This is a genomic window from Pseudomonas sp. G3-39 (assembly GCF_054790485.1).
Genome location: NZ_CP186497.1, coordinates 4457265 through 4918637, shown reverse-complemented (window position 1 = coordinate 4918637; position 461373 = coordinate 4457265). Strand labels below are relative to the sequence as shown.

417 protein-coding genes, 2 tRNA genes, 1 other RNA gene, 10 pseudogenes and 1 riboswitch (2 of these 431 running past the window's edge) are annotated in these 461373 nt (G+C 60.4%); of the genes and pseudogenes, 234 read left to right on the top strand and 196 right to left on the bottom strand.

Annotated features, from left to right (window positions below; genetic code table 11):
* Positions 1–677, top strand: the 3' portion of a protein-coding gene (gene hemH / locus ACOYXG_RS22120) for a ferrochelatase (RefSeq protein WP_150368478.1). The gene continues 349 nt to the left of window position 1, outside the view; 677 of the gene's 1026 nt are visible here — the last part of the coding sequence; its start codon lies beyond the left edge, outside the window; it ends in the stop codon at positions 675–677.
* A 111-nt stretch (positions 678–788) separates the two neighbouring features.
* On the opposite strand, the gene ACOYXG_RS22115 is transcribed toward hemH, so the two are convergent.
* Both ACOYXG_RS22115 and upp read right to left on the bottom strand, forming a co-directional pair.
* Positions 789–2063 carry a uracil-xanthine permease family protein gene (locus ACOYXG_RS22115; RefSeq protein WP_003228120.1) on the bottom strand — a complete coding sequence of 425 codons (1275 nt, stop codon included), beginning with the start codon at positions 2061–2063 and terminating at the stop codon, positions 789–791.
* 2 nt (positions 2064–2065) lie between these two features.
* On the bottom strand, positions 2066–2704 hold the full coding sequence (upp, locus tag ACOYXG_RS22110; RefSeq protein WP_003228118.1) for a uracil phosphoribosyltransferase: 639 nt from the start codon (positions 2702–2704) through the stop codon (positions 2066–2068).
* A gap of 161 nt (positions 2705–2865) precedes the next feature.
* Between upp and ACOYXG_RS22105 the strand changes: the two genes are divergently transcribed.
* From ACOYXG_RS22105 to ACOYXG_RS22095, 3 genes are all read left to right on the top strand, one after another.
* Positions 2866–3423, top strand: a complete 558-nt coding sequence (locus ACOYXG_RS22105; RefSeq protein ID WP_008086142.1) for a hypoxanthine-guanine phosphoribosyltransferase — start codon at positions 2866–2868, stop codon at positions 3421–3423.
* Positions 3424–3600: 177 nt separating this feature from the next.
* Complete coding sequence (locus ACOYXG_RS22100) at positions 3601–4080, top strand: hypothetical protein (RefSeq protein ID WP_460353988.1); 480 nt, start codon at positions 3601–3603, stop codon at positions 4078–4080.
* Positions 4081–4143: 63 nt separating this feature from the next.
* The gene (locus ACOYXG_RS22095) at positions 4144–4431 is read left to right on the top strand and encodes a PA4642 family protein (protein WP_460353985.1); all 288 of its coding nucleotides are present in this window, start codon (positions 4144–4146) and stop codon (positions 4429–4431) included.
* 236 nt (positions 4432–4667) lie between these two features.
* Here ACOYXG_RS22095 and mqo read toward each other — a convergent pair whose 3' ends face one another.
* Both mqo and ACOYXG_RS22085 read right to left on the bottom strand, forming a co-directional pair.
* Positions 4668–6176, bottom strand: coding sequence for a malate dehydrogenase (quinone) (gene mqo, locus ACOYXG_RS22090; RefSeq protein ID WP_027612214.1), 1509 nt, complete (start codon positions 6174–6176; stop codon positions 4668–4670).
* A gap of 709 nt (positions 6177–6885) precedes the next feature.
* Positions 6886–7119 carry a hypothetical protein gene (locus tag ACOYXG_RS22085; RefSeq protein WP_007912834.1) on the bottom strand — a complete coding sequence of 78 codons (234 nt, stop codon included), beginning with the start codon at positions 7117–7119 and terminating at the stop codon, positions 6886–6888.
* Positions 7120–7324: 205 nt separating this feature from the next.
* Between ACOYXG_RS22085 and ACOYXG_RS22080 the strand changes: the two genes are divergently transcribed.
* Positions 7325–7909: a YajG family lipoprotein gene (locus ACOYXG_RS22080; RefSeq protein WP_003228101.1), complete on the top strand. Its 585-nt coding sequence runs from the start codon at positions 7325–7327 to the stop codon at positions 7907–7909.
* A 192-nt stretch (positions 7910–8101) separates the two neighbouring features.
* Here ACOYXG_RS22080 and ACOYXG_RS22075 read toward each other — a convergent pair whose 3' ends face one another.
* Positions 8102–8308: a hypothetical protein gene (locus ACOYXG_RS22075; protein ID WP_460358533.1), complete on the bottom strand. Its 207-nt coding sequence runs from the start codon at positions 8306–8308 to the stop codon at positions 8102–8104.
* A 194-nt stretch (positions 8309–8502) separates the two neighbouring features.
* Here ACOYXG_RS22075 and ACOYXG_RS22070 point away from each other — a divergent pair, with 194 nt between their 5' ends.
* Positions 8503–8781 (top strand): hypothetical protein, encoded by a 279-nt coding sequence (locus ACOYXG_RS22070; protein WP_007967709.1) that lies wholly within the window; start codon positions 8503–8505, stop codon positions 8779–8781.
* 143 nt (positions 8782–8924) lie between these two features.
* Here ACOYXG_RS22070 and ACOYXG_RS22065 read toward each other — a convergent pair whose 3' ends face one another.
* Entirely contained in the window at positions 8925–10088 is a 1164-nt protein-coding gene (locus tag ACOYXG_RS22065) for a 1-acyl-sn-glycerol-3-phosphate acyltransferase (protein WP_460358530.1), read from the bottom strand.
* Positions 10089–10230: 142 nt separating this feature from the next.
* On the opposite strand from ACOYXG_RS22065, the gene ACOYXG_RS22060 reads away from it, so the two are divergent.
* Genes ACOYXG_RS22060 through ACOYXG_RS22050 form a run of 3 tightly spaced genes read left to right on the top strand, consistent with a single transcriptional unit; the run spans position 10231 to position 11343 of the window.
* A complete protein-coding gene (locus ACOYXG_RS22060) occupies positions 10231–10413 on the top strand; it encodes a CPXCG motif-containing cysteine-rich protein (RefSeq protein WP_096797159.1) in 183 nt (60 codons plus the stop codon).
* Between the two features lie 9 nt (positions 10414–10422).
* Positions 10423–10683: a putative signal transducing protein gene (locus tag ACOYXG_RS22055; protein ID WP_003228093.1), complete on the top strand. Its 261-nt coding sequence runs from the start codon at positions 10423–10425 to the stop codon at positions 10681–10683.
* 36 nt (positions 10684–10719) lie between these two features.
* Positions 10720–11343 carry an SOS response-associated peptidase gene (locus ACOYXG_RS22050; RefSeq protein ID WP_007967716.1) on the top strand — a complete coding sequence of 208 codons (624 nt, stop codon included), beginning with the start codon at positions 10720–10722 and terminating at the stop codon, positions 11341–11343.
* Positions 11344–11448: 105 nt separating this feature from the next.
* On the opposite strand, the gene ACOYXG_RS22045 is transcribed toward ACOYXG_RS22050, so the two are convergent.
* A complete protein-coding gene (locus ACOYXG_RS22045) occupies positions 11449–12192 on the bottom strand; it encodes a methyl-accepting chemotaxis protein (RefSeq protein WP_371917797.1) in 744 nt (247 codons plus the stop codon).
* Between the two features lie 111 nt (positions 12193–12303).
* Positions 12304–12501: pseudogene (locus ACOYXG_RS22040) on the bottom strand (HAMP domain-containing protein); the annotation flags it as partial.
* 1352 nt (positions 12502–13853) lie between these two features.
* Here ACOYXG_RS22040 and ACOYXG_RS22035 point away from each other — a divergent pair.
* Positions 13854–14672 carry a M48 family metallopeptidase gene (locus ACOYXG_RS22035; protein WP_027612207.1) on the top strand — a complete coding sequence of 273 codons (819 nt, stop codon included), beginning with the start codon at positions 13854–13856 and terminating at the stop codon, positions 14670–14672.
* A gap of 200 nt (positions 14673–14872) precedes the next feature.
* Here the strand turns inward: ACOYXG_RS22035 and ACOYXG_RS22030 are convergent, their stop codons facing one another.
* The 3 genes from ACOYXG_RS22030 to ACOYXG_RS22020 form a co-directional block, all read right to left on the bottom strand.
* Positions 14873–15457, bottom strand: coding sequence for a TMEM165/GDT1 family protein (locus ACOYXG_RS22030; RefSeq protein WP_003228090.1), 585 nt, complete (start codon positions 15455–15457; stop codon positions 14873–14875).
* 88 nt (positions 15458–15545) lie between these two features.
* Positions 15546–15670: riboswitch (yybP-ykoY riboswitch) on the bottom strand.
* Between the two features lie 39 nt (positions 15671–15709).
* Positions 15710–16708, bottom strand: a complete 999-nt coding sequence (locus tag ACOYXG_RS22025) for a class I SAM-dependent methyltransferase (protein ID WP_027612205.1) — start codon at positions 16706–16708, stop codon at positions 15710–15712.
* A 33-nt stretch (positions 16709–16741) separates the two neighbouring features.
* Positions 16742–17707, bottom strand: a complete 966-nt coding sequence (locus ACOYXG_RS22020) for a 2-hydroxyacid dehydrogenase (protein ID WP_098965557.1) — start codon at positions 17705–17707, stop codon at positions 16742–16744.
* A 243-nt stretch (positions 17708–17950) separates the two neighbouring features.
* On the opposite strand from ACOYXG_RS22020, the gene ACOYXG_RS22015 reads away from it, so the two are divergent.
* A complete protein-coding gene (locus ACOYXG_RS22015; protein ID WP_027612203.1) occupies positions 17951–18580 on the top strand; it encodes a LysE family translocator in 630 nt (209 codons plus the stop codon).
* A gap of 117 nt (positions 18581–18697) precedes the next feature.
* On the opposite strand, the gene ACOYXG_RS22010 is transcribed toward ACOYXG_RS22015, so the two are convergent.
* Positions 18698–19462 carry an AraC family transcriptional regulator gene (locus ACOYXG_RS22010; RefSeq protein WP_460353975.1) on the bottom strand — a complete coding sequence of 255 codons (765 nt, stop codon included), beginning with the start codon at positions 19460–19462 and terminating at the stop codon, positions 18698–18700.
* Between the two features lie 100 nt (positions 19463–19562).
* Between ACOYXG_RS22010 and ACOYXG_RS22005 the strand changes: the two genes are divergently transcribed.
* From ACOYXG_RS22005 to ACOYXG_RS21975, 7 genes are all read left to right on the top strand, one after another.
* Positions 19563–20747, top strand: a complete 1185-nt coding sequence (locus ACOYXG_RS22005) for an MFS transporter (protein WP_460353972.1) — start codon at positions 19563–19565, stop codon at positions 20745–20747.
* A 147-nt stretch (positions 20748–20894) separates the two neighbouring features.
* Positions 20895–22577 (top strand): fatty acid--CoA ligase, encoded by a 1683-nt coding sequence (locus tag ACOYXG_RS22000; protein ID WP_027612200.1) that lies wholly within the window; start codon positions 20895–20897, stop codon positions 22575–22577.
* A gap of 337 nt (positions 22578–22914) precedes the next feature.
* Entirely contained in the window at positions 22915–24804 is a 1890-nt protein-coding gene (locus tag ACOYXG_RS21995; protein WP_096797153.1) for a DUF1302 domain-containing protein, read from the top strand.
* 28 nt (positions 24805–24832) lie between these two features.
* Entirely contained in the window at positions 24833–26197 is a 1365-nt protein-coding gene (locus tag ACOYXG_RS21990) for a DUF1329 domain-containing protein (protein ID WP_096797152.1), read from the top strand.
* A gap of 201 nt (positions 26198–26398) precedes the next feature.
* A complete protein-coding gene (locus ACOYXG_RS21985) occupies positions 26399–29131 on the top strand; it encodes a LuxR C-terminal-related transcriptional regulator (protein ID WP_027612197.1) in 2733 nt (910 codons plus the stop codon).
* Positions 29132–29194: 63 nt separating this feature from the next.
* On the top strand, positions 29195–29839 hold the full coding sequence (locus tag ACOYXG_RS21980) for an MBL fold metallo-hydrolase (protein ID WP_027612196.1): 645 nt from the start codon (positions 29195–29197) through the stop codon (positions 29837–29839).
* A gap of 117 nt (positions 29840–29956) precedes the next feature.
* Complete coding sequence (locus ACOYXG_RS21975) at positions 29957–30691, top strand: OmpA family protein (RefSeq protein ID WP_007961595.1); 735 nt, start codon at positions 29957–29959, stop codon at positions 30689–30691.
* A gap of 255 nt (positions 30692–30946) precedes the next feature.
* Here the strand turns inward: ACOYXG_RS21975 and ACOYXG_RS21970 are convergent, their stop codons facing one another.
* Positions 30947–31381, bottom strand: coding sequence for a Z-ring associated ZapG family protein (locus ACOYXG_RS21970; RefSeq protein WP_007961596.1), 435 nt, complete (start codon positions 31379–31381; stop codon positions 30947–30949).
* Positions 31382–31525: 144 nt separating this feature from the next.
* On the opposite strand from ACOYXG_RS21970, the gene ACOYXG_RS21965 reads away from it, so the two are divergent.
* The 3 genes from ACOYXG_RS21965 (at position 31526) to zapE (ending at position 34720) form a co-directional block, all read left to right on the top strand.
* Positions 31526–32155 carry an alpha/beta hydrolase gene (locus tag ACOYXG_RS21965; protein WP_097086289.1) on the top strand — a complete coding sequence of 210 codons (630 nt, stop codon included), beginning with the start codon at positions 31526–31528 and terminating at the stop codon, positions 32153–32155.
* Between the two features lie 24 nt (positions 32156–32179).
* Positions 32180–33535: a tryptophan--tRNA ligase gene (locus ACOYXG_RS21960; protein WP_027612193.1), complete on the top strand. Its 1356-nt coding sequence runs from the start codon at positions 32180–32182 to the stop codon at positions 33533–33535.
* Between the two features lie 90 nt (positions 33536–33625).
* Positions 33626–34720: a cell division protein ZapE gene (gene zapE, locus ACOYXG_RS21955; RefSeq protein ID WP_007961607.1), complete on the top strand. Its 1095-nt coding sequence runs from the start codon at positions 33626–33628 to the stop codon at positions 34718–34720.
* Between the two features lie 180 nt (positions 34721–34900).
* Here zapE and ACOYXG_RS21950 read toward each other — a convergent pair whose 3' ends face one another.
* On the bottom strand, positions 34901–35797 hold the full coding sequence (locus ACOYXG_RS21950; RefSeq protein ID WP_171061848.1) for a GlxA family transcriptional regulator: 897 nt from the start codon (positions 35795–35797) through the stop codon (positions 34901–34903).
* Between the two features lie 250 nt (positions 35798–36047).
* Here ACOYXG_RS21950 and ACOYXG_RS21945 point away from each other — a divergent pair, with 250 nt between their 5' ends.
* The gene (locus ACOYXG_RS21945; protein ID WP_003228064.1) at positions 36048–37184 is read left to right on the top strand and encodes an acyl-CoA dehydrogenase family protein; all 1137 of its coding nucleotides are present in this window, start codon (positions 36048–36050) and stop codon (positions 37182–37184) included.
* 100 nt (positions 37185–37284) lie between these two features.
* Here ACOYXG_RS21945 and ACOYXG_RS21940 read toward each other — a convergent pair whose 3' ends face one another.
* Positions 37285–38325, bottom strand: a complete 1041-nt coding sequence (locus ACOYXG_RS21940) for an NADP(H)-dependent aldo-keto reductase (RefSeq protein ID WP_027612191.1) — start codon at positions 38323–38325, stop codon at positions 37285–37287.
* A 244-nt stretch (positions 38326–38569) separates the two neighbouring features.
* On the opposite strand from ACOYXG_RS21940, the gene rplM reads away from it, so the two are divergent.
* From rplM to ACOYXG_RS21905, 7 genes are all read left to right on the top strand, one after another.
* Positions 38570–38998, top strand: a complete 429-nt coding sequence (gene rplM, locus ACOYXG_RS21935; RefSeq protein ID WP_003228062.1) for a 50S ribosomal protein L13 — start codon at positions 38570–38572, stop codon at positions 38996–38998.
* Between the two features lie 14 nt (positions 38999–39012).
* Positions 39013–39405: a 30S ribosomal protein S9 gene (gene rpsI, locus ACOYXG_RS21930; RefSeq protein WP_007961615.1), complete on the top strand. Its 393-nt coding sequence runs from the start codon at positions 39013–39015 to the stop codon at positions 39403–39405.
* 270 nt (positions 39406–39675) lie between these two features.
* A complete protein-coding gene (gene petA, locus ACOYXG_RS21925) occupies positions 39676–40269 on the top strand; it encodes a ubiquinol-cytochrome c reductase iron-sulfur subunit (RefSeq protein ID WP_003228055.1) in 594 nt (197 codons plus the stop codon).
* Entirely contained in the window at positions 40269–41480 is a 1212-nt protein-coding gene (locus tag ACOYXG_RS21920) for a cytochrome b (RefSeq protein WP_096797145.1), read from the top strand. The genes petA and ACOYXG_RS21920 overlap by 1 nt, the downstream gene beginning before the upstream one ends.
* The gene (locus ACOYXG_RS21915) at positions 41480–42262 is read left to right on the top strand and encodes a cytochrome c1 (RefSeq protein ID WP_007917027.1); all 783 of its coding nucleotides are present in this window, start codon (positions 41480–41482) and stop codon (positions 42260–42262) included. Before ACOYXG_RS21920 ends, ACOYXG_RS21915 begins: the two co-directional genes overlap by 1 nt.
* A gap of 146 nt (positions 42263–42408) precedes the next feature.
* Positions 42409–43026, top strand: coding sequence for a glutathione S-transferase N-terminal domain-containing protein (locus ACOYXG_RS21910; protein WP_007961620.1), 618 nt, complete (start codon positions 42409–42411; stop codon positions 43024–43026).
* A gap of 16 nt (positions 43027–43042) precedes the next feature.
* Positions 43043–43456 carry a ClpXP protease specificity-enhancing factor gene (locus tag ACOYXG_RS21905; protein WP_027612189.1) on the top strand — a complete coding sequence of 138 codons (414 nt, stop codon included), beginning with the start codon at positions 43043–43045 and terminating at the stop codon, positions 43454–43456.
* Between the two features lie 51 nt (positions 43457–43507).
* Here the strand turns inward: ACOYXG_RS21905 and ACOYXG_RS21900 are convergent, their stop codons facing one another.
* From ACOYXG_RS21900 to ACOYXG_RS21885, 4 genes are all read right to left on the bottom strand, one after another.
* The gene (locus ACOYXG_RS21900; RefSeq protein ID WP_007961621.1) at positions 43508–44086 is read right to left on the bottom strand and encodes a BON domain-containing protein; all 579 of its coding nucleotides are present in this window, start codon (positions 44084–44086) and stop codon (positions 43508–43510) included.
* Positions 44083–44676 (bottom strand): phosphoheptose isomerase, encoded by a 594-nt coding sequence (locus ACOYXG_RS21895; RefSeq protein WP_007961622.1) that lies wholly within the window; start codon positions 44674–44676, stop codon positions 44083–44085. Before ACOYXG_RS21895 ends, ACOYXG_RS21900 begins: the two co-directional genes overlap by 4 nt.
* Positions 44677–44780: 104 nt before the next feature.
* Positions 44781–45143: a YraN family protein gene (locus tag ACOYXG_RS21890; protein ID WP_096797144.1), complete on the bottom strand. Its 363-nt coding sequence runs from the start codon at positions 45141–45143 to the stop codon at positions 44781–44783.
* Positions 45143–46954 carry a penicillin-binding protein activator gene (locus ACOYXG_RS21885; RefSeq protein ID WP_460353957.1) on the bottom strand — a complete coding sequence of 604 codons (1812 nt, stop codon included), beginning with the start codon at positions 46952–46954 and terminating at the stop codon, positions 45143–45145. Before ACOYXG_RS21885 ends, ACOYXG_RS21890 begins: the two co-directional genes overlap by 1 nt.
* Positions 46955–47131: 177 nt before the next feature.
* Between ACOYXG_RS21885 and rsmI the strand changes: the two genes are divergently transcribed.
* The 18 genes from rsmI to lpxC all read left to right on the top strand — a co-directional run bounded on the left by rsmI (position 47132) and on the right by lpxC (position 66684).
* Positions 47132–48037 (top strand): 16S rRNA (cytidine(1402)-2'-O)-methyltransferase, encoded by a 906-nt coding sequence (rsmI, locus tag ACOYXG_RS21880; protein ID WP_460353954.1) that lies wholly within the window; start codon positions 47132–47134, stop codon positions 48035–48037.
* A gap of 73 nt (positions 48038–48110) precedes the next feature.
* An RNA gene (gene rnpB / locus ACOYXG_RS21875) (RNase P RNA component class A) lies at positions 48111–48464 on the top strand.
* Positions 48465–48865: 401 nt separating this feature from the next.
* Complete coding sequence (gene mraZ, locus ACOYXG_RS21870) at positions 48866–49321, top strand: division/cell wall cluster transcriptional repressor MraZ (protein WP_003228026.1); 456 nt, start codon at positions 48866–48868, stop codon at positions 49319–49321.
* Entirely contained in the window at positions 49318–50265 is a 948-nt protein-coding gene (gene rsmH / locus ACOYXG_RS21865) for a 16S rRNA (cytosine(1402)-N(4))-methyltransferase RsmH (RefSeq protein WP_460353951.1), read from the top strand. Before mraZ ends, rsmH begins: the two co-directional genes overlap by 4 nt.
* Positions 50262–50555 carry a cell division protein FtsL gene (ftsL, locus tag ACOYXG_RS21860; RefSeq protein WP_007961627.1) on the top strand — a complete coding sequence of 98 codons (294 nt, stop codon included), beginning with the start codon at positions 50262–50264 and terminating at the stop codon, positions 50553–50555. Before rsmH ends, ftsL begins: the two co-directional genes overlap by 4 nt.
* Entirely contained in the window at positions 50555–52294 is a 1740-nt protein-coding gene (locus ACOYXG_RS21855) for a peptidoglycan D,D-transpeptidase FtsI family protein (RefSeq protein ID WP_171061849.1), read from the top strand. The genes ftsL and ACOYXG_RS21855 overlap by 1 nt, the downstream gene beginning before the upstream one ends.
* The gene (locus ACOYXG_RS21850; protein ID WP_210558547.1) at positions 52294–53757 is read left to right on the top strand and encodes a UDP-N-acetylmuramoyl-L-alanyl-D-glutamate--2,6-diaminopimelate ligase; all 1464 of its coding nucleotides are present in this window, start codon (positions 52294–52296) and stop codon (positions 53755–53757) included. Before ACOYXG_RS21855 ends, ACOYXG_RS21850 begins: the two co-directional genes overlap by 1 nt.
* The gene (locus ACOYXG_RS21845) at positions 53750–55117 is read left to right on the top strand and encodes a UDP-N-acetylmuramoyl-tripeptide--D-alanyl-D-alanine ligase (protein ID WP_097086210.1); all 1368 of its coding nucleotides are present in this window, start codon (positions 53750–53752) and stop codon (positions 55115–55117) included. Before ACOYXG_RS21850 ends, ACOYXG_RS21845 begins: the two co-directional genes overlap by 8 nt.
* Positions 55117–56199, top strand: a complete 1083-nt coding sequence (mraY, locus tag ACOYXG_RS21840) for a phospho-N-acetylmuramoyl-pentapeptide-transferase (protein ID WP_025109289.1) — start codon at positions 55117–55119, stop codon at positions 56197–56199. The genes ACOYXG_RS21845 and mraY overlap by 1 nt, the downstream gene beginning before the upstream one ends.
* 5 nt (positions 56200–56204) lie before the next feature.
* Entirely contained in the window at positions 56205–57551 is a 1347-nt protein-coding gene (gene murD, locus ACOYXG_RS21835) for a UDP-N-acetylmuramoyl-L-alanine--D-glutamate ligase (protein WP_460353947.1), read from the top strand.
* Positions 57548–58765: a putative lipid II flippase FtsW gene (ftsW, locus tag ACOYXG_RS21830; RefSeq protein ID WP_003228018.1), complete on the top strand. Its 1218-nt coding sequence runs from the start codon at positions 57548–57550 to the stop codon at positions 58763–58765. Before murD ends, ftsW begins: the two co-directional genes overlap by 4 nt.
* Positions 58755–59825: an undecaprenyldiphospho-muramoylpentapeptide beta-N-acetylglucosaminyltransferase gene (murG, locus tag ACOYXG_RS21825; protein WP_414889241.1), complete on the top strand. Its 1071-nt coding sequence runs from the start codon at positions 58755–58757 to the stop codon at positions 59823–59825. The genes ftsW and murG overlap by 11 nt, the downstream gene beginning before the upstream one ends.
* A complete protein-coding gene (gene murC, locus ACOYXG_RS21820) occupies positions 59818–61278 on the top strand; it encodes a UDP-N-acetylmuramate--L-alanine ligase (protein WP_460353943.1) in 1461 nt (486 codons plus the stop codon). The genes murG and murC overlap by 8 nt, the downstream gene beginning before the upstream one ends.
* Positions 61275–62249: a D-alanine--D-alanine ligase gene (locus tag ACOYXG_RS21815; RefSeq protein ID WP_027612179.1), complete on the top strand. Its 975-nt coding sequence runs from the start codon at positions 61275–61277 to the stop codon at positions 62247–62249. Before murC ends, ACOYXG_RS21815 begins: the two co-directional genes overlap by 4 nt.
* Positions 62250–62253: 4 nt before the next feature.
* Positions 62254–63120, top strand: coding sequence for a cell division protein FtsQ/DivIB (locus ACOYXG_RS21810; RefSeq protein ID WP_007961636.1), 867 nt, complete (start codon positions 62254–62256; stop codon positions 63118–63120).
* A gap of 15 nt (positions 63121–63135) precedes the next feature.
* Positions 63136–64395 carry a cell division protein FtsA gene (ftsA, locus tag ACOYXG_RS21805; RefSeq protein ID WP_007989901.1) on the top strand — a complete coding sequence of 420 codons (1260 nt, stop codon included), beginning with the start codon at positions 63136–63138 and terminating at the stop codon, positions 64393–64395.
* A 68-nt stretch (positions 64396–64463) separates the two neighbouring features.
* Positions 64464–65660 (top strand): cell division protein FtsZ, encoded by a 1197-nt coding sequence (ftsZ, locus tag ACOYXG_RS21800; RefSeq protein WP_007961637.1) that lies wholly within the window; start codon positions 64464–64466, stop codon positions 65658–65660.
* Between the two features lie 112 nt (positions 65661–65772).
* Complete coding sequence (gene lpxC, locus ACOYXG_RS21795; protein WP_007961638.1) at positions 65773–66684, top strand: UDP-3-O-acyl-N-acetylglucosamine deacetylase; 912 nt, start codon at positions 65773–65775, stop codon at positions 66682–66684.
* Positions 66685–66861: 177 nt separating this feature from the next.
* Here the strand turns inward: lpxC and ACOYXG_RS21790 are convergent, their stop codons facing one another.
* From ACOYXG_RS21790 to ACOYXG_RS21760, 7 genes are all read right to left on the bottom strand, one after another.
* Positions 66862–68370: a sensor domain-containing diguanylate cyclase gene (locus ACOYXG_RS21790; protein WP_460353938.1), complete on the bottom strand. Its 1509-nt coding sequence runs from the start codon at positions 68368–68370 to the stop codon at positions 66862–66864.
* Positions 68371–68580: 210 nt separating this feature from the next.
* On the bottom strand, positions 68581–69897 hold the full coding sequence (locus tag ACOYXG_RS21785) for an OprD family porin (RefSeq protein WP_460353936.1): 1317 nt from the start codon (positions 69895–69897) through the stop codon (positions 68581–68583).
* Between the two features lie 197 nt (positions 69898–70094).
* Positions 70095–70316: a hypothetical protein gene (locus tag ACOYXG_RS21780; RefSeq protein ID WP_460353934.1), complete on the bottom strand. Its 222-nt coding sequence runs from the start codon at positions 70314–70316 to the stop codon at positions 70095–70097.
* Between the two features lie 287 nt (positions 70317–70603).
* A complete protein-coding gene (locus tag ACOYXG_RS21775; RefSeq protein WP_460353932.1) occupies positions 70604–71968 on the bottom strand; it encodes a heavy metal sensor histidine kinase in 1365 nt (454 codons plus the stop codon).
* A complete protein-coding gene (locus ACOYXG_RS21770; protein ID WP_007916978.1) occupies positions 71958–72635 on the bottom strand; it encodes a heavy metal response regulator transcription factor in 678 nt (225 codons plus the stop codon). The genes ACOYXG_RS21775 and ACOYXG_RS21770 overlap by 11 nt, the downstream gene beginning before the upstream one ends.
* Before the next feature lie 9 nt (positions 72636–72644).
* The gene (locus ACOYXG_RS21765; RefSeq protein ID WP_027612174.1) at positions 72645–75746 is read right to left on the bottom strand and encodes a multidrug efflux RND transporter permease subunit; all 3102 of its coding nucleotides are present in this window, start codon (positions 75744–75746) and stop codon (positions 72645–72647) included.
* Positions 75743–76903: an efflux RND transporter periplasmic adaptor subunit gene (locus tag ACOYXG_RS21760; RefSeq protein WP_460353928.1), complete on the bottom strand. Its 1161-nt coding sequence runs from the start codon at positions 76901–76903 to the stop codon at positions 75743–75745. The genes ACOYXG_RS21765 and ACOYXG_RS21760 overlap by 4 nt, the downstream gene beginning before the upstream one ends.
* Positions 76904–77874: 971 nt before the next feature.
* Here ACOYXG_RS21760 and ACOYXG_RS21755 point away from each other — a divergent pair.
* The 4 genes and pseudogenes from ACOYXG_RS21755 (at position 77875) to ACOYXG_RS21740 (ending at position 80520) form a co-directional block, all read left to right on the top strand.
* Positions 77875–78237, top strand: coding sequence for a DUF6124 family protein (locus ACOYXG_RS21755; protein ID WP_460353925.1), 363 nt, complete (start codon positions 77875–77877; stop codon positions 78235–78237).
* Between the two features lie 307 nt (positions 78238–78544).
* Positions 78545–78784: a hypothetical protein gene (locus tag ACOYXG_RS21750; RefSeq protein WP_064589103.1), complete on the top strand. Its 240-nt coding sequence runs from the start codon at positions 78545–78547 to the stop codon at positions 78782–78784.
* 149 nt (positions 78785–78933) lie between these two features.
* Positions 78934–79215: pseudogene (locus tag ACOYXG_RS21745) on the top strand (PAS domain-containing protein); the annotation flags it as partial.
* Between the two features lie 204 nt (positions 79216–79419).
* Positions 79420–80520: a methyl-accepting chemotaxis protein gene (locus tag ACOYXG_RS21740; RefSeq protein WP_371917796.1), complete on the top strand. Its 1101-nt coding sequence runs from the start codon at positions 79420–79422 to the stop codon at positions 80518–80520.
* Positions 80521–80634: 114 nt separating this feature from the next.
* Here ACOYXG_RS21740 and ACOYXG_RS21735 read toward each other — a convergent pair whose 3' ends face one another.
* The 5 genes from ACOYXG_RS21735 to norR form a co-directional block, all read right to left on the bottom strand.
* Positions 80635–81384 carry a YkgJ family cysteine cluster protein gene (locus tag ACOYXG_RS21735; protein ID WP_097086194.1) on the bottom strand — a complete coding sequence of 250 codons (750 nt, stop codon included), beginning with the start codon at positions 81382–81384 and terminating at the stop codon, positions 80635–80637.
* A gap of 86 nt (positions 81385–81470) precedes the next feature.
* A complete protein-coding gene (locus ACOYXG_RS21730; protein ID WP_097086192.1) occupies positions 81471–81794 on the bottom strand; it encodes a hypothetical protein in 324 nt (107 codons plus the stop codon).
* A gap of 147 nt (positions 81795–81941) precedes the next feature.
* Positions 81942–82400 (bottom strand): GNAT family N-acetyltransferase, encoded by a 459-nt coding sequence (locus ACOYXG_RS21725; protein WP_097086191.1) that lies wholly within the window; start codon positions 82398–82400, stop codon positions 81942–81944.
* A gap of 27 nt (positions 82401–82427) precedes the next feature.
* Complete coding sequence (locus tag ACOYXG_RS21720) at positions 82428–83330, bottom strand: chemotaxis protein CheV (RefSeq protein ID WP_007968390.1); 903 nt, start codon at positions 83328–83330, stop codon at positions 82428–82430.
* 306 nt (positions 83331–83636) lie between these two features.
* Positions 83637–85193, bottom strand: a complete 1557-nt coding sequence (gene norR / locus ACOYXG_RS21715; protein ID WP_460353920.1) for a nitric oxide reductase transcriptional regulator NorR — start codon at positions 85191–85193, stop codon at positions 83637–83639.
* A gap of 162 nt (positions 85194–85355) precedes the next feature.
* On the opposite strand from norR, the gene hmpA reads away from it, so the two are divergent.
* The 9 genes from hmpA (at position 85356) to ACOYXG_RS21670 (ending at position 94312) form a co-directional block, all read left to right on the top strand.
* A complete protein-coding gene (gene hmpA / locus ACOYXG_RS21710; RefSeq protein ID WP_108183734.1) occupies positions 85356–86537 on the top strand; it encodes an NO-inducible flavohemoprotein in 1182 nt (393 codons plus the stop codon).
* Between the two features lie 218 nt (positions 86538–86755).
* On the top strand, positions 86756–87316 hold the full coding sequence (locus ACOYXG_RS21705) for an ester cyclase (RefSeq protein ID WP_460353918.1): 561 nt from the start codon (positions 86756–86758) through the stop codon (positions 87314–87316).
* A 25-nt stretch (positions 87317–87341) separates the two neighbouring features.
* On the top strand, positions 87342–87851 hold the full coding sequence (locus tag ACOYXG_RS21700) for a disulfide bond formation protein B (protein ID WP_025109264.1): 510 nt from the start codon (positions 87342–87344) through the stop codon (positions 87849–87851).
* Between the two features lie 825 nt (positions 87852–88676).
* Positions 88677–89618, top strand: a complete 942-nt coding sequence (cyoA, locus tag ACOYXG_RS21695) for a ubiquinol oxidase subunit II (protein ID WP_207847883.1) — start codon at positions 88677–88679, stop codon at positions 89616–89618.
* Positions 89619–89621: 3 nt separating this feature from the next.
* Positions 89622–91649, top strand: a complete 2028-nt coding sequence (cyoB, locus tag ACOYXG_RS21690; RefSeq protein WP_007968380.1) for a cytochrome o ubiquinol oxidase subunit I — start codon at positions 89622–89624, stop codon at positions 91647–91649.
* 3 nt (positions 91650–91652) lie between these two features.
* Positions 91653–92276, top strand: coding sequence for a cytochrome o ubiquinol oxidase subunit III (gene cyoC, locus ACOYXG_RS21685; RefSeq protein WP_003227982.1), 624 nt, complete (start codon positions 91653–91655; stop codon positions 92274–92276).
* A complete protein-coding gene (gene cyoD / locus ACOYXG_RS21680) occupies positions 92276–92611 on the top strand; it encodes a cytochrome o ubiquinol oxidase subunit IV (protein WP_003227981.1) in 336 nt (111 codons plus the stop codon). Before cyoC ends, cyoD begins: the two co-directional genes overlap by 1 nt.
* Positions 92612–92621: 10 nt before the next feature.
* Positions 92622–93509 (top strand): heme o synthase, encoded by an 888-nt coding sequence (gene cyoE / locus ACOYXG_RS21675; RefSeq protein ID WP_003227980.1) that lies wholly within the window; start codon positions 92622–92624, stop codon positions 93507–93509.
* 311 nt (positions 93510–93820) lie between these two features.
* On the top strand, positions 93821–94312 hold the full coding sequence (locus ACOYXG_RS21670; protein WP_027612161.1) for a RidA family protein: 492 nt from the start codon (positions 93821–93823) through the stop codon (positions 94310–94312).
* A 67-nt stretch (positions 94313–94379) separates the two neighbouring features.
* Here ACOYXG_RS21670 and ACOYXG_RS21665 read toward each other — a convergent pair whose 3' ends face one another.
* From ACOYXG_RS21665 to ACOYXG_RS21655, 3 genes are all read right to left on the bottom strand, one after another.
* A complete protein-coding gene (locus ACOYXG_RS21665; protein WP_027612160.1) occupies positions 94380–95081 on the bottom strand; it encodes a hypothetical protein in 702 nt (233 codons plus the stop codon).
* Positions 95082–95200: 119 nt separating this feature from the next.
* A complete protein-coding gene (locus tag ACOYXG_RS21660; RefSeq protein WP_460353911.1) occupies positions 95201–96721 on the bottom strand; it encodes a sensor histidine kinase in 1521 nt (506 codons plus the stop codon).
* Entirely contained in the window at positions 96718–97428 is a 711-nt protein-coding gene (locus tag ACOYXG_RS21655) for a response regulator transcription factor (protein WP_183783914.1), read from the bottom strand. Before ACOYXG_RS21655 ends, ACOYXG_RS21660 begins: the two co-directional genes overlap by 4 nt.
* 151 nt (positions 97429–97579) lie before the next feature.
* Here ACOYXG_RS21655 and msrB point away from each other — a divergent pair, with 151 nt between their 5' ends.
* From msrB to msrA, 3 genes are read left to right on the top strand one after another with little or no spacing between them, the layout of a single operon-like run.
* Positions 97580–98098: a peptide-methionine (R)-S-oxide reductase MsrB gene (gene msrB, locus ACOYXG_RS21650; RefSeq protein WP_460353908.1), complete on the top strand. Its 519-nt coding sequence runs from the start codon at positions 97580–97582 to the stop codon at positions 98096–98098.
* A gap of 43 nt (positions 98099–98141) precedes the next feature.
* The gene (locus ACOYXG_RS21645; RefSeq protein ID WP_330207599.1) at positions 98142–99917 is read left to right on the top strand and encodes a cytochrome c biogenesis protein DipZ; all 1776 of its coding nucleotides are present in this window, start codon (positions 98142–98144) and stop codon (positions 99915–99917) included.
* A gap of 15 nt (positions 99918–99932) precedes the next feature.
* Positions 99933–100637: a peptide-methionine (S)-S-oxide reductase MsrA gene (msrA, locus tag ACOYXG_RS21640; protein WP_460353904.1), complete on the top strand. Its 705-nt coding sequence runs from the start codon at positions 99933–99935 to the stop codon at positions 100635–100637.
* Between the two features lie 11 nt (positions 100638–100648).
* On the opposite strand, the gene ACOYXG_RS21635 is transcribed toward msrA, so the two are convergent.
* Both ACOYXG_RS21635 and ACOYXG_RS21630 read right to left on the bottom strand, forming a co-directional pair.
* Positions 100649–101053: a GNAT family N-acetyltransferase gene (locus ACOYXG_RS21635; protein ID WP_460353901.1), complete on the bottom strand. Its 405-nt coding sequence runs from the start codon at positions 101051–101053 to the stop codon at positions 100649–100651.
* Positions 101054–101106: 53 nt separating this feature from the next.
* Positions 101107–102012 carry a LysR family transcriptional regulator gene (locus tag ACOYXG_RS21630; protein ID WP_027612153.1) on the bottom strand — a complete coding sequence of 302 codons (906 nt, stop codon included), beginning with the start codon at positions 102010–102012 and terminating at the stop codon, positions 101107–101109.
* A 102-nt stretch (positions 102013–102114) separates the two neighbouring features.
* Here ACOYXG_RS21630 and ACOYXG_RS21625 point away from each other — a divergent pair, with 102 nt between their 5' ends.
* Positions 102115–103287 (top strand): acetylornithine/succinylornithine family transaminase, encoded by a 1173-nt coding sequence (locus ACOYXG_RS21625; RefSeq protein ID WP_460353898.1) that lies wholly within the window; start codon positions 102115–102117, stop codon positions 103285–103287.
* A 237-nt stretch (positions 103288–103524) separates the two neighbouring features.
* Here ACOYXG_RS21625 and ACOYXG_RS21620 read toward each other — a convergent pair whose 3' ends face one another.
* From ACOYXG_RS21620 to ACOYXG_RS21605, 4 genes and pseudogenes are all read right to left on the bottom strand, one after another.
* On the bottom strand, positions 103525–103908 hold the full coding sequence (locus tag ACOYXG_RS21620) for a hypothetical protein (protein ID WP_460353896.1): 384 nt from the start codon (positions 103906–103908) through the stop codon (positions 103525–103527).
* Between the two features lie 32 nt (positions 103909–103940).
* Positions 103941–105859 (bottom strand): annotated as a pseudogene (locus tag ACOYXG_RS21615) (alkaline phosphatase D family protein).
* A gap of 72 nt (positions 105860–105931) precedes the next feature.
* Entirely contained in the window at positions 105932–106663 is a 732-nt protein-coding gene (locus ACOYXG_RS21610) for a hypothetical protein (protein WP_460353893.1), read from the bottom strand.
* Between the two features lie 110 nt (positions 106664–106773).
* Positions 106774–107148 carry a hypothetical protein gene (locus ACOYXG_RS21605; protein WP_049827877.1) on the bottom strand — a complete coding sequence of 125 codons (375 nt, stop codon included), beginning with the start codon at positions 107146–107148 and terminating at the stop codon, positions 106774–106776.
* 119 nt (positions 107149–107267) lie between these two features.
* On the opposite strand from ACOYXG_RS21605, the gene ACOYXG_RS21600 reads away from it, so the two are divergent.
* A complete protein-coding gene (locus ACOYXG_RS21600; protein ID WP_330207605.1) occupies positions 107268–108017 on the top strand; it encodes a hypothetical protein in 750 nt (249 codons plus the stop codon).
* A gap of 25 nt (positions 108018–108042) precedes the next feature.
* Here the strand turns inward: ACOYXG_RS21600 and ACOYXG_RS21595 are convergent, their stop codons facing one another.
* Entirely contained in the window at positions 108043–108372 is a 330-nt protein-coding gene (locus tag ACOYXG_RS21595; RefSeq protein WP_096795509.1) for a hypothetical protein, read from the bottom strand.
* Between the two features lie 264 nt (positions 108373–108636).
* Between ACOYXG_RS21595 and ACOYXG_RS21590 the strand changes: the two genes are divergently transcribed.
* Both ACOYXG_RS21590 and ACOYXG_RS21585 read left to right on the top strand, forming a co-directional pair.
* Positions 108637–108897, top strand: coding sequence for a DUF6429 family protein (locus ACOYXG_RS21590; protein WP_460353889.1), 261 nt, complete (start codon positions 108637–108639; stop codon positions 108895–108897).
* A gap of 66 nt (positions 108898–108963) precedes the next feature.
* On the top strand, positions 108964–109320 hold the full coding sequence (locus ACOYXG_RS21585; RefSeq protein WP_150368516.1) for a DUF7079 family protein: 357 nt from the start codon (positions 108964–108966) through the stop codon (positions 109318–109320).
* Between the two features lie 166 nt (positions 109321–109486).
* Here ACOYXG_RS21585 and ACOYXG_RS21580 read toward each other — a convergent pair.
* Positions 109487–109571 (bottom strand) — tRNA-Leu (locus ACOYXG_RS21580).
* A 108-nt stretch (positions 109572–109679) separates the two neighbouring features.
* Between ACOYXG_RS21580 and queA the strand changes: the two genes are divergently transcribed.
* From queA to ACOYXG_RS21550, 6 genes are all read left to right on the top strand, one after another.
* The gene (gene queA / locus ACOYXG_RS21575) at positions 109680–110744 is read left to right on the top strand and encodes a tRNA preQ1(34) S-adenosylmethionine ribosyltransferase-isomerase QueA (protein ID WP_095136886.1); all 1065 of its coding nucleotides are present in this window, start codon (positions 109680–109682) and stop codon (positions 110742–110744) included.
* Positions 110745–110758: 14 nt separating this feature from the next.
* Positions 110759–111874 carry a tRNA guanosine(34) transglycosylase Tgt gene (gene tgt, locus ACOYXG_RS21570; protein ID WP_161794909.1) on the top strand — a complete coding sequence of 372 codons (1116 nt, stop codon included), beginning with the start codon at positions 110759–110761 and terminating at the stop codon, positions 111872–111874.
* A gap of 43 nt (positions 111875–111917) precedes the next feature.
* Positions 111918–112256, top strand: a complete 339-nt coding sequence (gene yajC, locus ACOYXG_RS21565) for a preprotein translocase subunit YajC (protein ID WP_003227923.1) — start codon at positions 111918–111920, stop codon at positions 112254–112256.
* Positions 112257–112320: 64 nt separating this feature from the next.
* Positions 112321–114189 carry a protein translocase subunit SecD gene (gene secD, locus ACOYXG_RS21560; RefSeq protein ID WP_103367340.1) on the top strand — a complete coding sequence of 623 codons (1869 nt, stop codon included), beginning with the start codon at positions 112321–112323 and terminating at the stop codon, positions 114187–114189.
* Between the two features lie 9 nt (positions 114190–114198).
* Positions 114199–115113 carry a protein translocase subunit SecF gene (secF, locus tag ACOYXG_RS21555; RefSeq protein ID WP_027612140.1) on the top strand — a complete coding sequence of 305 codons (915 nt, stop codon included), beginning with the start codon at positions 114199–114201 and terminating at the stop codon, positions 115111–115113.
* A 121-nt stretch (positions 115114–115234) separates the two neighbouring features.
* Complete coding sequence (locus ACOYXG_RS21550; RefSeq protein ID WP_027612139.1) at positions 115235–115783, top strand: glycine zipper 2TM domain-containing protein; 549 nt, start codon at positions 115235–115237, stop codon at positions 115781–115783.
* Between the two features lie 248 nt (positions 115784–116031).
* On the opposite strand, the gene suhB is transcribed toward ACOYXG_RS21550, so the two are convergent.
* Positions 116032–116850 carry a type III secretion system regulator SuhB gene (suhB, locus tag ACOYXG_RS21545; RefSeq protein WP_003227916.1) on the bottom strand — a complete coding sequence of 273 codons (819 nt, stop codon included), beginning with the start codon at positions 116848–116850 and terminating at the stop codon, positions 116032–116034.
* Positions 116851–116995: 145 nt separating this feature from the next.
* On the opposite strand from suhB, the gene trmJ reads away from it, so the two are divergent.
* The 21 genes from trmJ (at position 116996) to ACOYXG_RS21440 (ending at position 135981) form a co-directional block, all read left to right on the top strand.
* Positions 116996–117766 carry a tRNA (cytosine(32)/uridine(32)-2'-O)-methyltransferase TrmJ gene (gene trmJ / locus ACOYXG_RS21540; protein WP_027612138.1) on the top strand — a complete coding sequence of 257 codons (771 nt, stop codon included), beginning with the start codon at positions 116996–116998 and terminating at the stop codon, positions 117764–117766.
* Positions 117767–117769: 3 nt separating this feature from the next.
* On the top strand, positions 117770–118546 hold the full coding sequence (gene cysE / locus ACOYXG_RS21535) for a serine O-acetyltransferase (protein WP_003227913.1): 777 nt from the start codon (positions 117770–117772) through the stop codon (positions 118544–118546).
* Between the two features lie 239 nt (positions 118547–118785).
* Positions 118786–119277 carry a Fe-S cluster assembly transcriptional regulator IscR gene (gene iscR, locus ACOYXG_RS21530; protein WP_007956690.1) on the top strand — a complete coding sequence of 164 codons (492 nt, stop codon included), beginning with the start codon at positions 118786–118788 and terminating at the stop codon, positions 119275–119277.
* 50 nt (positions 119278–119327) lie between these two features.
* The gene (locus ACOYXG_RS21525; RefSeq protein WP_007964423.1) at positions 119328–120542 is read left to right on the top strand and encodes an IscS subfamily cysteine desulfurase; all 1215 of its coding nucleotides are present in this window, start codon (positions 119328–119330) and stop codon (positions 120540–120542) included.
* A gap of 83 nt (positions 120543–120625) precedes the next feature.
* A complete protein-coding gene (iscU, locus tag ACOYXG_RS21520; RefSeq protein ID WP_003227907.1) occupies positions 120626–121012 on the top strand; it encodes a Fe-S cluster assembly scaffold IscU in 387 nt (128 codons plus the stop codon).
* Between the two features lie 28 nt (positions 121013–121040).
* Entirely contained in the window at positions 121041–121364 is a 324-nt protein-coding gene (gene iscA, locus ACOYXG_RS21515; protein WP_003227904.1) for an iron-sulfur cluster assembly protein IscA, read from the top strand.
* A gap of 8 nt (positions 121365–121372) precedes the next feature.
* Positions 121373–121894 carry a co-chaperone HscB gene (gene hscB, locus ACOYXG_RS21510; protein ID WP_003227901.1) on the top strand — a complete coding sequence of 174 codons (522 nt, stop codon included), beginning with the start codon at positions 121373–121375 and terminating at the stop codon, positions 121892–121894.
* Between the two features lie 51 nt (positions 121895–121945).
* Positions 121946–123811, top strand: a complete 1866-nt coding sequence (hscA, locus tag ACOYXG_RS21505; RefSeq protein ID WP_003227899.1) for a Fe-S protein assembly chaperone HscA — start codon at positions 121946–121948, stop codon at positions 123809–123811.
* Entirely contained in the window at positions 123811–124152 is a 342-nt protein-coding gene (gene fdx / locus ACOYXG_RS21500) for an ISC system 2Fe-2S type ferredoxin (protein ID WP_041071821.1), read from the top strand. The genes hscA and fdx overlap by 1 nt, the downstream gene beginning before the upstream one ends.
* Before the next feature lie 14 nt (positions 124153–124166).
* A complete protein-coding gene (iscX, locus tag ACOYXG_RS21495; RefSeq protein WP_034156257.1) occupies positions 124167–124367 on the top strand; it encodes a Fe-S cluster assembly protein IscX in 201 nt (66 codons plus the stop codon).
* A gap of 88 nt (positions 124368–124455) precedes the next feature.
* The gene (gene ndk / locus ACOYXG_RS21490; RefSeq protein ID WP_007964426.1) at positions 124456–124881 is read left to right on the top strand and encodes a nucleoside-diphosphate kinase; all 426 of its coding nucleotides are present in this window, start codon (positions 124456–124458) and stop codon (positions 124879–124881) included.
* Between the two features lie 28 nt (positions 124882–124909).
* Positions 124910–126058 carry a dual-specificity RNA methyltransferase RlmN gene (gene rlmN, locus ACOYXG_RS21485; RefSeq protein WP_003227893.1) on the top strand — a complete coding sequence of 383 codons (1149 nt, stop codon included), beginning with the start codon at positions 124910–124912 and terminating at the stop codon, positions 126056–126058.
* A gap of 12 nt (positions 126059–126070) precedes the next feature.
* The gene (gene pilW, locus ACOYXG_RS21480; protein ID WP_007964430.1) at positions 126071–126829 is read left to right on the top strand and encodes a type IV pilus biogenesis/stability protein PilW; all 759 of its coding nucleotides are present in this window, start codon (positions 126071–126073) and stop codon (positions 126827–126829) included.
* On the top strand, positions 126829–127866 hold the full coding sequence (locus ACOYXG_RS21475) for a RodZ domain-containing protein (RefSeq protein ID WP_460353878.1): 1038 nt from the start codon (positions 126829–126831) through the stop codon (positions 127864–127866). The genes pilW and ACOYXG_RS21475 overlap by 1 nt, the downstream gene beginning before the upstream one ends.
* A 3-nt stretch (positions 127867–127869) precedes the next feature.
* Positions 127870–128979: a flavodoxin-dependent (E)-4-hydroxy-3-methylbut-2-enyl-diphosphate synthase gene (ispG, locus tag ACOYXG_RS21470; RefSeq protein ID WP_007964434.1), complete on the top strand. Its 1110-nt coding sequence runs from the start codon at positions 127870–127872 to the stop codon at positions 128977–128979.
* Between the two features lie 36 nt (positions 128980–129015).
* Positions 129016–130305 (top strand): histidine--tRNA ligase, encoded by a 1290-nt coding sequence (hisS, locus tag ACOYXG_RS21465; RefSeq protein WP_027612134.1) that lies wholly within the window; start codon positions 129016–129018, stop codon positions 130303–130305.
* Positions 130306–130346: 41 nt separating this feature from the next.
* On the top strand, positions 130347–130988 hold the full coding sequence (locus ACOYXG_RS21460) for a tetratricopeptide repeat protein (protein ID WP_007964436.1): 642 nt from the start codon (positions 130347–130349) through the stop codon (positions 130986–130988).
* A complete protein-coding gene (gene bamB / locus ACOYXG_RS21455; RefSeq protein ID WP_027612133.1) occupies positions 130981–132132 on the top strand; it encodes an outer membrane protein assembly factor BamB in 1152 nt (383 codons plus the stop codon). The genes ACOYXG_RS21460 and bamB overlap by 8 nt, the downstream gene beginning before the upstream one ends.
* 211 nt (positions 132133–132343) lie before the next feature.
* Complete coding sequence (gene der, locus ACOYXG_RS21450; RefSeq protein WP_027612132.1) at positions 132344–133816, top strand: ribosome biogenesis GTPase Der; 1473 nt, start codon at positions 132344–132346, stop codon at positions 133814–133816.
* A 237-nt stretch (positions 133817–134053) separates the two neighbouring features.
* Positions 134054–135202, top strand: coding sequence for a pyridoxal phosphate-dependent aminotransferase (locus ACOYXG_RS21445; RefSeq protein WP_027612131.1), 1149 nt, complete (start codon positions 134054–134056; stop codon positions 135200–135202).
* The gene (locus ACOYXG_RS21440) at positions 135190–135981 is read left to right on the top strand and encodes an amidohydrolase (protein WP_247842101.1); all 792 of its coding nucleotides are present in this window, start codon (positions 135190–135192) and stop codon (positions 135979–135981) included. Before ACOYXG_RS21445 ends, ACOYXG_RS21440 begins: the two co-directional genes overlap by 13 nt.
* A gap of 177 nt (positions 135982–136158) precedes the next feature.
* Here ACOYXG_RS21440 and leuA read toward each other — a convergent pair whose 3' ends face one another.
* The 4 genes from leuA to ACOYXG_RS21420 all read right to left on the bottom strand — a co-directional run bounded on the left by leuA (position 136159) and on the right by ACOYXG_RS21420 (position 141538).
* Positions 136159–137838 (bottom strand): 2-isopropylmalate synthase, encoded by a 1680-nt coding sequence (leuA, locus tag ACOYXG_RS21435; RefSeq protein WP_027612129.1) that lies wholly within the window; start codon positions 137836–137838, stop codon positions 136159–136161.
* A 463-nt stretch (positions 137839–138301) separates the two neighbouring features.
* A complete protein-coding gene (locus ACOYXG_RS21430) occupies positions 138302–139126 on the bottom strand; it encodes a peptidoglycan DD-metalloendopeptidase family protein (protein ID WP_096795524.1) in 825 nt (274 codons plus the stop codon).
* A 3-nt stretch (positions 139127–139129) separates the two neighbouring features.
* On the bottom strand, positions 139130–140509 hold the full coding sequence (xseA, locus tag ACOYXG_RS21425; protein WP_027612127.1) for an exodeoxyribonuclease VII large subunit: 1380 nt from the start codon (positions 140507–140509) through the stop codon (positions 139130–139132).
* A 99-nt stretch (positions 140510–140608) separates the two neighbouring features.
* Positions 140609–141538 carry a LysR family transcriptional regulator gene (locus ACOYXG_RS21420; RefSeq protein WP_460353870.1) on the bottom strand — a complete coding sequence of 310 codons (930 nt, stop codon included), beginning with the start codon at positions 141536–141538 and terminating at the stop codon, positions 140609–140611.
* Between the two features lie 100 nt (positions 141539–141638).
* On the opposite strand from ACOYXG_RS21420, the gene ACOYXG_RS21415 reads away from it, so the two are divergent.
* The 4 genes from ACOYXG_RS21415 (at position 141639) to guaA (ending at position 146368) form a co-directional block, all read left to right on the top strand.
* A complete protein-coding gene (locus ACOYXG_RS21415) occupies positions 141639–142412 on the top strand; it encodes a sulfite exporter TauE/SafE family protein (protein WP_096795527.1) in 774 nt (257 codons plus the stop codon).
* A gap of 144 nt (positions 142413–142556) precedes the next feature.
* Positions 142557–143105 carry a sugar ABC transporter ATPase gene (locus ACOYXG_RS21410; RefSeq protein WP_096795528.1) on the top strand — a complete coding sequence of 183 codons (549 nt, stop codon included), beginning with the start codon at positions 142557–142559 and terminating at the stop codon, positions 143103–143105.
* 116 nt (positions 143106–143221) lie between these two features.
* Complete coding sequence (gene guaB / locus ACOYXG_RS21405) at positions 143222–144691, top strand: IMP dehydrogenase (RefSeq protein ID WP_027612123.1); 1470 nt, start codon at positions 143222–143224, stop codon at positions 144689–144691.
* A 99-nt stretch (positions 144692–144790) separates the two neighbouring features.
* The gene (guaA, locus tag ACOYXG_RS21400; RefSeq protein ID WP_027612122.1) at positions 144791–146368 is read left to right on the top strand and encodes a glutamine-hydrolyzing GMP synthase; all 1578 of its coding nucleotides are present in this window, start codon (positions 144791–144793) and stop codon (positions 146366–146368) included.
* Between the two features lie 82 nt (positions 146369–146450).
* On the opposite strand, the gene ACOYXG_RS21395 is transcribed toward guaA, so the two are convergent.
* The gene (locus ACOYXG_RS21395; protein ID WP_460353866.1) at positions 146451–149393 is read right to left on the bottom strand and encodes a membrane-targeted effector domain-containing toxin; all 2943 of its coding nucleotides are present in this window, start codon (positions 149391–149393) and stop codon (positions 146451–146453) included.
* 226 nt (positions 149394–149619) lie between these two features.
* On the opposite strand from ACOYXG_RS21395, the gene ACOYXG_RS21390 reads away from it, so the two are divergent.
* Positions 149620–150996 carry a multicopper oxidase family protein gene (locus ACOYXG_RS21390; RefSeq protein ID WP_460353863.1) on the top strand — a complete coding sequence of 459 codons (1377 nt, stop codon included), beginning with the start codon at positions 149620–149622 and terminating at the stop codon, positions 150994–150996.
* The gene (gene tadA, locus ACOYXG_RS21385) at positions 150996–151493 is read left to right on the top strand and encodes a tRNA adenosine(34) deaminase TadA (RefSeq protein ID WP_027612119.1); all 498 of its coding nucleotides are present in this window, start codon (positions 150996–150998) and stop codon (positions 151491–151493) included. Before ACOYXG_RS21390 ends, tadA begins: the two co-directional genes overlap by 1 nt.
* 134 nt (positions 151494–151627) lie before the next feature.
* Here tadA and cmoB read toward each other — a convergent pair whose 3' ends face one another.
* The 10 genes and pseudogenes from cmoB to ACOYXG_RS21335 all read right to left on the bottom strand — a co-directional run bounded on the left by cmoB (position 151628) and on the right by ACOYXG_RS21335 (position 163421).
* A complete protein-coding gene (cmoB, locus tag ACOYXG_RS21380) occupies positions 151628–152584 on the bottom strand; it encodes a tRNA 5-methoxyuridine(34)/uridine 5-oxyacetic acid(34) synthase CmoB (RefSeq protein ID WP_460353860.1) in 957 nt (318 codons plus the stop codon).
* Positions 152581–153288, bottom strand: a complete 708-nt coding sequence (gene cmoA, locus ACOYXG_RS21375) for a carboxy-S-adenosyl-L-methionine synthase CmoA (RefSeq protein WP_256662091.1) — start codon at positions 153286–153288, stop codon at positions 152581–152583. The genes cmoB and cmoA overlap by 4 nt, the downstream gene beginning before the upstream one ends.
* Positions 153289–153533: 245 nt before the next feature.
* Positions 153534–154169 carry a lysoplasmalogenase gene (locus ACOYXG_RS21370; RefSeq protein WP_177408920.1) on the bottom strand — a complete coding sequence of 212 codons (636 nt, stop codon included), beginning with the start codon at positions 154167–154169 and terminating at the stop codon, positions 153534–153536.
* A 2-nt stretch (positions 154170–154171) separates the two neighbouring features.
* Positions 154172–154564, bottom strand: coding sequence for a protease inhibitor I42 family protein (locus ACOYXG_RS21365; RefSeq protein ID WP_096795534.1), 393 nt, complete (start codon positions 154562–154564; stop codon positions 154172–154174).
* A 218-nt stretch (positions 154565–154782) separates the two neighbouring features.
* Positions 154783–154860 (bottom strand): annotated as a pseudogene (locus ACOYXG_RS21360) (hypothetical protein); the annotation flags it as partial.
* Between the two features lie 46 nt (positions 154861–154906).
* On the bottom strand, positions 154907–155335 hold the full coding sequence (locus ACOYXG_RS21355) for a hypothetical protein (protein WP_027612114.1): 429 nt from the start codon (positions 155333–155335) through the stop codon (positions 154907–154909).
* Between the two features lie 179 nt (positions 155336–155514).
* Positions 155515–157932: an endopeptidase La gene (gene lon, locus ACOYXG_RS21350; RefSeq protein ID WP_097086111.1), complete on the bottom strand. Its 2418-nt coding sequence runs from the start codon at positions 157930–157932 to the stop codon at positions 155515–155517.
* 618 nt (positions 157933–158550) lie between these two features.
* Positions 158551–158916: a DUF6124 family protein gene (locus tag ACOYXG_RS21345; protein ID WP_460353855.1), complete on the bottom strand. Its 366-nt coding sequence runs from the start codon at positions 158914–158916 to the stop codon at positions 158551–158553.
* Positions 158917–159422: 506 nt separating this feature from the next.
* On the bottom strand, positions 159423–161834 hold the full coding sequence (locus tag ACOYXG_RS21340) for a glucose/quinate/shikimate family membrane-bound PQQ-dependent dehydrogenase (protein ID WP_460353852.1): 2412 nt from the start codon (positions 161832–161834) through the stop codon (positions 159423–159425).
* Positions 161835–162059: 225 nt separating this feature from the next.
* Complete coding sequence (locus ACOYXG_RS21335; RefSeq protein ID WP_183783950.1) at positions 162060–163421, bottom strand: carbohydrate porin; 1362 nt, start codon at positions 163419–163421, stop codon at positions 162060–162062.
* 300 nt (positions 163422–163721) lie between these two features.
* On the opposite strand from ACOYXG_RS21335, the gene ACOYXG_RS21330 reads away from it, so the two are divergent.
* Positions 163722–163952 (top strand): VF530 family protein, encoded by a 231-nt coding sequence (locus tag ACOYXG_RS21330; RefSeq protein WP_027612109.1) that lies wholly within the window; start codon positions 163722–163724, stop codon positions 163950–163952.
* Position 163953: 1 nt separating this feature from the next.
* The gene (locus tag ACOYXG_RS21325; RefSeq protein WP_097086104.1) at positions 163954–164592 is read left to right on the top strand and encodes a Pr6Pr family membrane protein; all 639 of its coding nucleotides are present in this window, start codon (positions 163954–163956) and stop codon (positions 164590–164592) included.
* A 106-nt stretch (positions 164593–164698) separates the two neighbouring features.
* Here the strand turns inward: ACOYXG_RS21325 and ACOYXG_RS21320 are convergent, their stop codons facing one another.
* A complete protein-coding gene (locus ACOYXG_RS21320; protein WP_460353848.1) occupies positions 164699–165484 on the bottom strand; it encodes a siderophore-interacting protein in 786 nt (261 codons plus the stop codon).
* Complete coding sequence (locus ACOYXG_RS21315) at positions 165481–166062, bottom strand: PadR family transcriptional regulator (protein ID WP_183783956.1); 582 nt, start codon at positions 166060–166062, stop codon at positions 165481–165483. Before ACOYXG_RS21315 ends, ACOYXG_RS21320 begins: the two co-directional genes overlap by 4 nt.
* A gap of 515 nt (positions 166063–166577) precedes the next feature.
* Between ACOYXG_RS21315 and ACOYXG_RS21310 the strand changes: the two genes are divergently transcribed.
* The 5 genes from ACOYXG_RS21310 (at position 166578) to ACOYXG_RS21290 (ending at position 172278) form a co-directional block, all read left to right on the top strand.
* Entirely contained in the window at positions 166578–167054 is a 477-nt protein-coding gene (locus tag ACOYXG_RS21310; RefSeq protein WP_027612105.1) for a CS1 type fimbrial major subunit, read from the top strand.
* Between the two features lie 105 nt (positions 167055–167159).
* Positions 167160–169682, top strand: coding sequence for a CS1-pili formation C-terminal domain-containing protein (locus tag ACOYXG_RS21305; protein WP_460353845.1), 2523 nt, complete (start codon positions 167160–167162; stop codon positions 169680–169682).
* Positions 169683–169710: 28 nt separating this feature from the next.
* Complete coding sequence (locus tag ACOYXG_RS21300; protein WP_460353842.1) at positions 169711–170967, top strand: hypothetical protein; 1257 nt, start codon at positions 169711–169713, stop codon at positions 170965–170967.
* Between the two features lie 59 nt (positions 170968–171026).
* On the top strand, positions 171027–171785 hold the full coding sequence (locus ACOYXG_RS21295) for a pilus assembly protein (protein WP_096795544.1): 759 nt from the start codon (positions 171027–171029) through the stop codon (positions 171783–171785).
* A 1-nt stretch (position 171786) separates the two neighbouring features.
* Positions 171787–172278 carry a CS1 type fimbrial major subunit gene (locus ACOYXG_RS21290; RefSeq protein WP_096795545.1) on the top strand — a complete coding sequence of 164 codons (492 nt, stop codon included), beginning with the start codon at positions 171787–171789 and terminating at the stop codon, positions 172276–172278.
* A gap of 48 nt (positions 172279–172326) precedes the next feature.
* On the opposite strand, the gene ACOYXG_RS21285 is transcribed toward ACOYXG_RS21290, so the two are convergent.
* The 3 genes from ACOYXG_RS21285 to ACOYXG_RS21275 all read right to left on the bottom strand — a co-directional run bounded on the left by ACOYXG_RS21285 (position 172327) and on the right by ACOYXG_RS21275 (position 181081).
* Complete coding sequence (locus tag ACOYXG_RS21285; protein ID WP_460353839.1) at positions 172327–177009, bottom strand: NEL-type E3 ubiquitin ligase domain-containing protein; 4683 nt, start codon at positions 177007–177009, stop codon at positions 172327–172329.
* Positions 177010–177174: 165 nt separating this feature from the next.
* On the bottom strand, positions 177175–180288 hold the full coding sequence (locus ACOYXG_RS21280) for a transglycosylase domain-containing protein (RefSeq protein WP_097086093.1): 3114 nt from the start codon (positions 180286–180288) through the stop codon (positions 177175–177177).
* A gap of 334 nt (positions 180289–180622) precedes the next feature.
* Positions 180623–181081, bottom strand: coding sequence for an REP-associated tyrosine transposase (locus ACOYXG_RS21275; RefSeq protein WP_460353837.1), 459 nt, complete (start codon positions 181079–181081; stop codon positions 180623–180625).
* Positions 181082–181706: 625 nt separating this feature from the next.
* Between ACOYXG_RS21275 and ACOYXG_RS21270 the strand changes: the two genes are divergently transcribed.
* Together ACOYXG_RS21270 and ACOYXG_RS21265 are read left to right on the top strand one after the other, a co-directional pair.
* The gene (locus ACOYXG_RS21270) at positions 181707–183125 is read left to right on the top strand and encodes an amino acid permease (RefSeq protein WP_027612097.1); all 1419 of its coding nucleotides are present in this window, start codon (positions 181707–181709) and stop codon (positions 183123–183125) included.
* A 165-nt stretch (positions 183126–183290) separates the two neighbouring features.
* Complete coding sequence (locus tag ACOYXG_RS21265; protein ID WP_460353835.1) at positions 183291–184778, top strand: glucosyltransferase domain-containing protein; 1488 nt, start codon at positions 183291–183293, stop codon at positions 184776–184778.
* Between the two features lie 6 nt (positions 184779–184784).
* Here ACOYXG_RS21265 and ACOYXG_RS21260 read toward each other — a convergent pair whose 3' ends face one another.
* Both ACOYXG_RS21260 and ACOYXG_RS21255 read right to left on the bottom strand, forming a co-directional pair.
* The gene (locus ACOYXG_RS21260) at positions 184785–186404 is read right to left on the bottom strand and encodes an FMN-binding glutamate synthase family protein (RefSeq protein ID WP_098965427.1); all 1620 of its coding nucleotides are present in this window, start codon (positions 186402–186404) and stop codon (positions 184785–184787) included.
* Positions 186405–186645: 241 nt separating this feature from the next.
* A complete protein-coding gene (locus tag ACOYXG_RS21255) occupies positions 186646–187446 on the bottom strand; it encodes a helix-turn-helix transcriptional regulator (protein WP_098965425.1) in 801 nt (266 codons plus the stop codon).
* A gap of 125 nt (positions 187447–187571) precedes the next feature.
* On the opposite strand from ACOYXG_RS21255, the gene ACOYXG_RS21250 reads away from it, so the two are divergent.
* Both ACOYXG_RS21250 and ACOYXG_RS21245 read left to right on the top strand, forming a co-directional pair.
* Positions 187572–188393 carry a carbon-nitrogen hydrolase family protein gene (locus tag ACOYXG_RS21250; protein WP_460353830.1) on the top strand — a complete coding sequence of 274 codons (822 nt, stop codon included), beginning with the start codon at positions 187572–187574 and terminating at the stop codon, positions 188391–188393.
* 207 nt (positions 188394–188600) lie between these two features.
* The gene (locus tag ACOYXG_RS21245; RefSeq protein WP_097086084.1) at positions 188601–189926 is read left to right on the top strand and encodes an APC family permease; all 1326 of its coding nucleotides are present in this window, start codon (positions 188601–188603) and stop codon (positions 189924–189926) included.
* Between the two features lie 6 nt (positions 189927–189932).
* Here the strand turns inward: ACOYXG_RS21245 and ACOYXG_RS21240 are convergent, their stop codons facing one another.
* From ACOYXG_RS21240 to ACOYXG_RS21220, 5 genes are read right to left on the bottom strand one after another with little or no spacing between them, the layout of a single operon-like run.
* Positions 189933–191336, bottom strand: a complete 1404-nt coding sequence (locus tag ACOYXG_RS21240) for an ATP-binding protein (protein ID WP_097086081.1) — start codon at positions 191334–191336, stop codon at positions 189933–189935.
* Entirely contained in the window at positions 191333–193147 is a 1815-nt protein-coding gene (locus tag ACOYXG_RS21235; protein ID WP_096795588.1) for a DAHL domain-containing protein, read from the bottom strand. The genes ACOYXG_RS21240 and ACOYXG_RS21235 overlap by 4 nt, the downstream gene beginning before the upstream one ends.
* Positions 193144–194097 (bottom strand): cytochrome-c peroxidase, encoded by a 954-nt coding sequence (locus ACOYXG_RS21230; RefSeq protein WP_460353827.1) that lies wholly within the window; start codon positions 194095–194097, stop codon positions 193144–193146. Before ACOYXG_RS21230 ends, ACOYXG_RS21235 begins: the two co-directional genes overlap by 4 nt.
* A gap of 40 nt (positions 194098–194137) precedes the next feature.
* A complete protein-coding gene (locus tag ACOYXG_RS21225) occupies positions 194138–196012 on the bottom strand; it encodes a putative bifunctional diguanylate cyclase/phosphodiesterase (RefSeq protein ID WP_460353824.1) in 1875 nt (624 codons plus the stop codon).
* A complete protein-coding gene (locus tag ACOYXG_RS21220; protein WP_333988598.1) occupies positions 196009–198273 on the bottom strand; it encodes a GGDEF/EAL domain-containing response regulator in 2265 nt (754 codons plus the stop codon). The genes ACOYXG_RS21225 and ACOYXG_RS21220 overlap by 4 nt, the downstream gene beginning before the upstream one ends.
* Positions 198274–198514: 241 nt before the next feature.
* On the opposite strand from ACOYXG_RS21220, the gene ACOYXG_RS21215 reads away from it, so the two are divergent.
* The 4 genes from ACOYXG_RS21215 (at position 198515) to ACOYXG_RS21200 (ending at position 201541) form a co-directional block, all read left to right on the top strand.
* Positions 198515–199876 carry an HD domain-containing phosphohydrolase gene (locus tag ACOYXG_RS21215; protein WP_460353820.1) on the top strand — a complete coding sequence of 454 codons (1362 nt, stop codon included), beginning with the start codon at positions 198515–198517 and terminating at the stop codon, positions 199874–199876.
* A gap of 67 nt (positions 199877–199943) precedes the next feature.
* Positions 199944–200378 (top strand): NUDIX hydrolase, encoded by a 435-nt coding sequence (locus tag ACOYXG_RS21210; protein WP_460353817.1) that lies wholly within the window; start codon positions 199944–199946, stop codon positions 200376–200378.
* 24 nt (positions 200379–200402) lie between these two features.
* Positions 200403–201041 carry a LysE family translocator gene (locus ACOYXG_RS21205; RefSeq protein WP_460353815.1) on the top strand — a complete coding sequence of 213 codons (639 nt, stop codon included), beginning with the start codon at positions 200403–200405 and terminating at the stop codon, positions 201039–201041.
* Between the two features lie 2 nt (positions 201042–201043).
* Entirely contained in the window at positions 201044–201541 is a 498-nt protein-coding gene (locus ACOYXG_RS21200) for a GNAT family N-acetyltransferase (RefSeq protein WP_460353813.1), read from the top strand.
* 125 nt (positions 201542–201666) lie between these two features.
* Here ACOYXG_RS21200 and metR read toward each other — a convergent pair whose 3' ends face one another.
* On the bottom strand, positions 201667–202584 hold the full coding sequence (metR, locus tag ACOYXG_RS21195; RefSeq protein WP_007968856.1) for a transcriptional regulator MetR: 918 nt from the start codon (positions 202582–202584) through the stop codon (positions 201667–201669).
* Between the two features lie 118 nt (positions 202585–202702).
* Positions 202703–207868, bottom strand: a complete 5166-nt coding sequence (locus tag ACOYXG_RS21190; protein WP_460353810.1) for a dermonecrotic toxin domain-containing protein — start codon at positions 207866–207868, stop codon at positions 202703–202705.
* Between the two features lie 313 nt (positions 207869–208181).
* On the opposite strand from ACOYXG_RS21190, the gene ACOYXG_RS21185 reads away from it, so the two are divergent.
* The gene (locus tag ACOYXG_RS21185) at positions 208182–209201 is read left to right on the top strand and encodes an alpha/beta fold hydrolase (RefSeq protein ID WP_460353808.1); all 1020 of its coding nucleotides are present in this window, start codon (positions 208182–208184) and stop codon (positions 209199–209201) included.
* A gap of 178 nt (positions 209202–209379) precedes the next feature.
* Here ACOYXG_RS21185 and ACOYXG_RS21180 read toward each other — a convergent pair whose 3' ends face one another.
* The 11 genes from ACOYXG_RS21180 to ACOYXG_RS21130 all read right to left on the bottom strand — a co-directional run bounded on the left by ACOYXG_RS21180 (position 209380) and on the right by ACOYXG_RS21130 (position 221916).
* Entirely contained in the window at positions 209380–209709 is a 330-nt protein-coding gene (locus ACOYXG_RS21180; protein WP_177408932.1) for a GlpM family protein, read from the bottom strand.
* Positions 209710–209717: 8 nt separating this feature from the next.
* On the bottom strand, positions 209718–211046 hold the full coding sequence (gene aauR, locus ACOYXG_RS21175; protein WP_139054272.1) for a two-component response regulator AauR: 1329 nt from the start codon (positions 211044–211046) through the stop codon (positions 209718–209720).
* Positions 211043–212944, bottom strand: a complete 1902-nt coding sequence (gene aauS, locus ACOYXG_RS21170; protein WP_460353806.1) for a two-component sensor histidine kinase AauS — start codon at positions 212942–212944, stop codon at positions 211043–211045. The genes aauR and aauS overlap by 4 nt, the downstream gene beginning before the upstream one ends.
* A 167-nt stretch (positions 212945–213111) precedes the next feature.
* A complete protein-coding gene (locus tag ACOYXG_RS21165; protein WP_007963947.1) occupies positions 213112–213846 on the bottom strand; it encodes an amino acid ABC transporter ATP-binding protein in 735 nt (244 codons plus the stop codon).
* The gene (locus tag ACOYXG_RS21160; RefSeq protein ID WP_007963949.1) at positions 213843–214514 is read right to left on the bottom strand and encodes an amino acid ABC transporter permease; all 672 of its coding nucleotides are present in this window, start codon (positions 214512–214514) and stop codon (positions 213843–213845) included. Before ACOYXG_RS21160 ends, ACOYXG_RS21165 begins: the two co-directional genes overlap by 4 nt.
* Positions 214514–215260: an amino acid ABC transporter permease gene (locus ACOYXG_RS21155; RefSeq protein WP_027612077.1), complete on the bottom strand. Its 747-nt coding sequence runs from the start codon at positions 215258–215260 to the stop codon at positions 214514–214516. The genes ACOYXG_RS21160 and ACOYXG_RS21155 overlap by 1 nt, the downstream gene beginning before the upstream one ends.
* Positions 215261–215450: 190 nt before the next feature.
* A complete protein-coding gene (locus ACOYXG_RS21150) occupies positions 215451–216377 on the bottom strand; it encodes a glutamate/aspartate ABC transporter substrate-binding protein (RefSeq protein WP_027612076.1) in 927 nt (308 codons plus the stop codon).
* 397 nt (positions 216378–216774) lie between these two features.
* Positions 216775–218310, bottom strand: coding sequence for a glycerol-3-phosphate dehydrogenase (glpD, locus tag ACOYXG_RS21145; RefSeq protein ID WP_460353801.1), 1536 nt, complete (start codon positions 218308–218310; stop codon positions 216775–216777).
* A 323-nt stretch (positions 218311–218633) separates the two neighbouring features.
* Positions 218634–219389: a DeoR/GlpR family transcriptional regulator gene (locus ACOYXG_RS21140; protein ID WP_460353798.1), complete on the bottom strand. Its 756-nt coding sequence runs from the start codon at positions 219387–219389 to the stop codon at positions 218634–218636.
* 95 nt (positions 219390–219484) lie between these two features.
* Entirely contained in the window at positions 219485–220987 is a 1503-nt protein-coding gene (gene glpK, locus ACOYXG_RS21135; protein WP_202368930.1) for a glycerol kinase GlpK, read from the bottom strand.
* Between the two features lie 77 nt (positions 220988–221064).
* Positions 221065–221916 carry an MIP/aquaporin family protein gene (locus ACOYXG_RS21130; RefSeq protein WP_027612073.1) on the bottom strand — a complete coding sequence of 284 codons (852 nt, stop codon included), beginning with the start codon at positions 221914–221916 and terminating at the stop codon, positions 221065–221067.
* A 362-nt stretch (positions 221917–222278) separates the two neighbouring features.
* Between ACOYXG_RS21130 and ybaK the strand changes: the two genes are divergently transcribed.
* Together ybaK and ACOYXG_RS21120 are read left to right on the top strand one after the other, a co-directional pair.
* Positions 222279–222749 carry a Cys-tRNA(Pro) deacylase gene (gene ybaK, locus ACOYXG_RS21125; RefSeq protein ID WP_003227741.1) on the top strand — a complete coding sequence of 157 codons (471 nt, stop codon included), beginning with the start codon at positions 222279–222281 and terminating at the stop codon, positions 222747–222749.
* A 95-nt stretch (positions 222750–222844) separates the two neighbouring features.
* Positions 222845–223627, top strand: coding sequence for a PhzF family phenazine biosynthesis protein (locus ACOYXG_RS21120; RefSeq protein ID WP_460353794.1), 783 nt, complete (start codon positions 222845–222847; stop codon positions 223625–223627).
* Positions 223628–223747: 120 nt separating this feature from the next.
* Here ACOYXG_RS21120 and ACOYXG_RS21115 read toward each other — a convergent pair whose 3' ends face one another.
* Entirely contained in the window at positions 223748–224857 is a 1110-nt protein-coding gene (locus ACOYXG_RS21115; RefSeq protein WP_103367373.1) for an ABC transporter ATP-binding protein, read from the bottom strand.
* Complete coding sequence (argF, locus tag ACOYXG_RS21110; protein ID WP_095136949.1) at positions 224854–225774, bottom strand: ornithine carbamoyltransferase; 921 nt, start codon at positions 225772–225774, stop codon at positions 224854–224856. Before argF ends, ACOYXG_RS21115 begins: the two co-directional genes overlap by 4 nt.
* A gap of 403 nt (positions 225775–226177) precedes the next feature.
* Here argF and ACOYXG_RS21105 point away from each other — a divergent pair, with 403 nt between their 5' ends.
* The 3 genes from ACOYXG_RS21105 (at position 226178) to grxD (ending at position 229147) form a co-directional block, all read left to right on the top strand.
* Positions 226178–226468 (top strand): hypothetical protein, encoded by a 291-nt coding sequence (locus ACOYXG_RS21105; protein WP_027612069.1) that lies wholly within the window; start codon positions 226178–226180, stop codon positions 226466–226468.
* Between the two features lie 134 nt (positions 226469–226602).
* Positions 226603–228708, top strand: coding sequence for a molybdopterin oxidoreductase family protein (locus ACOYXG_RS21100; RefSeq protein ID WP_097086052.1), 2106 nt, complete (start codon positions 226603–226605; stop codon positions 228706–228708).
* A 97-nt stretch (positions 228709–228805) separates the two neighbouring features.
* Positions 228806–229147 (top strand): Grx4 family monothiol glutaredoxin, encoded by a 342-nt coding sequence (grxD, locus tag ACOYXG_RS21095; protein ID WP_003227729.1) that lies wholly within the window; start codon positions 228806–228808, stop codon positions 229145–229147.
* A gap of 132 nt (positions 229148–229279) precedes the next feature.
* On the opposite strand, the gene bfr is transcribed toward grxD, so the two are convergent.
* Both bfr and ACOYXG_RS21085 read right to left on the bottom strand, forming a co-directional pair.
* Positions 229280–229753 carry a bacterioferritin gene (bfr, locus tag ACOYXG_RS21090; protein ID WP_007963971.1) on the bottom strand — a complete coding sequence of 158 codons (474 nt, stop codon included), beginning with the start codon at positions 229751–229753 and terminating at the stop codon, positions 229280–229282.
* Between the two features lie 200 nt (positions 229754–229953).
* Positions 229954–230172 (bottom strand): bacterioferritin-associated ferredoxin, encoded by a 219-nt coding sequence (locus ACOYXG_RS21085; protein WP_003227725.1) that lies wholly within the window; start codon positions 230170–230172, stop codon positions 229954–229956.
* Between the two features lie 313 nt (positions 230173–230485).
* Between ACOYXG_RS21085 and ACOYXG_RS21080 the strand changes: the two genes are divergently transcribed.
* Positions 230486–231088, top strand: a complete 603-nt coding sequence (locus tag ACOYXG_RS21080) for a peroxiredoxin (RefSeq protein WP_007963972.1) — start codon at positions 230486–230488, stop codon at positions 231086–231088.
* 74 nt (positions 231089–231162) lie between these two features.
* Here ACOYXG_RS21080 and rnt read toward each other — a convergent pair whose 3' ends face one another.
* Positions 231163–231840, bottom strand: a complete 678-nt coding sequence (gene rnt, locus ACOYXG_RS21075) for a ribonuclease T (protein ID WP_007963973.1) — start codon at positions 231838–231840, stop codon at positions 231163–231165.
* Positions 231837–232883, bottom strand: coding sequence for a dihydroorotase (gene pyrC / locus ACOYXG_RS21070; protein WP_460353788.1), 1047 nt, complete (start codon positions 232881–232883; stop codon positions 231837–231839). Before pyrC ends, rnt begins: the two co-directional genes overlap by 4 nt.
* Positions 232884–233043: 160 nt before the next feature.
* On the opposite strand from pyrC, the gene ACOYXG_RS21065 reads away from it, so the two are divergent.
* Both ACOYXG_RS21065 and ACOYXG_RS21060 read left to right on the top strand, forming a co-directional pair.
* Positions 233044–233952, top strand: a complete 909-nt coding sequence (locus ACOYXG_RS21065; RefSeq protein ID WP_096795143.1) for a flagellar protein MotY — start codon at positions 233044–233046, stop codon at positions 233950–233952.
* 129 nt (positions 233953–234081) lie between these two features.
* On the top strand, positions 234082–235299 hold the full coding sequence (locus tag ACOYXG_RS21060; RefSeq protein WP_027612065.1) for an argininosuccinate synthase: 1218 nt from the start codon (positions 234082–234084) through the stop codon (positions 235297–235299).
* A 150-nt stretch (positions 235300–235449) separates the two neighbouring features.
* On the opposite strand, the gene ACOYXG_RS21055 is transcribed toward ACOYXG_RS21060, so the two are convergent.
* Complete coding sequence (locus ACOYXG_RS21055; protein ID WP_460353784.1) at positions 235450–236157, bottom strand: hypothetical protein; 708 nt, start codon at positions 236155–236157, stop codon at positions 235450–235452.
* A gap of 505 nt (positions 236158–236662) precedes the next feature.
* Between ACOYXG_RS21055 and ACOYXG_RS21050 the strand changes: the two genes are divergently transcribed.
* Positions 236663–237289, top strand: a complete 627-nt coding sequence (locus ACOYXG_RS21050; RefSeq protein WP_003227711.1) for a response regulator transcription factor — start codon at positions 236663–236665, stop codon at positions 237287–237289.
* An 87-nt stretch (positions 237290–237376) separates the two neighbouring features.
* Here the strand turns inward: ACOYXG_RS21050 and ACOYXG_RS21045 are convergent, their stop codons facing one another.
* The 8 genes from ACOYXG_RS21045 to metG all read right to left on the bottom strand — a co-directional run bounded on the left by ACOYXG_RS21045 (position 237377) and on the right by metG (position 244413).
* Positions 237377–237556 carry a PA3496 family putative envelope integrity protein gene (locus tag ACOYXG_RS21045; RefSeq protein ID WP_027612063.1) on the bottom strand — a complete coding sequence of 60 codons (180 nt, stop codon included), beginning with the start codon at positions 237554–237556 and terminating at the stop codon, positions 237377–237379.
* A 107-nt stretch (positions 237557–237663) separates the two neighbouring features.
* Positions 237664–238302 (bottom strand): endonuclease III, encoded by a 639-nt coding sequence (gene nth / locus ACOYXG_RS21040; RefSeq protein ID WP_095136956.1) that lies wholly within the window; start codon positions 238300–238302, stop codon positions 237664–237666.
* Complete coding sequence (locus ACOYXG_RS21035) at positions 238299–238880, bottom strand: Rnf-Nqr domain containing protein (RefSeq protein WP_460353780.1); 582 nt, start codon at positions 238878–238880, stop codon at positions 238299–238301. The genes nth and ACOYXG_RS21035 overlap by 4 nt, the downstream gene beginning before the upstream one ends.
* Entirely contained in the window at positions 238877–239482 is a 606-nt protein-coding gene (locus tag ACOYXG_RS21030; protein ID WP_460353777.1) for an RnfABCDGE type electron transport complex subunit G, read from the bottom strand. Before ACOYXG_RS21030 ends, ACOYXG_RS21035 begins: the two co-directional genes overlap by 4 nt.
* Entirely contained in the window at positions 239479–240462 is a 984-nt protein-coding gene (locus ACOYXG_RS21025; RefSeq protein WP_460353774.1) for an RnfABCDGE type electron transport complex subunit D, read from the bottom strand. The genes ACOYXG_RS21030 and ACOYXG_RS21025 overlap by 4 nt, the downstream gene beginning before the upstream one ends.
* Positions 240449–241663, bottom strand: coding sequence for an electron transport complex subunit RsxB (gene rsxB / locus ACOYXG_RS21020; RefSeq protein WP_247268017.1), 1215 nt, complete (start codon positions 241661–241663; stop codon positions 240449–240451). Before rsxB ends, ACOYXG_RS21025 begins: the two co-directional genes overlap by 14 nt.
* Complete coding sequence (locus ACOYXG_RS21015; protein ID WP_103367379.1) at positions 241660–242229, bottom strand: electron transport complex protein RnfA; 570 nt, start codon at positions 242227–242229, stop codon at positions 241660–241662. Before ACOYXG_RS21015 ends, rsxB begins: the two co-directional genes overlap by 4 nt.
* Positions 242230–242361: 132 nt before the next feature.
* On the bottom strand, positions 242362–244413 hold the full coding sequence (metG, locus tag ACOYXG_RS21010; protein WP_127648295.1) for a methionine--tRNA ligase: 2052 nt from the start codon (positions 244411–244413) through the stop codon (positions 242362–242364).
* 320 nt (positions 244414–244733) lie between these two features.
* Between metG and apbC the strand changes: the two genes are divergently transcribed.
* Positions 244734–245828 carry an iron-sulfur cluster carrier protein ApbC gene (gene apbC / locus ACOYXG_RS21005; protein WP_460353771.1) on the top strand — a complete coding sequence of 365 codons (1095 nt, stop codon included), beginning with the start codon at positions 244734–244736 and terminating at the stop codon, positions 245826–245828.
* Positions 245829–245956: 128 nt separating this feature from the next.
* On the opposite strand, the gene ACOYXG_RS21000 is transcribed toward apbC, so the two are convergent.
* Entirely contained in the window at positions 245957–246715 is a 759-nt protein-coding gene (locus tag ACOYXG_RS21000) for an SDR family oxidoreductase (protein ID WP_016773416.1), read from the bottom strand.
* Between the two features lie 164 nt (positions 246716–246879).
* On the opposite strand from ACOYXG_RS21000, the gene ACOYXG_RS20995 reads away from it, so the two are divergent.
* The 4 genes from ACOYXG_RS20995 (at position 246880) to groL (ending at position 250404) form a co-directional block, all read left to right on the top strand.
* On the top strand, positions 246880–247605 hold the full coding sequence (locus tag ACOYXG_RS20995; protein WP_460353768.1) for a HugZ family pyridoxamine 5'-phosphate oxidase: 726 nt from the start codon (positions 246880–246882) through the stop codon (positions 247603–247605).
* Positions 247606–247677: 72 nt separating this feature from the next.
* The gene (locus ACOYXG_RS20990; RefSeq protein WP_096795133.1) at positions 247678–248154 is read left to right on the top strand and encodes an FxsA family protein; all 477 of its coding nucleotides are present in this window, start codon (positions 247678–247680) and stop codon (positions 248152–248154) included.
* A gap of 258 nt (positions 248155–248412) precedes the next feature.
* The gene (locus ACOYXG_RS20985; protein ID WP_007916610.1) at positions 248413–248706 is read left to right on the top strand and encodes a co-chaperone GroES; all 294 of its coding nucleotides are present in this window, start codon (positions 248413–248415) and stop codon (positions 248704–248706) included.
* 51 nt (positions 248707–248757) lie between these two features.
* Positions 248758–250404 (top strand): chaperonin GroEL, encoded by a 1647-nt coding sequence (groL, locus tag ACOYXG_RS20980; protein ID WP_007964008.1) that lies wholly within the window; start codon positions 248758–248760, stop codon positions 250402–250404.
* A gap of 259 nt (positions 250405–250663) precedes the next feature.
* On the opposite strand, the gene ACOYXG_RS20975 is transcribed toward groL, so the two are convergent.
* Positions 250664–252613 carry an LTA synthase family protein gene (locus ACOYXG_RS20975; protein WP_336840550.1) on the bottom strand — a complete coding sequence of 650 codons (1950 nt, stop codon included), beginning with the start codon at positions 252611–252613 and terminating at the stop codon, positions 250664–250666.
* Between the two features lie 203 nt (positions 252614–252816).
* Here ACOYXG_RS20975 and ACOYXG_RS20970 point away from each other — a divergent pair, with 203 nt between their 5' ends.
* The 5 genes from ACOYXG_RS20970 to ACOYXG_RS20950 all read left to right on the top strand — a co-directional run bounded on the left by ACOYXG_RS20970 (position 252817) and on the right by ACOYXG_RS20950 (position 256685).
* Complete coding sequence (locus ACOYXG_RS20970) at positions 252817–253500, top strand: response regulator transcription factor (protein WP_025111688.1); 684 nt, start codon at positions 252817–252819, stop codon at positions 253498–253500.
* A complete protein-coding gene (locus ACOYXG_RS20965) occupies positions 253490–254764 on the top strand; it encodes a sensor histidine kinase (RefSeq protein WP_097086030.1) in 1275 nt (424 codons plus the stop codon). The genes ACOYXG_RS20970 and ACOYXG_RS20965 overlap by 11 nt, the downstream gene beginning before the upstream one ends.
* Before the next feature lie 304 nt (positions 254765–255068).
* Positions 255069–255737, top strand: a complete 669-nt coding sequence (locus tag ACOYXG_RS20960) for a class I SAM-dependent methyltransferase (protein WP_027612050.1) — start codon at positions 255069–255071, stop codon at positions 255735–255737.
* 4 nt (positions 255738–255741) lie between these two features.
* Entirely contained in the window at positions 255742–256455 is a 714-nt protein-coding gene (locus ACOYXG_RS20955) for a lipopolysaccharide kinase InaA family protein (protein WP_096795130.1), read from the top strand.
* A 2-nt stretch (positions 256456–256457) separates the two neighbouring features.
* Positions 256458–256685 (top strand): hypothetical protein, encoded by a 228-nt coding sequence (locus ACOYXG_RS20950; RefSeq protein ID WP_025111684.1) that lies wholly within the window; start codon positions 256458–256460, stop codon positions 256683–256685.
* A 1176-nt stretch (positions 256686–257861) separates the two neighbouring features.
* Here the strand turns inward: ACOYXG_RS20950 and ACOYXG_RS20945 are convergent.
* From ACOYXG_RS20945 to ACOYXG_RS20900, 10 genes are all read right to left on the bottom strand, one after another.
* Positions 257862–260888 (bottom strand): multidrug efflux RND transporter permease subunit, encoded by a 3027-nt coding sequence (locus tag ACOYXG_RS20945; RefSeq protein ID WP_097086029.1) that lies wholly within the window; start codon positions 260886–260888, stop codon positions 257862–257864.
* Positions 260889–260901: 13 nt separating this feature from the next.
* Positions 260902–262050: an efflux RND transporter periplasmic adaptor subunit gene (locus tag ACOYXG_RS20940; protein ID WP_150368560.1), complete on the bottom strand. Its 1149-nt coding sequence runs from the start codon at positions 262048–262050 to the stop codon at positions 260902–260904.
* A 283-nt stretch (positions 262051–262333) separates the two neighbouring features.
* Positions 262334–263434, bottom strand: coding sequence for a DUF1513 domain-containing protein (locus ACOYXG_RS20935; RefSeq protein WP_460353759.1), 1101 nt, complete (start codon positions 263432–263434; stop codon positions 262334–262336).
* A 14-nt stretch (positions 263435–263448) separates the two neighbouring features.
* A complete protein-coding gene (locus tag ACOYXG_RS20930) occupies positions 263449–264513 on the bottom strand; it encodes an imelysin family protein (protein ID WP_027612470.1) in 1065 nt (354 codons plus the stop codon).
* Positions 264514–264539: 26 nt separating this feature from the next.
* The gene (locus tag ACOYXG_RS20925) at positions 264540–265967 is read right to left on the bottom strand and encodes a di-heme oxidoreductase family protein (protein ID WP_460353756.1); all 1428 of its coding nucleotides are present in this window, start codon (positions 265965–265967) and stop codon (positions 264540–264542) included.
* A 317-nt stretch (positions 265968–266284) separates the two neighbouring features.
* Positions 266285–267628, bottom strand: a complete 1344-nt coding sequence (locus ACOYXG_RS20920) for an imelysin family protein (RefSeq protein ID WP_134787216.1) — start codon at positions 267626–267628, stop codon at positions 266285–266287.
* A 230-nt stretch (positions 267629–267858) separates the two neighbouring features.
* The gene (locus ACOYXG_RS20915; RefSeq protein WP_027612474.1) at positions 267859–269910 is read right to left on the bottom strand and encodes a putative bifunctional diguanylate cyclase/phosphodiesterase; all 2052 of its coding nucleotides are present in this window, start codon (positions 269908–269910) and stop codon (positions 267859–267861) included.
* A 320-nt stretch (positions 269911–270230) separates the two neighbouring features.
* The gene (locus ACOYXG_RS20910) at positions 270231–270827 is read right to left on the bottom strand and encodes a superoxide dismutase (RefSeq protein WP_003227660.1); all 597 of its coding nucleotides are present in this window, start codon (positions 270825–270827) and stop codon (positions 270231–270233) included.
* Positions 270828–271003: 176 nt separating this feature from the next.
* Positions 271004–271606 (bottom strand): LysE/ArgO family amino acid transporter, encoded by a 603-nt coding sequence (locus tag ACOYXG_RS20905; RefSeq protein ID WP_027612476.1) that lies wholly within the window; start codon positions 271604–271606, stop codon positions 271004–271006.
* A 6-nt stretch (positions 271607–271612) separates the two neighbouring features.
* Entirely contained in the window at positions 271613–272014 is a 402-nt protein-coding gene (locus ACOYXG_RS20900) for an ACT domain-containing protein (RefSeq protein WP_103367387.1), read from the bottom strand.
* Positions 272015–272110: 96 nt separating this feature from the next.
* Between ACOYXG_RS20900 and ACOYXG_RS20895 the strand changes: the two genes are divergently transcribed.
* The 4 genes from ACOYXG_RS20895 (at position 272111) to ACOYXG_RS20880 (ending at position 276100) form a co-directional block, all read left to right on the top strand.
* Positions 272111–273004 carry a LysR family transcriptional regulator ArgP gene (locus tag ACOYXG_RS20895; RefSeq protein ID WP_027612478.1) on the top strand — a complete coding sequence of 298 codons (894 nt, stop codon included), beginning with the start codon at positions 272111–272113 and terminating at the stop codon, positions 273002–273004.
* A gap of 53 nt (positions 273005–273057) precedes the next feature.
* Positions 273058–274050, top strand: a complete 993-nt coding sequence (locus tag ACOYXG_RS20890; RefSeq protein WP_115989002.1) for an NAD-dependent epimerase/dehydratase family protein — start codon at positions 273058–273060, stop codon at positions 274048–274050.
* Positions 274051–274166: 116 nt separating this feature from the next.
* Complete coding sequence (locus tag ACOYXG_RS20885) at positions 274167–275021, top strand: ATPase (RefSeq protein WP_097086018.1); 855 nt, start codon at positions 274167–274169, stop codon at positions 275019–275021.
* A gap of 230 nt (positions 275022–275251) precedes the next feature.
* Positions 275252–276100 (top strand): cache domain-containing protein, encoded by an 849-nt coding sequence (locus tag ACOYXG_RS20880; protein WP_460353750.1) that lies wholly within the window; start codon positions 275252–275254, stop codon positions 276098–276100.
* A 121-nt stretch (positions 276101–276221) separates the two neighbouring features.
* On the opposite strand, the gene ACOYXG_RS20875 is transcribed toward ACOYXG_RS20880, so the two are convergent.
* Together ACOYXG_RS20875 and pobA are read right to left on the bottom strand one after the other, a co-directional pair.
* Positions 276222–277739: an MDR family MFS transporter gene (locus ACOYXG_RS20875; RefSeq protein WP_225136145.1), complete on the bottom strand. Its 1518-nt coding sequence runs from the start codon at positions 277737–277739 to the stop codon at positions 276222–276224.
* 79 nt (positions 277740–277818) lie between these two features.
* Complete coding sequence (gene pobA / locus ACOYXG_RS20870; RefSeq protein ID WP_460353748.1) at positions 277819–279012, bottom strand: 4-hydroxybenzoate 3-monooxygenase; 1194 nt, start codon at positions 279010–279012, stop codon at positions 277819–277821.
* 177 nt (positions 279013–279189) lie between these two features.
* On the opposite strand from pobA, the gene ACOYXG_RS20865 reads away from it, so the two are divergent.
* Complete coding sequence (locus ACOYXG_RS20865; protein WP_460353745.1) at positions 279190–280074, top strand: helix-turn-helix domain-containing protein; 885 nt, start codon at positions 279190–279192, stop codon at positions 280072–280074.
* Between the two features lie 136 nt (positions 280075–280210).
* Here the strand turns inward: ACOYXG_RS20865 and ACOYXG_RS20860 are convergent, their stop codons facing one another.
* A complete protein-coding gene (locus tag ACOYXG_RS20860) occupies positions 280211–280387 on the bottom strand; it encodes a hypothetical protein (protein WP_007964044.1) in 177 nt (58 codons plus the stop codon).
* Between the two features lie 201 nt (positions 280388–280588).
* On the bottom strand, positions 280589–281494 hold the full coding sequence (locus ACOYXG_RS20855) for a LysR family transcriptional regulator (protein WP_218187165.1): 906 nt from the start codon (positions 281492–281494) through the stop codon (positions 280589–280591).
* A gap of 114 nt (positions 281495–281608) precedes the next feature.
* Between ACOYXG_RS20855 and ACOYXG_RS20850 the strand changes: the two genes are divergently transcribed.
* The gene (locus ACOYXG_RS20850; protein WP_027612485.1) at positions 281609–282487 is read left to right on the top strand and encodes an MBL fold metallo-hydrolase; all 879 of its coding nucleotides are present in this window, start codon (positions 281609–281611) and stop codon (positions 282485–282487) included.
* A gap of 45 nt (positions 282488–282532) precedes the next feature.
* On the top strand, positions 282533–283147 hold the full coding sequence (locus ACOYXG_RS20845) for an NAD(P)-dependent oxidoreductase (protein ID WP_027612486.1): 615 nt from the start codon (positions 282533–282535) through the stop codon (positions 283145–283147).
* A gap of 123 nt (positions 283148–283270) precedes the next feature.
* Here the strand turns inward: ACOYXG_RS20845 and ACOYXG_RS20840 are convergent, their stop codons facing one another.
* Positions 283271–284152: a LysR substrate-binding domain-containing protein gene (locus ACOYXG_RS20840; RefSeq protein WP_027612487.1), complete on the bottom strand. Its 882-nt coding sequence runs from the start codon at positions 284150–284152 to the stop codon at positions 283271–283273.
* A 226-nt stretch (positions 284153–284378) separates the two neighbouring features.
* Between ACOYXG_RS20840 and ACOYXG_RS20835 the strand changes: the two genes are divergently transcribed.
* The 6 genes from ACOYXG_RS20835 to ACOYXG_RS20810 all read left to right on the top strand — a co-directional run bounded on the left by ACOYXG_RS20835 (position 284379) and on the right by ACOYXG_RS20810 (position 291851).
* On the top strand, positions 284379–286016 hold the full coding sequence (locus tag ACOYXG_RS20835) for a 5-guanidino-2-oxopentanoate decarboxylase (protein WP_460353740.1): 1638 nt from the start codon (positions 284379–284381) through the stop codon (positions 286014–286016).
* Positions 286013–287464 carry an aldehyde dehydrogenase family protein gene (locus ACOYXG_RS20830; RefSeq protein WP_460353737.1) on the top strand — a complete coding sequence of 484 codons (1452 nt, stop codon included), beginning with the start codon at positions 286013–286015 and terminating at the stop codon, positions 287462–287464. The genes ACOYXG_RS20835 and ACOYXG_RS20830 overlap by 4 nt, the downstream gene beginning before the upstream one ends.
* A gap of 217 nt (positions 287465–287681) precedes the next feature.
* Complete coding sequence (locus ACOYXG_RS20825) at positions 287682–288785, top strand: ABC transporter substrate-binding protein (protein WP_123588622.1); 1104 nt, start codon at positions 287682–287684, stop codon at positions 288783–288785.
* Positions 288786–289028: 243 nt separating this feature from the next.
* Positions 289029–289937, top strand: coding sequence for an ABC transporter permease (locus ACOYXG_RS20820; protein WP_025111659.1), 909 nt, complete (start codon positions 289029–289031; stop codon positions 289935–289937).
* On the top strand, positions 289934–290782 hold the full coding sequence (locus ACOYXG_RS20815; RefSeq protein ID WP_096795112.1) for an ABC transporter permease: 849 nt from the start codon (positions 289934–289936) through the stop codon (positions 290780–290782). The genes ACOYXG_RS20820 and ACOYXG_RS20815 overlap by 4 nt, the downstream gene beginning before the upstream one ends.
* Positions 290783–290795: 13 nt before the next feature.
* Positions 290796–291851, top strand: coding sequence for an ABC transporter ATP-binding protein (locus ACOYXG_RS20810; RefSeq protein WP_460353733.1), 1056 nt, complete (start codon positions 290796–290798; stop codon positions 291849–291851).
* Positions 291852–291977: 126 nt separating this feature from the next.
* Here ACOYXG_RS20810 and ACOYXG_RS20805 read toward each other — a convergent pair whose 3' ends face one another.
* Entirely contained in the window at positions 291978–292907 is a 930-nt protein-coding gene (locus tag ACOYXG_RS20805) for an AraC family transcriptional regulator (RefSeq protein WP_027612494.1), read from the bottom strand.
* Positions 292908–293337: 430 nt separating this feature from the next.
* Here ACOYXG_RS20805 and ACOYXG_RS20800 point away from each other — a divergent pair, with 430 nt between their 5' ends.
* Together ACOYXG_RS20800 and ACOYXG_RS20795 are read left to right on the top strand one after the other, a co-directional pair.
* Complete coding sequence (locus ACOYXG_RS20800; protein ID WP_027612495.1) at positions 293338–293691, top strand: antibiotic biosynthesis monooxygenase family protein; 354 nt, start codon at positions 293338–293340, stop codon at positions 293689–293691.
* A 43-nt stretch (positions 293692–293734) separates the two neighbouring features.
* Positions 293735–293977, top strand: a complete 243-nt coding sequence (locus ACOYXG_RS20795) for a hypothetical protein (protein ID WP_115989010.1) — start codon at positions 293735–293737, stop codon at positions 293975–293977.
* A 6-nt stretch (positions 293978–293983) separates the two neighbouring features.
* Here ACOYXG_RS20795 and ACOYXG_RS20790 read toward each other — a convergent pair whose 3' ends face one another.
* Both ACOYXG_RS20790 and ACOYXG_RS20785 read right to left on the bottom strand, forming a co-directional pair.
* Positions 293984–294613, bottom strand: a complete 630-nt coding sequence (locus tag ACOYXG_RS20790; protein WP_183784048.1) for a flavin reductase family protein — start codon at positions 294611–294613, stop codon at positions 293984–293986.
* 259 nt (positions 294614–294872) lie between these two features.
* Complete coding sequence (locus tag ACOYXG_RS20785; protein WP_460353729.1) at positions 294873–295166, bottom strand: hypothetical protein; 294 nt, start codon at positions 295164–295166, stop codon at positions 294873–294875.
* A gap of 343 nt (positions 295167–295509) precedes the next feature.
* Between ACOYXG_RS20785 and ACOYXG_RS20780 the strand changes: the two genes are divergently transcribed.
* Positions 295510–296265, top strand: coding sequence for a COG4705 family protein (locus ACOYXG_RS20780; RefSeq protein WP_460353726.1), 756 nt, complete (start codon positions 295510–295512; stop codon positions 296263–296265).
* Positions 296266–296396: 131 nt separating this feature from the next.
* Here ACOYXG_RS20780 and ACOYXG_RS20775 read toward each other — a convergent pair whose 3' ends face one another.
* The 5 genes from ACOYXG_RS20775 to ACOYXG_RS20755 all read right to left on the bottom strand — a co-directional run bounded on the left by ACOYXG_RS20775 (position 296397) and on the right by ACOYXG_RS20755 (position 303105).
* Entirely contained in the window at positions 296397–297716 is a 1320-nt protein-coding gene (locus ACOYXG_RS20775; RefSeq protein WP_098965312.1) for an MFS transporter, read from the bottom strand.
* A gap of 321 nt (positions 297717–298037) precedes the next feature.
* Complete coding sequence (locus ACOYXG_RS20770) at positions 298038–299369, bottom strand: sigma-54-dependent transcriptional regulator (protein WP_460353724.1); 1332 nt, start codon at positions 299367–299369, stop codon at positions 298038–298040.
* Positions 299369–301129: an ATP-binding protein gene (locus ACOYXG_RS20765; protein ID WP_027612502.1), complete on the bottom strand. Its 1761-nt coding sequence runs from the start codon at positions 301127–301129 to the stop codon at positions 299369–299371. Before ACOYXG_RS20765 ends, ACOYXG_RS20770 begins: the two co-directional genes overlap by 1 nt.
* 78 nt (positions 301130–301207) lie before the next feature.
* Complete coding sequence (locus ACOYXG_RS20760) at positions 301208–301402, bottom strand: hypothetical protein (protein WP_027612503.1); 195 nt, start codon at positions 301400–301402, stop codon at positions 301208–301210.
* A gap of 179 nt (positions 301403–301581) precedes the next feature.
* Positions 301582–303105, bottom strand: coding sequence for a fumarate hydratase (locus tag ACOYXG_RS20755; RefSeq protein ID WP_027612504.1), 1524 nt, complete (start codon positions 303103–303105; stop codon positions 301582–301584).
* 522 nt (positions 303106–303627) lie between these two features.
* On the opposite strand from ACOYXG_RS20755, the gene ACOYXG_RS20750 reads away from it, so the two are divergent.
* From ACOYXG_RS20750 to ACOYXG_RS20740, 3 genes are all read left to right on the top strand, one after another.
* On the top strand, positions 303628–304734 hold the full coding sequence (locus ACOYXG_RS20750; RefSeq protein ID WP_460353719.1) for a GGDEF domain-containing protein: 1107 nt from the start codon (positions 303628–303630) through the stop codon (positions 304732–304734).
* Complete coding sequence (locus ACOYXG_RS20745; protein WP_460353717.1) at positions 304727–305662, top strand: iron-sulfur-binding ferredoxin reductase; 936 nt, start codon at positions 304727–304729, stop codon at positions 305660–305662. Before ACOYXG_RS20750 ends, ACOYXG_RS20745 begins: the two co-directional genes overlap by 8 nt.
* Before the next feature lie 180 nt (positions 305663–305842).
* Positions 305843–306592, top strand: coding sequence for an enoyl-CoA hydratase-related protein (locus ACOYXG_RS20740; RefSeq protein ID WP_460353714.1), 750 nt, complete (start codon positions 305843–305845; stop codon positions 306590–306592).
* A 179-nt stretch (positions 306593–306771) separates the two neighbouring features.
* On the opposite strand, the gene pyk is transcribed toward ACOYXG_RS20740, so the two are convergent.
* The gene (pyk, locus tag ACOYXG_RS20735) at positions 306772–308223 is read right to left on the bottom strand and encodes a pyruvate kinase (protein WP_123588637.1); all 1452 of its coding nucleotides are present in this window, start codon (positions 308221–308223) and stop codon (positions 306772–306774) included.
* Positions 308224–308397: 174 nt separating this feature from the next.
* Here pyk and ACOYXG_RS20730 point away from each other — a divergent pair, with 174 nt between their 5' ends.
* Together ACOYXG_RS20730 and ACOYXG_RS20725 are read left to right on the top strand one after the other, a co-directional pair.
* The gene (locus ACOYXG_RS20730; protein WP_007965893.1) at positions 308398–308784 is read left to right on the top strand and encodes a tetratricopeptide repeat protein; all 387 of its coding nucleotides are present in this window, start codon (positions 308398–308400) and stop codon (positions 308782–308784) included.
* 230 nt (positions 308785–309014) lie between these two features.
* Positions 309015–309374, top strand: coding sequence for a PilZ domain-containing protein (locus ACOYXG_RS20725; RefSeq protein WP_027612508.1), 360 nt, complete (start codon positions 309015–309017; stop codon positions 309372–309374).
* Positions 309375–309469: 95 nt separating this feature from the next.
* On the opposite strand, the gene ACOYXG_RS20720 is transcribed toward ACOYXG_RS20725, so the two are convergent.
* From ACOYXG_RS20720 to ACOYXG_RS20685, 8 genes are all read right to left on the bottom strand, one after another.
* Positions 309470–309841, bottom strand: a complete 372-nt coding sequence (locus tag ACOYXG_RS20720; RefSeq protein ID WP_007965896.1) for a DUF6124 family protein — start codon at positions 309839–309841, stop codon at positions 309470–309472.
* A gap of 486 nt (positions 309842–310327) precedes the next feature.
* Positions 310328–310543 carry a hypothetical protein gene (locus tag ACOYXG_RS20715; RefSeq protein ID WP_007965898.1) on the bottom strand — a complete coding sequence of 72 codons (216 nt, stop codon included), beginning with the start codon at positions 310541–310543 and terminating at the stop codon, positions 310328–310330.
* Between the two features lie 227 nt (positions 310544–310770).
* Positions 310771–312102 (bottom strand): DUF58 domain-containing protein, encoded by a 1332-nt coding sequence (locus ACOYXG_RS20710; RefSeq protein ID WP_225136122.1) that lies wholly within the window; start codon positions 312100–312102, stop codon positions 310771–310773.
* Positions 312099–313100, bottom strand: a complete 1002-nt coding sequence (locus ACOYXG_RS20705) for an AAA family ATPase (RefSeq protein ID WP_460353710.1) — start codon at positions 313098–313100, stop codon at positions 312099–312101. Before ACOYXG_RS20705 ends, ACOYXG_RS20710 begins: the two co-directional genes overlap by 4 nt.
* Entirely contained in the window at positions 313097–314260 is a 1164-nt protein-coding gene (locus ACOYXG_RS20700; RefSeq protein WP_460353708.1) for a DUF4350 domain-containing protein, read from the bottom strand. The genes ACOYXG_RS20705 and ACOYXG_RS20700 overlap by 4 nt, the downstream gene beginning before the upstream one ends.
* A complete protein-coding gene (locus tag ACOYXG_RS20695; RefSeq protein WP_460353705.1) occupies positions 314257–315804 on the bottom strand; it encodes a DUF4129 domain-containing protein in 1548 nt (515 codons plus the stop codon). The genes ACOYXG_RS20700 and ACOYXG_RS20695 overlap by 4 nt, the downstream gene beginning before the upstream one ends.
* On the bottom strand, positions 315791–316768 hold the full coding sequence (locus tag ACOYXG_RS20690) for a stage II sporulation protein M (RefSeq protein ID WP_460353702.1): 978 nt from the start codon (positions 316766–316768) through the stop codon (positions 315791–315793). The genes ACOYXG_RS20695 and ACOYXG_RS20690 overlap by 14 nt, the downstream gene beginning before the upstream one ends.
* Positions 316765–317490: an RDD family protein gene (locus tag ACOYXG_RS20685; protein WP_027612514.1), complete on the bottom strand. Its 726-nt coding sequence runs from the start codon at positions 317488–317490 to the stop codon at positions 316765–316767. The genes ACOYXG_RS20690 and ACOYXG_RS20685 overlap by 4 nt, the downstream gene beginning before the upstream one ends.
* Before the next feature lie 181 nt (positions 317491–317671).
* Here ACOYXG_RS20685 and sbcB point away from each other — a divergent pair, with 181 nt between their 5' ends.
* Positions 317672–319102 (top strand): exodeoxyribonuclease I, encoded by a 1431-nt coding sequence (gene sbcB / locus ACOYXG_RS20680; RefSeq protein ID WP_139054318.1) that lies wholly within the window; start codon positions 317672–317674, stop codon positions 319100–319102.
* A gap of 103 nt (positions 319103–319205) precedes the next feature.
* Here sbcB and mvaT read toward each other — a convergent pair whose 3' ends face one another.
* On the bottom strand, positions 319206–319583 hold the full coding sequence (mvaT, locus tag ACOYXG_RS20675; protein ID WP_003227581.1) for a histone-like nucleoid-structuring protein MvaT: 378 nt from the start codon (positions 319581–319583) through the stop codon (positions 319206–319208).
* Between the two features lie 338 nt (positions 319584–319921).
* Here mvaT and purU point away from each other — a divergent pair, with 338 nt between their 5' ends.
* Together purU and ACOYXG_RS20665 are read left to right on the top strand one after the other, a co-directional pair.
* Complete coding sequence (gene purU, locus ACOYXG_RS20670) at positions 319922–320770, top strand: formyltetrahydrofolate deformylase (RefSeq protein WP_003227580.1); 849 nt, start codon at positions 319922–319924, stop codon at positions 320768–320770.
* 88 nt (positions 320771–320858) lie between these two features.
* Positions 320859–321035: a hypothetical protein gene (locus ACOYXG_RS20665; RefSeq protein WP_460353697.1), complete on the top strand. Its 177-nt coding sequence runs from the start codon at positions 320859–320861 to the stop codon at positions 321033–321035.
* Here the strand turns inward: ACOYXG_RS20665 and ACOYXG_RS20660 are convergent.
* From ACOYXG_RS20660 to ACOYXG_RS20640, 5 genes and pseudogenes are all read right to left on the bottom strand, one after another.
* Positions 320998–322017, bottom strand: a complete 1020-nt coding sequence (locus ACOYXG_RS20660) for a lysylphosphatidylglycerol synthase transmembrane domain-containing protein (RefSeq protein WP_027612516.1) — start codon at positions 322015–322017, stop codon at positions 320998–321000. The genes ACOYXG_RS20665 and ACOYXG_RS20660 overlap by 38 nt on opposite strands.
* Positions 322014–322790: a DUF2334 domain-containing protein gene (locus ACOYXG_RS20655; RefSeq protein ID WP_460353694.1), complete on the bottom strand. Its 777-nt coding sequence runs from the start codon at positions 322788–322790 to the stop codon at positions 322014–322016. Before ACOYXG_RS20655 ends, ACOYXG_RS20660 begins: the two co-directional genes overlap by 4 nt.
* The gene (locus ACOYXG_RS20650) at positions 322783–323874 is read right to left on the bottom strand and encodes a glycosyltransferase family 4 protein (RefSeq protein ID WP_460358523.1); all 1092 of its coding nucleotides are present in this window, start codon (positions 323872–323874) and stop codon (positions 322783–322785) included. Before ACOYXG_RS20650 ends, ACOYXG_RS20655 begins: the two co-directional genes overlap by 8 nt.
* Positions 323875–324362: 488 nt before the next feature.
* Positions 324363–325127 carry a methyl-accepting chemotaxis protein gene (locus tag ACOYXG_RS20645; protein ID WP_460358520.1) on the bottom strand — a complete coding sequence of 255 codons (765 nt, stop codon included), beginning with the start codon at positions 325125–325127 and terminating at the stop codon, positions 324363–324365.
* A 93-nt stretch (positions 325128–325220) separates the two neighbouring features.
* Positions 325221–326252 (bottom strand): annotated as a pseudogene (locus tag ACOYXG_RS20640) (HAMP domain-containing protein); the annotation flags it as partial.
* A gap of 185 nt (positions 326253–326437) precedes the next feature.
* On the opposite strand from ACOYXG_RS20640, the gene ACOYXG_RS20635 reads away from it, so the two are divergent.
* On the top strand, positions 326438–327925 hold the full coding sequence (locus tag ACOYXG_RS20635) for a helicase HerA-like domain-containing protein (protein ID WP_096795099.1): 1488 nt from the start codon (positions 326438–326440) through the stop codon (positions 327923–327925).
* Positions 327926–328033: 108 nt separating this feature from the next.
* On the opposite strand, the gene ACOYXG_RS20630 is transcribed toward ACOYXG_RS20635, so the two are convergent.
* Positions 328034–328507, bottom strand: coding sequence for a DUF721 domain-containing protein (locus ACOYXG_RS20630; protein ID WP_027612521.1), 474 nt, complete (start codon positions 328505–328507; stop codon positions 328034–328036).
* Positions 328508–328814: 307 nt separating this feature from the next.
* Here ACOYXG_RS20630 and secA point away from each other — a divergent pair, with 307 nt between their 5' ends.
* The 4 genes from secA to ACOYXG_RS20610 all read left to right on the top strand — a co-directional run bounded on the left by secA (position 328815) and on the right by ACOYXG_RS20610 (position 334659).
* The gene (secA, locus tag ACOYXG_RS20625; protein ID WP_027612522.1) at positions 328815–331550 is read left to right on the top strand and encodes a preprotein translocase subunit SecA; all 2736 of its coding nucleotides are present in this window, start codon (positions 328815–328817) and stop codon (positions 331548–331550) included.
* A gap of 122 nt (positions 331551–331672) precedes the next feature.
* Entirely contained in the window at positions 331673–332890 is a 1218-nt protein-coding gene (gene argJ, locus ACOYXG_RS20620; protein ID WP_097085964.1) for a bifunctional glutamate N-acetyltransferase/amino-acid acetyltransferase ArgJ, read from the top strand.
* Between the two features lie 195 nt (positions 332891–333085).
* Positions 333086–333718 (top strand): glutathione S-transferase family protein, encoded by a 633-nt coding sequence (locus ACOYXG_RS20615; protein WP_460353690.1) that lies wholly within the window; start codon positions 333086–333088, stop codon positions 333716–333718.
* The gene (locus ACOYXG_RS20610) at positions 333715–334659 is read left to right on the top strand and encodes a Nudix family hydrolase (protein ID WP_460353687.1); all 945 of its coding nucleotides are present in this window, start codon (positions 333715–333717) and stop codon (positions 334657–334659) included. Before ACOYXG_RS20615 ends, ACOYXG_RS20610 begins: the two co-directional genes overlap by 4 nt.
* A 123-nt stretch (positions 334660–334782) precedes the next feature.
* Here the strand turns inward: ACOYXG_RS20610 and ACOYXG_RS20605 are convergent, their stop codons facing one another.
* From ACOYXG_RS20605 to ACOYXG_RS20595, 3 genes are read right to left on the bottom strand one after another with little or no spacing between them, the layout of a single operon-like run.
* Complete coding sequence (locus ACOYXG_RS20605) at positions 334783–335367, bottom strand: cob(I)yrinic acid a,c-diamide adenosyltransferase (RefSeq protein ID WP_027612526.1); 585 nt, start codon at positions 335365–335367, stop codon at positions 334783–334785.
* Positions 335368–335370: 3 nt separating this feature from the next.
* Complete coding sequence (locus ACOYXG_RS20600) at positions 335371–337407, bottom strand: sensor histidine kinase (protein ID WP_460353683.1); 2037 nt, start codon at positions 337405–337407, stop codon at positions 335371–335373.
* Positions 337408–337452: 45 nt separating this feature from the next.
* The gene (locus ACOYXG_RS20595; RefSeq protein ID WP_285373539.1) at positions 337453–338370 is read right to left on the bottom strand and encodes a putative 2-dehydropantoate 2-reductase; all 918 of its coding nucleotides are present in this window, start codon (positions 338368–338370) and stop codon (positions 337453–337455) included.
* Positions 338371–338510: 140 nt separating this feature from the next.
* On the opposite strand from ACOYXG_RS20595, the gene ACOYXG_RS20590 reads away from it, so the two are divergent.
* Positions 338511–338996 carry a YajQ family cyclic di-GMP-binding protein gene (locus ACOYXG_RS20590; protein WP_003227548.1) on the top strand — a complete coding sequence of 162 codons (486 nt, stop codon included), beginning with the start codon at positions 338511–338513 and terminating at the stop codon, positions 338994–338996.
* Between the two features lie 184 nt (positions 338997–339180).
* Positions 339181–340023, top strand: coding sequence for a mechanosensitive ion channel family protein (locus tag ACOYXG_RS20585; RefSeq protein ID WP_027612528.1), 843 nt, complete (start codon positions 339181–339183; stop codon positions 340021–340023).
* 244 nt (positions 340024–340267) lie between these two features.
* Here ACOYXG_RS20585 and ACOYXG_RS20580 read toward each other — a convergent pair whose 3' ends face one another.
* Positions 340268–341626, bottom strand: a complete 1359-nt coding sequence (locus ACOYXG_RS20580; RefSeq protein ID WP_027612529.1) for an OprD family porin — start codon at positions 341624–341626, stop codon at positions 340268–340270.
* A gap of 897 nt (positions 341627–342523) precedes the next feature.
* Between ACOYXG_RS20580 and ACOYXG_RS20575 the strand changes: the two genes are divergently transcribed.
* Both ACOYXG_RS20575 and ACOYXG_RS20570 read left to right on the top strand, forming a co-directional pair.
* Positions 342524–342949, top strand: coding sequence for an HIT family protein (locus ACOYXG_RS20575; protein WP_027612530.1), 426 nt, complete (start codon positions 342524–342526; stop codon positions 342947–342949).
* 3 nt (positions 342950–342952) lie between these two features.
* Positions 342953–343159, top strand: a complete 207-nt coding sequence (locus ACOYXG_RS20570) for a SlyX family protein (RefSeq protein WP_007962092.1) — start codon at positions 342953–342955, stop codon at positions 343157–343159.
* A gap of 72 nt (positions 343160–343231) precedes the next feature.
* Here the strand turns inward: ACOYXG_RS20570 and ACOYXG_RS20565 are convergent, their stop codons facing one another.
* Entirely contained in the window at positions 343232–343834 is a 603-nt protein-coding gene (locus ACOYXG_RS20565) for a cold-shock protein (protein WP_096795089.1), read from the bottom strand.
* Positions 343835–344144: 310 nt separating this feature from the next.
* Between ACOYXG_RS20565 and ACOYXG_RS20560 the strand changes: the two genes are divergently transcribed.
* The 19 genes from ACOYXG_RS20560 to nadA all read left to right on the top strand — a co-directional run bounded on the left by ACOYXG_RS20560 (position 344145) and on the right by nadA (position 359213).
* Positions 344145–344615, top strand: coding sequence for a Dps family protein (locus ACOYXG_RS20560; protein ID WP_007912745.1), 471 nt, complete (start codon positions 344145–344147; stop codon positions 344613–344615).
* A 187-nt stretch (positions 344616–344802) separates the two neighbouring features.
* Positions 344803–345138, top strand: coding sequence for a ribbon-helix-helix domain-containing protein (locus ACOYXG_RS20555; protein WP_096795088.1), 336 nt, complete (start codon positions 344803–344805; stop codon positions 345136–345138).
* A gap of 133 nt (positions 345139–345271) precedes the next feature.
* Positions 345272–345493 (top strand): FmdB family zinc ribbon protein, encoded by a 222-nt coding sequence (locus ACOYXG_RS20550; protein WP_003227532.1) that lies wholly within the window; start codon positions 345272–345274, stop codon positions 345491–345493.
* A gap of 100 nt (positions 345494–345593) precedes the next feature.
* On the top strand, positions 345594–347369 hold the full coding sequence (gene aspS, locus ACOYXG_RS20545) for an aspartate--tRNA ligase (RefSeq protein ID WP_003227530.1): 1776 nt from the start codon (positions 345594–345596) through the stop codon (positions 347367–347369).
* A 127-nt stretch (positions 347370–347496) separates the two neighbouring features.
* Positions 347497–348243, top strand: coding sequence for a YebC/PmpR family DNA-binding transcriptional regulator (locus ACOYXG_RS20540; protein WP_003227527.1), 747 nt, complete (start codon positions 347497–347499; stop codon positions 348241–348243).
* A gap of 158 nt (positions 348244–348401) precedes the next feature.
* Entirely contained in the window at positions 348402–348929 is a 528-nt protein-coding gene (gene ruvC / locus ACOYXG_RS20535) for a crossover junction endodeoxyribonuclease RuvC (RefSeq protein WP_007962095.1), read from the top strand.
* A gap of 114 nt (positions 348930–349043) precedes the next feature.
* Positions 349044–349652 (top strand): Holliday junction branch migration protein RuvA, encoded by a 609-nt coding sequence (gene ruvA, locus ACOYXG_RS20530; RefSeq protein WP_003227522.1) that lies wholly within the window; start codon positions 349044–349046, stop codon positions 349650–349652.
* Positions 349653–350714 carry a Holliday junction branch migration DNA helicase RuvB gene (gene ruvB / locus ACOYXG_RS20525; protein WP_007962024.1) on the top strand — a complete coding sequence of 354 codons (1062 nt, stop codon included), beginning with the start codon at positions 349653–349655 and terminating at the stop codon, positions 350712–350714.
* A 127-nt stretch (positions 350715–350841) separates the two neighbouring features.
* Positions 350842–351309, top strand: coding sequence for a tol-pal system-associated acyl-CoA thioesterase (ybgC, locus tag ACOYXG_RS20520; RefSeq protein ID WP_027612533.1), 468 nt, complete (start codon positions 350842–350844; stop codon positions 351307–351309).
* Positions 351299–351994, top strand: coding sequence for a protein TolQ (tolQ, locus tag ACOYXG_RS20515; protein ID WP_007912733.1), 696 nt, complete (start codon positions 351299–351301; stop codon positions 351992–351994). The genes ybgC and tolQ overlap by 11 nt, the downstream gene beginning before the upstream one ends.
* Positions 351995–352017: 23 nt before the next feature.
* The gene (tolR, locus tag ACOYXG_RS20510) at positions 352018–352470 is read left to right on the top strand and encodes a protein TolR (RefSeq protein ID WP_161794900.1); all 453 of its coding nucleotides are present in this window, start codon (positions 352018–352020) and stop codon (positions 352468–352470) included.
* Positions 352470–353546, top strand: coding sequence for a cell envelope integrity protein TolA (tolA, locus tag ACOYXG_RS20505; RefSeq protein WP_097085954.1), 1077 nt, complete (start codon positions 352470–352472; stop codon positions 353544–353546). The genes tolR and tolA overlap by 1 nt, the downstream gene beginning before the upstream one ends.
* Positions 353547–353563: 17 nt before the next feature.
* Positions 353564–354844 (top strand): Tol-Pal system beta propeller repeat protein TolB, encoded by a 1281-nt coding sequence (tolB, locus tag ACOYXG_RS20500; RefSeq protein ID WP_164747834.1) that lies wholly within the window; start codon positions 353564–353566, stop codon positions 354842–354844.
* A gap of 52 nt (positions 354845–354896) precedes the next feature.
* Entirely contained in the window at positions 354897–355394 is a 498-nt protein-coding gene (gene pal, locus ACOYXG_RS20495; protein WP_003178634.1) for a peptidoglycan-associated lipoprotein Pal, read from the top strand.
* A gap of 6 nt (positions 355395–355400) precedes the next feature.
* Positions 355401–356237: a tol-pal system protein YbgF gene (gene ybgF, locus ACOYXG_RS20490; protein WP_047296035.1), complete on the top strand. Its 837-nt coding sequence runs from the start codon at positions 355401–355403 to the stop codon at positions 356235–356237.
* 166 nt (positions 356238–356403) lie between these two features.
* On the top strand, positions 356404–357051 hold the full coding sequence (gene queE / locus ACOYXG_RS20485) for a 7-carboxy-7-deazaguanine synthase QueE (protein ID WP_027612537.1): 648 nt from the start codon (positions 356404–356406) through the stop codon (positions 357049–357051).
* Between the two features lies 1 nt (position 357052).
* Positions 357053–357745 carry a 7-cyano-7-deazaguanine synthase QueC gene (gene queC / locus ACOYXG_RS20480; RefSeq protein WP_460353669.1) on the top strand — a complete coding sequence of 231 codons (693 nt, stop codon included), beginning with the start codon at positions 357053–357055 and terminating at the stop codon, positions 357743–357745.
* A 62-nt stretch (positions 357746–357807) separates the two neighbouring features.
* Positions 357808–357883 (top strand) — tRNA-Lys (locus ACOYXG_RS20475).
* A 271-nt stretch (positions 357884–358154) separates the two neighbouring features.
* Entirely contained in the window at positions 358155–359213 is a 1059-nt protein-coding gene (gene nadA, locus ACOYXG_RS20470) for a quinolinate synthase NadA (protein WP_097085947.1), read from the top strand.
* A gap of 136 nt (positions 359214–359349) precedes the next feature.
* Here the strand turns inward: nadA and ACOYXG_RS20465 are convergent, their stop codons facing one another.
* The 12 genes from ACOYXG_RS20465 to arcD (ACOYXG_RS20410) form a co-directional block, all read right to left on the bottom strand.
* Positions 359350–359838: an RDD family protein gene (locus ACOYXG_RS20465; protein WP_460353666.1), complete on the bottom strand. Its 489-nt coding sequence runs from the start codon at positions 359836–359838 to the stop codon at positions 359350–359352.
* A 97-nt stretch (positions 359839–359935) separates the two neighbouring features.
* Positions 359936–360148, bottom strand: a complete 213-nt coding sequence (locus ACOYXG_RS20460; protein ID WP_007934683.1) for a cold-shock protein — start codon at positions 360146–360148, stop codon at positions 359936–359938.
* A 403-nt stretch (positions 360149–360551) separates the two neighbouring features.
* A complete protein-coding gene (gcvT, locus tag ACOYXG_RS20455; protein WP_096795084.1) occupies positions 360552–361676 on the bottom strand; it encodes a glycine cleavage system aminomethyltransferase GcvT in 1125 nt (374 codons plus the stop codon).
* A 134-nt stretch (positions 361677–361810) separates the two neighbouring features.
* On the bottom strand, positions 361811–363187 hold the full coding sequence (locus tag ACOYXG_RS20450) for an L-serine ammonia-lyase (protein ID WP_460353662.1): 1377 nt from the start codon (positions 363185–363187) through the stop codon (positions 361811–361813).
* A gap of 207 nt (positions 363188–363394) precedes the next feature.
* Complete coding sequence (gene gcvP / locus ACOYXG_RS20445; RefSeq protein ID WP_460353659.1) at positions 363395–366247, bottom strand: aminomethyl-transferring glycine dehydrogenase; 2853 nt, start codon at positions 366245–366247, stop codon at positions 363395–363397.
* A gap of 11 nt (positions 366248–366258) precedes the next feature.
* Positions 366259–366642, bottom strand: a complete 384-nt coding sequence (gene gcvH / locus ACOYXG_RS20440) for a glycine cleavage system protein GcvH (protein WP_027612543.1) — start codon at positions 366640–366642, stop codon at positions 366259–366261.
* 438 nt (positions 366643–367080) lie between these two features.
* Positions 367081–368589: a sigma-54-dependent transcriptional regulator gene (locus ACOYXG_RS20435; protein ID WP_027612544.1), complete on the bottom strand. Its 1509-nt coding sequence runs from the start codon at positions 368587–368589 to the stop codon at positions 367081–367083.
* A gap of 266 nt (positions 368590–368855) precedes the next feature.
* The gene (locus ACOYXG_RS20430; RefSeq protein WP_123588678.1) at positions 368856–369218 is read right to left on the bottom strand and encodes a DUF5064 family protein; all 363 of its coding nucleotides are present in this window, start codon (positions 369216–369218) and stop codon (positions 368856–368858) included.
* A gap of 62 nt (positions 369219–369280) precedes the next feature.
* A complete protein-coding gene (arcC, locus tag ACOYXG_RS20425) occupies positions 369281–370210 on the bottom strand; it encodes a carbamate kinase (protein WP_097085938.1) in 930 nt (309 codons plus the stop codon).
* 188 nt (positions 370211–370398) lie between these two features.
* A complete protein-coding gene (locus ACOYXG_RS20420) occupies positions 370399–371409 on the bottom strand; it encodes an ornithine carbamoyltransferase (protein WP_003227481.1) in 1011 nt (336 codons plus the stop codon).
* Positions 371410–371478: 69 nt separating this feature from the next.
* Positions 371479–372735, bottom strand: coding sequence for an arginine deiminase (gene arcA, locus ACOYXG_RS20415; protein ID WP_027612548.1), 1257 nt, complete (start codon positions 372733–372735; stop codon positions 371479–371481).
* A gap of 31 nt (positions 372736–372766) precedes the next feature.
* The gene (gene arcD, locus ACOYXG_RS20410) at positions 372767–374194 is read right to left on the bottom strand and encodes an arginine-ornithine antiporter (RefSeq protein ID WP_097085936.1); all 1428 of its coding nucleotides are present in this window, start codon (positions 374192–374194) and stop codon (positions 372767–372769) included.
* Positions 374195–374617: 423 nt separating this feature from the next.
* Here arcD (ACOYXG_RS20410) and arcD (ACOYXG_RS20405) point away from each other — a divergent pair, with 423 nt between their 5' ends.
* Positions 374618–376045, top strand: coding sequence for an arginine-ornithine antiporter (gene arcD, locus ACOYXG_RS20405; RefSeq protein WP_460353654.1), 1428 nt, complete (start codon positions 374618–374620; stop codon positions 376043–376045).
* Between the two features lie 118 nt (positions 376046–376163).
* Here arcD (ACOYXG_RS20405) and ACOYXG_RS20400 read toward each other — a convergent pair whose 3' ends face one another.
* From ACOYXG_RS20400 to gap, 9 genes and pseudogenes are all read right to left on the bottom strand, one after another.
* Positions 376164–377510: a CoA transferase gene (locus ACOYXG_RS20400; RefSeq protein WP_460353652.1), complete on the bottom strand. Its 1347-nt coding sequence runs from the start codon at positions 377508–377510 to the stop codon at positions 376164–376166.
* Between the two features lie 189 nt (positions 377511–377699).
* Positions 377700–378227 (bottom strand): annotated as a pseudogene (locus ACOYXG_RS20395) (methyl-accepting chemotaxis protein); the annotation flags it as partial.
* A 330-nt stretch (positions 378228–378557) separates the two neighbouring features.
* Positions 378558–379574 (bottom strand): annotated as a pseudogene (locus ACOYXG_RS20390) (methyl-accepting chemotaxis protein); the annotation flags it as partial.
* A gap of 670 nt (positions 379575–380244) precedes the next feature.
* Entirely contained in the window at positions 380245–380640 is a 396-nt protein-coding gene (locus ACOYXG_RS20385) for a YbaN family protein (protein WP_027612553.1), read from the bottom strand.
* Between the two features lie 166 nt (positions 380641–380806).
* A complete protein-coding gene (locus tag ACOYXG_RS20380) occupies positions 380807–381403 on the bottom strand; it encodes a biliverdin-producing heme oxygenase (RefSeq protein WP_103367431.1) in 597 nt (198 codons plus the stop codon).
* A gap of 111 nt (positions 381404–381514) precedes the next feature.
* On the bottom strand, positions 381515–384100 hold the full coding sequence (locus ACOYXG_RS20375) for a TonB-dependent receptor (RefSeq protein WP_460353648.1): 2586 nt from the start codon (positions 384098–384100) through the stop codon (positions 381515–381517).
* 122 nt (positions 384101–384222) lie between these two features.
* Positions 384223–385188: a FecR family protein gene (locus ACOYXG_RS20370; protein ID WP_460353645.1), complete on the bottom strand. Its 966-nt coding sequence runs from the start codon at positions 385186–385188 to the stop codon at positions 384223–384225.
* A 124-nt stretch (positions 385189–385312) separates the two neighbouring features.
* Entirely contained in the window at positions 385313–385831 is a 519-nt protein-coding gene (locus tag ACOYXG_RS20365) for an RNA polymerase sigma factor (RefSeq protein WP_027612557.1), read from the bottom strand.
* Positions 385832–386022: 191 nt separating this feature from the next.
* Complete coding sequence (gene gap, locus ACOYXG_RS20360) at positions 386023–387024, bottom strand: type I glyceraldehyde-3-phosphate dehydrogenase (protein ID WP_333988672.1); 1002 nt, start codon at positions 387022–387024, stop codon at positions 386023–386025.
* A gap of 220 nt (positions 387025–387244) precedes the next feature.
* Between gap and edd the strand changes: the two genes are divergently transcribed.
* The 11 genes from edd to ACOYXG_RS20305 all read left to right on the top strand — a co-directional run bounded on the left by edd (position 387245) and on the right by ACOYXG_RS20305 (position 400953).
* Positions 387245–389071: a phosphogluconate dehydratase gene (gene edd, locus ACOYXG_RS20355; protein WP_047599558.1), complete on the top strand. Its 1827-nt coding sequence runs from the start codon at positions 387245–387247 to the stop codon at positions 389069–389071.
* Positions 389068–390027, top strand: a complete 960-nt coding sequence (locus tag ACOYXG_RS20350; protein ID WP_097085921.1) for a glucokinase — start codon at positions 389068–389070, stop codon at positions 390025–390027. Before edd ends, ACOYXG_RS20350 begins: the two co-directional genes overlap by 4 nt.
* Before the next feature lie 178 nt (positions 390028–390205).
* Positions 390206–390937: a response regulator gene (locus ACOYXG_RS20345; RefSeq protein WP_064391728.1), complete on the top strand. Its 732-nt coding sequence runs from the start codon at positions 390206–390208 to the stop codon at positions 390935–390937.
* Complete coding sequence (locus ACOYXG_RS20340; protein WP_097085919.1) at positions 390927–392396, top strand: ATP-binding protein; 1470 nt, start codon at positions 390927–390929, stop codon at positions 392394–392396. The genes ACOYXG_RS20345 and ACOYXG_RS20340 overlap by 11 nt, the downstream gene beginning before the upstream one ends.
* A 225-nt stretch (positions 392397–392621) precedes the next feature.
* Entirely contained in the window at positions 392622–393881 is a 1260-nt protein-coding gene (locus tag ACOYXG_RS20335) for a D-mannose isomerase (RefSeq protein WP_460353640.1), read from the top strand.
* Positions 393882–393999: 118 nt separating this feature from the next.
* Positions 394000–395301: an ABC transporter substrate-binding protein gene (locus tag ACOYXG_RS20330; RefSeq protein ID WP_027612563.1), complete on the top strand. Its 1302-nt coding sequence runs from the start codon at positions 394000–394002 to the stop codon at positions 395299–395301.
* Between the two features lie 231 nt (positions 395302–395532).
* Complete coding sequence (locus ACOYXG_RS20325; protein WP_007917874.1) at positions 395533–396441, top strand: carbohydrate ABC transporter permease; 909 nt, start codon at positions 395533–395535, stop codon at positions 396439–396441.
* Positions 396434–397279 (top strand): carbohydrate ABC transporter permease, encoded by an 846-nt coding sequence (locus tag ACOYXG_RS20320; RefSeq protein ID WP_007969317.1) that lies wholly within the window; start codon positions 396434–396436, stop codon positions 397277–397279. Before ACOYXG_RS20325 ends, ACOYXG_RS20320 begins: the two co-directional genes overlap by 8 nt.
* 2 nt (positions 397280–397281) lie before the next feature.
* Positions 397282–398442, top strand: coding sequence for an ABC transporter ATP-binding protein (locus tag ACOYXG_RS20315; RefSeq protein ID WP_097085915.1), 1161 nt, complete (start codon positions 397282–397284; stop codon positions 398440–398442).
* Positions 398443–398636: 194 nt separating this feature from the next.
* Positions 398637–399986, top strand: a complete 1350-nt coding sequence (locus tag ACOYXG_RS20310) for a carbohydrate porin (RefSeq protein ID WP_460353636.1) — start codon at positions 398637–398639, stop codon at positions 399984–399986.
* Positions 399987–400098: 112 nt separating this feature from the next.
* A complete protein-coding gene (locus ACOYXG_RS20305; RefSeq protein ID WP_460353634.1) occupies positions 400099–400953 on the top strand; it encodes a D-hexose-6-phosphate mutarotase in 855 nt (284 codons plus the stop codon).
* Between the two features lie 137 nt (positions 400954–401090).
* Here the strand turns inward: ACOYXG_RS20305 and ACOYXG_RS20300 are convergent, their stop codons facing one another.
* A complete protein-coding gene (locus tag ACOYXG_RS20300) occupies positions 401091–401951 on the bottom strand; it encodes a MurR/RpiR family transcriptional regulator (protein WP_169842436.1) in 861 nt (286 codons plus the stop codon).
* A gap of 226 nt (positions 401952–402177) precedes the next feature.
* Here ACOYXG_RS20300 and zwf point away from each other — a divergent pair, with 226 nt between their 5' ends.
* From zwf to ACOYXG_RS20280, 4 genes are all read left to right on the top strand, one after another.
* A complete protein-coding gene (gene zwf, locus ACOYXG_RS20295) occupies positions 402178–403644 on the top strand; it encodes a glucose-6-phosphate dehydrogenase (protein ID WP_135296407.1) in 1467 nt (488 codons plus the stop codon).
* Complete coding sequence (gene pgl, locus ACOYXG_RS20290; RefSeq protein WP_095137060.1) at positions 403631–404344, top strand: 6-phosphogluconolactonase; 714 nt, start codon at positions 403631–403633, stop codon at positions 404342–404344. The genes zwf and pgl overlap by 14 nt, the downstream gene beginning before the upstream one ends.
* A gap of 17 nt (positions 404345–404361) precedes the next feature.
* Positions 404362–405027 carry a bifunctional 4-hydroxy-2-oxoglutarate aldolase/2-dehydro-3-deoxy-phosphogluconate aldolase gene (locus tag ACOYXG_RS20285; RefSeq protein ID WP_007969324.1) on the top strand — a complete coding sequence of 222 codons (666 nt, stop codon included), beginning with the start codon at positions 404362–404364 and terminating at the stop codon, positions 405025–405027.
* A gap of 175 nt (positions 405028–405202) precedes the next feature.
* Positions 405203–405928 (top strand): intradiol ring-cleavage dioxygenase, encoded by a 726-nt coding sequence (locus ACOYXG_RS20280; RefSeq protein WP_027612569.1) that lies wholly within the window; start codon positions 405203–405205, stop codon positions 405926–405928.
* A gap of 5 nt (positions 405929–405933) precedes the next feature.
* On the opposite strand, the gene ACOYXG_RS20275 is transcribed toward ACOYXG_RS20280, so the two are convergent.
* Complete coding sequence (locus ACOYXG_RS20275) at positions 405934–407115, bottom strand: aminotransferase class V-fold PLP-dependent enzyme (protein WP_027612570.1); 1182 nt, start codon at positions 407113–407115, stop codon at positions 405934–405936.
* A 27-nt stretch (positions 407116–407142) separates the two neighbouring features.
* Positions 407143–407379 carry a DUF3820 family protein gene (locus tag ACOYXG_RS20270; RefSeq protein WP_003227425.1) on the bottom strand — a complete coding sequence of 79 codons (237 nt, stop codon included), beginning with the start codon at positions 407377–407379 and terminating at the stop codon, positions 407143–407145.
* Positions 407380–407584: 205 nt separating this feature from the next.
* On the opposite strand from ACOYXG_RS20270, the gene ACOYXG_RS20265 reads away from it, so the two are divergent.
* Entirely contained in the window at positions 407585–408052 is a 468-nt protein-coding gene (locus tag ACOYXG_RS20265; RefSeq protein WP_003227422.1) for a ferritin-like domain-containing protein, read from the top strand.
* Between the two features lie 124 nt (positions 408053–408176).
* Here ACOYXG_RS20265 and ACOYXG_RS20260 read toward each other — a convergent pair whose 3' ends face one another.
* The gene (locus ACOYXG_RS20260; RefSeq protein WP_003227420.1) at positions 408177–408647 is read right to left on the bottom strand and encodes a MaoC family dehydratase; all 471 of its coding nucleotides are present in this window, start codon (positions 408645–408647) and stop codon (positions 408177–408179) included.
* 43 nt (positions 408648–408690) lie between these two features.
* Positions 408691–409635 (bottom strand): alpha/beta hydrolase, encoded by a 945-nt coding sequence (locus ACOYXG_RS20255; RefSeq protein ID WP_096795063.1) that lies wholly within the window; start codon positions 409633–409635, stop codon positions 408691–408693.
* A gap of 241 nt (positions 409636–409876) precedes the next feature.
* Here ACOYXG_RS20255 and fadD2 point away from each other — a divergent pair, with 241 nt between their 5' ends.
* The gene (gene fadD2, locus ACOYXG_RS20250) at positions 409877–411565 is read left to right on the top strand and encodes a long-chain-fatty-acid--CoA ligase FadD2 (protein WP_460353629.1); all 1689 of its coding nucleotides are present in this window, start codon (positions 409877–409879) and stop codon (positions 411563–411565) included.
* A gap of 360 nt (positions 411566–411925) precedes the next feature.
* Positions 411926–413623 (top strand): long-chain-fatty-acid--CoA ligase FadD1, encoded by a 1698-nt coding sequence (gene fadD1, locus ACOYXG_RS20245; RefSeq protein ID WP_460353626.1) that lies wholly within the window; start codon positions 411926–411928, stop codon positions 413621–413623.
* A 164-nt stretch (positions 413624–413787) separates the two neighbouring features.
* On the opposite strand, the gene ACOYXG_RS20240 is transcribed toward fadD1, so the two are convergent.
* Positions 413788–414165: a hypothetical protein gene (locus tag ACOYXG_RS20240; RefSeq protein WP_007969330.1), complete on the bottom strand. Its 378-nt coding sequence runs from the start codon at positions 414163–414165 to the stop codon at positions 413788–413790.
* Positions 414166–414360: 195 nt separating this feature from the next.
* Here ACOYXG_RS20240 and ACOYXG_RS20235 point away from each other — a divergent pair, with 195 nt between their 5' ends.
* The 3 genes from ACOYXG_RS20235 (at position 414361) to def (ending at position 416208) form a co-directional block, all read left to right on the top strand.
* Positions 414361–414552, top strand: coding sequence for a CsbD family protein (locus ACOYXG_RS20235; RefSeq protein WP_027612573.1), 192 nt, complete (start codon positions 414361–414363; stop codon positions 414550–414552).
* Positions 414553–414715: 163 nt separating this feature from the next.
* Complete coding sequence (locus tag ACOYXG_RS20230; protein ID WP_027612574.1) at positions 414716–415672, top strand: YihY/virulence factor BrkB family protein; 957 nt, start codon at positions 414716–414718, stop codon at positions 415670–415672.
* Complete coding sequence (gene def, locus ACOYXG_RS20225; RefSeq protein ID WP_003227403.1) at positions 415669–416208, top strand: peptide deformylase; 540 nt, start codon at positions 415669–415671, stop codon at positions 416206–416208. The genes ACOYXG_RS20230 and def overlap by 4 nt, the downstream gene beginning before the upstream one ends.
* Positions 416209–416337: 129 nt before the next feature.
* Here def and ACOYXG_RS20220 read toward each other — a convergent pair whose 3' ends face one another.
* On the bottom strand, positions 416338–416757 hold the full coding sequence (locus ACOYXG_RS20220; protein WP_460353623.1) for a GNAT family N-acetyltransferase: 420 nt from the start codon (positions 416755–416757) through the stop codon (positions 416338–416340).
* Between the two features lie 324 nt (positions 416758–417081).
* On the opposite strand from ACOYXG_RS20220, the gene ACOYXG_RS20215 reads away from it, so the two are divergent.
* The 4 genes from ACOYXG_RS20215 to ACOYXG_RS20200 all read left to right on the top strand — a co-directional run bounded on the left by ACOYXG_RS20215 (position 417082) and on the right by ACOYXG_RS20200 (position 420619).
* Entirely contained in the window at positions 417082–418023 is a 942-nt protein-coding gene (locus tag ACOYXG_RS20215; RefSeq protein ID WP_460353621.1) for a fatty acid desaturase, read from the top strand.
* A gap of 142 nt (positions 418024–418165) precedes the next feature.
* Positions 418166–418957 carry a phosphate/phosphite/phosphonate ABC transporter substrate-binding protein gene (locus ACOYXG_RS20210; protein ID WP_097085897.1) on the top strand — a complete coding sequence of 264 codons (792 nt, stop codon included), beginning with the start codon at positions 418166–418168 and terminating at the stop codon, positions 418955–418957.
* A gap of 124 nt (positions 418958–419081) precedes the next feature.
* Complete coding sequence (locus ACOYXG_RS20205; protein ID WP_460353618.1) at positions 419082–419609, top strand: sigma-70 family RNA polymerase sigma factor; 528 nt, start codon at positions 419082–419084, stop codon at positions 419607–419609.
* Positions 419606–420619: an ABC transporter substrate-binding protein gene (locus ACOYXG_RS20200; RefSeq protein WP_460353615.1), complete on the top strand. Its 1014-nt coding sequence runs from the start codon at positions 419606–419608 to the stop codon at positions 420617–420619. Before ACOYXG_RS20205 ends, ACOYXG_RS20200 begins: the two co-directional genes overlap by 4 nt.
* 125 nt (positions 420620–420744) lie before the next feature.
* On the opposite strand, the gene gstA is transcribed toward ACOYXG_RS20200, so the two are convergent.
* Positions 420745–421338: a glutathione transferase GstA gene (gene gstA, locus ACOYXG_RS20195; RefSeq protein ID WP_460353612.1), complete on the bottom strand. Its 594-nt coding sequence runs from the start codon at positions 421336–421338 to the stop codon at positions 420745–420747.
* Positions 421339–421437: 99 nt separating this feature from the next.
* Between gstA and ACOYXG_RS20190 the strand changes: the two genes are divergently transcribed.
* The 3 genes and pseudogenes from ACOYXG_RS20190 (at position 421438) to ACOYXG_RS20180 (ending at position 424053) form a co-directional block, all read left to right on the top strand.
* Positions 421438–422328, top strand: a complete 891-nt coding sequence (locus ACOYXG_RS20190) for a LysR family transcriptional regulator (protein ID WP_460353609.1) — start codon at positions 421438–421440, stop codon at positions 422326–422328.
* Between the two features lie 348 nt (positions 422329–422676).
* Positions 422677–423510: pseudogene (locus ACOYXG_RS20185) on the top strand (PAS domain-containing protein); the annotation flags it as partial.
* 3 nt (positions 423511–423513) lie between these two features.
* Positions 423514–424053 (top strand): methyl-accepting chemotaxis protein, encoded by a 540-nt coding sequence (locus ACOYXG_RS20180; RefSeq protein ID WP_256214240.1) that lies wholly within the window; start codon positions 423514–423516, stop codon positions 424051–424053.
* Positions 424054–424179: 126 nt separating this feature from the next.
* Here ACOYXG_RS20180 and ACOYXG_RS20175 read toward each other — a convergent pair whose 3' ends face one another.
* The 3 genes from ACOYXG_RS20175 to ACOYXG_RS20165 form a co-directional block, all read right to left on the bottom strand.
* Positions 424180–424740 carry a hypothetical protein gene (locus ACOYXG_RS20175; protein ID WP_460358515.1) on the bottom strand — a complete coding sequence of 187 codons (561 nt, stop codon included), beginning with the start codon at positions 424738–424740 and terminating at the stop codon, positions 424180–424182.
* A 155-nt stretch (positions 424741–424895) separates the two neighbouring features.
* Positions 424896–426320 carry an MFS transporter gene (locus ACOYXG_RS20170; RefSeq protein WP_134787161.1) on the bottom strand — a complete coding sequence of 475 codons (1425 nt, stop codon included), beginning with the start codon at positions 426318–426320 and terminating at the stop codon, positions 424896–424898.
* A gap of 125 nt (positions 426321–426445) precedes the next feature.
* The gene (locus ACOYXG_RS20165; RefSeq protein WP_460353606.1) at positions 426446–426886 is read right to left on the bottom strand and encodes a PACE efflux transporter; all 441 of its coding nucleotides are present in this window, start codon (positions 426884–426886) and stop codon (positions 426446–426448) included.
* A 122-nt stretch (positions 426887–427008) separates the two neighbouring features.
* On the opposite strand from ACOYXG_RS20165, the gene ACOYXG_RS20160 reads away from it, so the two are divergent.
* Positions 427009–427881, top strand: coding sequence for a LysR family transcriptional regulator (locus ACOYXG_RS20160; protein WP_460353604.1), 873 nt, complete (start codon positions 427009–427011; stop codon positions 427879–427881).
* 138 nt (positions 427882–428019) lie between these two features.
* On the opposite strand, the gene gntR is transcribed toward ACOYXG_RS20160, so the two are convergent.
* Positions 428020–429051: an HTH-type transcriptional regulator GntR gene (gntR, locus tag ACOYXG_RS20155; protein ID WP_047295927.1), complete on the bottom strand. Its 1032-nt coding sequence runs from the start codon at positions 429049–429051 to the stop codon at positions 428020–428022.
* A 216-nt stretch (positions 429052–429267) separates the two neighbouring features.
* Here gntR and ACOYXG_RS20150 point away from each other — a divergent pair, with 216 nt between their 5' ends.
* Positions 429268–429801: a gluconokinase gene (locus tag ACOYXG_RS20150; RefSeq protein ID WP_027612589.1), complete on the top strand. Its 534-nt coding sequence runs from the start codon at positions 429268–429270 to the stop codon at positions 429799–429801.
* An 82-nt stretch (positions 429802–429883) separates the two neighbouring features.
* A complete protein-coding gene (locus ACOYXG_RS20145; protein WP_460353601.1) occupies positions 429884–431239 on the top strand; it encodes a GntP family permease in 1356 nt (451 codons plus the stop codon).
* Positions 431240–431416: 177 nt separating this feature from the next.
* On the opposite strand, the gene alaC is transcribed toward ACOYXG_RS20145, so the two are convergent.
* Positions 431417–432634 (bottom strand): alanine transaminase, encoded by a 1218-nt coding sequence (gene alaC / locus ACOYXG_RS20140; protein WP_460353599.1) that lies wholly within the window; start codon positions 432632–432634, stop codon positions 431417–431419.
* Positions 432635–432771: 137 nt separating this feature from the next.
* Here alaC and ACOYXG_RS20135 point away from each other — a divergent pair, with 137 nt between their 5' ends.
* From ACOYXG_RS20135 to ACOYXG_RS20125, 3 genes are all read left to right on the top strand, one after another.
* On the top strand, positions 432772–433434 hold the full coding sequence (locus ACOYXG_RS20135) for a LysE family translocator (protein ID WP_007969355.1): 663 nt from the start codon (positions 432772–432774) through the stop codon (positions 433432–433434).
* A gap of 68 nt (positions 433435–433502) precedes the next feature.
* Positions 433503–433997, top strand: coding sequence for a GyrI-like domain-containing protein (locus ACOYXG_RS20130; protein WP_095137082.1), 495 nt, complete (start codon positions 433503–433505; stop codon positions 433995–433997).
* 324 nt (positions 433998–434321) lie between these two features.
* A complete protein-coding gene (locus ACOYXG_RS20125) occupies positions 434322–434810 on the top strand; it encodes a GNAT family N-acetyltransferase (RefSeq protein WP_166219081.1) in 489 nt (162 codons plus the stop codon).
* Between the two features lie 137 nt (positions 434811–434947).
* Here the strand turns inward: ACOYXG_RS20125 and ACOYXG_RS20120 are convergent, their stop codons facing one another.
* Together ACOYXG_RS20120 and ACOYXG_RS20115 are read right to left on the bottom strand one after the other, a co-directional pair.
* Positions 434948–435553 carry a pyridoxamine 5'-phosphate oxidase family protein gene (locus ACOYXG_RS20120; protein WP_460353595.1) on the bottom strand — a complete coding sequence of 202 codons (606 nt, stop codon included), beginning with the start codon at positions 435551–435553 and terminating at the stop codon, positions 434948–434950.
* Between the two features lie 18 nt (positions 435554–435571).
* Entirely contained in the window at positions 435572–436057 is a 486-nt protein-coding gene (locus ACOYXG_RS20115; protein ID WP_460353593.1) for a GNAT family N-acetyltransferase, read from the bottom strand.
* A gap of 141 nt (positions 436058–436198) precedes the next feature.
* Here ACOYXG_RS20115 and ACOYXG_RS20110 point away from each other — a divergent pair, with 141 nt between their 5' ends.
* The 3 genes from ACOYXG_RS20110 to ACOYXG_RS20100 are packed head-to-tail and all read left to right on the top strand — an operon-like array spanning position 436199 to position 438231.
* Positions 436199–436624, top strand: a complete 426-nt coding sequence (locus ACOYXG_RS20110; protein WP_460353591.1) for a YybH family protein — start codon at positions 436199–436201, stop codon at positions 436622–436624.
* Between the two features lie 40 nt (positions 436625–436664).
* Positions 436665–437009, top strand: coding sequence for a YciI family protein (locus ACOYXG_RS20105; protein ID WP_460353588.1), 345 nt, complete (start codon positions 436665–436667; stop codon positions 437007–437009).
* Positions 437002–438231 carry an RNA polymerase sigma factor gene (locus tag ACOYXG_RS20100; protein WP_097085875.1) on the top strand — a complete coding sequence of 410 codons (1230 nt, stop codon included), beginning with the start codon at positions 437002–437004 and terminating at the stop codon, positions 438229–438231. The genes ACOYXG_RS20105 and ACOYXG_RS20100 overlap by 8 nt, the downstream gene beginning before the upstream one ends.
* Positions 438232–438337: 106 nt before the next feature.
* On the opposite strand, the gene ACOYXG_RS20095 is transcribed toward ACOYXG_RS20100, so the two are convergent.
* Positions 438338–439192 (bottom strand): LysR family transcriptional regulator, encoded by an 855-nt coding sequence (locus tag ACOYXG_RS20095; protein ID WP_285373566.1) that lies wholly within the window; start codon positions 439190–439192, stop codon positions 438338–438340.
* 89 nt (positions 439193–439281) lie between these two features.
* On the opposite strand from ACOYXG_RS20095, the gene ACOYXG_RS20090 reads away from it, so the two are divergent.
* Positions 439282–439719, top strand: a complete 438-nt coding sequence (locus ACOYXG_RS20090) for a multidrug/biocide efflux PACE transporter (protein ID WP_460353585.1) — start codon at positions 439282–439284, stop codon at positions 439717–439719.
* A gap of 170 nt (positions 439720–439889) precedes the next feature.
* Here ACOYXG_RS20090 and ACOYXG_RS20085 read toward each other — a convergent pair whose 3' ends face one another.
* A complete protein-coding gene (locus ACOYXG_RS20085; RefSeq protein WP_096795043.1) occupies positions 439890–440645 on the bottom strand; it encodes an SDR family NAD(P)-dependent oxidoreductase in 756 nt (251 codons plus the stop codon).
* A 120-nt stretch (positions 440646–440765) separates the two neighbouring features.
* On the opposite strand from ACOYXG_RS20085, the gene ACOYXG_RS20080 reads away from it, so the two are divergent.
* Positions 440766–441662, top strand: a complete 897-nt coding sequence (locus ACOYXG_RS20080; RefSeq protein ID WP_095137092.1) for a LysR family transcriptional regulator — start codon at positions 440766–440768, stop codon at positions 441660–441662.
* 121 nt (positions 441663–441783) lie between these two features.
* Here ACOYXG_RS20080 and ACOYXG_RS20075 read toward each other — a convergent pair whose 3' ends face one another.
* Positions 441784–443400 carry an inorganic phosphate transporter gene (locus ACOYXG_RS20075; protein ID WP_095137093.1) on the bottom strand — a complete coding sequence of 539 codons (1617 nt, stop codon included), beginning with the start codon at positions 443398–443400 and terminating at the stop codon, positions 441784–441786.
* Between the two features lie 248 nt (positions 443401–443648).
* A complete protein-coding gene (locus ACOYXG_RS20070; protein WP_183784307.1) occupies positions 443649–444671 on the bottom strand; it encodes a transporter in 1023 nt (340 codons plus the stop codon).
* A 509-nt stretch (positions 444672–445180) separates the two neighbouring features.
* On the opposite strand from ACOYXG_RS20070, the gene ACOYXG_RS20065 reads away from it, so the two are divergent.
* Positions 445181–445627: a hypothetical protein gene (locus ACOYXG_RS20065; protein ID WP_460353581.1), complete on the top strand. Its 447-nt coding sequence runs from the start codon at positions 445181–445183 to the stop codon at positions 445625–445627.
* 123 nt (positions 445628–445750) lie between these two features.
* Here ACOYXG_RS20065 and ACOYXG_RS20060 read toward each other — a convergent pair whose 3' ends face one another.
* The 3 genes from ACOYXG_RS20060 to ACOYXG_RS20050 all read right to left on the bottom strand — a co-directional run bounded on the left by ACOYXG_RS20060 (position 445751) and on the right by ACOYXG_RS20050 (position 448655).
* Entirely contained in the window at positions 445751–446926 is a 1176-nt protein-coding gene (locus ACOYXG_RS20060) for a GAF domain-containing sensor histidine kinase (RefSeq protein WP_460353579.1), read from the bottom strand.
* Positions 446927–447086: 160 nt separating this feature from the next.
* Positions 447087–447392 (bottom strand): PepSY domain-containing protein, encoded by a 306-nt coding sequence (locus ACOYXG_RS20055; protein ID WP_007917758.1) that lies wholly within the window; start codon positions 447390–447392, stop codon positions 447087–447089.
* 138 nt (positions 447393–447530) lie between these two features.
* Positions 447531–448655, bottom strand: coding sequence for a glycerophosphodiester phosphodiesterase (locus ACOYXG_RS20050; protein ID WP_460353577.1), 1125 nt, complete (start codon positions 448653–448655; stop codon positions 447531–447533).
* A gap of 222 nt (positions 448656–448877) precedes the next feature.
* Between ACOYXG_RS20050 and ACOYXG_RS20045 the strand changes: the two genes are divergently transcribed.
* Positions 448878–449204, top strand: a complete 327-nt coding sequence (locus tag ACOYXG_RS20045; protein ID WP_097085861.1) for a DUF2025 family protein — start codon at positions 448878–448880, stop codon at positions 449202–449204.
* 195 nt (positions 449205–449399) lie between these two features.
* Here the strand turns inward: ACOYXG_RS20045 and ACOYXG_RS20040 are convergent, their stop codons facing one another.
* The gene (locus ACOYXG_RS20040; protein ID WP_096795038.1) at positions 449400–449714 is read right to left on the bottom strand and encodes an antibiotic biosynthesis monooxygenase family protein; all 315 of its coding nucleotides are present in this window, start codon (positions 449712–449714) and stop codon (positions 449400–449402) included.
* Positions 449711–450412, bottom strand: coding sequence for a CTP synthase C-terminal region-related (seleno)protein (locus ACOYXG_RS20035; protein ID WP_460353572.1), 702 nt, complete (start codon positions 450410–450412; stop codon positions 449711–449713). Before ACOYXG_RS20035 ends, ACOYXG_RS20040 begins: the two co-directional genes overlap by 4 nt.
* A 51-nt stretch (positions 450413–450463) precedes the next feature.
* On the opposite strand from ACOYXG_RS20035, the gene ACOYXG_RS20030 reads away from it, so the two are divergent.
* Complete coding sequence (locus ACOYXG_RS20030) at positions 450464–451405, top strand: LysR family transcriptional regulator (RefSeq protein ID WP_103368969.1); 942 nt, start codon at positions 450464–450466, stop codon at positions 451403–451405.
* Here ACOYXG_RS20030 and ACOYXG_RS20025 read toward each other — a convergent pair whose 3' ends face one another.
* The 5 genes and pseudogenes from ACOYXG_RS20025 to ACOYXG_RS20005 form a co-directional block, all read right to left on the bottom strand.
* Complete coding sequence (locus ACOYXG_RS20025) at positions 451406–451939, bottom strand: DUF1003 domain-containing protein (protein ID WP_095137102.1); 534 nt, start codon at positions 451937–451939, stop codon at positions 451406–451408.
* Between the two features lie 145 nt (positions 451940–452084).
* Positions 452085–452522 (bottom strand): annotated as a pseudogene (locus ACOYXG_RS20020) (methyl-accepting chemotaxis protein); the annotation flags it as partial.
* A gap of 108 nt (positions 452523–452630) precedes the next feature.
* A pseudogene (locus ACOYXG_RS20015) lies at positions 452631–453314 on the bottom strand (PAS domain-containing protein); the annotation flags it as partial.
* 289 nt (positions 453315–453603) lie between these two features.
* Positions 453604–454653, bottom strand: coding sequence for a diguanylate cyclase (locus ACOYXG_RS20010; RefSeq protein ID WP_027612614.1), 1050 nt, complete (start codon positions 454651–454653; stop codon positions 453604–453606).
* Positions 454654–454809: 156 nt separating this feature from the next.
* Complete coding sequence (locus tag ACOYXG_RS20005; protein WP_460353569.1) at positions 454810–455418, bottom strand: TetR/AcrR family transcriptional regulator; 609 nt, start codon at positions 455416–455418, stop codon at positions 454810–454812.
* A 216-nt stretch (positions 455419–455634) separates the two neighbouring features.
* On the opposite strand from ACOYXG_RS20005, the gene ACOYXG_RS20000 reads away from it, so the two are divergent.
* Both ACOYXG_RS20000 and ACOYXG_RS19995 read left to right on the top strand, forming a co-directional pair.
* Positions 455635–456711, top strand: a complete 1077-nt coding sequence (locus tag ACOYXG_RS20000) for an MBL fold metallo-hydrolase (protein WP_460353567.1) — start codon at positions 455635–455637, stop codon at positions 456709–456711.
* A gap of 112 nt (positions 456712–456823) precedes the next feature.
* A complete protein-coding gene (locus ACOYXG_RS19995; protein WP_460353564.1) occupies positions 456824–458341 on the top strand; it encodes an amidase family protein in 1518 nt (505 codons plus the stop codon).
* A 9-nt stretch (positions 458342–458350) separates the two neighbouring features.
* Here the strand turns inward: ACOYXG_RS19995 and ACOYXG_RS19990 are convergent, their stop codons facing one another.
* A complete protein-coding gene (locus ACOYXG_RS19990; RefSeq protein ID WP_027612618.1) occupies positions 458351–458659 on the bottom strand; it encodes a helix-turn-helix domain-containing protein in 309 nt (102 codons plus the stop codon).
* A gap of 93 nt (positions 458660–458752) precedes the next feature.
* A complete protein-coding gene (locus ACOYXG_RS19985) occupies positions 458753–459520 on the bottom strand; it encodes an AraC family transcriptional regulator (protein ID WP_460353561.1) in 768 nt (255 codons plus the stop codon).
* Positions 459521–459631: 111 nt separating this feature from the next.
* On the opposite strand from ACOYXG_RS19985, the gene ACOYXG_RS19980 reads away from it, so the two are divergent.
* Entirely contained in the window at positions 459632–460447 is an 816-nt protein-coding gene (locus tag ACOYXG_RS19980) for a sulfite exporter TauE/SafE family protein (RefSeq protein ID WP_460353559.1), read from the top strand.
* A gap of 63 nt (positions 460448–460510) precedes the next feature.
* Positions 460511–461373, top strand: partial view of a hypothetical protein gene (locus tag ACOYXG_RS19975; protein ID WP_460353557.1) — the 5' portion only. It continues 283 nt past the right edge of the window; only the first 863 of its 1146 coding nucleotides appear in the window; the start codon lies at positions 460511–460513; its stop codon lies beyond the right edge, outside the window.

The window sequence follows — 461373 nt, the reverse complement described above, 5'->3', positions numbered from 1 at the left end:
AGCGCATCACGCTGGCACCGCTGTATCCACAGTTCGCCGACAGCACCACGACCACGGTGATCGAAGAAGCCAAGCGAGTGATTCGCGAGAACAAACTCGATGTGCAGCTTTCAGTGTTGCAACCGTTTTACGATCAGCCTGAGTACATCGACGCGCTGGTCGCCAGCGCTACCCCGCATTTGCAGCAGGACTACGATCACTTGCTGCTGAGCTTCCATGGCTTGCCGGAGCGGCACCTGACCAAGCTCGATCCGACCGGCAGTCACTGCTTGAAAAACGAGGATTGCTGCAAGAATGCCTCGCCGGCAGTCCTGGCCACCTGTTACCGCGCCCAGTGCATACGCACCGCCGCCGAGTTCGCCAAGCGCGCGGGCATTGCCGATGGCAAATGGTCGGTGTCGTTTCAGTCGCGTCTGGGGCGAGCCAAGTGGATCGAACCCTACACCGAAGCGCGGCTGGACGAGCTGGCGCAAAGCGGGGTGAAGAAGATTCTGGTGATGTGCCCGGCGTTTGTCGCCGATTGCATCGAGACGCTGGAAGAGATCGGTGATCGCGGCAAGGAACAGTTCCGCGAAGCGGGGGGCGAGGAGCTGGTGCTGGTGCCGTGCCTGAATGACGACCCGCAATGGGCGAAGGCGTTGGCGACCCTGTGCGAGAGAGCGCCGTTGGCCCTCTGAAAGCATCGCGAGCAGGCTCGTTCCCACAGGGGATCTTCAGCGCACCGAAGATCAATGTGGGAGCGAGCCTGCTCGCGAAAGCTATCTGTCAGACAATAAAGATCTAAAGCCTTAGATCAGCGGCTCATCCGCCTTCTTGTTCTTCCAGCCATCATTGCCCGGCAGAATCAGGTTCAGCGCAATCGCCACCACCGCGCACAGCGCGATGCCTTTGAGGCCGAAGTCGTCCGGGCCAGTGCCGGTGCCGACCAGCACACCGCCGATACCGAACACCAGGGTCACCGAAACGATCACCAGATTGCGTGCCTCACCGAGGTCGATCTTGTGACGGATCAGGGTGTTCATCCCCACCGCCGCGATCGAGCCGAACAGCAGGCACAGAATCCCGCCCATCACCGGCACCGGAATGCTTTGCAGCAGCGCGCCGAACTTGCCGATGAACGCCAGGGTGATGGCGAAGATCGCCGCCCAGGTCATGATTTTCGGGTTGTAGTTTTTGGTCAGCATCACCGCGCCGGTCACTTCGGCATAGGTGGTGTTCGGCGGGCCACCAAACAGACCGGCCGCCGTGGTAGCGATGCCGTCACCGAGCAGGGTGCGATGCAGGCCCGGCTTCTTCAGGTAGTCACGACCGGTCACGCTACCCACCGCGATCACGCCGCCGATGTGCTCGATGGCCGGAGCCAGCGCCACCGGAACGATGAACAGGATCGCCTGCCAGTTGAATTCTGGCGCGGTGAAGTGCGGCAGGGCGAACCATGGCGCCGCCGCAATCTTCGCGGTATCGACCACACCAAAATAGAACGACATGGCAAAACCGACCAGCACCCCGGAAATGATCGGCACCAGACGGAAGATGCCTTTACCGAACACCGCCACGATCAACGTGGTCAGCAGCGCCGGCATAGAGATCATCATCGCGGTCTGGTAGTGGATCAGCTCGGAACCGTCACCCGCCTTGCCCATCGCCATGTTCGCGGCAATCGGCGCCATGGCCAGACCGATGGAGATGATCACCGGGCCAATCACCACTGGCGGCAGCAGACGGTCAATGAAACCGGTGCCTTTGATTTTCACGGCGAGGCCGAGGAAGGTGTAGACGAAACCGGCTGCCATCACGCCGCCCATGGTCGCGGCGAGGCCGAACTGGCCCTTGGCGAGAATGATCGGGGTGATGAAGGCAAAGCTCGACGCGAGGAACACCGGCACCTGACGCCCGGTGACGATCTGGAACAGGATCGTCCCCAGACCCGCGGTAAACAGTGCCACGTTCGGGTCAAGACCCGTGATCAGCGGCATCAGCACCAGGGCGCCGAAAGCCACGAACAGCATCTGGGCGCCGGACAGCACCGTGCGCCAGAGCGGATCGTTGAACTCTTGCTGCATGCTCACGCGTCCTTCTGCTTGGTACCGAAGATCTTGTCACCGGCATCGCCAAGCCCTGGGATGATGTAACCGTGTTCGTTCAGACGCTCATCGATGGAAGCGGTGTAGATGGTCACGTCCGGGTGAGCCTGTTCCACAGCGGCAATGCCTTCCGGCGCGGCCACCAGCACCATTGCGCGGATGTCCTTGCAACCGGCTTTCTTCAGCAGATCGATGGTCGCGACCATGGAGCTGCCGGTGGCGAGCATCGGGTCGATGATCATCGCCAGCCGTTCGTCGATTTCCGGAACCAGTTTTTCCAGATAAGTGTGCGCTTGCAGGGTTTCTTCATTGCGGGCAACGCCCACAGCGGAAACCTTGGCACCCGGGATCAGGCTCAGCACGCCTTCGAGCATGCCGATGCCGGCGCGCAGGATCGGCACGACGGTGATCTTCTTGCCGGCGATTTTTTCCACCGACACAGTGCCGCACCAACCGGCGATATCGTAGGATTCGAGCGGCAGATCTTTTGTAGCTTCATAGGTCAACAGGGCGCCGACTTCCTGAGCAAGCTCACGGAAATTCTTGGTGCTGATATCGGCGCGGCGCATCAGGCCGAGTTTATGGCGGATCAGCGGGTGGCGGATCTCGAGGATGGGCATGGAAAAACTCCGGCGGCGGGCAAAAAAACCGGCCTAGATTAATCTATCCGAGGGTGATGTCCTATAGGACATTGAGTACGTTAGTCCATTAAGGCTTGATTCGACCTCACGGGATGCGTACCTTTGCCCGCTTTTCCGAAAACATCCCCCTGGAGAGCGCCATGTCCGCTGATCTCGAGCATATCCGTCAAATCATGCGAGAGGCTGACTGCCTGTACACCGAAGCTGAAGTCGAGGCCGCCATCGCCCGCGTCGGTGCACAAATCAACGAACAACTGGCCGACAGCAACCCGGTGGTGTTCTGCGTGATGAACGGCGGCCTGATCTTCTCCGGCAAACTGCTGACTCACCTGCAATTCCCGCTGGAAGCGTCCTACCTGCACGCGACCCGTTATCGCAACGAAACCAGCGGCGGCGACCTGTTCTGGAAAGCCAAGCCGGAAGTCTCGTTCATCGACCGCGACGTGCTGATCATCGACGACATCCTCGACGAAGGTCACACCCTGGGCGCGATCATCGACTTCTGCAAACACGCCGGCGCACGCAAAGTGCACACCGCCGTGCTGATCGACAAGGATCACGACCGCAAGGCGCGTCCTGATCTGAAGGCAGACTTCGTCGGCCTGCCGTGCATTGACCGTTACATCTTCGGTTACGGCATGGACTACAAAGGCTACTGGCGCAACGCCAACGGGATCTTTGCCGTTAAAGGCATGTAAGATCCCGCGCTATCCCTTGTGGGAGCGAGCCTGCTCGCGATAGCGGTCTGTCAGCAATGTTGATGTTGACTGATACGACGCTATCGCGAGCAGGCTCGCTCCCACAGTTGTTTTGTGTGTGCTGATCCATCCGCGTTCCCCATGCTAGAGTGCTCGGCCCCGCCCCCGGAGCCTGCCATGAGCCTCTTGATCCGCAGCCTAGCCGCCTTGTTGCTGGCCCTCAGTCTGCCGCTGTCTGCGGCGCCGATGCACAGTCAATTTCTGCCGCCGGATGACCTGACCCTGCGCGATGCCGAACCCGAGCAGCAGCAACTGTTGCAAGTCATCGATTATTCGGTAGTGGTCGGTGCGCAACGCCAGTCCAATCAGCAGCCGATTCCGGTCACGTCGCCGCTGATGATTCGCCTCAAGGGTAAGTCGCTGAACAAGGGCGCAACCATCGCCCAGGTGCTGGTCAGTTTCGATGGCGAAAGCAAAAGCCTGAAAAAACCGGTTTACGACGACAAGAGCAAGACCCTGACCCTGTTCTACCCGTTGGCCCAGTACCGGGTGGTGATCGATTTGCTGCGCAACGACACGGTGTATGTACAGTTCCTCAGTTATGCCAACGGCCACATCTGGGCTGATCTGCACACCGGGGCCGTTCGTTCGCGTTGAGCCGGGTGGCAGGGCAGGGGTAAACTGCCCGCCCCGTGTAATGTCTGCGAGCTGGAGTCGGCAATGCGTAAAGATAAGAAACAGGTGATTGGTGACGAGATCGGCGATGAGCAGATCAAGCTGTTCCTCGATTTTGAACCGGTCGACGCCACTTCGCCGTCGCTGCACAAACTGATCAAGGCCTACCGTGGCCTGCGCATCGACGATTTCGAGCGCTTCCTGACGTTCTTCGTGGCTGCCGGTTACGACGTGGATGGCAAGGACGCGCACGGTCAGACGTTTGTTGATCTGATCAAGGATCAGCGTAATGCGGCCGAGTACATCGAGCTGATCGACAAGGCTCGCGGTTAAGCTCACCCGATATCTGTGGCGAGGGGATTTATCCCCGATGGGCTGCGTAGCGGCCCCGAAGCCTGAGTGCAAGGGTGTCAGGTAAATCGCATCAATGGTTTTGCGACTGCTGCGCAGCCGATCGGGGATAAATCCCCTCACCACAAGTGTTGGTGAGCCAGCAGTATTGGTTTTTATCCCAGCAAAAAAAAACGCCCCGCACTCACCGAGTACGGGGCGTTTTTTATGCCGCAAGATCAAGCGAAGCTTGGGGTCTCGCTGCTTTCTTCAACCAGTTCCAGGGCGATGTTGTTCTGCGTGTTGATCTTGCGATACAGCGCAGCATCGGTTTCCAGAACCTTCTCGCGGGCCGGGAAGATTTCCGCCAGTTTGGCCGCCCACTCACCCTTGGCCTTGGCCGGGAAGCATTTCTCGATCAGCTCGAGCATGATCGAAACGGTTACCGAAGCACCTGGCGAAGCGCCGAGCAGGGCGGCGAGGGAGCCGTCTTTCGCCGCAACCAGTTCGGTACCGAATTGCAGGATGCCGCCTTTTTTCGGGTCTTTCTTGATGATCTGTACCCGTTGGCCGGCCACTTCCAGGCGCCAGTCCTCGGCTTTCGCCTCCGGGTAGAAGCGGCGCAGGGATTCCAGACGCTGCTCCATCGATTGCATCACTTCGCTGACCAGATATTTGGTCAGGTCCATGTTGTTTTTCGCCACCGCCAGCATCGGTCCGATGTTGCCGGCGCGAACCGACAGCGGCAGGTCCATGAAGGAGCCGTGCTTGAGGAACTTGGTGGTGAAACCGGCGTATGGCCCGAACAGCAGGGATTTCTTGCCATCGACCACACGGGTGTCCAGGTGCGGCACCGACATTGGTGGCGAACCGACTGCAGCCTGGCTGTAGACCTTGGCCTGGTGGTGCTTGACCACTTCCGGGTTGTCGCAACGCAGCCACTGGCCGCTGATCGGGAAGCCGCCGAAGCCTTTGCTTTCTTCGATGCCCGAAGCCTGCAGCAATGGCAGAGCCGCGCCGCCAGCGCCGAGGAAGACGAACTTGGCGTCGACTTCACGGCTGGCGCCGCTGTTGACGTCCTTGATGCTGACGGTCCAGCCGGCGCCGTTACGCTTGAGGCCGGTGACGCGCTTGCAGTATTTGACCTGGGTGTCCGGTGCGCTGGTCAGGTGCTTGAGCAACTGATTGGTCAGGGCGCCGAAGTTGACGTCGGTGCCGTTCATCACGCGGGTGGCGGCCAGGACTTCATCCGGCGAGCGGCCCGGCATCATCAGCGGCATCCACTCGGCCATCTTGGCCTTGTCTTCGGTGTATTCCATGTCGGAGAAGGCGTGGTGCTTGTGCAGCACGTTGAAGCGTTCCTTGAGGAACGACACGCCTTTGTCACCCTGAACGAAGCTCAGGTGCGGCACCGGGCTGATGAAGGATTTGCACGAGCCGAAGGTGCCTTTCTTGGTCAAGTACGACCAGAACTGTTTGGACACTTCGAACTGGGTGTTGATGTGCACGGCTTTTTTGATATCGACGCTGCCGTCGGCTGCCTGCGGCGTGTAGTTCAGCTCGCACAGGCCGGCGTGGCCGGTACCGGCGTTGTTCCACGGGTTGGAACTCTCCGCAGCACCGGAATCCATCAACTCGACGACTTCCAGCTTGATCGCCGGGTCGAGCTCTTTGAGCAGTACTGCCAGGGTGGCACTCATGATGCCCGCCCCAACCAGAACTACGTCGACTGCTTCGTTATGCGCCATTTAACGCGTCTCCAAAATCTGCAGCACCAAATTGTCGGCATGGCTGCCAGGGAGTGACGGGGCAGGTCAGTTGCGCCCCGGATACCCATGGTCAGGTTCGTCATGTCCGAATCTTCGCAATTTTTCGCAACTTCGACGGATGCATGCGGCCTGGCTTCAAGAGCTCCATGAACTCATTTCAGCACGCGGCTGGCAATTCGACTTATGGTCGAGACATCCGTTTTTGTGCAACCAAATCCGTAGCGGACAGGCTTCAGGCTCCGATGTTCGAGGTATACCCGGTCCTGTGTCGTTGGGCTGTTTCAGACGCTAATGGTGCATGTTCAGACGCAAAACTTTTCATTTGCTCGCCACACTCTTGTGAAGTTGTGAAAACCCGTTTTTTTCACGCTCTTTTGAAGACGTGAACCTCAAAAAAGGGCTGTCCAGGCCTGGCACCCTGCCCGCAAGGGCAAAACAACGCGGTGGCCGAGCGTCATGACAGCTCTGCAGATTCGCGAAAAGCGGGGTTTTTGCCGGAAGAACAGGCAAGCGCGCCAACTTCACTCGATCTGTGTGGGCGGCTCTCTGTGGGCGATTTGGGTGTCGATGCATGCGCATTGACGGTGTTGCGGGGCCCGATCAGGAGACGTCCTTATAATCGGGGGGAGATTGTATCGAAGAAATGCGGGCAGTTGCTCGTGTTTAATGACTTTTATTAGGCATCCGGTCAGATGCTCAACATCGCTTGCACGCGTGCGCGGGGCTGCGACGCTATGACGCGGGCGCTGGCGGGCAGTGGCTGGTGCAACCAGTTGAGACGGATTTCTTCGATTTCCACCCAGCCATCGCCCATCGGCTGCAGGCTGCACTGCTTGAATGCCTGGCAATGACCGTTGCGATCGAGCAGGGCAAAACTGCGGTGCAGTGGGCGTGGGGCGAACAACGAGATCAGATAACGCATGGCCGAGTACCTTGTTGGAGGACTGGTTTGAAGCTTGCCTGGCGGCCGTGACGCCGAGGTGTATGGGCGGTGAACAATCTGTGACAGGAACCGCATTCTCACGGGTTTGTCAGACATTTGAGTATTCACTGTCGGGTGCTGGTGACCCGCAGTGGCCCACCGCTATACTGCCGGCCTGTTTGTGCCTGATTCTGGAGAAAAGAGCATGTTGCAACGCCTGTTGTTCGGTTTGATCACTGTGACCAGTTTGACCCTGGTTGGCTGCGCCCACAGCCCGCAACAACTGAGCCCGGAACCGAAGCTGACCACGCAGTTGGCCCCGGTCGGCCATGGCCAGCAAGTGGTGGTGCGTGTGGTTGACGGTCGTCCGTCGCCAACCCTCGGCACCCGCGGTGGCCTGTACCCGGAAACCAGCGCGATCACCGTGCAGCGCGAGCAGATCCTGCCCAAGTTGCAGGCGCAGGCTGAAGCCGCCGTACGTCTGCTCGGCTTCACCCCGACCAGCAACGGGATGAACGCGCCGCAACTGACCGTGACCCTGACCGAGCTGAAGTACCAGTCGCCGAAAGAAGGCATGTACGTGACCGAAGCCACCATCGGCGCGACCTTCCGCTCCGACGTGCAGAGCGGCAACCGTCGTTACAGCGGCCGCTACGGCGCTTCGCTGGACCAGCGTTTCGGCATGGCGCCGAACCAGGAAACCAACACCAAGCTGGTCAGCGACGTGTTGAGCGATGCCTTGACCCGTCTGTTCAAGGACCCGACCGTGGGTCAGATCCTCGCCGAGTAAGCTGTGCGGTTGATGTGAAAAAGCCCGGCGCCAGTGATGGCTCCGGGCTTTTTTGTGGCCACAAAATTTATCTGAATACTCATACAACTGTGGGAGGGGGCTTGCTCCCGAAAGCGGTGGATCAGTCAACTCAGAAGTCGACTGACACTCAGTCTTCGGGAGCAAGCCCCCTCCCACAGGGACAGGCGTGTGTCAGGCAGCCTGGGAGTAGAAGTCGAGGACACTCACACCGGTCAGCAAATCCGTCTCCGGCAAATCCGCATGCTGATGCCCGCCGAGGGCGCAATACACCAGCCAGTGGCGATCCTGAACATTGAAGGCGAGGCTGCCGACGAGGCTTTGTTGTTCGTCGGTCGGGGTGATGAGGTACATGCGATCCTGGTTTTCGGCGTGCAGCATGTCGCGTTCCATGTGTGTTTCGAGGCGCGCATGGTGGCCGATGTAAATGACGATGCCGTGACACAGGACAGCCATCGGTCGATTGTCAGGTTATTTGTCGCAAAGGGTAGGGTAGTGGCGGAGGGTTTCGGTAGAATCCGCGCCGCGGTCGTCGATCTGGCGCCTGCCACACCGATTCAGTTCCGAGGTCTGTGATGTCGCTGCACTTGATGACGCTGTTTACCGCCCATCCCGCCAAATTGATCAACCTGCTGGCGCTGGCCCTGGCCTTCCCGGGCAGTTGGCTGCTGCACGCGACCCGCCGCCGTGAACAGCGCGCGATGGCCAGCATCGCTGCGCAGCGTCAGGCCCAACCGAACGCCGAACCGATTCTGGATTGGGCGACGCTGCGCATGAACCGCTTTTTCTATCGCTTCGGTTTTGCCTGCCTTGGCCTGGCACTGATCGTCTCATGGATCAGCACCCGCTTCTGAAGCGAATGCAAAACCTTGTGGCGAGGGGATTTATCCCCGATGGCCTGCGCAGCAGGCCCATGATTATTCAGGCAGAATCCTGGGGCCGCTTCGCGACCCATCGGGGATAAATCCCCTCGCCACAGGGGCTCCGCTATGCCTGTTTACAACGGCAATCCAGCCTTCACCCGGTACTGATTGCGCACCGGCGTCGCATATTGCAGCACCAGATACGGACGGTGCTCTTCAGGGCAGGCGTCCAGTCGGCGCTGCCATTCTTCCTGCGCCTTGGCCAATTCATCCGCCGGGAACACTTTGGCAGCCTTCGGCACGTTCAGTTGCGGATCGGCATCGGCCCACTGCGCGTACGCCAGGTAATGCACCGGGAACAGGCGATATCCGCCGAGAATCTGCTTGTCCATCTCGACCGCCAATTGCTTGGTGTCTTCGAACAGCTCGGTGATCGGCGCGGCAAAGTTCACGTGCACCCGGCCCTTATAACCGGTGATGCCCTTGGCAATGCTCACGTCATCCTCGCCCGGCGCCTTGGCGTAGGTGCCGGTGGTGGCGCGGATGTACAACTCGCGGGCCTTGGCCTGATCGCACGGGTCGTATTCGTAGCTGATCGACACCGGGGTCAGGTTCAGCGACTGGATGACCTCGCCGAACGGCTCGTCCTTGCGGCTCATGTGGAACATCTTGAGGATCGCCGACTCGGTACGGTCGTCGCCGTCCTTTGCCCGGCCTTCAGCCTGCGCGATCCAGATCGAGGCGCAATCGCTGCGGATCGAGTGGTTGATATACGCCGACAGCAATTGATACGCCGCCATCTTCTCGCGGCGCCCGGTGATCGAGCGATGCACGATAAAACTCTTGTTCAGGCGCATCAGGTCGCTGACGAAGGGTTTCTGCAGCAGGTTGTCGCCGATCGCGATGCGCGGGGTCGGCAGGCCGGCGTGGTACACCGCGTAGTTGACGAAGGCCGGGTCCATCACGATGTCGCGGTGGTTGGCGATGAACAGGTAGGCGCTGCCGGACTTGAATTGCTCGACACCGGTGTAGGTCACGCCATCAGTGGCGCGCTCGATGGTGTGGTCGACGTAGAACTCGACTTTGTCCTGCAAAGTGGCCACGGAGGTCACGTCGGCAAACTCACGACGCAGCCGATGGGCTATAAGTGGTTTGAGCATCCAGCCGAAGGCACCGGCAAAACGCGGGAAGCGGAAGTGGGTGAGGATATCTAGAAACGCCTTGTCGCCGAGCAGTCTTGCCAGTACCGCAGGTACTTCGCTGTCGTCGTAAGGTCGGATGGCATCGAATTCGCCCATCATGCTCTCTTGTTGGAAACGGCTAGGGTAAGTAAAGGTTTTGATCGAAAACCAACGGGGCACGGTCTGAAAAGGTAGCCAGACAAAAATAGCCCTGCAAATAGACCGGCGATTATACGCACAAGTCACCTGGGAGACCGCGATGCTGGAAAGCGCACTGTATGAATGTCCGTATTGTGGTGAAGAGGTCGAGACGACGGTGGACCTGTCCGCAGGCGATCAGACCTACATCGAGGACTGTCAGGTGTGTTGTCGACCGATCACGTTTGTCTTGCAGGTGCATGGCGAGGATTGGTTTCTGGAAGTCTTCAGCGAAAACGAGTGAGGGGCGCCCATGCAGCGAATCTACGAGCCGGAAAACCTGATGGAGGGCGAGATGCTCAAGGGCATGCTCGCCAGTGAAGGCATCGAAGCGCACCTGGTGGGCCGCGATCTGCTGGGCGGCACGGGGGAATTGCCGATTTTCGGCCTGCTGGGACTGTCGGTCGAAAACGATCAGGCCGAATACGCCCGCGAACTGATCACCGCGTACAATGCCGCGCTGCCGCTGCCCGGCGATGAACCGGAGAGCTTCCCCGGGACGCTGGTCTGTTAGGCTGGCGTTCGTTTTATTTCTGAGTCGTGTTGCCCCATGTGTGGACGTTATGCCCTGTTTCGCTGGAACCGCGATTTCGCGGCCCTGCCCGGATTTCCCGCCGATCAGCAGGCGCAGTGGAACATTTCCCCCAATGATTCGGTGTTGATGCTGCGTGCCGAGGCCGACGGCCAACGCACCCTGGCCCGCGCCCGTTGGGGGCTGACGCCACCGTGGCTGACCGATCTGTCGCGTACCCCGGCGCATGCCCGGGCCGAAACCGTCGCCGAGCAACCGATGTTCCGCGAGGCACTGCGCCTGCGCCGCTGTCTGCTGCCGGCCAACGGTTTCTACGAATGGCGCGGCAACCTGCGCAAGCGCCCGTACTGGCTGACGCCGGGGGAGGGCTCGTCGCTGTTTTTCGCGGCGATCTGGGAAGCGTATCCGGTGCAGGAGCAGGTGTGGCTGAGCACCGCCGTCATCACGCAGCCGGCGGCCAGTCAGCGCCGACCGTTGATTCTCGATGAGGCGGGGCAGGCGGCCTGGCTCGATCCCGCGACGCCGCTGCATGTGCTGCAGGGCTTGCTCGCCAGTGAGCCCGCAGCATTGCGCGAGCGAGTGCTGGCGAATCTGGTGAATGATCCGAAGCTCAATGGGCCGGAGTGTCTGACTCCGGGTTGAGTTGATGCTGTGCCGCCCTCTTCGCGAGCAAGCTTGCTCCCACAGGTTTTGTGAACGCCGCAAAATTACTGTGGGAGCGGGCTTGCTCGCGAAGGGGCCTTTGGATCAGACCTTGAACTGATTGATCAGCCGCCGCTGCTGTTCCGCCAATTTAGTCAGGCCGGCACTGGCCGAGCTCGACTCATCCGCACCGCCCGCCACTTCATTCGCCACCTGACCGATATTGATCACGTTACGGTTGATGTCATCGGCCACTGCGCTCTGTTCTTCCGCCGCACTGGCAATCTGCGTATTCATGTCATTGATCACCGACACCGCCTGAGTAATTGTCTCCAGCGCTTCAGCCGCTTTCGCCGCGTGCTGCACGCTTTCGTCGGTGCGGTTCTGGCTGTCCTCCATGACCCGCACCACATCGCGGGTGCCCTGTTGCAGCTGCTGGATCATGCTCTGGATTTCTTCGGTGGCCTTCTGGGTCTTCTGCGCCAGATTGCGCACCTCGTCCGCCACCACCGCAAAGCCGCGCCCTTGTTCGCCGGCCCGCGCCGCTTCGATTGCTGCGTTCAGCGCCAGCAGGTTGGTCTGCTCGGCGATCCCGCGAATCGCGATGAGGATCGCGTTGATGTTTTCGCTGTCCTTGGCCAGCGTCTGCACCACCTCCACCGCTTTGCCGATTTCCACCGCCAGTACGCCAATCGAGTTCGACGTATCACGGACGATCTGCATGCCTTGGCCGGCAGCCTGATCCGCGTGGCTGGCGGCTTGCGCGGCCTGAGTGGCGTTGCGCGCCACGTCTTGCGCGGTGGCGGTCATCTCCTGCACCGCGGTGGCGACCTGATCGATCTCGGCCATCTGTTTCTGAATGCCGATGTTGGTGCGAATCGCGATGTCGGCAGTGTGCTCCGAGGAATCGCTGACGCTCTGCACCGACGTCACCACCTGCGTGATCATCGCCTGCAACTTGGCGAGGAAGGTGTTGAAGCCCTTGGCGATCGAGCCGAGTTCATCGCTGCGATCACTGCTCAAGCGACGGGTCAGGTCGCCTTCACCTTTGGCAATGTCATCGAGCATGGCGACCATCTGTTTCAGCGGTCGGGCGATGCCGTGGCCCACCAGCCAGATCACCAACAGACCGATGGCGGCAATGATCAGGCCGACCATGGCCATGCCGAAGGTGTCGGATTTGCGTTGCGCATCAAGGTCGGCCTGGAGTTTTTGCAGATCCGCCATCACCGCGTTCAATGGCAGTTGCAGCATCAGGGTCCAGCGTGCGTCGGTCTGGCCGATGCCGAACGGCAGGTACAGTTCGATGCGGCCCTTGTCTTTGTTCACCGAGTAGGTGACTTCGCCGCGCTTGAGATTGGCCATGTTGGCGATCTGCTCGGCGTCAAGAATGTCGCTGACCTTTTCACCGAATTTGCTCGGATCTTTGGTATAGGCAACGATCCGGCCGTTGCCGCCGATCAGGGCCATTTGCCCGGCGCCGCTGTACAACTTCTGGTTGGCGCCGAGGAGCATGTCCTGGATGAAGTTCACCGACAGGTCGGCGCCGACGATGCCCTGGAATGCGCCGTTGAGCATGATCGGTTCAATGAACGAGGCGAGCATGACGACCTTGTCGCCGACCTTGTACGGCGCCGGATCGATCACGCAGGGCTTTTTCGTTTCCTTGGAGCAGAGGTAGTACTCACTGGCGCGTACCCCGGTGGACAGGGTTTTCTGATCGTCGACATCGGCCAGTTTGTCCACGCCCAGACTGCCGTCGGTATTGCGGAACCACCACGGCAGGAAGCGTCCGTTGGCGGGATCGATACCGGTCACGGCGCTGCCGACGTAGGCCGCGTCATTGTGGTCCAGTGCGTTTTTTTCCCAGCCGATGTAGGTGCCGAGAATCTTCGGATTTTTTTCAACGTTCTCCTTGATCAAGCTGATCAACTGCTCGCGGCTGACGCTCAGGCGCGGCTGGCCGTCGGCGCCCGGTGTGCCGAGCAGCGCGTTGACCCGCACCAGTCCGCCGGCAATCAGCAGCGGCGCTTCGAGTTCGCGCTGGATCTGGCTGACCTGGGTCTGCGCCAGTGAGGTCAGGCGTTGTTCGATGACTTGTTCGAACTGCGCCTGAGTGCGCTGTTGCACCATGTCTTGAGTGCGGGCACCGGAAAACAGCGCGTACAGCACCAGCGCGGCAACCACGCTGAGGACGATGGCGCCGGCCAGGGCGGCGACGGAAAACTGGATCGACTTGAACTTCATGGGAGCTCCGCACGCAAGAGGACGTCTGCGCTGTTGTATCGGCAGCAGGCATGGCGCCATGAGCGTTGAGCGGAACAAAGGGCGGAGGATGTCGCAAATGGATCGGTGCGCGACGCAGCGGCAGCAGACTTGCCGGTTGCTGTGAATTTTTTACGACAACAGCGGTGGGAAACTTCCGAAAGACGCTGCAACACGTCTGTTGTATCTGGCGCCGATACAATTCACCCCCTACGATACGCGGCAGGTTTTCAGGGAGCTTTTGAATGAACAAGACATTGGTTGTAAGTGCACTGAGCGCAGCGCTGTTGCTGGCCGGTTGTCAGTCGGTCAACACCACCAGCGGCGGAGCCGTCGGTGTGGAGCGCAAGCAGTACATGTTCAGCATGCTCTCCTCGCAAGAGGTCGACCAGATGTATGCCCAGTCCTACCAGAAGACCGTCGGCGAGGCGTCGAGCAAAGGCGTGCTGGACAAGACCAGCCCGGAGGCCAAGCGGGTTCAGGCGATTGCCAACCGGCTGATCGCCCAGGCACCGAACTTCCGCCCGGATGCGGCGCAGTGGCAGTGGGAAGTCAATCTGATCAAGAGCGACGAGCTCAACGCCAACTGTGGCCCTGGTGGCAAGATCATTTTCTACACCGGGCTGATCGACAGCCTGAAGCTGACCGACGATGAAATTGCGGCGGTCATGGGCCATGAAATCGCCCACGCCCTGCGCGAGCACGGTCGTGAAGCGATGTCCAAAGCCTATGGCATTGAAATGGCCAAACAGGGTGCCGGTGCGTTGCTCGGTCTGGGTCAGGACAGCCTGGCGCTGGCCGACACCGTGGCCAATTACGGCATGACCTTGCCCAACAGCCGCGCCAACGAAAACGAAGCCGACCTGATCGGCCTCGAACTGGCCGCCCGTGCCGGGTACAACCCGAATGCGGCGATCACCTTGTGGAACAAGATGAGCAAGGCTTCGGAAGGCGCACCGCCGGAGTTCATGAGCACCCACCCGGCCTCGTCCAGCCGGATCGCCTCGCTGCAGGCAGCGATTCCGAAGGTGATGCCGCTGTACGAGAAAGCGCCGAAGTCCTAAGAGTCGAAGGACACAACGATTCTTCAGGTTGGGAGGGCTGTTGTGGCGAGGGGATTTATCCCCGATGGGCTGCGAAGCAGCCCCAAAACCTGCAAATGCGTTATGTCTGACACTCTGAGGAGGCAGGTTTGGGGGCGCTTCGCGCCCCATCGGGGATAAATCCCCTCGCCACAGTTAATTGTCAGATCACGGCTCAGGGGTTAAATCCAGCCACTGCTCTGCATCGCCTTGTACACCGCAACGATCGCCAGAATGAAGAACGCCGAAGCGGCCAGGCGACGGATCAAGGTCAGTGGCAATTTCTCCGCAGCAAAGTTACCCGCCAATACCACCGGCACGTTGGCAATCAGCATGCCCGCCGTGGTGCCGATGATCACCAGCCACAGCTCCGGATATTGCGCCGCCAGCATCACGGTGGCGATCTGCGTCTTGTCACCGATTTCCGCAAGGAAAAACGCGATCAGCGTGGTCAGGAAGGGGCCGAACTTGCGTGCGGTGCTGGCTTCATCGTCGTCCATCTTGTCCGGGACCAGCGTCCACAGCGCAGTGGCGGTGAAGCTCGCGGCGAGAATCCAGTGCAGCACCGAATCGGAGAAGAAGCTGCCGAACCAGGCGCCTACCGCACCGGCTGCCGCGTGGTTGGCCAGGGTCGCAGCGACGATACCGGCAATGATCGGCCAGGGTTTGCGAAAGCGAGCGGCGAGAATCAGCGCGAGCAGTTGCGTCTTGTCGCCGATTTCGGCCAAGGCAACGATTGCGGTGGGAACGAGTAACGAGTCCAGCATCAGGATTTTCCTAAGGGGCGGGTCGACACGGCTATGACACGTACAGCCTTCCCGCCCCGGGTAAGGTGTGCGTGTCATAGGTCTTGTCAAACCCTGCGATCCGTCTGGTGCGGACGCTTGGGTCGCATACGCCATGATCTGAGGATCAAGTATGTTGACGTATGCCGGACGAGCTTGGCGCTCGTGGGAGACTACTCCCCTAGGACGGAGCGGATTCTGCCTTCGCAAAACCGATAGAGCAAGAACAAATTTTCAGCCGCGCTTGGCCCGGTAAATCCGGAAACCATTGCCTTCAGCCTTGATTGCACACACGCCCAGATGCTCTTCGATCAGTGGCTGATACTTCAGGAAGCTGTTCGCAACCAGGCGCAGTTCGCCGCCGTTTTTCAGATGTTTGGCCGCTTTTCGCAGCAAGTTCTCGGTGGCGAAATAATCGGTGTGCACGCCGACATGGAACGGCGGGTTGCTCAGAATCGCGTTCAAACCCATCGGTGCAGCGTCGATACCGTCACCGGTCAGCACTTCGGCGTCCAGACCGTTGGCCGCCAACGTCAGGCGACTGCTGGCGGCGGCGAAGGCATCGACGTCGAGCAAAGTCACCTGATTGTGCGGATAGCGACGTTTGACCGCCGCGCCCAACACCCCGGCGCCACAACCGAAATCCAGCAGATGACCGCTCGGCAGTTTGTCCAGATGCTCCAGCAGCAAGGCGCTGCCGCGATCCAGTCGGCCATGGCTGAACACGCCCGGCAGGCTGATGACTTTAAGCGGGCCTTCGGCCAGCGGCAGCTCATAAGTCTGCGCCAGGCTTTCCAGCGATTTTGCTTCAGGCGCGTTGGCCACGGTGACCTGCCACAGTTGGCAGTGACGGGCGCTGTCGAGTTTGCGCGGCTTGCCGAACGGGTTGAGTTGCTTGGACGCACCCTCGATGCCGCTGCGTTTTTCCCCGACCAGAAACACCTCGCGCCCGGGCAGACGTGCGGCCACCGCGTTGAGGATGTAATCGGTCAGGTCCTTGGACTTGGGCAAAAACACCACGGCGCTGTCGAACTCGCGCTCCGGCACGTTTACGCCGAAATGGCTGCGACCTTCGAAGCGCGCATCCAGTGCGGCCTGATCGCCGGCGTGCCAGCACCAGCCGAACGCATTGGGCAGGCGCCCGAGCAGATCGTCGGCAGGCAAACCGGCCAACAACAGCGAACCCTGGAATAACTCGGCCTGACGAAGCAGTACTTCACTGCGCGGATCCATAACTGCTCCTTGGAAAAAAAGTGCCGCAGTTTATCAACTGACGACCCGCAGCGCTTTACCGCTGAAGAATGCCTGGGCGTTTTCGGTCAATTGGCCGACGATGCGTTGCCGCGCTTCGCGACTGCCCCAGGCGTTGTGCGGAGTGACGATCAGCCGTGGAATGTCGGCGGCCAGCAGCGGATTGCCGTTGACCGGCGGTTCGACGCTGAGCACGTCGGTGGCGGCGCCGCCAAGGTGACCGTTGCGCAACGCGTCGGCCAAGGCTTGCTCGTCGATCAAACCACCGCGAGCGGTGTTGACCACAAAGGCGCCGGGTTTCATCGCCGCCAGCTCGCGGGCGCCGATGAAGTGCCGGGTGTGTTCGTTGAGCGGACAGTGCAGGGTCAGGGCGTCGATCTGCGGCAGCAGTTCGTTCAGTGGCAGACGGTCCGGCCGCGCCGGGCGGCCCGGAATCTGTCCGAGCAATACACGCATGCCAAACGCTTCGGCCAGTCGCGCGACCGCACCGCCGAGTTCGCCATGACCGAGCAGGCCGAGGGTTTTGCCCTCCAGTTCGACAATCGGATAGTCGAGCAGGCAGAACTGTCTGGCCTGCTGCCAGCGACCTTCGCCGACCGCTTTTTGATAATCCGCGAGGCGGGTGGCGAGGTTGAGCAGCAGCATGATCGTGTGTTGCGCCACCGACGGCGTGCCGTAACCCTGACAGTTGCACACGGTGATGCCGTGGGCGCGAGCCGCGTCCAGATCGACGTTGTTGGTGCCGGTGGCGGTGATCAGGATCAGTTGCAGATCCGGGTTGGCGGCCATCGCGGCGGCATCGATGCGGATCTTGTTGGTGATCGCCACCGAGGCGCCGTGCAGGCGTTCGGCGACTTGATCAGGCGCAGTCTGGGCGAACAGTTGCAGGTCGCTGAAGCAGGCGCGCAACGGGCTGAGGTCGAGATCGCCGAGATCCAGTGACGGGTGATCGAGGAATACGGCGCGGCGCGGGTTCGTCATCAACTGTACCTTTTGTGCTTGGAACGGAAGGCGTAATCTGCCGAGCCTACCAGATGAAACAAAACGTTACGCAGTGCCCGAAGTGCTCACAAAAACTGTGGGAGCGGGCTTGCTCGCGAAGAGGGCGTGTCAGACCCATAAAGGTTGCCTGACACAACGCCATTCGCGAGCAAGCCCGCTCCCACAGGGGAAAAGCATTCAGGCGATGTGTTCAAGCTGATGATCACCCCCAGAGGAGCCCCCATGTACTGGACCGAGTTCTTGACCGTTGCACTGATCCACCTGCTGGCCGTGGCCAGCCCCGGCCCGGACTTTGCCGTGGTGGTGCGCGAGAGCGTGACCCATGGTCGTCGCGCCGGCACCTGGACCGCACTGGGCGTGGGCACGGCGATTTTCCTGCATGTGGGTTATTCGCTGCTCGGCATCGGCCTGATCGTGTCGCAGTCGATCGTGCTGTTCAACGCCTTGAAATGGGCCGCCGCCGCGTACCTGCTGTACATCGGCTTCAAGGCCTTGCGCGCGCAGCCAGCGAAAACCGTTACCGATGATCTGCACAAAGAGGCAGGCGTGCGCACCGCGCGCGGCGCGTTCACCTCGGGCTTCGTGACCAATGGTCTGAATCCGAAAGCCACGCTGTTCTTCCTGTCGCTGTTTACCGTGGTGATCAACCCGCACACGCCACTGGCGGTGCAGGCCGGTTACGGGGTTTACCTGGCCGTTGCGACCGCTTTCTGGTTCTGCCTGGTGGCGATGCTGTTCAGTCAGCAACGTGTACGTGCCGGTTTTGCCCGCATGGGCCACTGGTTCGACCGCACCATGGGCGCGGTGCTGATCGCTCTCGGCGTGAAAATCGCGTTTACCGAGATGCATTGATCTCAGAACCGCGACTTAAAACTGTGGGAGCGAGCCTGCTCGCGAATGCGTTGGATCAGTCGACATTACTGGTGGCTGAAAGACCGCTTTCGCGAGCAGGCTCGCTCCCACAGGGCCTTACACAAGCTCGCTGAGTTTGCTCAGATTATTCAGGTATTCCCGGGGATTGTCCCCGAGCAAACGGCGAAACATCGCGCTGAACGCCCGCGCGCTGCCGTAACCCAGATCCCGCGCCACGCGCTGCACGCTGTCCCCGGCGAGCAGGCGCGGTAGCGCTTCCATCAGGCGCAGTTGCTGGCGCCAGGCGTTGAAACTCATCTTCAGTTGTCGCTGGAACAGCCGCGCCAAAGTGCGTGAGCTGGCGCCGACCTGCTGCGCCCAGTCTTCCAGGGTGTTGGGGTGATCCGGTGTGTGCAGCAACGCCAGACAGATGTTCTGCAGGCGTCGGTCAGTAGGCATTGGAATGTGCAGCGGCAGGCTTTCCAGGCTGGCGAGCTCTTCCAGCATCAACAGCTGGATCAGCGGATTATCCGCGTGCGGCGGGCCTTGAACGGCGCGCAGGATCAGCTCGCGCAACAGCGGCGTCACCGCCAGCACGCAGCACTGTTGCAGGCTGGCCGGTGACAGCTCGGGGGCAATGAACAGCGAGCGCATCTGCACATCGCCGGACATGAATATCTCGTGCGCGACTTGCGGCGGAATCCACACTGCGCGGCTTGGCGGAATCACCCAGGCACCGAGGTCGGTGACCACCCGCATGATCCCTCGGACGGCATACAGCAACTGCGCCTCGCGATGCAGGTGCAGCGACTGGTGCGCGCCGTCCAGATAATCCCTGGGATAGGCACTCACCGGGCCGTGTTCGAAGTGACTGATCAACATGTCGGATTCGATGACCTGGTTGGCAGGTATGCGCTTTTTCGCCAACTTAGCATAAAGCCGCTGACAACAATCCGCCCATAACAAACACAAGCGTGCCGCCATGAATCAATCCCGAAACGTCATTCGCTACGTCAACGCCGCCCATGTGATCGACCACATGTTCATGCTGATTTTCCCCGCCGCCGTGCTCGGCATGACCCAGGCCTTCGGCCTCGACTACGCCGCGCTGATCGGCCTGTCGCTGGGCGGGTTCATTGCCTTTGGCGCCTGTTCGTTACCAGCCGGCTGGCTGGGCGATCACTGGAGTCGGCGGCAGATGATGCTGGTGTTTTTCTTCGGCATCGGCGCCTCGGCGATCTTCACCGGGCTGAGCACCAGCCCGACCATGCTGGTGATCGGGTTGACCCTGATCGGCATTTTCGCCGCGATCTACCACCCGGTGGGCACCGCGATGCTGGTGGCCTACGCGCAGAATCGCGGGCGGGAGATCGGCATCAATGGCATGTGGGGCAACCTCGGCGTGGCGTTCTCGGCGCTGATCACCGGGTTGCTGGTGGCGCAGTTCGGCTGGCGTTCGGCTTTCGTGTTACCGGGGATGGTGGCGATCGTGCTGGGAATCGGTTTTGCCGTGCAGGTGCGTGAAGAGCCGATCCCGCAGCGTCCACACAGCGCACTGAAGGGCGCTGCCGGGCAGCGGATTTCGATGCTCATGGTATTCGGTGTGCTGGCACTGGCGACGGCCACCGGTGGCGTGGTGTTCAACGCCACGACCATGACCTACCCGAAGCTGTTTCAGGAACGTCTGCATGACTTGTTCGCCTCGCCGCAAACCCTCGGCGTGGTGGTCAGCCTGGCGTATGCCTTTGGTGCAGTGGCGCAGTTGAGCATTGGCCAGGTGCTGCACCGAGTCAGCCTGAAATGGCCGTTTATTGTGTTGACGCTGTTTCAGGCGCCGCTGTTGTACGCCATGGCGTATGTCGATGGTTGGGCAGTGATCGTGCTCGGTGCGGCGTTCATGTTCGTGGTGTTCGGTCAGGTGACGGTGAACGACTCGATGGTCGCCAATTTCGTCGCGCCGCAGTGGCAGTCACGGGTCTTCGCCCTGCGTTACTGCCTGTCGTTCGGCGCCAGTGCGACAGCGATTCCGCTGATTGCCTACATCGAACCGCGCCATGGTTTTGTCGGGCTTTACTTGATTCTGGCGGGTTTCGGCGCATTAACCTTCCTTGCTGCGCTGGTTTTCCCACGGACGCCTTCAGAAGCGGCTGTAGGGCAAGCGGCCTGAACGGCGCTGAAATACCGACAAATGCTGGCGCAAAGCTAGCATTTGTACGGCTGTGCAAATCATTCCTTCGGCTGATTTGACTGGGGTATAACGGCTCTAGAGTAACGCTCTCTACGCCAACACCGTGCAGCCAGAAAAGGGATTCATATGTTGCAGACTCGCGTCATTCCCCCGGCCGATGGGGCCTACCAGTATCCATTGCTGATCAAACGGCTGCTGATGTCCGGCGCCCGTTACGAGAAAACCCGCGAGATCATTTACCGAGACCAGTTGCGCTACAGCTATCCGACCCTGATCGAGCGGGTGGCGCGGCTGGCCAACGTATTGACGGCGGCCGGGGTGAAGGCGGGTGACACCGTGGCGGTGATGGACTGGGACAGCCATCGCTACCTCGAATGCATGTTTGCCATTCCGATGATCGGCGCGGTGATCCACACCATCAACGTGCGTCTGTCGCCGGAGCAGATCCTCTACACCATGAACCACGCCGAGGACCGCTTCGTGCTGGTCAACAGCGAGTTCGTTGGGCTGTACCAGGCCATCGCGCCGCACCTGACCACCGTCGAGAAAACCCTGCTGCTGACCGATCTGCCGGAAAAGACCGCCGAGCTGCCGAACCTGGTCGGCGAGTATGAGCAACTGCTGGCCGCTGCGAGCCCGCAGTACGACTTCCAGGACTTCGACGAGAACTCGGTCGCCACTACCTTCTACACCACGGGCACCACCGGTAACCCGAAAGGTGTGTACTTCACCCATCGGCAACTGGTGCTGCACACCATGGGCGTGTCGACGATCATGGGCGCGATCGACAGCGTGCGCCTGCTCGGCACCAACGACGTGTACATGCCGATTACCCCGATGTTCCATGTGCATGCCTGGGGTTTGCCGTACGTGGCAACCATGCTCGGGCTCAAGCAGGTTTATCCGGGGCGTTACGACCCGGAATTCCTCGTCGAGCTGTGGCGCAAGGAGAAGGTCACGTTCTCCCACTGCGTGCCGACCATCCTGCAGATGCTGCTCAACGCCAAAGGCGCGCAGGGCACCGACTTTGGCGGCTGGAAGATCGTCATCGGTGGCAGTGCGCTGAACCGCACGCTGTATGAAACCGCCAAGGCCCGGGGCATTCAGTTGACGGCGGCGTACGGCATGTCGGAGACCGGGCCACTGGTTTCCTGTGCGCATTTGAACGACGAGTTGATGGCCGGCACCGAAGACGAACGCACCACTTACCGGATCAAGGCCGGTGTGCCGGGGCCGTTGGTGGAAGCGGCGATCGTCGACGCCGAGGGCAACTTCCTCCCCGCCGACGGCGAAACCCAGGGCGAACTGGTGCTGCGCGCGCCGTGGCTCACCGAAGGCTATTTCAACGAACCGCAGAAGGGCGCCGAGCTCTGGGCCGGTGGGTGGCTGCACACCGGCGATGTGGCAACGCTCGACAGCATGGGCGTGATCGACATCCGCGACCGCATCAAGGATGTGATCAAGACTGGCGGCGAATGGATTTCCTCGCTGGACCTCGAAGACCTGATCAGCCGTCATGTGGCGGTACGCGAAGTAGCAGTGGTGGGCATCGCCGATCCGCAATGGGGCGAGCGGCCGTTTGCACTGCTGGTGATCCGCGAAGGGCACGAGATCGGGGCGCGCGAGCTCAAGGAACACCTCAAGCCGTTCGTGGAACTGGGTCACTTGAGCAAGTGGGCGATTCCAAGCCAGATCGCCCTTGTTACGGAAATTCCCAAGACCAGTGTCGGCAAGCTCGACAAGAAGCGCATCCGCCTCGACATCACCGAATGGCAGGCCAACAACAGCACCTTCCTTTCGACACTTTGAGTGTCTGCTGGCGCGCCGAAACCGGCGCGCCAGACCCACCAAGCAAGCGCTTGGCTTGTTAAATCGAAAAATTCAGCCATCCTTGCCGTGCCGACATGTGTCGGACTGGCGAAAGGACTGTTCCAGAGTGGCCGGCAGCTGCAAATCACACTTTAGAGGGATCAAGCAGTACCCCCTGCTGGCTATAGTCCGCTCAAGGATTTTTAAGAACGGGGCACACGCACGAACAGGGGCGATGCAACTTTGGAGTGACGTCGGGTGGCTACTGGCTCCCGGTCTTCCAGGCGTTTTTAAAAGTACTCACTGCCATAACAATAATGCACATGGAGTAGCGTCGATGACATCAGTAAACCAGTTCTGGCGCCGGGCTAAACTGCCTCTGGCCGTCAGTCTTGCCTCTACGCTCGCCGGGCCCGCATTCGGCGTCAGTTTCAACGTCGGTGAAATCGAAGGTCAGTTCGACTCCTCGCTCTCCCTGGGCATGAGTATCTCGACCCAGCAGCCGAACAAGGACCTTATTGGTGTCAACAACGGCGGCAAGGGCCTGTCCCAGACCTCCGACAACGGCCACCTGAACTTCAAGAGCGGGCAAGCCTTCTCGAAGATCTTCAAGGGCATCCATGATCTGGAACTGAAATACGGCGACACCGGGGTCTTCGTCCGGGGCAAATACTGGTACGACTTCGCGCTGCAGAATCAGGACCTGGAATACAAGGACGTCAGCAACCACAACCGCGACGTCGCGGCGCGTTCTTCCGGCGGGCAGATCCTCGACGCCTTCGTCTACCACAACTACTCGATTGCCGATGAGCCAGGTTCGGTGCGTCTGGGCAAGCAGGTGGTGAACTGGGGCGAAAGTACCTTCATCGGTGGCGGCATCAACTCGATCAACCCGATCGACGTGTCCGCGTTCCGCCGTCCGGGTGCCGAGATCAAGGAAGGCCTGATCCCGGTCAACATGTTCTACGTGTCCCAGAGCATTACCGAAAACCTCTCGGCCGAAGGTTTCTACCAGATCGACTGGCAGAAGACCGTGACCGACAACTGCGGCACCTTTTTCTCGCAGCCGGACATCGTCACCACCGGTTGCGACGACAACCTGCGGGTACTGAACAAGCGTTCGACCATTCCGGGTATTGCGCTCGGGCCGTTGGCCAACGCTGGTGTCGACGTCAACGAAGAGGGCGTGCTGGTGCGCCGTTCGCCCAACCGCAACGCGCGTGACAGCGGGCAGTGGGGCGTTTCCGCCAAGTACATGTTCGACCCGCTGGCCACCGAGTTCGGCGCCTACTTCATGAACTACCACAGCCGTGCGCCGATCTTCAGCGCCACCGGCGCGCCACAGTCGATCTATAACGGCGTGGCGGCATTGCCGGGGCCGTTCCAGGCGCTGGGGCCACTGGTAGTCGCAGGCAACTCGAACTACTTCATCGAATACCCTGAGGACATTCGCCTCTACGGTCTGAGCTTCTCCACTACCCTGCCTACCGGTACGGCGTGGAGCGGTGAAGTCAGCTACCGGCCGAATGCGCCGGTGCAGTTGAACTCCACCGACATTCTGTTCGCCGGCGTACGTCCGCTGGGTGGCGCCTTGACCAATGCGTCGGTCCTCAACGGCGTGCCGGGCCAGGATCTGCACGGTTACAACCGTAAAGAAATCACCCAGCTGCAAACCACCCTGACGCACTTCTTCGATCAGGTGATGGGCGCCAACCGGCTGACCCTGGTGGGTGAAGTCGGCGTGACCCACGTCGGTGGTCTGGAAAGCAAATCCGAAGCCCGTTACGGCCGCGATCCGGTGTTCGGCCCGGGCGAACTGCCTGCCACGGGAGGTCTCAACACCTGCTCGCAGATCCTCAACACCTCCACCATCAACGGTGCCGGGCCGGGGGCTTCGCGCGACAACGTTTCCAGCAACTGCAACAACGACGGTTTCACCACGGCCACTTCGTGGGGCTATCGCGCTCGTGCCATTTGGGATTACAGCGACGTGTTTGCCGGTGTGAACCTCAAGCCGAACGTGGCTTGGTCGCACGACGTGAAAGGTTACTCGCCAGGCCCTGGCGGCAACTTCGAGGAAGGTCGCAAGGCCATCAGCCTCGGTCTCGATGCCGAATACCAGAACACCTACACGGCGAGCCTGGCCTACACCAACTTCTTTGGCGGCGACTACACGACCGTGGACGATCGTGACTTCGTGGCCTTGAGCGTCGGCGTGAACTTCTAAGCACAGTTTTTTCAGGACGAACACACATATGAAAATAACAAAGAGTCTGTTCCACGCGGGTGTTCTGGGTTTGTCGCTGCTGGCGACCAGTGTCATGGCGGCCGTTCCCGCCGCCGAAGCCGACAAGCTGGGCAAGAGCCTGACCCCGATGGGCGCCGAAATGGCCGGCAACGCCGACGGTTCGATCCCTGCCTGGAAACCGTTGGCGAAAAATGCCGGCACGGTCGACAGCAAGGGCTTCCTGTCCGATCCGTTCGGCAGTGAAAAACCGCTGTTCACCATCACCGCGCAGAACGTCGAGCAGTACAAGGACAAGCTTGCTCCGGGCCAGTACGCGATGTTCAAGCGCTACCCGGACACCTTCAAGATTCCGGTTTATCCGTCCCATCGCGGCTCGACCGTGCCGGATGACGTGTTCGCCGCGATCAAGAAAAACGCCACCACCACCAATCTGGTGGCTGGCGGCAACGGTCTGGAAAACTTTGACACTGCCGTGCCGTTCCCGATTCCGAAAAGCGGTCTGGAAGTGATCTGGAACCACATCACCCGCTATCGCGGTGGCAGCGTGACCCGTCTGGTGACCCAGGCGACTCCGCAAACCAACGGCTCGTTCAGCCTGGTGTACTTCCAGGACCAGTTCGTGTTCCGCGACAAGATGAAGGATTACGATCCGGCCAACCCAGGCAACATCCTGTTCTACTTCAAGCAGAAAGTGACCGCGCCGGCACGTCTGGCCGGTACCGTACTGCTGGTGCACGAAACCCTCGACCAGGTGAAGGAGCCGCGCAAGGCGTGGGTCTACGCCACTGGTCAGCGTCGTGTGCGTCAGGCACCGCAAGTGTCCTATGACGGCCCGGGCACTGCGGCGGACGGTCTGCGTACCTCCGACAACCTCGACATGTACAACGGTGCGCCGGATCGCTACGACTGGAAGCTCGAAGGCAAGAAAGAGATGTACATTGCCTCCAACAGCTACAAGATCGACTCGCCGACTCTCAAGTACGCCGACATCATCAAGGCCGGCCATATCAACCAGGACCTGACCCGTTACGAGTTGCGTCGTGTCTGGCACGTGGTCGCCACCCTGAAACCGGGTCAGCGCCATATCTATGCCAAACGTGACTTCTACATCGACGAAGACACCTGGCAGGCAGCGGTCATCGACCACTACGACGGTCGCGGTCAGCTGTGGCGTGTCGCCGAAGCGCATGCCGAGGACTACTACGACAAGCAAGTGCCGTGGTACGCGCTGGAAGCCCTGTACGACCTGCAATCGGGTCGCTACCTGGCGCTGGGCATGAAGAACGAAGAAAAATCAGCGTATGACTTCGGTTTCTCTGCCACCAAGAGTGAATTCCAGCCGGGCAACCTGGGCCAGGACGGTATCCGCTAAGCTTTGACCCGAGGCCGCATCCTCGAAAAAACGCCCCGACTGGTTCGGGGCGTTTTTTTTGGCGTTGATTTTGTAGGAGCTGCCGGCTCTCGACAGTCTTTTTGTAGCCATTTGTAGCAGCAACCTTCATAACCGCTACGTTTAAGGCTAGGCTGCGGACATCTGCTACGCCGCCAACAGCCATTCGAACAAGAGCCGGCCATGACTGATCTGTCCCCACTTCCGGGTCCCGCAAGCGTTGCCGTCGCGGCACTGGACGGACGTTTTTTCCGTCCTCCGCTGCCGGACGGATACGTCTTGCGGCCACGTCTCTGCGAGCGCCTGCAAACCGGGCTCGGTGGACGTCTGTTACTGGTGTGCGCTCCGGCCGGGTTCGGCAAGAGTTCGCTGGCGGTGGAGTTCTGTCAGAGCCTGCCGGGGCACTGGCAAAGTCTCTGGCTGGGATTGAGCCCACGGGATAACGATCCGGGGCGGTTTCTCGAGCGATTGCTGGAGGGACTGCAGGACTACTTTCCGGATCTGGGCAGTCGTGCACTCGGCCTGTTGAAGATGCGCCAGCGCCATCAGCCGTTCGCCTTCGAAGAATGGCTCGATGGTTTGCTCGATGAACTGGCCCTGCAACTGCAACCGACGGCGCCGCTGTTGCTGGTGCTCGACGACTACCATCTCGCCCAAGGCCCGGTACTCGACCGTTGCCTGCAGTTTTTCCTCAATCATCTTCCCGATGGCTTGCTGGTCATGGTCACCAGTCGGCAGCGCCCGGACTGGCATCTGGCGCGTCTGCGCCTGTCGCGCCAGTTGCTCGAACTGCATGAGCAGGACTTGCGCCTGACCCACGATGAGGCCCTGACGCTGCTTGATCGACACAGCAGTTCATTGCGCGGCGAAGCGCTGGAAAACCTGATCCAGCGCAGCGAAGGCTGGGTGGCCGGACTGCGTTTCTGGTTGCTTGCGGTCTCCGAGGCTGGCAGCGGGGCTCCGTTGCCACCCGCGCTGAACGGCGGGGAAGGGCTGATCCGCGATTACCTGCTGGAAGAAGTGATCGATTGCCTGCCGGCCGAGGTGCAGGCGTTTCTCTACGACACCGCCCCTCAAGAGCGCTTTTGCAGCGAGCTGTGCGACGCGGTGCGCGAAGCCCACGACAGCGCCGAAATCCTGCGGTTTCTGTTGGCGCATCAGGTATTTCTGGTGCCGCTGGACGAACACGGTCACTGGTATCGCTATCACCATTTGTTTTCCGATCTGCTGCGCAGCCGTCCCGTGACCCAGACGCTGGTGCCGGCGGCGACCCTGCACCTGCGCGCCTGTCGCTGGTTCAATGCTCAAGGGCTGCTCGACGAAGCGGTGGAGCAGGCCTTGCGCGCCGGCCATCTGGATGTCGCAGCGAATCTGGTGCAGAACCTGTCCGAGGAACAACTGCTCGCCGAGCAGAACGTGGGCATGCTGCTGCGCTGGAAAATGGACTTGCCCGACAGCCTGCTGATCAGCACGCCACGCTTGATCGTGCTCTATAGCTGGGCGCTCGGGCTGGCCTGTCAGCTGGATGCCGCTGAAGAGCTGGCCAGTCATTTAAGTCGTTTCCTGCCTGCGCCTTCGGCTTCGGCGCAGAAGTCGATGCTCGCGCAATGGCTGGCGCTCAGCGGCATCATCGCCCGCGGGCGAGGGCATCGTGAGCTGACCCAGCGCTATTGCAGCGAAGCGCTGGAAAGCCTGCCGGTGAAACGTTACGGGCAACGCCTGATGTGCCTGTCGACCTTGTCCAATCTGGCGATTGCCGACGGTGACCTGTGGCGTGCGCGGGGCTTGAATCGAGAATCCCTCGAGCTGGCGCAGCGGGTCGGCAATCCGTTGTTCGAAGCCTTGGCGCATTACGACCGGGCGCGGGTCCTGCAATCGCGCGGGGAAATTCTGCGCGCCCTGGATGAGGTGCATCAGGGTCTTGATCGTCTGCGCGGGTTGTCGGCGCAACGTCTGTACGCGGTGCGTGCACGGCTGACGCTGTATGAAGGTTTTCTGCTGTCGATGCGCTTGCAACCGCAGCAGGCCCGGGCCCGATTGCTGAGCGGTCTGGCCGAAGCGCGGGCCTGCCGGGATATCAGCGTATTGATCGGTCACTGCGTGATCGCCCGTCTCGACGGCAGCGTCGGCGAGTTCGCCAAGGCCTTCGCCGAACTCGCTGAAGCCGAGCGTCTGATGCATATCTGGGATGTGCCGCCGATCTACTATCTGGCGATGATCACCCTGGTCAAATGCGAACTGTGGTTGGCGCAAGGCCGCACTGATCTGGCCGAAGCCTGGCTGGCGCGACTGGGCCAGACCTACACCGGCGAACGTGCAGCCGCACCACCGGAATTTCATCCACAGCTGCCGCTGCATGTGGAATTGCAACAAGCGTTGCTCGACGTGATCAAGGGCCAGCCGATGCTCGCCGAAGGGCGGTTGAATGTGTTGCTGGAAAACGGTCAGCAAACCGGGCGCCAGTTACTGTGTGTGATGGCGCTGGCGCAGAAAGTGAATTTGCTGCTGAGCAGTGGTCGCGAATCCGAGGCACGCAAAGCATTGAACCAGGCGCTGGAAGCGGCGGCGGGCGGCGTGATACAGCCATTTGACGCCTTGATCAAAGCGCATCCGGACTGGCTGCGCAGCCAGCTGCAAAACTCGCCAGCACTGGCAGGACAGCAGTTGCTGACGCATTTTCCGCTGGTGGTTGCCCGTCCTGTCATTGAATCTGGATCTGCCGAACAACTCAGCAGTCGCGAGCTGGCGGTGCTGCGTTTGATTGCCCAGGGCTGTTCCAATCAGGAAATCAGCGAGCAACTGTTCATCTCGCTGCATACGGTGAAAACCCATGCCAGCCATATCAACAGCAAGTTGGGGGTTGAGCGGCGTACCCAGGCGGTGGCCCGCGCCAAGGCGCTGGGGTTAATGATCTAGTCCCGCTAAAATCTTCGGCATCAGCGGTTTTCGCCGCCGTCGAATATTGATCAGGATTGCCCCATGACTGTTCCAGCGCCTGCGCTCATCCGCGAAACCTTCCCCGTCGGCCCGCTGCAGTGCAACTGCACGATCATCGGCGACCCGATCACTAAAAAAGCCATCGTCGTCGATCCGGGCGGCAACCCCGATCTGATCATGGCGCGCCTCGATGCCCACGGTTTGAAAGTGGTCAGCATCATCCACACCCACGCGCATCTCGATCATTTCCTCGCCTCCGGGCAGATGAAGGAAAAGACTGGCGCAACCCTGCATCTGCACAAGGAAGACCAGTTCCTGTGGGACAACCTCGAAATGCAATGCCAGATGTTCGGTGTGCCCTACACCCCGGTACCGTCGCCGGATCGCTGGTTGAGCGACGATGAAGAACTGGCCTGCGGCTGCGGCGTGGCGCTGCATACGCCGGGACATACGCCCGGTTCCATGAGCTTTTGGTTTTCCGAGGCTAAGCTGTTGATTGCCGGCGACACGCTGTTTCGTCGCGGGGTAGGGCGCACGGATTTGTGGGGCGGCGATCAGGCGACCATCGTGCGATCGATCAAGCAGCGGCTGTACACCCTCGACGAAGACGCAATCGTGGTTGCCGGGCATGGTCCGGACACGCGTCTCGGGGATGAAATGCGGGAAAACCCGTTCGTGCGCGCCTAAACATTTTGTCATGAGTGTGCGGCGGAATTTTTCGGCATTGTCATGATCCAACGCCCGCACAGGTCTATTGCCTAGGGCCGCTGCCACACAGAATGCGAAAAAAACCAGGAGCTCTTCATGTTCACCACGCCTCGTTTGATTATTGTTGCTACCGCTGTGGCCATGTTGGCCGGCTGCGCCTCGCCCAACCCGTATGACAATCAGGGGCAGGCCGACGGTGGCTCGCAAGGCATGAGCAAAACCGCCAAGTACGGCGGTCTCGGTGCGCTGGCCGGCGCCTTGGCAGGTGCCGCCATCGACCACAACAACCGTGGCAAGGGTGCCTTGATCGGCGCGGCGGTCGTTGGTGCCTCGGCGGCCGGTTACGGTTACTACGCCGACCAGCAAGAGAAAAAGCTGCGCGCCAGCATGGCCAACACCGGGGTTGAAGTGCAGCGCCAGGGCGATCAGATCAAGCTGATCATGCCAGGCAACATCACCTTCGCCACCGATTCGGCGAACATCGCGCCAAGCTTCTATCAGCCGCTGAACAATCTGGCGAACTCGCTGAAAGAGTTCAACCAGAACCAGATCGAAATCGTCGGCTACACCGACAGCACCGGCAGCCGCCAGCACAACATGGACCTGTCTCAGCGTCGTGCGCAGAGCGTGGCCACCTACCTGACCTCGCAAGGTGTCAGCGGTGCCAACCTCTCGGCCCGTGGCGCCGGCCCGGATAACCCGATTGCCAGCAACGGTGACGTCAATGGCCGCGCGCAGAACCGCCGCGTCGAGGTCAACCTGAAAGCGATTCCAGGTCAGCAGTATGGTGGTCAGCAGCAACAGCCGGGGACGGTTCAGCAGTATCCGTAAGTGAATGCTTGAGTGAAGAAATGCCCGGTCTTGTGACCGGGCATTTTTTGGGGTTGCCCGTGCTGGCCCTTTCGCGAGCAAGCCCGCTCCCACAGGGATGGGTGTTGTTCACAGAATCTGCGTTCACCACATGACCCTGTGGGAGCGGGCTTGCTCGCGAAGGGGCCGGACCAATCACCCTCAAATCATCAGATACAAAAAAAGCCCCCGGACAACCGAATTGTCCGGGGGCTATTTGCTTGCAGCGAAGACTGATTACTTCTTCAAACCATAATGCTCATCGAGCATGCCAGGCGAGTTCGGGGCTTTCGGTGCGTAGTCGCGTGGCGGCTCCTGATCGCGCGGCGGCGTCAGGCGTTCGCGCGGTGCCTGCGCGGCATCGGCGTGCAAAGCGGCGATCAGGCGTTGACGGGTCTGCTCGTCCAGGGCCAGGCGGTTGGCACCCTCGGCGAGATGATCCTGCACTTCCTGATAGCTCTGGGTCAGCTTCTTGACCAGCATCGCGGTGCTGTTGAAGTGGGTGACCACCTCGTTTTGATAGCTGTCGAAACGCTCCTGGATATCATCCAGTTGACGCTGCGTGCGGCTCGGCGCGGCATTCGGTGCGACGCGAGCGATCAGGAATCCAATGGCGACACCCACAACCAGGGCAAGAGTCGGTAACAACCAAACTAAGAGCGAGTGTTCCACGAGTCCTTCCTCTATAAACGGCTTTGCTTTACGTTAACGGCTCGAACCTGCGCTGTATACCGCGATTCACTCGCAATAGATTGGCACAGACAATTTGCTAGACGAGTCGACCCGATTCGAGGTCACGGAGTTCCTTCCTTGCTGATGCGTGAAACCCCTGTAGTGATTGCCGGCCCAGTCGGCCAAATCGAAGCGCTGTACCTCGATAACGAGCAGCCAGTCGGCATCGCGCTGATCTGCCATCCAAACCCGGTGCAGGGCGGCACCATGCTCAACAAAGTCGTCTCGACCCTGCAGCGCACTGCGCGCGACGCAGGTTTGATCACCTTGCGCTTCAACTATCGCGGCGTCGGTGCCAGCGAAGGCTCCCACGACATGGGCAGCGGTGAAGTCGACGACGCTCAGGCTGCCGCAGCATGGCTACTGGAAAAGCATCCGGAGCTGCCGCTGACCCTGTTCGGTTTCTCCTTCGGTGGATTTGTTGCAGCAAGTCTCGGCGGTCGTCTCGAAGCCCAAGGCGTGCAGCTCAAGCAGCTGTTCATGGTCGCGCCGGCGGTGATGCGCCTGGGCGATCAGGATCAACTGCCACAGCACGGCGAGCTGACCGTGATCCAGCCGGAAACCGACGAAGTGATCGATCCGCAGTTGGTCTACGACTGGTCGGAAAAACTCCAGCGCCCCCATGAGCTGCTGAAAGTGGCAGAATGCGGACACTTTTTTCATGGCAAGCTGACCGATCTCAAGGATCTGATCCTGCCGCGTCTCTCGAATTGATTGCAGTCTGACAAGCGATTACCCATGACGAACCGTACCCGTATCCTCACCGGCATCACCACCACCGGCACGCCGCACCTGGGCAACTACGCCGGCGCCATCCGCCCGGCGATCCTCGCCAGCCGCGACAGCAATGCCGATTCGTTCTACTTCCTGGCCGACTACCACGCCCTGATCAAATGCGATGACCCGCTGCGCATCCAGCGCTCGCGTCTGGAAATCGCCGCGACCTGGCTGGCCGGTGGCCTGGATGTCGACCGTGTGACCTTCTATCGCCAGTCCGACATCCCGGAAATCCCCGAGCTGACCTGGCTGCTGACCTGCGTCGCCGCCAAAGGCTTGCTCAACCGGGCGCACGCCTACAAGGCCTCGGTGGACAAGAACGTCGAAACCGGCGAGGACCCGGATTCTGGGATCACCATGGGCCTCTACAGCTACCCGGTGCTGATGGCGGCGGACATTCTGATGTTCAACGCGCACAAGGTGCCGGTCGGTCGCGACCAGATCCAGCACGTGGAAATGGCCCGCGACATCGGCCAGCGCTTCAACCACCTGTTCGGCCAGGGCAAGGAGTTCTTCACCATGCCCGAAGCGCTGATCGAGGAAAGCGTGGCGACCTTGCCCGGCCTCGACGGGCGCAAGATGTCGAAGAGTTACGACAACACCATCCCGCTGTTCTCCAGCGCCAAAGAGATGAAGGACGCGATCTCGCGGATCGTCACCGACTCCAAAGCGCCGGGCGAAGCCAAAGATCCGGACAACTCGCACCTGTTCACTCTGTTTCAGGCGTTCGCCACACCGGCGCAGGCGGACGAATTCCGCAGCGAACTGCTCGGCGGTCTGGGTTGGGGCGAGGCGAAGAATCGTCTGTTCCAGTTGCTCGACAATGAACTGGGCGAGTCCCGCGAGCGCTATCACCAGTTGATCGAGCGCCCGGCGGATCTGGAAGACATCCTGCAACACGGCGCGAAAAAGGCTCGTGCGGTGGCGACGCCGTTCCTCAACGAACTGCGTGAAGCGGTCGGCCTGCGTTCGTTCGTCAATCAGGTGCAAGTCGCGGCGACCACCAAAAAGAAAGCCGTGAAAGCTGCACGTTTCGTCAGCTTCCGTGAAGACGACGGCAGCTTCCGCTTCCGTCTGCTGGCGGCTGATGGCGAGCAACTATTGCTGTCGCGCAACTTCGCCGACGGCAAAACTGCAGGCCAAGTGACCAAACAACTGCAAGCCGGTCAGGCGCTGGACATTCGCAATCAAGACCTGAGCTTCAGCGTGTGGCTGGAAGGCGAGTGCGTTGGCGACAGCCCGGCGTTCGCCGATACTGCTGCGCGAGACGCGGCCATCGAGGCTCTGCGCGTTGCGCTGACCCCGGTTCAGGACTAATCCGCGGCGCGGCCCGACCAAGGGCTGATTGCCATTCCTACGGGCCGTCGCTACAGTGACGGCCCGTTTTTGTTGCCTTGCTAACGAATTATGACGCCCCTAGAACGATACCAAGCTGATCTGAAACGCCCGGACTTCTTCCATGACGCCGCGCAGGAAACTGCCGTGCGTCATCTGCAGCGCCTGTACGACGATCTGATCGCGGCCGAGCAGAACAAGCCGGGTTTGCTGGGCAAGCTGTTTGGCAAGAAGGATCAGACGCCGGTCAAGGGCCTGTACTTCTGGGGCGGTGTGGGTCGCGGCAAGACTTATCTGGTCGACACCTTCTTTGAAGCGCTGCCGTTCAAGGAAAAGACCCGCACCCACTTCCACCGCTTCATGAAGCGTGTGCACGAAGAGATGAAAACCCTCGGCGGCGAGAAAAACCCGCTGACCATCATCGCCAAGCGCTTTGCGGCCGAGTCGCGAGTGATCTGCTTCGATGAATTCTTCGTTTCGGACATCACCGACGCGATGATCCTCGGCACGCTGATGGAAGAGCTGTTCAAGAACGGCGTGACCCTGGTCGCGACCTCGAACATCGTTCCGGACGGCCTGTACAAGGACGGTCTGCAGCGCGCGCGCTTCCTGCCGGCCATCGCGCTGATCAAGCAGAACACCGAAATCGTCAACGTCGACAGCGGTGTCGACTACCGTCTGCGCCACCTCGAACAAGCGGAGCTGTTCCACTATCCGCTGGACGAAGCCGCCCATGAAAGCCTGCGCAAGAGCTTCAAGGCCCTGACGCCGGAATGCACGGCAGCGGTGGAAAACGATGTGCTGATCATCGAGAACCGCGAAATTCGCGCCCTGCGCACCTGCGACGACGTGGCCTGGTTCGACTTCCGCGAACTGTGCGACGGCCCGCGCAGCCAGAACGATTACATCGAACTGGGCAAGATCTTCCACGCGGTGCTGCTCAGCGGCGTCGAGCAGATGAGCGTCACCACCGACGACATCGCCCGGCGTTTCATCAACATGGTCGACGAGTTCTACGACCGTAACGTCAAGCTGATCATTTCTGCCGAAGTCGAGTTGAAAGACCTGTACACCGGCGGACGCCTGACGTTCGAATTCCAGCGTACGCTCAGCCGTCTGCTGGAGATGCAATCGCACGAATTCCTGTCGCGGGCGCACAAGCCTTAAGCAGATTCGGCATACAAAAAAAGGGCCTGCAATTGCAGGCCCTTTTTATTGGCACTGATTTCCCCTGTGGGAGCGAGCCTGCTCGCGAAGGCGGTGTGTCAGCCAACAGTTTTGTTGAATGTGAAACCGAATTCGCGAGCAGGCTCGCTCCCACAGGGGTACTGCGCTGTTCTGGGAGGGTTATGCAGCCTGCTGAAACTGCTGCCGATACTGGTTCGGCGACAGCTCGGTGTGCTGGCGGAACAGCCGCGCAAAGAAGCTCGCATCGTCGTAACCGACCTCATAACTGATGGTCTTGATGCTCTTGCGACTGCCGGACAGCAAGCCCTTGGCGGTCTCTATACGCAACCGTTGCAGGTAGTGCAGCGGCTTGTCGCCAGTGGCAGTCTGAAAGCGGCGCATGAAATTACGGATGCTCATGCCGTGCTCGCGGGCCACGTCTTCGAAGCGGAACTTGTCGGCGAAATGCTCTTCAAGCCAGTGCTGGATCTGCAGGATGATCACGTCCTGGTGGAGCTTCTGCCCGCCGAAACCGATACGTCCCGGCGAATAGCTGCGCTGCACTTCATACAGAATGTCGCGGGCCACGGCTTGCGCCACGTTGGCGCCGCAGAAGCGTTCGATCAGGTAGATATAGAGATCGCAGGCCGAAGTGGTGCCGCCGGCGCAATACAGGTTGTCAGCGTCGGTCAGGTGCTTGTCCTGATTGAGGTACACCTTGGGGAAGCGCTCGGCGAAGGCATTGAAGAAACGCCAGTAGGTGGTCGCTTCCTTGCCATTGAGCAGTCCGGCCTCGGCCAGCCAGAATACCCCGGTGGCTTCGCCGCAGAGCACGGCGCCGCGGGCATGCTGCTCGCGCAGCCACGGCAGGATCTGTGGATAACGGCCGCACAGGGTTTCGAAGTCGTCCCAGAACGCCGGGAGGATGATGACGTCGGCGTTTTCCAGGCCGCCGTCCACCGGCATCATCACGTCACTGAAGCTGTTCACCGGTTTGCCGTCGGGGCTGACCAGGCGGGTTTCAAACGCCGGTGTCAGGCCGTGGCCCAGTTGTTTGCCGTAACGCAGGCTGGCCAGATGGAAGAAATCCTTGGCCTGCATGAGAGTGGATGCGAAAACCCGGTCGATTGCCAGGATGCTGACGCGCCGCAAGGGCGTGGAGACTTGCTTGGACATAATTCAACTTTTGTTTTGTTTTTATAAGGGAAAGTGGTCACCAGACGGCTGGATCGTCTTATTTTTTGTCGGATGTGTCCAGTGTCCTGTGTCGGAGGTGAGGCTTAGTCTCTGAAGGTCATATCCCTCCAACAAGAATGAAAGGTGCCGCATGATCCCCAGAACCTTGTTCAGCTCCGAGCACGAATTGTTCCGCGACAGCGTACGAACCTTCCTCGAAAAAGAGGCTGTGCCGTTCCATGCGCAATGGGAGAAACAAGGCCACATCGACCGCAAGCTGTGGAACAAGGCCGGGGAGGCGGGGATGCTCTGCTCACACCTGCCGGAAGAATACGGCGGCCTGGGCGCGGACTTTCTGTACAGCGCGGTGGTGATCGAAGAGGTCGGTCGCTTGGGTCTGACCGGTATCGGTTTCTCGCTGCACTCGGACATCGTCGCGCCGTATATCCTGCATTACGGCAGTGAAGCGCTGAAGCACAAATACCTGCCGAAACTGGTCTCGGGCGAGATGGTCAGCGCGATTGCCATGACCGAGCCGGGTGCCGGTTCCGACCTGCAAGGGGTCAAGACCACGGCGGTGCTGGATGGCGACGAGTACGTGATCAACGGCTCCAAGACTTTCATCACCAACGGCTTCCTCGCTGATTTGGTGATCGTCGTCGCCAAGACTGATCCGAAGGCCGGCGCCAAGGGCACCAGCCTGTTTGTGGTGGAAGCGAATACGCCGGGCTTCGAGAAGGGCAAACGCCTGGAGAAGGTCGGAATGAAGGCTCAGGACACGTCGGAATTGTTCTTCCAGGACGTGCGTGTTCCCAAGGAAAACCTGTTGGGTCAGGCCGGGGCAGGGTTTGCCTACCTGATGCAGGAATTGCCGCAGGAACGTCTCACGGTGGCGATCGGTGGTTTGGCCTCAGCCGAAGCTGCGCTGAAGTGGACGCTGGATTACACCCGTGATCGCAAAGCGTTCGGCAAGGCGATTGCCGACTTCCAGAACACCCGCTTCAAACTGGCGGAAATGGCTACCGAGATTCAGATCGGCCGAGTATTTGTCGACAAGTGCCTGGAGCTGCATCTGCAGGGCAAGCTCGACGTTCCGACAGCGGCGATGGCCAAATACTGGGGCACCGACCTGCAATGCAAGGTGCTCGACGAGTGCGTGCAGTTGCATGGCGGCTACGGCTTCATGTGGGAATACCCGGTGGCCCGGGCGTGGGCAGATGCGCGCGTGCAGCGCATCTATGCCGGCACCAATGAAATCATGAAGGAGATCATTGCGCGCTCGCTTTGATCTTCGCTGCATTGACGGGCCTCTTTGCGAGCAGGCTCGCTCCCACAGGGATCACCGTACCTGTGGGAGCGAGCCTGCTCGTGAAGCTTTTAGCGGTCGATCAAGGCGCCGGGTTCGGGTGATCCTTGTGAATCGCCTCGATTCCCGCCAGCACTTCATCGGAAAGTTTCAGATCAAAACTGGCAATGTTGCTGTCCAGTTGCTCAAGTGTCGTCGCGCCAATGATGTTGCTGGTGACGAACGGTTGCTGGGTGACGAACGCCAGCGCCATTTGCGCCGGATCCAGACCGTGTTCACGGGCCAATGCCACATAGCGGCTGCAGGCAGCTTCCGATTGCGCGTTGAAATAGCGGCTGAAGCGGCTGTAGAGGCTCAGGCGGCCTTTCGGTGGGCGCGCGCCACCTTCGTACTTGCCTGACAGGAAGCCGAACGCCAGCGGCGAGTAGGCGAGCAGGCCGCATTGTTCGCGGATGGCGATTTCCGCCAGGCCGATTTCGAAGCTGCGGTTGAGCAGGTTATACGGGTTCTGGATCGACACCGCACGCGGCCAGCCACGGGCTTCGGCCAAGGCTAGGAAACGCATGGTGCCCCACGGCGTCTCGTTGGACAGACCGATGTGGCGGATCTTGCCGGCCTTGACCTGCTCGTCGAGGGCTTCGAGGGTGTCTTCGAGCGGCGTCAGGTTGGCCTCGATCTTGTGCTTGTAGCCCAGCTGTCCGAAAAAGTTGGTGCTGCGCTCTGGCCAGTGCAATTGATAAAGGTCGATGTAATCGGTCTGCAGGCGCTCGAGGCTGGCATCCACCGCGGCGGTGATGTGCTGGCGATTGTGGCGCAGGTTCTTGTCGCGGATGTAGTCGATGGTGTTGCCGGGGCCGGCGATCTTGCTGGCTAGGATCCAGTCGGCGCGGTCGCCGCGACGCTTGAAGTAATTGCCGATGTAGCGCTCGGTGGTGGCGTAGGTGTCGGCTTTCGGCGGCACCGGGTACATCTCGGCGGTGTCGATGAAATTGATCCCGGCTTCCTTGGCCCGTTCGATCTGGGCGAAGGCTTCAGTTTCAGTGTTTTGCTCGCCCCAGGTCATGGTGCCGAGGCAGATTGCACTCACGTTCAGGTCGGTACGGCCTAGCTGGCGATAGTCCATCGGGTGCTCCTTGGGCAAAACAATCATAAAAGCAGGTTGAAAATTTTTTCGCAATCTGCATAATTGCCGACCTCTTTCTGCAGTGGAAGTGATGCGCCGCCGCCGAAGAATCTTGCCGTTGAACGGACGCGCCGACCCGAGCCCCCGAAAGCGTCTGTATCCGGCTGCCTTTGACTTGTCAAAGTACGCACTATTCAGTAAGATCCGCCGTCTTATTTACAGGCGGCCCCTGAGGCTATAAAGAATGAAAACTTTTACTGCTAAACCGGAAACAGTAAAGCGCGACTGGTTTGTCGTCGACGCTGCTGGTCAGACCCTGGGTCGTCTGGCCACCGAAATCGCGAGCCGTCTGCGTGGCAAGCACAAGCCTGAGTACACTCCTCACGTTGACACCGGCGACTACATCGTCGTAATCAACGCCGAGCAGATCCGTGTAACCGGCGCTAAAACCACTGACAAAATGTACTACTCCCACTCCGGTTTCCCGGGCGGCATCAAGTCGATCAACTTTGAAAAGCTGATCGCCAAAGCCCCTGAGCGCGTGATCGAGACCGCGGTTAAAGGCATGCTGCCTAAGAACCCGCTGGGTCGTGACATGTACCGTAAGCTGAAAGTCTATGCGGGCGCTGCACACCCTCATACTGCTCAGCAGCCCCAAGAACTGAAGATTTAACGGAATAGTTCATTATGTCGGCGACTCAAAATTACGGCACTGGCCGTCGCAAGACCGCAACCGCACGCGTTTTCCTGCGTCCGGGTACTGGTAACATCTCCATCAACAACCGCTCCCTGGACTCGTTCTTCGGCCGCGAAACTGCCCGCATGGTAGTTCGTCAGCCGCTGGAACTGACCGAGACTGTCGAGAAGTTCGACATCTACGTCACTGTCATCGGTGGTGGTGTAAGTGGTCAGGCTGGCGCAATCCGCCACGGCATCACTCGCGCTCTGATGGACTACGACGAAACCCTGCGTAGCGCTCTGCGCAAAGCTGGCTTCGTTACTCGCGACGCCCGTGAAGTTGAACGTAAGAAAGTTGGTCTGCGTAAAGCGCGTAAGCGTCCGCAGTACTCGAAGCGTTAATTCGTTTCCACGTTCAAAAAAGAACGCCCGATTCCTCACGGAACCGGGCGTTTTTTTATGCCTGCGATTTATCAAAAGAATTGCGCTGTGACAACTTGCCACATTCGTAGACCCCCTATACTGCAAGGCTTGAGGGTATGAGCTCCGGGTAATTCCCTTGTCAGAATTGGGGCTTTTCATTACCATCTCGGCAAAATTTTTATAAGTAACATTGATTTATTTAGTAGATGCCTGATTTAACAGGCCACAAAGCTGATGGGAGAGGACTGAATGAGCAATGACGGCGTGAATGCAGGCCGGCGTCGCTTCTTGGTAGCAGCCACATCCGTGGTGGGTGCTGCAGGAGCGGTGGGGGCTGCGGTCCCGTTCGTGGGGTCATGGTTTCCCAGTGCCAAGGCGAAAGCCGCCGGTGCACCGGTGAAAGTGAATGTCAGCAAGATCGAGCCAGGACAGCAGATGATTGCCGAGTGGCGCGGCCAGCCGGTGTTCATTGTCCGCCGTACTGCGGAAATCCTGGGGAATCTCAAGAAGATCGAGGGCCAGCTCTCCGATCCGACTTCCAAAAACTCCACGCAACCCACCTATGTCGACCCTGAGGTGCGTTCGATCAAGCCGGAAATTCTCCTGCTGATCGGGATCTGCACTCACTTGGGTTGCTCACCAACCTTCCGTCCCGAAGTGGCGCCTGCAGATCTGGGTAAAGACTGGGTCGGTGGCTATTTCTGCCCTTGCCACGGCTCCCACTACGATCTGGCTGGCCGCGTCTACAAGTCGCAACCCGCGCCTTTGAACCTGCCAGTTCCCCCGCATTCCTATGAGACCGATGACCTGATTGTCATTGGCGTCGATACGGAGAAAGCGTGATGAGCAAGTTCATGGATTGGGTTGATGCGCGCTTCCCAGCGACCAAAATGTGGGAAGACCATCTCAGCAAGTATTACGCGCCAAAAAACTTCAACTTCTTCTATTTCTTCGGCTCGCTGGCGCTGCTGGTGCTGGTCAATCAGATCGTCACCGGTGTCTGGCTGACGATGAGCTACACGCCGTCGGCAGAAGAGGCGTTCGCTTCCGTCGAATACATCATGCGCGATGTCGAGTACGGCTCGATCCTGCGTCTGCTGCACTCCACTGGCGCTTCGGCGTTCTTCATCGTGGTCTATCTGCACATGTTCCGTGGCCTGCTCTACGGTTCGTACCAGAAACCACGTGAACTGGTCTGGGTATTCGGCATGCTGATCTACCTGGCGCTTATGGCCGAGGCCTTCATGGGTTATCTGCTGCCTTGGGGTCAGATGTCCTACTGGGGTGCCCAGGTGATCATCTCGCTATTCGGTGCGATTCCGGTGATCGGTAATGACCTGACCCAGTGGATTCGTGGTGACTACCTGATCTCCGGGATTACCCTGAACCGCTTCTTCGCCCTGCACGTCGTGGCCCTGCCGATCGTGATTCTTGGTCTGGTGGTCCTGCACATTCTGGCGCTGCACGAAGTCGGCTCGAACAACCCTGATGGCGTCGACATCAAGAAGCACAAAGACGAAAACGGTGTCCCGCTGGATGGCATTGCCTTCCATCCGTACTACACCGTGAAAGACATCGTCGGCGTAGTGGTGTTCCTGTTCATCTTCTGCTTTATCGTGTTCTTCTTCCCGGAAATGGGCGGCTACTTCCTCGAAAAACCAAACTTCGAGCAAGCCAACCCGTTCAAGACGCCTGAGCACATTGCACCGGTCTGGTACTTCACACCGTTCTACGCGATCTTGCGTGCGATCCCGGACAAACTCATGGGCGTGATCGCCATGGGCGCCTCGATTGCCATGCTGTTCGTGCTGCCGTGGCTGGATCGCAGCCCGGTCAAATCGATGCGTTACAAGGGCTGGATGAGCAAGATCTGGCTGGTGGTGTTCTGCATTTCCTTCGTGATCCTCGGCATTCTGGGCGTACTGGCCCCGACGCCGGAGCGCACGCTGGTGTCGCAGATCTGCACCTTCCTGTACTTCGCCTACTTCATTCTGATGCCGTTCTACACCAGGCTCGAGAAGACCAAACCGGTTCCGGAAAGGGTGACTGGCTGATGAAAAAGTTATTTTTTGCTCTGATTTTTGCTGCTCTGCCCGTGCTGTCTTTCGCCGCCGAACACGGTGGTCCGGAGCTGGAAAAAGTCGACATCGATGTATCCGACAAGGCTGCCCTGCAAGATGGCGCGCGAACCTTCGCCAACTATTGCATGGGTTGCCACAGTGCCAAGTTCCAGCGTTACGAGCGGGTGGCCGATGACCTCGGCATTCCCCACGAAATGATGCTCGAGAAGCTGGTGTTCACTGGTGCCAAGATCGGCGACCACATGAACATCGGCATGCAGCCGGCGGACGCCAAGACCTGGTTCGGTGCTGCGCCGCCGGACCTGACTTTGGTGGCTCGCGTGCGTGGCACTGACTGGCTCTACGGTTACCTGCGCTCGTTCTACGAAGATCCGGCACGTCCTTGGGGCGTGAACAACAAGGTCTTCCCGAACGTCGGCATGCCTAACGTGCTGGTCGGCCTGCAAGGTCGCCAGGTGGTTGGCTGCAAGCAAGTGCAGATCGTCGAGGACGGCAAGAAGCAATACGATCCGCTGACCGGTACGCCGCTGACCCATGAAGCGTGCGATCAGTTGACCATCGTGCCGAAATCCGGTGCTCTGAACGAAGAGCAGTTCGATGAGAAGGTCAAGAATCTGGTAACCTTCCTCGCTTACTCGGCTAACCCGGTTAAGCTGCAACATCAGCGCATCGGTACTTACGTCTTGCTGTACCTGGCGTTCTTCTTTGTGTTCGCCTACCTGCTCAAGCGTGAATACTGGAAAGACGTGCACTGATACGCTTCAAGCATTGCTGTTAATCGCGCGCGCCCAAGGGCGCCTCCGATAACGCAACACCTGGTTCGCCAGGCATTGCGGGAGGCGCCCTCTGGGCGCGCGCGTTTTTCCGGTTCCGATAATTTCAACAAGCGAGGAGGATCGCCATGGGCGTGACCAATCGGTTGGCCTGTTACTCCGACCCCGCCGACCACTATTCCCACCGAGTGCGCATCGTGCTTGCAGAGAAGGGTGTCAGCGCCGAAATCATTTACGTGGAAGCTGGTCGCCAGCCGCCTAAACTGATTGAGGTGAACCCTTACGGCAGTCTCCCGACGCTGGTCGATCGCGACCTGGCGTTGTGGGAGTCGACCGTGGTGATGGAATATCTGGATGAGCGTTACCCGCATCCGCCACTGATGCCGGTTTATCCGGTGGCGCGTGCCAACAGTCGTCTGCTGATTCACCGTATTCAGCGCGACTGGTGTGGTCTGGTGGATCTGATTCTTGATCCCAAGTCCAAGGAGGCCGCGCGTGTCGTGGCGCGTAAGGAATTGCGTGAAAGCCTGACGGGCGTGTCGCCGCTGTTTGCCGACAAGCCGTTTTTCCTCAGTGAGGAACAAAGTCTGGTGGATTGCTGCCTATTGCCAATACTCTGGCGTTTGCCGATTCTGGGTATTGAACTGCCGCGGCCGGCCAAGCCGCTGCTTGATTATATGGAGCGCCAGTTTGCGCGTGAGGCTTTCCAGGCGAGTCTGTCTGGCGTCGAACGCGATATGCGCTAAGGCTTAAGGAGCCGCTATGAACTCCAGTCGACCTTATCTGGTCCGCGCGCTCTACGAGTGGATTGTGGATAACGATTGCACCCCGCACATGCTGGTCAATTCCGAATACCCGGCAGTGCAGGTGCCGCAGGGCTTCGCCAGTGACGGGCAAATTGTCCTGAACATTTCGCCCAGCGCCGTGCGTCACTTGCACATGGACAACGACGTGGTGACCTTCGAGGGTCGCTTCGGTGGCGTTCCGCACAGCCTGTATGTGCCAATCAGCGCGATTCTGGGCATCTACGCCCGGGAGAACGGGCAGGGCATGGTGTTCGATCTCGAGTCGCCGATGGATGACGAAGACGATATCGAGCCCGATGACGACTTGCCGCCACCGGGCAGCGAGCCGCCGCGACCAAGCGGCCGGCCAAGCTTGAAAGTGGTGAAGTAATAAAAAAGGCGATCCGGATGGATCGCCTTTTTTGTATCTGCTCGTCGCGTATCAGTCGATGTATTCGAACAGCTTCACGATTTTCTGCACACCGGAAACGCTCTGCACCAGGTTGGTCGCCTGTTGGGCTTCCTGCTTGGTCAGCAGGCCCAGCAGATAGACGATACCGTTCTCGGTCACGACCTTGATGCGCGAGCCGGGAATGCTGGCATCGGTCAGCATCTGGGTCTTGATCTTGGTGGTCAGCCAGGCGTCGTTCTGGCGGGCGAGGAAGCTGGACGGCGCAATCACTTGCAGCTCGTTGTGCACCTTCTTCACGCGCTGGACGTTGGCGGCGGCCTGTTCAGCCTTGGCCTTGAGGTCTTCGCGCGGCGTCTGGCCGGCGAGCAGCACCACGCCGTTGAAGCTGGTGACGACGATATGCGAGTCTTTGTCCAGGCCTGGGTCGGCCTTGGCCACGTTGACGCCGACTTTGGTCTCGATCAGCGAGTCGTCGATTTTGCTGCCGAAGGTTCGGGTGCCGCGGTCGTCTTCAATCGGCGCCTCGCGGCTGGCATTCACCACCGAGGTGCAGCCGCTGATGCCGAGGCACAGGGTCAAGGCCAGAAGGCCAAGGCGATTAGGGGTCATTCTTCACTCCCGAACAGTTGGCTGTCGATCAGATCGCAGAGGCAATGGATCGCCAGCAGATGGACTTCCTGAATACGTGCAGTGACATGGGCCGGTACGCGAATCTCGACATCTTCAGGCAGCAGCAGCGAAGCCATGCCGCCGCCATCGCGGCCAGTCAATGCTACGACAATCATTTCGCGATCATGTGCGGCCTGGATCGCCTGAATAATGTTTGCCGAGTTACCGCTGGTCGAAATCGCCAGTAATACGTCGCCTGGTTGACCCAGTGCGCGGATCTGCTTGGAGAACACTTCGTTGTAGCTGTAGTCGTTGGCGATCGAGGTGATCGTCGAGCTGTCGGTGGTCAGGGCGATGGCCGGCAGGCTCGGGCGTTCGCGCTCGAAGCGGTTGAGCAGCTCCGAGGAGAAGTGTTGGGCGTCGCCGGCAGAGCCGCCGTTGCCGCACGAAAGCATTTTGCCTTCGTTGAGCAGGGCGTTGACCATGATCTGGCTGGCTTGCTCGATGTGCGGTGCAAGTACGTCCATCGCCTGTTGCTTGGTGTCGATACTGGCCTGGAAAAGCTGGCGAATTCGGGATTGCATGTCCATCTGTGTGACCTTAAGTAGCGCGGCTGTTCGGCACGTGAATGTGCAGCCCGCAAAGCAAAGAGCAAAAATTGTCGGTGAAAGTGTCCGGGGTGGTGTGCAGGGAATCAACCATCGAACGCATTCTGCAACCAGTTCATCTGATCCGGGTGCCTGTCGATGGCGACCACGTCGAAGCGGCAAGGGGAATCGGCCCAGCGTGACTCACGCTGAAGAAAATACTGTGCGGCGAAAATCAGTTTCTGCCGTTTGCGCTCATCGATGCTAGCGAGCGCGCCACCCCATTGAGTGTTTTTTCTGTAGCGGACTTCGACGAATACTACTGTATCGCCATCAAGCATGACCAGATCAAGCTCGCCCCGTTTGCATGACCAGTTCTGCGCCAGCAGGCGCAGACCGTGGTGTTGCAGATGCTCGAGCGCCTGGCGCTCGGCATCCTTGCCGCTTTGCAGGTGCGAGCCGTCGGGCATCAGCGCGGGGTGTCCGGCAGGCGTTGAACCTGACCGTTGACGAACTGCGCCCATGGCAACTGACGCACCACGCGTTGGGTCTGGGTCATGCCCAGGCTGCCCGACTGACCTTCGATGCGGCTGTCCGGCAGCGCCTTCAACTGACCCAGGCGCGGTGCCAGACGGTAGGCATCGACGCCCATGGCGTACAGGCGGCCGAGGCTGCCGGCCGCTTGTGGCCATTGCGCGGTGACTTGCTGGCGCAGCGGGTCGTTGGCTTCCAGCAACCACGGGGTTTCGCAGAAGCGCACACCGTTCATGTCGTTGTACTGGTTCACATCGCCGCTGGCGCTGTAGACGTGGGACGTTGCGTACACCGGGACGTCACCGGCGTACTGGAAGTTCAGGGTCGGCTTGATCTGCTGCGCCTGTTGCGGGGTGGCTGCGAGGAAGATGAACTCGATGTCCTGGCGACGCGACGGCTGCGCGGCTACGTTGGTGCCAGCGGCGTTCTGCAGGCTCTTGGCGCGGGCTTCGCTCTGACGCAGCTGGAACATGTCGGCGATCTGCTGGGCCAGTTGCACCGGCTGATCGACACGTTCGGTGGCGACGATGCTGCCGCCATTGGCCTGCCAGTCCTGGCTGAACGCGCGCAGTACGCGGTCGCCCCATTCGCCTTTCGGCACCATGATCGCCGCGCGATGCAGGCCGTCGGCGCGGGCACGACGCGAAACTTCGCGGGCTTCGTCTTCAGCCGCCAGGCCGAACTGGAACAGTTGCGCCGGACCTTGATCACCTTCGCTGTAGTTCAATGCGAGGGTGGTGATCGGCAGTTGCGGACGGGTGCTCAGTTGTTTGACCAGCGGTTTTTCCAGCGGGCCGACCACCAGCTGCACGCCATCAGCCTGAGCCTTGCGGTAGAACTCGTCCATCGAAGTCAGCTTGGAGCTGTCGTAGAACTCGATGGCGGGCGGCTTCTGGCCGGCCTGTTGCGCTTGATAGTGCGCCGCCATGAAACCTTCACGCAGGGCCTTGCCGACCGAGGCCAGTGGGCCGTCTTGCGGCAGCAGCAGGGCGATCTTGCTCAGGGGCTGGCTGGCCAGTTCCTTGAGTTTGGTCAGGGGCAGCGGCAGGTTGATCGCAGCCGGGTGTTTTGGATTCTGCGCGCGCCAGGCATCGATCGCCGCTTGCTGCTGTTCCAGAGTGCCGGCGGTTTTCACGGCCAGGGCCAGACCCATCCAGCCGCCGAGATCGTCGGCGGTGTTGGGTTGCAACTGATCGGTCGGCAGCGAAGCGATCAGGGTCCAGATCGCCTCATGATTCTTGCTCGCGACTTCGCCTTTGAGCATCGGTGCGATGAAGATCCGCTCGCGAGCGGCAGCCAGGGTCTGGCCGTCGGCTTCCAGTGCGCGGGCATGCACGGTGCCGGTGCGCACTTGCTGATCTTCCGGCATTTCGCTCAGATGCTGCAGGCTCGGATGGCTCAGGGCCGTCAGCGCGGCTTTCGGCTGATTGCGAGTCATCGCCAGCTCAGCGGACAGGGTGCTGGCGAAGATCTGCTGGCCTGGCTTCAACTGCTCCATCGGCACTTGTTGCAGGATCTGCGCGGACTGGCCGGCGTTGCCCTGGCGATATGCCAGGTCTGCCGCGCTCAAGCGCAACAGCGCGGCTTTTTCCGGCGTCTTGGCCTGGGTCGCCTGTTCGAGCAGTTGCTCGATGCTGGCATCCGGAGTCCGTGGAAGTTCGCCAAGGCTGGAGGAAGGGGAGCTGGCGCAGGCCGCCAGCAAGGCAGCGAGGCAGAGGGCAGTGAACAGCCGCAGGCAAGCGATCATGTAAGTGTTCCTGATACTCGATCAAATTAGCGTGGAATTGTACCCAAGCACTGGCCGGGGCGCGATGTTACTGGCGTGAATCAATCAATTTAGCTGGAGTAAATGTTGCAGCGGCGCACAACTGCGTGCAAAACCGTGCTCGGCTCATACGGTTCGCAAGCCTCATGACGCGTTACAATGCCGGCTTTTACCGAACACGAGGTGTGCGCTTTGACTGCTCCAGGTCCTTTGAATTCCGCTGCTGGCTCGCTTTATGTGGTGGCGACGCCCATCGGCAACCTGGACGACATCAGCGCCCGGGCCCTGAAAATCCTCCGCGAAGTGGCGCTGATCGCCGCTGAAGACACGCGGCACTCGGCGCGGCTGATGCAGCACTTCGGCATTGCCACGCCGTTGGCCGCCTGCCATGAACACAATGAGCGTGATGAAGGTAGCCGCTTTATTACCCGTTTGCTGGCGGGCGATAACGTCGCGCTGATTTCCGATGCCGGGACGCCACTGATTTCCGATCCGGGTTACCACCTGGTGCGTCAGGCGCGGGCGGCGGGGATCAATGTGGTGCCGGTGCCGGGCGCCTGTGCTTTGATCGCGGCGCTGTCGGCGGCGGGCCTGCCCTCCGACCGGTTCATCTTCGAAGGCTTCCTGCCGGCCAAGTCGGCAGGGCGCAAGGCGCGCCTGGAAGCAGTCAAAGAAGAGCCGCGCACGCTGATTTTCTACGAGGCCCCGCATCGCATTCTCGAATGCCTGCAAGACATGGAAGCGGTGTTTGGTGGCGAGCGTCAGGCGTTGCTGGCCCGGGAAATCACCAAGACCTTCGAGACGCTCAAGGGCTTGCCGCTGGCTGAGCTGCGTGGATTTGTCGAGTCCGACAGCAATCAGCAGCGTGGCGAGTGCGTGGTGCTGGTGGCTGGCTGGTCTGCACCGGAGTCTGAAGATGCGGTCAGCAGCGAGGCGATGCGCGTGCTCAATCTGCTGCTCGAAGAGATGCCGCTCAAGCGCGCTGCCGCCCTGGCTGCGCAAATTACCGGTGAGCGCAAAAACGTCCTGTACCAGGTCGCACTCGATCAGCAGAAGGGCGAGTAACCCGTCGCGCAGACAGGTTTCACGGCTATTAGCGCTTGTTCTTCGGGCGCTCTGCCGTTAACCTGCGCGGCGGAGAGTCGATCGGACAGTCGCTGCCCTCTATGAAAATTAGGGGGGGGAGGAAAGTCCGGGCTCCATAGGGCGAAGTGCCAGGTAATGCCTGGGAGGCGTGAGCCTACGGAAAGTGCCACAGAAAATAACCGCCTAAGCGCTTCGGCGCCGGTAAGGGTGAAAAGGTGCGGTAAGAGCGCACCGCACGTCTGGCAACAGTTCGTGGCTAGGTAAACCCCACTTGGAGCAAGACCAAATAGGGTCCCAAGGCGTGGCCCGCGCTGGGACCGGGTAGGTTGCTAAAGATGTCCAGTGATGGCCATCGTAGACGAATGACTGTTCAAGACAGAACCCGGCTTACAGATCGACTCTCCACCTTTTTCTTTCCCTGCTTGAATCAATGGCGTCAGGGCTGGTTATTATCGGCAGGCCTGCGCTAAAGTCCGGCAGCGGCAAATGCGGTAATAGCCATTTCCCACCTTGCTTCAATCAACAGCAGAAGCGCTTTTGTAATACCGAAAAAATCTTACTCTTAACAAATTACTTTAACTTCCGAGCGCAGCTTTCAGTGCTGCATCAAGTTATTGGTCAAAAGTATCCGCCAAATTGTCGTTACCCCTCCTTTTAAGCTCCTAAATCTCCGTTCTGTAAGGGTTTTCCTTTGATCCGCGCCTTGACGGTGTGGTGGGCGCATTCCTATAGTGTGCGCAAGTGGCGGAAAGTGGCATGAAGTGGGTTTTTTGAGCTCAAAACGATAAAAATTGGAGAAACGCTGACGTGTTTCGCGGAGCTAACGCTATCAGTCTCGATGCAAAGGGCCGTCTCGCCATGCCGAGCCGGTACCGTGACGAGCTCGTTTCGCGTAGTTCCGGCCAATTGATCGTGACCATTGATGCCGTTGATCCGTGCCTGTGTGTCTACCCGCTCGACGAGTGGGAAATCATTGAAACCAAGTTGCGCGCGCTCCCTTCGCTTCGCGAAGAGAACCGTCGCCTGCAGCGTTTATTGATTGGTAATGCCGTCGACCTCGAACTCGACGGCAGTGGTCGTTTTCTGGTTCCACCGCGTCTGCGCGAATACGCCAAGCTTGATAAGAAAGCGATGCTGGTGGGCCAACTGAACAAGTTCCAATTGTGGGACGAGGATGCATGGAACGCGGTGTCTGCCGCTGACCTTGCTGCTATTCAACAACCGGGCGCCATGCCTGATGAACTGCGTGATTTGATCCTGTGACTATTGATAGCGGCTTTAACCACATCACCGTACTGCTTGACGAAGCCGTCGAGGCTCTCGCCGTACGTCCTGATGGCTGCTATCTGGACGGTACGTTCGGGCGCGGCGGGCACAGTCGGCTGATCCTCAGCCAGCTCGGGACGGACGGTCGGCTCATCGGGTTCGACAAAGATCCACAAGCGATTGCCACCGGGCAAACGCTAGCGGCCGAAGACGGCCGCTTTGTCGTTGTGCAGCGCAGCTTTGCCGAGCTGGGTTCGGTGGTTGCCGAGCGAGGTCTGAGCGGCAATGTCAGCGGTATCCTGCTCGATCTCGGCGTGTCTTCGCCGCAGCTCGACGACGCCGAACGCGGCTTCAGTTTCCTTAACGACGGCCCGCTGGACATGCGCATGGATCCGTCCCGTGGCATCAGCGCCGCCGAGTTCGTCAACACCGCGCCGGTGGAAGAAATCGCCCGGGTGTTCAAGGAATACGGCGAAGAACGTTTCTCCGGGCGCATGGCCCGTGCCGTGGCCGAGCGCCGCGACATCAAGCCGTTCGAGCGCACCGCTGATCTGGCTGAAGTCTTGAAAGTCGCCAACCCGGCGTGGGAGAAGGGCAAGAACCCGGCGACCCGTGCATTTCAGGGTTTGCGCATTCACGTCAACAACGAACTGGGCGATCTGGAAGCCGGCCTCGAAGCCGCACTGGATGCTCTGGAGATCGGTGGCCGTCTGGTGGTCATCAGCTTCCACTCGCTGGAAGACCGCATCGTCAAACTGTTCATGCGCAAGCTGGTGAAAGGCGAAGCTGACAACCTGCCACGCAACCTGCCCGTGCGCCACGTGGCGTTCGAACCGAAAATCAAAATCCACGGCAAAGCGCAGACGGCCTCCGACGCCGAACTCAAAGCCAACCCACGTTCCCGTAGCGCTGTCATGCGTGTCGCGGAGAAGTTGCGGTGAGCAAGCTTTTCGCCAAGCCCCTGCCGGGCGGCAGCTTTATCATGCTGCTGCTGTTTATCGGCGTGCTCGTGTCGGCCATCGGCGTGTCTTACAGCGCGCACTGGAACCGGCAGTTGCTCAACAATCTTTATAACGAACTCAGCGTGCGCGACAAGGCGCAGGCCGAGTGGGGGCGCCTGATTCTCGAGCAAAGCACCTGGACTGCGCACAGCCGCATCGAAGTGCTGGCCACCGAACAACTGAAGATGCACATCCCTGGCGCGGCTGACGTGAAGATGGTGGCGCCATGATGAAACTCGAAGGGGCACTCTTCCCGTGGCGCTTCCGCCTGATGGTGGCACTGCTCGGCGTGATGGTTGCGGCGATCTGCTGGCGCATCATCGACCTGCAAGTGGTTGACCGTGACTTCCTCAAAGGTCAGGGCGACGCGCGCAGTCTGCGTCATATTCCGATTCCTGCTCACCGTGGTCTGATCACCGACCGTAACGGCGAGCCGTTGGCCGTGAGCACCCCGGTGACGACCCTGTGGGCCAACGCCAAGGAAATGCAGACCGCCAAAGAGAAGTGGCCGGCGCTGGCCGCTGCGCTGGGGCAGGATCCGAAAGCCCTGGCCGAACGTCTCGAAGCCCAGGCCAACAAAGAATTCATTTATCTGGTGCGCGGGCTGACCCCCGAGCAGGGCCAGGCTGTGCTCGATCTGAAAGTGCCGGGCGTTTACGGCATCGAAGAATTCCGCCGCTTCTATCCGGCCGGTGAAGTTACCGCACATATGGTCGGCTTTACCGACATTGACGATCACGGGCGTGAAGGCGTCGAGCTGGCCTACGACGAGTGGCTGGCCGGTGTCCCGGGCAAGCGGCAGGTCATCAAGGATCGGCGCGGTCGGCTGATCAAGGATGTCCAGGTCACCAAAAACGCCAAGGCCGGCAAGCCCTTGGCGTTGTCGATTGACCTGCGTCTGCAATACCTGGCCAACCGCGAGCTGCGCAATGCGATCATCGAGAACGGCGCCAAGGCCGGCAGCCTGGTGATCATGGACGTGAAGACCGGCGAGATTCTCGCCATGGTCAACCAGCCGACCTACAACCCGAACAACCGTCGCAATCTGCAGCCGGCGATGATGCGTAACCGCGCGATGATCGACGTGTTCGAACCGGGTTCGACCATGAAAGCGATCTCGATGAGTGCCGCGATCGAAACCGGCCGCTGGAAACCGAGCGACACCGTCGAGGTGTACCCGGGCTCCCTGCAGATCGGCAAATACACCATCAAGGACGTGTCGAAGACCGAAGGTCCGGTACTCGACCTGACCGGCATCCTGATCAATTCCAGTAACGTCGGCATGAGTAAGGTTGCGTTCGATATTGGTGGCGAAACCATTTTCCGCCTCGCACAGAAAGTCGGCCTCGGCCAGGACACCGGCCTCGGCTTCCCGGGCGAGCGCGTCGGCAACCTGCCGAATTACCGTGAATGGCGCAAGGCCGAAACTGCGACGCTGTCTTACGGCTACGGTATTTCCGTGACGGCGATCCAGCTGGTTCACGCGTTCTCGGCGCTGGCCAACAACGGTCGTCTGGCACCGCTGACCCTGATCAAAACCGACAAGCCGCCGCAGACCACCCAGGTACTGCCGGAAGCGGTCGCGAAAACCATGCAAGGCATGCTGCAACAAGTGATCGAAGCACCGCGCGGCGTGTTCCGTGCGCAGGTGCCGGCGTATCACGTGGCCGGCAAGTCGGGTACTGCACGTAAAACGTCGGTGGGCACCAAGGGCTACGCCGAAAACTCGTACCGTTCGCTGTTCGCCGGTTTCGGCCCGATGAGCGATCCGCGTTACGCCATCGTGGTGGTGATCGATGAACCGTCCAAGGCCGGTTACTTCGGTGGTCTGGTGTCGGCGCCGGTGTTCAGTCGTGTGATGTCCGGCACCCTGCGTCTGATGAACGTGACCCCGGACAACCTGCCGACCACTCAACAGGCCAACGCTACCCCGGTCGTTCCGCTGAAAGCCAATGGAGGGCGCGGCTGATGTCTCTGAGTCTGAACAAGATATTCCCCCACGCCGGCCACGATCTGCTGATCCGTGAGTTGGCGCTGGACAGCCGCAACGTACGCGCGGGTGACCTGTTCCTCGCCGTGCCGGGCGGCAAGTTCGATGGCCGTGCGCACATCGCCGATGCCTTGCAGCGCGGCGCGGCGGCGGTTGCCTATGAAGTGGAAGGCGCCACCGTGCTGCCGATCACCGAAGTGCCGTTGATTCCGGTCAAAGGCTTGGCGGCGCAGCTGTCCGACATCGCCGGGCGCTTTTATGGCGAACCGAGCCATCACCTGAACCTGATCGGCGTCACCGGCACCAACGGCAAGACCAGCGTGACCCAACTGGTCGCGCAGGCACTGGATCTGCTCGGTCAGCACTGCGGCATCGTCGGTACGCTGGGCTCCGGCTTCTATGGCGCGCTGGAAAGCGGCCTGCACACCACGCCGAATCCGATCGCCGTGCAAGCAACCTTGGGCGACCTGAAAAAGGCCGGGGCCAAAGCCGTGGCCATGGAAGTCTCGTCACACGGTCTGGACCAGGGCCGCGTTACCGCATTGGCGTTCGACGTCGCGGTAATGACCAACCTGTCCCGCGATCACCTGGATTACCACGGCACCATGGAGGCGTATGCCGAGGCCAAGGCCAAGCTGTTCGCCTGGAATGACCTGAAGTGCCGCGTGGTCAACCTCGACGACGATTTCGGTCGGCAACTGGCCGCCGAAAAACGCGATTCGCGCCTGATCACCTACAGCCTGCTCGACAGCAGCGCCTACCTGTTCTGCCGTGAAGCGCAATTCGATGACCACGGCGTACGCGCCACGCTGGTCACGCCGCAGGGTGAACATCATCTGCGCAGCACGCTGCTCGGTCGATTCAACCTGAGCAACGTACTGGCGGCGGTCGGCGCCTTGCTCGGTCTGGATTATGCTCTCGACGAAATTCTCAAGGTGCTGCCGAAACTCGAAGGCCCGGCCGGACGCATGCAGCGTCTGGGTGGCGGCACTCAGCCGCTGGTGGTGGTCGATTACGCCCACACCCCAGATGCGCTGGAAAAAGTTCTGAGCGCATTGCGCCCACACGTCAAAGGCCAGTTGCTGTGCCTGTTCGGCTGTGGCGGTGATCGTGATCGCGGCAAGCGTCCGCTGATGGCCGAAGTAGTCGAGCGTCTGGCTGACCGCGTGCTGGTCACCGATGACAACCCGCGCACGGAAGACCCGGCGCAGATTTTTGACGACATCCGCGCCGGTTTCAGCGCTGTGGATAACGTCACCTTCGTCGCTGGCCGCGGTCAGGCGATTGCTCAACTGATTGCTGGTGCTTCGGCGGATGACGTGATCGTGCTGGCCGGCAAAGGTCACGAGGACTATCAGGAAATCAACGGCGAGCGGCACGCTTTCTCCGATCTGGTCGAGGCCGATCATGCCCTCACCGCGTGGGAGGTGGCCCATGCTTAAGGCCCTGACATTGAGCGAACTGACCAACGTGCTCGACGCCCGTCTGATCAGCAGCGATGCCAGTTTCGATGGCGTCAGCATCGACAGCCGTGCGATCACCGCTGGCCAACTGTTTATTGCCCTGACCGGTCCGCGCTTCGATGGTCACGACTATCTGAACGACGTCGCCGGCAAGGGCGCGGTGGCGGCACTGGTCGAGCGCGAAGTCGTCGACAGCACCTTGCCGCAACTGCTGGTCAAGGACACCCGCCAGGCCCTCGGCCAGTTGGGTGCGTTGAACCGTGCCGCATTCACCCAGCCAGTCGCGGCCATCACTGGCTCCAGCGGCAAGACCACGGTCAAGGAAATGCTCGCGAGCATCTTGCGTACCCGCGGTCCGGTGCTGGCGACGCGCGGCAATCTGAACAATGATCTGGGCGCACCGCTGACCCTGCTCGAACTGGCCCCGGAACACACCGCCGCCGTAATCGAACTGGGCGCTTCGCGTCTGGGTGAAATCGCCTACACCGTCGGGCTGACCAAGCCACACGTGGCGATCCTCAACAACGCTGGCACCGCCCACGTTGGCGAGTTCGGCGGGCCGGAAAAAATCGTCGAAGCCAAAGGCGAGATCATCGACGGGCTGGCGGCGGATGGCGTCGCTGTGCTCAACCTCGATGACAAGGCCTTTGGTATCTGGAAGCTCCGCGCCGGTGCACGCAAAGTGCTGACCTTCTCCCTGAGCAATCCTCAGGCAGATTTCCACGCCAGCGACCTGAGCACCGATGCCCGGGGTTGCCCGGCCTTCAACCTGCATACACCTGAAGGTGTGGAGCACGTTCAACTGAACCTGCTCGGCACCCATAACGTCGCCAACGCCATGGCTGCCGCCGCTGCCGCTCACGCCTTGGGCGTGTCGCTGTTCGGCATTGCCACCGGGCTTGGCGCAGTACAACCGGTCAAGGGTCGCACCGTCGCGCAACTGGCGAAGAACGGCATGCGCGTGATCGATGACACTTACAACGCAAACCCCACCTCCATGTGCGCGGCCGTTGATATACTCGCCGGCTTTTCCGGCCGCACCGTCCTGGTGCTCGGAGATATCGGCGAGTTGGGCGACTGGGCGGAGCAGGGGCACCGCGACGTGGGCGAATACGCCCGGGGCAAGGTTTCCGCGCTTTACGCGGTCGGGCCGAACATGGTCCACGCCGTGAACGCATTCGGTAAAGAGGCGCATCACTTCGGCACGCAAGCCGAACTGATCCAGGCCCTCGACGCCGAGCAGGACACAAACACCACCATTTTGATCAAGGGTTCGCGCAGTGCAGCGATGGAAAACATCGTTGCGGCTCTGTGCGGGTCCAGTCTGGAGAAACATTAATGCTGCTGCTGCTAGCGGAGTATCTGCAACAGTTCTACAAAGGCTTCGCGGTCTTCCAGTACCTGACCCTGCGCGGGATCCTCGGTGTGCTGACCGCGCTGGTTTTGTCGCTGTGCTATGGCCCGTGGATGATCCGCACCCTGCAGAACCGTCAGATCGGCCAGTCCGTTCGCAATGACGGCCCGCAATCGCACCTGTCCAAGTCGGGTACGCCGACCATGGGTGGCGCACTGATTCTGTCTTCCATCGGTGTCAGCACCCTGCTGTGGGCTGACCTGAGCAACCGCTACGTCTGGGTCGTGCTGCTGGTGACGCTGCTGTTCGGTGCCATCGGCTGGGTCGACGACTACCGCAAAGTGATCGAGAAGAACTCCCGTGGCTTGCCAAGCCGCTGGAAGTATTTCTGGCAGTCGGTGTTCGGTCTGGGCGCGGCGATCTTCCTTTATATGACCGCCACCACGCCGGTGGAAACCACGCTGATCCTGCCGATGCTCAAGGACTACAGCATTCCGCTGGGCGCAGGGTTCATCGTGCTGACCTACTTCGTGATCGTCGGTTCGAGCAACGCGGTCAACCTGACCGACGGTCTCGACGGTCTGGCGATCATGCCAACCGTGATGGTCGGCGGCGGTCTGGGGATTTTCTGCTACCTGTCGGGTAACGTGAAATTCGCCGAATACCTGCTGATCCCTTACGTGCCGGGCGCGGGCGAACTGATCGTGTTCTGCGGCGCACTGATCGGTGCCGGCCTCGGATTCCTCTGGTTCAACACCTATCCGGCGCAAGTGTTCATGGGCGACGTCGGTGCTCTGGCACTGGGCGCGGCACTGGGCACCATCGCAGTGATCGTCCGTCAGGAAATCGTCCTGTTCATCATGGGCGGCGTGTTCGTGATGGAAACCCTGTCGGTGGTTATCCAGGTTGCCTCTTTCAAGCTGACCGGTCGCCGTGTGTTCCGCATGGCACCGATTCACCACCACTTTGAACTCAAGGGCTGGCCCGAGCCACGCGTGATCGTCCGTTTCTGGATCATCACCGTGATTCTCGTGCTGATCGGCCTTGCCACCCTGAAGCTGAGGTAGAACGAGTGTCTCTGATCGCTTCTGACCACTTCCGCATCGTTGTCGGCCTCGGCAAGAGCGGCATGTCCCTGGTTCGCTTCCTGGCGAACCGGGGCGTGTCGTTTGCCGTCGCCGATACGCGGGACAATCCACCGGAACTGGCCACGCTCAAGCGTGACTATCCGCACGTGGAAGTGCGTTGTGGCGAGCTGGACGTCGAATTCCTGTGCCGTGCCGACGAGCTCTACGTGAGCCCTGGCCTGGCGCTGGCGACCCCGGCCCTGCAAGCCGCTGCCGCCCGTGGCGTGAAAATGGCCGGCGACATCGAGCTGTTCGCGCGTAACGCGCGGGCGCCGATCGTGGCCATCACCGGTTCCAACGCGAAAAGCACCGTCACCACTTTGGTCGGCGAGATGGCGGCTGCGGCCGGCAAACGCGTCGCGGTGGGCGGCAACCTCGGTACGCCAGCACTGGAACTGCTCAGCGATGACGTCGAGCTGTACGTGATGGAGCTGTCGAGCTTCCAGCTGGAAACCACCGACCAGCTCAACGCTGAAGTGGCCACCGTGCTGAACATTAGCGAAGACCATATGGACCGCTACAGCGGCCTGCCGGCGTACCACCTGGCCAAGCACCGGATCTTCCGTGGCGCGAAGCAGTTCGTGGTCAATCGTCAGGATGCACTCAGTCGTCCGCTGATCGGCGAAGGCCAGCCTTGCTGGACCTTCGGCCTGAACAAACCGGATTTCAAGGCCTTCGGCCTGCGCGAAGAAGACGGCGAGAAATACCTGGCCTTCGAATTCCAGAACCTGATGCCGGTGCGCGAACTGAAAGTGCGCGGCGCGCATAACCAGGCGAACGCCCTCGCGGCGCTGGCGCTCGGCCATGCGGTCGGCTTGCCGTTCGACGCCATGCTTGATGCCCTGCGTAACTTCACCGGCCTCGAACACCGCTGCCAGTGGCTGCGTGATCTCGATGGCGTCGGTTACTACAACGATTCCAAGGCCACCAACGTCGGTGCTGCACTGGCTGCCATCGAAGGCCTGGGTGCGGATATCGACGGCAAGGTCGTGCTGATCGCCGGTGGCGACGGCAAAGGCGCCGAGTTCAACGATTTGCGTGGTCCGGTTGCGGCCAACTGCCGCGCCGTGATCCTGATGGGCCGCGACTCCGACAAGATCGGTGAGGCTATCGGTGACGCCGTGCCACTGATTCGCGCGACCTCGCTGGTCGACGCCGTTGCACAGTGCCGCGCAGTCGCCCAGCCGGGTGACGTAGTGCTGCTGTCGCCGGCCTGCGCCAGTTTCGACATGTTCAAGAATTACGAAGACCGTGGTCACCAGTTCGTCCGCGCCGTGGAGGATCTGGCATGAGCCTGCGCAATATCATCAAGCCGTACCCGTCGCCGATCATCACCGGCCGTGGCATCGACCTCGACTTCCCGATGCTCGCCGGTTGCCTGGCGCTCCTGGGCCTTGGCCTGATCATGATCGCCTCGGCCTCCACCGAAGTGGCGGCGGCGCAGTCGGGCAGCGCGCTGTACTACATGATTCGCCACCTGATCTATGTGGCGCTGGGCCTGGGTGCCTGCATCATCACCATGATGATTCCGATCGCCACTTGGCAGCGTCTGGGCTGGATGATGCTGATCGGTGCATTCGGTCTGCTGGTGATGGTGATCGTCCCCGGGATCGGCCGTGAAGTGAACGGTTCGATGCGCTGGATCGGTTTCAGCTTCTTCAACGTACAGCCGTCGGAGATCGCCAAAGTCTTCGTAGTGATTTACCTCGCCGGTTATCTGGTGCGTCGGCAGAAAGAAGTGCGCGAGAGCTGGATGGGCTTTTTCAAGCCGTTCATCGTGCTGCTGCCCATGGCGGGTCTGTTGCTGATGGAGCCGGACTTCGGTGCCACCGTGGTAATGATGGGGGCTGCGGCGGCGATGCTGTTCCTTGGCGGGGTCGGGCTGTTCCGCTTCTCGCTGATGGTGGTACTGGCAGTCGGGGCCGTGGTCTTGCTGATTCAGATGCAGCCCTACCGGATGGCGCGTCTGACTAACTTCGCCGACCCGTGGGCCGACCAGTTCGGCGCCGGTTATCAGTTGTCGCAGGCGTTGATTGCCTTCGGTCGCGGTGAGTGGCTGGGCGTTGGCCTGGGCAACAGCGTGCAGAAACAGTTCTACCTGCCTGAAGCGCACACCGACTTCGTGTTCTCGGTGCTGGCCGAAGAGCTCGGCGCCGTCGGTTCGCTGTGCACCGTCGCGCTGTTCGTCTTCGTGTGTATTCGCGGCATGTACATCGGTCTGTGGGCCGAAAAAGCCAAGCAGTTCTTCGCCGCTTATGTGGCTTACGGTCTGTCGTTCCTGTGGATCGGTCAGTTCCTGATCAACATCGGGGTGAACGTCGGTCTGCTGCCGACCAAGGGCCTGACCCTGCCGTTCCTCAGTTATGGCGGCAGTTCCCTGGTGATCTGCTGCGCCTGCCTTGGCTTGTTGCTGAGGATCGAGTGGGAGAGTCGGACCCACCTGGGCAGTGAAGAGATGGAGTTCCATGAGAGCGACTTCGCCGAGGAGCCGAACCATGGGCGCTAACGTATTGATCATGGCCGGCGGCACCGGCGGCCACGTGTTCCCGGCGCTGTCCTGTGCCCGCGAATTCCAGGCGCGCGGCTACACCGTGCATTGGCTCGGCACGCCACGCGGGATCGAAAACGAACTGGTGCCGGCTGCAGGTCTTGAACTGCATCGCATCAATGCCACCGGGTTGCGTGGCAAGGGCAAGCTGTCGCTGCTCAAGGCACCGTTCATGTTGCTCAAGTCGGTGTGGCAGGCGCGGGCGGTGATTCGCAAGCTGCGTCCAGTCTGCGTGGTCGGCTTCGGTGGTTATGTGACCGGGCCTGGCGGGATTGCCGCGAAACTGGCCGGTGTGCCGGTGATCGTTCACGAGCAGAACGCCGTGGCCGGCACCGCCAATCGGTTGCTGGTGCCGTTCGCCGCCCGGGTGTGTGAAGCGTTCCCCGACACCTTTACTCTGTCGGACTCCCGCCGTACCACCGGAAACCCGGTGCGCAGCGAGCTGTTCCTCGAAACATCGCGACCGGCTCTGGCCGGGCGCAAAGCGCGTTTGCTGATCCTCGGCGGAAGCCTGGGCGCAGAACCGTTGAACAAGTTGCTGCCTGAAGCCCTGGCGCAAGTCCCTGCCGATTTGCGTCCGGAAGTGTTTCATCAGGCCGGCAAAAACCACGATGAAGTGACTGCAGAGCGCTACCGCGCCGCCGGCGTGGATGCGCAGGTGCAGCCCTTTATCAAAGACATGGCCCAGGCCTATGGCTGGGCTGACCTGGTGGTGTGCCGCGCTGGCGCGCTGACCATCAGTGAGCTGGCTGCCGTTGGTCTGCCCTCGATGCTGGTGCCTTTGCCCCACGCGATCGACGATCACCAGACCCGCAACGCCGATTATTTGGCCCGTGAAGGCGCTGCCTTCGTGATGCCGCAAAGAACGACTGGTGCCGCGGACCTTGCCGCGCGCCTGACAGAGGTCTTGATGCAACCGCAACGACTCGAAGAAATGGCCCAAGCGGCCCGCCGTCTGGCCAAACCCGATGCCACCCGTAGCGTGGTCGATACCTGCCTGGAGGTGGCTCATGGTTGAGAATCAGAAAGCCATGCCACAACCGGAAATGCGCCGCATCCGTCGCATCCACTTCGTCGGTATCGGCGGCGTGGGCATGTGCGGGATTGCCGAAGTGTTGTTGAACCTGGGCTACGAAGTGTCCGGTTCCGATCTGAAGGCTTCGCCGGTGACCGAGCGTCTGGAATCGTTTGGTGCGCACATCTATATCGGCCACCGCGCCGAGAACGCTGCGACCGCCGACGTGCTGGTGGTCTCGAGCGCTGTGAACACCTCCAACCCGGAAGTGGCGACCGCCCTTGAGCGTCGAATCCCGGTGGTACCGCGTGCCGAGATGCTCGCCGAGCTGATGCGCTATCGCCACGGCATCGCCGTCGCCGGCACCCACGGCAAAACCACCACCACTAGCCTGATCGCTTCGGTGTTCGCCGCTGGTGGTCTGGACCCGACCTTCGTCATCGGTGGCCGTCTGAATGCCGCGGGCACCAATGCCCAGCTCGGTACCAGCCGCTACCTGATCGCTGAAGCCGACGAAAGCGATGCGAGCTTCCTGCACCTGCAACCGCTGGTGGCTGTTGTCACCAACATCGACGCCGACCACATGGCGACCTACGACGGTGACTTCAACAAACTGAAGAAAACCTTCGTTGAGTTCCTGCACAACCTGCCGTTCTACGGTTTGGCGGTGATGTGCCTGGACGATCCGGTGGTGCGTGAAATCCTGCCGCTGGTCAAACGTCCGACCGTGACCTACGGCTTCAGCGAAGACGCCGACGTGCGTGCCATCAATGTGCGTCAGCAGGGCATGCAGACCTTCTTCACCGTGCTGCGTCCTGACCGCGAGCCGCTGGATGTTTCCGTGAACATGCCGGGCAACCACAACGTGCTCAACTCGCTGGCGACCATCTGCATCGCCACCGACGAAGGCGTCAGCGACGAAGCCATCGTTCAGGGCCTGTCCGGGTTCCAGGGCGTTGGCCGACGCTTCCAGGTCTACGGCGAATTGCCGGTGGAAGGCGGCAACGTGATGCTGGTCGACGACTACGGTCACCACCCGACTGAAGTCGCGGCCGTGATCAAAGCCGTGCGCGGTGGCTGGCCGGAGCGCCGTCTGGTGATGGTCTATCAGCCGCACCGTTACAGCCGCACCCGTGACCTGTACGACGATTTCGTCAATGTACTGGCCGATGCCAACGTGCTGTTGCTGATGGAAGTCTATCCGGCGGGCGAAGAGCCGATCCCGGGCGCGGACAGCCGCAAGCTGTGCAACAGCATCCGTCAGCGCGGTCAGCTCGACCCGATCTACATCGAGCGCGGTGTCGACCTCGCGCCGCTGGTCAAACCGCTGCTGCGTGCCGGCGACATCCTGCTGTGCCAGGGTGCCGGGGATATCGGCGGTCTCGCGCCGAAGCTGTTGAAAAGTGAATTGTTCGCCGGCGCCGTGGCCGCGTCGGTCGAGGGGAAGTTGAAATGACTGCTGCCTACGCCAACCTGTTCTCCACCATCGCGCCGAAAGACTTCGGCCGTGTCGCCGTGCTGTTCGGTGGCATGAGTGCCGAGCGTGAGGTTTCGCTGAAATCCGGTAACGCTGTGCTCGACGCGCTGCAAAGCGCGGGCGTGGACGCGTTCGGGATCGACGTCGGCGAGGATTTTCTGCAGCGTCTGCTGAATGAAAAGATCGACCGCGCGTTCATCATTCTCCACGGTCGTGGCGGTGAAGACGGCTCGATGCAGGGCCTGCTCGAATGCGCCGGTATTCCTTACACCGGCAGCGGCATCCTCGCCTCGGCACTGGCGATGGACAAGCTGCGCACCAAGCAGGTCTGGCACAGCCTCGGGATTCCGACGCCGCGTCACGCCGTGCTGTGCAGCGAAGCCGATTGTATTTCCGCGGCGACGGAACTGGGCTTCCCTTTGATCGTCAAACCGGCGCATGAAGGTTCAAGTATCGGGATGGCCAAAGTGAGTTCTGCGTCCGAGTTGATCGACGCATGGAAAGCGGCCAGTACCTACGATTCGCAAGTCTTGGTTGAACAATGGATTCAAGGTCCGGAGTTCACCATCGCCACCCTGCGTGACCAGGTGTTGCCTCCTATCGCCCTGGGTACACCGCACACGTTCTACGACTACGACGCCAAGTACATCGCCAACGATACCCAGTACCGCATTCCGTGCGGGCTGGATGCCGCCAAAGAGCAAGAACTCATGGATCTCACGGCCAAGGCCTGTGAGGCGCTGGGTATTGCCGGTTGGGGCAGGGCGGACGTGATGCAGGACGCCGACGGACAGTTCTGGTTCCTGGAAGTGAACACCGCACCGGGCATGACCGATCACAGTCTGGTGCCGATGGCGGCCCGTGCTGCCGGTCTGGACTTCCAGCAACTGGTTCTGGCCATTCTGGCCGCCAGTGTTGAAGGCTCCGGTAACACAGAGGCGCGAGGTTAAGACCATGCAAGGCGCTCATCTCAGACATCAGCCACCCGCGCCCGGCCGCAAGCCGGTGCCGCGGGGTGCCAGCCGAATGGTGGCCAAAGAGCCGATGTCCGCGCGCCTGCCGAAAGCCAATTTCGGCTTTCTGAAAAGCCTGTTCTGGCCGGTGCTGCTGGTGGCGCTCGGGTTCGGTACCTACGAAGGCGCGCAGCGTTTGCTGCCGTACGCCGACCGGCCGATCACCAAGATCGCCGTGCAGGGCGACCTGAGCTACATCAGTCAGCAAGCGGTGCAGCAGCGAATCGCCCCGTACGTGGCGTCGAGCTTCTTCACCATTGATCTGGCCAGCATGCGTACCGAGCTTGAGCAGATGCCATGGATCGCCCACGCCGAAGTACGCCGGGTGTGGCCGGACCAGGTGGTGATCCGCCTCGAAGAGCAACTGCCGGTGGCCCGTTGGGGCGACGAGTCGCTGCTCAACAACCAGGGTCAGGCCTTCACGCCAAAGGAGTTGGCGAACTACGAACACCTGCCACAGCTGTTCGGCCCACAACGGGCCCAGCAGCAAGTGATGCAGCAGTATCAGGTGCTGAGCCAGATGCTCCGGCCGCTGGGCTTCTCGATCGCGCGCCTGGAACTGCGTGAACGTGGCAGCTGGTTCCTGACCACCGGTGCCGGCAGCTCCGGCCCCGGCATCGAGTTGCTGCTGGGACGCGGCAACCTGGTGGAAAAGATGCGCCGCTTCATTGCCATCTATGACAAGACGCTTAAAGACCAGATTACGAACATTGCGCGCATCGATCTGCGCTACGCCAACGGCCTCGCTGTTGGCTGGCGGGAACCAGTAGCGCCGACGACAGCCCAACCCGCTGTCGCAAAGAATTAAGAAGAGGCAGGACCCATGGCAAACGTGCAAAGCGGCAAAATGATCGTCGGTCTGGATATCGGCACCTCCAAGGTGGTGGCGCTGGTAGGCGAGGTCGCGGACGACGGCACGCTGGAAATCGTCGGTATCGGTACTCACCCGTCCCGCGGCCTGAAGAAGGGCGTGGTGGTGAACATCGAGTCCACCGTGCAATCGATCCAGCGCGCGATCGAAGAAGCCCAACTGATGGCGGGCTGCCGCATTCACTCGGCGTTCGTCGGCGTGGCCGGCAATCACATCCGCAGCCTGAACTCCCACGGCATCGTGGCGATTCGTGATCGCGAAGTGAGTTCGGCTGACCTGGAGCGCGTACTCGACGCCGCCCAGGCTGTGGCGATCCCGGCTGACCAGCGCGTGCTGCACACCCTGCCGCAGGATTACGTGATCGATAACCAGGAAGGCGTGCGCGAGCCTCTGGGCATGTCCGGCGTTCGTCTGGAAGCCAAGGTTCACGTGGTCACCTGCGCCGTCAACGCCGCCCAGAACATTGAAAAGTGCGTGCGTCGCTGCGGTCTGGAAATCGACGACATCATTCTCGAGCAACTGGCCTCGGCCTACTCGGTACTGACTGACGACGAAAAAGAGCTGGGCGTGTGCCTGGTCGACATCGGCGGCGGCACCACCGACATCGCGATCTTCACCGAAGGCGCGATCCGCCACACCGCGGTGATCCCGATTGCCGGTGATCAGGTGACCAACGACATCGCCATGGCGTTGCGCACCCCGACCCAGTACGCCGAAGAGATCAAGATCCGCTACGCCTGCGCCCTGGCCAAACTGGCCGGTGCCGGCGAAACCATCAAGGTGCCGAGCGTTGGCGACCGTCCACCGCGCGAACTGTCGCGTCAGGCCCTGGCCGAAGTGGTCGAGCCGCGTTACGACGAACTGTTCACCCTGATCCAGGCCGAACTGCGTCGCAGCGGCTACGAAGACCTGATCCCGGCGGGCATCGTCCTGACCGGCGGTACGTCGAAGATGGAAGGTGCCACCGAACTGGCCGAAGAAATCTTCCACATGCCGGTGCGCCTGGGCGTGCCGCATGGCGTGAAGGGCCTGGATGACGTGGTGCGCAACCCGATTTATTCCACTGGCGTGGGCTTGTTGATGTACGGCCTGCAGAAGCAGTCCGACGGGATCTCGTTCTCGGGCATCGGCAGCCGCGACAGCTACAGCAACGAGGAGCCACAGGCGCCGTTGCTGGACCGATTGAAGAAGTGGGTTCAAGGCAACTTCTAAAGCTTTACCGCAACACCGTTACAAAAATGCAGTAGGCGAAAAAACTAGAGAATGTAAGGAGAGGGAAAATGTTCGAACTCGTAGACAACATCCCCGCAAGCCCGGTAATCAAAGTTATCGGTGTTGGCGGTGGCGGCGGCAACGCTGTCAACCACATGGTCAAGAGCAACATCGAAGGCGTCGAATTCATCTGCGCCAACACTGATGCTCAAGCGCTGAAAAACATCGGCGCGCGCACCATCCTGCAACTGGGTACCGGCGTGACCAAAGGTCTGGGCGCTGGCGCCAACCCTGAAGTAGGTCGTCAGGCCGCTCTCGAAGACCGTGAGCGCATTGCCGAAGTCCTGCAGGGCACCAACATGGTGTTCATCACCACTGGCATGGGCGGCGGTACCGGTACCGGTGCTGCACCGATCATCGCCGAAGTGGCCAAGGAAATGGGCATCCTGACCGTTGCGGTCGTGACCCGTCCGTTCCCGTTCGAAGGCCGCAAGCGTATGCAGATCGCCGACGAAGGCATCCGCATGCTCTCCGAAAGCGTCGACTCGTTGATCACCATCCCTAACGAGAAGCTGCTGACCATCCTCGGTAAAGACGCAAGCCTCTTGTCGGCTTTCGCCAAGGCTGACGACGTACTGGCCGGTGCCGTTCGCGGTATCTCCGACATCATCAAGCGTCCGGGCATGATCAACGTCGACTTCGCCGACGTGCGTACCGTGATGAGCGAAATGGGCATGGCGATGATGGGCACTGGCTGCGCCAGCGGTCCGAACCGTGCACGTGAAGCGACCGAAGCGGCCATCCGCAACCCGCTGCTGGAAGACGTGAACCTGCAAGGCGCACGCGGCATCCTGGTGAACATCACCGCAGGTCCCGACCTGTCCCTGGGTGAGTACTCCGACGTGGGTAGCATCATCGAAGCCTTCGCTTCCGAGCACGCAATGGTCAAGGTCGGTACCGTTATCGATCCGGACATGCGCGACGAACTGCACGTCACCGTGGTTGCCACCGGTCTGGGCGCGAAAATCGAGAAGCCTGTGAAGGTCATCGACAATACCGTTCACACCTCCATGGCTGCCGCTCAGGTTCAACAACCGGCTCCTGCGCGTCAGGAAGCTCCGGCGGTGAACTACCGTGACCTGGACCGTCCGACCGTCATGCGCAACCAGGCTCAGGCCGGTGCTGCGACTGCCGCGAAGATGAACCCGCAGGACGATCTGGATTACCTGGACATCCCGGCATTCCTGCGTCGTCAGGCCGATTGATGGAATGTATCAGGGCTATGACGGTGATTGGTGTTCAGCAAAGGCTCGGTCTGCTATTATCGCCAGCCTTTGTTGATACCAGTTCGCAATTTGCGCTGAAGCGGCCCAAGCCATGATTAAACAACGCACACTGAAAAATATTATCCGTGCCACAGGTGTAGGCCTGCACTCCGGGGAGAAGGTCTACCTGACCCTCAAGCCTGCGCCTGTCGACACTGGCATTGTGTTTTGTCGCGCTGACCTCGACCCTGTGGTGCAGATTCCTGCCCGCGCGGAAAACGTCGGTGAAACCACTATGTCGACGACGCTGATCAACGGCGACGTCAAAGTGGACACGGTAGAGCACTTGCTCTCGGCCATGGCTGGCCTGGGCATCGATAACGCCTACGTCGAGCTCTCCGCGTCCGAAGTCCCGATCATGGATGGCAGCGCTGGACCGTTCGTATTCCTGATTCAATCGGCTGGCCTGGAAGAGCAGGACGCCGCCAAGAAATTCATCCGCATCCTGCGTGAAGTGACAGTGGAAGACGGCGACAAGCGCGCCACTTTCGTCCCTTTCGAAGGGTTCAAGGTGAGCTTCGAGATCGATTTCGATCACCCGGTTTTCCGGGACCGCACCCAAAGTGCAAGCGTGGATTTTTCCAGCACTTCGTTCGTAAAAGAAGTCAGCCGCGCCCGTACTTTCGGTTTCATGAGTGACATCGAGTACCTGCGCAAGCACAACCTCGCACTCGGCGGCAGCGTTGAAAACGCGATCGTGGTTGATTCCGATGGTGTACTGAACGAAGACGGCCTTCGCTACGAAGACGAATTCGTGAAGCACAAGATCCTCGATGCGATTGGTGACCTGTACCTGCTGGGTAACAGCCTGATTGGTGAGTTCAAAGGCTTCAAGTCCGGTCATGCACTGAACAACCAGCTGCTGCGCAAGTTGATTGAGCAGACAGATGCGTGGGAAGTCGTGACGTTCGAAGACGCCAGCACCGCACCAATCTCTTACATGCGCCCGGTTGCGGCAGTGTAAGTAAAAAACCTCTCTAGTTTTTTGAAGGCCATCCTCGGATGGCCTTTTTTTATGCCTGCAATTTTTGTGTTGCCTGGGCTGGCCTCTTCGCGAGCAAGCTCGCTCCCACATTTTGGAATGCATTCCCCTGTGGGAGCGGGCTTGCTCGCGAAGAGGCCAGTTCAATCGCCGCAAAAATCAGCCAGCCACTACTATCCGGTTACGCCCACCTTCCTTGGCCTGATACAGCGCCTTGTCCGCTGCAAACAACAACTGCTCCAGCGTCATCTCGCTCGCCGCCGTCCACGTCGCGATGCCAATACTCACCGTCATCGGCCGTTCGGCCCCGTCGACCAACGGCATCTGCTCGACCGCCTGGCGGATATGCTCGGCAATCTGCCGTGCGCCGCTGCTGTCGGTTTCAGCGAGGATCACCGAGAACTCTTCGCCGCCGTAACGGGCGACCAGATCCCCTGGTCGTCGTACGTTCGCCGTGATCACCTTGGCCAATTCACGCAGCGCCTGATCACCGGCCTGGTGCCCATGCCGGTCGTTGAAGGCCTTGAAGTGGTCGGCATCGATCATCATCACCGACAGCGGCTTGCCCGAACGCTGGGCGCGGAACCATTCGTGGCGCAGCGCCTGATCGAGCATCCGCCGGTTGGCCACGCCGGTCAGCGCATCGGTGGCGGCCATTTGCGCCAGTTCACGTTCGGCGCGCTGGCGCAGGCGCAGCTCACGGGCAAGCAGCCAGGTCAGCCACAGCAGCCCGGCGCACAGCACGCCGGTGGCGCCGCTGATCAACAGTGCGGTGCGGCGCCAGGTGCCAAACACCTCATCACTGGACAGCGCGACCATAACGGTCAACGGCAGATTGCCGACCCGCGAGTAAGTGTAGAGCCGTTGCTGATGATCCATGCTTGAGGTGCTGGTGAAACTGCCACTGCCATCCTTGTCGCCGAGAATCCGCACCACGTTGGGCCGGTTGCCGAAACTCTTGCCGATGGAGTCGCTTTGCAGATAAGGCTTCTGCGCCAGCAGCACGCCGTCGCTGTTGATGATGTTCAGCGTGCTGTCCTTGCCGATGTCGAGGCTGTTGAACAGTTGATCGAAGTAGTCGAGTTTCATCGACGCCACCGCCACGCCGGCGAATTCTCCAGTGTCCGAAGAAATCCGCCGACTGAAGCTGATGCGCCACTGATTGGCTTCGTCGCAATCGCAGCGGGTCTTGAATGGGCGGCTGATGAACATGCCAGTGTCACGGTTGAAGGCATGGGCGAGAAAGTAATCGCGGTCGGCGAAGTTACCCGGTTTGGGTTCGATGCGTGATGAGTCGGCGACCACATCGCCGTGCTTGTCGAGCAGCAGGATGTCGCCCTTGAAGCGCGCGGTGGTCGAGCGGTCGAACAGTGCCAGATGGCGGATCTGCGGGGTGACGTCGCGCAGGTCGTCGCGTTGAGCGGCGGCGATCAGGCCTTGCAAGGTCAGGTCGTACAGCTCGACCGTGCGCAGGACGTCGGCGTCGATCAACTGGGCGATGGTGGTGGCGCTGCGGGTGGCCGATTCCTGAGCGTTGGCGTGCTCACGAATCAGCAGAAAAGTGACGATGCACAGAATCGCGATCACGGTCAGCGAACTGCCGCAGATCAGCAGCAATTCGGGGCGTCCGGTCTTGCCCGCCAGAGGTGGGGTACGGCTCGCGATCATGATGGGGGCTGTCGGTTGGGGTAAGACTTATAAGAGTAGTTGCACAAACACTGCTGCTGAAGCCAGAAACCATTCCCAATGTGGGAGCGAGCCTGCTCGCGAAAGCGCTGTGTCATTCAACCTGGATGTCGAATGGTAGACCGCTTTCGCGAGCAAGCCCGCTCCCACAGGGTACATCTCTAAATTCAAGACCGTGGTGCAGGGGGGATCTTAGAAGACGTTGATCGGGTAGTCGACAATCACCCGGTATTCATCGGTATCCGTATCAATCGCGCCGTAACCGTTGCCACCCCGGTTGGTCGCCCATTGCAGGCGTACCGCGAGGTCTTTCGCCTGACCGCTCTGCACCACGTATTTCAGATCGAGGTCGCGTTCCCAGTGCTTGGCGTTGCGACCGTCAGCGCTGTACCACGAGGCATAGCCTTTGCTGCCCGGATCGACCTTGGTCAAGTCCACGGTGCCGCGCGAATAGGAAACCGCCGAAGTCAGGCCCGGCACACCGAGACCGGCGAAGTCGTAGGCGTACTTGAGCTTCCACGAGCGTTCGTTCGGGCCGTTGAAGTCCGAGTACTGTTGCGAGTTGTCGAGGTAAACGCTGTCGCCCTGGCTGATGTAGTCGAACGGCGTGTTGCCGTTCACGCGCTGGTACGCAGCGGTGACGCTGTGGTTGCCGATGCCGACGGTGAAATGCAGGCTGTAGGTGTTGTTGTCGATGTTACCCAGCAGCGCGTCGCCGGTGTCCTGCGTGTGATAGAAGTGCAGGCCCGGGTTGAGGCTGACCAGATCGTTCAACTGCCAGGTGTAATCCAGGTCGTAGTAGTACTGGTTCCAGATGTCCTTCAGCTCGGCGGCGTACAGATTGCTGGTCAGCCCTTCGACGCCGCTCCAGGACACGCCGGCCCAGTTCAGGTGACGGCTTTCGTCGCCCTCGGCGAGTTTGCCGTAGGACGTGCCGATGCGCTGGCGACCGCTCTGATTGTACGGCTTGGTAAAACTGGCCTGGCCACCTTCGAACATCCAGCCGTCGAAGCTGTGGTTGGTCAGGCTCACGCCACGAAAGGTCTGCGGCAGCATGCGCGAATCACCGCCGGCAATCACCGGGTTGGTGAGGAACAGGTCACCGGCCTTCAGCTCGGTATCGAACGCGCGCATCTTCAACGTGCCGCCCGCAGTCGAGAACGAGCCCGGCGCTTTGCCGTTGCCATCGCTGATCGGCAGGATGCTCGAACCATCGGTACCGCCACCGCCGTCGAGCTTCAGCCCGAGCATGGCGTGGGCATCGATGCCGAAGCCGACCGTGCCTTCGGTGTAACCCGACTGGAAAATCCCGAGAAAACCCTGGCCCCACTCGATGTTGTCGTCCGTCTGCTGCAGACGGTTGCGATTCATGTAGTAGTTGCGGGCGTTGAGGTTGAGGCTCGAGCCTTCGATGAAGCCTTGTTTGGCGGCTTCGTCGGCGTGAGCGGCGGGGGCAATCGTTGCGGCAATTGCAATGAACAGCGGGGTGAAACTGTCTGGGTAACGCACTTGCGACGGAGCTCCTTGGGTCAACTGACACTTCAATGTCTTGAGGTGCGGGATGTTTCTTGTTTTTTACAGACGAACCAAACGGCTTTCAGACCACAACGAAAAAAGGCCGCTGAAAGGCAGCGGCCTGGAAGGACGACGGTTGAACGGGAAGAGCCAAACAACCGCGTCGAGGGAAATGTTTCGCGGTGCGCGACTCAGCTGTCTTTCTCGGCCGCTTGAGCGTGGGAAGTGGCGGCTTGAGGGGCTTGCGAGGCGTCCTGCGACTTGGCCATCACTTCTGCCTGATACTGTTCGAAGGCGTGAGCGCGAGCGGCATTCTGCGCTACGAACGCTTGCGATTCTTCAGCCATCGCCATCGGCGACAGGATCAATGAGGACAAAACGAAAGCGCTGGCAATACCCATACTGTTGGACATCTTGAAAACCTTCTTGCTTGGCAAGTGCTGTTTGGTGCGGGCAAAGATAAGGTTGCCGGGCGCCGAGAAACAGCGTGATTTTCATAAATGACTGTTACAGCAGAAGCAAAGATCAACCACGGGTGAACGCCATTCCTTGTGGCGAGGGAGCTTGCTCCCGCTGGGCTGCGAAGCGGCCCTAAACCCGGCAATCACGTTCATTCAGACAAACTGCGTGTGCAGGATTTACGACTGCTGCGCAGCCGAGCGGGAGCAAGCTCCCTCGCCACAGGGATTTTGCTTTTCAGTTAGACCGGGAGGTGGATGCCGAAGGTATTCATCCCCCGATCACTGCGCACAAACACATCGCCACCGTGCATCAGCGCAATCGCCTTGACGATCGCCAGCCCCAGCCCATGGTTGTTGCCGCTGTTGCTGCGCGAGGCATCGACCCGGTAGAAGCGTTCGAACAGACGCGGCAAGTGCTCGCTGGCAATCGGCGAGCCCGGATTGGCCACGCCGATGCTGACCTGATGCTCTTCAACTTCGATGCGCACCTCGATCACCTGGCCCGGCTCGGTGTGCTGCACGGCGTTGCTCAGCAAATTGATCAGTGCCCGACGCAGATGCGCGATCTCGATGCTCACCTGCGCATCGCCACTCACGTGCACCTGCACTTGCGCATCTTCGAGGATGAAATCCAGGTACTCCAGCGTGGTCGCGACTTCATCGGCCAAAGAAGTCTCGGTCAGTTTGGTGGCCTTGCTGCCCTGGTCGGCGCTGGCCAGAAACAGCATGTCGTTGATGATCGAACGCAGGCGTTCCAGCTCTTCGAGGTTCGATTGCAGCACTTCGAAGTAATGCTCGGCGGAGCGCCCGCGGGTCAGTGCAACCTGGGTCTGGCCGATCAGGTTGGTCAGTGGCGAGCGCAGTTCGTGGGCGACGTCGGCGTTGAACGATTCCAGGCGCGAATAGGCCTGTTCGACCCGCTCCAGGGTTGAGTTGAACGAGTCGACAAACTGCTCCAGCTCCGGTGGCAACGGTGACATGCGCAGGCGTCCGGCCCGTAGTGGCGGTGCCAGGCGCTGGGCTTCGTGAGACAGTTTGATCAGCGGCTTGAGACCGATCCGCGCCACCCAGTAACCCAGCGCCGAGGCCAGCAGCACGCCGACAATGGCCAGGCTGACCAAGGCGATCAGCAGGCTGTGCTGAGTCTCGTGGAAAGTCTCGGTATCGATGCCGATCATGAAGCGCAGCGGCGGGCGTTGGTCCTTGGCGGGTAACTCGGTCAGCAGCACTTTCAGCGGATAGGGATGGTCGGGCAACTGCAGGTCATGCATGCCGGTTGGGCCTTTGGCGAAGGCGCGGATCCGCGTGTCCGGCTCGCCGTACTCGTAACCGGGATCACCGCTGACCACCCAGAAACGAATGCGCTTGTCTTCCTCGCCGAGCAGCTTGAGCTTGGCGTTGATCTTCACCCAATGCTCAGGCGTGCCATAACGATTGAGCGCCGACTCCAGTACGCTGTAACGCGCATCCAGCTCGGCTTCCGGCAGCAGACCCAAGCCTTTGTCGACCTGCTGATACAGCGCGCCGCCGATCAACAGAAACACCAGCAGCGCCACCAGCGTAAACATCCCGCTCAAACGCAGGGCGATGGAATTACTGGACACCACGGCTCTCCAGCACATAACCCATGCCACGAATGGTGTGCAGCAATTTCTCGTCGAACGGCCCGTCGAGCTTGGCGCGCAGACGCTTGATTGCGACTTCGACGACATTCGCGTCGCTGTCGAAATTGATGTCCCAGACCATCTCGGCAATCGCGGTTTTCGAGAGGATTTCACCTTGCCGGCGCGCCAGAACACTGAGCAGCGAGAACTCTTTCGCGGTCAGATCCAGCCGGGTGCCGGCGCGGGTGGCCTTGCGGCTGATCAGATCGATCCACAGGTCGGCGATGCTCACTTGCACCGGTTCATGGCCACCGCTGCGCCGGGTCAGCGCCTGCAGGCGGGCCACCAGTTCCAGAAAGGAAAACGGTTTGCCGAGGTAATCGTCGGCGCCGTCACGCAGGCCCTTGATGCGGTCTTCGACGCGCTCGCGGGCGGTGAGCATGATCACCGGGGTCTGCTTGCGTGCACGCAATGCGCGCAGCACGCCGAAGCCATCCAGGCCCGGCAGCATGACGTCGAGGACGATTACCGCGTAGTCGCTTTCCAGCGCCAGGTGCAGGCCTTCGACGCCGTCGCGGGCCAGATCCACGGTGTAACCCTGTTCCGTCAGACCGCGGTGCAGATAGTCCGCGGTTTTTTCCTCGTCTTCGATAATCAGAACGCGCATGACCCTGCCTCAGTCTGTGGTCGCCAGTGCCGTCGTGGGCATTGGTTTGGGCCTGTGGAAAAGCCGCTCAAGCCACAAGTATATGACCGGCGTAGTAAACAGCGTCAGCATCTGGCTGACCAGCAAGCCGCCCACCACCGCGATCCCCAGCGGCTGGCGCAGTTCCGCGCCGGTGCCGTAACCGAGCATCAGTGGCAGCGCGCCGAGCAGCGCGGCGAGGGTGGTCATGATGATCGGCCGGAACCGCGTCAGGCACGCTTCGAAAATCGCATCCTGCGGCGCCAGTCCGCGATTGCGCTGGGCTTCCAGGGCGAAGTCGATCATCAGAATGCCGTTCTTTTTGACGATACCGATCAGCAGCACCAGCCCGATCAACGCCATGATCGAAAAGTCCTGTCCGCAGATCCACAGCATGATCACCGCCCCGAGACCGGCCGCCGGCAGCGTCGAGATGATTGTCAGCGGATGCACGAAGCTCTCATAGAGCACGCCGAGAATGATGTACACCGCCACCAGCGCCGCGAGAATCAGCCACGGCTGACTGGCCAGCGAACTCTGGAACGCCTGCGCCGCGCCCTGGAAATTGCCGCTGATCGCGGTCGGCATGCCGATCTCGGCCTTGGCCTGATTGAGCAGGATCACGGCGTCGCCCAACGCCACGCCGGGCGCCAGGTTGAACGACAGGTTGGCGGCGGGGAACATGCCGTCATGGGCAATCGACAGCGGGCCGATGGTCGGCGCATCGAATTTGGCCAGCGCCGACAGCGGCACCATCTCGCCACTCAGCGGCGAGCGCAGATAGAAATAGTTGAGGCTTTCGGCTTTGCCGCGTTGCTTGGTGTCCAGCTCGAGAATCACGTTGTACTGGTTGACCTGGGTCTGGAACTCGTTGATCTGACGCTGACCAAAGGCGTCGTACAGCGCCTCGTCGACATCACTCGCGGTCAGGCCGAAACGCGCGGCGGCGCTGCGGTCGATGCTGATGTGAGTGATGCTGCCGCCCAGTTGCAGGTCGTTGGAAATGTCGCGGAACGCCGGGTTGCTGCGCAGTTTTTCCGTCAGACGCTGGGTCCAGGTGGCGAGGGTCGCGCCGTCATTGCTCTTGAGCACGTATTGGTACTGCGCGCGGCTCGGGCCGGAGCTGAGGTTGATGTCCTGGCCGGCGCGCAGATACAGGACGATGCCCGGGACTTTCATCAGTTGCGGACGAATGCGGTCGATGAACTGGCTGGCCGAGACGTCGCGGTCGCCGCGTTTTTTCAGGGCAATCCAGAAGCGGCCGTTGGCGATGGTCTGGTTGCTGCCGGACACACCGACCGAGTGCGAGAACGCCTGAACGGCCGGATCGGCGGCGACGATTTCGGCCATGGCCAAGTGTTTTTTCACCATGTCGCCGTAGGAAATATCCGCAGCGGCTTCGGTGGTGCCGAGGACAAACCCGGTGTCCTGCACCGGGAAGAAACCCTTGGGGATAAAGATGTAACCGGCAATCGCCAGTGCCAGCGACAGGCCGAACACGCCGATCATCAGTTTCTGGTGGGCGAGGGCGCGGCGCAGACCTTTTTCGTACCAGCCGAGCAAGCGTTCACTGAAGCCCGGTTTGTCGTGGGCGTGATGCACCGGTTTGCGCATGAACAGCGCTGCCAGCGTCGGCGCAAGGGTCAGCGACACCACTACCGAAATCAAAATGGTCGAGGTCGCCGTCAGGGCGAATTCCTTGAACAGCCGCCCGACCACGCCGCCCATGAACAGCAGCGGAATGAACGCCGCCACCAGTGAGAAACTGATCGAAACCACGGTGAAGCCGATCTCGCCGGCACCTTTGATCGCCGCCTCGCGCATGCTGTCGCCGGCCTCCAGATGCCGGTGGATGTTCTCCACCACCACAATCGCATCGTCCACGACAAACCCGACCGCGACGACGATCGCCACCAGCGTCAGGTTGTTCAGGCTGAATCCCAGCAGGTACATCAGGGCGAAACTGGCGGTCAGCGATACACCGAGCACCGCCGACACAATCATCGTCGCCGACAACTGCCGCAGGAACAGCGCCATCACCGCCACCACCAGCAGGATCGCGATCAACAGGGTGATCTCGACTTCATGCAGCGAGGCGCGAATGGTCTGGGTGCGGTCGATCAGGGTTTTTACCTGCACCGAGGCCGGGAGCATGGCTTCGAGGCCGGGCAGGGCGGCTTGAATGCGGTCGACGGTTTCGACGATGTTCGCGCCGGGCTGGCGCGAGATCACCAGGTTCACCCCGGGTTGATCACCGGCCCAGGCTTGCACGTAGGCATCTTCCGAACCGTTGACGACTTTGGCGACATCCCGCAGGTGAACCGGGGCGCCGTCCTTGTAGGAAACGATGAGTTGGCTGTAGTCCTCGGGTTTGAACAACTGGTCGTTGGTCGACAGCGTCGAGATGCTCGATTCGCCGTACAACGCACCTTTGGCGAGGTTGAGGCTGGTCTGCTGGATCGCCAGACGAATGTCGGCCAGGGTCAGGCCGATCGCCGCCAGTTTGTCGGCCGAGGCTTGCACGCGGATCGCCGGACGTTGCTGACCGGTGATGTTGATCTGGCCTACGCCGTCGATCTGACTGATCTGACGCGAGAGCAGGGTTTCCACTAGGTCGCTGAGTTCGGTGCCGGGCATTTGCGTCGAGCTGACGCTGAGGATCAGCACCGGGCTGTCGGCCGGGTTGACCTTCTTCCACGTTGGCAGCGTCGGCATGTCCTTGGGCAGTTTGCCGGCGGCGGTGTTGATCGCCGCTTGTACTTCCTGAGCGGCGGTGTCGATGCTCTTGTCTAAGGTGAATTGAAGGGTCAGCAGACTGGAGCCGAGCGCACTGCTGGAGGTCATCTGCGTCATGCCGGGGATGGCGCTGAATTGCACCTCCAACGGCGTGGCCACGGACGAAGCCATGGTGTCGGGGCTGGCGCCGGGCAACTGCGCCGAGACCTGAATTGTCGGAAATTCCGCTTCCGGCAGTGGCGCAATCGGCAGGCGCGGGAAGGCAATCACGCCGACCAGCACCAAAGCGATGGTCAACAGAATCGTCGCGACCGGGTGATCGATGCACCAGGTGGAGACGCCTTTGTGCGCCTTCATGGTTTCGGCTCCGCTTGCACCACCTGTGGCGGTTCACTCATGACCTGCACGGTCGAGCCGGGTTTGAGCCGCGACTGGCCGTCGGTCACCAGCACGTCACCGGTTTTCACGCCTTTGATGATGTCCTGCCCGCTGCCCTGATAGACCATCTGCACTTGTACGGCTTCGACTTTGTCGCCATTCACGCGGTAAACGAAGTGTTGGTCGAGACCGCGCTGTACGACGGTAGGCGGCACCACCAGCGCATTCTTATCCAGTGCCGTCTGAATTTTTACCGTCACCAGCAGGCCCGGCCAGAGCTTTTGGCTGGCATTGTCGAATTCGGCCTTGGCGCGGATGGTGCCGGTGTTGGCGTTGATCTGGTTGTCGATCAGGGTCAGGTGACCTTCGCCGAGCAGGTTGCCGGTTTCACCGTCGGTGTCGGCGCCGATGTAAGCCTTGACCTGTGCGTGCTGCGGATCGTTGATCAGGCCCTGCAGGGTCGGCAGCATTTGCTGTGGCAGCGAGAATTCCACGGCGATCGGGTCGATCTGGGTCACGGTGAACAGGCCGGCGGTGTCGGTCATGCGCAGGAAGTTGCCTTCATCGACTGTACGAATACCGACGCGGCCGGTGACCGGGGAGCGGATCTGCGTGTAAGAAAGTTGTACCTGCGCCGCGTCGATCGAGGCCTGGTTGCCTTGGGCGGTGGCTTTGAGTTGGTTGACCAGTGCTTGTTGCTGGTCGTAGGTCTGTTTCGAGATTCCGTCGTCGACGGTGAGCAGTTTGTAGCGTTTGAGGTTGACCAGGGCAACCTGCAATTGCGCCTGGCTTTCGCCCAGTTGCGCGCGGGCCTGGTCGAGGCTGGCGCGGATCGAGCGGTCGTCGATGGTGGCGAGCAGGTCGCCGGCTTTGACGAGTTGGCCTTCCTTGACGAGGATTTTGGTGAGGATGCCGTCTATTTGTGGGCGTACTACGACGCTGTGTAATGAGAGTACGGAGCCGATGCCGGTGGTGTAGCGGGGGACGTCTTTTTCGCTGACGGTGACGACGCGGACCGGGATGGCGGTTGGGGTGGCCAGTTTGGTCGGGGCGGGTTTCAGGACGTACCACAGACCTGCGCCTGCGAGGACGATCAACAGGGTGGCGAGCAGGGCTTTGTTCTTTTGGATTCGCATGCGGGGTGGGCGCCGGACGGAGTTTGGGCAGGGTTGTTGTCTTTATAAACCTGTCTGCAGGTCAGTAGGGTGACGGCTAGCTGTCAGCGCTGTCAGTTTCGCCGGGGTGTATATCCGTTTCTGCGGGTGTGGCTGATTACGGTTTCGCCCTTACGGCGAGTCACTTTTGACAAACGCCTCAAAAGTAACCAAAAACGCTTGCTCCTGCGTTCGGCCCGCTCGCTGGGGCTCGGGGTTCCTTCGCTCCGGGATTGATCCGGGCGCAGCGCCTACGGTTTGCTTCGCTGCACCTCCTCTCGCTGTGTTTGGCTGCGCCAAACGGTCGCTGCGCTCCCAACCCCGGATCAATCCCTCCGCTCAGCCTTCCGACGTCGCCCGTGGGTCAAGATCAAGATCAAGAGCGACAGCCGAGCTTGCGCTCATCCTGGAGTGGGGCGGCATGCGCCGCGTGCGGGTTGTACTTATCTTCCCTGTAGGAGCTGCCGCAGGCTGCGATCTTTTGATCTTGCTTTTGCTCTTTTGTGGGAGCTGGCTTGCCAGCGATGGCGGCCTGACAGCCGACCAATCTCTGGCAGGTGTACTCGGTACAACTGTGGGAGCGGGCTTGCTCGCGAAGAGGTCTGTCCAGTCAGCCGATTACGTTGAGCTGTTTAATTCTGTGCCAAATAACCAGAACCTTCCCACAAGGTTTTCAGGTTGTCCGTCGGAAGCGCGGTCTCTAGTCTTTGGTTGTCGCTGCAAATTCAGCGATCGGGTGTGGAAACCCGATTCAAGTAGAAACAATGCACCAGCACCGTAATCGTTGCCGACGTCTTTTTTCGTCTGCAAACTGCGTCGCGGCGGCTGTGCGTGGGCAGACTTCGGTCTGGCCGGTTGCCTACTTATCGGTTTTCCACCCCGCGCACAGTTGCCACCTTTTGTCGTGTGGAAACGACAAAGGCTGGCTCCCAAATACAAGTAGGAGCTACACCATGGATAAACTGATCCCAGACCCTCCCCCCGAAACCACAACCCCGCTCGCCGAAGCCATCCGCGCTGAAGACCTCGCCAAAAACCGCGAAGCCATAAAACGCGCGCTCGATTTCTACCTCAGTCCACAACCCGCCCAGCCGCGACAGCCAAGCACGATGTTTCTGGTCAACCCAGGCATCGACACCGAAACCCTGCTCGCCCACGCTTACGAATCGTTGGCCTCTGCCAGTGCTATGGCCAGCAATTTCGCCAATGAACTCGGCGGTCCGCAACGCAGCACGGCGTTGGCGATCCAGCAGATCGTCATGCTCGCCGAACTGGCGGTGAACCGGGCGCTGGATCGGGTTGATCCACGCACTTGATTCGTCCGAGCACCGCGTCATCGTTCATCGCGAGCAGGCCCACTCCTACAGGTTAAAAGACAGTCCACCTGTGGGAGCGAGCCTGCTCGCGAAGACGTCTGTGCGGGCGACGCACCTCTGCCGGCTATTGTTGTTAACCGGTCCCAAAAAGGGACCGATCATTCCCGATTCGGGAAACATTGCACCTACCTCTAAACCGTTCGGCGTGCGCTGCAAATCTTCAGGTGCTGTCGCAAGGCGCGCAGGTATACTGCGCGCCTTCGCGGCTCACTGTTCGGGCCCGACTTTTTTGCTTTGCGGAGCTTTTATGACTTCCCCGACCCAACCGCCGGTTGACGACGCTGTGAGCGATGTCCCGGCTGAACTGGCTGACGCCAGCGAGAGCAAACCCGAGATTCCGGCTTTCAAGTTCCCGTTCAAACCGGGTGAACTGGCGGCCGCCAAGGGTTCGAATCAGCCGTGGTACAAGAATGGCGCCAAGAACGGCCACACCAAGACCCCGGGCATGGCGCCGCCGGGCACCCGTCGCTCGATGGGCAAGCGCTGAGTTTCATCCCGCCTTCAGCCATCGACTGCGATTTTCGGTCGCAGTGATGGCTAAGTGCTCAGATCCTGAGCCAGATCAATATTTGACCAATTGGTGCGCTTAGAGTCAGCAGCCCTGCCGACTCTTCCCATAAAACGAGCGCGCTTTCCATGAAGATCAATCTCCCGGTAACCGGCCGTAACGTCGATGTGGCGCCGGACGCGAACATTCTTTCGACCACTGATCTGACCAGCGCGATCACTTACGCCAACGACGATTTCATCAGGATCAGCGGCTACAGCCGCGACGAATTGCTCGGCACGCCACACAACCTGTTGCGCCATCCGGACATGCCGGCGCAGGCGTTTGCGCATATGTGGCAGACGCTGAAGGGCGGGCGCTCGTGGATGGGGCTGGTGAAGAATCGTTGCAAGAATGGCGATCATTATTGGGTCAGCGCCTATGTCACGCCGGTTACGCAGAACGGCGTAGCGGTGGAGTATCAGTCGGTACGCACCCGGCCGGATGCACGGCAGGTGGCGGCGGCGGAGCGGGTGTACGCGCAGTTGCGTGGAGAGTTGAAGGGACGGCGGCCGCTGCCCACTTTAGGTCTGCGTGGCAGGATCACGGTGTTGGCCAGTGCGTTGCTGGGGCTGGTGTTGGGGATCGAGGCCTGGTTGCGTCCGGAGTCGGCATGGATCGATGGGCTGGCATTTGTTGTCGGCAGCAGTCTCTGCGCGTTGGGCGTGCGCTGGATCCTGCGGCCGCTGGAGCGGCTGAGCGAACGGGTGCGGCAGGTCGCGGACAATCCGTTGAGTCAGAGCATTTACACCGGGCGCCGCGATGAAATCGGCCAGATTGAATTCGCCCTGCAGATGCTCGAAGCGCAGGTCGGCGCTGTGGTCGGGCGCATCGGTGATGCATCGCAGCAGTTGGCCGGGCATGCGGCGCAACTGGTTGATCATTTGCAAAGCAGCCACAGCAGTTCGTTGGCGCAGCAAGCGGAAACCGATCAGGTGGCGGCGGCGATTCATCAGATGGCCGCCAGCGTCGCGCAAGTTGCCAGCCATGCGCAGCAGGCCTCGGTGGCGGCGGACATGGCCGGCACGGAAACCCGCGAAGGGCATTTGCTGGTCGGCGAGAGTCGCAGTGCGGTGTTGCGTCTGGCCGAGGAGTTGCGGCGGGCGACCGAGGTGATTCATCAGCTCGAAGGTCACAGCAGCGAGATTTCCGGAGTGATGGAGGTGATCCGCAGCATTGCCGAGCAGACCAATCTGCTGGCGCTCAACGCGGCGATCGAAGCGGCGCGCGCTGGTGATGCCGGGCGCGGTTTTGCAGTGGTGGCCGATGAGGTGCGCGGGTTGGCGCAACGCACGCAGCAATCGACCAACGAGATTCAGCGGATGATCAGCACCCTGCAAAACGGTGCGCGCGATGCAGTGCTGGTGATGCAGCAGAGCAGCGAGCATGTGGATAACAGCGTCGAACAGGCACAGCGCGCGGCGCGGGCGCTGGACGGGATCAGTGAGCGGGTCGAGCAGATCACCGAGATGAGCCTGCAGATTGCCGCGGCGGTGGAGCAGCAGAGTGCGGTGAGCGAGGACATCAACCGCAATATCGTCAGCATTCGCACGGCGTCGGAATTGACGGTGGATGAGGGGCGGCAGAGTCAGCGTAACTCTGAGGACGTGGCGGGGCTGGCGGGGGATTTGCGGTTGCTGGCGCGGGAGTTCTGGGGACGGCGGGTTAGGGATTGAGGTTGCCTGGGCCGGCCTCTTCGCGAGCAGGCTCGCTCCCACATTTGAAATGCTATCCATTGTGGGAGCGAGCCTGCTCGCGAAGGGGCCATTCGCCCCGACAAAAATTCCGGATCAAGCCGCTCGCAGTGAAATAAACGCATACGTCTGCGCCGGCTCAGTCACCACCTGCGCCCCGGCGGCAAGCAACTGCCCGGCCACATCATCACCGGACAAATGAAACAGCCATTCACTGGACGTTCCACTCAGCGGCTGTGCTGAAACCTGATCGATCACGGCCGCAAAAGCGTCCATCTGCGGCAAATATGCGGTAAATCCGTCGCCCTTGAGCGCCGTAGTGCGAATCCCCAGCGCCGCGCAGATTGCATCCTTGATGCGGATGTCATCGCGATCGGCCTGACGCGAACGCTGGATCAGCTCCAGCAGTTCCTGATCGACCAGCTCCCCGCCGACAATCAGCAGCGGCCCCTGTTGCCACGACTCTGGCGGGCAATCCTTGGCCGCCGGGTTGAGCGGAATGTGCGGATTGATTTCTGCCGGATAAATCCTGCACACCAACGGTCGGCGTTCGTAAATGCGGCACAGGTTTTCTTCGTCAAGATTCCGGCAGCGACCGACGTTGTACGCGGCAAAGGTGATGGCCACGTGGGCCTCGGTCGTGCCGCTGCGTACCACCAGCGAACGCCGTTCGGCGTGTTCACGCTGCTGCGCCGGCAGGCCCAGGCCGTTGCCGAGAAAGGCCTCCACCAGCACGATCACCTGACCGCCATCCGCCGCCCACATGCGGGCTTCGGCGAGGGTCAGGGGCACATGGTGGTCGGTGCAGCATTTGCCGCAACCGACGCAGGAAAATGTCGTATTCATTGCACGATCAATCTTCAATCAGAGTGTGATACGGCGACGTAAAGTCGCCAGGCTGAGGCTGATCGAAGCAAGTTGTGCGCCAGCCCTCAAGGCTTGGCGGTCGGCCGGATCGAGTCCCATTCGGTGACGAACGCGGTTTTCGACTTTTTGCTGTACAGGCACAGCTCAGTGCCTTGCTGGCCTTTCATGTGTTTTTGCGGGTATTGGCCTTGCAGCAACACGGCGGTGTAGCCGACGCGGTCATCGAATTGCGCGGGTGTGCCGACGGGTTTGGCGTCTTTCAGGCCGCTGGCCTTGGTGCAGCTGGCGAGCACGGTTTTATCGTAAGCGGCCCAGGCATCGGGGCTGGAGGCGTGGGCCTGTGAGGCCAGGGCGGTGAGGCAGAGCAGGCTTAGGGTGAGGGTTTTCATCGTGGGCGTCCTTGGTCGTGGGTGGCCAAGGTTGGAGTCTGCCCGGGAAGGGAAGTTGCCTGTGCTGGCCTCTTCGCGAGCAGGCTCGCTCCCACAATTTGAAATGCATTCCAGGGTGGGAGCGAGCCTGCTCGCGAAGACGGTCGATCAGTCCGGTACAAGTTCCCGGCGAACCACCATCATCCCGGCACTCTCATACAACCGCTGCGCCCGCAGATTGTCTTCCAGCACCTTCAGATCGACAAATCCTTCGCGCCTTTGCTGAAACACCTTGAATGCATTCAGCAGCAATGCCCGACCCAAACCTCGGCCCTGAGCACGTGGGTGCACCACCAGATTCTTGATGTACGAACTGGTCCAGCATTGCGCCACGCCGATCACGCCTTCGTTATCGCGGGCGATGAAGCACAATTCAGGATCGTATTCGGCATCGCTTTCAAACCGCAGCTGCCACTCCTCCAGTGCCGGCACCCGACCGCCGCCCTCACGGTAGCCGAGTTGCATCAACTGATGCACCGCCGCCGCCAGTTCCGGGCGATAAGTGCTCAACTCAATGCCTTCCGGCCAGTGGATCGGCGGCACGCCTTGGCGAAGGTCGCGCCTCATCAAAAAGCAGTATGTCTGGCCCAAGACTCAGTGACCGTTGGCGGCGACGTGTTTGGCCGCTTCGATCAGGCGCTGGGTCAGTTCCGGCGAGGAGAACTTGGTCAGCACCGCGTTGGCCCCGGCCAGACGCGCTTTCTCGCTGTTCATCGCGCTGTCGAGCGAGGTGTGCAGCAGCACGTAGAGGTGGGCGAAGTCCGGCGTCTCGCGCAGGGTGCGGGTGAAGGCGTAGCCGTCCATCTCGGACATTTCGATGTCGGAGACGATCAGGTTGATCTGTTGCGCGGTGCCTTGCAGATCCAGCAGGCAGTCGATGGCTTCCTTGGCACTGCGCGCGGTGTGGCATTGCAGGCCGAGGTTGCGCAGGGTGTGCACCGATTGCTGCAACGCCACCTGGCTGTCGTCGACCACCAGAATCCGTGCGTTGCCCAGTACCTCGGCGTCTTCCATGCTCAGGTCGGTCGGGGCCATCTCAATCTGCGCCGGGGCGATGCTGTGAATGACTTTCTCGATGTCGAGCACTTGTACCAGTGTGCCGTCGACTGAGGTCACGCCGGTGATGTAGGCGCGCGAGCCGCCGGAGCCGAACGGCGGCGGCTTGATGTCGGTGGTCAGGCAATGGACGATTTTGCTCACCGCCTGAACGTGCAGGCCCTGCTTGGAGCGGCTGACGTCGGTGACGATCAGGCAGCCGCCGTTCGGGTCTTCCAGCGGTCGCTCGCCGATGGCGCGGCTGAGGTCGATCACCGACAGCGACGCGCCGCGCAGGGTGGCGATGCCTTTGATGTGCGGATGCGACTCGGGCATTTTGGTCAGTGGCGGGCAGGGGATGATTTCACTGACTTTCAGCAGGTTGATCGCCATCAGCTTGCCGCTGCGCAAGGTAAACAGCAGAAGCGAAAGTGAATCTGCGCGGGCTTTGGTGGAAGACATATAAACCTTCTGTGGAAAAGGTGATGGGCGAGGGTGCAAATCGCCAGAAACTATTGATGCCGGGTTATCGGCGTTAATGGGGTGGGCTTTAGGTCGGTTATCGGCTGGCGGCAGATCCAAAGCCCCTCACCCCAGCCCTCTCCCGAAGGGAGAGGGGGCCGAACGAGGTGTCTGGCGCTGTACATCGACCTGAATGACCGAGTCGATTATGGATTCAGTACAGATCTTTCACGTCGGCGGAATTCTTGAATATCCCCCAATCAGTCCCCTCTCCCTCCGGGAGAGGGCTAGGGTGAGGGTGTGCTTTTAGCTCTTCATCCCCAACCGCTTGGCCATCCGCCCAAGATTCGCCCGATCCAGGCCCAACTCCCGCGCCGCACTCGCCCAGTTATCCTGATGACGCTCAAGCGCAGCACTGATCAACTGCCGCTGATATTGCTCGGTGGCGCTGCGCAGATCGCCGTTGATCAACGGCATCGCGGGCACCTCGGCAACCGGTTCAGCCGAGTTATCCACAACCTCACGCGGCAGATCCAGATCCGCCGCACTCAAACTGAGTATCTTCGGCCTTACCTTGCAATTACCCAGTGCCTTCAGCGCGCTACGCCCGATCAAATGTTCCAACTCGCGCACGTTGCCCGGCCAAGTGTAGGCGAGCAACGCCTCCTGGGCATCGCTACTCAAACGCAGGCTGTTGAGGCCCATGCGCGAACGGTTCTGTTCCAGAAAGAAGCCGCTGAGCAGCAACACATCGCGGCCGCGATCGCGCAGCGCCGGCACTCGCAGCGGGTACACGCTCAGGCGGTGATAGAAGTCGGCGCGGTAGCGGCCGCTGCGCACTTCTTCGGCCAGATCGCGGTTGGTCGCGGCGATCAGGCGCACATCGACCTGATGTTCCTTGTCCGAGCCGAGCCGCTGCAACTGGCCGCTTTGCAGCACGCGCAGCAACTTGGCCTGTACGGTCAGCGACAGTTCGCCGACTTCATCGAGAAACAGCGTGCCGCCATTGGCCAGTTCGAACTTGCCGCGGCGGTCGCTGGTGGCGCCGGTAAAGGCGCCGCGCACGTGGCCGAACAGTTCGCTTTCGACCAACGTATCGGGCAGAGCGGCGCAGTTGAGGCTGATGATCGGTTTGTCGGCGCGCGGCGAGGCGGCGTGAATCGCTTGCGCCACCAGCTCCTTGCCGACCCCGGTTTCGCCGGTGATCAGCACGGTCAGGTCGCTGCCGCCGACCAGATTGATTTCCTCCACCAGCCGTTTGTGCGCTTTGCTTTGGCCGATCATTTCGCGTTGCTGCTGGCCGCTGGCCTGGCGGTAGACCTCGGCGCGTTGGTGTTCGTCTTCGGCACGCAGCGCTAGGCGCTCAATGCGTTCGGCGGCATTGACCGTGGCCGAGGCGAGACTGGCGAAGGCTTGCAAGGCGTCGAGTTCGATCGGTTCGAAACGCTCCGGATCGAGCGCATCAAGGGTGATCAGGCCCCAGAGTTTTTCATCGACGAACAGCGGACAGCCGAGACAGTCATGTACCTCAAGGTGATCGCCCAGACCATCGACCAAGCCGTCGTAAGGATCGGGCAAGTCGCTGTCGGCGGCGAACCGCGTTGGCCCGGCGCCGTCCAGCAGGATCTCGAATCGGGGATGTTCGCTGACCTTGAAGCGCCGGCCGAGGGTGTCGGTGCTCAAACCATCCACCGCCAGCGGCACCAGCCATTCGCCGTCCAGGCGCAGCAACGCGGCGGCATCGCACGGCAGCAGGGCGCGCATGGCTTCGAGCAGGCGCCGATAGCGCTCGCCCTCGGGCAGTTCGCGGGACAGGTCGGAGACCAGTGGCAGTAGAGCGGTGAGCAGGGATTTGGCGGTCATGGTCTTGTAGTCAAAGAGACTCGATGTAGTCGCGATGACTATAAAACGCTTTGAGTCTAAATGACTACGTAAAAAATAAACCATTGATTTATAAAGATAAATTATCTGGCACGAAAACTGATAAGCCTAAGGTAATTCTCAAAAAGCTCAGGAGTCATTCTTATGCTTAGCGTCCAGGATCGTGCCATCGTCAAATCCACTGTGCCTCTGTTGGAAAGCGGCGGAGAAGCGCTGATCACCCACTTCTACCGCATGATGCTCTCCGAATACCCTGAGGTGCGCCCACTGTTCAACCAGGCGCATCAGGCCAGTGGCGATCAGCCGCGCGCGTTGGCCAATGGTGTGTTGATGTACGCCCGGCACATCGATCAGCTCGACCAGTTGGGCGATTTGGTGGCGAAGATCATCAACAAGCACGTCGCCCTGCAAATCCTCCCGGAGCACTACCCGATTGTCGGCACCTGCCTGCTGCGGGCCATTTCCGAAGTGCTCGGCGACGAGATCGCCACTCCGGAAGTGATGAGCGCGTGGGGCGCGGCGTACGGGCAACTGGCCGAGATTCTGATCGGTGCTGAAGCCGCGATCTACGACCAGAAAGAACAGGCAGTCGGCGGCTGGCGTGGCGCGCGGGAGTTCATCGTGGTGGACAAGGTCGAGGAGAGCGCGGAAATCATTTCGTTCTACTTCGAGCCGGCGGACAAAGGCCCGATCCTTGCCGCAGAACCGGGTCAGTACATTGGCATGAAGCTGATCCTTGATGGCGAAGAAATCCGCCGTAATTACTCACTGTCGGCACTGGCCAATAAAGGTCAGTACCGCATCAGCGTCAAACGCGAACCGGGTGGTCGTGCGTCCAACCACTTGCATGATCAATTGCACGTCGGCGCGAGCATTCAGCTGTTCCCGCCATCGGGCGAGTTCACCCTGACTGCCAGCGACAAGCCGTTGGTGCTGATCAGTGGTGGCGTCGGCATTACCCCGACTCTGGCGATGCTCGAAGCAGCGCTGCAAACCGAGCGCCCGGTGCACTTTATCCACTGCGCGCGCAACGGCAGCGTGCATGCGTTCCGCGACTGGATCGATGGGCTGGCGGCGCGTCATCCGCAGCTCAAGCGCTTCTATTGCTACGCCGAAGACGACGGCGTGAGCCCGGCGGCGGACAAGGTCGGGATCCTCAGCCAAGAGCAATTGGGTGAATGGCTGCCGGCGCAACGTGACGTCGACGCTTACTTCTTGGGGCCGAAGGGCTTCATGGGCGCGATCAAGCGGCATCTGAAAGCGTTGGGCGTGCCGGAGCAGCAGAGCCGGTATGAGTTCTTCGGGCCGGCGGCGGCTTTGGAGTGATCTGAAACCGGGTTGTCTTCATTCGCGAGCAGGCTCGCTCCCACAGGATTTGTGTTCAACGTAGATCCAATGTGGGAGCGAGCCTGCTCGCGAAGGCCGTTACGCGGTCTCGATTCTTAAATTCTGTTTAAAGGTTAATCGTTTCTTAACCGGTTTATCGTTTATTCCCCGATGCTGATGATAGGCGCTCGTTCGTTTAACTGATCAGGATTGCCCCCATGTCGCACATCATCTTCTCCTCTCGTCTGAACCTGGCAATGCTTGGCCTGTCGGCCGCTTTGCTGGCCAGTCCATTTGCTGCGGCCGAATCGGCGTTGATCGCACCACAGACCCTGATCGTTGATCAGAGCCTGCCCAAGGCTCAGCGCGATGCAATGGAGTTGGCGGCGCGGCGTTACGGCAGTTTCTGGAACAGTGGGGAAGAGGCCCTGGCCACGGCAGCCTTGTCGCCGCAGTTTGTCGACAAAACCCCGCCCGAAGGTCGGGTGCAGGGGCCGACCGGGCCGTTGCTGGCATCGAAGTTCTTTCGCACGGCGGTGCCGGACCTGAGCTGCGAGATCGAGCAAATGATCATTGCCGGTGACCGCGTGGTGGTGCATCTGCACTTTCGCGGACACTTCAGTGGGACGTTCAAGGCTCTCAAAGGGCAGGGCCAGCGTGTAGACTTCCGGGCAACCGATATCTATCAGATCGACAACGGTCGCATCGCGGCCAATTGGCATATCGAAGACAACATCAGTCTGATGGCGCAACTGCAAGCGCAGCCGCCAGCCAGCTGAACCATGGACATACAAGGGAAACGCGATGAGCGAGGAAACGATTCGACTGGGACGTGAGCGGCGCTTTCTGGTGCTGCTGGGCATCATCTGTCTGGCACTGATCGGCGGCGCGCTGTACATGCAGATCGTGCTGGGCGAGGCACCATGCCCGCTGTGCATCCTGCAGCGTTATGCATTGCTGCTGATTGCGTTGTTCGCCTTTATCGGCGCGGCCATGCGCACCCGCCGCAGCATCACGGTGTTCGAAGTGCTGGTGGTGATCTGCGCGATCGCCGGCGCCGGTGTTGCCGGGCATCACGTGTACACCCAGTTCTATCCGGCGGTGAGCTGCGGCATCGATGTGTTGCAGCCGATTGTCGATGACCTGCCGCTGGCGAAGATCTTCCCGCTGGGCTTCCAGGTCGATGGTTTCTGCTCGACGCCGTACCCGCCGATCCTTGGTCTGTCGCTGGCGCAATGGGCGCTGGTGGCGTTCGTGCTGGTGGTGATTCTGGTGCCGCTGCTGACCTCGCGTAACCGAAAAGCACTGCGCTGAATCAACTCTTCGGCAGATTGGCCGATACAGAAAACGCCCCGATTTGCGTATCAGCCGATCGGGGCGTTTTGCATTTCAGAGTGTTTGTGAAATCACCGTGACGAACGGCAATGGAGAGTGCGGCAGATGTGCGACATGTTGTCACACGCGCCCTGTCGCAGGGCGTTTCGGCGACCCGGATTGGCGTAATGTTACAAAAAAGGATTGGTCTGTTTCGGCATTTTTCTGGTTTTGCACGCAGGTGCCAGATCAGGCAGTTTTAACAGGCTCTGGCAGATGGCCAGAGGCCTTTGAATATCGGGCTTTGCGCCGATTCGCTGCCGGGAAAATCCCTTCGGAGCTGTCTGAACTGAGGTGTATAGGCCTACATTTTTTGGTGTTTTTGTTGAGAATCGATTTCGATAACATGCGGAACTTTTGCAAAAACGGTGATGGATTGTTGCTCTGAGCGATAAAAATTATTTCGGGATAAGACATGGTGTATAGGGCGCTACCTATCTACAATCGCCCGCACTGAATTCCCGGCACTGTTCAGCCTTTATTAAGGAACTGGACAGGAAGTCGGGTGTCGAGCGGGCCGAAAGGCTTTTGCGACACCCAGGTGTCGGTGCCTTCCAACTTTCCGCACCAAATGGAATTGGTCTGTAACAAGGCCTTTGACCACGAATTCGAATAAGAACTGACCGCTGTCCATGGTTTTGTCGAGCGTCTGACGCGCGACGGGCGGCCCTTATTCAATCCAAAGAAAATGCCAACCCTTGGCAGGGTGAAGTGTTGGCGATCAAAACCCAACTGCATTGCGCAAGCTGCTTTAGAGGTCGTGAGATGAGTAAAAACAGGTACCCCAGATTACTAGGCCTAGTGCCGCTGCTCGGCACGTTGTTGCTGGGAGGCTGCAACATGACCCTGCTCAATCCAACGGGCCAGGTCGGCCTGGAACAGCGCAACCTGATCATCACCGCCACGCTGCTGATGCTGTTGGTCGTTGTGCCGGTTATCGTCATGACCTTCCTGTTCGCCTGGAAGTACCGCGCGTCCAACAAGGATGCCGTCTACACCCCGAAATGGTCGCACTCGACCAAAATCGAAGTGGCGGTCTGGACCATCCCGGTTCTGATCATCATCGCCCTGGGTTACATCACCTACATTTCGACCCACAAACTGGACCCGTACCGTCCGATTGAATCCGACGTCAAGCCGGTGACCATCGAAGTCGTTGCGCTGGACTGGAAGTGGCTGTTCATCTACCCGGAACAAGGCATTGCCACGGTCAACAAGATCGTGTTCCCGGCGCACACCCCGGTCAACTTCCGGATCACCTCCGACGCCGTGATGAACTCGTTTTTCATCCCGGGCCTGGGCGGCCAGATCTACGCGATGGCGGGCATGACCACCAAGCTGCACCTGATCGCTGACCGCAACGCTGAAATGGACGGTATCTCCGCCAACTACAGCGGCGCTGGTTTCACCGGTATGAAATTCAAAGCGATCGCAACTTCTCAGGAAGATTTCGACGCCTGGGTAAGTGAAGTCAAAAAGGCACCTAAACAGCTTGAACCAGCTGAATACGCAGCCCTTGCCAAGCCAAGCCAGAACAATCCAGTCGAGCTCTACTCCTCGGTCACGCCGAACCTGTTCCAGACCATCGTCGACAAGTACGAAGGCATGAAACCGGGCAAGCCGCTGAAGCACGAGAAGAAAGAGAAAGAAGTGGCGGCAACGGACATGGACTCGAATTCGCATTCAGCTGCCGGGGCAGAGGAGTAAACGATGTTTGGTAAATTAAGTTGGGAAGCGATCCCTTTCCACGAGCCGATCGTGATGGTCACCATCTCGATGATCGCGCTCGGTGGTCTGGCGTTGTTCGCTGCAATCACCTACTTCAAGAAGTGGACCTACTTGTGGACCGAGTGGCTGACGTCGGTCGACCACAAGAAAATCGGTGTGATGTACATCATCGTTGCCATGGTCATGCTGCTGCGTGGCTTCGCCGACGCCATCATGATGCGTACCCAGCTGGCCATGGCCACCGAGGGTTCGCCTGGCTACCTGCCGCCTGAACACTATGACCAGATCTTCACCGCTCACGGTGTGATCATGATCATCTTCATGGCGATGCCATTCTTCACCGGCCTGATGAACCTTGCAGTGCCGCTGCAGATCGGCGCGCGTGACGTTGCCTTCCCGTTCCTGAACTCCCTGAGCTTCTGGCTGCTGGTGTCCGGCGTGGTGCTGATCAACCTGTCGCTGGGTGTCGGCGAATTCGCCAAGACCGGCTGGGTTGCCTATCCGCCGCTGTCGGGTCTGCAGTACAGCCCTGGCGTGGGGATGGACTACTACATCTGGGCGCTACAGCTATCCGGGTTAGGTACGACGCTGACGGGGGTCAACTTCCTCGCCACCGTGCTGAAAATGCGTACCCCTGGCATGAAACTGATGGACATGCCGATCTTCACCTGGACCTGCACCTGGGCAAACGTCCTGATCGTGGCTTCGTTCCCGATCCTGACCGCTACCCTGGCACTGCTGACCCTCGACCGTTACATGGATTTCCACATTTTCACCAATGAACTTGGTGGCAATCCAATGATGTACGTCAACCTGTTCTGGGCCTGGGGCCACCCTGAGGTTTACATCCTGATCCTGCCGGCATTCGGCATCTTCTCGGAAGTGATCTCGGCGTTCACCGGCAAGAAACTGTTCGGCCACCACTCGATGATCTACGCTTCGGGCGCGATCTCGGTACTGGGCTTCATGGTTTGGCTGCACCACTTCTTCACCATGGGTTCGGGTGCCAGCGTCAACGCCTTCTTCGGTCTGGCGACGATGCTGATTTCCATCCCGACGGGTGTGAAACTGTTCAACTGGCTGTTCACCATCTACCAGGGCCGTCTGCGCTTCACCAGCCAGGTTCTGTGGACTCTGGGCTTCATGGTGACCTTCGCCATCGGCGGCATGACCGGCGTACTGCTGGCCATCCCGGGTGCTGACTTCGTTCTGCACAACAGCCTGTTCGTGATCGCGCACTTCCACAACGTGATCATCGGCGGCGCGGTATTCGGCTACATCGCAGGTTTCGGCTTCTACTTCCCGAAAGCGTTCGGCTTCAAGCTGCACGAAGGCTGGGGTAAAGCAGCGTTCTGGTTCTGGATCTCGGGCTTCTTCGTCGCGTTCATGCCGCTCTATGCACTGGGCTTCATGGGCATGACCCGTCGTCTGAACGCCACCACCAACCCTGAGTGGGTACCGTACCTGTACGTTGCCATGTTCGGTGCGGTGATGATCGCTGTCGGTATCGCCTGCCAACTGATCCAGCTGTACGTCAGTGTGCGTGACCGCAACAAGCCAGAGAACATGTGCGAACACGGTGACCCGTGGAATGCCCACACTCTGGAATGGTCGACCTCGTCGCCACCTCCGTTCTACAACTTCGCTGTGCTGCCTAAGGCTGACTGCATCGACCCGTTCACCGAAGCCAAGGAAAACGGTACTGCGTACCAGGCTCCGGCCAAGTACGAGCCGATCCACATGCCGAACAACACCGCCACTGGCGTGGTGATGGGCGCACTGCTGACCGTCTTCGGTTTCGCGATGATCTGGCACATCTGGTGGTTGGCGATCGCCAGCCTGGCCGGCACTGTCATCTACTTCGTGATCCACGCCGCACGTGACGACCAGGGCTACATGGTTCCGGTTGAAACGATCGAGCGCATCGAAGCCGAGCAGCACAAGCGTCTGGTCGCGGCAGGGAAAATCCCGGCCAATGCCACCCGTGTAACCTCGTTGGAACAGGCTTAAACCATGTCGAACTTAGTGACCAATGTTGGACACGCCCATGGTGACCATGGGCACGATGACCATCACCACGACTCGGGCGAGATGACCGTATACGGTTTCTGGCTCTACCTGATGACCGACTGCATTCTGTTTGCGTCGATCTTCGCGGTGTACGCAGTACTGGTAAACAACGTCGCCGGTGGCCCGTCGGGCCACGACATTTTCGAACTGCCATACGTGCTGGGCGAAACCGCTCTGCTGTTGTTCAGTTCGATCACCTACGGCTTCGCCATGCTGGCGTTGTACAAAGGCAAGAAGCAGCAGGTTCTGGGCTGGTTGTTCATGACCTTCCTGCTCGGCGCAGGCTTCATCGCCATGGAGATCAACGAGTTCCACCTGCTGATCTCCGAGGGCTTCGGTCCTAGCCGTTCGGGCTTCCTGTCGGCGTTCTTCACCCTGGTCGGTACCCACGGTCTGCACGTATCTGCGGGTCTGATCTGGATGGGCATCATGATGTACCAGGTCAACAAGCACGGCCTGACGGCGACCAACAAGACCCGTCTGAGCTGCCTGAGCCTGTTCTGGCACTTCCTGGACGTGGTGTGGATCTGCGTATTCACCGTTGTTTACCTGATGGGGACTCTGTAATGGCTAATGCACACTCCCATGACAGCCATGATGCTGGCCACGGCAGCGTAAAGTCGTACGCCATCGGCTTCATCCTGTCGGTGATCCTGACTGCCATCCCGTTCGGCCTGGTGATGTTCCCGACCTTGCCGAAGTCGACCACGCTGGCAATCGTTCTGTTGTTCGCAGTCATCCAGGTGATTGTTCACCTGTACTACTTCCTGCACCTGGACCGTTCGATTGCACAACGTAACAACGTGATCGCGTTTGTCTTTACGGCCATCGTGATCCTGCTGCTGGTTGGCCTGTCGCTGTGGATCATGTTCAGCATCCACACGTACATGATGGCGAAGTGAGGTAGACCCGATGTCGCTCAAGCACTTTATCCAAATCACCAAACCGGGGATCATTTTCGGTAACGTGCTTTCTGTGGCAGGCGGGTTCTTCCTGGCCTCGAAAGGGCATGTAGATCTGGCGGTGTTCCTGGCCGCCATGATCGGCACATCCCTGGTTGTGGCCTCCGGTTGCGTGTTCAACAACTGCATCGACCGCGACATCGACCTGAAGATGGAACGCACCAAGAACCGGGTGCTGGTGCAGGGCTTGATCTCCCTGAAACTGGCCCTGGTCTACGCGACCATCCTGGGTGTTCTCGGCGTTGCCTTGTTGTACAAGGTGGCCAACCCGTTGGCCGCCCTGTTCGCGGTAATCGGCTTCATCATCTACGTCGGCTTCTACAGCCTGTACCTCAAGCGCAAGTCGGTGCACGGCACGCTGGTGGGCAGTCTGTCGGGCGCCATGCCGCCGGTGATCGGTTACGTTGCCGTAACCAACAGCTTCGACATGGCCGCACTGACCCTGCTGGTGATGTTCAGCCTGTGGCAGATGCCGCATTCCTACGCCATCGCGATCTTCCGTTTCAACGACTACCTGGCCGCATCGATTCCGGTGCTGCCCGTCAAGCGCGGAATCGAAGTGGCCAAGAAGCACATCCTGCTCTACATCCTGGCGTTCCTCGTGGCGACCTTGATGCTGACCTTCAGCGGTTACGCCGGCATGAGCTACCTCGCCGTTGCCGCAGCCATGGGCATGTACTGGTTGTACATGGCCTGGACCGGCTACAAAGCGGTGGATGACACGGTCTGGGCACGCAAGTTGTTCGTGTTCTCGATCTTCACCATCACCGCCCTGAGCGTCATGATGTCCCTGGACTTCAAGGTGCCGGCCGAGCTGCTGCTGACGTACGCGCCGTAAGGCTGGATGGCTTCACGAAAAACCCCGCACATTGAGAGATGTGCGGGGTTTTTTGTTGGGTAAATTATGCTGAATCGAGGTGACACCATCGCGAGCAGGCTCGCTCCCACAGGGGATTTGTGAACGACGCCAATCAAATGTGGGAGCGAGCCTGCTCGCGATGGCGTGCGCCGCCGATTTCGAAGGTTGCGCAGTACTGGCAAAACACCTAGATTTGGATCCAGTCTTCAATGATAGCGCCATGCCACTTCCTCGGCGCTCAACTGTTCCACTTCGCGATTCTTCATGCACTGATCAAAAGGCTGGGCGAAATGACTGAGAGGATGACCTGCGACGAACGCTTCATTGCCCTGGCACACGAGCTGAACTACGACATCTATGGCGAGAACACCGCCGGCGGCAATTACGCGCCGCTGATCCGGCATCGCGATGAGTTGTACATCAGCGGCATGGTGCCGCGGGTCAATGGCAGGATTCTGTATCCCGGTCGCGTGGGGTTGGAGTTGACCCTCAAGGACGCCCAGGCTGCCGCGAGCATCAGTGCCATGCGCTGCCTGGCGCTGATTGTCGATGCGGTGGGTTCGCTGGACAAGATTCGGGCGTTGTTGCGGGTCACGGTGTATGTGAAGTCGACCCCGGACTTCGTAGACCTGAGCGAAGTGGCCAACGGTGCATCGGATGTATTCAGCCATGTGCTCGGCGATGCCGGCCGGCACACTCGCACTACGGTCGGTGTCTATCAGTTGCCAAAGAACGCCGCGGTTGAAGTCGACATGATCGCGGCGGTGCAGCCGGAAGTCTGACCGTTATGCCGCCCAACAAAAAGCCCCGCCTGAATCTCAGAGCGGGGCTTTTTTGTCGGTGCCGGGATTACTGCGCGGCGATGCTGTAACCATCGAACGCGGTTTGCTGTTGCAGGGCGGTGATAATGTTCTTGCGGTTGATCGCGTGTTCGGTGCCGGCGTTGTCGATGAAGGTCTCGCCCTCCAACTCGGCTTCTTCGCCTTCACCGATGAAGGTGAAACCGAGGAACTCCAGCGCTTCACGGTCAACGTTCAGACGCGAACGCGGCGTGCGCAGCGGCAGGGTCACGCTGCTGCCGTCCTTGCTGATGGTGAAGATTTCCAGTTCTTTCTTCTTGGCAGCCTTGCCCTTGCCGCCACTCGGATTGCTGATCGCCTGGTGGGTCTGATTCAGCACTTTGAGCGCGAGGCCGTAAACGATTTCCTGGAACGCCGGATCGTCCTTGAAGCAGGACAGGATGCGGCCGATCGAGAACTTGCTGCTCAGGTCTTCGAGGGCGGCGAGGTCGGCGGCCTCGGCGTCTTTCAGCGCCTTGAGCTGGCCCATCAGCTCGTAGGCCTTGTCGTCATCGAAGCTGTCGTGCGCCTGACGGATCGCGGCGCGCAGCTCGCGGATCTGGTCACTTTCGCGGGTCGACTGGAAAGCATCCAGCACCATCTCGCTGATGATTTTGGCTTGTGGAAGGTGTTGTGAAAGATTGATGGAGTTTTCGTATTCCGCTTTGGACGATTCGGTGACTACGGATTCAGCGGTGTTGAAATCGGACATTGAAATTTCACTACTTTTTTAACTTGAGTGGAAACGAGAAAGCGCGAGGTCTTTTTCAGGCCGGTTAATTTAGGGGAGCGGGGCGGCGTTGTCACGGAACAACAGTCCGGTGGTGCGGATTATTTGTCTGGCGTGTTCAGGTTCATCGAGCGCACCATCCACTGTTCAGCGGTTTGCTGATCGGTCGGCAGCGTGAAGCGGAAAGTCGCCCCGCGCCCGGCGACATCGATCAACTGAATGTCACGCCCGTGCAGTTGCAGGATGCGGTGGACGATCCGCAGGCCCAGTCCACCGTCACGCCGCGCGCCGCCAATATTGAAAGGACGCAGGAACAGACCTTCGCGCAGATCCGGAGCGATGCCGGGGCCGGTGTCGCTGACCGTGACTTCGACCAAGGCGCCCAGGGGTTTCAAATCCAGCTCGATTTCACCGCCCGCAGGCGTGTGGCGCAAGGCGTTATCCACCAGGTTGGTCAGCACCCGTTCGATCAACCCAAGGTCGGCGCACACCGTCGGCAGGTTCGGACCGAAGCTGGCCTTGAGTTCGACGTGGCGTGCTTCGGCGGCCAGTTCGAATTTCTGGAAGATGTCCTGCAGCAGATCGATCAGCGAGAAGCGCTCCAGTACCGGCTGCACGAAACCGTGCTCCAGACGTACCAGCTCCAGCAGCGATTGCGCCAACCCGCCGACCTTGCGGCTCTGATCCAGCGCGATGCCCAGATACCGGCGGCGTTCTTCGGCGGTGAGTGTGGCGTCCTTGAGCGTCAGGGTTTCCAGATAGCCGTGCAACGAGGCCAGCGGTGTGCGCAGGTCGTGAGAAATGTTCGCCACCAGTTCGCGGCGCTCCTGATCCTGGCGGGTCAACGAGCGCCACTGTTCACCCAGTCGGTTTTGCATCTGCCGGAAGGCGCCATCGAGTACGGCGATTTCATCCGGGTCAGCGCTTTTATCCACAGCCACTGAAGGTGCAGGCAGAGGTTGCGGCGCGCCATCAATGTCGAACCGGCTGACGGTTTCGGTCAATCGGCGCAGTGGCCGGGTGATCAGGTTGAACGCCGTGAGACCCGCGATCAGGCACAACAGCGCCACCAGCCCGATCGACAGCAACGCCGTATTGAGTGCAGCACTGGTCGCGCCCCGTTCAGCGAAGCGATCGTGTTCTTCACTGAGCAACACCACGTACAGATAACCGGCGGGCTTGCCGTTGACCCGTAACGGCGCGGCACTGAAGACCTTGCGCCCGTCGGCACTGCGCGGGTCATCGCCGAGAATAGGCAACGGCTGGTCATCGAGCAGCCGGCGGATCGGCGCCAGATCAACCGTTTCCCGGCGCAGATGTCCTTCCGGTGCCGCATTGCCGACAATCCGTCCCTCGGGGTCGAGCAGGTACACCTCGACACTCGGGTTGACCAGCATCAGCTTGCTGAACAGTTCGCGCACGGCGCCGGGCATCAGGCCATTGCTGTCCATCAGCACCGTGTCATGGGCGATGTGCTGCGCCAGATCCCGCGACAGGCCTTGCACCACTTCCAGTTCATGCATCTTGCTGGAGCGCACCTGCAGCCATGCCGAGGTGCCGCAGCACACCAGCAGCAAAACGGCGAACACCAGCGACAGGCGCTGCGACAGGTTCAGTCTCATGGTTGTTCCGTGCCGAATTTATAGCCGCGACCCCACACAGTGAGGATGCGTGTCGGTTGCGCCGGATCGCTTTCGATTTTCGCCCGCAGGCGATTGATGTGCGTGTTCACCGTGTGTTCATAACCCTCGTGGCTGTAGCCCCACACCGCGTTCAGCAGGTCCATGCGTGAGAACACCTTGCCCGGCTGTCGGGCGAAGAAATACAGCAAGTCGAACTCTCGCGGAGTGAGGTCCAGACGCGCACCGTTGAGGGCGACGTCGCGGGTGATCGGGTCGATGCTCAAACCATCGAGACTGAGGCTGCCGGCGTCCATTTTCAGGTTGCGCGCCATGGCGTCGACCCGGCGCAGCAAGGCTTTGACCCGAGCCACCAGTTCCAGCATTGAAAACGGTTTGGCAAGGTAATCGTCGGCACCCAGCTCCAGACCCAGAATGCGGTGCAATTCGCTGGAGCGGGCGCTGGTGATGATGATCGGCGTATAGCGCGCCATCGCCCGGGCGCGGCGGCAGATTTCCAGGCCGTCGACCCCCGGCAACATCAGGTCGAGGATCAGTGCATCCCATTGTCCCTGTTGCAACAGGCGCATGCCTTCGTCGCCGTCGGCGCTGTGCACGACGTCGTAATGTTCATCGCGCAGGTGCAGGCTAATCAAGTCGGCGATGTGTTGGTCATCCTCGACCACGAGGATGCGTCTGGTTAATTCCATCAAGCTCAATCCTTCGGCGCAGTGAGCGCATTGTGCGGGTTTTCCTCGGGGCGAGTTATCACGAATTCGTTAACTTCCCGTGAGGATTTGGCGATCAACCCAAGCCTAGGCTGTGTTCCATGACAGGCACCTGGAATTTTTGGAGACGGCCATGTTTTCACGGCGACAGATTCTCGTAGCGAGCGGCGGGCTGGGGGTTGCAGCTCTGGTGGCGGGTGTATTGCCAAAATTTTCCTCGGGCTCCGCACTGATCGAGCAAGCCCATGCCGATGAGGTTTTCGAGGTGAGCCACAGCGACAGTGAATGGTACTCGCTGCTCTCGGACGAGCAGTACGCCATCCTGCGCGAAGAAGGCACCGAACGGGCCTATACCAGCCCGCTCAACGACGAGCATCGCAACGGCACATTCGCCTGCGCGGGTTGTGATCTGGCGCTGTTTTCATCGGCGACCAAGTTCGACAGCCGCACGGGCTGGCCGAGTTTCTGGGCACCGTTGGAACATGCGGTGGCCACGCGTCAGGACCGATCGTTCGGTATGTCACGCAATGAAGTGCACTGCCGACGCTGCGGCGGGCACTTGGGACATGTGTTCGACGACGGCCCGAAACCCACCGGCCTGCGCTATTGCATGAATGGCCTGGCGATGACGTTCAAACCCGTGGCGGCATGAGCCATGGCCATTTTTCGATGTTCACTTTCTACAGGACGACACCATGTGGCTCTTGGTTCTCGCTTATCTGGGCGGTGTGCTGACGATCGTCAGTCCGTGCATCCTGCCTGTTCTGCCTTTTGTCTTCGCTCGCACCGGGCAGCCGTTTATCAAGAGTGGCTTGCCGCTCTTGGCCGGGATGGCGCTGACTTTCGCCCTCGTCGCCACACTGGCGGCGGTGGGCGGCGGTTGGGTGGTGCAAGTCAATCAGTACGGGCGCTGGCTCGCGTTGCTGTTCGTTGCACTGTTCGGGCTGACGCTGCTGCTGCCGCGCCTCGCCGAGCGCCTGACGCGACCGCTGGTCTCGGCCGGCAGTCGGTTGTCCGAAGCCGCGGGCCAGGACAATCGTCCGCGTCCCGGCGCCTCGTTTCTGATTGGCGTCGCCACGGGTCTGCTCTGGGCACCGTGCGCCGGGCCCATCCTCGGTTTGATTCTGACCGGAGCCGCGCTGCAAGGGGCAAGCATCGCCACCACGCTGTTGTTGCTCGCCTACGCGGCGGGCGCCGCGACTTCACTGGCGGCGGCGCTGCTGCTGGGCAGTAAGGTCTTTGCGTTGATGAAACGCTCGATCGGTACGGGGGAGTGGATCCGGCGCGGGTTGGGGGCGGCGATGCTGGCGGGTGTCGCAGCGATTGCGCTGGGCCTCGACACCGGGCTGTTGGCGCGGCTGTCGACGGCTTCCACGGGCGGGATTGAACAGGCGCTGGTCGGCAAGCTGTCCAGCAAATCGCCGACGGGCAACGGAACCATGATGGCGCAGATTCCTGCTGCCGGCGGGGCGATGAAAGTTGCCGACAAGGCACCTGGAACACTACCGGTTGAAGGCCAGTTGCCGCCGCTCAATGGCGCCGTGCAATGGCTCAATTCGCCACCGCTGGACGCCCAGGCATTGAAGGGCAAAGTGGTGCTGGTGGATTTTTGGACCTACTCCTGCATCAACTGCCTGCGCACCTTGCCATACGTCAAAGCCTGGGCGGAAAAGTACCGCGATCAAGGCCTGGTAGTGATTGGCGTGCACGCCCCGGAATTCGCTTTCGAGCGCGATGTCGGCAATGTCACTAAAGCCATGAAGGAGCTGGGTATCAACTATCCGGTCGCCATCGATAACGGCTACAAAATCTGGCGTGCTTTCAACAACGAATACTGGCCGGCGCATTATTTTGCCGATGCTCAAGGACGGATTCGTTACCACCATTTTGGCGAAGGGGATTACGCCGAATCGGAACGGGTCATACAGCAGTTGCTGCGTGAGGCCGGGGCGAAAACCGTCGCCGACGGCTTGATCAACGCCGATGCCCAAGGCGTGCAACAGGCGCCGGACATGAATCAGGTGCTGTCACCGGAAACCTACGTCGGCTACCAGCGTGCGGAACATTTCGTACCGGAAACCGGGCTGGTGCCTGACAAGGTCGCGACCTATAACCCACCCGCCAACCTGACCCTGAATGACTGGAGCCTTGGCGGCCAGTGGGCCGTCGGTGCCGAGCAGGCCACCGCCAGCGCGCCGGCCAGTCGCATCGTCTACCGCTTCCACGCCCGCGATCTGCATCTGGTGCTGGGCCCGGGTGCGGATGGCAAACCGGTGCGTTTCAACGTGTCGATTGACGGGCAGGCGCCGGGTGACGCCCACGGTGTCGATGTCGCCGCGGATGGCAGCGGCCGCGTGACCGAGCAGCGCCTGTATCAACTGGTACGGCAAACCGACGAGGTGAAGGATCGCACCTTCACCATCGAATTTCTTGACCCGGGCGTATCGGCTTACGCCTTCACCTTCGGCTGATCGGGAGTGCGCAACATGAAAGCTCAAAACAACTGGCGCCGTGCATTGCTCGGCGTCGCCATGGCAGGTGTGATCGGTCAGTGCTCGGCGTTCTCTTTCGGTGCAGAGGACGCGGTGGCCATCCCGCCGCCAGCCCTCGACGAAACCACTCAGGCGCACAGTGAAACGGCGGTATTCGCCGGTGGTTGTTTCTGGGGCGTACAAGGGGTTTTCCAGCACGTCAAAGGCGTGCAGAAAGCCGTCTCCGGTTATGCCGGAGGTACGGCGAACACGGCGCAATATGAGCGGGTCAGCGAAGGTGATACCGGTCATGCCGAGTCAGTGCAAGTCACCTTCGATCCGACGCAAGTCAGTTACGGCAGCCTGCTGCAGATCTACTTCTCGGTGGCCCACAACCCGACCGAACTCAACCGCCAAGGGCCGGACAGCGGCACGCAATATCGCTCGGCGCTGTTCCCGGTCAATGCCGATCAACAACGGGTGGCCCAGGCCTACATCGCCCAACTCGACGCGGCGCATGCCTACAGCAAACCGATCGTCACCCAACTGGAAACCTACAACGGCTTCTACCCGGCGGAGGACTATCACCAGGATTTCCTCACCGAACACCCGAGCTATCCGTACATCGTGATCAACGACATGCCCAAGGTGGCGCAGTTGAAGCAGTTGTTTGCCCAGCGTTATCAGGAGAAACCGGTGTTGGCGAAAAGCGGGAGTTGATTTCTCACGTGTTACTTGAGCCTTGGGCGCTCCATGGCAATCACCGATGTTTCAAACCCCAAACTGGCAAAAAACGCCTCCGCACCTTCGCGCCCGGCGCGCAGGACCCAAGTGATCTCTGGGTTGTCACCCATGACATGCTCGACCAGCGCGCGGCCGACGCCTGTGCGTCGATGCTGGTCATCGACCACGACCATCGACAGATAACCGTTGGACAAACCATCGGTGATGCCTCGGGCGAAACCGATGATTTGTTCGCCGCTCAGCGCGACCGCAGTGCGTTGCGAGTTTTCGATGAGTTGGGCGAAGTAGTCGCCGGAGCCTGTTCGGTGTCCCCAGCCATGTAGGCCGAGAAACAGCCGAACTGGCTCCACTTCGTCGGGCAACAGATCGCGTACGGTAAGGTCGTTTCTCATCGATAGCAGCATCCTTGTCGGCAATCACCGGAGCGTAGTCGATAGCAATTGAGTCAGGATCTGCCCCAGGTTTTCATCGCGAACTCGACGAAGCGCCGTAGCTTCGGCAAACGATAACGATCCGGCGCGTACAACAGATGCAAAGGGCGGCTCGGGGGCTGGTAATCGGGGATCACCGTCACCAGTTTGCCGTCGCGAAGGTCCTGTTCCACCAGCGCGTCCGGCAGCATGACGATGCCCATCCCAGTGCGCGCTGCCTGATGCAGGCCGGCCGAGGTGTTCATCAGCATCGGGCCGCTGACGTCGACCAGAATCTCGCCGTCCGGGCCGCTGAGGCGCCAGCGTTTTTCCACCGATTGCCAGTCATCGCCGGCAGGGTAGGCGAACGACAGGCAGTCGTGTTGCTGCAGGTCTTGCGGGGTGATCGGCATGCCGCGTCGGGCGACGTAAGCCGGCGAAGCGCACACGGTCAGGGTGTAGTCGATCAGCGGCCGGGCGATCAGGTTCGACTGCTCGAAATGTCCCAGCCGAAACGCTACGTCGAGGCCGCTTTCCAGCAGATCCGGGCGGCGGTTGGTCAGCACCACATCCATTTTCACCTGCGGGTATTGCAGGGAAAATTCACTGAGCGCTGGGGCCAGGCGTTCGACACCAAAGGTCAGCGGCGCGGTGATGCGCAACAGGCCGCGCGGCTCGTCTAGGGCCTGTTCGGCCAAGCGTTCGGAGTCGGCCACCAGACCCAAAACATCCAGACAGCGCTGGTAGTAAACGCTGCCGAACTCGGTCAGTCGCTGGCGGCGGGTGGTGCGCTGCAGCAACTGTACGCCGAGCCGTTGCTCCAGTGCGCGGAGGTGATTTCCGACCATGGTCGTGGACATTTCGCACTGCAACGCAGCTGCCGTCATGCTCCCGGCTTCCACGACCTTCACGTACACGCTCATTGCCTGCAACAGGTCCATTATCAAGCTCAGCTTTTAAATGAATGAAGTTTTACCGAGTTTATCCAGTTCTGGTGGCTAACCATACTGCAAACACACCGACCTTCACTGGAGTTTGAAGTCATGACCGCCGCCCTGATGAACACCTACCAATCGCTGGCTCTGAGTTTTACCAGAGGTCTGGGCACTCGCCTGTGGGATCAGGCCGGTCGTGAATACCTGGATGCCGTCGCCGGGGTTGCGGTGACCAACGTCGGGCACTCGCATCCACGGATCGTCGCGGCCATCAGTGAGCAGGCCGCAATGCTGTTGCACACATCCAACCTTTACAGCATCGACTGGCAGCAACAGCTGGCGCAGAAACTCACGCAGCTGTCGGGAATGGAGCGGGCGTTCTTCAATAACTCGGGTGCTGAGGCTAACGAAACCGCACTGAAACTTGCGCGCTTGTACGGCTGGAGCAAAGGTATCGAACAGCCGCTGGTGGTGGTCATGGCCAACGCATTTCATGGCCGCACGCTCGGCACGTTGTCGGCGAGTGATGGCCCGGCGGTGCGGCTGGGCTTCAATGATCTGCCGGGGGATTTCGTCAAAGTGCCTTTCGGTGATCTGGCGGCGCTGGATCAGCTACAGCACAAGCATGGCGCGCGCATCGTGGCGATTCTGGTCGAGCCGATCCAGGGCGAAAGCGGCGTGCAACTGGCGCCGCCCGGCTACCTCAAAGCTCTGCGGGAAGTGTGCAATCGGCGCGCCTGGCTGCTGATGCTCGACGAAATCCAGACCGGTATCGGCCGCACTGGCCAGTGGTTTGCGTTCCAGCATGAAGGCATCGTGCCGGACGTCATGACCCTGGCCAAAGGGCTCGGCAATGGCGTGCCGATCGGCGCCTGTCTGGCGCGGGGCAGGGCGGCGGATCTGTTCACCCCCGGCAGCCATGGCAGTACGTTCGGCGGTAATCCGCTGGCCTGCCGGGTCGGTTGCACGGTGCTGGATATCATCGAAGAACAGGGCTTGCTGGAAAATGTCCGGGTGCAGGGCGAACGCCTGTTGACCCGACTGCGCGCCGAACTGGCAGACAACCCCAATGTGCTGGCGATTCGCGGGCAGGGCTTGATGATTGGTATCGAGTTGAAGCAGCCGATCCGCGATCTGACGCTGATTGCGGCGCGGGATCATGGATTGCTGATCAACGTGACGCGTGGCAAGACGATACGGCTGTTGCCGCCGCTGACGATTGATGAGCGGGAGGTGGGGATGATTGTCAGAGGTGTGGGGCTGGCGGTCTCAACTGACTGAGAGGCACGAAATTGAACGAAGAGGCGTCCGTATTTGCACGAATTCCATTGTGCATTTCTGCGATAGATCTCAGCAGCCTTCTAGCATTGGCCGGGGAGCTTAAAAGGTAAGTCGTTGTATCGATTTCTAAAGGATCTGGCTTTCTTTTTCGCATGGCTCTGCTTCCTGTGTAAGGCAGGCAGAGTATGAACCAGCGATTCCAGAGATGTTTCCTTAAAAACTGTAATCCCCTTCCGACTACTTTGACGTCTTAAATCCGCTGTATCTGTCAGGAAGTTCGGCGCCTGTTAGCAGGCAGTCGAAAACAATCTCTGGATCTACCTGGCACCAATATACAAATCTCAACTCTTCCAAATTGACCAGTGTCGACTGGGCGTCGACCAGAAAACGCGGCTCCCGCCATTGTTGGGCAACTAAAGCTAGGGCCTGAGGGCCGCGTACGATCCAGGTCGCACATCCACCAGCAATGCTTGGCAGATAACCATTGTGGAGTAGTAGGCGCAGGGCATCCTCCAGGGTTTCACTCACTTGCAGGTTGATCCAGCGCGCATGGGGAGCCTCGCAATCATCGCCGGCATGTACGCTGTCGCGGGTGATAAGTAATCGCGAAGGTATCGTCATTGCAATCTCACTATGGGCAAAAGGAAACCATATCAATCAGGATAATCCCCCAACTCCGGCGCCAGCATCCGCGTCTTCACCGCCCCGTTCGAATTGTGCTGAATGATCTCGCTCGGCTGCCCCTGCGCATTGAAAAACACCTGGCCGATCCCGGCTGAATTCCACAGCCGTTCACCCGCTTCGGCATGTTCCGGGGTATAGGGCACGATGCGCATGCGTCGGCGTTTGGTGAACCAGTTCAACGGCGAGCGCGGCGAATAGAGCCAGCGGTTGATGCGGTCGAACCATTCCAGCAGGGTTTCGGGAACTCGTTCTTGATCCCGCTGCTGGTGATCTGCCAGATCCGTGGCCCGGCCTTGCGGTGTCGGATAAGTACTTCGTAGACGAAGGAATAATGCACGTCGCCGGACAGCACCACGTAGTTTCCGGGTGTGCGGGTGTGTCGGAAAATGTTCAGGATCACCTGCGCCGCACCGCGATGAGCCATCCAGTTTTCGGCGTCGACCAACAGGGGATAGCCGCACCAACTGAAAACTTTCTGCACGGTTTCGATCAACTTCACGCCGAAGATCGGCGCGGGGGAAACGATGATCGCTGACGGATGATCGAGCAGTTCCTGCTGCAGTTCGCTCAGCGCCTCCCAGTCCAGTAAACCGGAGGGTTGCTTGAGTGCCATCTCGCTGCGCCAGCGCCGGGTGCGGGTGTCGAGCACTACCAGCGCCGGGCTGCTCGGCAGCACGAAATGCCAATGCTGAAAGCGCAGCAAATCATCGATCAGCGCGTCCTGCACCGGGCTGTCGAGATATTGATCTTTACCACTGGCGCTCAGGCGGCGAGTGTTCTCCAGCACATCCTTGAACACGTCCGGATTATTGCCCCAGCCCTGACACAACATGTACGCGATCAAGGCGTTGCCGATGATGCGTTTGGAGAACGGATGGCCGTAGGCGGTTTCCTCCCATTGCGCGGAAAGATTCCAGTCATCGGTGATGTCGTGGTCATCGAAAATCATCAGGCTCGGCAGGTGCGCCAGCGCCCGGGCAACGTTGGCCAACCCGGCCTTGAAACCATCGATTCGGGTCTGCTCCAGGGTGTAGCGCTTCAAGCGTTCAGGCGTCAGCGATGGAGCAGCAGGATTGATCAACCCCCAGGCAATCGGCGACCACACCAGCAAATACATCGCCATCACTTCGGCGAACGTCACCAGATGATTGTCAGCACTGCTGCTGGTGAAAATCGGCTTACGTGCACCGCCGAAAAATCGCTCGCGCAAGGTCTCGTTGCTCTCCAGCGCGGGTAACAAGTCCGCACGGTGGTAGTAGCTGGCCGGGTGTTCGTAGAGTTTGGCGCTGTCGCTGACCACCGCGCCTTCGAGATGTTCGTCGAACAGGCCGAGGCGCTCGATCAACGCATGAATCGCCCGCAGCATCGGGCCGGCCACATCGTCGGCGTAGATCTGGTCGCCGCTCATCATCAACAGGGCGGGGCGTTGTTGTGGATCGGTTTCGCCAGACAGCAGTTGATCGACGCACAGCAGACCGTCTGCCGCCGGATGATGTGGCTTGCGGCAGGAGCCATGCAGCAACTGATCAATCCGTGAGCGCACGACAAAGTTCGGGCAAGTAGCATCGCCATACACCAGATGTGGTGCCCAGTCGGCAATTCGCTGCTGGCCATCGATCAGCAAGTCGTAACCCACCACGGTCTCACAGGGCAGGGCGCTGTCGAGCACAACGTCAATCAAATGAACGAACGCATGACGGCCTACAGGAATGACCATGCACTTCCCGGCATCGAGAGAGATGTCTCCTACACCTTGCAGGCGCAAGGTCAGCGACAGTTGACGCGTACCGACCAGCCACAGCACCACTCGCGTTGGTTCCAGCCGTCGCAGCAGCGGGCCGGCCAAAACGGGAGGCAGCGGATTCAGGTCAGCAGGTATCGGGGACATTCAGGGGCAAAGCTCAAGACGCACAGGCTGGCGATGATAGCGCAGCCGGCGCCTTGAACCCTTAAACGAGGCTTAAGAGTCAGCCTTCTGCAGCTTCAGCGCCAGCAGTCGCCATTCGGCGGACGCGGATTGCTCCTGCACCGAGCAGTCGAAGCGATAAGTGACGTCATCGCCGTTCATGTTGCGCGCGGTGACCTTGTTGCTGAGGGTGTAGACCTGATCTTTGAAGCGCTTGGTGACAATGGCAGAACTGTCGGCGAAGCGTTCCGACGCCGGGAAGCGCAGCGTGCTGGTGACCAGCGTGCCGCACATGACATACGCGAGCATCGATTTATCGCTGTCGGCATTTTGCCCAAGCTTGTCGCGCAGCGCGGTGAGCGTTTTACGGCCCTGCGCGTCGCTCTGATCCAGGACGGTTTTTTCCGATATCGATTTCGGTGCCCGGCTGGCGTAATTCGGCAGCAGTGCGGAATCCGGCGGAGAAGGTTGGTTATCCGGCTCGATCGCGGCAAAGCCCGGCGCGTTTTCCAGCACCGCAGACGTCGAATCCGACTCGGCTTCAGGCAACAGACTGGTGGTGACATCGCTCTGAGTGATCACGTCTTCGATTGGCGCCTTTTCGGATTTATGCGCCGACGGGAACAGCGACAGGAGGATCGACAGCACCACCAGACCGACGATAAAACCGCCCGCCGCGCCAACGATGTTGCCGTAAAACAGATTCCAGCTGCCGCGGTTTTTCACCACCCAGCGCCACATGAAACCCCAAGCGGCGATAAATGCCAGAAAACTCAGAAACTCCATTCGATCCTTTCCTTAACCCTTCAATAGCCTGCAAAACAGCACCCACTGGCCGTGAGTGCTGAAGATGGACGGCAAGATATCAAAATAGAGGTCTGACGCCACGAAGACATTCACATGCCGAGATTGGGCGGATTGATCTGAACAAAAAACATGATCGCCGTTATGCCGGCCACAACGCCGCAAAGGCCGGCCAGTAGCTGACGCGCGACAGGGTGTTCGACCTGCGAGCGACGTGCCACCAGCATCCATACGCCGGTCAGCGCCGCGGCAGTCGCCAGCATTTCCAGAAGCGATCCCATGACCCCCGGGACCGGTGGCCGGCTAGAGCCGAACAGACCGACACAAAGCTGCGAAACCACCAGGCCGACAATCATGCCGCTGGCAGCGCCCAACACATTGGCGAGTAGCAGATTCCACGCACCACGCTGCCTGACGACCCAGACCCACATGCCTATCCAGGCGATAAAGAAAAACACAACATCCATCGTATCCATCCTTCGAAACCCGTCACGGTACAAATGCTCGGCACCTTGCCGACAGTGGACGGCACGATAGCAAAATAGTAGCGTCGCGCCACTTTCTTGATTCCTGTAATGGACTACTCATGCCAAAAGCCGCTTCTGTTCTGCGCTTGCTCTGTGCAATCACCTGCGCCGCTGTCATTACCCCGGCATTCGCCGAGTGGAAGGAGCCCCCGGAAAGCAGCTGGCAGTATTACCTCGCCAACTGCCAGCGAATGCAGGAGAAAATCGCCGACGTCCAAAGCGGTCGCGCACCCAGCGCCTATGAGGTGATCGGCGATCTCGACAACAGCCTGCGGAGCATGAACCAGCGCCGCTCGAACCTGACGCCCCAATACCTCGGCTCCCGCGAATTCGCGCAATGCGAAAACGTCGCCGCCCAAGCCGAGGCAACCATTGCGCAAGGCAATGCCGAGTTCGCCGCCAGAATGAACCAGGCCGCCGAGCAAGGCCGCATCGCCCACCAGAACTCCCCCGAGTACAAACGCGCCCGTTCACTCGGCTACAGCGACGTCGGCGAGATCTCCTTCCTCAAACTGCACGAAGACATGGACGGCGAAGCCCGCCTGAAAACCATGCTCATCACCGTCGACGAAATCTGCGGCCAACACTTCCGCGCCACGCAGTATGTGAAGCCGTATGTGATCTATACCGTGCGCCCGTCGGATGGCGGCTGTGGCGAGGAAAAACGCGTGGCGATCGTCGGTGGCCGGTCAGTGGAGAAGGGCGATTACATCGATGAGCGGGGCGAGTTTCAGTATGTGGGCTGGAAGAAGATTGTGGGGGCGGATGGATTTGCGACGGATATTCGGGTGTTGAAGGCACGGCGCTGACACGCTCAGCGCGTGGCGCAACTGATCAGAGAATGTCTTTCAGATAACCCTTGAGCGCGAGGAGCGGCTGATCAAGCTGCTCCAGCGACTGCGCCTGACTGAAATCGGCTGACAGCTTGTGCAGCTCCCGCCCCAGCGGTTTCTCGACGCCGCCCAACGCATCCATCGCCAAGCCCAGGCACTCGTTCATCTTGAACTGGATGGTCTCGACATCACCCCGGCGCACCAGCAGTTCGAAAACGTCTTTCTGATAGTCACCCATAACCATGTCATCCCGCAGAATCGGGCTCAGGCCTTCCTCCTCGTAAGCGAGTTTGAGGGAGAACAGGGCGACGGTTTCCAGTGACGTTTCCATGGTTGGCCTTGGAGGTCCTTAAGCATGAGTCTTGAAAGTCGGAACGACCAACGAAAGCCGCTACGGGCGGCAGACCGCGTGCGGGCGGGCGTGATTATACTGAGCGGACGCATCAGGTGCAGTCCCTAGGCAAAACAGGTTGCACGGACAGCGCCGAGACATTCAATGACCTAAGCAGCAGAACGAGTTTCTCAGGATGGTCAGTGAGTATGAGGTGCCATACAAACTCAACGATAGTTCAGACACATGAGCGGAGCGACGATCATGGAATACGACGAAAAGTTGATTGAAGATGCAGTGCTTGCCCTGTTGGCCGCGTTCAGTTCCGACGACGGCAATGCATGGAAAGGCTTCGATTTTGAAGTCATGAACCGATTGCATGAGCAGGGTTTCATCAGTAATCCGGTAAACAAGAACAAATCGATCTGGTTGACGGAGGAGGGCCAGGAACGAGGTCGTCAGATAGCTGAGCGTTTGTTTGGGGGAGGAGCTCAAGCCGAGCGTGCGCCTGATGCAGATACCTGAATTCATGCTTCGGTTTATCGATTGATCTGCGCCGCGCGAGTTGAACGCAACTGAAGGAGTTTTCAGTTGGAGCATTTTCTGAATGAGCCACAACTGACAGAAGTGAGAGCTGCTCTTTCCGAGACATTCAATGATTTTCCCACTGATTACGATTACATCGCACGCCAGCTCAAGGGTGTCGATCCAGCGGTGCTCTACGAGATTTTTTATTCAGAAGTAGCGCCAGTGTGCTTTATGAACATTGCAGCGGTCTTGCCGACTGTCTGGACAGGTTTTGACCCTGATTGGCTCAAGGCCGAGATAGAGGAAAGACTCGCGGCGCGGCAGCGTAATTGGTTTCGCAAGCTGTTCGACAAGTTGCTGGTCCGTTGGTTGAAATACAACTACGACCATATGTGGCAAGAAATCGCCAGCAGGCTTTGAGCTTGTGGCAAGCGTCTGAAGTTCTTCGCTTTTAGCGATCAATACTTCGCCAAGTTTATCGCGCAACCGGTCTCATCGCGGGTGAGCAGGTGGCCATTAAGTGAAGAGGAGGCTCTTTCCGACAGACGAAAAAAAAGGCCTTGCTAAGCAAGACCTTTCTTAATTTTGGTGCCCCGAGGGAGACTCGAACTCCCACTCCTTTCGAAAACGGATTTTGAATCCGCCGCGTCTACCAATTCCGCCATCAGGGCTCAATGGCGGCGAAGTATAGAGAGGTGATTACCGTTGGTCAATCACGTTTCATGGTCAATTTTTGATAATTCCGCTAGACTTTCCGGCCCTGCTAGACGAACCCCATCATGCGCGTTGCTGACTTTACCTTCGAGCTTCCTGATTCGCTGATTGCCCGCCACCCGTTGGCCGAGCGTCGCGGTAGTCGCCTGCTGACCCTTGATGGGCCGAGCGGCGCCCTTGCACACCGTCAATTCACTGATTTGCTTGAGCATTTGCGCCCGGGCGATTTGATGGTATTCAACAATACCCGGGTGATTCCGGCGCGGCTGTTTGGGCAGAAAGCCTCGGGCGGCAAGCTGGAAATCCTCATCGAACGCGTGCTCGATACGCATCGCGTGCTGGCCCATGTGCGCTCCAGCAAGTCGCCGAAGCCGGGTTCGAAGATCCTTATCGATGGCGGTGGTGAAGCCGAGATGCTCGCGCGTCACGATGCGCTGTTCGAGCTGGGCTTTGCTGAAGAAGTGCTGCCGCTGCTCGATCGCGTCGGGCACATGCCGTTGCCTCCTTATATAGACCGCCCGGATGAAGGCTCGGATCGCGAGCGCTATCAGACCGTGTACGCCCAGCGCCTGGGGGCGGTGGCGGCGCCGACGGCGGGGCTGCATTTCGATCAGCCGCTGATGGAGGCGATTGCCGCCAAGGGCGTCGAGACCGCGTTCGTCACGCTGCACGTCGGTGCGGGGACGTTCCAGCCGGTGCGCGTCGACAAGATCGAAGATCACCACATGCACAGCGAGTGGCTGGAAGTCGGCCAGGACGTGGTCGACGCCGTTGCCGCGTGCCGTGAGCGTGGCGGGCGGGTGATTGCCGTGGGCACCACCAGTGTGCGTTCGCTGGAAAGTGCCGCGCGCGATGGCGTGCTCAAGCCGTTCAGTGGCGACACCGACATCTTTATCTACCCGGGCCGGCCGTTCCATGTGGTCGACGCCCTGGTCACCAACTTCCATTTGCCGGAATCCACGCTGTTGATGCTGGTTTCGGCGTTCGCCGGTTATCCCGAAACCATGGCCGCCTATAAAGCCGCCGTCGACAACGGTTACCGCTTTTTCAGCTACGGTGATGCGATGTTCATCACCCGTAATCCCGCCCCGACTGCCCCTGAACACACAGGCCCAGAGGAAACAGAATGAGTCGCGAATGTCGCATGTCCTTTGAACTGCTTGCCACCGATGGCAAGGCTCGTCGTGGTCGGCTGACCTTTCCGCGTGGCACCGTCGAGACCCCGGCGTTCATGCCGGTGGGCACCTATGGCACGGTCAAGGGCATGTTGCCGCGTGACATCGTTGCCACTGGCGCGGAAATCATTCTGGGCAACACCTTCCACCTGTGGCTGCGTCCGGGCACCGAGGTGATCAAGGAGCACGGCGACCTGCACGACTTCATGCAGTGGAAAGGCCCGATCCTCACCGACTCCGGCGGCTTCCAGGTGTTCAGCCTGGGCGCGATGCGCAAGATCAAGGAGGAGGGCGTGACCTTCGCCTCCCCGGTCGACGGCTCGAAAGTGTTCATGGGCCCGGAAGAATCGATGCAGGTGCAACGCGATCTCGGTTCCGACATCGTGATGATCTTTGACGAATGCACGCCGTACCCGGCTGACGAAGACGTCGCCCGCGTATCCATGGAGCTGTCGCTGCGTTGGGCCCAGCGCTCGAAAAACGCGCATGGCGACAACACCGCGGCGCTGTTCGGTATCGTTCAGGGCGGCATGCACCAGGATCTGCGCATGCGCTCGCTGGAAGGCCTCGACAAGATCGGCTTTGACGGCCTGGCCATCGGCGGTCTGTCGGTAGGCGAGCCGAAGCACGAGATGATCAAGGTGCTGGATTATCTGCCGGGCATGATGCCGGCTGACAAACCTCGTTACCTTATGGGCGTTGGCAAACCGGAAGATCTGGTTGAGGGTGTGCGCCGCGGTGTGGACATGTTCGATTGCGTGATGCCAACCCGTAATGCCCGCAATGGGCATCTGTTCATTGACACAGGCGTGCTGAAGATCCGTAACGCGTTCCATCGCCATGATGATTCGCCGCTGGATCCGACCTGCGATTGCTATACCTGCCAGAACTTCTCCCGCGCTTATCTGCATCACCTGGACAAGTGCGGCGAAATGCTCGGCAGCATGCTCAATACCATCCATAACTTGCGCCATTATCAGGTGCTGATGGCTGGTTTGCGCGAGGCTATTCAACAGGGTACATTGGCCGCCTTTGTCGATGCCTTCTACGCCAAACGCGGGCTCCCCGTTCCGCCTTTGGACTGAGTTTTCTGACCCCAAGATTCAACATTTGCAACTGGAGTGCTAAATGAGCTTTTTTATCTCTAACGCCATGGCTGACGCAGCTGCACCGGCTGCTGCAGGCCCAATGGGCGGCGGCTTCGAGTGGATTTTCCTGGTCGGTTTCCTGGTCATCTTCTACCTGATGATCTGGCGTCCACAGGCCAAGCGCGCCAAAGAGCAGAAGAACCTGCTGAGCAGCCTTGCGAAGGGTGACGAAGTGGTCACCACCGGCGGCATCGCCGGCAAGATCACCAAAGTGGCCGATGACTTCGTGGTTCTGGAAGTTTCCGACACCGTGGAAATGAAGTTCCAGAAGGGCGCCATCGCCGCCACGCTGCCAAAAGGCACGCTGAAAGCGATCTAAGGTTCCAACTTCTACTCAATCGACGGGGCGCGCAAGGCGCCCCGCGTTCATAACGGGCGGCGTGATGCTGAACAAATATCCTCTGTGGAAATACATTCTGATCCTGGCGGTGCTGGCGGTCGGTCTGATTTATTCCGCTCCCAATCTATACCCCGATGACCCGGCCATTCAGATCAGCGGCGCCAGCACGGCACTGCAGGTCAATCAGGCCGATCTGGATCGCGTCAGCACCGCGCTGCGTGAGTCCGGGATCAACGTCAAGGCAGCTTCGCTGGCCGCCAACGGCAAGGGCGGTCTGATCCGTCTGGCCAAGGCTGAAGACCAGCTGCCGGCCAAAGACGTTGTGCGCAAGGCATTGGGTGATGACTACGTCGTCGCACTGAACCTGGCACAAACCACCCCGCAATGGCTGCGCAACCTGGGCGCGCACCCGATGAAGCTGGGTCTGGACTTGTCCGGTGGTGTGCACTTCCTGCTGGAAGTGGACATGGACAAAGCCCTCGACGCCCGCCTGAAAGTCTACGAAGGCGACGTCAAGAGCCTGCTGCGCAAAGAGAAGCTGCGCTATCGCAGCCTGCCACAACTGGGCGGCGCCATTCAGTTGGGCTTCAGCGATGCTGACTCCCGCGAACAGGCCCGTGCGCTGATCCGCAAGAACTTCAACGATTTCGACATTGTTCCGGCCGATCTCAACGGTCAACCGGTGCTGCGTCTGGCGATGACCCCGGCCAAGCTGGCGGAAATCCGTGAATACTCCATCAAGCAGAACTTGACCACGGTACGTAACCGCGTCAACGAGCTGGGTGTTGCCGAACCGATCGTTCAGCGTCAGGGCGCCAACCGCATCGTGGTTGAGCTGCCGGGCGTGCAGGACACTGCCGAAGCCAAGCGTATTCTCGGCAAGACGGCCAACCTTGAGTTCCGTCTGGCTGCAGAGCCGGGTGCTTCGAAAGCCACTTCCGAAACCTTCGAGTTCCGTGAAGGCAAGCGTCCTCCTGCGCAGATCGAGCGTGGCCTGATCATCACCGGTGACCAGGTAACCGACGCCAAGGCTGGTTTCGGCGAGCACGGCACACCAGAAGTGAACATCCGTCTGGACGGTCACGGTGGCGAGCTGATGAGCCGCGCGACCCGTTCGAACGTCGGTCGCAGCATGGCGGTGATCTTCATCGAACAACGTCCGGTGACCACTTACACCAAGCAGGTTGTCGACGGCGTCGAGAAAGACGTGCCGGTTCAGACCTTCAAGGAAGAGAAGAAGATCATCAGTCTGGCGACCATTCAGTCGCCGCTGGGTGCGCAGTTCCGTATCACCGGCCTGAACGGCCAGGGCGAATCGTCCGAGCTGGCACTGCTGCTGCGTGCCGGTGGTCTGGCCGCTCCGATGTACTTCGCTGAAGAGCGCACAATCGGTCCGAGCCTGGGTGCTGACAACATCACCAAAGGTATCGATGCATCGCTGTGGGGCATGCTGTTCGTCTCGCTGTTCATCATCGCCATCTACCGCTTCTTCGGTGTGATCGCCACGGTCGCACTGGCGGTGAACATGGTGCTGCTGCTGGCGCTGATGTCGCTGCTGGGTGCAACGCTGACCCTGCCGGGTATCGCCGGTATCGTCTTGACCATGGGTATGGCGGTCGACGCCAACGTGCTGATCTTCTCGCGGATCCGTGAAGAGATCGCCGCCGGCATGACCGTGCAGCGTGCAATCAACGAAGGCTTCGGCCGGGCATTCACCGCGATTCTCGACGCCAACCTGACCACTCTGCTGGTCGGCGGCATCCTCTTCGCCATGGGCACCGGCCCGGTGAAGGGCTTCGCAGTGACCATGTCCCTCGGGATCTTTACCTCGATGTTCACGGCCATCATGGTGACCCGCGCAATGGTCAACCTGATCTTCGGCGGACGTGACTTCAAGAAGTTGTGGATTTAAGGGGCTGCCATGTTACGTACAATCAACTTCATGGGCGTTCGCAACTTTGCGTTCGGCGTCACTGTGTTTCTCACCGTTCTGGCCTTGTTCAGCGTTTTCCACAAGGGCATGAACTGGGGTCTGGACTTCACCGGCGGTACGCTCATCGAGCTGACCTACGAGCGTCCGGCTGACGTCACCAAAGTGCGCGAGCAACTGGCGAATTCCGGTTACCACGAAGCCATCGTGCAGAACTTCGGTGCGACCACCGACCTGCTGGTGCGCATGCCGGGTGAAGATCCGCAGCTGGGTCATCAGGTAGCAGACGCGCTGCAGAAAGTCGGCGGCGACAACCCGGCGACGGTCAAGCGCGTCGAGTTCGTCGGCCCGCAGGTCGGTGAAGAACTGCGCGACCAGGGCGGCCTCGGCATGCTCCTGGCGCTCGGCGGCATCCTGATCTACCTGGCTTTCCGCTTTCAGTGGAAATTCGCGGTGGGCGCCATCGTTTCGCTGATTCACGACGTGATCGTGACTGTCGGTATCCTGTCGTTCTTCCAGATCACCTTCGACCTGACGGTGCTGGCAGCGGTACTGGCGATCATCGGTTACTCGCTGAACGACACCATCGTCGTGTTCGACCGGGTTCGTGAGAACTTCCGTGTGCTGCGCAAGGCTTCGTTGATCGAGAACATCAACATCTCGACCACCCAGACCCTGCTGCGGACCATGGCAACGTCGATCTCCACCTTGCTGGCGATCGCTGCGCTGCTGTTCTTCGGTGGCGACAACCTGTTCGGCTTCTCCATTGCCCTGTTCATCGGTGTTCTGGCGGGTACCTACTCGTCGATCTACATCGCGAACGTGGTACTGATCTGGCTGAACCTGAGCACCGAGGATCTGATTCCTCCGGCCAACACCGAGAAGGAAGTCGACGACCGTCCATAACGGCCATCGTTTCTCCGGCTGTCAGCCCGAAAAAGGCGCGAGTTGAACTCGCGCCTTTTTTTATGCTCCAAGGCTGGGAGAAGCGCGGGCGCGTCCCGCATGTGATGGTCAGGAGGTTCATGTGAACAAGTCGTTGCTGGTTGGTGCGGTATTGGGTGCTGTCGGTGTGACTGCCGGGGGTGCTGTTGCCACCTACAGCCTGGTTAAAAGCGGCCCTGAGTATGCGCAAGTGCTGGCCGTAGAACCGGTCAAAACACAGATCAAGACTCCACGTGAAGTGTGCAAGGATGTTGCTGTAACCCGCCAGGCGCCGGTCAAGGATCAACACCAGATCCTCGGTACCGCGATTGGTGCGGTAGCGGGTGGTTTGCTGGGTAACCAGATTGGCGGCGGTACCGGCAAGAAGATTGCCACGGTCGCTGGCGCGGTCGGTGGTGGTTATGCCGGTAACAAGGTGCAGGAAGGCATGCAGAACCGCGACACCTACACCACCACCCAGACTCGCTGTAACACCGTGAATGACATCAGCGACAAGGTTGTCGGTTACGACGTGCGTTATTCGCTCGATGGCAAGGAAGGCAAAGTGCGGATGGATCGCGATCCGGGCAACCAGATTCCGGTCGACAAGGAAGGCAAGCTGATTCTGTCGCAGAATCAGCCGGCTCAGTAAGGACCGACTGTTTAACAAGAAGCACCCTGCGGGGTGCTTTTTTGTGCCCGGAATTTCTGGCTAAACCCGGATTTCTTGTGGGAGCGAGTCTGCTCGCGAATGCATTCTGACAGTCAATATTGATGTCGGCTGGCATACCGCATTCGCGAGCAGGCTCGCTCCCACATGAAGGTTTTGGTGATCTGAAGATCGAATTCCAGGCATAAAAAAAGCACCCCAAAGGGTGCTTTTTGCGTTTCGCGGGAAGCTTAGCGCTTCAGCGAAGCCGGCAGGTGCGGCTGGATCGCCGTCAGCACTGCCTTGAAGCATTTGGTGTTGCCGGCAACGATGTGGCCTTTTTCAAGGAAATCGTGACCGCCGGTGAAGTCGCTCACCAGGCCGCCAGCTTCTTGAATCAGCAGGGCGCCTGCAGCCATGTCCCACTCGGACAGGCCCGACTCCCAGAACGCGTCGAAACGACCGGCAGCCACGTAGGCCAGGTCCAGGCTGGCGGAGCCGGCGCGGCGGATGCCGGCAGTCTGGCCAACCAGGGCGCGGAACATGCCCAGGTAATTGTCGAGGTTGTCCATCTGGTCGTCACGGAACGGGAAGCCAGTACCCAGCAGAGCGCCGTCGAGGCTGGTGCGACCGCTGACGCGCAGACGACGACCGTTCAGTTGAGCGCCGCGACCACGGCTGGCGGTGAATTCTTCCTGGCGAACCGGGTCCAGAACCACTGCGTGCTCCAGGCGACCACGGTATTTGCAGGCAATGCTGACAGCAAAGTGAGGAATGCCACGCAGGAAGTTGGTGGTGCCGTCCAGTGGATCGATGATCCACAGGTACTCTTCGCCTTCGATGCCGTTACCGACGTGCATGCCGGTCTCTTCACCCTGGATCGAGTGATTCGGGTAAGCCTTGCGCAGAGCATCGATGATTTTCTGTTCGGCGGCGCGATCGACCTCGGATACATAATCCTTGGCGTCTTTTTCGTCGACCTTGATGGTATCCAGGCGCTCGATGGAGCGGAAGATCAGTTCACTGGCGCTGCGGGCGGCGCGCAGCGCGATATTCAGCATGGGCTGCATGGATGTGTCACCTAAGGTTGTTAAAGAAAGCCGCGCATTCTATCAGAACTTTTCTTCAGGTGAAGGTCGCTGTTCGCTTTCATAGCTTAACGGTAGGCTGTTCTGTAAGATTTGCACCCCTTTCCTGTGTCCGAGAGCGCCTCCCTTGCTGCAGAACATTCGTGTCGTCCTGGTCAATACCAGCCACCCCGGCAACATCGGCGGGGCCGCGCGCGCCATGAAAAACATGGGTCTGTCGCGGCTGGTGCTGGTCGAACCGCGGTTGTTTCCGCACCACGAAGCCGATGCGCGTGCTTCCGGTGCCGGTGACATTCTTGAAAATGCTCAAGTCGTCGCCACTCTGGAAGACGCTCTGGTCGGCTGCAATCTGGTGCTCGGCACCAGCGCCCGTGACCGGCGCATTCCCTGGCCGCTGCTCGATCCCCGCGAATGCGGGAGCAAAGTGGTCGAGGAAGCGGGGCAGGGCGCACAAATCGCGTTGGTGTTCGGTCGTGAAGACTCCGGCCTGACCAACGAGGAGCTGCAGCGATGTCACTTTCACGTGCACATCCCCTCCGATCCTGAGTTCAGCTCGTTGAACCTCGGGGCGGCGGTGCAGGTGTTGAGCTACGAAGTGCGCATGGCCTGGCTGGCCGCTCAAGGGCAGCCGACCAAGATCGAGAAAGAAGAAGTGGCCTCGGTGAAAAGCGCCGAGCTCGCGACCATGGATGAGCTGGAGCGCTTTTACGAGCATCTGGAGCAGACGCTGGTTGCCATCGAATTCCTCGATCCGGAAAAGCCAAGGCACTTGATGGCGCGCCTGCGCCGATTGTACGGACGCAGCTCGGTCAGCCGGGCGGAAATGAATATTTTGCGTGGCATCCTCACGGAAACCCAAAAAGCGGCCCGTGGTGAGCTTCTTAAGCGGAAGGACTGAATGATGTTTGAGCGTTTGCGTGAAGATATCCAGAGCGTATTCCATCGAGACCCGGCGGCGCGTAACGCTTTTGAAGTCCTGACCTGCTACCCCGGTATGCACGCGATCTGGATTCATCGGTTGGCCGGGATGCTGTGGCGCAACGAGCTGAAATGGCTGGCGCGGCTGGTGTCGAACTTCGGTCGCTGGTTGACCGGGATCGAAATTCATCCGGGTGCCAAAGTTGGTCGGCGCTTTTTCATTGACCACGGCATGGGCATCGTCATTGGTGAAACCGCCGAAATTGGCGATGACGTGACTATTTATCAGGGCGTGACCCTCGGCGGCACCAGTTGGAACAAGGGCAAGCGCCACCCGACGCTGGGTGATGGAGTTGTCGTGGGTGCTGGTGCCAAAGTGCTCGGTCCATTCACGGTGGGGGCTGGCGCGAAAGTAGGCTCCAATGCAGTGGTCACCAAGGAAGTGCCGCCGGGCGCCACAGTGGTGGGGATTCCGGGGCGGATCATCGTCAAAACCGATGAAGAGCAGGACGCCAAGCGCAAGGCGATGGCCGAGAAGATCGGCTTCGATGCTTATGGTGTCAGCGAAGACATGCCCGATCCGGTGGCCCGTGCCATCGGTCAGTTGCTCGATCACCTGCAAGCGGTGGATGGACGGCTGGAAGGGATGTGCGGCGCGCTGAAGGATCTGGGCAGTAATTACTGTGCGAAAGATCTGCCTGAGCTGCGCGAAGAAGACTTTGCCTGCGTGAAGGGCAAGGATCAGAGCCAGGCCAGCTAAACCGGGGCGCCGCGTTTCGCGAGCAGGCTCGCTCCCGCTGGTGAATGCTTTCCAATGTGGGAGCGAGCCTGCTCGCGAAGAACGATCTCGCGGTTGCGCTGGCTGTACGCCGCCAGCCTTTGCTATGATGCGCGCGCTCTTTTGCGGGTAAACCTGACTAAAGCACTAGGTCTTATAGTTGACTTAAATGCTCGGGAATTGCATACTCCCGCCCATTCCGAACTCCGTGGTAATTGTCCATGCGACTGACTACAAAAGGCCGATACGCCGTGACCGCCATGCTTGACCTGGCGTTGCACGCGCAGCACGGGCCGGTGTCCCTGGCCGATATCTCCGAGCGCCAAGGCATCTCCCTGTCCTATCTCGAACAGCTTTTCGCCAAGCTGCGCCGCAGTAACCTGGTTTCCAGTGTTCGCGGTCCAGGCGGTGGTTACCAGCTGTCGCGCGACATGCAGGGCATCCAGGTGGCTCAGGTGATCGATGCGGTCAACGAATCGGTCGATGCTACAAAGTGCCAGGGCCAGGGCGATTGCCATTCCGGCGACACCTGCCTGACTCATCACCTGTGGTGCGACCTGAGCCTGCAGATTCACGAATTTCTCAGCGGTATCAGCTTGGCCGACCTCGTAACTCGCCGTGAGGTGCAGGAAGTGGCCCAGCGTCAGGATCAGCGTCGTTGCAATGGCAAGGCGCCGCGCCTGGACAAGATTGAAGCGTCCGCCGTCGAATGACAGCCAAAGAGCTAGCGGCACGCCAGCCAGCCTGATTTAGGAGATAGTCCATGAAATTGCCGATTTACCTTGATTACTCTGCGACCACCCCGGTCGATCCGCGCGTTGCGCAAAAGATGAGTGAATGCCTGCTGGTCGACGGAAACTTCGGTAACCCGGCGTCCCGTTCCCACGTGTTCGGCTGGAAAGCTGAAGAGTCCGTCGAAAACGCCCGTCGTCAGGTGGCCGATCTGGTCAACGCTGACCCGCGTGAAATCGTCTGGACGTCCGGCGCCACCGAATCCGACAACCTGGCGATCAAGGGTGCGGCGCATTTCTATGGCTCCAAGGGCAAGCACCTGATCACCAGCAAGATCGAACACAAGGCCGTTCTCGACACCATGCGCCAACTGGAGCGTGAAGGTTTCGAAGTGACCTACCTCGAGCCGACTGAAGACGGTCTGATCACCCCGGCGATGATCGAAGCGGCACTGCGCGAAGACACCATTCTGGTGTCGGTGATGCACGTGAACAACGAAATCGGCACCATCAACGACATCGCTGCCATCGGCGAACTGACCCGCTCCAAGGGCGTTCTGCTGCATGTTGACGCGGCTCAGTCCACTGGCAAGGTCGACATTGACCTGCAGAAGCTGAAAGTCGACATGATGTCGTTCTCCGCCCACAAAACCTACGGCCCTAAAGGCATCGGCGCGCTGTACGTCAGCCGCAAGCCGCGTGTGCGCATCGAAGCGACCATGCACGGCGGCGGTCACGAGCGCGGCATGCGTTCCGGCACGCTGGCGACCCACCAGATCGTCGGCATGGGCGAAGCGTTCCGTGTAGCCAAGGAAGACATGGCTGCCGAAAACGTGCGTATCAAAGCCCTGAGCGACCGCTTCTACAAGCAGGTCGAGCATCTGGAAGAGCTGTACGTCAACGGCAGCCTGACCGCCCGCGTTCCGCACAACCTGAACCTGAGCTTCAACTACGTTGAAGGCGAGTCGCTGATCATGGCGCTCAAGGATCTGGCGGTATCGTCCGGTTCGGCCTGCACCTCGGCATCCCTGGAGCCTTCGTACGTTCTGCGCGCCCTCGGCCGCAACGACGAACTGGCACACAGCTCGATCCGTTTCACCTTCGGCCGTTTCACCACCGAAGAAGAAATCGACTATGCCGCGCAGAAAGTCTGCGAGGCCGTTACCAAGCTGCGCGCTCTGTCGCCGCTGTGGGACATGTACAAAGACGGTGTCGACATTTCGAAAATCGAGTGGGCGGCACACTGATTTCAAGTCGCCGCGAACCGGCCCTGCGACCCCAGGTTGCAGGGCTTAAAGAGCGACTCTCTGATGAGTGAGGATTAAGCACCATGGCTTACAGCGAAAAGGTCATCGACCACTACGAAAACCCGCGCAACGTCGGCAAGATGAACGCGGAAGACCCGGATGTCGGCACCGGTATGGTCGGCGCTCCGGCGTGCGGCGACGTGATGCGTCTGCAGATCAAGGTCAACGATCAAGGCGTTATCGAAGACGCCAAGTTCAAGACCTATGGCTGCGGTTCGGCAATCGCTTCCAGCTCCCTGGCCACCGAGTGGATGAAGGGCAAGACGCTGGACGAAGCCGAGACCATCAAGAACACTCAGCTGGCCGAAGAACTGGCTCTGCCGCCAGTGAAAATCCACTGCTCGGTACTCGCTGAAGACGCTATCAAAGCGGCTGTTCGCGACTACAAGCAGAAGAAAGGCTTGATCTAAGCATTGCGCGACGAGTAAGGAGTCAACGATGGCTATCAGCATGACAGAAGCGGCTGCTCGACACGTGCGACGCTCCCTCGACGGGCGCGGCAAAGGTGAAGGGATTCGTCTGGGTGTTCGCACCACGGGCTGTTCCGGCCTTGCCTACGTGCTGGAGTTTGTCGACGAGGTGGTTGCCGAGGATCAAGTGTTCGAAAGTCACGGCGAGAAAGTGATCATCGACCCGAAAAGCCTGGCCTACCTGGACGGCACCGAGCTCGATTTCGTCAAGGAAGGGTTGAACGAAGGCTTCAAGTTCAACAATCCCAACGTACGCGGTGAATGTGGCTGCGGCGAAAGCTTCAACATCTGAGGCTTGTCGTGGGTATTCCTTGTCATTTCGCTTTATTCGAGCTGCAACCGAGCTTTCGCCTGGATCTCGAGCAGTTGGCCACGCGCTACCGTGAGTTGGCGCGCGGTGTTCATCCTGACCGCTTTGCCGACGCTTCCGAGCGCGAGCAGCGCTCAGCGCTCGAGCAGTCTGCGCGGCTTAACGACGCGTATCAGACGCTCAAGAGTCCTGCCCAGCGTGCACGCTACCTGCTGACCATCAGCGGGCATGAAGTGCCGATGGAAGTCACGGTCCATGACCCCGAGTTTCTCTTGCAGCAGATGCAATGGCGCGAAGAGCTCGAAGACCTCCAGGACAGCGCCGATCTCGACGGTGTCGCGGTATTCAAGCGGCGCCTGAAGGTGGCTCAGGAACAGTTGAACGAAAGCTTCGCAGCCTGTTGGGATGATGCAGCGCAACGCGAACAGGCCGAACGCCTGATGCGGCGCATGCAGTTCCTCGACAAGCTCACCTACGAAGTGCGCCAGTTAGAAGAGCGCCTCGACGATTAACCCAGTGCCGCTCCGGTCGCACGCCTGATATACAGATAAGTCCTGATCACGATGGCCCTACTGCAGATCGCCGAACCCGGCCAAAGTCCTCAACCGCACCAGCGTCGCCTGGCTGTGGGGATCGACTTGGGCACTACCAATTCGCTGGTCGCTGCGTTGCGCAGTGGTCTTTCCGAGCCACTGGCCGACGCTGACGGGCAGGTCATCCTGCCGTCCGCCGTGCGTTATCACGCCGACCGCGTCGAGGTTGGCGAATCGGCCAAGCTGGCCGCGTCCTCCGATCCCTTGAATACTGTGCTGTCGGTCAAGCGCCTGATGGGGCGTGGTTTGTCCGACGTCAAGCAATTGGGCGAGCAACTGCCATACCGCTTTGTCGGCGGCGAATCGCACATGCCGTTCATCGACACCGTACAAGGTCCGAAAAGCCCGGTCGAAGTCTCTGCCGATATCCTCAAGGTTTTGCGTCAGCGTGCTGAAGCGACCCTGGGTGGCGAGCTGGTCGGTGCGGTGATCACCGTTCCGGCGTATTTCGACGATGCGCAGCGCCAAGCCACCAAGGATGCGGCGAAACTCGCCGGTCTGAATGTGCTGCGTCTGCTCAACGAGCCGACCGCTGCCGCCGTGGCGTATGGTCTGGACCAACACGCCGAAGGTCTGGTCGCAATCTATGACCTGGGCGGCGGAACCTTCGATATTTCGATTCTGCGTCTGACTGGCGGTGTTTTCGAAGTGCTGGCCACCGGCGGCGACAGCGCCTTGGGCGGGGATGACTTCGATCACGCGATTGCCGGCTGGATTATCGAGAGCGCCGGCCTGTCTGCCGATCTCGACCCGGGCGCACAACGCAATCTGCTGCAAACCGCCTGTGCGGCCAAAGAAGCCCTGACCGATGCGGCCAGCGTTGAAGTCGCCTACGGTGACTGGAAAGCGCAGCTGACCCGCGAAGCCTTCGATGCGCTGATCGAGCCGATGGTTGCTCGCAGCCTGAAAGCCTGCCGCCGCGCTGTGCGTGATTCCGGTATTGAGCTGGAAGACGTGCATGCCGTGGTCATGGTCGGTGGTTCGACCCGTGTGCCGCGTGTTCGCGAGGCCGTCGCCGAAGCCTTCGGTCGTCAGCCACTGACCGAAATCGACCCGGATCAAGTGGTGGCCATCGGGGCCGCGATCCAGGCGGATACGCTGGCTGGCAACAAGCGTGATGGCGGCGAACTGCTGCTGCTCGACGTGATTCCACTGTCCCTTGGGCTGGAAACCATGGGCGGGCTGATGGAGAAGGTGATTCCGCGCAACACCACCATCCCGGTCGCCCGCGCGCAGGACTTCACTACTTATAAAGACGGCCAGTCGGCCATGGCGATCCATGTGCTGCAGGGTGAGCGCGAGCTGATCAGCGACTGCCGCTCCCTGGCACGCTTCGAACTGCGCGGCATTCCGGCGATGGTGGCCGGCGCGGCGAAGATTCGCGTGACCTTCCAGGTCGATGCCGACGGTCTGCTCAGCGTGTCTGCCCGTGAACTGGGTTCGGGCGTTGAGGCGAGCATTCAGGTCAAGCCGTCCTACGGTCTGACCGACGGTGAAATCGCCAAGATGCTCAAGGATTCGTTCCAGCACGCCAACGACGACAAGGTCGCCCGCGTCCTGCGCGAGCAGCAAGTCGATGCCCAGCGTCTGATCGAGGCGGTGCAGGGCGCTCTGGAGGCTGATGGCGAGCGCTTGCTCGACGCCGAAGAGCGCATGGTCATCGAGTTGCAGATGCAGGAACTGGCCGAACTGATGAAAGGCACCGATGGTTACGCCATCGAGCAACAGACCAAGCGTCTGTCGCAAGTGACTGATGCTTTTGCTGCCCGCCGCATGGATCTGACGGTGAAAGCCGCTCTGTCGGGGCGCAATCTGAATGAAATCGAGGATATCTGATGCCGCAGGTCATTTTTCTGCCCCACGAGAAGTTCTGCCCTGAAGGGATGGTCGTCGAGGCTGAGCCTGGCACTTCGATTCTCGAGCTGGCTCACGAGCACCACATCGAGATGGAAAGTGCCTGTGGCGGCGTCTGCGCCTGCACCACTTGCCACTGCATCATCCGCGAGGGTTTCGACTCGCTGGAAGAGGCCGACGAACTGGAAGAAGACTTCCTCGATCGCGCCTGGGGTCTGGAAGCGCAATCGCGCCTGGCCTGTCAGGCTATCGTTGGTGAAGAAGATCTCACCGTCGAGATCCCGAAATATTCGCTTAACCATGCGGCCGAAGCGCCGCACTGACTGGTAAGACTGTCATGAGCTACGGTTGGAATGATGTTCAACGCATTGCAGAAGAATTGGCCGAAGCCAAGCCGGGTGTAGACCCGTTCTCTGTCAATTTCGTCGATCTGCAGCAATGGATCAAAGAGCTGCCGGATTTTGACAACACCTCTGGCCGGGTCGGCGAGAAAGTGTTGGAAGCGGTTCAGACGCGCTGGGCTGAAGAATTGGACTGATCGTCCTCGCAGGTTAGGCAATACCCAAGAACCCGCGTATAATTCGCGGGTTTAATTTTTCGCAAATTACTGTTTCTGGAGTTACACCATGGCTGTTCAACGTACTTTCTCCATCATCAAGCCTGACGCTGTTGCAAAAAACGTCATCGGCGAGATCACCACTCGTTTCGAAAAAGCAGGCCTGCGCGTTGTAGCTTCGAAACTGAAGCAGCTGTCCAAAGCTGAAGCTGAAGGCTTCTACGCTGAGCACAAAGAGCGCGGTTTCTTCGGCGACCTGGTTGCTTTCATGATCTCCGGTCCTGTTGTTGTTCAGGTACTGGAAGGCGAAAACGCTATCGCTCTGAACCGTGAGCTGATGGGCGCTACCAACCCTAAAGAAGCTGCTGCTGGCACCATCCGTGCTGACTTCGCCGAGTCGATCGACGCCAACGCCGTTCACGGTTCGGACTCCGAAGCCGCTGCTGCTCGCGAAATCTCGTACTTCTTCGCAGCTACTGAAGTAACCACTCGCTAAGCATTGCTTAAAGAGTGAAGGTGAATCCATGACTACATCGACTGTTAAAACAAACCTGCTGGGTCTGACCCAGCCGGAAATGGAAAAATTCTTCGACTCAATCGGGGAGAAGCGTTTCCGTGCCGGTCAGGTAATGAAATGGATTCACCACTTTGGCGTCGATGATTTCGACGCCATGACGAACGTCAGCAAGGCCTTGCGCGACAAGCTCAAGGCTATTGCTGAGGTCCGTGGTCCCGAAGTGGTCAGCGAGGACATTTCCAGCGACGGCACCCGCAAGTGGGTGGTGCGCGTGGCGTCCGGCAGCTGTGTCGAGACCGTGTACATTCCCCAGGGCAAACGCGGCACTCTGTGCGTTTCGTCCCAGGCAGGCTGTGCCCTGGACTGCAGTTTCTGCTCCACCGGCAAGCAAGGCTTCAACAGCAACCTCACCGCCGCCGAAGTCATCGGTCAGGTGTGGATTGCCAACAAATCCTTCGGCAGTGTTCCCGCCACCATCGACCGCGCCATCACCAACGTGGTGATGATGGGCATGGGCGAACCGCTGCTGAACTTCGACAACGTCGTGGCCGCCATGCATCTGATGATGGATGACCTCGGTTACGGGATCTCCAAGCGCCGCGTGACCCTGTCCACTTCGGGCGTGGTGCCGATGATCGATGAGCTGGCCAAGCACATCGACGTCTCCCTGGCGTTGTCTCTGCACGCACCGAATGACGCATTGCGTAACCAATTGGTGCCGATCAACAAGAAATATCCGCTTAAGATGCTGCTCGAGTCGTGCCAGCGCTACATGTCCGCCCTGGGCGAGAAACGCGTGCTGACCATCGAGTACACCTTGCTCAAGGATGTCAACGACAAGCTTGAGCACGCCGTGGAAATGATCGAGCTGCTCAAAGACATTCCGTGCAAGATCAACCTGATTCCGTTCAACCCGTTCCCGCATTCCGGTTACGAGCGGCCGAGCAACAACGCCATTCGTCGGTTCCAGGATCAGTTGCATCAGGCCGGCTTTAACGTCACTGTCCGCACCACCCGTGGTGAAGACATCGACGCCGCATGTGGTCAATTGGTAGGGCAGGTGCTGGATCGCACCCGTCGCAGTGAACGTTACATCGCCGTGCGCGAGTTGAGCGCCGACAGCGATCTGGCACAGAACGCCGCGAACACTAACTAAGAGAGGATCTCTATGTCCCTGCGCTTTGCGCTGCTGTTGCTGATGGCCAGCCTGTGTGCTGGTTGTGTCCTGTCGGGTGACTACAACCCGATGAAGACCAGCAAGGGCCGCGACGAAGCGCGTGCCGCCTACGTGCAGCTGGGACTGGGATACTTGCAGCAAGGGATGACCGAGCGCGCCAAGGTGCCGCTGAAGAAGGCGCTGGAGCTGGACGGCTCCGATCCTGATGCCAACGCTGCCCTCGGCCTGGTGTTCCAGGCCGAAATGGAGCCGAAGCTGGCCGACGAACATTTCCGCAAAGCCCTGTCCTCGCGTCCCACCGATGCACGAATCCTCAATAACTACGGCAGTTTTCTCTACGAAGAACAGCGTTACAAGGAAGCCTACGAGCGTTTTGAGCAGGCAGCCGCCGATACCCTGTATCCTGAGCGTTCGCGAGTCTTCGAGAACCTCGGCATGACCGCCTCGAAACTCGGTCAGCGGGATCTGGCACAGCAGCAACTGGAAAAAGCCCTGCGGCTGAACCGTCAACAACCGCGCGCTTTGCTGGAAATGGCTGAGTTGTCCTTCGAAGACAGGCATTATGTGCCCGCGCGTGACTATTACGACCGTTTCAGCCTGCTAACCGAGCAAAATGCACGTAGTCTATTGCTCGGCGTTCGGCTGGCAAAAGTGTTTGAAGATCGCGACAAGGCCGCCAGTTATGGCCTGCAATTAAAACGACTCTATCCCGGTACGCCGGAATATCAGCAATACCTGTCGGAGCAATGATGAAAGCGGCGCATCCCGAAGTTGTAGCAGCGACTCGCGTTAATCCCGGTGAGACTTTGCGCCAGGCCCGCGAAAGCAATGGCTGGTCGCTGGCCGAAGTGGCCCTCAAGCTCAACCTCACCGTGACTTCCCTGAGCAATCTTGAAGCTGGCGCTTTCGACAAGCTGCCGGGGCATACCTTCGCTCGCGGTTACATTCGCGCTTATGCCAAATTGCTCGGGATGGATCAGACTGTTCTGGTTCAGCAATTCGACCAGTCCACCGGCACCGACTCACAGGGCAGCAACGTGCATGCGCTGGGTCGTATCGAAGAGCCGGTGCGGGTTTCACACACTATTTTGCGTATTGTCAGCCTGCTGTTGCTGGTCGCGGTCATCGGCGGCGGTTTCGTCTGGTGGCAGGATCAGACCTCGCAGCGCAGCAAGGACGTGACCAGCCTGGCCCCGGAGCACGTTGAAGTCGAAGGCGCCGACGGCACCACACAGATTCACCCGATCGACGAGCCGGAAGACCAGGCCGTTGCCGAAGGTCAGGCCGAAGGCGCAACCGCGCTGGCCCTGCCGCAATCGGAAACCACCGCTGAATCGACCGGTGCCGAGCCGGTTGCTCCGGCCACCGCACCCGCCGCCCCGGCTGCGACCACGCCGGCGGCACCGGTTCATACACCGGCCCCGGCTGTGGCGGCTCCGGCGGCTCCGGCACCGAATGCCCCGGCCACACCAGCGCCGACGGTCACCGCACCAGTGGTCGCGGCTACCCCTGCGCCGACCGCAGAAGCAGCTGTCCCAGCGGCTGGCGACAGCCAGGTGCAACTGCAGTTCACCGCCGATTGCTGGGCACAGGTCACCGATGGTCGCGGCAAAGTGCTGTTCAGCGGTCTGAAACATAAAGGCGACAGCGTTTCGGTTTCCGGCAAACCGCCACTGGCGGTGCGCCTGGGTGTGGCTCGCGCCGCACAGGTCAGCTACAACGGCCAACCGGTCGATATCGCTCCGTTCACCAGTGGCGAGACTGCTCGCCTGAAGTTGGGTCAATAAGTCATGCACGGCGAATCTCCAATCAAACGTCGCGTTTCGCGCAAGATCTGGGTCGGTAACGTACCTGTTGGCGGCGATGCGCCCATCGCTGTGCAGAGCATGACCAACAGCGACACCAATGATGTGGCTGCCACCGTCGCCCAGATCAATCGTCTGGAAGCCGCCGGCGTCGACATCGTCCGTGTTTCGGTACCGGACATGGACGCCGCCGAGGCGTTCGGCAGGATCAAGCAACTGGTCAAGGTGCCGCTGGTTGCCGACATCCACTTCGACTACAAGATCGCTCTGCGCGTCGCCGAACTGGGTGTGGACTGTCTGCGCATCAACCCGGGCAACATCGGTCGTGAAGACCGGGTGCGTGCCGTGGTCGATGCCGCCCGTGACCGCGGGATTCCGATCCGTATCGGCGTCAACGCCGGTTCCCTGGAAAAAGACCTGCAGAAGAAATACGGCGAACCGACCCCGGCTGCACTGGTCGAGTCCGCGCTGCGTCACGTCGAGCACCTCGAACGCCTGAATTTCCAGGACTTCAAGGTCAGCGTGAAAGCCTCCGACGTGTTCATGGCCGTCGAAGCCTACCGTCTGCTGGCGAAAGAAATCGTCCAGCCGCTGCACCTGGGCATCACCGAAGCCGGTGGATTGCGTTCGGGCACAGTGAAATCCGCCGTGGGCCTAGGTATGCTGCTCGCCGAGGGGATTGGCGATACTATCCGCATCTCGCTGGCGGCCGATCCGGTCGAGGAAGTGAAGGTCGGTTACGACATTCTCAAGTCTTTGCATCTGCGTTCCCGTGGCATCAACTTCATCGCCTGCCCGAGCTGCTCGCGGCAGAACTTCGATGTGGTCAAGACCATGAACGAGCTGGAAGGGCGCCTTGAAGACCTGCTGGTGCCGCTGGATGTCGCGGTGATCGGTTGCGTGGTCAACGGCCCCGGCGAAGCCAAGGAAGCCCATATCGGCTTGACCGGCGGCACGCCAAACCTGATTTACATCGACGGCAAGCCGTCGCAGAAACTGACGAATGACAATCTGGTGGACGAGCTGGAAAAGCTGATCCGCGAGAAAGCGGCCGAGAAGGTCGAAGCTGACGCAGCGGTCATCGCGCGCGGCTGAGCCTGACTGAAAGCCGAATGAATTTAAGGATTTAAAGTGAGCAAGTCTCTGCAAGCCATTCGTGGCATGAACGACATCCTGCCCGAACAGACCCCGCTGTGGCGTTATTTCGAGGGCACTGTCGCGCGTCTGCTGGATAACTACGGTTACAAGCAGATCCGCATGCCAATCGTCGAATTCACCGAGCTGTTCAAACGCTCGATCGGTGAAGTGACCGACATCGTCGAAAAAGAGATGTACACCTTCGAAGACCGCAACGGCGACTCCCTGACCCTGCGTCCGGAAGGCACCGCGGCGTGCGTGCGTGCAGTGCTCGAGCACGGCATCACCGGCGGTGGCCAGGTGCAGAAACTCTGGTACATCGGCCCGATGTTCCGCCACGAGCGTCCGCAGAAAGGCCGTTATCGCCAGTTCCACCAGATCGGTCTGGAGGTGTTCAACCTCGACGGTCCGGACATCGACGCCGAACTGATCATCATGACCTGGCGCCTGTGGGGCGAGCTGGGTATCCGTGATGCGGTCAAGCTCGAACTCAACAGCCTGGGCACCAGCGAGTCCCGTGGTCGCTATCGTGAAGCGCTGGTCGAGTACCTCTCGGCGCACCACGACAAGCTCGACGAAGACAGCCAGCGTCGCCTGAAAACCAACCCGCTGCGCGTGCTCGACACCAAAAATGCCGACACTCAAGCCGTACTGGTCGATGCGCCGAAGATGGCCGACTACCTGGACGACGAATCCCGTGCGCACTTCGAAGGTCTGAAGGCGCGTCTGGACGCGGTTGGCATCCCGTACGTGCTCAACCCGAAACTGGTGCGCGGCCTCGATTACTACAGCAAAACCGTATTCGAATGGGTCACCGACAAGCTCGGCGCCCAGGGCACTGTCTGCGCGGGCGGTCGTTACGACGGTCTGGTCGAGCAGATGGGCGGCAAGCCGACTACAGGCGTGGGTTTCGCCATGGGCATCGAGCGTCTGGTGTTGATGCTCGAAACCCTGGAGCAGATCCCGGAAGAAATCTCCCGTCAGGTCGACGTTTACCTCTGCGCCTTTGGCGAGGAGGCCGAACTGGCCGGTCTGGCCTTGGCCGAGCGTGTGCGTGACCAGCTTCCAAACCTGCGTCTGCAAGTCAATGCCGGCGCCGGCAGCTTCAAAAGCCAGTTCAAGAAAGCCGACAAGAGCGGTGCGCTGTATGCACTGATCCTGGGTGACGACGAAATGGCCCAGCAAGTGGTAGGTTTCAAACCCCTGCGTGGCCAGGGCGAACAACAAAGCATTGCCTGGGATGCGCTTGCCGCTCACCTGGCCACCTGCGTCGTGCAGGGTTGAAGCTGTCTAAACAGCCGATTTAGCGATTAAGGAGTATTGGGGTGTCGAGTACCGAAGACGAACAGTTGGCGGATTTGAAGGACTGGTGGACACGCAACGGCAAACCTCTGGTCACCGGCGGCCTGTTGGCGCTGGTCATCGTGTTCGGCTGGCAGGCTTTTCACAAGTATCAGAGCAACCAGTCGCAAGGCGCCTCGGTGCTCTATCAGCAACTGCTGGAAACCACGCTGACCCCGGACGGCAAGCCTGACGCTGCCCGCGTTGCGGATCTGGCCGGCAAGCTCAACAGCGAATTCGGCGGCACCGCGTACGCGCAGTACGGCAGCCTGTTCGTGGCCAAAGTAGCGGTCGACAGCGGTAAGCTGGACGACGCTGCGACTGAACTCAAAGCCATCGTTGCCAAACCGGCCAACCCGGCGCTGGGCGAAATCGCCCGTCAGCGTCTGGCGCAGGTGCTGGGTGCGCAGAACAAGGCCGATGAAGCCCTGAAGCTGCTCGACGGCGATGCCGACAAGGCGTTCCTGGCCACTCGCGAAGAACTCAAGGGTGATCTGCTGGTTCAGCTGGGTCGTACCGACGAGGCGAACACCGCGTATCAAAAAGCCAAGGCGGCACTGTCGGATGAAGCGGCAGTCGGTGGCCTTCAAATCAAGCTCGACGACCTGGCCAAAGGGGATGCGTGACGTGATCCGTTGGAAGCATGCAGCATTGCTGGCTCTGGCCATTCTGGCCGCGGGTTGCAGCAGCAACAGCAAAAAAGAACTGCCACCGGCCGAGCTGACCGACTTCAAAGAAGAAGTGGTTCTGCAAAAGCAGTGGAGCCGTTCGATCGGTGACGGTCAGGGCGAAACCTACAACATGCTGGTGCCGGCGATCGATGGTGACACCATCTACGCGGCCGATGTGACCGGCGTGCTGATGGCCATGGATCGCAGCAATGGCGACGTGAAGTGGAAAAAGGATCTTGAACTGCCTGTCTCCGGCGCCGTTGGCGTAGGTTACGGCCTGGTCACGATCGGTACCCTTAAGGGTGAAATCGTTGCCCTCGACGCCATCAACGGCGAAGAGAAGTGGCGCGCCCGGGTTTCCAGCGAAGTCCTCGCGCCACCGGCCAACAACGGTGACGTCGTAGTGGTACAGACTCAGGACGATCGTCTGATCGGTCTGGACGCGGCTACCGGCGACCGTCGCTGGACCTACGACAGCACCCCTGCGGTACTGACCCTGCGCGGCACCAGCGCCCCCGTGGTGACCAACCGCCTCGCGGTGGCTGGCCTGTCGACCGGTAAAGTGGTCGCCCTGGACATTTCCAACGGCGTGCCGGTCTGGGAACAACGGGTCGCGATTCCAACCGGTCGTTCGGAACTGGAGCGCGTGGTCGACATCGACGGCGGTCTGCTGCTGTCCGGCGAAACGCTGTACGTAGCCAGCTACCAGGGTCGCGTTGCGGCACTCGATCTGCAAAGCGGTCGCCAATTGTGGCAGCGCGATGCATCGAGCTATGCCGGTGTCGCTCAAGGTTTCGGCAACGTCTACGTGAGCCTGTCTTCGGGCACCGTTGAAGGCGTTGACGAGCGTTCGACTACTGCACTGTGGAGCAACGACTCGCTGGCTCGCCGCCAACTGTCGGCTCCGGAAGTGTTCTCCAGCTACGTAGCCGTCGGTGACCTGGAAGGTTACCTGCACCTGTTGAGCCAGGTGGACGGTCGTTTTGTGGGTCGTGAGCGTATCGACAGTGACGGCCTGCGTGCCCGTCCGCTGGTGGTGGGCAACACGATCTATGTGTATGGCAACAGCGGCAAACTGGAAGCCCTGACCATCAAGTAACAACTATGCTTGGGGTTAACGCCCCAGGCAGCTTCATTTGTGGGAGCGGGCTTGCTCGCGAAGGCCTCAACGAAGACGCGTACAGCCTGATTAAACGCGGTGCTGCTACGGTTTTTCGCGAGCAAGCCCGCTCCCACAGTGTTGCCCCGAGCACCAGCCGCTGCCTCGCAGCGGCTTTTGTATTTTCTGAAATAACGAAGTGGAGAGCCGCATGGTTCCCGTAATCGCCCTGGTGGGCCGACCGAACGTCGGCAAATCCACCTTGTTCAACCGCCTGACCAGGACTCGCGACGCCATCGTCGGCGACTTGTCCGGTCTGACCCGTGATCGCCAGTACGGTGAGGCCAAGTGGCAAGGGCGTTCCTACATTCTGATCGACACCGGCGGTATCTCCGGTGACGAACACGGTATGGACGAAAAAATGGCCGAGCAGTCGCTGCTGGCCATTGAAGAAGCGGATGTTGTGCTGTTCCTGGTAGATGCCAAGGCCGGTTTCACCGCCGCCGACCAGATGATCGCCGAACACTTGCGCAAGCGTAACAAGCGTTCCCACGTGGTTGCCAACAAGGTCGACAACATCGACCCGGAAATGGCCCGCGCTGAATTTGCCCCGCTGGGCATGGGCCACGCGATCCCGATCGCCGGTGCTCACGGCCGTGGTATCACTCAACTGCTGGAAGCGGCACTGAGCGATTTCCCGCGTGATGATGACGAACCGGCGGAAGGCGAAGAAGAAGAGATCGTCGCCGAGGGTGAGGAAGCCAAGCGCATTCCTGGCCCGAGCGAAAAAGACGGGATCAAGATCGCCATCATCGGCCGTCCGAACGTCGGCAAGTCGACTCTGGTCAACCGCATGCTCGGTGAAGACCGCGTCATCGTCTACGACCAGCCCGGCACCACCCGCGACAGTATCTACATCCCGTTCGAGCGTAACGACGAGAAGTACACGCTGATCGACACCGCCGGTGTGCGCAAGCGCGGCAAGATCCACGAAGAAGTCGAAAAATTCTCCGTGGTCAAAACCCTGCAGGCGATCAAAGACGCCAACGTTGTGATCTTCGTGATGGACGCCCGCGAAGGTGTGGTCGATCACGACCTCAACCTGCTGGGCTTTGCCCTCGAAGCCGGCCGTGCGCTGGTGATCGCAATCAACAAATGGGACGGCATGACCCCGAGCGAGCGCGACTTTGTGAAGGTCGAGCTGCAACGTCGGCTGTTCTTCGTCGACTTCGCCGACATTCACTTCATCTCGGCGCTGCACGGTACTGGCGTGGGCAACCTCTACGCCTCGGTGCAGAACTCGTTCAAGTCCGCGGTCACCCGCTGGCCGACCAGCCGCCTGACGCAGATTCTCGAAGACGCGGTCAGCGAGCACCAGCCGCCGATGGTCAACAGCCGCCGGATCAAGCTGCGTTACGCTCACCTGGGTGGTGCGAACCCGCCGATCATCGTGATCCACGGTAACCAGATCGAGAAAGTGCCGAAGTCGTATGTGCGCTATCTGGAGAACACTTACCGCCGTGTGCTGAAGCTGGTCGGTACGCCGATCCGCATCGAGTTCAAAGGTGGCGAGAACCCGTACGAAGGCAACAAGAACACGCTGACCGACCGCCAGGTCAACAAGAAGCGTCGCTTGATGTCGCACAACAAGAAAGCCAGCAAGAAACGCCGCGACAAAAAGTGATCCTGTGGTGAGGGGATTTATCCCCGACGGGTTGCGAAGCGACCCCAAATACCTGTCATAGGGTTTGCGACTGCTTCGCAGCCGATCGGGGATGAATCCCCTCGCCACAAGGTTGCTGCGCTATAAATGAAAGAAGGGTGCTCAGTTGGGCGCCCTTTTTTTATGGGCGCCGGATGGGCTATTCTCGGGCTCTCCCGCGCCGCCGTCAGAGCCGGGTGTAGAGCAGGGAACCCCTCGATGATCACCAGTAAGCTGCCGAATGTCGGCATCACTATTTTCACGCAGATGTCTCAGCTCGCGGCGCAGACCGGAGCGATCAACCTGTCCCAGGGTTTTCCTGATTTCGACGGCCCGCAGTCCCTGCGTGACGCGGTCGGTCGGCATATCGCCAGCGGCCATAACCAGTATTCACCGATGACCGGCCTGCCGGCGCTGCGCGAGCAAATCGCGGCGAAAATCGCGCGCAGCTATGGCGTGAAAGTCGATGCCGACAGCGAAGTGACCGTAACGCCGGGCGCGACCCAGGCGATCTTCTGTGCGATTCAGGCGGTTATCCACAGCGGTGACGAAGTCATCGTGTTCGACCCGTGCTACGACAGCTATGAACCGGCGACGCAGTTGGCGGGCGGCCGCTGCGTGCATGTGCAACTGAACCCGCACGATTTCTCCATCGATTTCGACAAGCTCGCCGCGGCCCTCAGCCCGCGCACGAAAATGATCGTCATCAACACACCGCACAACCCGAGCGGTGCACTGATCAGCCGTGCCGAACTGGATCAACTGGCGGAGTTGATCCGTGGTCGCGACATCTATCTGATCAGCGACGAGGTGTACGAACACTTGGTGTTCGACGGCGTGCCGCATGTCAGTGTGTTGGCTCACGAAGAGCTGTATCAGCGCGCCTTCGTGGTCAGCTCGTTCGGCAAGACCTACCACGTCACCGGCTGGAAAACCGGTTACGTGGTTGCGCCCCCGGCGCTGACCGCCGAGCTGCGCAAAGTGCACCAGTACGTCAGTTTCTGCGGTGTCACGCCGCTGCAATATGCCCTGGCCGATTACATGGCCGAGCACCCGGAACACGTCGAAGAGCTTCCGGGTTTCTATCAGGCCAAGCGCGACCTGTTCTGCGATTTGCTGGCGCCGTCACGCTTCACCTTTACCCGCGTCACCGGCACGTATTTCCAGTTGGTCGACTACTCGCAGATCCGTCCTGACTTGAACGACGTCGACATGGCGATCTGGATGACTCGCGAACACGGCGTGGCGAGCATTCCGGTGTCGGTGTTCTATCAGAATCCACCCGAAGGCCAGCGCCTGGTGCGCCTGTGCTTTGCCAAACGCGAGGAGACGCTGCGCGAAGCAGCGGCAAAACTATGCGTGATCTGAGTGCATTGCCCGATCTCCATCTGGCGCTGATCCAGACCAGCCTGGCCTGGCATGACCGTCAGGCCAACCTCGAGCACTTCGAGGTGCTGCTGGAGCAGGCCCGGGGCGCGGACCTGATCATCCTGCCGGAGATGTTCACCACTGGCTTCTCCATGGAGTCGGAAACCCTCGCCGAAGCCGAGCATGGCCCGACCAGCAAGTGGATGAAGGCGCAGGCCGCGAAACTGAATGCGGTGATCACCGGCAGCGTGATCATTCAGGCGGCGGACGGCAGCCATCGCAATCGCCTGCTGTGGGCACGCCCGGACGGCGAAGTCTGGCATTACGACAAGCGCCACCTGTTCCGCATGGCCGGTGAGCACAACCACTACACCCCCGGCGAGCGCCAGGTGCAGTTCGAACTCAAGGGCTGGCGCATCCGGCCGCTGATTTGCTACGACTTGCGCTTCCCGGTGTGGAGTCGCGACGCGCAGGACACCGATCTGCTGCTGTACACCGCCAACTGGCCGGGTGCGCGGCGTCTGCACTGGAACCGCTTGTTGCCGGCGCGGGCGATTGAAAACCTGTGCTACGTGGCGGCAGTGAACCGGATCGGCACCGACGGCAAGGGCTTTGCCTATACCGGCGACAGTCAGGTGCTGGATTTCCAGGGCGAGACGTTGCTGGCGGCGGGGGAGGCGGACGGGGTGTTCAAGGTCGTGCTGGAAGCCGCGCCACTGGCGGCGTATCGCGAGCGCTTTCCGGCGAATCTGGATGCGGATACCTTCGAGTTCACCTGATACTCGCAGCGCCTGTCAGGACGCCTTCGCGAGCAGGCTCGCTCCCACAGGGAAATGCATTCCAAATGTGGGAGCGAGCCTGCTCGCGAAGGGGCCATAAAAGTCAGTAAAAAAGCATCAGGCAAAAAAAAGGCCCCGGAACTTACATTTCGGGGCCTTTTGCATGTCAGCGAAGGCTTAAGCCGCTTTCGCCTCAGGCTGGCTCAACGAGCGGTTCAGCGCACTGAACAGCGCCTTGAAGCTGGCGGTGGTGATGTTTTCATCGATACCCACGCCGTGCACCGCACGCTCGCCATTCACGCGCAGCTCGATGTAAGCCGCTGCCTTGGCGTTGGTGCCCGCGCCGATCGCGTGTTCGTTGTAGTCCATGATTTCCACTGGAATTGGCAGACCGGCCACCAGTGCTTCCAGCGCACCGTTGCCCTTGCCGCGCCAGTGCAGGTTGGTTTCGCCCTGACCCTTGCTCGCCACTTCCACTTCGACGGCACTGTTGCCGTTTTCTTCCTGCAGGCGATGGCTGACCAGCGCGTACGGGGTGTTGGCTTGCAGGTATTCGCTGATCAACAGCGAGTGGATCTGCTTGGCGGTCATTTCCAGGCCGAGGCGATCGGTTTCACGCTGCACCACCTGGCTGAACTCGATCTGCATGCGACGCGGCAGGCTGATGCCGTATTCCTGCTCCAGCAAGTAGGCGATACCGCCCTTGCCCGACTGGCTGTTCACACGAATCACCGCCTCGTAGCTGCGGCCGATGTCGGCCGGGTCGATCGGCAAGTACGGGACTTCCCACAGGGTGTCCGGTTTCTGCTGGGCGAAGCCCTTGCGGATCGCGTCCTGGTGCGAGCCGGAGAATGCGGTGTGGACCAGGTCGCCGACGTACGGGTGACGCGGGTGCACCTGAATCTGGTTGCACTCTTCTACGACTTTGCGCACGCCGTCGATGTCGGAGAAGTCCAGCTCAGGGTCGACGCCCTGGGTGTACATGTTCAGTGCCACAGTGACGAGGTCAACGTTACCGGTACGCTCGCCGTTGCCGAACAGGCAGCCTTCGACGCGATCCGCGCCGGCCATCAGGCCCAGCTCGGTAGCGGCGACGCCGGTGCCACGGTCGTTGTGGGTGTGCAGGCTGATGATCACGCTGTCACGACGGTTGATGTTGCGGCCGAACCATTCGATCTGGTCGGCGTAGACGTTCGGCGTTGCGCATTCGACGGTGGCCGGCAGGTTGAGGATCATCTTGTGCTCAGGCGTCGGATTCCAGACCTCGATCACCGCGTCACAGACTTCCTTGGCAAACTCCAGCTCGGTGGCGCTGAAGGTTTCCGGCGAGTATTCGAAAGTCCACTCGGTGTCCGGCTGCATCGCCGCGTACTTGACGAACAGCTTGGCGGCGTTGACCGCGATGGCCTTGATGCCGTCCTTGTCCTGGTTGAAGACGATGCGACGGAAAGACGGCGAGGTGGCGTTGTACAGGTGGACGATGGCTTTCTTCGCCCCGCGCAGGGATTCGAAGGTGCGCTCGATCAAGTCCTCACGGCCCTGGGTCAGCACCTGAATGGTGGTGTCGTCCGGGATGTGGCCTTCTTCGATCAGGGTACGCACGAAGTCGAAGTCGGTTTGCGAAGCGGCCGGGAACGAGGCTTCGATTTCCTTCACACCCACCTGAACGAGGGTTTTCCAGAAGCGCAGCTTCTTCACCGCGTCCATCGGCTCGATCAGCGACTGGTTGCCGTCACGCAGGTCGGAGCTGCACCAGATCGGCGCGGCGTCGATGGTTTTCGACGGCCAGGTGCGATCCGGCAGATTGATGACGGGGAACGCGCGGTATTTCGAAGACGGGTCTTTGAGCATGCTCATCGGGAAATTCCTTATTGTCTGGGCCGAAAAGAGGCGGCCTGCCGGTGGAACGAATGTTCGGGAAAACGCTTGGGACGAGGCGCAGCGATTCAGCCCGGCAGTCGTGCGCTGACGAGGCACAGACTGCGGTGCTGGCGAAGCTGAATAAGGGTGTGAGAGGTTTTCATGCCTTCAACCCTAACCGCGAGGGGAGAGGATGGCAAGCAGTCGAAAAAAATTGAGAGGAATACTCGAAAAGCGCGGATTTGCGCGATTTTATTGTGCTTCAGGCGGATGATCTTATTGATGTTTGCGCGGGGTTGGATTGGGGCGCAATTGAAACTGGTGGGGTGTCAGCGGTGTTTGCAGTGTGGGATGGGTCGTCTTCGCGAGCAGGCTCGCTCCCACATTGGATGTGTGTCGCTCAAAGATCCTTTGTGGGAGGGGGCTTGCTCCCGAAGGGGCCGGTAGCCTCAATCAGGAATTACGGTTGGAACGCACCAATGAAAATCGCCGGATCCACCCGCGCATCATTCAGGCTGATGTTCCAGTGCATGTGCGGCCCGGTCGCCCGGCCGGTCGAGCCGACCTTGCCAACCACCGCGCCACGGGCCAGTTGATCGCCGACCTTCACGTCGATTTTCGACATGTGGCAGAACATGCTGATAAAGCCCTGGCCGTGATCGACAAACACCGTGTTGCCATTGAAGAAATAGTTGCCGGTCAGAATCACTTTGCCCGCTGCCGGGGTTTTGATCGGCGTGCCGGCCGGCACCGCAAAGTCGAGGCCGGCATGGGGGTTGCGCTCTTCGCCATTGAAGAAACGGCGCACACCGAACTTGCTCGACAGCGGCCCGTTGACCGGTTTGTCCAGCAGCAGGTTGCTCGGGGTATTCGGACTGAAGCTGCGGTAGGCCTTGATCTGCTCGGCCAGTTCACCCTCGATGCGCTTGAGGTTGGCCGGGTTCGGATTGACCTGTTGAGTGTTCTTCAGGGTGATGTGCTGTTCCGGGTATTTCTTGGTGCCAACCGTGAACGGCAGATTACGTCCGCCGCTGCTGATCTGCTGACTGCCGGGTTTGACCGTCAGCGGCACACCGACAATCGCCAGCCAGTTGTTCTGTTCTTTCACCACCAGCACCGGTTTGCCCTGATAGGTGGCTTTTGGTGCCTGCGCGGCGCTGCCCAGATCGACCACCGCGACGCCGCCCGGCACCGGTTTGTTCAGCAAACGGGTGATGTAGCTGTCGGCGTGGGCGTTGAAGGAGGTCAGGCACAGCAACAATAACGGAGCAAAAAAACGCGGCATGGATCAGTCCAGTAAAGAAAGGGTGACAGGCGTCAGGTGGTTGTCCTCGACGCGCACTTGCAGTTCGCCTTCGCCCAGCTTGGCTTTCAGGCGTTGGCCGGTGTGGGTCTGCGCGGCGTTGCGAATGGCGTGCCCGCGCTCATCGAGCAGAATGCTGTAACCCCTGCCGAGGGTCGCCAGCGGACTGACCACATGCAGCGTCTGCATCTGACTGTGCAATTGCAGGCGACGGCTTTTCAGACCTTCGCGCATGGCTCGCGGCAGGCGTTCGGCGAGGCTGTCGAGGCGCTGACGGAGCATCGCCAATTGGCGTCCCGGGTGTTGCCCGGCGAGGCGGGTTTCCAGACGGATCAAACGCTCGCGGCGGGTATTCAGTTGGCGTTCGAACGCCCGGCGCATGCGCATGTCCAAGTCATCCAGGCGTTGCGCTTGCTGGCGCAGGCGTTCGCCGGGATGACGCAGGCGGCGGGCCATGCCTTCCAGGCGCAGACGATCGCGCATCAGCCGGTCGCGCATGCGCATCACCAGACGCCGGTGCAGGCTTTCGACCTGACGGATCAGGTGACTCGAATCCGGGGCCAACAGCTCGGCGGCAGCGGAGGGTGTTGGGGCGCGCACGTCAGCCACGAAGTCACTGATCGACACGTCGGTTTCATGCCCGACGGCGCTGACAATCGGCGTCACGCAGGCATCGACCGCCCGGGCCACGGCTTCTTCGTTGAAGCACCAGAGGTCTTCCAGCGAACCACCGCCCCGGGCGAGGATCAGCGCGTCGAAACCACGGGCGTCGGCCAGTTTCAGGGCGCGGACGATTTGCGCGGTGGCTTCACGGCCCTGCACGGCAGTCGGAATCAGCGTCAGTTGCACCTGCGGCGCCCGGCGGCGGAACACGCTGATGATGTCGCGAATCACCGCACCGGTCGGCGAACTGATGATGCCGATGCGTTGCGGATGCGCCGGCAACGGCACTTTGCGTTCGGCACTGAACAGACCTTCGGCGCTGAGCTTTTCCTTCAGTGCATCGAAGGCCAGGCGTAGCGCGCCGTCACCGGCCGGCTCCACGGTGTCGAGAATCAGCTGATAGTCGCCACGGCCTTCGAACAGCGAGACCTTGCCGCGCACCTTCACGGCCAGACCGTCCTTCAGCGCCTGACGCACCCGCGCCGCGTTATTGCGAAACAGCGCGCAACGCACCTGCGCACCGCTGTCCTTGAGGGTGAAATACACATGGCCGGACGCCGGGCGGGCGAGGTTGGAGATTTCGCCTTCGACCCAGATGTTGCTGAACACGTCTTCGAGCAACACCCGCGCGCGGCCGTTGAGCTGGCTGACGGTCAGGACTTCACGGTCCAGGCCAAGTCTTGCAAAGGGATCTTTAATCATGGGGCGCAGTTTAAGGGCATTTGCCTGTCGATCACCATGACCCAACACAAAACCAATTGTGGGAGCGGGCTTGCTCGCGAAAGCGGTGTGGCAGGCAAATCAAGTTTCGACTGACACGTCGCTTTCGCGAGCAAGCCCGCTCCCACAGGGTTTTGTGAACATATTGATGAAGTGTTGAACCAGTGGCGTGGGGGTCTGGCGATAGGCGAGGGCCACGGTGCTTTGGCAATCGGGATCGCTCAGCGGCAGAAATCGTACACCGCCGGGGGCGATGTCCTGCATTGATTCGGGCAGCAGGGCGATGCCGAATCCAGCCTGGATCAACTGCAACTGCGTAGTCTTACGCGACATCACCCGCGCCGCTTTGGGAAAAAAGCCCTGACGCATACACAGGTCGGCACACAAATAGCTGAGCCCGCCACGCTGCGGATGCGGGATCGAGATAAACGGCTCGTCCTTCAGTTGCGCCAATTCGACAGCGGCTGAATCGGCCAGGCGATGATCGTTCGGCACCGCCAGAAGCAAGCGTTCGGTGAACAATGGCACCACCTGAATACCTTCACGCTGACGCAACACCGGCAGGCGCAACAGACCAATGTCCAGGCGTCCTTCCGCGAGTTCCTCAAGCTGCGCCTCGGAGGACAACTTGCCGATGTCCAGCGACACGCCCTGCTGCTGATTCAGATAAGTGCTGATCCGACGTAATAAATGCCCGTTGATCGACACGGTGCTGGAATGACTCAGACGCAGCGTGCCCAGTTGTCCGTTACCAACTTCGGTCGCCATCGCGCTGGCCTTGCTTAGCTCGTTGAGCAGGTTTCTGGCCCGCGGCAAAAACGCCTCACCTGCCGCCGTGAGCCGGGGCTGGCGTGCGGTGCGTTCGAACAGCGAGGTTTGCAGGCGCGCTTCCATGTCCTTGATCTGCCGGCTCAGCGCCGACTGCGCGATGAACAGGCGTTCAGCCGCGGCGCTGAAACTGCCGCATTCGGCGATTTCCACGAAGTAGCGCAGTTGACGGGTTGAAAGCATCAGGTATGCCCTTTCGAGATGGGTGAGTGGCTTTGAACATATTAGTCGCAAGGCTTGGTGCTGGCTAAAGTCATCACAGGCTTATAAAGGAAGCGAACCGATGAGCGTGGCGGGGTTGTTGAGCGAGTGGACGTGGGGCGCGGGCGGCTGGGTGGTGATCGGCCTGGGAATCGCGTTGGCCTATATCGTGTTCGGGATTGCCGGGTTCGGTACCGCACTGGTCGCGGGGCCGATTCTGATTCTGTTCATGCCGTTGTCGAAAATCGTGCCGCTGCTGGTGCTGCTGGATTTCGTCGCGGCGTTCGGCAACCTGCTGCCCTCGCGCCGGGATGTGGCCAAGCCCGAGTTGTTGCGGCTGCTGCCATGCATGGCGGTGGGGTGCACGTTGGGGGTGATTTTCCTGCTCAACCTCAAATCCGACCTGTTGCTGCTGTTGATGGGGCTGTTCATCAGCACTTATGCGGTTTACAGCCTGTGGGTGAAAACCCGGCCGACGCAGTTGTCTGCCGCATGGGCGCTGCCGATGGGCACGGTAGGCGGCCTGTTTGGCGCGCTGTTTGGCAGTGGCGGCTTTCTATATGCGATCTATCTCAACAGCCGCCTGCCCAAGGACGCGGCGCGGGCCACGCAAAGTGCGCTGATCAGTTGCAGCACGGTGGTACGTTTGAGTCTGTTCGCCATCGCCGGGGTGTATGCCGAGCTACCCTTGTTGATGCTGGCGCTGTGTCTGTTGCCGGCCATGGCGCTGGGCCTGTGGATCGGGCGGCGGTTGACGATGCGCTTGTCGCGCGAGGCGTTTGTCCGATTGGTGACCTGGCTGGTGCTGGCGAGCGGGATTGCGTTGATCGGGCGCTACATTATTAGTATGGCGTGAGCACTTGACCGGATTTCGTCAGGGATTAAGCTGCCGGCCTTTAGGGCCCCTTCGCGGGCAAGCCCGCTCCCACATTGGAATGCATATCCCTGTGGGAGCGGGTTTGCTCGCGAAGGCGTCAGAAGCCATACCGCAGGACTTTCCATGAATTCGCAAAGCATCATCGTCCCGAAAATCTCCACCCTGCCGGTCCACGAACCCCGGGCGCGGGCGATCGTGCGCTGGCTGGTGCGCAAGAACATCATCGAAGAACAGCTGACCACTTGCGGCCGCACCGGCAATCGCATGGCCCATGCGATTGCCGACGGCGCGCGTGCGGTGGTGCTGCACCCCGAGGCGCTGCCCTTCGGTGAGCCGGTCAATGGACTGGAGATCATCGTCAAGCGCTGCATCTACACGCCGGCCAAGGGCTTTCTCGAAGAAGCCGGGTGCGCCGAGTGCCGCCGCGAAGTTGGCGAAGCGCTGTTCGAAAGCCTGGAAGACTGGTTTCCAGGCCGCACCGACAACTTCACCTGCCCGGAATGCGGGCATGAAGACGACATCAACGGCTTTCTGTTCTTGCAGGAATGTGCGTTTTCCAACCTCGGCTTCATCTTCAACAACTGGCTGGAAGCCGGGTTCAAGCAGAGCTTTATCGATGAGTTCGCCGATTGGCTCGATCAACCTGTCTCTTGGGTCAAGGTGGAGCTGTAGCGGCGGGGGTCTCCGTATATCAGCAACATTGATATTAAGCTGAGTTTTACATTGAACAGCAGGGGGTGTCTGACTATAATGGCGCGCTTCCATTTTCCCGCTCGGGAGCCCCCGCGATGCTGCGTATCAGCCAAGAAGCTCTGACATTCGACGACATTCTCCTAGTGCCTGGTTATTCCGAGGTGCTTCCTAACGAAGTCAGTCTCAAGACCCGCCTTACCCGTGGCATCGAGCTGAATATTCCTCTGGTTTCTGCCGCCATGGACACCGTCACTGAAGCCCGTCTGGCAATCGCCATGGCTCAGGAAGGTGGTATCGGTATCATCCACAAGAACATGACCATCGAGCAGCAAGCTGCCGAAGTGCGTAAGGTCAAGAAGTTCGAAGCCGGCGTTGTCAAGGATCCGATCACCATCGAGGCTGATGCCACGGTGCGTGACCTGTTCGAACTGACCCGCATGCACAACATTTCCGGCGTTCCGGTGCTGCACGATGGCGACCTGGTCGGCATCGTCACCTCCCGTGACGTCCGCTTCGAAACCCGTCTGGAAGCCACCGTACGTGAAGTGATGACGCCTAAAGAGCGTCTGGTCACCGTGCGTGAAGGCGCCGACAAGAACGAAGTCCGCGAGTTGCTGCACAAGCACCGCCTGGAAAAAGTCCTGATCGTCGACGACAAGTTTGCCCTCAAAGGCATGATGACCGTCAAAGACATCGAAAAAGCCAAAGCCTACCCGCTGGCCAGCAAGGACGATCAAGGTCGTCTGCGCGTTGGCGCTGCCGTCGGTACCGGTAAAGACACCGGTGACCGCGTTGCCGCGCTGGTCAACGCTGGTGTGGACGTGGTGGTGGTCGACACCGCACACGGTCACTCCAAGGGCGTGATCGACCGCGTTCGCTGGGTCAAAGAGAATTTCCCTGAAGTGCAGGTGATCGGCGGCAACATCGCCACCGGCGCAGCCGCCAAGGCCCTGGCCGAAGCGGGTGCCGATGCGGTCAAGGTCGGTATCGGCCCTGGCTCGATCTGCACCACCCGTATCGTCGCCGGTGTCGGCGTGCCGCAAATCAGTGCCATCGCCAACGTCGCCGCTGCCCTTGAAGGCACTGGCGTGCCGTTGATCGCCGACGGCGGCATCCGGTTCTCCGGTGACCTGTCCAAGGCCATCGTCGCTGGGGCATCCTGCGTGATGATGGGTTCGATGTTCGCCGGTACTGAAGAAGCCCCGGGCGAGATCGAACTGTTCCAGGGCCGTTCGTACAAGGCTTATCGCGGCATGGGTTCGCTGGGCGCCATGTCCCAGGCGCAAGGTTCTTCCGACCGTTACTTCCAGGACTCCTCGGCAGGCGCCGAGAAACTGGTTCCGGAAGGGATTGAAGGCCGTGTGCCGTACAAAGGCACCCTGACGGCGATCATCCACCAGTTGATGGGCGGTCTGCGTTCCTCGATGGGTTACACCGGCAGCGCCAACATCGAAGAAATGCGCACCAAGCCTGAGTTCGTGCGGATCACCGGTGCCGGTATGGCCGAATCCCACGTTCACGACGTGCAGATCACCAAAGAAGCGCCAAACTACCGCGTAGGTTGATGCTTCAAGCAAATCGTTAAGCAACCGGGGCTGTTTTATTCAGCCCCGAGTTGTTTCTGAATCAAGACTGTTTCTGAATTACTTAGACGAGACTGAATCATGGCCCTCGACATTCACGCTCACCGCATCCTGATCCTCGACTTCGGTTCGCAATACACCCAACTGATTGCCCGCCGCGTGCGCGAGATCGGTGTGTATTGCGAGCTGCACCCGTTCGACATGGACGAAGAGGCGATCCGCGAATTCGCACCTAAAGGCGTCATCCTCGCCGGCGGCCCCGAGTCCGTGCACGAAGCCAACAGCCCGCGCTGCCCACAGGCAGTCTTCGATCTGGGCGTGCCGGTCTTCGGTATCTGCTACGGCATGCAGACCATGGCCGAGCAACTGGGCGGCAAGGTTGAAGGTTCCGAGCTGCGTGAGTTCGGTTACGCTCGCGTTGACGTAGTCGGCAAGAGCCGCCTGCTCGACGGCATCGAGGACCACATCGACGCCGACGGCCTGTTCGGTCTCGACGTGTGGATGAGCCACGGTGACAAGGTCACCAAGATGCCGGAAGACTTCCACATCCTCGCCAGCACCCCAAGCTGCCCGATCGCCGGCATGTTCAACGACGAGCGCGCTTACTACGGCGTGCAGTTCCACCCGGAAGTGACCCACACCAAGCAGGGCGGTCGCATCCTCTCGCGCTTCGTGCTCGACATCTGCGGCTGTGAAGCCCTGTGGACTCCGTCGAAGATCGCTGAAGACGCCATCGCCAACATCCGCGCACAGGTCGGCACCGACAACGTGCTGCTGGGTCTGTCCGGCGGCGTTGACTCCTCGGTGGTTGCGGCGCTGCTGCACAAAGCCATCGGCGATCAACTGACCTGCGTCTTCGTCGACAACGGCCTGCTGCGTCTGCACGAAGGCGAGCAAGTGATGGCCATGTTCGCCGAGAACATGGGCGTCAAGGTGATCCGCGCCAACGCGGAAGACCAGTTCCTGAACAACCTGGCCGGCGAAGCCGATCCAGAGAAGAAGCGCAAGATCATCGGCCGTACCTTCATCGACGTGTTCGATGCCGAATCCTGCAAGCTGGACAACATCAAGTACCTGGCACAGGGCACCATCTACCCGGACGTGATCGAGTCGGCTGGCGCGAAAAGCGGCAAGGCGCACGTGATCAAGTCGCACCACAACGTGGGCGGCCTGCCGGAAGAGATGAACCTGAAACTGGTCGAGCCACTGCGCGAACTGTTCAAGGACGAAGTCCGTCGTCTGGGTCTGGAACTGGGCCTGCCGTACGACATGGTCTACCGTCACCCGTTCCCGGGCCCGGGTCTGGGCGTGCGCATCCTCGGTGAAGTGAAGAAGGAATACGCCGACCTGCTGCGTCGCGCCGACCATATCTTCATCGAAGAACTGCGCAAAGCCGACTGGTACCACAAAGTCAGCCAGGCCTTCGTGGTGTTCCAGCCAGTGAAATCGGTTGGCGTGGTCGGCGACGGCCGTCGTTACGCCTGGGTCGTGGCCCTGCGTGCCGTGGAAACCATCGACTTCATGACCGCACGTTGGGCACACCTGCCTTACGAACTGCTGGAAACCGTCTCCGGCCGCATCATCAATGAAATCGAAGGCATTTCGCGCGTCACTTACGACGTGTCGAGCAAGCCGCCGGCGACCATTGAGTGGGAATAATGCCGAGCAAGCCGTAAAGGCTTGATCGCTGTAACCGAAAAGCCGTGTGAAATCCGTTTCACACGGCTTTTCTGTTTTTGCGTTACAGCGGTTTTGACCAGCCACCCAGTTGCATGCCCATGTCATCCAGAGCTTGCAGCAGCGCTTTCATGCTCGGGTAGCGTTTACCGCTCACCGAAGGCCAGCCGGGGCGTTCAATGTAGAAGCGTTTGCCGTCGGTTTCGATGACGGTCCGCACCAGTTCTCGCGAACGACTGCGGTGCACGATGAACGTCAGATTGGGTTGTTGCTTCAGGGAGTACATGCCATGGCGAGGTAACAAGGTTTCGAATTCGGTCATGGTGTGCGCGGTCCAGGGTGTTTCGATTTGCAGGCGCAAGTCGCCTCTGACCAGCGCGGAACGATCGTGCGCCGTACCGCCCAAGGGCAGGATTCTTCCGGGATCGACTTCAATGCCCCGTGAAGTCCCTTCGGCGACATCCTCGACGCGAATGCCGATCGCCTCTTCCAGTTCGCTGACGCCGGCAACCCCATCAAAAGTGTTGGAGTGAGAGTTGCCCATCAGCGCTACCCATTTGTGCGCGCCGCGTGCGGACTGATCGGCACGAATCATCAGACGCGCGAAGTAATTCATCATTTTCTGCCGCGCGGTGTTGTTGCCCGCAGGCAAGTCCATGCCATTGAGTCGGTAACTCGCCATGCAATCGATGGCTTGTACATGGATCCCCTGCTTTCTGGCTTCCTTGACCAGTTCCAGGAACGTGTAGCGCTCCAGCGGATCGGTCATGTTGCCGACGTCGAGTGCCTTGAGATAGGTCTCGAGTTTTTGCGGCATGTTGCCGGTGCGGAAGAACTCATCAAGCGCGGCTTGATGGAAATCGGTCAGCAGGTGCTCCATGTACAGGCTCTTCACCTGTTTGCTGGCGAGCAATTGCATGTTCTCGATCAGCCATTGCTTGCTGCCGATGGCCGTGTGGCTCTCGCCGATGACCAGGCCCCGGGCATGTTCGAGGATTTTCTCGATGATTTCTTCGGCGGTCGCGTCTGCCGCCAGGGCGGGCACCGGAGGACGAACGGGCAGGCGCAGCGTGCTGAAAAAATCCAGTGCATCGTGATACAGGCGTTTGCGGATGACCTTGAAGTCGCGGTAGGCATCGAACTCGTTCAGGCTGTCGTAGAAATCGCGCAAGGCCTCGTCATTCAGCCCGGCCGCGCCTTCTTCAAGGTGCGCCTTGAGTGGGGCAGGTACGTCGTATTGCGAGGCGGGCAGGGCGGCCACGGTGCTGCGGCTGCTTGAACCGGCCAGACCCGAAGACTTGCCGCCGCCGGCGAGTCCTGCGCGAGGCATGGCTTCCCATTCACCCTCAGGGTTCAGGCGTACCGGGATCGAGCGAGTAAAGCCGTGGGGGTGCTCGGGATCGATGACCGCCCAGTGTCCGCTGCCGTTGATGTCGGCTTCGTAGCGTACGTAATAAGCGGTGTCGTCCATCAGGATGGCGGTTGAGGGGTTCGAATCGAGTAGATAAATGCCCTGGAATTTTCCGGGCTCGCTCACCGGCGTAATGCCGTCGAGCAACTCATTGGCTTGCCAGCTCGGCGGAATGACCGGTCGCGGGGTGTCTTCAATCAGGGGCGTGGCAATCGACGGCTGAGGCCCACCCATCGGCGTCCCGACTTTATCAGTCAGGTCGGCCATCTCCGCTGCCTCGGCGGCATCCACTTCGGGGCCGACCTCGGTCAGCGAACCCGGGCCTTTGAGTACCAGCAGGTTGAACAGCATGTCGATGCCGCTGAGCACCGCACCGACAATCCCGGCCTTGCGCTCGGCGGCGGTTTTGCCATTGACTGCCTGATCAATGTTCAGCCCCATGTTGGCAATGCTGGCGCCGATCACTGGCAATGCGATTGGCCAGCCGACCACGGCCATTGGCCCGAACACCTTGACCCCGGCGCTGAGGTAGCCGATCCACAGCTTCTTGCGCAGGTCACCGTTGGAGGTCAGGGACAGGCTGGCTTCTGCAAACATCGCCGTGCGGGTCGAGTCACTCAGCCAAGTAAAGGCGTCGCCACTGACCGCGCGGTTGTCCTGATTGATCAGCGAATGGTCGTAGCGGCCCCATGTAGCCACCAGGCGATTCATCAGGTCACCAAGATTGGCGTTGATCTGCTGCCGGTCGGCCAGCGAGAAATGCGCAAGGAATGTCTCGCGCGCCGCAGGTGTGTTCATCCGCTGCAGGATCCAGAAGTGCAGGTCGGTGGCGCTTTCCAGTACATGGAAGGCATCGCTGTTGCCGGGCAGGTAGAGGATCTGCCGACCCTGGGGCATGACGAAACGCAGGACGTTGGTAGCGGCGTAACCGGCAATGTCCAGCGTGCGCACACTGTCCGGGCAAGGGTGGCTGGTCTGCAGCATTGGCAGGCTGACTGGCCACGTCAGCGGGCCGATCGCCGCTTGCGTGACGAACTGGAAATCCTCGCCACTCAGCTGACGTTTGTCCCGCGCCTGCAGCGCTTTGATCAGGAAGTTGCACTTGGCCAGGGTACGAAAGTCGCTGCCGCTGGTATTCCAGAAAGCGTTCAGTTGAGCGTCGTACAGTGCGCTGAAGTCGATGCTCCAGAAGTCCTTGAGCACATCGTTGCCGTGCAGGCGCACTTCATTGCGTTCATCGAAGGTGCGGGCATCGGGACCGGCAGTATAGAAACCGCCATAGACGTCGAGCAGGTCGGCGTTGTCCTGATCGGTGACGCGGAAGCGGTGAATCACCAACTGGGTCAGGGTCATGCTTGAAGTGGGCGTGGCGTGCACATGCTCCCAGCCGGTGAAGGCTTTCGAACTGCTTTGCGAGGCGTCGAAGCGGTGGAAATACACTTGATCCGGATCCAGACCGTGGATCTGGTATTTGATCAACAAGTCGCTGGCGACCTGTCGAGCAGCGTCCTGCAGGCTCGGGCAGGTCTGGATGACGGTGGCGGCAATCGCCTTGAGCGCGGCCTTGTCGGCGGCGTTGGGCATCGGGTTGGGCATGTGTTTGGGCTCTCTTTCCTTGAGAAACGGGTGGCACAGGATGGCCCGGCTGTTCGATGCATGTGCACTACATAGTTATGTCACTTGATCGATCGAAATCGTGTACGCGCGAGGCGCAACTGCGTCCATCCGCCGCGCTGCCCTTACTGTTTCGCAATTGCAGGTGTATCGTATTTGCCTTTTGCGGGCCCGGTGCCCGACGCAGATACGTGAGGTAGTTGAGTTCATGTCCTTTACCCGTCGCCAAATCCTCGGTGGCCTGGCCGGTCTTGTTGTCGTTGGTGTCGGAGCGGGAGGTGCGTCGCGTTACTGGCTGGGCAAGATGGCCGACGCTGACGCGGGCCACGACTACGAGCTGATCGCGGCGCCACTGGATGTTGAGCTGGTGCCTGGGCACAAGACCGAGGCCTGGGCGTTCGGCCCATCGGCGCCGGGCACCGAACTGCGTGTGCGTCAGGGCGAGTGGTTGCGGGTGCGTTTCATCAACCATCTGCCGGTGGCGACCACCATTCACTGGCACGGCATCCGTCTGCCGCTGGAGATGGACGGTGTGCCGTACGTCTCGCAATTGCCGGTGCTGCCCGGTGAATACTTCGATTACAAATTCCGCGTGCCGGACGCGGGCAGCTACTGGTATCACCCGCACGTCAGCAGCAGCGAAGAGCTGGGGCGCGGGCTGGTCGGGCCGTTGATTGTCGAAGAGCGCGAGCCGACCGGTTTCAAGTACGAAAAGACCCTGAGTCTGAAGAACTGGCACATCGACGAGCAAGGCAATTTCGTCGAGTTCAGCATCCCCCGTGAAGCGGCGCGTGGCGGTACGGCGGGGCGCTTGTCGACCATCAACGGTGTGCCAACGCCGGTGATCGAGTTGCCGGCGGGGCAGATCACCCGGGTGCGTTTGCTCAACCTCGACAACACCCTGACGTATCGCATCAACATTCCCGGCGTTGAAGCGCAGATCTATGCGCTGGACGGCAACCCGATCGAGCCGCGGCCGCTGGGCAAGGAATACTGGCTCGGCCCGGGCATGCGTATTTGTCTGGCGATCAAGGCGCCGCCGGCTGGTGAAGAGTTGTCGCTGCGCAATGGCCCGGTGCGGTTGGGCACATTGCGTTCGGTGGCCAATAACGATGCGCCGACCACGTGGCCGAAAGCCTTGCCCGCCAACCCGGTGGCCGAGCCGGATCTGGCGAATGCCGAAAAACTCAACTTCAATTTCGAATGGGTCGGTTCGGTGTCGGTGAATGTCGACAACGGCAAGCCACCGAGCCTGTGGCAGATCAACGGCAAGGCCTGGGACATCACGGACAAGACCTGCGCCGATCGGCCGATTGCCAGCCTGAAGCTGGGCCAGAGCTACATCTTCGAACTGAAGAACATGACCCAGTACCAGCACCCGATCCACCTGCACGGCATGAGCTTCAAGGTGATTGCGTCGAACCGGCACAAGATCACGCCGTACTTCACCGACACTTATCTGCTGGGCAAGAACGAGCGTGCGCAAGTGGCGCTGGTGGCGGATAACCCGGGGGTGTGGATGTTCCATTGCCATGTGATCGACCACATGGAAACCGGCCTGATGGCCGCCATCGAGGTGAAGTGATGCGCCAGATTCGCCCCGCCGCGATCATCGACCGCAGCCGTGACCGCGATTTCATGCGCGAAGCCCTGGACCTCGCCGCCCAAGGCGCAGCCCTCGGCGAAGTGCCGGTGGGCGCGGTGCTGGTGCAGAACGGCGAAATCATCGGGCGTGGCTACAATTGCCCGATCACCACCAGCGACCCGAGTGCCCACGCGGAAATGGTCGCGATCCGCGCTGCCGCTCAGGCCATCAACAACTATCGCCTGCCGGGCAGCACGCTATACGTGACGCTGGAACCGTGCAGCATGTGCGCCGGGCTGATCGTGCATTCACGCATTGCGCGGGTGGTGTATGGCGCGCTGGAACCGAAGGCCGGGATCGTGCAGAGTCAGGGACAATTCTTTACCCAGGGCTTTTTGAATCACCGGGTGTTGTATGAAGGTGGGGTGCTGGCCGAAGAATGTGGAGCAGTGCTGACCGAATTCTTCAGAGCCCGTCGCGCAAAACCATCTGAATAAACACAACCCCCCAATGTGGGAGCGGGCTTGCTCGCGAAAGCGGTGTATCAGGCAACATTTTAATCGCCTGACACACCGCTTTCGCGAGCAAGCCCGCTCCCACAGGGGGGATCTCCCGTGTAGGGGAGATCGGGTTATTTCTTCGCGACAATCACCGCGCGCATCGGCGCCGGCAGCCCTTCGATAGTCTTGCTGTGATCTTCCGGATCAAGGAAGTCACTCAGCGACTGATACTTCATCCATTCGGTGCCTCGTTGTTCATCGACCGTCGTCATACTGACGTCGACACAACGAATATCGGTGAAACCTGCCCGCCGCAGCCACAACTCCAGCGCCGGTACCGATGGCAGGAACCACACGTTGCGCATCTGCGCGTAGCGATCTTCCGGCACCAGCACTTGATGCTTGTCGCCTTCAACCACCAGCGTTTCCAGCACCAGTTCGCCGCCCTTGACCAGGCAATCCTTCAGCGCCAGCAAATGCTCGATCGGCGAACGTCGATGGTAGAACACACCCATCGAAAACACTGTGTCGAAGCCTTCAAGGTTCGGCGGCAAGTCTTCGAACGGGAACGGCAGGTGCCAGGCATTCGGCTCGGACAGATAACGCTGCACGGCCTGGAACTGGCAGAAGAACAGCCAGTTCGGATCGACGCCGATCACGCTGTCGGCACCGGCGCCGAGCATGCGCCACATGTAGTAACCGTTGCCGCAACCGACGTCGAGGATGCGCTTGCCCTTGAGATCCAGATGCGGGGCCACCCGCGACCACTTCCAGTCCGAGCGCCATTCGGTGTCGACATGCACGCCGAACAGGTCGAACGGCCCCTTGCGCCACGGCGAAAGGCCCATCAGCGCGGTGCGCATTTGTGCGCGGGTTTCGTCGTCGCAGTCGGTGTCGAGTTTCAGGCCGTTGAGCAGATCGACTTCAGTCGGCTGGAGTTTCGGCAATGCGTCCAGCGCGCTCTGCCAGCGCTCCAGATCGCCGTGACCTTTCTCCATTTTCTTGTCGAGTTGCCCTTGCAGGGTGTTGGCCCAGTCGGCCAGCGGGGTGCCGGCCAGACGGCGGGCGAGGGGGGACAGATCAATCATGGCAAGGCAATCAACGAGGCAAAGTTAAGACACTGGAACCACGGCACGACTTTCGAGAACCCGGCGGCCAGCAGGCGTTCGCGGTGTTCTTCGAGGCTGTCGGGCTTCATGACGTTTTCGATGGCGCTGCGCTTCTGGGCAATTTCCAGTTCGCTGTAGCCGTTGGCGCGTTTGAACGCGACGTGCAGATCGGTGAGCAGCGCGTGCTCTTGCGCATCGTTGAAACGCAGTTTTTCCGACAAGATCAACGCACCGCCGGGCAGTAGCGACTGGCGGATACGCGAGAGCAACGCGGTGCGCTGATCCGGGGCGATGAATTGCAGGGTGAAGTTCAGCGCCACCACCGAGGCCGGTTTGAATTCGAGCGCGAGAATGTCGCCTTCGATCACCTCGACCGGGAGCAGCTCCTGGAACATCGAATCCTGACCGTTGAGGTATTCACGGCAGCGTTCGACCATCGCCGCCGAGTTATCCACCGCGATCACCCGGCAACCGTCGGTGCGCACGTGACGGCGCAGGGCCTGAGTCACGGCGCCGAGCGAAGCGCCGAGGTCGTAAAGCACGCTGTTCGGTTGAGCGAATTGCGCCGCGAGTACGCCGAGGTTTTCGACGATGGTCGGGTAACCCGGCACCGAGCGCTTGATCATGTCCGGGAACACCCGCACCACGTCCTCGTTGAAGGCGAAGTCAGGCACCTGGGCCATCGGCTGGGCGAAAATGCGATCGGGTTCTTTGCTCACGGCGGTTCCGGCGGTGTTGATGAAAAGGCCGGCATTTTAGCCAAAGTGGCGTCGGGATGCTTGGGTTGTCCGACGTGGCGAGGGGATTTATCCCCGATGGGCTGCGAAGCAGCCCCAAGATCTGTGCCTGCGGTCTGTCTGACATACCTGATTGACCGGTTTCAGGGCCGCTGCGCAGCCCATCGGGGATAAATCCCCTCACTACAAAGTTAGCGGTGTTTCACGGAAAACGCCGAAGCGGCAATCCCCCACTGCCCCAGCCAGTAACTGAGGATGATCACGTACGGCGCGGCGTGGAATGGCGATACGAAGCGATCAATGCCGATCACACTGTCGGAGAACACGAACGCCAGCGCACCCGCCGCCGCCAGCAGCGCCGATCGCTTGGGCACATCGGTGCCGAGGCGGGCGAGGGCGCGCCAGAGCATGGCGCTGATCGCGGTGCCATAGACGACCACTGGCACTAGCAACGGCCCGAGGCCACTGGAAATCAAAATCCCCAGCAGCACCGCGCCGACGCCGAGCGCGAGCACCAGCGGCAAGAGCGCCAAACGCTTGCAATCGCTGAGGTAAGCCTTGAGATACGCCAGATGCGCCACCAGAAACGCCCCCAGGCCAAACACAAACAAATCCCCCGGCCACGCCAGCAACACGTCACCGAGCACAGAGAAAATCAGCCCCAGACTGATCCAGCGTCGATAGTCGCTGGGTGGCGCATCGTGCAGCCAGCCGAGCAGCGCCAGCACCGGTAACGGTTTGACCAGCAGGCAGAGCAATGCCGCATGCGTGCTCACACCGTAGAGAAACGTCACCGCGCCCATCAGCGCCAGAATCAGCCAGCCCACGATCAGTTCACCGAAATGGCGCAGTCGAAGGTTTCTGCCGGTTCAACTTCCGGTTCCCACGGCTGCTGCGAGGTCAGGCGCAGGCGGCCGTTGCCGGTGGCAAAGGCCTGGAAGCGCCAGGTGGAAAAACCGCCCGCGCCGACCATGCCGGAATCTTTCGGACTGCTGTAAACCTCAGGGCTGAGTGCATGTAGCACGCCGCCGGCGGAATCCTGAATTGCCCAGCGATAGCCCGTGGTCGGGTTGCTCGGCAGCATCACGATCAGATTTTGACCGTTGGTGAGACGCACGGGGCATTCGCTCTGGTTTTCCACGGTCACGTTCTGTTTTGGCTGCGTGGCGCAGGCGGCCAGCAAAGAGAGGGCGAGAGGGACAAACAGGCGAGTGGCGGACATAGGCTCAGTGGCTCCGGCGTTGACGACGAACGGCGAGCATAACTGAAGATGAGACAAAGTGTGACGGTCAGGCGGTTCTGCGGTGTTGCCACAGACGCCTTCGCGAGCAAGCCCGCTCCCACAGTAGTTGTGTGGTGACCACAAATGCTGTGTTCACTACAGAACCCTGTGGGAGCGGGCTTGCTCGCGAAGGCGGCGTGTCAGGCTCTGGATAACTGTCAGAACAACACTTTCGCCACATCCGCAAAGCGCTTGGCGAAGTGCACGGTAATGCCTTCCTTCAGATAATCCGGCAACGTAGCGTCGGCCGATGCAAAAATGCTGATTTTGATCAGCAGCAGATTATTGATGGATCATTGTAGATGAGCAGATAACATGAAAACTTTCGTTACTGCCCTCTTTTGTGAAACTTATATCCATAGCATAGGAGTAGCAATGGGTGGCAGGGTCAAGGTTGAGAAAAATAACGCCTTCTCCCGGAATGGTCCTAAAAAAATCGGCGTTAAAATTTCCGTCATATCCGACTCTGATATTTTCTGCAGGAAAGTTATGCCAGCCATTGTCCGGATACTTCTGGTCTTTTTTTGTCAGGAAAACCCTGACGTTTCTTGAAAAGTTCGGTTGGTCAGTACGGTGGTAGATTCCTTCCAGGGCTAGGGTTTCTTTATGAGTACTTATGATTAGTTTATCGGTCGAGAAGTTGACGTCCTCTGGAATGTAGGCTGTCAAAATACCGCGAGCAAACGCCCTTGCATCTTTTGAATTATTCATCTTGAAGCTCCTGTGTCTAACCTGGGGGGAGAAACAAGGTAGAGCTTATTCAAGATAGAAAACTTCGGAACTGTCAGAAATGTCAGTTTTTTATATCGCTTGGCAATTAAGAAGTGCACGGCTATGCGAAGAAGTATTGGTCGTTATCGTTGTTTGATTGATAACGACCAATGTCTGAATCAGAACAAAACTTTCGCTACATCCGCAAAGCGCTTGGCAAAGTGCACGGTAATGCCTTCCTTCAGATAATCCGGCAACTCCTCGAAGTTGCCCCGGTTCGGCTCCGGCAGGATCAGTTCGAAGATCTTCTGCCGCCGCGCCGCGATCACCTTCTCACGCACTCCGCCAATCGGCAGCACATGCCCGGTCAGCGTCAGTTCGCCGGTCATCGCCACGCCTTTTTTCGGCGGCTGATTGCGGGCGAGCGAGAGCAGGGCGCTGGCCATGGTCACGCCGGCGCTCGGGCCGTCTTTCGGTGTGGCACCTTCGGGTACGTGCAGGTGGACGAAGGCTTCATCGAAGAATTTCGCATCGCCGCCAAACTGTTTCAGGTGCGAGCTGACGTAGCTGTAGGCGATCTCCGCCGACTCTTTCATTACATCGCCCAGTTGTCCGGTGAGTTTGAACCCCCGGTTAAGCGTGTGAATCCGCGTGGCTTCGATCGGCAGGGTCGCGCCGCCCATGCTGGTCCAGGCCAGACCGGTGATCACACCGGTGCCCGACAGCACTTGTTCATTGCGGAACACCGGATGGCCCAGCGAGGCTTCGAGGTCTTTCGGGCCAAGCTTGATCACCGCTTTCGGGTCGTCGATCAGCTTCATCACCGCCTTGCGCACCAGTTTGCCCATCTGTTTTTCCAGCTGGCGCACCCCGGCCTCACGGGCGTAACCGTCGATCAAGGCTTTGAGCGCGCTGTCGCTGATGCTCAGGCTGCCCTTGGACACGCCAGCCTTTTCCAGCAGTTTCGGCCACAGGTGGCGCTTGGCGATGGCGACTTTTTCTTCGGTGATGTAGCCCGACAGGCGAATCACTTCCATCCGGTCCAGCAACGGCCCGGGAATCGAATCCAGGGTGTTGGCGGTGCACACGAACAGGACTTTCGACAGGTCCATGCGCAGGTCGAGGTAGTGGTCGAGGAATTCGACGTTCTGTTCCGGATCGAGGGTTTCCAACAGCGCCGAGGCCGGGTCGCCCTGGTAGCTCTGGCCCATCTTGTCGATCTCGTCGAGCATGATCACCGGGTTCATCACTTCGACGTCTTTCAGCGCCTGCACCAGTTTGCCCGGCTGCGCGCCGATGTAGGTGCGGCGGTGGCCCTTGATCTCGGCTTCGTCACGCATGCCGCCGAGGCTGAAGCGGTAGAACGGTCGGCCGAGGGATTCGGCGATGGATTTGCCGACGCTGGTTTTACCCACGCCCGGCGGGCCGACCAGCAGCACGATTGAGCCGCTGATCTCGCCTTTGTAGGCACCGACCGCGAGGAATTCGAGGATGCGGTCCTTGATGTCGTCGAGGCCGGCGTGGTGTTTGTCGAGCACCTTGCGCGCGTGTTTGAGGTCGAGTTTGTCCTCGCCGTACACGCCCCACGGCACCGAGGTCGCCCAGTCGAGGTAGTTGCGGGTGACCGCGTACTCTGGCGAGCCGGTCTCGAGGATCGACAGTTTGTTCATTTCCTCTTCGAGGCGTTTCTGCACCTGTGCCGGCAGCACTTTGCCTTCCAAGCGTTGTTCGAACTGTTCAAGGTCGGCGCTGCGGTCGTCCTTGGTCAGGCCGAGTTCCTGCTGGATCACCTTGAGCTGTTCTTTGAGGAAGAACTCGCGTTGGTGCTCGCCGATCTTGCGGTTCACTTCGGCGGAGATCTCTTTCTGCAGGCGCGCGACTTCGACTTCCTTGCGCAGCATCGGCAGGACTTTTTCCATGCGCTTGAGCATCGGCACGCAGTCGAGCACTTCTTGCAGCTCATTACCTGTCGCCGAAGTGAGGGCGGCGGCGAAGTCGGTCAGCGGCGACGGATCGTTGGGGCTGAAGCGGTTGAGGTAGTTCTTCAGCTCTTCGCTGTACAGCGGGTTGAGCGGCAGCAGTTCCTTGATCGCGTTGATCAGCGCCATGCCGTAGGCCTTGACCTCGTCGGTCGGCTCGGTCGGCTGGTGCGGGTATTCGACTTCCACCAGGTACGGCGGGCGGTGGTGTTTGAGCCAGGTCTTGATGCGCACGCGGCTCAGGCCCTGGGCGACGAACTGCAGTTTGCCGTTTTCGCGGCTGGCGTGGTGGACTTTGACCAGGGTGCCGTATTCGGGGAGGGCGCCGGTGTTGAAGTGGCGCGGGTCTTCCTGGGGCGTGTCCATGAAGAACAGGGCCAGGGAGTGGTGGTCGGATTTGCTCACCAGATCGAGGGTTTCGGCCCAGGGTTCTTCGTTGACGATGACCGGCAGCACTTGGGCCGGGAAGAACGGGCGGTTGTGGATCGGGATGACGTAGACCTTGTCCGGCAGGTTCTGGCCGGGCAGGGCCAGGCCTTTGCCGGATGAGGTGTGTTCGATGTGTTCTGCTTCGGTGTAGTCGTCCGGGTTGTCCGGGAATTCTTGCTGGTCGCTCATGGGGCACCTGCGCAATGGGGTATGGGTCTTAGATGGGGCAGGCTTTGGGTGGTTTCAATGGGGGGCGGTGTTTCTGCTTGTGCGTTCAGGGTTTTGACAGGCGTCACGCTTTGGACTTGGCGGCCTTTGGGCCGACCATGTTCATGGGGTTTTGGGTGTTTATCCGTTTTTTTGGGTGTGGCGGCTGGCGGTTTCGCCCTTACGGCGAGTCACCTTTTCCAGACGCCGAAAAGGTAACCGAAAAGGCTTGCTCCTGCGTTCGGCCCGCTCGCTGGGGCTCGGGGTTCCTTCGCTGCGGGACTGATCCGTGGGGCAGCGCCTCCGGTTTGCTTCGCTGCACCTCCTCTCGCTGTGTTTGGCTGCGCCAAACGGTCGCTGCGCTCCCACCCCCGGATCAATCCCGGAACGAAGCCTTCCGACGTCGCCCGTGGATCAAGATCAAGAGCGGTACTCGAGCTTGCGCTCATTGTTTTGAGTGGGGCGGCTGCGCCGCATGGGGCATACACAAATCAAAACTGTGGGAGCTGGCTTGCCGGCGATGGCGGCCTGACAGCCGACCAATCTCTACCTGAATGCACCGGGTTCAAACTGTAGGAGTGAGCCTGCTCCCACTATGGCTCAGCTGTGTGCCGCAGATTGGGTGATTTCCACATTATCCAGCACCCGATTCACCGCCAGTTCGGCGAGCATGATGATTTGCTGAATGGCCAGTATCGTCCGGCGCTGCGGGATGTCGATGTACGCGGCGATGTCGCTGGTCATGAGGCTGGCTTGGGCCAGCGATTCGCAGGCGTGGACCAGCAGGCTTTCGTTGTCCATGTCCGGGGCGACCTGGAACATGCTGCTGGGTTTGTAGAATCTCACCGCGGCGGCGGAGGGTTTCAGGTAGTGATCCAGCGCACGCTCGGCGGCGTCGTGGAGTTTTCTGGAATCGAGGGATTCGTAGGGCGAGGTTTCTGGGGGATTGGGTGTGGGTTTGATCATGGTGAATTCTCAGTTGGTGAAGTGGAGCTACCTTCAATTGCCGCGACGCAATCTGAGGTGGCAGCTGTACGCGGGTTCGCGGACCGATAACTGAGGAATCGGCATACCCCCAAAGAAGGTATCCCGCGCACAGCCGCCATGACACAACCAACAGGCATCCGAGATGCTGTCAGGTTGGCGATTATGCATCAGTTATCAGGCCGCGACGCCCGGTCGCTGAATTTCCAGCGACCACCAGAGCCTATCCAGCCGACTTCCGAGGCACAACCGACGCATCCTGTCGGAAATCTCCCGCTCACAACGCGCTTCTGTAGGAGGAACACCTTCCTTTGTAGGAGTGAGCCTGCTCGCGATAGCGGTAAATCAGTCACCGAAAGTATTGACTGAAATACCGCTATCGCGAGCAGGCTCACTCCTACAGTGTTTGGGGTGAATTCAACATCGATGTGCACAAAAAAGGCGATGTCCCTCACGGAACATCGCCTTTCCTTTACCGCCGCTGAAACTTATTCCGGCAGTTTGTACGCAATCACATAGTCACCCATCTTGGTGCCCAGCGAGCCGTGACCGCCAACAACGAGCAGCACGTATTGCTTGCCGTCCTTGCCGGTGTAGGTCATCGGGGTCGCTTGGCCGCCGGCAGGCAGACGCGATTTCCACAGTTCTTTACCGGTGTTCACGTCGTAGGCGCGCAGGTATTGGTCGAGGGTGCCGCTGAGGAAGCCGACGCCGCCTGCAGTGACCATCGAACCGCCCATGCTTGGTACGCCCAAGGTGAAGCCGATCGGGATTGGCGAGCTGTCGCGGCTGGTGCCGTTTTTGCGTTTCCACACGACTTTACCGGTGGTCAGGTCGATACCGGCGACGTAGCCCCAGGCCGGGGCCTGGCACGGTACGCCCAGTGGCGACATGAACGGGTGCATGATCACCGCGTATGGCGCGCCGGTGTTCGGTTGCACGCCAGCGGTTTCGCTCTCGCGCTTGCTGCCGGCGGCGACTTTCTCGCGTGGCACCATTTTCGAGACGAAGGCCATGTAGTTCGGGCTGGTGAACAGCATCTGGCGAACCGGGTCGACCGAGACGCCGCCCCAGTTGAACACGCCGACGTTACCCGGATAGATCAGGCTGCCCTGTTCCGACGGAGGCGTGTATTGGCCTTCGTAGCGCAGTTCCTTGAACTGGATGCGGCACAGCATCTGGTCGAACGGGCTGGCGCCCCACATGGCTTTTTCAGTCAGTTCCGGGGCCAGCAGGTTGAGGTCCGAACGGGCCTGGGTCGGTGCGGTGTGATCGCCTTTCACGGCGCCTTGCGGAACCGGGATTTCCTTGATCGGGATGATCGGCGTGCCGTCACGACGGTCGAGGACGTACAGGCTGCCCTGCTTGGTCGGGGCGATCAGCGCCGGTTTCACGCCGTCTGCGGTTTTCATGTCGAGCAGGGTTGGCTGGCTGCCAACGTCCATGTCCCACAGGTCGTGGTGGGTGAACTGGTAGTTCCAGCGCACTTTACCGGTGGCCAGGTCGAGGGCGACGATGCCGGCGCTGAATTTCTCGGCGCCTGGAGTGCGGTCAGCGCCCCACTGGTCTGGAGTCTGGTTGCCCAGTGGCAGGAAGACCATGCCGAGTTTTTCGTCGACGCTGGCCAGCGACCACATGTTGGCCGAGTTGCGGCTGTAGGTTTCGCCTGGGGCCAATGGCTCGGTGGCGTCCGGCTTGTCGCTGTCCCAGTTCCACACCAGGTGACCGTCGCGCACGTCGAAGGCGCGGATTACGCCCGATGGCTCGTTGGTCGACTCGTTGTCGGTGACGTGACCGCCCATGATCACCAGATCACGGGTAATCGCCGCTGGCGAGGTGGAGTAGTAGCCACCGGCGGTGAATGGGCCGATGCCTTGGGTCAGGTCGACCACGCCGTTTTTGCCGAAGCCTTCGCAGATCTTGCCGGTGTCGGCGTTCAGTGCGATCAGGCGTGCATCGGCGGTTGGCAGGTACAGACGACGCGGGCAGGCCTGGGCAACGGCTTTGCCGGCTTCGGAGATAACGGCCGAGGCGGCGTTATCAGCTTTCGCGTAAGCGGCTTCGTCGTAGTACGACACGCCACGGCAGGTCATGTGGGCAAAGCCCTTGAAGCCGACCGGGCTCTTGATCTGTGGGTCGAAGCGCCACAGTTCCTTGCCGGTGTCCGGATCCAGCGCCAGCACTTTGCTGTGCGCGGTGCAGGCATAGAGCATGCCGTTGGCTTTGAGCGGGGTGTTTTCGTTGGTCAGCTCGACCGGGTCATCTGCGGTTGGCAGGTCGCCGGTCTGGATGCGCCAGGCTTCTTGCAGCTTGCCGACGTTGGCCGGAGTGATCTGCTTCAGCGGCGAGTAGCGGTCACCGAATTCGGTGCGGCCATAGGCCTGCCAGTCGCCTTCAGGCATTTGCGGTGCGGTACTGGTCATGTCCGCGGTGTCGCGGCCCAGTTCGCCAAAGGTTTCGCCCGGGTGGGTGAACAGGCTGGCCAGGGCAGTCACACCGGCCAGCACCACGGCCACGGTCAGGCCACCCGTGCCCATCGGCGCAGGGCCATTGAGCAGCAGCGGACGACGGAACCACGGCAGCAACATCACGAGGCCGAGAACGAACCACAGGGCCAGACGCGGTACCAGTTGCCACCAGTCCAGACCGACTTCCCACAGGGCCCAGACCGTGCTGGCGAACAGCACGATGGCGTACAGGCCCAGCGCTGCACGACGACGCAACAGCAACAGAATGCCGCTCAGCGCGATGCCGATACCGGCCAGCAGGTAGTACAGCGAGCCGCCGAGCATGCTCAGCTTGACTCCCCCGGCCAACATGGCCAGGCCCATCAGTAGAAGCAGAATGCCGAGCAGGCTCGGTAGCAGACGGCCCCGACTCGAAGCACTTTCGGTGCTCATAGTGTGATTCTCCGTGACGTTTATGTAGTCCCGCGCTGTAGTCACTTTAGATGACGATTGGGCACAGGTATGGTTCAGATAAAACTTGTGTAGCTAACGAATTTCATAAATCCCCCTGTGGGAGCGGGCTTGCTCGCGAAAGCGGTGTATCAGAAGGCTGATGCATCGACTGACACGCCGCCTTCGCGAGCAGGCTCGCTCCCACATTGAGTATTTCGGTGTGCTTTAGAACGACGACTGGATCTTGATCCCCGCGATCAGGGCGTCGTCGACATTGTTCACGCCGCCCGGATGGCGGATGTATTGCAGGTTCGGGCGCACGGTCAGCCAGTTGGCGACGTGCACGCCGTAATACAGTTCGGCGCTGTATTCGGTGTCCTGCGGCGGCAGGAAGGACGGGTCGTCATAGTCGTAGACGGCGTGCGCCTGATTGCTCGCTTCGGCGTTCTTGCGGAAAGCCGGGTTGACGTGCACGCGAGCCAGGGCGAAACCGATGTCGTCCTTGGCGCGGGCATCGAACGGGCCTTTGTAGACCACGCCGGCCTGCACGTAGTTGTCGATCGCGTTGGTTTTCTTGTCGTGCATCGTCGCGTTGGCAAACACGCTCAAGCCGCGCGAGTGATCGCTGGCGAGGCTGGTGACTTGCTGCTGGGCACCGAACCACACGCCGTGTTTGCTCGACGCGCTGCGGTAGGCTTCGCCGCTCAGTGCAGCAGGCTGGCCGTTCTGGTCTTTATAGACGTCAGAGGCCTTGGCGCTGCTGTAGTAGTAACCGGCGCGGTATTCGCCCGGCAGACCATTGAGTTTCGGCGTCCACACCAGTTCGACTGGCAGCACCGCGCCCTGGGTGCCGCTGCCGCTGAGTTTGAAGCCGTTGCCGCGATCGAGGTTTGACGGGTTCTGCTCGTAGGCGCCGACCTGCGCGTACAACTCTGGGGTCAGGTGATACTTGACCCGCAGCGCCCATTGGCTGACCGGCCAGTTGTACCAGATGCCGCCGACCCAGTTGCCGACCTGCGAGCCGCAGAACGCCAGGTTCTGGAAGTCGCACGGGAAGCTGTTGAAGTCTTCGCCTTCACCAAAGCGGCCGACCTTGATGTCGAGCTTCTGGTCGAAGAATTTTTGCTGGTACCACATCTGCGTCAGGCGCGTGGTCTGGCCACGGCCCCAGACTTCCTGGGCCGAAGTGAAGCCGCCAACGCGTGGATCGTTGATCCGGTCGTTGCTGATGTTGTTGCCGCTGCGCTTGGTGATGGTCAGCTGAAACTCGGCGTCGTCCCAGCCAAGGATTTTTTGCAGGTCCAGGTGCGTGCCCAGACCGAACTGGTCGCTGTAACGCGCGGTGCGATCGTGGTCGTAGCCGCCGTGCAGGTTACTGCCCATTTCGCCGGTGTAATCGAGTTTGAAGTCGTAACCTTTTTCCGCGAGTTCGGTACGCGTGCCGTTCCAGTCACCGAGCATCCACGGTGAGTCGCTGTCGAAGGCGGGGGCCGCCTGGGCGTAGGTGGCGAAGCCGAGCGCGGTGCAGCCGCCAAGCAGGCGCAGGGCTGAGATAGCGCTGTCTCGGGAGAAGGAAAAATCAGGCATGGGTCAGTCTTTTTTTGGTGTTTTACGGGGGTAAACCGAGCGCTTCAATTTGACGCAGGCAGTGAAGCGATTCAGCTGAAGGGCGGCAGGATAATGATCTGTAACAAAAAGACAAAGGGCTTTTGCAGACATGCAGCATTTCTGATTCGGTAACAGTGCGGCAAACGGGCGCATTGTGGCGATGGCTGCAGGCTGCGATCTTCTCGGGTTGGCCTACATTTGATCCAAGGCCTTCCACCTGACCGGCCCCTCGGCTAAGGTGCGCGGCTTGTGCATTTTCCCTCCGTCCAAAGGCCTGGCATGAACGACCACACTCCCGATCCGCTGCATGGCGTAACCCTCGAACAGATCCTCAATGCGCTGGTGGCGCATTACGAGTGGTCAGGGTTGGCCGAGCGCATCGATATCCGCTGCTTCAAGAGCGATCCGAGCATCAAGTCGAGCCTGACCTTCCTGCGCAAAACGCCGTGGGCGCGGGAGAAGGTCGAGCGCTTGTACGTGAAACTGATGCGCACCAAGCGACCGGTCTGAGATGGACGCCGTTGCGCGGCGACGCCTGATCACTGTCATCGCCAGCCTCGGCTGGGCCGGGCTGAGTATTCAGCTGTATCTGATTTTCCTTGCGCGGCTGAGTGTCGACGCCAGCCTGCTGGGCGGGCTGGTGAGTTTCTTCAGTTACTTCACGGTGTTGACCAACACGCTGGTGGCAACGGTGCTGACCTGCGCGGTCACCCGGCGTGAATCCGCTGCGCAGCGCTGGTTTCTGCAACCGTGGGTCAGTAGCGGGGTGGCAGTTAGCATTGCTGTGGTGGGGCTGGCCTACAGCATTTTGCTGCGGCATTTGTGGCACCCGCAGGGCTGGCAGTTTGTCGCTGACGAACTGCTGCACGACGTGATGCCGCTGCTGTTTCTCGGCTATTGGTGGTTTTGCGTACCCAAAGGCACGTTGCGCCTTTGGCACCTGCCGCTGTGGCTGATCTATCCGCTCGTGTACTTCGTTTACGCCTTGCTGCGCGGGCATCTGCTTGGCGCCTACGCGTATCCGTTCATTGATGTGGCAATGCTCGGTTATACACAGGTGTTCATCAATGCCGGGGGGATATTGGTGGGGTTTGTGCTGATTGGTTTGCTGGTGATCGGGATCGACCGCTGGCAGTCAGGACGAAGTTAAAAGGTCAATGTGGGAGCGGGCTTGCTCGCGAAGGCGTCAGGTCAGTCAACATCATGGTTGAATGATCGACCGCATTCGCGAGCAAGCCCGCTCCCACAAGGGCAAATCACTCTTCTGCGGAACCCTCAGCGCGCCAGTAGCCGACGGCTTTGACGAATTGCTCATTGAGTCCATGCTCATCCAGCAGCACCCGGCGAATCTGTCGCGAAACCTTGGTCTCGGTCGCCACCCATGCATACAGATTGCCCTTGGGCACCTGCAGCTCTTTGACCGTGGTCAGCAGGTTGTCCTTGCCCCCGTCGCGCAGGACCCAGATCACATTGACCTGCGCCTTACTTTCCAGCACTTGTTGCTCGGCACCGTTCTCCACTTCGATCACCACCAGCGCCTTGCGATTCGCCGCCAGACCTTCGAGGCGGCGGGCGATGGCGGGCAGGGCGGTTTCGTCGCCGATCAGCAGGTAGCTGTCGAAGATGTCCGGCACGATCATCGAACCGCGTGGCCCGCCGATGTGCAGGAATTGCCCGGGTCTGGCCTGTTCAGCCCAGGTCGAGGCAGGGCCGTCGCCGTGCAGGACGAAGTCGATGTCCAGCTCGAGTTTTTCCAGGTCGTAGCGGCGCGGGGTGTAGTCGCGCATCTCGGGCAGCGGGCCGTTGTCCTTGCCGGCGCCGAGCACCATGGTCTCCAGCGCAGCGGTTTGTTCGGCATTCTGCGGGAACAGCAATTTCACGTGATCGTCGGTGCCCAGGCTGATGAACCCGGCCAGTTCCGGCCCGCCGAGGGTGATGCGGCGCATGCGCGGGGTCAGGTCGACCACGCGCAGGACTTCGAGTTTGCGGCGTTTGATTTCGTGCATCACGCGGTGAATGGTTTGGGTATCGACTGCAGTCATTCGGCTTTCTCCGGGGCAGATTGAACGGCAGGGCCGTCGACGATGGCTTTGGCGGTGTCGTTGAGCAACGCGGCAACCCGCTGGATTTCTTCCACGCTCCAGCGTCCATGGTGCAGTTGCAGGGCGTGACGCAGGTTATGCACTGCCTCGTGGATTTCCGGCGGCCGGTCATGGCCGCGCAACGAGCGTTTGCTGACGTCGATGCGCATGCGCACGCCGTCCAGCGCTACCGCTTGTTCGCTTAGGGACAAACGACCGGCGTCGGTCACGCTGTAGCGTTTTTTGCCGGCCTCGGCGTCGCCGCTGATCAAGTCGCTTTCTTCAAGGAAGGTCAGGGTCGGGTAGATCACGCCGGGGCTTGGGCTGTAGGCGCCGTCGAACATGCCTTCGATCTGGCGGATCAGGTCATAGCCGTGGCACGGCTGCTCGGCGATCAGCGCCAGCAGCAACAATTTCAGATCACCGGGGGCGAAGACCCGTGGGCCGCGTCCACCGCGTTCGCGGCCGGGGCGTTTTTCGAAGCCGTCACGGCCGTCGCCGTGTTCGCGGTGATGATGGGGGGAATGATGGTCTCTCATTTTCCTGCTCTCTCGTCGTGTTTAGATACAACTTAAGATATATCTTTACGCGCTGACAAGGGTTCCTGACCAACGGCGCTCACCTGACCGATCGAATCTGCGGTCGAAAAAACCGGAAAATGATCAAGAAAACGCAGTATTAAATCCCCCGGCAAAGGCGCAGATTAGTGCAGATTCTCTAATATTCCGTTTCGCCCTTTGTTTCCGGGAAAGTGTGGTACATGTCTTACGGAAGTTGCTGTGAAGTTGTGGCGCGTGCAGTCATTCGGCTGGCGCGCTGTAGTCTGTATCTTACAGTTGGACGGGAACTTTCCTGAATTTCGCGGTTTTTTCTTTCTCATCTAATAGCGTCCAGGCTACAAGGTCGCAGGACGTTGCCTGCTTACTTTGAAGATAAATTGGTTGAACATTCTTCGGCGTTGAAAGTTAACGGTGAGTACTGACTGCTCGTGACTGTTCAGTTCACCTTGACTGCTCGACGACTCAACTAATTTATATAAGACAGGTATTCAATGATGCTCAAGAAACTCGCCTTTGCCGCCCCTCTGACTGTCCTGGCCATGAGCGCCTCGATGGCGTTTGCCGCCACTGAAGCCAAGCACTCCATCAGTCTCGTGGCGCACGTACCGGCTGATGACTTCTATGCGGTGCCGGTGGATGCCGATCTGGTCAACAAGGATCAGGACATGAGCTACAACCCGGCCACCAATTCTATGCGCGAAGTCAACGGGCACTTCGACGTGCTGCACACGGCCGGCAAGGTTCATGCACGTCTGGAAGGTGTGCCGAAGCTGATTGGCGGTAGCAACACCATCGACCTGAAAGTCGAACTCAACGGCAAGACGCTGACCACCACTTCGCAGGAAGTCGTGGGTGATACCGAGTCCAATACGCGTTATCGCGCGCCCTTCAAGATCAGCGCTACCGGTGCCAAACCGGCCGCTGGCGACTACACCGGTGTGGTCATGCTGGTCGTCGAACCTTCGGTTTGAGTCATAACGGCAATACCTGACGTTACTTGTCCAGTAACGTAACCGGCCGGCAACTTTGAAGTTGCCCGGCCGGGCTTTTACTTCCGGTAATCAGAGTATTAATTCATGTATCCGATGACGCCCATCGCGGCTGCGCTTGCCTTGCTTTTGAGCAGCAGCGTACTGGCGGCGCCGCCTCCAGTCGATAATACCCCGCGAAGTTTGCTGGCTCAGGCGAAAGGTCTTCCGGCAGACTTTGAAGAGCATTTCTTTGATGTGCCTTTGGCGGTTCGTGTCGAACTTGATCAACAACCGCTGGGCGAGGCAATGATTATATTGTCGCGCGATGATCGCATTACCTTGCTCGACTTCACCGACACCAGTGACAGTCGTATCAGTGCCGCCGAGCGTGAAACCTGGGCCAGTCTCCTCAAATCCGGCGTAGCGCTTGGCAACTGCAGCGGGCAATGCCCCGAGCAACTGCTGGCGGTGCATTACAACCTGGAAAATTCACTGCTCTCGATCGCCACCGAAAACGCCGAGCGCGATCTGCAGACGCAACGCTTCCACGAGCAGCCCGAGGGTGGCAGCAGCGGTCTGATGCTGCGCAATCAGTTGAACCTCAATGGCGGCCAGAACCAGGATCTGGGCGGACGTTTCGGTCTGGAAGCCAGTGCCAGCCTCGGCAACTGGAGCCAGGCCTTCAATATGCAACTGGCGCGCCTCGGCGGGCCGGACACCAAGACCTATCATGCAGTACATGAGCTCTACACCCAGCGCGAACTGCAGGGCAGTTTTTTCCGCCTGGGCTATTTCACCCCCAATTCCGAAGGCCTGACCCGCCAACCCCGGTCGTTCGGCACCAGCCCCGATACGGCGGTGGGCGTGATGTATGGCAGCTCCGACAGCCTGGCGGTCGACAGCCCGCGGCCCAGCGTCTACCCGATTTTCGTCACGGCCAATCGCCAGGCGTCGGTGGAGATCTATCGCGATGGCCTGTTGATCAACACGCAAGCCGTGCCGGCCGGTTTACAGACGCTGGATACCCGGCCCTTGCCCGGTGGCATCTACGAAGTCGAAGTGCGCCTGATCGAGGATGGCCAGACCACCGCGACCACACAGGAGCTGGTCTACAAACCGGTGAACTGGCAAAACCTCGACCAGCGCTGGCGCTATAACGTGTTCGCCGGGCAGGAAAGCAAACTGCTGAGCAATTGGGAGGAACAGCAAAGCGGTGATCTCACCGCCGGCGCCGCGCTCAACTACCTGCTGCACCCGCGGGTGATCCTCGGCCTGTCGGCGCGTCAGGTACGCGACACTTTGCAGTACGGCACTTCGATCGACTGGAGCCTGGCCGACAGCATCAGCCTCTTCGCCAATCTCTATCAGACCGAAGACCACGGCACCGGCGCCGATGTGCAAGGCCTGTACAACTACGGCGCCGGCAGCCTGGTGGTCAGCCACAACCGCAGTTGGCTCGACACCCGCAACAGTTACGACACGCTGCCCGACGGTACCCGGGTGCGGCAGCGCAATGTGTTCACCGGCGAAACCAGTAACTCGTCGCTGGCGCTCAACCACCGTATCAGCCGCAAGGATTCGCTGAGTGCGCGGGTCTCGCACAGCACCGGCAACGTCGAAGGCGTGGGCATGGACCTGGGCTGGACGCAACGCACCGAGCTGTTTGGCAGCGATGCCAACTGGCGGCTGTCGCTGTTCGACCGGCCGGGCAGCTACAGCAGTGGCGAGGCGCGTAATCGCGGGATCGACCTGAGCATCAACATGGCGCTGGGCGGGCCGGGGCAGCAGATTTCCGGCAGCATCGGCAGCCGCACCGCCCGCGATGGCGGGCGCGACAACAACGGCTCGATCGGCTATCGCAAGGATCTGCAGAATCACATTCTGCAAAGCGTTTCGGTCACGGCGCTGACCGACACCTATGGCGTCGGTCTTTCGAGCCTGGCCAACTTCCGTACCGACTGGGTCAATGGCGACGGCTTCGTGCAGCGCTCGTCCTACAACGGCAACTTCACCGGTGGCGTTAACCTCGACAGCAGCGTGATCGTCGGCGGTCAGCAACTGGTCATGACCAGCCAGCATCAGGGCCGTGGCGCCGGAATGATCGTCGATGTCGAGTCGGATATCGCCGACGTCACCCTGCGCGCCGACGACCTCAGCGGCGGCAGTTCAGCGCTGCGGCCGGGGCGTAATTTCATCCCGCTCACGGCGTACCGCAACAGTTCGGTGGGCTTCGATTTCGAAGGCAATCACGTTCCGGCCGCCAACATCGAACCGTCTCGCGCCCGCTATCACCTGAACAAGGGCGGCGTGGAGTACCGCAAGGTGCGGGTGATGAAAACCGTCACCGTACTTGGACGCCTGCTCGACCCCCAGGGCCAGCCGCTCAAAGGCCATCACGTGATCAATCACGCCAGTCGCGGGGTCAGCGAAGTCGACGGGTTTTTCTCGATGGAGATGCACGCCGGTTCACCGACCCTCGAAGTGCGCTACGCCGATCAACTGCTGTGCCAGTTCCGGCTCGACCCCGACCAACACCGTAGCGAAAACAACGTACTGATGATCGGCGATTTGCGCTGCTCGCCGGACACGTTGGCCGACGTCACCCAAAAGGCCCACACCGCGGGTTGATGCGGCCTGCTTCAGGAGATTTGCAGACATGAACGTCTCACCCTTGGCTACATACCTGCGTCGCGGGCTGGCCGCTGTTGTGCTGGTCGCCGGCACGGTATCTGCGGCTCACGCCGAACAGGTGTCGATCACCGCCGAGTTCAAGCCGGACTCTTCTTATCCGCACCGCAACAAGTTCCAGAACACCACGCCTTCCAGTGGTTACTGCACCTACGATCCGGCGCAGTGCGAGCAGCACGAAATATTCAGCTTGCAGGTGCCGATTCAGTTCAACGCTCGTGCGCCGATTGCGGCGAATCATCCTTCGCCGCGGCAAGGGGCAACGTTTCAGGTACCCGTGCAGTGGCGTGAGCTGACGGTCTATCACGAGACCACCCGCGAGCCAAAAATCGTCAAGGTGCGGATCGTCGGTATCGGTTCGCGCTATGTGACCGAGAACGTGATGAAACTGGTGGAGGGCGCCGAAGACGATCGCAGCGCCCACAACCTGTTGTGGGGCTTGAGTTGGGTCTATGCACCCGAACCCTGTCAGTACAGCGGTGTGGGTTGGTACTCCCCCGATTCATACTCGTTTTTCTGGAAAACGCCAGCGGCCGCTGCCTGTACCAAACAGGCGAAGTTCGATGTGCCGTGGTTGCGTCTGGAACACCTCGATTTTGCCTATGAACTGGTCACCCCCGACCCGCTGGGCATGTCGTCGGGGGACTACAGCGGTTCGCTGACCTACCGCGTCGGGCCGAATGCGGATTTCGATTTTGGCGATGTGATGTTGCCGTCGAGTTCGTCTCTGACCTTGAATTTCAATCTGAATGTGCAGCACACCCTCAAGGTTGAAATTCCTCCCGGTGGTGAAAAGATCCGCATGGTCCCCGTCGGTGGCTGGCAGAGCTGGCTGCAGGCCGGACGGCGGCCGGTCGGGCTGTTCCGCGACCAGACCTTCAACATCTCGGCGTCATCGCGTTTCAAGATGTCGATAGGCTGCGGCCCAGGATTGAATGGTGAATGCGCGTTGGAGGACCGTGAAGCTAACCGTCGAGTGGAGCTGTTCGTCAGCGTCAGCCTGCCCAACGGGATAACCGACCTTGCCGGCCAGCCTGTGAGGCGCTTGCGACTGAGGCCAGGACTAGGGAATGAGCAGTATTTCAAACCGGGTTTCTACGTGGATCGAACGCCGGGAACCCTGCACTTCGAAGTTCCGCCATATTCGATGGCCGGGATGCTGCAACCCGGTGCGGGAGGCTCGTATTCCGGCATCGTCATTGTGATCTGGGACTCGGATATCTGATGGGCTGCGTATCGATGAGTCGACTCTGCATTGTGTTCAACGACCAAGGAATCAAGGTGATGAAGCGTCTGGTGTTAGCAATGTTTTTGAGCGGGCTGCCCTTTGCCCTGCAGGCCGGCCCGCAGATCAATGTCGGGACGGTCTACGACTATCTCGACGGCGACAAGAGCACGTACCTCAAGCGGGTGTTCAACAGCGGCGACAGCACCGCATTCGTCAAGGTCAACATCCTCGAAATCCTCTACGACGCCGACGGCACCTCGCGGGAAATCGAGGTCAGGAGCCAGGCCGACATGAGCAGTCGAGACGGCCTGATGGCCAGCCCCGCGCGGCTGATCGTGCCGGCCAACGGCATGCAGGGTACGCGTCTGTTGATGATGGGCGAGCGTGACCGGGAACGCTATTTCCGCGTGCGGTTCATCCCCGTTGTCCCGGAAAAGGAAGACGAATTCGCCGTGTCCGCCGAAGAGCGTGAGCAATACAAAACCACGCTTTCGGCCGGGGTCAACGTCATGACCGGTTTCGGTACGGTGTTCTTTGTGCGCCCGAAAGACAGCCGTTTCGACAGCGTGATCGAAGAGACACCGGCGACGTATCGAGTGCGCAATAACGGCAACACCGTGGTGTTGATTGACGAGTTCCGCAATTGTGCGCTGAAAGACGAAACCGCTTGCCAGCCGACCACCAAACACCACATCCGCGCTGGCAACAGTTTTGAGTTCGACAAGCAGGCCGGACGTGAATACCGCTTCAATCTGGTGGAGGGCGACAGCAAGAAGTCCCTGCGCGTAGCCGGCCAATCATCAGGGGGGGCCTGAGATGATCAAGCCATCGTTGATGACTCTGTGCGCGGGCGTTCTGACCCTGTTCAGTGCAGAATCGTTTGCGGCACGCGAAGAGCATCGGTTCGAGGTGTCGGTGGATATTCCGACGCTGGGTTTTTATGTGATACCGGCCGAAACGGACTGGATTCATCGTGCGCAGATTCTGCCGTGGAATATCAGCACCAAGAGCCTCGGCGGAATGCGCAAACACTTCGACCTCAGGCACGACACCAGTGCCATCGAGGCCCGCCTTGAGAACGCCGCGTTTCTGTCCAATGGTCGCGAGGAGCAGAACATTTATCTGCGCGTCAGCTTCGCCGATACCGTGCTGACTCACGAGACGCCGCGTCAGGTGGTTTCTGCGGAGCAGGCCAGGGCCGGCGGGCGTTATGCGCTGGAGATCCAGCCGATCACGCCCGCCGGCGGCTATAAGCCGGGGAATTACTATGGCAACGTGCACCTGATCTTCAATGCGGCGGCGCCCTGAGGTTGCCCGGCCTGCCCGATGTGCAACGGGCAGGCCGGCACGCCGTTATCAAAGCCCGGCGCGGGTCAGGGCTTCACGGGTCAGGCGACGCGCGAGCTCTTTTTCGTCATCCGCCAGATCGACCAGCAGCCGCTCGAACAGCGCGTCGCTGATCGGTTCTTCATTGAACACCACGGTTGCCGGCGCCGGCAGATCGTTCATCAACGTCTTGAGCTGTTCGCGCAAGGCTGCGCGTTCCTCGGCCACGGTCGATTGCACCCACTGGCGCTGGATCTCGCGCAGCGATTCAAGGGCTTCGTAGCGGTGCTGGAACAGACGCTTGTTGCTTTCCAGGCGCACGGGATAGCGCTCGCTCAAATACTCTTTCCAGAAGTCGAGCTCAAGCATCTGGTTGACCAGGCCATCACCTTCACCCAGCGCCAGTACCGTGTCGCAGGCCTGATCGATCATCGCGTCAGTGACGCCGGACACCGCCCGGTACAGCATGCCCTCGGACTGCCAGGGCAAGCCGAGACGTTTGGCCAGGCCGGTCTGGTAGGCCAGATAAACTTCCACGTCGTCGGGATTGCCGCCACGGCTGGCGACATCGGCCCGGGCGATTTCGTTGACCTGTTCCAGGCGCGCCGCGCCTTTGGCCAGCGTCACCAGCTTCAGTTCCAGTTCCTTCGGCTCGACCGAATAGGCATGCGCCTCGTAGGCCAGCACGTTCACCCCCATGTGGTTGAACAGCTGCGTACCGGCATCGGCGCAGTCCACCGGCGCCACCACCATGGTGAACAGTTTTTCGCGCAAGCGACTGTCGACGTGCACGGCGTCGAGCATGCGCCAGACGCGTTGCATCAACTGCTCGCGCGCCGTTCCGCCAGCGCGGAAATCGGCAAACTCACGCACGCTGAGCAACGTCGCCATGAACGGTGCGGCCATGGGATCTTCCACCAGCTCTGTCCACGGTGTTTCGCGATCAATGCCCCAGCCCGGCACGTCGGACCAGTAGTCGGCGCCATAGTTGGAGATGATCGAGGTGCCCGGGATGGCGACCGGCATGATCGGCTCCGGTGGCAGTGCCATCGAACGGCGACTGTCCTGGTAACGCAACTGGTTGAGGTCCGACAGGGCGGCGACGTCCAGACGCGTGCGCGCCACCAGCCATTGCGCATCGGAACCGCTCGGCACGTCGGGGATTACCGTCAGCGGGTTGCCGCGCAGATCGAGCAGCAAACCGCGTGGCCGTGGCTTGGCCAGAATGCCGTCAGGCCAGCTGGTCAGGCCGGTGTTCTTCAGCGCCACCACCTTGAGGCGCGGCATGCGCGACAGATCAGGCGACAGCCCCAGCGGGTTGTCGTCCATTCTCAGCACTTCGAGGTAGGTCAGGCTGCCCAGCCGTTCGACGGCGGCGCGGTCCAGCACAATGTGGTTGTTGTTCAGGCGCAGACGTTCGAGGCGGCGCATTGTGGTTCCGATGCGGTCCGGCAAGCGCGTCAGCTCGCAGTATTTGGCGCTCAGCTCGACCACGTTCGGAAAGTCTTTGAGCAGGCCGTTGGCGTCGGGGGAAAACCGCGCGTTGTCGAGATTGAGCAGCGTGACCTTGTCGAGAAACTTCTTCAGCGGTGGACGTTTCGCCCACCAGGTTTCCAGATTCGTGGAGAGCAGTTCCCGCGACAGATCCAGCGCATAGGCGGACGGATCGGCGCGGTTGCCCAGGTGCGCGTTCTTGCGTTCGAAGCAGTCCAGCAGACTTTCGTAGATATGCAGCCCGCCACCGTCACGGAACCCCTGACTGCCCGGCCCCCAGGTCTGCGGTTGCTGATAGCGCCAGCGATGGACGATGACCCGCAGTTCATCGAGTTCGTCTTCATGTGCCTCGATGGCCTTGAGCGGCTCGCCGCGTTCGGTCAGGGCATTGGCAAACGCTTCGACCTCGCTCGGGCTGAAATGCGGATGCAGATCCTGGATGCGTTGCTCCAGCGTGGCGGCATTGCGGCTCAGGCCCGGGCCGCGCACCAGAAACAGGGTGTTGTATTCAGCGATCGGGCGGATCGGCGGACTGGCGAGTAGCGTGCGCCGCTCGCTGGGGGCCTGGGTTCTGGCGATGATCCACTGCTTGAACGGTTCGATGTCGTCGGTTCGATACCCCAGGGCACTGCGGCCATCGTGATTGATCGCCTGCAGGATTGCCTCGTACAGGCCACTGGCAGGGTGGATCGGCAGGTCCGCGCCATCGCGCACTTGATAGCGATCGGCAGCGACCCGCACCAGCACCCGGACGCGCTCGGCGACCGCGGCACCGGCTTCGCAACGCAACTCGCCATCGAACGTGCCTTCACGGATTTCAATCCGCAGCGCCCCGAAGGTATCGCTGTAATGCCGCAGCGCGCCGAGGATCAGCCGTTCGCTGTCGATATTGCTCAGGGCTTCCTGCTGCAGACCTTGGGCGGCGCGCACGGACTGCAATTCAAACTGCACCTCGCGGGCGGTCGTGCGCAAACGCAAGGGCAAACGACGTTGCGCCGTGGCTTGCTGCTGTTCCAGCGGCCGGGCATGAGACACCACCCGTTCGGCGAGAACCGGCGTCAACTGTGGACAATCCACCAGCACCTGGCTGGCCGCCGGCGACAGTGGCGTGTCGGGCTGCACCGGCCGCGCCGGGCCAAGTCGATCCAGCGTATCGCTGAGCAATGGCGGCGGCGGGGTGTTGTCGACGTGCATGCGGCGCAGCATGTCCTCGTCGGTGCCGGTCAGCAGGCGCATGTGCTCCAGTTGCGCGTCGCTGAAACCATCGGTGCGATGGCCGATGCGCCGCAGCAGTTTTCGCCCGTCCCACAGACGCGGGTTTTCCGTTTCACAGACCCAGGCCCCGTCGGCGTTGTGCGCAAGCGTCGGTGCGTAGGCCCGGGGACGTCGCGGATGGCGCAGGCGGTGTTTCCCGGAAGCCGGATCCTTGGTCACCTCGAACAGGTGTTGATCCAGGCGCAACAGGTGTTTGTCCCCCAGCGTATGAACGCCGTGCGCATCGGGGCGGGCCGGGCTCGGCAGGGTCTGTTCCGGCAGGCGATAGGGCGCCAGATCCGGATTCCACAGGCGGGTCTGGCCATCGGCCAACTGCACCGGTTTCAGGCCTTCGACAAACGACGACAGCTTGACCCGTGCGACACGTCCCAGGCTGGCGCCAGCGGCGAAGGCGCCGAGCTGGACGATGCTTTGCAGCACGCCAATGGCTTGCTCACCCGCTTCGGCCAAATGCCCTTCGGCCATGTCGACGATGCCTTCAAAGACGCCGTCGAGCAGTTGATACGTGGTGTAGGCCAGCATCAATTCGCCGAGCCCCGGCACCAGCGGGGTCACCACCAGCAGCGCCACGTTGAAAATATCCGAGAGGATTTTCCCCAGATTGTCCCACCAGGCCCAACGGGCCATGCGGTCGGCATACTCGGTGGAAATGGCGATCTCCCGGGCGTCATTGAAAATCTTGTTGAGCTTCTGCTGATGGAAGTAAGCCCAGAGACTGCCGGTGTAGCGGGTATCGCGGTCGTCCTGGACTTTCGTCAGGCGAAAGCGCAGGTCGGGGTGATCCACAGGCGTTTCGCGCCAACTGGGCAGGTGGGTTCCCGGCGGTACGGCGTGCCATTTCACGGTGCTCAGGCGGGCGTTCAAGCCTGCAAAAAAATGCCCGCGCTGCTGATGGTTGACGAACTGGCTGAAAAACCGCTGATAGCTGCCGGTAGCGTCGCGGTCACGCAGTTGCCGCGTCAGTTCCGCCATGAAGTCCAGCGCCGAGGGGTATTGTTTGAGCGGGTGTTCCGGGTCATGGGGCACATAGGCAATCACCGGGACCGGGGCGTTGGCGGTGTCCACGTCGGGGGCGATGAGGGTGATACCGGTCAGCGCCGTATCCATCATGGCGAGGTTGTAGTAGTTGATGGCACGCCCGCGCCAGCGCAGGTTGCGCCGGTCATCGAGCATGCCCTGAATGACCTCGTAGGCGTCGCGGTCAATGTCCTTTTTTGCCAGAGCCAACTGGGCACAGACGCTCAATGTACTTTTTTGACTGAAGATGACCCGGTACTGCAAAACCTGGCGGGCCACACGGTTGCCCGAGCGCAGAAAATCATTGAGATGCTGCTCGTATCGGGCGCCGATATTCAGCTCGCGGCACAGTGACTTGAACTGCTCGATACTCACTTTGTGCTTGAGCGGCCTGACCGTGAAGTGGCCGTTGGCATCGGGGCGGGTAATGAACTCCGAGGCCGGGCTGAACGCTTCATCGCGGGAGAAATTATGCAATGCAGCGTCGAGCAGCGAGACGGTCCGGCTGGTGGTTGCACCGGCAAAGTCATGGGCCCACCACGCGCTGTTGACGGGGGCGTACAGGCGCAGCCAGGTGTTCTCGACGTCGTCTTCGACACCGAAGCGCTGTTGCAGTGCCTGCTGTAATAACGGTTTGGCGAAGGCGTAGACGTCTTGCAGACTGCTCAAGGCCTTGTCCACGTCGTTTTGTGCTTTCCAGGCATTTTGCATCTGCTGTTGCAGACGCCGATGTTCGGCGTCCGATACCTCTTGATACCAGGCCGGCAGTTTCAGTCGGTGCAGCTGCAATTCATTGACCCGCTTTGCTGAGCTTGCGCGCAGCCAGGCCGGGATGGCTTTTTCGATCGTCTGATAATGAACACTGACATCCGGTGAGACGAGGTGCGCCGTGCGTGGCGGTTGCCCCTGCGGGGAAAGGGTGGGCATTGCTGGATCGTCCTTGATCAAAAATGGAACGATCAGCCTAGGCAAGGACAGTGGGTGAAAAAAGCGCAAATACCCGGTTGAAAGCGCCGGGGTTACGCGCGGAGGCTTCGAAAAACACGGAGTGAAAAATACACAGTTACCACCACGCCACGCTGCTTTCGTGGCTTAGCGGGCGGCGGTGACCTCCGGCGCCTGGCACATCGTGTGTGTGCCCGGTTGCAGGTACGGCGAAAGGATCGGCGCCATGCCCTTGAGCACTTGCACCGGCAGCGCCGAGGTGAACTTGAAGTTCTCCGCCGAGCGCCCAGGGACGAACGCGGTGAGCGTACCGAAGTGGTTGTTGCCGATGTAGAACACGAAGGTCGCGGTACGGTTGATCGACTTCGAACTGAGGATCCGCCCGCCGGAGCCGATGGCTTCGATGCGGTTGTCGCCGGTGCCGGTCTTGCCGCCCATCACCAGCGGGGTGCCGTCGGCGGTTTTGAAACTGCCGGACACCCGTTTCGCCGTACCCGAGTCCACCACTTGTGAAAGAGCCTCGCGCATCGCTGTGGCGACCTCCGATGGCATCACCCGTTTGCCCACATGCGGGTCGTTGGTCAGACGCGTTTCATACGGGGTGTCTGCAGCAAAGTGCAGGCTGTCGATGCGCAGGGTCGGCATGCGCACGCCGTCGTTGAGGATGGTGCCGATCAGTTCGGCGAGCGCCGCCGGGCGGTCGCCGGAGCTGCCGATGGCGGTGGCCAGCGACGGCACCAGATGGTCGAACGGATAGCCGACTTTCTGCCAGCGCTGGTGGATTTCCAGGAACGCTTCGATCTCGAGCATGGTGCGGATGCGGCTGTCGCGGGCGCCCTTGTGCTTGCTCTTGAACAGCCAGCTATAGACTTCCTGACGCTCGAACTGGCTGGCCTTGACCACCTGGCTGAAGGTGGCGTCCGGGTTGTGCAGCAGATAGCCCATCAACCACAGGTCCAGTGGGTGGACCTTGGCGATGAAGCCCTGATCCGGCAGATCGTAGGTGCCCGGGCCGTAGGCGTCGTACAACCGGATCAGGCGATCGTCGGTGAGTTTCTCGGTGAGCTTGGCGCCTTTGAGGTGTGCGCGGACGAAGCTGTTGAAATCTTCCTGACTGGCATTGGGCAGCAGATAACGATGCACGGCGGCCATGCGGATCGGGGTCGGGCGCATGCTGTCGAGGAAGGTGTCGAGGCGCGCCTGGGTGTCCTTGTTCTTGTACTTCTTCCAGAACTTGAGCAGGAACGAGGTGCCTTCGCGGTCAGCGAAACTGGCCAGGTATTCCTGACGTCGCGGATCGCGGTCGTCCTTGAGCAGTTCGGCGCTGCTGTTGGGGCCGGAGTAGGTGACGTAGCGCACCACGTCGCGCATCAGGCGAATGAATGGCAGGTTGATCGACTCGCGCAGCGCATCGCGCAGAGTCGGCAGGCGGCCGTTGTCTTCCTTGCGAAAGTTGTGGAACACATGCAGGCCGCCACCGGTGAAAAACGCCTCGCCGGGGCTGGCCGAATATTTGCGGTCGAGCGCGGCGCCGAGCATTTTCGACAGATCGTGATCCTTGTTCTGGATCAGGTAATCGATCACCCACTGGCTGAGGCGGTCCTGATCCGGCACTTCGACTTTCTTCAGTTCCGGCACGCTCATGGCGCCGTACTTGTCGTGCAGTTCGGAGATGATCTGCAGGTAGGTAGTCAGCACGCGCATCTTCGCCGTTGAGCCGAGCTCCAGCTTGCTGCCCTCGTTGATGTCGAACGGCTGGTCGGTGCTGTCGGTCTGTACGCGTACTCGCGAGCCGTCCGGGGTCAGTTCGAACAGGGTGAAGCTGTAGCGCACCTGGGTGGTGCTGGTGGGGGTGAGCAGGCGTTCGCCAATCAGGCCGATCTGCCCGGCAAACGTGGGGTCGGCGAGTTTTTTCAGGTAATCGGTAGCCTGGGTCTGCAACTCGCCCTGCAAGGTGCTGGTGGCCGAGAGGTCGAGGCGATCGAGGTCATACAGCGGACGGTTGAGCATACTCGCCAGACGGCTGCGGGCGACGCTGATGCCCTTGTTGGTTTCGATCGGCTGAAGGGTCGGCTGGGTCTGCCAGTCGCGGTAAGTGACCTTGCTCGCCAGTGCGGCATCGGCCAGCGCGCTGTCGATCACGCCGCCCTGTTTGAGCAGGCGCAAGTGGCTGTCGGTGAGGTCGGCGAGTTCTTCGCGGCCTTTGGTCAGGTAATGCGAAGGGCGGCGCTGGGCGATCATCAGCGAGAGCATTTCGCGCAGGGCCAGGCCTTTGTCGGCCATGGTTTTCGCATCGGTGGCCGGGCTGTTCAGCTGTGCATTGGCCTGGTTGAAATCGCTGCCGTACCAGACCCGCAAACCTTCAGCCATGCCGTGTACTTCACCGTGCCCCGGCACAGCGGAAAGCGGCACGCTGTTGAGGTAGTCGCGGATAATGTTCTGCCGCGCGCCGAGGGTTTCCGGGCCGGGCTGATAGGCACGCACGCTGGCGGAAATCATCTGACGGATCTTCTCGGCGCCGGACACCGTCAGGCCATCGGGCGAGTGCCGGTACTTCTCCAGTTGCGTCGCCAGGGTGCTGCCGCCCGCCGATTGCCCCGGCAGATGGAGCAACTTCGCCACTTGCGACCACGCGGCCATGCCGAAGCGCGGCCAGTCCACCGCCGGGTTGGCCAACGGTTGCTTGGGGTCGAGCAGAAAGCGGTTTTCGATGAACAGCAGACTGCTGACCACCACCGGCGGAATCGCCGCAAAACTCGAATACAGCTGCTGCGGGTACTTGTACTGATACAACGGCGCAGCGCGGCAATCGGTGATCGACAGCCCGGCCTGGATCTTTTCCGAATAGGGCACGAACAGGCCTTTGTCGGTGTAGCTCAACAGCGCGGGTGAAAATCGCGTCTGTTCGGTGATCACATAATTGCGCTTGAGCAGGCGTGGCAGGAATTCATCGAGAGAGCTGTAGCCCAGACGCAGATCGAACGGCCCGTTGCCCGGATAGCGGATCGCTTCGCTGGGGCCGGGCTCCAGCTGATATTTGAGCGAGGCGGCGTACTGACTCAGCTCCCGGGACTGGAAACGCGAGGTGCGCATCTCCTTGCTCGCGGCCAGACCCACCACGATGGCGATAATCAGCAGCAATAACCAGAACGCCTTCCAGCCATGCCGGCTGCGGCGTTTTTTTGGGGGGACAGGCGCTTCATCCACACGTTCAGTCGGAACCACGGCTTTACTCGAATCGGTTTGCCACAAAGCGCCCATAGTCGATTGATCCATTCACGCAGATTGATCGGACTTGACTGAAGCTTAGACGGTGGTTGGTGATGGGGAAAAAAAAGTGCGGGGAAGCCATCTGAACAAAACTGAAGTCGCTGGCTGTGGAGGTTATCTGTGGCGAGGGGATTTATCTGTGGTGAGGGGATTTATCCCCGATGGGGCGCGAAGCGGCCCTTGAACAAGGGGCTACGCATTTTAATAGCTGGGCCTGCTGCGCAGTCCATCGGGGATAAATCCCCTCGCCACAGATAAATCCCCTCACCACATTCAAATCTCCTGACCACAGATGAATTGACATGATTTAGTTTCAGTAATGGGCCTAGAGCCAGCAGGCGTCCCAAAGCGGGTAGTCGCCAATCCGCTCCACCAATCCTGCCCGTAGCGGATTGGCGATGATGTAACGGGCGAACGGTTTCAAGTCTTCGCCATCACGGATGGCGCGGTCGTGATAGCCGGTTTGCCACAATCGACCGCGACGACCGGTTTTCCTGTTAACGGCTTGGGTGCAGCGCGCCTTTACCGCGCCAACGATTTTGCCAAGATTGTCGCTTTTCAACTGCATCAACCAATGAAAGTGATCAGGCATGACCACCCAGGCGATGGACTCTACTAAGCCTTGTTCATGGGCGTGGCGAAACTCTGCAACCAATAAACGGCCTGTGCGCCAGTCGGAAAATACGGGGTGGCGGTCATACACCACTGAAGTGACGAAATAGGCTCGGTCTGTTTCGGAATGTCGTCCTAAACGAACACGGTAGGAATTTGGTTTGACTGGCATGTTCGCTCCCTGCGTTCAGTAATCAAGGTCTGAAGGCTAGTGGCGGATTACTTGAGCCGGGTCTGTAAATGCCGTAGGAATTTTCGTTTTTCAGGCGGGGCGGGGAATATTGACGTCACGTGTGGCGAGGGGATTTTTCTCCGATGGGGCGCGAAGCGGCCCTGACCAAGGGTGATCACATTTTAAGAGCTTGGGCCTGCTGCGCAGTCCATCGGGGATAAATCCCCTCACCACAAAAAGCTTTCAACGCAATAGGCCATATGAACTGAGGAGTACCGGTTTAGAGCTCTTTAATCTTCAAGACCACCAAACCAGGGCCATGACGGTGCACCATCATCGTGCAATACTCGCCGGGATTTTTTGTGGTGAATATTCCTACGCATATCAGGTAATATCTCTCCGCAAAGCGGCTTTTTGCCGAGACTTCTAGCTGAATGTTGTCACTTATAGAGTGAAAAGCCCTGTGACAAGCTTTCTATACTGCACGCCCCGCTGATCTTGCAGGCAGGGTCCTGCATGACGTGTCTGCCCACGAAGCAGGCGCGGTGTCGGGAAGCTGAGGCCTATCGGTCGAGGCTTCGACACACGGTGGTCATATCCAATAACAAGACGAGGTTGTATCCCTATGCCAGTCGGCAATCACCTGCCCCATGGCGAGACCGCTCACGGCGGCCCGCTCAAACGCGAACTCGGTGAACGGCATATTCGCCTGATGGCACTCGGTGCCTGTATCGGCGTCGGCCTGTTTCTCGGCTCGGCCAAGGCCATTGAAATGGCCGGCCCGGCGATTATGCTGTCGTACATTCTCGGCGGCCTGGCGATCCTGGTGATCATGCGCGCCCTCGGCGAGATGGCCGTGCACAACCCGGTGGCCGGTTCGTTCAGCCGCTATGCCCAGGACTACCTCGGCCCGCTCGCGGGCTTTCTCACCGGCTGGAACTACTGGTTCCTGTGGCTGGTGACCTGCGTCGCGGAAATCACCGCCGTCGCCGTGTACATGGGCATCTGGTTCCCCGATGTACCGCGCTGGATCTGGGCCCTCGCGGCGTTGATCAGCATGGGCTCGATCAACCTCATCGCGGTAAAAGCCTTCGGTGAATTCGAGTTCTGGTTCGCCCTGATCAAGATCGTCACCATCATCGCCATGGTCATCGGCGGCGTCGGCATCATTGCTTTCGGTTTCGGCAACGATGGCGTGGCGCTGGGGATTTCCAACCTGTGGGCCCACGGCGGCTTCATGCCCAACGGCGTGACCGGTGTGCTGATGTCCCTGCAAATGGTCATGTTCGCCTACCTCGGTGTCGAGATGATCGGCCTGACCGCCGGTGAAGCGAAGAACCCGCAGAAGACCATTCCCGATGCGATCGGCTCGGTGTTCTGGCGCATTCTGCTGTTCTACGTCGGCGCGCTGTTCGTGATCCTGTCGATCTACCCGTGGAACGAAATCGGCACTCAGGGCAGCCCGTTCGTGATGACCTTCGAGCGTCTGGGCATCAAGACCGCCGCCGGCATCATCAACTTCGTGGTGATCACTGCGGCGCTGTCGTCGTGCAACGGCGGCATCTTCAGCACCGGGCGCATGCTCTACAGCCTGGCGCAGAACGGCCAGGCTCCGGCCGGGTTCGCCAAGACCTCCAATGGCGTGCCACGCCGCGCGCTGCTGCTGTCGATTTTCGCGCTGCTGATCGGCGTGCTGCTCAACTACCTGGTGCCGGAGAAAGTCTTCGTCTGGGTGACCTCGATCGCCACCTTCGGCGCGATCTGGACCTGGGTGATGATCCTGCTGGCGCAACTGAAATTCCGCAAAGGCCTGAGCGCCAGCGAACGTGCCGGCCTGAAATACAAGATGTGGTTGTACCCGGTCAGCTCGTACTTCGCGCTGGCGTTCCTGGTGCTGGTGGTCGGCCTGATGGCGTACTTCCCGGACACCCGCGTGGCGCTATATGTGGGGCCGGTGTTCCTGGTGCTGCTGACCGTGTTGTTCTACGTGTTCAAGCTGCAGCCGACTGGTGAAACGCAGGGTGCGGTGCGTTCGGTTTCGTAAGTCGACAGTACGGTGTACACAAGCCCCGGCCCATTGGTCGGGGCTTTTTTCGTGGGCGCTTCAGAAGCTGTAACCGCCGGTCTGAAAGCGCGATAAAAACCTCGAAGCAAGGCTCAAACCTGTATCACTTCGCAATTTCGCGCGGCATTGAAACGGGGCGCGCACATGAGAACGAGCGCATTTCTCCAACGAGAACTCAGTCAGCGTCAGGTCGCGCTGTTTTTCCTGCTGGCTACCGCGTTTTACGTCCTGCCCCTGATCCTCGCCGACTTCCCGTACATCGACGACAACTGGCGCACGCTGGCCGCCGGCAATGCCTGGGCCGGGCAGGGGCGATTGTTTGCCGACTGGTTTTATCAAGCGCTGACATTCACCGGCGCCGCGCCGAACATCTTTCCGTTGCCGCTGTTGCTCGCCGTCGTAGCGATGAGTCTGGCCCTGACGCGCCTGACCTTTCACTACTTTGCAGAACCGACGCTGGCCTGCTGTCTGGTGCCGTTGCCACTCTGGTACAACCCGTTCCTGCTGCAGAACCTGTCCTATCAATACGACGGCCCGATCATGGCCCTGAGCATGGTCGCGGCCATCTACGCCATCACGTTCGAAGGTTCATCGCGGGTGCAGCGCTGGCTGGTGCCGGCGGCGTTGCTGGCGCTGGCGATCGGTCTTTATCAGATCAGCTTCAATGTGTTTCTCGGTCTGTGTTGTGTCGAGTTGATCAGGGCTGTTCAGCGGCGAACGCAGTGGCCGGAGATTCTGCGGATGCTGGGCTGGAAACTCGCACAAGCGGGCCTGGGCATCCTGATCTACAGCGCCACGGCGTACCCTTTCATGGAAACGTTGCGAAAAACGGATCTGTTGAACCTGGACGCCGATCCGCTGTTGCAGATCGGCATCAATTTCGCTCGGGTCCTGGAGAAAGTCGCGCTGCTGTTTCACGGTGGCTACCCGTGGGTTTTCGCTGCGCTGGTGTTGTGTGCGATCGCTGGCTGTGTGCGCCTGATTCAGTACCGCCAGAACCGTTGGTCAACCCTGTTGCTGTGCTTGCTGACGCTGCCAGTGCTGGTCTTGCTGGTGCCGGGGATCACGCTGCTGTTCCGTGATTTCAATGAGGGCGCGCGCACCCTGATGGGCTTCGGCGTGTTGTTGCTGGGGTTGTTCTATCTGTCTCACGTTGCGTTGGCATCCGCGCACCGTCGCTTGCCCTTGCTGCTGATTATTCCGCTGCTGGCGACACTCTCGCTGTCCTTCGCGTATGGCCGGGTGCTGAGCCTGCAGAAAACCTTCGCCAACAGCGCGCTGTACAGCCTGAGCCACGACATCGCCGCCCATCGCGAGTTGCGTGAAGCCAAGCGGATCTATCTCTCGGTGAGCTACTCCGATCGCTGGCTGGTCAGTGCGACCGGTTCATTCAAACGGCTACCGGTTCTGAAGTATTTGCTCAACGTCGACTACTTCATGCTCGCGGAAAATCTGCCGTCAGCAGGCATTACCAACGTGGTCGCCGAACGCGAACGGCGCAATGCCACCCGCGTCGGCTATCAGGGGTTTCCAGCGCTGGTGGACAGCCTGTATTACCGGATTTACCTGATTGGCGATTACGGTTTCATCGTCATGAAAGAGCCGCCGCCTCACCGCCTGCTCAGTTGGTGACGACGCTCAGGCTGCCGCCACTTCCTGCGGCTCAAAGCTGTCCGCCCGCGCCATCTGCCACATCCGCGAATAGAACTCGCCATTCACCTCACCCGTGAGCAATTCCCCCGGTTTCAGAAACACATGCAACTGCGAGAACAGTTTGATCTCGGTCGCCGACATGCGGCGCACCAGGTGCTTGGCCGACAGTTGCGACGGATGCTCAAGGCCTGCGGCGGCGAGCATTTCTGCCAGCGCCTTGAGCGTGTTGCGGTGGAAGTTGTAGACGCGCTGAGCCTTGTCCGGGACGACGAGGGCGCGTTGGCGCAGAGCGTCCTGGGTGGCGACGCCGGTCGGGCATTTGTTGGTGTGGCAGCTTTGCGACTGGATGCAGCCGATGGCGAACATGAAGCCGCGCGCGGAGTTGGCCCAGTCGGCGCCGATGGCCAGCACGCTGGCGATGTCGAAGGCACTGACGATCTTGCCGCTGGCGCCGAGTTTGATCTTGTCGCGCAGATTCAGGCCGACCAGGGTGTTGTGCACAAACAGCAGACCCTCGCGCATCGGTACGCCGATGTGGTCGGTGAACTCCACGGGCGCGGCGCCGGTGCCACCTTCCTTGCCGTCGACCACGATGAAATCCGGCAGGATGCCGGTTTCCAGCATGGCCTTGGCGATGCCCATGAACTCCCACGGATGCCCGAGGCAAAACTTGAAGCCCACCGGTTTGCCGCCGGACAGTTCACGCAGTTGCTGGATGAAATGCATCATTTCGATTGGCGTGGAAAACGCGCTGTGGCGTGACGGCGAGATGCAGTCTTCGCCCATCTGGATACCACGGGTGTCGGCGATTTCCTGGGTGACCTTGTGCTTGGGCAGGATCCCGCCGTGGCCGGGTTTGGCGCCCTGGCTCATCTTGATTTCGATCATCCGCACCTGCGGGTTCTGCGCCTGGGTGGCAAAGCGTTCCGGGTCGAAACGGCCATCGCTGGTGCGGCAGCCGAAGTAGCCGCTGCCCAGTTCCCAAGTCAGGTCGCCGCCGTGTTCGCGGTGATACGGGCTGATGCTGCCTTCGCCGGTATCGTGGGCGAAGTTGCCGAGCTTGGCGCCCTGATTCAGCGCGCGGATGGCGTTGGCGCTGAGCGAGCCGAAGCTCATCGCCGAGATGTTGAACACCGAGGCCGAATACGGCTGGGTGCACTGCGGGCCGCCGACGGTGACGCGGAAACCGCTCGGGTCGCTCAACGGCGCCGGGCGCATCGAGTGGCCGATGAATTCGAAGCCCGATTGATACACGTCGATCAGCGTGCCGAAGGGTTTGTCGGCGCTTTCATTTTTCGCCCGCGAGTACACCAGCGAACGCTGGGCGCGGGAGAAGGGCAGGGCGTCGCTGTCGGATTCCAGCAGGTACTGGCGGATCTCCGGGCGGATGCCTTCGACCAGATAGCGGATGTTGCCCAGGATCGGGTAGTTGCGGCGCACCGCGTGCGGGCTCTGCAGCAGGTCGAACAGACCAAGCAGGCTCAGTACGCCGGTGACGGCGGTGATCGGCCACAGCCAGTCGTGTTCGAGAAAGGGCAGGCTGGCGAGGGTGAAAATCACGCAGACGGCAAAGAAGGCGTAGCGGCTGAGGAGTGACAGGCTCATACGGTTTCCTTGGTTCGGACTCAATGGTTTGCAAACCTGTGGCAGCAGGCGGGCCTGTTGATGAGATTTATTGTGGTGAGGGGATTTATCCCCGATGGGTGGCGAAGCCGCCCCAAAACCATTCACTGCGGTTTAACTGAAAGACCGCATGCATAGACTTGGGGCTGCTGCGCAGCCCATCGGGGATGAATCCCCTCACCACAGAGAATCTGTCGACACAGGAAAGCATTTCCACGCGTTATCAGGCGTTCTGCGCCTGGAGAAAAATCGAAAACAGCTCCGACTGGGATTTGATCCCCAGCTTGCTGTACATATGTTTCTTATGGACTTTCACGGTTTCTACGGAGATTTCCAGCTTACGGGCGATTTCTTTACTGGAGCAACCGCTGAGCATCAAACGCCCGACATCCAGCTCCCGGGCGGTCAGTTGCGCACCCTTGAGTTGTTGCACCGAGGCTTCCAGTTGCACTCGCCAGTCGGCCGCAGCTGGCGCGGCAGCGAGGGCCACGGTCTGGTTGATCTCGTACGGCAGGCGCTGACGCAACAGGCCCAGCACCCACGGCTGGATCAAAGACAGCAAAGCGATCTGTTCGCCAGTGAAACGTTTTTCACTGCCTAGCGACAGGCACAACGTGCGCTCGCCTTCGAGTTGGCAATTGAACTGGATTTCGTCGGCGACCACATTCAGACGAAAGTATCGCTGGTAATACTCGGTCAGCTCGAAATGCTCCGGTGCCACCTCGGACAGGCGGTACAGCCCGGTGCGCGACTGCTCGCGGCAGGCGATGTAGAACGGGTCGAGCAGGTACAACCCGCGCAGATAATCCTGAAACAGCGGGTCGGGACTGCCGTCCTCGCCGGGGCATTCGGCGAACACCTGCGGGTGCTGATCGGCACTGAACAGCAGCACCACCCAACTATCGAACGCCACGTACTGGTCGAGCAGACGCACCAGTTGCGCCCAGAAATTCGGCTTGTCCAGCGCGTCGATCAGTTGCCCGACGGCGCGGTGCCAGGTGATGTCATCAAACGAAACGGTCATGGATCTACCCCTATCGGGTTACCCCGGCCGCGTGATTCCCTGGCCGGTTGCTTGCTGCGCATACTGGCCCACAGACAGCCACCGGGCAATCTTTCAGCGCCCGGGCATGACCATAAGGACTCGCGATGAAAGTCGAACTCGCCCAGCTGGCGGGCCGTGACAAAGACACGGCGTACAACCTCGAACGTGCCCTCGCGGCGATTGCCGCATGCGCCGCCGACACGCAACTGATCGTGTTCCCGGAAACCCACCTGATGGGCTTCCCGAGCGTCGACACCGTGGCGCAGATCGCCGAGCCGCTGGATGGCCCGACCGTCCGCGCCGTGCTGGCCGCCGCCCGCGAGCGCAATATCGCCGTGGTGATCGGCATGGCCGAAAGCGACAACGGGCGCTTCTACAACACCACGCTGCTGATCACCCCGGAAGGCATCGCGCTGAAATATCGCAAAACCCACCTCTGGGCGTCGGATCGCGGCGTGTTCGAGGCGGGCGACCGCTATGCCACTTGCGAGTGGAACGGCGTGCGCGCCGGCCTGCTGATCTGCTACGACATCGAGTTTCCCGAATCCGCCCGCGCACTGGCGCAACTGGGTGCCGAATTGCTGATCGTGACCAACGGCAACATGGACCCGTACGCCCCGACTCACCGTACCGCGATCATGGCCCGCGCCCAGGAAAACCAGGCGTTTGCGCTGATGGTCAACCGCGTCGAGGCCGGGGATGACGGTTTGATGTTTGCCGGCGGCAGTGCGCTGGTGGATCCGTTGGGGGAATTGCTGTTCGAAGCGGGGCGGGAAGAGGGGCAGTTCAGCGTCGAGCTGGATTTCGACCGGTTGGTGATTGCGCGCAAGGATTACCGCTACCTGGATGATCAGCGTTTGAAACTGCCGGGGGAGGTGGTGGAGCACGCTTCTGGATTGCGTGAGTTGCTGATTCCTGCGCGCTGATCCGGGTTCTGTGTCGGTCGGGCTGACGCCTTCGCGAGCAAGCCCGCTCCCACAGGGGAATGCGGTCACTGTGGGAGCGGGCTTGCTCGCGAAGAGGCCAGTCCAGACAACACACCTGCTTGATCCAAAAAACAACAAAGCCACACCCGAAATATTCGCCGAACTCGGCTCTGCCATAAATCCAATAACATTCGGAGTAAGTCGCCCATGGCTCGTTTGCAACGCACCCTTTCATTAGGGTCGGTGGTGCTGTTCGGCATCGCCTACATGACGCCGATCATTGTCCTCGGCACTTTCGGCATCCTCGCGCAATCCACCGCCGGCATGGTCCCGGCCGCGTATCTGGCGGCACTGGTGGCGATGTTCTTCACCGCCATGAGCTACGGGCGCATGGCCGCCGCGTTCCCGGTCGCCGGTTCCGCTTACAGCTACGTGCGCAAGGCGATCAGCCCCAAGCTCGGCTTCATCGCCGGTTGGGCGGTGCTGCTCGATTACCTGTTTTTGCCGATGGCGATCTGGCTGATCGGCGCGGCGTACCTCGCTTCGGCCTTCCCGTCGATCCCGCAGTGGATCTGGGTACTGGCGTTCATCGGCATCACCAGCGCGATCAACATCATCGGTCTGAAACTGGCCAACGGCATCAACGCCTTGCTGATGCTGGTGCAATTTCTGGTGCTGATCGCTTTCGTCGCGTTGTGCGTGCACTACGTCGGCGGCGATGCGCGCACGCCGTTGTGGTCGATCAAACCGTTCTTCAATGGCGACATGCAGATGCCGCTGATCATGAGTGGCGCGGCTATCGCCTGTTATTCGTTCCTCGGTTTCGACGCGGTCAGCACGCTGACCGAAGAGACCCGCGACCCACGCCGCACCATTCCACGGGCGATCATGTTGATCACGCTGATCGGCGGGCTGATCTTCGTCGGGGTGTCGTACTTTGTGCAGATCGCCCACCCGTCATTCCAGTTCGACAGCGTCGATTCGGCGGCCTATGAAATTGCGCGCAACATCGGCGGCGATCTGTTCGTCTCGATCTTCCTCATTGGCTTGATCGTCGGCCAGTTCGCCTCGGGGTTGTCGGCCCAGGCCAGCGGTTCGCGTCTGCTGTTTGCGATGGGCCGCGACGGCGTGTTGCCCAAGTCGTTTTTCGGCACCTTGCATGCGCGCTTCGGCACACCGGTCAACAGCATCCTGCTGTGTGCAGTGGTGGCGTTGCTGGCGCTGAAACTCGACGTGACCACGTCCACTTCGTTCATCAACTTCGGCGCGTTCCTGGCGTTCAGTCTGGTCAACCTGTCGGTGATCTTTCATTACTGGATCGGCGGCGAGAAAAAGGGCCCGCGTGAGCTGGTGCTGTTTCTGCTCTTCCCGTTCATCGGGTTGGTGGCGGACTTGTGGCTGATGGTCAGCCTGGATCACCTGGCGGTGTATCTGGGCCTGAGCTGGCTGGCGATTGGCGTGGTGTATCTGGCGGTGCTCACGGGCGGCTTTCGTCGTCAGCCGCCGGAGATGGATTTTCAGGAAGCGACCTGAGACACCTCAGGCTGCGGGTCGGCTCTGGCGCATCGGTAACTCGACGCGAAAGGTTGTGCCCACGCCTGGTTCGCTGCGGACCGAAATGTCGCCACCGTGTTTTTTCACGATGCCGTAGGACAGGGACAGGCCCAGCCCGGTGCCCTGACCGACCGGTTTGGTGGTGAAAAACGGATCGAAGATTTTCTGCAGGATGTCCGGCGCGATTCCCGCGCCGGTATCCGCGACTTCCACCCAGGCCGTGTCCTGCTGCTGCCCGGTACGCAAAGTAATGGTGCCGCGCTCGGGCCCCATGGCCTGCGCCGCGTTGACCACCAGGTTCATGATCACCTGATTGATTTGCGAGGGCAGGCACTCGATGTCCGGCAACGGTTGATATTCCTTGATCACATCGGCCTTGTACTTGAGTTCGCTGGCGACGATGTTCAGCGTCGAGTCGATGCCTTGTTGCAGATTGGCCCACTGCCATTGCTGATGGGTATCGACCCGGGAGAAATCCTTCAGATCCTTGACGATCTGTCCGACCCGGCCAATGCCTTCCTTGGATTCGCGGATCAACACCGGAATGTCTTCGAGCAGAAAATCCAGATCGGCGTCTTTGCGCAGTTGTTCAAGTCGGGCCACGGATTCGCTGTCCGGCGTGGGGCCCAGCGTCTGCCAGGCATCGAGTACGCTCAACAATTGGTTGAAGTAGCCGTCGAGGGTGCCGAGGTTGGAGGAGATGAAGCCGATCGGGTTATTGATTTCATGGGCCACGCCGGCCGCCATTTGCCCCAATGAAGCAAGCTTTTCCGACTGCACCAACTGACTTTCCAGTTGCTTGCGTTCATCTATTTCGCGCTGCAGTTCTTCGCTGGCCTGCTTGAACTGCGCGGTACGCTGGTCGACCAGATGTTCCAGATGATGCATCTGCAACGAGGCGCGTTCGGTCATCTGCCATTTGGTCAGCAGGGTGTTGGCCATCTGCTGCACTTCGATGTTGTCGAACGGCTTTTTCAGGATCAGCAATCGGTCATGCGCTTGCAGACGTTCGAGCAGTTCATCCCAGGAATAATCCGAGTAGGCGGTACACACCACCACCTGCAACTGCGGATCCTGCTGCCACAGGTGTTCGATGGTTTTCGCGCCGTCCCAGCCGTCGGGCATGCGCATGTCGACGAAGGCCAGCGCGTAAGGGCGTTGTTCCTGCAAGGCCTGCATCAGTTTGCCCAGACCTTCCTCGCCGCCGTAGGCCGAGTCCAGCTCGAACGGCGGACGTTCGGCGCGAATCTGAGCGCCAAACAGTGCTGCTTCCATCTCATCCAGCTCCACTGACTGTGCTGCCGGTGGCGCGAGGATCTTGCGGAAGTCTTCATGAATCGACGGCATGTCATCGATCAGCAGAATGCGGCGGTTCGACAGCTCGCTCATGCGTTCTCCGTGACGCTGATCAGGGGGATCTGCAAGGTGAACAGCGCGCCTTTGCCCGGTCCGTCGCTGTGCGCGGTGAGGTGCCCGTTCATCTCGATGGCCGCCAGCGCGCAGCTGTGCAGACCGAAGCCGTGACCTTCCTTGCGGGTGGTGAAACCGTGGGCAAAGATCCGCGTCATGTTTTCCGGCGCGATGCCTTCGCCGTCGTCCCTGACGCTGATTTCGAGGAAGTTGTCATCGACGATTCTTACCGCCAGGGTCATGGTGCGGGGGCGGTTGCTGAGGTCAGACATGGCGTATTTGGCATTGCTGATGAGGTTGATCAGGATCAGCAGCAAACGGTGTTTGTCGCCCATCACCTGCGGCACCTCGGCGTACTCCTTGACCACCGTGACGTGATGCCGGGTCAGGGCCCCGGCGTTCATGCGCAACGCATCTTCGAGCAGCTCGTTGATAAACAGCGGCTCGGTCATGCTGTTGGCGCCGGCGTAGGATTGCTGGGTGGCGACGATGTCCTTGATGTGATCGACGCTTTTGTTCATCTGGTTCAATTCGTCGATCATTTCCTGCTGTTCCTGGGCGATGGCTCCGACCAACTGGTTGAGATAACCGGGGAGCAATTTGCCCTTGGCGTCTTCGCTGAGAAAGGCGCCGAGGTCGTGCGGGTGCTCGTTGATCAGCTGCATCGCCTTGCCCAGGCCCTGGGTCTTGCTGCTGCGCAGCTTGCGCGCGATCAGATCGCTGGAAATGTTCACGCTGTTGAGCACGTTGCCGACGTTGTGCAGCACGTTGGTGGCGATTTCCGCCATGCCGGCCTGACGTGCAGCGTCGAGCAGCTCGCTCTGGGCGTTCTTGAGTTCCCGGGTGCGCTCCTCGACGCGTTGCTCCAGTGCATCGTTGGCGGTTTGCAGGGCCGTATTGACCCGATTGATCTCGGCGAAACTGCCGATCAGGCGGATGGCCAGCCACACCAGCGACAACATCAGCAGCACCGAGAACAGCAGCAGATAGAAGTGGTATTGGCGGTCGACCTGATCGACGCGCTGTTGATCGCGATCGAGCATGGTGGTGAGGGTGTCCAGGCGCTCGGCCACGGGAATGTTTTCGATGCTTTCGAGCAACTGATTGACCAGTGGCTGCTCGCGAGCGATCAGGCTGATGTGATTGCTCATGATCTTGATCGGGGCTTCAAACGCCGGCGGAAGGCGTTGGGCGTTGACCTTCAGTTTGTTCAGGCCGACCTCGATGTCGGCGGCCCTGTCGTCGGAGGTGACCTGGGCGAATTCCAAGGCGCTGAGCAGCAGGTCATAGGTGTCGGTGGTGATGTTCTGCAGCTGTAATTTATCCAGGTCCGCCAGGTTGGCGAGCTGCTCTTGGATGTCGTCTTCGGCGGTGGGCAAAAACGCCAGGGAATTGCGCAGCAGCGCGTTGTGCGATTTGAACTGTTCGACCAGACGGGTTTTCTCCTGCATCGCCTGCAGAAAACCCTCGTGAGCTTCGTTCCATTGCGCCGAGTCGCTGCGACCATGCCCGGATTCGATTGCGTCGAAGCGCGCCCACAGCCGGTTCATCTCGTTCATCGGTGACACCAACGGATCGTAGTTGTGGGTCAGTGCCACCCTGGCCTTGAGGATCTCGTTTTCCCACAGTGAGTTCTGCTGTTTGATCTGCCGGATCAGATCCCGCGACTCGGTGTACGTCATGGTCTGGTCGGAGCTGGACTTGAAGTACAGAAACAGCAGGATCGAGGCCAGTGCCAGGGCGACCAGGGTCAGCAACAGCAGACTGCGTCGCCGCGAGATGTTGATCATGGTTTGTCTTCCCGTTGGCCGGTCAGGGTTGTGAGAAACAGCATGATCAGCCGTTTGTCCTCTTCGCTGGGCATGCGCCCCAACTGATACTGGAACATCACATCCACGGCCCGTTCGAGGGTGGGCGCCGAGCCGTCGTGGAAATACGGTGCGGTGATCGCGACATTGCGCAGGCTCGGCACCTTGAACACCGCCCGGTCGACTTCGTCGCCGGTCACGTTGAAACGACCCTGATCGGCCACGGTCGGGTTGCCGCGATCGGCAATGTAATCACCGAACACGCCGAATTTCTGGAACATGTTGCCGCCGATGTTCACCCCCTGATGGCAGGCGATACAGCCGTACTCCTTGAAGCGCTGATAACCGTATTTTTCGTCCAGCGTGAGGATGTCGGTATTGCCCAGCAGGTACTGATCGAAGCGTGAGTCGGGGGTCAGCAAGGTACGTTCGAAACTGGCCAGCGCCTGCTGGATGTTGGTCTTGGTCACGCCGTCCGGGTAGGTGGCGGCGAAATCGCGGCGGTAATCGGCGTCGTTGGCGATCCGCTCGACGACCGTGCTCCAGTCGCTGCCCATTTCATGGGGGCTGGTGATGACGACATTGCTCTGTTCTTCCAGCGTCTCGACGCGGCCGTCCCAGAACTGGCGGAAATTGAGGCTGGCGTTGAACACGGTCGGTGTGTTGACCGCCACCGGTTTGCCGTCGAACCCCAGCGAGAGCGACCGGCTGTCGGCACCGTTCTTGTCCAGTTGGTGGCAACTGGCACAGGACAGTGTGTTGTTGATCGACAAGCGTGGCTCGTGGAATAACCGACGTCCCAGTTCCACGCGCCGGGCGTCCTGCTGTGGCACGGCGGGCAACGGTTTGAGCGGCTCGTCCAGCGGGTCGGCACTGGCCCCGGCGCAGAGTCCGCACAGCAGCAGCGCCATGGCGTGACGGAACAGGTTCATCGGCAATCGTCTCCTTGACTCAAGGCCGGTATCGAGGCGTTCATCGCGCTGTCCACGGTGGCGGGGCTGCGCTGGCCAGCCAGTGCGCAAAGTCGTCAGCCGGTAATGCCTTGCTGAAAAAGTAGCCCTGACCTTCTTCGCAGTCGTGGGCCTTGAGGAACGCCAGTTGCTCGGCGGTTTCGATGCCTTCGGCGATGACGTTGAGCCCCAGACTCCTGCCCAGGCTGATGATGGCGCTGACCAGTGCCGCATCGTTGCTGTCGTTGCACAGACCGCGAATGAACGATTGGTCGATCTTCAGCACATCAATCGGAAACCGGCGCAGGTAACTCAGGCTGGAATAGCCGGTGCCGAAGTCATCGATGGCCAGGCGGGTACCCAGCGCCTTCAAACGATTGAGCGCTGCCATCGTTGTTTCGACGTTCTGCATCAGCACACCTTCGGTGATCTCGATCTCCAGCCAGTCAGGGGCCAGGCCTGTCTGCTCAAGCACGCGTTCGACGCCCGTAACGAAGTCACGCTGGCGAAAATCGATGGGCGACATGTTCACCGATATGCGGATCGGCGGCAGACCGGCTGTTTGCCAGGCGCGGGTCTGGCGACAGGCTTCGCCCAGTACCCATTTGCTCAGGGGAACGATCAGCCCCGTGTCTTCGGCCACTGGAATGAACTGCGCCGGGTAGATCCAGCCGTGTCCCGGTTTCTGCCAGCGTATCAGCGCTTCGGCGCCGACCACGGTGCCGCTGCGCAGGTCGATTTTCGGCTGATAGTGCAGGACAAACTCGTGCTCGTGCAGAGCGCGGCGAATGCCCGACTCGATGCTGTGCTGCTCGCGGGCGTGCTGGTTCATGGCTTCGATGAAGAAGCCAACGCTGTCAGGGCCGTGTTCCTTGACGTTGCGCATCGCCGTCTCGGCTTTCTTGATCAGCTCGATGGCTTCGAGGCCGTCATCGGGGTACACGCTGATGCCGACGCTGGCGGTGACGCTGACGTCATGCCCGGCTATCGTCTGCGGCAGACGAATGGCAGCCAGCAGTTTTTCCGCGACGCCGTGGGTTTGCTGGGGATGGTTGATGTCGCCGAGGATCACCACGAACTCGTCCGAGCCATAGCGAAACACCGAGTCGGAATCACGCACGCATGACAGCAGTTGGCGGGCGGTGCGTTTGAGCATTTCATCGCCCGCCGGATGGCCCAGCGCATTGTTGATGCGCTTGAAGCGATCCAGGCCGAGAAACATCACCACCAGTTGCTTGTCATGGCGCCGGCAGACAGCCATGGCCTGGCTCAGGCGATCACCCAGCAGGGTGCTGTTGGGCAGCTCCGTGAGGCTGTCGTATTGCAACAGATGCGAGACCTTGAGCAATTCGTGAACCCGCGCCTCGATGGTCTGCTCAAGGCTGAGCATCTTCAGCGCCGCGTCCTGCGCCAGTTGCCATTTCCAGGTCAGGGCGTTGGCCATCTGACGGATTTCCAGACTGTCGAACGGCTTTTTCAGGATCAGCAACTGGTCGCCGAATTCCAGCCGTTCGGCCATCGCCTCCCAGCTGTAGTCGCTGTACGCGGTGCACAGGGCAACCTGCAGATTTGGATCGACACGCCATAGCTGTTCGATGGTTTCCAGGCCATCCCAGCCCGGTGGCATGCGCATGTCGATGAAGGCGAGGGCATACGGACTGCCATGGCTCAGCGCCTGTTTGACCAGGGCCAGGGCTTCCTGGCCCTGATAGGCGGAGTCGAGCTGGAAGGTCAGGTGCGGCGATTGGCGGGTACCGAACAGCGTCTGTTCCAACTGATGCAAGTCGACGTCGTCCTGCGCCTGCGGGGCCAGAATCTTGCGAAAGTCTTCATGAATCGCTGGCGTGTCATCGATGATCAGGATGCGCCGGTTGGTCTGGGGGAAGGCCGTTTTCATGCCTCATCCTCCTTGGGGGAGGGCGCCGCGCGGGGCACGTCCCGGAGCAACCGGCCCGCCTGTTCGGCGCTGACCGCTTCGCTGAAATACAACCCCTGTGCGCTGGGCAGCGGTGCTTCGGCACGGGGAACATCAGGTCGATTCAGGGGTGTCTGGCCTTCTGCGATGATGCCGATGTCCAGATCCCGGGCGAAATTGACGATCGCTCGCAGGGCGTTGGCTCCGGCCGCATCCTGGGACGCGCTGGCGATAAAGCCCTGGGCCAGTTTGAGGTGATTGACCCGGTAGGTTTTCAGGTAATCGAACGAGGAATATTCGGTGCCGAAATCATCGATGGCAATCGCCACGCCCAGCTCACGCAGGCGCGGCAATGCATCGTTGTGGGTCCACTTGGTCTGGGCCAGCGTGGCTTCGGTGACATCGAATCGCAGGTCCCAGGGGGCGAGTTCCCAGCGTGCGGTGGTGCGCAGAACGTCGTAGATCAGTTCGGGGCCACTTTTGAGCTGTGCCAGGGAAATCTTGATCGCCATCACTGGCGGGGCGACTCCGTCATTTCGCCACAGGTGCATCTGGTGGCAGGCGTGATTCAGTACCCAGCGCCCGAGCGGAATGATCGCGCCGGTTTTCTCCGCTATCGGTACGAAAGCGGAGGCCGGCAGCAGGCCGAGGCGCGGATGTTGCCAGAGGATTTGCGCCTCCATGCCCAGGATCCTGCCGCTGTGCAGGTCAATCTCCGGTGCGTAATGCAGCAACAGTTGATTGCCCTGAAGGGCGCTGGTCAATTCGTCGACCAGGGTCATGCGTTCGGCCACTTCCCGCGAGATGTCCTCGGAGTGGAAGTGATACTGATTGCGCCCCATTTCCTTGGCGCGGTACAGCGCCATGTCGGCCTGCCCGAGCAGGCTGTCGGCGTCGAGACTGAGCTCGCTGTAACTGCTGATGCCGATGCTCACCGAAATGTGCAACGCATTGCCGGCCAGGTTGTAGGGCGCCAGCAGCGTGTCGCGGATATTGGCCGCCATGGCGGCTGATTGGGTCGGATCGCTGACGTCCAGTTGCAGGATCGCGAATTCATCGCCGCCCAGGCGCGCCACCACGTCGCTTTCGCGCACGCCTGATTTGATGCGGCGGGCGACTTCCTGCAGCAGCAGATCGCCCACCGGGTGGCCCAAGGTGTCGTTGATCCGTTTGAAGTGGTCCAGATCCAGGTAAAACACCGCAAACGGCGCGGCCCCCCGACGCGCGGCGGCGAAGGCCTGATGCAGGCGTTCGATCAGCGTGGCGCGATTGGCCAGGCCTGTCAGGCCGTCGGAGCGCGCCAGTAACGCCAGTTTTTCCTCGGCCACGCGGCGCTCGGTGATGTCGAGGATGATGCCTTCGACTTCCAGCAGACGGCCGTCATCATCGCGCACCGGGATGTAGCGGTTTTCCACCCAGCGCCAGGTGCCCTGGCCGGTGCGCATCCGGAACTCGATCGAAGCGCCTGACGCATGCCGATCCAGCACCCGGGCCATGGCGGCATCGACGCTGGCCTGATCGTCCGGATGAATCAGTTCCTGCGCCCAGTTGGGCGAGCGCAGCAGGTCGGCGGCGACATGGCCGTAGCGGGTGATGTTGTGGGAGATGTACATCAGGGCAAACGACGGATCGCCGCGCAGCCGGTACAGGATGGTCGGGCTGTTCTGCACAATCATGTTGGCGTCGGACAGCTCGCGGGTGCGCTCCTGAACCGCCTGTTCCAGCTGGTTCATTTTCAGCTCGGCGTCTTCGGTCATCTGCCATTTGACCGTGAGCGCGCTGGCCATCTGCCGGATCTCGATCGCGTCGAACGGCTTTTTCAGAATCAGCAAGCGGTCATTCAGTGCCAGACGCTGGTCGATGTCTTCCCAGGAATAGTCGGAATACGCCGTGCACAGCGCGACTTGCAGCTTGGGGTCGACTTGCCACAGCCGTTCGATGGTCTCCAGGCCATCCCAGCCTGGCGGCATGCGCATGTCGATGAACGCCATGGCGTAGGGGCGGTTTTCAGCCAGCGCGGCTTCGAGTTTTTCCAGCGCTTCGCGGCCCTGAAAGGCCGAGTCCAGCTCGAAATGCTGGGACGGTGTCGCGGACGGGGTGCCAAACAACAGATTCTCGGTTTCGCCCAGGCCGTCGTCAGCGGGGACGAGCGGGCAGAGAATCTTGGCGAAATCGCCATGAATCGACGGGCTGTCGTCGACGATAAGCACCCGACGATTGATCTGCGCTGCTGGCTGGTTCATGCCGCGCCGCCCATGAGGCCGCTGGCGGGTGTCATCCGGGGCATCCTTTTCCCTCGCAACTTGTCGGTTCGACCGATGGAGTATTGCGCCGTGTTCAGCATAGTCGTCCCGGCGCGACGCCGTGGCCTGTGAGCGAAGATTTGCGTGAATGCAGTCAAAAATCATCTAGCCTTGGACTCAGGCGCGGGCCAGTGAGGCGGTCGGTCGATGTGTCGTTAACCCTGTTTCTTGAGGCCAAGCCATGGAAGAGCAATCTGCCCCGTTGCCGGTACATCGACCCAAGGTGTTGCTGGTCGATGATGAGGAATCGATCCTCAACAGCCTGCGCCGCCTGCTGCGGGGCCAACCCTATGACGTCCTGTTGGCGACCAGCGGTGCCCAGGCGCTGGAGATGCTGGAGCAGCAGCCCGTGGACCTGGTGATGAGTGATGCGCGTATGCCGAACATGGATGGCGCCTCGTTACTGGCGCATGTCCGCCAACGCTATCCGGCGACCGTGCGCATCATGCTCACCGGTTATGCCGACCCCTCGGCAATCATCAAGGCGATCAACGACGGGCAGATTCACCGCTACATCAGCAAACCGTGGAATGACGAGGAGTTGCTGCTGATCCTGCGCCAGGCCCTCGAACATCAGCATTCCGAGCAGGAGCGCCAACGTCTGGAGCGCCTGACCCGGGTGCAGAACGACCAGCTCAAGTTGCTCAACAGCACGTTGGAAAAGCACGTCGCGGCGCGTACCGCCGAGTTGCAGCAGACCGCCGACATGCTCGATCTGGCCTACGAAGAGCTCAAACACAGCTACGTCACCGGCACCGAAGTGTTCTCGCTGCTGGCCAATCTGCGTCTGCCACCTGCCAAGCAGACCAACCGGCAGATCATCGAACTGGTGCGCAGCTACTGCAAACAGCACGCTCTGGACGAGGCCACCAGCCGCGATCTGACCATGGCCGCCGCGCTGTACAACATCGGCAAGCTGAGCTGGAGCGACGGCATGATGACCACGCCTTCGGACTTGCTGCGCCATACCGATCGCGAGCGTTATCGCAGCTACCCCAAGCAGAGCGAATCGCTGTTGATGACGCTGGACCCGATGAAGGACGCGGCGCGCCTGATCCTGCATCACCAGGAGCGCTGGGACGGCAGCGGGTTTCCTGATCGGCTCAAGGGTGAGGCGATTCCGTTGGGGTCGCGGTTGCTGAAACTGGCAGTGGATTTCGTCGAACTGCAACGCGGCCTGATCCTCGAACGGCATTTGAACAGCGACGAAGCGCTGCTGTACCTGCGGCAGTACGCCGGGCGTTTGTACGATCCTGAGCTGGTCGAGGATTTCGTTCAGGTGTGCGCGGCATTTCTGGGCGACGTCACCCTGGCCGACCCGGCGGTCAAGGCGCTGACCACCCGGGACCTGGCGGCGGGAATGATTCTGGCGCGTAATCTCAATGCCGATAACGGCATGCTGCTGCTCAACGCCGGCAAGGTGCTCAGCGCACTGCTGGTGGAAAAGCTGATTGCCTTCGAAGCCATGGAGGGCGGCAAATACAGGATTTTCGTCAAGGTGCCCGAGGAGGATGACACCGCACTCAAGGCTCAGGGGGAGTGACCTGTGAGGTGACTGAATCAGGCCGGGCATGGGATCCTTGCGGTTTTTCCAGGCCGGTGGCTGACCCATGACCTCTGCATCCGTTGTCGCTCCAAACCTCATCCGTATCGCCGCTGCGCTGCTGCTCAACGCCGAAGGCCAGACCCTGCTGGTGCGCAAGCGCGGCACCACGGCGTTCATGCAACCGGGCGGCAAGATCGAAGCGCATGAGTTGCCGGTGCACGCGCTGGCCCGCGAGCTGGAAGAAGAGCTGGGCCTGCAGATCGACCCGGCCCAGGCCTGCTTCCTTGGCCAGTTCTCGGCACCGGCCGCCAACGAGCCGGGGTATGTGGTGCAAGCGGAGATTTTTCAGCTGACGATCGACGCCGATGTGATGCCCGCTGCCGAAATCGAGGAAGTGATCTGGATCGATCCCGCGACTGATCCTGCTGTGATTCTGGCGCCATTGACACGCGACCTGATCCTGCCGTTTTATCGCAGCTCACTGACCGCGATCGCCTGATCCTCCACGCACAGGACGCCCACCATGATCCCGCTTCCAGACTTGCTGATCTTCGCCGCCGCCGCGCTGTTGATGGTACTGACGCCGGGGCCGAACATGATCTACCTGATCTCGCGTTCGATCTGTCAGGGGCGCAAGGCCGGGGTCACCTCGTTACTCGGGGTGGTCGCGGGATTTTTCGTGCACATGTTTGCTGCAGCGGCGGGTTTGAGCGCGGTGTTTCTGGCGGTGCCGATGGCTTATGAAGTGCTGAAGTGGGCCGGTGCCCTGTACCTGCTGTGGCTGGCCTGGCAAGCGGTCAGACCCGGTGCGCGCTCGCCGTTCGAAGCGCAGCAACTGCCGGCGGACTCGTCACGCAAACTGATCACCATGGGCTTTCTTACCAGCGCACTGAACCCGAAAATCGCCGTGTTCTATCTCTCGGTGTTTCCGCAATTCATCAGCCCTGAACACGGTTCGGTATTTACCCAGAGCATCATTCTTGGTCTGACCCAGATCAGCGTCAGTTTCAGCGTCAATCTGCTGATCGCGCTGTTCGCGGCAGGCATCGCTTCTTGGTTCGTGCGCAACCCGACGTGGCTGGCGCTACAGCGTTACTTCATGGGTTTTGTACTCGCCGGTCTGGCGGTGCGCCTGATGCTTGAACAACGCAGGACGGCCTGAGCATGTGGATCGAACGCCTCGACGCCAGTCATGCGCTGGCTTACCGCGAGCTTATGCTCGAAGCCTACGACCGGCATCCGCAGGCGTTCACCTCCAGCGTGCGCGAGCGCGCGGTGATGCCGCTGAGCTGGTGGGAAGCGCGGCTGACCAGCAAGCTCGACGCGGTGTTCGGCGCGTTCGAAGACGGTCGGCTGGTGGGCATCGTCGGCCTGGCGTTCGAACCTCGGGAAAAGGCCCGGCACAAGTCGACCCTGTTCGGCATGTACGTATCAGCTGATTTTCGCCAGCACGGTCTGGGCTATGAATTGGTGCAGGCTGCCATCGCCGAAGCGCACACCCATCCGGCACTGAAACTGATCCAACTGACCGTCACCGCTGGCAACGACGCCGCGTTCAAGCTGTACCAGCGCTGCGGCTTCATCCAGTTCGGACTGGAGCCGCTGGCGGTACGGGTCGGCGAAGACTACTTCGACAAGATTCACATGTGGCGACAACTCTGATTTCTCACTGAGCCCTTGTGGGAGCGGGCTTGCTCGCGAAGGCAATCGGTCAGTTGATATCCCTGTGACTGAGACACCGCATTCGCGAGCAAGCCCGCTCCCACAGGGTTGCTGGCATATGCAATTCAACGAACCGCGCTGACCCCATCCAGCGTCGAGAATGATGTGTCCTTGGCGGTCAGCAGGAAATCGCGCATGTAAGGCGCATCGAGCATGTCCGCACGGATCGCCGCGTACAGCGTGGCAAACAGACCTTTCTCACCCAGGCGCTTGGCCTTTACGTAGCCGCGTGAGCTGTATTCGTGCAGCGCCCAGTGCGGCATGCCGCAGACGCCACGGCCGCTGGCGACCAGTTGCATCATCATCACCGACAGCTCCGAGGTGCGCACTTGCGCCGGTTCGATGTCGGCCGGTTCGAGGAAGCGGGTGAAGATGTCCAGCCGATCGCGTTCTACCGGGTAGGTGATCAGGGTTTCAGTCAGCAGGTCTTCGGGGACGATGTACGGTTTGCTCGCCAGCGGGTGCTGGTTGGCCACCGCGAGCATCGCTTCGTAGGTGAACAGCGGCACGTAAGTGATGCCGGCGATGTCCAGCGGATCGGAGGTCACCACCAGATCCAGATCGCCGCGGGCCAGCGCCGGAAGCGGGGCGAAGGCGAAGCCCGAGGCGAGGTCGAGTTCGACTTCCGGCCAGGCGTCGCGGAACTGGTCGATGGTCGGCATCAGCCACTGGAAACAGCTGTGGCATTCGATCGCCATGTGCAAACGCCCGGCGGTACCCCCGGCCAGACGACTGATGTCGCGTTCGGCAGCGCGCAGCAGCGGCAGGGTCGCGTCAGCCAGTTGCAGCAGGCGCAAGCCGGCGCTGGTGAAACGCACCGGTTTGGTCTTGCGCACGAACAACGGCATGCCCAGGCGCTCCTCCAGTTCCTTGAACTGGTGCGACAGCGCCGATTGGGTCAGGTGCAGGCGGTCGGCGGCATCGACCAGGCTGTCAGCCTCGCGCAGGGCGTGCAGGGTTTTCAGATGACGGATTTCAAGCACTGCTGGCCCCATGAGGAAAATTTGTGATCAGGACGAAAACAGTGAGTTTGTCTCATGTTGACGATGCTGTCGACCGCTCAAGCAGCGGGGCACAGCCAGTGCCCCGCTGTTTTTTTCCTTAGAGATCTGCGAAATGCCGAATGCCCAGCGGTTTGCCGATATCGCCACGCCAGATCGCCTCGACCTGCGCACCGCCGGCGGCCTGGGCCTGCTGCCATTGCAGGCCGAGATTGCGTTGCTCCGGCAATTTCAGATGGGCTTTGACGAAGTCGGCGAACGGCACCTTGTCCGAGGTGTAGTGAAAGTGCGCATACCACAGCGTGCGCGGCGGCGTGCTGGTGAGGTCGCGCACCTGGTATTCCTGAAGGAAATCCTTGCGCCCGTCAGCGCGTTTGCCCAGTGCCCGCAGCGATCCTTCCTTGCGAATCTCCACCACCTGCTGTTGCAGCAAATAATCCAGATAGCCTTCGGTAGGCATCTTGCTGCGCAGTGACTGATCGATGCGCAGCGTGCGGCCGGTACGCCGCAGTTCAGCGGCCGTGTCGCGCAGTTGCCGCACCACTGGTTCAACCGGTGACAATTGCTCGATGGTCTGTGCGCGGGTGCTCAGCTCGGTCGCTTCGCTGACGAGCATGTGTTCCAGATCCACCGGCAGCATGTCCTGGGGAGCGTAGGCCTGAACCCGGTTGCTGTAGGCCGTAACCGCCGCGAGACGTTTTCGCGCCTCGGCCAGCAACGGCTGAACATCGGTAGGCAGTGGTGCAGCGGCTTGCGCGGGTTGGGCTGGCAGATGGTATTTACCGCTGGAGCGCTGTAGCCAGGTTTCGCGGAAACCGTCGATGCCTTCGACGGTGAAGCGTTTTTCCCGGGTGCCGGGGTCAATGCTTTCGGTACCGATCAGCAACTGGTTGTCCTCGGTTTCGAACAGTTGCCTGCCGCCCGGCTCTCGCGGTTTGATCGGCGGACGCTGTTTGATCGAGTGCCGCGCGTGTGCTTCGACCTTGGTCAGGCCATCGAGGAATGGCCCGACCTGTTCCAGATCCAGATGCTGCGCATAACCCAGCGTCCAGGCGTTGAGCTGACGACGGAAACCGGCATAGATCTGCAGGCAATCCTCGATCACCTGTTTGCGCTCGACCAGGCTGGCGCTGACTTCTGGCAGGTGATGCTGGGTCAGCAGCGCGCGCCCGACCTTGACCCGGGCGTCTCTGAGCTGAGTATGAAAATACATCCAGGACAGGTCGCTGACCGCATCGTAGTGGGTAATGATTTCCAGCAGATGTGCAGTTCTCAGGTAGTGGTGCGTGTTATCGCCAAGGTTGCGGTTGAGCGCGGTCATGTCTTTCGCCATCAGGACTTTCTGTGCACGATTGCTTATGCGGTTGTTCCACAGGTTGGCCTGCTCGGTGATTACGTGCAGTTGATCGAACTCCTTGAGGAAATCCTTGCGTACCTGCTTGCGCCGGGCCATGAGGTTTATATGGGCCGCTGTATTGTCGAAGGGGGTGGCATCGGATTCGGCAACCAGTGCATCGATCCGGTTCAGGTGCTCCAGCAAGCGATTGCGGGCCAAGGTAACGCGCTGCACAGCGCGGTCGACCACGATCCAGGCACAGCGGCTGCGGATGTCTTCGATCTGCAGACGCTTGCGGCCATGGCTCAGGGGCAACAGTTCGGTAAGGTTGTCGTATTGGGCAATCGCGAGGTCGATGTCATTCAGGCACGCTGTGTCGAGCGCTGCCTGTAGTGGTTTGCGCTGGACAACGTCGAGTTTCTGGTAGTTCTCCAGCAACTGGTTGGAAGCGCGTGTCTGGGTATCAAGGCGCCGGGTGTAGGCGTCGGCGGTGTTGGTCAGGGTCAATTGCCTGCGCAGTTGCCGATCGGTCCACCAGCGCGGCAACCACTGGCGAATTGGCGCGGGCCAGAGCGGGTCCATGCCGTCGGCCAGATGTCCGAGCACCGCGCCGCCGCCAGCACCGCCACCGTCCATAACGGTGCCGTACACCGCGTAGTGGGTGTTCCACTGGCCATTTTCGTCGAGGGCGATCGGTTGTTTGTAGCTGCGCATCCGTGAGCCATAAAGCCTCCAGCCACGCGGCGCATCGCTGAGCTGAACCTGATAGATGCGGCCCTGACGAACAATGAAGTCGCCATCGGCGTGGCGGTAGACGTTGCGATAGACCCCGTGGGTGGCCGGGTGCAGGCCGGCGAGGGAAATTTCGTATTCGTACTCGTAACCCTTGAAACGCTCGAGCGTCTGCCTGGTCCATTGCCAGGACGTCGACATCGCGGCGGATCTGCCCAGTGCCGCGCGTTGCCGCTGGCGGCTGGCCAGACGAGCGGCTGCGGGTGCCGAAACTGTTCCGGGAAGCACATCCATTGCCGCGTCGATCAGCGACAGCAGCACCGCTTCCACCTCCGCCAGACCATGTCCGAGCTCGCCGCGCAAGAACGCCGCGACCGCCAGATTGGCACTGTTCCAGGCGTCATACAGGGCCACGGCCGCGCCCACGAACGGCAACATGCCGATAGCCATTTTCAGATAGTTGAACAACGCCCCGGACTTCAGTGCACAGCGTTCGAGATACAACGCATCGTTGGAACGTGAACTGCTGCGATGGGCCTCCAGCAACCGGCCCATGTGCACGTTCAATAAATGAATGGCCAACGATGTGGTCGCCGGCCAGGCCATCCCGACGCCGATCAGCGCATCGAAATTGCGCAGTTGGGCCTGGTTGATCCGGCTGACATGGCTGGCAAAATCGCCGCTCACGGCGCGTCCGGCCAGGTAGCTGACCATTTTGCTGTCCACACAACGCCTGAACAGATCCACCCGCGCCTGTTCCAGCGTTTCGTATTGACGCAGGAGGATCGCGTCGGGGCTGTCGGGCAGGTACAGCAGCGTCAGGCCACTGGTTTGCTCGACAATCAATGTGACACCCGCGAGCGTGCTCGGTCCTTGATGCGCGGTGTCCTCTCCTCCGACGGTCAGGTGCACCGGCAGCAGCGCGATGCGTTGTCCATTCACGGCATACGCCTGAGGTGTAGTCGCCTCGATGGCGACCTTCAGCACGGCATGGCCGGCACTGTCGATGTGCCGTTGCAGCTGGGCGAACTCACCTTGCAACCTGAGCATCAGTCGCCACGGTTCGCTCAGGCATTCACGGCGCCAGGCCTGCTGAAACGCCGGTTCTCGCGGCGCGCCGAAAAATGCCTGGCGAATCAGTTCTTCGTAACGTCCGGGCAGATCCAGCTCTGTTACCAGATTGCGCAAATAGGCCGGGGTGATCCCGGCTTCGAGGCGCTGTCGATCAGTGGGGTTCTCGGCGCGGATCCTGGCCCGCATGAAGGACAGGCGCCACTGCACCTCCTGATCGATGTTTTCCTGTGCCAGTTGTTCAAGGGTGAGGTCGCCGCGCTTGTCGCTCGCGGTCAGGATATTGCGTTGCGGTGTGCCAGGCGCGGCGCCTTCCATCACGGTTTTTTGCCAGAAGGTCGAGTCGGGCAGGTCGAGGCTCACGCTCGCGCTTTGTTTGAGCGCGAAGTCTGCGCGCAAGCGGGCGTCGATGCGTTGTTCGGCGAAGGCCTGACGCGGCGGTAATTCCCGTTCGAGCAACGCATGAGCGCGTTGCATGGCGCCGAGGTACTGGCTGATCAGCGTTTTGATCTGTGCACGTGGCGCGTCGTCCAGCTTTTCAAACCATGCAGGCAGGTTGCCGGCCAGCGCCGCGCTGCGATCTTGCGCCTGACGTTCGGTAAATGCCCGTTCACGGGCCTGCGCGACCGCTACGGTCAAGCGTGGCAGGTGTTGTTCGCGCAGCTTTTCCATCTCGGCCCGGCGTTGGTCGGCACGGCCGGGCAGCGGGTTGTCACGCAGGATCTGCGCGGCCTGTTGTTCGCATTGATAGAGCTGTCGATCAAGGGACCAGGCCAGAGGGTCCCCCGTGAGCGGCGTCAGGTGCAGGGTCAGCCCGCCGTCGTTCGGCGAATGTTTGAACAGGTCCTGTGCCAGCGCTGTACGTGAAGTAAAACGTTGCAGCCCGCCGAACTCGCCCGGCCAGTAAACCAGCAGGCTGTCGCTCGAGTCAGGCTCCAGTGCGGCGGTCGTCGCTATGATCAGTACGCCATGCAGCTCCTCGACGGCGGTCATGTTCTGATCTGCCGCCGCCATCGATAGGCGGGCGATAACCCCGTCCGCTGTCGGCAGATGGCGCCCCGGTGCGTCCAGCATCGCGATGATTCGCCGATGCTCCTCGACGGTCAGATGATCCAGCGCCCTTTGCAGTTCGACCTCGGCGCGCAGCCCTGCGATACGGGCCTGAAGCAGGGCGTGGTAGTGCTGGTTGCTGGCCTGGCGCAGTTCGAGCATCGTCAGCGGATGGTGGCTGTCGAGCAGGGCGGATGCCGCGTCATGACTGGCTTGCTGCGCCTCGCTCAAAGCGTCGAATCGTTGCGCCAGTTGCTGACGTTGCGGGCTGTTCAGCTCGGCGTCGCCAAACAAGCGGTCGAGCGCACGTTGTTCAAGCGCCAGCGTCTGCCGGCGCGCGTCCAGGGGAATATCGGCAACCAGCAAACCGAAGGGCGCAACTTCATCGACGGTTTGCCCGGCACTCTCCGGCAGGGTGGGCGCGACCGGGAAAAATTTGTCGAGCGCGGCCCAACTGGCACCGCTGCTTGCCGATGTGGACAGCAGTGGTTCAATTGCGCGTGTGAGTGGATCGCTACCGAACTCGATGAAGTCCAGCGAGGTGATGCGTAACGGATCCGGCTGCTGGTCAATCAGCCAGCGTTCCAGCGCGGTCTGCTGTTCGAAACGGATCAACGGTTGCGAGTGCGTGGGCAGATAAAGCAGCAGCGTTTCCTCCAGCTTGATCAGCAACGTGCCGTACACACGCAGGCGGCTGTTATCGACGCGGTTGAGTACCGGTTGCGCGACCCGCAGGTCCGCCGCGACCTTGTTCGAAGGGGGGAGGAGCTGCGACAGCCTCTGTCGTTGTGTGGCGTCGAGCCTGCCTTCGGCCCCCGCCCAATGAAGCGCGGCCTCGAAATGCCGGTGATAGAGGCTCAGGGCATGCTCGCGCCGCGACAGCGCAGTGCCGGGCGCGCGGACATCCCACCAGGCGTTTTCGGGTTGTTGGGGATGGTGGGCCAGGAGATCCAGCCATTGCTGGTGACAGTCGTTCAAACGAGCCGTCGCCAACAGGTAAAGCGTTTGATCGACGTATTGCTGTAATCGTTGATCAAGGCCGAAGTCGGCCGTTGCAGAGGGCAGTGCGTGGGACATGCGACAAGGCTCCAGAGGGCATGCAGACCGGGCAATCCCGGCCTTCGTGCCTATTAGAGGCGCGCTCTCACAGCCCCATGCGGTACATGGTTATCGCTGGGTAGTGGTTTTGTTTCAGAGGATGTACAGACCGCTCCGGCCTGATTCGTTGCCTTCATCGCGTTGGCGTAGAAGATCGTGTCGGACGTCGGAACGCTGTGCAGGATGACCGCTCGGCAATCTTCATCAAACTGTCACGCAACTGTGGCAGCGCGCTTGAACAAACTTCATCAGACTCGCGCTCTACTGGGGTTCTGCGTTTCGGTGTTTCTTCATGCGTTTATTTTTTCTGTTGGCCGCGCTGTTGTTCGGCCTGCCGTCGATGGCGGCTTCGCGTTGCGACGTCAATGTACCGACTGAACGGGTCGATCTGGCACAGGTGAGCCTGGCGTACCAGAGCATCGGCCGTGCCTCGGATCCGGCGCTGTTGCTGGTCATGGGCCTGGGTGGTCAGTTGATCCATTGGCCGGACGAAGTGGTGGTTGCGCTGTGTCAGCAGGGTTTTCGGGTGATCCGCTATGACAACCGCGATGTCGGCCTGTCGACCTGGCGGCAGGCCCCGGTCGAGGCCAACCTGACCTTTGAAGTGCTGCGCTACAAGCTCGGCTTGCCGGTGTCGGCGCCGTACTCGCTGACGGACATGGCCGACGATGCGCTGGGCTTGATGGACGCGCTGCACATCGACCAGTTTCACGTATTGGGCGCGAGCATGGGCGGGATGATCGCCCAGCATCTGGCGGCGATGGCACCGCAGCGGGTAGAGAGTCTGACGCTGATCATGACCAGTTCCGGTGCCGAAGGTTTGCCGGCACCGAGTACGGCGCTGGTGCAACTGCTGGCGCGGCGCGGCGCGCCGAATCGCGAGGTGGCGCTGGAACAGCAGGCCGATCTGCTGGCAGCGCTCGGCAGCCCGTCGGTCACGGATGACCGGCAGGCGTTGCTGCATCAGGCGGCGGTGGCCTACGACCGGGCGTTCAACCCTGAAGGTGTGAAACGGCAGATCATGGCGATACTTGCCGAGCCGAGCCGGGTGGCCTTGCTCAATCAACTGCGCGTGCCGACCCTGGTGGTGCACGGCACGGCCGATCCGCTGTTGCCGGTGATGCACGGCGTGCATCTGGCGGCGCACATTCGTGGCAGTCAGTTGAAGCTGATTCCGGGGCTGGCTCATCGCTTTCAGGAGGCGTTCAAGGCGCCCTTGCTGGCGGCGGTGTTGCCGTATTTGCAGGCGCATCGTGAAGACACGTCGCACTGGGCGCAGATCGAACCGGTGGCAAGCGGCAACCTGCTGTAGCTGAGGTTTTGGCGGTGTTGACTCGGGCCTCTTCGCGAGCAAGCCCGCTCCCACAAGGGGAACCGTATTCCGAATGTGGGAGCGGGCTTGCTCGCGAAGAGGCCATCACTGTCACTCAAAGAGTAGGCAGGTGTATCCGGGGCGAGCCGGCAGATCCTGAGTGAAGCCAATGCTGTGATCAGCTGTGCAGGCGCACCCAGACCGTGACCAGCACGGTCGCCGCGATCAGCCACGCGACCACCGCCACCGCCAGTGAAGCCTCCAGGCGCATGCGGTCCACCAGCACGTACAGCGTCGTCAGATAGATAAAGTACGGAATGATCGACCACATGCCGAACACAATCGTCGCCTTCAGATCGTCGATCGAACGACCTTTGCCGACGATGTAGTGGGCGATCAGGGCGAAGGTCGGAAACAGCGGCACCAGTCCGGCGATGTAGTAGTTTTTGGTCTTCGACAGCGCGGCGAGGATCACCACCACCGCCGCGCCGAGTGCCGCTTTGAGTATCAGATCCATCAGTGGCTCAACCCGTACTTTTTCACTTTGTCGAACAGCGTGGTCTTGGCCATGCCCAGTTCTTGACTGGCCTGGGTCAGGTTGCCGCCACTGCGTTGCAAGGCGTCATTGAGCAGGTTGCGCTCGAAGGCTTCCACCGCTTCGGCGAACGCCAGCCCCTGACCGCCGCTGCTGGCGCCGGACTTCTTGAACGCCGGCAGGCCGAGGGCAAAGCGCTCGGCGACGTTACGCAACTCACGCACGTTGCCCGGCCAGTCGTGGCTCATCAGGTTCGACAGGGTCTGGTTGTCCAGCTCGGGCAACACCCGGTCGAAACGCAGCGCCGACTGCTGGGTGAAGTGTTCGAACAGTTGCAGAATGTCTTCGCGACGTTCGCGCAGCGGTGGCAGTTCCAGCGTCACCACGTTGAGGCGGTAGTACAAGTCGCTGCGAAACTCGCCGGCCTTGCTCGCGTCGTCGAGGTCGGATTTGGTCGCGGCAATCACCCGACAATCCACCGCTACGCTCTGGTTCGAACCGAGGCGCTCGAGGGTGCGTTCCTGCAACACCCGCAGCAATTTGATCTGCAAGGGCAGGGGCATGCTTTCCACTTCGTCGAGGAACAGCGTGCCGCCGTCGGCATGTTCGATCTTGCCGATGCGCCGTTTGCCGGCACCGGTGAAGGCGTTGGCCTCGTGGCCGAAGATCTCGCTTTCGAAGAGGTTTTCCGGCAGGCCGCCGCAGTTCAGCGCGACGAACTGCTTGGCATGCCGACGACTGAAGTCGTGCAGGCAACGGGCGACCAGTTCCTTGCCGGTGCCGGTCTCGCCTTCGATCAATACGTTGGCCGAGGTGTCGGCGACGTTGGCGATCAGTTCGCGCAGGTTCTGCATGGCTGGCGAGCGCCCGATGATCCGGCCTTCGAGGGAATCGCGTTCGGCCAGTTGCCGACGCAGCGAGGAGACTTCGCGGGCGAGGCTGCGTTGCTCCAGTGCGCGGCGGGCGACATCCACCAGACGTTCCGGCGAGAACGGTTTCTCCATGAAATCGTAGGCGCCTTTCTGCATCGCGCCGACCGCCATGGAGATATCGCCATGACCGGTGATCAGCACCACCGGCAGACTGCGGTCGCGTGCCTTGAGGCGGGTCAGCAGTTCCAGGCCATCGATGCCGGGCAAGCGAATGTCGCTGATGACGATCCCGGCAAAGTTGTCGCCGACCCGCTCCAGCGCTTCTTCGGCACTGCCGACGCCGATGCAGGGAATGTCTTCCAGGGTCAGCGCCTGCTGGCAGCCGAGCAGCACATGGGGGTCGTCTTCGACGATCAGCACACTAAGGTCGTGGTTCATATTGGCTCGGCAGGAGTAGGGCTTACCAACGGTAAACTGAGGACGAAGGTGGTGCCACCGCTGACCGGGTGTTCGACACCCAAGTGTCCGCCGGTGGCGGCAGCGAGGCTGGCGGAGAGGGTCAGGCCGAGGCCCAGACCCTGTTCGCCGGGTTTGGTGGTGAAGAACGGCTCGAACAGATGCTTGCGTGCTTCGGCGTCGACACCGTGGCCGTTGTCGCGCACCCGCAGGCGATATTTGCCGTTGAACTCTTCGCCTTCCAGCCACAGCTGCGGTGAAGGTTGCGTCTGCATGGCGTCGAGGGCGTTGCCGATCAGGTTGACCAGAATCTGTTCGAGGCGGGTCTGGTCGATCTGCACCTGCACGTCGCTGAACTGCCGGTGCAGTTGCAGCGCCATGCCCTCGACCCGCGCGCCGAGCAGTTGCAGGGCCGCGTCCACCGCTTTGCCGAGACTGGCCTGGCCTTTGTCGTCACCACGGCGGGCGAACGAGCGCAGGCTGGCGGTGATCCGGCCCATGCGGTCGATCAGGTCGTTGATGGTCTTGAGGTTGGTGCTGGCGACGTCGAGCTGGCCGCGTTCCAGAAAACGAATGGTGTTGCCGGACAGGGTGCGCATCGCCGCCAGCGGCTGGTTCAGTTCGTGGGCGATGCTGGTCGACATCTGGCCGATGGCCGCGAGTTTGCCGGCCTGCACCAGTTCGTCCTGAGCGCGGCGCAAGGTCTCTTCGGCCTGGCGCCGTTCGCGGATCTGGCTCTTGAGCCGTTCGTTGCTGGCGCGCAGATCGCCGGTGCGTTCGGTAATCCGACGCTCCAGTTGATTGTTGGCTTCCTGCAGGGCTTCGCGGGCGGCGAGGCGGGTGGCGATGACCTTGCGCCGCTCGTTCCAGGCGATCAGCAGGAACGCCACCAGGGCGAAGGCCACCGCCACCAGGATTCCCTGATTGATCGCTTCACGACGCAAGTCCTGCAACGGTGTGAGCAGGGTGAAATTCCATGGTGTGTCGCTCAGCGGCCGGGTCTGCGCCAGATAGCTGATGCTGTCGTCATCGGCGCTCAGTTCGCTGTTGGCCGGGAAGGTCAGTTTCTCCACTCCGTCGGCCAGGGTTTCGCGGGCCAGCGGTTGCAGTTCGTTGAGCGGGAACCAGTAGTACTGCAGGCTGCGCGCGAGCTTCTCTTTGGTTTCATCGCTCAGCGGCACCACCGATTTCAGGCGCCGCGCCGGATCGCTGGAAAGAATGATGATGCCGTTCTCGTCGCTGACGAAGGCTTCCAGGCGGGCGCGTTGCCAGCGTTCTTCCAGCGCTTCGAGGCGCACCTTGACCACGGCGACGCCGATGATCTTGCCGTGTTCTTCCAGGCCGTGGGCCAGGTAGTAACCGGGCTCGCCGCTGGTGCTGCCGATGCCGTAGAAACGTCCGGGTTCGCCGCGCACGGCGTTCTGGAAATAGGCGCGAAAGGACAGGTCTTCGCCGAGGTAACTGTCGACGTCGCGCCAGTTGCTGGTGGCCATGACGCGGCCGGTAGTGTCCATCACGTAGATAGCCCGACTGCGGCTGCGCCGGTTCAGGCCTTCAAGGTAAGCATTGACCGTCTGCCGGTGTTCCGGAGTCGGGTCGGCCAGCAGTTGCGGGACACTGGTTTCCAGTTCCAGCAGGCTGGGCAGGTAGGTGTACTTGCTGATCTCGCTTTCGACGGTGCGCGCGTGCAGTTCGAGCTGACGCTGGCCGTTTTCGCTGAGGCTGCGGATGCCGAAATGTTCACTGGTCCAGAAGCCGATGTAACCCAGTCCGATCATCAGGATGATGATCAGCGGCGGCAGGAACAGATGGCGAATCAGACGGGGCTTCACGGCAAGTGATGGCGGCGCTGCGCGATAGAGATTGGGGTCGCATTTCATCACAGTTGCCTTGGGTCAACCACCACACAAATCTCTGGATCATCATCGATCCAATGTGGGAGCGGGCTTGCTCGCGAAAGCGGCAGGTCAGTCAACGATGCTGTTGAAAGTGCCGGCCTCTTCGCGAGCAAGCCCGCTCCCACAGTTGGGGAGCGGTGTGTGGTTTTTTAGTGCTGCAGGATTTTCTCGAGGAAGTGCTGCGCGCGTTCGGAGCGGGCGCTGATGTCGCCGAAGAACTCCTCTTTAGGGCAGTCTTCGATGATCTTGCCGGCGTCCATGAAGATCACCCGGTCAGCCACTTTGCGCGCGAAGCCCATTTCGTGGGTCACGCACATCATGGTCATGCCTTCGTGGGCCAGTTGCACCATCACGTCGAGCACTTCGTTGACCATTTCCGGGTCGAGCGCCGAGGTCGGTTCGTCGAACAGCATGACGATCGGGTCCATCGCCAGCGCACGGGCGATCGCCACACGCTGCTGCTGACCGCCGGACAGTTGCCCCGGGTGCTTGTGGGCATGGGCCGACAAGCCGACGCGCTCGAGCAGTTGCAGACCTTTCTTGGTCGCCTCTTCCTTGCTGCGGCCCAGCACCTTGATCTGCGCGATGGTCAGGTTCTCGGTGATGGTCAGGTGCGGGAACAGCTCGAAGTGCTGGAACACCATACCGACGCGCGAACGCAGTTTCGGCAGGTTGGTCTTGGAGTCGGCAATCGAGGTGCCGTCGACGACGATGTCGCCTTTCTGGAACGGCTCCAGCGCGTTGACGCACTTGATCAGGGTCGACTTGCCCGAACCCGACGGACCGCAGACCACGATCACTTCGCCTTTCTTGACCTCGGTGCTGCAATCAGTCAGCACCTGGAAGTCGCCATACCACTTGTTGATGTTCTTGATGGAGATCATACGGCAAACCTTTTTTGCAGACGCTTGACCAGCAGCGAGGCGGAAAAGCTGATGATGAAGTAGACGACACCGGCAAAGATCAGGAACTCGTTGGAACGACCGATGATGTCGCCGCTGGAGCGGGCGGAGTTGAGGAAGTCCACCAGGCCCACGGTGTAGACCAGCGAGGTGTCCTGGAACAGGATGATCGACTGTTGCAGCAGCAACGGGGTCATCTTGCGGAACGCCTGGGGCAGGATGATCAGACGCATGGTCTGGCCATAGGTCATGCCCATCGCCTGGGCCGCGGCCATCTGGCCTTTGGGGATCGACTGCACGCCGGCCCGGACGATCTCACAGAAGTACGCGGCTTCGAACATCATGAAAGCCACGACGCAGGAGGTGAACGCGCCGATCGGGGTGTCTTCGCCGGTGATCCAGCGCAGCACGAACGGCACCGCCAGGTAGAACCAGGTGATCACCAGCAGCAGCGGGATCGAGCGGAAGTAGTTCACGTAGGCGCCGGCAACGCGCGACAGCAGTTTGCTGGACGACAGGCGCATCAGTGCGAGGATCGTCCCCAGCACGATGCCGCCGATCACGCCCATGACCATCAGTTGCAAGGTCATGACCATGCCGTTCCACAGGCCCGGGATCGCGGGGATGATGCCGCTGAAATCGAAGTCCATTATTTACCCCCCACGGAGATCAGGCCGGGCACTGCGACTTTCTTCTCGACCATGCGCATCAGCAACATCAGGCTCATGTTCAGGGTGAAGTAGATCAGCGTGGCCAGGGTGAAGGCTTCAAACAGGTTGGCCGAGAACTCGGCGGTCTGTTTGGTTTGCGCCAGCAGTTCCATCAGGCCGATCAAGGACGCCACGGAGGAGTTCTTGAACACGTTGAGGAATTCCGAGGTCAGCGGCGGAATGATGATGCGGTAGGCCTGGGGCAGCAGCACGTTCCAATAGATCTGCGGCAGCTTGAAACCCATGGCGCGGGCGGCGGATTCCTGGCCGCGTGGCAGCGCCTGGATGCCGGTGCGCACTTGCTCGCAGACCCGGGCGGCGGTGAACAGGCCCAGGCACACGACCACGCTCAGGTAGGCCGAGGTGGTCGGGTTCAGATCCTGCTTGTACCAGTCCTGCAGGTTTTGCGGCAGCAGATCGGGCACCAGGAAGTACCAGATGAACAGCTGCACCAGCAGCGGCACGTTGCGAAACAGTTCGACGTAGCAGGTCGCGATGCCCGATACGAGGCGGTTCGGCACCGTGCGCATGACCCCCAGAATGGAGCCCAGCAGCAAGGCGATGATCCATGCCACGATGGCGATGGCAATGGTCCAGCCCAGGCCGGCGATGTACCAGTCGAGATAAGTCTCGCTGCCTACGCCGGTGGACTTGAAGAACACGCCCCAGTCCCAGTTGTAATTCATTAGGGTCTCCCCTCGAAATCGATCGATGTACAAGCACCCGCTTGGGGAAGATCCTTTCCCGTCCGACGTTGAACGCCGGGCACACGCGATCGGCTCGAAAACCGCCAGGTCGAGTGTTCCACTGTAAAACCAGCAGGTAACAGACGCCTGAGGGAGGGTGGCTCCCTCAGGGGATAAGGTTAGTCAGGAATCAGATTTTTACGTCAGGCGCCGGCTTGTCGCTCGGGTTGGCGATCAGTTCCTTGACCTTGTCGCTCATCGGGAAGTTGAGGTTCAGGCCCTTTGGCGGAATCGCGGTTTCGAACCACTTCTTGTAGATCTCGTTGATCTTGCCGGATTTGTACAGGCCGACGATGGCGTCATCCACAGCCTTCTTGAAGGCCGGGTCGTCTTTGCGAACCATGCACGCGTAGGCTTCGAACGATTGCGGAGTACCGGTGATGACCCAGTCGTCCGGCTTCTTGGCCTTGGCTTCTTCGCCGGCCAGCAGGGCGTCGTCCATCATGAAGGCAACGGCACGGCCGCTTTCCAGCATGTTGAAGGATTCGCCGTGGTCCTTGGCGGAGATGATGTTCATGCCCATCTGCTTGTCGGCGTTCATCGCTTTGATGATGCGCTCGGACGTGGTGCCAGCGGTGGTCACGACGTTTTTGCCTTTGAGGTCGGCAAAGTCTTTGTAGGACGGGTTGCCATCCTTGTCTTTCTTGACCAGCAGGCGGGTGCCGATTTCGAAGATGTTGACGGTGAAGTCGACTTGCTGGGCGCGTTCGGCGTTATTGGTGGTGGAACCGCACTCGATATCCGCGGTGCCGTTCTGGATCAGCGGGATACGGGTTTGCGAGGTCACCAGGTTGTATTTGACCTGCAGGTCTGGCTTGTTCAGGTCTTTTTTCAGGGCTTCAACGATGGCCACTTGAATGTCGTGGGAGTAGCCCACTGGCTTGCCGGAAGCATCCGCAATGTAGGAAAACGGGATGGAGCTGTCGCGGTGAGCGAGGGTGATGGTGCCGGAATCGTTGATTTTCTTCAGGGTGCCGGTGAGTTCGGCGGCGAAAACTGGAGTGCTGATCAGAGCGGCCGCAATGGCTGCGCCCAGGATATGGGGAACGATGCGCATCAAATTTTCCTCGAATTGTTTTTTTTATGGAGCCAGTTCGTCGGCCCTTTTGTGCTTCGAATGCCTGACGGCTCCTGAAGTGTTGGCACGGCAGGCATTCGTCGAGAGAGTGTAGAGCATGAGTCGTGCCAGAGCAGTCGATAGTGGCTAATGGCTTGATTTATAAGGTGATTAAAGTTTTGTGTCGGTGTTTTTCGATGAAACTGATCCGGTTATCCGAATCGACCGGGAGGTCGCGTTCGGAAATCCGAACGCTCTTTTAATCGCTGCCCTCATATTGATGATCGTTCGAGCCCACATTCCCTCGCCACAGGGTTAGTGGCAGGCAAAGTAAGTCACGCAGCAAAAAGCCCCTGAATCTCTCAATTCAGGGGCTTTCGTTTAAGCGATGTTCAAATCACGCCGCTTCAGTCTTGCGGTTCTGCTCGACCTTGCCCAGGTAGGCCGCCAGTTTCTCTTGCTCGGCCGGGGTAGTGAACAGGCCCAGTTTGCTGCGACGCCACAGGATGTCGTGCGCCGTGGTGGCCCATTCTTCGCTGCACAGGTAATCGACCTCGCGAGTGTAGAGCCCGCCACCAATGTGTTCGCCCATGTCGGCGAGGGTTTCCACGCCTTCGAGCATGCGCCAGGTGCGGCTGCCGTAGGTGGTGGCCCAGCGGCGGGCGATCTCGGTCGGGACGAAGTCGAACTTGTCGCGGATCTGCGCGCTCAAGGTTTGCGGGGTGGTCATGTCTTCGCCGCCGGGCAGGGTCGCGGTGGCGGTCCAGCTCGGGCGCATCTGGGTGAAGTACGGCATCAACTGGGCCATCGCTGACTCGGCGAGTTTGCGGTAGGTGGTCAGTTTGCCGCCGAACACCGACAGCAGCGGTGCTTCTTCGCCACCGCCAGACAATGCCAGGGTGTAATCGCGGGTCACGGCGGATGGGTTGTCGGATTCGTCGTTGCACAGTGGACGCACGCCCGAGTAGCTGTGCTGGATGTCGTCGCGGCTGATCTGCTGCTTGAAATGGGCGTTGACCACTTTCAGCAGGTAATCGGTTTCGCCGTCGGTGATCGCCACTTTCGCCGGATCGCCGGTGTATTCGCGGTCGGTGGTGCCGATCAGGGTGAAGTGATTCAAATACGGAATGGTGAAGACGATGCGCTGATCTTCGTTTTGCAGAATGTGCGCGTGATCGCCTTCATACAGCTTCGGCACGATGATATGGCTGCCCTGAATCAGGCGGATGCCGTACGGCGATTCCATTTTCAGGTCGTCACGGATGAACTTGGCGACCCACGGGCCGGCGGCGTTCACCAGTGCTTTGGCGGTGATCGAAAACAGGCTGCCGTCAGCGCGTTCCAGATTCAGGTGCCACAGGCCTTTGGCACGGCGGGCGCTGACGCAACGGGTCTGGGTGTGTACGTGGGCACCTTTTTCCCGGGCGGCCATGGCGTTCAGAACGACGAGGCGGGCGTCATCAACCCAGCAATCGGAATATTCGAAGCCCTTGGTGATTTCGCTTTTCAGCGCGCTGTCGGCACCGAACTTCAGGCTTTTCGAACCTGGCAGTTTTTCGCGCTTGCCGAGGTTGTCATAAAGGAACAGGCCGGCGCGGATCATCCACGCCGGACGCAGGTGCGGGCGGTGCGGCAGCACAAAACGCATCGGCTTGACGATGTGCGGCGCCTTGGCCAGCAGCACTTCGCGCTCGGCCAGCGCTTCACGCACCAGACGGAATTCGTAATGTTCGAGATAGCGCAGGCCACCGTGGATCAGCTTGCTGCTGGCCGACGAGGTGTGGCTGGCCAGGTCATCCTTTTCGCAAAGGAACACCGAGAGACCGCGACCGGCGGCATCCGCTGCGATCCCCACGCCATTGATCCCGCCGCCAATTACGGCAACGTCGTAGATCTCGGAGATAGGGGGCGTACGCAAGGTAGATGTGGACATCGGCTGGCCTCGGGCTCTTTTGATTTTCTGTCTTGGAAATCGAACATAAATGTTCATTTGCGAAAATGGTAGCCCATAAAGACGCGCGCAGCCAGTCGCGTTCGATTGAAAAAACTCATCGAAGGGCGGCTAAAAGAAAATTTTCGAACATTATTGAGTCGAGGGATGCTTTTTGTGGCGAGGGGATTCATCCCCGATGGGCCGCGTAGCGGCCCCTCAATCAACTACCGTGGAGTCTCAGGCACACCGCATTGGGTGGTTTTAGGACTGCTTCGCAGCCCATCGGGGATAAATCCCCTCGCCACAGGGGATGTTGAACGGATTTAAACGACTTCCAGACGAATCTTGTGCTGGCTCAGCAGTTGCGCCAGTGCCGGCACCGGCTGCTGATCGGTCACCAGGCAGTCGATCAGGCTGATCGGACCCAATCGAATCATCGCATTGCGCCCGAACTTGCTCGAGTCCGCCGCCAGAATCACCTGCCGAGCATTGGCAATGATCGCCTGCGACACGCGCACTTCCTGATAATCGAAGTCGAGCAGGCTGCCGTCTTCGTCGATGCCGCTGATACCCACCAGTGCGAAATCGACCTTGAACTGGTTGATGAAGTCCACGCTCGCCTGACCCACCACACCGCCGTCACGGCGCACGTTGCCGCCGGTCAGCAGCACATCGAAATCATCCTTGGCACTGAGCATCGAGGCGACGTGCAGGTTGTTGGTGATGATCTTCAGATGGTTGTGATTGAGCAGGGCGCGGGCAATCGATTCGGTGGTGGTGCCGATGTTGATGAACAGCGAGGCGTGATCGGGGATCTGCGCGGCGACGGCTTCGCCAATGCGTTGTTTTTCGTCGCGCATCTGGTCGGCGCGCATCGCGTAGGCGGTGTTTTCGACGCTGGAATCATAGGCCGCGCCGCCATGGTAGCGGCGCAACAGATTGGCTTCCGCGAGCTGATTGATATCGCGGCGGATGGTTTGCGGGGTAACAACGAACAGCGTAGCCATTTCCTCGATGCTCACATAGCCGCGTTCGCGGACCAGCTCGAGGATTTGCTGCTGACGGGGAGGCAGATTCATGGGGCTTCCTTTGGGCTGCCGTGCAAAATTTGCCCATGATGCCGCAGGAATCCGCTCCCGACCAGTTAGTTGCCTATCAGTCTCTGAAGGTTGGCTTATTCAGCGTCTTCACGCGCCCAGTCACGGGTGCGGCTGACGGCTTTTTTCCAGCCTTTGTACAGCTTTTCTTTCTCGACTTCTTCCAGGCTCGGTTCGAACTCACGCTCGATCACGGCCTTGCCGCGCAGTTCGTCGAGGCTGCCCCAGAAACCGCACGCCAGACCGGCCAGATACGCCGCCCCGAGTGCAGTGGTTTCGCGCATTTGCGGACGCTCGACCTGGGTGCCGAGGATGTCGGCCTGGAACTGCATGAGGAAGTTGTTCGCGACCGCGCCGCCGTCCACGCGCAGGGCCTTGAGGCGTTCGCCGGAGTCCTGTTGCATGGCGTCGAGTACGTCGCGGGTCTGGTAGGCGATCGATTCCAGCGCGGCGCGGATGATGTGATCCACGCGCACGCCGCGCGTCAGGCCGAACAGTGCGCCACGGGCATACGGGTCCCAGTACGGAGCGCCCAGACCGGTGAAGGCCGGTACCAGGTACACACCGTTGCTGTCCTTCACTTTATTGGCGAAGTATTCGGTGTCGTGAGCGTCGTTGACGATCTTCAGTTCATCGCGCAGCCACTGCACGGTCGAACCGCCGTTGAACACCGCGCCTTCCAGGGCGTAAGCCACTTCGCCACGCGGGCCGCAAGCGATGGTGGTGAGCATGCCGTGTTGCGATTTCACCGCTTTGTCGCCGGTGTTCATCAGCAGGAAGCAGCCGGTGCCGTAGGTGTTTTTCGCCTGGCCCGGCTCGACGCACATCTGGCCGAACAGTGCCGCTTGCTGGTCACCGGCGATACCGCCGATGGCGATGCCGCTCTTGGTGCGACCGTAGATTTCCGAAGAGGCTTTGACCTCCGGGAGCATCTCGCGCGGGATGTCGAGGATCTCCAGCATCTTCGAATCCCACTCCAGCGAATGGATGTTGAAGAGCATGGTGCGCGAGGCGTTGGTGTAGTCGGTGACGTGTACCTTGCCGCCGGTGAATTTCCAGATCAGCCAGCTATCGATGGTGCCGAACAGCAGTTCGCCGTTGCGCGCACGCTCGCGGCTGCCTTCGACGTTGTCGAGGATCCACTTCAGCTTGGTGCCGGAGAAGTACGGGTCGGTGACCAGACCGGTGTTGTCGCGGATGTACTCTTCGTGGCCATCGCGCTTGAGCTGCTGGCAGATCTCGGTGCTGCGGCGGCACTGCCAGACGATGGCGTTGTACACCGGACGACCGGTGGTCTTGTCCCAGACCACGGTGGTTTCACGCTGGTTGGTGATACCGATGGCGGCCACCTGATCGTGATGCAGACCGGCCTGGGCCAGTGCTTCGACCATCACCGCGCTCTGGGTGGCGAAGATTTCCATTGGATCGTGTTCGACCCAGCCGGCTTGCGGGTAATGCTGGGCGAATTCGCGCTGGGCGGTGCAGACCACGTTCGCATCGCGGTCGAAAATGATCGCGCGGGAGCTGGTCGTACCCTGATCGAGGGCAATGATGTAGTTCTTATTCTGAATGTCGGTCATGTCGATTGCCTTGGACGAAATAAGGGAGAGTGGGCCGTGGCGCGGGCTCTAAAGGGCAGGAACCCGCGCCGACTGTTTCAAGAAGTTCTTGGTTTGCCGTCAATGGCCGGTTCTGCATCCTTTGTAGCAGGTGTGGCGCCGGTCAGGTGACGGGCGATGAGCCCGCGATACCCGGCAGCGCCGAGGCAGGCACCGACAATCGGTGCAAAAATCGGAATCAGGAAGTACGGAATATCGCGGCCGCCAGTGAAGGAAATTTCACCCCAGCCGGCGAAGAAAGTCATCAGTTTCGGACCGAAGTCACGCGCCGGATTCATCGCAAAACCGGTCAGCGGGCCCATCGAGCTGCCGATGACGGCAATCAGCAAACCGATCAGCAGCGGAGCCATCGGGCCTTTCGGCAGACCGTTGTTGTCATCGGTCAGGGCCATGATCACGCCCATCAGGATCGCGGTGATGATCATCTCGACCAGGAATGCCTGGGCGGTGGACAGTACCGGATTGGGGAAGGTCGAGAACACCGAGGCCAACTCAAGGCTGGCGGCGGTGCCGCGCACCATGTGGTGAGTTTGTTCGTAATCGAAGAATAAATTGCTGTACAGCGTGTACACCAACAGCGCACCGCAAAACGCGCCGGCGATCTGCGACAGGATATAGAACGGCAGTTTGCGCTTTTCAAAGTCGGCAAAAATGCTCAGGGCGATACTCACGGCGGGGTTCAGGTGCGCGCCGGAAACCCCGGCGGTCAAGTAGATCGCCATGCTCACGCCGACGCCCCAGATGATGCTGATTTCCCACAGGCCGAAGCTGGCGCCCGCGACTTTGAGCGCGGCGACACAGCCAGTGCCGAAAAAGATCAGAAGTGCAGTCCCCAGAAACTCGGCCAGGCATTGGCCGGAAAGCGATGGTTGCTGTAAAGCAGTTGTCATTGAAAACCTCGATTTTTGTTGTTGTCTGGCGCGTTTGCCGTCAGGGCAAGGCGCGATTTTCCCCGGGGCAGGATCCCCATCCTGTTCCCGGTTTACTGCTGGGTGCTGCGGTGATGATAATTCTTACATTATTCAGATTCGAAAAAATATAGACAAGAAACAAACCTGTCAAAGGTCGAAAGTGAACCATCGGTCACAATTAAACTATCAGCCTGCTGAATGATCCTGCGGAGGACGGGGGCGATAGCCCGGTGATTCACCTGCAACGCCCGGAAAACGGGGCCTGCGCTAGAGCCTTTTGCGAGGTGATGGCCTAGAATCCGGCGCAGGATTTTTCTGTTGATACCGAGCCTGGAGCTGCCATGACCCCTGCGTTGGACTTGTTGAAAAAAGTTCGTGCCGAACATCGCGTGCACAGTTACGAACATGACCCCAAGGCCGCGTCCTATGGGCTGGAGGCCGCCGAGAAACTGGCGCTGGAGCCGGCGCAGGTGTTCAAGACGCTGCTCGCTGCCAGCGAAAAAGGTGAATTGCTGGTCGCGGTGGTGCCGGTCGTCGGAAGTCTTGATCTCAAAGGTCTGGCACACGCGGCGGGCGTCAAGAAAGTCGAAATGGCTGACCCGGCTGCGGCGCAGCGTTCCACCGGTTACCTGTTGGGCGGCATCAGTCCGCTGGGGCAGAAGAAGCGTCTGCGCACCTTCATCGATAACTCGGCCCAAGGCTTTGCGACTATTTATGTCAGTGCTGGCCGACGTGGTCTGGAAGTCGAATTGGCGCCGGCGGTTCTGGCTGAACACACCCAAGCCAAATTTGCCGACATCGGTCGTGCATGAACTTGCGTTCTGTATGAAGAAAATTGCCCGGTTCTGTCACTGGCGCTGAGCGCAGCGTGGCTGCATGCTCTGCCGATTCACTCAGGGAGAAGGTTATGCAGCTCGAATTTCATCAGGTTGATGCGTTCAGTGATCGGCCGTTCAGTGGCAACCCGGCGATGGTGTATCGGCTCGATGCATGGCTCGCGGACGATTTGATGCAGAAGATCGCCGCCGAACACAATCTGGCAGAAACCGCGTTCGTGGTGCGCGAAGGCGCGGCGTGGTACATCCGCTGGTTCACCCCGACCACCGAGGTGCCACTGTGCGGGCATGCCACACTGGCCAGCGCCTATGTGTTGTTCGAGGTCTACAAGGAAAATGCCGAGCGGCTGGACTTCATCTGCAAGTCCGGGCCGCTTAGCGTCAGCCGCGAGGGCGATCGCCTGTGGCTGGACTTCCCGTCGATTGTGCCGTCAGAAATTGGCGTGACGCTGGATGTCGAGCGCGCGCTGGGCGTCGAGGCGGTGGATGTGCTCGGTTCCAATGAATTGTTTGTGGTGCTGGAGTCGGAGCAGGCAGTGCTCGACTGCACGCCGGACATGATTGCACTGGCAAAACTGCCGTGGCTCGGTGCCATCGTGACCGCGCGCGGCAATCAGCACGATTTCGTTTCGCGCTACTTCGCCCCGGCAATCGGCATCAACGAAGATCCGGTGACCGGCTCGACGCATTGCAGCCTGATTCCGTATTGGTCGAAACGTTTGGGCAAATCCAGTTTGACCGCGTGCCAGCGTTCGGCGCGGGGCGGGGAGTTGTTCTGTCGGCTGGAGGGGGAGCGGGTGAAGATCGGCGGGAATGCGACGCTGGTGGCCAGCGGCACGCTGATCCTGGGTTGAACCCAAAACCAACTGTGGGAGCGGGCTTGCTCGCGAATGCGGGGTGTCAGACGACCTCTTCGTTGACTGACACAGCGCATTCGCGAGCAAGCCCGCTCCCACAGTTTTGATCCGGGCGGATCAGAGGGCGGCGCTGTAGCGGCGGACGCCGTTTTCCACCGCCGGGATTTGTGCCGCGGTACTGCCGCTGGCCTGGAACAGGACGAGGTGTTCGGCGGCGACGCGAATTCCCACCTCCGCACCCACCTGATGGTCGGCATGGCTCGGGAAGATCGATTCCAGCTGCGCACCGGTCGGCAGTTGCAGGCGATACAGGGTCGAGGCACCCAGGAACGTCTTGCCGACGATCCGCGCTTTCAACCGACTGTCCGGCGCATAAACAATGTCATCCGGACGCAGCAACACATCCACCGCACCGCCCACCGGCCAGGTGTAGGCGCGGTTGCCGCGCAGTTCGCCGAGTTCGGTCTGAACCGATTCCGGGCTGCCGAGCTGGCCGCGGATGAAATAACCCTGACCGATGAAGCTGGCGACAAACGGCGTCGCCGGCTCGTGGTAGAGGTTGTAGGGCGTGTCCCACTGCTCCAGACGACCTTCCTTGAACACGCCAACGTGATCGCTGACGGCGAAGGCTTCTTCCTGATCGTGAGTCACCAGAATCGCACTGGTGCCACGGGCCTTGAGGATGTCGCGCACTTCGTGGCTGAGTTTGCGCCGCAGTTCGCCATCGAGGTTGGAGAATGGCTCGTCGAGCAGCAGCAATTGCGGCTCCGGCGCCAGTGCCCGGGCTAGGGCGACACGCTGTTGCTGGCCACCCGATAACTCGTGGGGAAAGCGCTTGCCTAGATTCTTCAGATTGACCAGTTCCAGCAGCTCCTCGGTGACGCGCTCCTTGTTCGGGTGCTTGCGGATACCGAAGGCGATGTTGTCTGCAACACTCAGGTGCGGGAACAGCGCGTAATCCTGAAACACCATGCCGATCCGGCGTTTCTCCGGCGCCAGGGTGAAACCGGCGCTGGAAATGGTTTCGCCTCCCAGGGTGATTTCACCTTCGTGCACCGGTTCAAAACCGGCAATCGCGCGCAGGGTGGTGGTCTTGCCGCAGCCGGACGAGCCGAGCAGGCAGCCGATGTCACCGGCGTTGAGGTGCAGATTGAGGTTCTGCACCACGCGTTGATCTTGATAGCCGCAAGCGAGGTTGCGCAGGTTCAGCAGTAATTCATGGCTCATGCGTGGTGATATGCCGGTTCGACGAGGAACTCGAGCAGGGCCTTCTGTGCGTGGAGACGGTTTTCTGCCTGATCCCAGGCGACGGAACGCGGGTCATCAAGCAGGTCGAGGCTGATTTCTTCACCGCGGTGCGCCGGCAGGCAGTGCATGAACAGCACATCTTCGGCCGCCAGATCGAGCAGGGCGCGGTTCACCTGAAACGGAGCGAACAACTTCAGGCGCTTGGCAGTTTCCTCTTCCTGACCCATCGAAGTCCAGACATCGGTGCTCACCAGATGCGCACCGCGCACGGCGTCTTGCGGATCACGGACGATGGTCACGCGATCGCCGGCGCGGGCGACAAATTCAGGATTAGGCTCGTAGCCCTGCGGGCAGGCAACGCGCAACTGGAAGTCGAACTGGATCGCCGCTTCTATATAGCTGTTGCACATGTTGTTGCCGTCGCCGATCCAGGCCACGGTCTTGCCCTGGATCGAGCCGCGGTGCTCGAGGAAGGTCTGCATGTCGGCCAGCAACTGGCACGGGTGCAGGTCATCGGACAGGCCGTTGATCACCGGCACGCGCGAGTTGGCGGCGAATTCGGTCAGGGTGCTGTGGGCAAAGGTACGGATCATCACCGCGTCGAGCATGCTCGACATGACGATGGCGCAGTCGCCGATCGGCTCGCCACGGCCCAGCTGAGTGTCGCGTGGCGAGAGGAAGATCGCCTGGCCACCGAGCTGGATCATGCCGGCCTCGAAGGAGATCCGGGTACGGGTCGAGGACTTCTCGAAGATCATCCCCAGGACGCGGTTTTTCAGCGGCTCGAACAGTACGCCGCGGTTACGCAGGTCCTTGAGCTCAACGCCTCGACGGATCACGCTGACCAGCTCTTCGGGCGTGCAATCCATCAGGGAGAGAAAGTGCCTTGCGCTCATCATTGACTACCTTTTTGCTACAGACCGCAGATGCTCAAAGCCTTGTTTAACGGAACAACGGGCGAGACCTGCGGCGTAAGCCGCACGGGGCGACGAAATAGGGGAAGGCGCGATATTGACACTAAATGTCGCGTTACGCCAATAGGCTACGGTTTTTGCGGAATTCGGAGGGCGTACGGGATGTTGCAGTACGCATTTGAAGCCGGGTTCAGGACAGCAGCGAGCCTCTTTGTACACCGGCCTCGCTGGGCTTGGCAATGCGGCGTGGCGGGGATCACGTCGACCAGGTCGGTTTACGACCGTGGCGCCATGCCATCACTTGGTCGGATGCTCAGACTGAAACATTTGCTAAAGCAAAGTGCTGGGTTATAAATAAGTTTCGAGCGACGCAGGAAGCCTCCGCATGGAATCGAAAGAAAAACTGTTAATGGAACTGCTGGGCCACACAGCTCGCTCACTGACCCATCTCACCGCGTCGGTCACTTCGATGTCTTTCGAGCTGCTGCGCAGCGAGGACGAAGTGGTCAAGACCGCCGGCCGCCACATGATCGATCGCATGGCGACCATCAGTGCCGGGCTCGACGAGCACTGGCGGTTGATCGGCGAACTCACCGGCGTGCACGTCGCCCACGAGCAGATTGAAACCATTCAGGAAATTCAGCTGGCCGCGCCGCCGCAGCTGCCGTCGAACTGAGCATGGCGATGTATCGGCTCGCCTGATAACCGTCGATTCACAAGACGAACGTCGCTGGCGCAGGATCTGCGCCGGGGCCATAGTTTTGTTCCCGCGGGCCTGATTGCCTGCCCAGAACAAGACAGAGACTGGCCATGACCAAGACTCTCCATCACCGTGCCTGCCACCTGTGCGAAGCCATCTGCGGCCTGACCATCGAGACCACCGAAACCGATGGCAACGTCGCGATCACCTCGATCAAGGGTGACGCGCTTGACACGTTCAGTCGTGGGCACATCTGCCCCAAGGCCGTAGCCCTGCAAGACATCCAGAACGATCCCGATCGCCTGCGCCAGCCGATGCGCCGGGTCGGCAGCGAATGGCTGCCGATCGAGTGGGACGAGGCGTTTGCGCTGGTGGCCGAGCGTCTGGCGGCGATTCAAGAGCGTCACGGGCAGAGTGCGGTGGCGGTCTACCAGGGCAACCCGAGCGTGCACAACTATGGGCTGATGACCCACAGCAACTACTTTCTCGGCCTGCTGAAGACGCGCAATCGCTTCTCGGCGACTTCGGTCGATCAGTTGCCGCATCACCTGAGCAGTTACCTGATGTACGGCCATGGCTTGCTGCTGCCGATCCCGGACATCGATCACACCGATTTCATGCTGATCCTCGGCGGCAACCCGCTGGCATCGAACGGCAGCATCATGACCGTGCCGGATGTCGAGAAACGCCTGAAGGCGATTCAGGCGCGCGGCGGCAAAGTGGTGGTGGTCGATCCCCGGCGCAGCGAAACGGCAGCTATCGCCGATCAGCACTTGTTTGTGCGGCCGGGTGGCGACGCGGCGCTGTTGTTTGGCTTACTCAATACGCTTTTCAGCGAAGGGCTGACCCGTGACTGTCACTTGCCGGTTGATGGCCTTGATGAAGTGCGCGCAGCCGTCGCAACCTTCACTGCCGAAGCCATGAGCCCGCTGTGCGCCGTTCCCGCTGAACAGATCCGCCAACTGGCCCGGGACTTCGCCGCTGCACCAAGCGCTGTTTGCTACGGCCGGATGGGCGTTTCCACTCAGGCCTTCGGCACGCTATGCCATTGGGTCGTGCAGTTGATCAATCTGGTGACTGGCAATCTCGATCGCGTCGGCGGTGCCTTGTGCACAGAGCCAGCGGTGGATCTGGTGGCATCGACCTCGGGCGGGCATTTCAACAAATGGCAAAGCCGGGTCTCCGGGCGACCCGAGTACGGCGGCGAGCTGCCGGTGTCGGCGCTGGCTGAAGAGATGCTCACCGAAGGCGAAGGGCAGATTCGCGCACTGATCACCGTGGCCGGCAATCCGGTATTGTCGACACCGAACGGCCGGCAACTGGAGCAGGCGCTAGATGGTCTGGAGTTCATGCTCAGCATCGACCTGTACATTAACGAAACCACGCGCTACGCCGATCTGATTCTGCCGTCGACCTCGGCGCTGGAGAACGATCATTACGACACTACTTTCAATCTGTTCGCGGTACGCAACGTCACCCGCTTCAACCGCGCGATTCTCGCCAAGCCCGAGGGCGCATTACACGACTGGGAGATCTTTGTCGGCCTGGCCAAGGCGTTTGCCGAGAAGACCGGCAAGGAGCTGAAACCGACGATGCCGCCGGCGAAGATGATCGACATGGGCCTGCGCATGGGCCTGTATGGCGATGCGTCCGAGCAAAAGCTGTCATTGGCGACGTTGTTCGATCATCCGCACGGGATTGATCTTGGGGCGTTGAAGCCTAATCTGGCTGCACGCCTCAAGACGCCGAATCAACGGGTGCAGGCTGCGCCGCCGGAAATTCTCGCTGATCTCGCACGCTTTGCGGCCTTGCAGGCGCCGGCCGCTGATGAGCTGTTGATGATCGGCCGGCGCCATGTGCGCAGCAACAATTCGTGGATGCATAACTACCATCGTCTGGTGAAGGGCAAGCCACGACATCAATTGCTGATGCACCCGGATGACCTCGCCAGCCGGGGGCTCAACGATGGTCAGTTAGTTCGCGTCAGCTCGCGGGTAGGGCAGATCGAGGTCGAGGTGCTCGGCAGTCTGGACATGATGAAGGGCGTGGTCAGCCTGCCGCACGGTTGGGGACATGCTCGGCCGGGCGTGCAAATGGCAATCGCCAGTGGGCAGCCGGGATCGAGTGCCAACGACCTGACCGATGAATGCCAGCTCGACGAGTTGTCGGGTAACGCCGCGCTCAATGGCGTGCCGGTGACGGTGGCAGCGGCCTGAACGAGACCGTCGGGGAGACCGAGCATGGCGCTCGGGATTCCGTTACAATGCGTCACCGTGCCGACCCATGAGTCGGAAAGTTCAGCCGAGGTGCTCCATGGATATCATCGAAACGATTAAAGAGCAGATTGCCAACAACACCATTCTGCTTTACATGAAAGGCTCGCCGAATGCCCCGCAGTGTGGCTTCTCCGCGAAAGCTGCGCAGGCTGTAATGGGCTGTGGCGAGAAGTTCGCCTACGTCGACATCCTGCAGAACCCGGAAATCCGCGCCAACCTGCCAAAGTACGCCAACTGGCCGACTTTCCCGCAACTGTGGGTCGGCGGTGAGCTGGTCGGCGGTAGCGACATCATGGCTGAAATGTTCGCCAACGGTGAGCTGCAGACTCTGGTCAAGGAAGCATCGGCCAAGGCTGCTGCGGCCAAGTCCGAAGCCTGATCCGGTTTTTGTGGGAGCGAGCAAGCTCGCTCCCACAGGGATCTGCATCTGATCCGGGATTTGCCAATAAAAAGCCCCGCACCTCGAAAGAGGGCGGGGCTTTTTAGTGTCGCGAATTCAGCGGGCGCTTATTTACTCTTCGCCCATCTGCGATTGCAGATAGTTCTCAAGACCGACTTTATCGATCAGGCCCAGTTGGGTTTCCAGCCAGTCGATATGCTCTTCTTCGGATTCGAGAATGTCTTCGAGCAGTTCACGGCTGCCAAAGTCGCCAACCGATTCGCAATGGGCGATGGCGGCTTTCAGATCGGCGTGGCCGGTCTTCTCGATGCGCAGGTCGCATTCCAGCATTTCCCGGGTATGCTCGCCGATGTGCAGCTTGCCCAGGTCCTGGACGTTCGGCAGGCCTTCGAGGAACAGGATGCGCTTGATCAGCTTGTCCGCGTGTTTCATCTCGTCGATGGATTCGTGGTACTCGTGCTTGCCCAGCTTGTTCAGGCCCCAATCTTCATACATGCGCGCATGCAGGAAGTACTGATTGATCGCGACCAGTTCATTGGCAAGGATCTTGTTGAGATGCTGGATGACTGTAATGTCGCCTTTCATGATGGGAGTCCTGCCCTGTAATAGCTGTATATAAGGCGGAGTTTGAGCTTGGTATTTATAAGTGTCAAACCTAAGTTATTGAATAATAAATGAAATTAAATCTGAATAAGAATGTTTGTGTTCCGCGTCTAGCGTCTAACCGATTGATTTGCGGGCATAAAAAAACCGGACATAAGTCCGGTTCTTCGAAATGGGGGCAATTACGCGGCAGTAAATTCTACCGGATAGGGGATTGCGGCCTGAGCGGTTTGCAACTTGGTCAGGGTTTCGCGAACCACTTCCTTGGCAAGGCACGCACATTTGCCGCATTGGCTGGCGACGCCGGTGGCCTGGCGGACTTCTTTGTAGCTGCAGCAACCTTCATAGATCGCTTCGCGGATTTGTCCGTCGGTGACGCCAGTGCAGAGACAAACATACATAAGTGAGAACCGTCGCTGGTTGTGACTCAATTGCGATGGATCTTAATGTTAACGAGAATGATTGTCAAAGTGCTTTCTGAATGGTTTTCGATCGAAAGGCCGGTCACTGACGAACGGTGATTAATGGCGAATTGCCTGGCCCCGAAAATGCTGGTCCGTTATCCGCCTTGGGCAAAAAACCGTTAAGGACAGGCGAAAAACGCAGTGTATGATGGTCGGCCCTTGCGAAGAGGATTCGTGTCACAGGGCTGTCGCCTCAGGGTGGCAGGCTGGCCCGGACCCTGAACTTCAAGTTATTCACCAGGAGATATCCATGAGCGTACTCGTAGGCAAACAAGCCCCTGACTTCACCGTCCCGGCCGTACTCGGCAATGGCGAGATCGTTGACAGCTTCACCCTGTCCTCGGCCATCAAAGGCAAATACGGCCTGGTGTTCTTCTACCCACTGGACTTCACCTTCGTCTGCCCGTCCGAGCTGATCGCTCTGGACAACCGCATGGCTGACTTCAAAGCGCGTAACGTGGAAGTGGTTGCCGTGTCGATCGATTCGCACTTCACCCACAACGCCTGGCGCAACACCCCGGTCAACAACGGCGGCATCGGCCAGGTGAAATACACCATGGCTGCCGACATGAAGCACGAAATCGCCAAGGCCTACGACGTTGAGTCCGAAGGCGGCGTGGCTTTCCGTGGCGCGTTCCTGATCGACGACAAGGGCGTTGTCCGCTCGCAGATCATCAACGACCTGCCGCTGGGCCGTAACATGGAAGAGCTGATCCGTCTGGTCGACGCGCTGCAATTCCACGAAGAGCACGGCGAAGTCTGCCCTGCCAACTGGAAAAAAGGCGACAAAGGCATGAACGCTTCGCCAGAAGGCGTTGCGGCTTACCTGACCGAGAACGCTGCAGCCCTGTAAGGCGCAACGTCGCGGTACAAAAAAACCGGCCCATGTGGCCGGTTTTTTTATGCGCGGGAAATACCCGACGAGGATCAGTCGTCGAAGTCTTCCCAGCCGCCCATCTGCTTCCAGCGGTTGACGATGCCGCAGAACAGCTCGGCGGTCTTCTCGGTGTCGTAACGCGCCGAATGCGCTTCACGGCCGTCGAAGTCGATGTCCGCTGCCTGACAGGCCTTGGCCAGCACGGTTTGACCGTAAGCCAGACCGGCCAGCGTCGCGGTATCGAAGCTGGAGAACGGGTGGAACGGGTTGCGCTTCATGTCCAGACGCGCAACCGCAGCATTCAGGAAGCCCAGGTCGAAGCTGCTGTTGTGGCCGACCAGAATCGCGCGCTTGCAGCCATTGGCCTTCAGCGCCTTGCGGATGCCACGGAAGATGTCGGTCAGCGCGGTTTCTTCGCTGACTGCCATGCGCAGCGGGTGATCGAGTTTGATCCCGGTGAACTCCAGCGCTGCCGCTTCGATGTTGGCACCTTCGAACGGTTCGACGCGGAAGAAGTAGGTGTGATCCGGGTAGACGAAACCCTTTTCATCCATGGCGATGGTGGTCGCGGCAATCTCCAGCAGAGCGTCGGTGGCCGAGTTGAAGCCACCGGTCTCTACGTCGACGACAACCGGCAGGTAACCGCGAAAACGTGCTGCCATTGGGTGACGGGAACCGCCGCCGCCACCTTGACCGTCCAGTTCGTCGTCGAAATGGTCTTCACTCACGCGTGTTCCTCCAGCAGGCGCCAGCGCAGTTTTTCACCGGCGCGCAGCGGGATAACGTTCAGCTCGCCAAACGGCAGGTTGGTCGGGGCGGTCCACTCTTCGCGAACCAGGGTGATGCGATCGGTGTTGGTCGGTAGACCATAGAAGCGCGGACCGTTGAGGCTGGCGAACGCTTCGAGCTTGTCCAGCGCGTTGCGCTGTTCGAACGCTTCGGCATACAGCTCGATGGCGGCGTACGCGGTGTAGCAGCCGGCGCAGCCGCAGGCGGCTTCCTTGGCGTGCTGGGCGTGCGGCGCCGAGTCGGTGCCGAGGAAGAACTTCGCGCTGCCGCTGGTGGCGGCGTCTAGCAGGGCTTCCTGATGGGTATTACGCTTGAGGATCGGCAGGCAATAGAAGTGCGGCCGGATCCCGCCCACTAGCATGTGGTTGCGGTTGTACAGCAGGTGATGCGCGGTGATGGTGGCGCCGACGTTGGCCGAAGCCTCGTTGACGAACTGCACCGCGTCGCCGGTGGTGATGTGTTCGAACACCACTTTGAGCGTCGGGAAACGCTCGACGACACGGCGCATGTGCTCATCGATGAAAATCTTTTCGCGGTCGAAGACGTCGACATCGCCACGGGTGACTTCGCCATGGATCAGCAGCGGCATGCCGACTTCGGCCATGGCTTCCAGCGCCGGGAAGATCTTGTCGATGCTGGTCACGCCGGAATCGGAGTTGGTGGTGGCGCCGGCCGGGTACAGTTTGGCGGCGTGCACGAAACCGCTGGCCTTGGCCTCACGAATTTCTTCGGGCTGGGTGCGGTCGGTGAGGTACAGCACCATCAGCGGTTCGAAGCGACTGCCGGCCGGGCGGGCAGCGAGAATCCGCTGGCGATAGCCGTCGGCTTCAGCGGCGTTGCGCACCGGTGGTACCAGGTTGGGCATGATGATGGCGCGGCCAAAGGTGCGCGCAACATCGGCAACGGTATTGGTCAACACGGCACCATCGCGAAGATGAATGTGCCAGTCGTCGGGACGCAGCAGGGTCAGGCGGTCGGACATGAGGGGATTCCAGGCGGGTCAAACTGAGGGGAATGCTACCGGAAAAGACTCTTGCAGGCACCCGCTATCAAGTTTTGCAGGAACCTTCCGATATCCCGTAGGTATGCCGTAAACATAGTGTGAATCGGTCTTTGTGTTACAGAAGCCAATGGAGCCTCCCGTGCGCCAGCGATATTTAGCCTTGCTCAGTGTGTTTGCCAGCCTCCCCGCGATGGCGCTGACCTACCAGACGCGTCTGGAGAACATTGAGTGGACGGTCGAGGGCGACAAGTTCGAGTGCCGCCTGACCCAGCCGATCACCGATTTCGGCTCGGGCCAGTTCGTGCGCAAAGCCGGCGAGCAGGCGATATTCCGCCTCAATGCCTACAACGCCATGCTCGGCGGCGGTTCGGCGACGTTGCTCGCGGCGGCAGCGCCATGGCAGCCGGGGCGCAACGACATTAATCTGGGCAGCGTCAGGATCGGCACCGGCAATGTGCTGTTCAACAGTTCGCAATCCCAAGCCGGGGGGCTGATCAGCGGTTTGCTGGACGGTCGCAGTCCGGTGGTGCGCCGTGCGTCCGGCGATGGCCGGGTTTCGGAAGTGCGTCTGCTGCCGGTGAAGTTCAGCAAAGCGTTCAATGATTACCAGACGTGTGTGGCGAAATTGCTGCCGCAGAATTTCGATCAGGTGAAGCAATCGCAGATCGGCTTCCCCGGCGAAGGCACCGATCTGGATGCCGCCGCCAAAGCCAAGCTGCAGGTGATGCTCGAGTTCATGAAGGCCGATCCGACGGTCAATCACATCGAACTCGATGGCTACTCCGACAATAGCGGTAATCGTCTGACCAATCGTGAGCTGTCACGCCGTCGAGCGCTGGCGGTAGTCGACTTTTTCAAGGCCAACGGCATCGCCGAATCGCAGATCACCGTGCGTTTCCACGGCGAGCAATACCCGCTGGTGCCGAACAACAATGCGGCCAACCGGGCGAAGAATCGTCGGGTCAGTGTGAAGCTCGCGCGAGTCGCGCCGACTACCGCGCCAGCACCGCAAGCCAGCACACCTGCCAACGCTGCGGCGACTTCCTGACCCGTCGGTCATCGTCGCGCTGTCGACAGATTCTGTCGCTTTGTCGTCTTAAGCTGTCGCGCCTCTGTAAATTATCGGATTTGAGCGGTAGACTCCTCGGCTTTCCGTAGAACCCCGTGGAGTGATGGCATGGCGGACGTAAACAAGGTCGTTCTGGCGTATTCCGGCGGCCTGGACACTTCGGTGATCCTCAAGTGGCTGCAGGATACTTATAACTGTGAAGTGGTGACCTTCACCGCTGACCTGGGTCAGGGCGAAGAGGTCGAGCCGGCTCGCGCCAAGGCTCAGGCCATGGGCGTCAAAGAAATCTACATCGACGACCTGCGCGAAGAATTCGTGCGTGACTTCGTGTTCCCGATGTTCCGCGCCAACACCGTTTACGAGGGCGAGTACCTGCTGGGTACTTCCATCGCACGTCCGCTGATCGCCAAACGCCTGATCGAAATCGCCAACGAAACCGGCGCCGACGCCATTTCCCATGGCGCCACCGGCAAGGGCAACGACCAGGTGCGTTTCGAACTGGGTGCCTACGCACTCAAGCCTGGCGTCAAAGTGATCGCGCCATGGCGTGAGTGGGACCTGCTGTCGCGCGAGAAGCTGATGGACTACGCCGAGAAGCACGCGATCCCGATCGAGCGTCATGGCAAGAAGAAGTCCCCGTACTCGATGGACGCCAACCTGCTGCACATCTCCTATGAAGGCGGCGTGCTGGAAGACACCTGGACCGAGCACGAAGAAGACATGTGGCGCTGGACCGTCTCCCCGGAGAAGGCTCCCGACACCCCGCAATACCTGGAACTGACCTACCGCAACGGCGACATCGTCGCGCTGGACGGCGTCGAAATGACTCCGGCCACCGTACTGGCAACGCTGAACAAGATCGGTGGCGCTCACGGTATCGGTCGTCTGGACATCGTTGAAAACCGTTACGTGGGCATGAAGTCCCGTGGCTGCTACGAAACCCCGGGCGGCACGATCATGCTGCGCGCGCACCGCGCCATTGAATCGATCACCCTGGACCGCGAAGTCGCTCACCTCAAAGACGAGCTGATGCCGAAATACGCCAGCCTGATCTACACCGGTTACTGGTGGAGCCCGGAGCGTCTGATGCTGCAACAGATGATCGACGCTTCGCAGGTCAACGTGAACGGTGTGGTTCGCCTGAAACTGTACAAGGGCAACGTGATCGTTACCGGCCGCAAGTCCGACGATTCGCTGTTCGACGCCAATATCGCGACCTTCGAAGAAGACGGCGGCGCCTACAATCAGGCCGACGCGGCGGGCTTCATCAAGCTCAACGCGCTGCGCATGCGCATTGCTGCCAACAAAGGCCGCAAGCTGTTCTAAGTCTTGCAGGGCTGTAAAAATGGCGGCTTGTCTCAATGACAATGCCGCCATTTTCTTTTCTGTGTTTGTCTGACGTTAATCCAGAGCTTTGGTCATTGCCGCCAACTCCAGCATTTTCTTGAATGTCCACTTCAGGCATCTACTCTGCGCTCATGCTCCTCTCAAAACCGTGGTGCTTTGTGTGCTCACGTTGTAAGCGACGAGAAGTTTGGCGCCTCCGCTTTTTTTCGACTGTTTGATAAGGCTCGGGATAATTTGCTTGAGCAAAACGTCGCACGCAGAGTCGGTCAAAAATACCACTGCCTTGGCTGAGTGTTTGCCAAGATGCGGAAAGTGTTCTGCCAGCGCATTGAACGCCTGTGCGCTACCCAACCGACGTACGTCTATGGCGCACAATGTGCCGATGGATTTAGGCAGCTGAATGTTGTGCTCAATCCACGGTCGCTCCGGGCAGGATTCGCCAGCGCTGCAAGGAGGGAGTTGCCTGAGGTCAACGCGTTGAACAGACAACGTCCACTCCAATCCGTTGGCAGCTGATACTTCACCTGCTACCACAAACGCTCTTGCTGGAGGCGAACAGGAGTGGAGCTCGGGCTGTTTCAACTCCTCGAAACTTTTTAGAAAACTGTCGTCCTTATCGAAGTCCGAGGGCGCATAGAGCGAACGGTAGTTGAAGTTCAGCGTTAAAAATAATAGCAATAGCAAGTAAAACGGAAAGCTGATCAGGAACCAGATGTAGACTTCTCTTTCGGCGTTATCAAGAAAGGGTAAGGAAATGGCAGCCGATGATTCGGAAATAAATGCAAATATCGCAATTACAGTCATGGGATTGGTAATTTTTCTTCTGATTTTTATCATGGAAGGTGCTCATTAATTGTGTATTTCCAATACGTATGTTGAGTTGTTTTGTATGGGGTGTTGCAACTTGCTGGTCGAGATAATTTTTATATTAAATGATAACGTTTGGATAGAAGTATCTTGTTTCAGATGTTGATCTATCAAAGGGTTTTTGATTGTTTTCACGTTGTTTATTTAAACTTATAAGCTGCCGGGGCTGGCGCTGTGTAGCGATGTGCAGTCAATGGATTATCGTGTTTTTTCAGCCGCTCGCTGAGCCGTCTGCCTCGAAAGTAGAGTTCGCGTGGCTTTCAGGACGTCATGTTTTTTGCGTCGATGTGAAGGCCAGAAGATACGTCATCCCATTTGAAAATCTGCCGTATGGGTTTTTTTGTAGGAATAATCTTTATTTGCTGTAGGGAATGTCTTTTGCTGGGATTGCAATGAAACTCTCTTGTGCCATGTCAGAAGTGACTGGGCTATTGTGCGTGCTCTAAAAATTCGAACAGCGAAACTGGACTTGCCCATGAATAAAGTGCTGATCGTGGATGATCATCCCGTCATTCGTCTTGCTGTGCGTATGCTGATGGAGCGTCATGGCTACGAAGTCATTGCAGAAACGGATAATGGTGTGGATGCTTTGCAACTTGCGCGTGAACAGATGCCGGATATCGTTATTCTGGATATTGGAATACCGAAACTCGATGGTCTTGAAGTTATTGCGCGTCTGAACTCGACACCCATGCCGTTGAAAGTACTGGTGTTGACCTCCCAGGCACCGGGTCATTTTTCAATGCGCTGCATGCAGTCAGGTGCTGCGGGGTATGTATGTAAGCAACAGGATTTGACTGAGTTGCTCAGTGCGATCAAAGCGGTACTGTCCGGCTACAGCTATTTTCCAAACCAGGCCCTGCACACCGTGCGTACCAGTCTTGGTAATGCCAGTGAGGCCGATATGGTGGATCGCCTCTCCGGGCGGGAAATGATGGTGTTGCAGCAATTGGCGCGTGGCAAGACCAACAAGGAAATCGCCGACGGCATGTTTCTCAGCAACAAGACGGTCAGCACTTACAAGACCCGTCTGTTATTGAAGCTCAATGCCCGCTCGCTGGTGGATCTGATTGAATTGGCACAACGCAACGGACTGGTCTGATGATCAGGAATACCGACGGGGCATGGGCCGCTCAGTGTCGGATTCAGCAGAAAGTAAAAAGCCTCCGGTTCGGGAGGCTTTCAAGTGTCAGAGATCAAAATCGTAATCGGCCAACTGCTTTTGCAGTCGGCGCTCCTCAAGCAGGTTATCGATGGTGCGACGTTTACTCAGATTGGTCTTGGCGACCTCGACCACCGGTTCGGCGTCGTCGGTATCCACAACGGTAAAATCTTCATCTACGTCCAGTTGTTCTTTGCTGTCAGTCATAAGGTGAACTCCAGGCTAAGACTGCCTTTGGCGCCCCTTATATCGATATTCCTGCTGCGGGTAAAAAAGATTTTTTCAATCGAAGAATCAATTATTCCAATAGCCAATCAATCGTCCGAGGTTTTGTGTTTGTACTCACACAAATCTTCGATGCGGCAGCTGCCACAGCGTGGCTTGCGCGCCAGGCACACATAGCGACCGTGCAGAATCAGCCAGTGGTGGGAGTCCAGCAGGTAGTCTTTTGGCACAAACTTCATCAGCTTCTTTTCCACTTCAACCACATTTTTACCCGGGGCAATGCCGGTGCGGTTGCTCACGCGAAAAATGTGCGTGTCGACCGCCATGGTCAACTGGCGAAAAGCGGTATTGAGGACCACGTTGGCTGTCTTGCGACCGACGCCGGGCAGCGCTTCCAGTTCTTCACGCGTCTGCGGGACTTGGCCATTGTGCAACTCGACCAGCATGCGACAGGTCTCGATCACGTTTTTCGCTTTGCTGTTATAGAGGCCGATGGTCTTGATGTATTCGGACAGCCCTTCGACGCCCAGCGCGTGGATCGCCGCCGGGGTATTGGCCACCGGGAACAGTTTGGCCGTAGCCTTGTTGACGCCGACGTCGGTTGACTGCGCCGAAAGAATGACCGCGATCAACAACTCGAACGGTGAGGAATAGGCCAGCTCGGTCTTCGGCTCGGGATTGTCTTCATGAAGTCTGCGGAAAATTTCCAGACGTTTGGCGGCATTCATGGGTGATGTGTTTCCTTGGAGAGAGCGGTCGAGCGGGTCCAGGCCTGGCAGGCGGCGAGCAGTAGTCCGAGCACGATGAAGGCGCCGGGAACCAGGGTGAGCAAGTGCAGCCCGTCGCTGAACAGAACCAGGCCTTGCCAGTGTTCCGACAGGCCACGGCCGATGTGGCCCTGACCGAACAGTTCACGCAGTGCCGCCAGCGCCAGTAGCAGCCCGCTCGACAGGCCAAAAAACTTAAGGCGCTGGGCAAACGCCTGACGAAAGAATCCATTGTATTCCAGCACCACACACTGCAAGGCGATCAGCCCGGCATAGATTCCGACTGACTGTTGCCACTGCAACGCCCAGCGCTGCGCGAGGATATTGGCGCAACTGGTCAGGGTGGCGGCCAGCAGCAGACTGGCCAGCATCAGGTTGTTGCCAGACAACCGCGAGCGCAGCGGGCCGATGCATGCGCCGTAAATTACCACCACAACGCTCGACATCAACAGCATGCCCAGCGCGCCAGCCAAGGTCGCGCTGGTGCCAAGCAGCAGCATCAGCATCAACGTGTTTGTCAGATTCGTTGGCCGGATCATGATCCGCTCCCCAGCAAGGTTGCGCGGTGCTCATCAAAGTAACGCAGGGCGTCATGAATGGCATTGACGGTAGCCCGGGAAGTGACGGTTGCCCCGGCCAGTTGATCGAACTGTCCCTGATCTTTTTTCAGAGCCCAGCCTGCGTCGTCAGGTGAGTTGCGCGACTTGCCGGTAAATGTCGCCAGCCAGTGGTTCGGCCAGTCGCCGATGAGTCCGCCGAGCGCCGGGGTTTCGTTGTGCCGCAGGGTTTTTACCCCCAGCAGTTTTCCGTTGGCATCGATGGCGATCAGCAGTTCGATAGCGCCGGCATAGCCCTCGGTCTGGGTGCGCAACAACACTGCCACCGGCTGACCGGATTTGCTTGCGCGGTAACCTGCCAGCAGCGTGCTGTGGCTCAACGTTGTATCAGTCAGCGCCAGCGGCTGCTCCAGCGGCCGATTGTCGTAGGCATCGGGCGCTAGCACATCCAGCAATTTGCGGCTGTCGAGCAGGCGTTGCTCGCTGGCAATCTGCGGCGCACTGGCGCGCTGCACGACATAGGTCAGGCCGAGACCGGCACCGGCCAGCAGCACAAGCGCCACGAAAGCAGCTGCGCGGCTCATGATTGCACCTGCGTCTGGCGGGCAGCGGCAAAACGTTCCAGAGCCGGTACACACAGATTCATCAGCAACACGGCAAACGCGACACCGTCCGGGTAGCCGCCCCAGGTGCGGATCAGGTAGGTCAGCAAGCCGACACCCACGCCGAACAGCAGTCGGGCCAGCGAACTTTTGGCGCCGGATACCGGTTCGGTAATGATGAAAAACGCACCGAGCATGGTCGCGCCGCTCAGCAGATGAAACAGCGGCGAGCCGTGGGAATCCGAACCCGAACCGTTCCAGCAGAGCAGGCTGACGAAAAACAGGCTGGCCAGCATGCCAACTGGCGCTTGCCAGGCAATCACCCGGCGCTGCAATAAAAACAGTCCACCGGCGAGAAACGCCAGATTGATCCACTCCACGCCGCGTCCACCGAAACGGCCGAACGCCGGATTGGCCGCGAACAATTCATCCATGGTCAGACTTTTGTTGATGTGCAGGCTGTCCAGCGCGGTGGCTTGAACCCAGGCATCCGGAGCCTGGCCCAGATTCAGGACCTGTGCAAAAGCGGCCTGCAGACTCATGCCATGCGCCGGCCAGTGGGTCATTGGCTCCGGGAACAGCAGCATCGCCAGGGCGAAACCGAGCATGGCCGGATTGAACGGATTCTTGCCGATGCCACCGTATAAATGTTTGCCGAACAGCAGGCCCGAAGCCACCGCCGTAACTGTCAGCCACCATGGGCAATAAGGTGGCATGGCGGCGGCCAGCAGTGTCGCGCTGACCAGTGCGCTGCCATCGCTGAACGTTGGTTGCAGTGGTTGTCGGCGCAGGCGGGCGACGCCAGCCTCGATCAGCAGCGCGGTGCTCGCCGCCAGGATCAGGTTGATCAACACGCCCCAGCCGTAAAACCAGAACAACGCCAACAGCCCCGGCAGCGTGGCCAGTAGCACCCGCATCATCGCCTGTTGCAGGCGATCATCCGGTGCTTCACGGGGCGACATGATCTTGCACCTGACGCTCGGCGGCCTGCAGGCGGGCGCGGGCCTTGTCGAGGATGTTGTTCGGCGTGTCGGCGCGGCGTTCGAGTTTGCTCAGGTCGGCGCGGGCGTAGGCCAGTTCGGTTTTCAACTGGCGAAGCTGGTTGTCGAGCGGGCGCTTTTCCACCCGCACCAGGTCAGGCGCAGGCTGCTCGCTCGCCGTCTCGGCGGCGTGAAGGGCTTGCTCGGCATCACGCAGTGCCTGTTCCAGCGTGGCAATTTGCTCGGCTGGCGCTTCGGCGGTCTGGGCCTTTTTCAATTCGGCGCGCCGCATGGCCAGCTGGATTTTCGCCCGTTTCAGGTCGGCGTCTTTCGCCGGAACCGGGGCCGCAGCGGCTGGAGCGGTGGCGGCGCTGCTTTCGAGTTTCGCCAACACCTGTTCGGCGGCTTCAAACTGCTGTTGCAACACGATCAGTTGCGATTGCTGTTCGAAGGTCGGTGGATGGCCGAAGGCTTTTAGCGATTTGTGCAATTGCGCGCGACTCATGGCGACATCGATTTTGGCTTTCTTCAATGCCGCGTCGGCGGTTGCGGCTTTCTGCGCGCGCACCCGTTCCAGAGCCGCCTGCACCGGATCGAGAGTAACCACCGCCGGTTGCGCTGCACGCTGCGCCCGGGCTTCGCGTTCAGCCTGTTTCCGCTGTTCTTCGCGCTGCAGGCGGGCATTGCGGCGTTCAAAACGCTGGCGCGCATGATCGCGTTTGGCCGCGCGTGCGCGCAGTTCTTCAAGGCTGGAAGCCAGGCCACCGACCACCGGCAAGGTGCCGAGCGGCAGTGGATGCATCTCGATGCAGTCCACCGGGCACGGCGCCACGCACAGGTCGCAACCGGTGCATTCGTCAATCAGTACGGTGTGCATCAGTTTCGCCGCGCCGACGATGGCGTCGATCGGGCAGGCCTGGATGCACTTGGTGCAGCCGATGCACTCGGCCTCGCGGATGTACGCCACTTGTGGCGGTGCCGAGCCACGGCTGACGTCCAGTTCCAGCACCGGCACGTTCAACAGTTCAGCCAGGGCGGCGACGGTTTCGTCACCGCCGGGCGGGCACTTGTTGATCGGTTCGCCATCGACGATGCCTTGCGCATAGGGCTTGCACCCGGGGTGGCCGCATTTGCCGCATTGGGTCTGCGGCAGGAGGGCATCGATGAGTTGAATCAGACTCATGTTTTGATCAGTCCACTGAATCCGAGAAAAATCACTGCGATCAGTCCGGCGCCGATCAGGTCGATCGGCAAGCCGCGAAAGGGCAGGGGTATGTCGTTGTCCGCCGTGCGTTCACGCAAGTCGCTGAACAGGCTCAGCACCAGCCAGAAACCCAGCCCGGCGCCGATGCTCAGCGCTGTTGCTTGCAGCAGGCCGCGATCATTTTGCGCGTTGATCAAGGCCAGCCCCAGTACGCCGGCATTACCCAGCAATAGCGGCCACAGTCCGTCGAACGGCCAGTCTGGCAGCGCACGAGCCAACAGCTTCAGCAGCGGCGCGATCAGCAGCACGCTGAGCGGCAAGAATACAAACAGCTGCAGTGCCTGCAGTTGCAGCGGCACCAGCAGCCAGTGCCAGAGCACGTACCCGATGAAGCCGACGCTCAGCATCAGGCACGCCGTCGCCAACCCCAGCGCATGCACTTGGCGCCGACTGCCGGCCAGCAGCGGATCGACACCCAGCGGCCAGTGCAACACGAAGTTGTTGAGCAGGGCGGCACTGATCAGCGTAAGCGCAAGTTCGGTCATGGTTCTGCCGGCAGCAACGGGCGGGTGTCACTTAAGGTTAGGCATTATCCGGCACCCGCGATGGGTGGGCCAGATATGAAAAATCCCACAGGCCTGCAGAACATGCCTGTGGGATCGTTTCAGCGCTGGGTCTTACTTGATGCGTTGACCCGGCTTGGCCCCGCTGTCCGGGCTCAGCAGGTAGATTTCTTCACCGCCAGGGCCGGCGGCCATCACCATGCCTTCGGAGATGCCGAACTTCATTTTCCGCGGCTTGAGGTTGGCGATCATCATGGTCAGGCGACCGTCGAGTTTCGACGGGTCCGGGTAAGCGCTCTTGATCCCGGAGAACACGTTGCGCTGCTCGTCACCGATGTCCAGCGTCAGGCGCAGCAGCTTGTCCGCACCTTCCACGTGTTCAGCCTTGACGATCAAAGCCACGCGCAGGTCGACGGCAGCAAAGGTGTCGAAGTCGATTTCCGGCGACAGCGGATCCTTGGCCAGTTCGCCGTTGCCCGCAGGCGCGGCGGCACCGGTGTCGGTCTGGCTGGCGGTCAGGTCTTCTTTCGAGGCGTCGGTCATGGCTTGCACTTTTACCGGGTCGATGCGAGTCATCAACGGCTTGAATTCGTTCAACTGATGGTTGGCCAGCAGCGTGGTGTGGTCGTTCCAGGTCAGCGGGGCGACGTTGAGGAATGCCTCGGCGTCGGCGGCCAGCAGTGGCAGCACCGGTTTGAGGAAGATCACCAGCTGGCGGAACAGGTTGATGCCAGTGGCGCAGATCGCCTGGACTTCATCCTGCTTGCCTTCCTGTTTGTTCAACGACCATGGGGCCTTGTCGGCGATCCAGGCGTTGGCGCGGTCGGCCAGGGCCATGGTTTCACGCATGGCGCGGGCAAAGTCGCGGGCTTCATAGGCGTCGGCAATGCCTGGTGCTGCGGCGAGGAAGGCTTCGGTCAGCTCTGGCGCGGCATTGTTGTCGACCAGCAGGCCGCCGTTGCCCTTGTGGATGAAACCGGCGCAGCGGCTGGCGATGTTGACCACTTTGCCGACCAGGTCGGAGTTGACCTTCTGCACGAAGTCTTCGAGGTTCAGATCGAGGTCATCGACGCCACGGCCCAGTTTGGCCGCGTAGTAGTAGCGCAGGTATTCCGGCGACAGGTGATCCAGGTAGGTACGGGCCTTGATGAAAGTGCCACGGGACTTGGACATCTTCTGGCCGTTGACGGTCAGGTAGCCGTGCACGTTGATCCCGGTCGGCTTGCGGAAACCGGCGCCTTCGAGCATGGCAGGCCAGAACAGGGCGTGGAAGTTGACGATGTCCTTGCCGATGAAGTGGTACAGCTCGGCGGTGGAGTCCTTGCCCCAGAACGCGTCGAAGTCCAGCTCCGGCGTGCGGTTGCAGAGGTTCTTGAAGCTGGCCATGTAGCCGATCGGCGCGTCCAGCCACACGTAGAAGTACTTGCCCGGCTCGTCCGGGATCTCGAAACCGAAGTACGGCGCATCGCGGGAGATGTCCCACTGTTGCAGGCCGGCGTCCAGCCACTCGGCGATCTTGTTGGCCACGGCGTCCTGCAAGGTGCCGCTGCGGGTCCAGGTCTGCAGCATCTGCTGGAAGTCTGGCAGTTTGAAGAAGAAATGCTGGGAATCCTTGAGCACCGGAGTGGCGCCGGAGATCGCCGACTTCGGATCCTTCAGATCGGTTGGCGCGTAGGTCGCACCGCATTTTTCGCAGTTGTCGCCGTACTGGTCTTCGGTGCCGCATTTCGGGCAGGTGCCCTTGATGAAGCGGTCGGCCAGGAACATTTTCTTTTCCGGATCGAAATACTGGGTGATCGAGCGCTGGGCAATGTGCCCGGCGTCACGCAGCTTCAGATAGATCTGGCTCGACAGCTCACGGTTTTCTTCGGCGTGAGTGGAGTGGAAGTTGTCAAAGTCGACCAGGAACTCGGCAAAGTCGGCGCTGTGTTCAGCCTGCACGTTGGCGATCAGTTGTTCCGGGGTGATGCCTTCCTTTTCCGCGCGCAGCATGATCGCCGAACCGTGGGCGTCGTCGGCGCAGACATAGATGCATTGATTGCCGCGATGCTTCTGGAAGCGCACCCACATATCGGTCTGGATGTATTCCAGCATATGGCCAAGGTGAATCGAACCGTTGGCGTAGGGCAGGGCGCTGGTGACGAGGATCTTGCGTGGTTCGGACATGTGGGGCTTCGCTACTTGATGAAACGGAGGTCGGCCACTATAAAGCGCTGGCGCATATTTTTCACCCTGTGCCGCTGGGTACTTTGAGAGCATTTGTAGCGAGGGGATTCATCCCCGATGGGTGGCGAAGCCGCCCCCAAACCCGATATCAGGGCCTGTCAGACACACTGCCGGTGATGGTTTGCGACTGCTGCGCAGCCGATCGGGGATAAATCCCCTCGCCACAAGGGTTAACGGGTTGAAGTAATCAGTTCGCCACAAATCTGCGTCCAGCGTACGATACCCGCCATCTTTTCCCAGTCTTGTTATCGGAGTTGCCCATGAGTGCCGTCACTCGCGCAGCGGTGGAAGCCGTCCTCAGCCAATACACCGACCCCTACCTGAACAAGGACCCGGTCAGCGCCGGTTGCGTGAAGCACATCGAGATCGTCGGTGATCGCGTCAACGTGCAGCTGGAAATCGGTTACGCCGCCGGTCTGTTCAAGAGCGGCTGGGCGCAGTTGCTGCAACTGGCCATCGAAAACCTCGATGGGGTGACGATCGCCAAGGTCGAGGTCAACAGCGTGATCGCCGCGCACAAGGCCCAGGCGCAGATCCCGGGCCTGGCCAACGTCAAGAACGTGGTCGCCGTGGCTTCGGGCAAGGGCGGTGTGGGCAAGTCGACCACGGCGGCCAACCTCGCGCTGGCGCTGGCCCGCGAAGGCGCCAAGGTGGGGATTCTCGACGCCGATATCTATGGCCCGAGCCAGGGCATCATGTTCGGCATCCCCGAGCGCACCCGCCCCGAGGTCAAGGATCAGAAGTGGTTCGTGCCGCTCAAGGCCCACGGTGTCGAAGTCATGTCGATGGCGTTCCTGACCGACGACAACACGCCGATGGTCTGGCGCGGGCCGATGGTCTCCGGCGCGCTGCTGCAACTGGTGACGCAAACCGCGTGGGGCGACCTGGATTATCTGGTCATCGACATGCCGCCAGGCACCGGCGACATCCAGCTGACCCTGGCGCAAAAAGTCCCGGTGGCCGGTGCGGTGATCGTCACCACGCCGCAGGATCTGGCGTTGCTGGACGCGCGCAAAGGCGTGGAAATGTTCCGCAAGGTCAACATTCCGGTGCTGGGCGTGGTGGAAAACATGGCGGTCCACATCTGCTCGAACTGCGGACATGCCGAACATCTGTTCGGTGAGGGCGGTGGCGAAAAGCTGGCGACCCAATACGGCGTCGAACTGCTGGCCTCGCTGCCGCTGTCGATGCTGATCCGCGAGCAGGCCGATGGCGGCAAGCCAACGGTGATCGCCGAACCGGACAGCCAGATTGCCATGGTCTATCAGGAACTGGCCCGCCACGTCGGCGCACGCATTGTGTTGCAGGAAGCGGCGACACCGGCGATGCCTAATATCAGCATCAGTGACGATTGATAAGCAGAAACACAATCTAATGTGGGAGCGAGCCTGCTCGCGAATGCGGCGTGTCATTCAACCGATGAATTGTCTGATCCACCGCTTTCGCGAGCAGGCTCGCTCCCACATTGGTTTCTGATTGGCAGTCAGATCCGCAAACCGCCATCCATCTCCAGAATCCGCCCGGTGTAATAGTCGTTCTCGAAGATGTACGCCGCCGAATGGGCGATCTCTTCCGGCTTGCCCATGCGCTTGAGCGGAATCCCCGAAGTCATCTTCTCCAACGCTTCCGGCTTCATGCCCAGGGTCATCTCGGTTTCGATGAAGCCCGGCGCAATGCCTGCCACGCGAATGCCGTAGCGCGCCAGCTCCTTGGCCCAGGTCACAGTGGCTGCGGCCACGCCAGCCTTGGCGGCGGAGTAGTTGGTCTGGCCGACGTTACCGGCTCGGGAGATCGAAGAAATATTGATGATCGCGCCGCTGTTCTTCAGCTCGACCATTTTCGCCGCCACTTCACGGGTGCACAGGAACACGCCGGTCAGGTTGACGTCGATTACCGCCTGCCACTGGGCCAGACTCATCTTGGTCATTTCGCCGTCCTTGACCTTGAGCAGCAGGCCGTCACGCAGGATCCCGGCGTTGTTGATCAGGCCATGGATCGCGCCGAAATCTTCGGCAACCTGCGCGACCATGTGCTCAACCTGTTCTTCATTGGCCACGTTGCACAGATAGCTGCGCGCCTCGACGCCCTTGGCCTTGCAGGCTGCCACCGCGTCATCGAGTTTTTCCTGATTGAGGTCGACCAACGCGAGCTTCGCGCCTTTGCCGGCGAAATACTCGGCCATGGAACGGCCCAAACCCTGGCAACCGCCGGTGATAATGATTACTTTGTCGTTGAGTTGCATTCGCATGCCCCGATAGCCGGTCTGAGTGGTTTTTGTTATTGGCGACGCTCGATCCGTACCGGTTATGGCCGGATTGCACATGAGCATTGCCCGATGGCGTGACCGGGACTTATCCCCAGGCGCCTGTCCGTTTTTTCGACGGATTCTAATTAAGGAGTCATAAATTGAGCGTTGAAGCGGCCAAGAATGCCCGAGAATTGCTTCTCAAGGAATACCGTGGCGTATTGTCCACCCACTCCAAATCAATGCCCGGTTTCCCGTTTGGCTCGGTGGTGCCGTATTGCCTGGATGAGCAGGGCCGCCCGCTGATCCTGATCAGCCGCATCGCCCAGCACACCCACAACCTGCAGAAAGATCCGAAATGTTCGCTGCTGGTAGGTGAGCGTGAGGCCGACGACGTGCAGGCCGTTGGTCGCCTGACCTACCTGGCCGAAGCGCAGAAGCTCGAAGACCCGGCTGCCATCGAAGCCGCCGCCGAGCGTTACTACCGGTATTTCCCCGACTCGCAGAACTATCACAAGGCCCACGACTTTGATTTCTGGGTGCTCAATCCGGTGCGGCACCGCTACATCGGCGGTTTCGGTGCGATTCACTGGGTCGATCAAGTAACCCTGGCCAACCCGTTTGCCGGCAAGGCGGAAATCAGCATGGTCGAGCACATGAACAGCGATCACGCCAAAGCCATTGCCCACTACGTCGAACTCAGCGGGTTGCCGAAAACCGTACCGGCGCAACTGGCCGGAATCGACAGCGAAGGCATGCACTTGCGCATCGGTCAGGCACTGTATTGGCTGGCGTTTCCAGCGCCTTGTCATACGCCGATACAAGTGCGCGAGGCCTTGGTTTCTCTGGCTCACGCCGAGGTCTGGCCAAAAAAATGCGGTGGCTGACGCTTGAATTCACGAAAGGGCGACGTCATCTAAGGCTTACTGCAAGGCATTTCTTGCGTTGAGGAATCTTTGATGCGCCCTTTTTTGTTGCTCTTTCTGCTGTTTCCGGTGCTGGAGCTGTTCGTATTCGTCAAAGTGGCAGGGGCGATCGGGTTTTTCCCGGCCCTGCTGCTGATCATTCTCGGCTCGATGTTCGGTGTGTTCGTACTGCGCGTCGCCGGTCTGGCCACGGCACTGCGTGCCCGTGAAAGCCTGAACCGCGGTGAATTGCCCGCGCAGACCATGCTTGAAGGCCTGATGCTGGCACTGGCCGGTGGCCTGTTGATCCTGCCGGGCTTCATCAGCGACGTGGTCGGTCTGGTGATGCTGCTGCCGTTTACCCGTCGCCTGCTGGCGAACAAGATGCGCCAGCGCGCCGAAGAACAGGCAATTCGTCAGCGTGCCTTCGCCGACGACCTGCAACCGCGTGGCGGTCCTGCACCGCGCCAGCCTCTGGGCCGCGAGGGTGATGTGATCGAAGGCGAGTTCGAACATCGCGACAGCAAGTAACCCCTGCTTCGACACGGCACCTTCGGGTGCCGTTTCTTTATGCGCGGCATTCAAGGGGCAACCGATGAAAAATTTTCTGCCCCCGCCCTTGTAATAAGCTTATGCGCCCTTATGTATCGGTCACCGAAAGGTTTCCGGCATTCAAGCCGGACAGACTTCCGCGGTTTGCTCGACGAACCGCAACCGGCGCAGGCCGGATTTGTTAAACCCGCCGGGACTACACCGGCCGATGAAAACCACAATTAGGAGAGATCGACAATGAAGCTTCGTCCTCTGCATGACCGCGTCGTCATCCGTCGCAGCGAAGAAGAAAAGAAAACCGCTGGCGGTATCGTCCTGCCAGGTTCGGCTGCTGAAAAAGCCAACCACGGTGTGATTCTCGCTGTAGGCCCGGGCAAGGCTCTGGAAAACGGTGAAGTGCGTGCACTGTCCGTGAAGGAAGGCGACAAGGTTGTGTTCGGTCCTTACTCCGGCAGCAACACTGTGAAAGTCGACGGCGAAGACCTGCTGGTAATGAGCGAGAACGAAATCCTCGCTGTTATCGAAGGCTGATACCCCCCGTTCATTTTCCCGTTACTACAAAGTATTTAAGGAATATCGATCATGGCTGCTAAAGAAGTTAAGTTCGGCGATGCCGCTCGCTCCAAGATGCTCAAAGGCGTCAACGTTCTGGCTGACGCGGTAAAAGCGACCCTGGGCCCGAAAGGCCGTAACGTGATTCTCGAGAAGAGCTTCGGCGCTCCGACCATCACCAAGGACGGCGTTTCCGTCGCCAAGGAAATCGAACTCGAAGATCGCTTCGAAAACATGGGCGCGCAGCTGGTCAAAGACGTTGCCTCCCGTGCCAACGATGACGCTGGTGACGGTACTACCACCGCGACCGTTCTGGCTCAATCGATCGTCAACGAAGGCCTGAAAGCCGTCGCTGCCGGCATGAACCCGATGGACCTGAAGCGCGGTATCGACAAAGCGACCATCGCGATCGTCAAAGAGCTGAAAGCCCTGTCCAAGCCATGCGCTGACACCAAGGCTATCGCTCAGGTCGGCACCATCTCCGCCAACTCCGACAACTCCATCGGCGACATCATTGCCGAAGCCATGGAAAAAGTCGGTAAAGAAGGCGTGATCACCGTTGAAGAAGGCTCGGGCCTGGAAAACGAACTGTCGGTTGTAGAAGGCATGCAGTTCGACCGTGGCTACCTGTCCCCGTACTTCGTCAACAAGCCGGACACCATGGTTGCCGAGCTCGACGGCCCGCTGATCCTGCTGGTCGACAAAAAGATCTCGAACATCCGCGAAATGCTGCCAGTGCTGGAAGCCGTTGCCAAAGCCGGCCGTCCACTGCTGATCGTTGCCGAAGACGTTGAAGGCGAAGCCCTGGCGACTCTGGTCGTGAACAACATGCGTGGCATCGTCAAGGTTGCAGCCGTCAAGGCTCCAGGCTTCGGCGACCGTCGCAAGGCCATGCTGCAGGACATCGCCGTTCTGACCGGCGGTACCGTGATCTCCGAAGAGATCGGCCTGAGCCTGGAAAGCACCACCCTGGAGCACCTGGGTAACGCCAAGCGCGTGACCCTGTCCAAGGAAAACACCATCATCGTTGACGGTGCTGGCGTACAAGGCGACATCGAAGCCCGTATCGCTCAGATCCGTGCCCAGGTTGCCGAAACTTCCTCGGACTACGACCGTGAAAAACTGCAAGAGCGTCTGGCCAAGCTGTCCGGCGGCGTTGCAGTGATCAAGGTTGGCGCTGGTTCCGAAGTTGAAATGAAAGAGAAGAAGGCCCGCGTTGAAGACGCCCTGCACGCAACCCGTGCAGCCGTTGAAGAAGGCGTGGTACCTGGCGGTGGCGTTGCGCTGATCCGTGCTCTGGAAGCCCTGACCGAACTGACCGGCGACAACGCTGACCAGAACGTCGGTATCGCTGTACTGCGTCGCGCTGTTGAAGCGCCGCTGCGCCAGATCGCGGCCAACTCCGGTGACGAGCCAAGCGTAGTCGTCAACGAAGTGAAGAACGGCAAAGGTAACTTCGGTTACAACGCTGCTTCGGGCGAATACGGCGACATGATCGAAATGGGCATCCTGGACCCAACCAAGGTAACCCGTTCCGCTCTGCAAGCTGCAGCCTCGATCGGCGGTCTGATCCTGACCACCGAAGCGGCTGTTGCTGATGCACCGAAGAAAGAAGGCTCGGCTGGCGGCGGTATGCCAGACATGGGCGGCATGGGTGGCATGGGCGGCATGATGTAAGCCAGCCTTACCCCTGTAACGAAAAACCCCGCCTGCGCTGAGCAGGCGGGGTTTTTTATTGCCCGGACTCCAGGCTTCACACCATCCCCTGTGGGAGCGAGCCTGCTCGCGAAAGCAATCACCCCGTCACTACAGCTGTGACGCATGCACAGCATTCGCGAGCAGGCTCGCTCCCACATTGGGATCTGGATTTCCTGTGATAACCGGTTGCGCAAAAAAAAAGCCCCGGTGCATCAGCCCGGGGCGTTTCTATTGACGGTTACTGTTCGCTGACCTGGACAGTGCTGTCCTTCGCCGGCTTCCAGCTCAACAACTGCTGTTTGAAGCCATAACTGGCCGCCTGGTAATACGCAATGGCCCGGCTGACCAGCGGATCGTCGCTGCTGACCCGCGACTCGCGGCTTTCGGTCAACGCATCGTCATGCCGGCGCAAGCCTTGGCGCGGGCTGAGGATCGCCAGATCCTTGCCATCAAACAGACCCAGGTGCTGGTAGTTGCCGACCACCACGCGCGGTGGCAACGGGTTGTCCTGCAACAGGTTGCGACCAAAGAACGTCGAGGTGTAATCCAGGTTGAGCAAGCCCAGCAGCGTTGGGGCCAGATCGATCTGGCTGGCCAGTTGCGCGCTCTCGCGAGCTTCGATCATTTTCGGCGCGTAGATGAACAGCGGAATCTGATAGTTGGCGATCGGCAAGTCTTCCTTGCCGGCGCTGCCCGCGGTGTGGTCGGCGACGAAGATGAAGATCGTATTGTCGAACCACGGCTTTTGCCGCGCCTGCTCCAGGAACTGACCAATCGCATAGTCGGTGTACTTCACCGCACCATCACGGCCGTTGCCGGATTTGATGTCGATCCGGTTGTCGGGGTAGGTGTAAGGGCGATGGTTGGAGGTGGTCATCAGTTGCAGCAGAAACGGCTGCTGTTTGGCGTAGTCGGCATCCGCCAGTTTCAGGGTCTGACGATACAGATCTTCGTCGGCCATGCCCCAGGCGTTCTTGAAGTGGATCTCGGCTTCATCGACGCTGCTCTGGTCGACGACACGATAGCCGTTGCCGCTGAAGAACGCGTTCATGTTGTCGAAGTAGCCGCGTCCGCCGTAGACGAACACGCTGTCGTAACCCACCGCGCTCAACTGCTGGCCAAGGCTGGCGAAACCGCTTTCACGGCCGATGCGTTTGACGATCGAGCGGCCCGGCGTCGGCGGGATGGCCAGGGTGATCGCTTCCAGACCGCGATCGGTGCGGGTGCCGGTGGCGTAGAAGTTATTGAAATACAGGCTCTGCTTGCGCAACGCGTCGAGGTTTGGCGTCAGGTTGCGACCGTCGCCATTGCTGCCCAGGTACTTGGCGCTGAGGCTTTCGATGGTCACCAGCACAATGTTTGGCTTGCGCGGGGTGCCCGGGTTGTCGATCACCCGGCGAATGTCCTGTGGATCCTTGCCAATGAAGCGTGCGTCGCTTTCGCTCAGCTCGGCGCGGATCTGGCTGGCGACTTTTTCCGCCGGCAGGCTCTTGTAGAACTGGGTGTAGTCCAGTTCATTGTTACGGAACGCGGCGAAGAACTGATACGGGCCGTTGCTGGCCAGTTCGTTCTGGTAGGCGTTGCCGCCCTGGGCACGCGGGGCGTCCTGGCTGAGCAGTTGCAGGCTGAGGCCCGCAACGATCAACAGGCCCAGGGCACTGAGCAGACGCCCGCGCAACGACGGCAGCGGGGCATTCATGGCAGCATTGAACGGCTTGCCCAAGGCAAAGCTGATCACCACGGCCAGCACGCCGAGGAGGCTCAGCAGTTTGCCGATCGGGTACGACTCGAGGACGTTGTTCAGCACTTCGTCCGAGTACACCAGATAATCGACGGCGATGAAGTTGAATCGCACGCCGAACTCGTCCCAGAACAGCCATTCGGCCACTGCCACGAACAGCATGGCGAACAGGCTGACTGTCAGCAGGGCGCGCAGAAACCCGCGATGTCCACGACGCCGCCACAGGCCCGGCGGGCAGAGCAGCAGGTACAAGCCCATCGGCAATGCCGCATAGGCCAGGAAACCCAGGTCGTACAGCGCGCCGATGCCGAACACCGACAGGGCGAAGCCGCCGGCCTCATCCAGGTGAGTCAGCAGCAGTACCGCTCGAGTCAGAAGAAAGATGACCAGCCAGGCGCCGGTGATGAGCAGCAGAAAGCGCACGGGCGCGGTCTTGAGAAGGTCCATTGTCTAGTTTTCCTTATATCAATGGCGCGCGAGTTTCGCGGCGTCACTGTAGTCAGGTTGTGAATCGATAGTGAAAACTTTGTTAAACATTTAATTTGCCTGGGCAAATTGATTTGCACACCTGTCGGCCCTAGCCCTGAAACGGCGTTGGCCTTAAGCTGCGCGGGCCATGACGGCCGTCACTGTGTACGGAGGAGATGCCAATGCGAATTCTATTGGTCGAAGACAACCGCGATATCCTGGCCAACCTGGCCGATTACCTGGGGCTCAAAGGCTATACCGTCGATTGCGCCCAGGACGGCTTGTCGGGCCTGCATCTGGCTGCCACCGAGCATTACGACCTGATCGTGCTCGATATCATGCTGCCGGGGATCGACGGCTACACCCTGTGCAAGCGCCTGCGTGAAGATGCCCGGCGCGATACGCCGGTGATCATGCTCACCGCCCGCGATCAACTGGACGACCGGCTGCAGGGCTTCAAGTCCGGGGCCGACGATTATCTGGTCAAACCGTTTGCCCTGTCCGAGCTGGCGGCGCGGGTCGAGGCGGTGATGCGCCGGACTCAGGGTGGCGGACGCCGTGCGCTGCAGGTGGGTGACCTGACCTACGATCTCGACACGCTGGAAGTGACCCGCGAGGGCAAGCTGCTCAAGCTCAACCCGGTCGGCCTCAAGCTGCTGGCAGTCTTGATGCAGAAGAGTCCGCATGTCCTGCGCCGGGAAATTCTCGAAGAAGCGCTGTGGGGCGATGACTGCCCGGACAGCGACAGCCTGCGCAGCCACGTCCACCAATTGCGTCAGGTGATCGACAAGCCATTTGCCAAGCCGTTGCTGCAAACCGTGCACGGCGTGGGTTACCGCTTGGCCGAGGGGCGTGATGGAGTTTAAGCAAAGCCTTTCCCAGCGGATCATCATCGCCTTTGCGCTGATGAGTGCGCTGGTGGCCGGGGCCTTCGCCATGGGCATCGTGGCGACCGTGCACCTGGTGGAGGAGAAACTGATTTCGGCGGGGCTGGGCGGCGACCTGCAGCGTCTGCTGCTGATGGACAACGTATCGGACTGGAGCCATCGCCCGGAACCGGACCAGTTGTTCTATTTCAGCGGCGGACCGGGTGATTTCGAGCTGCCCAAGGATCTGCGTCACCTCGATGCGGGGTTCCACGAAGTGTTCCGCGAGCAGCTGTCGTATCACGCGATGGTCGAGATCGTCGACGGTCGGCGCTACGTGCTGCTGCAGGATCAAAGCGATTTCGAAGAGCGCGAGCGCGTGCTGTTTGCCGTGGTGCTGGTGGGCTTTGTGCTCAGTCTGGCGCTGGCGGTATTCCTCGGATGGGTGCTGGCGCGCAAGGTCATGGCGCCGGTGGTGCGCCTGGCACGGCAAGTACGGCATCGCGATCAGTTGCTCGGTCTGGCGCCGCCACTGGCGCCGGACTATGCGGCTGACGAAGTCGGCGAACTGGCGGTGGCGTTCGATGCCACGCTGGGGCGCCTGCGTCAGGCACTGACTCGGGAGCGGCTGTTCACCAGTGACGTCAGCCACGAGCTGCGCACACCGTTAATGGTGCTGGCGAGTTCCTGTGAACTGCTGCTGGAAAATCCGGGGCTGGATCAACGCGGTCGTGCCCAGGTCGAGCGCATCGCCCGCGCCAGCGAAGAAATGCGTGAACTGGTGCAGACCTTCCTGATGCTCGCCCGCGCCCAGCGTGAAGACGCCGGTTCGGCACCGCAGCAGAACATCAGTCAGGTGGCCGATGGCTTGTTGAGTATCTGGCGTGAACCGATCGAATCGAAAGGGCTGCAGCTGATGTTCGAGCCGGGCAATCCGCCGGACACTCGCTTCAACGCGACTCTGCTCAGCGCGGTCATGGGCAATTTGTTGCGCAACGCCTGCCACTACACCGAGCAGGGCTTCATCCGCCTGACGCTCAACGACAACGGCTTCGTCGTCGAAGACTCGGGCGTCGGCATTCCCGAGGAAAAACGTGAGGCCATGTTCCAGCCCTTCGTACGCGGCAATGAGAAGCGCGGCGAAGGCTTGGGCCTGGGCTTGTCGCTGGTGCAGCGGATCTGCGAGAACCAAGGCTGGGAGGTGACGTTGAGCACCATGCAGCCCAATGGTTGCCGCTTTGAGGTGACGCTGGGGCAGCGTTGATCCCCAAACCCAAGCGGCCGCGCCCTGAGTGCTGGTATTCGATGACGCCTTCGCGAGCAGGCTCGCTCCCACAGATATCTGCGGTACAAAGGTGGGAGCGAGCCTGCTCGCGAAGGGGATTGAACGGCAGTATTGAATCATCAGTGGCCGCCGGATTCAGCTGATGGCCCCGCGCTATTGCTTTCTCCCTGTAAAACCCTGTAATAGTTTGCCGGTTTACCTGACGTAATTTTCACAAAGGGACGACCTGACGCTGACATGCCACTACCTATGGTAGGGGCGTCAGTTATTCAGGAGTCCTGAAATGAGCAGTCCGATCAAGCTCGATTTTTCCGAAAAGTATGATGACCAGCATGCACAAAAATATTTGCGCAAGCACCAGGACGGTTTAGGTCGTCGGTTGTCACATTGGCGGGACGAGCAGCTGGCCCGCAAGGCACTGACGCTGGCGGGCGAGCCGGGGCTGGTTCTGGATCTGCCGTGTGGTGCAGGGCGTTTCTGGCCGTTGCTGGCGGAAAAACCCAATCGGGTGATCATTGGCGCGGACAATTCCGAGTCTATGATCAAGACCGCGATGCAGGCGCAGCCGGCTGATGTGGTGAAAAGGGTACAACCTTTGCACACGTCAGCGTTCGACATTGCCTTACCTGATAACGCCGTCGACAGCATTTTCTGCATGCGTTTGCTGCATCACATCGGTGAAGCCGAACATCGGCGGACGATTTTGCGCGAATTCGAGCGTGTCACCCGTGACAGCGTAATCATTTCGTTGTGGGTGGACGGTAATTTCAAGGCCTGGAAACGCAAACGCGCTGAACAGCGCCGTGGGCAGGAAGGTTACCAAAACCGGTTTGTGTTACCGGCTGTGACAGTAGAAAAAGAGTTCGAAGACGCAGGTTTTCGCATTCAGGAACAACTGGACTTCATTCCGCTGTATGCCATGTGGCGGGTTTACGTATTACGCAAGAGGTAACAGGATGGCGGTGCAAATAGCAGCAGAAACGGAAGTCGCTCCCCAGGATCGCTTCGACTACTACTGGAACCAGCGCGGTGAATGGGTGGAAGAACCCAACGTGCGCCGTGGCGGGGAAAGTGGTGTGCAACGAGTCGTGGGCCGTGACGGCCAGTTACTGTATGCCAAGCGCCAGACCGGACATATCTATCGCAGTTGGCTGCATCCTTTCGGCCGGCCGACAGTCTTGCGAGAGCTGGATGCCCTGACCGGTGTCAGCCGTCTCGGTGTACGCGTCCCGCAAATCGTCTTCTGCGGCGCGCAGCCCGATCCGCAACACAAGTGGCGTGCGCTGCTGGTGACCAAGTCGCTGGACGGTTTCGACGAACTGGAGAAGTGGGAAGCCGCCGGCGGCCGTGCCCAATATGGCGAAGCCGTTTACGAGCGCGTCCTCAAAGACCTGGCCGAAAACCTCGCGCGCATGCACAAGGGCCGTTGGCAGCACAGCTGCATCTACATCAAACACGTTTTTGTACGGGTGACCGGCGAAGGTGATTCGGCTCAGGTCGAAGTGGCATTGATCGATCTGGAGAAATGCCGTCAGCGTCTGACCGCTTATCGCGCGGCCTCCCATGACATGAAGCAATTGCGTCGCCATTCGTCGTTCAGCGACACGGACTGGAAAAAACTCGTCTACTTTTATGAGACGGCGTTTGGCAGCGCTATCAAAGGTTTATAGCGATGAAACTCGAAATTGCACGAGGTTTGTTTTTGGTTGGAGCCTTGGCAGTTGCTTCATTGGCGGTGGCGGCCTGGGAGCAGCCCCGCATGCAGGTGATCGGTGCTACCACAGGCGATGCTCACTGCGCAGTACCACGGGTGGCGAAAGCCTCCGTGGCGACTAAACCTGACCATGATCTGTTGTTGTTCATGTTCGGACTTTCTCAAGGGATGAGGCCACAGAGTTGAACCGATTGAAGCCAAAATGAAAGGCCTCGCAGATGCGAGGCCTTTTTTATTGCGCGTGTTCCAGGGATCACACTATTCCCCTGTGGGATCGGCGAAAGATGGAGATTGGTGGCTGGCCGCGATCAAGGGTGGGAGTGGGCTTGCTCACGAAGGGGCCGGCACATTCAGCATTGCTGTTGACTGACCTGGCGCTTTCGCGAGCAAGCCCGCTCCCGCAGGGGACTGTGGTGGATGAAGGATTGGGGGGCTTGCCGCGATCAAGGGTGGGAGTGGGCTTGCTCAGGAAGGGGCCGGCACATTCAGCATTGCTGTTGACTGACCTGACGCTTTCGCGAGCAAGCCCGCTCCCACAGGGGACTGTGGTGGATGAAGGATTGGGGGGCTTGCCGCGATCAAGGGTGGGAGTGGGCTTGCTCACGAAGGGGTCGGCACATTCAGCATTGCTGTTGACTGACCTGACGCTTTCGCGAGCAAGCCCGCTCCCACAGGGGACTGTGGTGGATGAAGGATTGGGGGGCTTGCCGCGATCAAGGGTGGGAGTGGGCTTGCTCAGGAAGGGGCCGGCACATTCAGCATGGCTGTTGACTGACCTGGCGCTTTCGCGAGCAAGCCCGCTCCCACAGGGGACTGTGGTGGATGAAGGATTGGGGGGCTTGCCGCGATCAAGGGTGGGAGTGGGCTTGCTCACGAAGGGGCCGGCACATTCAGCATTGCTGTTGACTGACCTGGCGCTTTCGCGAGCAAGCCCGCTCCCACAGGGGACTGTGGTGGATGAAGGATTGGGGGGCTTGCCGCGATCAAGGGTGGGAGTGGGCTTGCTCATGAAGGGGCCGGCACATTCAGCATTGCTGTTGACTGACCTGGCGCTTTCGCGAGCAAGCCCGCTCCCACAGGGGACTGTGGTGGATGAAGGATTGGGGGGCTGGCCGCGATCAAGGGTGGGAGTGGGCTTGCTCACGAAGGGGCCGGCACATTCAGCATTGCTGCTGACTGACCTGACGCTTTCGCGAGCAAGCCCGCTCCCACAGGGGACTGTGGTGGATGAAGGATTGGGGGGCTTGCCGCGATCAAGGGTGGGAGTGGGCTTGCTCACGAAGGGGCCGGCACATTCAGCATTGCTGTTGACTGACCTGGCGCTTTCGCGAGCAAGCCCGCTCCCACAAAGGTAAATCGCTGTTATTTCGGATCGGGTTTCGCCAATAGGGTGTAGATGCACGGCAGCACAAACAGCGTAAACAGGGTGCCGATCGACATCCCCGTTGCAATCACGGTGCCGATATCGAACCGGCTCACGGCGCCCGCACCGGTCGCCAGAATCAACGGCACCATGCCGAACACCATCGCCGCCGTGGTCATCAACACCGGGCGCAAGCGGATTGCCGCCGCTTCCTCGACCGCTTCGCGCGCGGTCAGGCCCTTGTCCTTGCGCAGCTGGTTGGCGAACTCGACGATCAGGATCCCGTGCTTGCTGATCAGCCCGATCAGGGTCACCAGTCCGACTTGGGTGTAGATGTTCATGCTCGACCAGCCAAGGAACAGCGGAATCAACGCACCACAGATCGACAGCGGCACCGTCACCAGAATCACCAGCGGATCACGGAAACTCTCGAACTGCGCCGCCAGCACCAGGAAAATGATCGCCAGCGCCAGGGCGAAGGTTACCCACAGAGCGCTGCCTTCCTGCACGTACTGGCGCGAGGCGCCGCCATAGTCGAAGGCAAACCCGGCTGGCGCTTCCTCCCGGGCGATCTGCAGCACGGTGTCGATGGCCTCGCCCATGCTGACCAGCGGGAATCCGGAAATCTTCGCCGCGTTGAGTTGCTGGAACTGGTTGAGCTGGCGCGGTCGCGCCCGGTCGCTGACCTTGATCAGGGTCGACAGCGGCAGCAGCTCGCCTTGGGTGTTCTTCACGTAGTAGTTGTTCAGCCAGCCGGGGTTTTCGCGGTACGGTCGCTCGACCTGGGCAATCACCTTGTAACTGCGGCCTTCGATGGTGAAACGGTTGATTTCCGCCTCACCCAGCAGCGTCGCCAGGGTGCCGCCCAGATCCTGCATCGACACGCCCATCTGCGCGGCTTTGGCACGGTCGATATCGACGACCACTTCCGGCTTGTCGAACGCCAGATCGAGGTCGACGAAGGCGAACTTGCCCGACTCCATCGCACGTTTCTTGATCCGGTCGGCCACTTGCAGCAGCAATTCGTAGTCGTTGGCGGTATTGACCACGAATTCGAACGGCAAACCTTCACCGGTGCCGGGCAAGGAGGGCAGGTTGAAACCGAAAATCTGCAGGCCGGGGATACTCGCCAGTTTGCCTTGCACCTCGGGCAGGATCTGCATCTGCGTGCGGCTGCGCTCGTTCCACGGCTTGAGCAGGAAGCCACCGATGCCCGCCTGCACGCCGTTGTAGCCGTTGATCTGGAACGAGGAGTAGTACTCCGGAAACTCCTTGAAGATCTTGATGAATTCGTCGGTGTAAGTGCTCAGGTAATCGAGGTTGGTCGGCTGGGGGGCCGTGGCCATCATGAAGATGATGCCCTGATCCTCGTCCGGCGCCAGTTCCGACTTGGTGAACTTGAGAAACACCGGGATCAGGCACAACACGATCACCGCGAACACCAGCACCACCGGCCGCGTGTTCAATGTGCCGTGGAGCATGCTCTGGTAGCGGCGCTTGAGACCGTCGAAAATGCGGTCGAGGCGGTGCGCCAGGCCACTGGGGTTTTCTTCGTGGCGCAACAGCAGGGCGCACATCATCGGCGACAGGGTCAGGGCGACGATCCCGGAGATCACCACGGCGCCGGCCAGGGTCAGGGCGAACTCCTTGAACAAGGCCCCGGTCAGCCCGGTGAGGAAGCCGATCGGCGCATACACCGCCGCCAGGGTGATGGTCATCGACACCACCGGCATGGCGATTTCCCGCGCACCTTCCAGTGCGGCCTCCAGCGGCGTCTTGCCTTCCTCGATGTGTCGGTGAATGTTCTCCACCACCACAATCGCGTCATCTACCACCAGACCGATGGCCAGCACCATCGCCAGCAGGGTCAGGAGGTTGATCGAGTAGCCCATCATCTGCATGAAGAACATCACGCCGATCATCGACAGCGGGATGGTCACCACCGGGATCACCACCGAGCGCAACGCGCCGAGGAACAGGAACACCACGACGATCACGATCAGCACCGCTTCAAACAGGGTTTTCACCACTTCGTCGATCGAGGCCTGAATGAACTGGGTGGCGTCGTAGGCAATCTCGCTCTTGAGGTTGGGCGGCAATTGCGCTTCCAGCTCCGGCATCAGCTTGCGTACTTCCTTGATCACGTCCAGCGGGTTGGCCCCGGGTGTGGCCTTGATGCCGATGTACACCGACGGCGTGCCGCCGAACGAGCTGATCGAGTCGTAGTTTTCCGCGCCCATCTCGACCCGCGCGACATCGCTGAGCAGCACGCGGCTGTCGCCATTGACCTTGAGCGGAATCGCCGCGAAGGCTTCGGCGGATTTCAGTTCGGTGTTGGCGTTGATGCTGGTGACCACGTATTCGCCCTTCACCTCGCCGGCGGCGGAGAGGAAGTTGTACTGGCGCACCGCGTTGGTCACGTCGCTGGCGCTGAGGCCGAAACCGGCGAGCTTCACCGGGTCGAGCCACAGGCGCATGGCGAATACCTGATTACCGAGAATCTCCGCCTCGGCCATGCCCGGCAGGGTCGCCAGTTTCGGCTGGATCACCCGCGACAGGTAGTCGGTGATCTGCGGGTTGCTCAAGTCCTTGCTGAAGAAACTGATGTACATCAGCGCCGAGGCGTCGGCCGATTCCTTGCTCAGTACCGGGTCTTCGGCGTCCTGCGGCAGTTTGTTCTTGACCTCGTTGGCTTTGGCCAGCAGTTCGGTGAACAAACGGTCGGTGTTGGAACCGATGCGCGCGTAGATCGAGATCACCGAGAAGTTCTGCCGGCTGACCGAGGTCATGTAGTCGATGCCCTCGGCGCTGGCCAGGCTTTGCTGCATCGGCTGGGTGATGTAGCCCTGAATGGTCTCGGCGTTGGCCCCGGGGTAGGCGGTGGTCACCGTGATCAGGGCGTTTTCCATTTGCGGGTACTGGCGCAGCGGCAGCTTGCTCCAGGCCTGGAAACCCAGCAGCACAATCAGCAGGCTGACCACGGTGGCGAGCACCGGGCGGCGGATGAACGGATCGGTAAAAGCCATGGGGATTCCTTGATCAGTCGGCGCGAGGCGGACTGTTCTGCTCGCCGAGGGTCTTGTCGTCGCTGATGGCAATGTGTGCGCCGTTGTCCAGTTTGATCTGGCCGGCAGTCACCACTTGTTCGCCGCTCTGTACGCCCTTGTTGATCATCACCAGGCCATCGCGGCGCTCACCGGTCTCGATGAAGCGACGTTCGGCGATCAGTACCGGTTGGCCCTTGTCGTCTTTTTCGACGCTGCCGTCCTCGGCCTTTTTCTGCCCGACCACGTACAGCGAGTTGCCGTAGAGGGTGTAGGTGATCGCGCTTTCCGGCACCACGATGTGTTTCTGCGGATCGGGCAGCAACACGTTGAGGCTGGCGAACATGCCCGGCAGCAATTTGCCGTCGGGATTGGCCAGGGTCGCGCGCACCAGAATATTGCGCGTGGTGCTCTCGACAATCGGGTTGATCGCGCTGATGGCGCCGGGGAAGTTCTGCCCTGGATAGGCTGCGACACCGATCTGCACCGGTTGCCCGATGGCCAGTTTCGGCACCGATTGCTCCGGCACATAGAAGTCGGCGTAGAGACTGCTCAGATCCTGCAGGGTGGCGATTTTGCTGCCGCTGGCGAGGTAGTCGCCGACATCCACCTGACGGATGCCGATGGTGCCGCTGAATGGCGCGAGGATGCGTTTTTTCGCCAGCGAGGCATTGAGCTGATTGACCGTGGCCTTGTTCTTTTGCAACACGGCGGAGAGACGGTCGTACTCGCCTTTGGAGATCGCGCGGCTGTCGACCAGTTGGCTGCCACGGCCGAAGTCCAGTTGTGCCAGTCCCAGGTCAGCCTTGGCGGTTTCCAGCAGGGCGGTCTCGACCGCGCTGTCGAGTTGCAGCAGCGGTTGCCCGGCCTTGACCTTCTGTCCGGATTCGAATTTGAGTTCGGTGACGGTGCCGGCGACTTCCAGACTCAGCTCGACGCCTTGCAAGGCTTTCAGCGAGCCGACGGTGGGCAAACGCATCTGCCACGGCTGTTCGCTGGCGTGGGCCACGGCGACGCTGATCGGCGGTTTTGGTTTGGAGAAGCCCTGGATCATGGTGTAGATCGAAAAGGCTTTGTACCCGCCCAATACCAGGACGACCAGCAAGACAACACCCAACATGATCAGCATGCGGCGACGCAGCATATTTCCAGTTCCTTGGATAAATCAGGTGAGACAGGCGGGCACATTACTCCGAGTCAGGTAGGGATTCCAACTGGCAGTTATTACAGGGGAGGACGGAGTGAGGAAGTCTAAACACTGAACCTGTGGTGAGGGGATTCATCCCCAATGGGTGGCGAAGCCGCCCCAAAACCTGAAACCGCGGTCTGTCAATTGAACCGTGTGCGATGGTTTTGCGACTGCTGCGCAGCCGATCGGGGATAAATCCCCTCGCTACAGGTTATGAGTCGTACTCAGAACAGGTGGGTTATGCGATCAAATGCAGATGGTTGTCCCAGAGCCCTGCCGGCAATTCCAGCGGTTTGGCCAGCAGCTCATCCTGGCGGCAATCGTAGTAGCGGCAACGGCCCTGACCCGAGGTCACGACGAAGCCGTTCTGCACCGCACCAACGCCGGCGCAATCGGGCAGCGGCGCGTCGAGGCGCACTTCGCCGCTGTCCAGGTCCCAGATGAAGAACCGGTTGCCACGCGGCGCGGTCAGCGCCACCAACCGCAGTTCGCTGTGCACTGCGACGCTGGCGGTGTAATGCCCCATCGACTGCAACTGATGCTCCGGCACCGGGAATGCCACGAAGCGCTGGCCCGGACGCTTGATCGCCAACAGCTCGGAGCGCTCATGCGAGGCGCCCATGAATTGCTGGCCGGCAACGATGGTGCCGTCGCTGGCGATGCCCAGGTGACGCACGCTGTTCATCTGCTGGGAAAGGGTTTCCTTGCTCAGCAGGGTGCCGTCGCGCTGCATCAGCACCAGGCTCGGTTCCATGGCGTTGAGGTTCATGTCGACGCGGCTTTCGGCCTCGGTGCGGATCCCGCCGTTGGCCACCACCAGGGTTTCGCCATCGGGCATCCACGAGACCTGATGCGGGCCGAGGCCATGGGTGGAAATCTCACCGCTGTGCACCAGCCGCTCGCCTTCGAACTTGTACACCCCGAGCAGGCCACGCCCCGGATCCGTGGTGTCGTTCTCGGTGGCGTACAGGTATTCGCCGTCCTTGTGCACCACGGCGTGGCCGTAGAAATGCCGGTTCGGCTGCGAAGTCACGGTTTGCAGCAACGTCCCGTCGCGCAGATCGATCAGGTAGCTCTCTGTGCCCGGGCGGCGGGCGACGAACAGCGCGATCGGCAGCGTCGGGTGGTTGATGATGTCGTGACAGCGCTGGCCGACCTCGGTGGCGAACACCTGCGTACCGTCCAGCCGATAACCGACGGCGTAATGCTTGCCGTCGGTGTCGTCGCGCGCCGAGAGCAACAACGGGCTCTGATCCTTGCGCTTGAACAGCGTCCAGCCGCCCAGTGTCACTGCTCCCAGCAGCAAACTACCTAAAGTCAGAGCCTGGCGTCGCAGCATGGCACTTGCCCTCATCAGTCACCGTCGTTGGCGTTGAAGCCCAGTTGGATACCCAGCGCCTTGGCCAGTTCGCCTTCGTGCAGGCGATGGACGACGTTGAGGCTGTCGTAGAGATCGTTGAGTTGTTGACGACCGGCGTCGTCCTGGAGCATTTCGGTCAGCGAGCGCTGGCTGCTGTCGAACAGTTTCAGCGACGCGGCGTAGGCAGCGTCGATCTTGTCCGCCAACGGTTTCTGCTCGGCCGGCAGCAGACCGCGCAGGCCTTTGTTGTCGACGCCTTCCCAGACGGTTTTGGCTGCAGCGAGGCTGGCTTCCAGCGCGGTCAGCGACGACTGGCTGCGCCACGCATCGGCCTGGAACGGCTGCGGCACGCCTTTGCTCTGACGGCCCATCGGTGTGCCGAGTTTTTTCTTCAGGGTGTCGAGGGCGGTGACCTGCACACGCAGCAGATCGGCGATCGCTTCGTGGGAGTCGGCGTAGCGCTGGTTGGGGAACTTGCTCATTTGCGCGAGCATGCCGTCGGTGTTGTTCCAGCTCTGCAGAATCTCTTCGGCCAGTTGCTTCTGGCGCTCGCCGATGGCGATCAACAGTGGGCAGTATTTGGCTTTCTGCTCGGCGTTGGCGACGTCCGGTTTTTCATCGAACAGGATGTATTCGTAAGCCGACAGGCCCTGCACCACCACGCTGGATTTAGCCAGTGCGGCGGCGTCGATCTGCGGCTGGGCGATCACCAGTTGCTCGACCTGACGGCCGACGAGGTTTTTCTTGTCCGGCCAGAACTGCACCTGCCACGAACGGTTGCCCTCGGCCAATGGGCCGATCAGCAGCGGTTGCAGCTCGGCCCAGGCTTTCTGCGCGTGCAGGAAGTCGGCGCGGGCGGTTTCCAGGGTTTCCTTGCCCTGGCAGTAGGCGAGGGCGCTGACCGCCAGTTGCTTGTCGGCTTCGACCCAACGGGTGTAGGTCGGCAGGATCACCGATTTGGCGATGGCCGCCGACGTGACCGCTTGCGGATCCTGCGGCGAGCAGGCGCCGAGGGCGAGTGCGGCAAGGCTGGTGAACAACAACTTGGGACGGAACATGTCGGGCTCCCGATTCTTTTAAGTGTTTAAAGTGAGTTCAAGAACGCCAGCAGCGCAGCACGCTGCTCGGCGTTGAAAGACAAAACCTGTTGCTGCGCCTGCTGCGCTTCGCCGCCATGCCAGAGCACGGCTTCGAGCAGATTGCGGGCGCGACCGTCATGCAAGAACTGGGTGTGACCACTGACTGCCTGCGTCAGACCGATCCCCCACAACGGCGGGGTGCGCCAGTCGCGGCCGGAGGCCTGGAATTCGGTGCGGTTGTCGGCCAGACCATCGCCCATGTCATGCAGCAGCAGATCGCTGTACGGGCGAATCACTTGATTGGCCAGTTCAGGTTCGGCGGCGTTGGCGGCGGTGGTGTATTTCGGCGTGTGGCAGGACTGGCAGCCAGCCTGGAAGAACAGGTTCTTGCCGGCCAGCACTTGTTCGTCGTTGACGCCGCGACGTGCCGGCACTGCGAGGTTGCGTGTGTAGAACAGCACCAGACGCAGGATGTTGTCGCTGACTTCCGGCTCGCCGTCCGGGCCATTGCCGTTCGGCGCCTGTTTGCACGCAGTTTGTGCGTCGGTGCAGTCATCGAAGGGTCTGAGGCTGGTGGTCAGGCCCATGTCTCCGGAAAACGCGTGGACATTCTGCTGATTGAGATTCGGTTGTCCGGCTTTCCAGCCAAAACGGCCGGCCACGGTTTTCTGTAACTCATCGTCCCAGACCCGATTTACGCGACCCTTAATGCCGTTGTTCTCTTTGGCCTGCGCGGCGGCGTTAGCGAGGATCGCTTCTTCGGGAATGGCTTCGAGCAGGCCGAGGCCAATCATCGGCGGTGCGACGCGGGCCGAGAAACGCGTGTCCGGGTGCATCGGGCCGTAGCCCAACTGAGTGAATTGCAGAACCGGTTTGCGCAGCTCGACTTCGGTGCCGTCCTTGAAACGAATCGACACCGGGGTGTACTCGACGCGCACCTTGCCTTCGGGCGTGACCCCGGGCACGGCCATGTCCTGGAACTGGCCGCCGTAGACCGGCTCGGGCACCACGCCGACTTGCTCGATGACTTTGGCATAGGCCGGTGAATCAGGGATCGACAGACGCACCAGCATCGATACCGCGTTCGCCGCATCCGGCGCTGGCGGATGTCCGCGACCGTCCTTGATGTGGCAGTTCTGGCAGGCGTTGGTGTTGAACAGCGGGCCGAGACCATCGCGGGCGGTGGTGGTCGACGGGGCGATCACCCACGGACTGCGGAAGAAGCTGTTGCCGACGCTGAAGTCGACGCGACGCGACGGCGGCAGATTGGCCGAAGGCAGTGAGAACGCATTCTGATCGGTCTTGCGCACAGTCGCCGCCCCGCCCGAACGCGCTTCACCCGGCTCAGCCTTGGTAAAGCGCGGGGCGTCATCGCAGGCACTCAGGCCCAGGGCCAGAAACAGTGCGGACAAGCGAAGCGGCAGCGAGGGCATCAGACATCCTGCGGACGGGCGAAAACAAAGGCGCAAAGTCTAACAGGGCGAGTGAGTTTGAATAAGAGGAATTATCGTTTGCTTGATATGGCGCAAGCCTTGAAACTCATGCAAACCCTGTGGGAGCGAGCCTGCTCGCGAAAGCGGTGTCCGCCGCGCTGACGATGTTGCGCCAGATGACGCCTTCGCGAGCAGGCTCGCTCCCACAGGATTTGGTGGTGTACCTGATATCGAACACACCATGGAGCAGGGTTTTGTGTACGGCAGGCATGAAAAAGGCGACCCGCAGGTCGCCTTTTTCAGTCGAACGCGCGTGATCAGAACTCGTGATCAGCGTTGTCCGGGTTCAGGTCGCTGATGCCCAGCTTGCCGGCAGCGGCTTCGATCGAGCCGGTCTGCTTGACCAGTGCGGCGATGGCGTCACGCACGATCTGGTTGCCGGCGGTGTTGCCCGCAGCGATCAACTGGTCGTAGTGCTCACCCTTGTTGGCGTGATCGACCATGACCTGGATTTTAGCTTCGGTAGCGGCCAGATCGGCTTTCAGCGCGGTGTCGGCAGCCGGGTCGGCCTTGGCCACCAGCGACGACAGGCTGGCACCGGTCATTTTGGTGCCGTCGGTGCGGGTGTACTCGCCCAGGTACACGTTACGAATGCCTTTGGCATCGTAGAAGTGCGAGTTGTGGGTGTTGTCGCTGAAGCAATCCTGTTCGTCTTCCGGGGAGTTGGCCTCCAGGGAAACCTTCATGCGCTCGCCCGCCAATTCGCCCAGGGACAGGCTGCCCATGCCGAACAGCATTTTGCGCAGGCCGCTTTCAGCCGGTTCGGCTTCCAGGGTGGCGCGGTAGTTGTCAGCCACGTTCGGCTTCCAGTTGCCGACCATTTCTTCCAGGTCGCTGACCAGCAGTTGGGTCACGGCTTTGAGGTACGCACGGCGACGATCGTTGTGACCGCCAGTGGCGCCTGCGCCTTCCAGGTAGTCCGAGGCTGGACGGTTGCCGGCGCCCGGGCCGGTGCCGTTCAGGTCCTGGCCCCAGAGCAGGAATTCGATGGCGTGGTAGCCGGTGGCGACGTTGGCTTCGGAACCGCCCAGCTCGTTGAGGCTGGCAAGTTTTTCCGGGGTGATGTCTTTCACATCGACCTTGTCTTCGCCGACCTGCACTTCAGTGTTGGCGATGATGTTGGCGGTGGCGCCCGGGTTGCCCAGCGCGTGCTCGTAGGATTTGTCGACGTAGTCGATCAGGCCTTCGTCCAGCGGCCAGGCGTTCACCTGACCTTCCCAGTCGTCGATGATGGTGTTGCCGAAGCGAAACACTTCGCTCTGCAGGTAAGGCACGCGCGCAGCGACCCAGGCAGCCTTGGCGGCTTTCAGGGTGTCGGCGTTCGGTTTGGCGAGGAACGCGTCGACCGCCGTTTGCAGGGTTTTCGCAGTGGATTCGGCATCGCTGTAGACGGCGAAGACCATGTCGGCGTAGTGCGCGACCACAGCCTTGGCGGCGGCTTCATCGACTTTACCGGCAGCGGCAGGTGCTGGCGCGGCAGCGGTGCTGGCGGCTGGAGTCGGCGCGGCCGGGGCGGCAGCCTTGTCTTTGCCTTCGCCGCAACCGGCGAGGGAAATAGCGATGGCCAGCAGACTGGCGGTAGCCAGAGGCATACGAATCATGGCGAACATCCTGCTTCGGTAATGGAATGGACAGGGCGCGGGGGTGCGCAAAGCTGCGACATAATGCAAATCTTTCGCATTATGTGTAAAGGGCTGTGGCTGGAAATATTTCTTGTTTACGCCGGTGTGATGGCGCAGATCAAAAGATCGCAGCCTCGTTTCACTCGACAGCTCCTACAGGGGAATGCGATCCCTGTAGGAGCTGCCGCAGGCTACGATCTTTTGATCTTCTAGAGAATGGCAGCATTGGTGCGTTGGGCTTGCTTGAGGTAGGCCGTCAATTCCCGGGCAGGCAGCGGCTTGCTGTAGTGGTAACCCTGACCTTCGTGGCAGCCTTCGGAGATGATGTAGGACTCTTGCTCGGCGGTTTCCACGCCTTCGGCAATCACCTGCATGCCCAGGCTCTTGCCCAGCTGGATGATCGCGCGAACGATGGTCGCATCATCGTCGTCATCCAGCAGATCCTGGACGAAGCTCTTGTCGATCTTGATCTTGTCCAGCGGCAGGCTTTTCAGGTAACTCAGCGATGAGTAGCCGGTGCCGAAGTCGTCGATGGCGATCAGCGCCCCGGAGCGGCGTAGGCTCAGCAGGTGTTGGGCGGCGGTGCTGATGTCTTCCATCAGGCCGGTTTCGGTGACTTCCAGCTCCAGGCTGCGCGGCGGCAGGCGGTAGATCTGCAGCAGGTTGTTGACCACTCGCGGCAACTCGGCGTGGTGCAGTTGCACGGTGGACAGGTTGACCGCCATGCGCAGATCGACGAAGCCCTGATCGTGCCATTCGCGCAATTGCTTGCAGGCCTGATCCAGCACCCACTCGCCGATGGCGATGATCGTGCCGTTCTGTTCGGCCAGCGGAATGAACAGGTCCGGCGGCACCAGACCGTGTTCCGGATGCTGCCAGCGAATCAGCGCTTCGACCCCGACCACGCGGTGATCGCGGTAGCTGATCTGCGGCTGATAGACGAGGTAGAACTGGTCGCGAATCAGTGCGTCGCGCAGGTCTTTTTCCAGTTCGCGACGGCGACGCATCTCGCTGTCGACACTGGCGATGTAGAACTGATAGCGGTTGCGCGAGCGGGTCTTGGCCAGCGTCATGGTCTGCTCGGCCTTCTGCAACAGCTTCTCGGTGCTGTCGCCGTCCTCGGGGAACAGGGTGATGCCGATGGTCGCGCGCAGGCGGATTTCCTGATGGTCGAGGGCGAACGCCGCTTCCAGATCATCGAGGATGCTCTGCGCCAGCTCTGCCGCTTCATAAGGTTGTTCGATATCGGCCTGCACCAGCGCGAACTGGTCGCCACCCAGACGGGCGAGGGCGCCGAGGCGACCGCTGTGGGCGCGCAGGCGGTCGGCCAGCGCCAGCAGCAACTGGTCACCGGTCTGGTAGCTGAACTGCTCGTTGATTCCTTTGAAATCATCCAGCCCCACACACAACACCGCGACCCGGCGTTGCAGCTTGCCGGCGTCGACCAGAATCTTGTCCAGTTGCTGCTGCAATTGCTGGCGGTTCGGCAGGCCGGTGAGGAAGTCGTACTGGGCCATGCGCAGCAGGCTGTTTTCCGCTTCGTGGCGCAGATGGGTGTTGCGTTCTATCGATTCGAGCAACTGGTTGGCGGTGTTGATCCAGATGCCGAGTTCATTCTTTTCGTGACCCTTGAGCTGTGGAATCTTGTGCTCGCTGGGGCGATCGGGATTGATTTCGGTCAGGTGCTCGATGATCCGTGACAGCGGCTTGGTCAGCAGCCAGTGATAAACCAGATACAACACCAGGCCCATGGCCAGGGCGCGCAAGACGCCGGAAATGAAAATAATCACCGAACTGACGATGAAACTCTCGCCATAGGTGGCGGTGTCGAGGGTGATGCTCAGGTCGCCGTAATACTCGCTATAGGGACCGCGACCGACCAATTGAGTGGTGAAGGTGCGTTCCTGACCGAGAATCAGGTCAGTCAGCCAGCGGCTGTTGGAGTGCTGCAATTCACGGGACTTCTGCGCGAGCATCGCTTCGTTGGGATGGCCGATGGAGGCCTGGCGCACGGCGTCGTCCTGGAACAGGCCTTCGATCACCTGCATGCCCATTTCCCGGTCCAGGCTGTAGACCGCCTGAGTCGAGGGATCACGGAACATGTCGAGGATGCGCTGAGCGTCGCCGGCCACCGCCTGGCGGGTTTTATAGGCATCGAAAACGATCTGGGCGCAGCTCAAGACCACGCCGACGATCAATGCCGAAAGGAGCACGACCCGGAGCAACTTCACCGACAAGCTGTTCTTGAGTTCCAGCTTCAAAGGGTTATTCCTTGTTCCGTGCGGGTAGCGTCAAGTTGCCATGAGTATTGGCAATCCCGTGTTGGCAGTCAAAGGGACAATCAAGCCTCGGAACATTTGCCCGTGGCCTTGGCCGAAATACTGCTGTCTGGAGTCTCAGCTCTATTTGTACTGTGTCGGTAGTTTCGGCCCTCAACTTGAGCGGTGTGGAACAAATTTTCGCTGATTTGATGGTAGCCCGCTGTGCTGCACCGGCAAGTGGCCGGAGCCAGCGTTCATCGTGAAAAAAAGCAGGCATAAAAAAACCCGGCCGTAGCCGGGTTTTTTATCTGGCGCGCAGCTTAAGCGGTGAAGGTTTTGCCTTCGAACTGCTCAGCGACGAACTTCCAGTTGACCAGGTTCCAGAACGCTTCAACGTACTTCGGACGCAGGTTGCGGTAGTCGATGTAGTAAGCGTGTTCCCAGACGTCGCAGGTCAGTAGCGGGGTGTCGCCGCTGGTCAGCGGGTTGCCGGCGCCGATGGTGCTGGCCAGAGCCAGGGAACCGTCAGCCTTTTTCACCAGCCAGCCCCAGCCGGAACCGAAGGTGCCGATCGAGGTTTTGCTGAACTCTTCCTTGAACTTGTCGAACGAACCGAAGGCTGCGTTGATCGCTTCAGCCAGTGCGCCGGTTGGTTGACCGCCGGCGTTTGGCGCCAGGCAGTTCCAGTAGAAAGTGTGGTTCCAGACCTGAGCGGCGTTGTTGAAGATGCCGCCCGAGGAAGTCTTGACGATCTCTTCCAGGGTCTTGCCTTCGAACTCGGTGCCTGGCACCAGGTTGTTCAGGTTCACGACATAGGTGTTGTGGTGCTTGTCGTGGTGAAATTCCAGGGTTTCCTTGGAAATGTGCGGCTGCAGGGCATCGTGTGCGTAAGGCAGCGGCGGCAATTCGAAAGCCATGATGATTCTCCTAATCAGGTCTGTTGCGGTGAGCGCAAGGCCGATCACGGGCGGCCAGAAATGCACCGACGAGTTTTTACTCTTTGCGGCGCAGGGTTCGGATCATAGCACCGGGGTCAAGGCTTAACCACGCAACAACTGTGTGGGATAGAGGTTCCAGAGCCTTTTGGAATAAATCAGTTGGCGATAATCAATTGGCCCGCCACCGTGAACATCATCACTGCCACCAGAAGATCGAGAATCCGCCAGGTACTCGGCCGCGCCAGCCACGGTGCAAGCCACGCGGCACCTAGCGCCAAGGTGAAAAACCACAGCAGCGACGCACTCGCGGCGCCCACGACATACGCGCCCGGCACCGACTGCTGCGCCCCCAGCGAGCCGATCAGCAACACCGTGTCCAGATAAACGTGCGGGTTGAGCAGTGTCACTGCCAGCGCGCTGAGCATCACCGCGCGCAACGAGCGTACGGTGTGGTTTTCACCCTGATCCAGACTCTGTTTCGAGAACGCCCTTCGCAGCGCCTGGCTGCCATACCAGATCAAAAAGACCGCGCCGCCCCAGCGTGCCACCGCGAGCAATGTCGGGTTCTGCGCCAACACGGTGGCCAAGCCAAACACCCCGGCCGCCACCAGCAGCGCATCGCACGCCACACACAACGCCGCCACCGGCAGGTGATGTTCGCGTCGCAGACTCTGCGCCAGCACAAAAGCGTTCTGGGTGCCGATCGCCATGATCAGCCCCAAGGCCACCAGCAGGCCGTTCACATAGCTTTGCCACATAAAGAGTTACTCCGCGTTAGCTGCGAGATCGCGCAGCACGTGCATGGCGCGCTCGGCGTCGGCCTGACCGACAAACAAATGATCGTGGTAATAACCGGCGATCACGTTGCAACTGATTCCGGCCTTGCCCAATGCGCTGGCGAACGCCGCGGTGAGGCCGACGGCTTCCAGTGCCGAATGCACGTTGAGGGTGATCCACGCCGCCACATAATCAAAAGCGAACCCGGCGCGTTCAGCCTGGGAGCGCTCCAGAATAACGGTCAGGCCTTCCTGCTCGCGGAAGCTGCCGACAAGCTCCACACCGCTCGGCAACTGGCCGTCACGCAGGGTGCAGAACACGTATTCGCCTGCATTGAGCTGCGGGCTCATGCTGCGCAGCAGAGTTGTGAGTGAGGTTTCGCCAGCCATTGCCGTGTTCCTTGATAAAGAGTGCTTGCTGGCTATTCTCCGGTCGAAAGCGGTATAAGAAAAACCAATAGTGCTGATCGCTCATTAGGAAAACTGATGTTCGACTACAAATTGCTTTCCGCTCTGGCCGCCGTGGTCGAGCAGGCTGGATTCGAACGTGCCGCGCAGGTGCTGGGCTTGTCGCAATCGGCGATTTCCCAGCGGATCAAATTGCTGGAAGCGCGGGTCGGCCAACCGGTGCTGGTACGCGGCACGCCGCCATCGCCGACCGAGATTGGCCGGCGGCTGCTCAACCATGTGCAGCAGGTGCGCCTGCTCGAACGTGACTTGCAGACCCTGGTGCCGGCGCTCGACGAAGAAGGCCTGCCGGAGCGTCTGCGCATCGCCATCAACGCCGACAGCCTCGCCACCTGGTGGGCCGAGGCCGTGGGCGATTTCTGCGCCGAGCAGCATTTATTGCTGGATCTGGTGGTGGAAGATCAGACCGTCGGCCTCAAGCGCATGCGTGCCGGGGAAGTGGCGGCGTGTGTCTGTGCCAGCGAGCGCCCGGTGGCCGGTGCGCGCAGCGTGTTGCTCGGGGCGATGCGCTATCGGGCGCTGGCCAGTCCGGCGTTTATCGAACGGCATTTCCCCGACGGCGTGTGCGCCGAGCAGTTGCCGCGCACCCCGGCGCTGGTGTTCGGCCCGGACGATTTTCTCCAGCATCGCTACCTCGCATCGCTCGGTGTCGATGGTGGTTTCGAGCATCATTTGTGCCCGTCCTCCGAAGGTTTTGTGCGTCTGACCGAAGCCGGGTTTGGTTGGGGCCTGGTGCCGGAACTGCAAGTGCGCGATCAACTGCAACGCGGCGTATTGCGCGAACTGTTGCCAGATAAACCGATCGATGTGCCGTTGTACTGGCATCATTGGCGCAATGGCGGTCAGCTGCTGGCCTTGCTGACCGAGCAATTGCTACGTTCTTCACCGCGCTGGCTGGTGCCCTTGGGCTGACGGTCAGCGTCAAGACAGACGTATCAGGTAAACGAAAGACATCGGAGCGTTACATGAAAATTCTGGTCACCGGCGCAAGCGGCTTCATTGGCGGACGCTTTGCGCGTTTCGCTTTGGAGCAGGGCCTGGACGTGCGGGTCAACGGTCGCCGGGCCGAAAGCGTCGAGCATCTGGTGCGCCGTGGCGCCGAGTTCGTCCCGGGCGATCTCACCGATGCGGATCTGGTGCGCGAGCTCTGTGCCGACGTCGAAGCCGTGGTGCACTGCGCCGGCGCCGTCGGCTTGTGGGGGCGCTATCAGGACTTTCATCAGGGCAACGTGCAGGTCACCGAAAACGTCGTCGAAGCCTGCCTCAAGCAGCGCGTGCGGCGACTGGTGCATCTGTCGTCGCCGTCGATCTATTTCGATGGCCGCGATCACCTCGGCCTGACCGAAGAGCAAGTGCCCAAGCGCTTCAAGCATAACTACGCGGCGACCAAATACCTGGCCGAGCAAAAGGTCTTTGGCGCGCAGGAATTCGGTCTGGAAACCATTGCCCTGCGCCCGCGTTTCGTCACTGGCGCCGGCGACATGAGCATTTTCCCGCGGCTGCTGAACATGCAGCGCAAGGGGCGTCTGGCGATCATTGGCGACGGTCTGAACAAGGTCGACTTCACCAGCGTGCAGAACCTCAACGAAGCGCTGCTCAGTAGTCTGCTGGCAGCCGGTTCCGCGTTGGGCAAGGCCTACAACATCAGCAATGGCGCGCCGGTGCCGCTGTGGGATGTGGTCAATTATGTGATGCGCAAGATGGAAGTGCCGCAGGTCAGCAAATACCGCTCGTACGGTCTGGCCTACAGCGTTGCTGCGCTCAACGAAGGCGTGTGCAAACTCTGGCCGGGCCGCCCGGAGCCGACCCTCTCGCGGTTGGGCATGCAGGTCATGAAGAAAAATTTCACCCTCGACATCAGCCGCGCCCGGCATTATCTGGACTACGATCCGAAAGTCAGCCTGTGGTCGGCCCTCGACGAGTTCTGTGGCTGGTGGAAAGCTCAGGACATCCGTTGATACAAGTCGCCCGGCCGGCAATGAACCGCACTGCCGCTTGAGGGTCAATCCCTGCGGCTGCGGCGGTTATACTTCGCAGCATTTAGCCATCACCGCGTTCCACAAAGGTTGCCTCAATGTCCATGCGTAACGATGCCAACGACGATTTCGACGATGTACCGAGCCTGCGGGCCGACACCTTTGACGACGATGACATTCCGCCCAGCGCCCGCACCTCCGTGCACTCGCGCACGCCGCCGGTGGTCAAGGTCAAGGCCGCGAGTACCGGGCCGCTGTGGGCACTGGTCGGCGCGCTGTTCTTCGCCTTCATCGGTCTGGCCTGGTGGAGCTTTCAGCAGATTTCGCTGATGGAGCAGCAATTGGTCGCGACCCAGGAAAGCTTTGCGCGCATCAGCGAGGAAGCGGCGGGGCGCCTGCAGGACATTTCCGGCAAAGTCGTCGCCAGCCAGAGCAACGTCAACAGCGACAGCGAAGCCTTGAAGCTGCAGATCAAACAGCTGGAAACCCAGTTGCTGGATCAGAGCAAACAGCAGCAAGGCGTGGTCGGTCAGGCCAGCGATCTGGACAAGCGTCTGGCGCAGATGACCGCGCAGACCACCGAACAACAGAACGCCAATAGCCAGTTGCAGGCTCAGGTCAAAGCCTTGAGCGCCGAACTGGCGACCCTGAAAAGCGCCCCGGCCGACACCGGCAAGGTCGATGCGCAGCTCAAGAGTTATGACGCTCAACTGAAAAGCCTCGGCGCTGATATCACCGCGCTGAAAAAGCAAGGCAATCCGAGCGCGGCGATCGAGCGTCTGGAGCAGGAAATCGTCGTTCTCAAGAGTGAACAGGACAACCGTCCGGCCGCTGCGCAGGGTGGCGGCAATACCGCCGAGTTCGACGCATTCCGCGGGCAGATGACCCGCAACCTCAACACCCTGCAGGCGCAGATCCAGAACCTGCAGCAGCAGATCAATGCCCGGCCATAGGGCCTGATGAACTGTAGCCAGGGACCTTTGTGGTGAGGGGATTCATCCCCGATGGGGCTGCGCAGCAGCTCCCAAACCATCAGCTCGGTGTGTCAGAAAATATGTGTTCTCTCCATCAGGGCTGCTGCGCAGCCCATCGGGGATAAATCCCCTCGCTACAGGATTCGGCGCTCCGTCCGACCCCAAGCCGTCTACGCTCTTGAAACACCAACAAGAACGAGGGATGCGTTATGGGTTTTTTGCATAAAGTGGCGTGGCTCGGGGTGATGCTTTTTGTGGGGGCAGGGCAGGTCAACGCCGCCACCGCGCAGAAGGACGACAGCAAGGCTGCCATCGCTTTGCTGGAAAAGGCGCTGGCCTATTACCACGACAATGGCGACAAGGCCTTCGCCGCGTTCAGCCGTCAGGGCGAGTTCGTCGACAAGGATCGCTACGTGTTCGTGGTCGACACCAAAGGCGTGATGCTCGCCAGCGGCGGGCCGTCCTCAGCCTTGATCGGCCGTGACGTCAGCGAAGTGCTTGCGCCGGATTTGCAGAAGGCCTTCAAGGACGCCTTGCTAGTGCCGGAAGGCAACGGCATTCAACAGGCCGAATACCGCTGGCAGAACTGGGCGGACGGCAAGGTCGAGCGCAAACATGTTTATTACCAGCGCATCGGTCAGCGGATTCTGGCCGTCGGTTATTACCTGCCGCGTGCTTCAGCCGAGCAGGCCAAGGCACTTCTCGACAAGGCTGCAACCGATCTGGGAAAAAACGAGAAGGGCACCCTGACGGCCATCAACTCGCTCAAGGGCGGTTATCTGCAGGATGACCTGTATGTGTTCGTGGTCGATCTGGACACCCAACGCTACTTTGCCCACGGTACCAACCTGCGCTTGATCAACACCGATTTCAGCAAGATCAAGGACCCGGAAGGCAAACCGGTGGGCGAGCCGATTCTGGCGCTGATCGCCAAACAGGATGACGGTGAATACGAATACCGCTGGAAAAACCCGGTGACCGGCAAGGTCGAGGACAAGCATGCCTACCTGAAGAAGGTCGGGCATTTCCTGGTGGCGGTGGGTTACTACAGTCCTTGAGTGAACTGCCTTTGTAGGAGTGAGCCTGCTCGCGATGAGGGAGTGTCATTCAACAGTGATGTCGACTGACACACCCTCATCGCGAGCAGGCTCACTCCTACAGGGTTTTAAGGTGTTGCTGTTATTTGGCGCCGTGCTCGCGCCCGCGCAGCAACTTGTTCGGCATCGCAATTGCCGCCGCCAGCCCCAGCAGCGATACCGCCGTACTCACCCACAGCAGATGCCGGAACGTCACCGAAAGTTCGGCGCGCAAGGCGTTCTGCGCATCGCCCGGTGCGGCGTTCAAACCGTCGAGCAGCACGTTGCCCGAATGCCCTTCGCTGAGCAGCGAGTTGCTCGCCAGATGGGCGAAACTCGAATCCTGCAACAACGCCAGCAACAGCGCCGACATCAACGCCACACCCACTGCGCCGCCCAGCGAGCGGAACAGGTTGGTGGTGCTGGTGGCGACGCCGATGTCGCGTTGCTCCACCGAGTTCTGCGTACCCACCAGTGAAGTCGGGAACTGCATGCCGCCGGCAATCCCGCTGAGCAGCATGAACAGGCTGCTGACCAGCGTCGCATCGGGTGGGCTGAACGCCATGCCGAGAATCGAGATCGGCATCAGCAGCGCGCCGGTCAGAATCTGTGGTTTGTAGCGTCCGGTCACCGAAGTACGACGTCCGGCGAAATAAGCGCCGATCGGCAGGCCCATCGCCAGCGGCAGCAAGTGCAACGCCGCCGCATCGGCCCCGGCACCGGTGACGCTCTGGAAGCGCAGCGGCATCAACACGATCAGCGAAATCGCCTGAAAACTGGTGAAGAAAATCGTGCACCAGCACAGCAACGCGTTGCGGTTGGTGAACAAGTGCATCGGCAGCAGCGGCTCACGCGCCCGGCGTTCATGCCAGACGAACACCGCCAGCACCAGCACCGCGCAGGCGAACAAACCGAGCACTTCACTGCTGCGCCACGAATGACCCTGACCGACCTGGGTGATGGCCAGCAGCAGGGCGGTTAAACCGATGATCATCAACAGTGTGCCGAGGTAGTCGATGATCGGTTTGCGCTGCGGAATCGGCAGCCCGCGTAGATTGCGATTGGCAACCCACCAGGCGCCCAGCCCCAGTGGCAGATTGATCAGAAACACCCAACGCCACGACAGGTACTCGGTCATGTAGCCGCCGAGCACCGGCCCGGCGACGCTGGCCACCGCGTACATGCTGCTGAAATAACCCTGATAACGGCCGCGTTCGCGCGGCGGGACGATGTCGCCGATGATTGCCTGACTGACCGAAATCATTCCGCCGGCACCGATGCCCTGGAGAATCCGCGCCAGCACCAGTTGTTCCATGCTTTGCGCCATGCCGCAAAACAGCGAGGCGAGGGTGAACAGGCCCATGCCGAACAGCATCAGTTTGCGTCGCCCGTACAAATCGCCGAGTTTGCCGTAGATCGGCACCGCCACGGTCATTGCCACCATGTACCCGGAAATCACCCAGGCCAGCAGGCTGACGTCCTTGAACTGTGCGGAGATGGCGGGCATCGAGACGGCGACGATGGTCTGGTCCAGCGCGCCGAGAAAAATCGCCATCATCAACGCGACCAGCACGCTGCGAATGGCTGGTTTGGGCGTTTCAGGGTGATTGAGATTGGTCACGGGCGAGCCTGCGGGCAGTGATGGACCCGCACGGCCATTGCGCGCGGGTGGATGCTCGCCAGTGTAAGTCGGTAGCAGGCTATTCGATAGCCTCGTACGGAAGTCCGACGTAATTTTCTGCAATGGTTTTTCGACCCGCTTCGGAACTGACAAAGTATTCCAGTTCCGAGGCGCTGATCCGTTGGCTGAAATCATCATGCTCGTCGAAGCGGTGCAGCATCGAGGTCATCCACCAGGAGAAACGTTCGGCTTTCCATACCCGGCGCAGGCAGATCTCCGAGTATTTCTCCAGCAGATCGGTGCGCCCTTCGCGATAAACCTTCAGCAGAATGTTGAACAGCGTACTGACATCGCTGGCGGCCAGGTTCAGGCCTTTGGCGCCGGTGGGCGGCACAATGTGCGCGGCATCGCCGAGCAGAAACATCCGCCCGTACTGCATCGGCTCGACGACAAAACTGCGCAGCGGCGCGATGCTTTTTTCAATCGACGGGCCAGTCACCAGTTTTTCGGCAAGCGCGGCGGGCAGACGGGTTTTCAGCTCAGCCCAAAAGCGCTCGTCGGACCAGTCGGCGACGTTTTCTTCCGCCGGCACTTGCAAGTAGTAACGGGTGCGGGTGGCCGAACGCATGCTGCACAGGGCGAAGCCGCGTTCGTGCCGGGCGTAGACCAGCTCTTCGTGCACTGGCGGGGTGTCAGCGAGAATCCCCAGCCAGCCGAACGGATAGACCCGTTCGAAGATCTTCAGGCAGTCCTCGGGAATCGACTGCCGGGCGACGCCGTGGAAACCATCGCAACCGGCAATGTAATCGCAATCGACGCGCCAGGTTTCGCCATCTTTTTCGAAGGTGACAAACGCCTCGTCGCTTTTCATGCCGTGAGGAGCGACATGGCTCACTTCATAAAACGACAGTGCGCCAGCCTCCCGACGAGCGGCCATCAGGTCGCGCGTGACTTCGGTCTGACCGTAAACCATGACGGTTTTGCCGCCGGTCAAACCCTGCAGATCGATGTGTGCCAGACGCCCATCCAGTGCCAGATCGAAGCCGGCGTGCACCAGCCCTTCGGCATCCATGCGCGCGCCTACACCGGCCTGGCGCAACAGCTCTACCATGCCTTGTTCAAGCACGCCGGCGCGAATTCGTCCGAGGACATAGTCGGGTGTCTGGCGTTCGAGAATCAGGGTGTCGATGCCGGCGTTGTACAGCAACTGACCGAGGAGCAATCCGGACGGACCGGCGCCAATGATGGCGACTTGGGTTTTCAGCGTTTTCATTGTTTTTATGACTCGCAAGCTTCACGCGACAGGCGCCGGTGAATGATTTTTATGGATCGAGTGCTTGCATTTTTCCCTTGCGGGTCTGTCAATTGAAGGTGAAAACTGAGCCGATACCTGTACATTCTGCCAATCGGTGCGATTATCGCCCGCAACCTCGAGGCCTGGATTGAAGTGATGAACAAGCCTGACCTGCCTTCGATTCCGGTGTTCAAGCTCTACGGTGAAAGCCTGGACTGGCCGACCCCTGACTTGCTGCACTGTGAAACCATTTCCAAACGCAGCCGCGAACATCAATGGGAAATCAAACCCCACCGCCACGCCGATTTGTGCCAGTTGCTCTTCGTCTTCAAAGGTCAGGCAGAGCTTGAAATCGAAGGTCAACGCACGCAGCTCAACCAACCCGCGATTCAAGTCCTGCCACCGTTGTCGGTGCATGGCTTTCGCTTTTCCGAGGACGTCGAAGGATTCGTCGTCACCCTCGCCAATCCGCTGATCAATCACCTGCAGGCGCAACTGGGCAGTTCGGTGCTCGCACTGGCCCAGGCCGAGCACTACCCGGCGGGCAAGGACGCGGAGTACCTGAACAGTCTGTTTTCAGCGTTGCAGGCCGAGTACAACGGCCATCAACCCGCGCGGGAAATGCTCATGCATTCGCTGGTCAGCGTGATCATGGTCTGGGTCAGCCGTCAGGCGCTCGTGCGCCATAACGCCAGCCAGCGGCCGCAACGCCAGCGCGAATACCTCAACGGGTTCATTCAATTGGTGGAGGAGACGTACCGCCAGCATGTGAAGGTCGAAGACCTCGCCCATCGTCTGGGGATTTCGGTGTCACACCTCAACGGCACCTGCCGCGAACTGGCAGGGCAGCCAGCGCTGCAGATCATGCACGAACGCCAGTTACTGGAAGCCAAACGTTTGCTGACCTACACCAGCATGACCATTTACGAGATGTCGGAGTTGTTGGGGTTTTCCGATCCGACCAACTTCACGCGCCTGTTCCGGCGCAGGGTGGGCATTTCGCCAAAGGCCTTCCGCGACCGGCTGAAGGCCGAGCAGTGATCCTGTAAACCTGGCGATATCCTGTGGGAGGGGGCTTGCTCCCGAAAGCGGTGTATCAGTGTGCATCAATGCTGAATGGCACACCGCATTCGGGAGCAAGCCCCCTCCCACAGGATTGCATGCCAGCTCAGATCATTCAGCGCAGCGCATTAAGCGTCGCGTTATGCGGAATACAGCGCTCGAAATTGCAGCTGGCGTATTCGCGCGGCAGTTGTCGCAGTTGCTCGACCCGCCAGGCCGCGGTGCCGTACAGCGCCAGCGTGGCGGCGCAGGTGATGAAAATCGCGAAGTACCTTCTTGTTCTGATGTTCATGGCGTAGACCTCTGAACGCATACCCTGCGGTATTACTTTCAGCATAGGTCAGCGGCATAGAGTTGCCAGCCACAAACCCGGCCTTTGTGACATCCCCCCTGTGGGAGCGGGCTTGCTCGCGAAGGCGTGGTGTCAGTCGATGACGATCCAGACTGATACACCACCTTCGCGAGCAAGCCCGCTCCCACAGGGGCATCGGATTTACAGGCCCATATCCCATTCGGGATTTTCCGGGAATCGTTCGACGAGAAAATCCAGCATGCTGCGCAGCGCCGCCGGCATGTGCTTGCGCGAGGCGTACACCGCGTAGATGTTCATCTGCCGCGGCTCGGCATTCGGCAGCAGGCGCACCAGTTCACCGGCATGCACATGCACCCCGGCCTGATAGGTCGGCAGCATCGCCACCCCCGCGCCGGCCAGGGTCGCGCGCAACAGGGTGCTGGCCTCATTGGCGCTGATGTTGCCCTGCACCGGCACCGACACGGGCTCGCCGTCCTCCTCGAAATGCCACAGGCTCTTGCCGAAGTAGGAGTGGGTCAGGCAGTTGTGTCGGCTCAGGTCCTCGACCCGTTGCGGTGGCGGGTTGTCGCGCAAATAAGTCGGTGCGGCGCAGACCACCGAGCGGCACACGGTCAGGCGCCGGGCGATCAGGTTCGGATCGAGGTCATTGCTGGTGCGGATCGCCAGATCGATGCGTTCATCCACCAGATTCACCGTGCGGTCGAGCATCTGCAGGTCGATGCTGACCCCGGGGTAACGTTTGACGTACGCCGCCATGGCATCGGCCAGTTGCGCCTGGCCGAACGAAGTACTGACGCTGATACGCAGCAATCCTCGCGGTGCATCGTGTGGTTCACTGACTGCCGCCTGCATGTCGGTCGAGAGTTCGAGCATCTGCCGACAGCGCGGCAGGATTTCGCTGCCAGCGGCAGTCAGGCTCAATTTGCGCGTGGTGCGGTGCATCAGGCGCGCGCCGACCCAGTCTTCCAGCTCCGCCAGATAACGCGACACCACTGGCCGTGACAGGTCCAGATGATCGGCCGCCGCCGACTGGCTGCCCAGATCCACCACGGTGACAAACACGCGCATTGCTTGAAGACGATCCATGATTTGCCCGCTTTCAGAAACAAACTATGTCCAAGCATCGCATTTTTTGTACCGAGTCAGGCAACTAAGCTCTGTCCCATCGCCAAACACGGCATTCGGATCACGGAGCAACAGATGATCGGCTTCACTACCCTCAAGCGCGTTTTGCTGGCCACCGCCACCCTCGGTTTCGCGGCCCACGCCGCTGCCGCCAATCTGACCCTGGATGTCTACAACCCAGGCACCAACGCGATTTTCCCGGTGACTTCGGTGCTGGTCAGCGGCGAGAAAGACGCGATTCTGGTCGATGCACAATTCGGCAAGGCCCAGGCCGAGCAGGTGGTGGAGAAGATCCGCGCCAGCGGCAAGCATCTGACCACCATTTACATCAGCCACGGTGACCCGGATTACTACTTCGGCCTCGACACCCTGACCCAGGCCTTCCCCGACGCTGAAGTGCTGGCCTCGCAGCCGACCGTGGATCACATCAACAAAACCGTCGCCGGCAAACTCGCCTTCTGGGGCCCGAAAATGGGCGCCGACGTACCGGCCAAAACCATCGTGCCGGGCGTGCTCAAGGGCGACAGCCTGATGCTCGAAGGGCAGAAGTTGCAGGTGGTCGGTCTTGAAGGCAAACAACCGGATCGCAGCTTCGTGTGGATTCCGTCGCTCAAGGCTGTGGTCGGTGGCGTCGTGGTCGCCGAGAACATTCATGTGTGGATGGCTGATACCCAGACCGCGCAATCCCACGCCGACTGGCTGCAAACCCTGCACTCGATCGAAACCCTGAAGCCGAAAACCGTGGTGCCGGGTCACTACCTGGGCGAGAGCAGCCGCTCGCTGGCCAGCGTGAAATTCACCGCCGACTACATTAAGGCTTTCGACGAAGAAACCGCCAAGGCCAAGGATTCCGCCGCACTGATCAAGGCCATGCACAAGCGCTACCCGAAACTCGGCGAAGAAAGCTCGCTGGAGCTGAGCGCCAAAGTCGCCAAGGGCGAGATGAAGTGGTAACCCGATTCTGAAAACGCAGCACTCTCAAGCCAACTGGAGAATGTCATGAGCAAGATCGCAATCATTGGTGCCACCGGCCGTGCCGGTAGCCAACTGCTGGAAGAAGCCCTGCGTCGCGGGCATAGCGTCACTGCCATCGCCCGCGACACCTCGAAGATCGGCGCGCGTGGCGGTGTGGTCAGCAAGAATGTCGATGTGCTGGATTCGACGGCGCTGCAAGCGGCAGTGGCCGGTCACGACGTGGTGATCAGCGCCGCGCATTTCGCCACGGTACCGGCCAGTGCCTTGGTCGGCCCGGTGAAGCAGGCGGGTGTGAAGCGTCTGCTGGTGGTTGGCGGTGCCGGTTCGCTGTTGCTGCCGGACGACACCCGAGTGATCGACAGCGCCGGTTTCCCCGCTGAGTACAAAACCGAGGCCAGCGCGGGCGCGGCGTTTCTTGATGCCTTGCGTCAGGAGAAGGATCTGGACTGGACTTTCCTCTCGCCATCGGCAGAGTTCGTCGAAGGTGAGCGCACCGGCACCTTCCGCGTTGGCAAGGATCATTTGCTGTTCAGTGCTGAAGGTCGCAGCTGGATCACTTTCGCCGATTACGCGATTGCGCTGATTGACGAAGTGGAAACGCCGAAGCATTCGCGTCAGCGGTTTACGGTCGGGTATTAAGCAACGACGCAGACCCAATGTGGGAGCGGGCTTGCTCGCGAATGCAGTGTGTCAGTCACTTAAAATGTCGCTGACACTCCGCTTTCGCGAGCAAGCCCGCTCCCACAGGGGGATCTGTATACTTCAGCGGGTATGCGCCTGTTCCACCAGCCAGATCATCAATTCCTCCAATTGCGGCGACGCCTCGCCGCCTTGTGGCATCACCACGTAGTAGCCCAGCCCCGTTTTCACCTTCAGATCAAACGGCATCACCAGCCGCCCCGCGCGCAGGTCATCGCCGATCAGCGACCAGTCGCCAATCGCCACACCCGTCCCATGCGACGCCATCGACATCGCCTGATCCAGCGTCTCGAAATGCTGCCCCATGTTGACGTTGCTCAACTGCAATTCGGCGGCGGTCAGCCACACCGTCCAGTCTTGGGTGTCGCGGGTCGGATGCAGCAGCAGATGCTGTTGCAGGTCGGCCGGTTCGCTCAGCGCCGGCGGGCCTTTCAATAATGCTGGCGAGCAGACCGGTGTCAGTTGTTCATCAAACAGGTGCAGGGCAGTCGAGGAGTTGTCCGGCGGGGTGCCGTAGATCACCGCCGCATCGAATTGCTCGCGCTGGAAGTCGACGCCATGGGCCAGTGTAGTGGTCAGTTTGACCGGCACGTCCGGGCGTTCCTTTTGCCATTGCAGCAGGCGCGGCACCAGCCAGCGCATCACGCAGCTGGGCGCCTTGAGTTGCAGGGTTTGCCGCTTGCGACCGATCTGCTCGGTGGCCTCGCTGATCAGGCCGAAGATCTTTTCCACCCGTGGCAGCCATTCGCGTCCTTCGGCGGTCAGTTCCAGGCCTCGGGCCAGACGGATGAACAACTCATACCCCAGATGAGCTTCCAGCCCGGCAATCTGCCGGCTCACCGCGCCCTGAGTGATGTGCAACTGCTCGGCCGCCCGGGTGAAGTTGCAGCACTGCGCGGTGATCAGAAACGTGTGCAGGGCGGGCAGGGGAGGCAGTCGTTTCATGGGGATCCAAGGTATGACGTGAGGACATGGCTAGTATGACTTTTAATCGATTGTTGCCGCTACCTGCCGCCCGTTCAATGAGCCCATTCAAGGGCTCTTTGTAGGAGTGAGCCTGCTCGCGATAGCGATGTGTCAGTCACTGCGATGTTGAATGCACCGAAGTCATCGCGAGCAGGCTCACTCCTACACGGGATCTGTGTTTTTAGCTGACAAAAGGGCAATCGACATGGCGACGTGTGGCGAAGTACTGGTCAAGTTACTCGAGGATTACGGGGTCGAGCAGGTGTTCGGTATTCCCGGGGTGCACACCGTGGAACTGTATCGCGGGCTGGCCCGTTCGAGCATCAACCACGTCACTCCACGGCACGAGCAGGGCGCCGGATTCATGGCTGACGGCTATGCGCGCACCAGCGGCAAACCGGGTGTGTGCTTCATCATCACCGGACCGGGCATGACCAACATCACCACCGCGATGGGCCAGGCCTACGCCGACTCGATCCCGATGCTGGTGATCTCCAGCGTGCAGACCCGCAGCCAGTTGGGTGGCGGTCGCGGCAAACTCCATGAGTTGCCGAACCAGAGCGCGCTGGTCGGTGGCGTCGCGGCGTTCTCCCACACCCTGATGTCGGCGGCGGAATTGCCCGGCGTGCTGGCCCGTGCTTTCGCGCTGTTTCAGGCCGGTCGTCCGCGTCCGGTGCACATCGAGATTCCGCTGGATGTTTTGGTAGAAGAGGCTGATGAGCTGCTCGCCAGCGTTCCGGTGCACATCGACCGCGCCGGGGCTGCACCGGCTGCAGTACGGCGCATGGCTGAGTTGCTGGCCGGCGCTCGGCGTCCGCTGATTCTCGCCGGTGGCGGTGCCATCGATGCCGCCGCCGAACTGACTGAGCTGGCCGAGCTGCTCGACGCCCCGGTGGCGCTGACCATCAACGCCAAAGGCATGTTGCCCTCCAGCCATCCGCTGCTGATCGGCTCGACGCAAAGCCTGGTCGCCACTCGCGCACTGGTGGCCGATGCCGACGTGGTGCTGGCGATCGGCACCGAACTGGCCGAAACCGATTATGACGTGACCTTCGCCGGCGGCTTTGAAATCCCCGGCAAGTTGCTGCGCATCGACATCGACGCCGATCAGACCGTGCGCAACTATCCGCCGCACGTGGCCTTGGTCGCCGACTCGCGCAACGCCGCGCAAGCGCTGCTCGGCGCACTGTCGCAGCAGGCGCTGGCCGAGCGGCGTAACGATTGGGGCCAGGTGCGGGCAGCGCGTCTGCGCGATGAACTGGCCGCGACCTGGGATGCGCCAACCCTGGCCCAGACCCGTTTTCTGGAAACCGTGCTGCACGAATTGCCGGACGCAGTGTTCGTTGGCGATTCCACACAACCGGTGTACACCGGCAACCTCACCTTCAACCCGGAGCGACCACGGCGCTGGTTCAACTCGTCCACTGGTTACGGCACCCTCGGTTATGCCCTGCCGGCGGCTATTGGCGCGTGGCTCGGTGGCGGCATTGAGGGTGGCGCTCGTCCGCCAGTGGTGTGCCTGATCGGCGACGGCGGCTTGCAGTTCACCCTGCCGGAACTGGCCAGCGCGGTTGAAGCGCACACGCCGGTAATCGTCCTGCTGTGGAATAACCAGGGCTACGAAGAGATCAAGAAGTACATGGTCAACCGCGCCATCGAACCGGTCGGCGTCGACATCTACACCCCGGATTTCATCGGTGTGGCCAGGGCCCTGGGTTGCGCCGCCGAAGCGATCAGCTCGGTTGAACAATTGCGCGGCGCGCTGCGTGCTGCCACCGATCGTCAGGGCCCGACCCTGATCGAAGTCGACCAGAGCCAATGGATGCAGGCGGTGGCCCGATGATCAATTTTCCAACCATACTCGATGGCCTGTACATCAACGGCCAATGGTCGGCCGGGCGTGAGCATCTGCGGGTGATCAATCCGGCAACCGAAGCGCTGCTGACCACGGTCAATGGCGGCGATGAAAGCGCGGTTGATCTGGCCGTCAGCGCCGCCACTGAAGCGTTCAAGCGCTGGTCGAAAACCACTGGCGCCGAGCGCGGTGCGATCCTGCGCAACATCGCCAATGGCGTGCGCAACGGCCGCGATCATCTGATGAAGCTGCAGTCGAGCAACAACGGCAAACCGCAATTCGAAGCGGCGATCGATGTCGATGATGTGATCGCCACTTTCGAGTATTACGCCGAATTGGCCGAAGGCCTCGACGCACAACTCGACAGCAACGTGGCGCTGCCCAGCAATGACTTCAGCGCGCGTCTGCGTCGTGAACCGTGCGGTGTGGTCGGGCTGATCGTGCCGTGGAATTTCCCGATGGTCACCACCGCGTGGAAACTTGCGCCTGCCTTGGCCGCCGGTTGCTGCGTGGTGCTCAAACCGTCGGAAGTCACGCCGCTGCCGGAGCTGGAACTGGCGGCGATCATTGCCGAGTCCGGCTTGCCCAACGGTGTGTTCAACCTGGTCTGCGGCACCGGTCTGGCGGTCGGTGCACCGCTGTCGGCGGACCCGCGCATCGCCAAGATCTCTTTCACAGGCAGCAACGCCGTCGGCGTGCAGGTGATGCAGCGCGCCGCCGAAACGGTGAAGGGCGTGAGCCTGGAACTGGGCGGCAAATCTTCGCTGCTGGTGCTTGAAGATGCCGATTTGGAACTGGCGGTGGAACTGGCCTGCGGCGGCGGTTTCTTCAACGCCGGGCAGATGTGCTCGGCCACCAGCCGGGTGCTGGTCGCCGATGAGCTGGCCGATGAATTTCTTGAGCGTCTGCAAAAGCGCGCGCAAGCGATTCGCGTGGCCGATCCGTTCGACCCGGACGTGGAGATGGGCGCGCTGGTCAATCAGGCGCAATACCAGCGCGTGCTCGGCCACATCGACCGCGGTTTGAGTGCCGGGGCGAAGCTGGTGTGCGGCGGCAATCGTCCGGCGGATCTGCCGCGCGGCTATTTTTTGCAGCCGACGGTGTTCACCGACGTGCCCCTCGACAGTGCGTTGTGGTGTGAAGAGATTTTCGGCCCGGTGCTCTGCGTGCGCAGTTTCAGCAGCGAAGCCGAGGCGATTGCCTTGGCCAACGACAGCCAGTTCGGGCTGGTCGCCAGTGTGGTGACGCGTAACGCCGAGACCGCCGACCGCGTCGCCAACGCCCTGCAGGCGGGGCTTGTATGGCTCAACGCGCCGCAAGTGATCTTCCCGCAGACGGCGTGGGGCGGCTACAAGCAGAGCAGCATCGGTCGTGAATTGGGGCCGTGGGGCCTGGCTGCGTTTCAGGAAATCAAACACGTGATCCGGGCGCTCTGAACGCCCGAAAACGGTGAGTGCATGCCTCGCAACGAGGCATGCGTCGGTGTCATGGCTTCGATGAGTTTTTATCGATAGTCAGGTGTATTGCACGACCTCAGGATGAACCCTTCGGCAGCGCTGCAGGCCTTTTAATACAAGGCCTGCAGCGGATCCGGCCGCGCGGATGCAACGGTTGCGACCAACCTCATACTTAAAAGAACAAAGGGAGTCCTTCATGGGCGAGCATGATCTGAACAGGCGTCAATTCATTAAAACCGTCGGCGTCGCCTCGGTAGCGGCGGCGGCCCTGAGCATGCCCTTCATCCGGGCCAGCGCCAGCGACACGCGTTTTGCTGGCAAGACTCTGCGTTTGCTGACCTGGTCGGATGACACCGGCCTCGCCGCACTGCGCAACATTGCCGCCACCTTCGAGGCCAAGACCGGCGCCAAGGTCATTGCCGACCGCACCGGCAGCACCTCGGAAATGGTCGCCAAACTCAAGGCCGGCGGTGATCGTCCGCAGTACGACATCATCACCCTGGCCGGGGTCGGCGCCGAAGGTCTGGCCGCCGCCGGACTGCTGGAAAAACCCGACCTCAACCGGATTCCAAACCTGATCGACGTACCGGAAAAATACCGCACCGGCGCCAACGGGCACGGCATCGGTTACCTGCTGTGGTGCAACAGTCTGGTCTACAGCACCCGCACCCTCAAACAGGCACCGGACAGTTATGCCGCGCTGTGGGATGCCGATCTGGCGCCGAACATTTTCCTGCCGCCGCCGAACTGGACCGAGGCGATGGACCTGATCATCATCGCCGCGAAACTGGCCGGCGGTGACGAACACAACATCGAGCCGGGCTTCAAGAAACTCGCCGAGCTGAAGGAGCGTGTGGTCACCCTCGGGGAGAACCCGAACCAGATCGCCGAGCTGTTCCGCACCGGTTCGCTGGACATGGGCGGGCTGTACGCCCCGGCGTTTTTCCCCAAGCAGATCCGCGATCCGAACTACGGCCTCGGTGCCACGTTCGGTATGAAGGAAGGTTTCTACACCGACCTGATGCTCTCGGTGATGCCGAAGAACCGTCCGGGCGACACCGACCTGGCCTACGCCTTCATCGACCACTCTCTCGACCCGCTGGTGCAGGGCAAGATGGCCGAAGACATCTTCAACGGCCCGGTCAACGCCAAGGCGATCATCTCCGCCGAAGCGCGCAAGAGCCCGTACATCCTCACGCCGGAGCAGATTGCCGAGAAGGCGATCATGCACGACAACGCCTTCCTGGCGACCGTGCATGACCAATGGATTCGTCGCTATACGGAAATTTTTTCTTCCTGACGCCGGCCTCCCGAACACCACGGGCCCCCTGTGGGAGCGAGTCCTGTGGTGAGGGGATTTATCCCCGATGGGCAGCGTAGCTGCCCCAAGATCAGCAAATACGGTGCATCAAATGTACCGCGCACGATGGTTTTGCGACTGCTTCGCAGCCGGTCGGGGATAAATCCCCTCACCACAAAAAATGACTCCCACAGGAGATTGAGGTGTTTGCGAGATTAGCTTTCCATTGACGAGATCATTGCTATGGAACATCAATCCCTGACCCAACCGGTTGGCGCCGCTGACGTGCGCCCGGCGCGCGGTATTTCGCCGACGGCGCGGGCGTGGTTTTTCCTCACGCCGTCGATGCTGTTTCTCGGTGTGCTGATCGCCGCCAGCCTGCTGGTGCTGCGCATGAGCGTCGGCACTAAAGGCGCGGAATGGAGCGGGTTCAGCCTCGCCAGCTACGCGCAATTGCTCGAACCCTATTACCTCAAATCCCTGCTGCTGACCCTGCGTCTGGCGCTGATCAGTGCAGTGATCGCGGTGCTGCTGGCGATCCCGGTGGCGTACACCATGTCACGGCTGACCTCGCCGTTCGTGCGGCGGATCTTCCTTGCCGCAGTGTTGCTGCCGCTGCTGGTCAACCTGCTGCTGCAAAGCTACGGTTGGCTGGTGATTCTCGGCCCGGGCGGGATGCTCAACCAGACGCTGATGGGCCTGGGCCTGATCAAGCGCCCGATCATGCTGCTGTACAACCAGAACGGCGTGCTGATGGGCCTGGTGCAGACCGCGTTTCCGCTGGCGGTGCTACCAATTGCCAGTGCCATGCGCGGTGTTGCACGTACCTACGAAGAGGCGGCGGCGACACTGGGCGCCAGTCGTTTTCAAGTGTTCCGTCAGGTGGTGTTGCCGATGAGTCTGCCGGGGATCATCACCGGCGCGACGCTGGTGTTCGCCTACAACGCCAGCAGTTTTGTCGTGCCGTTGCTGCTCGGTGGCCGCCGTGTACCGATGCTCGCGGTGATGGTGCATGACCAGATCGCGCCGCTGATGAACTGGCCCGCGGCATCCGCTGCCGGGGTGGTGCTGATCGTCACCACGCTGGCGATCATGACCCTGTCTGAATACATCACCGGCCGTCGTCGGCGGCTGCTGGAGGCTTCGCAATGAGTACCCTGACCAACAAGCGCATGGCGCTGCTGCCCGGCGACACCGGCAAGTTCGCCGGGATCCTCTCCGGGTTCATTCTGCTGCTGGCGGTGTTGCCGATCCTGACCATGATCGTCATGTCGTTCAGCGGTGCGTCGAACCTCGACTTCCCGCCGAGCAGCTACAGCCTGCAGTGGTACAAGGCGGCCTGGCACACCTTCGTCTCGCCAGACGCCAGCGACGTGCTGAGCCTCGGCCAGGCCATGGCCACCAGCCTGCTGGTGTCGTGCCTGACCATGGTTTTCGCCACGCTGATCGCGGTGCCCGCCGCCTATGCGCTGACCCGTTGCGAGTTCCGTGGTAAAGCCGTGGCGCTGCAACTGATGTCGCTTCCGCTGGTGTTTCCGATGGTGGTGTTGGGGCTGGCGTTGCTGCTGGTGTTCGACAGCCTGCCGTTTCACCTGACCACCTCGCGGTTGGTGATTGCCCACGTGATTCTGGCGCTGCCGTTCGTGGTGAAAAACTGCACCGCCGCCATGCTCTCCATCGGCAGCGAAGTCGAAGAGGCGGCGCGGATGCTCGGCGCTTCACCGCTGCGGGCGATTGTCGACGTGGTGGTGCCGTTGATGAAGTCGGGGATTCTGGCGGGGATGCTGCTGGCGTTCATCGTCTCGTTCAACGAATTCACCGTGACCTATTTCCTCTACACCATCGACGTCATGACCGTGCCGATCTGGATGTACAGCCGCACCGTGTCATCGCTCGACCCCACCGTGTTCTCGTTTGCCGTGCTGATCGTGCTGATCGACTTCGTCCTGATCTGGGCGCTGGAGAAGCTGGTGGGCGAGGGCGGCGTTTCCTTTTGATTTGAGGTGCAACATGACTGGTCTGATTCTGGAAAACGTCGAGAAATTCTACGGCTCGGCTTGCGCGGTACAGGAGGTCAATCTGCATTTGCCGGAAGGCAAACTGGTGTGTTTTCTCGGCCCGTCGGGCTGCGGCAAAACCACCTTGCTGCGGATGATCGCCGGGCTGGAAACTCTCACCGGCGGCGAGATTCGCCTGGATGGCGAGAACATCGGCCACACCCCGGCGCACCTGCGCAACTTCGGCATGGTGTTCCAGTCGCTGGCGCTGTTCCCGCACATGACCGTCGGCGAGAACATCGCCTACCCGCTGAAACTGCGCGGCGTGAGCAAGGCCGAGCAGCAGGCGCGGGTGGTGGAATTGCTGGAGTTGATCCAGTTGCAGGCGATGATCGACCGACCGGTGGCGAAACTCTCCGGCGGGCAACGGCAGCGGGTGGCGATTGCCCGGGCCATCGCCTCGCGGCCGAAAATCCTCCTGCTCGACGAACCGTTGTCGGCGCTGGACGCCAAGCTGCGCGAGTCGATGCAGGTGGAAATACGTCAGCTGCAACAGCGCTTGAACATCACCACGATCATGGTCACCCACGATCAGCGCGAAGCCATGACCATGGCCGACATCGTCGTGGTGCTGGGCGAGCACAAGGTGCAGCAGGTGGGCACACCGATCGAAATCTACCGGCACCCGGCCAACGAGTTCGTCGCCGACTTCATCGGTTCGGGCAACATTTTTCCGGCCACGGCGCTGGGTGACGGCAAGGTCAGTTTGCCGGGCGGTGATGCGCTGCAAGTGCCGATCTGCAGCAGCATCGAAGCGGGGCAGAAGGTGAAGATGCTGATTCGTCCGGAGGATCTGCAACTGTCCGCGCCACAAGCCACGGCGGGCAATCGCTTGCTCGGCAAGGTGACGTTCGTGCGCGATATCGGCGCGACCATCGAGACCACGGTGGAGTGTTCCGGGGTGACGTTCACGGCGCTGAGCACGCCGTGTCAGGGGATCGGTTTGGGGATCGGGCATCCGGTGTCGGTGACGTTGCCGAGCGAGGCGTGTCGGGTATTGGGGGCTTGATCCGGATTTGATGTTGGCCTCGCTGGCCTCTTCGCGAGCAGGCTCGCTCCCACATTTGGAAATGCGTTCCTCTGTGGGAGCGAGCCTGCTCGCGAAAGCGCCAGATGCAGCAACGCCAAGTCCGGATCAGACCGACTGCCGCAACCGCGCCAGATCCCTTAACGGCGGTGCACCAAACAAGCGGCTGTACTCGCGGCTGAACTGCGACGGGCTTTCATAGCCCACGCGATAGCCCGCCGCCGATGCTTCCAGCCCTTCGGCCAGCATCAGGCGCCGCGCTTCCTGCAGGCGCAATTGCTTCTGATACTGCAACGGACTCATCGCGGTCATCGCCTTGAAACGGTGATGCAAGGTCGAGACGCTGAGGTTCACCTCTTTCGCCAGATCATCGATGCGCAGCGGCTGTTCGAAGTTGCCGTTGAGCCATTTGATCGCCTGGCTGATGCGGTGGCTCTGGCTGTTGGCAATCGCGATTTCATACAAGCGATGGCCCTGCGGACTGCGCAGCAGGCGATAAAGAATCTCCCGGCGAATCAGCGGCGCGAGCATGGCGATGTCTTTCGGCGCATCCAGCAGTCGCGCCAGACGCAACACCGCGTCGAGCATCGCGCTGTCGATCTTTTCCACATACAGGCCGCGCCCGGTCGGTCGGGTCGGCACGCCCATGGGGCCGGCGTCGGCAATCAGTGCGGTGATTTCCGCCGGGTCGATGTCCAGGCGCACGGCGAGAATCGGATCCTCCGGCGAGACATTCACTACCCGTCCGCTGAGCGGCATCGAGACCGAGACCACCAGGTAATTCAGCGGGTCGTAATTGAAGAACTCATCGGCCAGGCGCACCTCTTTGCGGCCCTGGGCCATGATGCACAGCGCCGGTTGCGCCAGCACCGGGGCGAAGTCATGGGACTGGGTATGGCGCGACATGAACAGCGAGCCGATGGCGGTCTGATAACTGCCGTCGTCCGTGGTGTTGCGGCGGATGATCGCCGCGAGTTCTGCACGCTGTTTTTCCATGTCGGCATCGGGCGGAGACTGGAAACGATCGAATGACGTCATGCACGGCATCCTCGGCAAGGAATCTGGAATGGGGCAGAGCATATGTTTGTGCAAGCGCCAGCGGTAGACACATCCTGTCAAATGCTTGCCTGATTCTGCATGGGCTGCTTTTGCGTGCCGGCCATCAGCCCGCGACCGCCACCTTACCCCTTGGGTCGAAGACCCCTGTAGGAGCTGCCGAAGGCTGCGATCTTTTGATTTTAAAAACAAAAGTCAAAAGATCGCAGCCTTCGGCAGCTCCTACACAAAAGCGTTGTGACAGCGGTGTGACAGGTTTCTACCCATCGATGCGGGGCGTTTGTGCAGTCTCGCAGGATTGTGCAACGCAGCGGCAGGAATCGACTAACGGCACCTTGCGCCCGGCCCTTAACCTTTGATCCTGTCGCAGCCCGTCCCCCGGCTGCCACGCGACTCCCTGGGAGGGTTGAACATGTCCAAGCAGATTCCCGTCAGTCATATGGCCTTCGTTCGAGCGCGCGCCGGACGCTCCGCCGAACTGGGTGTACGCCTCAGTGCCTTGATCGAACCGTCACGCAACGCCCCCGGTTGCCTGAACTTCGCCCTGCAGCATTCGCAATGCGATCCGGAGCTGTGGCTGGTCTCCGGTTTCTGGAGCCATCAACAGGCAATGACCGCGTATTTCAACAGCCCGTCGATGCAGATCTTTGCCGAATTGGTTCAGGATCTGGTGGTCAACAGCCTGGATTTCCACACCTTCAAAGAAGTGTCGGCGGCGCAGGCGCTCGGACAATGCCCGGCACCGATACACAAACTCGCCGGTTGAGGGTTTAATGTCCGGCTTATTCATCTGAGCCAGGATGTGTGCCATGGCACGTAAAGAGTTTGAACACTTCGAAGCAGTCTCCGCAGTCGTCCCCGTCGAGTTGGGCGGCAACAAGGGTTACCACGCGGCAATCGCGGTCAAGGCCCTGGTCGATGGCGGTGCGCCACGCTTCCACAAACTGCTGGGTGATCAGGTTTTCCTCGGCGCCATCGCTGCCGATGAGGCTGCCATCAATGAGCTGGACCGCCTCAAGGGCGTCACTGATGACGCCGAGCTGATCTGGTAACTGCGCTTACTTGCCCGCCCCCGGGCGCCACATCTTGAACAGGGCTTCAGGCCCCAACTGGAAATAATCCGCCGGCCCGCCGCCGCGCAGAATCGGTTCTGCCGCGGCGGTGTCGTAGATCCCGTCCTTCAACAGCCATTTGGCGATATGCACGGCGACCACTTCGCCGAGAATCAGCCAGCTCGGTACGGTTTCGCCATCGGCGCGCTGCAACTGAATGATCTGCGTGACCTTGCACTCGAAGGACACCGGGCTTTCGGCTACCCGTGGCACCGCAATCACCTTCGACGCCACGGGCGTCAGCCCGGCCAATTCAAACTCGTTGACCTCGGGCGCGACCATCGCGCAGCTCTGGTTCATCTGCTCGGCCAGCGGCCGGGTGGCGAGGTTCCAGGCGAACTCGCCGGTCTGCTCGATGTTGTTCAGGCTGTCTTTGCGCCCGATGCTGGAGAAACCAATGATCGGCGGAATGTAGTTGAACGCGTTGAAGAAACTGTAAGGCGCAAGATTCAGCTGGCCGTCGGCATCCTGCGAAGAAATCCAGCCGATGGGACGCGGGCCGACGATGGCGTTGAACGGATCGTGGGGCAGGCCGTGGCCGTTGGCGGGTTCGTAGAAGTGGATGTCATCGGACATGGCTGGAGGTTCCTGGAGGGCGTTTGTAGAAGGCAATAGTGCAAGTCTGAAACAGCATTTTCCAGTCACACAAAGATATTCCAGTTGATGCAATCCCCTTTGTGGCAGCGGGTTGCTCGCGAATGCAATCTTTCAGTTGCCACAGTGGTTGACTGACCCGGCGCTTTCGCGAGCAAGCCCGCTCCCACAGGGGATATTTGCCGTGCCCCAGAAATGACTAAGCCCGGCCGAAGCCGGGCTGTGCGCTTTACAACTGCAATCAGCTGATCGAAGCGGATTGGGTGCGGTCGTAGCCGTCAGCGGCGAAGGCAGCCGAACCGGTGCGGTCGTAGCCGTCTTCAGCAAAGGTCGCCGAACCGGTGCGGTCGTAGCCATCCTCGGCGACGGTTGCCGAACCGGTGCGGTCGTAGCCATCCTCGGCGACGGTTGCCGAGCCAGTGCGGTCGTAACCATCGGCAGCGACGGCCGAGCCAGTGCGATCAAAACCGTCGGCAGCAAAGGTGTTGGCGGCCATTACGGACAAGGCGAAAGCGAGGATCAGTTTGGTTTTCATGTGAGTGACTCCAGATTCGTTGGCGGGTGTGTCTTGCATGGGTTTAATGCTACGCCAACTAAATTGATAAAAAAGCGCAAATAAATGCTAAAAACAATCGATTAACTTGATATTAAGGGCGGCGCATTGAATGGGCTTCCACTGTCGGGAGCGAACGCCGCGCGGGTCATCGATCAGGTAGTGGCAGGATGCCGGGGCAGCATTAATGGGGGATTAATCGCTGATTTTCGCGATATGACGGATTTTTCATCTGTTGCCGACCGGTTTTTCACCGGTGCGACGCCAGTCTGCCCACGGCCAGAAAACCAAGAACCGGCCGTCCCACACTGGAGCTTTGCTTGCGATGAACAAACTGCCTCAAATCACCCTGGCGTTCTGGGTCATGAAAATCTGCGCGACGACCCTGGGGGAAACCGCGGGGGACTTGCTGTCGATGACCCTCAACGTCGGGTACGCCCTCAGCTCGCTGATCCTGATCAGCGTGTTCGTGCTGACGCTGATCAGCCAACTGATGGCCAAGACCTACAAGCCGCTGCTGTACTGGATCGTGATTCTGTCCACCAGCACCGCCGGCACCACCATGTCCGACTTCATGGACCGCACCCTTGAACTGGGCTACGCCACCGGGTCGATGATCCTGATTGCGATTCTGTTGGCGATCTTCACGGCCTGGCGCCTGAGCGGCGACTCGTTGAACGTCAGCAAGGTGCAGACCTTCCGTGGCGAGATGTTCTACTGGATGGCGATTCTGTTTTCCAACACCCTGGGCACGGCGCTCGGTGACTACCTGGCCGATGATTCGGGCCTGGGTTTTGCCGGTGGCGCGCTGCTGATCGGCTCGACCATTGCCGTGGTCGTGGCGCTCAAATACTTCACGAAGATTTCGTCGGTGCTGTTGTTCTGGGTGGCGTTCGTGCTGACCCGGCCGTTCGGTGCGACCCTGGGTGACCTGATGACCAAGTCCCAGGAAAAGGGCGGCCTGGACTTCGGCACCATCGGCTCGTCGGCGGTGTTGGCGGGGATTCTGCTGGTGATGATTGTCGGCGCGTCGTATGCGCAGAAGCGTTATGGCAAGCCGCCGGTTGCCGAGTTGACTTGATACCGAGTCGCCTCATTCGCGAGCAGGCTCGCTCCCACAGGGGACTTGTGTCGATCACGATCCAATGTGGGAGCGAGCCTGCTCGCGAAGGGGCCATCACAGCCACCGTTGCAGTGGCTGTGAAAACCCGATCAGTCAGTCACGATCCGCGAATGTTTCTGCGTGTCTTTCATGGTGATGTACACCAGCAGCGACACCGCGATGCACGCGGTCACGTACCAGTAGTAACCGGTTTCCATGCCGATGCTCTTGAACCACAGCGCGATGTATTCGGCGGTACCGCCGAAGATCGACACGGTCAGTGCGTACGGCAGGCCGACGCCCAGCGCGCGGATTTCGGTCGGGAACAGTTCGGCTTTCACCACGGCGTTGATCGAGGTGTAGCCGCTGACGATGATCAGTGCCGCCATGATCAGGAAGAACGCGCCCCACCAGGTCTGAATGGTGTGCAGGGTCATCAGGATCGGCACGGTGAAGATCGTCCCGAGCACGCCGAAAGCGATCAGAATCGGACGCCGACCGATTTTATCCGACAGGCCACCGATGATCGGTTGCAGGCACATGAACAGGAACAGCGTGGCGGCAGAAATGGTGGTCGAGTCGGAGATGCTCATGCCGACGGTGTTCACCAGGTATTTCTGCATGTAGGTGGTGTAGGTGTAGAACGCCAGCGTGCCGCCCATGGTCAGGCCGACCACGGTCAGCAGTTCTTTCGGGTGACGCATCAAGGTGCGCATCGCGCTTTCCTTGGACTTCTCTTTCTTGGTGAACGACTCGGTCTCTTCCATGCCGCGACGCAGGTACAGCGCGACAATCGCGCACAGTGCGCCGATGGCGAACGGAATACGCCAGCCCCATGCGTACAGCTGTTCAGTGGTCAGCATGTTCTGCAGCACGATCAGCACGCCCAGCGCGATGAGCTGGCCGGAGATCAGGGTCACGTACTGGAAGCTGGAGAAGAAGCCGCGACGTTCTTTGGTCGCCATCTCCGACAGGTAGGTGGCCGAGGTGCCGTACTCGCCGCCGACCGACAGGCCTTGCAGCAAACGGGCGAACACCAGCAGGATCGGCGCGCCGATGCCGATGGTTTCGTAGTTCGGGCTGAGGGCGATCAGCAAGGAGCCGAAGCACATCAGGTAGACCGAGGCCATCAAGGCTTTCTTGCGACCGACCTTGTCGGCATAGAGACCCATCAGCCAGCCACCGATCGGACGCATCAGGAAGCCCACGGCGAAGATCGCGGCGGTGTTCATCAGTTGCGCGGTGGTGGAACCGGCGGGGAAGAAGGTCTTGGCGAAGTACAGCGAGAAAGCGGCGTAGACGTACCAGTCGTACCACTCGACCATGTTGCCGACCGAGCCGCTGAAGATCGATTTGATCCGGCTGGCGGTGGTTCTTTCTTTGGCGGGCGCGGCAGCCGACCCAAGGGGCAGGGCGTTGGAGTTATCCATTGAAGGATCCTTCGTTTAATTGTTTTTGTGGAGCGCGTTGGAACGCAGCCTGTCTGGGCTATAGCAGGAGCTGTGCCAACGGGGGGAGGGCCGGTTTAGAGGGGGGCTTAAGATTTAATGAGCGGAAATCCGCTTATGGCGGGATTGTGGTGAGCGGAAAATTGCTCATTCGGGCTGATGGATAAATGTTGCCTGTGCGGGCCTCTTCGCGGGCAAGCCCGCTCCCACAGTGGTCGGTGGTGTTCACAAAATCTGTGTTCAGCGCAAAACCCTGTGGGAGCGGGCTTGCCCGCGAAGAGGCCCGATCAGACACTGCAAAACTCAGCTGCCCGGAACAAACATCTCCCGACTCAACCCATGCCGCTGCAGCTTTTCATTGAAGGTCCGGCGCGGCAGTTGCAACTCTTCCAGCACCGCTTTCACATCGCCCTTGTGCCGGGTCAGCGCCGCGCGCAGGCATTGCGCTTCAAAGGCTTCCTGCTGCGCGGCGAGGGACTGGCCCGGATCGATGCCCTGCACCGGCTCATCCAGCCCCAGCACCTGGCGCTCGGCGACGTTCGCCAGTTCGCGCACGTTGCCCGGCCAGTCGTGGCTGAGCAGGTGGCTCAATTGCGCCCCGCTCAACGGCGGGAACGTGCGGCCCAGACGCTGGGCGGCGCTGAAGGCGAACGATTCGAACAGCAGCGGAATGTCTTCGCGGCGATCGCGCAGCGGCGGCAGGCGCAGTTCGGCGACGTTCAGGCGATACGCCAGGTCTTCGCGAAAACGTCCGGCCCGGGCCTCATCCAGCAGATCAGGTTTGGTCGCGGCGACGATCCGCAGATCCACACGAATGCTCTGGTTCGAGCCGAGGCGCTCCAGCTTCTGCTCCTGCAACACCCGCAGCAATTTCACTTGCTGAGCCAGCGGCATGCTTTCGATTTCATCGAGGAACAACGTGCCGCCATCGGCATATTCCAGTTTGCCGATGCGCTTGCCGGAAGCGCCGGTGAACGCGCCACTTTCATGACCGAACAGCTCGGCTTCGAACAACTGCTCGGGGATCGCCGCGCAGTTCAGCGCCACGAAGGGCTTGTCGGCGCGCGGGCCGAAATCATGCAGGCAGCGGGCGATCAGTTCCTTGCCGCTGCCGGTTTCGCCACGGATCAACACGTTGACCGGCAGCGCCGCCAGATCCAGCACTTGCCGGCGCAAAGTCTGCATGCCACGGGACACGCCGAGCAGCGTCGCATCGAGTCTGGCGCGGTGGTCGGCCTGCTCGTGCAGGGCGCGGTTTTCCAATACCAGTCGCCGCTTGTCGAGTGCCCGGCGCAGGCTGCCGAGCAGGGTTTCCGGGCTGAACGGTTTTTCCAGAAAGTCGTAGGCGCCGTCACGCATGGCTTCGACCGCCATCGGCACATCGCCGTGACCGGTCAGCAGTATCACCGGCAAATCGCTGTCACGGCGCTGCACTTCGGCCAGCAACTGCAGCCCACTGAGCCCGGGCATGCGCACATCGCTGAGGATCACCCCGGGGAAGTGGCTGGGCAGTGCGGCGAGGCAATCCTCGGCGCGGCTGAACAACTGCACCTCGAACCCCGACAGGCTCAGCCATTGCTCGACAGCGCTGCGAATGCTGCTTTCGTCATCGACCACCATCACCGAGTTGAGCATCAGATGTGTGCCTCCAGATCGATCGGCAGGGTCAGGCTGAACACCGCGCCGGCCTCGCCATTTTCAACGCTCAGACGCCCGCCGGATTCATGCACGATGGCAAAGGATACCGCCAGCCCGAGGCCGAGTCCGTCACCCACCGGTTTGGTGGTGAAGAACGGGTCAAACACCTGGTTCAGGTGCTGTTCGGCAATCCCGCCGCCATTGTCGATCACGCTCAGGCGCCACAGTTGTTCGTCCACCTCCAGGCGAATTTCCAGGCGCTTGCACGGTTTGCCCTGCATTGCATCGAGGGCATTGCGCAGCAGATTGATCAGCACCTGTTCGAGGCGTATTGCATCACCACGCACCCAGGCCGGACGCGTCAGGTGCAGCACCAGACTGACCTGTTCGTCGCGCAGGCGCGCATCGAGCAGTTGCAGCGACTGATCGACTACGGTCGCCAGATCCAGCCGTTCGCGCAGGCCGCTGGGGCTCTTGCGGGCGAAGGTTTTCAGATGGCCGGTGAGCGATGCCATGCGCGTGAGCATGTCGTCCACCGGTTTGAGCGCCTTGTACGCATCATCGACGCGGCCATGTTCGAGCAGCAGGCGCAGCGTCGCCAACTGCATGCGTTGCGCGGTCAGCGGTTGATTGATTTCGTGGGCCAGTGCGGCGGACATCTGCCCCAGCGCCGCGAGCTTGGCCGATTGCACCAGACCGTCCTGCGCGGTGCGCAGATCGCGGGTGCGTTCTTCGACCAGTTGTTCGAGTTCTTCGCGGTTGCGCTGACGCACTTTCGACAGGCGCCAGCGCTGATTGAGGAACAGCAGCAAAAACACCAGCGCCAGCCATACACCTGCGGCGGCCAGCCCGGCGTTGCGTAAGTCTTCGAAAGCCACTTGCGGGCGGCGCAACAGGTGCAGGGTCCAGCCTTCGGTGGCCAGCGGCAGCGATTCCCATAAGTAGTCCGCCGTTCCGTCCGGGCCTTCGACCCGGCGCAGGTCGCTGTTGTCGTCGAAGTGACGCAGCGACAAGTGCGTCAGCGGGATCAGCGATTGTTTGTCGTACTGGCGCGTGCGCTTGATCTCGTCCATGTCGCGGCTGTCCAGCGGCCGCAACGAGCGATAGCGCCAGCCGGGCTGGTTGGCGATGAAGATGATCCCGCGTGCATCGCTGACCAGCAGCGTGTCGCTGCCCTGGCTCCATTCGCGCTCAAGCTCGGGGAACTCCAGCTTGACCACCATCGCGCCGAGAAACTCGGCATTGTCGCCGAGCACCGCGCTGGACAGAAAATAGCCGGGGATGCCGCTGGTCACCCCCACCGCATAAAAGCGCCCGCTGCCCTGAGTGCGGGTCTGGCTGAAGTACGGACGAAAACCGTAGTTGTGGCCGACGTAACTGCTCGGCAGGCGCCAGTTGCTGGCGGCCACCGCGAGGCCGCTGTGATCAAGTAGCTCGAGGGTCGAGGACTGCGCCGCGCCGTTGATCTGCTCCAGCTTCAGATTCAGCACATTCTGTTGTTCCGCGCCCACCGGCCCGGCCAGCGCGCTGCGCAATTGCGGGTCCAGCGCCAGCACGGCGGGCAGGGCGCGATAGCGGTCGATCAGGGTGTGCAACGAGTTGGCATACAGCGCCAATTGCTGGCTGGCGCGGGTGGCGTCTTCCTCCATCGCCTGGCGTTCGGCGTGGCGGATGGCAAGGGTCGCGGCGATGGCCGCACCGGCAATGATCAGCAGGGTGTACAACGACAAACGCAGGGTACGGGAAGTCGGCAGCATGCTGGGCTAATGGATAGAGGGACGGGCGGGCACGATAGCATGGGCCTGCCCGTCCTTCTCGTCTGACGCGTTACCTGATCAGACCGCCGTGAACCGGTGTGAGTGTGAAAGCAGCATGGTGCGGGTATAAGCCAGCTCGCCAATGATGGCTTGCGTGGCCTGTGTCAGGCTTTCGACGCTGTCACTCGAACAAACCAAACGCTTGCTGAAAGTGGCAATCGTCGAACTCTTGGCGATGGAGGGCGGGGTGATACTGAGGTCTTGATCAGCCATGAGTCACATACATTGCACAGGCGAAGACGCAGATGGATTGACGCTAACAACAATCATGGCAGCGCACACCTGTCAGATCTGACAGGTGCGCTCAAGCCCAAGGTATGTGTCGTTCTCCCAGGCATAAAAAAGGCCGGCCTGTCGTATGACGGGCCGGCCTTTTTACAGCTGCGAAACGCTTACTGCACTTCTACCGCCAGGCTTTCGGCGATCTTCTGTTGCCAGATCGCCGGGCCGGTGATGTGTACCGACTCACCGTTGCTGTCCACCGCGACGGTGACCGGCATGTCCTTGACCTCGAACTCGTAGATCGCCTCCATGCCCAGCTCGGCGAAGGCCAGCACCTTGGACTTCTTGATGGCCTGGGCCACCAGGTAAGCGGCGCCGCCCACGGCCATCAGGTACACGGCCTTGTTGTCCTTGATCGCTTCGATCGCGGTCGGGCCACGCTCGGATTTGCCGATCATGCCCAGCAGGCCGGTCTGCTCAAGGATCTGACGGGTGAACTTGTCCATCCGCGTCGCGGTGGTCGGGCCAGCCGGGCCAACCACTTCGTCACCGACCGGATCAACCGGGCCGACGTAGTAGATGAAGCGGCCTTTCAGATCCACCGGCAGGGTTTCACCCTTGTTCAGCATCTCGACCATGCGCTTGTGCGCCGCGTCGCGACCGGTGAGCATCTTGCCGTTGAGCAGGACGGTTTCGCCCGGCTTCCAGCTCTGCACTTCTTCCGGGGTCAGGGTGTCGAGGTTGACGCGACGGGCCGACGGGCCGGCTTCCCAGACGATTTCCGGGTAGGCATCCAGCGATGGCGCTTCCAGCGATGCCGGGCCAGAACCGTCGAGCACGAAGTGCGCGTGACGGGTGGCGGCGCAGTTCGGGATCATGCACACCGGCAACGAAGCGGCGTGGGTCGGGTAGTCCATGATCTTCACGTCGAGCACGGTAGTCAGGCCACCGAGACCCTGGGCACCGATGCCCAGTTGGTTGACCTTCTCGAACAGCTCCAGACGGATCTCTTCGATACGGTTCTGCGGGCCACGGGCTTTCAGTTCGTGAATGTCGATGGATTCCATCAACACTTCCTTGGCCATCACTGCGGCTTTCTCGGCGGTACCGCCGATACCGATGCCCAGCATGCCCGGTGGGCACCAGCCGGCGCCCATGGTCGGAACGGTCTTGAGCACCCAGTCAACGATCGAGTCGGACGGATTGAGCATGGCCATTTTCGACTTGTTCTCGGAACCGCCGCCCTTGGCCGCCACGTCCACTTCCACGGTGTTGCCCGGGACGATGGAGTAGTGGATGACTGCCGGGGTGTTGTCCTTGGTGTTTTTGCGAGCGCCCGCCGGGTCGGCGAGGATCGAGGCACGCAGGACGTTTTCCGGCAGGTTGTAGGCGCGGCGCACGCCTTCGTTGATCATGTCGTCCAGGCTCATGGTCGCGCCATCCCAACGTACGTCCATGCCCACACGCACGAACACGGTGACGATGCCGGTGTCCTGGCAGATCGGCCGGTGGCCGGTGGCGCACATGCGCGAGTTGATCAGGATCTGCGCGATCGAATCACGGGCCGCTGGCGATTCTTCGCGCAGGTAGGCTTCGTGCATCGCCTGGATGAAATCCACGGGGTGGTAATAGGAAATGAACTGCAGGGCGTCGGCAACGCTCTGAATCAGGTCGTCTTGCTTGATCACGGTCATGAGTCGCGCTCCTCTAAAAGACGGGAACATTCAATAAGGTGCCTGCGGCTTGGGTACATCGGTCGGTCGCAAGCACCTTTCAAGGCACGCCGGGGCTGCTGGCGCGACGCTAAAAAGGCGCGGCAGTATACCGCGCCTCTTCGGGGCATACACGCGTCGGCAGTCATTCGTTGGTCGCATGGTTGGGCGAATATCGAACATCGGGTTTGCACTTCAATACCCACCCCCCTCACCCCAGCCCTCTCCCCCAAGAGGGCGAGGGGGGAAGGGAGCCGATTTGTGGCGAATTCAAAACCTGAGTTCGGCATGATGTATCAGGTCGGCGTATCTCAAATAAACAATGCGGTCAGTTCCCTATCTCTCGGGGAGAGGGCTAGGGTGAGGGGCTTTTGAGGCCACACTTTTGACGTCAATTTTCGAGCCCGAAAATCGGTGGTCATTTATCGACCGCCCCTCTAAAGTGGCATCCGGTCTGTAGAGTAGGACACTCGGTCAGCCTCCTATCGCACGGTGAGTCAACGATTGACCCATAACGCCATTCAACGTCTTTTGCTCAAGCGCTTTGCCCTCGCCGCAGCCACCTATGGATTGGCTTTGCTGCTGCTGTGGCTGGCGTTTTTCACCGGGCATTACCCGCAATCATTGAACAGCGTGGCGATCGGCAGCGCGCTGGTGGTGATCTGCCAGGCGACGTTGTTTACGCTGTTCTGGTCCGGGCGCAACCAGCGCTTTGCCGACCCCAGCCTGACCGAAGCGCAAGTGCTGCTCGGGCTCGGCTGGCAGACCTGGCTGATCGCTCATCTGGACGAAGCACGCGGCGCGTTTCTGGTGTTCTACGTGCTGATCCTGCTGTTCGGCCTGTTTCATTTAACCCGGCGCGCGTTCATTCGTTGCGCGCTGCTGGTGTTCTTCAGTTTCTGTGCGATCACCCTCTGGGACGGCTACCACTTCCGTCTGCCGGATCCGGCCCTGGCGGCGTTGCAGGTGTGCATTCTGGCGATGGTCCTGGCCTGGCTGGTGATTTATGCACGCTTCGTCCAGGTTTCACGGCAGCGCATGCGCCAGCGCCGGTTTGCCTTGCAGGCGCATCAGGACACCCTGCGCGGGATGATGCGCCAACTCGAAGATTTGGTGGCCACCGATGAACTGACCGGACTGTTCAATCGCCGGCATTTTCTGCGTCTGGCCTCACGGGAGCTGGCGGAGATGGAACCAGGCGTGGTACATGGTCTGGCGCTGATCGACCTCGACCACTTCAAACGTATCAACGACCTGCACGGCCATGCCGCGGGCGATCAGGTGTTGCAGGCGTTCGCCGGCGTGGCAGGTGCCTGCCTGCGTGATGGCGACGTGCTGGCGCGTTACGGTGGCGAGGAATTCGTGGTGTTGCTGCCCGACTGCGATGCCGAACGCCTGACGGCCTGTTGTGAACGTCTGCGCATTGCTTTCACCGACGTCGAACTGGTGGGCCTGAACGTGCGCAGCCTTAGCCTGTCGGCGGGCATGACCCTGCTGGAGCTGGGCGATGATCTGGACGACGCCTTGCAGTGTGCCGATCAGGCGCTGTACCGGGCCAAGCGCGACGGGCGCAATCGCTGTGCAGCGGCATGGGAGAATGTGGATGCCTGAACTTCGCGTCGGTGACCGGCAATGGCCGGTGGCGGCGGGCAGCAATTTGCTCGACGCGCTGAATCAGCACGGCGTCGCGGTGCCTTACAGCTGCCGCGCCGGCAGTTGCCATGCCTGTCTGGTGCAGTGCGTGAGCGGCTTGCCCGCCGACAGTCGCCCGGATGCCTTGAGCGCCGAACAGCGCCAGCAAGGCTGGCGGCTGGCTTGTCAGTGTCAGGTCACGGAAGATTTGCAGGTACACACCTTCGACCCCGTCACCGACGGGCGCCCGGCGGTGGTCGAGGCGCTGGACTGGCTCAGCGATAACGTCCTGCGTTTGCGCCTGACCCCGCAGCGACCGCTGCGCTACAGCGCCGGGCAACATCTGGTGCTGTGGATCAACCACATCGCCCGACCGTATTCGCTGGCGAGCCTGCCGCAGGAAGACCGTTTTCTCGAATTTCACCTCGACTGTCGCCAGCCCGGCGAATTCAGCGATGCGGCGCGGCGCCTGCAGATCGGCGACCCGATCCGCCTCGGCGAACTGCGCGGCGGCGCGTTGCATTACGACCCGGACTGGCACTCGCGCCCGCTGTGGCTGCTGGCGGCCGGCACCGGGCTGGGCCCGTTGTTCGGTGTGCTGCGCGAAGCCTTGCGCCAGGATCATCAAGGCACCATCCGCGTCATTCACCTGGCCCATGACGCCCGCGAGCACTATCTGGCCAAACCCCTGGCGGCGCTTGCCGCGCAGCGCGAAAACCTCAGCGTCGAGCTGTGGACGGCGGCCGAGTCAGCCGCCGCTTTGGCGCAACTGCGCCTTGTTTCCCGGCAAACCCTGGCCTTAGTCTGCGGCTCAACCGCCAGCGTCGATGCGTTTGCCAAGCGTCTGTACCTGGCCGGACTGCCGCGCAATCAACTGCTGGCCGATGTGTTTTTGTCCCGCAGTTAAGCGCTGAGTCTCGTGTGAAGGTGAACTCCTGTGGCGAGGGGATTTATTCCCGATGGGCTGCGCAGCGGCCCCGGGATTTTGTGAGTGCTGCGCACTCAATCGGGGATAAATCCCCTCACCACAGAAGTTTTGCCTCACCAAAAGAACTTTGTCAGCCCTTTTAAATGTTGAGTAACGCTGATGACCGAAGCCATCCTGCTCGAACGCGAACGCGGTTTGCTCACCCTGCGCTTCAATCGCCCGGACAAGAAAAACGCCCTGACCCGCGCGATGTACAGCCACCTCGCCGAGGCCTTGAGGCTGGCCGACAACGATCCTGACATCAACGCCGTGCTGATCACCGGTAGCGCCGATTGCTTCACCGCCGGCAACGACATCGCCGACTTCATCCAGCAACCGCCGAGCGACCTCGACAGCCCGGTGTTCCACTTCATGCTCAACCTGCTCGAATGCCGCAAACCGGTGATCGCCGCTGTGGCCGGCGCAGCGGTGGGCATCGGCACCACGTTGTTGCTGCATTGCGATCTGGTCTACGTCAGCCACGACGCGCGGTTGCGCATGCCGTTCGTCAACCTCGGGCTGTGCCCGGAGTTCGGCTCCAGTCTGATCCTGCCGCGTTTGCTCGGACACGCGAAAGCGGCGGAGCTGTTGCTGCTCGGCGAAGGATTCAGCGGTGAGCAGGCGGCGCAGTGGGGCATTGCCACTGAAGCGCTGGGGAGCGGCCAAGCGACCTTAAGCAAGGCGCGGGAAATGGCGTTTCGCTTCGATGAACTGCCAGTAGATGCAGTGCGCATCAGCAAGCAATTGATGAAGGCGCCGGATCGCGAGCTGATCCGTAAAGTAATCGAGGAAGAGGGCGCGTTGTTCACTCAGCGACTGCGCTCGCCGGAGGCGTTGACGGCGTTGACCGGATTTATCAAACGGCATTGAGATCTTTGCTGAGCGCGCGGGCCTCTTCGCGAGCAAGCCCGCTCCCACAATTGGAACACATTCCAATGTGGGAGCGGGCTTGCCCGCGAAGGGGCCGGATCAGCCAGTAAATCTATAGGATCAAAAAACCAAAAGCCCCGGCATTCGCATGCCGGGGCTTTGTTTTTTCAGCGAATCACTCAGACCTGTGGATCACCAACGTGCAGAATCTTCATGCCGTTGGTGCCACCGGTGGTGTGGTAGCTGTCGCCCTTGGTCAGGATGACCCAGTCGCCTTTTTCCACAACGCCGCGTTTGACCAGTTCGTCGATCGCCTTTTGGCTGACTTCATGCGGTTCCAGCGAAGCCGGGTCGAATGGAATGGTGTAGACGCCGCGGAACATCGCTGCACGCGCCTGAGTTTCGCGGTGTGGCGAATAGGCGTAGATCGGCACCGAGGAGCGGATGCGCGACATGATCAGCGGGGTGTAGCCGCTTTCAGTCAGGGCGATGATCGCCTTCACGCCCGGGAAGTGGTTGGCGGTGTACATGGTCGCCAGGGCGATGCTTTCGTCGCAGCGCTCGAACTCTTTGCCGATACGGTGGCTGGAGGTCTTGCCGGTCGGGTGCTTTTCAGCGCCGACGCAAATGCGTGCCATCGCCTGCACAGCTTCCAGCGGGTACTGGCCAGCGGCGGATTCAGCCGAGAGCATCACGGCGTCGGTGTAGTCGAGCACGGCGTTGGCCACGTCGGACACTTCGGCGCGGGTTGGCATCGGGTTCTGGATCATCGACTCCATCATCTGGGTCGCAACGATCACCGCTTTGTTGTGGCGGCGTGCGTGCAGAATGATCTTCTTCTGAATGCCCACCAGCTCGGCGTCGCCGATTTCCACACCGAGGTCACCACGAGCAACCATCACTGCGTCGGAAGCCTTGATCAGGCCGTCGAGGGTTTCATCGTCGGCCACGGCTTCGGCGCGTTCGATCTTCGCCACCAGCCAGGCAGTGCCGCCGGCTTCGTCACGCAGTTGACGGGCGTAGTTCATGTCAGCCGCGTCACGCGGGAAGGACACCGCGAGGTAGTCGACTTCCATTTCGGCGGCGAGCTTGATGTCGGCCTTGTCTTTTTCGGTCAGGGCTGGTGCGGTCAGGCCGCCACCGCGACGGTTGATGCCTTTGTGGTCGGACAGCGGGCCGCCGATGGTCACCACGCAGTGCAGCTCGGTAGCAGTGGCGGTTTCGACGCGCATCACTACGCGGCCGTCGTCGAGCAGCAGCTCGTCGCCCACGCCGCAGTCTTTCACCAGATCCGGGTAGTCGATGCCGACCACTTGCTGGTTGCCTTCGGTCAGCGGATGGCTGGTGGAGAAGGTGAACTTGTCACCGATCTTCAGCTCGATGCGCTTGTTGGCGAATTTGGCGATACGGATTTTCGGGCCTTGCAGGTCACCCAGCAGGGCGACGAAACGGCCGTGCTTGGCCGCCAGGTCACGCACCAGCTTCGCGCGAGCCTTGTGCTCGTCGGGGGTGCCGTGGGAGAAGTTCAGACGGGCAACGTCCAGACCAGCCAGAATCAGCTGTTCGAGAACTTCCGGCGAGTTACTGGCCGGGCCAAGGGTAGCGACGATTTTGGTACGACGGACGGACATGCAAAGACTCCTGAGTTCAAGCGCTAGCAGAGGCTACTATGCTCTTGGGGTGTAGTCATTGTTCGTTTGCACTACTTATTGTTTTCTTTATTGAACGTGGCAACTTTGGGACAAACGCGCCTGAAGATTTACGACCAGGGGTCGATACAGAGCTCAAGACAGGAGAACCTCCCCATGCGATTGTTGCCCATTGCCGCCCTTGCCCTCAGCGTCCTCGCCGTCACGGGCTGCACCCGTTGGTCGATGAACCATCATTTGAACAACGCCTACAGCGCCTACGACCGGGGCAATTGCGAGCAGGTGATGCTCGAACTGTCCAAGGTCGAACGCGCCAGCCGGGCCCGTCCGTATGTGTGGCCGGAAGTGTCGATGATGCGCGGCCAGTGCCTGGAACGGCAAAAAATGTACATCGACGCTGCGCAGACCTACCAGTTCATCATCGCCTCGTACCCCAACAGCGAATACGCCTTCCGCGCCCGCGCCCGCCTGGAAACCCTGCAGAGCCTGGGACATTACCCGACTCGCAGTGCGGCGGCGGTGCCGAGTGCGCAACGCTTCTGATGCCGGATGTCATACAAACGCTGGCTGACTGTACAGGTTGAGCTATAGTCCAGTGATCCGGTTTAGAGTCTGGCCTCTAAACATGGGGCAACACCTGCGACTGGTCGATGTTGAGGCGATGGCGTATTGGCGACCATGCCACCGGAAGCGGGGAGAGCGTGTCTGTGACACAGGCGTGTTCCGAAGCAAAGGTGCGGCTCTGTGATGGGGCCTTGCGTGGCGTACCTCGCATGTTTACCGACCGACGAATCGAACGGCACCAGTTGCCGTACTTCCTCAGGGTGTTCAACAGCGTCACCGACAAACCCATCGGTTTTCTGGGCAATGTGTCCGAAGACGGGCTGATGCTCATCAGCCAGTTACCGATGATGACCGGTGTCGATTTCAGTCTGCGTCTCAAAATTCCGCTCGGCGATGGCTGCCAGCAGGTCATCGACCTGACGGCGTGCTGCCTGTGGTGCCATGAAGACGCGACCCCGATGCACTACGACGCCGGCTTCAGCCTGCAACGCCCGCCGCCGGAATATGCGCAACTGGTGCAGGCGTTGAAGCAGTACTTCAGTTTTCAGCCCCTGCCGGCATCTGCCTGATACAGCCAAAACCAAAGATCGCCGCCTGCGGCAGCTCCTACAGTGGAAATGCAATTTTCCTGCAGGAGCTGCCGCAGGCGGCGATCTTTTGATCTTCAAGCCTTCAAGGCAATCGCCCGCTCACTGTCCAGTGTCTTCTCCGCCAGCAACAAACCCATCTCGCTCAACTGATAGATCGCCATCGCCAGATGCCGTGGTTTGTCTTCCAGGCTGTCCGCCAGATCCAGCAGCAGAATGCTCACCGACGAGAAGGTTTCGTAGGTCTGGATGGCGATGGCTTCGGGGTTGAGGTCGGGGGCGACAACGAACATCTGCATGCCGCGATCCACGGAATTGCGTGAGGGCGATTTTGGTTTGAGGTAGTGGTCGAGGGCGCGTTCTGCGGCTTCCTGAAACCTCTCTGAATCAGGGGGGAGACAGCTGGAAGTCGCGTCAGATTCTGGAGGATTTGATGTTGCACTGTTCATGGCTTTATATCCTTTTTGCTTGGCTTCCAGTTCGGGTGAACGTGAACGGAAACTGCTATGAAGAGGTTATTCGGCCGGGGGGAGGTGAGCTGTTCGGCTCACCTAGAGACGTCCTGCTAACAGCTAAAATGTTACTAGCCTGACTGAAGCTACTGCCTCGACATTGCCCCGGACAATTAATTTCGACCGCTGATTCAGCGGCCAAGATCAAGTTACGGAGCCTCACCAATGCGTACAAGACAGAGCATTCTGGTGTGTTCGTAGGCAAAGGCGCCACGTCGTGTAGCCTAAATTCCTAGGTTTGGGGAAAGACTTCATTCGGATGACGGATATGTGTACCCGAACGCATCAATCTGTTTCATTTCGATATAAGACGGGGGGATTTTAGGTGGGGTGTTGGAAGGTTTTTGAATCGTCAAATCGCTTCGATAATCACCCTGTGGATAACACCAAAGCGGTCGACAAAATTCATTGAGTTTTTGAGGCCTAGTCCGTTTCCTTTGCTCTGAGTTTCGCCAAGCCCTGCTTGATATAGCCGGCATTTTCTCCAATGACAAAAAGCGCAGAGCGGACGTTTTCTCCGATCTCGGTAAACCCCCTCTCTTCGACCTGGAGTGTTAGCTCCATTAGGGCTGCCTCCAGCCCAAGCTGATTCTGATAAATCCTTTCCAACACATCAGATAATGAATATTTAGTGGGCATTCTTCGACTCCGTTCGAGAGGCTTCGAGCATGGCTGCATGGGAAAATTTAGCGGGCAATCCGATAGCGCGGGATGGGCCGCCTCAAGGAGCGGACTGGCACTCCTTTAAATAAGTGGAGTGAGATACCGATCAATGGAAAAGCCCTTTTAGCAGCGGTATTTCTTATTAAGAAATCTACACCCGCTTGCCAATTTGAAACACCCCGCCGGCGTGAAATCTACAATGTCTATAGGGCTCCAGCTTTCTTCCAGCTTAAGTAAATTGACACTAGTTCAGTGTTTAGCTTACTGGTAGGGACATCCAGCACAGGTGTGCCATGAGCCATCAGGCGCTCATTCAGTTCGGCCCTAGCGTTTAGGTAATCCACTGCGCCGCAATAGGCCAATGCTTCAGGAAGGGTTTGTACCGAGTCTTGGCGCATTTGGTCGAGCGTTTCTTCGCGCAGGCTGACCACTAACACTTGATGCTGGCGGCTCAGGTGTTGGACTGCGTTGGTCAGTTCGCCATGGTCCTCATCCTGCAGGTTGGTCATAAGGATGACCAGTGCCCGTCGTTTCTGACGTGTTAGTAGTTGCCGAATGGCTGCCTGATAGTCCGCCGGACGTTGGCTACTCGCCAGATCGTAGACCGTGTTGAGCAGGACGTTGAGTTGCCCGCTGCCTTTTACCGGAGCTAGATATCGCGGTTGATCGTCTGCAAATGTACTCAATCCCACCGCATCGCCCTGACGCAGCGCGACATGGCTCAGCAGCAGACACGCATTCAGCGCATGGTCGAAATGCGACAGCTCGCCATCCTGGCTGCGCATTTGCCGCCCGCAATCGAGCATGAACATGATCTGTTGATCACGCTCGTCTTCATACTCGCGGGCAATCGGCGTGCGCTGGCGGGCGGTGGCTTTCCAGTCGATCTGGCGCAGGCTGTCGCCTTCGCGAAATTCGCGCAACTGATGAAATTCCTGACCCTGCCCGCGACGCTGGCGCTGGCGCACACCGAGCTGGCTGAGCCAGTTGTCCACCGCCAGCAACTGCCCACCGTAGAGCTTTGCGAAGTCCGGGTAGACGCGGATCTCGCCGCTCACGGCGAGCAGGCGTTTGCCTGTCCACAGACCGAACGGGCTGGGCAGGTTGATCTCGCACTGTTCGAAGCTGAAGTGCCCGCGCTTGAGCGGGCGCAGACGGTAGCCGACCGCGCTGAATTGCCCGGGTTGCAGTTCAATCGCCAGCGGCAGGTTTTCGAAGCTCAGGCCCTGTGGCACGTGGTCGAAAATCTCCACCGCGACCGGCTCATTGAAGTCATGGCTGAGCTGCAGCCGCACCTCGCTCCAACGGCCGAGTGCCAGGCTGCCGGGCATCTGCCGCTGGATGCGCGGCGAGGGCAGGTTGTTCAGGCGCAGCGCATCGATGATCGCCAGCACCAGCAGGGCCAGGAGCAAGCCCCAGTTGATCGACAACAGCGTGGCGGGCACGTCGATGTCGAGGGCTTGCAGCGTGCCCAGCAGCGTGCCGACGGCCAGCAGAATCGCGAGCCAGATCAGCAGCAGGCGTGACGGTTTCACAGGCGCGGCGCCGGCACTTGGTCGAGCAATTGTTGCAGCACCTGATCGACCTGCAGACCTTCGATGTCCAGCTCCGGCGCCACTCGCACCCGATGGCGCAGCACCGAGAGCGCGCAACCCTTGATGTCATCGGGAATCACGAACTCGCCGCCGCGCAGCAACGCACGGGCGCGGGCGCAGCGCACCAGCGCAATCGAGGCACGCGGCCCGGCGCCGAGGGTCAGGCCGGGCCAGGAGCGGGTGCTGCGCGCCAGTCGCACCGCGTAATCGAGCACCTGATCGTCGATCGGCAGGTCACTGGCGATGCGTTGCAAGGCCTGCACGTCCTTGGCTTGCAGGACCGTGCGCAACGGCTGCACGTCGAGCATGTCGGCGCGGGTCGAGCGGCTGACCTGACGCACCATGTTCAGCTCTTGCTCGGCCTCCGGGTAGTCCATGCGCACTTTGAGCATGAAGCGGTCAAGTTCGGCCTCCGGCAGTGGATAAGTGCCTTCCTGCTCGATCGGATTCTGGGTGGCGAGCACCATGAACGGCTGGGCGATCGGCAGCGCCCGACCTTCGAGGGTGACCTGGCGCTCCTGCATCGCTTCGAGCAGTGCCGCCTGGGTTTTCGCCGGTGCACGGTTGATCTCGTCGGCCAGCAGCAGGTTGGTGAACAGCGGCCCCCTGCGCAGCTTGAACTGCTCGGTGTGCAGGTCGTACACCGCGTGGCCGGTGACGTCGCTGGGCATCAAGTCCGGGGTGAACTGGATGCGCGCGAACTCGCCGCCGAAGCACCGCGCCAGCGCCCGCACCAGCAAGGTCTTGCCCAGCCCCGGAACGCCCTCAAGCAGCACGTGACCGCCGGCGATCAGCGCGGTCAGCACATCGTCGATCACGCTGTTCTGGCCGATCAGGGCCTTCTGCAATTCTCCGCGCAGCGCTTGCGCCAACTGGCTGGCACGCTGGCGTTGCTGGGCGGTGTGGCTGGCGCTACCGGGCTCGATCTGTTCACTCATAGCGTGTTCCTCAAGGTTTGCAGGTGGGCCACCTGGCGACTGAAATCGGCGCTGCTCATGCGCTGTTTCGGCACCGGGCTGAGGGCCTGACTGATGGCGCGGGTCGGCTGTCGGGTCAGGCGCGACAGCACCAGCCATTGCTCGGCCACGTTCAATTGGTCGAAGCCGGGATAGCGGCGGCGGGCGCGGCGCAGCACGTCCTGTTGCAGGGCTTGCAACAGCGTGTGCTGACCGTTGTGGCGCAGGATGAAATCGGCACTGGCGCGCAGGTGTTCCTGCAACTGCCGGCGGCCACTCGGGGTGGGTGCCTGCAGTGGTCCATGGCGCATAGCAACGTGCCACAGGCCGAGGCCGATCAGTGCCAGCAGGGCGACGATGGCTTGCGGGAAGTAACGCCAGAGCAAGGTCAGCAGACCATCGTGTGCGGTGTTGAAAATCAGCGTGACGTCGGTGTCGGCGCTCAGGTACCAGAGCAGCCAGGCGTTGTCGTGCTTGCTGATGGCCGGGGTTTTCCACAGTTCGGCATCGGTGACCACGGTGATCGAGCCGAGGCCGTACGGCAGTTGCATCATGTGCGTGGCCTTGGCGCTGTTGGCCCAGGCCTGGGCGAGATTCTTCGGGTCGTCCAGATGGAACGCGGTGTCGAAACCGGCGTAGGCGGGAGCGTCCTCATCTTCCAGATAGAGTTTGGTCAGGTTCGGGTACGGATCATCGGCCAGCTCCGCCGGCGGCTCCTTGAGGTCCTTGCTCAGGGACTGGTGCAACTGCACCCGATCCAGCAACAGATCATCGCTTTGTCTGGCCTGCTTGTCCCACAGCGCTTCGGCCACGAACACCAGGCGCCCACCGGCGCGGGCCCAGTTCAACACCTGATCGACCTGCCGCGGGGTCATGCGCGAACGTTCGCCGAACAACAGCAGGGTGTGCCGACGCGGATCGATGTCGGGCAGCACCGCCAGCGTTTCGGCGTGGCTGACGTTGAGGCCGCGCTCGCGCAAAAACAGTTCTGCCGCCAGATAAGGATTGGCCTGCGCCTGGGGCGAGGGGCCGTGATCGATCACTTCCTGATAGGGCCGCGCCTTGAGGTACAGATAAACGCTCAACGCCGCGAGCAGGGCGACGATCAGCCCGCCGAGCAGCCACGCGTTGCGCCGGTTCAAGCGCGCGCTCCCGAGCCGAACAGGGCACGCCAGCCGTCACACAGTTCCTGTTGCAGATGTGCCGCCGGTACGCGGTGCCCGTAGGCCATGTTCTGCCAGTGCTGTGTCAGGGTGCGACTGAACGCCAGCAGCTCAGGGCGCTGCAGTTGCTCGATCCGCAATAGCACTTGATGCTCGGTGTCGGCGGGTTTCAAAGTCAGGGCAAAATCGTGCAGCAGACGGCTGAGCAATCCGCGATACAGCAAGCCCAGCGCGGCGCGCGGCTGGGTGTGCCAGAGTTGTTCGGCACTGGCGGCGATGTCGTCGGGCAAGGATTGCGGGTTCAGGTCCAGGCCAAATGCTTGTTGCGGCGCAGGTGGCCTGATGCGGGCGGGCAGCTTCGGCCGACGGCTGACGAAGGTGCGCAGGAACTCGCGATAGCGCCAGATCAGCCAGCCCACAGCGGCGATCAACGCTCCCCACAACAACACTTCAATCAGGCCGGCCAGCGCATTGAAGCGCTGACTGTCCAGCCAGCCGAGCAGGGTTTTCAGCCATTGCGGTGCCTCGCCGGGTTTGTCCTCGGACGGGGCTGCCGGATCGTCGCCAAAGCGATAGCGGGTCACGCTTTCCTTGTTCTTGAACGGCGGTTGTTCGAGTAGCGCCTTGATGCTGTCGTGCGCGGCCTGACTGGTCAGCGGTTGGTGCAACAGGCGGGGTGCCTCCGGTGCGCTGGCGGGATCGGCTGCAGCCCATACGGGTGGCACCGCCGGCAGCAAAAGACAGACCGCCAACAGCAAACCCAGAGCGCTGCTGTTCAGGCGTTGGCGTAAACGGCGGAACACCAGCTCGATGTCCCACGCCTCCAGTGCGGTGCGCCGGTTCAGATACAGGCTGAAACCGCAGGCGACATAAATCGGTTCCCAGACCACCAGCACCAGCGCGTAGAAGGCGTTGGTCAGGTGCTCCAGCCAACGCCAGTGGTGATCGGCGTCGAGGATCAGCGATTGCCAGTCCCAGTCAGTTTCAATCTGCTGTGGCAGCAACATGTAGAACAGCACCATCAGGCCGATCCACAGTGCGGTCTCCAGGTGCATGCCGATGATCGTCAGCCATTGCGCGGCGCCGGCATTGCGTTGCAGCAACACCTGCAAGCGTTGCTGACGGTCCGTGCCGTCGAGACCTTCGAGTTGCACCACCGGCAGCAAAAAGCTGCGACTCAGGCTCAGCCGGCGCCAGGTCAGGCTGGCCAGCAGTTGCGGCTTGAGCAACCGTGGAAATTCGCGCAGGGCCTGTTTCAGTGTCGGTGTTTCGCCGAACAGGGCTTTGGACAGGATGTACAGCGGCAGGCGTTCGTACGCCGGTTTCAGCCACCAGAAAATGAATACCGCCAGCGACGGCGAATCCCATAGCAACAACGTCAGCACGGCGAACAGCGGCAGGGTGACGATGGCCCAACTGGTCATCAGCAGGCGTCGATGCTGCTGGCTCATGAGCACGCCCAGGTCCATGGCTTCCCAGGTGCTGCGCGGACGGATCGCCACGGTGGCATCACTCAGGCGCATGGCGTGTCCTTCCGGCGAACAGCAGATAGGCCGCTACTGCGAGCCACAATGCGGCACCGACCGCATATTTGATCGGCGGTGTGACCCCGGTCTTCGACGACCAATACGCTTCGATGAACGCTGCGATCAGCAGGAACAGCATGACCCCACACACCAGCAGCACGCTTTTGCGCGCCGCCTCCACCAGTGCTTCACCACGGGTCAGCCGTCCCGGTGCAATCACTGCCCAGCCGAGCTTTAGCCCCGCCGCGCCCGCCAGGGCAATGGCGCTCAGCTCGAAGGCGCCGTGGCCGATCACGAACGACCAGAACGTCTGGCCAAAACCGATTTCGGTCAGGTGCCCGGCCACCGCGCCGATGATCAAGCTGTTATAGAACAGGAAGAACGCGCTACCGACGCCCAGCAGCAAACCGCTGGCGAAAGTCTGAAAGGCGATGCCAATGTTGTGCATCACGTAATAGCCGAACATCACCCAGTCTTCGCTGGCCGCCCGTTCGGCCGAGCGCCCGAGGTGCCCGGCCACCGGGTCGTACATGCTCTGCATGTCGCGCACCTGTTCGGCGGGGATCAGGTTGTAGATCAGTTCGGGAAAGGCATACACCAGCAAGGCAAAGCCGATCAGGCTGCCGAAAAACATCAGACCAGCGGCCAGCACAAACGGCCATTCGGCACGCACCAGTCGAGGAAAGTCAGCGAGGATGAAACCCAGCAGGTTGGCGCCGAATCGACTGCGGTGCCGATACAGCTGCTGGTGGCCGCGCAACACCAGTTGTTGCAGCGAGTCGATCAGAAAACTGCTGTAACCGCGCTCCTGCGCCAGCGCCAGATGCTGGCAGAGGCGTCGATAAGCCTTGGGGAAACTGGCTGCCTGCGAGGTGTCCTTGCCATGTTCGAGGCGTTCGAGGGCCAGGGTGAAGCGCTCCCATTCGGCCTTGTGACGAGCTTCGAAAAGACTCTGCTTCATGTCGGACCCAACAAGCCGCGGGCGATGCCATTGAGTTCGCTGACCGCTTTGGGCGCCGAGATGTGCAGCGGTTGGGCGAGCAGCGCGGCCAGCTCATTGACCCGCGCCGGCGACAGTTCAGCCTGACGTTCGGCGAAGGCGAGCAAGGCGCGTTGTTCGCCGAGGTTGAGCGGCACGGGCGAGCTGCGTGGCTGGGCGTCAGGTAACTGCGGGCGGAGCAGGGCGCGTTCGCTGTAGACCACCAGCGTGCCGGCTGCGATGTCGCCCAGGCGTTTGAAGGTCGGGTGTTGCAGGCAACTGATGGCGCCGAGGAAATAACCGAACGGCAGCAGATCGACAAAACGCAGCAGGTTACGCAGCAGCGAGGCCGACCAGCCGATCGGTGTGCCGTCATCGTGGATCACCCGCAGGCCCATCCATTGCTTGCCCGGCGAACGGCCCTGACGCAACACTTCGAAAAGCACCATGTACCACCAGCTGACGGCAAACAGCAGCAGCGAACCCAGGCCCATGCCGAGCTGGCCGAGAAACGCCAGCAGCAGAAACAGCACGCCGAGGATGGCCCCGCGAATGCCCAGGTCGATGCCGAAAGCGAGGCTGCGCACCATCAGACCGGCCGGGCGCAGCGGCAGGTCGATGCCTTCCGGGGTTTCCACTTGATAGCGGGTATCGAGTGGCGGTTTCAGCGGTGCTTTCCGTGGCAGTGCTGTGTTCTCGAGCATGGGCTACCTGATGGGGCCGGATCGGGATGCGAAGTCGGTCCGATGCTAGCAGCCTCTTGGGGGAAAACGACATAACTATGTATTGCACATCGTGTGATGCGCGGTGGTTGAATGACACAGCGCTGGCCGCGACCGCGGTTCAACGCCTAGACTTTGCCGATCTTCAGTTCAGGAACCGCCCGTGACTTCAATCTTCTGGTACGACTACGAGACCACCGGCATCAATCCGCGCAACGACCGTCCGCTGCAGGTCGCCGGGATTCGCACCGACCACGACCTCAATGAAATCGACGAACCGGTCAACCTCTACTGCCAGCCCAGCGAAGACATCCTGCCGCACCCGGCGGCGTGCGCCATTACCGGTATCACCCCGAGCTGTCTCGCCGAACAGGGTTTGAGCGAAGCCGACTTCATGACCCGCGTACACGCGCAACTGGCGGCGCCCGGCACTTGCGGTGCGGGTTACAACACCTTGCGTTTCGACGACGAGATGACCCGCTACAGCCTGTACCGCAATTTTTTCGACCCGTACGCCCGTGAATGGCAAGGCGGCAACAGTCGCTGGGACCTGATCGATGTGGTGCGCGCCGCGTATGCGTTGCGCCCGGATGGCCTGGTCTGGCCGACCGACGACGAAGGCAAGGTCACCCTCAAGCTCGAACGCCTGACGGCGGCCAACCACATCGACCATGGGCATGCGCACGAAGCGCTCTCGGACGTGCGCGCCACCATTGCGCTGGCGCGGTTGATCCGCGAGAAACAGCCGAAGTTGTATGACTGGCTGTTTCAATTGCGCAGCAAACAGAAGGTCATGGATCAGATTCGCCTGCTGCAACCGCTGGTGCATATCTCCGGACGCTTCTCGGCGGCGCGGCACTATGTCGGTGTGGTGCTGCCATTGGCCTGGCATCCGCGCAATCGCAATGCGCTGATCGTCTGTGACCTGCACCTTGATCCGCAAGGCTTGCTGGACCTGGACGCCGAAACCCTGCGCCGGCGCCTGTACACCCGCCGCGACGACCTCGCCGAGGGTGAACTGCCGGTGCCGCTGAAACTGATTCACATCAATCGCTGCCCGGTGGTGGCGCCGTTGTCGGTGTTGCGTGCCGACGATCAGCAGCGTCTGGGCCTGGACATGGCGCTGTATCAGGCACGTGCACTGCGGCTAAGTGACGCACAACAAGTTTGGAAAGATAAAGTCGCGGCGATTTACGCCAGCGAAGACTTCACGCCCAGCGAAGATCCGGAACAGCAGTTGTACGATGGATTTATCGGTGATCGCGATCGGCGTCTATGCGAGCAAGTGAGAACGGCGGATCCGGCGCAATTAGCGCAAGAGCACTGGCCGTTCGATGATGAACGTCTGCCGGAATTACTCTTTCGATATCGCGCACGCAACTTTCCCGACACGTTGAATTTTGAGGAGCAAGAACGCTGGAGAATATTCTGTCAGCAGCGTTTGTCCGAGCCGCAAATGGGCGCGCCTAATACCCTGCAATCTTTTGCCGAGGCCGCGCAGCAATGGGCGCTTAGTGCTACGCCGATACAGAATCAAGTGCTCAATGAGTGGCAGAATTATGTCCAGGCATTGCGCAAACGTTTGAATCTTTGAAATCGAACATAGTGTGCCCATGAAATGCCGGGCATAAAAAAACGCCAGCGTATGCTGGCGTTTTTCATGGGCCGCAGAATCAGTCTGCGACAGGCGTTGCGGCTTAGCCCAGCAGGGTAGCCCAGCCTTCAACCACGTCACCGCCCCACTTGGCTTTCCACTCTTTCAGAGTCTTGTGGTTGCCACCTTTGGTTTCGATGACTTCGCCGTTATGCGGGTTTTTGTATTGTTTAACTTTGCGCGCGCGCTTGGTGCCGGTAGTTTTTACTGCGGCGCCACGGGTGCCTTTGGTTTTCGATTCCGGATCCAGCAGGGCGATGATGTCGCGCAGGGACTTGGAGTATTCGCCCATCAGGGTGCGCAGTTTGCCTTCGAATTCCAGCTCGGCTTGCAGTTTGTCGTCTTGCGACAGGTTCTTCAAACGCGCTTGCAGCTCTTTGATTGCTTCTTCGGTGGCGCGATATTCGTTGATCAAGGACATGGTAACTACCTTATGCAGATGTGTTGAATGGCAGGGGACAGTGCCGCAATAATAGTCAGGCTGTTTCATCAAGTAAACATTTAACCGGTTTTTTTATTTGAATTAGTTGCAAGGAATAACCGGTAAATTGAATGGTCATTTAAATAATGTGATGCAGTCATCACGAATATTCACAATTATCTGGCCGAACAGCTTCACTGCAGGACTATCGTTTCGCCGCGCGTGGCGTCAGGCGTCGCTAATCGGGCCTGCCTGCGGACATGTGGTCATCAATACTGCAGTTTCCGCGCACAGTCGCTAGAATGGCCGCCTTTGCGAAGTTCTGGAGTTTTCCCCCCATGCGCACCTTTCGGTTGGTGATTTCCTGCCCTGACCGCGTTGGCATCGTTGCCAAAGTCAGTAACTTTCTGGCATCCCACAACGGCTGGATCACCGAAGCGAGCCACCACTCGGATAATCAGAACGGTTGGTTCTTCATGCGTCACGAGATCCGCGCCGATTCGCTGCCGTTCGGTATTGAAGTGCTGCGCGAGAAGTTTGCGCCGATCGCCGAAGAGTTCTCGATGGACTGGCGCATCACCGACACCGAGCAGAAGAAACGCGTGGTGCTGATGGCCAGCCGCGAATCCCACTGCCTGGCCGACTTGCTGCACCGCTGGCACAGCGACGAGCTCGATTGCGAAATCTCCTGCGTGATTTCCAACCACAATGACCTGCGCAGCATGGTCGAGTGGCACGGCATTCCTTATTACCATGTCCCGGTCAATCCGCAGGACAAGGAGCCGGCGTTCGCCGAAGTCTCGCGTCTGGTCAAACAGCACGATGCCGAAGTGGTGGTGCTGGCGCGCTACATGCAGATCCTGCCGCCGGCGCTGTGCCGCGAATACGCGCACAAGGTGATCAACATTCACCACAGCTTCCTGCCGTCGTTCGTCGGCGCCAAGCCGTACCATCAGGCGTCGTTGCGCGGCGTGAAGCTGATCGGCGCGACTTGCCACTACGTGACCGAAGAGCTGGACGCCGGTCCGATCATCGAGCAGGACGTGGTGCGTGTCAGCCACAGCGACAGTATCGAAGACATGGTGCGTTTCGGCCGTGACGTCGAGAAGATGGTGTTGGCCCGAGGCTTGCGTTATCACCTCGAAGACCGTGTGCTGGTGCACGGCAACAAGACCGTGGTGTTCTGATCGAACCTGCGCGTACTTGAATAAAGAAGGGCCTGGGCGTTCAATCGTCCCAGGCCCTTTTTTCGTTTCAGCCCTTGAGGAACTGCCCGTGAGCGACCCATTGGACAAAGCCACTTCGAAAGCGCCCGCCACCGTGGGGGAGGGCTGTTTGAGCCGCTACGACCCGGATGACCTGAGCCCGGAAGACGGCACCGAGTTTCCCGGCGCCGCCGAGCTGTGGGAGCAGCTCAAGGAGCGGGCGGACGAACCTGAGAAGCCTGCCTGATCTTCAGCAGCTTCTTGAGCAGCGGCCGCCCCAGCATCAATAGAAACACCGGGCCACCCACCACCAGATAGAAATAGAACGTCACCACCCGCCAGATCAGAATCGCTGCCGCCGCAGTGGATTTGCCGACCATCGGCGCCAGCAGCGCCGCCGAGGTCAGCTCTGCGGCGCCCGCACCACCGGGCAACAGGCTCATTTGACCAGCCCCCAGCGATAGCATCTGCACCAGAAAACTCCAGGCCCACTGCAGATCCGCGCCCAGTCCGCGCAGGGCCAGATACAACACGCTGTAGCGTAGCAGCCAGTGCATGCAGGTCAGGGCGAACACCTTGACCAGGGTTTGCCACGGCAACTTGAGGGTGTCGATAAACGCGTCGAGAAAATGCAGCAGCTTGCGCGCCCAGCGCCGACGCGTGGCCGGTTGCACGTTGAGGCGGGCAAGCAGGCGTCCGCTCAGAAGGATCAGGCGGCGGTGGTAGCGCGCCAGCAGCACGCAACTGAACAGCCCACCGAACAGTGACACGGCGCTGACCATCAGCAACCACTCCAGGCGGTCACTGAGATGCTGAAACAACGCGTAAATCAGGATGCCGCTCAGGGCGCAGAGAAAGAACAGCAGATCGCTCAACTGATCCATGGCAAACACTGCGCTGCCACGGGCCGGGCGTACGCCGCAGCGCGCCAGCAACGCCATGATCGTCAGCGGTCCGCCACTGCCGCCGGGAGTGGCGCAGTAGGCGAACTCGGCGGCCATGACCACGCCGAGACTTTTCAGCGGCGTTACCTGATCGCGCTGATCACCCAGCAGCAGGCGCAGACGCAGGGTGTTGATGCCCCAGCAGAGCAGAATCATGCCGAACATGATCAGCAGCCAGTGCAGGGGGAAATTTTGCAGGCGCGCACCGATCTCGCCGCCGCCGAGCAACACCGGGATCAGTACAGCAGCGAGCAGGCCGATCAACAACACAATGCCGCGACTCATGCAGCGCGCTCCATTCGCTCGCGTTGCTCGGCGAGCCAGTCGATTTTGGTCATGGGCGTGCGTCCTTCTGCCAGCAGCCGTTCAAGGGTTCGTAGCCAGTAATCACGCGCGAAGGCGTGGCGCATGTCTACCGGGTGCAAGCCTAGACGAATCACCGCGGCGTCGCGCCACTGCTGTTCGCGTTGCTCGCTGACGAGTTTTGACAGACCCCGGCGCCAGGCGCTGCGCGCACTCCACACCAGACCCGGGGCGTTGATGGCGGTGAAATCCGGTAATTGATAAAGATGTTGCGGGTCGCTGGTGTAGCTCAATGGCGTTTCGCGAAGGGCCTGGCGCGTGCCCTCGCTCATCAACCAGGCCGGGGCGACAAAGCCGTGCAACGGCCAGCCATTGCGCCGGAACAGTTCGATGCCGTCGCGCAGTCGCGCCAGGGCGGCTTCGCGGGACAGGCGATAAAACTCCCCTTCGTGGGTGTAGATTCGGCGCATGAACCAGTCGCGGGGTGTGGCTGGCGCTGGCTCGCGGTCGTCATGGTAATAGCCGTGCAAGGCCAGTTCATCGCCACGGGCCAGCCGCTCGCCGAGCATTCGGCAAAACGCGGGATGATCCTCAAGCGCATCGTGGCCATGGAAATCCGGAACAACCAGCCAGGTCATCGGCACGCCGCCCATTGCGTCGACCGCCTCGACAAACGGCCGATAATCCGCCCACGTCGACGGCGCCACGTCGTGCAGCACCAGCAGCACTGCGCGGTCATTCAAGGAATCAGCCATTGGCCACCCTGGGCAGAGAGTGACCGAGCACCGCGTGGTAATGGCCGAGCAGGCTGTCGACCACGCTGTCCCAGGAATAACGCCGTTCGACGTGTTGCCGCGCCTGTTGGCCGAGTTTCACGCAGCCGCGACTGAACAGCTCGCGCACGGCATTGGCCATGGCTTGTGGGTTGTTCGGCGCACAGAGCAAGCCGCAGTCGTCGGCGACAATCTCTTCAAACGCCCCGGCCGCCACCGCGACCACCGGAATCCCGCAGGCCATGGCTTCAAGGATCACCAGGCCAAAGGTTTCCTGGTCACCGGCATGGATCAGGGCGTCGGCGCTGGCCATCAACCGGGCCACGGTGGCGGCGGGACAGAACCCGTCGATCACGCTGACATTGTCCGGAACCACGGCCGGCATCGACGAGCCAACCAGCAGCAGGTGATAGCGTGGGCCGAGGCGCTGCATGCATTTGAGCAGCACTGGCAGGTTCTTCTCTTTGGAACCGCGCCCGGCAAAGATCAGCAGACGAGTGTCTTCGGCAATTCCCAGTTCGGCGCGCAGGCCGTTGTCGCGGGCGTCAGGGTGAAAGGTTTGCAGATCCACGCCCAATGGCTGCACGAATACATTGCGCACTCCCAGACCAGTGAGCTTGTCGGCCATCACCTGGCTGGGCGCCAGCACTCGATCGAAGTTGCCATAGAGCTTGGTGACGTACGCCTCGACGTTCGGCGTGACCCAATGGCCCATGCGATTGCCGACCAGTAGCGGCAGGTCCGAGTGATAAAAGCCGATCACCGGCACGTCCAGTTGCCGTCGCGCGTCCAGCGCCGCCCACGCGGTGAGGTACGGGTCGCCGACTTCGATCAGATCCGGCTGCAAACCCTGCAGGACATTGCGCCATGGCGCGAGGCGCAGCGGGAAGCGATAGCCTTTGCCGAAGGGTAGGGCGGGTGCGGGCACGGTGTAGATACCATCGTTTTCACCGAAATGCGCGCCGGGAATCAGCAGGCTATGACGAATGCCCGTTTTGCCCCCCAACCGGCGATGCTTGGCATCCAGATAGGTGCGTACGCCGCCGCTGGCCGGGGCGTAGAACATGGTGATGTCGGCGATATGCACTGTGATCAACCCTCCGCTGCGTTGCACTCCCTTGGTTGACCTTTATCCAGAATAGATGTTCGGTCGGGATTGCGCGGTGGGAGTGTCAGGGAGGTGTTGTGGTGTTTGTCAGGATGCCTTCGCGAGCAAGCCCGCTCCCACGGGGATCTGCAAACGACACAGATCCCATGTGGGAGAACATGAGGGGATGTCGGCGATCTGCGCGGTGGGAGTGTCAGGGAGGTGTTGTGGTGTTTGTCAGGATGCCTTCGCGAGCAAGCCCGCTCCCACAGGGATCTGCAGATGACACAGAGCCAATGTGGGAGAACAGGGGGGATGTCGGCGATCTGCGCGGTGGGAGTGTCAGGGAGGTGTTGTGGTGTTTGTCAGGATGCCTTCGCGAGCAAGCCCGCTCCCACAGGTATCTGCAAACGACACAGATCCGATGTGGGAGCGAGCCTGCTCGCGAAGAGGCCCGTGGCAGCGATTTAGATGCGGAAACTGCCGACCAGCTGCTTCAGGCGCGAAGCCTGCTGCTCCAGATCCGAACAGGCTCGCAACGTCGCCTGCAGGTTCTCGACGCCTTCCTGGTTCAGCGTATTGATCTCGGTGATGTCGACGTTGATGGATTCCACCACCGCGGTCTGCTCCTCGGTCGCTGTTGCCACCGACTGGTTCATTCCGTCGATTTCGCCGATACGCTGGGTCACGCTGTTGAGGCGTTCGCCGGCGAGGTTGGCGATTTCCACGCTGTCCTGGCTGTGGCGCTGGCTGTCGCTCATGGTGCTCACCGATTCACGGGCGCCGACCTGCAGCTCCTCGATCATGGTTTGCACCTGCTGCGCCGATTCCTGAGTGCGGTGCGCCAGGTTGCGCACTTCGTCGGCGACCACGGCAAAACCGCGTCCGGCCTCACCGGCACGCGCCGCTTCGATGGCGGCATTGAGCGCCAGCAGGTTGGTCTGCTGGGAGATGCTGGTGATCACTTCGAGGATCTGCCCGATGTTCACGGTTTTGCTGTTCAGCGACTCGATGTTGGTGCTGGAGGCGCTGAGCATGCTCGACAGTTGATTCATCGCCTTGATGCTGCGATCCACCACTTGCTGGCCGTCTTCGGCGAGGCCGCGGGCGTCACTGGCCTGGTTCGAGGCTTGCGCGGCGTTGCGGGCGATTTCGTGGGCGGCGGCGCCCAGTTGATTGATCGCGGCGGCGACGCTGCTGGTGCGCGAGGCTTGCTGGTCGGAGTTGTACATCGACGAGTTGGACGCCGCGACCACGCGCAGCGCAACCTCGTTGACCTGGCCGGTGGCCGACGACACTTCGCGGATCGAGCCGTGAATACGCTCGACGAAACGGTTGAATGCGGTACCCAGCACGCCAAACTCATCGTTATTGACGATGGTCAGGCGCTTGGTCAGGTCGCCCTCACCGTCGGCGATGTCTTCCATGGCGCGGGTCATGACGTGCAGCGGCTGGATCAGCAGGCGAATCAGCATGCCCAGCAACGCGATGATGAGCACCACCGCAATCACCGTGGCAATCACCGCCGAGGTGCGGAACTCGCTGAGCATCGAGAAGGCTTTGTCCTTGTCCACCGACAGCCCGATGTACCAGTTGACCGACGGCAGGCCTTTGATCGGCGCGAAGCTGACGATGCGAGTCTTGCCATCGACGGTGATTTCACTGAAATCGCTGCTGATGCGCGGGGTGTCCTGCGGATAGGCTTCTTTCAGTGATTTCATCACCAGTGCCTTGTCCGGGTGCACCAGGATCTTGCCGTCGGCGCTGACCAGGAAGGCGTAGCCCATGCCGGAGAAGTCTCGCGCAGTCAGGGTGTCGACCAGAGTTTGCAGGCTCAGGTCGCCGCCCACCACGCCGACGCTCTGACCGGCCTTTTTCGAGGCGGTGGCGATGGAGATGATCAACTGGCCGGTGGCGGCGTCGATGTACGGTTCGGTCAGGGTCGACGCGCTGCTGCTCTCGGCCCCTTTATACCAAGGGCGCACCCGAGGATCGAAACCGTCCGGCATCTTCACGTCCGGACGGATGGTGAAGTGACCGGTGGCATCGCCCAGGTAAGTGGCCATGAACGTCGAGGTCAGGGATTTCTGTTCCAGCAGGCTGGCGACGTTGGCCGGGTCCGGGTTGATGGCGATGTTCTGCGCGGCGTTCTCGACCAGCAGAATGCGCCCGTTGAGCCAGGTCTGGATGTTATCGGCGGTGACTTCGCCCATCTCGTTGAGATAGTTGTTCAGGTCATCGCGGATCGCGTTGCGTTGCAGCCAATCGTTGTACAGCGTAAACGAGGCGAAAGCGGCGATGACGATGAGGGCGGCGGCAAGCAAAATTTTATGGCTGAAGCGCAGGTTTTTGTTCATGGCTTGGGGTTCCGCTAAGGTCTTAATGTCCTGGGCGTGCTTTTATAAAGACGCGCAAAATGGGCAAGGGTGAAACAACTGATATTTCCGACTCTCCTTAGGGAAATGTCCGACCGACTTTTCAGTCAGGTTCTCGCCCTTAGCTATCGGCCACAACGGATTAAAGATTAACCATAGGTGACAAAATGCCTGACACATCGCAACTCGTTATCGGCGCCGATCTGGCGGGGCAACCGATTGCTCAGGCCATGCGCCTGGCTAACCGCCACGGGCTGATCGCCGGTGCGACCGGCACCGGCAAGACCGTGACTTTGCAACGCCTTGCCGAAGCATTCAGTGACGCCGGGGTCGCGGTGTTCGCCGCCGACATCAAGGGCGATCTGTGCGGCCTGGGCGCCGCCGGCAATCCGCAGGGCAAAGTCGCCGAGCGCATCGCCGGGATGCCCTGGCTCGACCACAAGCCGCAGGCTTATCCGGTGACGCTGTGGGACATTCACGGGGAATCCGGTCATCCGTTGCGCACCACGTTGAGTGAAATGGGTCCGTTGCTGATCGGCAGCCTGCTGGAACTGACCGACAGCCAGCAGTCGGCGCTGTACGCGGCGTTTAAAGTGGCCGATCGCGAAGGCCTGTTGCTGCTCGACCTGAAAGACCTCAAGGCGCTGCTCAATCACCTCAAGGACAACCCGCAACTGCTCGGCGAAGACGCGGCGCTGATGACCACCGGTTCCAGCCAGGCACTGTTGCGTCGGCTGGCGACTCTGGAGCAGCAGGGCGCTGAAGCCTTGTTCGGCGAACCGGCGCTGCAACTGGAAGACATTCTGCAACCGGCCGCCGATGGTCGTGGGCGGATTCATTTGCTCGATGCCAGCCGTCTGGTGCATGAGGCACCGAAGGTCTACGCGACGTTCCTGCTGTGGCTGCTGGCCGAGCTGTTCGAGCAATTGCCGGAGCGCGGCGATGCCGACAAACCGCTGCTGGCGCTGTTCTTCGATGAAGCGCATTTGTTGTTCGGCGATACGCCCAAGGCGTTGCAGGAGCGTCTGGAACAGGTGGTGCGGCTGATCCGCTCGAAAGGTGTCGGCGTGTATTTCGTCACCCAGTCGCCGGGCGACCTGCCGGACGACGTGCTCGCGCAACTTGGCCTGCGGATTCAGCACGGCTTGCGTGCGTTCACCGCCAAGGAACAGAAATCCCTGCGAGCGGTAGCTGATGGCTTCCGGCCAAATCCGGCGTTCGACACCTTGTCGGTACTGACCGAGCTGGGCATCGGTGAAGCACTGGTCGGGACGCTGCAGGAAAAAGGCACGCCGGAGATGGTCCAGCGGGTGCTGGTGGCGCCGCCACAGTCGCGGATCGGGCCGTTGAGCGAAACCGAACGCACGATGCTGATCGCCGGGTCGCCGTTCAAGGGGCGTTATGACAAGCCGATTGATCGTGAGTCGGCATATGAAATCCTGATGGGCCGCAAGGATCTGGCGCCGGAGGCGGATGCGCCAGCGGGTAAGCCGGCAGCCGAAGAGCCGAGCCTGGCTGATCGTGCCGGAGAGTTTCTGGGCACGGCGGCGGGGCAGGCGTTGAAGTCAGCCATGCGTCAGGCGGCCAACAATCTGGGTAAACAACTGGTGCGCGGCTTGATGGGGTCGTTGCTCGGTGGCAGCAAACGGCGTTGATCCAAACTGTGGGAGCGGGCTTGCTCGCGAAAGCGGTCTGCCAGTCAACAATAATGTTGACTGAAAGGACGCCTTCGCGAGCAAGCCCGCTCTCACATCGGATAAATGTCAGTTTTTTGAATTGATATCAGGTTTTGTCTTTGCGTGCGCCGCCAGACGCTCAAGCGCCGCGCGCAGTCCCGGATCGCTGATCCCGTCCGCCGTGGACTGAATGGTTGCTGCGGCATTACTCGACAGGTCCATCGTGTGCCCGACAGCCCCAGGCTGGACGATCGGTGGTCGCACACTGAATTTGATTCGCGTCAGGTTGGCGAACTCTTCGAACAGCTGCAATTGCCGTTGCAGGCGTTTTTGCTGGTAGCGCAGGCGTGTCGCCCAATGGCCGTCGGTGACCACCAGCGACAGTTCGCCTTCACGCCACTTGGCCACATGACAATGTGCGCGGGCGGCAGGTTGCAGCTGGCTTTCAAGCAGGCGTTGCAGATGAGCGAGGCGTTGGGCATGACCAAGAATGGCTTTGAGCGGCTTGGCTTCGCGTAGCAGAACGGCGGGCGCTCTGGCTGTAAGGGGGCGAAATGCCATGATCGAACACCTGAAGTAACAGAAGCGCCATGTTAGCAGAAAGCAACGGAACCACTCGCCCATTGCTTTTGTCCCTGCTTTACCCATTAAATCAACAACTAACTTCTTGCCTTGATGGGTTGAAGTTGAGCAAAACGCCCTTATTTTAAGTGAGCCCCGTCAAAGCGCAGTGCCAGCATCGTGGAATATCGCCACTTTCCTCACCACCGTTTCCGGGTAGAATGCTCGTTCGCATGCGGCCATGAGGGCTGCACGGGCGACTCACGGGGCCGCCCTCCATCCCTTTAGTGTGGAAGATCCTGCCGATATGTTTGCGCCTTTGTTAAAGAAACTTTTTGGAAGCAAGAACGAGCGTGAAGTCAAACGCATGCTCAAGACGGTGCAGCTCGTCAATGCCTTCGAAGAGCAAATGGTGGCCCTTTCGGACGATCAATTGCGCGCCAAGACCAATGAGTTCAAGGCCCGTATCGCCAAAGGGGAATCCCTCGACAAGCTGTTGCCTGAAGCCTTCGCGGTCGCCCGTGAAGCCGGCAAGCGCGTCATGGGCATGCGCCACTTCGACGTCCAGTTGATCGGCGGCATGACCCTGCATGAAGGCATGATTGCCGAAATGCGTACCGGTGAGGGTAAAACCCTCGTAGCGACCCTGGGCGTTTACCTCAACGCGCTGTCCGGCAAGGGCGTGCACGTTGTAACCGTGAACGACTACCTGGCCCGCCGTGACGCCAACTGGATGCGCCCGCTGTATGAATTCCTCGGCCTGACCGTCGGCGTCGTGACGCCGTTCCAGCCGCCGGAAGAGAAGCGCGCCGCCTACGCTGCCGACATCACCTACGGTACCAACAACGAATTCGGGTTCGACTACCTGCGCGACAACATGGCGTTCAGCATGGAAGAGAAATTCCAGCGCGAACTCAATTTTGCCGTGATCGACGAAGTCGACTCCATCCTCATCGACGAAGCCCGTACCCCGCTGATCATTTCCGGTCAGGCCGAGGACAGTTCCAAGCTGTACATGGAGATCAACAAGCTGATCCCGCAGCTGGAACTGCACGTCGAAGAAGTCGAAGGCCAGGTCACCAAGGCCGGTCACTACACCATCGACGAGAAGACCCGTCAGGTCGAACTCAACGAAGCCGGTCACCAGTACATCGAAGAAATGCTCACCGGCGTCGGCTTGCTGGCCGAAGGCGAGAGCCTTTACTCGGCGCATAACCTGGGCCTGCTGACCCACGTCTACTCGGGTCTGCGTGCGCACAAGCTGTTCCACCGCAACGTCGAATACATCGTGCAGGACGGTCAGGTCGTACTGGTCGACGAACACACCGGTCGTACCATGCCGGGTCGTCGTCTGTCCGAAGGCCTGCACCAGGCCATCGAAGCCAAGGAAGGTCTGAACATTCAGGCCGAGAGCCAGACCCTGGCTTCGACCACGTTCCAGAACTACTTCCGTCTGTACACCAAGCTGTCCGGCATGACCGGTACCGCCGACACCGAAGCGTTCGAATTCCACCAGATCTATGGCTTGCAGGTCATGGTGATTCCGCCGAACAAGCCGTTGGCGCGTAAAGATTTCAACGACCTGGTGTTCCTGACCGCCGAAGAGAAATACGCGGCGATCATCAATGACATCAAGGAAGGCATGGCCCAGGGCCGTCCGATCCTGGTGGGCACCGCGACCATCGAAACTTCCGAGCATGTGTCCAACCTGCTCAACAAGGAAGGCATCGAACACAAGGTGCTGAACGCCAAGTTCCACGAAAAAGAAGCCGAGATCATCGCGCAAGCCGGTCGTCCTGGCGCCCTGACCATCGCCACCAACATGGCCGGTCGTGGTACCGACATCCTGCTGGGCGGTAACTGGGAAGTGGAAGTCGCGGCGCTGGAAAACCCGAGCCCCGAGCAGATCGCCCAGATCAAGGCCGACTGGCAGAAGCGTCACCAGCAGGTGCTGGAGTCCGGCGGTCTGCAGGTGATCGCCTCCGAGCGTCACGAATCCCGTCGTATCGACAACCAGTTGCGTGGCCGTGCCGGGCGTCAGGGTGATGCCGGTTCCAGCCGCTTCTACCTGTCGCTGGAAGACAGCCTGATGCGCATCTTCGCCTCTGACCGGGTGAAGAACTTCATGAAAGCCCTGGGCATGCAGCCGGGCGAAGCGATCGAGCACCGCATGGTGACCAACGCGATCGAGAAGGCGCAGCGCAAGGTGGAAGGTCGCAACTTCGACATCCGTAAACAACTGCTCGAGTTCGACGACGTCAACAACGAACAGCGTAAAGTGATCTATCACATGCGTAACACGTTGCTGGCCGCCGACAACATCGGTGAAACCATCGCCGATTTCCGTCAGGACGTGCTCAACGCCACCGTCAGCGCGCACATTCCACCGCAATCGCTGCCAGAGCAGTGGGACGTGGCCGGTCTGGAAGCGTCGATTGCCAGCGACTTCGGGGTGAAACTGCCGATCCAGCAATGGCTCGACGAAGACGATCACCTGTACGAAGAGACCCTGCGCGAGAAGCTGATGGTCGAGCTGATGGCGGCGTACAACGAGAAAGAAGATCAGGCCGGTGCGGAAGCACTGCGCTCGTTCGAGAAACAAATCGTTCTGCGCGTGCTGGACGACCTGTGGAAAGACCACCTGTCGACCATGGATCACCTGCGTCACGGCATCCACCTGCGTGGCTACGCTCAGAAGAACCCGAAGCAGGAATACAAGCGCGAGTCGTTCACGCTGTTCTCCGAGCTGCTGGATTCGATCAAGCGCGACTCGATCCGTGTGCTGTCGCACGTTCAGGTGCGCCGCGAAGATCCGGAAGCCGAAGAGCAACGCCTGCGTGAGGAAGCCGAAGCACTGGCCGCGCGCATGCAGTTCGAACACGCCGAGGCCCCTGGTCTGGAGCAGCCGGAAGTATTGGGTGAAGAGGTCGATGTCGCCCTCGCCACCGCGCCGGTGCGCAACGAGCAGAAGCTGGGTCGCAACGAACTGTGCTACTGCGGTTCGGGCAAGAAATTCAAGCATTGCCACGGGCAGATCCAGTAACCCCCGTTTCAATCGCTGAAATACCCGCGCCGCGACCGGCTCCTGCCGTCGCGGCGTTTTGCCATTTACACCACCGCCATTCCTGTGAGCGGTGCTGACATCATTGAGTAAGGAGCGCATTCATGGCTGTTGGTCTTGGTCCTTTGCCAACGTTGCACCCGGTTGCCGGTTTTGAACTCGGTATTGCCTCGGCCGGCATCAAGCGCCCTGGGCGCAAGGATGTGGTAGTGATGCGCTGCGCCGAAGGTTCGACCGTGGCCGGTGTGTTCACGTTGAACGCCTTTTGCGCCGCGCCGGTGATCCTGGCGAAAAAACGCGTGCACAACGACGTGCGTTATCTGCTGACCAACACCGGCAACGCCAACGCCGGTACCGGTGAGCCGGGTCTGGCGGCTGCCGAGCGCACCACCGCCAAACTGGCCGAGCTGACCGGTGTCGATGCCAGCCAGATCCTGCCGTACTCCACCGGCGTGATCGGTGAGCCGCTGCCGGTCGAGAAAATCGAAGGCGCACTGCAAGCGGCGCTGGATGATCTGTCGGAAAACAACTGGGAAGCTGCCGCCACTGGCATCATGACCACCGACACCCTGCCCAAGGGTGCCAGCCGCCAGTTCGAGCATGATGGCGTGACCATTACCGTCACCGGCATCAGCAAAGGTGCAGGCATGATTCGCCCGAACATGGCGACCATGCTCGGCTACATCGCCACCGATGCCAAAGTTTCCCGCGACGTACTGCACAACCTGATGCTCGACGGTGCGAACAAGTCGTTCAACCGCATCACCATCGACGGCGACACTTCGACCAACGACTGCTGCATGCTGATTGCCACCGGCAAGGCTGCACTGCCGGAAATCACTCGCGCCGAAGGCGAGCTGTTCAACAAGCTGAAACAGGCTGTGTTCGAAGTGTGCATGGACGTGGCCCAGGCCATCGTGCGTGACGGCGAAGGCGCGACCAAGTTCGTCACCGTTGAAGTCAACGGCGGCGGCAATCATCAGGAATGCCTCGACGTCGGTTACACCGTGGCCCACTCGCCGCTGATCAAGACCGCGCTGTTCGCCTCCGACCCGAACTGGGGCCGTATTCTGGCCGCTGTCGGCCGTGCCGGCGTGCCGGATCTGGATGTGAGCAAGATCGACGTGTTCCTCGGCGACGTGTGCATCGCCAGCCGTGGCGCACGCGCAGCGACCTACACTGAGGCGCAGGGTTCGGCGGTGATGCAGCAGGAAGAGATCACCATCCGTATCGAACTGGGTCGCGGTGATTGCAGCGAAACCATCTGGACCACCGATCTGTCGCATGAATACGTGAAGATCAACGCCGAGTACCGCACCTGATCCAAGGCCGGGTCGCTTCTTTCGCGAGCAGGCTCGCTCCCACAGGGGGATTTGTGACAACACGATCCAATGTGGGAGCGAGCCTGCTCGCGATGGCGTTGTGTCAGGCAACATCAATGTTAAATGTGCCGGCCTCTTCGCGGGCCCAGTCACTCTAAGTCTTGAAGCTTTCCACTGACGAAAAGGCGCCACACCATGTCCCTGCACCTGATCATCGGCGACAAACTGCTTTCCTCCTGGTCCCTGCGCGCTGCCCTGGCGCTGGAGCTGACCGGCGCTCCCTACAGCGAAGAACTGATCAAACTCGGCAAGCCCGACACCCGCGAGAAGCTGCTCAAGCATTCGCCGACCGCCAAGGTGCCGCTGCTGCAAACTTCTCGCGGCACCATCGCCGACTCTCTGGCGATCGCCGAATACCTGGCCGAGCAGTTCCCGTCCGAACAGCTCTGGCCAACCGACCTGTTTGCCCGTGCCCAGGCGCGATCCGCCTGCGCGCAGATGCACAGTGGCTTTTTCGCCATGCGCAATCACATGCCGTTCAACTTGAGCCACGACGCACCGCTCAACCCGGTGCCGCCAGAGGTGAGGGTCGATATCGAACGCATGCTCGCGCTGTGGGCTGAATGCCGTGCTGCCGCCACGGAGCCTGGGCCGTATCTGTTTGGCCGGGTGAGCCTGGCTGACGCGTTCTTCGCCCCGATTGCCGTGCGCCTGCGGACTTACCATGTGCAGTTGCCGACGGTTGATGAAGCCTATGTTGAAACCGTCTACCAATGGCCCGCCTTCAAGGCGTGGCAAAAGGCTGGACTGGAGGAGTTGAATCCGTGAAACGCGTACATGTCGCGGCTGCCGTCATTCGTGACGACAGCGGCAAAATCCTCATCGCCCGTCGTGCCGATACCCAGCATCAGGGCGGCTTGTGGGAATTTCCCGGCGGCAAGGTCGAGGCTGACGAATCGGTCGAAAGCGCACTGGCGCGCGAGCTGCAGGAAGAGCTGGGTATTGTCGCTGGCGCCGCTCGTCCACTGATCAAGGTGCGCCACGATTACCCGGACAAGCAGGTACTGCTGGATGTCTGGGAAGTGTCGAGCTTCAGCGGTGAGCCGCACGGTGCCGAAGGTCAGCCACTGGCCTGGGTGACCGCCAAGGATCTGCTGAACTACGAGTTCCCGGCGGCCAATCAGCCGATCGTGGCCGCGGCGCGCCTGCCCGGCGAATACCTGATCACGCCGGAAGATCTGGAGGCCCCGGCCTTGCTGCGCGGCATTCAGAAGGCGATTGCCGGCGGGATCAAACTGATCCAGTTGCGCGCGCCGAACGGCTATGACCCCAAATACCGCGATCTGGCGGTGGATGCAGCCGGTCTGTGTGCCGGCAAGGCGCAGTTGATGATCAAGGGGCCGTTCGAATGGCTCGGCGATTTCCCGTCGGCCGGTTGGCACATCACCGCCGCACAACTGCGCAAATACGCCGAAGCAGGGCGGCCGTTACCGCCTGAGCGCTGGTTGGCGGCTTCGTGCCACAACGCTGAAGAACTGGCACTGGCCGAGCAGATGGGCGTGGATTTCGTCACCCTGTCGCCGGTTCAACCAACCTTGACCCATCCGGATGCGCAGCCGTTGGGCTGGGAGCAGGCTTCGACGTTGATCGAGGGCTTCAGCAAACCGGTGTTTCTGTTGGGTGGGGTTGGCCCGGCGGAACGTGAGAGGGCCTGGGGTGTTGGCGCGCAGGGTGTGGCGGGGATTCGCGCGTTCTGGCCAGAAGCTTGATTATGTTGTGAGGCTGATGGCCTCTTCGCGAGCAAGCCCGCTCCCACATTTGACTGCATTCCAACTGGATGAATGCAATCAACTGTGGGAGCGGGCTTGCTCGCGAAGGCGTCCTTACAGGCGCTAGATATCTGAAGGTTTCGCCGCCGGTTGCCACAAGATCTCCGCAATCCCCTGCCGCCGCGCAATCAACCTTGCGGCCACGAACAACAGATCCGACAGCCGATTGATATACGCCAAACCAACCCCGGCCAACGGCTCGATCGCGTTCAAGTGCTGACAACGGCGCTCGGCACTGCGCGCCAGACTGCGGCAAACGTGAGCCTGGGCAATCAGCATCGAACCACCCGGCAGAATGAAATTCTCCAGCGGCCCCAATTCCTCGTTCCATACATCAATCGCCGCTTCCAGGCGCTCGATTTCTGCCGTGTTCAGCGCCTGATATTCCGGCATCGCCAGCTCTCCGCCGAGGTCAAACAACCGATGCTGACAGGGGGCGAGCACGTCGATCAGTTCATTCAATCCCGGGAACGCCTCGCGCTCGGCGATCAACCCGGCCAGCAGCACACCGACCTGACTGTTCAGCGTGTCGACTTCGCCAATCGCTTCGATCCGCGGGTGATCCTTGGGGACGCGGCGGCCATCGCCCAGGCCGGTTTCGCCGGTGTCGCCGGTGCGGGTGTAGATCTTCGACAAGCGAAAGCCCATGGGTTACCTCGGTAGTTGATTGGTTTCGGCGGCGATGGCCGACGGTTGGGTCAGTGGCAGGCGCAGGGTGAAGCAGGTGCCCTGGCCCGGCGCCGATTGCACTTCCATCTGCCCTTTGTGGTTGTTGGTGATGATGAAGTACGACACCGACAGCCCCAGCCCTGTGCCCTGGCCGATTTCCTTGGTGGTGAAGAACGGCTCGAAGGTGCGTTTGCGCACGTTCTCGCTCATGCCGATGCCGTTGTCCTCGACCTGGATCTCGGCCCATGGCGGGTTCAGTTTGGTGCGCAAAATGATCCGCCCCGGCTCGCTGTCGTCTTCGCGCTGGTGAATGGCTTGCGCGGCGTTTTTCAGCAGGTTGAGCAGCACTTGTTCCAGTTCGTTGGCGGTGCCCGGAACCGGGCCGAGCGCCGGGTCGAACTGGCGGATGATTGCCTGGCCCTTGAAGTCGAAACCGATCGCCAGATCGAAGTCGTTGCCAGCAATTTCTACAGCCTGATCGATCAGCGCGGGCAGATCGCACGGGGCCATTTGCCGGGTGCTGCGCCGGCTGAAACTGAGCATGTGCGTGACGATTTTTGCCGCGCGGGCGCCGGCCTGCTGGATGCCGTCGAGCAATTTCGGTACTTCGCGGCTTTGCAGGTAACGGTTGACCGTGTCCAGTTCGATGCCGAGCTGTTCGGCGGTTTCGAGGTTCTTCGGCAGATCCACCGACAGCCGCCGGCGAATGTTCTGCACGTTGTGCAGGATCGCGCCCAGCGGGTTGTTGATCTCATGGGCCATGCCGGCGGCGAGACCACCGACCGAAAGCATTTTTTCCGACTGCACCATCATTTCTTCCAGCGACAGGCGCTGGGTGATGTCGTCGATACGGATCACCACACCGCGCCCGGCACCGCCCATCAGTGGGTAGAAGGTCAGGGCGTAGTGCTTGGGCTCGTCGTCCTTGAACCAGGTCACCCGCTCGATCTTCGCCACGGTGTGTTCTTCCACGGTCTGCTTGAGTTGCGGCAGAAACGGCTTGAGCGGTTCGAAGGCGAGGAAGATCGGCTGGTTCAGCGCTTCATCCAGGCGCGTGCCGGAGAGGGCGCTGGCCTCCTGGTTCCACTGGGTCACGTAGAGCTGTTCGTCGAGAGCGATCAGCGCCGAGGGCATGGAGTCGATGATGCTGTTGAGGTAGTTCTGGAAGCCGGTGAGCTTCTTCTCGATCTTGCTCCGAACCTGGACTTCCAGCTCCAGTTTTCGGTTGGTGTGGCGGGTTTCTTCGGCCAGGCCCTGGGCCTGATCGTAGGCGGCCTGCGAGTCATCGCGGGCCCGTTTGAGCTGCTGTTCGCGGGCTTCGATGCGCGAGAGCATGGTGTTGAACGCCTCGGCGAGGCTGCCGATTTCATCGTGGTTGCCGCGTGAGGCGCGCAGGGCATAGTTCTCTTCGCGAGTGACCTGACGCGACAGTTCTTCCAGCTCATGGATCGGGCGGGTGATCAGGCGTTTGATCTGCCGCGCAATCACCAGCCACAGCAGCACACTGAAAATCAGGATGCCGAGACTGGCAGTCAGGGTGCCGGTGTAGAACGCCATCGGCAGTTCACTGCTGGCGACCAGCAGCAAGTGCCCGGGCGCGGTGCCGGGGCGGGGCAGGGTGATCAACTGATTGCTGCGAAACTCGGTGAGCTGCCAGGCTTCGACGTGTCGATAGCGTTCCGGCAGATTGAGCTTGTCGCCACGCTGCACCTGGGCGATGCGGTCACCCTTGCCGTCATACAACGCGGCGGCGCGCAGTGGCGAATAGCTGTCGAGTTCCTTGAGCAGGCGTTCGGCGCTCTGGGGCGACTCGAGGGCTTGTGCGACCAGACTAGGGTTGGAGATCAGTCGGCCGATGGTCTGCAAAGCTTGCGGCGCCATGCTTTCCTGGGAGATGTAATAGGCGGCGCTGATAAAGGTCAGGTTGGCGACCAGCAGGACGGTGGTCAACAACACCAGCAGGGCGGCCAGCAGTTTCTGGCCGACCGGCAGGTTTTCAAGGCGCTGGCGCAATGGCATCAGGTTTATCGCAGCAAAGGAACAAGTGGCCAGCGTAGCCGCTGCTCAGTCGCTGGGCAATCCAAGGCTGCGCAGATGGCCGACCAGACGTTGCTGCAACTGAGTGAGGTGCGGCAGGTTCAGTTGATGACGGCTGGCGACTTTGCAGGCGTGGCCCAGCAGATAGCTGATTTCGGTGCGGCGGCGGTTGGCCACGTCCTGATACATCGACGAGTAATTGGCCGCCGTGGCGTGAATCACCCGTTCGACTTCCTGTTGCAGATTGACCGCGGCTGCCGGTTGACCGCAACGCTCCAGCAACTCGGCCAATTCGCTGCACAACGTGGCGACTTCGCATTGATGCTGTTCCAGCCCGCCGTTACGGCAATCGTGGAGCACGGTCAGCGGATTGATCGCGCAATTGAGTGCCAGCTTGCGCCACAACCGGGTGAGGATGTCGGTGCTCCATTCATGGGGGATTTTCGCCGCCTCAAGATCGTCCAGCCAGATCGGCGCCACCGGATGGCCGGCATCGCCTAACCAGGTGAAACCGTGGCCGGCAAACACCACGCGCCAGTCGCCGTCGCGGAACGCGCCTTCGGTGCTGGAGGCGCTGATGCAGCGTGCCTGCGGAACCACCGCTGCGACCGCGTCCTGACTGCCGAGACCGTTCTGCAGCAGGATCAGCTCGGCATCTGCGCTCAGGCGCGGGGCGAGGCGGGCGACGGCGTTTTCGGCGTCATAGGCTTTGCAGGCGACCAGCAGGCGGCGGATCGGCTCCGGGTCGTCCGCCGTTTGCGCAGGGACGGCATAGGTCGTGGCTGCGCCGTGTTCGACCAGCGTCAGACCACCGGCCGCCTGATAGCTGCGCAAGCGCTCGGCATCCCGCACGATCAGCCGCACCGGCAGACCGGCCCGCGCCAGACGCGTGGCCCACAGGGTGCCGAGGCTGCCGGCGCCAAGAACGTGCCAAGGGGTGGACATCAGTTTTTCACTCGGTAAGGTACTGGCATGCAAGGCTCGCCGTATCGGTGGGAAAAGACCCGTTATAATGAGCCGGATTTTAACCGCAAGCCAAGCGCGCTCCCTCCTTATCGAGCGCGCCTTTTTATTGGAGAGATTACATGCCGTCGTTCGACGTGGTATCCGAACTGGACAAACACGAGCTGACCAACGCGGTCGAGAACGCCGTGAAGGAACTTGATCGTCGCTATGACCTGAAAGGCAAAGGCAGCTTCGAGTTCAAGGAAAAGGACCTGACCGTCAACCTGACCGCTGAAGCCGGGTTCCAGCTGGAAGCGATGATCGAGATCCTCAAGCTGGCTCTGACCAAGCGCAAGATTGATGTGCAGTGCCTTGAAGTCAAAGATGCTTACGCCTCGGGCAAGCTGATGAAGCAGGACGCCATTCTCAAAGAAGGCATCGACAAGGAGCTGGCGAAGAAAATCGTCGCTCACATCAAGGACGCCAAGCTCAAGGTGCAGGCCGCCATTCAGGGCGAGCAGGTGCGGGTGACCGGCAAGAAGCGCGATGACCTGCAGGAAGCCATCGCGGCTCTGCGCGCCAAGGAATTCGGCATGCCACTGCAGTTCAACAACTTCCGCGACTAAGTCCGGTCAGAAGATTTGTGGGAGCGAGCCTGCTCGCGAAGGCGGCGTGTCAGTCAACCTCCTGGCTGAATGACACACCGCCTTCGCGAGCAGGCTCGCTCCCACATTTGATTTATGTGCACCCCGGCGGGTTTCTGCCGCTTATCTTTCGCGTGCCGAATGGCCGGAAATCAGGAGATGGAAGATGGATTTGAATGCTGAGGTAGACAACCTGGTCAAGGCGTCCCAGGCGTGGATTCCGATGATCATGGAATACGGCAGCCGCGTGCTGCTGGCGGTGATTACCCTGGCCATTGGCTGGTGGCTGATCAACAAGGTCACGCAAAAACTCGGCGGTCTGCTGGCCCTGCGCAATGCCGACCTGGCGCTGCAAGGCTTCATCAGCAGCCTGGCGAATATCATCCTCAAGGTGCTGCTGATCGTAAGTGTGGCCTCGATGATCGGCGTGGAAACCACCTCGTTCGTGGCCGCGATCGGTGCTGCCGGCCTGGCCATCGGTCTGGCGTTGCAGGGCAGCCTGGCGAATTTCGCCGGCGGCGTGTTGATTCTGCTGTTCCGTCCGTTCCGTATCGGTGACTGGATCGAAGCGCAAGGTGTGGCGGGTACGGTCGACAGCATCCAGATTTTCCACACCGTGCTGCGTACCGGTGACAACAAGACCATCATCGTCCCGAACGGCAATCTGTCGAACGGCATCATCACCAACACCAACCGTCAACCAACCCGCAAAGTGGTGTTTGACGTGGGTGTGGATTACGAAGCTGATCTGCAAAAGGCCCGTCAGGTGCTGCTGGATCTGGCCAAGGATGAGCGCGTATTGCAGGACCCTGCGCCACAAGCGGTCATTTCGACGTTGGGTGACAGTTCGATCACTGTTTCCCTGCGTGTGTGGGTTAAAACTGCAGACTATTGGGACGTGATGTTCATGTTTAACGAACAGTCCCGTGACCGTTTGAAAACTGCCGGTATTGATATTCCGTTTCCACAGCGGGTTATTCGAGTAGTTCAGGAATCGGCTGTTCAGTAATACCACTGATACTTGGCCTTGCGGTCAGTTAATGAGTGGACTAACCCAAGAGCTGTCCGCACTCTTGGGTTTTTTATGTCTGATCTAGATGTTCGTTGGCTAATAAGTAGCTAGCTACTATTGTTTGTACGGTCAGAAACAGGAAGGCAGGGCAAACTTGATTCATAAAAAAACCGCTCACCTGAGTCAGGTGAGCGGTTCTTGTTAGAGCAAAGCTCTACAGTACGTCAGCTGCATATCCCGATTAGAGGATGTTCAGTGGGTACTCGACGATCAGACGGGTGTCGTTGTTGTCAGACGCGTAGCCGCTGTACGCGCCGTTCGAACGGTACATGGCGTAACGCAGACGGAACGACAGATCCTTGGCTGGACCTTCCTGGATCACGTACTTGGACTCGGCGTTCCACTCGTTTTCTTTACCTTCACCCAGACCGTTGGTCTTGATGTTGTCACCCTTCACGTAGCGGGTCATGAAGCTCAGGCCAGGAACGCCATAAGTCTTCATGTTCAGGTCGTAACGAGCTTGCCAGGAGCGTTCTTCACGGCCCACGAAGTCGGAGATCTGAATGGAGTTGGCAACGAAGATGGTGCTGTTGCCGTCAACGCCATAGTAGTAGGCATTGTCGCCGCTGGAGCGCTGGTGAGCGATGGTGAACTTGTGCGCGCCGAGGCTGTAGGCTGCTGCCAGGGACCACAGTTTGTTGTCTACGCCACGGGTGTCGTTGTCAGGGGTTTCGTCGCCAATGGCGCTGACCAGGTTGCCACGCTTCTCGCCTTCGGTTTTATAACCGTTGAAGTCGAAGTTCAGCGACTGGTCTTCGGCGATAGGCAGGGTGTAGTTCAGATTGATGTATTGCTTCTTGAAGTACTGGTCGGCATCCGAAGCGGCAAATGCACCGGTGAAGTTGTCGGTGAAAGCATAGCTGGCGCCGAAGATGTTGATGCTGGTCAGGCCCTTGCCACCGTTGCCGTTCTCATCAGGCAGACCGCCGATGCTGTCGCGGCCCATGCCGGTTTGCTTGCTCAGGGCGGTGAAGCGACCTGCGCTCAGTTCCAGGCCTTTGATCTCTTTGGAAGTGATCAAGGTACCGGTAGCCACTTCTGGCAACAGACGGCTGTCGTCAGTGGCGAAGACCGGGCTGGCAACGAATTGCTGACCGTATTTCAGCACAGTGTCGGAAACGCGGAATTTGACAGCGCCGCCGATCTTGCCTTGGGATTTCTCTTCGTTGCCGTCGCTATCAATCGCGAACAGGCCGTTACCACGACGACCCGAGCCACCGTCCAGCTTGACCGAACCCATGGCCATGGCGTCGAGACCGAAACCTACGGTGCCTTGAGTGAAGCCCGATTCGTAGGTCAGCAGTTGGCTGACACCGGTGTCCTGGCGATAGCCGCTTTCAAAACCCGGGGTGCCGTCTTTCTTTGCAACGTTACCGGCACCATTTTTGTAATCGCGGTTCATGTATTCCATACGAGTCTTCAGTTTCAGACTCTGGTCTTCCAGGAACCCTTTGGCGTCATCCTGCGAAGATGCCATTGCGAACTGCGAGGTGCCTGCTGCAACAGCCAGGGCGATCATGCTCCACTTCATCACGCGCATCGTGATTTGCTCCTTTGGTTTTTAGAAGAGTACTGCCGTCCCACCTGTTTTATTATCTGGGCGGCTCTTTCTTTTTGTGTCGGCGCAAACTTATATCACGCCGACAATGTTGGCGATACTTGCTAATCCAACCTTTCACCTTCTTTACGACGCTGTCGCAGATGGCTTTGTAGATGTCGCAAATTCACAGTACCGATGCAATCGGATCGACAACTTTCTCGCTGTTTTTCTAGCCTTTTGCATCGCTAAAAAAGAGTCCCTGGCAAAACACTTGAATCTCCATCGGGCAACCCTGCCACTGTTTTTGTTGGGCCTAAGGCTCCCACTTCCCGTGGTGCGCTTATAGTCCATATGGGTACGAATGCAACAAGCGTGCACAAACTGCTTTCTCTATGCGGTTATTTTTCTGAACACTCGTCACTCGCTGTAAAAACCTCATAAATACTGGGCCTCAAGCCCTTCTTTATCAGGGCTTGACGCCATCCCTCGCTTGGTGTTGTCGAGCAGGTTCGTGCGCGCGACAACGAAAAACGTTACCGGTTCACCCCGCCGGTGAGTATTCGGCGGATGCCCGACGCAATGAGCGTAGACGCGCTGTGCGGTTTTGGTGCAAAAATTTTTCCAGTTGTTCCGGATTCATACAGTTTGAGCGGGAGCAGGGGATAAACGCTTTGGGCTTTTCTGGTCATTTCATTGTGCTGCACCGCGCAGTCGGTTCCGTCATGGTGCGTGCCGCCCGAAAATGTCGCATGCAGGAGCGTTGAGCAATGTCTGTCCTGGCACGCTCATCGTGAAGCCCGGCGCATTCGCAGGTATGCTGCCTGCCTGTCGCTTGGCGTCATGTCTGTCTGTATGGCCGCTAAGCTGAATTGTGTAGATCAGCCGGGAGTGCACGCAGTGTTTGCTTTAGATTCACGACTTCAACAGGACACCCTGACCATCGGCGATTTCCCGCTCTGCCGGCTGCTGCTGTCCAACGATGCCAATTACCCGTGGTTCATCCTGGTGCCTCGTCGCGACGATATCAGCGAGTTGTTTCAGTTGGATGTCGCCGACCAGCAGCAGTTGTGGCAGGAAACCACGGCGCTGGCCGAGTTGCTCAAGGACTTGTTCGATGCCGACAAGCTGAACGTCGCGACGCTGGGCAACGTTGTCAGCCAGTTGCATATGCATGTGATCGTGCGCAAGCGTGACGACGCGGCATGGCCGGCGCCGGTCTGGGGCAAACACCCGGCCAAACCCTACAGCGCCGAGCAGGTCGCGAGCATTCGTGAGCGGTTGCGTCTGGTGCTGACCGAACACTTCACGTTTCTGGAGGGTTGAACCATGAACCTTGAAGAACGCGTCACCGATCTGGAAAGCCGTCTGGCTTTTCAGGATGACACCATTCAGGCGTTGAACGACGAACTGGTGGCGCAGCAGCGGGTGATCGAGCGCCTGCAGTTGCAAATGGCGGCGTTGCTCAAGCGTCAGGAGGAGATGGTCGGGCAGTTCGATTCTTTCGAGGAAGAGGCGCCACCACCGCATTACTGATGCCAACACCTTTATGCAGGCGTAAAAAAACCGCGAGCAGCCTGGCTGTTCGCGGTTTTTTATTGCCTTGGATCAGCGACGCGGCAGGGCGGCGATCACGTCCTCGGCTTGCAGGCCTTTATCCCGGTTCATCACCGAGAACTCAACGCGCTGGCCTTCGACCAGTACGCGGTGGCCTTCGCCACGGATTGCACGAAAGTGCACGAAAATATCATCGCCGGAATCCCGGGAGATAAAGCCGAAGCCTTTGGACGTGTTGAACCACTTGACGGTACCGGTATCGCGGTTGCTCATGTCATAGCTGACAGGTGCGGCAGTCGGTGAAGATTTGTAGAAGCTCACCGCCAGATGCACAACCACGGCAACCAGAGCGATCACCAGGCTGAACAACACCGCCGGTTGACCGGCGATGACTGGCATCGGTGCGATCAGGGTCAGGGTTTGCAGGACGACAGTCAGCACGAGAAGAGCGCTGACCAGATTTTGCAGATGCTGGCGCGGGCCTTTGTTCCAGTAAGGAATCACTGGAGCGATGACCAGATTCAGCAGGCCGAAAAAGGCCAGGTAAAGTGCATCGGGTTGTTGCAGGTAAGGAACGGCTTCGGATTTCAAGCTAGGTATGAACGACAGCAGCAAGGCCGCTGCGCCCATTAGCAGGTGGACGATTTTCAACATTTTGATTGGCTCACGTTATGACGGCTCACAAGGAAGAGCTGAAGGCGCACGGTTCGCTTCGGAACAATAAAGAGGCGTTGGACACGTGCCCGGCATCAGCCTATGCGCGACACCCCCGAAAAATGGGGCGTAGCGACACACTGCCTATTTAACAGCAAAGCCTGCAGCTACTCAAATTACCCCGGCCAGCGGCACGTGCCCGGTCGATTTGTCGCATGGCGAGTGAAGATTGTCGGCTGCGAGGTGGCGGCTGCCTTGCTAGAGTGGGTCTGCACCTGTTGGATGAATTCAATCGCCTTAGGGGGTAAACATGGCAATCGATATCGGTATCAGTGAAGAAGATCGCAAGTCCATCGTCGAGGGGCTGTCGCGGCTGCTGTCGGACACCTACGTGCTGTATCTGAAAACCCATAACTTCCACTGGAACGTCACCGGTCCCATGTTCAGGACCCTGCATCTGATGTTCGAAGAGCAATACAACGAGCTGGCGCTGGCGGTGGATCTGATCGCCGAGCGTATCCGCGCTCTGGGTTTTCCTGCGCCGGGTGCCTACGCGACTTACGCGCGTCTCTCCTCTATTAAAGAAGAAGTCGGGGTGCCAAGTGCCGAGGACATGATCAAGCAGTTGGTCGATGGCCAGGAAGCGGTCACCCGCACCGCTCGCGGCATCTTCCCGCTGTTGGACAAGGTCAGCGACGAGCCGACGGCCGACTTGCTGACCCAGCGCATGCAGGTGCATGAGAAGACCGCGTGGATGTTGCGCGCGTTGCTCGAGGCCTGATAGTCCGGTGCGCGGACGTCCGCAGGGTGTGGATGTCCGCATACTGTTTCAAATCTTACTGAAGATGTCGGCTTATCCTACGCTGCTGGGCAACTAGTCATCTGGCGCTGACTTTGCGTCTGCGTTTTTATGAAGGCACAGGATGTTGTCTTTATAAAAGCAGCGATGACAAAGGAGTGTCAGCGATATGGTAGGTGGAGACAGGCGATGCGAGCACGTCGGTTCGCAACGGGAAATGAAGGTCGATCCGTTTGTCAGCGATTTCGATTTTGAGCTGATCCGGCCGCTGGCCAGATCAGTGCGTTTGAACGGCTTTGCCACTTGCTTGAGGCTCGAGCAGGTTTACTGGAACATTCTTGGTGACATGGCCGGGCACAACGGCTGTTCGGTCAGCACGCTGCTGTCACATGTGGACCGCGAAGTGCACCTGCGCCACGGCGGGGTGAAAAACTTCAGTGGTCTGGTACGGGTGGTGTGCGTGATGAATGGCCTGCGGGATACACCGGCGGCCTTCATGCCCTGAACGGGCAATACTTGAAATGACGTGGCGGGCTGTGCAGTCTTACGGCTGCACAGCCCGCATTTAATGGATATAATCCCGCTCTTTCGCCGCAAAGCCCTGCGCGCGGTGGCAATCTGATCGCCGAGACACCCCCATGCCGATGTACGATTATCAATGTGCTTCCTGTGGTCATCAGTTGGAAGCCATTCAAAAGATCAGCGAGGCACCGCTGGTCGACTGCCCTGCCTGTCAGGCGCCAGAGCTCAAGAAACAGCTGTCCATGCCGGGTTTTCGCCTCAGCGGCAGCGGTTGGTACGAAACCGATTTCAAGACCGGAGCCAAGAAGAATCTGGCCGGTGGCGACAAATCTGACTAGGGTTCAGGCCCAGGTCGAACGACACGCGTGAGATTTCGCAGTGCTTGAGTGCGACGGGATCTCCACCGAATTTCGAATTACGAGAAGCGAAACCACTACCATGATGCGCAGCCATTATTGCGGCCAACTGAACGAAAGCCTGGAAGGCCAGGAAATTACCCTTTGCGGATGGGTTCACCGTCGTCGCGACCACGGCGGGGTGATTTTCCTCGATATCCGTGATCGTGATGGTCTGGCTCAGGTGGTGTTCGATCCGGATCGCGCCGAGAGCTTCGCCGCCGCCGATCGCGTGCGCAGCGAATACGTCGTGAAAATCACCGGTAAGGTGCGTCTGCGTCCGGCCGGTGCGACCAACGCCAACATGGCGTCGGGCATGATCGAAGTGTTGGGCTACGAGCTGGAAGTGCTGAACGAGTCGGAAACCCCGCCGTTCCCGCTCAACGAATACTCCGACGTCGGCGAAGAAACCCGCCTGCGCTACCGCTTCCTGGACCTGCGTCGTCCGGAAATGGCCGAGAAGCTGCGTCTGCGTTCGCGCATGACCACCAGCATCCGTCGTTTCCTCGACGAGAACGGTTTCCTCGACGTCGAAACACCGATTCTGACCCGTGCTACCCCGGAAGGCGCCCGCGACTACCTGGTGCCGAGCCGTACTCACGCCGGTTCGTTCTTCGCGCTGCCGCAATCGCCTCAGCTGTTCAAGCAACTGCTGATGGTTGCCGGTTTCGACCGTTACTACCAGATCGCCAAATGCTTCCGCGACGAAGACCTGCGTGCCGACCGTCAGCCTGAGTTCACTCAGATCGACATCGAGACCAGCTTCCTCGACGAAAAAGACATCATGGGCCTGACCGAAGGCATGATCCGCAACCTGTTCAAGGAAGTGCTGGATCTGGAATTCGGCGAATTCCCGCACATGACCTTTGAAGAAGCCATGCGTCGTTACGGTTCCGACAAGCCGGACCTGCGTAACCCGCTGGAACTGGTCGACGTTGCCGACCAACTCAAAGAAGTCGAGTTCAAGGTGTTCAGCGGCCCGGCCAACGATCCGAAATGCCGTATCGCTGCACTGCGCGTTCCAGGCGGGGCGAGCATGCCGCGCAAGCAGATCGACGACTACACCAAGTTCGTCGGCATCTACGGTGCCAAGGGCCTGGCCTACATCAAGGTCAACGAGCGCGCTGCCGGTGTTGAGGGTCTGCAATCGCCGATCGTGAAAAACATCCCTGAAGCCAACCTCAACGTGATCCTCGATCGCGTCGGCGCGGTTGACGGCGACATCGTGTTCTTCGGCGCCGACAAGGCCAAGATCGTCAGCGAAGCCTTGGGCGCGCTGCGTATCAAGCTGGGCCATGACCTCGACCTGCTGACCTGCAAGTGGGCGCCAATGTGGGTCGTCGACTTCCCGATGTTCGAAGAAAACGACGACGGCAGCTTCTCGGCGCTGCACCACCCGTTCACCGCACCGAAGTGCTCCCCTGAAGAGCTGGAAGCCAATCCGGCCGGCGCTCTGTCCCGCGCCTACGACATGGTGCTGAACGGTACCGAGCTGGGTGGCGGTTCGATCCGTATCCACCGCAAGGAAATGCAGCAAGCGGTGTTCCGCCTGCTGGGTATCAATGAAGCGGAACAGGAAGAGAAGTTCGGCTTCCTGCTCGACGCGCTGAAGTACGGTGCACCGCCGCACGGTGGTCTGGCCTTCGGTCTGGACCGTCTGGTGATGCTGATGACCGGCGCCCAGTCGATCCGTGAAGTGATTGCTTTCCCGAAAACCCAGAGTGCTGCGGACGTCATGACGCAAGCGCCGGGTGTGGTGGATGCCAAGGCGCTGCGCGAGCTGCACATTCGTTTGCGCGAAACGCCAAAGGCTGAGTAAGACGGGCCTGAAGGCGCATCTTCGGATGCGCCTTTTTTCTTTCTGTAGAGAGCAGGTCGAGATTTTTTGTTTGCTGGCCACTGCGTGAGCAGGGCGGGCAACGTTTCAAGAGAATTCGGAGCGAGTTATGGCAGGTCATTCCAAGTGGGCGAACATCAAGCACCGCAAAGAACGTCAGGATGCCAAGAGAGGCAAGATCTTCACCAAGTGGATCCGTGAACTGACCGTTGCGGCCCGTCAGGGCGGCGGCGATCCGGGTTCCAACCCGCGTCTGCGCCTGGCTCTGGACAAGGCCCTTGGCGCGAACATGAGCCGCGACATCATCGATCGCGCCGTTGCGCGTGGCGCCGGTGCGACCGAAGCGGACAACGTTGAAGAGTTGACCTATGAAGGTTACGGCCCGGGCGGCGTGGCGGTGATGGTCGAGTGCATGACCGACAACCGCAACCGTACCGCAGCGGCCGTACGCCATGCATTCAGCAAGTGCGGCGGCAACCTTGGTACCGACGGTTCGGTCGCCTATCTGTTCGAACGCAAAGGGCAGATCAGCTTCGCCCCGGGCGTCGATGAAGACGCGCTGACCGAAGCGGCGCTGGAAGCCGATGCCGACGACGTGGTCAGCCATGAAGACGGCTCGATCGATGTGTTCACCTCGTTCACCAGCTTCTATGCGGTGCGTAACGCGCTGGAAGCGGCGGGTTTCAAGGGTGACGACGCAGAAATCGTCATGCAGCCGACCACCAGCGCCGAACTGGATCTGGAAGGCGCGGAGAAGGTGCTCAAGCTGATCGACATGCTCGAGGATCTGGATGACGTGCAGAACGTCTACTCCAACGCGGACATTCCGGAAGACGTGGCCGCTCAGCTCGGTTAAGAGCGACTAGGCTTCAATGTGGGAGCGGGCTTGCTCGCGAAGGCGGAGTATCAGCAAGCATCAATGCTGAATGACACACCGCTTTCGCGAGCAAGCCCGCTCCCACATTGGTTATTCGCTGTTTTGAATTTCTTGTTTTTACCGACTCCGCAGGCGTTATGACTTTAATTCTGGGTATCGACCCCGGCTCGCGCATCACCGGTTACGGGATTGTTCGCGATACCGGCCGCGGCGGCTGCATCTATGTGGCCTCGGGCTGCATTCGTACCGGCGCCGGTGAGTTGCATGAGCGGCTGCAGATCGTTTATCGCGGCGTGCGTGAAATCATTCAGACCTATGGCCCGGTGACCATGGGCATCGAAAAAGTGTTCATGGCGAAAAACGCCGACTCGGCCCTCAAGCTCGGCCAGGCTCGCGGCGCCGCCATTGTGGCTGGCGCTGAAGAGTGCCTGGAGATTGCCGAATACACCGCCACCCAGGTCAAGCAAGCCGTGGTCGGCACCGGCGCCGCCAATAAAGAACAGGTGCAGATGATGGTCATGCACATGCTCAAGCTGACCAGCAAACCGCAGATCGATGCCTCGGATGCCCTGGCCATCGCGATTTGTCACGCGCACACCCGTTCCAGCCTGCTGCCGCATGGCCTGGGAACCGCACGCAGTCGTGGCGGGCGCCTGCGTCTCTGATAGCATCAGCAATCATTTTTGCGGAATGCGGATTTCGCGCCTGGGTCGTCGGCCCGATTCCCGCCTTCCATCTGTCGCCAGCCCACGGCTGGTCAACGCTCAAGGATCTGAAACGTGATTGGACGCTTGCGCGGCACCCTGGCTGAGAAACAGCCGCCGCACCTGATTCTGGATGTAAATGGCCTCGGGTATGAGCTGGAAGTGCCCATGACCACCCTTTATCGCTTGCCGTCGGTCGGTGAACCGCTGACGCTGCACACCCATTTGGTCGTACGCGAAGACGCGCAGTTACTCTATGGCTTTGCCGGCAAGCGTGAGCGAGACTTTTTTCGCGAGTTGATCCGTCTCAATGGTGTCGGGCCGAAACTGGCCTTGGCCTTGATGTCGAGCCTGGAAGTCGATGAACTGATTCGCTGCGTGCAATCCCAGGACACCTCGGCGCTGACCAAGGTCCCGGGGGTCGGCAAGAAAACCGCTGAGCGCCTGCTGGTTGAACTGAAGGATCGCTTCAAGGCCTGGGAAACCTCGCCGGCCATGTTCGCCCTGGTGCCGAATCAGCCGGACGGCCCGGCGCCGGTCAACACCGCTGAAAACGATGCGGTCAGCGCGCTGATTTCCCTGGGCTACAAGCCGCAGGAAGCGAGCAAGGCGATTACCGCCATCAAGGACAAGAATTTGAGCAGTGAAGACCTGATCCGCCGCGCCCTGAAGGGAATGATTTAAGTGATTGAAGCTGATCGTCTGATCGCCGCCGCGCACAGCCCGCGCGAGCGCGAAGAAGTCCAGGATCGGGCCATTCGCCCGGTCAGTCTGGCCGACTATATTGGCCAGCCGACCGTGCGCGAGCAGATGGAACTGTTCATCCAGGCGGCGCGTGGTCGCAGTGAATCGCTGGATCACACGCTGATCTTCGGGCCGCCGGGTCTGGGTAAAACTACGCTGGCCAACATCATTGCCCAGGAAATGGGTGTGTCGATCAAGAGCACGTCGGGCCCGGTGCTCGAGCGTCCGGGAGATCTGGCGGCACTGCTGACCAATCTTGAGCCACACGACGTGTTGTTCATCGACGAAATCCATCGTCTGTCGCCCATCGTTGAAGAAGTGCTGTACCCGGCGATGGAAGATTTCCAGCTCGACATTATGATCGGCGAAGGGCCGGCGGCGCGCTCGATCAAGCTTGATCTGCCACCGTTCACCCTCGTTGGCGCCACGACCCGTGCCGGCATGCTGACCAACCCATTGCGTGACCGCTTCGGTATCGTCCAGCGTCTTGAGTTCTACAGCACAGCGGATCTGGCGACGATTGTCAGTCGGTCGGCGGCGATTCTCGGTCTGCCGCTGGATCCGGAGGGTTCTTTCGAAATCGCTCGTCGTGCCCGTGGTACGCCGCGAATCGCCAATCGTCTGCTGCGTCGGGTGCGCGATTTTGCCGAAGTGCGCGCCAAGGGCCATATCACCAAGTCGGTGGCCGATCTGGCGTTGAACCTGCTGGACGTCGATGAACACGGTTTCGACCATCAGGACCGGCGCCTGCTGCTGACCATGATCGAGAAGTTCGATGGCGGCCCGGTGGGTATCGACAGTCTGGCGGCGGCGATCAGTGAAGAGCGCCATACCATCGAAGATGTGCTGGAGCCGTACCTGATTCAACAGGGTTACATCATGCGTACGCCACGGGGCAGGGTGGTGACACGGCATGCATACCTGCATTTCGGTTTAAACATTCCGTCACGAATGGGTGAAATGCCCGTGGCAGACGAGTTTCTCGATGCCGTGGACGATTGATACACATTTTTTGGCGATTTATTCAGCGTTTGTACTGTCACAGGACGGTACTTTTGCGGTAAAGCCTTAAACACTGAAAAAACAGTTGCCTGGCCGGATTGGCAACCCGAGGAGTAAGCACTAGAGTATGCGCGCGCAAAACGGGCTTGAGCCGTTCGCACATCGTTGTCGCGTTTATTACGAGGACACCGATGCGGGCGGCATCGTGTATTACGTTAATTACCTCAAGTTTATGGAACGGGCTCGAACCGAGCGGCTCCGGACGCTGGGCTTTGCCCAGTCGGAACTGGCCGGGGAGGACCTGTTGTTTGTCGTGCATTCCAGCGAAGCGCGCTACCACGCGCCGGCGCGACTGGACGACGAACTGCTGGTAAGCGCTGATGTAATCGAATTGAACCGTGCCAGCCTGCGCTTTAAACAGCAGGTCAGGCGGGCCACGGATAATGTGCTGCTCTGTGAAGGGCAGTTTCTGGTGGCCTGCGTGCGCACCGACAGTTTGAAACCCCGGGCCATGCCCGAATCCTTGCGTGCGGCCTTTGCCGACGCGGGCGGCACGGGTACACACTCAAAGCAGGAGATAAAGCGTGGAAGCTAACGTCGTCGACCATTCCTCCATGTGGAGCCTGGTCAGCAATGCCAGCATCGTGGTGCAGTTGGTAATGTTGACCCTGGTGGCCGCATCGGTGACCTCATGGATCATGATCTTTCAGCGCAGCAATCTGCTGCGTGCCGGTCGACGCGCCCTGGAGAGCTTCGAAGAGCGCTTCTGGTCGGGTATCGATCTGTCCAAGCTGTACCGTCAGGCCGGCAGCAACCCTGATCCGGATTCGGGCGTAGAGCAGATCTTCCGTGCCGGTTTCAAGGAATTCTCCCGTCTGCGTCAGCAGCCAGGTGTTGACCCGGAAGCGGTGATGGAAGGTGTGGCCCGTGCCATGCGCGTTGCCATCTCCCGTGAGGAAGAGAAGCTGGAGCAGAGCCTGCCGTTTCTCGCCACCGTTGGTTCGGTCAGCCCGTACATCGGTCTGTTCGGTACCGTGTGGGGCATCATGAACTCCTTCCGCGGTCTGGCCAGCGCCCAGCAAGCGACCCTGGCCACTGTGGCCCCGGGCATCGCCGAAGCCCTGATCGCCACCGCGATCGGCCTGTTCGCCGCGATCCCGGCCGTTATCGCTTACAACCGTTTCTCTGCCCGCAGCGAAACCTTGCTGAGCCGCTACTACACCTTCGCCGATGAGTTCCAGGCGATCCTGCACCGCAAAGTGCACACCAGCGAAGAATAAGCAGGTATTTCCCGATGGCTTTAATCGCTCGAGCCCGAAACAAGCGCAAGCCGGTCGCCGAGATGAACGTGGTGCCATACATCGACGTGATGCTGGTGCTGCTGGTTATCTTCATGGTGACCGCGCCGATGCTCAATCAGGGCGTGAAAGTGGATCTGCCCAAGGTTTCCAGCGAAGCCTTGCCGCAGGACAACAACACTCAGGTGCTGACCATTTCGATCAAGGCTGACAAGACCTACTACTGGAACCTTGGCAGCGAAGTCGATACCGAAAAGCAGCAGGACAGGGCAATGACCCTGCCGCAGATGACTGACGCGGTGACCAAGATCATTCGCGCCGGCACTGAAGGCGGCAAGCGTACCCAGGTCTTTATCCGAGGCGACAAGTCGGTCGACTACGGCGCCGTGATGGGTGCCATGGGCGGGTTGCAGAAAGCCGGGGTCGGTAATGTTGGTTTGATTACCGAGGCCCCCTGATGCAGCAACAGCGAGAGCCGTCCGCCTCGGAAAGCTACTTCTGGCCTAGTGTTCTGGCGATTGTCCTGCACGTGCTGGTGTTCGGCATGCTGTTCGTCAGTTTCGCCTTTACACCCGAGTTGCCGCCGGCCAAGCCGATTGTCCAGGCGACCCTGTACCAGTTGAAATCGAAAAGTCAGGCAACCACCCAGACCAATCAGAAGATTGCGGGTGAGGCGAAGAAATCCGCCGCGCGCCAGACCGAAGTCGAGCAGATGGAACAGAAAAAGGTCGAGCAGGAAGCGGTGAAGGCTGCGGAACAAAAGAAAGAAGAAGCGGCTCAAAAGGCCGAGGAAGCCAAGAAGGCCGATCAGGCGAAGAAAGCGGACGAGGCGAAAAAGGCTGATGAAGCCAAGAAAGCCGACGATGCGAAGAAAGCCGAGGCCAAGAAGGCAGAAGAGAAACAATTGGCTGATATAGCCAAGAAGAAAGCCGAAGAAGAAGCCAAGAAGGCGGCTGAAGAAGAGGCCAAGAAAGCGGCCGCTGAAGAAGCCAAGAAGAAGATCGTCGAAGACGCGAAGAAGAAAGCCGCCGAAGACGCCAAGAAAAAAGCTGAAGCTGAAGAGGCGAAGAAGAAAGTCGCCGACGAAGCGAAGAAGAAAGCTGCTGCCGATGCTGCGAAGAAGAAATCGCAGGAAGCGGCACGTAAATCCGCTGAAGAGAAAAAGGCTCAGGCCCTGGCAGATTTGCTTTCCGACACGCCACAGCGTCAGCAGGCCTTGGCCGATGAACAGGGTGACGAAGTCGCGGGCAGTTTCGATGACCTGATTCGTGCGCGAGCAGCGGAAGGTTGGGCGCGTCCGCCTTCGGCACGCAAAGGCATGACGGTCGTGCTGCAAATTGGCATGTTGCCGGACGGTACGGTGACTTCGGTCAGCGTGGCCAAGTCCAGTGGCGATGGTCCGTTCGATGCGTCGGCAGTTGCGGCAGTGAAGAATATTGGACGTTTGACAGAAATGCAGGGAATGAAGCCGAGCGATTTCGCTCCGTATCGTTCATTCAAGATGACATTCACACCTGAGGATCTAGCCTTGTGAGAAACCTTCTTCGAGGAATGCTGGTCGTGATCTGCTGCATGGCAGGGATCGCGATGGCTGATGAAAAGAACATTCTGGTCACCAGCGGCAGCGATCGGGCCACCCCGATCGCCGTCGTACCGTTCGGTATGCAGGGCGGTGCCGTGCTGCCGGACGACATGGCCGAAATCATTGGTAACGATTTGCGGAACTCGGGCTACTACTCGCCGATTCCAAAGCAAAACATGATCAGCCAGCCAAGCCAGCCGAGCGAAATCATCTTCCGTGACTGGAAGGCGGTGGGTGCTCAATACATGATGGTCGGCAGCATTGCTCCTGCGGGCGGTCGTCTGCAGGTGCAATGGGCACTGTTCAACGTGGCCACCGAGCAGAAAGTGGCTGACGGCAGTGTTTCCGGTACCACCGAGCAACTGCGTGACATGGCGCACTTCATCTCTGACCAGTCGTTCGAAAAACTCACCGGTATCAAAGGTGCGTTTTCGACCCGTCTGCTGTACGTGACAGCCGAGCGTTTCTCCGAGAAGAACACTCGCTACACCCTGCAGCGTTCGGACTACGACGGTGCCCGTGCCGTGACTCTGCTGCAATCGCGCGAGCCGATTCTGTCGCCGCGTTTCGCACCGGATGGCAAGCGCATCGCCTACGTGTCGTTCGAGCAGAAGCGTCCACGGATCTTCATGCAGAACATCGACACCGGTCGCCGTGAGCAGATCACCAACTTCGAAGGCCTGAACGGCGCGCCAGCCTGGTCGCCAGATGGTAATCGCCTGGCTTTCGTACTGTCGAAAGACGGCAACCCGGATATCTATGTGATGAACCTGGGTTCGCGTCAGATCACTCGCGTGACTGCAGGTCCTGGCATCAACACCGAACCGTACTGGGGCAAGGATGGTTCGACCATCTACTTCACCTCGGACCGTGGTGGCAAGCCGCAGATCTACAAAACCAGCGCCAGCGGCGGCGGTGCCGAGCGTGTGACGTTCATTGGCAACTACAACGCCAACCCGAAGCTGTCGGCTGATGAAAAGACGCTGGTGATGATTCATCGCCAGGATGGTTTCACCAATTTCAAGGTGGCGGCCCAGGATTTGCAGCGAGGTAGTGTAAAGATCCTCACTGATAGCACTCTGGACGAGTCACCTACTGTTGCGCCCAACGGCACCATGGTAATCTACGCCACCCGCCAGCAGGGCCGGGGAGTCTTGATGCTCGTGTCCATTAATGGACGCGTGAGGCTCCCGCTTCCTACCGCACAAGGCGAAGTCAGAGAACCGTCCTGGTCCCCTTACCTGAACTGACGCGGCGCTTTACGTTTTACTTAACACACTGGGGTTCATTAGGAGTTTCACGATGGAAATGCTGAAGTTTGGTAAATTTGCTGCGCTGGCTCTGGCCATGGCTGTAGCTGTAGGTTGCTCGTCCAAAGGCGGCGACAACGCCGGTGAAGGCGCTGTTGATCCAAACGCTGGTTACGGCGCAAACACTGGTGCCGTTGACGGTTCCCTGAGCGAAGAAGCTGCTCTGCGCGCAATCACCACCTTCTACTTCGAATACGACAGCTCGGACCTGAAGCCAGAAGCCATGCGCGCTCTGGACGTTCACGCCAAAGACCTGAAAGCAAACGGCGCTCGCGTTGTTCTGGAAGGCAACACCGACGAACGTGGTACTCGTGAGTACAACATGGCACTGGGCGAGCGTCGTGCGAAAGCCGTTCAGCGCTACCTGGTACTGCAAGGTGTTTCCCCAGCTCAGCTGGAACTGGTTTCCTACGGCGAAGAGCGTCCAGTTGCTACCGGCAACGACGAGCAGTCCTGGGCTCAAAACCGTCGCGTCGAACTGCGTAAGTAATTCGATATGCGAACGTGCCGTCGTGCTGTAACTGTTCTGGCTCTCAGCCTCGCGCCGCTTGCGGCGTGGGCTGCGGTTCCTGTGGTCGATGACAACTCCGGTTATAACAATAGCGGGAGCAGTTATCCGCCTGCGGGTTACGGTACGAACGGCGCCTATGCCGGGGGAGCGGCTTCGGCCCCTGCCTCGGCACAGGGCATGCTGTTCAACCAACTGCAACAGATGCAGGATCAGATATCGCGCCAGCAAGGTGTGATCGAAGAACTGCAGAATCAGGTTGCGCGCATGAAACAGGAATCCCTGGAGCGATACCAGGATCTTGATCGGCGCATAGGATCCGGTGTTGCACCTGCCGCGACTCCTGAGAATTCTTCTGCCGGTGGCGATGCAAGTGCTGCTGCCGGTGCTGCCGCTGGCGCCGGGGCTGCTGCCGCCCAGGCACCTGCTGCAAGTAGCGAACCGGGTGATCCGGCCAAGGAAAAGCTGTATTACGATGCCGCTTTCGACCTGATCAAAGCCAAGGATTTCGACAAGGCCAGCCAGGCTTTCTCGGCATTCCTGCGCAAATACCCGAACAGCCAATACGCGGGCAATGCCCAGTACTGGTTGGGCGAAGTGAACCTGGCCAAGGGCGATCTGCAAGGTGCAGGTCAGGCTTTCGCCAAGGTGTCGCAGCTCTATCCCAAGCACGCCAAAGTGCCGGATTCGCTGTACAAGCTGGCTGATGTAGAGCGCCGCCTCGGTCACACCGACAAGGTCAAAGGCATTCTGCAACAGGTGGTTTCCCAATACCCGGGGACCTCCGCTGCTCAGTTGGCCCAACGCGATCTGCAACGCATGTAAGTGTGTTTGACCCGTTTGGAAGAAACCCGCGCTTGTCGCGGGTTTTTTCGTTAGAATTCACGCCCTTTTTCTGAAACACGCTTCTGGTGATCTACGCGTTGGCGGGGTTGCCTGAAGTGCCTGACGGAGGCGGACAGCCTGTTTAGCTGTTACGCCCGTGGCGACTATGCAAGACACATTGAGAATTACCGAAGTTTTCTACTCGTTGCAGGGGGAAACGCGGACTGCCGGGCTGCCCACGGTTTTTGTGCGCCTGACCGGTTGTCCATTGCGTTGCCAATACTGCGACAGCGCCTATGCGTTCAGCGGCGGTACGATCCGCACCCTCGACGATATCCTCGAACAAGTGGCCGGGTTTCGCCCGCGCTACGTCTGTGTGACCGGCGGTGAACCGCTGGCGCAGCCCAATGCCATCCCGTTGCTCAAGCAATTGTGTGATGCCGGTTACGAAGTGTCACTGGAAACCAGTGGTGCACTCGATATCTCGGCGGTAGATTCGCGCGTCAGTCGCGTGGTCGACTTGAAGACACCGGACTCCAAAGAGGCGCACCGCAACCGCTACGAAAACATCGAACTGTTGACGCCCAACGATCAGGTGAAGTTTGTCATCTGTTCGCGGGACGACTATGACTGGGCGGTTTCCAAACTGATCCAGTACGGTCTCGATCAACGTGCGGGTGAAGTGCTGTTTTCCCCAAGTCATCATGACCTCAATGCCAGGGATCTGGCGGACTGGGTGGTGGCAGACAACCTGCCGGTGCGTCTGCAATTACAGCTGCACAAGTATCTTTGGAATGACGAGCCGGGGCGCTGAGATGACTGAACAACTGAACACCACCGAACAGCGTGCAGTCATTTTACTGTCGGGCGGTCTGGATTCGGCCACGGTCGTGGCGATGGCCCGAGCCGAAGGTTTCGCCTGTTACACCATGAGTTTCGATTACGGCCAGCGCTCCCATGCAGAGCTGCATGCCGCCGCGCGCGTCGCTCGCGATCTGGGTGTGGTCGAGCACAAAGTGATCGGCCTGAACCTGAATGGCATGGGCGGCTCGGCGCTGACCGACACCAGCATCGACATCCCGTTAGAGTTGGGCGAAGGCATCCCGGTGACCTACGTACCGGCGCGCAACACGGTGTTCCTGTCGCTGGCACTGGGCTGGGCTGAAGTGCTCGGCGCGCGTGACATCTTTATCGGTGTCAACGCGGTGGACTATTCCGGTTACCCGGATTGCCGTCCGGAGTTCATCGAGTCGTTCGAGCGCATGGCCAACCTGGCGACCAAGGCGGGTGTGGAAGGCAACGGTTTCCGCATCCAGGCACCGCTGCAGAACCTGAGCAAGGCGCAGATCGTCCAGGCGGGCGTGAAGCTGGGCGTGAATTATGGCCTGACAGTTTCCTGCTATCAGGCGGACGATGAAGGCCGTGCGTGCGGCAAATGCGACAGCTGCCGCCTGCGTGCAGAAGGCTTCGCAGCGGCCGGTGTAAGCGATCCAACACCTTATTTTTGATTTTTTTCAAAAAGGTGTTGAATAGTCCTTAAAAATCAGTATTATACGCGCCACCACACAGCGGGTCGTTAGCTCAGTTGGTAGAGCAGTTGGCTTTTAACCAATTGGTCGTAGGTTCGAATCCCACACGACCCACCATATTTGGCGGTTTAGAAAATCCGGAAGGCCCACGAAAGTGAGGATTTCCGGGTTTTTTTTTGCCTGCGATTCAGGCACCGCTCCTTTCATCGTTGCCTGCGCTGACACAGGTCAGAATCATCTTTTGTATCAACGGGATATTCTGTAGCCTTGCGCAGCTTCAATGCTGTCCGTGCCTGATAATACTCACTTTCCCGGCGGTACCCTCAAGTGGTCCGGAGCCGGGTGTATACTCGACTTTCGCGCGAAAGCGCCTGCAGGTCTTGCGAACATGACGCAGATTTCCGAACGCCTTCTGGTTCAAGCCCACCTCGATGCCAAACAGCCCAAACAGCTGACTGCCGAGGAAGAGGCCTACTACCGTTCCGCCATCGCCGCCGAGCTCAAGGCTCAGGACGCGGTGCTGGTTGCCCACTTCTATTGCGATCCGGTGATTCAGGCCCTGGCCGAAGAAACCGGCGGCTGTGTGTCCGACTCCCTCGAAATGGCGCGCTTCGGCAACGCTCACCCGGCCAAGACCGTGGTGGTCGCCGGCGTAAAGTTCATGGGCGAGACCGCGAAGATCCTCAACCCGGAAAAACGCGTGCTGATGCCGACCCTGGACGCGACCTGCTCGCTGGACCTCGGTTGCCCGGTGGACGAGTTCTCGGCATTCTGCGATCAGCACCCGGAGCGCACGGTGGTGGTGTACGCCAACACCTCGGCCGCGGTCAAAGCCCGGGCTGACTGGGTGGTAACGTCGAGCTGCGCACTGGAGATCGTCGAAAGCCTGATGGACAACGGCGAGACCATCATCTGGGGGCCGGACAAGCACCTGGGCACTTACATCCAGCGCAAGACCGGCGCTGACATGCTGCTGTGGGACGGTGCCTGCATCGTCCACGAAGAGTTCAAGTCCAAGCAGCTCGAAGACATGAAGGCGCTGTATCCGGACGCCGCGATTCTGGTGCATCCGGAGTCGCCGACCTCGGTGATCGAACTGGCGGATGCAGTAGGTTCCACTAGTCAGTTGATCGCTGCCGCGCAAAGCCTGCCGAACAAGACGCTGATCGTCGCCACCGACCGTGGCATCTTCTACAAGATGCAGCAGCTGTGCCCGGACAAGGTCTTCATCGAGGCGCCAACCGCCGGTAACGGCGCGGCGTGCCGCAGTTGCGCACATTGCCCGTGGATGGCCATGAACACCCTTGAGCGCACGCTCAAGAGCCTGAAGGAAGGGACGAACGAGATCTTTGTCGATCCGGCGCTGATTCCGCAGGCGATCCGTCCGTTGAAGCGCATGCTGGATTTCACTCAGGCGGCGCGGATGAAGCTGGCGGGTAACGCCTGAGGTCCTTCAGAAACAGCGCAAAACCTGTGGGAGCGAGCCTGCTCGCGAAGGCGGTGAATCAGCAAACATAAATGTCGGCTGATACTACGCTTTCGCGAGCAGGCTCGCTCCCACAGTGGTATTCGGTGTCTGGAAACTATTTGGTCTTCTTCGGAATCCGCACCACGCGGGTATCGGAATAGATGTCGTGCCAGGTGCGCTTCTGCTTGTCGTACAGCGACCAGAGAAACCCTAGCCCTGCGCACAGCCACGAAGCGATCGACACCATGAAGCGCAGCAGCGCCTGCCACAGGCTGATCGCGCTGCCATCGACGTTCTGTACGCGTATGCCCCATACCTGCATGCCCAGTGTCTGCCCGCCGTGGGTCCAGAACTTGGCGAAGAACGCAAACAGCACCAACAGCAACACTGTGGAATACAGCGGATCGCCATCCATTTTTCCGGCGTCGGTCAGCACACGCAGGCGTTCTTCACCGATGATCGCTGCCTGGATCAACTTGTAGACGAATCCGGTGACGATCAGCAGGGCAGTGCACAACAGGAAGTCATAGAACATCGCGGCCAGGCGCCGGCCGAGGCCAACAGCAGGAAAGTCGCCCTGGGGAGTGAGCAGGTTCTTCGACATGGCAGCCTCTGGACGCAAAATGAAGCGCCATTTTACGGATTCGCGCGCACAAAAAAGCCCCTGATATCAATATCAGGGGCTTTTTCGTTACAGAAGATTAACCTTCTGCTTGTACTTCATCAGCCTGCATGCCTTTCTGGCCTTGCACAGCAACGAAGGTCACTTTCTGGCCTTCTTTCAGGCTCTTGAAGCCGTTGCCCTGAATAGCGCGGAAATGCACGAACAGATCCGGACCGCTTTCTGGAGTGATAAAACCAAAACCTTTCTCGTCGTTAAACCACTTGACGGTACCGCTCTGACGTTGGGACATTTCTTATTTCCTTTGACGCATAAATTGATGACAGCCTCTTTCTCATGAAAGAGTACTGGGGCTGGTTGCAGGAGAGTAAGAAGACGTCGAGCGGGATGTAGCTAACTTGTAGGCTACTGCCCAGGTCACGATTCCAAGCTGACCCATGCAAACACAGTGGACAAACTCTACGCCAACTACGGGAGAAAAAACAAGCCCCGCGAAGGCCCCGGTTTTACTGTCCCTGCTGGCAGTTAGTCAGTCTGCTAGTGCGGCTTAGACGATTAGCTTGTTCAAAAGTTTTCGAACGTTATAAGTAAAGTTCATAATCGAATCAAATGTTAGAAAATGCACTTTTTTGTGGCGATTGCGTTACACATTAGTGCACGCATAACGCAATCGCGTTACTTATAGAAACAGTCAATCAACCACGATAGTAGCGTTGTGGAACAAATGGCATTTTGCTTACAAGCATTTGCACCTTTTTCCCACGAACGATGGCCCAGACTGGCGTATCCAGGGTGACATAAGCGCTGTCGAGGTAACCCATCGCCAACGGGCCACCCAAGGTCGGACCGAAGCCGCCGCTGCACACGCTGCCGATGATTTCGCCCGCGTCGTTGACGATTTCTGCGCCTTCACGCACCGGCGTACGTTCCTGTGGCAGCAGACCGACGCGTTTGCGCGCGACGCCATTCTGCTGCTGAGCAAAAACTGTCTCTGCCCCCGGGAAACCACCGGCCCGTGCGCCGTCGGCACGACGTGGCTTGGAGATTGCCCACAACAGGCTGGCTTCGATCGGCGTGGTCTCGGTGTTCATGTCGTGCCCGTACAGGCACAGGCCGGCTTCCAGGCGCAGCGAGTCGCGGGCGCCGAGGCCGATGGCCTGAACTTCCGGTTCGGCCAGCAGGGCGCGGGCGAGTTTTTCTGCATCGGCGGCGGGCACCGAGATTTCGAAACCGTCTTCACCGGTGTAGCCCGAACGGCTGACGAAGCAATCCACGCCCAGCAGTTGCACGCGATTGAACTGCATGAACGTCATCTTCGCCACCTCTGGCGCAAGACGCGCCAGCACGGTGACCGCAGCCGGGCCTTGCAACGCCAGCAGCGCGCGCGCTTCGAACAGCTCCGTAATGGTGCACTGATCGCCAATGTGTTTTTGCAGATGCGCCAGATCCTGATCCTTGCACGCGGCGTTGACCACCAGGAACAGCTCGTCGTTGCCCAGATTGGCGACCATCAAATCATCGAGGATGCCGCCGTTGTCGTTGGTGAACATTGCGTAGCGCTGCATGCCCACCGGCAGGTCGATGATGTCCACCGGCACCAGGGTTTCCAGAGCCTTGGCGGCATTGGCGCCGGTCAGGCGGATCTGGCCCATGTGCGAGACATCGAACAGCCCGGCCTGTTCACGGGTGTGTTGGTGTTCCTTCATCACGCCCAGCGGGTATTGCACCGGCATGTCGTAGCCGGCGAACGGCACCATGCGGGCGCCGAGTTCGATATGCAGAGCGTGCAGCGGGGTTTTCGACAGTTGTTCGGTGGACATGCGTGGCTCCTTGAAAGTTTGAGTTTGGGGGCATGGGGCTAGATTTAGATCACGATCAAAAGCCCCTCACCCAGCCCTCTCCCAGAGGGAGAGGGGGCTAAGTGCGGTCCTCTCCCAAAGGGCGAGGACATAAATCAGCATTCGATGATGTTGACTGCCAGACCGCCGCGGGCGGTCTCTTTGTATTTGCTTTTCATGTCGGCGCCGGTCTGGCGCATGGTGCGGATGACTTTGTCGAGGGAGACGAAGTGTTGCCCGTCGCCGCGCATGGCCATGCGCACCGCGTTGATCGCTTTCACCGAACCCATGGCGTTGCGCTCGATACACGGCACCTGCACCAGCCCGCCAATCGGGTCGCAGGTCAGGCCGAGGTTGTGTTCCATGCCGATTTCCGCCGCGTTCTCGACTTGCTGCACGCTGCCGCCGAGCACTTCACACAACGCGCCGGCGGCCATCGAGCAAGCCACGCCGACCTCGCCCTGACAGCCGACTTCGGCGCCGGAGATCGAGGCGTTTTCCTTGTACAGAATGCCGATGGCGGCGGCGGTCAGCAGAAAGCGCACCACGCCGTCATCGTTCGCACCCGGGATAAAGCGCATGTAGTAATGCAGCACCGCCGGGATGATGCCCGCCGCGCCGTTGGTCGGCGCGGTGACTACACGACCACCGTTGGCGTTTTCTTCGTTGACCGCCAGTGCATAAAGGTTGACCCAGTCGAGCACCGACAGCGGATCGCGCAACGCCGATTCCGGGTTCTTGCACAATTGCCGATGCAGCGCCGCCGCCCGGCGTTTGACCTTCAGCCCGCCCGGCAGAATGCCTTCGTTGCGACAGCCAGCGGCGACGCAGTCCTGCATCACTTGCCAGATTTTCAGCAGACCGGCGCGGGTTTCCGCTTCAGGGCGCCAGGCGCTTTCATTGGTCAGCATCACCTGGCTGATCGACAGACCGTAGGTGGCGCAATGGCCGAGCAAGTCCTTGGCACTTTTGAACGGGAAGGTCAGCGGTGTCGCGTCTTCGACGATGCGGTCGGCACCGGCCGCATCTTCATCGACTACAAAGCCGCCACCGACCGAGTAGTACTCGCGGCTGCGAATCTGAATACCGGCAGCATCGAAGGCGCGAAAGATCATGCCGTTGGGGTGATAGGCCAACGGTTTGCGGATCATCGCCAGGTGTTCTTTCTCATTGAACGCAATGCTGTGTTCTCCGAGCAGATTCAGCCGGCCATTGCCGCGAATATCCTGCAGGCGTGCGGCGACGGTTTCGGTATCGACGGTGTCCGGGTGTTCACCTTCAAGGCCGAGCAGCACCGCTTTGTCGCTGCCGTGTCCCTTGCCGGTAGCACCGAGCGAGCCGTACAGCTCGACTTTGACGGTGCTGGTGGCCAACAACAGGTCATCGCGGCGCAGGCCTTCGGCGAAGCGCGCAGCGGCACGCATCGGGCCGACGGTGTGGGAGCTGGAAGGGCCGATGCCAATCTTGAACAGGTCGAACACGCTTAACGACATGAGTGGTTCTCCGGTTTCTTGTTATAGGAATTGGCGCAAGCTCGAGGCTGGACACAAATCCCCTGTGGGAGCGGGCTTGCTCGCGAATGCGGTGTGTCAGGCAACATTGATGGCGATTGATACACCGCATTCGCGAGCAAGCCCGCTCCCACATGGGGATCTATGGTGTTGCTGAAAATCGGGGCAGGTGACCTGCCCCTCATCCGTTTAAGCGTAGCTTTCGATCGACGGGCAGGCGCAGACCAGGTTGCGGTCGCCGAACACGTTGTCGACGCGACCGACCGGCGGCCAGTATTTGCCTTCGATCAACGACGCTACCGGATAAACGGCCTGCTCGCGGCTGTACGGGTGGGTCCACTCGCCGACCAGTTCCGCTGCAGTGTGCGGGGCGTTCTTCAGCGGGTTGTCGTCCTTGTCCAGCGTGCCGTTTTCCACCGCGCGGATTTCTTCGCGGATGCGGATCATGGCGTCGCAGAAGCGGTCCAGTTCTTCCTTGGATTCGCTTTCGGTCGGCTCGATCATCAGCGTGCCGGCGACCGGGAACGACATGGTCGGGGCATGGAAACCGAAGTCGATCAGACGCTTGGCGACGTCATCGACGCTGATGCCGCTGCTGTCTTTCAGTGGACGCAGGTCGAGGATGCATTCGTGCGCCACCAAGCCGTTGCTGCCGGTGTACAACACTGGATAGTGCTCTTCGAGGCGACGGGAAATGTAGTTGGCATTGAGGATCGCCAGTTGCGAAGCGCGTTTCAGACCGGCGCCACCCATCATGCGAATGTACATCCAGGTGATCGGCAGAATGCTCGCGCTGCCGAACGGCGCTGCGCAGACCGCACCTTCCTTGCGTTGCATCTGACCGTGACCCGGCAGGAACGGGGTCAGGTGCGACTTGACGCCGATCGGGCCGACGCCCGGGCCGCCACCGCCGTGTGGGATGCAGAAGGTTTTGTGCAGGTTCAGGTGCGACACGTCGCCGCCGAATTTACCCGGTGCGCAGAGGCCGACCATCGCGTTCATGTTGGCGCCGTCGATGTACACCTGGCCGCCGTTGTCATGAATGATTCCGCAGATTTCGCGGATGCCTTCTTCGAACACGCCGTGGGTCGACGGGTAGGTGATCATCAGCGCCGCGAGGTGTTCGCGGTGCTCGATGGCTTTGGCGCGCAGGTCTTCGATATCGACGTTGCCGCGCGCATCGCACGCGGTCACCACCACGCGCATGCCGGCCATGTTGGCGGTGGCCGGGTTGGTGCCGTGGGCCGACGACGGGATCAGGCAGATGTCGCGGCGCTCGTCGCCACGGCTCTGGTGGTAAGCGCGAATCGCCAAGAGACCTGCGTATTCACCCTGCGAACCGGCGTTCGGTTGCAGCGAGATCGCGTCGTAACCGGTGGCGGCGCAGAGCATCGCTTCCAGTTCGTCGGTCAGTTGCTGGTAGCCGGCGCTCTGCGCAGCCGGAGCGAACGGGTGCAGGGCGCCGAATTCGGCCCAGGTCACCGGGATCATTTCGCTCGCGGCGTTGAGTTTCATGGTGCACGAGCCCAACGGGATCATCGTGCGATCCAGTGCCAGGTCCTTGTCCGCCAGTTTGCGCAGGTAGCGCATCAGCTCGGTTTCCGAGTGATAACGGTTGAACACCGGGTGGCTGAGGATCGGCGACTGACGTACCAGCGCCGCCGGGATGGTGCTTTGCACCGAAGCGGCCAGCGCAGCGAAGTCCGGCAGGGTCTTGCCATCGGCGAACAGGCCCCACAGGGTTTCGATGTCAGTCTGAGTGGTGGTTTCGTCCACCGACAGGCCCAGACGCTCGGCATCGATCACACGCAGGTTGATCTGCTGTGCATGCGCCTTGTCGTGCAGCGCGGCGGTGTGTGCGCCGGTGGCTACGGTCAGGGTGTCGAAGAAGCTTGTCTGCTCGACTTTAGCGCCCAGTGCGCTCAGGCCCTTGGCCAGAATCGCGGTCAGGTGATGCACGCGGTTGGCGATCTGGGTCAGGCCTTTCGGGCCGTGATACACGGCGTACATGCTGGCGATGTTGGCCAGCAGCACTTGCGCGGTGCAGATGTTCGAGGTGGCCTTCTCGCGGCGGATGTGTTGCTCGCGGGTCTGCATCGCCAGACGCAGGGCCGGCTTGCCGAAACGGTCAACCGAAACACCGACCAGACGGCCCGGCATGTCACGCTTGAACGCATCCTTGGTGGAGAAGTAAGCCGCGTGCGGGCCACCGAAGCCCAGCGGCACGCCGAAGCGTTGCGCGGAACCGATGGCGACGTCGGCGCCGAACTCGCCCGGGGCGGTCAGCAAAGTCAGGGCCAGCAGATCGGCAGCCACGGCCACCAGCGCGTTGGCGGCGTGGAAGCGCTCGGTCAGTTCGTGGTAGTCGAACACATCACCGTTGCTCGCCGGGTATTGCAGCAGCGCGCCGAAAAACGGCGTGACGTCGCTCAGTTCACGCTCATCGCCAACCACCACGTCGATGCCCAGCGGCTCGGCACGGGTGCGCAGTACGTCGAGGGTTTGCGGGTGGCTGTGGATCGAGGCGAAGAACTGGTGGCTGCCCTTGTTTTTGCTCAGGCGTTTGCAGAAGGTCATGGCTTCGGCAGCGGCGGTGGCTTCGTCGAGCAGCGAGGCGTTGGCGATCGGCAGGCCGGTGAGGTCGCTGATCAGGGTCTGGAAGTTCAGCAGCGCTTCGAGACGGCCCTGGGAAATTTCCGGCTGGTACGGGGTGTAAGCGGTGTACCAGGCCGGGTTTTCCAACAGGTTGCGCAGGATCGGTGACGGCGTGTGGCAGTTGTAGTAGCCCTGGCCGATGTAGGTCTTGAACAGTTGGTTTTTGCCGGCGATGGATTTGATCATCGCCAGTGCATCGGCCTCGCTGAGGCCGTCGTCCATGCCGAGCACGCTGGTGCCCTTGATGCTTTCCGGGATGACGCTGGCGCTCAGCGCTTCGAGCGAGTCGAAGCCGAGGCTGTTGAGCATGGCTTGCTCGTCACCGGCGCGCGGGCCGATATGACGGGCGATGAATTCGTTGGCAGTGCCGAGGTTTACTTGGGTCATGTCGTTACTCCTCAGGCTTCGGCTTGAGCTTTGATCAGACGGTCGTAGGCGTCTTGATCGAGCAGTTTGCCGACAGCGGCGGCGTCGCTTGGCTGGAAACGGAAGAACCAGCCTTCGCCCAGCGGATCTTCGTTGACCAGTTCCGGGCTGCCGTCCAGTGCCGGGTTCACTTCCACAACTTCACCGTCGAGCGGCATGTACACGCCGCTGGCGGCTTTCACCGATTCCACGGTGGCGGCTTCGGCGCCTTTTTCGTAAGCCTGCAGCTCAGGCAGTTGCACGAACACCACGTCGCCCAAAGCGTTCTGCGCGAAAGCGGTGATGCCGACAGTAACGCTGCCGTCAGCTTCGGTGCGCAGCCATTCGTGATCTTCAGTAAAACGCAACTCGCTCATGGAAACTCCTAAGGGGGCCAGACTCGTCTGGTGGACGCGGTGGAAGGCTTGGACATGAAAGCCCTGATTTTATGAGCGGTTACTTAGCAAGAACGCGGCCAGATTGTATTTATCTATATAAATCAAATGGTTATGTGTTTCTGGTTGTGATGGGTGTGGGGCTTCTGTAGCGAAATCGCTACAGCTTGGGGCGGGGAGAAAAGCTGAAGCGGATCAAAGCCTTGCACAGCGGTGATCGGAGGCGGGTGTAGCGATATCGTTCCGCTGTAGCGCTTTCAGTACAGATGGAGGTCGGTTTTGAACGGATTTCGAATCCGTCACATGAACCCCTGTGGGAGCGGGCTTGCTCGCGAAAGCGTCAGGTCAGTCGACATCACTGTTGAATGGCCCACCGCATTCGCGAGCAAGCCCGCTCCCACATTTTTGACCGCGTGCGGCTTACGGTTTATTGGGGATGCCGTACTTGCGCAGGCGATGGGCGATTGCCGTGTGCGAGGTCTGCAGGCGGCTGGCCAGTTGGCGGGTTGAGGGGTAGCTGACGTAGAGTTTTTCCAGCAGCGATTTTTCGAAGGATTCGACGGCTTGTTCGAGGCTATCGACGTCGCTGTCGGTCTGCCGCGCCACCGAGGTGCCGGCGATGTCGAGGTCGCCGATGTCGACCAGACTGCTCTCGCAGATCGCCGCGGCGCGGAAGATCACGTTCTGCAACTGGCGCACGTTACCCGGCCAACGATTACCGAGCAGCGCCGGATAGGTACCGGGCGCAAGGCGACAGACTGGACGCTGAATCTGCGCACACGCCTGCTGCATGAAATAGCGCGCCAGCAGCAGAATGTCCTGACCTCGCTCACGCAGCGGCGGCACTTCGACGTTGAGCACGTTGAGACGGTAGAACAGGTCTTCGCGGAACAGGCCTTCGCTGACCATTTTTTCCAGGTCGCGGTGGGTCGCGCTGAGGATCCGCACGTTGACCTTCACTTCACGATCGCCGCCCACTCGACGGAAGCTACCGTCGTTCAAAAAGCGCAGCAGTTTGGCTTGCAAGTACGGCGACATCTCGCCGATCTCGTCGAGAAATACCGTGCCCTGGTTGGCCAGTTCCATCAGCCCTGGTTTGCCGCCACGTTGCGCGCCGGTGAAGGCGCCGGGGGCGTAGCCGAACAGTTCGCTCTCGGCGAGGTTTTCCGGCAGCGCCGCGCAGTTCAGCGCGAGAAACGGCGCACTGTGCCGCGCACTGATCGCGTGGCAAGCGCGGGCCACCAGTTCTTTACCGGTGCCGGTTTCGCCTTGAATCAGCAGCGGTGCGTCGAGGGCTGCGACTCGTTGCGCGCGGGCCTTCAGCGTGCGGATCGCCGGGGATTCGCCGAGCAGCGCATCGAAGCCTTCGGCGTGGTCATGGTGCAATGCCGAGAGTTGTTCACCGATGCGGTTCGGTTGATACAGCGTGAGCAAGGCGCCGGCGTCGGTGATCGGTGTGGCGTCGAGCAGCAGGGTCTGGCCATTGACGGTGATCTCCCGCAGCGGCAGGCGGAAGCCTTGTTCGAGCAGGGTTTCCAGCAGACCGGGATCGTTGAACAGTTCCGAGACACTTTCCCCCGCCGGTTCACGCCCGTACAGCGCAATCAGTGCCGGGTTGGCCAGCAGCACCTTGCCGGCGCTATCGAGGGCCAGTACCGGATCGGTCATCGCCGCGAGCAGTGCATCAAGCTGCAAGTGCCGCCGCTGGCCGGGGAGGATGTCGACCACCACCACGGCCTCCACGCCGCGCACCCGGAACAACGCATCTTTGAGCTCTTCGAGCACTTGCGGGCTCAAGGTCGGTGCATCGATGTAGACGTTGGGCGGAATCATCTCCACCGCATCCAGATTGAGATTGCGCCCACCGAGGATAGCCAGGACTTCCTGGGTGATGCCGACGCGGTCGATGAAGCTGACGTGGATACGCATGGGGGCGGTTCAGTGTTCTGGAATGCGGAGGGGGGCAAGTATGCCTTGATGGGGGACTGGGGTGAAATCTTGAGATTGTTGTCGTGCTGGAGATCTACCCCTCACCCCAGCCCTCTCCCCAGAGGGGCGAGGGGGAAAGGGAGCAGATTGGGGGCTTTTCAAAACTTGAGTTCGGCTCGCTATTTCAGGTCGGTGTACCTTGAGCGAGCAACTCGGTCAGTCCCCTCTCCCTCCGGGAGAGGGTTAGGGTGAGGGGGCTTTTGGGGTTACTCGAAATGCTCGGGATTAACCGGATCCCCGGATTGCATATTCAACTTCTGCCGGATGTCCTCAAACATCAGATCGTAATGTTTGTGCACCGAACCAATCTGGCTGTGAGCCTTCGGAATCCCGTATTTCTCGGCAATCCGGGTCACGTCGCGGGCGAAGTTGTAAGCCTCTTCCTTGGGCAGGAAGAAGGTCTCTTTCATGTCCTTGCCCTGAAGGTTGCCGTGCATCGTGAACTGTATGCCTTTGCCTTTCTGCGGATCGGTGAACACTTCATAGTCGAGGTGCACGTTGTAACTGACGTCATCCGGAGTCAGCGCGTGCCGCTCAATATGCAAATGACCGGGTTCAAACTGGGCCATGGGTTTCTCCTTTCAAGGCATGGGAGAAGGGCAGCCCCCTGGGCCTGCCCTTGAGTTTCTAATTATCGATAGCTGATGCCCGGCTTCGCCGTGCTGACGCGTGTGCCGGCAGTGCCCTGGACGATCGCTTCGATGTCCGCGAGCGAACCGATCACCGCGACCTTGCCAGTATGGCGCGCGAATTCGCAGGCTGCCTGCACCTTCGGTCCCATGGAGCCAGCGGCGAAACCGAGGCGTTCCAGTTCATCCGGGTGGGCTTCGGCGATGGCTTTCTGCGACGGCTTGCCATAGTCGACGAACGCCGCGTTGACGTCGGTGGCGATCACCAGCAAGTCAGCTTCCAGTTGCTCGGCGAGCAGCGACGAGCACAGATCCTTGTCGATTACCGCCTCGATGCCCTTGAGGTTGCGGTGCTCGTCGTACATGGTCGGAATGCCGCCGCCACCCGCGCAAATCACGATGCTGCCCTTGTCCAGCAGCCACTTGATCGGACGGATCTCGAAGATGCGTTTCGGCCGTGGACTGGCCACCACACGACGGAACTTGTCGCCGTCCGGAGCGATGGCCCAACCTTTCTCGGCGGCGAGTTTTTCCGCTTCGGCTTTCTCGTAGACCGGGCCGATCGGTTTGGTCGGATTCTGGAAGGCCGGGTCCTTGGCGTCGACTTCAACCTGGGTCAGCAGGGTGGCGAACGGCACTTCGAAGTCCAGCAGGTTGCCCAGTTCCTGTTCGATGATGTAGCCGATCATGCCTTCGGTTTCGGCACCGAGCACGTCCAGCGGGTAAGGGGTGACGGAGGTGTAGGCCGCCGCCTGCAGCGACAGCAGGCCGACTTGCGGGCCATTGCCGTGGGCGATGACCAGTTGATTGCCGGGATGGATCTTGGCGATTTGCTCGGTGGCGATGCGGATGTTGGCGCGCTGGTTGTCAGCGGTCATCGGCTCGCCACGACGGAGCAGGGCGTTACCGCCCAGAGCTACGACGATACGCATGGTGCAATCCTTTCAGCAGAGAAATGGCAAACGACTCGGTTTCCCTGTCGGAACCGGAATTCCATGTGGGAGCGAGCCTGCTCGCGAAGGCGTCAGATCAGTCGACATCTCTGTTGAATGACCCACTGCTTTCGCGAGCAGGCTCGCTCCCACCCTAGAACCGGTTCCTTCAGTGGGAGCTATTCCGGTTACAGATCAGCCAGGGTCGAGACCAGGATCGCCTTGATCGTGTGCATGCGGTTTTCCGCTTGCTCGAAGGCGATGCAGGCGGGCGACTCGAACACGTCGTCGGTCACTTCAATGCCGTTGGCCAGGTGCGGATACTGTTCGGCGATCTGTTTGCCGACCTTGGTATCGCTGTTGTGAAACGCCGGCAGGCAGTGCATGAACTTGGTGCGCGGGTTGCCGGTGGCTTTCATCAGCTCTTTGTTGACCTGGTACGGCAGCAGTTGCTGGATACGTTCGGCCCAGGCTTCAACCGGCTCGCCCATCGACACCCAGACGTCGGTGTGGATGAAATCGACGCCTTTGACTGCGGCTTTCGGGTCTTCGGTGAGGGTGATGCGCGCGCCGGATTCTTCCGCGTATTTCTTGCAGCGATCGACTAGATCGTCATGCGGCCACAGGGCTTTCGGCGCGCAGATGCGCACGTCCATGCCGAGCTTGGCGCCGACCAGCAGCAGCGAGTTGCCCATGTTGTTGCGCGCGTCGCCGAGGTAGGCGTAGCTGATTTCGTGGATCGGCTTGTCGGCGTGTTCACGCATGGTCAGCACGTCGGCGATCATTTGCGTTGGGTGATATTCGTCGGTCAGGCCGTTGAACACCGGCACCCCGGCGAACTTCGCCAGCTCTTCGACAATTTCCTGTTTGAAACCACGGTATTCGATGGCGTCGTACATGCGACCCAGCACGCGGGCCGTGTCTTTCATGCTTTCCTTGTGGCCGATCTGCGATGAGTTCGGGTCGATGTAGGTGACGTTGGCGCCTTGGTCGTAGGCCGCCACTTCGAACGCGCAACGGGTGCGGGTCGAGGTTTTTTCGAAGATCAGGGCGATGTTGTTGCCCTTGAGGTGTTGCTGCTCGGTGCCGGTGTACTTGGCGCGTTTCAGATCGCGGGACAGGTCGAGCAGGTAACGCAGCTCACGTGGGGTGTGGTGTTCCAGGCTGAGCAGGTTACGGTTGTGGATGTTAAAAGCCATGATGGATCTCCTTCGGTGTCGGTTATCCCCCTGGCCGCGCTTTGTAAGTCGCGGCCAAGGCTCAGAGGTTTAGTAATCGATTGGGTCGCGGATGATCGGGCAGGTCATGCAGTGGCCGCCGCCGCGACCACGACCGAGTTCGCCGGCGCTGATGGTGATGACCTCCACGCCCGCCTTGCGCAGCAGGGTGTTGGTGTAGGTGTTGCGGTCGTAGCCGATGACCACGCCCGGTTCCACGGCCACCACGTTGTTGCCGTCGTCCCATTGCTCGCGTTCGGCGGCGAAGCTGTTGCCGCCGGTTTCCACCACGCGCAGCTTCGGCAGGTTTAGCGCAGCGGCGACAGTGTCGAGGAAGCTGCCTTCTTCGCGGCGGATGTCGATGCCGCCCTGTTTGCTTTCGTCAGGACGCAGGGTGAAGGCGACGATCTGGTTGACCACTTCCGGGAAAATCGTCACCAGGTCGCGATCGCAGAAACTGAACACGGTGTCCAGGTGCATCGCGGCGCGGGACTTCGGCAGGCCGGCGACGATGACTTTTTCCACGGCCTTGTTCTTGAACAGGTTCAGCGCCAGTTGGCCGATGGCCTGACGGGATGAGCGTTCGCCCATGCCGATCAACACCACGCCGTTGCCGATCGGCATCACGTCGCCGCCCTCAAGGGTCGAGCTGCCATGGTCCTTGTCCGGGTCGCCGTACCAGATCTCGAAATCGGCGTTGGTGAACTGCGGGTGGAATTTGTAGATGGCGGTGGTCAGCAGGGTTTCCTGACGTCGCGCCGGCCAGTACATCGGGTTCAGCGTCACGCCACCGTAGATCCAGCAGGTGGTGTCGCGGGTGAACTGGGTGTTCGGCAGCGGCGGCAGGATAAAGCTGGAGTGGCCGAGGAAGTCGCGGAACATCTGGATGGTCTTGCCACCGAAGCTGTCCGGCAGATCATCGGCGGATACGCCACCAATCAGGTATTCGGCGATGTGTCGCGGCTCAAGGCTTTTCAGCCAGGATTTGACTTCGCTGATCAGGCCCAGGCCCACCGAGTCGGCGGTGACCTTGCGCTCGAGAATCCAGTCCAGCGCTTCCGGGATGGCGACGATGTCGGTCAGCAGGTTGTGCATTTCCAGCACGTCGATCCCGCGTTCACGCATTTTGGTCACGAAGTCGAAGTGGTCGCGCTTGGCCTGGGCGACCCACAGCACGTCATCGAACAGCAGTTCATCGCAGTTGTTCGGGGTCAGGCGCTGGTGGGCCAGACCTGGGGAGCAAACCATGACTTTGCGCAGTTTGCCGGCTTCGGAATGGACGCCGTACTTAACTTTTTCCGTGGTCATTGCAGTGATCCTCCAGATTACAAATCAAGGGTTACAAGGTCAGGAAGCCGTCGTAGAGACCGTAGGCAGCCACCAGGGCACCCACGACCACTGCGGCGAAAATCAGCTTCTCGACGTTAGTGAAAATCGGTTGTTTGAGTTCCAGCTTGGCCTTGGCGAACAGGATCGCGCCGGGTGCGTAGAGCAGGGCCGAGAGCAGCAGATACTTGACCCCGCCGGCATATAGCAGCCACACCGCGTAGATCAGCGCGATGCCGCCGATAATCAGATCCTTACGTCGTTCGGCCGCGAAGCCTTCGTAGCTTTCGCCGCGTACCGCCAGCAGCAGGGCATAGGCCGCCGACCACAGGTACGGCACCAGAATCATTGAGGTGGCGAGGTAGATCAGCGACAGATAAGTGCTGGCCGAGAACAGGGTGATGATCAGGAACAGCTGGACCATCGCGTTGGTCAGCCACAGGGCGTTGACCGGTACGTGGTTGGCGTTTTCCTTGCGCAGAAACTCGGGCATGGTGTGGTCTTTGGCGGCGGCGAACATGATCTCCGCACACAGCAGCACCCACGACAGCAGCGCGCCCAGCAGCGAGATGATCAGGCCGACGCTGATCAGCACCGCGCCCCAATGACCGACCACGTGCTCAAGCACGGCGGCCATCGACGGGTTCTGCAGTTTGGCCAGTTCCGGCTGGGTCATGATGCCCAGCGACAGCACGTTGACCAGCACCAGGAACAGCAGCACGGTGATGAAACCGATGACGGTGGCCTTGCCGACGTCCGAGCGTTTTTCCGCCCGCGCCGAGAAGATGCTCGCGCCCTCGATGCCGATGAACACCCACACGGTGACCAGCATCATGTTGCGCACCTGGTTCATCACGCTGCCCAGATCCGGGTTTTTCACACCCCAGATGTCGGCGGTAAAGATGTCCAGTTTGAAGGCGAAAATCGCGATCAGCACGAACAGCAGCAGCGGCACGACTTTGGCGACGGTGGTCACCAGGTTGATGAACGCCGCTTCCTTGATCCCGCGCAGTACCAGAAAGTGCACGGCCCACAGCAGCACCGAGGCGCCGATCACCGCCGCTACCGTGTTGCCTTCGCCGAAAATCGGAAAGAAATACCCGAGGGTGCTGAACAACAGAACAAAGTAGCCAACGTTGCCCAGCCAGGCACTGATCCAGTAACCCCAGGCGGACGAGAAACCCATGTAGTCGCCAAATCCGGCCTTGGCGTAGGCGTAGACACCGCCGTCCAGGTCAGGCTTGCGATTGGCGAGGGTTTGAAAGACAAAAGCGAGGGTGAGCATGCCGACAGCGGTGATGGCCCAACCAATCAATACCGCGCCGACGTCGGCGCTGGCGGCCATGTTTTGTGGCAAAGAGAATATCCCGCCACCGATCATTGAGCCGACGACCAAGGCAACCAGTGCACCGAGTCGTAGTTTTCCGGGAGCTTCAGACATTGCATGACTCCATTGCAGGAGAGAAGAGTTCACAGCGTAGATCTGTTGTCTGTTCAATCAGCTGACATAGATCAGTGCATGGCCACATTCCATTGTTAATGAATGACTTATGAAACAACTGGAGGCATAACGCTATCGCCTGAAAAGCCCGTCCTAGAGGCTTTTGCCTGATGTGGTTGGGAATTGGTCTTATTACTTTAGAGTTATCACGCTAGTTGTTTTTCAGCTTTTGGCAAATTTTCAGCATCTGTTTTCAGTACAGAATTGATTTATTAGGATTCGCGCACAAAACTGTCTTAGCGTGCTAGGCGTTAGCGTCAGTCGCTATATATAAACGAGTGTTTCTCGGTATTACCTGATAAACGTCGTCTGGTATTAGGCGTTTAGTTAATAGTTGTTACAAATGAATGAAGGGAGACAAGAATGTCGCAACCGACGCAAAAGCTGCGACTGGGTGCGTTGATCGCCCTGGTGGTGGGTTCGATGATTGGCGGGGGGATTTTTTCCCTGCCGCAGAACATGGCGGCCCGCGCCGATGCCGGGGCGATCCTGATCGGCTGGGGGATTACCGCCATCGGTATGTTGACCCTTGCGTTCGTGTTCCAGACCCTGGCCAACCGCAAGCCCGAGCTGGACTCGGGGGTCTATGCCTACGCCAAGGCCGGGTTTGGCGACTACATGGGTTTCTCGTCCGCCTGGGGCTACTGGATCAGCGCGTGGCTGGGCAACGTCGGTTATTTCGTGTTGCTGTTCAGCACCCTCGGTTACTTCTTTCCGGTATTCGGCCAAGGCAATACGCCGGTTGCCATCGGCTGTGCGTCGGTGCTGTTGTGGGCGGTGCATTTTCTGGTGATGCGCGGGATCAAGGAGGCGGCGTTCATCAATCAGGTGACCACGGTCGCCAAGATCGTGCCGCTGATCATGTTTATCGTGATTGCCGCCGTGGCGTTCAAGGCCGACATCTTCACCCGCGACATCTGGGGCCGCAGCAACCCGAGCTTCGGCGGGGTGATGGATCAGGTGCGCAACATGATGCTGGTGACGGTGTTCGTGTTCATCGGCATCGAGGGCGCCAGCGTGTATTCGGCGCGCGCGGAGAAACGCAGCGACGTCGGGCGCGCCACGGTGATCGGCTTCCTCGGCGTGCTGGCGCTGCTGGTGCTGGTCAACGTGCTGTCGCTGGGGATCATGAGCCAGCCCGAACTCGCGACTTTGCAGAACCCGTCGCTGGCGGCGGTGCTGGAGCACATCGTCGGGCCGTGGGGCGCATTGTTGATCAGCCTCGGTCTGGCGGTGTCGCTGCTTGGCGCATTGCTGTCATGGGCGCTGCTGTGCGCGGAAATCCTCTTCGCCACGGCCCGGGACAAGACCATGCCGGCGTTCCTGAAAAAGGAAAACGCCAACCATGTGCCGGTCAATGCGCTGTGGCTGACCAACGTGATGATTCAGATTTTCCTGCTGATCACGCTTTTCTCGGCGGGCACGTACACCAGTCTGATTTATCTGGCGTCGTCGATGATTCTGGTGCCGTACCTGTGGTCGGCGGCGTACGCGGTGCTGCTCAGCGGACGTGGCGAAACCTACGAACATGCCTCGGCCGAACGTACCAAGGATCTGCTGATTGGCGGCATCGCCCTGTGCTACGCGGTGTGGTTGTTGTATGCCGGCGGGGTGAAATACCTGCTGCTGTCGGCGCTGCTGTATGCGCCGGGGGTGGTGCTGTTCGCCAAGGCCAAGCATGAGCAGGGCGAGCCGCTGTTCACCCCTGTCGAGAAAGGTATTTTTGCCTGTGTGCTGATCGGCGCAGGGCTGGCGGCGTATGGTTTGTACAGCGGGGTGTTGTCGCTGTAGGTGGATTGGTTGTGCATCGGTGGTGTCAGTGCGGGCCTCTTCGCGAGCAAGCCCGCTCCCACATTTGAAATGCATTTCAAATGTGGGAGTGAGCCTGCTCGCGATAGCAATTTCAAATTCACCACAACGGGCGATGTGAACCCAGTTCGGTGGCCGGCAACGCCCACTGCAGCGGCGTCCCGCTGATCGTCATCGGTGCCAGCAAGCGGTGCGCCGGCCCCCACGGGGTCTGCTCCAGATGCGAGTTTTGATCCTGCGCATCTTCAGCCCGCAACGCTTCGCTCGACCCCGGCTCCTGTTCGATCAACAGCTTGGCGGTACGCGCCAGCGACAAGCGCGCCGAACCACCGCGGCCCGTCTTCAATCGCTGCGTCAGAAGCCGTATCGCACTGGCCGCCATCAAATACCCGGTGCCGTGATCCAGCCCCTGCACCGGCAACGGCGTCGGCTTGTCAGCCTGTTTCCAGCGCTGTCCGGCCTCGGCGATGCCGCTGCTCATCTGCACCAGGCTGTCGAAGCCGCGCCGGTTGCGCCACGGGCCGCTCCAGCCGTAGGCATTGAGACAGATGTCGATCAGCCCCGGCGCCAGTTGTCGGCGGCGTTCGGCGCCGAAACCGAGGTGTTCCAGGGCATCGGCACGGTAGCCATGTATGAGGATATCGGCGTCCTTCAACAGGTTTTCGAACACTGCACGATCGCCCGGTTGCTGCAGATTCAGCCGTGCGCAGCGTTTGCCCAGGGTGACTTCCGGCACCACGCCCGGCTCGTTCCAGCTCGGCGGATCGATGCGCAGCACGTTGGCACCGAGGCCCGCGAGAAAACGGCTGGCGGTGGGGCCGGCGAGCACGCGGGTCAGGTCGAGCACCTTGAGCCCGGCCAGCGGTTGCTCCACGGAGCCTTGCCACGCGTTGGCCTTTTCATCCTGCGAATCGATGAAATGCACCAGCGGCTCGGCATTCACTGCCATCCCTTGCGGATGCTGCTGCCATTGCGCCCAACTGCGCATTTCGGCGGCGCAGCCTTTGGCCTCGACCACCGCTTGCTCCAGATCGGCGCTGCGCCATTGCGCGACTTTCGTCGCTATCGCGGCGCGATCGGCGCAGGTACCGAGCACGCTTTCAGCCGCAGCTCGGTGATGCGGGGCGTTAGTGTGCAGGCGGATCCAGCCGTCCTTTGTCGCATAGTCACCAGCGACCGGATCCCACAGCGGCGGGACTTCCCAGCCGATCGGCCGCAACGAGGTGGCAAACCAGAACGACGCCAGACGCCGATCGACTTCCACGGCGGGCAAGTGCCCGGTCTGTTGCCGGAGCAGTTCGCTGACGGCCTGACCGGCAGCGCCGATGCTGGCGCAGGCCAGGTCGGTGACGGCAAACGCCGAGGGCAGGGCGCCACTGGCGGTGAACGGAATCGGCGTGTGGGGCAAGCCGAGTGCGGCTTGAATGGATGTGAGTAAATCAGTCATCGAAGGCCCTCCGGGAGAGAGGGCGATGATAGTGCAAAAAAATCTCGGGCCAGATGAAATTCCGGCAGGTGAACACTTACCCCTGTGGGAGCGAGCCTGCTCGCGAAAGCGGTGGATCAGTCACTTTGATGTTGAATGTGCTGCCGTCTTCGCGAGCAGGCTCGCTCCCACAGGGATTTTTGCAGTTTGCTAGACGCGGAACTGATCCATCAGCTTCATCTGCTGGCTCGCCAGCGCATTGAGCTGGCTGCTGATCGCCGCCGACTCGGTGGCTTGCTCGGTCAGGGTTTCAGTCACGGTGCGAATCGCCGAGACGTTGCGGTTGACCTCTTCGGCCACGGCGCTCTGTTGTTCGGCGGCGCTGGCGATCTGCAGGTTCATGTCGCTGATCACCGTCACCGCATCACTGATCTTGCCCAGCGCATCCACCGCCTGGCGGATCTGCCCGGCGTTGTTATGCGCCTGGGTCTGACTCGAATGCATGGTCGCGACCACGCCACGGGTGCCGGTCTGGATGCGCTCGATGACGATGCGGATTTCTTCCACCGAATCCTGGGTGCGCTTGGCGAGGTTGCGCACTTCGTCGGCCACCACCGCAAAACCACGACCGCTTTCCCCGGCGCGGGCCGCTTCGATGGCAGCGTTGAGCGCCAGCAGGTTGGTCTGTTCGGCGATGCTGCGGATCACTTCCAGCACCGAACCGATCTGCTCGCTGTTGACCGCCAGTGCTTCGACTTCGGTCACCGCTTTGCTGACTTCATCGGCCAGTTGATTGATGTCGCGGGTGCTGCGCTCGATGATCGACATGCCGTCCTTGGCCGACTGGTCGGCGCCCTTGGCGGCGTTGGCCGCGTTCGACGCGCTGTTGGCGACGTCGTGGGCGGTGGCGCTCATTTCGTTGGAGGCGGTGGCGACCTGATCGATCTCGCGGAACTGCACCTGCATGCCTTCGCTGGTCTGGCGGGCGATTTCCGAAGACTGATCAGCAGTGCCACGCGCTTCGGTGATGCTCTGTTTGATCTGGGCGATGGTCGGTTGCAGCTTGTCGAGGAAGCGGTTGAACCAGTTCACCAGTTCGCCCAGTTCATCCTTCTTGCTGTAGTTCAGGCGCTGGGTCAGATCGCCTTCACCGCTGGCGATGTTCTTCAGCATCTCGGCGACGCTGTTGATCGGCCGGGTCACGCCCGAGGCGGTGAGCCAGATCAGCAGCAGACCGACCAGACCGGCCACCACCGCCACCAGCAACGCAGTGAGCACACCGGTTTCCTGCGCATCGTCGAGTACCGCTTGCAGCTTGACCGAGTCGGCCAGCAGCACCTGTTTCGGCAAGTCGATGACCACGCCCCAGGCCCGCGAGTTGCCAATCGGATCGACCGGGTACACCGCGCGAATCAGCTCGCCCTGTTCGAGAATCTTCGGCGTGCCGCTGCTGACCAGTTGCAGCAGGTCCTTGCCGTCGGCGCCGAGGGTATCGCTGATCTTTTTACCGACCTTGGTCGCATCGGAACTGTCGGCAGCGAGCACGCCGCTGCCGGAGACGATCAGCATGTGCCCGGCGTTGTTGAACAGGTTGCGTTGGGACTCCACCGCCGCCGCTTGCAGGGCATCGAGGGCGATGTCGACACCGACCACGCCGATGGCCTTGCCGTCGACGATCAACGGCACGGAAATGGTGGTCATCAACATTTCCTTGCCGCCCACGGTGTCGGCATACGGGTCGAGCAGGCAAGTACGCTTGTTGTCACGAGGGCAGGTGTACCAGCTGTTGTACGGCGTGCCGCTGACGCTGAGGGTGGTCTTGGTCATGTCTTCTTCGACCATGATCGTGTTCAGCGCCGAGCCGGCAGCGCGGCTCCAGTAAGTTGCAAAACGCCCGGCTTCATTGGACTGACGCGCGGCATCGTTGACGAACTCGCTGTCCTTGCCGTCGAGGCCGTTGGGTTCGAAGGCGAGCCAGATGCCGAGCACCTTGTCGTTGCGCTCGAACGCGGTTTTCAGGCTCTGGTTCAATTCTTCACGCAGGGCCCCGGCGTCCAGTGAACGCTTGGCGGCCAGTGCGCGCATGTCCTTGATCTGATCGGCCAGCGCGGTGATCACCGTCAGGCTTTCGCCAAAGGTCTTCTGCACCCGCACTGCTTGCTCGGCGGCTTTGGCCTGCAACAGGTTCTGCACACTGGCAGTGAGCAACTGGTTGCTGGAGTTGCTGACCAGTTCGTCGTTCTGGTTGGTCTGGTAGATGTTCATGCCGACGATCAGCGCAACCACACCCAGCAGGCACAGGCCGGAGAGCAGGACGATTTTCAGGCGAATGGAGAGAGAGTCGAACATGGGGCGATCTCGTGAATGAATGAGCAGGTGGCCACGGGATGAACTACCCGGTTCGCCAAATCCATTCAGCGCCATGCATTGCTCATCGGCGCGCAGCGAGAGGGCATGAGCCGCTTGCCGACGAACGGTCAGCGCTAAACGTTTGCGCAGGGGAATGTGCTGAAAAGGCGATTAATTACAGGGAAGTTTCAGCCGGATGAACGCTGAGGAAATGCTGGTGATGAGGCTTTGTGGTGAGGGGATTTATCCCCGATTGGCTGCGCAGCAGCCACTAATCAGGCATCCGCAGCGTGTCAGTTAAAACTGGTTTTCTGGTTTTGGACCTGCTGCGCAGTCCATCGGGGCGGTGCGACGTTTCGCTAAATCCCCTCACCACACAAGCTTATTTGCCAAAAATAGCGGGCGGTCAGGCGGAGGGCGGAATCGCTTCCGGACGTGACCAGATCCACAGATTGCCCAGACTCATCCCGGCAATCGCCAGATACACCGGCCAGCCGTGATCGAGCATCACCAGCATCAGCGTCGCGCACAGCAGCATGCTGATCGTGGCGCTGACCTTGGCTTTGCGCGCGATGATCTTGCCGTTGCGCCAGTTGCTCAGGATCGGCCCGAACAGCCGATGGTTTTCCAGCCAGGCGCTCAGGCGCGGCGAGCTGCGAGTCGCGGCCCAGGCGGCGAGCAGGATGAACTCGGTGGTCGGCAGGCCGGGCACGACGATGGCGATCAGGCCAATGCCGAGGCTGACGTAGGCCAGCAGGCCGAACAGCAGGCGGGCGAGTTTTGAGGTGGCGGGTTGCGGCATGGGCTCAGCGGTTGCTTCTGAAGCGGGACGGGAATCTTACAGGCTTACACCGTTCCCCTGTAGGAGTGAGCCTGCTCGCGATGGCATCCGGTCATTCAACATTAATGTCGACTGATACACCGCCATCGCGAGCAGGCTCGCTCCCACAAGGGGAATTTGCTGTGTATCAGGCCGGTTCGGCTTCTGTGGCGTAAGCCTGTTCCAGCAGCACGGTGAAACGGTTGAACGCGTCGATCGCGCCTTGCTCGACCTCGGCTTCCTCTTCGGCGGTGAACGGCAGGGAATCGAGAGTGCGCACGAAGCTTTTCCAGCCTTCGGCACGTCCGCCTTCCGGTTCACCCAAGTGACGGGCGCCGAAGGTTTCGCTCAGCTCCAGCGCCACCGCACGTTTGATCAGGAACGCAGCGCCGAGCTTCGAACCTTCGGAGACAAAGATCCAGCCCAGTGCACGGGCCTTGCTTGGGTTTTTCACCGCGCCAGCCACAGGCGCCGGCACTTCAGTTTCCAGATCCGCCAAATCTGCCTTCGCGGCTTCGGCGCGGCAACGGGCCGGCAGATCCGGGACGATGGCAGTCAGTTCAGCGTTGTTATAGAGGTCGACCAGTTCCGACTGGAACAGGTACTGCGCCACCACGAAACGCGCGAAGTTGGCGCGGGTTTCGAACGGCGCGTGGGCCTTGACCAGGGCGTCGAGCTTGCTGTGCGGCTCATGGGTGATCTGGTTCAGGCGTTGCGAACGCAGGGCTTTTTCCGAAGTGGTCATGGGGTGTCCTTGATAAAAGAGGCGCTTGATAACGAGACGAACGGGAAGCTGGCAAACCGTAAAAAAAGCCCCGCGACGCGCTGATCAATGCGCGTCGCAGGGCCGTGTGGATCAGATGTCCCAGACCAGATTGATCGCGAAGTTGCGGCCCGGCTGGGTCAGGCGATCGAGGTTGGCCGGTTGCGTCACCGAGGCTTCGCCGACGCTGTCGTAACCGCGCACGTCATCCCACAGCCAGTACTTCTTGTCGGTCAGGTTGTAAATGCCGCCGCTGACGGTGACGTCGTCGGTGACTTTGTAATAGCCGGCCAGATCGAGAATGCCGAAGCCCGGGGTCTTGAACTGGCTGCTGACGCCATCCGGCGACTTGAAGTTGCTGTCGTCGACGCGATCCTTTTTCTTCACCACGGTCCAGCTCAGCAGGCCGCCGTAGTTGTCCTGGTCGTAACCCAGACCGAATACGCCGGTCAGCGGATTGACGCTGTTGAGCGGCTCGCCGTTGTCGTTGTTGCGACCGTAGGCGTAAGCGATCGAGCCTTGGGTGTAGAGGCCCTGCGGCGCGCCGAACGCATCGAGGTTCAGGCGACCTTTGACTTCGGCGCCCTTGATGGTCGCGTGCTTGATGTTGCTCGACTGGAAGGTCAGCTCGTCGTAACCGGGAGTGACCGCGTCTTCGTTGATGAAATCGCGGTACTTGTTATAGAACACCGCCACGTCGAACGAGCCTTGTTCGAAGTTGCCGCGCAGACCGGTTTCATAGCTTTTGCTTTTTTCCGGTTCCAGGTTCGGGTTGGGCGCCACGTTGTAGCCGGTGGTGCTGTTTTCGAAGCGCCCGTACAACGCTTTCGCGGTCGGTGTGCGGAAACCTTCGGCGTACTGGCCGTACCAGGTGTAGTTATCGGTCAGGGCATAGGTCAGGCCGAATTTGGGCGAGACTTTGTGCCAGCTCTTGTTCGCGTCGCTGACCGTGCCGTTGCCATCGGCGGCCACGGTGTTGAGGAATTCCTGAGTGATGTGCGGCTTGAGCTGGGTGTGGTCGTAGCGCAGGCCCGGCAGGAAGGTCCACTTGTTCCAACTGATCTGATCCTGGGCGAACAGGCTGTAGGTGTTGATGGTCGGATCCGGGAAGTCGCTGGATTTTTTCAGCACATCCGCCGCGCTGGTGGCGCCGATGGCGGTGCAGCCACGGCCGACTGCCAGGCACTTGCCGTCGCCGCTGCGTGAGCCGGTGACTTTCTGCTGCTTGATTGTGGTGCCGTAGGTCAGCACGTGATCGGTGTCACCGATGGCGAAGGCCTTGTCCAGTTGCGCATCGAATACCCACTGTTTTTCCTCGTAGACCGTGTCGCGGGTGCGCAGCACTTTACGGGTCATCGGGTAGTAGAACTCCTCGGTGCTCTGGTCGGTCTTGGCGATCTGGTGGTTGAGGCTCCACTTCACGTTGTCGGCCAGCAGGCTGTCGAGGGCGAAGCTGTGTTCGAGGCCGAAACGCTCACGGGTGATGGTGTCGTTGCCGGTGCGCCACTGGTACATGCCGCCGGGCAGCATGCTGTTGGGAATGGTCGGGGCGCCATTGAAGTACGGGCCGCCGTAGGCACTTTTCTGATCGGTGTCGCGGTCGTCCTTGTACTTCTCGTAGGTCAGGCCCAGACGCGAATCGTCGTTGTAGTTCCAGCCGATCTTCGCCAGGACGTTGGTGGCCTTGACGTCTTCCGGGTTGGCAGCGGTGCGCGCCAGGCCAGTGCCGTTGTTGCTGCCGTAGGAATCGGTTTCGTGACCGTCGCGCTGACTGAAGTGCAGCAAGCCGTCGAACTGCTCGGCACGCCCGGCAACCGTGGCGGATTTCAGCCAGCTCTCATCGGCGGAGCTGTAACCGGTTTTGAGGCGAGCGCCGACGTCTTTGCCGGGCTTGATGATGTCGTCCGGGTCGAGGGTGTAGTAGCTGACGGCGCCGCCAATGGCGTTGCTGCCGTACAGCACCGAGGCCGGGCCACGGAGGATTTCCACGCGTTTGACGATTTCCGGGTCGACGTAATTGCGCTGGGTCTTGGCGTACGGGCCGTTGAAGAAACCGTCCGGCACTTCGACGCCGTCGACCTGCGTCAGGATGCGGTCGCCGTCGATGCCGCGAATGTTGTAGCCGCTGATACCGCCACGCTGGCCGGCGCCGCCGACGGACACGCCCGGCTCGTAACGCACCAGATCCTTGATGGTGTTGACGTTGTTGCGATCCAGATCCTGGCGGGTCTGCACAGTGACGGTGGCCGGAACGCTATTGACCGACTGTTCCTGGCGGGTGGCGCTGATGGTCACCTGATCCAGATTGAGTGCGCCGCTGGAGCTGCGCTTCTCCAGCACCACGTTGTTGTTGCTCAGCTTGCGGAAGCTCAGGTTGGTCCCCACCAACAGGCGCTCCAGGGCTTTTTCCGGCGGCAGCGAACCGCGCACACCCGGCGACGACACGCCTTGACCCAGTTCTGCCGGCAAGCCGACCTGCCAGCCGGTGACGCTGGTGAAGGCATTGAGCGCCGACACCAGCGGTTGCTGGCCGATCGAGAACGAATAATCACCCATGTTGCGCGCCGGTTGTTCGCTGGCAGCCATCAGCGGTGCAGTGCCGGCCATGAGGATGGCGGCCGTCAGCAGCGACAATACGCGGGAAGGGGTAGCAGTCTGGCGGGTAAGGCGAGAGGACATCGATAGCGCTCCGTGTCGCACGAATCTTTATAGGTGCTGATCCGCCTCCGAAGATGCGAATCAATTGCATTGGCTATAACGAGACGAACGGGCTTTGGCTATCGAGTAAAAATAATTCTCATTTAGTTCAGGATCACCAGCGCGGGGAATTCCTGCAGGCGCGCCGAGGTGATGTGGGCGAGGGAACGCACCACGTCCAGCGGCTGGTCAAGGCGGTAGTTGCCGGTGACGTTGACGTCGGCCAACTGCTCGTTGGTGTTGATGATCCAGCCTGGGTAGTAGCGGCGCAGTTCGGCCAGCACCTTGTCGAGCGGACAGTTCTCGAAGATCAACCGGCCCTGAACCCAGGCCAGGTCGGTGGCAGTATCCAGTTTGGCCGGACGATCGAAACCGTTGGGGCCGATGCGGATGCTTTCGCCGGCGCTCAAACGCACCCGCGCGTCGTTGTGCGTGGCACGCAAATCGACATCGCCGCGCTGCACATTGACCTGCGCGACGCCGTCCAGATAGCGCACGGCGAACGCGGTGTCGCGCACGCTGGCCTGCACCGGGCCGGCATCGATTTGCAGCGGCTGGCCACGGTTGGCGGCCACTTCGAAAAACGCTTCGCCCTGATACAGCCGCGCCACGCGCTGCCGGTCATTGATGGTGCTGGAGAATGCCGAGTTGGTGTTGAGCAGCACCTTGGAGCCATCCTCCAGTTGCAGGCGCTGACGCTCGCCGACCACGGTCAGGTGATCGGCCTGAATGCGCATCGGCAGATTGCTGAAACTGAACAGGCCCAGAATCAGCACCGCAGCAGTCGCCAACGGTTTCCAGTGCGGACGCAACCGCTGGAGGACGGTGACTTTCGCCGGTTTGGCCGCGAGGCTTTGCGCGCACTGGGCAACTTGCGGCCCGTCCCAGATCGCCTGCGCCTTGGCGAACGCCTCGGCATTCAACGGATCGGCCGCCAGCCAGGCATGGAACTGCCGGGTCTGTTCCTCGTCCGGGCTGCCGAGCACAATGAGCCAGTCGAGTGCCTGATCCATTGCGTTGGCAGCGTCCTGCGCCGAATCCGGCGAAGGCGAGCGGTGGGTGTCCGTCACGGTGTGTCCTCGGCAGTGTCTGTGCACGGCTGTTTTTTTAGTGAAGCGTAAAAGTCGGGCAAGGGTAGCAAAGCCCAATGATCAGTGCAGGCGATCCTGTGGATGACAGCAAACGCCTTTGGCCTCAGTCGCCATTCAAGCGCTCGGCGACACCGATGCAGATCGACATGATCAGCTTGAGTTCCTTCTGCACGGTGCTGAGGGACACATTCAATTCGTCGGCGATTTCCTGATAGCTGTGCCCGTGCAGGCGGCTGAGGATGAAAATCTGCTGCTGACGCGGGCTGAGTTGACTGAGGCTCACGTTCAGGCGCTCCAGCAATTGTTCGGCGTGGGCGGCGTCTTCGGCGCTGCTGGCGGGGGCGGCGACGCTGTGCACCACGTCCTGTGGCACGTCATCGACCATGGTCCGCGAATGGATCTTGCGCGCACGCAGGTGATCCAGCGCCAGATTGCGCGCGGTCTGGAACACAAAGGGTTCAAGGTGATCGATGGCGCGCTCGCTCAGTGCCCGCGTGACGCGCAGGTAAGTCTCCTGCAACAGGTCTTCAGCGGTGCTGTGGTTGTTGACCATCCGCTCGATCGTGCGCAGCAGGGAAGTGCGCTGAGAGAGGAAGACATGATTGAAGCGCGATTGACTCACGGGGGAACCTGATCCATTTCGAGCGAATGATAATGCTTATCATCTAGTCGAGTGGTCAAGTGTTGATTTCAGATTGAAATCAGAAACCTGTGGGAGCGGGCTTGCTCGCGAATGCGGTGAGTCAGTCGATACATTAATTGCCTGACACGACGCCTTCGCGAGCAAGCCCGCTCCCACATGGGAGGAAGGAATTACTCCGCGTTGCAGAGCGCCAGGCAGTTATCCAGCATGCGGTTGGAGAAGCCCCATTCGTTGTCGTACCAGGCCAGCACCTTCAGCAGTTTGCCGCTGACTTTGGTGTGGTTGGCATCGAAGATCGACGACAGCGGGTTGTGGTTGAAGTCGCTGGAAACCAGCGGCAACGTGTTGTAACCCAAAATTTTCGAGTGCTGGCTGGCCGCCTTCATCAGCGCGTTGACCTCGTCGGCCGTGGCTTCCTTCTTCAGCTGCACCGTCAGGTCCACCAGCGACACATTGATCACCGGCACTCGCACGGCCATGCCGGTCAGTTTGCCCGCCAGTTCCGGCAGCACCAGGCCTACCGCTTCGGCGGCGCCGGTCTTGCTCGGGATCATGTTCTGCGTGGCCGAACGCGCGCGGTACGGGTCGGTGTGGTAGACGTCGGTCAGGTTCTGGTCGTTGGTGTAGGCATGAATCGTGGTCATCAGGCCGCTTTCGATCCCCAGCTCGCGGTGCAGCACCTGCGCCACTGGCGCCAGGCAGTTGGTGGTGCACGACGCGTTGGAGATGATCTGGTGCGACTGGCGCAGAATGTCGTGGTTCACGCCGTAAACCACGGTGGCATCGGCGCCTTTGGCCGGGGCCGAGATAATGACTTTGCGCGCGCCGGCAGTAAGATGCGCGGCGGCTTTGGCACGGTCGGTGAACAGACCGGTGCATTCAAACACCACGTCGATTTTTTCCGCCGCCCATGGCAGCTCGGCCGGGTTGCGAATGGCGCTGACCGCAATGCGGTCGCCATTGACCGTAAGGCTCTCATTGTCATGGGCCACTTCGGCGTCGAATGTGCCGTGAACGGTGTCGTATTTGAGCAGATGGGCATTGATGGCGCTGTCGCCCAGATCGTTGATGGCGACGATCTGCAAATCCTGTCGATAGCCTTGGGTATACAGTGCGCGCAGGACATTACGGCCGATGCGGCCAAAACCATTGATTGCGATTCGAAGAGTCATTGAACAGCGCCGCCGTCGTTTTGTTGTTGGAATTACAAGATTATTCGCATAAAAATAGAAAACAAGCCTTTTTAGTGGCAATATTTTGTTTTATCTACAACGAGTGACCTGAATCAACTGGTCCGAATGGTCAAAAAAGCCGTCTGTCATTCCAACAACAACGGCGTTTGATCAGCATAGACAATCAGGTCGCCACATCCGTTAGCCTGGAGTTCTACACATGCATCCCCGCGTTCTTGAGGTCACCGAACGGCTTATCGCCCGCAGCCGCGCCACGCGTCAGGCTTACCTTGCACTGATTCGCGGTGCCGCGACCGACGGGCCGATGCGCGGCAAGCTGCAATGCGCCAACTTCGCCCACGGCGTGGCCGGGTGCGGCAGCGAAGACAAGCACAGCTTGCGGATGATGAACTCGGCGAACATCGCCATTGTTTCTTCGTATAACGACATGCTCTCGGCGCACCAGCCGTACGAAGTCTTTCCCCAGCAGATCAAAAACGCCCTGCGCGAAATCGGCTCGGTCGGCCAGTTCGCCGGTGGTACGCCGGCGATGTGCGATGGCGTGACCCAGGGCGAGCCAGGCATGGAGTTGAGCCTGCCGAGCCGCGAAGTGATCGCCATGTCCACGGCGGTGGCGCTTTCGCACAACATGTTCGACGGCGCGCTGATGCTCGGCATCTGCGACAAGATCGTGCCGGGGCTGATGATGGGTTCGCTGCGCTTCGGCCATCTGCCGACGATCTTCGTCCCGGGCGGGCCGATGGTCTCGGGGATTTCCAACAAGGAAAAAGCCGACGTGCGGCAGAAGTACGCCGAAGGCAAGGCGACCCGCGAAGAACTGCTGGAATCGGAGATGAAGTCCTACCACAGCCCGGGCACCTGCACCTTCTACGGCACCGCCAACACCAACCAATTGCTGATGGAAGTCATGGGCCTGCACTTGCCGGGCGCCTCGTTCGTCAACCCGAACACCCCGCTGCGTGATGCCCTGACCCGCGAAGCCGCGCATCAGGTCACGCGCCTGACCAAGCAGAACGGCAACTTCATGCCGATCGGCGAAATCGTCGACGAGAAAGCGCTGGTCAACTCGATCGTCGCGCTGCACGCCACCGGCGGCTCGACCAACCACACCCTGCACATGCCGGCGATCGCCATGGCCGCTGGCATTCAATTGACCTGGCAGGACATGGCCGACCTCTCCGAAGTCGTGCCGACCCTGAGCCACGTCTACCCGAACGGCAAGGCCGACATCAACCACTTCCAGGCTGCTGGCGGTATGTCGTTCCTGATCCGCGAATTGCTCGAAGCCGGCCTGCTCCACGAAGACGTCAACACCGTGCTCGGCCATGGCTTGAGCCGTTACACCAAAGAGCCGTTCCTCGATAACGGTGAGTTGGTGTGGCGCGAAGGGCCGATCGAAAGCCTCGACGAAAACATCCTGCGCCCGGTCGCCCGTGCATTCTCCGCCGAGGGTGGCTTGCGGGTGATGGAAGGCAACCTCGGTCGCGGGGTGATGAAGGTTTCTGCGGTGGCATTGGAAAACCAGATCGTCGAAGCACCGGCCATGGTCTTCCAGGATCAGCAGGATCTGGCCGATGCGTTCAAGGCCGGTCTGCTGGAGAAGGATTTTGTCGCGGTGATGCGCTTCCAGGGCCCGCGCTCCAATGGCATGCCCGAGCTGCACAAGATGACGCCGTTCCTCGGCGTGCTGCAGGATCGCGGCTTCAAGGTTGCGCTGGTCACCGACGGGCGCATGTCCGGCGCGTCGGGGAAAATCCCGGCGGCGATTCACGTAAGTCCCGAAGCTTATGTCGGTGGTGCTTTGGCGCGGGTGCAAGAGGGCGATATCATCCGCGTCGATGGCGTCAAAGGCACTTTGGAACTCAAGGTCGACGCCGCCGAATTTGCAGCGCGCGAACCTGCCAAAGGCCTGTTGGGCAACAACATCGGCAGCGGTCGCGAACTGTTTGGCTTCATGCGTTTGGCCTTCAGCTCGGCGGAGCAGGGCGCCAGCGCCTTCACTTCTGCCCTGGAGACGCTTAATTGAAACTGGCTTTGGTCGGTGATATCGGAGGCACCAACGCGCGGTTCGCGTTGTGGAAAAACCAGCAACTGCAATCGGTTCAGGTGCTGGCGACAGCCGACCACGCCAGCCCGGAAGAGGCGATCAGCCTGTACCTGAGCGGCCTCGGTCTGGCGCCGGGTTCGATCGGTTCGGTGTGCCTGTCGGTAGCAGGGCCGGTGAGTGGTGATGAATTCAAGTTCACCAACAACCACTGGCGCCTGAGCCGCGCGGCGTTCTGCCAGACCTTGCAGGTCGAGCAACTGCTGCTGATCAACGACTTCTCGGCGATGGCGCTGGGCATGACCCGTTTGCAGCCCGGCGAATTCCGTGTGGTCTGCGAAGGCACGCCGGAGCCGTTGCGCCCGGCGGTGGTGATCGGCCCGGGCACTGGCCTGGGCGTCGGCACCTTGCTCGATCTCGGCGAAGGCCGGTTTGCCGCGTTGCCGGGGGAGGGCGGTCACGTTGATCTGCCGCTGAGCAGCCCGCGTGAAACCCAGCTCTGGCAGCACATCCACAACGAGATTGGCCACGTCAGCGCCGAGACTGCGTTGAGCGGCGGCGGCTTGCCTCGTGTGTACCGGGCGATCTGCGCAGTGGACGGACATGAACCAAAGCTTGATACGCCGGAAGCGATCACCGCAGCCGGTCTGGCTGGCGATCCGATCGCGCTGGAAGTGCTGGAACAATTCTGCTGCTGGCTCGGCCGCGTGGCGGGCAACAACGTGCTGACCACCGGTGGTCGTGGCGGCGTGTTCATCGTAGGCGGGGTGATTCCGCGCTTTGCCGACTTCTTCGTCAACAGCGGTTTCGCCCGCAGCTTCGCCGACAAGGGCTGCATGAGCGATTACTTCAAGGGCATTCCGGTGTGGCTGGTGACGGCGCCGTATTCCGGGTTGGTGGGTGCCGGTGTCGCACTGGAGCAAGCAATCCCTGTCTGAAACACGATCCAATTGTGGGAGCGGGCTTGCTCGCGAAAGCGGGGTGTCAGTCACCGTAGATGTCTCTGATACACCGCTTTCGCGAGCAAGCCCGCTCCCACAGTGGTTCTGTGGTGTTTGCAAGTTCGATGCTTAAGGCATAATCCGCCCCAATTCCAACAACAAGGATGCCTTCGAAGTGAGCTCAGTCAACAAGTCGATATTGTTGGTCGATGACGACCAGGAAATACGCGAGTTGCTGGAAACCTACCTGACCCGCGCCGGGTTTCAGGTGCGGGCCACAGCCGATGGCGCCAGTTTCCGCCAGGCCCTCAACGAGGCGCCCAGCGATCTGGTGATCCTCGATGTGATGCTGCCCGACGAAGACGGTTTCAGCCTGTGCCGCTGGGTGCGCCAGCATCCGCGTCAGGCGCAGGTGCCGATCATCATGCTCACCGCCAGTTCCGACGAAGCCGACCGGGTAATCGGGCTGGAGCTCGGCGCTGACGACTACCTCGGCAAACCTTTCAGCCCTCGCGAACTGCAAGCCCGAATCAAGGCGCTGCTGCGTCGCGCGCAGTTCGGTCAAGAGCGCAGCGGCAGCGAAGTACTGGCCTTCGACGAGTGGCGGCTGGACATGGTCAGTCATCGGCTGTTTCACACCGACGGTGAGGAAGTGATTCTCTCCGGCGCCGACTTCGCGTTGCTGAAGTTGTTTCTCGATCATCCGCAGGAAATCCTCGACCGCGACACCATCGGCAATGCCACCCGTGGCCGTGACCTGATGCCGCTCGACCGCATCGTCGACATGGCCGTCAGCCGTTTGCGCCAGCGCCTGCGCGACACGGAAAAACCGCCGCGACTGATCCGCACCGTGCGCGGCAGTGGCTACCAACTGGCAGCCAATGTGGTTGCCGGCAATGCTCACTGAGTCGCTGCGCCGGCTCGCCAGCAAAGTGCCGGTGCCGCGTTCGCTGCTCGGGCGGATGCTGCTGCTGACCTTGTTGGCGGTGTTGTTTGCGCAGATGTTGTCGAGCGTGATCTGGGTCTCGCAACTGCGTGCCACCCAGCTTGAAGGCCTGGTCACCAGCGCCCGCAGCCTTGCCCATTCGATGACCGCCAGCGTCAGTTATTTCCGCTCGCTGCCAGTGGCTTACCGGCCTCTGGTGCTCGACCAGTTGCGCAGCATGGGCGGCACCCGTTTCGTGGTGACGCTCAACGACAAGCCACTGGGTATGGACGTGCTGCCGATCACTCCGCGAAAGGCCGCGGTGATTCAAGCGGTGGATGAAGTGCTGCGCCAGTCGCTGGGCCATGACACTGATATTTCGGTGACCTTCGTCAGCCCCGAGGATCTGCGGATCTTCAATGCCGGGCTGAAACTCGATGAGCTGCCGCGCTCGTGGGCGCATTACGCGCTGACGCTGGAACCGGTGAATCCGCCGGTGCTGGTCACGCAGATTCAAATGGCGCCGGGCGAATGGCTGTACATCGCCTCGTTGTTACCCGAACCCTACACCAGTCTCGAAGAGCAAGGCCTGCCGGCGCAGCAGGTGTGGTTCATCGTCCTCACCAGCGGCTTTTTGCTGCTGTTCATCGGCCTGCTGGTGCACTGGCAGAGCCGGCCGCTCAAGCGTCTGGCGCGGGCGGCGCGGGATCTGTCGCTGGGTGCCGATGTCGAGCCGGTGGCCGAGGGCGGCGGCAGTGAAGTGGTGGAAGTGGGCCGTGCGTTTAACACCATGCGCGAACGCATCAGCCGTTACCTGACCGAACGCAGCCAGTTGTTCAGCGCGATTTCCCATGACTTGCGTACGCCGATCACCCGTCTGCGCTTGCGCGTCGAACTGCTCGAAGATGAGAAGCTGCAAGCCAAGTTCGGCCGCGATCTGGATGAACTGGAGTTGCTGGTCAAAGGCGCGCTGCAGTGCGTGAAAGACACCGACATCCACGAGAACATCGAGCCGGTGGATCTCAATCATGTGCTCGACTGCCTGGTGGAGCCGTACCTGGCGCCCAACGGCAATGGCCGCGTGACCCAGCAGGGCAAGGCACTGGCGGCGTATCCGGGCAAGCCTCTGGCGTTGAAGCGCTGCATCGGCAACCTGATCGACAATGCGCTGAAGTACGGGCAGAACGCGCATCTGCACATCGACGACGATGAGCGCGCGTTTGTCCTGCACGTCGACGACGAAGGCCCGGGGGTGCCGGAGCAGCGGCTGGAGCAGGTGTTCGAGCCGCACTTTCGCTTGGCCGGGCAGCAGCAGGGTTATGGTCTCGGTTTGGGCATTGCGCGCAACATTGCTCACAGCCATGGCGGTGAGGTGACGTTGCAGAATTTGCGTGAGGGCGGGTTGCGGGTGACGTTGCAGTTGCCGCGCAGTGTTGATTAGTCAGACCGAGTTATCGTTCTTCGCGAGCAGGCTCGCTCCCACAAGTTGATTGCGTTTCAACTGAAGGAACCCAGTCGAATGGGGGAGCGAGCCTGCTCGCGAAGGCGTCAGTCCATCCAACACAAATGTCACGAGCTGGTGACAAAACCCGCCCCCTTCGTTACAAGCCCACCCCGGCCCGTTGTTTAGACTGCCCGCAGTCATAACAACAAAAAAGGGCCACTCATGGACACCTTTCACCCAGACTTCAGCAGTTGGCTGAATGCCCCTGCCCACCAGCAATGGCTCGCCGACGAAGGTCTGCGCCTGCTGGCATTCGCCAAGGCTTCCAGACTGCCCGAGGGTTTCGGCAATCTCGACGAGCGCGGCCGTTTGCCGGCGCACGCGCAAGCCGAAACCATGAACACTGCACGCATGACCCACAGTTTCGCCATGGCTCACATTCAGGGTCTGCCGGGGTTCGCGGAGCTGGTCGATCACGGCATTGCGGCGCTGCGGGGGCCGTTGCGGGATGCGCTGCATGGCGGCTGGTTTGCGGTCGCCGAACACCGCGATGGCAACACCGGCAAGAACGCCTATCTGCATGCCTTTGTCGCGCTCGCGGCCAGCTCGGCAGTGGTCGCGCAGCGTCCCGGCGCCCAGGCGCTGCTGGATGATGCGATCGACATCATCGACACGTATTTCTGGAGCGAAGAAGAGGGCGCCATGCGCGAATTCTTCAATCGCGACTGGCGCGAAGAAGAGGCCTATCGCGGCGCCAACAGCAACATGCACGCCACCGAAGCATTCCTCGCGCTGGCCGATGTCACTGAAGATCCGCGCTGGCTGGTACGTGCGCAGCGCATCGTCGAGCGGGTGATCCACGGTCACGCCGCCGCCAATGGCTACATGGTCATCGAACACTTCGACCGCGACTGGCAACCGCTGCGCGAATACAACCGCGACAATCCGGCCGACGGCTTCCGCCCTTACGGCACCACGCCGGGCCACGGTTTCGAGTGGGCGCGGCTGTTGCTGCACCTTGAAGCCGCGCGGGTTCAGGCCGGGATGCTCACGCCGGGTTGGCTGGCGACCGATGCACAGAAACTCTTCGAACAGAATTGCCGAAACGGCTGGGACGTCGATGGCGCGCCGGGGATCGTTTACACCCTCGACTGGGGCAACAAAGCCGTGGTGCGTCATCGCTTGCACTGGACCCATGCTGAAGCCAGCGCGGCTGCCAGCGCCTTGCTCAAACGCACCGGTGATGCGCAATACGAAACCTGGTACCGGCTGTTCTGGGAATTCTGTGAAGGCCATTTCATCGATCGCTGCGACGGCAGCTGGCATCACGAACTCGATCCGCAAAACCGTCCGAGCGCCGATATCTGGCCGGGCAAACCCGATCTGTATCATGCCTGGCAGGCAGTACTGATCCCTCGTCTACCCTTGTCACCGAGTATGGCGACAGCTCTGGCGCAAATATCCCGGCCTGTTCCTGTGTAACCATGTGGTGACATTTGCGCGTCCCTTCGTTACCTGCGAAGGGAATCGCCCTGTTTAAACTCCTGTGCAGCGCAAGCACCAGACTTGCATGCATAACAACAAGAAAGGTACATCTCAGATGAATGCGATTTCTCGCCTCGCTACTGTCATTTCTGTCGCCTCCCTGTTCCCGCTCGCAATTCTGCCTCTCAGTGTTTCCGCTGCCGAATCCAAAGGTTCGGTCGAAGTCGTGCACTGGTGGACGTCCGGTGGCGAAAAAGCCGCCGTTGATGTGCTCAAGGCGCAAGTCGAAAAAGACGGTTTCACCTGGAAAGACGGCGCTGTCGCCGGCGGTGGCGGTGCCACGGCGATGACCGTGCTGAAAAGCCGCGCCGTTGCCGGCAACCCACCAGGTGTCGCCCAGATCAAGGGCCCGGACATCCAGGAGTGGGCTTCCACCGGTCTGCTCGACACCGACGTCCTGAAGGACGTGGCCAAAGAAGAGAAGTGGGACAGCCTGCTCGACAAGAAAGTCTCCGATACCGTGAAGTACGACGGTGATTACGTGGCCGTACCGGTGAACATTCACCGGGTGAACTGGCTGTGGATCAACCCGGAAGTCTTCAAAAAGGCCGGCATCACCAAGAACCCGACCACCCTCGAAGAATTCTACGCCGCCGGCGACAAGCTCAAGGCTGCGGGCTTCATCCCGCTGGCTCACGGCGGTCAGCCTTGGCAGGACAGCACCGTGTTCGAAGCCGTGGTGCTCTCGGTCATGGGCGTTGATGGCTACAAGAAAGCCCTGGTCGACCTGGACAACAAAGCGCTGACCGGTCCGGAAATGGTCAAGGCGCTGACCGAGCTGAAGAAAGTCGCGACCTACATGGACCAGGACGGCAAGGGTCAGGACTGGAACCTGGAAGCGGCCAAGGTCATCAACGGCAAGGCCGGCATGCAGATCATGGGTGACTGGGCCAAGTCCGAATGGACCGCCGCCAAGAAAGTCGCCGGCAAGGACTACGAGTGCGTAGCGTTCCCTGGCACCGACAAGGCGTTCACCTACAACATCGACTCCCTGGCGGTGTTCAAGCAGAAAGACAAAGGCACTGCGGCCGGTCAGCAGGACATCGCCAAAGTCGTGCTGGGTGAAAACTTCCAGAAAGTCTTCAGCATCAACAAAGGCTCGATCCCGGTACGTAACGACATGTTGAACAACATGGACAAACTCGGTTTCGACTCTTGCGCGCAGACCGCTGCCAAGGACTTCCTGGCAGACGCCAAGTCCGGTGGCCTGCAGCCGAGCATGGCGCACAACATGGCGACCACGCTGGCGGTGCAGGGCGCGTTCTTTGATGTCGTGACCAACTACATCAACGACCCGAAAGCCGACCCGGCCGATGCGGCCAAGAAACTGGGCGCGGCGGTTCAGTCGGCCAAATAACCGTCGGTAGCGCAGGCCCCTCTTTGTGGGAGCGGGCTTTGTGGTGAGGGGATTTATCCCCGATGGGTCGCGCAGCGGCCCCAGAAAGTTGCAGCGGTGGAGTAACAGAAAGACCGCGTGCAAAGCTTTTGCGACTGCTTCGCAGCCGATCGGGGATAAATCCCCTCGCCACAGAGCTCGCTCCCACAAGGGATCTCACTGTAGTTTTTATTCCCTGTACTGGATTTCCCCATGAGTTCTGTTGCTGTGTTCAGCAAGGCCTCGCCGTTCGATGCACTGCAGCGCTGGCTACCGAAACTGGTGCTGGCGCCGAGCATGTTCATCGTGCTGGTGGGCTTCTATGGCTACATCCTGTGGACGTTCGTGCTGTCGTTCACCACCTCGACGTTCCTGCCCAACTACAAGTGGGCCGGCCTGGCGCAATACGCGCGGTTGTTCGACAACGATCGCTGGTGGGTGGCGAGCAAGAACCTCGCGGTGTTCGGTGGCATGTTCATCGGCATCACCCTGGTGATCGGTGTGCTGCTGGCAGTGTTCCTCGACCAGCGCATCCGTCGCGAAGGCTTTATCCGCACCATTTACCTGTACCCGATGGCGCTCTCGATGATCGTCACCGGTACCGCGTGGAAATGGCTGCTCAACCCGGGCATGGGCCTGGACAAATTGTTGCGTGACTGGGGCTGGGAAGGCTTCCGTCTGGACTGGCTGATCGACCCGGATCGCGTGGTCTACTGCCTGGTGATCGCCGCCGTGTGGCAAGCCTCGGGCTTCATCATGGCAATGTTCCTCGCCGGCCTGCGCGGGGTTGATCAGTCGATCATCCGTGCCGCGCAGATCGATGGCGCGAGCATGCCGACCATCTACTGGAAAGTCGTACTGCCAAGCCTGCGTCCGGTGTTCTTCAGTGCGGTGATGATCCTCGCCCACATCGCGATCAAGAGCTTCGACCTGGTCGCGGCGATGACGGCGGGTGGCCCGGGTTATTCCTCCGACCTGCCGGCGATGTTCATGTACTCCTTCACCTTCAGTCGCGGCCAGATGGGCATGGGCTCGGCCAGTGCGATTCTGATGCTCGGTGCGATTCTCGCGATCATCGTGCCTTACCTGTACTCCGAGCTGAGGACCAAGCGTAATGACTAGTCTCGCTGCCAAACCCGCTTTCAGCCTGAGTCGCGTCGCGATCTACGCGGTGCTGATCCTCGCGGTCCTGCTGTACCTGATTCCGCTGGTGGTGATGCTGCTGACCAGCTTCAAGACCCCGGAAGACATCAGCACCGGCAACCTGCTCAGTTGGCCGACCGTGGTCAGCGGCATCGGCTGGGTCAAGGCCTGGGCCACGGTTGACGGTTACTTCTGGAACTCGATCAAGATCACCGTGCCGGCCGTGGTCATCTCCACCGCCATCGGCGCGTTGAACGGCTACGTGCTGTCGTTCTGGCGCTTCCGCGGTTCGCAGCTGTTCTTCGGTCTGCTGCTGTTCGGCTGCTTCCTGCCGTTCCAGACCGTGCTGCTGCCGGCTTCGTTCACCCTCGGCAAGATGGGCCTGGCGAGCACCACCACCGGCCTGGTCTTCGTGCACGTGGTCTATGGTCTGGCGTTTACCACGCTGTTTTTCCGTAACTACTACGTGAGCATTCCCGATGCGCTGATCAAGGCTGCACGGCTGGATGGCGCGGGTTTCTTCACGATCTTCCGGCAGATCATTCTGCCGATGTCGACCCCGATCATCATGGTTTGCCTGATCTGGCAGTTCACCCAGATCTGGAACGACTTCCTGTTCGGTGTGGTGTTCTCCAGCGGTGATTCGCAACCGATCACGGTGGCGCTGAACAACCTGGTCAACACCAGCACCGGCGCCAAGGAATACAACGTTGATATGGCAGCGGCGATGATCGCCGGCCTGCCGACCCTGCTGGTCTATGTGGTCGCAGGCAAGTATTTCGTGCGCGGGCTGACGGCCGGCGCAGTCAAGGGGTAATCATGGCTACGCTCGAACTTCGCAACGTCAACAAGACTTATGGTGCCGGTCTGCCGGACACCCTGAAGAACATCGAACTGTCGATCAAGGACGGTGAGTTCCTGATCCTGGTCGGCCCGTCGGGCTGTGGCAAGTCGACCCTGATGAACTGCATCGCCGGCCTCGAGACCATCACCGGTGGCGCGATCATGATCGGCGATCAGGACGTCAGCGGCATGAGCCCGAAGGATCGTGACATCGCCATGGTGTTCCAGTCCTACGCGCTGTACCCGACCATGAGCGTGCGCGAGAACATCGAGTTCGGTCTGAAAATTCGCAAGATGAGCCAGTCGGCGATCGACGAAGAAGTCGCGCGCGTGGCCAAGCTGCTGCAGATCGAACACCTGCTCAACCGCAAGCCGGGTCAGCTCTCCGGTGGTCAGCAACAGCGTGTGGCGATGGGCCGTGCGTTGGCGCGTCGGCCGAAGATCTATCTGTTCGACGAACCGCTGTCGAACCTCGACGCCAAGCTGCGCGTCGAGATGCGTACCGAAATGAAACTGATGCACCAGCGCCTGAAAACCACCACGGTCTACGTGACCCACGACCAGATCGAAGCGATGACCCTGGGCGACAAAGTGGCGGTGATGAAGGACGGGATCATTCAGCAGTTCGGCACGCCGAAAGAGATCTACAACGATCCGGCCAACCTGTTCGTGGCGAGCTTTATCGGTTCGCCGCCGATGAACTTCATTCCGCTGCGTCTGCAACGCAAGGACGGTCGTTTGCTGGCACTGCTCGACAGCGGTCAGGCGCGTTGCGAGTTGCCGATGAGCATGCAGGATGCAGGGCTGGAAGATCGCGAAGTGATCCTCGGCCTGCGCCCGGAACAGATTGTTCTGGCGAACGGCGAGGGCAATGGTCTGCCGAGCATCAAGGCCGAAGTGCAGGTCACCGAGCCGACCGGTCCGGACACCCTGGTGTTCGTCAACCTGAATGAGACCAAGGTCTGCTGCCGCCTGGCGCCGGACGTGGCCCCGCAGGTGGGTGAGACCCTGACCCTGCAATTCGATCCGTCGAAAGTGTTGTTGTTCGATGCCAAGACTGGCGAGCGTCTGGGGACTGCGGGGCAACCGAAGACCGAAGCGCACGGCGCCAACGTCGCCCAGTTCAAGGGGCGCTGAAGATCAAAAATGTGGGAGCGGGCTTGCTCGCGAAAACGGAGTGTCAGGCAGCACACATGGCGACTGACATGACGCCTTCGCGAGCAAGCCCGCTCCCACAGGGGAAAAGTGGTGTTCGGCCTGTCGAGCATCGCAATTTATGTAAACCGCGTTGGAAAAAAACAGTTAATAACAATAAAGACGAGGATGTAGGGATGAAAAAGAAACACGTCAATGCCCGGTTGATCTGCCAAGTGTCAGCTGCGGCGGCATTGGTGCTGGCCGGTAACGCCATGGCGGCGGATGCCTTCAGCTCCGACTCGAAATGGATGACCGGTGACTGGGGTGGCGAGCGGACCAAGCTGATCGAGCAAGGTATCGACATCAAGGCTGACTACGTTGGGGAAATGGGCGCCAACCTGCATGGCGGCTACAACGACGACAAGACCGGTCGCTACAGCGATCAGTTGGGTCTGGGCGTGGCGCTGGACCTGCAAAAACTCTGGGGCTGGGACAACACTCAGGCCAAGATCCAGCTGACCAACCGTAACGGGCAAAACATCTCCAACGACCGCGTTGGCGATCCGCGTGCCGGCACTCTGTCGTCTTCGCAGGAAGTCTACGGTCGTGGCCACATGGTGCGTCTGACCCAGTTGTGGATTCAGCACCAGTTCTTCGACAACAAGCTGGACGTCAAGGCCGGTTACTTCGGTGAAGGCGAAGACTTCAACACCTTCCCGTGCGACTTCCAGAACCTGGCGTTCTGCGGCTCGCAAGTGGGTAACTGGGCGACCAACATCTGGTACAACTGGCCGGTCAGCCAGGCCGCGATCCGTGTGAAGTACAACATCAACGACGAGCTCTACGCGCAGATCGGTGCGTACAACCAGAACCCGTCGCAGCTGGAACACGGCAACGGCTTCAAGCTCAGCGGCAGTGGCACCAAAGGCACCGTTCTGCCAGTCGAACTGGTCTGGTCGCCGAAGGTCAACAGCCTGCCGGGCGAATACCGCGTCGGTTACTACAAGAGCACGGCTGACGCCAATGACGTCCGTGAAGACGTCAACGGCTTCGACGCTGCAACCACTGGCGACGCGTACAAGACCCACAGCAGCAAACACGGCTACTGGTTCGTCGCGCAGCAGCAACTCACCAGCCACAACGGTGATGCTACTCGCGGTCTGAACATCGCCGCCAACGCCACGTTCCACGACAAGGACACCAACTTCATCGACAACTACCAGTCGGTGATGTTTGTCTACAAAGGCCCGTTCGACGCGCGTCCTAAAGATGACGTCGGTATCGGTGCGGCCCGTATTCATGTCAACGATGACGTGAAGAAAAACGCCGAGTTCCTGAATGCGTCCAACGGTGTTTCGGACTACGACAATCCGGTGTTCTCGCCAATTCGTGAAACCGAATACAACTACGAGATCAACTACGGCTTCCACGTCACCAACTGGCTGACCGTACGCCCTAACCTGCAATACATCACTCACCCGGGTGGTGTGGATGAAGTGGACAACGCATTGGTCGCTGGCCTGAAAATTCAGTCTACGTTCTGACGTTGTTGCGATAAGCTCCTCTCTATGTGCGCATATTTGCGGACAGCCAAGGCTGTCCGCTTTTTTTTGAGGGTGGCGCAACCCATGACAGTCGAATTCGGAACCGTGGCCAATGCATGAGCATCCGCTGCAACGCTTCTTCAAATCCCTGCGCGAGCGACCGGTGTTTGCCTGGGAGCGCTATCAGATGCGCGATGTGCTGGTGATCGATCATCCGCTGTGTCAGGCGGTGTTCAGTCGGCAGGGTGCGCAGTTGTTGCACTTTCAGCCACGCGGGCAGAAACCGTGGTTGTGGTGTGCGGCGAAGTGGCCCCACGTTGGCGCCATTCGTGGTGGCGTGCCGGTGTGCTGGCCGTGGTATGGCCGCCATCCGAGCGAAAACGCCTGGCCGTCCCATGGCTGGGCGCGACTGCTTGACTGGAAGTTGCTCGACAGCAACAGCGCCGAAGATGGCGTACGTCTGCATTGGCAATTGCAGCTGTGCGACTGGCAGGTTGACCTGCACGCGCACCTGGGTGAACGCATGGAGTTACGCCTGAGCACCGAGCATCAGGACGACATGCCGTGCCAATTGAGCCAGGCTTTGCACGCTTACTGGCGTATTGGTGATGTCGGTGAGATAGCGCTGTCTGGGCTCGAAGGTGCGCAGGGTTATGACCAACTGAGCCGCCAGTCCTGTCAGCAGGAAGGCGAGCTACGCGTCGATGGCGGTTGTCAGCGGGTGTTCCAGCACGACGGCGAATTACAGCTCAAGGATCACGCCTGGCAGCGCGAGTTGTGCATCGATACCGGTGACAGCGGAGACACCGTGGTCTGGCATCCGGGCTCGCGCCCCCTGTTGGGCGTGAGCTGGGATGAAGTGACGGAGTTTGTCTGTGTCGAAGCGGCGGCGGGCGGTACCGACAGCCTGCATCTGGCGCCGGGGGAGAAGGCGCATTTGAGTTTGCAGGCGTGGGCTGCTGCCTAGATCTGTGGTGTGTCTGCTGACGCCTTCGCGAGCAAGCCCGCTCCCACAGGTGATCGGGTTCCTTCAATTGGAATGCCATCTCCTGTGGGAGCGGGCTTGCTCGCGAAGAGGCCGGATCAATCAGCCTAAATTCTGGATCAGTTGAACTCATCACCCACCGGATACCGGCTGGCATTCAAGCTCTCTTTGATCTTGCGCAGATGCGGCTGGAAATCCACCCCGCGACGCAGCGTCATGCCGGTCGCCAGCACATCCAGCACCGTCAACTGAATGATCCGCGAGGTCATCGGCATATAGATGTCGGTGTCTTCCGGCAGCGGAATGTTCAGGCTCAGGGTACTGGCCTTGGCCAGTGGCGAATTTTCGGCGGTCAGGCCCAGCACCGAAGCGCCGTTCTCCCGGGCGATGCGCGCCACCTCGACCAACTCACGGGTGCGCCCGGTGTAGGAAATGATCACGAACAGCTCACCGGTGTGCGCCACCGAAGCAATCATCCGCTGCATCAGCACATCGGCATGGGCGGTGACGGCGAGGTTGAAACGGAAGAATTTGTGCTGCGCATCCAAAGCCACAGGCGCTGAGGCACCGAGGCCGAAGAAGTGGATCTGCCGCGCCTGAATCAACAGGTCGACGGCGCGACTGATCAGGTTCGGATCGAGCGCCTGGCAAGCGCTGTCCAGCGAAGCGATGGCACTGCCGAAAATCTTCTGCGTGTACGCCTCGGGATTGTCATCGGCCTCCACTGCACGGCTGACATACGCTGCGCCACTGGCCAGGCTTTGCGCCAGTTGCAGCTTGAGTTCAGGGTAGCCGCTGACACCGAACGAACGGCAGAAACGGTTGACCGTCGGCTCGCTCACCGATGCGGCCTGGGCGAGGGCGGCGATGCTGAAGCGGGTGGCCTGCTGCGGGTTGAGCAGGATCACCTCGGCGACTTTGCGTTCGGCCTTGTTCAGCTCTTCAAGGCGACTCTGGATCTGTTCCAGTAAATTTCGCACGCGGTCCATATGGAATTCCTAATTCACCTGCGCAAAGGTGCGCCGGGCTATGCAAATTGGGCCTTTGATGTGGCCCGTAACGGTGGCCTATCCTACTGGTGGCTCCGACCGACCACCACTCGGAATCTGTATTTTGCGAAAATGTTGTGGTTATTACTACATTTTCCCTTGAGTGATGCCTTGAAAAAAGGTATTTGTAGCTTAACTTGATAAAAGAACAAACATCATGCCTTCGATTACGGTTGAACCGTGCACCTTTGCCTTGTTCGGCGCTCTGGGCGATCTGGCCCTGCGCAAGCTGTTTCCTGCCCTTTATCACCTCGATGGCGCCGACCTGTTGCACGAGGACACGCGCATCATCGCGCTGGCCCGTGAACCCGGCTCCGAGCAGCAGCACCTGGCGTTCATCGCCGCCGAATTGCGCCGTTACGTCGGCAAAGAGCTGGACGAGGCCGTGGCCGAGCGCTTTCTGGCGCGCCTGAGCTACCTGCACGTCGACTTCCTCAAGGCTGAAGACTATGTGGCGCTGGCCGAAGCGACCGGCAGCGCGCAACGCATGATTGCCTACTTCGCCACACCGGCAGCGGTGTACGGCGCGATCTGCGAGAACCTGGCGAAAGTCGGTCTGGCAGAAAACACCCGCGTGGTCCTGGAAAAGCCGATCGGCTCCGATCTGGAATCCTCGCGCAAAGTCAACGACGCCGTGGCGCAGTTCTTCCCGGAGAACCGCACCTATCGCATCGACCACTACCTGGGCAAAGAGACCGTCCAGAACCTGATCGCGCTGCGTTTCGCCAACAGCCTGTTCGAAACCCAGTGGAACCAGAATTACATCTCCCACGTGGAAATCACCGTGGCCGAGAAGGTCGGCATCGAAGGCCGGTGGGGCTACTTCGACAAGGCCGGCCAGCTGCGCGACATGATCCAGAATCACCTGTTGCAGCTGCTGTGCCTGATTGCGATGGACCCGCCAGCCGACCTGTCCGCCGACAGCATCCGTGACGAAAAGGTGAAAGTGCTCAAGGCCCTGGCGCCGATCAGCCCGGAAGGCCTGACCACTCAGGTGGTGCGCGGTCAGTACATCGCCGGGCACAGCGAAGGCAAGTCCGTGCCGGGCTACCTCGAAGAGCCGAACTCCAACACCCAGAGCGACACCGAAACCTTCGTCGCCCTGCGTGCCGACATCCGCAACTGGCGCTGGGCCGGCGTGCCGTTCTACCTGCGGACCGGCAAGCGCATGCCGCAGAAACTGTCGCAGATCGTCATCCACTTCAAGGAACCGTCGCACTACATCTTTGCGCCGGAACAACGTCTGCAGATCAGCAACAAGCTGATCATCCGTCTGCAACCGGACGAAGGCATTTCCTTGCGTGTGATGACCAAGGAGCAGGGCCTGGACAAAGGCATGCAACTGCGCAGCGGCCCGCTGCAACTGAATTTCTCCGACACCTGGCGCAGCGCACGGATCCCCGATGCCTACGAGCGGTTGTTGCTGGAAGTGATGAACGGCAATCAGAACCTGTTTGTCCGTAAAGATGAAATCGAAGCCGCGTGGAAGTGGTGTGACCAGTTGATCGCCGGCTGGAAGAAGTCCGGTGACGCGCCCAAGCCGTATGCGGCCGGGTCGTGGGGGCCGATGAGCTCGATTGCACTGATCACGCGGGACGGGAGGTCGTGGTATGGCGATATCTGATGTGAAACTGCCCGCGGGCGTGAATGCCCACGAATTCAAGAGCCCGGTGCTGTTGGCCGAAGGTCTGGCGCTGAACGTCGCCAAGCAGTTGAGCGATGCCATCGCTGCACGCGGCAACGCGGTGCTGGTGGTCTCAGGCGGTCGCAGCCCGGTGGCGTTTTTTCAGCACCTGGCCAAGCAGGAGCTGGATTGGTCGAAGGTCGTCGTGACCCTCGCCGACGAACGCTGGGTACCGGTCGAACACGCCGACAGCAACGCCGGCCTGCTCAAGCAGTACCTGCTCAAAGGCCCGGCCGCCAAGGCGCAGTTCCTCAGCCTCTACAGCGCGGCGGCCAACGTCGAGCAGGCTGCGGAACAGGCCGACCGTCTGCTCGCGGAATTGCCGCCGATCGACGTGCTGGTGCTGGGCATGGGCGATGACGGTCACACCGCGTCGCTGTTCCCCGACAGCCCGAACCTGACTGAAGCCTTGCAGGCTGACGGCAGCCGTCGCTGCTGGCCGATGCTGGCGCCGAGTGTGCCGCGTCAACGTCTGACCATGAGCCGTGCGCTGCTGGCTTCGGCGAAGCACAAGATTCTGTCGATTTCCGGTCAGTCGAAACTGACCACTCTGAATGCCGCACTGGCATCCGATGACGTCGCGGCCATGCCGGTGCGCGCGTTTCTGCAACCTACGTTAGAGATTTACTGGTGCCCATGAGCCAAGGAACAGCCGCTATGACAACCCCATCCCCGACCGTTTCCATGGCGGACAAAGTTGCCCTGATCGACAGCCTCTGCGCCAAGGCGCGGATCCTGCCAGTGATCACCATCGCCCGTGAACAGGACGTGCTGCCGCTGGCCGACGCACTGGCCGCCGGTGGCCTGACCGCGCTGGAAGTGACCCTGCGTTCGCAATTCGGTCTCAAGGCGATCCAGATCCTGCGTGAGCAGCGTCCGGAGCTGGTGACCGGTGCCGGCACCGTGCTCGATCGCAACATGCTTGCAGCAGCGGAAGCGGCGGGTTCGCAATTCATCGTTACCCCAGGCATCACCCGTGACCTGCTCGAAGCCAGCGTCGACAGCCCGATTCCGCTGCTGCCCGGCATCAGCAACGCTTCCGGCATCATGGAAGGCTATGGCCTGGGCTATCGCCGCTTCAAGCTGTTCCCGGCGGAAGTCAGTGGTGGCGTGGCCGCGATCAAGGCACTCGGCGGCCCGTTCGGCGAAGTGAAATTCTGCCCTACCGGTGGCGTTGGCCCGGCCAACATCAAGAGCTACATGGCGCTGAAAAACGTCATGTGCGTGGGCGGCAGCTGGATGCTTGATCCCGAGTGGATCAAGAACGGCGACTGGGCGCGCATTCAGGAATGCACCGCCGAGGCCCTGGCGCTGCTGGACTAAACGTTTTACCTGACACTTCGTTGTGTGTTCTACGGCTTTACGGTGCGCTTGGTCGGTGCACCGTTTTTTTTTGCCCGGCAAAAATACTCATGGAAACGGCGCGACACATAGTTACCGCACCGCGGGGCTCGTGCGCCGTTAATCTGCGTTCATCTTATGGAAAAGAGAACGCGTCATGGAACGAGACACTTCAACCGCATCGTCATCATCAATCTACCAGTTGGCCCCCGAGCAGATCGCCGGGCCGTACTTTCGCAATCCCAAATTGCTGCGGCGCAACATCAGCGAAGGCGCCGAAGGGCTACCCTTGCTGTTGCGCCTGAGCATTGTCGACGCGATGACCGGTCAACCGGTGAGCGGAGCATTGGTGGACATCTGGCACTGCAATGCACGAGGCGCCTATTCAGGGTGGAGCCGGATCAATCCGGATCTGGAGGTCGACTCTGATGCCATCGGCTCAGTGCCGCGCACCGACGATGACACCTATCTGCGTGGCAGCCAGTTCTGCGATCAGCAGGGGCGGGTGCGCTTCACCACGATCTATCCCGGGTTCTATGCCGGTCGGGCGCTGCACATTCATGTGGCGGTGCGCATGGTCAGCGGCAGTGAATATCTGGAGGAGCGCAACGTGGCCTGGGTCGGTCAGCTGTATTTCCCCGAAGTGGTGTCACGCGCGGTGCTCAATGCCCGTGACTATCGCGGGCGAGCCTCGACACCCTTGAACAATGCCGATGACAGCTACTACAGCAACATGCGCGGCGAAGATTCGACCCTGACCGTGTGGCCGATCGGCCGCGACTCTCACGAGGACGGTTTCTTCGGCCACCTGACCATCGGCATCGACACCTTCGCCGCCTCGTCGCAGATCAAACCCGAGGACTTCGACAAGTACACCGTGTGAACCGATCAACGCAGCTCGTTGAGTGCACGGGTCAGCAACTGCATGTCAGCCGCAGTGGTGGTCAGCCCCGGCGTGATGCGAATGCTCGGCCCGCTCGCTGCGCCGTTGCGTACCACGGTGAACAGGTTGTACTCGTTGAGCAGGCGCTCGACCATTGCCTGTTGATCGGCGTGGCGAGTGAAACGCATCGAGGTGATTCCGCAATACAGGCGCGGATCGTCCGGGGTCATCACCTCGATCCCCGGCAGGTGCCGCACGGCACTCACCCACAGGTTGCGCAGGTAATTGAGCCGGGCGCTTTTGGCCGCAGCGCCGCCGAGCGAACGGTGCTCTTCGAGTGCCAACGGCAGTGACATCAGCGCCGGAATGTTCGGCGTGCTGTACGGCGTGCGGGCGCGTATGTCGGTGGCCGGAAAGTGCATTTCGCCCATGTCCGGATCGATGTCGGCCAGACGCTGCGGGGCGATGTACAGAAAGCCCAGGGTCAGCGGTGCGCCGATCCACTTGTGCAGGTTAAAACCGGCGAAGGCGATGCCCATCGCTTCCAGATTGAACTCGATCTGGCCAAGGGCGTGAGCGCCGTCGAGGATGATGTCCACGCCATGCTGTTTCGCCAGCTCGGCGATGGCCTGCACCGGCATCACCAGACCGGTGCGGTGGGTAACATGGGTCAGGGCCATCAGTTTGAGTTTCGGATAGCGGATGAAGGCTTCGCGGTAACTGTCCAGCAGGCTGTCGAAACTGGCCGGGTGAGTGTGGTTGATCTCGATCACGTCGACGCCGCGATAGCGTGACAGCCAGCGCATGGCACCTTTGACCGTGTCGTATTCCAGGTCGCTGATCAGCACCTGATCGCCCGGAAGCAGGCGATTGTAATTGCGGATCAGCGATTGCAGCGCATCACTGGCGTTGCGGGTGAAGGCCACGCTCTGCGCGCGCACACCGATGGTCTCGGCCAGTTGCGCACGGATCTCCAGGCTGTCGTGCTGTTCGAAACGCTGGCGTACATACACCGAGTTGCTGGTGTTGATCAGCTCGATATTGCGCTGATAGTCCTCGATCACTGTGCGCGACATGCGCCCGAAGTAACCGTTCTCCAGGTTCAGCGGGCCGGTTTGCGCTTCGTAACGATCGGCGAAGGTTTGCCAGAACGCTTCGTCACGGGCACGGCGGGTGTTATCAGGCATGGTCGAGGCTCTAGGGAGGAGGGCGCTTCAGTGGCGCGGGGCAGGTTTGCCGTGTTTGGCGCGTAGTGGTTCGAGCAGATCCGACAGGCCGTTATGGTCGATTTCCTGCATCAGCGCCAGTAGTCCGCCGAGTTCGCCATGGGGAAAGCCTTCGCGGGCAAACCAGTTGAGGTAAGGCCCCGGCAGGTCGGCAATGATCCGGCCCTTGTACTTGCCGAAGGGCATTTCACGGGTGATCAGCAGTTCAAGTTTTTCAGGATTCATCAGTGGCAATCATCTGGATTCAATCAGTCAGGAAAATACAGGCATTCTGCATGCAGGCCAAATGACAGATCATGCAAATAACCGTGATACAGATAGTTCAAATATCTTTAACTTATTGAAAAATAACGATTTATTTTTGAATGAAAAGCTGGCACGCACACTGCAATAACCCTTGCATCTTCAACCAACCGCAAGGAATTGAAAAATGACTGACATGAATAAAGAAGCGATCTCTGTACTCAACGACCTGATCGAAACCTGCAAGGACGGCCAGGAAGGGTTCAAGACTTGCGCTGAAGACATCAAGCATCCAGAACTCAAAACCCTGTTCGTGACCCGTTCTGCCGATTGCGCGACTGCCGCCGCTGAACTGCAGGCTGAAGTGCGTAAACTGGGCGGTGATCCGGAAACTTCTACCAGCGTCAGCGGTGACCTGCACCGTCGCTGGGTCGACGTCAAAGCCATGTTCACCGGCAAGGACGAAGAGGCTGTGCTGAACGAGGCCGAGCGCGGTGAAGACCACGCCCTGAAGGCTTACCGTGAAGCCATCGAGAAAATCAACAAGCACGGCCTGGTCGGCATTCGTGACCTGGTTGAGCGTCAGTACCACGGCGTACAACGCAATCACGACCAAGTGAAAGCCCTGCGTAACCAGGCTCGCGCTCGTTCGTAAGCCACGCTAAAAAACTGTGGGAGCGGGCTTGCTCGCGAAGCGGTGTGTCATGCAACGATGCTGTTGCTGACACGACCCCTTCGCGAGCAAGCCCGCTCCCACTTTTGTTTTGTGTACCTGATGATCAGCCGATGCTGATCGCCGGCAACGTCGGCAAGGTCACGGTCTGCTGCTTGCGCGGTGCCAGAATCTCGGCCTCGCCATCCACCACCAGCTCATCGCGCTGGTTGAACACGCGAGTGGCGATGCGCACGCGAAACTTCGGCAGCTTCTCGAGGATTTCCAGGCGCACGGTCAGGGTGTCGCCAATCTTCACCGGCTTCTGAAAGCTCATCTGCTGACCGATGTAGATGGTGCCCGGCCCAGGCAGCTCGCACGCCACGGCCGCACTGATCAGTGCACCGCTGAACATGCCGTGGGCGATGCGTTCCTTGAACATGCTGGCGGCAGCGAACTCGGCGTCCAGGTGCACCGGGTTGTGGTCGCCCGACATCGCGGCGAACAGCTGAATGTCGCGCTCTTCGACAGTCTTGCTGTAGCTGGCGGTCTGGCCGACTTCGAGGGCTTCGTAAGGGATGTTGGTAACCTGGGTCATCGGTCTTGATTCCTGTGACGGATTAAAGTGAATCCACAAAAAATTATTCGCTGCGATGGGGGCGGCGATGGCTCAGCGCCTGGTCGATCCAGGTCAGCACATCGGCAATCACTTCGTCGCGATTGGTTTCGTTGAACAATTCGTGCCGCGCCTGCGGGTAGATCTTCAGTTGCAAGTTCTGGCTGCCGGCCGAGCGCAACGCTTCGGCCAGATCTGTCAGACGCTTGCCTTCGCTCACCGGATCACATTCACCGCCGATCACCAGCAGCGGCAGGCCCGGGTCGATCTGGGCGAGATTGGACGCTTTGCTGATCTGCTGCAAGCCGCCGAGCAAGTCGATCCACAATTGATTGGTGCAGCGGAAGCCGCACAACGGGTCGTTGGCATACAGATCGACCTCGACCGGGTCGCGGCTCAGCCAGTCGAACGGCGTGCGCGCCGGTTTGAATTTTTTGTTGAACGAGCCGAACGACAACCACTCGATCAGCGCACTGCGGCCCTTGCCACCCTGACGCAGTTTTTCGAAACGGGCGATTTGTCGCGCCGCGCCGTAAAGCGCCACCGGCTGGAAGTTCGAACCGCTGAGAATCGCCCCATGCAGGCTGGCGCTGTGATGCAGCAGGTAACCCTGAGCGAGGTAGCTGCCCATGCTGTGCCCGAGCAGGATGATTGGCACGTCGGGATGCTGCTGGCCGATGTGCTGATTGAGGCTGGCCAGATCGCCGATCACCTTGCACCAGCCGTCGTCATCGGCGAAATGCCCGAGCGTCCCGTGTTCGGCGGTTTTGCCATGGCCGCGCAGATCCGGGGCGTACACACCGTAGCCTTGTTCACAGAACGCATTCGCCAGCCGCTCGTAGCGCGCGCTGTGTTCGGCCATGCCGTGGGCCAGCAGGATCAGCGCTTTCAAGGGCGCGGCGGGCAGCCACTGGTTGACGAACAGGCGGCTGCGGTCACTCGCGTCCAGCCAAAAGCCTCGGTGGATCATGGCAATTCCTTTTTATCGAGCGGTATCGGCCCGCAGTCGTTGCATTGTATAGCGCGTCCGATCAGCTCACGCCACGGCAGGAAGATTCATACGATCAATGTCGCCATCGCCCATATTTGCCTCAATGGCCATAACTGCTAGTGTCCGTGAAGCTCCGCTTTTTGCTTTGTGCCCTCAGGGATCAGCGCGAAACCACAGAAAAGCGGCTCCCGGATCGATTCAGGTAAAGAGGACAAGAACAATGCAACCTGATTTCTGGAATGACAAACGCCCCGCCGGCGTACCACTGGACATCGACATGGGCGAGTTCAAGTCGGTGATCGAGGTGTTTGAGCGTTCCTGCAAGAAATTCGCGGACCGTCCGGCCTTCAGCAATATGGGCGTGACCCTGACTTACGCTGAACTCGAGCGCTACAGCGCGGCGTTCGCCGGTTACCTGCAAGCCCACACCGATCTGGTGCCGGGGGATCGCATCGCGGTGCAGATGCCCAACGTGCTGCAATATCCGATTGCCGTGTTCGGTGCCTTGCGCGCCGGGCTGATCGTGGTCAACACCAACCCGCTGTACACCGCGCGCGAGATGCGCCACCAGTTCAAGGATTCCGGCGCCCGCGCGCTGGTGTACCTGAACATGTTCGGGCAGAAGGTTCAGGAAGTGCTGCCGGACACTGACATCCAATACCTGATCGAAGCGAAGATGGGCGACATGCTGCCCACCGCCAAGGGCTGGCTGGTCAACACCGTGGTCAGCAAAGTGAAAAAAATGGTCCCGGACTATTCGCTGCCGCAGGCGATCTCGTTCAAGAGTGCGCTGCGCCTGGGCCGTGGTCTGGGGATCAAACCGCTGAAAGTCGGTCTCGACGACATCGCCGTGTTGCAATACACCGGCGGCACCACCGGTCTGGCCAAGGGCGCGATGCTGACCCACGGCAACCTCGTGGCGAACATGCAGCAAGTGCGCGCGTGTCTTGCGCAGTTGGGGCCGGACGGTCAGCCGCTGCTGCGCGAAGGGCAGGAGGTGATGGTGGCGCCACTGCCGCTTTACCACATCTATGCCTTCACCGCGAATTGCATGTGCATGATGGTATCGGGCAACCACAACGTGCTGATCACCAATCCGCGCGACATCGCAGGCTTCATCAAAGAGCTGAAGAACTGGCGCTTCTCGGCGTTGCTCGGACTGAATACGTTGTTCGTCGCGCTGATGGAGCACCCGGACTTCAAGACCCTGGATTTCTCCAGCCTCAAGCTGACCAACTCCGGCGGTACTGCGCTGGTCAAGGCCACCGCCGAGCGCTGGGAGCAGATCACCGGTTGCCGCATCACCGAAGGTTACGGCCTCACCGAAACTTCGCCGGTGGCCTGCACCAACCCGTATGGCGACAAGTCGCGTCTGGGCACGGTCGGTCTGCCGGTGCCGGGTACGCTGCTGAAGGTCATCGATGACGAGGGTGTCGAGCAGCCGATGGGCGAGCGCGGCGAGTTGTGCATCAAGGGCCCGCAGATCATGAAAGGCTACTGGCACAAACCCGAGGCCACCGCCGAAGTGCTGGATGCCGAGGGCTGGTTCAAGTCCGGTGATATCGCGGTGATCGACCCGGACGGCTTCGTACGCATCGTCGATCGCAAGAAGGACATGATCATCGTCTCCGGTTTCAACGTGTACCCCAACGAGATCGAAGACGTGGTGATGGCCCACCCGAAAGTCGCCAACTGCGCGGTGATCGGCGTGCCGGACGAGCGTTCGGGCGAAGCGGTGAAGCTGTTTGTGGTGGCGCGGGAAACCGGGGTCAGCCTCGAAGAACTGAAGGCGTACTGCAAAGAGAATTTCACCGCTTACAAGGTGCCGAAACACATCGTGCTGCGTGAGTCGTTGCCGATGACGCCGGTCGGGAAGATTCTGCGGCGGGAGTTGCGCGATATCGCCTGATCGGTGAATGGCCGCGCGTTGCGCGGATCGCGGGCAAGCCACGCTCCCACAGGGATCTCCCAACCTTGTGGGAGCGGGCTTGCCCGCGATGCTTTTTGGGCGGTGAAGTCCCGGAAAACCGGGGCTTTCAGGCTGGTATAGGATTTTTGCTCTAAAATGACTGCTGGAAAGTCTTGAGTCACTAAAGTGACCATGGAGGCCGCTTTTGGCTCTAGTCGGCCCTCGGCAAAGCTGCTACTCTCGGCGCGCTTTGTGACTTCTCGGCCTGTAGAAAAGCCAGATTCACCAATACAAAACACACACCAATAATAATCGCATCAAATGCGGTGAAGAATTCGCGTTGCTGAGGAGTGGGCTTCCATGATCGAAGACTTTTGGAAGGATAAATACCCGGCTGGAATTGCTGCCGACATCAATCCAGACGAGTACCCGAATATTCAGGCAGTGTTGAAGCAATCCTGCCAACGCTTCGCCAACAAGCCGGCTTTCAGCAACCTGGGCAAGACAATCACCTACGGTGAACTGTACGAATTGTCCGGTGCGTTTACCGCGTATCTGCAACAGCATACCGACTTGCAGCCCGGTGATCGAATCGCCGTGCAACTGCCCAACGTTCTGCAGTACCCGGTGGCCGTCTTCGGTGCGATCCGCGCCGGGCTGATCGTGGTCAACACCAACCCGCTGTACACCGCGCGGGAAATGGAACACCAATTCAATGACTCCGGCGCAAAAGCCCTGGTCTGCCTGGCCAACATGGCGCACCTGGCGGAAGCCGTGGTGCCAAAAACCGGGGTCAAGCACGTCATCGTCACCGAAGTCGCCGACCTGCTGCCGCCGGTCAAGCGCCTGCTGATCAACAGCGTGATCAAGTACGTGAAGAAGATGGTCCCGGCTTATCACCTGCCCAAAGCCGTCAAGTTCAACGACGTGCTGAGCAAGGGCCAGGGCCAGCCTGTGGCTGAAGCCAATCCGCACAGCAGCGATGTCGCGGTGTTGCAGTACACCGGCGGCACCACCGGCGTGGCCAAAGGCGCGATGCTGACCCATCGCAACCTCGTCGCCAACATGCTGCAGTGCAAGGCGCTGATGGGCTCCAACCTCAATGAAGGTTGCGAGATCCTGATCACTCCTCTGCCGCTGTACCACATCTATGCGTTCACCTTTCATTGCATGGCGATGATGCTGATCGGCAACCACAACATCCTGATCAGCAACCCGCGCGACCTGCCGGCGATGGTCAAGGAACTGTCGAAGTGGAAGTTCAGCGGCTTCGTTGGCCTGAACACGCTGTTCGTCGCGCTGTGCAACAACGAAGGTTTCCGCAAGCTGGATTTCTCCAATCTGAAAGTCACCCTGTCCGGCGGCATGGCCCTGCAACTGGCCGCGGCCGAGCGCTGGAAAGCGGTGACCGGTTGTTCGATCTGCGAAGGTTACGGCATGACCGAAACCAGCCCGGTTGCCACGGTCAACCCGATCCAGAACATCCAGATCGGCACCATCGGTATTCCGGTGCCGTCGACCCTGTGCAAAGTCATTGACGATGCCGGTGTCGAGCAGCCTATGGGCGAAATCGGCGAGCTGTGCGTCAAGGGCCCGCAAGTGATGAAGGGCTACTGGCAGCGTCAGGAAGCCACCGACGAGATCCTCGACAGCGAAGGCTGGCTGAAGACCGGCGACATCGCGCTGATCCAGCCCGATGGCTACATGCGCATTGTCGATCGCAAGAAAGACATGATCCTGGTATCCGGTTTCAACGTTTACCCGAACGAACTGGAAGACGTGCTGGCGACCCTGCCGGGCGTATTGCAGTGCGCGGCCATCGGCGTGCCGGATGAGAAGTCGGGCGAGGCGATCAAGATCTTCATCGTGGCCAAGCCGGGCGTGACCCTGACCAAGGAAACCGTGATGGAGCACATGCGCGCCAACGTCACCGGTTACAAGGTGCCGCGTTCGGTGGAGTTCCGCGATGCGCTGCCGACCACCAACGTCGGCAAGATCCTGCGTCGTGAGTTGCGTGATGAAGAGCTGAAGAAGATCAAGGCCAAGTCCGCCGCCTGAAGCAAAAAGCCCCGCAGATGCGGGGCTTTTTGTTGGAGTAGGTGGTGGATCTGTAGTGACTGTGATGCCGCCTTCGCGAGCAAGCCCGCTCCCACATTCAACCGCGTTCCTCCAGTTGGAATACAGTCAAATGTGGGAGCGGGCTTGCTCGCGAAGCTTTTCGGTTACTGCCGGAACGGCGCGAAATTCACATTGGTTCCCGCCGGACGCATGTCCTGCAGATACGAATCCTTGTCTGCACTCAATTCCAGGCTCAACGCCGCCTTGCGCTTGCCTTCGTTGCGAATCACCAGGCCTTCGAGCTTTTCCCGCAGGAACACGGTCGGCACTTTCAGGTGCAGCAGTTCGTCGGTGGCCGGGGTGTGCATCAGCAGGTGAATCCACTCGTACTGACCGACGGCGAGGCGCGTCACCGGCAGGTCGAACCACCAGATGTTGCGGTTGCGGTTCAATTCGGCGAAGTGGCAGTTGTTGGTGCCGAGCACGGCGCCGCCCAGTTCCTGGTTGCGACGGGCAATGGCCTGCTTTTTATCGAGTTTCATAACATTCCTGCGGGATCTGATCGTTGGCGCACGGCGCCCATAGGTGCGCATTCTCGGGGCTTGCGGGGCAAACATAAAGCCCAACCTGCATGGCACGACGAAATGAACGGCAAAAATAAATGAAACTCGTGGCAAACCCGGCCAGTCAATCATTACGTACTGACTTTCCCCTTCAATGCACCAAGGAGAAACACCATGAGTAGCACTGGCGATAAAGTAAAAGGCATGGCTAACGAAGCAGTCGGCAACGTCAAGCAAGGCGTCGGCAAAGCAACCGACAACACCAAGCTGCAAGCCGAAGGCAAACTGCAAGAGAAAAAAGGTGAAGCCCAGCAAGCTGTCGGCAAAGCCAAAGACGCCATCAAGAAAGGTGTCGACAAGGCGTAATTCCGCCTTGAACGAAACACACGAGCGGCCATCCAAGGATGGCCGTTTTTGTGTCAAAACCCGACAGCCATCCACGAAGGTCGCCAAGTAGGCTACCGTGATGTAGAAAACGGCCCCTGAGTCGCCACGACTTCAACCTGTAATGCGGCGAAAGGAGACGCGAATGATTTTTCCAGACATGAAAGGTCTGCCACTGCACCGGGTGATGGTGCGCACGGTCACTGAATTCGTCGACGACGAGATGTCGACCTACGCCTCGGCACTGGCCTACCAGATGCTGTTCTCGCTGTTCCCGTTCATTCTGTTCCTGATTGCCCTGATCGGTTTCCTGCACCTGCCGGACTTCTTCACCTGGTTGCGCCTGCAGTCGGAACTGGTGCTGCCGCCGCAGGCGCTGGAACAGGTCAACCCGGTGATCGATCAGTTGCAGCAGTCCAAGGGTGGCTTGCTTTCGGTCGGTATCGTCATCGCCCTGTACACCGCATCTGCCGGTGTGCGGCTGATGATGAGTGCGATGAACGCCGCTTACGACGTGGTCGAGGGCCGGCCGATCTGGAAGCGTTTTCCGCTGTCGGTGTTCTACACCGTCGGCATTGCCGGCATGTTGCTGGTGGCGGCCGCACTGATGGTGCTCGGGCCGCAAGTGATGGGCTGGATTGCCGCGCAGGTGGGGCTGGAAGACTTCATCGTCACCGTGTGGACGATTGCGCGCTGGCCGGTGATCGTGTTTCTGATGATGGTCGCGGTGGCGCTGATCTATTACGTGATGCCCGACGTCAAACAGGAATTCCGTTTCATCACCCCCGGCTCGGTACTCGCCGTGGTGGTGTGGATCATCGCCTCACTGGGCTTTGCGTTCTACGTCAAAACCTTCGCCAACTACAACGCGATGTATGGCAGCATCGGGGCGATCATCGTGCTGTTGTTGTATTTCTACATTTCCTCGGCGGTGCTGCTGCTTGGCGCGGAGATGAATGCGGTGATCGAACACATGTCCAGCGAGGGCAAGGACGAGGGCGAGAAAGTCCCCGGCGAACTCGATGAACATCCCAAACAACATGTCTCTGGCCTGGGGCGCGACCACTCGCTCAAGCCGGACACTGACGAAGCCCGACCATGATCCGTGAAATCCTCAAAATGGGCGACGAACGCCTGCTGCGCATTGCTCCACCCGTGCCGCCGGAAATGTTCGACAGCCCCGAGCTGTGGCAATTGATCGATGACATGTTCCAGACCATGGAAAGTGTCGGTGGCGTCGGCCTCGCCGCGCCGCAGATCGGCGTCGACCTGCAACTGGTGATCTTCGGTTTCGAGCACAGCGAACGCTACCCGGACGCCGAAGCGGTGCCGCAGACGATCCTGATCAATCCGCTGATCACGCCGCTGAGTCCGCTGACCGAGGAGGGCTTTGAAGGCTGTCTGTCGGTGCCCGGCCTGCGCGGTGCGGTGGATCGTTATCAGCAGATTCGCTACGAAGGCTTTGATCCCAAGGGCGAGCCGATCGTACGCGTGGCGTCAGGCTTCCATGCGCGGGTAGTGCAGCACGAATGCGATCATCTGATCGGCCGCTTGTATCCGTCGCGGATTACCGATTTCAGCAAGTTCGGCTTTACCGAAGTGATGTTTCCGGATCTCGATCCAACGGCTGACGATTGATCCTGAGACTACCTTCACTTTCCAATGTGGGAGCGAGCCTGCTCGCGAATGTGCTCGATCAGTGATCAATTTGGTGACTGACACACCGTTTTCGCGAGCAGGCTCGCTCCCACAAGGGTATCTGTGATCTTAGATTGAATGTGGTTCCAGCCCCAGCGCAATCATCGGCTTGCTCCGCGCATACCGGCTCAACCGCTCGGCCAGTGCGTAGGGCAGGGCGGGATCGAAAATGAAACCGCGCCGCTCGTAAAACCCGCGCAAATCCGGATGACAGAACAGCCACACCGGCTCCTGCAGATCCTTCACTGCCGCCGCGATCAACTGCGCGGCGATCCCTTGCTCACGGCAACCCGGATCGACAAACAGCCCGGTCAGCCAATACCCGCCCGCCACTGGCCGCAGGCACAGCGCGGCGACGATGTCCTCGCGCCGCGCCACCCACAACTGCGCATCGCGCACCGCCTTCATTGACGATTGGTGGCGGCGGTAAAACTTGTTCATCAACGGCCACAAAGGCTCGTCGAGCAGACTGTACTGGGTATCGGGCATGGGATCGGACTGGCGGCGGGCAAAGCGCCGATTATAAAAGAACGGGCGACGCTGGATAGGTGTATACCTGAGCCTACATCCCTGTGAGTGGAGTACGCATCATGTCCAAAGGTATGGATTCAAAGAAAGCCGCGAAGAAGAAACCGGTGAAGACGGCGATTGAAAAGCGTGCAGAGAAGAAAGCCAAGAAGGTCGATATTTTCGGTCATTGATCACTTCCTTCGGGAGCCCGTCCCCCGGGCTCTCGTTTCAGCGCAAAAATAATCTGCAAGATTGCTCGGCTTCGTTGCACAGAAGGGGAAGACTCCCGTTCCGAGCCACGCCATGCCGAATTACTTCGATGCCGACCATCGCCAGCAGATCGAAACCCTGCGCCAGCGCTTCACCGCCCGCACCGAATGGCCGACATGGCTGCTGCTGATCGGCGTGTATGGCGGCTGGTTCGCGATCATCATCAACAGTCAGTGGCTCGGTCGCGGCTTGAGCACATTGCTGCTGATTCCGCTGCTGGTGCTGTGGCTGTCGGTACAGCATGAATTGCTGCATGGGCATCCGACCCGCTCGGTGCTTTTCAACAAAATCCTCGGTTATGCACCCTTTGCGGTGTGGTACCCGTACACGCTCTACCGAGACAGCCATCTGTTGCATCACCGCGATGAACACCTGACCGTGCCCGGCATCGATCCGGAAAGCCGTTATCTGACGGAGGTGCGTTGGCAGGGCAGTTCCTTGTTCGAACGCAGCCTGCACTGGCTGAATAAAACCGTAATCGGCCGCTTCATCATTGGTGCGCCGCTGGGATTGATCGCACTGGCTGCCGAAGAACTGCAACGCCTGAAAAACCGCGAGCGTCAGGCCTGGTTGATGTGGCTGACCCACGGTGCGTTCAGCGTGTTGATGCTGTGGTTTATCGCGCGCTTCAGCGTGTTGCCGGTCTGGCATTACCTGCTGCTGATCAGTGTGCCGGCACTGTCGATCGCGATGATCCGCTCCTACTATGAACACCGCCCGCACGTTCAGCCGGAGCAGCGCACCGTGCTTAACGAAGCCGGCTGGCCGTGGCGCTGGCTGTTTCTGAATCTGAATTTTCATCTGGTGCATCACGACCTGCCGGGGCTGGCGTGGTATGACTTGCCGGCGGCCTACCGGATGCGCCGCGAACAATGGGTAGCGCGCAGTGGCGGGTTTCTGGTGCAGGGTTATGGGCAGTTGTGGCGGCAGCACGGTTTGAAGCCGATCGACAGTCCGCAACATCCTTACCACTAACCTCAAAAACACCACAAAACCCCTGTGGGAGCGGGCTTGCTCGCGAAAGCGGTGTGTCAATAACGCATATGGAGGCTGACACACCGCATTCGCGAGCAGGCGAAGGCCTACAGTGGAAATCTGTTGTCCGGGAATAATGTGTATGACCCAACACCACCTCGAACTGCTGATGTACACCGCCCCCGAGCCCATTCGCGCGGCCAACGAACGCTGGATCGCCCGCATTCTTGAACACCTCGGCCATTCCCGCCTCAACGCCGCAAGCCTGTCGCTCCCCGAGCTTTGGTTGTCGCCGGATCTGCTGCTGACCCAGACCTGCGGCTATCCCTTGATGACCTTGCTGCGCGATCAGGTACGCATCGTCGGTCGCCCGCGCTACGAATTGCCCGACGCCACTGCCGGCAATCATTGCAGCCTGATTCTCAGCCGTGCTGACGATACGCGCAAAACCCTGGCAGATTTTCGCGGCAGTCGCGGGGTGATCAACAGCGAAGATTCCAACAGCGGCATGAACCTGTTGCGCCAGCGTCTGGCGCCGCTGCACCGCAACGGGCAGTTTTTCGCCACGGTCGGCATCAGTGGGGCGCACCGCGAAAGTCTGCGTTGGTTGCGTGAAGCGCGCGCCGATCTGGCGGCGATCGACAGCGTGACCTATGCGTACCTCGCTCGGCATGCGCCTGAAGAAGTCACTGGATTGCGGGTGGTGGCACGCACTGCGCTCAGTCCGACCTTGCCTTTTATCACCGCCGCGACTGCCACTGATGAGCAGATCGAAAAATTGCGCCGGGTGATGAATCAAGCTTTGCATGAACTGCCGGATGTTGTGCAGACATTGGAGCTGCCAGAGGTGCTGGCGGCCAGCGAAAGCGATTATCAGGTCGTGCTCGACTATCAGCGTGAGGCGGATGAGTTGGGCTACGGCCGCTTGCACTGAACAGCCTTATATCTCCAAAAAGAATATAAAAATGAAATATAAATATTATTAATGCATAAGGCGCCTTGCTACGATCGCGCCACCGGATCACCGGACATTCAGCGACCCTTACCCAGGAGCCCTCATGTCCGGCGCCGACACCGCTCACCGCAATCATCTCGACGCTCTGTTCCGCGCCCACTACCGCTGGCTGTGCACTTACCTGAGCCGACATCTGCACGACTCCGCAGGCGCGGAAGACATCGCCGCCGAAACCTTCGCGCAATTGCTTCAGGCGCCCAGTATCACGGCGATTCGCGAACCGCGCGCCATGCTCACCACGATTGCCCAACGCCTGCTCTATCAGCGCTGGCGTCGGGCGGATCTGGAGCGCCGGCATGCGCAGCAGATCGACGTCGATGCTGCCACTTCACCTGAAGACCTCGCGCAACTGAGCCAGACCCTCAAACGCCTCGATCACAGCCTGCAACGCCTGCCGGGCAAGGTCCGTTCGACCTTCCTGCTGGCACGGATCGATGGCCTGACCTATCCGCAAATCGCCGCCGAACTGGGCATCTCCCAGCGTTCGGTCAGCGTTTACATGAGCCGCTCCCAAGCCCTGTGCGATCGCCACAGCGCCAACCAAATCCTGACAGACAAGAGGTCCGCATGAGATCGATCAAAACCCTGCTTGGCCGTTCGTTACTGGCGCTGAGCCTGAGCGTCGGCGCTGTTTCGGCGGCGGAAAAAACCGCACCGATCCACTTCGGTGACATCACTTGGGAAAGCGGCAGTTTCATCACCGAAGTGCTGCGCCTGATCGTCGAAAAAGGTTACGGCTACCCGACCGACACGCTGCCGGGCAGCACCGTCAGCCTGGAAGCGGCGCTGGCGAAAAACGATATTCAGGTGATCGGCGAGGAATGGGCCGGGCGCAGTCCGGCGTGGGTCAAGGCGGCCAATGAAGGCAAGGTGTTCGGCCTTGGCGACACGGTCAAGGGCGCGACCGAGGGCTGGTGGGTGCCGGAATACGTGATCAAGGGCGACCCCGAGCGCGGGATCAAACCATTGGCACCGGAGCTGAAATCGGTGGCCGACCTGCCGCGCTACAAGGACGTGTTCCGCGACCCGGAAGACCCGCGCCGCGGACGCTTCCTCAACAGCCCGACCGGCTGGACCTCGGAAATCGTCAACAGCCAGAAACTCAAGGCCTATGCGCTGACCGACAGCTACGTCAACTTCCGCACCGGCTCCGGCGCGGCGCTGGATGCCGAGGTGGCGTCGTCGATCAAACGCGGCAAACCGGTGCTGTTCTACTACTGGTCGCCGACGCCGCTGCTCGGGCGCTTCAAACTGGTGAAGCTCGAAGAGCCACCGTTCGATGCTGAGGCCTGGAAAACCCTGGCCGACGCCAACAACCCGAATCCCAAGGGCACCCGCTCGATGCCGGCCAGCCTGGCGATAGGCGTGTCGGCGCCGTTCAAGGCGCAATACCCGGAGCTGGTGTCGTTCTTCGAGAAAGTCGATTTGCCGATTGATCTGCTGAACCAGACCCTGGCCGGAATGAGCGAAAAACGCCAGCCACCGCGGCAGGTAGCCGAAGCATTTTTACGCGATCAGCCGCAGGTATGGAAGGCGTGGGTGCCGGGGGAGGTGGCGAGCAAGGTGACGGCGGGGCTTTGAGTTTCTGCCGGTTGATCGGTGTTGTTTGAACTGATGCCTTCGCGAGCAGGCTCGCTCCCACACTGGATTTTTGACGTGCACAAAACCCCTGTGGGAGCGAGCCTGCTCGCGAATGATCTAAAGACTTACACCGCTTCCGCCGCCAACGCCGCCATTACGGTCGGCCGCTGCTCAATCCGCGCCTGAAACCGCGCAAGTGCCGGCCACTGCGCCAGTTCGATCCCGAACAACCCGGCCCAGCGCAACACCACAAACAACAAGGCATCCGCGACGCTGAAGCCGCTCGGCAACAGATACTCCTGCTGCTCCAGCACCCTGACCAACACCGCAAAACGCTTGAACAACTTCTCCTTGATCACCTCGGCCGGCAACCGCTCATCGAACAGCGCACCAAGCCCGCCGTGGATCTCGCTCGAAATGAAATTCAGCCACTCCTGCAAACGCAGCCTTTCAAAACTGCCGGGTGCTGGCGCCAGTCCCGATTGTGGTTGCAGATCCGCCAGATATTGCAGGATCACCGGGCCTTCGGTCAGTACCGTGCCGTCGTCCAGTTGCAGGGCCGCGACGTACCCCTTGGGATTGATCGCGAGAAAGTCTTCACCGCTGGCGGTGCGCTTGCTGCGGTTGTCGACGCGAATCAGCACGAAGGGCAGCTTAAGTTCGCGCAAGACAATGTGCGGCGCCAGTGAACAGGCTTGCGGGGCGTAATACAGCTTCATCGGCAGCTCTCTGGTGAGGAATTGGCGCCAGTGTCATAGTGCGCCGCACCCTCGGTAAAATTAATCTTTCAGAAACCTGCCATAAGGACAGCTACTGGCATGATGAACCTGATGCATTGGCGGCTGGTGGTCGCCGTGGCCGATCACGGCAACATCACCCGCGCTGCCGAGCGGGTCGGCATGACCCAGTCCGGCGCGAGCCAGGCCCTGGCGCTGATGGAAGAAACCCTCGGCGTGCAACTGTTCAGCCGCGAAAGCCGACAGACCTTGCCCACCGCCATCGGCCTGCCGGTGATCGAACAGGCGCGGCTGATGCTCGGTGCGCTGGAGACCATTCGCCAGACTGTCGACAGCGTTCGCCCGATGCTGCGCGGGACGATCCGCCTGGCGAGTTTTCCCATGGTGCTGGCGAGTTTTCTGCCACCGCTGCTGCGCCAGTTCAATCGGCTTTACCCGGGGATCGAAGTGGTGGCGCTGGAGGTCAGCGACGACGAGGTGGAAACCTTGTTGGCGGCCGGTCTGGTGGATGTTGGTGTGGTGCTCAACCCGGCGCCCGAGCGCAATGCCGGGCCGTTGGGCCGTGATGAATGGGTGGCGGTCGTGCCGGCAGGGCACCCTTTGGCGCTGCGGGGGATCGAGCAGGGCGTCAGCCTGCAAGAACTGACGGCGCTGCCCTTTGTGCTGGCCACCGGCGGTTGCTCGACCAACGCCCGCAGCCTCGCCGCCGAGGCCGGGTTGCAGTTGCAGGACGTGCGGGTCGAGGTGCGCGAATGGAGCAGCGCCTTCACGTTGGTGCGGGAAAATCTCGGCGTGACCCTGGTGCCGGAAATGACCTTGCCGGCCGAGCGCCAGGGCTTGCGCGTGATTGCCCTGCAGCCAAGTATCGAACGGGTCTTTTCGCTGGTGCTGCCTGCGGGGCAGACGCCGTCAGCGACGGTGCAGGCGTTGCTGGATCTGGTGGCGGAGACGGCGGGCGCGACAGCTCGCTGAACCGTTTCTTGTGCAAAAAGTGCCAGATACTGGCCGACTAGTGGCCTTGCGCACGGCATGGCGATGGCTATGCTAGCTGTAACTAACTATGTCGACCGTCATCTGTTAGCCGTGATTTCAACGCTGCCAGAGTGCGCAACCCAAGGCACCGGACACTGAACCAACAAGGAGCAAGTTGTACATGGAAGTTTTCTGCACGTTAGGGCTGGCCCGCTGCTGGGCTATCAAGAGAAGGATGTCTTGATTAGAGCGTCGCTGCATGGACCCTCGGATTAAACATCATTTATCACCTGACAACTTCCTCCCGTGGAGGAATGCGTGTGCCTGTTCTGTGGAACGTAGTGGTGGATGCTGAAAGACCTGACTTTCATCAAATCAAAAGACCGCGCGGAAGGTGATACAACCATGTTCAACCTACATCACAAGGCTGACCTGCAGGAAATCGAGCGTTTCAGCTGCGCCTTGACCGAAGCCAACGCCAAGCTCGAAGCGATCAGCCGCTCCATGGCGATGATCGAATTTACCCCCGAGGGCATTGTTCTGGATGCCAACGAAAACTTCTGCAAGACCATGGGTTACAGCGCCGAGGAAGTGCGGGGAAAACATCACCGGGTGTTTTGCGAAGAAGCGTTTTACCGCAGCGAGGAGTACGCCAGATTGTGGCGCGACCTGGCCCGGGGTGAGCCGATCAGCGGCACGTTTCTGCGCTTGAACAAGTCCGGTAAGGAGATCTGGCTGGAAGCCAGTTACATGCCGGTGTACGGCCCGGACAAACAAGTCAAAAGTGTGATCAAAGTGGCGTCGGACATCACCGCCCGAGTCAACAAAGAGCACGAAGAAGAAAGCATGCTGGCGGCGATCAGCCGTTCGATGGCGGTGATCGAGTTCACCCCGGACGGCAACGTGATTACCGCCAACGACAACTTTCTGAAAACCATGCAGTACTCGCTCAACGAAATCGTTGGCCATCACCACAGCATGTTCTGTCACCGTTCCGAATCCGAATCGGCGCAGTACAAGGCGTTCTGGGCGTCGCTCAATCGCGGCGAATATCACTCGCACCGTTTCGAACGCAAGAACAAGTCCGGGCAGATGGTTTATCTCGAAGCCTCGTACAACCCGCTGTTCGACACCAAGGGCCGTTTGTACAAGGTGGTGAAGTTCGCCAGCGACATCACCCAACAAATGACTACGCTGCAGAACGCCGCGGAATCGGCCCACAGCACCTCGGTACAGAACGACGCCTGCGCGCAAAAAGGCTCACAGGTGGTGCAGCAGACGGTGCAGATCATTCAGGACATTTCCCGCGACCTCAACGAAGCGGCGCTGAGCATTGATGCGGTCAGCAAACAGTCGGACATCATCGGCACCATCGTCCAGACCATTCGCGGCATCGCCGACCAGACCAACCTGCTGGCGCTCAACGCGGCCATCGAAGCGGCGCGAGCCGGTGAACACGGACGCGGTTTTGCGGTGGTGGCGGACGAGGTGCGCAGTCTCGCGGCGCGCACCAGTCAGGCGACCCTGGAGATTGTCGAAGTGGTACGCAAAAACCATGACCTGTCGCTGAGCGCGGTGTCGAGCATGCAGTCGAGCCTGAGCCGCACCGGGCTGGGTGTGGAGTTGGCGAATGAGGCGGGGGAGGTGATTCTGGAAATTCAGCAGGGATCGCGACATGTGGTGGATGCGATCGGGCAGTTCAATGCGACGTTGCAACTAAACTGACACCCATCAACAACGGTAGGAGTGAGCCTGCTCGCGATTGCGGTGCGTCAGTCACTGGATAAGCAACTGATGTATCGCTATCGCGAGCAGGCTCACTCCTACATTGGTTTCTAAGCAACTTTCAGATCAAAGCGCCGCGAGAAACTTGTCCGCCAGTTTGTCGCTGTCTTTGACGTCATTGACGTTGTCTTTTTCCGCTTGCGCCAGCTTCATCTTGTCCTGCAGACGCTCGGCGATCTCTTTGCCGATGGCCAGTTGTTTCTCCGGCGGCATGGCTTTGATGTCGTCTTCGGTGATGCCCATGCTCTGAAGGATACTGTCGCGCAGGCGCTGTTCCGGCGACTTGCTCATGTAGTCCTTGAACGCGTCAGTGGCCGAGGTCCCGGTGGTGGTGCCGGCCGCCGTAGCGTCGGTGGTTTGCAGGCCGACACGGGTCTTGGCGAAGGCCTCGTCGACGTTGTCGCTGATGCGCGTAGCGGCGGCCACTTGCTGGGTGGCGATCTGCGTGGCCGAATCCTCAACCTTGGAGGTCGCGTCGGTCGCCTGCGACTGGGCTTGGTTCTGTAGCGATTGCAGTATGGCGCCGTGCAGGCCGCTTTGCAGACCGGCAGCGGCGGTCGTGGTCGCGTCATCCGCCAGCCGCTTGGGCAGGTGGATGAGCTGCTGCTGTTTGGCACTGACCAACATCATGATGGAGCCCTATGGATAATTGCTGACGGGCCTGAAGCAGCAATTACCGTGCCTTCGCGCAAAAACACATGATTTCAACGAGTTACGCAACTTGTGCGCCGAACAAAGCGGTCATCCCTTGCCGTCGGGCGGCAGAGGATGACCGTGTGGCCTCAGCGGTGGGCAATGTTTTCCAGCGCCAGATTGCGCGTGCGCGGGCCGAACCAGCCGATGGTCAGCATCACGATCAGCATGCTGCTGACAATGAACGCGAGCACCCCGGGCGTGCCGAAGTTGTCGAGGAACAGCCCGATCAACAGGCTGCTGAACACCGTCGACAAGCGACTGAACGAATAACAGAAGCCCACCGCCCGGGCGCGGATGTTGGTCGGGAACAGTTCGCTCTGGTACGAGTGATAACTGAAACTCAGCCACGCATTGCAAAAGGTGATCATCACTCCGCAGACGATCAGGCCGAAGGCGCTGGTCTGCAACGCGAACAAAGTGCCGAAAGTCATCGCGCCAAGGGCCGAGCCGACGATCTGCCACTTGTTCTCGAAACGGTTGGCAAACTTCACGAACAGCAACGGCCCGAGCGGGTAGGCGAGGGTGATGATGAACGCATACATAAGGCTGTGGGTGACACTCACACCCTGGCCGGAAAGCAACGCCGGCAGCCAGTTACCAAAACCGAAGAAACCGATCGCCTGGAACACGTGAAACACGATCAGCATCAATGCGCGACGCCGATATGGCGGCTGCCAGATGTCGGCGAAGCGACCCTTGCCCTCGACATCCACGGGCACCGTTTCCGGAGCGTCCAGCGGTTGGCGGTGATCCTTCTCGCAGCGGGCTTCGATGTCATCGAGAATCCTGTTCGCTTCATCGAACCGCCCATGCTGCGCCAGCCAGCGCGGCGACTCCGGCAGGCGCTTGCGCAGCCACCAGATGAACAGCGCAAACACCGCACTCGCCAGCACCACCCAACGCCAGCCGGACACACCGAACGGCGCCTGCGGCACCAGCCACCAGGACATGAGTGCCACTGCCGGCACCGAGAGAAACTGCACGAAAAACGCGAAGGCAAACGCCGAACTGCGCATGCGTTTGGGCACCAGCTCCGAGAGGTAGGCGTCGATGGTCACCAGCTCGATACCGAGGCCGATGCCCACCAGAAAGCGCATGCATATGATCCCCAGCGCCGAGCTTTGAATCCCCATCAGCACCGTGGCCACGGTGTACCAGACCAGCGCAAAGGTGAAGATCGCGCGACGGCCGAATCGATCGGCCAACGGGCTGAGCAGGCTGGCGCCGAGGAACAGGCCGAGGAAGGTCGCCGACGCGAACGCCGCCTGATCGGAGAAGCCGAACACGCCCTGATTGCCGGTGGCGAATATCCCGTCACGGATCAGTCCCGGACTGATGTAGGCGGTCTGGAACAAATCGTAGAGTTCGAAGAAACCACCAATCGACAACAACGCGACCAATCGCCAGATGGTGGCGACGGCGGGCAGGCGGTCGATGCGGGCGGAAATCTCGGCGGCGCGTATCGGGTCGATGCCGTCGCTTTGCGCGGCGGCGGGGGCGTGAGCAGTCATCTGCGGATCCATTTTTTATTGATGGAAAAGCTTAGCCTGCTATCGGAGTTGATGGATTGTGAATTTCGGCGGTTAGCCCCGGAGAACCGCCGATTACTTGCAATAACTGCTTACCAATTAACGATTTATGCCGCAGCGGCCGAATCAGGCAGCGCCGATGCCGGCAAGCCGAAGACGTGATCGAACAGCCAGTTGAAGGCAAACGTGTAGCACGGGATGAAGATGATCAGCGCCAGATCCAGCAGGAACGCCTGCACCAGACTGATGCTCATCCACCAGGCGATCAGCGGAATCAGGAACACGATCAGCGTCAGTTGGAAACCCACTGCATGAGCGATGCGCCGCTTGACCGTGCGGGTGCGCGACTGCTGGCGGCTTTCCCAGTGCTCGAACAGCGAGGTGTAGATGAAATTCCAGGTCACGGCGATGGTGGTGATGATCACCGCCAGTGGGCCTGTGCTGCCGGGCGACGTGCCGGACAACAGTGCCAGGCCGAGGGCCGAGAAGGTCATGCCGATCACTTCGTAGAGCGACACGTAGACCAGTTTGCGTTTGACGCCTTGCATGGAGATTTGCCTCTTTCTTGCAACGTGTTGGCCAGCGAGACTGGCGAAGACGGCAAAAGATAGCTTCAATAGGCGTGACAGAAAAAGTCAGTAGCTTTCAGTTTTGGTGATAGGTAGATGAAGTGAATTTCAACAGCGACAGCATCGAACTGTTCCTCGCAGTGATCGAGCGTGGCTCGTTTTCCGCTGCTGCCCGCGCTTTGGGCCGGGTACCTTCCGCGGTCAGCATGGGCATCGGCAACCTTGAGGCGGAGCTTGGCTATGCCTTGTTCGACCGCAGCCATCGTGAACCGCAACCGACGGCGATGGCGCTGTCACTGGTGCCCCACGCGCGGCTGATTGCCGAGCAGCTCAAGCAACTGCAAGTGCATGCGGTGGAGTTGTCGCTGGGGCTGGAGAGCAAGTTGTCGATTGGCGTGGTCGCGGACATTGACCGGCGCCGCTTGCTCGCCGCGATCAAGGTGATTGCCGAGCGTCATCCGCTGCTCGACATTGAAGTGCTGAGCGCGCCGCAGGACGATGTGCTGGCAATGCTGCACAGTGGCCGCGTCAGCGTGTGTCTGGCGTTTGCCGGGTTGAGCATGAACGTGCTGGAGCGTTTTCAGTTTGTCGGCAGCGAACGGATGATCGCCACGCTCGCGGCGGACAGTCCGTTGTTGCAGGGGCAGGATCTGTTTCTCGAAGACCTGGTGCACGTGCGGCAGATCTTCGTCGCCAGTCGCGACTTGCCGATCAGCGAAACCCGACCGCTGGTGGCCGAATCGCATTGGCGCACCGACACCCTGGAGACTGCATTGGAGATGGTCGAGGCGGGGCTGGGCTGGGGCAATTTCCCGTTGTCGGTGGTGCAGCCGTGGCTGGACAGCGGGCGCTTGAAGCGACTGAATTTCCGCAACATCGAAAACGGCCTGGTACTGCCGGTGCATGCGGTGTGGCTCAAGAGCCAGCCGCTGCAGAAGGGCGCGTCGGCTCTCGTCGAACTGCTCAGCCACTGAACCCGACACAAAACACTGTAGGAGTGAGCCTGCTCGCGATAGCGTTGTGTCAGGCGATGCATGTGTTAAATGACACACCGCTATCGCGAGCAGGCTCACTCCTACAGGGGGTGTGTTCAACTCAGCATTTGAGAAGGATCAGGTACTCTCGCGAATCTTCAATTCAAAACCCATATCCTCAACCGGCCGCGCCACGCTGTTGCCCGCCATCAACGTCAACATCTGCTCCGCCGCACGCCGGCCGATCGCCTCGCGTGGGGTGTTGATGCTGCTCAGGCGCGGGACCATGTGTTCGGACATCGGCAAGTCGTTGAAGCCGAGAATCGCCACCTGCTCGGGGATCTTGATCCCGTTGCGCAGCGCCTCCAGCAGCGCACCCTGCGCCAGGTCGTCGTTGCCGAAGAAGATCGCATCCACATCCGGATGCGCCGCCAGCAGTTGCAGGAACAGTTCACCGCCTAGGCCCACGGACGAGGAGCGCGGGGTCAGCACTTCCAGATCCGGGTCGTAGCGCCCGGCCTTCTGCAGGGCTTTGCGGAAACCTTCACCGCGCAACAAGGTGCGCTGATCCAGTTGCGCACCGATGTAGGCCAGACGCTTGCGACCGCGCGAGAGCAAATGTTCGGCCGCGGTTTCGCCGGCGCTGAGCTGCGAGAAACCCACGCAATTCACTCCGGCGGCGCTGTCGAGTTCCATCATGTACACGCAGGGAATATTGCTGGCCTCGATCATCCGCCGCGAACTTTCCGTGCGATCAAACCCGGTCAGCAGCAAACCACGCGGCTGATAAGCCATGTAGTTGCGCAGCAGGTTCTCTTCTTCATCGCGCGAATAGTGGAAGTTGCCGATCAGCACTTCGAAGCCCTTGGGTGTCAGCACCCGATGAATGGCTTCCAGCGTATCGATGAACAACAGGTTGGACAGCGATGGCACCAGCACCACCACTGAATGGCTCTGCGCCGAGGCCAATGCGCGGGCGGCAGGGTTGACCACGTAGTTGAGTTCAAGCGCGGCTTTCTGCACTTTTTCCACCAACTCCGTGGCCACCGTGCTGACCCCGCGCAAGGCGCGGGAGGCGGTAATCGGGCTCACGCCGGCGAGGCGGGCAACTTCATTAAGGGTGGGACGGCCGGTGGTGCGAGTGTTTTTATCGTTTTTAGGGGTGGTCATCGGGCGGCTTGCCAAACAAAAATCAAGGCACTAAGGTAGCGCTGTCCTGATGCAGCTGCAAATGCGTAAGCGAGGTCCTGCCTGATCTTCGCTTTTTGGCGTTGGGAACAAACCTGCTGCAACCCAAAAAAACGACAAGAAGGCGTCGGCAACTTCTGCCTGTGCACTAGAGTCATAGCTAGCAAAGGTAGCGCTGTCTGCGCGCTGAGGTGTTATATGAGTCATCCCATCACCGCCCTGGTCATCATGGGCGTTGCCGGTTGCGGCAAGACGTGCGTCAGCGAGGCCCTGTGCCAATTGAGCGGCGCCACTGCCATTGAAGGCGATACTTTTCATCCGGCCGCCAACATCGAAAAGATGAGCGCGGGGATCCCCCTGAACGACGACGACCGTGCCGGCTGGCTCGACAGCCTGTGCGATGAACTGCGTCGCGTCGATGCATCGGGTAAACGCCCGGTGCTGACCTGCTCTGCCCTTAAACACAGTTATCGCGAAGTGCTACGCAGTGCCTTGCCGGGCCTGGGCTTCGTGTTTCTTGAGCTGACCCCTGAAGTCGCCGCCGACCGCGTATCGCATCGTCCGGGCCACTTTATGCCGGCAACGTTGATCGAAAGCCAGTTCGCCACCCTCGAATCGCCGGTAGGTGAGCCGTTGACCCTGGCGCTGAATGCTTCGATCCACAGCGTTGAAGAACTGGCGGCCCAGGCGCACGTCTGGTGGCAGGCCCACGGTTTGAAACAGGCGGTATGAGTGTGTTGAAAGAGCTAGCGCTGTCCTCACGAATTCTGTTTAACCCGCTTTAATAACAACAACAAGCCAGGAGACACCCCCAATGTTTGGCATGTCCCACGACGCCTACCTGCTGCTCGATGCAGTGGTCACGGTAATCGGCCTGATTATCCTGATCACCAAATTCAAGATTCACCCCTTTATCTCGCTGACCATCGCGGCCGCGTTCCTCGGCCTGACGTCCGGCATGCCGATCGGCACCATCATCAAGGCGTTCCAGGACGGCTTCGGTGGTGTGCTCGGTTTCGTCGGCATCATCCTCGCGCTGGGCACCATGCTCGGCAAAATGATGGCCGAATCCGGTGGTGCCGATCAGATCGCCCAGACACTGATCCGCGCCTTCGGCAAGGACAAAGTGCAGTGGGCAATGATGTTCGCCGCGTTCCTCGTCGGTATCCCGCTGTTCTTCGAAATCGGCTTCGTGCTGCTGATTCCCCTGGTGTTCATCGTTGCCCGGCGTACCGGCGTGTCGATCATCAAGATCGGTATCCCGCTGCTCGCCGGCCTGTCCGCGGTACACGGTCTGGTGCCGCCGCACCCGGGCCCGCTGCTGGCGATCGGGGTGTTCGGCGCCGACATCGGCAAGACCATCCTCTACGGTCTGATCGTTGCGCTGCCGACCGCAATCATTGCCGGTCCGATCTTCGGTACCTTCATTGCCAAGCACATCCCCGGTCACCCGAATCAGGAACTGGTCGATCAACTGGCCCGCGAGAATGATGACTCGGCCAAGCTGCCGAGCTTCAGCATCACCCTGATCACCGTGCTGCTGCCGGTGTTCCTGATGCTGCTGAAAACCTTCGCTGACGTGGCGCTGCCGGACGGTCACTTCTTCCGCACCTGGATGGACATGATCGGTCACCCGATCTCGGCCCTGCTGCTGGCCTTGCTGCTGTCGCTGTACACCTTCGGTCACAAGCAGGGCATCGGTTCGCAGCAGATGCTCAAGTGGCTGGACGCGAGCCTGGCGCCAACCGCCGCGATCATCCTGATCATCGGTGCCGGTGGTGGCTTCAAGCAGATGCTGGTGACCAGTGGTGTGGGCGACGTGATCGGCCACATGGCAGTCAGCGCGCAGATCTCGCCGATCCTGCTGGCATGGCTGGTGGCGGCGGTGATTCGTATCGCCACCGGTTCGGCCACCGTGGCGACTATCACGGGCGCGGGCATCGTGGTGCCGGTGGTGGGGATGATCCCGGGCGTCAACCGTGAGCTGCTGGTGCTGGCCACTGGTGCCGGTTCGTTGATCCTGTCTCATGTGAACGACGCCGGTTTCTGGCTGGTGAAGCAGTACTTCAACATGACCGTGGCCGAAACCTTCAAGACCTGGACCGCGATGGAAACCATCCTGTCGGTGGTGGGCCTGGGCTTTATCCTGCTGTTGTCGCTGTTCGTGTAAGCGATCACACAGACACAAAAAAACCGCAGCGATGCGGTTTTTTTGTGCGCTGATTTTAGGGTTCACCCAAAACCGATGTGGGAGCGAGCCTGCTCGCGAAGAGGCCATGTCAGACAACCAATATCTTGACTGATAGACCGCTTTCGCGAGCAGGCTCGCTCCCACAGGGGGCAGGTTTCAGGCGCCAGTTTTGGCGACTAAGCCATCCGCCCGGAACATCCCGCGAATCCCGCGCACCGCCTGACGAATCCGGTCCTGGTTCTCGATCAGCGCAAAGCGCACGTGATCATCGCCATACTCACCAAAACCCACCCCCGGCGAGACGCAGACCTTGGCCTCGGCCAGCAGCTTCTTGGCGAATTCCAGCGAACCCAGATGCGCGTACGCCTCGGGAATCTTCGCCCAGACGTACATCGACGCTTTCGGATTCTCGACCATCCAGCCCAGCTCATGCAGGCCTTTGACCAGCACGTTGCGGCGCTGGCGATACTGCTCGGCGATGTCGCGCACGCATTGCTGATCGCCTTCCAGCGCGGCAATCGCCGCCACTTGCAGCGGAGTGAAGGTGCCGTAGTCGTGGTAGCTCTTGATCCGCGCCAGGGCGTTGACCAGCTCCGGGTTGCCGACCATGAAACCGATGCGCCAGCCAGCCATGTTGTAGCTCTTGGACAGGGTGAAAAACTCCACCGCGATGTCCTTGGCGCCGGGCACCTGCATGATCGACGGGGCTTTCCAGCCGTCGTAGACGATATCGGCGTAGGCCAGGTCGTGAATCACCAGCACGTCGTACTGCTTGGCGAGGGCGATCACCCGTTCGAAGAAATCCAGCTCCACGCATTGTGCGGTAGGGTTGGACGGGAAACCGAGGATCATCATTTTCGGCTTGGGGATCGAACCGCGAATCGCCCGCTCCAGTTCATCGAAGAAGTCCACGCCCGGCACCAGCGGCACCGAACGCACCTGGGCGCCGGCAATCACCGCGCCGTAGATGTGAATCGGGTAACTCGGGTTCGGCACCAGCACCGTGTCGCCCTGATCCAGGGTCGCCAGCATCAAGTGCGCCAGGCCTTCCTTGGAACCGATGGTGACAATGGCTTCGCTTTCCGGGTCGATATCGACCGCGTAGCGTTCCTTGTACCAGTTGGAAATCGCCCGGCGCAGGCGCGGAATGCCCTTGGACGTGGAGTAACCGTGGGTGTCTTCACGTTGGGCAACTTGTACGAGTTTTTCGACGATGTGCGGCGGTGTGGCCCCGTCGGGATTGCCCATGCTCAAGTCGATGATGTCTTCACCACGACGCCGCGCGGCCATCTTCAGCTCGGCGGTGATGTTGAAAACGTAAGGGGGGAGTCGATCAATGCGCGCAAAGCGGCGCGGCGAACCTTGTTCAGCCATTGTTGCCTCGGATAACGTAAGCGCCCGGAACCGTCCGAGCGACGCTGGTCACTGCGGTGACCTGTGGCGGAAGATAAGGGCAGCGATGGCGGACTGTCCAGCGTGCACGACAATAATTTTTTCCAAGGAAATGCTTAATGGAATTCACCAGCGGCTTCTTGCTGAGCCTTTCGCTGTGCCTGGACATCGGCGTAGCCAACATCGCAATGATCACCCTGGCGATGCAGCGCGGTTACTTTCAGGGCTTCGCGCTGGGCCTCGGCACCTGCGTCGGCGACCTGATCTACGCAGTGCTGGCGCTGGCCGGGATGACCGTGCTGCTGCAGTACGAAAGCGTGCGCTGGGTGCTGTGGATCGGCGGGTCGGCGCTGCTGATCTACTTTGCGGCGAAGATGATCTATTCGGCGATTCACCACGAAGCGCAGTTGGCGGCGACGGCGGAGGTGGGGCAGAACTCCCATCGCAAGGAATTCTTCCGCGGGATTTTCCTCGCCATGTCTTCGCCGAGCGCGATCCTCTGGTTCGCCGCGGTTGGCGGCACCCTGATCGCCCGTTCCGGTGGCGGCGGTCCGCTCAGCTCGGCGCTGTTTCTCGGCGGTTTTCTCTGCGCCGGCCTGCTGTGGTCGGCCGGTCTGTGCTTTGCCGCGAGCCACGGCGGCAAGTTGCTCGGCGACAAGCTGTTGCGCTACTCCTACATGGCATCGGCGGCGATCTTCTGCTATTTCGCGGTTTACGTGATCGTATCCGGTTATAACGAGTTCGTTGGCTCCGGCGCTGCCGACCAGTTGCACGCCTTGTGACATTGCGAATTGGGTTTGGCTTCTATACTCAGCAGCCGAACCCCTAATTTTGTTCCAGGAGTCGAGTCATGGATGAGCAAAAACGCGTCGAAGTGGCGGAACCTCGCTTCGAACATGGACACTTCCTGCTGATCGCGGGATTTCGTGGTCGATTCACTCAGGACACTGCCAAGGACATTCCCGCGCTGTGGGAAAAGTTCTTGCCGCACCTGGGAAAGATACAGGGACAAAAAAACGAAGTGACCTACGGCGTCTGCAGCAACTTCGACGGCAAGGGTGGCTTCGATTACATCGCCGGAGTAGAAATCAGCAAGCTCGATGACCTCGACCAGAAGGTCTACCAGTGGGTCGAAGTGCTGCCCCGGCAGTACGCGGTGTTCGAGCACAAGGGCCCGCTCGACCAGTTGCCGCAAACCCTGCAATACATCTACAAGACCTGGCTGCCGACCTCTCACTACGTGGAACTGAATGCCCCGGAGCTGGAGCGCTACAGCGCCGATTTCAATCCGCGACTGCACACCGGCAAACTGGAAATCTGCGTGCCGGTCGATACCAAGGCCTGAGCCCATAATGATGAGGCGGATCGCTGATCCGCCTCATCTTGTTCAACCGCGTTTGCCCTTGCCCAGCCGTCGCGCCCGCAACAGGTCGATGCCCAGGGTGATAAAGCCGAACGTACTGATGCCCAACACCATCAACAGGCCGATTTCAACGCTGCTCATAAGCGGTTACCCCCAAGGGTGATCAGAGACACACCGCAGAAATAGCCCGTCGCCGGCACGAAGAAAAGCGCTTATACGCAGGCTTTACGCCCCCCGCGCGGATCGATATGAACACCTTATTCCTTTATGCTTTGCGCACCTTTCTCCGCTGATTTTCGAGCTGCCATGAACACCGTCATCCGCAACGTCACCGCCGCCGACCTGGACCGCTGCTACGCGATCGAAACCGTTGCCTACGAAGGCGATGAAGCTGCCACTCGCGAGAAGATCGCCACGCGCATCGCTACTTGGCCGGAGGGCTTTATCGTCGCCGAGGTGGACGGCGTGGTCGCTGGTTTCGTGAACTCCGGTGCGGCATTTGACGTGCAGATGTCCGACGAGGCGTTCAAGGAGCTGATCGGTCACGATCCAGCGGGGCCGAACGTGGTGATCATGTCGGTGGTGGTGCACCCGGACTATCAGGGGCAGGGTCTGGCCAAGCGCTTGATGGCCGAGTTCATCGAGCGCATGCGCGGGATGGATAAAGCGACGATTCATCTGATGTGCAAGGAAAAGCATATTCCGCTGTACGCCGGGTTCGGCTTTGCCTACATCAAACCGTCGGAGTCGGATCACGGCGGGATGGCGTGGCACGAGATGATTCTGACCCTCTGAAAATCGCTGCAAGCCCAAATGTGGGAGCGGGCTTGCTCGCGAAGGCGGTGTGTCAGTTACCAATGATCTATCTGAAACGACGCCTTCGCGAGCAAGCCCGCTCCCACAGGGGAACAGTGGTGACTCGCTGATAGGTGTCAGTAGAGAGTGTCGCTTACTCTTTTCGGTGCTTCGCGGTCGTAGGTCTCGGCATCAAACTGCCCGTCATTCAGGCGCTTGTGGAAGGCGCCAGCAGAAGGCAGGGCCGAGCGCGGCAGGTGGGTTTCCGGGTTCCAGGCGTCAGAGCGCACAAAGGCTTTCGAACAGTGGAAAAACGCCGCTTCCACCGTCACCAGCAACACGGTTTTCGCCGGTTTGCCGTTCACCGCAAAGCTTTCAAGCAGTTCCGGTTCAGCGCTGATCTGCGCGGTGCCATTGACCCGCAACGTCTCGCCAATCCCCGGAATGATGAACAGCAGCGACACCCGTGGATCGTGCAGCACATTGCGCAGGGTATCGATGCGGTTGTTGCCCGGGCGGTCCGGCAGGGCCAGGGTGTTTTGGTCAATGATCCGCACGAACCCGGCTTTGTCACCGCGCGGCGAATTGTCGAGACCGTCGGCGCCCACCGAGCTGACGATCACCAGCGGCGACAGGCGCACCATCGCCTGATAATCCTCGTTGAGAAAACCGATCTGCTTGCGCACCGCGCGGTCGTGGGGCAGGCCGTAAATAGCTTCCAGTGCTTCGATCGAATCGATCATCGTGCATCCCTCGATGATTTAGAAAAACAGTCCCATACGCCGCTCGTAACCGATCCGGCCCTTGTACGCCTCGCCGCTGTCGACGAAACCGTGTTTGGCGTACAGCGCGATCGCAGCGTCGTTATCGGCATCCACCGACAGTTCCAGCCCCTTGATCTCCGGCCATGCTTCACGCGCCACCTCGGGCAACGCTTGCAGGCAGGCCTTGCCGTAACCCTTGCCCTGGGCGCGGTGATCGACCTGCAAGGCGTGCAGGGTGGCGCTGTGTTCATCGGCCCAGTCCGGCAACACCGGTGGGCGCTTGAGCAGCAGAAAAGCCACCGGCACCTGATCGGCCAGCAGCGCGAAACCTTTGACGCCGGGACCGGGTTTGGACAGCAGCGTATGCAGCGCGCCATGGATGTCGCCGGAGAACTTGATCTGCTCTGGATGGATTTCAATCGCCTCGACCTGCTGACGCTGCAAGGCGTTCAGGCTGTCGTACGGCACGAGTTGGGCTGACACGGGAATTTCCTTTTTCCTACAAAGATGAGCCTCGGATTCTAGCGATTTTGTGTTCGGCGGAAATTTTTTGTTTCGGCTGTCGATCTGCCCGATGGCCGAACGACTAAGGGTGTCTTCACCACAAAAACCACGGAGAACACCATGAGCGCACAGACTGAAATCCAGGCCCTGATCAACACTTACCGCGAAGCGGTGATGACCAAGGACGTCGACAAAGTCATGGCGTTGTATGCCGATGACATTCTTTCCTTCGACGCGATCAAGGCCCTGCAATTCAAGGGCAAACCCGCTTACCGCGCGCACTGGGAAGCCTGCATGGAGATGTGCCCCGGCCCGCACGTTTTCGAGTTCCACGAGATCGCCATCGAAACCGCCGACAACCTCGCTTTCGCGCACTGGGTCGCCAACTGCGGCGGCACCAACGACAAGGGCGAAACCCAGAGCTGCTGGATGCGCGCTACTGCGTGCTATCGCCAGGTGGGCGGGACGTGGAAGATTGTCCACGAGCACTGGTCGGCGCCGTTCGATCCGATGAGCGGCAGCACGCTGTTCGATGTGCAACCCTGATCTTCAGCCATAGTTGATCCGTTCGATTCAGGAGAACGCCATGAAGTATCTATGCCTGGTCTACAGCGATGAACAGCTGCTGCATTCGCTGCCCGACAGCCCGGAAGACGCCGAGTGCTGGGCCTACGCCGAGTCGATTCAGGGCAGCGGGCGGATGGTCGCGGCCGAAGCGCTGGAGTCGGTGCAGACCGCGACCACCGTGCGTATGCGCAACGGCAAGCTGTCGATCACCGATGGCCCGTTTGCTGAAACCAAGGAGCAACTGGCCGGGTTTTACCTGATCGATGCCAAGGATCTCAACGAAGCGATTCAGGTCGCCGGCCACATTCCGGCGGCCCGGGTCGGCAGCGTTGAAGTGCGTCCGGTGCGACAGTTGAATGTCTGAAGTCCGGGCGCGGGTCGAGCAGGTCTATCGCGAAGACTCGCGGCGGATTCTGGCCACGCTGATTCGCCTGCTCGGGGATTTCGACCTCGCCGAAGAAGCCTTGCACGAGGCGTTCTTCGTCGCGGTCGAGCGCTGGCAGCGCGATGGCGTGCCGGACAATCCGCGCACCTGGCTGGTGTCTACCGGGCGTTTCAAGGCCATCGATGTGTTGCGCCGCCGCGCCCGCTTCAAGGCCTCGCAGCCGCTGTTGCTGGCGCAGCTCGAAGAGCTGGAACAGGCTGACTGGAGTGGCGAAGACGTGGAAGACGACCGCCTGCGGCTGATCTTCACTTGTTGTCACCCGGCGCTGGCGGCGGATGCGCAAGTGCCGCTGACCCTGCGTGAGGTCTGCGACCTGACCACCGAGGAAATCGCCCGCGCGTTTCTCTCGGCGCCGGCGGCGATTGCCCAGCGCATCGTGCGCGCCAAGGCGAAGATTCGCGATGCAAAAATCCCTTATCAAGTACCGAGCCTGAGCGAACTGCCCGAGCGCCTCGACAGCGTGTTGCGGGTGATTTATCTGGTGTTCAACGAAGGCTATTCGGCGTCGATGGGCGCAGAGTTGACCCGTGAGGATCTGACCCGCGAGGCGATTCGGCTCGGGCGGTTGCTGATGGAATTGCTGCCGGAGCCGGAGGTCATGGGCCTGCTGGCGTTGATGCTGTTGCACGAGTCGCGGCGGCCGGCGCGGACTTCGCCCAGCGGAGAGTTGATCCTGCTGGATGATCAGGATCGCTCGCGTTGGGATGCCGGGTTGATCGCCGAAGGTTGTGCGCTGGTGGAGCGGGCGCTGACCACGCGGCGATTTGGGCCGTATTGCCTGCAAGCGGCGATTGCCGCGGTGCATGCCGAAGCGCCGTCAGCGGCAGAAACCGATTGGCAGCAGATCGTCGGGCTGTATGACGTGCTGTTGCGGGCGGTGCCGTCGCCGGTGATCGAGTTGAACCGCGCGGTGGCAGTGGCCAAGCGCGATGGCGCGTTGGCCGGGCTGACGCTGATCGAGGGGATCCTGGATCGCGGTGAGTTGCAGGATTACCACCTGGCGCATTCGGCGCGGGCGGAGTTTTGTCGGCAGTTGGGTCGGGTGGAGCAGGCGCGGGCGGCGTACCGGCGAGCACTGGAACTGACCCGGCAAGAGCCGGAGCGGCGGTTTATCGAGGGGCGGCTGAGCGAACTGGATTGATCCGAGATATTCATTGGCAGTGCCGGCCCCTTCGCGAGCAAGCCCGCTCCCACAGGCGATCGCATTCCAACTGTGGGAGCGAGCCTGCTCGCGAATGGGCGCGCCGCTATTCCAGCATCTTGCTCAGTAACCAGCTCCCCGCCGGCCCCGGTGGATAAATCCGCGACCACAACGCATCGACATACACCGGCCGCGGCCAGCCGCGCACCGTCAGTTCCACCAGCGAGCCATTACCGAAACGCGCCACCAGCCAGCGCGGCAGCGCCGCCCAGCCAAAGCCCATCTCCGCCATTTCCATCAGCATCAGGTAACTCGGCGCCGACCACACCCGGCCCTTTGCCCGGCTGTCGTAGGGATTGACGATGGTCGCCAGGCGCAACTCGCGATGCTGCTCCAGCACCTGCTGGTCGACCCGTTCGACACGGGTCAGCACATGATCATCTTTGACGAACAGCGCCAGGTCAGTGCGCTCGGCGACGGTCGAGGTCACCAGATCCGGTGGATAGGTGTCCTGCATTTCGGCAAACGCCAAGTGTGCGCGGCCACGCTGGACCAACTCGATCAGGTCGTCACACTCGGCGATCAAGCATTCCAGTTCCAGGTCCGGATAACGCTGCTCGAAGCCGACCAGTGCCGCTTCAAATCGCGCTGACTGGTAGGTGTCGGAAATCGCCACGGTCAGCTTCGGCTCGACGCCTTGTGCCAGTTGCCGGGCGCTCATTTCCATACGACTGGTGGCCGCCAGAATCGCCTCGGCCCGTTGCAGCATCACATGGCCGGCCGGAGTCAGGGTCGGTTTGCGGCTGCTGCGGTCGAACAGAATCAGATCCAGATCGATCTCCAGGCTGGCCACTGCGGCACTGATGGTCGACTGACTGCGCCCCAGCTTGCGCGCCGCTGCCGAAAACGAACCCTGAGTGGCCGCTTGCACGAACGCCAACAGCACTTCTTGCGAAGCCATGAACTATCGCCTTGATCGATGGTTATTGGTTATGAAGTATCGGTATGGTGGCCGATCATGGCAACCCTCTTCACTCAAGGAGTCAGGCCATGACTGCCAACAAATCCATCACTGAACGTATCTTCCAGGCCATCGGTTTCGAGTGTCTGGCGATCCTGATCTGTACGCCGTTGCTGGCGTGGATCATGGACAAACCGCTGCTGGACATGGGCGCGGTGACCGTGCTGATCGCGATGTTGGCGCTGGCGTGGAACGTGCTGTTCAACGGCTTTTTCGACCGCATGCTCAAGCGCCTGAACATCGCGCACAACGCCTGGACGCGGGTGGTCCATGCGCTGCTGTTTGAGGGCGGATTGATCGTGATGGGCGTGCCGCTGATTGCCTGGTGGTTGTCGGTCAGCCTGTGGCAGGCGTTCTTGCTCGACATCGGCGTTCTGCTGTTTTTCCTGCCGTACACCTATGTGTATCACTGGGGCTATGACGTGGTGCGCGAGCGCCTCGTGACCCGCCGGGTATGCGCGGGATAAGCACAACCTGTGGCTAATGCAAAACCTGTGGCGAGGGGATTTATCCCCGATGGGGCGCGTAGCGGCCCTTCTTTTTATCCAGAAAAGAAGGGCCTGCTGCGCAGTCCATCGGGGATAAATCCCCTCGCCACAGAGGCTCTCACCAAGAAAGTTTTTAGTGAATGGGGGATTTAAAGGAACATCCCGCCCGACGCCTCGACCCTCTGCCCGTTGATCCACTGCGCACCCGGCGCCAGCAGCATCGACAGCGCACCCCCAATATCATCCGGTTGCCCGGCGCGCCCCAGTGCGGTGTTGCTCGCAACCATCGCGTTCAACGCGGCGTTGTCGCGCACCGCACCGCCGCCAAAGTCGGTCTCGATGGCGCCCGGCGCCAGTATGTTCACGCCGATCTGCCGCGCGCCCAGCTCCTTGGCCTGATAGCGGGTCAGCACTTCCATCGCGCCTTTCATCGCGGCGTAGGCGGCATAACCCGGCAGGCTGAAGCGGGTCAGGCCGCTGGAGATGTTGATGATCCGGCCGCCGTCATTGATCAGCGACAGCAGTTGCTGAGTCAGGAAGAACGGCCCTTTGAGCTGGATATTCATCAGCAGGTCGAACTGTTCCGGGGTGGTCTCGGCGAACGCCGCGTGCACACCGATCCCGGCGTTGTTGATCAGGAAGTCGAAGCGCGGACGATCAAAGTGCTGCAACGCCTGCTCAACCCGCGAAGCGAAATCGGCAAAGGTTTCGCTGCGACCGACGTCCAGTTGCAGCATCACGGCTTTGGCGCCGCGTTGTTCCAGTTCAGCGACCAGCGCCTGGGCTTCATCGGCGCGGCTGTTGTAGGTGCCGATGATGTCCACGCCTTCGGCGGCGAGGTGCAGGGCGGCATTTTTGCCCAGGCCACGGCTGGCGCCGGTGATCAATGCGATTTTGCGGCTCATGTGAAATCCTCGATTGCGGTGAGTGGTGATGAGCAAAGTTTATTTATCCGCCATGGGGTGATAAACAGACTGAAAGCGGAATCACTGATCGACTCAGCCGAACAATAAACGGGTGTCCTCATGAACAAACTGGAACTGCTGCGCACCTTCGTCCGGGTCAGCGAATTGTCGAGTTTCACCTTGGCCGGCGAGAGTCTCGGGTTGCCGCGCTCGACGGTTTCCGAACACGTACAGGCGCTGGAAACCCTGCTCGGCACGCGTCTGCTGCAACGCACCACACGTAAGGTGCAGGCGACGCAGGACGGCCTGGTGCTGTACGAACGCAGCAAGGATCTGCTGTCGCACATGGACGAGATCGAGGGTCTGTTTCGGCAGGATCCGGCGTCGCTGAGCGGGCGGATTCGTGTCGACATGCCGAACATCCTCGCGCGGCGCCTGATCATGCCGCTGCTGCCGGAGTTCATGGCGCGCCATCCGAATCTGCAGCTTGAAATCAGCAGCACCGACCGCCGTGTCGATCTGCTCAGCGAAGGTTTCGATTGCGTGGTACGCATCGGCGCGCAGCCGGATCAGTCGGTGGTGGCGCGGCACTTGGGCGACTTCCCGATGATCAACTGCGCCAGCCCCGCGTACCTCGAACGCTATGGTGTGCCGCAGACCCTGGAAGATCTGGCGCAGCATCGACTGGTGCATTATGTCGGTGTGCTCGGTTCGCGTTCGGAAGGGTTTGTGTATGAACAGGACGGACAGGTGCGACGCCTGCCGATGGCTGGCAGCGTCACGGTCAACAGCACCGATGCTTACGAGTCGGCCTGTCTGGGCGGCTTCGGCCTGATCCAGGTGCCGCGCACCGGCATGCAACCGCACCTCGAAACTGGCGAGTTGGTGACCGTGCTGCCGCAGTTCACGGCGCCGGCGATGGGCATTTCAATCCTGTATGCGCGGCAACGGCATTTGCCGCTGCGGGTGCGGGTGTTCATGGAGTGGTTGGGCGATGTCATCCGTTCGACGTTGTAACTCGCCGCAGATCAACTGTAGGAGTGAGCCTGCTCGCGATGGCGTGCTGTCAGTCGATGCAGATGTGACTGAAGCGCCGCTATCGCGAGCAGGCTCACTCCTACAGGGGGGGCCGGGTTGTTCAGAAGATCTGGGTGAACAGCCAATAGAGGCTGCCCGACAGCAGAATCGCCGCCGGCAAGGTCAGCACCCACGCCATCAGCAGGTTGCGGATGGTCTTCATCTGCAGCCCGCCGCCATTGGCAACCATGGTCCCGGCCACACCTGATGACAGCACGTGAGTGGTCGATACCGGCAAACCGAACATGTCCGCCGCGCCGATGGTCAGCATCGCCACGGTTTCCGCCGAGGCGCCCTGGGCGTAGGTCAGGTGGGTCTTGCCGATCTTTTCGCCGACCGTCACCACAATCCGTTTCCAGCCAACCATGGTGCCGAGGCCCAGGGCGATGGCCACGGCGATCTTCACCCACAGCGGAATGAAGCGCGTGGCGTTGTCGATCTGCTGCTTGAACAGTTGCAGTTTGTCAGTGGTGTCAGCGTCGAAATTGCCGACCTTGTTCTTGTCCATCAGGCGAATGCTTTCGCTGGCCAGGTACATGTCGTTACGCACGTTGCCCATGGCTTCGGCCGGGACTTTCGACAGCGAACCATAGCCTTTCACCTCCGCGCCAATGTGCCCGGTGAGGGCAGCGAGGGCGGGGATCAGTTGCGGCGTGGCTTGCTTGCTGCGCACGTAATCCGACAGCACCGGACGCGGATCGGCCGGGGCCGGCAGCGGGGTGTTTTTCACCAGCGCTTGCTGGGTAACCTCGGCGACAGCGGCGAACTGCAACGCCTGATCGGCGGGCATGGTGCGGTTCAACGCGTAAGCCATCGGCAGGGTGCCAACCAGAATCAGCATGATCAGGCCCATGCCTTTCTGCCCGTCGTTGGAGCCGTGGGCGAAAGACACACCGGTGCAAGTAGCGATCAGCAAACCGCGAATCCACCACGGTGGCGGGTTGTTGCCTTCCGGTGCCTTGTACAGCGCGCGATTCTTGATGAAGGCGCGCATGGCCAGCAGCAACAGCGCCGCGCAGCCGAAGCCCACCAGTGGCGACAGCAGCAAGGCGTAACCGATCTTGGTCGCCTGCGCCCAGTCCACGCCGCTGGTGCCGTCGCGTCCGTGCATCAAGGCATTGGCGACGCCGACGCCGATGATCGAGCCGATCAGTGTGTGGGAAGACGAGGCCGGCAGGCCCAGCCACCAGGTGCCGAGGTTCCACAGGATCGCCGCGATCAACAGGGCGAAGATCATCGCGAAACCGGCGGACGAACCGACCTGCAGAATCAGCTCCACCGGCAGCAGGGCGATGATGCCGAACGCCACCGCGCCACTGGACAGCAATACCCCGAGGAAGTTGAAGAACCCCGACCAGACCACCGCCACATTCGGCGGCAGCGAATGGGTATAGATCACCGTCGCGACCGCGTTGGCGGTGTCGTGGAAACCGTTGACGAACTCGAAGCCCAGCGCAATCAGCAGCGCTACGCCGAGCAGCAGGAACGGGGTCCAGGTGGTGACGGTGGTGCCCAGCTCGTGCATGTCGTGCATCAGGCTGTAAGCGGTGAACAGCATCCCCATCGCGAGCACCGCGAAGAACACCACATAAGTGAACGGGCCGGGTTTTTTATCAAGTGCCGGCCGGCCGCCGTGGGCGGACGTGGGGCGGGCGGCGGTCAGGGAGGGAGTAGCCATGAGCGGACAATCCTGAGCGAGGAAAGGAGTGTCGGTCATGATCGTTGCTAAATATTACAGAGAGACTGCGGCAGGTCAGTGTTTGGCTGAATAACCGGACCACCGATCTGAAGTTCAATGAGGTCCCCTGTGGGAGCGAGCCTGCTCGCGAAGACGGCGTGTCAGTCACCATCATTGTTGAATGACAGATCGCTTTCGCGAGCAGGCTCGCTCCCACAGGGATCTGTGCTGGACATCAGGTTCGATGGTCAGTAATCCCCGCGTTTACGAAACGCCCAGCGCCCGGCAATCACGGTGAACGTCGCGACCAGCGCCACCAGAATCCAGAACCCCTCCGGATCCGTCGCCAGCGGCACTCCCCCCACGTTCATGCCGAAAAAACCGGCAATGATGTTGATCGGCAGCGCCAGCACCGTGACCACGGTCAAGGTGAACAGTGTGCGGTTGCTCTGTTCGTTGAGGTTGGCGGCGATTTCTTCCTGGAGCAGTTTGATCCGTTCGCCGAGGGCGGTGAGGTCGTTGATGATCAGCGCGAACTCCTCGGTGGATTTGCGCAGCTCCTTGACGTCCTCCTTCTGCAGCCACGGCGGCGGACGATTGAGCAGGCGCAGCAGTGAACCCGGCTCCAGCGCCAACAGGCGTTGCAGGCGCACCAGCACCCGGCGGTTGGCGCCGAGTTCGGCGCGGTTGGTCGAGAGGCGCGAGGAGAGCAATTCGTCCTCGACCTGGTCGACGCTCATGCTGGTCTTGCGCACGATCTGCGTCAGCACTTCACCCTGATCACGTAGCAGATGCACCAGCAGTTCCGACGGTGAGCGAAAGCATTCGCCAGCCTTCACCGACGAACGCAATTTGTCCACTGAGTGCAGCGGTTGCAGGCGTGCGCTGACGATCAGTTTGCTGCGCACACAGACCCACAGCGTCGACACGTCCGAGGAAACCATGCTGCTGAGGTTGAACACCACATCGTTGACCACCGCCAGCAAGGCCGAGTCAACGTGCTCGATGCGCGTCGAGCGCGAACCTTCGTGCAGCGCCTCGAAAAATTCTTCGGGCAATTGCAGATGACTTTTCATCCAGCGCTCGCACGCGGCGTGCGCCAGGTTCAGGTGCAGCCAGAGGAATTCATCACTGTCGCTGTCGTCTTGCAGACAACGCAGGGCGGTCGCCGAATCGACTTCGCGGCCACGTTCACCGGGACGAAAACGAAAGCCGTAAAGCAAACCGAACAAATCAGGATCGCGATGACTGAGGTCGAGGCTGTGGTTCATGGAGGCTCGCTGCGAGGAGGGCGCGTCGGTCGCGGAATGGCAGGTTCACTGAGCCGCATCATCGCAACCGCACATGACGTTGGCGTGACTGCAAAATGACAGCGACCCGGTTCATCCACTGGTAACCCTGTGGGAGGGGGCTTGCTCCCGAATGCGGATGATCATTGAGTGATGATGTGGATGACACGCCGCTTTCGCGAGCAAGCCCGCTCCCACCCTGGGCCAGAGTCGATCGCAGCCTCCTAATTCACCTGCCAATGGCGGATTCTCTTCAAGAAGCGCTCTGGTACGCCGATCACGCCTGGTTACGTTAGTCATGCAGAGCGCATTCACAGCATCACCCAGATGCGTGGTGAGATTGCCATTGCCGCCACGGTGATCCGTCGCCTGAGCGCCTGACGTCCGCCGACGTGTACCGGTTCGGTTACCGAGTCGGTACACAGTCGATCTCAAATCCGTGCGAGTACCGCCGATGGCCGGTTATCTAAAACCGGCATTGGAGCCCTCCCATGGTCAGCATCACCTCCGTTTCGATCAATCAGACCGTCAGCACCGCCACCAGTAAGACCAGGATCAGCGACGCGAGTGACGACACCTCGACCCCTGCCACCAGCAGCACTGGCGTCAGCGCCGATACCAGCAAAGTGGCGGCTGGCGGGGGCGCGGCTCCGGCAGGCGACAGCAGTTCCGACAGCAGCGGTGAATCGGATTCGGTGAAAGCACTGCGCAAGCAGATCGCCGAGTTGCAAAAGCAATTGCAGGAACAGCAGCAGGCGCTGCAAGCGGCTCAGGCCAAGCAGGAAGACGTTGATGCCAAAGCGGCTGACGTGGCCTCTGCCGAGTCGCAAATCTCCAGCACCTCGGCTTCGTTGCAGACGGCCACGGCGGCGTTGTTGCAGGCGTTGCAGGATTCCGGATCGAGCAGCTCGGGCTCGCTGGTCAGCACTTCGGCTTAAGCATCACGCGATTCCCCTGTAGGAGTGAGCCTGCTCGCGATAGCGGTATATCTGCCTTATTCATGGTGACTGACACACCGCTATCGCGAGCAGGCTCACTCCTACAGAGAACTGCGGTGTGTTTCAGAGGGTTGGCAGGCTGAAGGTGAACAGCGTGCCGCTCTGTGCGGTGGACGCCACATGCAAACGCCCGCCGTGGGACTGGGCGATCTGGCTGGCGATATACAGCCCCAGACCGAGGCCGGCCTGGGGAGCGCTGCCGGTCGGGCGCGAGTAAGGCTGGAACAGATGCGGCAGGATCGCCTCGGGAATATGCCCCTGATTCTTCACTGCCAGCATTAACGCGCCGTGCTCGACCTGCGCGATGACCTCAATGTCGCCCTCCGGGTCGCCATGGGCCACGGCATTGGCCAACAGGTTCGACAGCAGTTGAGCAATTCTCGCGCGGTCACAGGGCAAGCCCTGCAAGTCGCCGATGGACGCACGAATCGTGCGCTGCGGATGCACGTTGCGAATCTCCGTCACCACTTGTTGCACGGCTTCGGTCAAATCCGCGCAGGGCTGGATATCCACCGGAATACCCTTGCCCAGACGTCCGCGAGCAAAGTCGAGCACATCATCCACCAACCGCGTTGCCCTTTGCGCACTGCCAAGGATATGGCGTACCCGCATTTCGATGGCCGGATCCGGATGCTTGCGCAGAAGCATTTCGGCGCCGGCGCTGATGGCGAACAACGGGTTGCGCAAGTCGTGGCCGAGCACGGCGATGAACTGTTCGCGCAACTCGGCGGTTTCGCGTTCCTGCAACAACGCGGTTTCGGTGAGCTGCGCGTTTTCCTCGGCTTCGATCTGCAATGCGAGCATCCGCGCGAACGACTCCATGGTGCTCTGGATGCTGCTGGACTTGAGTTGCGCGGGGTTCGGATCGAGCGCGCAGATCGTGCCGAAAAACCGTCCGTCAGTGCGGAACACCGGCACCGAGATATAACTCTCGAATTTGTACAGGCGCGGGGTGTGATGATCGCGGTAGAGCGGGTCTTCACTGGCCTTGTCGATCACCACCGAGGTGTGCGCAGCACGGATTTCGTGGCACAGCGTGGTGACCACATCCAGCTCGCCACCAACCTGCAGGCCGAAATCCAGCTGGTCGAGGACGGCGCAGGCTGTCCACGAATCCTCGGTAACCCGCGCTACGGCGGCAAAGCGCAGGCCGGTCAGTTCGCGGATCACCTGAAGGATCGCCGGAACCGCGCTGATCCGTCCGATTGTCGCGATGTCTGCTGCCGCTGTCTGCCTCATGCCCATCGTTCTCGGCTGCAATCGTTATCTGATGGTCGCCATACTAGCGGTCTGATGGCGGTTTTGGCATCCCTTCAGGCTGCATCCGCGTGATTCGCCGGGCAACGGACGCAAAAAAGCCGCACGATCGCTGATCGTGCGGCTTTGCTTTGGCGGTGTATCAGGTGTCTTGCTTGTTGCTCAGCACTTTGCCGGTGGTGGCGTCGAAGTCGACGTCGAACTCTTTGCCATCGGCGGTTTTCAGCTCGACTTCGTACTCGTAACCGTTGAAGTGGTTATCCAGATCGGTGTCGGTGATGGTCGCACCCGGGTGCAGTTTGAGCGCTTCGGCGTTCATCGATTCCAGCGACTTGATCTTGCCGGATTTGACCAACTCAGGGATCTGGTCGACGCGCACATCGGCCTGGGCGAGGCCAGCAGTCAGGGTCAGGGCAGCGGCGGTAAACAGGGCAGTCAAAGTTTTCATCGGGTCATTCCTTGGGTTGTTCGTTGAAGTGGGCTCAGGTTAACCACCACAACTTAATTCACCCTTAAAACCCCACATCGCGGGCAAGGCTTTTGTAGGAGTGAGCCTGCTCGCGATGCGGACAACCCGGTCTGCTGATCAGAACCCGTTGTTCTTCAACACCTGATCAACACTGGCACTGGCCGGGCGCTTGTAGAACTTCAACAGTTCGCTGGCGCGGTTGGTGAAGATGCCATCAACGCCGGCCGCCATGACTTTCTCGAAGTCCACCGGCTCATCGACGGTGTACACGTGCACCAGCATGCCCTGATCGTGGGTGTACTGGTTCATCCACGGTTGCACCAGATCCGAATAGCTCTGGTCGCCACCCTTGGTCAGCTTCGCCGAAGGGCCGGTGCCGATGGCGCCGTGAGCCTTGGCGAAATCAACCCATTGCTTGAATTCGGCTTCGGACTTCGGCTCCTGCTTGCCGTAGAACACGTTTTTGTCCTTCTCGCCGGACTCGGCAAAGGTCACCTTCGATTTCGGCTCGATGCTGCCTTCGCCGACCCACAGCAGCAGGATTTTCGGCACTTGCGGCATTTCCTTCTGCAGCAGTTCGAGGCTGTTCTTCTCGAAGGTCTGCAGGATCACCTTGCCTTTGCCCTGACCGACGCCCAGTTCGCTTTTCGCCAGTTTCGAACCGGCCGGGCTCAGCCAGCCGCGATCCTGCAGCTTCTCTTTGAGGTCATGCTCGATGCCAGGGAACAGTTGCGGCTCTTTGGTTTCGATGTACAGGCCCGGTTTGTGTTTCGGGTTGGCCTGGGCGATGTCGATGATTTCATCGAGGGTGAGGATTTTCAGCCCGGCATAGGTCGGACGCGCGCGATCCGGGTAAGCCTTGTTGTACCAGCTGCCGGCGTCGAGGGTTTTCAGTTCGGCCATGGTGAAGGCGGTGGCCGGGCTGTCTTTACGCTCCGGGAATTTGGTCGCGACGTCTGTGGTGCGTTGCAGGTTGTTGTCGTGCAGGGCGAACAGCACGCCGTCCTTGCTGCGCTGCAAATCCATTTCCAGGTAGTCGGCGCCGAGGTCGCGGGCCAGTTTGTAGGAGGCGGCGGTGGACTCCGGTGCATCAAAGGACGCGCCACGGTGAGCGATCACGGCTGGATGCGGGATGCCATGGGCGGCGGCAAGCGCGTTGACGTCAGTCTGGGCGGCGTGGGCCTGGCCGAGACCAAGCAGCAGGCTCAGCATGAGGGCGCTTTTGGTGAAAGTGGCGGGCATGTTCGAGTTCCTTTCGCAGGGCATTTTCAAAGACGTACCTTTTAACAACTGAATCGATTGGGTGCTATCGCCAGACCGACATAAACGTATTAAAAGCAATTTTTCCTGCACTTTTGTGGCGCGGTTTGCAGTACGCTTGCCCTCGGCAGACGCTCCGGTAGAGGGCGCGCCGATTCCGTTGCCCTGCGTGTAAACCATCGATGATTTTTCGTGAGGTTTACCATGCGCATCACTTCCCAACTCATCTGTCAGGCCGCCGATGACCTCAAGGGTTTCGTCGGCCTCAACCGCAAGACCGGCCAGTACATCGTGCGATTCAGCGAAGATTCGTTCGGCATGGACGTGGCCGATGACGGCATCATTCCCACCAGCGAGTTTGTCTGGGCGCCGGCTTCTGAGACGACCATGACCTTGAAGCGCGAGCTGATTCAGTTGCTGCTGGATCAGAACATCGATGAGCGGATCAACATCAGTGAGCCGTTGCGGGTGTACATGAGCAAGGTTGAGGTGCCGGAGATTGTGGCGGTGCGCAGTCTGGTGCAGGGCTGAAGTTTTGTAGTGGCTGTGCCGGTCTCTTCGCGAGCAGGCTCGCTCCCACATTGGATCTGTGGCGTTCACAAGTTCCTGTGGGAGCTGGCTTGCCAGCGATGAGGCCAGTGAAAACACCATCAAATTCAAAGCCCAAACGCTATACCTGTGGGAGCGGGCTTGCTCGCGAAGAGGCCAGTCAGCGCGCCGTCAAAGTCACTGCCCAAACCGATACTCGCGCTCCACCCGACACACCCGCGTCTGAAACTTCGAATACCACTGCGCCCGCCCGCGCGCCTGGATCACCCGGTGCTCGGGATGCTCGCGCCAGGCCAGAATCGCCGCCTCGCTCTGCCAGTAGGAAATGGTGATCCCGACCCCGTCTTCCCCACGAATCGAATCAATGCCGAGAAACCCCGGTTGCTGGCTGACCAGTTCCATCATCCGTTCCGACGCCGCCGCATAACCGTTGTCACCCTCGGTGCGGGTCGAGGTGAAAATCACTGCAAAGCAAGGCTCTTTCGGCTTCATGAGCGTCGCACCACACACGCTTCGACGAACGCCAGCACCAATGGCGGAACCTGGCCCTTGAGCGCCGCACGTTCCGGCTGGAACAGTGTGGCGACAAAAAACACATGGTCAGTCAATTCGATTGCGCGCAAGTCGCCCGCCGAATCGTGCCCCACGGCGCGTAGCTGATGGCTCAGTAAATCTCGTTCGAACTGCGGATTCACCCCGAATCGGCAGCGATAGCCTTCAAAAATTTCGGACGTTTCGTACGCCTTGGCGATCAACGAACCGGCGACCAGATGAATGCTGTCCACCGCCTCCACCAACGAACAGGTCAGCGGTGTGAGCACGGCTCGCGGTGAATCCGGCGATGTTTCGCCATGCTCGGCATCGGCCCAGCCCAGCACATTGCGGGAAAATTCCAGCAGCGCATGCTGAAAACCACCGCAGGTGCCGAGGAAAGGGCACTGTTGTTCGCGGGCAAAACGGATGGCCCTGAGTGCACCGGCCTCACTTTTGTAGGGGCTGCCCGGGACGCACCAGAAGCCGTCAAAGTGATCCAGCGCAGTGTCGGCGTGGATCTGCTCGGTGGGCAGCCATTCGAATTGCACATTGTGGCCGGACTGCTCGGCGATCAGGCCGAGGGCAACGGGGATCGCTTGGTGGGCGGTGACTTGCGGATCGTGATCGCCGATCAGGGCGATGGAAATGGCGTCCATGGGATTTCCTTGATTTGAGTGAGTGATGAACCTCTGGGGGAGGGTGTGCAGTTGTCGATCACCGGGGCTCACTATAGATTGGCGTTCACGCACTCAATATTGGCGTTTCCCCAAGTGATCAATGCAGCGACGCACTATCGACTCGACTACCCGGATCTGGCGCTGATCCTTGCGTTGGTGCGCGGCGGCTCTCTGGCCCGGGCGTCGCAGCTGCTCAGGGTAGACGTGTCGACGGTGTTTCGCGCCGTACGTCGTCTGGAGTCAGCGCTGGGTCAGCAATTGTTCGAAAAGAGCCGCGCCGGGTACCTGCCAACCACCCTCGCGCAGACTCTCGCCGAGCAAGCCGAGCGCGCCGAACAGGCACTGGAGGCGGCGCGAATCGGTGTCGAGCAGGGCGGCGAAGTGGTCAGCGGCACGGTGCGCCTGACCTGCACCGACTCGGTGCTGCAAGGCCTGCTGTTGCCGGCGCTGGCGCAGTTCATGCCGAACTATCCGGCATTGACTCTCGAGCTGAGCACCTCCAACGATTTCGCCAACCTCAACCGCCGCGATGCCGACATCGCCCTGCGCCTGACGCGTACGCCGCCAGAGCATCTGGTCGGACGGCAACTGGCGAAGATTTCCTACCGGGTCTGCGCCAGTGCGCGTTATCTGCAAAACGTCGATGCGACGGATCTGGCGGCGCTGACCTGGATCGCCCCGGACGAGTTTCTGCCGGATCACCCGACCGTCGCCTGGCGCCGTCAGCAGTTGCCCGGCGTGACCCCGGCTTATCGCTGCAACAGCATGCTGTCGGTGACGGAACTGGTGCGCGGCGGACTCGGTGTGGCGGCGTTGCCGGACTTTCTCATTACCGGAGGTTTACAGGCTCTCAGCGAACCGTTGCACGGCTACGACACCGCGCTGTGGTTGCTGACCCGCCCGGATTGCCGAGCATTGCGCTCGGTGGTCACGCTGTTCGATGAACTGGGGCGGGCACTGCGGTTGCCATGATCAGCGTTGCGGGTTCTGGCAGATGTGCGCATGCAGTTCGCGGGTCAGGCCTTCGATGCGTTCGGTCAGGCTCTTGGTCATTTCGGTGAGGCGGGTGTTCTGCTCCAGCAGTTCGAGCAGTTGCGCGGTGGTCTGCGCGGCCTGCGCCTGGCGCTCGCTGTTGGCAACCGCCAGCGCTTCACGGTGTTGCGCGTCGGCGTCCGATTGCGCCTTGTCCCGCGCGGCTTGCCGGGTTTGTGCCAGCAGGATCAACGGCGCGGCATAAGCCGATTGCAGGCTGAACGCGAGGTTCAACAAGATGAACGGGTACACGTCGAAAGTGGTGATGCCTGTCGCATTGAGGCACACCCACAACAGCACGATCAGGGTTTGTGCGCCAAGAAAGGTCGGCGTGCCGAAGAACCGCGCGAAGGCCTCGGCGCGCAGAGCGAACGCGTCGTTGCCGAAGGTGGTGTTGAGGTGGGCGTGGGGGCGGTGGAAGCGCAAGTGGTCGACGGGGGCGGGCGCGGGGGCGTCGGTTTTTTCTGTGGTCATGATGGGCTCGGCAGGACTTGGGACTGAAGGTCACTATAGTCCTGCATCGAGGCTTATGGCCCTTTCGCGAGCAGGCTCGCTCCTACAGAGGAACGCATTTCCAATGTGGGAGCGAGCCTGCTCGCGAAGGCCGCGACGCGGTCTCTCAGCCCGGCGCCCGCTCATTGGCAAACATGCTCACCGCCTGCACCGCTTCACTGGCGCCATCGCGGATCTGCAGAATCACGCTGCCAGCCTGATCCGCCAGTTCAACGCCTTGCGCCGCCCGCCCGCGAGTGCCTTCCATGCTCTTGATCGCCTGACGGGTTTCGCTCTGGATCAGGCCGATCATGTTGGAAATCTCCGCCGTCGAGCCGCTGGTACGCGCCGCCAGTTGCCGCACTTCGTCCGCTACAACGGCGAACCCGCGACCCTGATCACCGGCACGCGCCGCTTCAATCGCTGCGTTGAGCGCCAGCAGATTGGTCTGGTCGGCAATCGCACGGATGGTGTTGACGATCGCCGTGATCTGCTCCGAGCGTTCGCCAAGTTGCGCGATCAGCGTTGATGACTGCGCGATATCGTCAGCGATTTCGCGCATCTCACTGGCCGCCTGCTGGATCACCTGAGTGCCTTGCTCGGCGACTTTCCGGGTTTCCACCGAGATGTGATAAGCAGCGCTGGCGCTGCGCGCATCGTGCTCGTGCTGCTCGACGCGGGCGGTGACGTCCGTGGCGAATTTCACCACTTTGCACAACCGCCCGGCAGCGTCGTACACCGGGTTGTAGTTGGCCTCCAGCCACACACTCTGGCCGCGCTTGTCGACGCGTTCGAACTGACCCTGAAACAGCTCACCCTGATTCAACCGCCGCCAGAAATCCTCGTAGGCGCTGCTGTTGACCAGCTCCGCGCGGCAGAACAAGCGGTGATGTTTACCCTTGAGTTCAGCGAGTGTGTAACCCATGCGCGTCAGAAAATTCTGGTTGGCGGTGAGAATGCCGCCGTTGAGGTCGAATTCGATCACCGCCATTGCCCGGTCGATCGCCTGCAGCTTGGCGTTGGCCTCGCTTTCCTGCTGGACCTTGGTCGTCACGTCCATGGCGAACTTGACCACTTTGACCACGCGCCCCGACGCATCCTTGATCGGGTTGTAGTTGGCTTCCAGCCAGACCGGCTGGCCTTGGCTGTTGATCCGCTCGAAGGTGCCGGACTGGAACTGGCCGTTTTTCAGGCGCGACCACAGTTCGGTGTATTGCGCGCTGCGGCCAAACTCCGCGGTGCAGAACAAGCGATGCGGCTGGCCGATCACCTGTTCGGCGCGGTAACCCATGGTTTTGAGGAAGTTGTCATTGGCCTTTAACACCACGCCTTCAAGGTCGAACTCGATCACCGCCATGGAGCGATTGATCGCTTCAAGCAGGCCGTTCTGTTCGGTGATGGTGTGTTGAAGGTCGTTGAGTTCGGACTGGTGGCGTTTGAAAAACATAGGGGCAGTACCTGGAAGTAGGGAAAGACGAGGTTTGTGTCCCTGTTTCCGCGCTGGCAGAGCAAATGCCGGGTCGGCATTTGTCATTGACTGCAAAGTGCCAGCATCCAGGCTGACGAGCCGATCTTATACAAACTGCTTTGAGTTGTACAAGAAATTGCGAATCAGTTTTTTCAAGGCTGAGGGCGCGGGCGTCTTCTTAGCCCGGACTGCTCAGCGCCACGCTGATGGTGTTGCGCCCCGTGTGTTTGGCGGTGTACAGCGCTTTGTCGGCGTCATCCAGCCAGGCAACCGCGTCGCTGTACGACGGCTGAAACCGGGCCAGACCGATACTCAGGCTGACGCGCAGCTCTGGCACATCCGGGTGCCGATATTGATCCATCGCCTGACGCAATCGTTCCATTTGCGCCTCGGCTTTATTGAGTGGCTGGTCGGGCAGGATCAGGCAAAACTCGTCGCCGCCATAACGACCGGCCCGTTCACCTTCGGCCAGCAGCCCTTTGAGTGCCTGGCTCAACTCGCGCAGCACGGCGTCGCCAACGATGTGCCCATAGTTGTCGTTGATGGTCTTGAAATGATCGATGTCGATCAGCGCCAGAATGTCCTGGGTGTTGTTATCTCGGCACCGGGTGAAACGCGTATGGAGCAGATCCTTCCAGGCGCCGTGATTGAGCAGCCCGGTGAGGCTGTCGGTGCGGCTCAGGTCTCTGAGTGCACGTTTGTGTTGTGCAAGTTTGATCGCCAGTTGGTAACTGACCATGCCCAAGGCCAAGGGGTACAAGGTCAGCATCGGCAGGCAGGCCCAAACCTCGATTTGCGTCATAGTCAGGCTGAACTTGAAGCCGAACAGTAAACAGCCCAGCAGCACGCCGGCGATTTGGGCGAGAGCGCCCAGCAGGAACAGACGTCGTCCACCAGCGGCGACATTGTTCATGGTCATCATCGACAGGATGGTCACGGTGGTCAGCGGATTGAACTGAAAGCACGCGGTCCAGAAGCCCCCGCACAACGAGTCGTACAACAGGTTGCGGCGTTCGGCGTGGTAGGGGAAGGTCGAGCGGGTCGAAATCTGGTAGGCCAGATGCGGCCAGATAAAACCGTTAAACACCAGCAGCGCCCAGAGCCAGTTCGGCATGTGCAGCGGATACAGCGCGGCCGCGACGCTGAAAAAGCCGACACCCAGACCGATGATCCTGGGCAGATAAATGCGTCTGGCGAATGACAAGCCTTTGCCGCGTTGATTTTCCATGATGTCCTGCGCCAGATTCATCCTGAAATACTTTGAAGTGTTTTTTCAGGTTGACCGTTCGTCGGTCAATTGTCGGACATTGTCATTTATTCCAACGGGAATAATCAGTGTCCTTCCGAGCCATTTAATCGTGGCGGGGCGCAGGAGAGGGCCGGTTTAGAGCTGGTATCTGGACAGAAACATCTCCATGGCCGACTCGGCCACGGCTTTTTGCGTGTCTGCATCCAGCGGCGGCAGGCCCATGGAAATCTGCGGCCAGAAACCGAACGATTTCAACAGCCCTTGCACCTGCTGCGCGGCAAATTCTGCGTTTACGGTTTTCAGCCGACCATCCGCCAGCGCAGCGCGAATCCACAACGTCAGGCCTTCCTCCCGCTCTCCCATGCGCGCCACCATGTCCTGCGCGCGCTCCGGGGAATGGATGGTGGCGGCAATCGCCACCCGTGCCAGCCCGAGAAAGTTGTCATCGGCCATCATCTGCAGTTTAGCCAGCAACATGGGCAGCAGTTGCTCGCGCAGCGGCTGATCCGCGCGATAGGACACGGTTTGCTCGTCGGTAATCCGTGCCCAGAGTTGGTTGAGAATTTCGGCGAACAGCTCTTCCTTGCTGGGAAAGTGGTTGTACACCGTGCGCTTCGACACCCCGGCGGTGGCCGCGATCTTGTCCATGCTGGTGACCTCGAACCCGTTGGCACGGAATTCGGCAATTGCCGCCTGGATGATGGCTTCGCGTTTGCGGTCGGTGAGGCGTTGTGGAGCTGTCATAAGTACGCTTCGGCAGAAAAGGGGTGGAATTACACTTGGCAGTTTACTTGTCATCACGTTTCATGCAACCTAGAAACTACACCGCCCAGTGTAATGTTGCGTTAATCCGCGCAACCTAAAAAACAGACAGTTCGGCTGATGCGTGCGTGCTTTGGCCATTTATCGTCCCACCGTGAAAAACCGTGAATTGCGCGGTTTTTCTGGAGTCTCTCAGTCATGGCCAATCCAGATTTTTCTGCGGATCAAACTTCGACGCCTGAAGCCTCTCGCCAGGATCAAGGGCTGTTCCGTAACCATGCGCCGGTGCAGCGCGAAGGTGGGCGCAAGATGCTGCGGATCATGTGGAACATGATCTTCAACAAGCCGCGCAATACCCGACCGGCCGCCGCGATCCCGGTGCAACCGCTGACCCGTGAAGACCTGCTGGCAGCACCGAATCACAGCGTTTACCGCCTCGGCCACTCGACCCTGCTGCTGAAAATGCGCGACAAATTCTGGATCACTGACCCGGTCTTCGCCGAGCGTGCCTCGCCCGTGCAATGGGCCGGCCCGAAACGTTTTCACCAGCCGCCGATCAGCATCGACCAGTTGCCGCCGATCGAAGCGGTGATCCTGTCGCACAACCATTACGACCACCTCGATTACCAGGCGGTACTGCAACTGGCGGCTAAAACCAACTATTTCCTGACCCCGCTGGGCGTCGGCGACACCCTGATCAAATGGGGCATCGACGCCAGTAAAGTTCGCCAGTACGACTGGTGGCAGGGCACCGAAATCGCCGGCATCCGCTTCGTTGCCACTCCCTCGCAGCACTTCTCCGGACGCGGCTTGTTCGACAGCAACAGCACCCTGTGGGCCTCGTGGGTGATGATCGACGGCGACACGCGAATCTTCTTCAGTGGCGACAGCGGCTACTTCGACGGCTTCAAACGCATCGGCGAACAATACGGCCCGTTCGATCTGACCCTGATGGAAACCGGCGCCTACAACGTCGAATGGCCACACGTGCACATGCAACCCGAAGAAACCCTGCAGGCGCACCTCGACCTCAAGGGCCGCTGGCTGTTTCCGATCCACAACGGCACCTTCGACCTGGCAATGCACGCCTGGCATGAACCGTTTGACCGGATTCTGGCGCTGGCCTGGGAGCGTAGTGTTTCGATTACCACGCCGCGAATGGGCGAGGCGTTTAATTTGATGCAGCCGCAGCGGGGGCACACGTGGTGGCTGAATATGGAGCAGGATGTGTCGGAAAACGCCCCAATTGCTGGTAGCGGCTACAAGTCGGGATGACTTTTCCTACTGTCGGTAGTCCAGCTGGCTGACAGCTCTTTCCTATGTCCTCGGTAGGCTTGGTCGCGAGTGAATGAATCACTCGTGATTAGCCTAAACAAGGACGATAGACATGACGCATTTCTTCAAACGTCGCGTGAATACGCTGACGAAATCCATATTGGTCGCACTGGCAGCGACAGGTGTCGCTGCCAGTGCCCATTCGGCCACTGATCTTCATTACGCCAGCGTCAGTGAACTCAGCAAAATGATGGCCGACAATGAGCTCACTGCTGTTGAACTGGTTGAACACTTTCAACAGCGAATTGCCGAGCTGGACAAGCAAGGCCCTGCTATCCACGCCATCGTCGAACTGAATTCACAAGCCATCGAAATAGCTACCGAGCTGGATAATGAGCGTAACGAGGGACAGTCGCGTGGCCCGTTGCATGGTATTCCGGTACTGCTCAAAGACAATTTTGATACCGCCGACAGCCTGCAAACCAGCGCCGGCTCCTTGGCCATGGTCGGCCAGCCGGCAGCCAACGATGCTTTTGTGGTTAAACAGCTGCGGGATGCCGGCGCGATTATTCTGGGTAAAGCCAACATGAGTGAATGGGCTTATGTGCGGGAAATGGGTTTGCCCCATGGTTGGAGCGGACGTGGTGGGCAAGGGAAAAACCCGCATGCACTGAGCGAGGAAATCTGCGGTTCCAGTTCTGGATCGGCCGCTGCCGTGGCTGCCGGTTTCGCGCCGATCTCCTTGGGCACGGAAACCAACGGTTCGATCACTTGCCCGGCATCGGCCAATGGCGTAATCGGCGTCAAACCCACCTTGGGTCTGTTCAGTCGCACCGGGGTGGTGCCAATCACCCGTCTGCAAGATACCCCTGGTACTTTGACACGTACTGTCCGTGACGCAGCGTTGATGTTCAACGTGTTGCAAGGCACGGATGCGACAGACTCCGCGACATCGATCGCCCCGACAGGAGTCGACTACACCGCGTTACTGGCAAACGATGCCCTGCAAGGCAAGCGTATCGGTTATCCCGCCGCTTACGAGGGAACGGACGGCGTGGTCCTGACTCCCGGAGTGGAGTTTCAGAAGGCAATGATCACACTCGAGAAACAAGGTGCGACGCTCGTGCCAGTGACCGTTCGTTTACCTGATATCGATAATTTCGTACCCGGTCTGATGGGCGCGATGAAATACGAATTGCCTGAATATCTTGTCAGCCGTTCCGGTCTGCCGATCCAGTCGTTGCAGGACCTGATCGACTTCAATCAGCTCAATCCCGGCAAGGAGGGCTATGGGCAGGCCACGCTCGAAGCGATGAATGCGCTGGACATGACTCACGAACAGGCCAGCGGATTGATCTTGAGCATCAGCAAAAACTTCAAGGACGCCATTGACGAGCAACTGCGCGAACACAACCTCGACGCAATGGTTGCCGAAGCGGATGGTTACTCGCAATTTTCTGCCGCAGTGGCTGGTTATCCGGCGGTAACCCTGCCATCGGGCATGCGCGCTAACGGTATACCCACGTCCGTGTTCTTTTTCGGCAAAGCATGGAGCGAGCCGCAATTGTTCGCCATGGCCTACAGCTATGAACAAGCCTCGGCCGAGCTGCGGCACCCTGCGTTCAAGTAATCATTCCACCTAAGCAAAATCCCCACGCTCTGCAACGTTCTGCTGCATGGCCTGGGGATTCAATTTGCGACCCGGCGCAAACCCGGGAAAGAACACCAACCCCTGTGCCTCAAACCGATAAGCCAACGCCAGCCGCGTCGCATCCGCCACGTCCTGCTGCGCTTCAAACCGCTGGATATCATCCACCGCAACCTCCGCCTCGCGCGACAGTTGTTCCACGCTCCAGCCCAGCATCGCTCGGGCCTGGACGCAGTGCGTCGGGGTGAACTGGAAAAGGGCAATGCGTTCGAGGATGTGGTTCATCGCAAGAGAGGCCATGGTGTGCTCCGGGCTCAAGAGTGCTGATTGAAAATGTACTGTGTTTTTGTACAGTTGTTTTCGGCCGGGATCAAACGCATTTTTTGATTTGCCCTAGTTCGCCGCCTCCAACCAGACGGACGGTGCCTGTCCGAGGATGCGCCGGAACATCGTCGAGAATGCCGCCGGGCTCTCATAACCGAAGTCCAGGGCGATTCGCGTCACCGCTTCACCGGCCGCCAGCCGCGCCAGCGCCAGCACCACGCAGGCCTGTTGCCGCCATTGGCTGAAGCTCAACCCGGTCTGCTGCCGAAACAGTCTGTTGAAGGTGCGCAAGCTTATGTGCAACTGCTCGGCCCAGTGTTGCGGCGACTGATGGGCGTTGGGTTGATGCAGAAAGGTCTGACACAAAGCCAGGAGCTTTCCGTCAGTCGGCAGCGGAATGTGCAAGGGCAGGGGCGCGCTGCGCGCCAGTTCATGCAGCAGTAGGTCGATCAATACGCCGTCGCGTCCTTCGAGGTCATAGGTCAGCGGCACTTCCACGGCTTCCATCAACAAGTGCCGCATCAACGGTGAAACGCTGATCACCTGACAAAGCTGGCCCAAATCTACCGCCCCCGGCTCGATGTACAAACTGCGCGTACTCACGCCGAGCATCAGCACCTCATGCGCCACTCCCGGCGGAATCCACACCGCTCGTTGCGGCGGCACCACCCAATTGCCGTCATGAGTACGAACCTGCATCACCCCCGTCGCGCCGTACAACAACTGCGCCCGTCGATGCGTATGAAACGGCAACAGATGGCCGTGGGAATAATCCGTACCGATCGCCACCACCGGGCGCGGTGTGTGATCCAGCAGATTGATCGAAACATTGCGCATCGAGCGTTTCCGGTAGTTGGCGTAAACGCAAACATTATTGGCTGAGTTGCTGAAGCAGGCCAAGCCGCGTCGCTCTATTGTCAACCGCTCGCCACCACCGGAAGACGCGCCATGTTCTATCTCTTGTTGACCCTTTTCGGCTGTATGACCGGCATCACCGCCGTGCTCTTCGGCTTCGGCGGCGGCTTCGTCGTCGTGCCGTTGCTCTACCGCATGCTCACCGCCAGCCACGGCGCCGACGACCCCATCAGCCAATCGGCCATGCACATCGCCGTCGCCACCTCGACCTGCGTGATGATCGTCAACGCCCTGATCGCCACCGACAAACACCGCCGCGCCGGCAACCTGATCCGCCATTACCTTTGGCCGCTCGGCGGCTTCATCGCCCTGGGCGCGATCATTGGTGCGATCGCCGCGGTGTGGGTCAGCGGCGAGGTCATTCGGTACGCCTTCATCGCCTACCTCGGCGTGACCATCATCGACTGCCTGCTCAGGCGCGGCTTTCTCGCCCGTAACGAAGGCGTCATTCCACGCCGATTGGATCGCAAGGAAATATCCGCCGGCGGTGTAGGCATCGGCGCCATTGCCACGTTCCTCGGCGTAGGAGGAAGCGTCATGACCGTGCCGCTCCTGCGCCGCTGCGGACTGAGCATGTCCCAGGCCACATCCATGGCCAATCCACTGAGCGTGCCGGTGGCAGTGGCCGGGACGTTGACGTACATGGCACTGTCCGGTTTCAACGAGACGGATCTGGGCGCATGGTTTGTCGGGTATGTGGATTTGCTGGCGTTTGCGGTGCTGACGCTGGGGTCGTTGGTCGGGATTCGGATGGCCACGCCGTGGATCGGGCGGATACCGGATCGGGTGCATGCGTGGGTATACATCGCACTGCTGATCATCGTGATGCTGGGCATGCTGCTCAAGTAGAGCCTCGATTCCTGCGCGCATCCTCTGCATACTTCTCAGCCTCATTCATTCAGGGATCGATCCATGCTCAAGGGACTGCTGCGCCTGGCGCCATACGCTGCGGCGCTGTTCACACTGATTTCCACCGCCCATGCCGAAGATGGCCGGCGCGTGTTCACCGGTACGCTGGGCAAGATGCCGATTGTGGTGGAGCTCAACACCACGCAGCAGGACGAAGTCACCGGCCGCTACTTCTATGAGAAGTATCACCGCGACCTGGAACTCAGCGGCTCGCTGCAAGACAGCACATTGAATCTCGTTGAAGGCAACAACCGCTATGGCGACGACAAACCGTTGCCAACCCTGAAGTTGAAATCCACTGACAATGGTTGGCAGGGCGAATGGCAAAACCCCAAGGGCAAGAAGCTGCCGGTGCAACTGACCGAAGCCAAACTTCCTGCGCCGAGCGCAACTACGCCGCCCTTTATTGCCACTTTGCCGAAGAGCGATCCCTACGAGTATTTGCGCTTACAGGGACTCAAACTCAAACCGGAGAAGAAAGAAAACTTCATGGGCTACGACCTGCAATGGTGGACGGAGCCTGAGTCAAAGATATCGTTGTTCAGTGTCGAATCCGGCTATACGAAAGAAGAGCAGCAGCGGATTAATAACCACCTGCTCGGACGGCTCTGGACTGAAGTCATCAGTTATCACGCCTGCATGCTGCAAGGTGGAGAAAACGCCGAGCAATGGCAGAGCGTCGCGCCCACGTTCTTGTCGCCCGACGTGGTCAGCTTGAATATCAACACCGGTTACGACTGCGGCGGCGCGCATCCTGATGTCGGCAACTCTCCGATCAACCTCAATGCTCATAGTGGCGAAGCAATAAAGCTGGAAGACGTGCTTGGAGTCGGACGCGAAGGCTCATCGACCGAAGCTGGCGACGG

Coding starts and splice junctions, on each gene's coding strand:
- ACOYXG_RS21595 (WP_096795509.1), bottom strand. CDS start 108,372: ATGGAAACGTCACTGGAAACCGTCGCCCTGTTCTCCCTCAAACTCGCT.
- ACOYXG_RS21240 (WP_097086081.1), bottom strand. CDS start 191,336: ATGAGCGAGCTGTCGAACCGCCGCATTCTGCTGATCGATGACATGCCG.
- ACOYXG_RS21080 (WP_007963972.1), top strand. CDS start 230,486: ATGAGCGTACTCGTAGGCAAACAAGCCCCTGACTTCACCGTCCCGGCC.
- cyoA (WP_207847883.1), top strand. CDS start 88,677: ATGAGTAAAAACAGGTACCCCAGATTACTAGGCCTAGTGCCGCTGCTC.
- ybgF (WP_047296035.1), top strand. CDS start 355,401: ATGCGAACGTGCCGTCGTGCTGTAACTGTTCTGGCTCTCAGCCTCGCG.
- ACOYXG_RS20325 (WP_007917874.1), top strand. CDS start 395,533: ATGAGTTCTGTTGCTGTGTTCAGCAAGGCCTCGCCGTTCGATGCACTG.
- ACOYXG_RS20880 (WP_460353750.1), top strand. CDS start 275,252: ATGGGTTTTTTGCATAAAGTGGCGTGGCTCGGGGTGATGCTTTTTGTG.
- pilW (WP_007964430.1), top strand. CDS start 126,071: ATGTCCCTGCGCTTTGCGCTGCTGTTGCTGATGGCCAGCCTGTGTGCT.
- bfr (WP_007963971.1), bottom strand. CDS start 229,753: ATGAAAGGCGACATTACAGTCATCCAGCATCTCAACAAGATCCTTGCC.
- argF (WP_095136949.1), bottom strand. CDS start 225,774: ATGAGCGCAAGGCACTTTCTCTCCCTGATGGATTGCACGCCCGAAGAG.
- ACOYXG_RS20990 (WP_096795133.1), top strand. CDS start 247,678: ATGCGCCCTTTTTTGTTGCTCTTTCTGCTGTTTCCGGTGCTGGAGCTG.
- ACOYXG_RS21790 (WP_460353938.1), bottom strand. CDS start 68,370: ATGATCGCGAGCCGTACCCCACCTCTGGCGGGCAAGACCGGACGCCCC.
- ACOYXG_RS20435 (WP_027612544.1), bottom strand. CDS start 368,589: ATGCGTATCCACGTCAGCTTCATCGACCGCGTCGGCATCACCCAGGAA.
- argJ (WP_097085964.1), top strand. CDS start 331,673: ATGGCTGTTGGTCTTGGTCCTTTGCCAACGTTGCACCCGGTTGCCGGT.
- ACOYXG_RS20210 (WP_097085897.1), top strand. CDS start 418,166: ATGACCCAACACCACCTCGAACTGCTGATGTACACCGCCCCCGAGCCC.
- ACOYXG_RS20765 (WP_027612502.1), bottom strand. CDS start 301,129: ATGCTGCCGACTTCCCGTACCCTGCGTTTGTCGTTGTACACCCTGCTG.
- gntR (WP_047295927.1), bottom strand. CDS start 429,051: ATGACCACCCCTAAAAACGATAAAAACACTCGCACCACCGGCCGTCCC.
- ACOYXG_RS21760 (WP_460353928.1), bottom strand. CDS start 76,903: ATGCGAATCCAAAAGAACAAAGCCCTGCTCGCCACCCTGTTGATCGTC.
- aspS (WP_003227530.1), top strand. CDS start 345,594: ATGATGCGCAGCCATTATTGCGGCCAACTGAACGAAAGCCTGGAAGGC.
- fadD2 (WP_460353629.1), top strand. CDS start 409,877: ATGCAACCTGATTTCTGGAATGACAAACGCCCCGCCGGCGTACCACTG.
- grxD (WP_003227729.1), top strand. CDS start 228,806: ATGGATATCATCGAAACGATTAAAGAGCAGATTGCCAACAACACCATT.
- ACOYXG_RS21475 (WP_460353878.1), top strand. CDS start 126,829: ATGAAAGCGGCGCATCCCGAAGTTGTAGCAGCGACTCGCGTTAATCCC.
- ACOYXG_RS21390 (WP_460353863.1), top strand. CDS start 149,620: ATGTCCTTTACCCGTCGCCAAATCCTCGGTGGCCTGGCCGGTCTTGTT.
- fdx (WP_041071821.1), top strand. CDS start 123,811: ATGCCGCAGGTCATTTTTCTGCCCCACGAGAAGTTCTGCCCTGAAGGG.
- iscU (WP_003227907.1), top strand. CDS start 120,626: ATGGCTTACAGCGAAAAGGTCATCGACCACTACGAAAACCCGCGCAAC.
- ACOYXG_RS20170 (WP_134787161.1), bottom strand. CDS start 426,320: ATGACTGCTCACGCCCCCGCCGCCGCGCAAAGCGACGGCATCGACCCG.
- guaA (WP_027612122.1), top strand. CDS start 144,791: ATGGCCCTCGACATTCACGCTCACCGCATCCTGATCCTCGACTTCGGT.
- ACOYXG_RS20840 (WP_027612487.1), bottom strand. CDS start 284,152: ATGAAACGACTGCCTCCCCTGCCCGCCCTGCACACGTTTCTGATCACC.
- metG (WP_127648295.1), bottom strand. CDS start 244,413: ATGTCCGAACCACGCAAGATCCTCGTCACCAGCGCCCTGCCCTACGCC.
- ACOYXG_RS20255 (WP_096795063.1), bottom strand. CDS start 409,635: ATGATCCACCGAGGCTTTTGGCTGGACGCGAGTGACCGCAGCCGCCTG.
- ACOYXG_RS19995 (WP_460353564.1), top strand. CDS start 456,824: ATGACGCATTTCTTCAAACGTCGCGTGAATACGCTGACGAAATCCATA.
- cyoE (WP_003227980.1), top strand. CDS start 92,622: ATGTCGCTCAAGCACTTTATCCAAATCACCAAACCGGGGATCATTTTC.
- cyoB (WP_007968380.1), top strand. CDS start 89,622: ATGTTTGGTAAATTAAGTTGGGAAGCGATCCCTTTCCACGAGCCGATC.
- ACOYXG_RS20850 (WP_027612485.1), top strand. CDS start 281,609: ATGATCGGCTTCACTACCCTCAAGCGCGTTTTGCTGGCCACCGCCACC.
- ACOYXG_RS20960 (WP_027612050.1), top strand. CDS start 255,069: ATGAGCAGTCCGATCAAGCTCGATTTTTCCGAAAAGTATGATGACCAG.
- ACOYXG_RS20075 (WP_095137093.1), bottom strand. CDS start 443,400: ATGGCTACTCCCTCCCTGACCGCCGCCCGCCCCACGTCCGCCCACGGC.
- ACOYXG_RS20650 (WP_460358523.1), bottom strand. CDS start 323,874: ATGTTCTACGCCCCGGCCAGCGGCGGCGTACGCACCTATCTGGATGCC.
- ACOYXG_RS21300 (WP_460353842.1), top strand. CDS start 169,711: ATGAACGTCTCACCCTTGGCTACATACCTGCGTCGCGGGCTGGCCGCT.
- ACOYXG_RS21275 (WP_460353837.1), bottom strand. CDS start 181,081: ATGCCAGTCAAACCAAATTCCTACCGTGTTCGTTTAGGACGACATTCC.
- ACOYXG_RS20335 (WP_460353640.1), top strand. CDS start 392,622: ATGGACACCTTTCACCCAGACTTCAGCAGTTGGCTGAATGCCCCTGCC.
- ACOYXG_RS21320 (WP_460353848.1), bottom strand. CDS start 165,484: ATGACTGCAGTCGATACCCAAACCATTCACCGCGTGATGCACGAAATC.
- mqo (WP_027612214.1), bottom strand. CDS start 6,176: ATGGCGCATAACGAAGCAGTCGACGTAGTTCTGGTTGGGGCGGGCATC.
- ACOYXG_RS20730 (WP_007965893.1), top strand. CDS start 308,398: ATGCGATTGTTGCCCATTGCCGCCCTTGCCCTCAGCGTCCTCGCCGTC.
- arcD (WP_460353654.1), top strand. CDS start 374,618: ATGTCGCAACCGACGCAAAAGCTGCGACTGGGTGCGTTGATCGCCCTG.
- ACOYXG_RS20940 (WP_150368560.1), bottom strand. CDS start 262,050: ATGCTGCGTCGCCGCATGCTGATCATGTTGGGTGTTGTCTTGCTGGTC.
- mraY (WP_025109289.1), top strand. CDS start 55,117: ATGCTGCTGCTGCTAGCGGAGTATCTGCAACAGTTCTACAAAGGCTTC.
- ACOYXG_RS20000 (WP_460353567.1), top strand. CDS start 455,635: ATGGCCAATCCAGATTTTTCTGCGGATCAAACTTCGACGCCTGAAGCC.
- ACOYXG_RS21845 (WP_097086210.1), top strand. CDS start 53,750: ATGCTTAAGGCCCTGACATTGAGCGAACTGACCAACGTGCTCGACGCC.
- ACOYXG_RS21905 (WP_027612189.1), top strand. CDS start 43,043: ATGAACTCCAGTCGACCTTATCTGGTCCGCGCGCTCTACGAGTGGATT.
- ACOYXG_RS20200 (WP_460353615.1), top strand. CDS start 419,606: ATGAGATCGATCAAAACCCTGCTTGGCCGTTCGTTACTGGCGCTGAGC.
- ACOYXG_RS20790 (WP_183784048.1), bottom strand. CDS start 294,613: ATGTCCGATGACATCCACTTCTACGAACCCGCCAACGGCCACGGCCTG.
- fadD1 (WP_460353626.1), top strand. CDS start 411,926: ATGATCGAAGACTTTTGGAAGGATAAATACCCGGCTGGAATTGCTGCC.
- ACOYXG_RS21105 (WP_027612069.1), top strand. CDS start 226,178: ATGGAATCGAAAGAAAAACTGTTAATGGAACTGCTGGGCCACACAGCT.
- msrB (WP_460353908.1), top strand. CDS start 97,580: ATGTTTTCACGGCGACAGATTCTCGTAGCGAGCGGCGGGCTGGGGGTT.
- ACOYXG_RS21720 (WP_007968390.1), bottom strand. CDS start 83,330: ATGTCTTCCACCAAAGCCCGCGCAGATTCACTTTCGCTTCTGCTGTTT.
- ACOYXG_RS21015 (WP_103367379.1), bottom strand. CDS start 242,229: ATGACCGAACTTGCGCTTACGCTGATCAGTGCCGCCCTGCTCAACAAC.
- ACOYXG_RS20570 (WP_007962092.1), top strand. CDS start 342,953: ATGAACCTTGAAGAACGCGTCACCGATCTGGAAAGCCGTCTGGCTTTT.
- ACOYXG_RS22080 (WP_003228101.1), top strand. CDS start 7,325: ATGTTGCAACGCCTGTTGTTCGGTTTGATCACTGTGACCAGTTTGACC.
- ACOYXG_RS20280 (WP_027612569.1), top strand. CDS start 405,203: ATGGAACGAGACACTTCAACCGCATCGTCATCATCAATCTACCAGTTG.
- ybaK (WP_003227741.1), top strand. CDS start 222,279: ATGACCCCTGCGTTGGACTTGTTGAAAAAAGTTCGTGCCGAACATCGC.
- ACOYXG_RS21030 (WP_460353777.1), bottom strand. CDS start 239,482: ATGAGCCGCGCAGCTGCTTTCGTGGCGCTTGTGCTGCTGGCCGGTGCC.
- ACOYXG_RS21975 (WP_007961595.1), top strand. CDS start 29,957: ATGTTCACCACGCCTCGTTTGATTATTGTTGCTACCGCTGTGGCCATG.
- leuA (WP_027612129.1), bottom strand. CDS start 137,838: ATGAGCATGCTCAAAGACCCGTCTTCGAAATACCGCGCGTTCCCCGTC.
- ACOYXG_RS22025 (WP_027612205.1), bottom strand. CDS start 16,708: ATGGATCCGCGCAGTGAAGTACTGCTTCGTCAGGCCGAGTTATTCCAG.
- ACOYXG_RS20310 (WP_460353636.1), top strand. CDS start 398,637: ATGAAAAAGAAACACGTCAATGCCCGGTTGATCTGCCAAGTGTCAGCT.
- ACOYXG_RS20025 (WP_095137102.1), bottom strand. CDS start 451,939: ATGACCACAGAAAAAACCGACGCCCCCGCGCCCGCCCCCGTCGACCAC.
- ACOYXG_RS20270 (WP_003227425.1), bottom strand. CDS start 407,379: ATGAATCCTGAAAAACTTGAACTGCTGATCACCCGTGAAATGCCCTTC.
- ftsZ (WP_007961637.1), top strand. CDS start 64,464: ATGTTCGAACTCGTAGACAACATCCCCGCAAGCCCGGTAATCAAAGTT.
- ispG (WP_007964434.1), top strand. CDS start 127,870: ATGCACGGCGAATCTCCAATCAAACGTCGCGTTTCGCGCAAGATCTGG.
- ACOYXG_RS20190 (WP_460353609.1), top strand. CDS start 421,438: ATGATGAACCTGATGCATTGGCGGCTGGTGGTCGCCGTGGCCGATCAC.
- aauR (WP_139054272.1), bottom strand. CDS start 211,046: ATGAACCACGACCTTAGTGTGCTGATCGTCGAAGACGACCCCCATGTG.
- ACOYXG_RS20305 (WP_460353634.1), top strand. CDS start 400,099: ATGCATGAGCATCCGCTGCAACGCTTCTTCAAATCCCTGCGCGAGCGA.
- ACOYXG_RS20240 (WP_007969330.1), bottom strand. CDS start 414,165: ATGAAACTCGATAAAAAGCAGGCCATTGCCCGTCGCAACCAGGAACTG.
- ACOYXG_RS20080 (WP_095137092.1), top strand. CDS start 440,766: ATGAACAAACTGGAACTGCTGCGCACCTTCGTCCGGGTCAGCGAATTG.
- ACOYXG_RS20555 (WP_096795088.1), top strand. CDS start 344,803: ATGGTAGGTGGAGACAGGCGATGCGAGCACGTCGGTTCGCAACGGGAA.
- ACOYXG_RS21290 (WP_096795545.1), top strand. CDS start 171,787: ATGATCAAGCCATCGTTGATGACTCTGTGCGCGGGCGTTCTGACCCTG.
- ACOYXG_RS21140 (WP_460353798.1), bottom strand. CDS start 219,389: ATGAATCTGCCTCCCCGTCAGCAGCAAATCCTCGAGCTGGTCCGCGAA.
- ACOYXG_RS20930 (WP_027612470.1), bottom strand. CDS start 264,513: ATGTTCCGTCCCAAGTTGTTGTTCACCAGCCTTGCCGCACTCGCCCTC.
- ACOYXG_RS20685 (WP_027612514.1), bottom strand. CDS start 317,490: ATGCTCGAGAACACAGCACTGCCACGGAAAGCACCGCTGAAACCGCCA.
- ACOYXG_RS22020 (WP_098965557.1), bottom strand. CDS start 17,707: ATGACGAACCCGCGCCGCGCCGTATTCCTCGATCACCCGTCACTGGAT.
- ACOYXG_RS20010 (WP_027612614.1), bottom strand. CDS start 454,653: ATGGAAAATCAACGCGGCAAAGGCTTGTCATTCGCCAGACGCATTTAT.
- ftsW (WP_003228018.1), top strand. CDS start 57,548: ATGAGCCTGCGCAATATCATCAAGCCGTACCCGTCGCCGATCATCACC.
- glpK (WP_202368930.1), bottom strand. CDS start 220,987: ATGACCGACATTCAGAATAAGAACTACATCATTGCCCTCGATCAGGGT.
- ACOYXG_RS21395 (WP_460353866.1), bottom strand. CDS start 149,393: ATGCCCAACCCGATGCCCAACGCCGCCGACAAGGCCGCGCTCAAGGCG.
- ACOYXG_RS20150 (WP_027612589.1), top strand. CDS start 429,268: ATGAGTCATCCCATCACCGCCCTGGTCATCATGGGCGTTGCCGGTTGC.
- ACOYXG_RS20905 (WP_027612476.1), bottom strand. CDS start 271,606: ATGTGGCAAAGCTATGTGAACGGCCTGCTGGTGGCCTTGGGGCTGATC.
- ACOYXG_RS21445 (WP_027612131.1), top strand. CDS start 134,054: ATGATCACCAGTAAGCTGCCGAATGTCGGCATCACTATTTTCACGCAG.
- ACOYXG_RS21755 (WP_460353925.1), top strand. CDS start 77,875: ATGGATAAACTGATCCCAGACCCTCCCCCCGAAACCACAACCCCGCTC.
- ACOYXG_RS21590 (WP_460353889.1), top strand. CDS start 108,637: ATGGAATACGACGAAAAGTTGATTGAAGATGCAGTGCTTGCCCTGTTG.
- ACOYXG_RS21985 (WP_027612197.1), top strand. CDS start 26,399: ATGACTGATCTGTCCCCACTTCCGGGTCCCGCAAGCGTTGCCGTCGCG.
- ACOYXG_RS21225 (WP_460353824.1), bottom strand. CDS start 196,012: ATGAAAACGGCCTTCCCCCAGACCAACCGGCGCATCCTGATCATCGAT.
- ACOYXG_RS21280 (WP_097086093.1), bottom strand. CDS start 180,288: ATGGGCGCTTTGTGGCAAACCGATTCGAGTAAAGCCGTGGTTCCGACT.
- rsxB (WP_247268017.1), bottom strand. CDS start 241,663: ATGAGTCTGATTCAACTCATCGATGCCCTCCTGCCGCAGACCCAATGC.
- ACOYXG_RS20890 (WP_115989002.1), top strand. CDS start 273,058: ATGAAAATTCTGGTCACCGGCGCAAGCGGCTTCATTGGCGGACGCTTT.
- ACOYXG_RS20655 (WP_460353694.1), bottom strand. CDS start 322,790: ATGGCTGATTCCTTGAATGACCGCGCAGTGCTGCTGGTGCTGCACGAC.
- ACOYXG_RS21440 (WP_247842101.1), top strand. CDS start 135,190: ATGCGTGATCTGAGTGCATTGCCCGATCTCCATCTGGCGCTGATCCAG.
- norR (WP_460353920.1), bottom strand. CDS start 85,193: ATGACCGCCAAATCCCTGCTCACCGCTCTACTGCCACTGGTCTCCGAC.
- ACOYXG_RS21250 (WP_460353830.1), top strand. CDS start 187,572: ATGAAAGTCGAACTCGCCCAGCTGGCGGGCCGTGACAAAGACACGGCG.
- ACOYXG_RS21655 (WP_183783914.1), bottom strand. CDS start 97,428: ATGGAATTAACCAGACGCATCCTCGTGGTCGAGGATGACCAACACATC.
- ACOYXG_RS21100 (WP_097086052.1), top strand. CDS start 226,603: ATGACCAAGACTCTCCATCACCGTGCCTGCCACCTGTGCGAAGCCATC.
- ACOYXG_RS20605 (WP_027612526.1), bottom strand. CDS start 335,367: ATGGGCTTTCGCTTGTCGAAGATCTACACCCGCACCGGCGACACCGGC.
- ybgC (WP_027612533.1), top strand. CDS start 350,842: ATGCGCGCGCAAAACGGGCTTGAGCCGTTCGCACATCGTTGTCGCGTT.
- bamB (WP_027612133.1), top strand. CDS start 130,981: ATGCGTGACGTGATCCGTTGGAAGCATGCAGCATTGCTGGCTCTGGCC.
- ACOYXG_RS21055 (WP_460353784.1), bottom strand. CDS start 236,157: ATGATAAAAATCAGAAGAAAAATTACCAATCCCATGACTGTAATTGCG.
- ACOYXG_RS20900 (WP_103367387.1), bottom strand. CDS start 272,014: ATGGCTGGCGAAACCTCACTCACAACTCTGCTGCGCAGCATGAGCCCG.
- ACOYXG_RS21120 (WP_460353794.1), top strand. CDS start 222,845: ATGCAGCTCGAATTTCATCAGGTTGATGCGTTCAGTGATCGGCCGTTC.
- ACOYXG_RS21330 (WP_027612109.1), top strand. CDS start 163,722: ATGAACGACCACACTCCCGATCCGCTGCATGGCGTAACCCTCGAACAG.
- ACOYXG_RS21185 (WP_460353808.1), top strand. CDS start 208,182: ATGCGTTTATTTTTTCTGTTGGCCGCGCTGTTGTTCGGCCTGCCGTCG.
- murC (WP_460353943.1), top strand. CDS start 59,818: ATGGTTGAGAATCAGAAAGCCATGCCACAACCGGAAATGCGCCGCATC.
- ACOYXG_RS21415 (WP_096795527.1), top strand. CDS start 141,639: ATGAGCGTGGCGGGGTTGTTGAGCGAGTGGACGTGGGGCGCGGGCGGC.
- ACOYXG_RS22035 (WP_027612207.1), top strand. CDS start 13,854: ATGAACAAGACATTGGTTGTAAGTGCACTGAGCGCAGCGCTGTTGCTG.
- ACOYXG_RS20645 (WP_460358520.1), bottom strand. CDS start 325,127: ATGTACAACTCCGACCAGCAAGCCTCGCGCACCAGCAGCGTCGCCGCC.
- ACOYXG_RS20580 (WP_027612529.1), bottom strand. CDS start 341,626: ATGCGCGTGATGAAGTGGAGCATGATCGCCCTGGCTGTTGCAGCAGGC.
- gcvP (WP_460353659.1), bottom strand. CDS start 366,247: ATGACCCAAGTAAACCTCGGCACTGCCAACGAATTCATCGCCCGTCAT.
- secF (WP_027612140.1), top strand. CDS start 114,199: ATGTTACGTACAATCAACTTCATGGGCGTTCGCAACTTTGCGTTCGGC.
- ACOYXG_RS21150 (WP_027612076.1), bottom strand. CDS start 216,377: ATGCGCATCGTTCCCCATATCCTGGGCGCAGCCATTGCGGCCGCTCTG.
- ACOYXG_RS21035 (WP_460353780.1), bottom strand. CDS start 238,880: ATGATCCGGCCAACGAATCTGACAAACACGTTGATGCTGATGCTGCTG.
- ACOYXG_RS22030 (WP_003228090.1), bottom strand. CDS start 15,457: ATGCTGGACTCGTTACTCGTTCCCACCGCAATCGTTGCCTTGGCCGAA.
- ACOYXG_RS20465 (WP_460353666.1), bottom strand. CDS start 359,838: ATGTCGAAGAACCTGCTCACTCCCCAGGGCGACTTTCCTGCTGTTGGC.
- glpD (WP_460353801.1), bottom strand. CDS start 218,310: ATGTCCACATCTACCTTGCGTACGCCCCCTATCTCCGAGATCTACGAC.
- pgl (WP_095137060.1), top strand. CDS start 403,631: ATGGCGATATCTGATGTGAAACTGCCCGCGGGCGTGAATGCCCACGAA.
- ACOYXG_RS20715 (WP_007965898.1), bottom strand. CDS start 310,543: ATGCCCACTAAATATTCATTATCTGATGTGTTGGAAAGGATTTATCAG.
- rpsI (WP_007961615.1), top strand. CDS start 39,013: ATGTCGGCGACTCAAAATTACGGCACTGGCCGTCGCAAGACCGCAACC.
- ACOYXG_RS20235 (WP_027612573.1), top strand. CDS start 414,361: ATGAGTAGCACTGGCGATAAAGTAAAAGGCATGGCTAACGAAGCAGTC.
- ACOYXG_RS20065 (WP_460353581.1), top strand. CDS start 445,181: ATGGTCAGCATCACCTCCGTTTCGATCAATCAGACCGTCAGCACCGCC.
- ACOYXG_RS20340 (WP_097085919.1), top strand. CDS start 390,927: ATGCTCACTGAGTCGCTGCGCCGGCTCGCCAGCAAAGTGCCGGTGCCG.
- der (WP_027612132.1), top strand. CDS start 132,344: ATGGTTCCCGTAATCGCCCTGGTGGGCCGACCGAACGTCGGCAAATCC.
- ACOYXG_RS20430 (WP_123588678.1), bottom strand. CDS start 369,218: ATGGCCCAGTTTGAACCCGGTCATTTGCATATTGAGCGGCACGCGCTG.
- ACOYXG_RS20315 (WP_097085915.1), top strand. CDS start 397,282: ATGGCTACGCTCGAACTTCGCAACGTCAACAAGACTTATGGTGCCGGT.
- ACOYXG_RS20095 (WP_285373566.1), bottom strand. CDS start 439,192: ATGGCTTCGCAAGAAGTGCTGTTGGCGTTCGTGCAAGCGGCCACTCAG.
- ACOYXG_RS21295 (WP_096795544.1), top strand. CDS start 171,027: ATGAAGCGTCTGGTGTTAGCAATGTTTTTGAGCGGGCTGCCCTTTGCC.
- ACOYXG_RS20105 (WP_460353588.1), top strand. CDS start 436,665: ATGAAGTATCTATGCCTGGTCTACAGCGATGAACAGCTGCTGCATTCG.
- queE (WP_027612537.1), top strand. CDS start 356,404: ATGCAAGACACATTGAGAATTACCGAAGTTTTCTACTCGTTGCAGGGG.
- ACOYXG_RS20615 (WP_460353690.1), top strand. CDS start 333,086: ATGTCCCTGCACCTGATCATCGGCGACAAACTGCTTTCCTCCTGGTCC.
- ACOYXG_RS21770 (WP_007916978.1), bottom strand. CDS start 72,635: ATGCGCGTTCTGATTATCGAAGACGAGGAAAAAACCGCGGACTATCTG.
- ACOYXG_RS19980 (WP_460353559.1), top strand. CDS start 459,632: ATGTTCTATCTCTTGTTGACCCTTTTCGGCTGTATGACCGGCATCACC.
- ACOYXG_RS20400 (WP_460353652.1), bottom strand. CDS start 377,510: ATGACTGATTTACTCACATCCATTCAAGCCGCACTCGGCTTGCCCCAC.
- ACOYXG_RS20375 (WP_460353648.1), bottom strand. CDS start 384,100: ATGTCCTCTCGCCTTACCCGCCAGACTGCTACCCCTTCCCGCGTATTG.
- ACOYXG_RS20550 (WP_003227532.1), top strand. CDS start 345,272: ATGCCGATGTACGATTATCAATGTGCTTCCTGTGGTCATCAGTTGGAA.
- ACOYXG_RS21335 (WP_183783950.1), bottom strand. CDS start 163,421: ATGCCTGATTTTTCCTTCTCCCGAGACAGCGCTATCTCAGCCCTGCGC.
- ACOYXG_RS21230 (WP_460353827.1), bottom strand. CDS start 194,097: ATGAACCTGTTCCGTCACGCCATGGCGCTGCTGCTGTGCGGACTCTGC.
- ACOYXG_RS21270 (WP_027612097.1), top strand. CDS start 181,707: ATGCCAGTCGGCAATCACCTGCCCCATGGCGAGACCGCTCACGGCGGC.
- ACOYXG_RS22070 (WP_007967709.1), top strand. CDS start 8,503: ATGTCGCTGCACTTGATGACGCTGTTTACCGCCCATCCCGCCAAATTG.
- ACOYXG_RS21420 (WP_460353870.1), bottom strand. CDS start 141,538: ATGCTTTCAACCCGTCAACTGCGCTACTTCGTGGAAATCGCCGAATGC.
- ACOYXG_RS20935 (WP_460353759.1), bottom strand. CDS start 263,434: ATGCTGCGACGCCAGGCTCTGACTTTAGGTAGTTTGCTGCTGGGAGCA.
- ACOYXG_RS21305 (WP_460353845.1), top strand. CDS start 167,160: ATGTATCCGATGACGCCCATCGCGGCTGCGCTTGCCTTGCTTTTGAGC.
- ACOYXG_RS20110 (WP_460353591.1), top strand. CDS start 436,199: ATGAGCGCACAGACTGAAATCCAGGCCCTGATCAACACTTACCGCGAA.
- yajC (WP_003227923.1), top strand. CDS start 111,918: ATGAGCTTTTTTATCTCTAACGCCATGGCTGACGCAGCTGCACCGGCT.
- ACOYXG_RS20910 (WP_003227660.1), bottom strand. CDS start 270,827: ATGGCTTTCGAATTGCCGCCGCTGCCTTACGCACACGATGCCCTGCAG.
- cysE (WP_003227913.1), top strand. CDS start 117,770: ATGTTTGAGCGTTTGCGTGAAGATATCCAGAGCGTATTCCATCGAGAC.
- ACOYXG_RS20815 (WP_096795112.1), top strand. CDS start 289,934: ATGAGTACCCTGACCAACAAGCGCATGGCGCTGCTGCCCGGCGACACC.
- ACOYXG_RS21245 (WP_097086084.1), top strand. CDS start 188,601: ATGGCTCGTTTGCAACGCACCCTTTCATTAGGGTCGGTGGTGCTGTTC.
- ACOYXG_RS21725 (WP_097086191.1), bottom strand. CDS start 82,400: ATGAGGCGCGACCTTCGCCAAGGCGTGCCGCCGATCCACTGGCCGGAA.
- ACOYXG_RS20100 (WP_097085875.1), top strand. CDS start 437,002: ATGTCTGAAGTCCGGGCGCGGGTCGAGCAGGTCTATCGCGAAGACTCG.
- ACOYXG_RS21960 (WP_027612193.1), top strand. CDS start 32,180: ATGACGAACCGTACCCGTATCCTCACCGGCATCACCACCACCGGCACG.
- ACOYXG_RS20830 (WP_460353737.1), top strand. CDS start 286,013: ATGATCAATTTTCCAACCATACTCGATGGCCTGTACATCAACGGCCAA.
- ACOYXG_RS21200 (WP_460353813.1), top strand. CDS start 201,044: ATGTGGATCGAACGCCTCGACGCCAGTCATGCGCTGGCTTACCGCGAG.
- lpxC (WP_007961638.1), top strand. CDS start 65,773: ATGATTAAACAACGCACACTGAAAAATATTATCCGTGCCACAGGTGTA.
- ACOYXG_RS21190 (WP_460353810.1), bottom strand. CDS start 207,868: ATGTCCCACGCACTGCCCTCTGCAACGGCCGACTTCGGCCTTGATCAA.
- ACOYXG_RS21815 (WP_027612179.1), top strand. CDS start 61,275: ATGACTGCTGCCTACGCCAACCTGTTCTCCACCATCGCGCCGAAAGAC.
- ACOYXG_RS20460 (WP_007934683.1), bottom strand. CDS start 360,148: ATGTCCCAACGTCAGAGCGGTACCGTCAAGTGGTTTAACGACGAGAAA.
- ACOYXG_RS20825 (WP_123588622.1), top strand. CDS start 287,682: ATGGGCGAGCATGATCTGAACAGGCGTCAATTCATTAAAACCGTCGGC.
- ACOYXG_RS20695 (WP_460353705.1), bottom strand. CDS start 315,804: ATGCGCCTGAGTGATGCCACCGTGGCGATCCGTCCGCGCAGCACCTGG.
- tadA (WP_027612119.1), top strand. CDS start 150,996: ATGCGCCAGATTCGCCCCGCCGCGATCATCGACCGCAGCCGTGACCGC.
- alaC (WP_460353599.1), bottom strand. CDS start 432,634: ATGGCTGAACAAGGTTCGCCGCGCCGCTTTGCGCGCATTGATCGACTC.
- ACOYXG_RS21045 (WP_027612063.1), bottom strand. CDS start 237,556: ATGACTGACAGCAAAGAACAACTGGACGTAGATGAAGATTTTACCGTT.
- gstA (WP_460353612.1), bottom strand. CDS start 421,338: ATGAAGCTGTATTACGCCCCGCAAGCCTGTTCACTGGCGCCGCACATT.
- ACOYXG_RS20965 (WP_097086030.1), top strand. CDS start 253,490: ATGGAGTTTAAGCAAAGCCTTTCCCAGCGGATCATCATCGCCTTTGCG.
- ACOYXG_RS20985 (WP_007916610.1), top strand. CDS start 248,413: ATGAAGCTTCGTCCTCTGCATGACCGCGTCGTCATCCGTCGCAGCGAA.
- ACOYXG_RS21525 (WP_007964423.1), top strand. CDS start 119,328: ATGAAATTGCCGATTTACCTTGATTACTCTGCGACCACCCCGGTCGAT.
- rlmN (WP_003227893.1), top strand. CDS start 124,910: ATGACTACATCGACTGTTAAAACAAACCTGCTGGGTCTGACCCAGCCG.
- ACOYXG_RS21600 (WP_330207605.1), top strand. CDS start 107,268: ATGCCAAAAGCCGCTTCTGTTCTGCGCTTGCTCTGTGCAATCACCTGC.
- ACOYXG_RS20795 (WP_115989010.1), top strand. CDS start 293,735: ATGGCACGTAAAGAGTTTGAACACTTCGAAGCAGTCTCCGCAGTCGTC.
- ACOYXG_RS21325 (WP_097086104.1), top strand. CDS start 163,954: ATGGACGCCGTTGCGCGGCGACGCCTGATCACTGTCATCGCCAGCCTC.
- ACOYXG_RS20780 (WP_460353726.1), top strand. CDS start 295,510: ATGAACAAACTGCCTCAAATCACCCTGGCGTTCTGGGTCATGAAAATC.
- ACOYXG_RS20285 (WP_007969324.1), top strand. CDS start 404,362: ATGACAACCCCATCCCCGACCGTTTCCATGGCGGACAAAGTTGCCCTG.
- ACOYXG_RS21000 (WP_016773416.1), bottom strand. CDS start 246,715: ATGCAACTCAACGACAAAGTAATCATTATCACCGGCGGTTGCCAGGGT.
- ACOYXG_RS21620 (WP_460353896.1), bottom strand. CDS start 103,908: ATGACGATACCTTCGCGATTACTTATCACCCGCGACAGCGTACATGCC.
- ACOYXG_RS22055 (WP_003228093.1), top strand. CDS start 10,423: ATGCAGCGAATCTACGAGCCGGAAAACCTGATGGAGGGCGAGATGCTC.
- secA (WP_027612522.1), top strand. CDS start 328,815: ATGTTTGCGCCTTTGTTAAAGAAACTTTTTGGAAGCAAGAACGAGCGT.
- ACOYXG_RS20595 (WP_285373539.1), bottom strand. CDS start 338,370: ATGTCCACCCCTTGGCACGTTCTTGGCGCCGGCAGCCTCGGCACCCTG.
- ACOYXG_RS22000 (WP_027612200.1), top strand. CDS start 20,895: ATGTTGCAGACTCGCGTCATTCCCCCGGCCGATGGGGCCTACCAGTAT.
- ACOYXG_RS21430 (WP_096795524.1), bottom strand. CDS start 139,126: ATGCCGCGTTTTTTTGCTCCGTTATTGTTGCTGTGCCTGACCTCCTTC.
- iscR (WP_007956690.1), top strand. CDS start 118,786: ATGCGACTGACTACAAAAGGCCGATACGCCGTGACCGCCATGCTTGAC.
- ftsA (WP_007989901.1), top strand. CDS start 63,136: ATGGCAAACGTGCAAAGCGGCAAAATGATCGTCGGTCTGGATATCGGC.
- ACOYXG_RS21980 (WP_027612196.1), top strand. CDS start 29,195: ATGACTGTTCCAGCGCCTGCGCTCATCCGCGAAACCTTCCCCGTCGGC.
- ACOYXG_RS22085 (WP_007912834.1), bottom strand. CDS start 7,119: ATGCGTTATCTGATCTCGTTGTTCGCCCCACGCCCACTGCACCGCAGT.
- ACOYXG_RS20805 (WP_027612494.1), bottom strand. CDS start 292,907: ATGACGTCATTCGATCGTTTCCAGTCTCCGCCCGATGCCGACATGGAA.
- ACOYXG_RS20175 (WP_460358515.1), bottom strand. CDS start 424,740: ATGTTGGTCAGTGCCAAACAGCAGCAGCTCATCCACCTGCCCAAGCGG.
- lon (WP_097086111.1), bottom strand. CDS start 157,932: ATGAGCGACCAGCAAGAATTCCCGGACAACCCGGACGACTACACCGAA.
- ACOYXG_RS21735 (WP_097086194.1), bottom strand. CDS start 81,384: ATGAATACGACATTTTCCTGCGTCGGTTGCGGCAAATGCTGCACCGAC.
- ACOYXG_RS20775 (WP_098965312.1), bottom strand. CDS start 297,716: ATGGATAACTCCAACGCCCTGCCCCTTGGGTCGGCTGCCGCGCCCGCC.
- ACOYXG_RS20800 (WP_027612495.1), top strand. CDS start 293,338: ATGTCCAAGCAGATTCCCGTCAGTCATATGGCCTTCGTTCGAGCGCGC.
- ACOYXG_RS20745 (WP_460353717.1), top strand. CDS start 304,727: ATGCCTGAACTTCGCGTCGGTGACCGGCAATGGCCGGTGGCGGCGGGC.
- ACOYXG_RS20450 (WP_460353662.1), bottom strand. CDS start 363,187: ATGTCGTTAAGCGTGTTCGACCTGTTCAAGATTGGCATCGGCCCTTCC.
- ACOYXG_RS21235 (WP_096795588.1), bottom strand. CDS start 193,147: ATGATCAACATCTCGCGGCGACGCAGTCTGCTGTTGCTGACCCTGGTC.
- ACOYXG_RS21265 (WP_460353835.1), top strand. CDS start 183,291: ATGAGAACGAGCGCATTTCTCCAACGAGAACTCAGTCAGCGTCAGGTC.
- ACOYXG_RS20060 (WP_460353579.1), bottom strand. CDS start 446,926: ATGAGGCAGACAGCGGCAGCAGACATCGCGACAATCGGACGGATCAGC.
- ACOYXG_RS21345 (WP_460353855.1), bottom strand. CDS start 158,916: ATGATCAAACCCACACCCAATCCCCCAGAAACCTCGCCCTACGAATCC.
- ACOYXG_RS21670 (WP_027612161.1), top strand. CDS start 93,821: ATGACTGAGAGGATGACCTGCGACGAACGCTTCATTGCCCTGGCACAC.
- ACOYXG_RS21355 (WP_027612114.1), bottom strand. CDS start 155,335: ATGAATAATTCAAAAGATGCAAGGGCGTTTGCTCGCGGTATTTTGACA.
- ACOYXG_RS22005 (WP_460353972.1), top strand. CDS start 19,563: ATGAATCAATCCCGAAACGTCATTCGCTACGTCAACGCCGCCCATGTG.
- ACOYXG_RS20705 (WP_460353710.1), bottom strand. CDS start 313,100: ATGAGTGAACAGATCGAGCCCGGTAGCGCCAGCCACACCGCCCAGCAA.
- ACOYXG_RS21700 (WP_025109264.1), top strand. CDS start 87,342: ATGAGCGAGGAAACGATTCGACTGGGACGTGAGCGGCGCTTTCTGGTG.
- ACOYXG_RS21990 (WP_096797152.1), top strand. CDS start 24,833: ATGAAAATAACAAAGAGTCTGTTCCACGCGGGTGTTCTGGGTTTGTCG.
- ACOYXG_RS20760 (WP_027612503.1), bottom strand. CDS start 301,402: ATGGCTGATCAAGACCTCAGTATCACCCCGCCCTCCATCGCCAAGAGT.
- ACOYXG_RS20055 (WP_007917758.1), bottom strand. CDS start 447,392: ATGAAAACTTTGACTGCCCTGTTTACCGCCGCTGCCCTGACCCTGACT.
- ACOYXG_RS20820 (WP_025111659.1), top strand. CDS start 289,029: ATGGAACATCAATCCCTGACCCAACCGGTTGGCGCCGCTGACGTGCGC.
- ACOYXG_RS22115 (WP_003228120.1), bottom strand. CDS start 2,063: ATGCAGCAAGAGTTCAACGATCCGCTCTGGCGCACGGTGCTGTCCGGC.
- ACOYXG_RS22105 (WP_008086142.1), top strand. CDS start 2,866: ATGTCCGCTGATCTCGAGCATATCCGTCAAATCATGCGAGAGGCTGAC.
- rsmI (WP_460353954.1), top strand. CDS start 47,132: ATGCCGGCTTTTACCGAACACGAGGTGTGCGCTTTGACTGCTCCAGGT.
- ACOYXG_RS20220 (WP_460353623.1), bottom strand. CDS start 416,757: ATGCCCGATACCCAGTACAGTCTGCTCGACGAGCCTTTGTGGCCGTTG.
- ACOYXG_RS20275 (WP_027612570.1), bottom strand. CDS start 407,115: ATGCCTGATAACACCCGCCGTGCCCGTGACGAAGCGTTCTGGCAAACC.
- ACOYXG_RS20955 (WP_096795130.1), top strand. CDS start 255,742: ATGGCGGTGCAAATAGCAGCAGAAACGGAAGTCGCTCCCCAGGATCGC.
- pobA (WP_460353748.1), bottom strand. CDS start 279,012: ATGAAAACGCTGAAAACCCAAGTCGCCATCATTGGCGCCGGTCCGTCC.
- gcvT (WP_096795084.1), bottom strand. CDS start 361,676: ATGTCCACCGAACAACTGTCGAAAACCCCGCTGCACGCTCTGCATATC.
- tgt (WP_161794909.1), top strand. CDS start 110,759: ATGTCCTTTGAACTGCTTGCCACCGATGGCAAGGCTCGTCGTGGTCGG.
- ACOYXG_RS20380 (WP_103367431.1), bottom strand. CDS start 381,403: ATGACCACTTCGGAAAAAGCCCTGCGTTCGCAACGCCTGAACCAGATC.
- ACOYXG_RS22095 (WP_460353985.1), top strand. CDS start 4,144: ATGCGTAAAGATAAGAAACAGGTGATTGGTGACGAGATCGGCGATGAG.
- ACOYXG_RS21205 (WP_460353815.1), top strand. CDS start 200,403: ATGATCCCGCTTCCAGACTTGCTGATCTTCGCCGCCGCCGCGCTGTTG.
- ACOYXG_RS22010 (WP_460353975.1), bottom strand. CDS start 19,462: ATGTTGATCAGTCACTTCGAACACGGCCCGGTGAGTGCCTATCCCAGG.
- ACOYXG_RS21215 (WP_460353820.1), top strand. CDS start 198,515: ATGGAAGAGCAATCTGCCCCGTTGCCGGTACATCGACCCAAGGTGTTG.
- tolA (WP_097085954.1), top strand. CDS start 352,470: ATGCAGCAACAGCGAGAGCCGTCCGCCTCGGAAAGCTACTTCTGGCCT.
- tolB (WP_164747834.1), top strand. CDS start 353,564: ATGCTGGTCGTGATCTGCTGCATGGCAGGGATCGCGATGGCTGATGAA.
- ACOYXG_RS21900 (WP_007961621.1), bottom strand. CDS start 44,086: ATGACCCCTAATCGCCTTGGCCTTCTGGCCTTGACCCTGTGCCTCGGC.
- pyrC (WP_460353788.1), bottom strand. CDS start 232,883: ATGTCCGACCGCCTGACCCTGCTGCGTCCCGACGACTGGCACATTCAT.
- ACOYXG_RS20970 (WP_025111688.1), top strand. CDS start 252,817: ATGCGAATTCTATTGGTCGAAGACAACCGCGATATCCTGGCCAACCTG.
- ACOYXG_RS20130 (WP_095137082.1), top strand. CDS start 433,503: ATGGATGAGCAAAAACGCGTCGAAGTGGCGGAACCTCGCTTCGAACAT.
- ACOYXG_RS21025 (WP_460353774.1), bottom strand. CDS start 240,462: ATGTCGCCCCGTGAAGCACCGGATGATCGCCTGCAACAGGCGATGATG.
- ACOYXG_RS21340 (WP_460353852.1), bottom strand. CDS start 161,834: ATGAGCACCGAAAGTGCTTCGAGTCGGGGCCGTCTGCTACCGAGCCTG.
- cyoC (WP_003227982.1), top strand. CDS start 91,653: ATGTCGAACTTAGTGACCAATGTTGGACACGCCCATGGTGACCATGGG.
- ACOYXG_RS22075 (WP_460358533.1), bottom strand. CDS start 8,308: ATGCTGCACGCCGAAAACCAGGATCGCATGTACCTCATCACCCCGACC.
- ACOYXG_RS20590 (WP_003227548.1), top strand. CDS start 338,511: ATGCCGTCGTTCGACGTGGTATCCGAACTGGACAAACACGAGCTGACC.
- ACOYXG_RS20635 (WP_096795099.1), top strand. CDS start 326,438: ATGCCTGACACATCGCAACTCGTTATCGGCGCCGATCTGGCGGGGCAA.
- ACOYXG_RS20770 (WP_460353724.1), bottom strand. CDS start 299,369: ATGCTCAACTCGGTGATGGTGGTCGATGACGAAAGCAGCATTCGCAGC.
- ACOYXG_RS20540 (WP_003227527.1), top strand. CDS start 347,497: ATGGCAGGTCATTCCAAGTGGGCGAACATCAAGCACCGCAAAGAACGT.
- suhB (WP_003227916.1), bottom strand. CDS start 116,850: ATGCAGCCCATGCTGAATATCGCGCTGCGCGCCGCCCGCAGCGCCAGT.
- ACOYXG_RS20975 (WP_336840550.1), bottom strand. CDS start 252,613: ATGGACCTTCTCAAGACCGCGCCCGTGCGCTTTCTGCTGCTCATCACC.
- ACOYXG_RS20950 (WP_025111684.1), top strand. CDS start 256,458: ATGAAACTCGAAATTGCACGAGGTTTGTTTTTGGTTGGAGCCTTGGCA.
- iscX (WP_034156257.1), top strand. CDS start 124,167: ATGAGCTACGGTTGGAATGATGTTCAACGCATTGCAGAAGAATTGGCC.
- ACOYXG_RS21050 (WP_003227711.1), top strand. CDS start 236,663: ATGAATAAAGTGCTGATCGTGGATGATCATCCCGTCATTCGTCTTGCT.
- zwf (WP_135296407.1), top strand. CDS start 402,178: ATGCCTTCGATTACGGTTGAACCGTGCACCTTTGCCTTGTTCGGCGCT.
- petA (WP_003228055.1), top strand. CDS start 39,676: ATGAGCAATGACGGCGTGAATGCAGGCCGGCGTCGCTTCTTGGTAGCA.
- ACOYXG_RS21260 (WP_098965427.1), bottom strand. CDS start 186,404: ATGAGCCTGTCACTCCTCAGCCGCTACGCCTTCTTTGCCGTCTGCGTG.
- ruvC (WP_007962095.1), top strand. CDS start 348,402: ATGACTTTAATTCTGGGTATCGACCCCGGCTCGCGCATCACCGGTTAC.
- ACOYXG_RS20135 (WP_007969355.1), top strand. CDS start 432,772: ATGGAATTCACCAGCGGCTTCTTGCTGAGCCTTTCGCTGTGCCTGGAC.
- ACOYXG_RS20165 (WP_460353606.1), bottom strand. CDS start 426,886: ATGCAAGGCGTCAAACGCAAACTGGTCTACGTGTCGCTCTACGAAGTG.
- ACOYXG_RS20125 (WP_166219081.1), top strand. CDS start 434,322: ATGAACACCGTCATCCGCAACGTCACCGCCGCCGACCTGGACCGCTGC.
- purU (WP_003227580.1), top strand. CDS start 319,922: ATGCGCACCTTTCGGTTGGTGATTTCCTGCCCTGACCGCGTTGGCATC.
- ACOYXG_RS21645 (WP_330207599.1), top strand. CDS start 98,142: ATGTGGCTCTTGGTTCTCGCTTATCTGGGCGGTGTGCTGACGATCGTC.
- zapE (WP_007961607.1), top strand. CDS start 33,626: ATGACGCCCCTAGAACGATACCAAGCTGATCTGAAACGCCCGGACTTC.
- ACOYXG_RS21060 (WP_027612065.1), top strand. CDS start 234,082: ATGGCGGACGTAAACAAGGTCGTTCTGGCGTATTCCGGCGGCCTGGAC.
- gcvH (WP_027612543.1), bottom strand. CDS start 366,642: ATGAGCGAGTTGCGTTTTACTGAAGATCACGAATGGCTGCGCACCGAA.
- ACOYXG_RS20720 (WP_007965896.1), bottom strand. CDS start 309,841: ATGAACAGTGCAACATCAAATCCTCCAGAATCTGACGCGACTTCCAGC.
- ACOYXG_RS21085 (WP_003227725.1), bottom strand. CDS start 230,172: ATGTATGTTTGTCTCTGCACTGGCGTCACCGACGGACAAATCCGCGAA.
- ACOYXG_RS21780 (WP_460353934.1), bottom strand. CDS start 70,316: ATGTCCAACAGTATGGGTATTGCCAGCGCTTTCGTTTTGTCCTCATTG.
- ACOYXG_RS20725 (WP_027612508.1), top strand. CDS start 309,015: ATGTTTACCGACCGACGAATCGAACGGCACCAGTTGCCGTACTTCCTC.
- ACOYXG_RS20050 (WP_460353577.1), bottom strand. CDS start 448,655: ATGCCCGCCACTTTCACCAAAAGCGCCCTCATGCTGAGCCTGCTGCTT.
- ACOYXG_RS20755 (WP_027612504.1), bottom strand. CDS start 303,105: ATGACCGTGATCAAGCAAGACGACCTGATTCAGAGCGTTGCCGACGCC.
- ACOYXG_RS21810 (WP_007961636.1), top strand. CDS start 62,254: ATGCAAGGCGCTCATCTCAGACATCAGCCACCCGCGCCCGGCCGCAAG.
- pal (WP_003178634.1), top strand. CDS start 354,897: ATGGAAATGCTGAAGTTTGGTAAATTTGCTGCGCTGGCTCTGGCCATG.
- ACOYXG_RS20740 (WP_460353714.1), top strand. CDS start 305,843: ATGACCGAAGCCATCCTGCTCGAACGCGAACGCGGTTTGCTCACCCTG.
- ACOYXG_RS20260 (WP_003227420.1), bottom strand. CDS start 408,647: ATGACCCAGGTTACCAACATCCCTTACGAAGCCCTCGAAGTCGGCCAG.
- ACOYXG_RS20630 (WP_027612521.1), bottom strand. CDS start 328,507: ATGGCATTTCGCCCCCTTACAGCCAGAGCGCCCGCCGTTCTGCTACGC.
- ACOYXG_RS20085 (WP_096795043.1), bottom strand. CDS start 440,645: ATGAGCCGCAAAATCGCATTGATCACCGGCGCCAGCCGTGGCCTGGGC.
- ACOYXG_RS20585 (WP_027612528.1), top strand. CDS start 339,181: ATGGATTTGAATGCTGAGGTAGACAACCTGGTCAAGGCGTCCCAGGCG.
- gap (WP_333988672.1), bottom strand. CDS start 387,024: ATGACTCTTCGAATCGCAATCAATGGTTTTGGCCGCATCGGCCGTAAT.
- ACOYXG_RS21765 (WP_027612174.1), bottom strand. CDS start 75,746: ATGAAGGCGCACAAAGGCGTCTCCACCTGGTGCATCGATCACCCGGTC.
- ACOYXG_RS21610 (WP_460353893.1), bottom strand. CDS start 106,663: ATGGAGTTTCTGAGTTTTCTGGCATTTATCGCCGCTTGGGGTTTCATG.
- ACOYXG_RS20785 (WP_460353729.1), bottom strand. CDS start 295,166: ATGAAAACCAAACTGATCCTCGCTTTCGCCTTGTCCGTAATGGCCGCC.
- ACOYXG_RS21635 (WP_460353901.1), bottom strand. CDS start 101,053: ATGAGAAACGACCTTACCGTACGCGATCTGTTGCCCGACGAAGTGGAG.
- arcD (WP_097085936.1), bottom strand. CDS start 374,194: ATGTCTGAAGCTCCCGGAAAACTACGACTCGGTGCACTGGTTGCCTTG.
- ACOYXG_RS21885 (WP_460353957.1), bottom strand. CDS start 46,954: ATGATCGCTTGCCTGCGGCTGTTCACTGCCCTCTGCCTCGCTGCCTTG.
- ACOYXG_RS20330 (WP_027612563.1), top strand. CDS start 394,000: ATGAATGCGATTTCTCGCCTCGCTACTGTCATTTCTGTCGCCTCCCTG.
- upp (WP_003228118.1), bottom strand. CDS start 2,704: ATGCCCATCCTCGAGATCCGCCACCCGCTGATCCGCCATAAACTCGGC.
- iscA (WP_003227904.1), top strand. CDS start 121,041: ATGGCTATCAGCATGACAGAAGCGGCTGCTCGACACGTGCGACGCTCC.
- ACOYXG_RS21130 (WP_027612073.1), bottom strand. CDS start 221,916: ATGACAACTGCTTTACAGCAACCATCGCTTTCCGGCCAATGCCTGGCC.
- hscA (WP_003227899.1), top strand. CDS start 121,946: ATGGCCCTACTGCAGATCGCCGAACCCGGCCAAAGTCCTCAACCGCAC.
- ACOYXG_RS20090 (WP_460353585.1), top strand. CDS start 439,282: ATGACTGCCAACAAATCCATCACTGAACGTATCTTCCAGGCCATCGGT.
- ACOYXG_RS21730 (WP_097086192.1), bottom strand. CDS start 81,794: ATGAAAACCCTCACCCTAAGCCTGCTCTGCCTCACCGCCCTGGCCTCA.
- queA (WP_095136886.1), top strand. CDS start 109,680: ATGCGCGTTGCTGACTTTACCTTCGAGCTTCCTGATTCGCTGATTGCC.
- ACOYXG_RS21255 (WP_098965425.1), bottom strand. CDS start 187,446: ATGACCGTTTCGTTTGATGACATCACCTGGCACCGCGCCGTCGGGCAA.
- ACOYXG_RS21850 (WP_210558547.1), top strand. CDS start 52,294: ATGTCTCTGAGTCTGAACAAGATATTCCCCCACGCCGGCCACGATCTG.
- nth (WP_095136956.1), bottom strand. CDS start 238,302: ATGAATGCCGCCAAACGTCTGGAAATTTTCCGCAGACTTCATGAAGAC.
- ACOYXG_RS22060 (WP_096797159.1), top strand. CDS start 10,231: ATGCTGGAAAGCGCACTGTATGAATGTCCGTATTGTGGTGAAGAGGTC.
- ACOYXG_RS21365 (WP_096795534.1), bottom strand. CDS start 154,564: ATGTCCGCCACTCGCCTGTTTGTCCCTCTCGCCCTCTCTTTGCTGGCC.
- pyk (WP_123588637.1), bottom strand. CDS start 308,223: ATGTCCGTCCGTCGTACCAAAATCGTCGCTACCCTTGGCCCGGCCAGT.
- ACOYXG_RS22065 (WP_460358530.1), bottom strand. CDS start 10,088: ATGGGCGAATTCGATGCCATCCGACCTTACGACGACAGCGAAGTACCT.
- ACOYXG_RS21310 (WP_027612105.1), top strand. CDS start 166,578: ATGCTCAAGAAACTCGCCTTTGCCGCCCCTCTGACTGTCCTGGCCATG.
- ACOYXG_RS20385 (WP_027612553.1), bottom strand. CDS start 380,640: ATGCCGCAACCCGCCACCTCAAAACTCGCCCGCCTGCTGTTCGGCCTG.
- ACOYXG_RS20860 (WP_007964044.1), bottom strand. CDS start 280,387: ATGAACATCAGAACAAGAAGGTACTTCGCGATTTTCATCACCTGCGCC.
- ACOYXG_RS21625 (WP_460353898.1), top strand. CDS start 102,115: ATGACCGCCGCCCTGATGAACACCTACCAATCGCTGGCTCTGAGTTTT.
- ACOYXG_RS22100 (WP_460353988.1), top strand. CDS start 3,601: ATGAGCCTCTTGATCCGCAGCCTAGCCGCCTTGTTGCTGGCCCTCAGT.
- ACOYXG_RS22045 (WP_371917797.1), bottom strand. CDS start 12,192: ATGGCCGAGATCGATCAGGTCGCCACCGCGGTGCAGGAGATGACCGCC.
- ACOYXG_RS21605 (WP_049827877.1), bottom strand. CDS start 107,148: ATGGATGTTGTGTTTTTCTTTATCGCCTGGATAGGCATGTGGGTCTGG.
- ACOYXG_RS21855 (WP_171061849.1), top strand. CDS start 50,555: ATGAAACTCGAAGGGGCACTCTTCCCGTGGCGCTTCCGCCTGATGGTG.
- ACOYXG_RS21995 (WP_096797153.1), top strand. CDS start 22,915: ATGACATCAGTAAACCAGTTCTGGCGCCGGGCTAAACTGCCTCTGGCC.
- ACOYXG_RS20145 (WP_460353601.1), top strand. CDS start 429,884: ATGTTTGGCATGTCCCACGACGCCTACCTGCTGCTCGATGCAGTGGTC.
- ACOYXG_RS21630 (WP_027612153.1), bottom strand. CDS start 102,012: ATGGACCTGTTGCAGGCAATGAGCGTGTACGTGAAGGTCGTGGAAGCC.
- ACOYXG_RS20690 (WP_460353702.1), bottom strand. CDS start 316,768: ATGAAGCAGAGTCTTTTCGAAGCTCGTCACAAGGCCGAATGGGAGCGC.
- ACOYXG_RS20925 (WP_460353756.1), bottom strand. CDS start 265,967: ATGCCCTCGCTGCCGCTTCGCTTGTCCGCACTGTTTCTGGCCCTGGGC.
- ACOYXG_RS20215 (WP_460353621.1), top strand. CDS start 417,082: ATGCCGAATTACTTCGATGCCGACCATCGCCAGCAGATCGAAACCCTG.
- arcA (WP_027612548.1), bottom strand. CDS start 372,735: ATGACCACGGAAAAAGTTAAGTACGGCGTCCATTCCGAAGCCGGCAAA.
- ACOYXG_RS20600 (WP_460353683.1), bottom strand. CDS start 337,407: ATGCCATTGCGCCAGCGCCTTGAAAACCTGCCGGTCGGCCAGAAACTG.
- nadA (WP_097085947.1), top strand. CDS start 358,155: ATGACGCAGATTTCCGAACGCCTTCTGGTTCAAGCCCACCTCGATGCC.
- ACOYXG_RS20660 (WP_027612516.1), bottom strand. CDS start 322,017: ATGAGTCGCGGCATTGTGTTGTTGATCGGCCTGCTCGCTGCTGTACTG.
- murG (WP_414889241.1), top strand. CDS start 58,755: ATGGGCGCTAACGTATTGATCATGGCCGGCGGCACCGGCGGCCACGTG.
- ACOYXG_RS20855 (WP_218187165.1), bottom strand. CDS start 281,494: ATGGATCGTCTTCAAGCAATGCGCGTGTTTGTCACCGTGGTGGATCTG.
- ACOYXG_RS20420 (WP_003227481.1), bottom strand. CDS start 371,409: ATGGCTTTTAACATCCACAACCGTAACCTGCTCAGCCTGGAACACCAC.
- ACOYXG_RS21940 (WP_027612191.1), bottom strand. CDS start 38,325: ATGGACTATCGCCAGCTAGGCCGTACCGACCTGAACGTGAGTGCAATC.
- ACOYXG_RS19990 (WP_027612618.1), bottom strand. CDS start 458,659: ATGGCCTCTCTTGCGATGAACCACATCCTCGAACGCATTGCCCTTTTC.
- ACOYXG_RS19985 (WP_460353561.1), bottom strand. CDS start 459,520: ATGCGCAATGTTTCGATCAATCTGCTGGATCACACACCGCGCCCGGTG.
- ACOYXG_RS21945 (WP_003228064.1), top strand. CDS start 36,048: ATGATCCCCAGAACCTTGTTCAGCTCCGAGCACGAATTGTTCCGCGAC.
- arcC (WP_097085938.1), bottom strand. CDS start 370,210: ATGCGTATCGTCGTAGCTCTGGGCGGTAACGCCCTGCTCCGTCGTGGC.
- def (WP_003227403.1), top strand. CDS start 415,669: ATGATCCGTGAAATCCTCAAAATGGGCGACGAACGCCTGCTGCGCATT.
- ACOYXG_RS21910 (WP_007961620.1), top strand. CDS start 42,409: ATGGGCGTGACCAATCGGTTGGCCTGTTACTCCGACCCCGCCGACCAC.
- ACOYXG_RS20845 (WP_027612486.1), top strand. CDS start 282,533: ATGAGCAAGATCGCAATCATTGGTGCCACCGGCCGTGCCGGTAGCCAA.
- ACOYXG_RS21115 (WP_103367373.1), bottom strand. CDS start 224,857: ATGAGCCATGAATTACTGCTGAACCTGCGCAACCTCGCTTGCGGCTAT.
- ACOYXG_RS20205 (WP_460353618.1), top strand. CDS start 419,082: ATGTCCGGCGCCGACACCGCTCACCGCAATCATCTCGACGCTCTGTTC.
- ACOYXG_RS21705 (WP_460353918.1), top strand. CDS start 86,756: ATGTCGCACATCATCTTCTCCTCTCGTCTGAACCTGGCAATGCTTGGC.
- ACOYXG_RS21965 (WP_097086289.1), top strand. CDS start 31,526: ATGCGTGAAACCCCTGTAGTGATTGCCGGCCCAGTCGGCCAAATCGAA.
- ACOYXG_RS21750 (WP_064589103.1), top strand. CDS start 78,545: ATGACTTCCCCGACCCAACCGCCGGTTGACGACGCTGTGAGCGATGTC.
- ACOYXG_RS20265 (WP_003227422.1), top strand. CDS start 407,585: ATGACTGACATGAATAAAGAAGCGATCTCTGTACTCAACGACCTGATC.
- msrA (WP_460353904.1), top strand. CDS start 99,933: ATGAAAGCTCAAAACAACTGGCGCCGTGCATTGCTCGGCGTCGCCATG.
- ACOYXG_RS20945 (WP_097086029.1), bottom strand. CDS start 260,888: ATGGCTTTTACCGATCCGTTCATCCGCCGCCCGGTGCTCGCCACCGTG.
- ACOYXG_RS21210 (WP_460353817.1), top strand. CDS start 199,944: ATGACCTCTGCATCCGTTGTCGCTCCAAACCTCATCCGTATCGCCGCT.
- ACOYXG_RS22050 (WP_007967716.1), top strand. CDS start 10,720: ATGTGTGGACGTTATGCCCTGTTTCGCTGGAACCGCGATTTCGCGGCC.
- cmoA (WP_256662091.1), bottom strand. CDS start 153,288: ATGGCCCAGGTGCCTGACTTCGCCTTCAACGAGGACGTGGTGCGGGTG.
- ACOYXG_RS21410 (WP_096795528.1), top strand. CDS start 142,557: ATGAATTCGCAAAGCATCATCGTCCCGAAAATCTCCACCCTGCCGGTC.
- ACOYXG_RS21920 (WP_096797145.1), top strand. CDS start 40,269: ATGAGCAAGTTCATGGATTGGGTTGATGCGCGCTTCCCAGCGACCAAA.
- secD (WP_103367340.1), top strand. CDS start 112,321: ATGCTGAACAAATATCCTCTGTGGAAATACATTCTGATCCTGGCGGTG.
- ACOYXG_RS21895 (WP_007961622.1), bottom strand. CDS start 44,676: ATGGACATGCAATCCCGAATTCGCCAGCTTTTCCAGGCCAGTATCGAC.
- ACOYXG_RS21660 (WP_460353911.1), bottom strand. CDS start 96,721: ATGAGACTGAACCTGTCGCAGCGCCTGTCGCTGGTGTTCGCCGTTTTG.
- cmoB (WP_460353860.1), bottom strand. CDS start 152,584: ATGATTGATCTGTCCCCCCTCGCCCGCCGTCTGGCCGGCACCCCGCTG.
- ACOYXG_RS21165 (WP_007963947.1), bottom strand. CDS start 213,846: ATGATCTCCATCAAGAACATCAACAAGTGGTATGGCGACTTCCAGGTG.
- ndk (WP_007964426.1), top strand. CDS start 124,456: ATGGCTGTTCAACGTACTTTCTCCATCATCAAGCCTGACGCTGTTGCA.
- cyoD (WP_003227981.1), top strand. CDS start 92,276: ATGGCTAATGCACACTCCCATGACAGCCATGATGCTGGCCACGGCAGC.
- ACOYXG_RS21915 (WP_007917027.1), top strand. CDS start 41,480: ATGAAAAAGTTATTTTTTGCTCTGATTTTTGCTGCTCTGCCCGTGCTG.
- hmpA (WP_108183734.1), top strand. CDS start 85,356: ATGCTTAGCGTCCAGGATCGTGCCATCGTCAAATCCACTGTGCCTCTG.
- ACOYXG_RS21160 (WP_007963949.1), bottom strand. CDS start 214,514: ATGGACTTCGATTTCAGCGGCATCATCCCCGCGATCCCGGGCCTGTGG.
- aauS (WP_460353806.1), bottom strand. CDS start 212,944: ATGAAATGCGACCCCAATCTCTATCGCGCAGCGCCGCCATCACTTGCC.
- ACOYXG_RS20045 (WP_097085861.1), top strand. CDS start 448,878: ATGCGCATCACTTCCCAACTCATCTGTCAGGCCGCCGATGACCTCAAG.
- ACOYXG_RS20120 (WP_460353595.1), bottom strand. CDS start 435,553: ATGATCGATTCGATCGAAGCACTGGAAGCTATTTACGGCCTGCCCCAC.
- ACOYXG_RS20835 (WP_460353740.1), top strand. CDS start 284,379: ATGGCGACGTGTGGCGAAGTACTGGTCAAGTTACTCGAGGATTACGGG.
- ACOYXG_RS21315 (WP_183783956.1), bottom strand. CDS start 166,062: ATGAGAGACCATCATTCCCCCCATCATCACCGCGAACACGGCGACGGC.
- ACOYXG_RS20920 (WP_134787216.1), bottom strand. CDS start 267,628: ATGATTCGTATGCCTCTGGCTACCGCCAGTCTGCTGGCCATCGCTATT.
- rplM (WP_003228062.1), top strand. CDS start 38,570: ATGAAAACTTTTACTGCTAAACCGGAAACAGTAAAGCGCGACTGGTTT.
- ACOYXG_RS20070 (WP_183784307.1), bottom strand. CDS start 444,671: ATGAACCACAGCCTCGACCTCAGTCATCGCGATCCTGATTTGTTCGGT.
- ACOYXG_RS20885 (WP_097086018.1), top strand. CDS start 274,167: ATGTCCATGCGTAACGATGCCAACGACGATTTCGACGATGTACCGAGC.
- ACOYXG_RS21155 (WP_027612077.1), bottom strand. CDS start 215,260: ATGAATTACAACTGGGACTGGGGCGTGTTCTTCAAGTCCACCGGCGTA.
- ACOYXG_RS21220 (WP_333988598.1), bottom strand. CDS start 198,273: ATGAACCAGCCAGCAGCGCAGATCAATCGTCGGGTGCTTATCGTCGAC.
- xseA (WP_027612127.1), bottom strand. CDS start 140,509: ATGATTAAAGATCCCTTTGCAAGACTTGGCCTGGACCGTGAAGTCCTG.
- ACOYXG_RS21285 (WP_460353839.1), bottom strand. CDS start 177,009: ATGCCCACCCTTTCCCCGCAGGGGCAACCGCCACGCACGGCGCACCTC.
- queC (WP_460353669.1), top strand. CDS start 357,053: ATGACTGAACAACTGAACACCACCGAACAGCGTGCAGTCATTTTACTG.
- ACOYXG_RS20005 (WP_460353569.1), bottom strand. CDS start 455,418: ATGACAGCTCCACAACGCCTCACCGACCGCAAACGCGAAGCCATCATC.
- ACOYXG_RS20810 (WP_460353733.1), top strand. CDS start 290,796: ATGACTGGTCTGATTCTGGAAAACGTCGAGAAATTCTACGGCTCGGCT.
- ACOYXG_RS20895 (WP_027612478.1), top strand. CDS start 272,111: ATGTTCGACTACAAATTGCTTTCCGCTCTGGCCGCCGTGGTCGAGCAG.
- mvaT (WP_003227581.1), bottom strand. CDS start 319,583: ATGTCCTTGATCAACGAATATCGCGCCACCGAAGAAGCAATCAAAGAG.
- ACOYXG_RS21890 (WP_096797144.1), bottom strand. CDS start 45,143: ATGCCCGACGGCTCGCACCTGCAAAGCGGCAAGGATGCCGAGCGCCAG.
- ACOYXG_RS20040 (WP_096795038.1), bottom strand. CDS start 449,714: ATGAAGCCGAAAGAGCCTTGCTTTGCAGTGATTTTCACCTCGACCCGC.
- ACOYXG_RS20180 (WP_256214240.1), top strand. CDS start 423,514: ATGACTACGCTGCAGAACGCCGCGGAATCGGCCCACAGCACCTCGGTA.
- ACOYXG_RS21665 (WP_027612160.1), bottom strand. CDS start 95,081: ATGTCCGATTTCAACACCGCTGAATCCGTAGTCACCGAATCGTCCAAA.
- ACOYXG_RS20035 (WP_460353572.1), bottom strand. CDS start 450,412: ATGGACGCCATTTCCATCGCCCTGATCGGCGATCACGATCCGCAAGTC.
- groL (WP_007964008.1), top strand. CDS start 248,758: ATGGCTGCTAAAGAAGTTAAGTTCGGCGATGCCGCTCGCTCCAAGATG.
- ACOYXG_RS20230 (WP_027612574.1), top strand. CDS start 414,716: ATGATTTTTCCAGACATGAAAGGTCTGCCACTGCACCGGGTGATGGTG.
- ACOYXG_RS20560 (WP_007912745.1), top strand. CDS start 344,145: ATGGCAATCGATATCGGTATCAGTGAAGAAGATCGCAAGTCCATCGTC.
- ACOYXG_RS22015 (WP_027612203.1), top strand. CDS start 17,951: ATGTACTGGACCGAGTTCTTGACCGTTGCACTGATCCACCTGCTGGCC.
- apbC (WP_460353771.1), top strand. CDS start 244,734: ATGAGTGCCGTCACTCGCGCAGCGGTGGAAGCCGTCCTCAGCCAATAC.
- edd (WP_047599558.1), top strand. CDS start 387,245: ATGCATCCCCGCGTTCTTGAGGTCACCGAACGGCTTATCGCCCGCAGC.
- guaB (WP_027612123.1), top strand. CDS start 143,222: ATGCTGCGTATCAGCCAAGAAGCTCTGACATTCGACGACATTCTCCTA.
- ACOYXG_RS20565 (WP_096795089.1), bottom strand. CDS start 343,834: ATGTTGAAAATCGTCCACCTGCTAATGGGCGCAGCGGCCTTGCTGCTG.
- ACOYXG_RS20865 (WP_460353745.1), top strand. CDS start 279,190: ATGAACAAGCCTGACCTGCCTTCGATTCCGGTGTTCAAGCTCTACGGT.
- ACOYXG_RS20320 (WP_007969317.1), top strand. CDS start 396,434: ATGACTAGTCTCGCTGCCAAACCCGCTTTCAGCCTGAGTCGCGTCGCG.